Here is a 452164-nt window from a genome sequence, read left to right on the forward strand (position 1 = left end):
TTGGTGATGAGCTCGCGCGCCTTCTCGGCGAACAGCGGCCAGTTGGAGGCGGGGTCCACCACCACCGCTTCAAGCTTCTTGCCGAGCAGGCCGCCCTTCTTGTTCTGCTCCTCGATGAGCATGAGCATCGCGTCCTTCAGCGTGGTCTCGCTGATGGCCATGGTGCCCGACAATGAATGCAGGATGCCGACCTTGATGGTCTCCTGCGCCTTGGCCGCACCCATTGTGCCCACCACGGCAGCAACGGCGGCCAGCGCCCCGAATCCCCTCGTGATCCCCTTGGTCGCCTGTCCCAGCAAACCGAGCATTTAGCTCTCTCCCCTGTTGTGATGGCCGGCGCGAACCGGCCGGTGGGGAGGTGAGCAAGGGATATGCCAAGGGCGGCGCATGGGGGGTTTGCACGGCGCTCACCTCCCGAAGGAAAGGTCGCCGCATACCAAGACGCGAGATTGGTGAAAAAATGGGCGATTTTGGCCGCCGATATAGCCTATAGTTTAACCACGCACGCCCCATAGCATGCCGCGACGGCCGCGGAGCCGGTAGCAAGGCATGATTTTCGCGCCCGGCCAGACCCGCGCCGGCTGCGGCACCGCAACACCCCGCACACATCTGGGCCCACATTGGCTGAAATTTGGGCAGCCGTAGCCGCGCCGCGGCCGCGCCCGTGACCTGGGATCGCCCCGCATCTTCCCCTTGCGCCGGCCAGGTTCTGCCGGTGGGAAGAAGGTTCCGCCACCCCGCAGCCGGCCTACAGGAAGTTGAATAGATACAGAAGCACAATGACAGAGAATGGAACACCCATGATCCAGAGCAACAGTCCACGCATGATCCCATCTCCCACCTGATTTCATCTTGATGGAAGTGAGAACGTGACATCCTCGCCACAGGTTCCCCCGGTGGATCAGCCGCATGGCACGGAGCGGGCTTGACTTGCCGGCTTTCCTCGTCCTTCCGTGCCTGTCGCAGCAGTCAAGGAGCGTGGCGTGGACGACCTGATCTCCGGATACAAGAGATTCCGCGAGCTGGCCTGGCCGGAGCGCAAGCAGCTGTTCGAACGGCTCGCGGCCCGCGGCCAGCGACCGGAGACGCTGGTGATCGCCTGTTCCGACAGCCGCGTGGACCCGCAGATGATCTTTGATGCGGGGCCGGGCGAGATGTTCGTGGTGCGCAACGTCGCCAACCTCGTGCCGCCCTACCAGCCGGATTCGAACTATCACGGCACTTCGGCTGCCATCGAGTTCGCGGTCCGCGTGCTCAAGGTGAAGCACGTGGTGGTGCTGGGCCACGCCCAGTGCGGCGGCGTCCATGCCCTGCTCGAAGGCGCGCCGCCCGGTGCGGAGGATTTCGTGGGCAACTGGATGAAGATGGCCGAGCCCGCCCGCCTCATGGCCGAGGATGCCAACCTGCCGCCCGCCGAGCGCCAGCGCTTCTGCGAGCAGTGCTGCGTCAAGCTCTCCCTGTCCAACCTCGCGAGCTTCCCCTGGGTGGCCGAACGGGTGGCCGGGGGAAGCCTCACCCTGCACGGCGCCTATTTCGGCGTGGCCACCGGCCGCCTGGAGATGCTGCGCGACGACGGCACCTTCGACCCGGCCTGAGGGCGCGCCGGCGCACCACGGGCTGTCATCGGAGCGCAGGATATTTCCGCTACGGGATGAAACGTGCGTCTGCGATCACCCGTGCGGTATCGCGGTGCAATCGGGCTGGGGGGGGACACGCGCGTGAACATTGCGAAGATCCAGGACACCGAACACGCCGCCATCGCCGCGCGCCTGGGCACGGAGCACGTGGCCGATATCGTCGAGTTCCTCAACGGGAAGTCGGCGGCGGACGCGACCGAGATCGTGTCCCACATGCCGCTGCAATGGGCGGTGGAGGTGCTCGACCAGCCCCAGTTCCACGATGCCTGCGAGGTGATCGAAGCCCTGCCCCACGACAAGGCCGTCGCGCTGGTGGAGGGCATGTCCGCCGACCGCGCGGCCGATGTGCTGCGCTGGATCGAGGAACCGGCCAAGGGCCGCCTGCGCGATGCCTTGAGCGCGGAAACCCGCACCGCCATCGACCATCTCCTGACCTATGCCGAGGGCACCGCCGGCGCTTTGATGACCACCGAGTTCGTGAGCGTGACCTCCGACTGGACGGTGCAGCAGACCCTCGACCACATCCGCGAGGTGGAGCGCAGCCGGGAAACCGTCTACGCCATCTATGTGCTGGCGCCGGACACCCGGCGGCTGGTGGGCACCGTGTCGCTGCGCCGCCTCATCTCCGGCGCGCCGCAGGACCCCATCCTCTCGGTGGCCAACCCCTACACGCCCATCACGGTGCCGCCGAACCTGCACCAGGAGGAGGTGGCCCGCACCATTTCCAAGTACAATTTCCTCGCGGTGCCAGTGGTAGACAGCACCGGACATGTGCTCGGCATCGTGACGGTGGACGACGTCATCGACGCCATGATCCAGGAGCAGACCGAGGACGTGCAGCGCATGGGCGGCATGGAGGCCATCGATGAGCCCTACCTCGACATCTCCTTCCTGCAGATGATCAAGAAGCGCGCCGGCTGGCTGTGCGTGCTGTTCCTCTCGGAAATGCTCACCACCAGCGCCATGCAGGTGTTCTCGGACGAGCTGGAAAAGGCCATCGTGCTCGCCCTGTTCATTCCCCTGGTGATGAGCTCGGGCGGCAATTCGGGCTCGCAGGCCACCTCCCTCATCATCCGCGCCCTCGCCCTGCGGGACGTGCGCCTTGGCGACTGGTGGCGCGTGGCCATCCGCGAGCTGCCCACCGGCATCGTGCTGGGCTCCATCCTCGGCATCATCGGCATCATCCGCATCACCGTGTGGCAGGAAGCCGGCATCTTCGACTACGGCGAGTATTGGAAGCTGCTGGCCATGACCATCGGCGCGGCCCTGGTGGGCATCGTCACCTTCGGCTCGCTGGCGGGCTCCCTGCTGCCATTCGCGCTGAAGCGGCTGGGCTTCGATCCGGCGACCTCCTCGGCGCCGTTCATCGCCACGCTGGTGGATGTGACCGGTATCGTCATCTATTTCTCAGTGGCGTGGCTGTTCCTGCACGGCACCATCCTGTGATGGCGGCGGGTCAGCTTCGGCGCAGGAAGCGCATGAGGCACCCGTAGCCGTCCCCATCCGCTTCGGCCGCCGCCGCATCGCTGTCTTCCGCAGCGGCGGAGAGGTCGGCTCGGGTGACGCCGAAGCCGCGGGACGCGAGGAAGCGAACCGCGTCCTCGGCTGTGGAAAAATCCCCGACCGCCTGCGCCAGCACGGCGCTCAGCCCGGTGTTGCCTGAAGCATCGGCCCGCAGGCGGTCCATTTCCGTGCGGCTCATCGCCCGGCTCCTTTCAGCTTGGGAAGGGATCTGCCGGGGCCAACCCGCGCAGGGCCCCTGCGGTTCCCGGCGGCAGGGAAGCGCGCTGCGACGGCTGGGGCGCGCCTGCCGTGGCATGCAGGTGCATCCCCGGCGGCCGCAGGCGGCCGAACCGCTCCGTGCATGAGGGGTGCATGGGGGCAATGCGCAAACGCGCCACAGCGGCCCGCCAGCGCATCCGGCAACCGCCGCTTCGACGCGCCCCCTCCAGCCCGTCTGCGATTCGCTGACGTGATTCCCCGGGCCGGCATGATTCGCCCGCGGGTGGTGTCTCGGTTTGAAATGCGCTGGCGCCGAAACGCTTTCCCCCGCTTGCGGGCCAAGGCCTCCGCACGGCGCGAGGTCGCCCCGCGCGTTATCGAGCCGGGACAACACTGCGTGTAGGGGGGATCGTCCGCCGGCGGACGAATCGCTCTCCGGCCCCGAGAGGGGCGGGAAAGCGATTTTCGGGAAGGGCCGGCGCCTGTGCGCCGGAAGCCTGGATGGTCGGAGTGGCAGGATTTGAACCTGCGACCCCCACGTCCCGAACGTGGTGCGCTACCAGACTGCGCTACACTCCGATCCAGGGCGCTGCGTCTAGCACGCGACTTGGCGGGGAAGCAAGGGGTAGAGTGAAGCCACCTCGCTTGAACGGTGGATGGCCCCATGCCATAGGAAGCCGGCCCACGGCTCCCACGTGCGGCATCAATGACTTGAGAATTCGGAGTTGGGTCAATGGCGACGGACGGTTTCGCGAGCGGTCTCATGAAGGGCAAGCGCGGGCTGATTCTCGGTGTGGCCAACAATCGCTCCATCGCCTACGGCATCGCCAAGGCCGCGCGCGCCCATGGCGCCGAGATTGCCCTCACCTACCAGGGGGAGGCGCTGAAGAAGCGCGTCGAGCCCCTCGCGGCCGAGCTTGGCGGCCACCTTGTGGGCCATTGCGACGTGACCGAGCCGGAAACGCTGGATGCCGTTTTCGCCGAGACCGAGAAGCTGTTCGGCACGCTGGATTTCGTCGTCCACTGCATCGCCTTCTCCAACAAGGACGAGCTGGACGGCCGCTATGTGGACACCACGGCGGACAATTTCACCAAGACCATGTTCATCTCCTGCTACTCCTTCACGGCCATCGCGCAGCGGGCGGAGAAGCTGATGACCAATGGCGGCGCCCTGCTGACACTCACCTATTACGGCGCCGAGAAGTGGATGCCGCACTACAACGTCATGGGTGTCGCCAAGGCGGCGCTGGAAGCCAGCGTGCGGTATCTTGCCGCCGACCTCGGCCCCAAGGCCATCCGGGTGAACGCGGTTTCGGCCGGCCCCATCAAGACCCTCGCCGCCTCGGGCATCGGCGACTTCCGCTACATCCTGAAATGGAACGAGCTGAACTCGCCCCTGCGCCGCACCGTCACCACCGACGAGGTGGGCGACACTGCGGTCTACCTCCTGTCGGATTTGTCCCGGGGTGTGACCGGCGAGGTGCACCATGTGGACGCCGGATATCATATCGTCGGCATGAAGCACCCGGACGCGCCGGATCTTGCCCTCGTCCGCGACTGAGCGGGCGCGGTTCCCGGGTTCGAGCGCACCCGCAACGAGGAGACACACGATGCCGGCGACCCCCCTGCGTGCTGCCCTTTCCGCCCTCGCGGTTTCGCTCGGCCTCGCCGCATCCGCCGGCGCGGCCCTGGCCCAGAGCCCGCCGACCTTCCAGGACTATCCCCTGCGCGATCGCGTGTTCGGCCCCGGCGGTGCGGTTTTCCCGGATTATGTGACGCCCACCGACTCGGGAATCGCCTATCTCACCGGCCTCGGCGGCAAGGGCAGCGTGTTTGCCGCCGGCACCGCGGATTTCAACTGCCAGCAGACCCAGGTGCCCACCATAAAGGTGCTGTCCGCCCCGGCCGGCGGCAAGGTGACGGTGCGCTATGGCGCCTTCACCGCCACCGGAATCGACGGCGGGCTCACCACCCTGTGCCTCGGCCGCGCCCTCAAGGGCGCCGTGGTGAGCTACAAGGGCAAGGCAGCCCCCGGCGCCCAGATCGCGCTGCGCGTCACCTACCCGACGCGCGGCGCCTGGTATGACCACGTGGTTCCGGTTTCCCCACGGTGACGTTCCGCTCCGGGGCGCTGCCGCACCTCTGCCAGCCAGCGTGAGGGCCATGACGACGGAGACGACGACGCGACGCTATTTCCTGGTCCGCCACGGTGAGACCGACTGGAATGTGGTCGGTCGCCTCCAGGGCCGGCGGGATGTGCCCCTCAACGCCCTCGGCCGGATCCAGGCCAGCCGGGTGGGGCGGGTGCTCAGCCAGCTGGCCGGCACGCCGGACGGCCTCGCTTTTGTGTCGAGCCCCCTGTCCCGCGCCGTCGAAACCATGCGCATCCTGCGCACCAGCCTGGACCTGCCGGCGGGCGAGTTCACCACCGACCCCCGCTTCGCCGAGATTTCCTTCGGGCAATGGGAAGGCCAGACCTGGCCGGAGCTGCGCCGGCGCGACCAGGACGGCGTGCGCAGCCGCGACCGCGACCCGTGGAACTTCACCCCGCCGGGTGGCGAGAGCTACCGCACCCTGTGCGAACGCGTGTCCGCCGCCTGCGCCGACATTCCCGACGAGGCCGTCATCGTCACCCATGGCGGGGTGATCCGGGCCCTGCTCCATGTGAATGCGGGGATGCCGGAGGAGGAGGCGGCGCAGCTTCGTGTGCGCCAGGGCGCGGTCTATGTGCTGGACCGCGGCCGGTTCGAAGTCGCCGACTGAAGCCCCCACGCCGGCCGCCCGCACGCCCCGGCCATTGGCATTTTTCTTGCTCCGCCAAACCCGCACACACCGCACCCGTGTCGCGAATGCGACGCCGCGCTTATTGTCCTCGCCTTTTGACCCGAGCCCCGGGGGAGCTTTCATGACCGACATGGCCGAATTGCAAAAGCGGAAGATGCCGCTGAACCTCGCCATCGTGCACGTGGACCCCGACGCCTTCCTCGCCCATTACATGGGCTGGCTCGAAATCACCCGCTTCATCACCGCCCTGCGCGCCGGCGAGGCCGTGGTTCCGGCGGACGGCAAGACCCCCGCCCTCACTGCGGCGGACCTCGCCCACGGCGGCGTGCACAGTGTGGGCAACGATACGCTGTTCGCCTTCTGCATGACCGCCGCGCTGAAAGGCGACAAGGCGGCCGTGGACAAGGTGGACACCGCCCTCGTGGAACAGATGGGCAAGGAATATCCGGGCAATTTCGCCGTGTGGCACTTCCGCACCACCATCGACGCACCGGTGACGCTCGACGATTTCGTCGGCCAGGCCGGCAAGAAGATGCTGCTGGGCGACATCCCGCCGCCACCCCTGCGCGCCAAGGAGAACTGGAGCGCGGGACTGCGCTTCTTCGAGAAAGCGCGCAAGTCCAACTTCGTGCACGAGATCATGTATCCGCTGGCGCTGTGGCACCGCGCCAAGTGGAGCGAGACGCTGGAGAAGGGCATCGCCTTCCTCAAGCACATCGAGGACACGGTTCCGGTGCTGCGCGAGACGCTGGACGAGCCGCGCAACGACCAGGCCTTCGTGGCCAACATCCTTTTGAAGAACGCCTTCGGCGTGGATATGGAACTGACCGAGGAATACGAGGGCTATCTGCGCTCCCTCGCCCGGCGCGACTGACGCTGGCGGCCCGTGGGCATGGCTCACGGGCTTCCTCCAGGCGGGCCTGACAACCAAGGCGGCTCCGCGCCCGGCCGGCCTCCTGCACCGCGCCGGTGCGGGCGGCGGGGCTACTCCTCCCCGGCCGCCTTCAGGCGGTGGAGCACATGGGGGCGTGCCACCAGCAGCTTGTCGATGCGGCGCCCGTCCATGTCCACGATCTCGAAGCGCCAGCCCTGGGCGTGGAACACCGCGCCCTCCTCCGGCAGTTCCTTGATGCGGGAGAGGGCGAAGCCGGCCACCGTGTGGAAGCTGTCGTCCACCGGGAAATCCACGTCCAGCAGGTCCCGCAGCTCGTCGATGGGGGTATCCCCGGCCACCAGGAAGGTGCCGTCCTGCCGCTCCACGATGTTGCGGGCCACGTGCTCGTCCGCCGCCACCGAGCCGGTGATGGCGGCCAGCAGATCATAGCCGGTGACGACGCCGGCCATGTCGCCATATTCATCCACCACGATGCCCATGGGCACCTCGGCGCCGCGCAGGATGCGCATGGCCTCCAGCGCCCCCACATTCTCCACCAGGAACGGCACCGTCTGCACGAACTGGCGCGGGTCGGGACGCTCGCCCTTCAGATAGGCGTCGAGCACCCTTTTGGCCTGGATGACGCCGATGGTCTCCTCCGGCGAGCCGTCGCAGGCCGGCAGGCGCGAATGGGGGGTCGCCAGCAGCACGGCGCGCACCTCCTCGGCATCCTTGGAGATGTCCACCCATTCCACATCGGGCCGCGGCGTCATGATGGCGGTGACGGGCCGGTCGGCAAGGCGCATCACGCCGGCGATCATGCGCCGCTCGGCCGGGTCGATCACGCCGGCCGTCTCCGCCTCGGTGATGATGGCGCGGATCTCCTCGTCGGTCACCGCCTTGGAGGCGTCGGACCGTTCGCCCAGCAGCTTCAGCACCAGCCGGGTGGAGAAATCCAGCAGCCACACCGCCGGCGCCGACACCTTGGAGAGCGTCACCATCAGCGGCGCCACCACGCAGGCGAGGCCTTCGGGATTCTGCAGGGCGAGCCGCTTGGGAATAAGCTCGCCGATGACCAGCGAGACATAGGTGATTGCCGCCACCACCGTGGCATACCCCACCGGGCCTGCGACGCCGACGGGCACGCCCGCGTCACGCAAAAGGTCGCCGAACTGGGCGCCGAGGCTGGCCCCCGAGAAGGCGCCGGCCAGAATGCCGATGAGGGTGATGCCGATCTGCACCGTGGAGAGGAACCGCCCCGGCTCCGCCCCCAGCGCCAGCGCCGCACTGGCGCCGCGCCGGCCGCGCTCGGCCATGGACTTCAGCCGCGCCGGGCGTGAGGAAACGATGGACAATTCGGCTGCTGCAAGCACCGCATTCAGCAACACCAGAAACAGGACGATCAGAATTTCGAGCAATGGCATGGCGGGGAATGAAAGCTCCGTCGGCGCGCTTCATAGCACAGTCTCGGCGATTTGTGTGACGGCGCGGCCACTTTTGCACGTCACAGGGCGGGGTACCCCCGGGCGCAGTGTCTCACCTTGGACGGGGGGCGTGCCCGCCACCTCCCGCTACGGACGTTTCCTTGCCGGCCATCCTCGTCTATTGAGCCGGAGCGAGGGGTAAGGATCGGGTCGCGTCATGTCGTTCAACACGTTCGGGCATCTCTTCCGTGTCACCACCTTTGGTGAGAGCCACGGCGTCGCCATCGGCTGCGTGGTGGACGGCTGCCCGCCCAACCTGCGCTTCACACTGGAGGAGGTGCAGGCCGCCCTGGATCGCCGGCGCCCCGGCCAGTCCCGCTTCACCACCCAGCGGCGCGAGCCGGACCAGGTGAAGGTGCTGTCCGGCACCCTGGACCACCCCGAGGGCGGGCTGGTGACCACCGGCACGCCCATTGCGCTGCTGATCGAGAATGTGGACCAGCGATCCAAGGATTATGCCGACATCGCCGGCGCCTACCGGCCCGGCCATGCCGATTTCACCTACGACATCAAATACGGCATCCGCGACCATCGCGGCGGCGGCCGCTCCTCGGCGCGGGAGACGGCGACGCGGGTGGCTGCGGGCGCCATCGCCGCCAAGGTGCTGCCGGGTGTCACCGTGCGCGGCGCGGTGGTGCGCATCGGCGAGATCGAGATCGACCGCACACGCTGGGACTGGGATGAGGTGGGCAACAACCCCTTCTTCTGCCCCGACCCGGCCACCGTGCCCCTGTGGACCGACTATCTCGATGCCATCCGCAAGGCCGGCTCGTCGGTGGGCGCGGTGGTGGAACTGGTGGCCGAAGGCGTGCCCCCGGGCCTCGGCGCCCCGCTCTACGCCAAGCTGGACGCCGACCTCGCGGGCGCGCTGATGGGCATCAACGCCGCCAAGGGGGTGGAGATCGGCGAGGGCTTCAACGCCGCCCGCCTCACCGGCGAGGCCAATGCCGACGAGATGCGCCTCGGCAATGCCGGCGCGCCGCAGTTTCTTTCCAACCATGCGGGCGGCATCCTGGGCGGCATCTCCACCGGTGCGCCCATCGTGGCGCGCTTTGCGGTGAAGCCCACCTCCTCCATCCTCACACCCCGCCGCACGGTGGATCGCACCGGCACGGAAACCGACATCGCCACCAAGGGGCGGCACGACCCCTGCGTGGGCATTCGTGCGGTGCCGGTGGGCGAGGCCATGGTGTGGTGCGTGCTGGTGGACCACCTGCTGCGCCATCGCGGGCAGGTGGGCGAAGGCCCGGTGTGGCCGTTCGGCGGGTGAACGGCCAAAGCGTGGTGTCAGGTCGGATCAAGATGTTCTGGCGGGACGCGGAAGACGCCCTTGATGCAGGCAGGATCGCAGACACAAATCTGGATGTGGGTTTTCTCGAAGAATCCGGAATCTGCATAAATGCGACTTCCTTCCAGAAATACCCCTCTGACGGAATCGAACCGCTGAAGGTTACTTTCCTTCCGGACCTTGTGCAGATGATTAATGACTGCACAATCGAGATCTCTAAGGAGAAGATCATTTCCAAGGTGATTGACCGGGAGGTCTGCGCCGGTTTTTTCGAGATACAGCCTTAGATCGTCATAAGTGGCACGGACGGCTGAGATTCCGGAGGAGGATGTCAGATCGAGGCAGAAACCGAGATCTATCACCGCTCCGACCACGGCCGGCGTCTCGATCGCGCCGGGCCGACTGCGGTAACGCGTGCGGAGTTCCTCCGCAAATTCGAGGCCCCGCCTCGGATTGGCCTCCCAGAAGTAAATGCCATGCCCTAGCCAGTCATGCTGGTTTTTGCTTGGCTTGAAGGCTTCTCCTTCAAGAAGGGCATCGGCGACCGAGCGGTCGCAACCGTGATAGCCGAGGACGAACGCTGTCGATAGCTGATGCAATCAGGCCGCCTGTCCCTTCAGCTTCCGGACCGCCTGTACGCCGGCGGCATATTGCTCGGTCAGCTTGCCCTCCGCATTCACGAGCCCCTCTTCCATGAGGAGCTTGATCGCTCCCTCACGGGAATCGCCATAGCGGCAACGCACCGACTGCAATGCCTTGCGAAAGGCCTCCAGTTCCTTTTCAGTCATGCTTCCGCTCTCCAGGATGCCGCAGGCCGCATGCATATCGGTGTCGGCTGCATATGCACTTTTGCATATTATGAGATGCAAGGATGCTCCTCACAAGGAGCAACGCCGCACTTCACGAGGTTCGGGCCCAACCCGAGGCGGGAGAATGTCATTCAGCATCAGCGAACTGGTAAAAATTTTCATTGCTACTGAAATTTGCTGCATTATCCTGCGCGGATGAAGCTCGCGGACTGGCTCTCGACGACCGGAACCAAGCGCAGCGCCTTCGCGCGGCAGGTGGGGCTCTCCCCGGCCAGCGTCACGGCCCTGTGCAACGACGATCGCGCCTGGGTCTCCCGCGAGACCGCCGAGAAGATCGCGCAGGCCACCGGACACCAGGTGACGCCCAACGATTTCCTCGGGCTCCCTGCGCCCAGCATCCGAGGTTTGCCCGTGACCGACAGCACCCAGGCCCGCGTCCAGTCCGCCATCGAAGCCTTTGCGCGCGGCGAGATCGTGGTGGTGACCGACGATGACGACCGGGAAAATGAAGGCGACCTCATCCTCGCCGCCTCCCTCGCCACCCCGGAGAAGATGGCGTTCGTCATCCGCAACACCTCGGGCATCGTCTGCACGCCGCTGCCGCCGTCCGAGGCGAAGCGGCTGCGGCTTGATCCCATGGTGTCCAACAACGACGCGCCCATGGGCACCGCCTTCACCATCTCCATCGACGTGCGCCACGGCACCACCACCGGCATTTCGGCAGAGGAGCGCACCAACACCGTGCGCGCCCTCGCCAACCCCAACATGGGCGCCGGCGATTTCGTGCGGCCGGGCCATGTCTTCCCGCTCATCGCCAAGGAAGGCGGCGTGCTCATGCGCTCCGGCCACACCGAGGCGGCGGTGGACCTGTGCCGGCTCGCCGGCGTCCCGCCCGTGGGCGTCATCGCCGAATTGGTGAACGACGACGGCACCGTGCAGCGCGGGCCGCAGGTGACCGCCTTCGCCGAGAAGCACGGCCTCACCCGCATCTCGGTGGCGGACCTCATCTCCTACCGGCAGGCCCGCGAGAAGCTGGTGACGCGGGCGGCGGAATTTCCCGTGCCCACCCGCATCGGCGAGATGCAGGGCTTCTCCTACATCACCCCGTTCGACCCGGTGAACCACCTGGCCCTGGTGAAGGGGCGCATCGGCGACGGGGAGAACGTGCTGGTGCGCCTGCACCGGGCGGACCCCATCGCCGACGCCTTCACCGGCGGCAAGACCATTCAGAAGGCGCTGGAACGCATCGACGCCGAGGGCCGCGGGGTGCTGGTCTATCTGCGCGACGGCACCGCCGGCGTGCCGCCCGTGGCCATGGGCCAGGGCGGCGAGAAGAGCGCCAGCGAGGTGGAGCGCGACCGCCACTGGCGGGAGGTGGGGCTCGGGGCGCAGATCCTGCGGGATCTGGGCATCGTTTCGATTCGCCTGCTCGCCTCCAAGGCCCGCACCTATGTGGGTCTTGCCGGGTTCGGGATTGAAATTGTGGATACCGAGCCCCTCGACTCCTGATTGCCCGCCCAAAGTTTGTGCACAGCAGCAGACCCTAACCCTCTGTGACGAAATGACGACGGTCCGCGTCTCCGCGCGGACTGAGCAATGGCAAGGCCTGGCTCCCGATGCCGTGAGCTAAAAAGAGGCGGCTAAGCGCTTTTCCCCACCCCGACTCGGTGTCAGCATCGCTTGTGACGCGATGCCGCGCCTTTCCGTCGGAAAGGGAGAAGAAAATGTCATCTACGCGCCGTCTCTGGCACCAGCCGCTGCTGGCCGGCCTCGGCCTCCTGGCCCATCTCGCCGGCCCCGCCGGCGCCGCCCCGGGCGGGGAGATGCAGGTGGATCTGGAGCTCGTCCTGGCCGTGGACGTGTCCTATTCCATGGACACGGATGAGCAGGCCCTGCAGCGCGAAGGCTATGCCAACGCACTGGTTTCAAAAGAATTCATCGACGCCCTCCGGCTCGGTCCCCTGGGCCGCATCGCGGTGGCCTATGTGGAGTGGGCCGGGGACGGCGAGCAGAAGGTGGCGGTCGACTGGCGCATCATCGACGGGCCGGAAACCGCGAAAGCCTTCGCCGAAGAGGTGTCCGGCGCGCCCCTGCGACGGGTCTACCGTACCTCCATTTCCAGCGCCCTCCTGTTCAGCGCCGACCAGTTTGATCTCAACGGCTTCAAGGGGATCAGGCAGGTTATCGACATTTCCGGCGACGGCGTGAACAACCAGGGCCCGCCGGTGAACCTCGCCCGGGATTCCGTTGTGCAGCGGGGCATTACGGTGAATGGCCTGCCCCTGCTGATGAAGCGGGGCACCGCCTCGGCTCTCGATATTCCAGAACTCGATGTCTATTACGAGGATTGCGTCATCGGCGGCGCCGGGGCGTTCGTTATTCCGGTCCAGGACAAGGCCGAGTTCGCCCGCGCCATCAAGACCAAGCTGGTGCTGGAAGTGGCCGGCGTGGTGCCGCCGCCGCCACCCGGGCCGGTCATGCGGGCGGCCGGGGTGGCGCCGCGCATTTCCTGCACCATCGGTGAAAAGATCTGGATGGACCACTGGTCCAACTAGAGCACGTTCCGACCAGCTTGCGGTACAAGCTGATCGGCCCGTGCTCTGGTGGATCAACCGAAACGGACGGTACCCATCCGTTTCGAAAAGTTGATCCACCAGATCAAAGAGTTGTGGTTCGACCTGCTGGCGACAGATGGGTTCCATCTGTCGCGGTCGAACCACTGGGCACGAATTTCAGTCCCGCTGAAAACCCGCCGCGGGGATGCCGGCCAGGGGCACCGCCCGCAGCGCGGCGAGGTCGGCCGCGCCGGTGGCGAAGCAGGCGATGCGCAATTGGGCGGCGAGGATGGAGAAATGCTCCACCACCGCCTCGGTGGAGGTCACCGCCGCCTGCAGCGTCCCCGCCGCCTGCCCGGCCAAATCGGCGCCCAGGCGGATGGCCTTGGCCACATCCACCCCGTCGCGCACCCCGCCGGAAGCGATGAGCGGCGTGGCCGGGCAGGCCGCCCGCACCGCCACCAGCGCATCCACCGTGGGCAGGCCCCAGCCGGCGAAGGCGGCGGCGATGGCGCGGGTGCGGCCGCTGCCGCGCTCGCCTTCCACCAGCGCCCAATTGGTGCCGCCGGCCCCGGCCACGTCCAGCGCCGCGACCCCGCCGGCCACCAGCCGCCGCGCCACCGCGCCCGAGAGGCCGAAGCCCACCTCCTTCACCACCACCGGCACGGGAAGGCTGGCGGCCAGAGCGGTGATGGCGTGGAGCACCCCGCGCCAGTCACCGTCGCCGCCCTCCTGGATCGCCTCCTGCAGCGGGTTCAGGTGCACCACCAGGGCATCGGCGCCGATCATCTCCACCGCCCGCCGGCCGGCATCAATGCCGCCCGCGCCCCCGGCCCCGGCGAGAAGCTGGGCCGCGCCCAGATTGGCGAACAGCAGCACGTCCGGCGCCCGCTGGCGCAGGGCCGCCCCCAGCCCGGCGCTGGCGCCCTCCTCCAGGGCGATGCGCTGCGAGCCGACCCCCAGGGCGATGCGCAGCTCCTGCGCGGCCTCCGCAAGGCGGGCGTTGATGGCCTCGGACCGCGCCGGCCCGCCGGTCATGGCGGAGATCAGCAGCGGAGCGCCCAGCCGCCGCCCGAGGAAGCGGGTGGAGATGTCCACATCGTCGAGCCGCAGCTCGGGCAGGGCGCAGGGCTCAAGGCGCAGGGCGTCGAAGCCGGATTGAAGGCGCGAGGCCACCCGGCCGCCGCCGAGCACGATGTCGATATGGTCTTCCTTGCGCCGACCGGCGTCGCCATCAGTCATGCCGTGCACTTACCGCCGCTCCCGCCGCTCCGCCGGCCGCCGCCCGCGGCGACAGCGCCACACGCCGGCAGATTCTGTTGCGGGAACGCCTGCCGCTCTAGCCACCCTGTGTAAGGGGTGATCTAAACTCGTTCAAGGTAACGTATTGTGACGCTGGGGAGCTTTGCCCCACTGCATGAAAAAAAGGGGGCGTGCGTTCATGGCGCACAAGGGCGGACGGGACCGGCAGTCCCCGGGTCAGGCGGATGGCGCGATGGAGGCCGCATCCACAGGCGCGGGGCACGGCGGAACAGCGGTGGCGGCACCTAGCACCTCCGGCCCGCGCCAGGCGGCGCTGGCGGTGCAGATGGAGAGCGCCGGGGCGCCGGCAGCGCAAGCCGAGCCGGACTTCCCGCTGCGCTCGCGCGACCTGTCCTATCTGCGCGCGGTCATCGATCGCCGGCTCGGCCTGCTGGTGCCCCCCGGCAGCGCCCATCCCGGGGTGCTCCATGCCGCCATGCGGCATATCCTGCTTTCGCCCGGCAAGCGCCTGCGCCCGCTCCTGGCCATGGCGGCGGCCATGCAGCTCGACTGTTCCGAGCATGCCGCCCTCGATTTCGGCTGTGCGCTGGAGATGATCCACGCCGCGTCCCTCATCGTGGACGACCTGCCGTGCATGGACGACGCGGCGGTGCGCCGCGCGCAGCCCACCACCCATGTGCAATACGGGGAGGATGTGGCGGTGCTCGCCTCCATCGCCCTGCTCTCGCGCGCCTTCGGCGTGGCGGCAACCGCTCCCTGCGCGTCGGAGCGGGTACGGCTCGATGCGGTGGCGGTGTTGTCCCTGTCGGTGGGGTCCCTCGGCCTGTGCGGCGGCCAGTATGACGACCTGCGGCCCTCCCCCGGCCGCACCCTCGCCGCCACCGAGGATGTGAACCGCCGCAAGACCGGGGTGCTGTTTTCCGCCGCGGTGGAGATTGCCGGCCACGTGGCGGGGGCCGATGCCGGCCAGATCGCCCACCTGCGCGCGCTGGCGGCGCATGTGGGGCGGGCCTACCAGATCCTGGACGACATTCTGGACGCCTCCTCTTCGGCCGCCGCCTTGGGCAAGGACGTGGGCAAGGATGCCCACAAGGTCACGGTCATCGCCTCCCTCGGCGCCCCGCGCGCCCGCAAGCTGCTGGCGGAGCACTTGGCGGGGGCGCTCGCAGCCTCTAAACAGCTCGGGCCCAACAAGGAGGGGCGCGAGCCCCTGCGAGACTTCATGGACGCTGCCTTCGGTGAACTGATGGGGGCGCAGGCGCCGTGAGCGCCGCGCCGGACCAAGCCGACGACGGACACGACCGCAGCCCCGCCCCGCCCCTCGCCATCGGGGGGCTGGAGGCCGGTTACGGCGTGCGCACCGTGCTTCGCGGCGTCGATCTGGTGGTGCCCGCGGCCACCGTGACGGCGCTGGTGGGTCCCAACGGCGCCGGCAAGACCACGCTGGTGCGCGCCATCTGCGGGCGCATCGCCCCGCGTGCCGGCTTCGTGCACATCTGCGGCGTGCCGGCGGCGGAAGGCGCCGCCCGCGCCCGCATCGGCCTCGCCCCGCAGGACATCGCCCTTTATCGCTCCCTCAGCATCGCCGAGAATCTGGCGGTGTTCGCCCGGCTCGCCGGCACGCCCCGCGCCGCTGTGCCGGGCCGGATCGCCGCCGTCATGGCCCGCACCGGCATCGGCGCGCGTGCGGGCGAGCGCATCGACCGCCTCTCCGGCGGCTGGCAGCGGCGGGCCAATGTGGCGGCGGCGCTGGTGGGCGACCCGCGCCTTTTGGTGCTGGACGAGCCCACGGTGGGGGTGGATGCTCCCGCCCGCGCCGATCTTGCCGCCCTCGTGCGCAGCCTTGCCGCCGATGGCCTCGCCATCCTCCTCATCACCCATGATTTCGCCTTTGCCGAGCAGGTGGCCGACCGCGTGGCCATCCTGAACGGCGGCCGGGTGACCCTCGAAGGCCATTTGTGCGACCTCATCGGCGCCCGCTTCCCGCACCGGCGCAAGGTGGACGTGACCTTCGCCGTGCCGCCGGGGCCCGTCGCCCGCCAGGCGCTGGACGCCCTCGGGCTTGAGGGCGAGGGGGCGGCCGGCGCCTTCACCGGCCTGGTGGAAGACACCCCCCAGGCCGCCGGCGACCTCATCGCCGCCCTCGGCGCCGCCGGGCTTTCGCCCCGCACCATCGCCCTTCAGACCGCCGGGCTGGACATGCTCTACGCCGCCGCCACCCAGGAGCAGAACCCGTGATGGGCGCGGTGATGCGCGCCATGGCGCTGACCCTCATGCGCGACCGCGGCGCGCTGATGATGACCTTCGTGCTGCCGCCGCTGCTGTTCGTGCTGTTCGCCGCCGTGTTCGCCGGCACCGGCGGGGAAAGCGCCACCATCAAGGTGGCCGCCGCCCGCGCCAGCGACGCGCCCTCGGCGGAAGCCTTCCTGGCCGCCCTCGCCCGCGCCCCGGACGTGGAGGTGGCCCGCGTCGCGCCCGATGCGGTGGCGGTGAAGGTGGCCGACGGCTCGGCGGACGTGGGCCTCGTGGTGCGCGGCGATGTGGCCGCCGCCACCGCCACCCCGCCCCTCCTGCTCGTCACCGATCCTGCCCGCACCGTGGCCGCCGCCATTCTTTCCGCGCGCATCCAGCGCCTGTTCACGGACGAATTGCCAGGCATGGCCATTTCCCGCGTGGCGGCGCAGATCGAGGTGCTGGTGGGCCCCTTCACCCCGGAGCAGCGCACCCGCCTTGCCGATTCGGTGGCCCGCGCGCCGCAGCTGGTGAAGGAGAGCGGCGCCGAGCTGATGGCGCGCCAGAGCGTGGCGCGCCGGCAGGTGGAGCCGGCGGTGAGCTATTATGCCGGCGCCATCGCCATGCTGTTCCTTCTGTTCTCCGCGGTGCAGGGCGCGGCGAGCCTGGTGGACGAGCGTCGCTCGGGCGTGTTCGACCGCATCGTGATGACACGGGGCGGGGTGGCCGCTCTGGTGGGGGGCAAGCTCGCCTTCCTGGTGCTGCAGGGCCTCGCCCTCTCCGCCGTCCTGTTCGCGGTGGCGCAGGTGGTCTATGGGGTGCACGTGGTGCAGCATCTGGGCCCCTTCCTCGCGGTGGCGGCGGCGGCCTCGGCGGCGGCGGCGGGCATCGCCCTGCCCCTGGCCGCGGCGGCGCGCACCCGCCAGCAGGCGCAGACCCTCTCCACCTTCGCGGTGCTGCTGCTCTCCGCCGTGGGCGGCAGCATGGTGCCGCGCTTCCTGATGCCCGACTGGCTGCAGCAGGCCGGCAATCTCACCCCCACCGCCTGGGGCATCGAGGCGTTCCAGGGGGCGCTGTGGCGCGGCGATTCCCTGGCCGCGCTGCTGCCGTCCCTCGCCATCCTCCTCGCCTATGCCGCCGCCGGCGGGGCGCTGACGCTCTGGCTCATCCGCCGTCAGGTCCGGCTGGCGTGAGCGGCAGGCGGTCGCGGAGCGGTTGATCTCGCACATGGCGCGCCCCGGCGCCATCTGCTGTATATGACGCCTGCGCGCCCGTGCCGGGCGGCTTTCAGGCGTGGACGGACATGACCTTTCTTCTCAACGCGCTCATCGTGATCGCCACGGTCGCCGCCATGGAGGGGGTGGCGTGGGCCGCGCACAAATATGTGATGCACGGCTGGGGCTGGGGCTGGCACAAATCCCACCACGAGCCGCGCGAAGGCGTGTTCGAGCGCAACGACCTCTACGCCCTGTGCTTTGCCGCCATCGCCATCGCGCTCATCTATGCCTTCCAGGACGGCGGGCCGCTGCTGTGGGTGGGCGTGGGCATGACCGCCTACGGCTTCCTCTATTTCTTCGTGCACGACGGCATCACCCACCAGCGCTGGCCGTTCCGCTACGTGCCGCGCAACGGCTACCTCAAGCGCCTGGTGCAGGCCCACCGGCTCCACCATGCGGTGGACGGCAAGGAGGGCTGCGTGTCCTTCGGCTTCCTCTATGCGCCGCCGCCCGCCGCGCTGAAGGCGAAGCTGAAGACGCTGCACGGCGGCCGCCTGAAGAACACCGAGGCCGCGCAATAGGCCATCCGCGGCGCACCCCTCAGGCCACCGCCTGCTCGATGAGGTCGGCGGCCCGCGCCACCCCGCCGCCCGCCGCCATCTCCTGCGCCAGGCGCCCGGCGGCCTGCCGGTAGGCGGGCTGCGACAGCACCGCGCCCAGCGCCGCCTTCAGCCGCCGGCGGCCCGCCTTGCCCGCCGGCACCACCTGCGCCACCCCCGCATAGGCGAGGCGCGCGGCGGTGGCGGGCTGCTCGAAGGCGATGGGCATGGCCACCAGCGGCACCCCCTCGGCCAACGCATCCAGCACCGTGTTCATGCCGCAATGGAGCACCGCCGCCGCGCAGCGTTGCAGCACCTCGCCCTGGGGCACGAAGGCGCGCACCTCCGCCAGCCCGGCCAGCCGCGCCACCTCGCGCGGGGGCAGGAGCCCGCCATGGGCGATCAGCAGCCGCACCCCGAGATCCCGCGCCGCCTGCGCCACCGCCACGAACAGATCGGCCCGCGCCCCCTGCAGCGTGCCGAGGGAGCAGAACACCAGGGGCCGGCCGTCGTCCGCCGGCAGGCCGGCGCCGTCGAGGGGCACCGGGCTTGCCCGGTCGCGCCAGGGGGAGCCGTAATGGAAGCTGGCCGGCAGCTCCCGCCGCGGAAAATCCATGCCCCCCGGCATCTGCGCCACCGTGAGGCGGTCCGAGAAGCCGCCGTCGGCGAACGGGTCGAGCCCGAAGGCCGCCCCATGCGCCGCCAGCACCCGCCGCACGGGGGTCATGAGCAGATCGGTAATCTGGTAGCCGCCCTTGTTCCAGAAGGCGCCCTTCTCGCTGGCGTCATAGGGCCAGGGCACGAACGGCGGCGGCACGCTGAGTTCGCGGTTCAGCGGCAGCGCGGTGGCGGTGGAGACCACCGGCAGGCCGAGGTGCCGCGCCACCAGCGTGCCCGCCGGCTCGGTCTGATCGGCGATCACCGCCTCGGCGCCCATGGCGCGCAGGGCGGCGGGCAGGTCGCGGCACAGCATGTGGGTCTGGGCGGCGGTGGCCTTCAGCGTGCCCATGAGGCCCAGGAGGCCGGTGGGTGCCGACAGGCGCTTCACATAAGCGTCGAGGGCGCCGGGCGGATGGTCCGCCTGTCCCACGGGGTGGAAATCCGCGCCCCTGCCCGCCACCAGCCGCGCCGCATCCGCCATGTGCAGGAAGGTGACGCAATGGCCGCGCGCCGCCAGCGTGCGGGCGAGCACCAGCAGCGGGTTGTAATGCCCCGGCAGAGGCGGGGCCACCACCGCGAAACGGGTCATGACGGGCGGGTCCACAGATGCGCGGGCCGTGGCGGCGGCGGCGGGGCGAAGCGCGTCGCCAGCGCCTGCGCCACGCCGCGGGCCAGGAAGCCGAGCTTCTGCGCCTTCGAGGTGGAGACGCGGGCGTCCCACGCCGTTTCGCCGCGCCGGCGCACCTCGGTGCCGATGGCGCGGTAGACGCCGCGGGCCGCGCCCACCGCGCAGGCGGCGCGGAACGGCAGGGCGCCCATGCCGATGACCGCCTGGTCGTAATAAGGCTCGGCCACGTCCAGAAGCCGCGCCGCCACCCTGGCCACCGCCGCGCGGCGGGCGGGGGCGGCGATCTCCTGCGGCGGCACGCCGGCCTGGGCCAGGAAGTCCCCGGGCAGATAGATGCGGCCGATGGCGGCATCCTCCATCACGTCGCGGGCGATGTTGGTGAGCTGGAAGGCAAGGCCCAGGTCGCTCGCCCGGTCCAGCACCACGTCGTCACGCGCGCCCATGATGAGGGCCATCATCACCCCCACCACCCCGGCCACGTGGTAGCAATAGGTCAGCGTGTCATCGAGGGTGGCATAGTGCGCGCCCTCCACGTCCATGCGGAAGCCTTCCAGCAATTGCAGCGGGTAGCGCTCGGGAATGGCGTTGCGCGCCACCACCTGGGCGAAAGCCGCGAAGGCCGGATGGGCGGAGGGCGCGCCGCGATAGGCCCGCCCGGTCTCCTCATAGAGAAGCTGCAGCCGCTCGGCGGGCGAGGCATCGCTGGCGATGCGCCCGTGGCCCAGCTCCTGCCCGTCCACCACGTCGTCGCAATGGCGGCACCAGGCATAGAGCATCACCGCATCGGCGCGGGTGCGGGCATCGAACAGGCGGGCCGCCGCGGCAAAGCTCTTCGAGCCCTTGGCGATGGCGTGCTCGCTCGCCTGGAGCACGTCGCCCGGCTGCGCCCCGCCGCTCACAGCCACGTCTTCACATCCGCCAGCATGAGGCCCGCCGTCGCCTTGGCCGAGCCCACCACCCCCGGCACGCCGGCCCCGGGATGGGTGCCCGCCCCGGTGAAATAGAGGTTTGCGATCTGCCCGTCGCGATTGTGCGGCCGGAACCAGGCGGACTGGGTGAGGATGGGCTCCACCGAGAAGGCCGATCCCAGATGCGCGCTCAATTCGTCGCGGAAGCCGAAGGGGTCGAGAATGCGGCTCGTCACCAGGCTGTCGCGCAGGCCGGGCAGCAGCCGCGCCTCCAGATGCGCCAGGATGCGATCGCGATAGAGCGGGCCTTCCTGGGTCCAGTCGATCTGCGCCCGCCCCAGGTGGGGCACCGGGGACAGCACGTAGAAGGCGGTGCAGCCGGCCGGCGCCAGCGACGGATCGGTAACCGTGGGCGCGTGCAGGTAGAGGGAAAAATCCTCCGGCAGCCGCGGCCCCTTGAAGATCTCGTCCACCAGGCCGCGATAGCGCGGGCCGAACAGCACGGTGTGATGCTGCAGGTGGTCCCAGGTGCGGTTGGTGCCGAAATAGAGCACGAACAGCGACATGGAATGGCGCGCCTTGGCCAGCCGCGCGCCCTCCGCCCGGCCCCGTTCGGAGCCGCGCAGCAGCTGGCCGTAGGTGTGCACCACGTCGGCATTGGAGGCCACCATGTCGAAGCCGAACGACTGGCCGCCCTTCACCCGCACCGCCTCGGCCCACCTGCCGTCCTCGGTGACCACGATCTCGTCCACCGGGGTGGAGAGGAACATCTGGCCGCCCAGCTCCTCGAACAGGCGCACCATGCCCTGCACCAGCGCCCCGGTGCCGCCGCGCGGGAAGAACACGCCCCATTTGCGCTCCAGCGCATGGATGAGGGCGTAGATGGACGAGGTGGAGAAGGGATTGCCGCCCACCAGCAGCGAATGGAACGAGAAGGCCTCGCGCAGGTGCTCGTCGCGGATGAAGTGCGAGACCATGGAATAGACCGAGCGCCAGGCCTGCAGCTTCATCAGCTGCGGCGCCGCCTTCATCATGCTGGAGAAGTGCAGGAACGGCACCGCCCCGAGCTTGAGATAGCCTTCCTCGAACACCGCCTGCGAATAGGCCAGGAAGCGGCGGTAGCCCTCCACGTCGGCGGGATCGAAGGTGGCGATCTGGGCGTCGAGGCCGGCCTGGTCGTTCACATAGTCGAACTGCCGGCCGTCCGGCCACAGCAGGCGGTAGAAGGGCGAGACCGGGATGAGGTCCACATAGTCGGCAAGGTTGCGCCCGGCCGCCGCGAACACCTCCTCAAGGCAGGTGGGATCGGTGATGACGGTGGGGCCGCCATCGAAGGTGAAGCCCTGGTCCGCATAGACATAGGCGCGGCCGCCCGGCTTGTCGCGCTGCTCGAAGATGGTGGTGGCGATGCCCGCCGCCTGGAGCCGGATGGCAAGGGCAAGCCCGCCGAATCCGGCACCGATGACGGCAACGCGGCGAATGGGTCTGTTGGCACGGAGCATCATTGGGAATCGGGTGCTGATCTGCGTTCGGACAGGCACGCCAGCGCCCGCACCACAGATACGGGCGGGCGCCCGGAAAGGATGCGTGCCTTGTCCTTGAAGGTGAGACGATCGCCATAGAAGCGAGCGATGAGATCCTCGGGCAGCCGGTAGAAGCGCTCCAGGATGGCGTAGCGCCGCGCGGGGTCCGCGGCACGGAACAGCATGCGGTTCAGCAGGCGGAAGAAGCCGCGGCGCTTCCAGGTCTCCGCCGCATGGGCGCGCGCGAAGGCGCTCAGGGCCGGGCCGGAGATGTCCGGCAGGAGGCTGATCTTGTCGGCGAGCCGCGCCGCATCGGGCAGGGAATAGCCGGTGGTGGGGTGGAACAGGCCGGCGCGCAGCCCCACCGGCGCCACCCCCGCGGGCCCCTCGCCCAGCAGGGCGTCGATGTCGCCGCCGAGCGCGATGGGCAGGACGCCCTCCTCCTCGCGCAGCACCCGTTCCACGCTCCAGCCCTGCGCGGCGGCATAAGCGGCGATGCGCCGGCGCAGGGTTTCGGCCGGCAGGTGCGGGCCGTCGGAATAATAGGTGTCCTCCACCAGAAGGGTGTGCGCATCCAGCGGCAGCACATAGACGAAGCGGTAGCCGTCGATCTGCTCCACCCGCGCATCCATGATGATGGGCCGCACCAGTCCGTGCGGGTGGGCGAGCCGCACTTCCTGGCCCAGGAACTTCTGGTAGCCGAGGTCGAGATGGCGCGAGGCCACCGCGCCCCGCCCGTCCACCACCGCGCGGGCGTCGATGCGCTCGCCGCCCTCCAGCACCACATGGTCGGCCGCCACCTCCACCACCCGGGCGCGCGTGCGGATGGCGGCGCCGAAGCGCTCGTGCAGCACCTGCGCCAGCCGGTCCGAGGTGATGGAATGGTAATGCCCGGCCAGGACGCGGGCATGCGTGGGGAAATGCACGTCGTTCCCCTTCCATCCCCGGGCGCGGAAAGGGGACAGGAAGGCATGCTGCCGGTGGCCGAGGTCGGATGCGTGCATCGACCAAGTGTGGTTGCCGCCCACACTCTCCCCGGCCTCAAGCATGACGAAGCGCAGGCGCGGGCGCCGCTCGAACATGCGGGCGGCAATCAGGCCGTTGGCAAGACCGGCGCCGACGAAGACGATGTCCATCCTTCCCGGCGCTCCTGCCACCTGGAGCCGGGCGGTGAGCCCGTCTCCATTCCATGCGATCGAGGACAAATCCGCAACCGCGGGGACCCGTCATGGGGTTCCCTGCGACCGGACCGCGCTCCAAAGCACACTCTCCAGAAGCGGAATAACCGTCGCGCCGGTGGCTGTCACCCCCACGAAACGGTGAAGCCTGCCCCTGCGACACCGCCACCGCTTGCGGGAGCGGTGCCAGCTACCTACTTCGGCGATCGGCGGGCACTGCGGAAGGCAGATAGGATGGAAACGAAGAACTGGCCGCCCTTGTCCCCCCTCTCCACCGGGCTGCGGGGGCGGTGCCCGCGCTGCGGCGAGGGCCACATGTTCCACGGCTTTCTCACGCTGGCGCCCTCCTGCGAGGTGTGCGGGCTGGACTTCTCCTTCGCCGATCCGGCGGACGGGCCGGCCTTCTTCGTCATGTGCTTTGCCTGCGTGCCCGCGGTGGTGTTCGGCATCTGGCTGGAGGTGGCCTTCCAGGCGCCTTATTGGGTGCATCTGGTGACCACCCTGCCCCTGCTCCTCGCCACCTGCATACCACCCCTGCGGCCGCTGAAGGGCTGGCTGGTGGCGAGCCAGTATTTCTACCGGGCCGAGGAGGGCCGCCGGGTGACCTCCGCCGGCGACGCGCCAAAGGCCTGAGCCTCCGGCGCGCCATCGCCGTCATTTGCCGAAGCCCACCGCCTGCGGCAGCCACAGGGTGAGCGCGGGAATGTAGGTGATGGCGATGAGCGCGAGGAGCAGCGGCACCAGCCAGGGCAGGATGGCCATGGTGGTGCGCTCCACCGACAGCTTCGCCACCCGCGCCAGCACGAACAGCACCATGCCCAGGGGCGGGTGCAGCAGCCCGATCATCAGGTTCAGCACCATCACCAGCCCGAAATGCACCGGATCGATGCCCAGCTTCAGCACGATGGGCAGAAGGATGGGCACCAGGATGGTGATGGCGGCGATGGTGTCGATGAAGCAGCCCACGAACAGGATGAGCAGGTTCGCCAGAAGCAGGAACACCCATTTGTTCTGGGTGAAGCCGAGGATGGCGTCCGAGAGCATCTGCGCCGCCTGGCTGGCGGTGAGCAGCCAGGCGAAGATGGATGCGGCGGTGACGATGAACAGCACCGAGGCGGTGGTCTCGATGGTGTCGAACGTGGCCTTGGCCAGCGTCCTCAGCGTCATGGAGCGGTAGCGCACCAGGCCGAGGAACAATGACCAGATCACCGCCGCCACTGCCGCCTCGGTGGGGGTGAACCAGCCCAGCGTCATGCCGCCGATGAGGATGACCGGCGTCATCAGCGCCATGACGGCGGAGAAATCGAAATACCAGTCCGCCGCCACCAGCACGGCCAGCGCGATGAGCACCGCCTGATTGGTGGTGAGCCCGGCCGCGATCATGGCGTAGACCGCCGCCGGAAACGCCAGCACCACCAGGATCTCACCCGCCGCGCAGGCGAGCTGGCGCCAGGAGAAGGTGGCATCCGAGCCCCAGCCGTTGCGCCGGGCGAAGAAGGCGACGGTGGCCATCATCAGCCCCGTCATCACCACCCCCGGCACCACCCCGCCGAGGAACAGCGCGCCGATGGAGACATTGGCCAGCATGCCATAGATGACGAACGGCAGGCTGGGCGGGATGATGGGCCCCAGCGTCGCCGAGGCGGCGGTGACGCCGACCGCGAACTCGGTGGAATAGCCATGGTCCTTCATGGCCTTGATCTCGATGGTGCCGAGCCCCGCGGCGTCGGCGATGGCGGTCCCGGACATGCCGGAGAACACCACCGAGCCGATGATGTTCACCTGCCCCAGCCCGCCGCGCATCCAGCCCACCAGGGCGACGGCGAAGGCATAGATGCGGCCGGTGACGCCGGCGATGTTCATGAGGTTGCCGGCCAGGATGAAGAACGGCACCGCCAGCAGCGGGAAGCTCTCCACCCCCGCGATCATGCGCTGGGCGATCACCACGTCCGGCACCGAGCCGGTGACGATGATGTAGATGAGCGAGGAGCCGGCCATGGAGATGGCCACCGGAACCCCGCACACCATAAGGAAGAGGAATGCGCCGATGAGCAGCCACATGGCTCAGTCCGCCTTGTTCTCGAGGGTGCCGTCGAACGCCTCGGGCCGCTCCAGCACGCTGTAGCCGCGGGCGATGTTGGCCGCGGTGACCTGCACCGAGCGCACCAGCATCATCACGAAGCCGAACAAAACGGCGTAATAGACGACGCTTTTCGGCGCCTCGACCATCACCATGGGCTCGTCGCCCACGAGGGCGATGTAGCGCACCATCAGCCACACGCCGTAGGCGATGAAGGCGGTGCGCACCAGGTCCACCAGCAGCGCCATCACCCGCCCCGCCCGGGGCGGCAGGAAGCGGTAGAGCAGGTCCACCTGGATGTGGCGGGAGAGGCGCACGCACATGGAGGCGCCGATGAACACCACCGCCACCAGGCAATAGGTGGCGAGTTCCTCGGTCCAGGCGAACGAATCGTTCAGCACGTAGCGGGTGAAGAACTGGGTGAAGACGAGGCCCGCCATGCCCCAGAAGATGAGAAGGGTGATCCAGTCCTCGAAGCCGTAGCTGGAGAGGTCCACCTCCTCCTGCTGCTCGAAACTGTGGGCCAGATCTTCGCCGGTGACGCGGGTGTGGACTTCATGGGCCATGGAGGGTTCCGAAGGGGGAGAAAGGGCGGTGGAAACGGGGCGCGCGCGATCACGGCGCGGATTGCCCCGGCACCGGCGTCGTCCCCCGGCGCGAACCGGGGGACCCGTCAGGGGGAGGGCGAGCCGCCGGAAAGGGAGCCGGCGGGGCGCGCCGGCTCCCCCTCACATGCTGCTCTTGATGGCCTGGATGCGGTCCCAGTCCGCCTTGCGATAGCCGAAGCTTTCGAAGGTGATGTTCTTCATCACCGTGTCGCGGAACTCGGTGGTGTCCACCTCGATCACGTTGATGCCCTTCTGCTTGAAGATATCGAGCAGTTCCTTCTCGCGCCTGGCTACCTCGGCGGTGGCCCGCGCCGCGGCCTCCTGCGCCACCTCCACGAAGATCTTGCGGTCCTCCGGCGAGAGCTTCTTCCACAGGCCGGCGGAGATCACCGTGTTGAGGTGGTCCACGATATGGCCGGTGAGGATGATGTTCTTCTGCACCTCGTAGAACTTCTTGGCCTCGATGGTGGTGAGCGGGTTCTCCTGCGCATCCACGGTGCCGTTCTGCAGGGCGAGGTAGACCTCGGCGAAGGCGATGGGCGAGATGTTGGCGCCGCAGGCCTTGGGCGTGGCGAGATAGGCGGGGGCGTCGGGCACCCGGATCTTGAGGCCCTTCATCTCCGCGCAGCTCTTGAACGGCTTGTTGGAGGTGGCCTGGCGCACGCCATAATAAGTGACGGCGACAATGTGGTTGCCGGTCTTGTCCTCATAGCCCTTGGCGAGATCGGCGAACACGTCGCTCTTGGCATAGGCCAGCAGGTGATTGGCGTCGCGGAAGGTATAGGGATAATAGGTGACGCCGATGGGCGGATAGGCCTTTCCGGCGAAGCTGGAGCCGGAGATGATCATGTCCACCGTGCCCAGCGCGAGGCCCTGGTTGATGTCGCTCTCCTTGCCCAGCTGGGAGGAGGGATAGACGTCGATCTGGTAGCGGCCATCGGTGCGCCGGGCGATCTCGCCGGCGGCCCAGACCGATGCGGTGTGGAACGGCTCGGCGGGCTCGTAGACATGGGCCCATTTGAGCTTGGTCTGGGCGAAGGCGGGCCCTGCGGCGGCGGCCAGCGCGCAGGCGGCGAACGCGGCCAGAAGGCCGCGGCGAAGACGGATCATCCTGTTCCTCCCAAAGACTGCGGCGGTTTTCCGCTCGCTGTTCTGTGTGCCGGGGCGGGCCGGAACGGCCGGCGCATGGGTTAAATCGTTTTGATCTGCGGCCGCGCCGCGCCTCGGCATGGGCTGCATGGTACTATGCAGGCGGCCGGGGGCAAGGGGTGGCTGGCGTTTGGACGCCGCTTCGCGCCCGCCATCCGCCCGGCGCCGCGCGTGCCCCCCTCCGAACCAACCGCCGCCCCGGTAGCCCCCCAAAACAAAAACGCCCCCCGGCCGGAGCCGGGAGGCGCTTGCACCTGAACACGGGTGTCGGGCGTCAGCCGCCGAACAGCTTGCGCTGCCACCAGCCGGAGCGCGGCTTGCGGGCCGCCTCGTCGGGCGCCGAGGCATCGGCGGGCAGCGCGCCGGGCACCGGGGCGGCATCGCCGACCGGCTCGGCCGCTTCCGCGGGCGTCTCGCCGACGGCGGGAAGCTCGGAAGCCGGCGCGGCGGGCGCCGCTTCCACCTCCGCCGCGGCGGAAGTCGCCTCCCCGGCCGGAGCCGGCTGGGGGGCGCTGTCGGTAGTCAGGACCACCGGCGCCTTTTCGCGCACGGTGGAGCGGCGGCGCGGGCGCGCGGGCGCTTCCACCACCTCGGCCGGCGCCGCTGCGGCGACCGGGGCCGGAGCGGCAGCCGCGGCGACGGGCGACGGCGTCTCGTCCCCGGCGGCGTCCGAACCGGTGATTCGGGCACCCGCCGTGTCCGCCTCGGCGGCGATCAGGCCGGCATGCGCCACCGGTGCGGCCGGCGCCTCGCTTTCATCGCGGTCCGAACCTTCGGGCATGGGGGCGGCGGCCGCACCGGCGGCGTCCCCATCGGTGGCGTCGCGCGCTTCCGGCGCTGCGCCGGCCTCGTCCGCCTCATCCTCGCCCTCGCCGGACACGGAGGCCTCGCCCTCGCGCTCGCGGCGGTTGCGGCGGCCACCGCGACGGCCGCGGCGGCGGCGGCGGCGGTCGCCATTCTCGTCATCCCCGCGCTCGGCGTCGGCGGCGCGCTCCTCCTCGGTGCGCTCGTCCTCCTCGCCCTCGCTGTCCTCGCCCTCGGATGCGGCCTCGTCCTCATCCTCGCCTTCGGCGCCGGCCTCGCGGCCTTCCTCGCGGCCGTCCTCCCGCTCGCCCCGCCGCCGGCGGCGGCGACGGCGGCGACGGCGGCCGGCCTCGTCGGCGCGCTCGCCATTCCCGTCGCCGGTGGCTTCCGCCTCGGCCTCGGTCTCGGCAATTTCGTCAACGGCCTCCTCTTCCTCCTCCTCGAGATAATCCTCGTCGGGCAGGATGGAATCGGGCTGCACCACCGTGGAGGCGCGCGGCGCGGCGGGCGGCGGCGCGGCGATCTCGCCCTTCTCGATGATGAAGGGCTGGTGGCCGGTCACGCTCTCGTCGGCGGAGATGGAGAGGGTGACGCTGAAGCGCTCCTCCAGCTCGCGCAGGTGGGCGCGCTTCTGGTTGAGCACGTAGAGCGCCACCTCGGTGCGGGTGCGGGCGACGAGGTTGTGCGTCTGCGAGCGCAGCAGCTGTTCCTCCAGCGCGCGCAGCAGCTGCAGCGACACCGAGGCCGCCGAGCGCACATGGCCGGTGCCGCCGCAGTGCGGGCACACCTCGATGGAGCTTTCCAGCACGCCGGTGCGGATGCGCTGGCGCGACATCTCCAGCAGGCCGAAATGGGAGATGCGGCCGATCTGGATGCGCGCCCGGTCGTTCTTCAGGCAATCCTTGAGCTTGCGCTCCACCGCCCGGTTGTTGCGCTTCTCCTCCATGTCGATGAAATCGACCACGATGAGGCCGGCCAGGTCGCGCAGGCGCAGCTGCCGGGCGATCTCCTCGGCGGCTTCCACATTGGTCTTGAGCGCGGTGTCCTCGATATGGTGCTCGCGGGTGGCGCGGCCCGAGTTCACATCGATGGAGACCAGGGCTTCCGTCGGGTTGATGACGATGTAGCCGCCGCTCTTCAGCTGCACCACGGGGGAGAACATGGCGTCCAGCTGCTGCTCCACCCCGAAGCGGGCGAAGATGGGCTGGCTCTCGCGATAGGGCATCACCGCCTTGGCATGGCTCGGCATGAGCATGCGCATGAAGTCCCGCGCCTCGCGGAAGCCTTCCTCGCCGGCCACCAGGATATCGTCGATATCCTTGTTGTAGAGGTCGCGGATGGCGCGCTTGATGAGCGAGCCTTCCTCATAGACGAGGTTGGGCGCGGCGGAGGACAAGGTGAGCTCGCGCACCGTCTCCCACAGCCGCAGCAGATATTCGAAGTCGCGCTTGATCTCGGTCTTGGTGCGGTTGGCGCCGGCGGTGCGCAGGATGATGCCCATCCCTTCCGGCACCTCCAGGTCCTGCACCACTTCCTTCAGGCGCTTGCGGTCCACCGCATTGGTGATCTTGCGGGAGATGCCGCCGCCGCGGGCGGTGTTGGGCATCAGCACGCTGTAGCGGCCGGCGAGGGACAGATAGGTGGTGAGGGCCGCGCCCTTGTTGCCGCGCTCCTCCTTCACCACCTGCACCAGCATCACCTGGCGGCGGCGGATGACCTCCTGGATCTTGTAGGAGCGGGCGCGGCGCTGCGGCGCGCGCTCGGGCACTTCTTCCAGGGCGTCCTCGTCGGCGCCGAGATGCTCGATCTCCTCTTCCTCGTCGATCTGGTCGACGTCGCCGTCGTCCTCCTCCTCGTCCTCGTCCTCATCGTCGCCGTTCTGGTCGGCGCGGCTCTCGTCGCGGCGGTGGCGTTCGCCACGGTCGTCTTCGCCACGGTCGTCTTCGCTGCGCTCCTCTTCGGGATGGTCGTCTTCGCCGCGGTCCTCTTCGGCGCGGTCGTCTTCCAGGGAGAAGGAGCGGACGTCGGCCGCCTCCTCGTCCTCGGGCAGGATGGGGGCGGGATGCTCTTCGCCGTAGGGCGCCTCGCGGCGGCGCTCGGCGTCCTCGCCGGCATCGGCCGCGTGCTGCTGGGCGGGGGCCGGCAGCGGGCTGCCGAATTCGGCAGCCGCGGCGGCTTCCGCACGCTCGGCGGAGGCTTCGGCCGCCTCGGCGGCGGAGAGCAGGTCGGTGACGTTGGAGGGCGACGGCGCGTCGGCCGGCGCGGACGCGGCGGGCGCTTCGGCCTCCCCGCCCTCGGCGGCGGGCGGCTCGAACACGGCCGCGGCGAAGCTGGGCGCCTCGAAGGGCGCCGGCTCGGACGGGGCGTCGCCGGAGAGGGCGCCGGCGGGCGCCTCGCCCTCGGGCGCCGGCTCGGCGGCGACGATCCGCGCCTCTTCCACCGGCGCGACGGCCGCGCTCACGCTCTGGTCGGGGCTGGAGCGGCGCGAGCGGCCGCGCTCGCGGCGGCGCTCCTTCATGTCGGCCTCGTCCTCGGCGAGGCGGGCGGCGCGCTCCTCCTCCTCGATCAGCGCGAGGCGGTCGGCCACCGGGATCTGGTAATAATCCGGGTGGATCTCGCTGAAGGCGAGGAAGCCGTGGCGGTTGCCGCCATATTCGATGAACGCCGCCTGGAGCGACGGCTCAACGCGCGTCACCTTGGCGAGATAGATATTGCCCCGCAGCTGCTTGCGGGATGCGGATTCATAGTCGAACTCTTCGACCCTGTTCCCGCGCACGACCACCACCCGGGTCTCCTCCGGGTGGGTCGCATCGATGAGCATCTTGTTGGCCATGGAATTCTCTCTTCACGGCGCCGCGGGCATTCGTCCGCGACGGCGCACGCGACAGGCTCCGTGCCGGAACCGCCGCGGCACCGCTCGGGCGCCGGATGTGATGACGTGAGGATGAGGAGAAACAGGCGCGCCCGGGCGTGTCGCTAACACCCTCGGCGTCGGGGCACACGGGGGCGCGACGAACGCGCCAGTCGTGCGGAGTAAATTCCATGCCCTCGGCTACCCGTTCCTCGATGAAGGGTCGGGCCGGGTGGCGGGGCGAGCGCCCCGATCCGGCCACGGTACACGTTCGCCCGATTCCCCAGATCGTCCCTTGCGGACCTTCGACGCAGGCGCTGCCGTGAACCGCCGCATGAAGCGCCGCTCCGGCGCTTGCCGCGGGGCTCCACGCTCAGAGGTGGAGCCGCCAGCGGCGATCGGCGGGCTCCCGCTCCTCCAGGGCTTGGGCGCGCGATGCGGCCCGTCCGGGATCGAGGAAACACCACCTGCGGCAGCCGCGGCAGCCGGGGGCCGAAGAGCCTGTTCCGGAACGCGAACTGTGTACGACCTCCTTCTTACCCGCCGACCTTCCCGCTTGGCAAGGTTTATGCGTGTGCCATGCCGTCCCGGATGCCGGCCGCCGCCGTCAACGGACGGTTAACGCGGCCCGCTTTATCGCTTTCAGGGCGCCGGACGGATGGCGGGCCGGCATACCGCCCGGGGCGGCGGCCGGCGCGCCGCACCGCCGATTCGCCGGCCGCGCCGCTTCGGTCCGGCCCGATCCGGCCTTACAATGACACGGCCGCACGACGGCGGGACAAGAGGCAAGATCCCCATGGACCGATGCCCCGGACGACGCCCCGGACCGCTGAGCCCGCCCCTTCCGCCCGCCGGGGCCGGGCGCGGGACATCCCGTCGCAGTGCCGGCACCCTCGTCCGCGGCGCGCTGCTTTCCCTTGCGTTCGTCTGCTTCACCGTCTCCAGCGCCGCACCCACCGGCGCCGCGAGCCGGCAGCAGCCCGCCGCGCCTGGCGTGGATGCGGCGCGGGAGGCCGAATCCACCGCAGCTGGGCACGAGCGGCAGGACAGCGCGGCGGCAGTCAACTCCGCTGCCGCCATCCCCGCCCCGCCCCCGGCGGCGAGCGGCCCGCTGGTCGCCCGCGATGCCCGCCTGGCCGGCGACGCCCAGCGCACGCGGCTCGTCATCGACCTGGACCGGGCCGTGGAATTCCGCGTCTTCATCCTGGCCAACCCCTACCGGGTGGTGCTCGACCTGCCGGACGTGCAGTTCGCCCTCAAGCCGGATGTGGCCACCCGCCGGCGCGGCCTGGTCTCGGCCCTGCGCTTCGGCGTGTTCGCCCCCGGCAAGGCGCGCATGGTGCTGGAGGCGACCGGCCCCGTCGCCGTGGACCGCGCCTATGTGCTGGACGCCACCGCCGACGAGCCGGCGCGGCTGGTGATCGACCTCGTGGCGTCCGACGCCGAGACGGTCGCCCGCGCCGCCACCGCCACGCCCCCCGCCGCCCCCTCCCCTGCGCGCCCCGCCGCGGCGGCCGACGGGGACGACCGGCCGGTGATCGTGCTGGACCCCGGCCATGGCGGCATCGATTCGGGCACCACCGGCTACAGCGCCTTCACCGAGAAGACCATCGTGCTGGAAACCGCCCTCGCCCTGCGCGAGAAGCTGGAGAAGAGCGGCGCCTACCGGGTGGTGATGACCCGCTCCACCGACACCTTCGTGGCCTTGGGCGAGCGGGTGCGCATCGCCCGCGCCAACCGCGCCGCCCTGTTCGTGTCGCTGCATGCCGATGCCCTCGCCCGCGGCGACGGCAAGGCCACCGGCGCCAGCGTCTACACCCTCTCGGAGACCGCCAGCGACGCCGACGCCGCCCGCCTGGCGGAGAGCGAGAACAAGGCGGACCTGATCGCCGGCGTGGACCTCTCCGACGAAAGCGACGCGGTGGCCGGCATCCTGGTGGAGCTCGCCCATCGCGAGACGCGTGCTTTCTCCTCCCTGTTCGCCCGCACCCTGGTGGGGGCCATGAAGACGGAGATCCGCACCCACCGTTCCCCGCTGAAATCCGCCGGCTTCCGGGTGCTGCGGGCCCACGACGTGCCCTCGGTTCTGGTGGAGCTGGGCTACATGTCGAGCCCGGAGGACCGCAAGCAGCTGACCTCGGAGGCCTGGCGCGAGCGGCTCGCCGGGGCCGCCGCCCGGGCCATCGACGCCTTCTTCGCCGCGCGCGGCCTCAATCGCACCGCGCCGGCGGCGCCCGAGAGCCCCGCCGCCATCGTCTCCCGCTGAGGCGCCGCGCCGGCCGCACAAGGGCGCCGAAGCGCCGCCGGATGTCGCGAAGCGGCCACGTTTGCCCCGCATATGCTGCCGGGCACGGGCGTGGGGGCAAACCCGCATCCGGGGACGGCGCAGTTGCCTTCCGCAGGGGCCTTGCCCAATGTGGGCCTTTCGCGGGAGTACGGCTTCGCGCTATGGCGGTGCCGCGCGCGGGCTGCGCGGCAGGAGGGATCCGGCGAGATGCGGGTGATTTTGAGGTTCCTGGGCTTCCTTTTCGCGCTCACCACGCTGGTGCTGCTGGCCGGCGCCGCGGGCGCGACCTATTTCGTGTGGAAATATTCCCAGGACCTGCCCGACTATTCCCAGCTGCAGAATTACGAGCCGCCGGTGATGACCCGCGTGCACGCAGCCGACGGCGCGCTGGTGGCCGAGTACGCCAAGGAGCGCCGGCTCTACATTCCCATCCAGTCGGTGCCCAAGCTGGTCATCGAGGCCTTCCTTGCCGCCGAGGACAAGAATTTCTACGAGCACGGCGGCATCGACCCCACCGGCATCTTCCGCGCCGCCGCCTTCTTTTTCCAGAACTACGGCAAGAACGTGCGGCCGCAGGGCGCCTCCACCATCACCCAGCAGGTGGCCAAGAACTTCCTGCTCACCAACGAAGTGTCCATCGACCGCAAGATCAAGGAAGCGCTGCTCGCCCTGCGCATCGAGCGCACCTATTCCAAGGACCGCATCCTTGAGTTGTACCTCAACGAGATCTACCTCGGCATGGGCGCCTACGGCATCGCCGCGGCGGCGCTGGTCTATTTCGACAAGTCGGTGGACGAGCTGAACGTCCAGGAGGTGGCCTATCTGGCCGCTCTGCCCAAGGCGCCCTCCTCCTACAACCCCTTCCGCGACCGCACCCGCGCCATCGACCGCCGCAACTGGGTGATCGACCGCATGGTGGAGAACGGCTTCATCACCGCGCAGGAGGGCGAGGCGGCCCGCAAGTCCGGCCTCGACGTGACCCCGCGCGCCACCGGCGCCCAGATCTTCGCCGCCGAATATTATGCGGAGGAGGTGCGCCGCCAGATCTACGAGCGCTACGGCGAGGGCAAGCTCTACCAGGGTGGCCTTTCGGTGCGCACGCCGCTCGACCCCAAGCTCCAGGTGCTGGCCAAGAAGACGCTCACCGACGGCCTCGTGCGCTATGACGAGGAGCGCGGCTTCCGCAAGCCGGTCACCACCATCGATATGTCCGGCGGCGGCGACTGGGGCGTGAAGCTGGGCGAGCTGAAGGAACTCAACGACATTCCCTGGCGCCTCGCCGTGGTGCTGGATGTCAGCAAGGACAATGCCCGCATCGGCCTACAGCCGCCGCGCACCAAGTCCGGCCAGCGGTCCAACGAGCGCGAGGTGGGCCTCATCTCCGCCGACGGCGCCCGCTGGACCCGCCGGCCCCTGCCTTCGGTGCTGAAGCCCGGCGACGTGGTGTATGTGGAGCCCATCGCCGAGCGTTCCGGCCAGTTCCGCCTGCGCCAGTTGCCCGGCGTGGAAGGTGCGATGGTGGTGATGGAGCCCACCACCGGGCGCGTGCTCGCCCTCTCCGGCGGCTTCTCCTATGACGAGAGCCAGTTCAACCGCGCCACCCAGGCCATGCGCCAGCCGGGGTCCTCGTTCAAGCCGTTCGTCTATTCCGCCGCGCTGGACAATGGCTACACGCCCTCCACCATCGTGATGGACGCGCCGTTCGAGCTGGAGCAGCAGGGCCAGGCCACGTGGCGGCCGGAGAATTATTCCGGCAAGTTCTACGGCCCGCAGACCCTGCGCTTCGGCCTGGAAAACTCGCGCAACGTGATGACCGTGCGCCTCGCCAACGACGTGGGAATGCCCATCATCGCCGAATATGCCAAGCGCTTCGGCATCTATGACGACATGCCCCCGCTGCTGTCCATGGCGCTGGGCGCCGGCGAGACCACGCTGCTGCGCATGACCGGCGCCTACGCCATGATCGCCAACGGCGGGCGCAAGGTGACCCCCTCGCTCATCGACCGCGTGCAGGACCGCTACGGCCATACCATCTATCGCCACGACGAACGCGAATGCCGCGGCTGCGAGGCGCAGAAGTGGGAGAACCAGCCCGAGCCGACCCTCATCGACCGGCGCCCGGTGGTGCTCGACCCCATGACCGCATACCAGATCACCTCCATGATGGAAGGCGTGGTGCAGCGGGGCACCGGCACCGCGCTGAAGGAGGTGGGAAAGCCCATCGCCGGCAAGACCGGCACCACCAACGACGAGAAGGACGCCTGGTTCATCGGCTTCACGCCGGAGATCGTGGTGGGCGTCTATCTCGGCTACGACAAGCCGCGGGCCATGGGCAAGGGCTCCACCGGCGGCCTGATCTCCGCGCCCGTGGTGCGGGACTTCCTGAAGGTGGCCATCGCCGACCGTCCCGCCATTCCCTTCCGCGTGCCCGCCGGCATCAAGCTGGTGCGCATCGACCGCAAGAGCGGCCAGCGGGCGGGCTCGGGCGACGGCGGCGCGATCCTCGAAGCCTTCAAGCCCGGCACCGCCCCGCCGGACAGCTATTCCGTGGTGGGCTATTCGGGGACCGACCCCGCCGCCCCGGAAGCGGACCGCCCGCCCCGCGCCGGCACCGGCGGCCTCTACTGAGGCACCGGCCGGAGGGCAGGCGCACGGGGCCCCGCTGCGCCCGCCTGGGCGTTCACACGGACGTGTCTCCTCGCCACACCCGGAACCACACGCCCGGCGGCACCGCCATTTCATTGCCGCTGCCGGCGATTTATCCTTGTCTTTCCAGCCGGATACCCCGGTATTAATCCATTTTGACAACGCTCCTGTACAGCTCTGGCTGAAACGGTAAGCTGGTCATGGAGAATCCTGTTGCAGAGGGCACGGCTGGCTTTCTTCGCACGTGTCGAGCCATAATGAGCGCAGCAGGCGCTCGGAGCCACCGCTAATGGGACATAGGATCGCGGACCTTCCGTCAGCCGCTGCGAGCAGGGCGGTGGAAGCCGTGGTGTTCATCGACGAGAACAACGTCGTCACCTTCTGCAACGCCGCCGCCGCCCGGCTCTGGGGGCTGCCGAAGGAGCAGGTGGTGGGCCACGACGCGCGCAAGCTGCTGCCCACCTTCGTTCACGCCCACAACATGCGCTCCCCGGTGGAGGATTATACCGGTGCGGGGCGTCGGGTCCGCATCGAGGGCCGCGACGGCGAGCGCACCTTCGACCTGCTCTCCGTCGCCCGCGCGCAGCTCAATGGTGGGGAATGCTACCTCGCCTTCGTGCGCACCCTTCCGGGTGAAGCGCGCCGGCGCGAGCAGATGCAGATCCTCTCGCTCGTGGCCGACCGCACCGACCGCGCCGTGGTCATCACCGACGGAACGCTCAGCATCCGCTACGTCAATCGCGCGCTTGGCGATATGCTGGGCTATGATGGGCAGGAAGCGATGGGGCAGGACCTTTTCGCCCTCCTCGCCGAGCCGGAGGGCCATGGCGACATTGCCAGGCGCATCCGGTCTTGCATCGCCCGGTGCGTGGATTTCGCAGGCGACGTGCCCCTGCGCCGGAACACGGGGAAGGAGATCTGGGTGTCGGCAACCATCACCCCCGTGATCGACGCCAAGACTGGCGACCTCGAGCATGTCGTGGCCATGCTGGTGGACGTGACCCACACCCGGCTCGTGGAGGACCTGCAGCGGCAGGTGCTCGCCGCCCTCGCCGCCGATGCGGGCCTGACCGACATCATGGACCTCCTGTGCCGGAAGGTGGAGGCCCTCGCCCCGGGGGTGAAATGCTCCGTGCTGCGGGTGAGCGAGGACAACACCCTGGCGGTGCTCGCCGCGCCGAGCCTGCCGGCGGACTATACCGCAGCCGTAGACGGTACCCCCATCGGCCCCAAGAGCGGCTCCTGCGGCACCGCGGCGTTCCGCGGCGTTCCGCGGCGAGCCGGTGCTGGTGGAGGACATCGCCACCAGCCCCCTGTGGGAGGATCTCCTCTGGCTGCCCCTGCCGTCCGCGGTGAAGGGCTGCTGGTCGGTGCCCATCAAGCTCAAGTCGGGCACGGTGGCGGGCACCTTCGCCTTCTATTTCAACGAGCGCGGCGGCCCCAGCCCGTGGCTGGAAGGCATCGTCGCCGCCTGCTCGGACCTGTGCGCCCTGGCCCTGGAGCGGCACGAGGCCAAGAGCCGCATCGCCCGGCTCGCCAGCATCGACACCCTCACCGGCCTGCCCAACCGCAGCCAGCTCATCGAAGCCCTGAGCGAGGCCATCGCCGAGGCCTGCAGGCTGGACCAGCCCCTCGCGGTGCTGTTCCTCGACCTCGACCACTTCAAGGATGTGAACGACACCCTCGGCCATTCCACCGGCGACCAGATTCTGGTGGAGATGGCGCGCCGCCTGAAGGTGCAGCTGCGGGCCGGCGACATCGTGGGCCGCACCGGCGGCGACGAGTTCGTCGTCCTCATCCATGATTGCGCGGCGGACGAAGCGGCGCGCATCTGCCGCCGTCTGCTGGAATATCTTGCGGCGCCCATCGCCGCGCAGGAACTGCACCTCACCATGTCGGTGAGCATCGGCGTCGCCCTGTGCTCCGAGCATGGCACCGATGCCGAATCCCTGCTGAAGCACGCCGATACCGCGATGCACGAGGCCAAGCGCAAGGGTCCCGGCAAGTTCCATTTCTTCACCGAGGACCTCAACCGCAAGGTGCTGGATCGCCTTGTGCTGTCGGTGGCCCTGCGCGACGCCATCACCAACCGCCAGCTCCGCCATGTCTACCAGCCGCAGGTGCTGCTGGGCGACGGCGCGCTGCACGGGGTGGAGGCGCTGTCGCGCTGGAAGGACCCGGTGCACGGGGAGGTTCCCGCCCCGCGCTTCATCGCCCTCGCCGAGGAATACGGCCTCATCGAAGGCATCGACCGCTGGGGCGTGGAGGAGGCCTGCCGCCAGGTGGCCCGCTGGCGCGCGGAAGGGGTCGCGGTGCCCCATGTGTCGGTCAATCTCTCGCCGCTGAGCTTCCGCAGCGGCGAGATCGTCGGCGTCATCTCCGAAGCCCTCGCCACCCACGGCCTCGTGCCCCAGGACCTGCGGGTGGAGATCACCGAGCGGGTGATGATGGACCAGCACCCCAATTCCCTCGCCACCGCCCGCGCCATCGAGGCGCTGGGCGTGCGCATCGCCATGGACGATTTCGGCACTGGCTATTCCAGCCTCAGCGCCTTGTCGCGCCTGCCCATCGCCGAGCTGAAGCTCGACCGGTCGTTCATGCTCAGCATCGAGCAGGACCAGAACGCCCAGGCCCTGTCCACGGCGGTCATCCGCATCGGCCACAGCCTCGGCATGACAGTGGTGGCGGAGGGGGTGGAAACCGCCCGGCAGGCGGCGCTGCTGCGCTCCCTCGGCTGTCATGCGGCGCAGGGTTATTATTTCGCCCGTCCGCTGGCCGCCGAGGACCTCGCCGGCTGGCTCGCCGCCCCTCCGGCGCCGGTGCCGGAACTGCTGCCGGACCCGTCCGGCGATGCCTGAACCGGGCGCGGCGCCCGCTGCCGCCCGCCCTTGATGCGTGCGCGGACCGCGGGGCCATGCCCATCGGGCGGCGGCAAAAGCCGTTTCCCCCCGGCGGGTTGGCACGCAGCCGCCGGGTCGGCGACTGTCGGCTCCGGGTCCCTGCCGCGGCATCCCGCCGGCGCGCAAAACCGCTTCGCACTTTTGCCGGATTTGCTCTAGAAGCCCCTTATGACTGCCTTCACGCCCCTCTCCCTGCCGGAAGTCATCCTCGCCATTCCCGTGCGGCACGGCGATGCCCGCGGCTATTTCAGCGAAACCTATGTGCAGCCGCTCTATGCGGCCAACGGCATTGCCGCCCATTTCGTGCAGGACAACGAATCCCTCTCCGCTTTGCCCGGCACCGTGCGCGGCCTGCACCTGCAGGCGCCGCCCTTCGCCCAGGCGAAGCTGGTGCGGGTGCTTGCCGGCGCCATCTTCGACGTGGCGGTGGACGTGCGGAAGGGCTCGCCCACCTATGGCAGCTGGGCCGGCGCCCGCCTCACCGCCGAGGGGGGAGAGCAATTGTTCGTGCCGCACGGATTCGCCCACGGATTCTGCACCCTCGCGCCGGGAACCCGCGTCGCTTATAAGGTGGACGCGGTCTATGACCGGGCGAGCGAGCGCGGCATCCTCTGGAGCGACCCCGACATCGCCATCGACTGGACCTTGGGCGACGGCGAAAAAATCCTCTCCGACAAGGACAAGGTATTGCCTTGCCTCAAGGATTTCGACAGCCCCTTCGTTTATGGGGCAGCTTGCTGAGCGCAAAGGCTGAAGGTGACGGCATGCGGGTTCTGGTGACGGGCGGTGCGGGCTTCATCGGCTCCGCGGTGGTGAGATACCTCATAAGCGAGGGACACCAAGTCCTCACCTTCGACAAGCTCACCTATGCCGGCACCCTCGCGTCCCTGGCGCCGGTGGCCGACGACCCCCGCCACAGCTTCGTCCAGGCCGACATCTGCGACGCCGCCGCGGTGCGCGCAGCGCTGGAGGGCTTGCGGCCCGACCTGGTGATGCACCTGGCCGCGGAATCCCATGTGGACCGCTCCATCGACGGGCCGGGCGACTTCATCGCCACCAATGTGGTGGGCACCTACACCCTGCTGCAGGAGGCGCTGCGCTACTGGCGCGCCTTGCCCGCCGCGGCGCAGCAGGCGTTCCGCTTCCACCACATTTCCACCGACGAGGTGTTCGGCAGCCTCGGCGCCGAGGGCCTGTTCCGCGAGGACACGCCCTACCAGCCCAATTCGCCTTATTCCGCCTCCAAGGCGTCGTCGGACCATCTGGTGCGGGCGTGGTTCCACACCTATGGCCTGCCCGCGGTCATGTCCAACTGCTCCAACAATTACGGGCCCTATCATTTCCCCGAGAAGCTCATTCCGCTGGTCACCCTCAACGCGCTGGAAGGCGCGCCGCTGCCGGTCTACGGCACCGGGGAGAATGTACGCGACTGGCTGTTCGTGGAGGACCATGCGCGCGCCCTGGTGCTGATCGCAACCCGGGGCCGGCCGGGTGAAAGCTACAATGTGGGCGGCGCCAGCGAGCGGCGGAACATCGACGTGGTGCGCACCATCTGCGCCGTGCTGGACAAGATGGTGCCCGACCCCGCCATCGGCCCCCGGGAAAATCTCATCCGCTTCGTCACCGACCGGCCGGGGCATGATGCGCGCTATGCCATCGACTTCTCCAAGCTGAACCGCGAGCTGGGCTGGTCCCCGCGCGAGACGTTCGAGAGCGGGCTGGAAAAGACGGTGCGCTGGTATCTCGACAATCGCAGTTGGTGGGAGCCGCTGCGCACGCGCTACCAGGGCCAGCGTCTCGGGCTTTCGCCCGACGCCGCGCCTGCCGGCGCCTCCAGGCTGGGGCTCGCATCGTGACACGCATTCTGCTTTTCGGCGCGGCGGGCCAGCTCGGCCGCGAAATCACCGCCCTTGCCGCCGAGCGCGGCCTTGAGCTGACCGGCTTCGATCACACCGCCCTCGACATTTCCGATCCGGCGGCGGTGGCGCGCGCGCTGGAGGCGGGCCGCCCCGACGCCCTCATCAACGCCGCCGCCTACACCGCGGTGGACAAGGCCGAGAGCGAGCCGGAGCGCGCCGCGCGCATCAACGCCTTCGCGCCGGGCCTCATTGCCGAGCGCTGCGCGCGCTACCGCACGCCGCTCATCCATGTCTCCACCGACTATGTGTTCGACGGCACCAAGCCCGGCGCCTATGTGGAAGGCGATTCCATCGCTCCCCTGGGCGTCTACGGGCGCACCAAGGCGGCCGGGGAAGCGGCGGTGCGGGCGGCCAGCGAGCGGCACGTCATCGTGCGCACCTCCTGGGTCTATGGCGTGCACGGCAACAATTTCCTCAAGACCATGCTGCGCCTTGCCGGCGAGCGGGACCAGCTGAAGGTGGTGGCCGACCAGCGCGGCTGCCCCACCGCCACGCGCGATCTGGCCGAGGCGCTGCTGGCCGCCGCCGAGGCCGCCGCGCGGGGCGATGCACGCTGGGGCACCTACCATTTCGCCGGCACCGGGGCGACCACCTGGCACGGCTTCGCCAGCGCCATCGTGGCGGCAGCTGCGGCCCATACCGGGCGGCGGCCGCAGGTGGCGCCCATCACCACCGCCGATTATCCCACCCCGGCCCGGCGGCCGCGGAACTCGGAACTCGCCAGCGACCTCTTCCACCGCACCTTCGGCGTGCGTGCCGCCCCCTGGGAGGAGCGGACACGCCAGGTGGTGGATGCGCTTCTCGCCGCGGCGACGGCGGACAAATCGCCTGCGGAGGCAACGTGAAGGGTATCATTCTCGCCGGCGGTTCCGGCACCCGGCTCCACCCCATCACCCTCGTCGTGTCCAAGCAGCTGCTGCCGGTCTACGACAAGCCGATGATCTATTATCCCCTGTGCACGCTGATGATGGCGGGCATCCGGGACATCCTGATCATCACCACGCCGCATGATTCCGCTTTGTTCCAGGCGCTGCTGCAGGACGGCAGCCAGTTCGGCCTCAACCTCACCTATGCGGTGCAGGACCAGCCGCGCGGGCTGGCGGATGCCTTCATCGTCGGCCGCGATTTCGTGGGCGACGACCGGGTGGCGCTGGTGCTGGGCGACAATCTGTTCTTCGGCCACGGCCTGCCGGAGCTGCTGGCGGGCGCGGCGCAGCGCACCCGCGGTGCCACCGTGTTCGGCTATCCGGTGCAGGACCCCGAGCGCTACGGCGTGGTGGAGATGGACGCCGACGGCCGCGTGCTCTCGCTGGAAGAAAAGCCGAAGGTTCCCAAGTCGAACCTGGCCGTCACCGGGCTTTATTTCTACGACAACCGGGTCGTGGACATCGCCGCCGCGCTGAAGCCTTCGCCGCGCGGGGAAATCGAGATCACCGACGTGAACAAGGCCTATCTGGAGCTGGGCGAGCTGCAGGTTTCCATGATGGGCCGCGGCTTCGCCTGGCTGGACACGGGCACCCCCGATTCCCTGGTGGAGGCGGCGCAGTTCGTGCAGATCATCGAGAAGCGGCAGGGCCTGCGCATCGCCTCCCCGGAGGAGGTGGCGTTCCGCGCCGGCTTCATCGACCGCGCCCAGCTCAAGGCGCGGGCGCAGGCGTTGGCCAAGTCCAGCTATGGCGTCTATCTCGCGCGCCTCGCCGAGGGTGGAGCCTGACGCGCGGGCGCATGCGCACACGCGCCGCACTTTTGAAGCGCGGCCGCATCCTGTAGGGTGCGCGCCGTCTTCCCATAGCCTCGCGTGGCCGCCCGCCTGCCCCGGCGCGCCCCGCCCTTTGCCCCGGCCGGATTTTCGCGATGAGCAATTTCAACGAAGAGACCGTCACCAGCGTGCACCACTGGACGGACAACCTCTTCTCGTTCCGCTGCACCCGCGATCCGGGGCTGCGCTTCCTCAACGGCCAGTTCACCATGATCGGCCTGATGGTGGACGGTCGGCCGCTGCTGCGCGCCTATTCCATGGCCAGCGCCAATTACGAGGAGGACCTGCAGTTCTTCTCCATCAAGGTGCAGAATGGGCCTTTGACCTCCCGCCTCCAGCATCTCAAGGTGGGCGACAAGATCCTCGTGGGGCGCAAGCCCACGGGCACGCTGGTGCAGGACAGCCTGCTGCCGGGCAAGCGCCTCTATCTGCTCTCCACCGGCACCGGCCTTGCGCCCTTCCTGTCGGTGGTGAAGGACCCGGAGGCCTACGAGCGGTTCGAGAAGGTGATTCTCATCCACGGCACCCGCACGGTGGCCGAGCTGGCCTATGACGACTTCCTCACCCGCGAGCTGCCGAACCACGAATTCCTGGGGGAGGAGGTGCGCACCAAGCTCATCTATTACCCCACCGTGACCCGCGAGCCGTTCCGCAACCAGGGCCGCATCACCGACCTCATCACCTCGGGCAAGCTGTTCTCCGACATCGGCCTGCCGGTGATCTCGCCGGAGGAGGACCGCATGATGCTGTGCGGCAGCCCGCAGATGCTGAAGGACGTGGTGGACCTGCTGGAGGCCCGCGGCTTTCGCGAGGGCAGCCAGTCCTCCCCCGGCCATTATGTGATCGAGAAGGCGTTCGTGGAGCGCTGATCCGCCGGCCCGGGCCCCTGGCCCGGTGGGCGTCTTGCTTGGCCCGGTAGGCGTCTTGCCGGCCTAGGCCCGGTCGCGCACCGCGCGGCAGGGCGTGCCGATTCGCAGGCCTGTCTCCGCTTGAAAACGAGCCGGGCGACCTGGCGCCGTCGGCAACCCTCTTCCGCCTGCGGGGAGCGGGCGTTTTGGGCACCGCCTCATCCAAGCTGGGACACGCCCCGATCCGGCGGAGGTCCGGTTCGGGCACGCGCCGCATGAGGCACGCGCGGCTGCGTCTCCCGGCGCGACGGCCGGGCACCAATGGCGGCAGAAGGCCCTGGGATGTGCAGCCCGGCCCATGTCGGCGCCATGGGCGGGTGATTCCCCCGGCACGGGGAACCGGCGGCTGAGGGGCCGGCGAGATGAGATGAGGCCGGAAGACGGCATCGCCGGAGAATCGGCCGCCGGAAAGTTTCGTCGCGGGACCGCGAGCGAAAAGCTCAAGTTGAATGCCCGAGCAGACGCGAAAAACCCGCCCAGTCTTTTTGCCAGCCGCCATAAGCGGGATGACAAAAGACAACAGGCGGGCCCTTCAGAGTGGAGCCGCTCCCGGCTGCTGCCGGGCCGAGATCAGCAGAAGATGCGGCAGAAGGGGCTGACCGAGCGACCGAAGAACCGGCTCAGACGCTGATCATAATTGTAGGCGCGATACTGGATGATCGCCGGCCAGGTGAAGCCGGTGGACGACGAATAGGTGGTCGTCTTCACCGTGTTGCCGCGCAGGGACTGGAAGCGCTGGGACCACAGGCCAGCGGCCTGGGACGGCGCCACACTCACGAACAGGAGACCCGCAACCGCGGCGCCACGCAGCGCCATGTTAAAAGCAGAAACCTTTGCCATCGCTCGCACTCCGATTAGGTAAGCATTGTGTACCACATCGGGTGCCGCGCCGCAACACGCAATCCCGCAGCTCTTCTTGGCCGGCCCAAGAAGAGCCAGTATTCTATCATCCTACCGCCCGGTTCCGGGGCCGGTCCGCCGCGGCGCAGCGCAGGGATGCAGGGGCGTTTCCGCTTCTATTCTGCGAAGAGTAATATTTTACCTCCTCAAGCTCTGCCGTAGCGGTGAAATCCTGCCGCCCGGGCGCGGGCGCATCGGCAGCGCCTGCCTGCGGCCCCTGCCCTCCGGCCGCGCCATCGCCGCCGCGCCGCATGCTGCCGCCCGGCGGCCGCTCCCGCCAGATCAGCACCAGGCCGGAGGCCACCACCACCGCCGCGCCGAGCGCCACCAGGGGGTGCGGCCACTCGCCCAGGAAGATGATGCCGAAGCCCGCCGCCCACAGCAGGGTCGCATAATTGAGCGGCGCCACCACCGAGGCCGGGGCGTAGCGATTGGCGGCGGTCATGCAGATCTGCCCCAGCCCGCCGGAAATCCCCATGCCCGCGAGGATCAGCGCCACCCGGGCATCGGGCATCACCCAGCCGAACGGCGCCGTCGCCAGCCCCGCCAGCGACGCGACCACGGAGAAATAGAAGACGATGGCCTCGCTGGTTTCGGTGCGCGTCAGGTGCCGCACCTGCGTCACCGCGAAGCCGGCCCCCACCGCCCCGGCAAGGGCGAGGCCCGCCCCGATCAACGGCCCCTGCCCGGCGCCGAAGGCGGCATGGGAGAAGGACGGCCACAGCATGAGCACGATGCCCGCAAGCCCCACCGCCAGCACCACCCAGCGATAGGCGGGAACCACTTCCCCCAGCAGCAGCGCCGCCAGCACCACGATGACCAGCGGCGTGGCGTAGGAGAAGGCGATGGCCTCCGCCAGCGGAATGAAGGCCAGCGCCGCGAAGGAGAGCCACATGGCGCTCACCCCCACCAGCCCGCGCACCACATGGCCCAGGGGCTGGCGGGTGGCCAGCGCCATGCCCATGCCTGCGCCCCAGAGCCGCCCCCGGAAGGCCAGCCACACCAGCACCGGCACCAGCCCCACGAAGCTGCGCACGAACACGATTTCGCCGCTTGGTATCTCGTCCGCCACCAGCCGCACCAAAGCGGACATGACGGCAAAGAAGAACGTGGCGCTCAATTGCAGGCCGATGCCGGCCGGGGCATTCATGAAGGGGGAGATCCGGTGGGGCGACCGGCTCGCTATAGCGCGTCCGCGACGCGCCCGGAATGCGCGTGGCGCAGGGCTTTACAAGCAGCCTTGCGCCAGCCGGAGGGGACGGCGGCGGCAATGGATCTGCCACCTCCGGCAGGTGCATGCGGTGTGACGCGCGGCGGTGCGGCCTGAGCCAATGGGGCGCACCTCACAATTCCATCAGGTCCGCCCGGCGCCCGATTTCAGGAGGTATAGGGGTTTGCCCCATAACCCACGGGAACGAAGATGGACAAGCGCACCCCGCCGGAAGCCCTGAATGCATTGCCCCCGCAGGCCGGTGCCGGCCGCTGGTGGGTGAAGGTGTGGGATGCCCCCACCCGCCTGTTCCACTGGAGCATCGTGGCGCTGGTGGCCACATCCTATGCCACCGCACGGCTCGGCCGCATCGACTGGCACTTCTATTCCGGCTACGCCATCCTGGCCCTGGTGCTGTTCCGCATCGCCTGGGGCCTCGCCGGCAGCCAGACGGCGCGCTTCGCCAGCTTCCTGCGCAGCCCTGCGGCCGCTGTCGCCCACCTGCGCCACGCCCTCGCCCGGCAGGTCCCGGACGAGGCGGGCCACAATGCGGCCGGCGGGCTCATGGTGGCGGCCCTGCTGGCGCTGCTGCTGCTGCAGGCGGTGAGCGGGCTGTTCTCCAACGACGGGCTGTTCGTGGAAGGCCCCCTCGCCCATCTGGCGGGGCCGGACCTGAGCGAGCGCATCACCATCCTGCACGGCGTGGTCTTCAACCTCATCCTCGCCGCCGTGGCGGTGCACGTGGCGGCGGTGCTGCTCTATGCGCTGGTGCTGCGGCAGGATCTGGTGCGGCCCATGTTCACCGGCTGGAAGCGCCTGCCCGCCGGCACATCCAGCCCGCGGCTCGCGCCCATCTGGCTCGCCGGCCTGTTCGCCGCCCTCGCCGCGGCGGCGGTGTGGGCGCTGGCCACCTTCGCCTGAGGCGCGACCCGGGCCGGCGGACCGCACCCGCCCGGGCAAACATGCGATAGGGAACATGCAGAAAAGCGATTGACCGCCCCGCGGCTCCGCAGCGCGGCACCACAGGGCGGAACGCGCTCAGCGGGCCTTGAAATTCTGGTGGCAGCTGCGGCACTCGCCGCCCACCGCGGTGAAGGCGGCCTTGAAGCCGTCGGCGGTGACGCCCGCGGCGGCATTTTCCGCCACCACCTTCTCGAAGCTGGCGATGGCCGCCTCGAACCCCTTGCGGTCGCTCCACACGGCGGCCAGGGCCTTGGTGTCGCCCTTGTCCGAGCCCGGCGGGAACAAAGCAGCATAGCCCACGATCTGCTCCTTGAACGTCTGGAACATGGTGGCCGCCTTGGCCGCATCGAACGCGGCCTGCCCCTTCATCACGGCGGCGCCCACATCGGCCTGCTCGCCCATGAGCTTCATGGCCTGCTGCCGGCGCTTGATGACATTGTCCTGGGCCAGGACGGACGGCGCGACGAACACGGCGGCGAGCAGGGCGGCGGTGGCGGCGGCTACGGCAGAACGCATGGATGGGCTCCGAATCCGGTTTGGAACGGCGCCAAGCTACAGCCCCCTCTCCTCCCGCATATGTCCCCCGGGTCACGCTTGCGCGAGCATCCGCGCGGCGCATTGCCGCGCTGCAGCATTCATCCCCCGCCGGCCGCGGCGATGGCGGCGCGCACCGCCTGGGGCGTTGCCGGCATGTCCATGTGGGTGATGCCGCAACCGCGATGGAGCGCGTCCACCACCGCATTCATCACCGCCGGGCAGGCGCCGATGGTGCCCGCCTCGCCAGCCCCCTTCACCCCCAGCGGATTGGTGGTGCAGGGCACGTTGAGGGTTTCGAACACGAAGTGCGGCATGTCCTGCGCCCGCGGCAGGGCATAGTCCATGAAGCTGGCGGTGAGGAGCTGGCCGCCCGCGTCATAGACGGTGCGCTCCAGCAGCGCCTGGCCGATGCCCTGCGCCACGCCGCCGTGGATCTGCCCCTCCAGCAGCACAGGGTTCAGCGTGGCGCCGAAATCGTCCACCACGGTATAGGCCACCACCTGGGTGGCCCCGGTTTGCGGGTCGATCTCCACCTCGCAGACATGGGTGCCGTTGGGATAGGTGGGCTCCGGCGGCCTGAAGGCGTCGCTGGCGGAAAGATCCTGCGCCGTGACGCCGGGCAGAGCCGCAAGCCGGGCGAAGGCGAGGCGCCGGTCGGTGCCGGCGATCACCGCATGGCCGTCGCTCAGCTCCACGTCGGCCGCATCCGCCTCCAGCGCGTCGGCGGCGAGCCGGCGCAGCTTGCCGGCGAGGCGGCGGGCGGCGCCGTCCACCGCCGGCCCGCCCACGGGCAGGGAGCGGGAACCGCCGGTGCCCTGGCCGTCGGGCGTGTCGTCGCTGTCGCCCTGGCGCACCCGCACGGCGGCGGGCGGCAGGCCGAGATGGGCCGCGGCAAGCTGGGCATAGGCGGTCTGGTGCCCCTGCCCCGTGGCCTGGGTGCCGATGCGCAGCGTCACGGCCCCGTCCGCGTCGAGGGTGAGATAGGCCGGCTCCGGCGCGCCGCCGCCGCAGGCCTCCACATAAGTGGCAAAGCCGATGCCGCGCAGCCGGCCGGCCGCCCGCGCCGCCGCCGCCCGGGCCGGGAACTCCGCCCAGCCGGCGCGGGCGAGGGCGCGGGCCATGTGGGCGGCGAAATCGCCGCTGTCATAGGTGCGGCCGGTGGCGGTGGTGTAGGGCATGGCCTCGGGCGGAATGAAGTTCAGGCGGCGCAGCGCATCCGGGGCGATGCCGGTGTCCCGCGCCGCCGCATCCACCATCCGCTCGATCACATAGGCCGCCTCCGGCCGCCCGGCGCCGCGATAGGCATCCACCGGCGCGGTGTGGGTCATGACGCCCCGGATGCGCACGTGGACGGCGCCGATGCGGTAGAGACCGGGCAGCATGGTGGCGCCGACCCAGGGAATGAAGGGCGCGAAATGGGAGAGGTAGGCGCCCATGTTGGCGAGCGTGTCCACCTTCAGCCCCAGGAAGCGGCCGCTGCCATCGAGGGCCAGCTCGGCGGTGGTGATGTTGTCGCGGCCCTAGCTGTCGGCGAGGAAATGCTCGCTGCGATCGCCGATCCACGCCACCGGCAGGCCGAGCCGGCGCGCGGCCACCGCGGCGAGGGGATATTCGCTGAAGGGAAAGGCCTTGGTGCCGAAGCCGCCGCCCACGTCGGGCGTGACCACGTGCAGGTCCTCCCGCGGCCATTTCAGCACCTTGTCCGCCAGCACCTTGAGGATGGCGTGGCTGCCCTGGCTGCCGAGGGTGAGCCGCACGCGGCCGGATGGCTCCACCTGCGCCAGCACGCCCCGCGGCTCAAGGTAATTGGTGACGAGGCGATTGTTCACGAGGCGCAGCCGCACGGTCCGTTCCGCCCGGGCGAAGGCGGCGGCGCAGGCGGCGGCGTCACCCATCTCGCTGGTGAAGGCGATGTTGCCCGCCCGCTCCGGCCAGACCCGGGGCGCATCCGCCGCCGTGGCGTCCTCAAGATCGGCGATGGCCGGCAAGGGGTCCCACCGGATGACGAGCAGCTCGGCGGCATCGCGCGCGGCATCCAGCGTATCGGCGACGATGAATGCGACGGGGTCGCCCACGTGGCGGACCAGCTCGGCGCACAGCACCGGGCGGGCGGACCGCCACATGCGCGCCTCGCCGACGACCGGGACGGAGCCGGCAACGGGAATCGGGCCGAGATCGGCAATGTCGTCCGCCGTCAGCAGAAGGCGCACGCCGGCTGCGGCACGCGCGGCCCGCGCATCCTCGATGACGAATCGGGCATGGGCGTGGGGTGCGCGCACCACGAAAGCCGCAAGCGCACCGGCCTTCGCCGCAAGATCTGCGACAAAACGTCCCTCACCGCGCAGGAGGGCGGCATCCTCCAACCTCCGCCCAGCCGATCCGACGCCGAATTTCATTCGCGGCTCCTTTGTCCCGTCAATGCAAAAGGCAGACCTCAGCCATGTGGGACCCCTTGCAGGAAAACGATTTCTCGCACGGTGCGCAGCCCCAACACTCCCTCGGGCGCCGGCATCGTCTTTCAACGCGGCCAAAATCCGCCATGTGACGCCACACGGGCGGCAGTTTTACTATACCTCCACTTGTAGTCCGGCTGTGCCACGATGTCGGCGCTGCCCGCTCGAAACCATGGCACCCTAGGCCATTCCGCAATGCAACATTGCTCATTGTGTAGGCACACCTACCAAACACTAGAGATCGCCAGCAGCAATCCCTGCAACGCGCTCAATTGTCATCTGGAAATATTTCAGTATTCAACCACAATATCAGCGATGATCTATGCACGTATATGATACGGCCCTCCGATCGATCCAGAATGACACGAACATTTTTCAACGCATCCGAATTAACGACAGTTTTATTACATGTCTCACAGCGGATTTTCGGCAATCAATACTGGCTTGCCACATGATGCATGCCAATGCTATTTTGCAAACGTCATTCGGGGATGGCATGACACCGGTCAACCGGGTTTGAGGGGCCAATGTCGCTTTCAACCGACAACGTCAGGGTCGAACGCGCTGTCGAAGCTGCGCCGCGCATAGCGGGCGCAGGGCTCGACTACGCATCGATGACGCCACTCTTCGTCCTTCTGGACGTCTGCATCATCCTCTCGCTCGCCATGCTGGGGAGCCTGATCACCACAGACAGCGCGGCAGGCGCCTTCGAATACGCCCGCCCGCTGGGCACCGGCATTGTCGCCGCGGTGGCGTTCGTCCTCACCACCACCTCCCGCGGGCTCTACAAGCCGTGGCGCATGGTGCGGATCATCGAGCAGGCGAGCGCCGCGGCGCTGACCTGGCTGTTCGCCATCCTGGTGGTGGCGGCCGTCATCTTCTGCCTCAAGGTGGGCGACGACACCTCCCGCCTGGCCACCGGCGTATTCGCCGCCCTCGGCTTCATCGCCATGCCGGCGTCGCGCTGGGCCATGGCCGGCTGGCTGCGACGCGCCATCGCCACCGGCGCCGTGAAGGGCCGCCCCTCCATCCTGATCGGCGACGTGGCCGAGCTGGAGCGGGTGGTTCCGGCCCATGTGCTGGTGCGGCTTGGCCTGAAGGAGGTCCGCCGCTTCGTCCTCTCCGCCCCGGATGCGGACGGCAGCCTCACCGAAGCGGACCTCGATACCCTCAAGAGCGCCCTGCAGTTCGCGCGCCAGCAGCGCATCGAGGAGATCGTCCTCGCCCTGCCCTGGAGCAATCTGGGCCGGCTCGACGCGGTGCGCGCCCGGCTGCGGTCCCTGCCCCTGCCGGTGAAGCTGCTGCCCGACGAAGCGGTGAACGACCTGCTGGACGCGCCGCGCGTGGACTTCGGCTCCTCCGTCGCCATCGAGGTGCAGCGTGCGCCCCTCTCCCGGCTGGAGCTGGCGCAGAAGCGGGCGCTCGACATTGCGGTGGCGAGCGTGGCGGTGACGCTGCTGCTGCCGCTCTTCGCCATCATCGCCGTCGCCATCAAGATGGACAGCCGCGGCCCGGTGATCTTCCGCCAGCGCCGCAACGGATTCGGCGGCCGGGAATTCACCATCTACAAATTCCGCTCCATGACGGTGATGGAGGACGGCACCAAGGTGGTGCAGGCGCAGCGCAACGACAAGCGCGTCACCCGCACCGGCAAGTTCCTGCGCGCCACCAGCCTCGACGAGCTGCCGCAGGTGCTGAACGTGCTGTTCGGCCACATGTCCATCGTCGGGCCGCGGCCCCATGCCATCGCCCATGACGACGCTTATTCCAAGCTCATCGCCGGCTATGCCTTCCGCCACCATGTGAAGCCCGGCATCACCGGCTGGGCGCAGGTGCAGGGCCTGCGCGGCGAGACCGCCGAGCTGGAGCTGATGGAACGGCGGATCGAGATGGACCTCTGGTACATCAACAACTGGTCCGTCGTCCTGGACGTGAAGATCATCCTGAAGACCTTCATCGAGGTCCTGCGCAAGGACGCCGCCTACTGACCCCGGCACAGGCGCGCCCCGGCCGGCACGGCCGGGCGCTTCACGGCGGGTTTTGCGGCTGAGCCGGCGCGGGTTCGCCGCCGGGAGCGCGGAGGAGCCGGCCCGCCGGCCTCAGTCGACCGCGCAGGCGGCAACCATGGCCACCACCGCATCCCCCGCCGCCGCCAGCAGCTGCGGATCGCGGGCGCGCACCACCAGATTGGTCTTGAAGCGACCGTCCGCCTCGTCACGGAACGGATAGGAGCCGATCATCGCCTCCGGGAAGGCGCGGGCGATGTCCGCCAGCGGCGCGGCGATGTCGCCCTCCCGGGCATCCGCCAGCACCGTGCGCGAGAGCATGGGCCGGCCCTTCTCCAGCTCCGGCAGCACCGCTTCCAGCATCGCCTGCATGATGCGCGGCACCCCGGCCATGACAATGACATTACCGATGCGGAAGCCCGGCGCCCGGGACACCGAATTCACCACCAGGCTCGCGCCGGCGGGAATGCGCGCCATGCGCAGCCGCGCCTCGTTCAGGTCCTTCTCGGCGATGTATTCCAAGAGCATGGCCCGCGCCCGCGGGTCCACGTCGATGGACACCCCGAAGGCCTTCGCCACCGAATCCGCGGTGATGTCGTCGTGGGTGGGGCCGATGCCGCCGGTGGTGAAGACATAGGTATAACGGTGCCGCAGCCCGTCGATGGCCGCAACGATATCCGCTTCCACGTCGGCCACGATGCGCACTTCACGCAGATCGATGCCCACCTCGGTGAGGCGCTCGGCAATGTGGCCGATGTTCTTGTCCTTGGTCCGGCCGGACAAGACCTCATCGCCGATCACCACCAGCGCCGCGGTGACGAAAGCCGCGCCGTCTGCCTCGCCCATATTCCACTCCCCGGCGGCACCGAGCCCGCCCGGCGCGCAATTGCATAATTTCTAATCACCCGGAAGCGCAAGCGTTGCGCTCCGCAACCCTTCCCCGTTTAGCACTTCTTTGGCACGATGTTTGTAGTGTTCTGGAACGACTACTCGTGGGCACGGAGTGACGGTCCCAATGCGGCATGTGTTCGACGAAATGTCCAGTACCGACGGGACGGTGAGGCCCGCCTACGAAACCCTTCAGCGATGGCTCGCCGAAGTGCCGCAGGACGTGCTGGACCACCGCCGCAAGGAGGCGGAGTTCATCTTCCGCCGCATCGGCATCACCTTCGCCGTCTATGGCGAGCAGAACGCCCAGGAACGGCTGATCCCGTTCGACATCGTCCCGCGAATCATCACCAAGAGCGAATGGGGCCGCCTCTCGCTCGGGCTGGAGCAGCGCGTGAAGGCGCTGAACATGTATATCCGCGACGTCTACGGCAAGCGCGAGGTGCTGAAGGCCGGCGTCATCCCCGAGGAGATGGTCTACCAGAACCCCGCCTTCCGCCCGGAGATGAACGGCCAGCGCGTGCCCCACGACCTCTATGTGCACATCGCCGGCATCGACATCGTGCGCACGGACCCCGATACCTTCTACGTGCTGGAGGACAACGCCCGCACCCCGTCCGGCGTCTCCTACATGCTGGAGAACCGGGAAATCATGCTGCGGCTGTTCCCCGAGCTGTTCTCCATGCACAAAGTGGCGCCGGTGGAAAATTACGCCGACGACCTGCTTGCCACCCTGCGCTCCCTCTCGCCGCGCAGCGGGCATGAGCCCAACGTGGTCATCCTTACCCCCGGCATCTACAATTCGGCCTATTACGAGCACTCCTTCCTGGCCGACAAGCTGGGCGTGGACCTGGTGGAAGGCCGCGACATGTTCGTGAAGGATGCGGTGGTCTACATGCGCACCACCGAGGGGCCGAAGCGGGTGGACGTGATCTACCGCCGCCTCGACGACGACTTCATCGACCCCCTCGCCTTCCGCCGCGACAGCGTGCTGGGCGTGCCTGGGCTGATGAGCGCCTACCATGCCGGCAACGTCACCCTCACCAATGCGGTGGGAACCGGGGTCGCCGACGACAAGGCGGTCTATTCCTACATGCCGGAGATCATCAAATTCTACCTGGGCGAGGAGCCGCTCCTGCCCAACGTGCCCACCTGGCGCTGCCGCGAGGCGGACCACCTGAAATACGTGCTGGAGCACCTGCCCGAGCTGGTGGTGAAGGAAGTGCACGGCTCCGGCGGCTACGGCATGCTGGTCGGCCCGGCCGCCGACAAGGCGCAGATCGAGAAGTTCCGGGAGAAGCTGAAGGCCGACCCCGCCAACTTCATCGCCCAGCCCACCCTGGCCCTCTCCACCTGCCCGACCCTGGTGGAAAAGGGCATCGCCCCGCGCCACGTGGACCTGCGCCCCTTCATCCTGTCCGGCTCGGACCGGGTGCGCATCGTCCCCGGCGGCCTCACCCGCGTCGCCATGAAGGAGGGTTCCCTCGTGGTCAATTCCAGCCAGGGAGGCGGCACCAAGGACACCTGGGTGCTCGACGCATGAGCGCGCGCGCTCCTGCACCGGGGCTCCGGCGCGCGTCCCCCGCGCGCCCGGCCACCTGACGTTCCGGACGCCTGCGCGCGGTCCCCGCGCCTTGCATTCCCTCCTTCCGCAATGGGCTCCCCATGCTTTCCCGCACCGCCGACAACCTCTACTGGCTGACCCGCTACGTGGAACGCGCCGACTGCCTGGCGCGCATCCTCGATGTCTCCCAGCGCCTCGCCTACACGCCGGTGACCTATGGCGGCTCCACCAACGAGTGGGGCTCGGCCGTTCTCACCGCCGGCTGCGCGGACGATTTCGTCGCCCGCTACGGCCCGCTGGAGGAGGCCAAGGAGGAGAATGTGGTCTCCTTCCTCGCCTTCGAGGCGGAGAATTCCTCCTCCATCCGCAACTGCTTCGAGGTGGCGCGCACCAATGCCCGTTCGGTGCGCACCGCGCTCACCTCGGAAATGTGGGACGTGATCAACACCGCCTGGATCGAGCTGCGCAACTTCCCCAACCGCGCCCTCACCCGCGAGGAACTGTCCCGCTTCCTCGCCTTCGTGAAGGAAACCTCCCTGCGCTTCGACGGTGCCACCTTCCGCACCATGCTGCGCAACGACGCCTATTGGTTCGCCCGCTCCGGCGCCCAGCTGGAGCGCGCCGACAACACCGCCCGCATCCTCGACGTGAAGTATCACGTGCTGCTGCCGGAGAAGGAGCACGTGGGCGGGCCGCTGGACTATTTCCAGTGGTCGTCCATCCTGCGCTCGGTGTCGGCCCTCACCGCCTTTCACTGGGTCTATCGCGACAGCGTGAAGCCCTGGCTGGTGGCCGATCTGCTGATCCTGAACCGGCAGATGCCGCGCTCGCTGGCCGCCTGCTACGACAGCCTCGCCCGCAACCTCGACGACATCGCCAGCGTCTACGGCCGGCAGGGTCCCTCCCAGCGGCTGGCGCGCTCCATGCTGGCGCGGCTGACCAACAAGTCCATCGACGACGTGTTCCAGACCGGGCTGCACGAGTTCATCACCGAATTCATCTCCGACAACAACAAGCTCGGCGCCGAGATCACCGAGCAATACCTCACCTGACCGCTGTCCGGCCGCGTCCGCGCGGCCGGCCCCTGCCGGCGCGGGACACCGCGCCCCCGCCACACCCGCGCATCCGCCCGGACCGGGCCAAGCACCCGCGCCGCCGTGAAGAACCGCCCATCGGGGACCTCCCATGCGCATCCGCATCCGCCACGAGATCATCCAGCGCCTCGATCCCGGCACCCGCAACATGGCCGTCACCGTGCGGCTGACGCCGCGCGCGCATGAGGGGCAGTTCATCCTGCGCTGGGCGCTGGACCTCAGCACCGACTGCCGGCTGAGCCCGCAGGAGGACGCCTTCGGCAACCTGTGCCACACCTTCTCGGTGGACGGCCCCACCGACCGCCTGGCGGTGATCGCCGAGGGCGAGGTGGAAACACAGGACACCACCGGCTTCGTGCGCGGCACGGTGGAGCGCTTCCCGCCCTCCCTGTTCATGCGCCAGACCGACCTCACCGAGCCCACCGCCGCCGTCGCCGCGTTCGCCGCCGCCATCGAGGCGCCGGCCGAAGAGCCCCTCGCCCGGCTCCATGCGCTGATGGTGGCCCTCCACGGCGAGGTGGCGGAGGCCGAGGGGCCGGCCATGGGCGACCCGCTCGGCGCGGCCGCCGCACTGGAGGCAGGCCGGGCCTGTTCCGCCGGCATCGCCCATGTGTTCACCGCCGCCGCGCGCCATTTGGGCCTGCCGGCGCGGCACATTTCCGGTTATCTCGCCCGCGAGGGCGACGCGGAGGGCGAGGGCTCCGCGCGCCACTGGGCCGAAGCCTATGTGCCCAAGATGGGCTGGATCGCCTTCGATCCCGGCCGCAACCTCTGCGGCACGGAGCATTATGTCCGCCTCGCGGTGGGGCTCGATGCCCTTGGCGTGGCGCCGCTGCGCAGCACCGGCCTCGACCTGGAGGAGACCGTGAGCGCCCTGGACGGCCGCGCGCCGATGAAGGCGGCCCAGGCGCAGAGCCAGGGCCAGAACTGATCCGCCCGCCCGAGCCCCCTAAAGCCCCCCGCCCGAACCGTCCACCGCGGTGCGGGGGCTCGTCCTGCCGCGCAACCGGCACCGGCCGCCTCCGCCGGCCCGCGCGCGGCGTCGGGGGCACGCGGCCACGGGTGCTGTCGCGCCGCCTGCAAACGCCACCCGGATTTTCGGCGAAACCGCCGCCGGTACTGACATGGCGCAAGGACCGGCCGCCCCACCTGTCCTATCGTGACCTGAACAGCTCCCCCAAGGGCAGGTTGCGATGTCGATCCACACGCCGACGCTCCAGCACACCAGCGGCCCCCATGCGGGCCTTGCGGCCCCCGAGCCACTCGCCCGACCGGAGGGCGTGCCGCCGGCGGTGAAGATTTCCGCCCGCCACCTCACCTTCCGCTATGGCGGCCAGGTGGCGCTGCGGGATGTCTCGGTGGATGTCCACGCCAATTGCGTCACCGCCTTCATCGGCCCGTCCGGCTGCGGCAAGTCCACCCTGCTGCGGGTGCTCAACCGCATGTACGACCTTTACGCCGACCAGAGCGCGGAGGGCGAGGTGATCATGGACGGGCAGAACATCCTCGCCCACACCGTGGACCCGGCGGCGCTGCGGGCGCGCATCGGCATGGTGTTCCAGAAGCCCACGCCCTTCCCCATGTCCATCTATGACAACGTGGCCCTCCCCATGCGCCTCAATGAGGAGCTGTCGGCGGCCGATCTCGACGACCGGGTGGAGGATGCCCTGCGCCAGGCCGCCCTGTGGGACGAGGTCAAGGACATCCTGCCGGACAGCGGCCTCAGCCTGTCGGGCGGGCAGCAGCAGCGCCTGTGCATCGCCCGCACCATCGCCCAGCGGCCGGAGGTGATCCTGCTGGACGAGCCGTGCTCGGCACTCGATCCCATCACCACCGCGCGCATCGAGGAAACCATCGACGCGCTGAAGCGCCTCTACACCTTCGTCATCGTCACCCACAATCTGCAGCAGGCGGCGCGGGTGTCCGACTATACGGGCTTCATGTATCTGGGCGAGATGCTGGAATTCAGCGCCACCCAGGCCCTTTTCACCCAGCCGCAGGACAAGCGCACGCAGAACTACGTCACCGGCCGCTTCGGCTGAGGCGCCGCCGCCTCTGGACGCTGGCGTCGTCCTCGCCCACCATGGAGCCGGACGGGGGCGGGAATGCTGATCGAGCTGGGGGCGGTGTATGCCGCGGTGGCCGGTCCGCTGGGCGAGGCGCTGAAGAGCGGCGCCGAGAGCCTGGCCGGCACCCGCATTTCCGATGAGGCGACGGCGCTGCGCGCCCGCATGGCCGGCCACCTGCCGCTGCCGGAAAATCACGATCTGGTGCGGGGCATCCGCGCCGCCCATCTGGCGGCGGTGCGCAAGGTGGCCGTCCGCCATGGGCGCATCTGCGCCGACCTGCCGGCGGGCGAGATGAATGGCGGGACGCACGCCTTCCAGGCCGCCCTGATGGCCTGGCTGGACGAGCGCCAGCGCTGGCTCTCCAAATCCGCCCTCGACCATGAGCAGGTGAGCGAGGCCGACGTCCGCCACGTCCTCGACGAACTGGTACACCCCGCCAGCAGCGAAGGCTTCGCCCAGGCGGCGCAGGCCGCCCGGACGCGGGCGGAAAAGCGCGCGCTGGATGAGATCGCCGCCGGCTGCGGCGCCGCGCCGGCGCTGTTCGTGCGCCTGTTTTCGGGGCAGGACGGCGCCGGCTGGTATGTGCATTTCGCCCTGTTCGTGAACGAGGCGCTGAAGGTCAACGGCCGCTTCCGCGCCATCTTCCTCGCCGCCGAGCTGGTGGACCTCAAGCGGCTGGTGTCCGCCTGCGACGGGCAGATCGCCGCGCTGGAAAGGAGAGGCGCGGAGCGGCTGGGCCATATCGAGGCGCAGCTCGGCTCCGTGCAGCAGGACACGCAGGCCATCCGCGCCGGGGTGGAGCGGCTGACCGCGCAGTTGGACCTGACCCAGCGCGAGAAGGCGGCACTGGCGGTGGCCCTCGGCGAAGCGCAGGCGCAGCTCAGGAGCACGCAATCCACCGTGCTCGGCTTTCTTCAGACCATGGTGGGCCGGGACGTGGCGCCCGACCAGATGGTCGCCACCCTGTTCGAGATCGCCCGGCGCTGGGAGGATGCAGGCCGGCGCATCTCCCAGATGGACGGCTCCCGCAACCTCTCGCCGGACATCGCGCCCTTGCGGGCCCGCGCCGCCGCTGCCCTTGCCGCCGGCGAAGTGGAGGCGGCGGAAGGGCTGCTCGCCGACATCGACACGAAGGAAGACGCCGCCGTCGTCCGCCTGCTCGCCCACCAGAAGGAAGTGGCCGCGGAGATTACGCTGCGCCGTGCCGAACAGGCCAGCACCAAACGCGCCCGGGCCGACCTCGCCTTCACCCGCCTCGACTGGAAGGAAACCGCCCGGCTGCTGGTGGAGGCGGTGGAACTGGAGGTCGAAGGAGAGGAGGAGCGGTGCTCTGCCCTGGTGGCGCTGAGTGCCGCCTATCTGGAGCACGGCACCCTTACTACCGTGAACCCCGCCCTTGAGGTGGCCATCCTGGTGGCGCGACGCGCGGGACACTGGGTCCGGCGGACGAGTTCAACGAAGCATGGCCCTCAACGCGCTCGGCATGGCCTTGTCCGAGCTGGGCTGCCGCGAAAGTGAGCCTCAGCGTCTGAATGAGGCTATCGAAGTTTATCAGGCTGCCTTGGATGCCTGTGGAGAAGACCATGCCTCCGCAATCTGGGCATCGGCCCAGAATAATCTCGGCAACGCTCTGCAGGAGCTCGGCGCACGCGAAACCGGAACAGAGCGGCTTTCAGAGGCACTCGCGGCAAAGCGCGCAGCGCTTGGCGTCACAGACCGCGAACGTGAGCCACTCTATTGGGCAACGGCGCAGAACAATCTTGGCAACACGCTCCTGCTCCTCGGGCAGAGAACCGGCGAGGCGCACTGGCTGGAGCAAGCCGTCGCCGCCCATCGAGCGGCCCTCGCGGAACGCCCACGGTTGCGCGTGCCGCTGGATTGGGCGACAAGCCAGAGCAATCTGGGAAATGCGCTTTTCTCGCAGGGTGAGACGGAATGCAGCCCCGATCTGCTCGAGAACGCGGTCTCTGCCTACAGCGCTGCGCTCGAAGAAGACCTCAGGAACACAGCCCCGCTCCAATGGGCCTCGACCCAGAACAACCTTGGCCTGACCCTGATGGTGCTCGGCCAGCGGGAAACCGATGTTGCGCGCCTTGAAGCCGCCGTCGCCGCCTTCCGGGCCGCGCTGGAGGTGCTGGACCGTGACGGCACGCCCATAGCCTGGGCGGAGACGCGAGAAAATCTTGGCAATGCCTTGCAAGTCATCGGCTCCCGGACCGGCGAAACGCACTTGCTTGAAGAAGCCATCGCCGCCTATCGGGATGCATTGCAGGGATTCCCGCAAGGTCGTCTTCCCCTCAAATGGGCGAGCGCGCAGCATCATCTTGGCAATGCGCTGCGGGTCCTCGGGGAGCACAAATTGGGCACCGCCGACCTCGAAGACGCAGTTGCGGCCTTGCATGCGGCACGAGAGGAGCGCCGGCGCGAAGTTGTCCCGATCGAATGGGCGCGAACGCAGGACCACCTCGGCCTTGCACTGTTTGCGCTTGGCATTCGCACGGAAGACATGCGGCTGGTCGAGGAGGCCGCCGCGGCATATGCCGCGGCAGCGCTGGAGTTGACGCGCGAACGGGCTCCGCTGGACTGGGCCTTGACCAGGAACAATCTGGGCGTCGCTCTTCAGACCCTCGGATCGCAAAGCAACGGAACCGGCCGCTTGCAGGAGGCTGCGAAGGCCTACCGCGACGCGCTGGAGGTCTTCACCGCCGAGGACGCACCCTTTTATCGGGACGTCATCCAATCCAACCTCGCCGCCACCCTCGCCCTGATCGAGGCGCGCGGCGGCGGCACCGCGCCCCCTTGACCCCCTGCGCGCGCCCTGCAATCTCCTCCCCCGACACGGGAGACACGCCAGATGACCGCAACGCCGGCCTACGACCCCACCAACATCTTCGCGCGGATCCTGCGGGGCGAGCTGCCGGCCCACAAGGTGTATGAGGACGAGCGGGCCATCGCCTTCCTCGACATCATGCCCCGCTGCCCCGGCCACACCCTGGTCATCCCCAAGGCGCCGGCCCGCAACATCCTGGACATCGCCCCCGAGGACCTCGCCCATGTGGCCACCGTGGCCAGGAAGGTGGCCATCGCCGCCAAGGCGGTGTTCGCGGCCGACGGCATCACCGTGCAGCAGTTCAACGAGGAGGCCGGCGGGCAGGTGGTGTTCCACCTGCACGTCCATGTCATCCCCCGCCATGCGGGCGAGGCCATGAAGCCGCCGGCCAGCGCCATGGAGAAGCCCGAGGTTCTGGCCGCGCAGGCCGAGCGCCTGCGCGCCGCGCTCGCCGGCTGAGGCGGTGACCGCCTCCGACGCGGCGGCGCTGCGCATCCGCGCGCCCGCCCGCCTGCACCTGGGCTTCCTGGATCTGGGCGGCGCGCTGGGCCGGCGCTTCGGCAGCCTCGGCCTCACCCTGGATCGGCCGGCCACGCAGGTCACCATCGCCCGCGCCGGCACCGACAGCGCCACCGGCCCCGATGCCGGCCGGGCGGCGCGGGCGCGCGATGCGGTGCGCGCCGCCCTCGGCATCGACGCGGCCTTCGCCATCACCGTGGACGACGCCCTGCCGGCCCATGGCGGGCTCGGCTCCGGCACCCAGCTGGCGGTGGCGGTGGGGGTGGGGGTGGCGCGGCTCGCCGGCCATGCCCTCACCGTCCGGCAGGTGGCCGGCCTGCTGGGCCGCGGCCGGCGCTCGGCCATCGGCATGGAGGCGTTCGAGGCCGGCGGCGCCATCCTCGACGGCGGCAAGGCCCTGGACGGCCCGGACGCCGATGCGCCCCCGCCCCTCCTCGCCCGCCTGCCGGTGCCCGAGGAGTGGCGCGTCCTCCTCGTGTTCGATACCGCGCGGGAGGGCCTCAGCGGCAGCGCCGAGGTGGAGGCCATGGCGAGCCTGCCGCCCTTCCCCGAGGCCCTGGCCGCCCATCTGTGCCACCTGATGCTGCTGCGCGCCCTGCCCGCCCTCGCCATGGGCGATGCGGCCGTTTTCGGCGAGGTGGTGGGCGCCTGGCAGCGGGTGCTGGGCGACCATTATGCCGCCGCCCAGGGCGGCGCCCGCTTCCTCAGTGCGCAGGTGGCGCAGGCGGTCGCCTTCATCGAGGCGGAGGGCATCGGCGGCGTGGGCCAGAGCTCCTGGGGGCCGACGGGCTTTGCCATCGTGGGCGATGCCGCCACCGCCTCCCGCCTGCTGGAGGCCTTGCGCCGCCGCTTCGCATCGTCCACAAACCTCACATTCGATTGCGTGCGGGGAAACAACCGGGGCGCCGAGATCACCGCCCTGCCGCAGGCCCGCGCGCCGCAGTCCGCATAGCCCCCGGCGAGAAGGGGCGCGTGGCCGCGGGGGAGGAGGAGAACGGGGCGGGGCTCGCAGCCCGTGCCGTGCGGACGGAGCCGGCGGGATCGCCCGCTCCATACCGCGAACCAACAGGCTGGGAACATATGGATCTTGCCCTTATCGCCCTTTCCGCGCGGCCCCTGGCCGCCAGCGCCGCACGGGCCGGATTCGCCGCCCTCTCCCTCGACCTGTTCGCCGACCTCGACACCTGCGCCCATGCGGCGCGCTGCGTGCGCGTGCACAAGAAGAACGGCTGCTCCTTCGACGGCGACGATCTCATCCAGGCGCTGACATCGCTTGCCCCCGCCGGGCTTCCGGTGGTGCTGGGCGGCGGGCTGGAGGACGACCCCGCCCTCATGCTGCGCATCGCCGAGCGCAACCCCATCCTCGGCAATGCGCCGCAGACGGTGCGGGTGCTGAAGGACCCCATCGCCCTCGCCGCCCTGTGCGGCCACCTGCGCATTCCCTTTCCGGCGGTGACGCTGGAGGCGCCCGGCGCCGACACCTTCGCCGACGCGCCGGTGCTGGAGAAGAAGATCGGCGGCGCCGGTGGCGCCCATATCCGCCGCCGCGCGGCCGGCGACCTCTCCCCGCCGGCTGCGAACCACTACCTGCAGCGGGAGGTGGCCGGCGAGTTCATCTCCCTGCTGCTGCTGGCCAACGGCACCTCGGCCCTCATCGTCGGCGCCTCGCGCCAGTGGCGGGCAGACGATGCCGAGCACCCCTTCCGCTATGGCGGCGCCGCCGGCCCGGTGGCGCTGCCCGCCGCCTTCGCCGCGCCCATGCGCGAAGGCGCCCTCAACATCGCGCGCGCCTGCGGCCTCGTGGGCCTCATCTCCATGGATTTCATGGTGGATGGCGACGCCTGGCACCTGGTGGAGGTGAACCCCCGCCTCGGCGCCACCCTCGACATCTTCGACGTGGACCCGCTGCCGCCGCTGCTCGGCCTGCATCTGGCCGCCTGCGGCGGGCGCATGCCGGAAGCCCTGCCCCTGCCGGCGGAATTCCACGCGGCCGGCGTGATCTATGCGGATCGCGACCTGGTGGTGCCCCCGGGCACCTGGCCCGAGCATGTGGCCGACCGGCCGCCGGCCGGCGCCGCCATCGCCCGCGGCGCGCCACTGTGCACCGTGCGCGCCACCGGCCCGACGGTGGAGATCGCCGAGGAGCGCATGCGCGCCCGCACCGCTGCCCTGCGCCGCGAATATGGCCTGGCGCCCGCCGAAGCCTCCGTGTGAGGCCGGCCGGCCCGGCGCCTTCCGCCCCGGGCCGGGAAAGCGCGGAACGGCTGCGCGCGGGAACCGGCCGGCCAGCGGCGCACGGCCGTGAGCGGGCGAGCCCGCGCGTGCGCCGACGTGAGCGCACAGGCCGATGCCGGGCGCGGATGAGCGGGGCCGGCCATGAGGCGGGATAAGCGCAAAGACATGAGCGCACGGACATGAGCGGCCCCGGCCCGGCCGGAATCGCCGCCGCCTTCGAGGCGGCGTGCCGCGCCGAGCTATCGGCGCTGAAGCCCGGCAACGTGCACATCTTCGCCGCCGGCCACGGCATGGAGGTGGCCCAGTTCGAGCAGGCCGCCCGCGCCGCCGCCCCAGCCATCGCCGCGCTCGGCCGCGCCGTGGGCGCCCGCATCGAGGCGGCGGTGGCCGCCTCCCTCGCGGTGGCGGGCTGCAACACCAATCTTGGCATCGTGCTGCTGGCCGCGCCGCTGGCCGCCGCCACGCTGGCCGGCCCTGCCGTCGATCCCGGCGCGACGCCGCTCCTTTCCTCCGCCGCGCTGCCGGGCGGACTGCGCGCACGGCTGGCCGGGGTGCTGGCGGGCCTCGACGTGGCCGATGCGCAGGCCGCCTTCCGCGCCATCGCCGCCGCCTCCCCCGGCGGGCTCGGCGCCGCTCGGGAAGGGGACGTGCGGGAGGCGGCCACCATCAGCCTGTCGCAGGCCATGGCGCTGGCCGCCGGACGCGACATGATCGCCCGCCAGTATGCCAATGCCTTTGCCGAGGTGTTCACCGTGGGGGTGCCGGAACTGGCCGGGGCGCCCTGTGCGCCGGACCGGGTGGAGGCGGCCTATCTCGCCTTCCTCTCCACCTTCCCGGACAGCCACATCGCCCGCAAGTTCGGCCCGCCGACGGCTGAGGCGGTGCGCGCGGAGGCCGATGCGGTGCGGCGCAGCCTTGCCGGCCTGGAGCCGGCGGCGCGGCGGGCGGCCCTTTCCGCCTTCGACGCCAGCCTGAAGGCCCGCGGCCTCAACCCCGGCACCAGCGCCGACCTGACCGTGGCGAGCATCTTCGCCGCGCTTCTGCAGGGCGACGCGGGCGGCTGAGCCGGGCCGGTGACACGCCCGGCCGGTGGGCGCTGCGGCCCCGGTGACAGACCGGGGCCGCGGGCCTCAGAAGCGGACCGAGAGAGAGGCCTTGCCGGCGTTGTAGCTGGTGCCGTCGCCCACCATGCCGTCATAGGCGAGGCCCAGGGTGACGCCCTTGGCGAAGGTGAAGTCGAGGCCGACGCTGGCCACCAGGCTGTCCTCGGCAATGGGCAGGCCTTCCACGCCGAAGGCCGTGCCGGTGTTGACGAAGGCCAGAAGGGCGGTGGGCGTCACGTCGCCGAAGGCGTGGCGCCAGCCGGCGGAGGCGTGGGGGGTCAGGGTGGTGCCGGGGGCGAAGCTCGAAGCTCATGGCGGCGCGCAGGCCCAGGGTGGAATAGGCGGTGTCGAACGAGGTTCCGCTGGAGGCGAGGCCGGCCACCGGTGCGTTGGTTTCCGCGAAACTGCCCAGGTCCACCGCGGTCCAGCCGATGGCGGCGAAGGGCTCCAGCGCCGCCGTGCCGAAGGTGAAGGCATAGCCCGCCTCGGCAAAGAGGTTGGCGGAGGTGCCGTCATAGCTCGCCCGCGGCGCCTCGCCGGTGAGGGCCACGAAGCGGCTGGTGTCGATGCTGCTCCAGCCATAGGTGGCGCCGGCGCGCAGCTTCACCGCGTCGAAGGCGGTGGCGCCATAGGCGGCGATGCGCCAGGTCTCGGTGTCGGCCGAGCCGGTGTCGGCGCTGGTGGAGGAGCTGGAATAGCCCGCCGCGACGCCGAAGGTGGTGCCCGCGAGGGCCACGTCCGCGCCCATGAGCAGGCCGCCCACATGGCTGTCGGCAGACAAGGCGTTGCCCGCCCCGTCGCTCTTCAGCCACTGGCCGTAGCCCTGCGCCCAGCCGGACCACACCGGCGCCGCCGCCGGTGCCTTCAGCGCCTTGAACGCGCCGGCAGCCGGGCTTGCAGGGTCTGCATAGGCCGTCACCGCCGGGCCGCCGAAGCCGAGGGCGGCACCCGCGCCGCCGGTGCCCGCATAGCCTGCCTGCCGCGCACGGCCGAGCAGGATGTCGTTCACCAGCATGTTTTCGGTGGCCATCACCCCAGGCAGGGTGGCGTGGATGTCGCCGGAGAGCTGGGTGAGAGCGCGGGTCGGGTTGTCCGCCGTGGTCTGGGTGGCGAAGGCGCCGTACAGCTCCGAGCCCTGCGCCTTGGCACTGGCGCCGAGGCGCTCCAGCGCGCCCGCCACCGCATATTGGTTGGCGGTGTAGGCGAAGTTCTCGAACGCCACGGCGTTGCGGGAGAGGAACAGGTAGGCGCTGGTGGCATCGTAGCCCAGCGCCGGATTGACGAAGAGATAGTCGATGGGGTCGGCCACATCGAGCCCGGCGAAGGTGCCGGTGAGGCCGCCCGCGGACGAGAGGATGGTGTAGTGCTGGCCCCAGGCCAGCTGGCCGCTCATCTCCACCCCGGTGCCGGCGGCGATGGTGGTGGCCCCGCCCACGCTGACGAGATCCGTTTGGCCCGCGGTGTTCACATCCACCAGATAGGTGCCGCCGAGGGTGGCGTTGCCCACCACCGTCAGCGTGCCGAAGGGGGCGTCCGTGGTGCCGGGCGAGACAAGGACCGTGCCCGTGGTGGCAAGGCTGCCCACCGTGCCGGTGCCCAGCAGCGCCACCGGGAACAGCTCGGTGCCGGTGACGCTGAGCGAGGCATTGGCCAACGCGGCGCCGTCGAGCAGCAGCGAGGCCTTGTCGAACACCAGCGCGCCGGCGAAATCGGAGGTCCCGGTCAGGGTGGTCAGGGTTTCGGCCGCGCCGGTGAGCCGCTCGAAATTGCGGTAGGTCGCGCTGTCCCCCAGCGCGCTGACATCGAAGCTGGCGCCCTGGCCGCTGTAGCCGATCTGGAGGGTGTCGGTGCCCCCCTCCGCATCGACGATGCCCACCACCGTGCTGCCGTCGCCATAGACGAACAGGTCGTTGCCGCCGCCCATCTGCACCGCATAGGTGGTGCCCGAGATGGTGCCGTAATTGACGACCGTGAGGCTGAGCGCGGAATCGACACCGGAATTCACATAGCGGATGCCGAAGCCGTCGAGCCCCTCGATGGTGCCGTAATTGACCACGCTCAAAGCGGCGAAGGCATCACCGCTGTTGCTGTCGTCGGCGAGGATGCCGTTGTCGGCGCCGGAGATGCGCGCGGTCGTGATGGAGGCGCTGCCGTTGACGATGGTGCCGCCGCCGATGGCGATACCCTCGCTGGTGCTCGGCTTGCTCTCGCCCGGCTTGGTGCCCTTGGAGCCGAGGCCGGCAATGGTGCCGTAATTGTAGATGGTGCCGGCCTGGTCGAAGTCCACGCCGTCACCGTCGCCGAAGCTCGCGGCCGGGTCGTAGGTGCCGGTGACGGTGCCGTAATTGGTCAGCGTCCCGGTGCCATTGGAATTCACGCCCGAGCCGTTGCGCCCCTCGATGGTCCCGGAATTGGTGACGATCAGGGTATCGCTTTCCCCCGAAGCCTTGATGCCGTGGTAGGCGCCGGTAATCACGGCGCCCGTATAATTGTTCACGGTGATGGTGATCGGCTTTCCGAGGTCGTCGCCCTCGATCTTGATGGCCGAATTGTTCTGCGTGTCCGCCGTCCCGTCCGCATAATAAGACGAGATGGTGCCGTAATTCTCGATGGTCAGGCCGTTCGTGCCGGAGATGGCATCGTTGTTGGCCGCGGTGATGAGGCCGCTCGCCTGGTTGGTGATGGTGATCACCGCATTGGTGGAAGCGATGCCCCCAAGGTCGATGGCCTGGCCGTCCACCGTGGAGCGGATGGTCCCGGCATTGTCGATGGTGATGACCGGCGCCGCCGTGCTGCCCGCGCTGGAGCTGATCTTGATGCCGTCGTCGCTGCCGGAGACGAGGCCACCCTCTTCATTGGTGAGGGTGAAGGACACCAGCTTGTCGAAATTGGCCGCGGTGTCGAACTTGATGGCGCGCTTGCCGGCGCCATTGGCCTCGATGGTCCCGGAATTGGTGACCTCGATGGTGCCGCCGCCGAGCCGGATCGCATCGTTGGTGCCGGAAGAGATGGTTCCGGTGTTGGTGATGTTCACCGCCGCCGTGGTGGCGTTCGCCTTGTCGAAATCCAGCGCTTGTCCGGTCTGCGACGAGATCGTGCCGTCGTTGATCACATTCACCGTGCCGCCGGCCAGCGTGCCGTTGATGCGGAAGGCATCGTCGGTGGAGCTGACGGTTCCGGTGGCGCCGTTGGTGAGGGTGAACTGGCCGGAAACACCGCTGGCGGTGTCGATGGCCCGGCCGGTGGACGTGATGGTGCCGTCATTGGTGATGACGACGCCCGGCGTTGCAGAGGCCGCGGCACTCCACTGGATGGCGGAGGACGAGCCGCCGGAGAGCGTCTGCCCCTCGGCAATGGTGCCGGTGTCGCTGCCGGAAACAGTCTGCTGCCCGGAGGCCGGCGGCACGGTGAAGGAGCCGGCAAGGGCGGGAACCGGAAGACCGGCGCACAAGAGGGTGAGGACGAGGCGGCTCGCAGATGCGCGCAGGGTGATCATGAAAGGATTCCGGCAGGTATTTTCACACTGCCTAGGACCCCGATGTAACAGTTCAGTGACGAATCATCCGGCCTACGGGGCCGCGGCCCGGCTGTGTCCAGTTGGTCACAGGCAGCGAGCCGGCGCCACAACCGCCGCTTCAGGCCCAGCGCTGCGCGTCGCGCGGGGCGATCCGTCCGTCGTGGAGCGCGCTCGCCACCAGCGCCCCGGCGATGCCGCGCCGGCTGAGGGCCTCCAGATCGCCGGGGCCGCGCACGCCGCCGGCGGCGAACAGAGCCGGGGCCACCCCGGCGGCCACGGCCCGGGCGGCGATGCCATCGAGAGAAGCAAGGTCTGGCCCCTCCCCCGAACCGACCCGGGCCAGGGTCATGACGATGACGCGCTCCGGCCACAGGCGCGCGTCCGCATGGACCGCCGGCGGACCGAGCGGCCCGGCCGCATCGTGGTCCAGGGAGAGAACCAGCGGCCCGGCGGCGAGCACGCCCGCTGCAGCCGCGCCGAGGGTTTCGGTGCCGACCACGCTCACCCCCCGGCCGGATGCGGCCCGCTGGCGGATGCGGGCGGCATCCGCCTCCCCCGCATCCACCCACAGATCGAGCTGTGGAAAGGCGGCGTGCAGGTCGTCCAGCGTCGCGCAATGGTCGCCGGTGCCGGTTATGGCGTCGAGGTCCGCTACGTAGAGGGTGCGGAAGGGAGCAAGGGCGAGGAGGCCGGCCACCACGTCCAGCGGCCGGCTCGTTGCGGCAAGGGGCGTGCGGATGGGCCGGTAGGCGGCGCGCTGGCCCCTCACGGCATGAACGACACACCCTCCCTTCAGATCAATGACCGGGATAAGCTGCATGTGCTGTGTCCATCGTACTGCCCGGAAAGGAGCCCCATGCGCGTCTTCATCTGTGAGTACGTGACATCCGGCGGGATGCGCGACAAGCCCCTGCCGGAGGCGCTCGTCGCCGAGGGCACGCTGATCCGCGACGCCGTCGTGGCCGACCTTGAGGAACTGCCGAACGTCACCGTCGCCCTCGCCTATGACGACCGCCTGCCGCCCCCCAACCGGGACGCGGTGCCTGTGCGCAAGGGCGAGGACCCGTGGATCTGCTGGTCCAGCCTGGCGCAGGATGCGGATGTGGTCTGGCCCATCGCGCAGGAAGGCGGCGGCATCCTCGCGCGCATGGTGCGGATGATGGACGAGGGCGGCGCCCGGCTCATCGCCAGCGATCCCGCGGCCATCACCCTCGTCGCCAGCAAGCTGAAGATGACCGAGCGCCTCGCCGCGGCCGGCATCCCCCATGTGCCGACCTTCCCCATCGACGCGCTGCCCGCCGGCCTCGACGGCGATCTGCTGACCAAGCCGGAAGACGGCTCCGGCTGGGGCAGCACCCGCGCCTGGCCGAATCGCGCCGCTTTGCCCCGCAGCTCCGGGCTGGTGGTGCAGCCCTTCGTGCATGGCACCGCGACCAGCCTGAGCGTGCTCGCCCGGCCGGACAGCACCACGCTCTTGGCGGCCAACCGCCTGCAGGTCAGCCACCTGGTGGGCGTCTTCGGCTTCGAGGGCGTCACGGTGGGCGGCATCAAGGACGAGGACGGCAGCCTCGCCGATCTGGCGCGCCGGGTGGTGGCGGCATTTCCGGGCCTTTCAGGCATCGTCTGCATCGACGTGGTGCTGACGCCGCAGGGGCCGAGGGTGGTGGAGATCAACCCCCGCGTCACCGTCTCCTATGCCGGCCTGCATGCGGCGCTGGGCGTCAATCCGGCGGCCTTCATTCCCGAGCTGATCCGCGACGGCTGCCCCCCGGCGGTGCCGCACCTGCCGCGTCCAACCCCGGTGGAGGTGAAGATCCGTTGAAAGAGGCGCGCGGAATCAATAGGAAGGCAGTCCAACCGGCGCTCGCCGCGTGAGGACGACATGACACCCGATGATCCCACCGCCCTCGCCGAGGCGGGCGCGCAGACGAGCGCCCGCCCGAGCGAGCGTCCCCACAATACGGATCGGCTCTTTCTGCGCGCGCTGCCCTTCTATGCGCGGCATGGCGTGTTCGAAGCCGAGCGCGAGCTTGGCCAGCGATTCGTCATCGACGTGGATTGCTGGCTCGACACCCGGCCGGCCGCCTGGGCCGACGACCAGGCCCTCACCGTGTCCTACCAGCAGGTTTACGAGCATGTGGCCGCGGCGGTCTCCGACGACCCGGTCCATCTCATCGAAACCCTGGCCGAGCGCATCGCCACCCGCCTGCTCGACCATTTCGAGGTGGTGGAGCAGGTGCGCGTGGTAGTGCACAAGCCCGGCGCGCCGGTGACCGGGGTGTTCGGCGATGTGGGCGTGGAGATCATCCGCCGCCGCTGAGCGCGCGCGCCGTTGCGGCTTTACCGCACCCGCTGCAGTGCGGCATAAGGGCCGCGGCGGGGGCGTCCGCCGGGCGAGCACGGGAGCTTCAGGTGAGCGAGATGGTGACCCTTCAGACCTTCCTCGGAACCTGGGCCGGCGATGATGCCGCCCGCAAGGCGGTGGCCGGCACCGTCACCGCCATTGCGCAGGCGGGCCTCGGCATCGCCGATCTGGTGGCCCGCGGCCCGCTGGAGGAGAGCCTCGCCAAGGTCCGCGGCGTGGACCCCAATGCCGGCGGCGACACCCAGAAGGAACTGGACGTGGTGGCCGAGGAGCGCATCTGCGCCGCCCTCATGCCCACCGCCGCCGCCTTCCTCGCCTCCGAGGAGAGCGAGGAGCTGATCCCGCTCAATCCCGAAGGCCGCCTGGTGGTGGCGGTGGACCCGCTCGACGGCTCGTCCAACATCGACACCAACGTCTCCGTGGGCACCATCTATTCCATCATGCCCTATGACCCGGCGGAGCAGGCCGACCCCAAGGCGGCGGTGATGCGCCCCGGCCGGCACCAGGTGGCGGCGGGCTTCCTCGCCTACGGCCCGGCCACCATCCTCGTGGCCACCTTCGGCGACGGCACGCAGGTGTTCGTGCATGACCGGCTGAGCGGCGACTTCGTGCTGGCGCGCACGGAAGTGGAGATCCCGGCCGAGACCAAGGAATACGGCGTCAACCAGTCCAACGTGCGCCACTGGGATGCGCCCATGCAGCGCTATCTCGACGATTGCCTCGCCGGCAAGGAAGGCCCGCGCGGCAAGGATTTCAACATGCGCTGGGTGGGGTCCATGGTGGCCGACGCCTTCCGCATCTTCACCCGCGGCGGCGTCTACGTTTACCCTGCCGACAAGCGCAAGGGCTATGAGAACGGCCGCCTGCGCCTCATCTACGAGGCCTTCCCCCTCGCCTTCCTGGTGGAACAGGCCAAGGGCGGTGCCACCGACGGCAAGACGCGCATCCTCGACATCCAGCCGCACCACATCCACCAGCGCATCCCGCTGGTGTTCGGCTCCCGGGCCGAGGTGGAGAAGATCGCCTCCTATTACTGAGGGCGTGCAAGGCGCCGCAGCCCTGCCAGCGGGGGACGGGGCGGCACCATCCGTGTGCCGCCTATTGACCCGCCCATTAAAAAAACGTTCGATCGTTTCCTGAAGCCGCCACACCAGAGCGGCGCGACGGGAGGCGGTCATGCTCGTGCCGGCGGACGATTATGCGGGGCTCATCCGGGCCTTTTCCTGGCGGATTCCCGGGCGCTTCAACATGGGCGTGGCCTGCGCCGACGCCCATGCGGACGGCTCCGGCAAGCCGGCCCTCATCTTCGTGGAGGAGAGCGGCGCCGTCCGCACCCACAGCTTCGACCAGCTGAAGGCGCTCACCAACCGCTTCGCCAACGCCCTGCGCGCCCGCGGCCTCGCGGCCGGCGACCGGGTGGCGGTGTTCCTGCCGCAGGCGCCGGAAACCGCCATCGCCCACATCGCCGCGTTCAAGGCGGGAATGGTCTCGGTTCCCCTCTTCACCCTGTTCGGCGACGAGGCGCTGGAATTCCGCCTCGCCGCGTCGGGCGCCCGCGCCCTGGTCACCGACCTTGCGGGCCTCGCCAAGCTGGAGCGGGTGAGGGACCGCCTGCCGGACCTCGCTTATGTCTTCGTCATCGGTGCCGACACGGGGGGCGCCGCCGGCTTCGACGCGGCGCTGGAGGCCGCCAGCGACCGCTTCACCCCGGTGGAGACCGGGCCGGACGACCCGGCCATCATCATCTTCACCTCGGGAACCACCGGAAATCCCAAGGGGGCGCTGCACGGCCACCGGGTGCTGCTGGGCCACCTGCCCTGCATCCAGTTCGTGCACCAATACATGCCCCAGCCCGGGGACCTGCACTGGACCCCGGCAGACTGGGCCTGGATCGGCGGACTGTTCGACGTGCTCTTCCCCTCCCTCTACTTCGGCGTGCCCGTGCTCGCCCACCGGGCGAAGAAGTTCGATCCCGAGGCCGCCATGGCGCTGATGGCCGACCACCATGTGCGCAACGTCTTCCTCCCACCCACGGCGCTGAAGCTCTTGCGGCAGGCCGATGTGCGGCACGACGGCCTGAAGCTGCGCTCCCTCCTCACCGGCGGCGAGACCCTGGGGGCGGAGCTGGGCGCCTTCGTGAAGGAGCGCCTTGGGGTGGAGGCGCGGGAAATCTACGGCCAGACCGAATGCAACCTCGTGGTGGGCTGCAATTCGAACTTCTTCCCCATTCGCCCCGGCTCCATGGGCAAGGCCATTCCGGGCCACGACGTGCGCATCGTGGACGAGGCCGGCACGGAGCTGCCGGCGGACACGGAAGGCCACATCGGCATCCGCCGCGGCGATCCGGTGATGATGCTGGAGTACTGGCGCAATCCCGAGGCCACGGCGCAGAAATATGCCGGCGACTTCCTGCTCACCGGCGACATGGGCCGGCAGGACGCGGACGGCTACCTCTGGTATGTGGGCCGCTCGGACGACGTGATCACCTCGGCCGGCTACCGCATCGGGCCGGGGGAGATCGAGGACTGCATCCTCAAGCATCCCGCCGTGGCGCTGGTGGCCGTGGTGGGGGTGCCCGACCCGCTGCGCACGGAGGCGGTGAAGGCCTGGGTGGTGCCGAAGCCGGGCGTGGCGCCCACCGAGGCGCTGGCGACCGAGATCCAGGACTTCGTGAAGACCCGCCTTTCCGCCCACGAATATCCGCGCCATGTGGCCTTCACCGACACGCTGCCTATGACCGCCACCGGCAAGATCCTGCGCCGGGAGCTGCGGGCGCGGGGCTGAGCCGCATCCGGCGCCGCGCGCCCCAAGACGGCGTCGCGCCCCCCCAAGACGGCGGCATCCCGCAATGGGCGGGGCGGGTCCGCCCTTACTGCGCCGCGGTGGGCGGCACCTGCCGCAGCAGTTCCGGCAGCGCCATGTCGTGGCGCAGCCGAGCGAACAGCAGGTGGTCCTCCCACACGCCGTTGATGCACAGATATTCCCGGGAATATCCCTCCCGCAGGAAGCCGCAGCTCTCCAGAAGGCGGATGGACGGCCGGTTGGAAGGCATGCACGCCGCCTCGATGCGGCGCAGATGGAGCACGTCATAAGCCACAGGAAGCAAAGCGTTGACCGCCGCCTTCATGTGGCCCTGCCCGGCATGGGGCGCGCCCATCCAATAGCCCAGGCTCGCCGCCTGGCACACGCCGCGCCGCACATTGGACAAGGTGAGGCCGCCCAGCAGCTCATGGTCGCCGCGGCGGAAGATGAAGAGCGGATAGGCCTCGTCCGCCACCATATCGCGCGCATAGCGCCGCAGGCGGCGGCGGTAGGCGCCGCGGGTCAGATCATCCTCGGGCCAGAGCGGTTCCCACGGCGTGAGGAAGGAACGGCTCTCCTCGCGCAGCGCGCGCCATTTGGCGAAATCCCCCATCTGCGGCACGCGCAGGTAGATGCCCTGGCCCTCGATGGTGGGGAGGGGCTCCGGCGGGCACAGGAAGATGGTGGAAAGCCACATGCGGATGCGACCCGAACAATATCTCTTTTCTAGTCCCGCGGGCCGCCGCCAGAGCGGGACCGGCCCCCGATACTCCCCCACGCCGCCGCCGGCGGCAAATGGCGCCTGCGACCGCAGTTCACGCTTCAGCATACGCCATGGCAGGCTGCCACGCTTCTGCCGGGCCGAGGCCCGCCATCGGCTCAATGGTCGCAGGCTGGTGCGCCACCGGCGCCGGGGCAGGTGCGCCGAACAGGCTCCAACCCCTTGTTCGCGCGAAGATCTGGATGCAACTCCAATTCGCGTTTCAGTTGCGCTGCAGCCGCTCCGCCGCCCGCGCCGCAGGATCGAGGCCGCCCTTCGGCCCGATGGCGGTGAGGGTCGGCCGGCCGCGGGCGATGAGGGCCTGCGCCGCGCGGCGCACCGCGCCCACATCCACCGCATCCACCCGGGCGACGATCTCCTCCACCGGGATGACGCGGCCGAAGCCCAGGATCTGCCGGGCGAGCTGGTCGGCCCGTGCGCCGGAACTCTCCAGCGCCGCGAGCAGGCCCACCTTCATCTGCGCCTTGGCGCGGGCCACCTCGGTGTCGGTCACGGTCTCGGCGGTATCGAGGACCTGCTCGATCACGGCATCGCAAAGCTCGCCCACGTCCCCCGTGTCGGTGCCGGCATAGATGCCGAACAGGCCGGTGTCGGCATAGCTCCAGTGGAAGGCATAGATGGAATAGCAAAGGCCCCGCTCTTCCCGCACCTCCTGGAACAGGCGGGACGACATGCCTCCGCCTAGCACGTTGGCGAGCACCTGCACCGCGTGATAATCGCCATGGTGGTAGGAGCAGCCTTCGAGGCCCAGAAGCACGTGCACCTGCTCCAGGTCGCGCGCCACCAGCTGCGTGCCGCCGGCATAGGTGGCGAGGGGAAGCTCCGGCTTGCCGGCAGGCGCGATGGACTTCAGCCGCGCACCGGCATCGGCCACCAGCCGCGCATGCTCCACCGCCCCGGCGCCGGCCACCACCATGCGCGGACCGCGATAGGTGCGGCCGAGATAGGCGCCCAGCTGGTCGCGGTGGAAGCCCCGCACCGTTTCCGGCGTGCCGAGGATGGAGCGGCCCACCGACTGGCCCGGGAAGGCGCATTCCTGGAACAGGTCGAACACCAGGTCGTCGGGCGTGTCCATGACCGCGCCGATCTCCTGCACGATCACGTTCTTCTCCCGCTCCAGCTCGTCGGGCGCGAAGGCCGGCTCGGTGAGGATGTCGGCGAGGATGTCGAGGCCGAGGCCCACGTCCTCGCCCAGCACCCGCACATTGTAGGAGGTCTGTTCCACCGAGGTGGCGGCGTTGATGTCGCCGCCCACCTGCTCGATCTCCTCGGCGATGCGCCGCGCCGTGCGCCGCCGCGTGCCCTTGAAGGCCATGTGCTCAAGGAGATGGGAGATGCCGTGCTCGTTCTCCTGCTCGTCGCGGGCGCCGGCGCCCACCCAGATGCCCAGGGAGGCGGTACCCAGATGACTCATCTCGTCGGTGACCACGGTGATGCCGTTGTCGAGCGTCGTGATCTGCACGCTCATGCGGCTGCACCTGCCGCCACGCGCGCCCGGGCGCGGATGAAGCTCTCCACCGCCGCAAGGTCGTTGGGCAGCACGGTGACGCTCTCGCGCCGGGTCATGAGGTCCGCCATGTGCGGCGGCAGGGCCGGGCGATGGCCGGTGGCCGCCTCCACCGCATCGGGGAACTTGGCCGGATGGGCGGTGGAAAGCACCACCTGCGGCACATGGGCCGCATGCTCCACCTTGTCGGCGACGGCGAGGCCCACCGCCGTATGGGGGTCCGCCAGATAGCCGGCGGAGGAATAGAGCCGCGCGATGGTGGCGCCGGTTTCCGGCTCGTCGGCGCGGGCGGCGGAGAAATCGGCGGCAATGGCGGCGAGCGCCCCGCGCGGCACGGTGAAGGCGCCGGACTGGGACAGGGAAGCCATGAGCTGGCGCAGGGCCGCGCTGTCCCGGTCGAGGGCCTCGAACAGCAGCCGCTCGAAATTGGAGGACACCTGGATGTCCATGGAGGGCGACGAGGAGGGGTGAACCCCCTTCACCTCGTAGCGGCCGGTTTCCAGGGTCCGCACCAGGATGTCGTTGACATTGGTGGCGATGGAGAGATCGCGGATGGGAAGGCCCATCTTCTTGGCCACCCAGCCGGCGAGGATGTCGCCGAAATTGCCGGTGGGCACCACGAAGGAGATGTCCCTGTGCGGCGCCCCCAGGGCCGTGGCCGCATAGAAATAATAGACCACCTGGGCGACGATGCGCGCCCAATTGATGGAATTCACGCCCGCCAGCGCCAGCTGGTCGCGGAAGGCGTGATGGTTGAACATGGCCTTCACCATGCTCTGGCAGTCGTCGAACGTGCCTTCCACGGCAATGGCGTGGACCGACGGCGAATTGACCGTCGTCATCTGCCGCCGCTGCACCTCGGACACCCGCTTGTGCGGATAGAGGATGAACACGTCCACCGCATCGGAATGGCGGAACGCCTCGATGGCGGCGCTGCCCGTGTCCCCCGAGGTGGCCCCGACGATGGTGGCGCGGGCGCCGCGCTCGGCGAGCACATGGTCCATGAGGCGGGCGAGCAGCTGCATCGCCACATCCTTGAAGGCCAGGGTGGGCCCGTGGAACAGCTCCAGCACGAAGCGGTTGGGCGCGATCTGGACCAGCGGCGTCACGGCGGGATGGCGAAAGCCGGCATAGGCGTCGGTGATCATCAGGTCGAGGACGCGCTCGGGCAGGGCGCCAGCGACGAACGGGCCGATGACCGCCTTGGCGACGGCCGCATAGGGCTTGCCGGCGAGGGCGGCGATCTCGTCCGCCGACAGGCTCGGCCAGGCCTCGGGCACATAGAGGCCGCCGTCGCGCGCCAGGCCTGCCAGCAGCGCATCGGAAAAGGACAGAACGGGAGCTTCGCCCCGGGTGGAAACGTAACGCACGGGTCCTCGACCAGCTCTTCGGCCGCACGGCGGGCCTGCGCCAACCTAAACGCAAGCGGCTTCGGGCGAAAGGCGCTCGTTCACCGCAAGGTCGGCAGGGGGCCGGGCGATGCCGCAGGGCGGCGCGGCGCCCACGGCTCCACCCCTTGGACGGATGCCGGCCGAGCCGTCTTTACTGCACAAAATATCATCTGTGAGCCAAGTTTACAGTCGCCCAAGAAGATGGATGAACCACTTTGGGCCGGAGTCAGCTTCGCCATTACAAAAGGTGCCCGCCAAAAAATTTTGAAGTCTACGTGCAAGTGGCGGAATTCTTGACCTGGGGTTGCGGCAGGGTTAACGTTACCGGTAATTGGGGAATACTCATATGCAAACTGTACTTCACACGCACGCGATGCGCTGCGGAGCGCATTTGCGTCTGCGGCGGGTCGTGCTCGGCCTCGTTGCCGCGATTTCCTGCTTCTCCCTCGTTCTCGTCGGCTTCGCGCGGGAAGCCCACGCCGGTCCCCGCCTGGGACGGGGCGTTGCGCTGGGCATCGGCGTTGCCGCCATCGTCGGCATGGCGGCCTCGGCCATGGCCAAGCCGCGGGCCTCCAGCGGCGGGGCCAAGGTGGCCAAGGGCAAGAGCAAGCCCACCAAGACCGCCTCCAAGAGCAAGAGCAAGGACGCCACCGACGTGGCCCGGGCGGAGCCCTCGGAGCCGGCCGGATCGGCCCCGTCCACCGGCGCCCTGCCTGCGCCGGCGGCGACGCCCTCCTATACCTATGCCCGCGGAACGGAGGGAGGAAGCCAGCCGGCGCCGGGAGCGACACCGGCCCTGGGCGCAGCCACGGCGGCCGGTGGCGCCGCGCTGACCGGGAGCGCGATGGCTGGCGGCGCAGTGGCGGCTGCAGGTGCCGCGCCGGCTTCCCCCAGCCTGGCCGGGGCCGCTCCCGCATCGGGCGGGCCTGCCGCGGGGACGCAGGCAACCCTGGCCCTGCCGGTGAGCATGGTGACCGACATCGGCGAGTGAAGCCGGCCCCCCCGGGGGGTCTTGAAACAGGTGACCCGGTGAGAGCCGGCGCGCGGGCGGCCGCCGGGGGCCTGGGCGCCACCACGGAGCGCCGCATGGACCGCGCCGGCGCCGATGGTCATGTGCAGGGTGCGTAGGGGGAGACATGGAACCCGTCACTCGTAACATCGTTCTGCGGCATCTGAACGGTGCGAAGGCCAATCGCCTGGATCAGTTCGCGATCGTGGAAGGCCTGGCGCTCCAGATCGGCCGCAAGCCCGGTTCGGATGTGCTCTACGGTTCCGACGGCGACGACCTGGTGAGCCGCCAGCACGCCACCATCACCCTGCGCAATCTTGAAGGGCCCAACGTCTTCCTCGCCGACACCGGCTCCAGCAACGGCACCTTCCTCAATGGCGAGCCGGTGACCGCGGAGCGGGAGATCTTTCCCGACGACGTGATCGAGCTCGGCAAGGGCGGCCCCAAATTCGTCTTCGACATCCAGCCGCGTCCCGAAGGCTACGCCTCGCGCACCCGTGTGATGAATGTGGTGGACGCCGCCGCCACCCGCATCATGTCGGTGCCGTCCGCCCCGCCGGAGGCCACCGCCGCCGCATTGCCCGTGGCCGTCCCGCCCAAACAAAGCGTGGGCAAGGAAACCGTGGAGCGCCTGCTGTACGAGGAGCGGCGCAGCACCCGAAAATCCTGGTCGGCCCTGGCGGCCGGCCTCGTCGCCTTCATCCTGGTGGGCGGTGGCGCGCTCTACTGGTATTCGGCGCAGAACACCCAGAAGCTGCGGACCGAAGCGGCGGAAGCAGCGCAGGCGCAGGCACAGATCCAGGCGGAGGAGGTGGCGAAGGCCAAGCAGGAGGCCATCGCCAGCGTGGCCAAGGAGCTTGGCACCAGCTCCCGGCAGATCATCGAGACCTACGGCGACGCCACGGTCCGCATCACCCTGAAATGGGGGCTTTATGACCGCGAGGCAGGCAAGCCGCTGTTTGTGAAGATGGTCGCCTACAACAAGCGCTATTACCCCGCCTTCGTGCGCCTGCGAAACGGCGACATCGTGCCCTGGCTGACGCTGGACGACGGCGCCCGCAACAATTTCCGCGTCGGCCTCGGGGGCTCCGGCTCCGGCTTCGTGGTCAGCGAGAACGGCTTCATCCTGACCAACAAGCATGTGGCCGCCGGCTGGATGACCAAGTTCCGTTGGCCCTATCGCGAGGCCCTCGTCTACAAGGAAGCCCGCGCCCGCAATGTGGGTCCGGGTGATCCCGAGCTGGCGGCGATCGGCAATTACGAATGGATTCCCGAGCAGGAAGCCGGCGTGGTCTTCCTGGACAAGATTCCCTTCCGCATCTCCGACGACGGCCGCAACCTCATCGGCCGCAACGAGGAACTGGAGGTCCGCTTTCCCGGCAGCCGCCTTGGCATGGCGGCCACCCTCGTGCGCGCTTCCACCGATGCGGACGCCGCCCTCATCAAGGTGGACACCCCCCAGAGCCTCAACAAGGTGCAGATCGCCGCGGACGACAAGCTGGTGGTCGGGGACCGGGTGACCGTTCTCGGCTATCCCGCCGTGTCCATGGAAGACCGCGTGGTGGTGAGCACGCTGGAGGCCGGCCGTCGCGGCACCCGGGAAGAGCTGGTGCCGCAGCCCACCGTGACGGAGGGCATCATTTCCCGTGTCGCGGCCTCCACCGCCGACACGAAAGACCACATCAAGGCCTATTCGGACATCGGCGACGCCTTCCAGCTGGCCATCAACACCACCGGTGCCGGCAACAGCGGCGGCCCGGTGTTCGACAGTTCCGGCCGCGTCATCGGCTTCTTCACCTATGGGCTGGCCCTGGGCAACGCTGCCGTCTCGTTCGCGGTACCCATCAAATACGGCGTTGCCCTGCTCCAGGCCCAGCGGGCGCCCTGAGCGGGCGGGAGAAAGACATGTCCGCGGCCACCCCCGCCCCGCCGGCAGAAGCGCCCCTCATGGTGGACGGCGCCATGCTCACCGACCCCGGCAGGGTGCGCCCCGCCAATGAGGATCGCGTCGCCTATGCGGCGCGGCGCAGCCCACAGGGCACCTTCGCCGATGCCCTGGCCGTGGTCTCCGACGGCATGGGCGGCCACGCCGCCGGCGAGGTGGCCAGCGCCATTGCCGTGGAAGTGGTGATGCGCGGCTTCTTCGCCGGCGAGGGGCCGGCCGCGGCCCGCCTGCTCGCCTGCGTGCACCAGGCCCATGCGGCCATCCGCGAGGCGGCCCGGGAAAACCCCGCCTATCACGGCATGGGCGCCACCCTTACCGCCCTCGCCTTCCAGGACAACCGGGCCTTCCTCGTTCACGTGGGCGACAGCCGGGCCTACCTCCTGCGCGACGGCGCCCTCACCCAGATCAGCGATGACCACACTTATGTGGCCAAGCTGGTCCGCGACGGCCTCATCAGCCCGGCCGAGGCGAAAACCCACCCGGACAGCCACGGCATTCTCCAGGCGGTGGGCTCGCCCCGCCCCATCACCCCCACCAGCGACCCGGACGGCGTGCCGCTTAAGGCCGGCGACCGCTTCATCCTGTGCTCGGACGGCCTCACCAACATGGTGGAGGACGACCACATCCGCGGCATCTGCCAGCACCTGCCGCCGCAGGCCGCCTGCGAAGCGCTGATCCGCGACGCCAACCGCGCCGGCGGCGAGGACAACATCTCGGTGGGCGTCTTCACGGTGGGCACCGCCCCGCCCGCCCTCCCGCAGGGCGCCACCCGGCGGCTTCCCGCCTTCGACGTGCTCGACGCACGGCAGAAGGAAAGCGCCGCCTGCCCTCCGGGAGAGCCGCAATGACCATGCCCGCGCGCATCGGCCCCTATGAAGTGCGCCGCCTGCTGGGGGCCGGCGGCGTGGGGCAGGTCCATGTGGGCTTTGATCCCGCCCTCGGCCGGGAGGTGGCCATCAAGTCGCTGCGGCCGGAGCTGACCAACGACCCCAGCTTCGCCGACCGCTTCCGGGCCGAGGCCTCCAGCCTCGCCAAGCTCAACCACCCCAATATCGCCACGCTCTATGCCCTGGTGCCCGAAGGCCAGAGCCTGCACATGGTGATGGAGCTGGTGCGCGGCGACACGCTGGAAACCCTCATCTCCCGCAGCCAGGCCCCCATGGACCCCGCCACCGCCGTGTCGCTGGTGACCCAGGCCGGCGAAGGCCTGTGCTACGCCCACGCCGCCGGGGTCTTCCATCGCGACATCAAGCCCGCCAACCTCATGGTCACCGAGAGCGGCCTGCTCAAGATCATGGATTTCGGCATTGCCCGGGTGGAGGGCTCCCAGCGCCTCACCCGCGACGGCAGCATCGTCGGCACCCTCGCCTATATGGCGCCGGAGCAGATGAAGGGCGCCCAGGGCGACGCGCGCTCGGACCTCTACAGCCTCGCCATCGTGCTCTACGAGATGCTGGCCGGCCGTGTGCCGTTCCGCGCCGACACCGATTACGATCTGATGCGCGCACAGATCGAAACCCCGCCGCCCCGGCTTTCCGCCCTCGCCCGGCCCGGCCTCAACCGGAACCTTGAGGCGGTGGTGATGCGGGCGCTTGAGAAGAAGCCGGAAAAGCGCTTCCCCGACATGCGCGCCTTCCTCGACGCCCTGGCCGGCGAGGCGCCGAAGGCCACCGCGGGGCGGGCGCTGGCGCAGGCCCTGCTGGCCCGGCCCGCGGCTGCCGCCGCACCGGGTGCGCCGCCGGCCAGGCCCGCCCCCGCGGCCGGCGGGGAGGGCTGGTTCAGCGGCCCCCTCAAGGGCATCCTGGTGGGCACCGGCGCCGCGCTTGCGGCCATCGGCCTGTTCCTGTTCCTCAGCCGCGAGGAAGCCGCCACCCTCGCCCCGCCGGGACGGACGGAAGCCCCCATCGCCATGCGGGAGGCCCGGCCCCAGCCGGAGGCGGAGCGCCAGCCGTCCCGCAGCAATGACCTGTTCATCGGCGGCGCGAAATCCGCCCGCACGCCGGCCCCGGCGGAGCCGCCACGTCCGCTGGTGCCGGCCATGGACAAGCCCGGCCCGCTGGGGCCGCGCTCCGCCGCCGAACCCGATGGCGGTGTCCCGCTGCCGCTGCTGGAGACGGGCTCCACCGGCGCCGGCCAGCCTGTGCCCGCCGGTGCCACCCTGGCCAATACGGCGGGCGATCTGGCGGAGGCGGAGATTGCCTATGGGCAGGGCGACTTCAAGACCGCCCTCGCCATCGCCCGGCCGCTGGCGGAACGGGGGGATGCGGAAGCCCAGTTCATCATCGCCAAGATCTATGACGGCGGCCGCGGCGGCGTGGAGCAGAACCTGCCCGAAGCCTTCAAATGGTACCGCCGCGCAGCCGAGCAGGGGCTCGCCCGGGCCCAGTTCAACGTGGGGCGCTTCTACAGCCTGGGCCGTGGCGGCCTTCCCGTGAGCAACCAGAATGCCGCCACCTGGTATGCCCGGGCGGCGGCCGCCGGCGACATGGATGCCACCTACAACCTCGCCAGCCTCTATTATCGCGGCGATCTCGGCCCGGCCGACGTAGCCAAGGCCAAGGAGCTGTTCGCCAAGGTGATGACCAGCTCTTCCCGCCTCTCCGCCGATGCACGCAAGGCCTACGATTTCATCGTCGCCAACTACGGCAAATAGGCCGGAGGCGGGCCGGAGCCACGTGGCGCGCCCGGGCCTGCATCGGCGGGGCGCTCGCAGGGCGCGGCGCGCCGTCATCGCGACCAGGGCCGGGCACAAGCATCCGCCCGTGCACATCGCCCCGATCCCCCCTGCCCTGAAACCGTGCCTGAAGGGGCGACGCCGCCGGGCCTTGGGGCACCCCGGCGGGCATCTCCTTCACGATCACGCCCGCGCCCTCACAGGCCAGCCGAGCGCGTGCGCCCCCGCAGGGACGCTCCGTTGGCCGGCAACCCGGTCAGCTGCGCGCCTTCACATAGCGCCCCGGCGCATCCTCGATGGGGGTGAGCCGGCCGCCGCCCACCACCCGGGCCGGCACCTCCTCGGGATGCTGGTTGGTGAACCAGGCCATCCAGTCCGGCCACCAGGAGCCCTTGTGCTCCCGCGCGCCTTCCAGCCACAGGTCGAAGCTGGGGCCGGTGGGACCATCCGCCCAATATTGATACTTCATCTTGGTCGGCGGATTGACCACGCCGGCAATGTGGCCGGAGCCCGCGAGCACGTAGCGCACCGGCCCCGAGAGCAGGTTGGCGCCGATATAGACCGAATTGGCCGGCGCGATATGGTCCTCCCGCGTCGCCAGGGAATAAACCGGCACCGTCACCTTGCGCATATCGAGGCGCACGCCGGAAAGCTCGGCCAATCCGCGCGCGATGTTGTTGGTGAGGTAGCAGTTGCGCAGGTAATAGGAATGGTTCGATGCCGGCATCCGTGTGGAATCGGCGTTCCAGAACAGAAGATCGAACGGAAACGGCGCCTTCCCCTTCATGTAGTTGTTCACTACGTAGGGCCAGATCAGGTCATTGGAGCGCAGCAGGTTGAAGGCGGCGGCCATCTTGCCCCCCTCAAGATAGCCCATCTCCTTCATCTTGCGTTCGAGGCTCGCCAGCTGCTCCTCATCCACGAAGACCTTGAGGTCTCCGGCATGGGTGAAGTCGATCTGGGTGGTGAGGAAGGTGGCGGAGGCGATGCGGTCGTCGCCGGTCGCCGCCATATAGGCGAGGGTGCTGGCCAGGAGGGTTCCGCCCACGCAATAGCCCACCGTATGGGCCCTGCGCTCGCCCGATGCCACCGCCACGGTGTCGAGGGCGGTCATGATGCCTTCGCGCATGTAGTCGTCGAAGCCCTTCTCGGCGAGGCGCGCGTCGGGATTGACCCAGGAGATGGTGAAGACGGTGAGCCCCTGGTCCACCAGCCACCGGATGAGCGATTTTTCCGCCGTCAGGTCGAGGATGTAGAATTTGTTGATCCAGGGCGGCACGATGAGCACCGGCGTCTTCTTCACGCTGGCGGTGGTCGGCTCGTACTGGATGAGCTGCATCAGCTCATTCTCGAAAATGACCTTGCCCGGCGTGGTGGCAAGGTTGCGCCCCACTTCGAAGGCGTTCATGTCGGTCTGGCGGATCTTGAGGCTGCCCCCGCCCTCGATCAGGTCCTCGGTCAGGTTCTTCATGCCCTTCACGAGATTCTCGCCGGACGACGACAGCGTCTCGCGGATCAGCTCGGGATTGGTGAGCACGAAGTTGGAGGGGGAGATGGCATTGGAGATCTGCCGGACCAGGAATTCGGCCTTGTGCCGGGTGTGCGGGTCGATGCCCTCGGCCTCCTGCACCATGTCCTGCGCCCAGTGGGTGGTGACCAGGTAGGCCTGCTTCAGGGCGTCGAAAATGGGGCTCTCGCGCCAGCCCTCATCCTTGAAGCGGGCATCCTTCGGGTCGGGGGCGGTCACCGGCGCCACCTCTTCCCCGGCCAGGCGCTTCATGGTGTTGGCCCACACCGAGAGGTAGCCCGCCATGAGGCGCGACTGGGCCTCCACCGTGCGCTGCGGATCGGCGATCCAATATTCCGCCACGTGGCCCACGGTCTTCAGGGCGTCGGCGATATCCTCGGCCATGGCCTCGGTGTTGGCGCCGTCGCGGGGGGTGAGATAGGCGGCCATGGCCTTGCCCCCCTCCTCCACCATCTGCGCGAGATTGCGGGCGAAGGCTTCCATGTCGAGCCCGCGGCCGGCGTCGGCGGCCGGACCGGGGCCGGCGGGCGCGGGACGGCCGGCGGCGGGCGGCGGCGCAGCCTCCCGGGCCGGCGCATCCACCGCGCCGGGCGGCGCCTGCGGCGGGGTTTCGGAGGAAACCGCCGGCATAAACGGGGGCGCCGTCAGGTCGGGAGGAAGTGCAAGACCCGGGCGGATCTCGGACATGTTCGACGTTTCCTCGGCGCGGGACATTCGTTCTTCCCTTCTGGCGGCCCGTTGCGTGACGTCCGACCCATCTTGTACCGCTCCGGCTTGTATCGCCATCAGCGGTTCGTCCATATTATCCAGCGATCGTGACAGGATCGAGCCTCGTGCGGCGGCCGATCCTGGGGAAATCAGCGGCGTCCGCAACGGGCGATTCGGGCCGGAGCCGGGGCGGCCGGGACCGTTCGGACGCATGAAGCGGAGCACCATGTCCATCCTTCTTTCGAACCCGGCCATCCGCACGCCTTGGGCAGGCGGGCGCAGAATCCTTTCCGCCTGCGTGCGTGCGGCCTTGGCGGGGCTCGCCCTTGCCACCCTCTCCGCCTGCGCCGGCGACGATCCGGCGGCCGGCCTCACCCCGCCCAACCCTTCCGTGCCCCAGGTGCCGGATACCGCCTTCCCCTCGGTGGGCGCCCCCGCCGCCGAACGCGCGCCCGCGCTCACGCCCGAGGCCCAGCAGAAGCTGCAGAAGGACTTGGAGCGCCTCGCCCGCACCCAGGGGAAATGAGGCCGGCGCCCCCCGGCCCGGGATGCTGCAGTGCCGCAACCGCGCCGCCGCCCCACTCCCATCGCAATCATGGCTTTTTCATTCACCGAACAATGCTACAAAGCCCGACTGCCGCGCCGGGAGACAGAAACGCGCGGCCCCTGGAGCCTTGAAAATGACCACCGATTTCCACCGCATTCGCCGGCTGCCGCCCTACGTGTTCGAACAGGTGAACCGTGTGAAGGCCGCCGCCCGCAATGCCGGGGTGGACATCGTTGACCTCGGCATGGGCAACCCGGACCTCGACGCGCCGGAGCATGTGATCGAGAAGCTCAAGGAAACCATCGGCAAGCCGCGCACCGACCGCTATTCGGCCTCCAAGGGCATCCCCGGCCTGCGCCGGGCGCAGGCGGCCTATTACGAGCGGCGATTCGGCGTGAAGCTGGACCCCGACCGCCAGGTGGTGGCGACGCTGGGCTCCAAGGAGGGCTTCGCCAACATGGCGCAGGCCATCACCGCGCCGGGCGACGTCATCCTCACCCCCAATCCGTCCTACCCCATCCACGCCTTCGGCTTCCTCATGGCTGGCGGCGTCATCCGCTCGGTGCCGGTGGAGCCGGGGCCGGAATTCTTCCACGCCATGGAACGGGCGGTGCAGCACTCCATCCCCAAGCCCATCGCGGTGGTGCTGTGCTATCCCTCGAACCCCACGGCCTGCGTGGCGGATATCGAGTTCTACAAGGACGTGGTGGCCTTCGCGAAGAAGAACGACCTGATCGTCCTGAGCGACCTCGCTTATGCCGAGCTGTATTTCGACGGCAACCCGCCCCCCTCGGTGCTGCAGGTGCCGGGCGCCATGGACGTGACGGTGGAATTCACCTCCATGTCCAAGACCTATTCCATGGCGGGCTGGCGCATGGGCTTCGCGGTGGGCAACGAGCGCCTCATCGCCGCCCTGTCGCGGGTGAAGTCCTATCTCGACTACGGCGCCTACACCCCCATCCAGGTGGCGGCGGCGGCGGCGCTGAACGGCCCGCAGGAGTGCGTGGCCGAGATGCGCGAGACCTACAAGAAGCGCCGCGACGCGCTGGTGGAGAGCTTCGGCCGCGCCGGCTGGGCCATCCCCGTGCCGCAGGCCTCCATGTTCGCCTGGGCCCCCATTCCCGAGCCGTTCCGCGCCATGGGCTCGGTGGAATTCGCCAAGCTCCTCATCGAGAAGGCGGAAGTGGCCGTGGCCCCCGGCGTCGGCTTCGGCGAGCATGGGGATGATTATGTCCGCATCGCCGTGGTGGAGAACGAGCAGCGCATCCGCCAGGCGGCGCGCAACATCCGCCGCTTCTTCGACCAGGCGGGCACCACGCTGCACAATGTCGTGCCGCTCAGCGCCGCGCGCTGATCCGCGGCGCTCCCTTCGAACGCGCGGAGACGGGTCCCGTGCCGGGTGATCGCCCGGCCGGGGCCGGCTCCGAAAAAGAACCGGTCCGATCCATGAGCGAACTGAAAGTGGGCCTCGCCGGCCTCGGCACCGTCGGGGCCGCCGTCTTCCGCATGCTTGAGCGGCGCGCCGGCGCCCTCGAAGCCATCACCGGCCGCGCCGTGAAGGTGGTGGCGGTGGCGGCCCGGGACCCCGGCCGCGATCGCGGCCTCGATTTGTCCGGCGTCACCTGGCACACCGACCCGGTGGCGCTGGCGCGCGACCCCGGCATCGACGTGTTCGTGGAGCTGATGGGCGGCGACGGCGACCCGGCCAAGGCGGCGGTGGCGGCGGCGCTGGACCGCGGCCTCCCGGTGGTGACCGCGAACAAGGCCCTCTTGGCCAAATGCGGCCTGGACCTCGCCCGCCGCGCCGAAGCTTCCGGCGCCGGGCTGCATTTCGAGGCGGCGGTGGCCGGCGGCATCCCCATCGTGAAGACGCTGCGCGAATCCCTGGCCGGCAACGTCATTGAGCGCGTGTCCGGCATCCTCAACGGCACCTGCAACTACATCCTCACCCGCATGGCCGACGAGAAGCTCTCCTTCCAGGTCTGCCTGGGGGAGGCCCAGCGCCTCGGCTATGCGGAGGCCGACCCGACCTTCGACATCGACGGCTTCGACACCGCCCACAAGCTTGCCATCCTCACCTCGCTGGCCTTCGGCACGCAGGTGGACGCGGACGCCATCTATGTGGAGGGCATCCGCCAGCTGACCCTCGCCGACCTCGCCGCCGCGGACGACCTCGGCTACCGGGTGAAGCTGCTGGGCGTGGCGGTGAAGACCGACACCGGCATCGAGCAGCGGGTCCACCCCACCATGGTGCCGAAGCACTGGCCCATCGCCCAGGTATCCGGCGTCACCAATGCGGTGGCGGTGGATGGCGATGCGGTGACGCTCACCCTGGTGGGCCCGGGCGCCGGCGGCGACGCCACCGCCTCCGCCGTGGTGGGCGATCTTGCCGACGTGGCCCGCGGCGCGCGGGGCTTCGCCTTCGGCCTGCCGGTGGCGCAACTGCAGAAGGCCGAGCGCGCGCCCATGCAGCGCCACGAGGGCGGCTATTACATCCGCCTTGCGGTGGTGAACCGGCCGGGCACCGCCGCCACCATCGCCCGGCGCATGGCCGACGAGCAGATCTCGCTGGAATCCATCGTGCAGCGCCGCCCCGGCGGCGATGCCTCCGGCACCGAGACGGCGCATGTCATCCTCATCACCTATGCTACGACCGAAGAGGCCGTGAGGCGCGCCATTGCCGCCATCGAGGCAGACGGCGTCGTCGCCTCCCTGCCGCAGGTCATTCGCATCGAGAAGGATTGACGCCATGAGCGCAGCCCGGATGGCCCAGGTGCTGGACCGACGCCTCGCCCTGGACATGGCCCAGGTCACCGAGCGCTGCGCGGTCGCCGCGGCACGCCTGCGCGGGCGGGGCGACGAGCAGGCGGCAGACCTTGCCGCCATGGATACCTGCTTCCGCGAGCTCAACGAGATTCCCGTCTCCGGCACGGTGGTCATCGGCGAAGGCGTGGCGGGGGAGTGGGACCACCTTTATGTGGGCGAGACCCTGGGCCGCGGCGGCGCCGAGGTGGACCTGGCGGTGGACGCCCTCGAAGGCTCCACCCTGTGCGCCAAGAACATGGAGGGCTCCATCGCGGTGCTCGCCATCGCCGAGCGCGGCTCGCTGCTGAAGGTGCCGCCGGTCTACATGGAGAAGCTGGCCATCGGCCCCGGCTATCCCGACGGCATCGTCTCCCTGTCCCAGAGCCCGCAGGACAATGTGCGCGCCATCGCCGAGGCCAAGGGCGTGCCCCCCTCGGAAATCACCGCCCTCATCCTCGACCGGCCGCGCCACGCGCCCCTCATCGAGGCGGTGCGCAAGACCGGCGCGGCGGTGAAGCTCATCACCGACGGCGACGTTGCGGGCATCATCCACACCACCAACCCGCAGGAGAGCGGGGTGGACATCTATCTCGGCCTCGGCGGCGCCGCGGAAGGGGTGCTGGCGGCGGCGGCCCTGCGCTGCATCGGCGGCCAGATGCAGGGGCGCCTCGTGCTCGACACCGAGAAGAAGCGCGAGCAGGCCAAGGCCCTCGGCATCCGCGACGCCGCCAAGGTCTATGACCTTGAAGAGATGGTGCGCGGCGACTGCCTGGTGGCCGCCACCGGCGTCACCGACGGGGCACTGCTGATGGGGGTGCGCTTCAGCCGCGAGGTGATCGAGACCGACACCATCGTGCTGCGCGCGGCCACCGGCACGGTGCGCCGCATCTCCACCCAGCACCGCGATTTCCGCAAGTTCCGGCTGGAGGCCTGAGCCGCCGTCCCGCCGGCGGGAACGGGCGCCCCGATCCGCGGGTTTCCGGCACAAGCGCCGCCGTCCCGCCATGGCTCTCGGCGCGCACGCCGCACCCATATAGGATGGCCGAAGGCGCGCCCGCTCCCCGCGTGCAAGCCGAGAGCCCGGGATGCGCCATGGACCACCTGATCTTCCGCCTCGCCATCGCCCTCGCCATCGGCCTCGTGGTCGGGGTCGAGCGTGGCTGGCGGGAGCGGCGGGAACCGGCCGGCAGCCGCACCGCCGGCGTGCGCACCTTTGCCCTCTGCGGCCTTCTGGGGGGCGTGTGCGCCGCCCTGGCGTCGGCGCTGCAGAGCCCGGCCATCCTCGCCGTATCCGGCATCGCCTTTGCCACCGTGTTCGCCGCCTTCAAATATCGCGAGATGGTGGCGGACGAGGATTTCGGCATCACCAGCATCGTTGCCGCCCTTCTGGTGTTCGCCCTGGGCGCCCTTGCGGTGGTGGGGGATGCGGCAGCGGCCAGCGCCGCGGCCATCGCCACCACCGGCCTGCTGGCGGCCCGCGGGGCGCTGCATGGATTACTGCGCCGGCTAACCTGGCTTGAGCTGCGCTCGGCCCTGGTGCTGCTGGCCATGACGGTGATTGTGCTTCCGCTGCTGCCGGACCATACCATCGACCCGTTCGACAGCATCAACCCCCGCCAGCTCTGGCTGTTCATGGTGCTGACCGCGACGATCTCCTTTGCCGGCTATGTCGCGGTGAAGGTGGCGGGGCCGGAGAAGGAAATCATCATCAGCGCTTTGGGTGGCGCGCTGGTTTCCTCCACGGCGGTGACCATCGCCTTCGCGCGCCGCGCCGCCGCAGGGGAGCCGGCGCCGCTGCTGGCGGGGGGCGCCGCGCTGGCGGCCATGGTGTCGCTGCTGCGGGTGCTGGTCATCTGCACCGTGGTCGCCCCCGCCTTGCTCGCCACCCTTGCCCCGCCGGCCCTGGCGGCGGCCTGCGCCTTCGGCCTCGTCGGCGGCGTGATGGTGCGCAACGCCGAGGGCGCCAAGGGGGAATCCAGCCTCGGCAACCCCTTCGACATCGGCCCCCTCGCCGCTTTCGCGATCATGTTCGGCCTGGTCTCGGCCCTGAGCGGCTTCCTGCTGAAGTCGGCGGGCCCGGACAGCCTCTATGTGGTGAGCGCCGTGGCCGGCATCGTGGACGTGGACGTGCCCTCGCTGAATGCCGCGCGCCTCGCGGGGAACGGGCTGTCCCTCAGCGGTGCCGCCGTCTCCATCCTCATCGCGCTGGGAATGAACGCCCTCGGCCGGGTGGGATTCGCCGCCGCCGCCGGCCCCCTGGGCTTCACGCTGCGCCTCGGCACGGCGACGGCGGCGGCCGCCGGCGCGGCCATCGCCGTGCTGGTGCTGCTGCAGGGACTGTGACGGCGGGCGCCGGCACCTCCGGCAGGGAAACGACGAAAGGGAGATATGCCGAAGGCGCGCTCGACGGGCGTGGCGGGGTCTGGCTTGATGCCGGCGTGAACATCGCGCTACCGAATCGCCTCTTCCTCGACGTCGCCCGCTCGGCCACCGGCCGCATCTGGCGCGAGCGGCTGGACGTGCGCACCTCCCAGACCGCACTGGCCATGGCCCAGCGCTACGGCATCAGCGAACTGGTGGCCCGGGTGCTGGCAAGCCGCGACGTGGCCCTCGACGAGGTGGAGCGCTTCCTCGACCCCTCCATCCGCACCCTGCTGCCCGATCCCGACACCCTCACCGACATGGGCGCGGCGGTGGAGCGCCTGGCCCGCGCGGTGGCCACGGGCGAACAGGTGGCGGTGTTCGGCGATTATGACGTGGACGGCGCCTGCGCCACCGCCCTCATGGTGGGGGTGCTGCGCGCCGGCGGGCTCGATCCCCTGTTCCACATTCCCGACCGCATCTTCGAAGGCTACGGGCCGAACGTGCCGGCGATCGAGCAGCTCGCCGCCCGCGGCGTGACGCTGCTGGTGACGGTGGATTGCGGCACCACCTCCATGGAGCCCCTCGCCGCCGCCCGCCGCCTGGGCATGGATGTGGTGGTCATCGACCATCACCAGGCCGGCGAGCGCCTGCCGGAGGCGGTGGCCATCGTGAACCCCAACCGGGAGGACGACCTCTCCGGTCTCGGCCATGTGTGCGCGGCGGGCCTCGCCTTCGTCACCGCCGTGGGGCTGGTGCGGGCGTTGCGCCAGAGCGGCCATTTCCATGCGGGCCGGCCGGCCCCGGACCTGCTGGAAACCCTCGATCTGGTGGCGCTGGCCACGGTGGCGGACGTGGTGCCCCTGCGTGGGCTCAACCGCGCCTTCGTGGCAAAGGGCCTGGTAGCCATGCGCCGGCGCGGGCGCATCGGCCTGACGGCGCTGATGGATGTGGCGCGGCTGGACGGGCCGCCGCGCCCCTTCCACCTGGGCTTCCTCATCGGCCCGCGCATCAATGCCGGCGGCCGCATCGGCGAGGCGACGCTGGGGGCGAAGCTGCTGCTCACCGACGACCCCGCCGAGGCCCGGCGCATCGCCGAGGAGCTCGACCGGCTGAACAGCGAGCGGCAGGAGGTGGAGCGCACCATCCTCGCCGCCGCCGAGGGGGAGGCCGCGGCCGCCCTTGGCCTGGGCGACGAGGGCGCGGTGGTGGTGGTGAGCGGCGACGGCTGGCACCCCGGCGTGGTGGGGCTGGTGGCGGCGCGGCTGAAGGAGCGTTTCCAGCGCCCGGCCTTCGCCATCGCCTTCGATGGGCAGACGGGGGTCGGCTCCGGCCGCTCCATTCCCGGCGTGGACATCGGCCGCGTGGTGCGCGGCGCGGTGGAAAGCGGCCTTCTGGTGAAGGGCGGCGGCCATGCCATGGCGGCGGGGCTGACGGTGGAGCGCGCGCGGCTCGGCGATCTGCGCGCCGAATTCGAGGCGCGCCTTGCCGCCGACGTGGCGCGGGCGCGGGCCGAAGGGGCATTGTCCATCGACGGGGCGCTGACCGCCCGGGCGGCGGTGCCGGCCCTGGTGGATTCCCTCTCCCGCGCCGGGCCGTTCGGCGCCGGCAATTCCGAGCCGGTGTTCGCGTTTCCCGCCCACCGCATCAGCTATGTGGAGAGCTTCGGTGCCGGCCATGTGCGGGCCCGCATTGCCTCCAACGACGGCGCAACCCTGAAAGCCACCGCCTTCCGCTGCGCCGAGGAGCCCCTCGGCCGCGCCCTGCTGGCCGCCCGCGGCCGGCCCCTGCATGTGGCCGGCAGCCTGGAGCTGGACACCTGGCAGGGCGAGACGCGGGTGGCGCTGCGCATCCGCGACGTGGCCGAGGCGGGCGGCTGAAAGGGGGGCTGAGGCTCAATGGCCCTGCCGGCCAGAATGCTCCGCCTCACCGCTCCTCGGAAACCCGCAGGGCCCTGCGCCCCGTGGCCCGACGCTTGGGAGCGGCCGGCTCCTCAACTTTGACAGGCGTCTCAGCGTCGATCGAAGATTGCCCGAGCGGCGGGGCGGCATTGCGGGGCGTGGCTTTCCTTGTTCCTGCACGCCGTGGCGCCTTCTCGGGTGCCGGGCTTGGGATCCTGCTGCCATCGGCGAGGGCGAGAAGCGCTTTAATGCGCTCTGCCGCATCGGCGATGGCGGAGGCATGCGGATCTACGCGCGCCATTAGCGCTTTAAGCTTGGGCGGCTGCACGCCATCGAGCGCCTCGGAAAAGGCAGAGGGACCAAGGAGCGCCCGGATCCGCTTAACCTGATCGAGCCCGGTTCCCGCCGCCGCCAGCTGTACGCGTACGATCTCGTTTACCGCCTTACGGGCGACCGGAACGGCGGCGGCAAAAAGTCCGGCCTCGCCCCCGATTGCCTTGAGAAGCTGAAAGAAGTCGGTCTCCTCAGCCATACAGCCGTCTCCGTGTTTCACTGACGAGACCGCGCACCAGACCCACAGCCTCCCGTGTCCACTTCAGCTCGAAGCTGGGCACGGGAGAGGCGTTCTCAGGGTCGGTAGCGCGCTCGACGGCAGCGCGATTCTCGATCTCCATATCGAATATATCGTAAAGAGCATTATGGGCCGCTGCCTCGTCGCGCAATGTCTTGAGCATGCGCCTGTGCTGCACCTTGCCAGCATTCACGCGCGTTGGCAGAACCACCGGATTGCGTTTCGGCTTCGGCAACGAGGAGCGCGTCATTTGCTTGTTCTCCCAAAGGGAGACGCAGAAAGCATCTAGGCCGATAGTGGACAAGTAATCAGGGATCGTCGGCACGATAACAAGGTCCGCGAGGCGAATGGCAACCTCCGTGAATGCAGAAATTCCCGGCGCACAATCCAGGATTATAATGTCATATCGAGTCTTGAGAATTTCTAGAGCTTCACTCAATACCTTAAGTGACTGCCCCTCAAGCGCTCTTATTCCGTATTTTTGTTCACTGAAACGAATCATAATTTCACGCTCAAGCAATCTAAGGCGAGGGTGCGCCGCAAGCAGGTCAATGCGCAATCTTTCCCCTGCCTTTGTTACGTGGGAAACCCCTGATGTAATGTAATCGACCACATTATTTTTATCGCCATAAATCAAGCGATCCGCCAAAAACGCTGAAAAAGTGTGTCTCCGGCTAAAAATTGCCTCGAGCTCTTCATCCATAGCAAAACAATAGGAAGCGTTGGTCTGCGCATCCAGATCGACAACAAGCACCCGTTCGCCATCTTCGGCGAACCCTTCCGCCAGCATGACCACCGTGGTTGTCTTGCCCACGCCGCCCTTCATATTGGCAACGGCGATCACTCGCCCCGAAGCGTCCGCCATCTCGAACCCCGCCCTGCCCCATCGCGGCCGGCAGCTTAGCCGCCGCGCAAACCCTGCTCAATACAACCCGGTCAGATAATAGAAGGCGATCACCGCGAACACCGCCGCCGTCTTGATGAGGGTGATGGCGAAGATGTCGCCATAGGCCTGGCGGTGGGTCAGGCCGGTCACCGCCAGAAGGGTGATGACCGCGCCGTTGTGGGGCAGCGTGTCCATGCCGCCGGAGGCCATGGAGGCCACGCGGTGCATCACCTCCAGCGGAATGCCCGCGGCCTCGGCATTGGCGATGAACTGGCTGGCCATGGCCCCGAGCGCAATGGACAGGCCCCCCGAGGCCGATCCGGTGATGCCGGCCAGCGTCGTCACCGTGATCGCCTCGTTCACCAGCGGGTTGGGAATGGCGCTCAGGGCGTTCTTGATGGCGAGGAAGCCGGGCAGCGCCGCAATCACCGCGCCGAAGCCATATTCGGACGCAGTGTTGAGCCCCGCCAGCAGGGCGCCGGAAACCGCATCCTTCGAGCCGCCGGCGAACTTGCCGGCAATGGCCGTGTAGCCGAACGCCAGCACCGTGAAGATGCCCAGCAGCAGCGCCGCCTGCACCGCCCAGATGGCCCCCCACACATTGGTGGCCACCGCAACCTCGTGCTGCCCCGGCACCAGGGTGGCCGTCGCGGTCGGGCCGAACCAGCCGGGAAGGAGCTGGGCGAACACCAAATTGGCGGCGCCCACCACCACCAGCGGCAGCAGGGCGACGAAGGGCGAGACCATGGGGGTGGCGTGGTCGATCACCACTTCGTTGGCGTGGCCCTCGCCATAGCCTTCCCCCGCCTTCAGCGCCTGCCGGCGCCGGAAATCGAGATAGGAGAGGCCGGTGGCAAGAATGAAGGCGGTGCCCACCAGGCCGAGGATGGGCGCGGCATAAGCGGTGGTGTGGAAGAAGGTGGTGGGGATGATGTTCTGGATCTGCGGCGTGCCCGGCAGCGTGTCCATGGTGAAGGAGAAGGCGCCCAGCGCCACCACCGCCGGCAGCAGGCGCTTGGGGATGCCCACCTGGCGGAACATCTCCGAACCGAACGGATAGATGGCGAACACCACCACGAACAGGGAGACGCCCCCATAGGTGAGCACCGCCCCCACCAGCACGATGGAGAGGATGGCGCGCCCCGGCCCCAGGAGCTTGACGATGGAAGCGACGATGGAGCGGGAAAAACCCGACAGCTCGATGAGCTTTCCGAACACCGCCCCGAACAGGAACACGGGGAAATAGAGCTTGATGAAGCCCACCATCTTTTCCATGAACAGCCCGGAAAAGACCACCGGCACCGCGGCGGGATCGGTGAGCAGCACGGCGCCGATGGCGGCCACCGGCGCGAACAGGATGACGCTGAAGCCGCGATACGCCACGAACATCAGGAAGAAGAGCGCGGCAAGGCAGACGATGAAGCTCATCGGCGTTGGTTCCTGGCAAGGTGGGACACGAAGATCGGGATGTTCTGGCCCGACCACCCAGGCGAACGAATCGGAGCCAGCCGGCTCCGGTCATTGGCCCTGCGTTTCGGCGGCCTTCGTGAAATAAAATGGCGTGCGGAAGGTGCCGCGCTGCCTGCCTGCGGCGAAGCGGCGATGGCAGCCGCGCCCCTTGACCCTGCCCGGATCCCGCAAGCGCGGCCGCCTTCGTTTCACGGCATGAGCGCGATCTGCTCCAGCCCCTGGGTTTCCGGGAAGCCCAGCACCAGGTTCATGTTCTGCACCGCCTGGCCGGAGGCACCCTTCACCAGGTTGTCGATGGTGGAGATGACGATGGCCCGCCCGGCCACGCGATCCGCCACCACGCCGATGAACACCATGTTGGAGCCGCGCACATGGCGCGACTGCGGCACCTGGCCGAACGGCAGCACGTGCACGAAGGCTTCGCCCTTGTAGAAATCGGCCAGGATGCGGTGCAGGTCCTCGGCCGTGGCGCCGGTGGTGCGCACATAGATGGTGGCATAGATGCCGCGGTTCATGGGCGTGAGCACCGGCACGAACATGGGCGTCACCGGCCGGCCGGCGGCCTTGGAATATTCCTGGTCCAGCTCGCCCATGTGGCGGTGGGAGCCCACGGCATAAGCGTGGATGCCCTCCGACACCTCCGAGAACAGCATGGCTTCCTTGGCCGAGCGGCCGGCGCCGGACATGCCGGTCTTGGAATCCACCACGATGCTTTCCGGCTCGATGGCGCCGGCTTCCAGCAGCGGCACGATGGGCAGGATCGCGGTGGTGGTGTGGCAGCCGGGATTGGCCACCAGCCGCGCCTTGCGGATGTCGTCGCGATAGATCTCCACCAGCCCGAACACCGCTTCCTGCTGCAGCTCCAGCGCGGCGTGGGGGTGGCCGTACCACTGCTCGTAGGCGCCGGGGTCCTTCAGGCGGAAGTCGGCGGAAAGGTCCACCACCTTCACTTCCGGGGCGGCCTCGAACACTTTCTTGATCACCTGCTGGGTGGTGGCGTGCGGCAGGGCGCAGAAGACCAGGTCCACCGCGGTGAAATCCACCTCGTCGATGGTCACCAGCTTCGGCAGCGGGAACGGGGCGAACTGGGGAAACACCTCCGCCATGGTCAGCCCCGCCTTGCGGTCGGCGGTCAGCGCCACGATCTCCACCCCGGGATGGCGCAGCAGCAGGCGCACCAGCTCGGACCCGGTGTAGCCGGACGCCCCGAGGACTGCGATCTTCGCCTTTGCATCCGCCATGTTGGTCTCCCGGGAGGTCACCCGCGCGCAGGAACTGGCCGCGGACCCGCGCTTGCGGGGCGACGGTCCTTACACCCATCGCATATCAGGGAAAAGACAGGGAAATGCGCGCAGGGCGCAGGGCCGGTGCGCCGCGCCTGCGCCGGGGTCGGCGCACCTTTTTGTTTCCGTTCCGTTCCCTTCACCCCCCGGCTCTGCCAGTATGGGAAAATGCGGTGAAGAGCTTGGCGCGATTCGCTCCGGGCCGTTCCATCTGCTAACGAGCCCCCATGTCCGACACCGACGATCTCTTCGGCTCCGCCTCCCGTCCCCGCGCCGCCCAGAAGGCTCCCGCCAAGGCGAAGGCGCCGGTTGTTCCCGCCATGGCCAGCGACTACACCGCCGCCCATATCGAGGTGCTGGAAGGGCTGGAGCCGGTGCGCCGCCGGCCGGGCATGTATATTGGCGGCACCGACGCCAAGGCACTGCACCACCTGTTCGCCGAGGTGATCGACAATTCCATGGACGAGGCGGTGGCCGGCCACGCCAGCTTCATCGAGGTGCAGATGGGGGCCGACGGCTATCTCACCGTCTCGGACAACGGCCGCGGCATTCCGGTGGAGGACCACCCGAAGTTTCCCGGCAAGTCGGCGCTGGAGGTCATCATGACCACGCTCCACGCCGGCGGGAAATTCGACAGCAAGGTCTACGAGACCTCCGGCGGCCTGCACGGCGTCGGCGTCTCGGTGGTGAACGCGCTGTCCGACGATTTGGAGGTGGAGGTGGCGCGCAACCAGATCCTCTATCGCCAGTCCTTTTCCAGGGGCGTGCCCCAGGGGCCGGTGAAGGAGGTGGGGCGCATCACCAACCGGCGCGGCACCCGCGTGCGCTTCCATCCCGACCCGGAGATCTTCGGCCCCACCGCCCGCTTCGAGCCCGCCCGCGTGTTCCGCATGGCGCGCTCCAAGGCCTATCTGTTCGGCGGGGTGGAAATCCGCTGGTCGTGCGACGCGGAGCTGGTGAAGGGCACCGACCTTCCCGAGAAGACGGTGTTCCGCTTCCCCGGCGGCCTCAAGGACTATCTGGCGGCGGACCTCGAAGGCAACACGCTGGTGCACCCGGACATCTTCGCCGGACGCATCAACAAGCCCGGCGGCCACGGGTCGGTGGAATGGGCGGTGGCCTGGGTGGCCGATGCGGACGGTGCCATCTCCTCTTACTGCAACACCATTCCCACCGCCGATGGCGGCACCCACGAGAACGGCCTGCGCGCGGTGCTGCTGAAGGGCCTGAAGGACCATGCGGAGCGCTCCGGCCAGGGCAAGCGCGGCGCCCTCATTACCGGCGACGACGTGATCACCGGCTGCGCCGCCATGCTCTCGGTGTTCGTGCGCGAGCCGGAATTCCAGGGCCAGACCAAGGACCGCCTCGCCACCGCCGAGGCCGCCCGCATCGTCGAGCAGGGCCTGCGCGATCCGTTCGACCACTGGCTGGCCGCCAATCCGGTGGCCGCGAGCCGGCTGCTGGAACATGTGATCGACCGGGCCGAGGAGCGCCTGCGCCGCAAGCAGGAGAAGGAGGTCTCCCGCAAGACCGCCGTGCGCAAGCTGCGCCTGCCGGGCAAGCTCGCCGACTGCTCCAACACCGAGGCGGCCGGTTCCGAGATCTTCATCGTCGAGGGCGATTCGGCCGGCGGCTCGGCCAAGCAGGCGCGCGACCGCAAGACCCAGGCGGTGCTGCCCCTGCGCGGCAAGATCCTCAACGTGGCCAGCGCCACCCGCGACAAGCTGGCGGCGAACCAGCAGCTCGCCGACCTCGGCCAGGCGCTGGGCTGCGGCACGCTTTCCCACTATCGCGACGCGGACCTCAGGTACGAGAAGGTCATCATCATGACCGACGCGGACGTGGACGGGGCGCACATCGCCTCCCTCCTCGTCACCTATTTCTATCGCCAGATGCCCAAGCTGATCGAGGACGGCCACCTGTTCCTCGCCGTGCCGCCGCTCTACCGCATCACGCAGGGGGCCAAGACCCTCTATGCGCGGGACGACGCCCACAAGGACCAGTTGCTGAAGAAGGAATTCAACGGCAAGGGCAAGGTGGAGGTGGGCCGCTTCAAGGGCCTGGGCGAGATGATGCCGGCCCAGTTGAAGGAAACCACCATGGACCCGCGCACCCGCACCCTGCAGCGCGTCTCCATCGAGGATGCCGAGCGCGCCGCCACGGCCGACCTGGTGGAGCGCCTGATGGGCAACAAGCCGGAGGCCCGCTTCGCCTTCATCTCCGAGCGCGCCGCCTTCGCCGACGAGGAACTGCTCGACATCTGAGTGCGGGCGCGGGGGCGCCGTGCTGTACTCCAACGATTTCGTGCCGCCGTGCGGTACCTGAGGGGGGAGAGAGTGATGGGGGATGAGACGAGGGTGACACAGGCGGGGCGCGGAGTGCGGATCGCGCTGGCGGCCGGCCTCGGCCTTGCGACGCTGCTGCCGGGGGGCGCGCGGGCGCAGTCGTTCGGCAATGACGAGCAATCCTGCGTCTATTACGGCTACTGGGCGGTCTCCGTCATCTATCTGGCGGCGAGCCAGGGCTGCGACTGGAAGCGCGCCAACGAATGGGTGGACCCCATGCGCCACGCCAAATGGTGCATGGGCCAATCGGCACAATCCATGTCCAGGGCGCCGCAGGTCCACCGCAACGGCGTCACCGCTCGCTGCGCCAAGCAGGGCGCATCGGTGAAGATCAACATCTGAGCGCCGCGACGCCCGACCGCAGCGGCCTGCGCCCTCTATACTGAAGAAAGAGAACGCGTGGTCCGATCAGATTGCGATGCAAGCTGATCGGCGCGTGCTTTAGTGGATCAAGGAGTTGTGGCTCGACCTAGTCGCGACAGATGGGTTCCATCTGTCGCGGTCGAACCACTAGCGGCGCGGCGCCAGCCGTCCGGCGGGGTAGGCGAGCGCGACGAGGCCGATGCCGGCGATGACGAATACCGGCGCGGCGCCCAGCGCGCCGGCCACCTGCGCCAGCACCAGCGCGCCCATGGCCTGCCCGACGAAGAAGGACGAGGCGAACAGGGCCACCGCGGAGCCCCGCGCTTCCGGCGTCAGCTCGGTGGCGAGAATCTGCAGCACATTGTGGATCATGTAGAAGGCGAAGCCCGACAGGGCGAACAGGGCCGACGCCAGCACCAGGTTCCGGCTGGCAGCCGCCGCCACGAACAAAAGCCCCACCGCCGTCGCCCCCAGGCGCACCATGCCGCCGAGCCCCAGCCGGCGCACCAGCAGGCTCACCGCAAACGTATAAAGCGCGCCGCCGATGGCGAAGGCGCCCAGCATCACGCCGGCTTCCACCGCATCGCCCAGCCGGTGCTCCACCATGAGCGGCGCCACCAGCGGGAAAATGCCGAAGGTGAGGGCGCCTTCCGCCGCCACCACCGCATAGACCTTGGCGGACAGGGGGTTTTTCAGCACCAGTGCATAGCGCGCCAGGGAGGCGCGGAAGGACAGGGGCTGCGGCGGCTCCTCCTCCCGCACGCCGAAGACGGCGGCGAGCCCCGCCACCGCCGCGACGGCAAAGGCGCACCAGAACACCTGCCGCCAGCCGGCATATTCGGCCACCGCCCCCGCCGCCGCCGAGCCGATGAGCTGGCCGAGGACCAGCGCCAGCAACACCCGGCTCAGGGCCACCGGCCGCCGGTCGAAGGGCACGCGGTCGCCCACCATGGCCAGCACCACCGGGATGATGCCGCCGGCAAAGGCACCGGAGAAGATGCGCGCGGCAAGCAGCGTCTCATGGCTCGGCGCCAGGGCCGAAATGGCCAGGCCGCCCGCCAGCATGGCAAGGTTCAGCCGCACCAGCCGCACCTTGCCCACCGCATCGCCGATGGGCCCGAACACCAGTTGCATGGCCGCATAGGGCAGCGTGAAGGCGCTGGCCAGCAGCGCCACCTGCTGCAGCGTCACCTGCAGGTCGGCCGCGAGAATGTTCAGCATGGGATCGACGACGCGCATGGAGAACGCGCTCGCGAAGGCCGCGAGGCCAAGAACGAAGAGAAACGGCATGGGGACCCGGCGCCGACCTTGATGCCCCATCCCTGTGGCGTCGTGACCGATGGGTCAACCCGACATGCGGGCATGGGTGCAGTGCGAATGCATGCCCCCAGCGCATGGCCGCTGCCTGCGAAGCGGGCATTTCCGGGACCCGGCCAGGCTGGCGGACGCCAATCGCGGGCACGGCTACAAGACCATCCGGGAAAACATTGACACGGCGCACAATTTTCTTATGGTGCTATGCGTCGTCCGAGATATGTCGAATCCAAGCGCGCCGACCGACGACCACTCGTCTGAGCCCGTACGGCACGGGACGTTCGATCAGCGGCGCGCCGCCGCATCCAAAAGATGCAATGTCATTTTCCGAACTCGGCCTGAGCGAGAAGGTCCTCGCGGCCGTCGCCGATACGGGCTACACGCAGCCCACCCCCATTCAGGCCCAGGCCATTCCCCATGTGCTGGCGCGCCGGGACGTGCTCGGCATTGCCCAGACGGGGACCGGCAAGACCGCGGCCTTCACCCTCCCCATGCTGACGCTCCTGGAACAGGGTCGCGCCCGGGCACGCATGCCCCGCACCCTCATTCTGGAGCCGACGCGCGAGCTTGCCGCGCAGGTGGAGGAAAACTTCGCCCGCTACGGCAAGAATCACAAGCTGAACCTGGCGCTGCTCATCGGCGGCGTCTCCTTCGGCGACCAGGACTCCAAGCTCCTGCGCGGCGTTGACGTGCTCATCGCCACCCCCGGCCGCCTGCTCGATCATGTGGAGCGCGGGCGTCTGCTCCTGTCCGGCATCGAGGTGCTCGTCATCGACGAGGCGGACCGCATGCTGGATATGGGATTCATCCCGGACATCGAGCGCATCTGCAAGCTCGTGCCCTTCACCCGGCAGACCCTGTTCTTCTCGGCCACCATGCCGCCGGAGATCCAGCGGCTCGTCTCGCAATTCCTCTCCAGCCCCGTGCAGGTGGAGGTCTCCAAGCCGGCGTCCACCGCCACCACGGTCACGCAGTTCCTCGTCGCCTCCGGCCGCGAGGACTACGAGAAGCGCGAGGTGCTGCGGGAGCTGATCCGCAATTGCGACGGACTGCAGAACGGCATCATCTTCTGCAATCGCAAGCGCGACGTGGCGGTGCTGCACCGTTCGCTGCAGAAGCACGGCTTCAATGCCGTCGCCCTCCACGGCGACATGGACCAGCATGCCCGCATCAAGGCCCTGGACCAGTTCCGGGCCGGCGAAGCCACCTTGCTGGTGGCGTCCGACGTGGCCGCCCGCGGCCTCGACATTCCGGCGGTGAGCCACGTCTTCAATTATGACGCGCCCCACCATGCCGAGGATTACGTCCACCGCATCGGCCGCACCGGCCGCGCCGGGCGTTCGGGCACCTCCTATACGCTGGTGACCCATACGGACCTGAAGTCGCTGGCGGCCATCGAGAAGCTCATCGGCAATCCGGTTCCCTGGCTGGGAACGCCGCTGGGCGACGCCCCGCCGGCCTCCGAACGCAAGGAACGGCGGGAAGACGGTCGCCTGCGCGGCAAGCGCCGGATGGAAAAGGACGGACGTGCCGAACGCGCTCCCCGGGGCGACCGCGAAGGCCGGCCCGAACGCGAGGCCCGCAGCGAGCGCGAGCCGCGGCCGGAGCGCGAGCCAAGGACCGAGCACCCCAGGACCGAACGGGCACCCCGGCCTGAGCGGGAAGCCCGCCCTGAACGCGAGCCGAGGGCGGAGCGCGAGCCCCGCCGCGAGCGTCCGGCCCGGGAGGCGGAGGTCCGCAGCGATGGGGAGGCCCACGCCCCCCGCGGCGAGCGCAGCCGTCGGCCCACCCGCGAGGAGGGCGCCGAGCCCCGGCCCCCCCGCCGCGAGCGCGCGCCCGCAAGCGAGCCGGCCGACATGTCGCACCTGCCCGCCTTCCTGCTGCGCCCCGTGCGCGTGAAGGCCACCAGCTGACGCGAAAGCCGGTCAGCGAACACCAAAAGCCCCCGCATCCCGCGGGGGCTTTTTTTTCGGCTCAGATCTGTCGGATTGGCAGGGATTCACTGCGCGGGTCGATCCAGCTCGGGCGCTCCGCGGCAACGTGGACAGCCGGCGCAGTGCCATCGCGCGCCGGGGGCCCTGCCTTCAGGGCAGGAAACCTCAGTCCTGCGCACCCCGGCGCCGTGGGCCGGTCCCGCTCTTGCCGGCCGCACCTTTGCCCGTGCCGCTTCGGGCCTTGGCGGCGGCAGCGGCCCGCGCGAGGGCGAGGGCGCGGCGCGACAGGGCGGCCAGATCCTCCGCATCGTCCAGCGCCGCCTCGGGCACCGACCAATAGCCGCGCATGGTGCGCACCCGGCCCTGTGCCACATAGCTGAACGGCACCGCGCCGCGGGCTGAAAGCGCACCGGCGAACGCCTCGTCCGCCTTCAGATAGATGATGCCGTCCACCTCGATGGCGAACATGAGCCCATCGGCAAACAGGCCGCGCCCGCCGAACATGCCGCGCACGGCCACCGCGCCGAAGGCGGAAAACAGATCGGCGATGGTATCGGCATCCATGCGGCGCCCTCCCCTTGCCCCGATCTTTCCCGCGGGGCGGGCTCTATCTTATTGAATAGAGCCGGATCAGCCCACCAGCGCCAGCAGCTGGGCGGCCGCATCCATCTCGGTGCGGCGGGCGGCGCGGCGGGCGGCGGCGATTTCGTCCTCGCCCCACTGCCGGCGGTTCCAGTCCTCGTCCACATGGGCGGCGGCCCACGCCTGGTCCACGCCCAGCGCCCCCTGCGCCACCGCCAGCGCCAGCAAAGCGGAGCCGGTGAGGGTGGTGATGGAATGTACCGCCGCCAGCGGCAGCGGCGCCAGCGGCACCAGCGCCCGCACCTGCGCCAGCGAAGCCTCGGGCTGCGTCACGTGGCGAACGCCCTGGGACAGGAAGAAGCGGGCGCCGTGGGAGGCGTGCAGCCAGTCGAGCACCGGGTCCCAGGCCTCGGCCTGCCACGCCACCAGCCCCTGCGGAGCCTCGGCGCGATAGAACAGCATGTCCGAGCCGGCGTAGCGCACCACCTCGTCGCGCACCACCTCCGCTTCCGGCCCGACCCGGTCGAGCGCCACATTCACCAGCCGCGTCAGGGGCATGGCGAAGGGGTTGATCTCCTCGCCCTGCGCCGCCCATTCGGCGGCCACCGCCTCGGCGAGGGGGCGGCTGGGCAGGGCCAGGAGGCTGCGCGCCGGGGTGCGCACCGGCCGGCCGTCCAACAGGATGGTGTAGCCCGCCGCCCCGTCCCCGACCCCGACCTCCTTGTAGAAGCGCTTGGGCAATGGGGTGCGCTGGGCGGCGCGCGCCCGCGCCACGGGATCGTCCGCGGCGGCGCCGGTTTCCTCCAGCCCCTCGATCAGGTCGCGCATGCCGTATCCCCCGCTTCAGCCCGCGCGCCGGCGCGCGAGCAGCTCGGCGATGGCGCCGGGCACATCCGCGAAGCTGGTGACGAGGCGGCCGGCCCCGGCCTCCAGCAGCGCGGCATCATCATGATAGCCCCAGCCCACCGCCAGCGCCGAGGCCCCGGCCTTGAGGGCCATGGAGATGTCATAGGTGGTATCGCCCACCACGACGGTTTCCTCCGGCCGCGCGCCGATCTCGGCCATGGCCTGGAGCACCATGGCCGGATGCGGCTTGGAGGGCGCATCGTCGGCGGTCTGGATGGTGGAGAACCAGCCTTCCATGCCGTGCGCCTTCAACACCCGGTCCACGCCGCGACGGGCCTTGCCGGTGACCATGCCCAGCACCATGTCGTCGCGCTGGCGCAGGGCGTCCAGCACCTCCCGCGCGCCGGGGAACATGGGCTCGGGCGGCTGTGCATCGCGCAGGCGCATGAAGGCGGCGCGATAGGTGTCCACCATCGCCTCCACCGGATAGGACCGGTCGCCTTGGGACAGCACCGCGAAGGCCTCGGGCAGGGACAGCCCCACCACCGAAAGCAGCCGCTCGCGATCGGGCAATTGCAGCGCGTGGACGGCATGGGCGTCGCGCATGGCGGCGACGATCATGTGCTGGCTGTCCACCAGCGTGCCGTCGCAATCGAACAGCACCAGCGTGAGGGCGGCAGCGGCGGGACCGGAGGGCGGCGTCATTTCTGCGTCATCTGCTGGGTGGCCACATCATAGACCCAGGTGATACCCGATGGATCGACGAACAGCACCTGCCGGAAGCCGCGCTGCTCACACTGCTTGGGGAAAGGCCCGGCAACGATCAGTTCCGCCGCGGTCTTCGCCGGGAAGTTGAACTTGATGGTGAGGGTGGTGGCATCCTCGCCCGAGGCGCTGACCGTGAGATCCAGCCCGTTCTGGGCGAAGCTCTCCTGCTTGCTCTTGGCGAAGGCGCGGCGGGCGCCGGCATCGGCCGCCGGGGCGGCGACGGGGCTGTTCACCGTCGGCAGCGGCAGCGCGGCCTCCTTCACCTCCGCCGGAGACGGGCCGGCGGCCGGCGTCTGGCGCGGCGGCAGGGTCTGGGGCGTGCCCGGGGGCAGGAGGGATTGCTGATCCTTGCCCGACAGGGCTCCGCCAGACACCGACACGGCTCCGCCAGACCCCGACACGGCTCCGCCCGGCATCCCCGCCGGCTGCGCCGGAGCAGCGGCCACCTGCGCCGCCGGCGCGGCCGGGGCCGCCGCCTGCTGCGGGGCCGGCGCCGACATGACCCACCATACAAGGCCGCCGGCCGCCAGCGCCACGCCGGTGCCGCCGAGCCCCACCAGGAACGGCAGGACGAAACTGGTGTGGAGCTTGCGGCCGCAGAAGGGGCAATGGGCCTCTTCCGGATAGACCTGCGCCCCGCAGCCGGGACAGAAGTCGGGCCTGGGGTTCATTCCAATTCCCTCCGCATACGCGCGCCGGCCGGCGGTCCAGCCGTGCCGCCTGCTTCACAAGGGGCACCGCCGCAGCAGCGCCTTGCACAATGGACGCCACCGCAGCGGCGCCTTGCGAATCGTCCGCAACTTTCCCGGCCCCACGCATGCACGAAGGCGGCGGCGGGTGCCAAGGTGCCATCACGCAATCGGGACGCCGGACCATGCGCCATCCCATCCGCGCGGGGCATCGCTGCGGGCGATCCGTGCGGGGCAGAACGGCGCCCGAATGCGCCCATAGCAAGGCGACAGGCCATCCCGGCCACCCTCTTCAGCGGGAACCGGCGGGGATTGGGCTGCGCCGGCCGGCGAATCCGGCGTGAGGCTTCAGAAAAGGTGAATGCGCCCCCACTGCACCAGCGCCGCACCCCCGCCGGCAGCGGCAGCGATTGGGCCGAAGCCGTCATGGGGACGGCGCATCGGGCCAGGGCGGCGGACCCGGCAGGGGTGTTTGTTGCCCGAAGCCAGCCGCCGCGCGATCCCACGACACCGCAACCCCCTGCCCGGCCATGGGGCTCGGCGCCACGCACCACACCTGCGGGTCGATGCCGGTCCGCGGCAGCAAGGTGATGGCGCGCCCCAGCCCCTCCCCGGCCGCCGTGGCTTCGTCCACCGCCTGCGCCGGCGTGCGGCACAGGGCTTCGTCCAGCGCCGGCCACACCCGGTCGGTCACCAGGTTCCAGCGCCCCGAGGCCCGCGAATAGAAGCGCACCCGTCCGCCGAAGGGCACCCCGGCCGTCAGGCCCCGCTCGCTGAGGCCCACCAGGGGAAAGCCCTCCGCGTCGAACCACACGGCAAGCTCGGTGACGAAGGCCGCCGCCGCGTCGTCGCCGGCCGCGTCGATCCGCAGGTAGAGATGCGCCTCGTCCAGCACCAGCGCCAGCCGCGCCTGCTCCCCATGGAGCCCGCCGGACGCGACGGGGCCGGCGGCTCCGGGCTCGATCCGGTAGGCGGGAAAGCCCGCGCCCTGTGCGATCTGCAGCTGGGTGTAATAGTCCAGCACGCCCTCCGGCGTCTGGGCTGCGGCGGGCGAGCGGCCCGCCGCCAGGGCAAGGAAAGACAGAAGGACACCGACGCGGACCAGGCGCGTCATTCCTCCGGCGCCTCCAGGATGGGGTCATACTGGCTGGCATCGAAGCCGAGCACGGCGAAGGATTGCGCCATGTGCGGCGGCAGCGGCGCGGAAACGTCGATCACGCCCTGCCCACGGGGATGGGGAATGACGAGGCGGCGGGCCAGAAGGTGCAGCCGGTTCTGCAATCCGCCCGGCAGCTCCCAATTCTCGATGTTGAAATATTTCGGGTCGCCGAGGATGGGGTGGCCGATATGGGCAAGATGGGCGCGCAGCTGGTGGGTGCGGCCGGTCACCGGCTTCAGCGAGAGCCAGCTCATCTTCTGCGCTGCCTGGTCCACCACCGCATAATAAGTGATGGCGTGGCTCGCCTCGTCCTCGCCATGGCGGGCGACGCGCATCTTCTCCTCGTCCTCGTCGCGGGCGAGATAGGTGGAGATGCGGCCCTGCCGGGGCTTGGGCACGCCGGGCACCACGGCCCAGTAGATCTTGCGCGCCTCGCGCGAGCGGAAGCTCTTGGCCAGCACCGAGGCGGCCAGGCGCGACTTGGCGATGAGCAGGCAGCCGGACGTGTCCTTATCGATGCGGTGGACGAGGCGCGGCTTCTGCCCGTCCTTGTCGCGCATGCTGTCCAGCAGGCCGTCGATATGGCGGTAGGTGCCCGAGCCGCCCTGCACCGCAAGGCCGAACGGCTTGTTGAGCACCATCACATCCCTGTCCTCGAACAGGATGAGGGATTTCAGGAAGGCGCGGTCGTCGCTCTCCTTGCGCGCGCCGGTGGCGGCCGCACGCGGCCGGGCCGCGGCTCCCGCCTCGCCCGCCGCCGCGCCGGCGGAGGCCTCGCGGGACCGGTCCTTCGGCCCCGCCGTCGGCGCGGGCGGCTCGGTGCCCGGCTCGGCGCCGAGGGGCGGGATGCGCACGCTCTGGCCCGGCTCGACCCGGGAGGAGGTCTTCACCCGCCCGCCGTCCACCCGCACCTGCCCGGTGCGCACCAGCTTCTGCAGGTGGCCGAACGACAAATCCGGAAAATGGACCTTGAACCAGCGGTCGAGGCGCATCCCCGCCTCGTCCTCGGCCACGGTCTTCATCGCGACGGCCATGCTCACCTTGTCCCTGATGGGCCTTCTTGCCCTGCTGCTGCAGCAATAGAGCAAGCGGCGCAGCCCGTCACGTCAGCGAACGCATCAGCATCATGCCCGCGAACACCCCGGCGAAGGCCAGCAGCACCGAGCCGACCACATAAGCGGCGGCAGGGCCATGGGCACCGCGCTCCATGAGGAAGAAGAAATCAAGGGAGAAGGTGGAAAAGGTGGTGTAGCCGCCCAGGACGCCCGTGGTGAGGAACAGCCGCATGGTCTGGTTCCAGAATTCGCCATCCTTGAACGCCAGGTAGCCGATGATCAGCCCCATGACGAAGCTGCCCGAGATGTTGATGAGGAAGGTGGCGAAGGGAAAGCCGGTGCCCAGAAGCCTCGGCACGGAAATATTGATGAGATGGCGCAGGACACCGCCGAGGCCGGCACCGACGAAGACGACAAAGGCGGGATGGAGCAGGAAGGAAGGCATGAGGGAGCCGGACCTTTTCACATCGGGCTGAAGGTGAGGAACCGAACCGGAAAATTCACCCGGCGAATGCAAAAGTCGAGGCCTCGCGATGGCCCGCCCACGTCAAACCTGCAATCTTGCCGTCATCAGAATGCGATTGAGTAAAATCGGTTGTCCATTCGAGGCTTCCCTCCCCGTCAATCTCCTCAAAAACGCCAGGTGATTCCATGAAGCGCCAACTGCTCGCAGCCGGTTTCGTCGTGTTCTGCGCGATCCCGGCCTTCGCCGACCGCCCGGTGACTGACGAGGAACAGGCGAAGCTCACCGCCCTGCTTGCCGCCCAGGGCTGCCAGGGCGGCCGGTACTATGTGGATGACGGCATCTTCGAGATCGACAACGCCACCTGTGCGGACAACCACAAGTACGATTTCAAATACTCCCCCGACTACAAGATGCTCGACAAGGACTTCGAGCGCTGACGGCAGGGCGCGCGGCGGTTCGCCCCCGCGCCGGCCTTCACCGGCCGGCGCGCTCGGCGCGCAGCCGCGCCCAGTATTCGAGCCGCTTGCGGATCTCGCGCTCGAAGCCCCGCTCCACCGGGTGGTAGAAGCTCTGCCGGCCGAGCGCCTCGGGGAAATAGTCCTGGCCGGAGAAGGCGTCCGGCTCGTCATGGTCGTAACGGTAGCCGGAGCCGTAGCCCTCGCCCTTCATCAGCTTGGTGGGGGCATTGAGGATGTGCTTGGGCGGCATCAGCGAACCACCCTCCTTCGCCGCCCGCTTCGCCGCGGAAAAGGCCTTGTAGACGGCATTGGACTTGGGGGCGGTGGCCACATAGACCACCGCCTGCGCCAGCGCCAGCTCGCCCTCCGGCGAGCCGAGGAAGTCGAAGGCCTCCTTTGCCGCATTGCAGACCACAAGGGCCTGCGGATCGGCATTGCCCACATCCTCCACCGCCATGCGCACAATGCGCCGGGCGAGGAACAGCGGGCTTTCCCCGGCATCCAGCATCCGCGCCAGATAATAGAGCGCCGCATCGGGGTCCGAGCCGCGCACCGCCTTGTGCAGGGCCGAGATGAGGTTGTAGTGGCCGTCCTCGCTCTTGTCGTAGATGGGGGCACGGCGCTGCACCACCTCCGCCAGGGCGGCCACGTCGAACAGCTCGCCCGGCCGTGCCGCGCGCCACACCTCTTCCGCGAGGGTGAGGGAGGCGCGGCCGTCGCCGTCCGCCATGTTCACCAGGGCGAGGCGCGCTTCCTCGGTCAGCGGCAGGGCCTTGCCCTCCACCGCTTCCGCCCGCTCCAGCAGCCGCGCGATGGCGTCGGCATCCAGCGAGCGGAACACCAGCACCCGGGCGCGCGAGAGCAGCGCCGCATTCAGCTCGAACGAGGGATTCTCGGTGGTGGCGCCCACCAGGGTGACGGTGCCGTCCTCCATCACCGGCAGGAAGCTGTCCTGCTGGGCGCGGTTGAAGCGGTGGATCTCGTCCACGAACAAGAGGGTCGCCGCGCCCATCTGGCGGCGGGCGCGGGCACCTTCGAACACCTTCTTCAGGTCGGCAACGCCGGAGAAGATGGCCGAGATCTGCTCGAAATGGAGGTCGGTGGCCGTGGCCAGCAGCCGCGCCACCGTGGTCTTGCCCGTGCCCGGCGGCCCCCACAGGATGAGGGAGCCGAGGGTGCGGGCCTCCAGCATGCGGGTGAGCACGCCGTCCGCACCCACCAGATGGTCCTGGCCCACCACCTCGGACAGGCGCGCCGGGCGCAGCCGGTCGGCCAGCGGCCGCGCCACCCCCGCCCCCAGCCCCGCCGCCTCGAACAGATCGGCCATGGTGTCCTCAGCCGCGCAGCAGAGCGGTGATATTGCGGCCACCGCGGGTGACCGTGACGCGCCAGGCACGCAGCGGCGTCGCCGTCATGCGTTCCAGGTCGCGGGTGCGGGCCACCTTCTCGTTGTTCACGTCCACGATCACGTCGCCCGGCCGCAGGCCCGAGGCGGCGGCGGGGGAATTGTCCTCGATGCCGTAGATGACGACGCCGCTGGCAAGCCCGTCCACCTTCAGCTCCTCGGCCACCGCCGGCGACAGATTGACGATGGTGGCCCCGGTGAAGGGCGAGCGGCCGCGCAGCACCAGCTGTTCCCGCGGCACCGTCTCCGGCGCGCTCTCCAGCACCACCACGAGGGTCTGCTCGCGGCCGCCGCGGCTCACCGCAAGGGCCGCCTTGCCGCCGATGGGACGGGTGGCGAAGCGGTAGTTGAGGGATTCCGGGTCGTCGATCCCCTGCCCTTCCACCGCCACGATGAGATCGCCCACCCTGAGCCCCGCCTTGGCCGCCGGGCTCTCCGCCACCACGCTCTGCACCAGCACCCCCGTGGGGCGCGGCAGGCCGAGGCTCTCGGCAATCTCTGGGGTGACGCGCTGAAGCCGCGCGCCGAGCCACGGCCGCCGCACCGCGGTGCTGCCGCCCCTGGCCTGCTCGATGACCACCCGGGCCATGTTCACCGGAATGGCGAAGCCGATGCCGTGGGAACCGCCGGAGCGCGAATAGATGGCGGAATTGATGCCGACGAGCCGGCCCGCCATGTCCACCAGCGCACCGCCGGAATTGCCCGGATTGATGGCGGCGTCGGTCTGGATGAAGAACTGGTAGTCTGAGACACCCACCTGGGTGCGGGCCAAGGCGGAGACGATGCCCTGCGTCACCGTCTGCCCCACGCCGAACGGGTCGCCGATGGCCAGCACCAGGTCGCCCACGGCCAGCTCGTCGGAATTGCCCAGCTCCAGGGAGGCGAAGGCTTCCTTCGCCCCGGTGCGGATGCGCAGCACGGCAAGGTCGGTGCGCTGGTCGCGCAAAAGCACCTGCGCTTCATATTCGCGCTTGTCGTTGAGGGCGATGCGGATTTCGTCCGCCCCCTCGATCACATGGAAATTGGTGACGACGAGCCCGGAGGGATCGACGATCACGCCCGAGCCCAGCGACCGCTGCACCCGCTCGGGCGCGCCCAGGCCCGGCCCGCCGGGACCGCCCGGCGCGCCGAAGAAGCGGCGGAAGAAGGGGTCTTCGAAGATGGGGTTGGTGCGCTGGCGGGCGGTCTTCAGGGCGTAGACATTCACCACCGCCGCCGCCGTGCGCGCCACCACCGGCGCGAACGAGAGGGTGACCTCCGCCTGCGAGGCCGGCACCCGCGGCCGGGGGGCCGGCTGCGCCGCACCGATGGCCGGGACGGCGAGGAGCATAGCGGCGGCCAGCGCCGCGATCAGCGAAAGACGTTTGACCATTCCCGCACCCTTGAAGCCCTGCGCGCCCCGAGACCGACCGGCGCCAGGGAGAACACCCGGCGGCCTGAAGCCGGGTCCAGCCGGCGCGGCCCGGCCCCCGCCACATATCACCGCAGCGGCGGCCGGAACATTCCCCCCGGAACCGTGCGGGCCGAATCCCCGCCCCGACCTGCAGCTGAACGCAAAAAAGGGCGGCCCGAGGACCGCCCCTTTTGAAATCCCTTCAGCGGGGCGGCCTGCTCAGGCCGCCTCAGCCGCGGCCGCCGCAGTACGGGCATGATCGGCGGCGCCCTTGGCGTCCACGTCGCGGTCCACGAACTCGATCACGGCCACGGCGGTGTTGTCGCCATAGCGGAAGCCGGCCTTCATGATGCGCGTGTATCCGCCCGGACGCTCCTTGTAGCGGGGGGCGAGCACGTCGAAGAGCTTCTTGACCACAGCATGGTCCTTCAGCTCCGCAATGGCCTGGCGGCGGGCGTGGAGATCGCCGCGACGAGCAAGGGTGACCAGCTTTTCCACCACCGGGCGAAGGTCCTTCGCCTTGGGCAGGGTGGTCACGATCTGCTCATGGGTGATGAGGGCGCCCGCAAGATTGGAGAACATCGCCTTGCGATGCTCCCAGGTGCGGTTGAACTTGCGATGTACCTTGCCGTGACGCATGACGGCGAACTCCTAAGGATGGCGGCGAACGAGCCGGTAGAGGTGGCGCGGCTCGTGCCGCTTATGGGTTCAGATCAGTAGTGTTCTTCGAAGCGCTTCGCCAGCTCTTCGATATTCTCCGGCGGCCAGCCGGGCACTTCCATGCCCAGGTGCAGGCCGAGGGACGCGAGCACTTCCTTGATCTCGTTGAGCGACTTGCGGCCGAAGTTCGGCGTGCGGAGCATCTCCGTCTCGCTCTTCTGGATCAGGTCGCCGATGTAGACGATGTTGTCGTTCTTCAGGCAGTTGGCCGAGCGCACGGACAGTTCCAGCTCGTCCACCTTCTTCAGCAGCGCCGGGGAGAACGGCAGCGTCTGGATGGCGGTGGTCTCGCTCTCGCGCTTGGGCTCCTCGAAGTTGACGAAGATCTCCAGCTGGTCCTGCAGGATGCGCGCGGCATAAGCGAGCGCGTCCTCGGCCGTGATCGAGCCGTTGGTCTCGATCTGGAGCGTCAGCTTGTCATAGTCGAGAATCTGGCCCTCGCGGGTGTTCTCGACCTTGTAGGAGACCTTGCGCACCGGCGAATAGAGGCTGTCGATCGGGATCAAGCCGATCGGCGCATCCTCGGGCCGGTTGCGGTCGGCGGCGACATAGCCCTTGCCGGTGTCCACCGTGAACTCGATGCGCAGTTCCGCGCCCTCGTCGAGGGTGCAGATGGGCAGGTTCGGGTTCAGGATGGCCACGTCGCCCACGGTCTGGATGTCACCCGCCACGAGCACGCCCGGGCCGGTCTTCTTCGCCACCATGCGCTTGGGGCCGTCGCCCTGCATGCGGATGGCCACGTCCTTCACGTTCAGGATGATGTCCGTCACATCCTCGCGCACGCCGGGGATGGACGAGAACTCGTGCAGCACGCCGTCGATGTGGATCGAGGTGACCGCCGCGCCCTGGAGCGAGGAGAGGAGGATACGGCGCAGGGCATTGCCGAGGGTCATGCCGAAGCCGCGCTCCAGCGGCTCGGCGACCACGGTCGCGAAACGCTTGGGGTCGTAGCCGGGATTGACCTGCAGCTTCTCGGGCTTGATCAGCTCTTGCCAGTTCTTCTGAATCACTTGCTTCACCTTGCTTTCTCGCCGGGCCACGGCTGCTGCCGGGGTGTTTGGACCTCATCCGGAGGCCTGGCCCGTCCCGATCGGGGAGGAGAAACCGGGCATTGGATCCGCAGGGCGCGCCGTCCCTGCGGGATCAAGAGCAGATCAGACGCGCCGGCGCTTGCGCGGACGGCAGCCGTTGTGCGGGATCGGGGTCACGTCGCGGATGGAGGTGACCAGGAAGCCCGCGGCCTGGAGCGCGCGCAGCGCCGACTCACGACCCGAACCGGGACCGGAGACTTCGACTTCCAGGGTGCGCATGCCGTGCTCGGCCGCCTTGCGCGCCGCATCCTCGGCCGCAACCTGCGCCGCGTACGGGGTGGACTTGCGCGAACCCTTGAAACCCATGGCGCCGGCCGAGGACCAGGAAATGGTGTTTCCCTGGGCGTCGGTGATGGTGATCATGGTGTTGTTGAACGAGGCGTTCACATGCGCCACGCCGGAGGCGATGTTCTTGCGCTCGCGGCGCTTCACGCGTGTTGCTTCTTTGGCCATGTTTTCCTTGATCCTTCAGGCGCGCCCGTAGCTCCAGGCGCTCGGGATGGCCCCGTTGGGGCCGGTCTTGGAGACGAGGCCGGCATGACCGACCCCGCCTTTCAACACTTGCAGCAAAAGGTCTTGCGACCGATCACTTCTTCTTGCCGGCGATGGGCTTGGCCGGACCCTTGCGGGTGCGCGCATTGGTGTGCGTGCGCTGGCCGCGAACCGGCAGGCCGCGACGGTGGCGCAGGCCGCGATAGCAGCCCAGGTCCATCAGGCGCTTGATGTTCATCGCCACTTCACGGCGCAGATCGCCTTCCACGATATAATCGCGGTCGATGGTCTCGCGGATCTGCAGCACTTCCTGGTCGGTGAGCTGGTTCACACGGCGCTCGGCCGGAATGCCCACCTTTTCCACGATCTCTTCGGCCTTCTTGGCGCCGATGCCGTGGATGTACTGGAGCGCGATGACGACGCGCTTGTTGGTGGGGATATTGACGCCTGCAATACGAGCCACTGCTCTCTCCATATGTCGCCAGGCTTGCCTTGCGGCCTGCTTCCGGCGATGTGAACCCGCGTCCGGTGGAGGCCGGCCCGTGCGGGGAATTCGAGAAATCGCCCCGGATACGACAAAGCCGCCGCCCTGCCCGACCCTTCCGGGTGGACCGAACGGCACCTGTTCCGAAGCGAAGTAGTGCCCATAGCGGAGAATCACGGGCAGGTCAAGCACCACCCCGCCGCGGCGATGTCTCAATGTGAAAATGGGCGGTGCCGAAACGCCCTCTCCCGCTTGCGGGGGATGGTTCCGAACCGCATCAGGTCACCCGCTCGTTTTCAAACTGAGACACGGTGCCGGCCACACTGCCGCCCCGCGCACCACCCCCGTTCGCGGGGCCGCAGGAACCTCGATACATGAAAAGACCCTTCCGCAGGCTGCGAAAGGGTCTTTTCAGTGATCAGCGTGTGCGAGCAGTCCACCAAGGCGGGGCAAGCCATGCGGAAGGAATTCCACCGCCGGCTTCACGATTGCGCGACCGTATCCGGTGCACCCTGCCGGGCGCAAACAGCGAAGGCGGCCGCTGCGGGCCGCCCCCTTCGCGTCAGACCGCCTCGGCCAGCACGCCGTCGATGGCGGCGGTCACTTCGTCGATGGGCAGCATCCCATCAATCTGCTTGAGCTGGCCGCGCGCCCGATAATAAGGCGCAACCACTGCCGTATCGCGATTATAGGCCTCAAGACGGGTCTTGAAGACCACCGGATCGTCGTCCTTGCGAACCGCCTCGCCGCGTGCCTGGGCTTCCGCGGCGCGATTGAGAATGCGGGTGACCAGCTTCTCCTGGTCCACCACCAGCTCGATCACCGCGTCCAGCTTCATGCCCTTCTCGGCGAGCAGCTTATCCAGCGCCTCGGCCTGCGCGACGGTGCGCGGAAAGCCGTCGAGGATGAAGCCGTTCCTGGCATCCGGCGCAACCAGCCGCTCGGCAATGATGCCGATGACGATCTCATCGGAAACAAGCCCGCCGGCGTCCATCACCGCCTTGGCCTGAAGCCCCACCGGCGTGCCCGCGGCCACGGCCGCGCGCAGCATGTCCCCGGTGGAGAGCTGGACGATCCCGTGACGGGCCACCAGCCGTTGCGCCTGCGTTCCCTTGCCTGCCCCGGGCGGGCCCAGTAGCACCAGCCTCATTATTTCCTCCTCCCCCCACGCAGCTTGGCCTTCTTGACCAGTCCTTCGTACTGATGCGCCAAGAGGTGTCCCTGGATCTGCGACACCGTGTCCATGGTCACACTGACCACGATCAACAGCGATGTGCCACCGAAATAGAACGGAAGCGACGCGTAGGAAATCAGCAGTTCGGGGAAGAGGCAAACCGCCGCAATGTAGGCCGCACCCACAACCGTGATGCGCGTGAGCACATAGTCGATGTACTCGGCGGTCCGCTCACCCGGGCGGATGCCGGGAATGAAGCCACCATGCTTCTTGAGATTGTCCGCCGTCTCCACCGGATTGAACACGATCGCGGTGTAGAAGAAGCAGAAAAACACGATCAGCAGCACATAGAGCACCATGTACAGCGGCCGCCCGTGGCCGATATGCGTGGTGATGGTCTGCAGCCATTCCGGCCCGGAGCCCTGCATGAAGCTGGCGATGGTGGTGGGAATGAGCAGCAGCGAGGAGGCGAAGATGGGCGGGATGACGCCCGACGTGTTCAGCTTCAGCGGCAGGTGCGAGGACTGGCCCTCGTAGATGCGGTTGCCCACCTGGCGCTTGGGATACTGGATCAGCAGCCGGCGCTGGGCCCTCTCCATGAACACGATGAAGGCGATGACCGCCACCGCCATCACCAGCATGCCGATGATGGCCGCGGTGGAGATGGCGCCTTCCCGGCCCAGTTCCAGGGTGCGCACGAACGCCCCCGGCAATTCCGCGACGATGCCGCCGAAGATGATCAGCGAGGTGCCGTTGCCGATGCCGCGCGAGGTGATCTGCTCGCCCAGCCACATCAGGAACATGGTGCCGCCGGTCAGCGTGATCACCGTGGTGATGCGGAAGAACCAGCCCGGCTCCGCCACCACGCTGCCCGAGCCCTCGAGCCCCACGGCAATGCCGTAGGCCTGGAACAGGGCCAGCACCACGGTGAGGTAGCGGGTGTATTGGTTGAGCTGCTTGCGGCCCGCCTCGCCTTCCTTCTTCAGCGCCTCCAGCGTGGGCGACACGCTGGTGAGCAGCTGGATGATGATGGAGGCGGAGATGTAGGGCATGATGTTCAGGGCGAAGATGGCCATGCGCTCCACGGCGCCGCCCGAGAACATGTTGAACAGCCCGATGATGCCCTGCTGCGCATTCTTGAACACGTCAGCCAGCGCATCGGGATTGATGCCCGGCATGGGAATATAGGTGCCGAGCCGATAGACGAGCAGCGCGCCGAGGGTGAACCAGATGCGCTTCTTGAGTTCCTCGGCCTTGCCAAGGGCCCCGAAATTGAGGTTCGCCGCGAGTTGTTCCGCCGCCGAGACCATGCCTTGCTCCGCTGGACGCCGCCCGGATGGGGCAGCCCTTATATGAGGGCGCGATCCGTGGTGCCTAGAGCCGGGCTCGATCAAAAGGGATCGAAGCGCGCTTCGTGCCGGATGCCCGGGCCTCGCTGTCGCCTTCAAGCGCGGCGGGTGGATGGCGCCTTGCGCCTTACGCCCGCACGTCCCTTCAGGGTCTCAGGCCATCGCGCACCCGGTGGCACCGGAGCATCGCCCGGGATTCCACATAACCGGCATCGCGCCGGGATACCAGAAGAGATGCCGTGCGCATGGCGCTTCGCACATCTCGTAAGGTGCCGCCGCCCGGGCCGGACCGGGCCGCGGGCAGAGTCGCCGCCAGCCGGACATCGGCGACGGCGGCCGCCCTGTCGCGGCCCCGGGGGGCACGCAACACGCCGCTTGCGGAGCGCGCACCCTACAGGGGCGCGCTCCGGTCGCTGTGATCACTCCGCCTCGGCGGCCTCCGCCGGGACCACCGACATGGTCACCGAGCCGCCGGCCTTCTCCACCGCGGCGACCGCCGAGCGCGTGGCATAGGCCACGTCCAGCGACACCTTGGCGGTGAGTTCGCCCGAGCCGAGCACCCGCACTCCGTCCTTCATCCGGCGCAGGGCGCCGGCGGCGACGAGGGCCGCCTCGGTCACCGGCTGGCTGGCGTCCAGCCGGCCGGCGTCGATGGCGGTCTGGATGCGGCCGAGGGTGACCTCGTTGTAGTCCAGGCGGAAGATGTTGTGGAAGCCGCGCTTCGGCAGGCGCCGATGCAACGGCATCTGGCCGCCTTCGAACCCCTTGACGGCCACGCCGGTGCGGGCCTTCTGGCCCTTCACGCCGCGACCCGCGGTCTTGCCCTTGCCGGAGCCGATGCCGCGGCCGACCCGCATGCGCTTCTTGCGCGCACCGGGATTGTCCCTGATTTCGTCGAGCTTCATGTCCCGCTCCTCACTCGACCACGCGGACGAGGTGGGCGACCTTCGCGATCATGCCGCGCACGGCCGGGGTGTCCTTGAGGGTGGAGCGGCGGTGCCGCTTGTTCAGCCCGAGGCCGATCAGGGTTGCTTCCTGGTCCGCCGGGCGGCGGATCGGCGAACCGGTCTGCTCCACGGTGATGGTCTTGTCGCTCATGATGGCGCGCTCCTATCTGCCGGTTCGCGCCGCTCAGTCCGTCGCTTCCGCGTCTTCGACGCGGCGGCGGGACTGGAGCTGCGACACCTTGATTCCGCGACGCGCCGCGACCGAACGCGGGCTATCCTGGTTCTTCAGGGCGTCGAACGTGGCGCGCACCATGTTGTAGGGGTTGGAAGACCCGAAGGACTTCGCCACCACATCGTGCATGCCCAGCGTCTCGAACACGGCGCGCATGGGGCCACCGGCGATGATGCCGGTACCCGCGGGGGCGGCGCGCAGCACCACCTTGCCGGCGCCGTGGTGGCCATGCACGTCGTGGTGCAGGGTACGGCCCTCGCGCAGCGGAACGCGGATGAGGGCGCGCTTGGCGCTCTCCGTCGCCTTGCGGATCGCTTCAGGCACCTCGCGGGCCTTGCCGTGGCCGAAGCCGACGCGGCCCTTCTGGTCACCCACCACCACCAGGGCAGCGAAGCCGAAGCGCCGGCCGCCCTTCACCACCTTGGCGACGCGGTTGATGTGGACCAGCTTGTCCACGAACGTATTGTCGCGGTCCTCGCGCTCGTGGCGCTGTTCCCGTTCACGGGCCATCTTCGCTCGTCCTTGCGTCAGAACTGAAGGCCGCCTTCGCGGGCGCCCTCAGCGAGCGCCTTGACGCGCCCATGATAGATGTATGCGCCACGGTCGAAGACGACCGCAGTCACGCCCTTTGCCATCGCCCGCTCGGCAATCAGCTTGCCGATGGTCTTGGCTGCCTCGGTGTCCGCACCCGTCTTCAGCGACGTGCGCAGGTCCTTCTCGAGGCTCGATGCGGCGGCGACCGTCTCGCCGTTCGCATCGTCGATGATCTGCGCATAGATGTGCTGCGAGGTCCGATGCACCGACAGGCGCGGGCGCCCGTTCGCAGCGACGCGAATCGCACGGCGCACCTTGGCCTTGCGGCGCGCCAGCGCCTCCAAATCCTTAGCCATGGTCCGCCTCCGTTACTTCTTCTTGCCTTCCTTGCGGAAGATGAATTCACCGGCGTACTTGACGCCCTTGCCCTTGTAGGGCTCGGGGCCGCGGAACTCGCGGATCTCCGCCGCCACCTGGCCCACCTTCTGGCGGTCGATGCCGGAGATGAGCACTTCGGTCGGCTTGGGCGTGACGATCTGGATCCCTTCCGGGATCGGGTAGATCACGTCATGGCTGTAGCCCAGGGAGAGGTTCAGGTTCTTGCCCTGCACCGCCGCCTTGTAGCCGACGCCCGTGATCTCCAGCTTCTTCTCGAAGCCCTTGGTCACGCCTTCCACGAGGTTCGCCACCAGTGTGCGGGACATGCCCCACATGGCCTTGTGGCGGGTGGTCTCGCCCGTCATGGAAACCTTAAGCTCGGAGCCTTCGATCTTGGCCGCGATCTCTTCCACGAGGGTCAGTTCGAGGGCGCCCTTGGGGCCCTTCACCTTCACCGTCTGTCCGTCCAGGCTGGCGGTCACGCCAGCGGGGATGGCGACGGGCAGCTTGCCGATCTTCGACATGTCTTCCTCCGTCGCGTCAGAACACGGTGCAAAGAACTTCGCCGCCGACGTTCTTGTCGCGGGCTTCGTGGTCGGCCATCACGCCCTGGGGCGTGGAGACGACGGCGATGCCGAGACCGTTGGCGACGCGGGGCAGGTTCTTGACCGACGCATAGACGCGCCGGCCGGGCTTCGACACACGGGAGATCTCGCGGATCACCGGCGTGCCGTCGAAATACTTCAGCTCGATCTCGAACTCGGTCCGGCCATTGCCGTGATCGGTCGAGGTGTAGCCGCGGATGTAGCCCTCGTCGCGCAGCACATCGAGCACGCTCGCGCGCAGGCGGGAGCCCGGCGTGGAGGTCTTGTCCTTGCGGCGCATCTGGGCGTTGCGGATGCGGGTGATCAGATCGCCGATGGGATCAGTGACAGCCATCGTTCCCTCCTCACCAGCTCGACTTCACGAGGCCGGGGATCATCCCCTGATTGCCCATCTCGCGCAGCGCCACACGGCTCATCTTGAGCTTGCGGTAGAAAGCGCGCGGACGGCCAGTCACCTCGCAGCGGTTGCGGATGCGGATCTTCGCGCCGTTGCGCGGCATCTGCGCCAGCTTGAGGGTCGCCTGGAAGCGCTCCTCGATGGGCAGGGTCTTGTCGTTCACGATCGCCTTCAGACGCGCACGCTTCGCCGCCTGGCCCTGGGCCAGCTTGCGGCGGCGCTCGTTCGTCTCGATCGCGCTCTTCTTCGCCATCTCTTGCTCCTGTTCTCCGCGTCTGAGGCAGCGTCACCGCCCCTCACGGCCGGAAAATCATGTCCTCACTCGTAGACCTGGGACGCCCCGGCGACACCCGGGACGAAAGGGCGCCGCTGTCGCGAAGCGCCCCTCATAGCCGCTCACTGGCGGAAGGGGAAGTTGAAGGCCTTCAGAAGCGCGCGCGCTTCCTCGTCCGTCTTCGCCGTGGTGCACACGATGATGTCCATGCCCCAGATCTGCTCGACCTTGTCGTAGTTGATCTCCGGGAACACGATGTGCTCCTTGATGCCCATGGCGTAGTTGCCGCGGCCATCGAAGCTCTTGGGGTTGAGGCCCCGGAAGTCTCGCACCCGCGGCAGCGCCATGGTCACGAGCCGGTCCAGGAACTCATACATGCGCACCTTGCGGAGCGTCACCTTGGCGCCGACCGGCTGGTTCTCGCGCAGCTTGAAGTTCGAGATCGCCTTGCGGGCCCGGGTGAGCACCGGCTTCTGGCCGGCGATCATCGCGAGGTCGGCGGCGGCGGTCGTCGCCTTCTTGGTATCGGCAGTGGCTTCGCCCACGCCCATGTTGATGACGATCTTTTCAATGACCGGCACTTCCATGGGGTTCTTGTAGCCGAACTCTTCGATCATCTTCGGCCGCACCACCTCGTCATAGAAGGTGCGCAGCTTCGGGGTGTAAGTCGCCTCAGCCATCGATCCTCTCCCCGGAGCGCTTGGCCACGCGGACCTTGCGCCCGTCATCCAGAACCTCGAAACCGACCCGGGTCGGCTTGCCGTCCTTCGGGTCGGCGATCGCGACGTTCGACAGGTGGATGGGAGCCTCCTTGGAGATGATCCCGCCCTCCTGGTTCGCCGACTGGCGCTGGTGACGCTTCACGATATTCACGCCGCGGACGAGCGCACGCTCCTCCTTCGGCATCACCTGGATGACCTCGCCGGTGCGGCCCTTGTCGCGGCCGGCGAGGACGACGACCTTGTCGCCCTTCTTGATCTTCGCGGCCATCACAGCACCTCCGGCGCCAGCGAGATGATCTTCATGTGGTTCTTGGAGCGCAGCTCACGCGGAACCGGTCCGAAGATGCGGGTTCCCACCGGCTCCTTGTTGTTGTTGATCAGCACGGCCGCATTGCGGTCGAAGCGGATCACCGAACCGTCCACGCGGCGGATGTCCTTGGCGGTGCGCACCACCACGGCCTTCATCACGTCGCCCTTCTTCACGCGGCCGCGCGGGATCGCCTCCTTGACCGACACCACGATGATGTCGCCCACATGGGCATACTTCCGCTTGGAGCCGCCAAGCACCTTGATGCACATGACGCGACGCGCACCGGAATTGTCCGCCACGTCGAGATTGGTCTGCATCTGGATCATGACGCACCTGTTCTCGTCATCCGGCGCCGCCGGCGCGCCGGCATTGCCTTAACCCTTGTTCCCCGTGCCCGCTCATCGGAACACGGCCTTGCCGCGATGCGGTCTCCTTCCGCTCCCCAGCACCTTGCGGCACATGGAGGCGGCGGACCCAACACCGGAGCCTCTTCCCGCCCGAATGACCCATCCGGGCGGAAAAACCTCAGATCAGACCTCGGCCCGCTTCTCGCCCTGGATCACGATCCAGTTCTTGAGCTTGGAGATCGGCCGATGCTCTTCGATCCACACCGTATCCCCCACCTTCCAGGCATTGCCTTCGTCGTGGGCATGATACTTCTTGGACCGACGCACGGTCTTCTTCAGCAGCGGATGGGTGAAGCGACGCTCCACCCGGACCACCACCGTCTTGTCGGTCTTGTCGCTCACCACGACGCCCTGGAGCACGCGCTTCGGCATCGCTTCCTCACTTCGCCTTCTGCGCCGGCACGCCGGCGCGCTTCTGGGTCTGCGCAGTCTTGATCCGCGCGATATCGCGGCGGATCTCCTTGGACCGCGCAGTGTTCTCGAGCTGTCCGGTCGCCTTCTGGAAACGAAGGTTGAACTGCTCCTTCTTCAGCTTCAGCAGCTCATCGGCGAGCTGATCGGGGCTGAGGGCCCGAACGTCCTCGGCTTTCATGAGCCTCTCCTCACTCGGCGATGCGCTGGATGAAGCGCGTCTTGATGGGCAGCTTGGCCGCCGCGAGGGTCAGCGCCTCGCGGGCGAGCTCGACGCTCACCCCGTCGATCTCGAACATGATGCGGCCGGGCTTCACCCGGGCCGCCCAGTATTCCGGCGCGCCCTTGCCCTTGCCCATGCGCACTTCCGTGGGCTTGGACGACACGGGCACGTCCGGGAACACCCGGATCCACACCCGGCCCGCACGCTTCATGTGACGCGTGAGGGCACGACGGGCCGCCTCGATCTGGCGGGCGGTGACGCGCTCCGGCTCCACGGCCTTGAGGCCGAACTCGCCGAAGTTCAATTCCGTACCGCCCTTGGCGACGCCGTGGATGCGTCCCTTGAACTGCTTGCGGAACTTGGTGCGCTTGGGTTGCAGCATGGCTTAATCGCCTTCTCTCTTCCCGGCCGTCACGCGCGATCGCGGTCGCCGTGACCACGGTCACGGTCGCGGTCGCCACGCTCGCGATCACCGCGCTCACGCCGCTGGGGACGCGAGGAGGGACCGGCTTCCTGCTCGGCCTGGCGCTTGTCCTGCGCCATGGGATCATGCTCGAGGATCTCACCCTTGAAGATCCACACCTTGACGCCGCACGTCCCGTAGGTCGTGAAGGCGGTGGCGGTGCCGTAGTCCACGTCCGCACGCAAAGTGTGCAGCGGCACGCGGCCTTCGCGGTACCATTCCAGGCGCGCGATCTCCGCCCCGCCGAGACGGCCGGAGCAATTGATGCGGATGCCTTCGGCACCGAGGCGCATGGCCGACTGGACGGCGCGCTTCATGGCCCGGCGGAACGCCACGCGGCGCTCCAGCTGCTGGGCGATGGATTCGGCGACCAGACGGGCGTCGATCTCGGGCTTGCGGATCTCGACGATGTTGATGAAGACCTCCGAGGAGGTCATCTCAGCCACCTTCTTGCGCAGCTTGTCGATGTCCGCGCCCTTCTTGCCGATGACCACGCCCGGACGCGCCGAGTAGATGGTCACGCGGCACTTCTTGTGCGGACGCTCGATCACCACCTTGGACACCGCCGCCTGCTTGAGCTGCTTGAACAGCATCTCGCGGATCTTGATGTCCTCGTGCAGGAGCTGGCCGTATTCGCCCTTGTTGGCGAACCAGCGCGAATCCCACGTGCGGTTGATGCCGAGCCTGAGCCCGACCGGATTGACCTTCTGACCCATCAGGCCCGCTCCTCGACTTCCCGCACCACGATGGTGATGTGGGAGAAGGGCTTCTCGATGCGCGAGGCGCGACCACGCGCCCGCGGCGAGAACCGCTTCATCACCAGTCCCTTGCCCACGTGCGCTTCGGCGACGATCAGGTCGTCCACGTCGAGCTCGTGGTTGTTCTCGGCATTGGCGATCGCGCTCTCGAGGCACTTCTTCACGTCGCGGGCGATCCGCTTGTGGGAGAATTCGAGATCGGCGAGCGCCGTCGCCACCTTCTTGCCGCGGATGAGGCCCGCGACCAGGTTGAGCTTCTGGGGGGAGACGCGCAGGTTGCGCGCCACCGCCTTGGCTTCATTGTCCGCGAGCGCGCGGGGCTTTGCCTGCTTACCCATGACCGATCACCGCCGCTTCGACTTCTTGTCGGCCGCGTGCCCGTAGTAAGTCCGCGTCGGTGCGAACTCGCCGAACTTCTGGCCGATCATTTCCTCGGTGACGTTCACGGGCACATGCTTGTGTCCGTTGTAGACGCCGAATGTCAAACCCACGAACTGGGGCAGAATGGTGGAGCGCCGGCTCCAGATCTTGATCACATCGCGGCGACCCGAGCCCGAAGCGGCGTCCGCCTTCTTCAGCAGATAGCCGTCGACGAACGGGCCTTTCCAAACAGAGCGCGTCATGTCTCAGGCCCTCACTTCTTGCGCTTGTGGCGGCTGGACACGATGAACTTGTCCGTCGCCTTGTTGTTGCGGGTCTTCTTGCCCTTGGTGGGGAAGCCCCAGGGGGTGACCGGGTTACGGCCGCCCGAGGTGCGGCCTTCGCCGCCGCCGTGCGGGTGGTCCACCGGGTTCATGGTCACGCCACGATTGTGCGGCTTGCGACCCAGCCACCGGTTGCGCCCGGCCTTGCCGAGCGAGATGTTCATGTGGTCGGGGTTCGACACCGCGCCCACGGTGGCATAGCACGCCCCGTGCACGAGGCGCTGCTCGCCCGAGTTCAGGCGCACGATCACATAGCCCTGGTCGCGGCCGACGATCTGCGCATAGGTGCCGGCGGAGCGGGCGATCTGGCCGCCCTTGCCGATCTTCAGCTCCACATTGTGGACGATGGTGCCCACCGGAAGCGAGGACAGCGGACCGGCATTGCCGGGCTTCACGTCCACCTGCTCGCCGGCGATCACCGCATCGCCCACGGCCAGGCGCTGCGGCGCGAGGATGTAGGCGAGATCGCCGTCCTCGTACTTGATCAGCGCGATGAAGGCCGAGCGGTTGGGATCATATTCGATCCGCTCCACGGCGCCGGGCATGCCCCGCTTGGCGCGCTTGAAGTCCACCAGGCGGTAGGTCTGCTTGTGGCCGCCGCCGCGGAAGCGGACGGTCACGCGACCGTTGTTGTTGCGCCCGCCCGAGGAACTCTTGCCCTCGGTGAGCGTCTTGACCGGCTTGCCTTTGTAGAGGCCGGAGCGGTCCACGATCACGAGCTGGCGAAGGCTCGGCGTGACCGGCTTGAAATGCTTCAGCGCCATGGTCTTGTCCCGTTCCCCTCAGCTCTCAGAGGCCCGTGGTGATGTCGATCTTCTGGCCCTCTTCGAGGGTCACCACGGCCTTCTTGACGTCGCTCTGGACGCCCTTCCGGCCGCGGAAGATCTTCACCTTGCCCTTGCGGACCAGCGTATTCACGCTCTTCACCTTCACGTCGAAAAGCTTCTCCACGGCCTCCTTGATGGCGGGCTTCGTGGCGGTCTTGGCGACGTTGAAGACAACCTTGTTCTGCTCGCTCGCCGTCGTCGCCTTCTCGGTGATGACGGGGGAGACGATCACGTCGTAATGACGCGGTTCGATATTGCGCGTGCTCATTTGAAGCGCGCCTCCAGCGCGTCCACGGCGGCCTTGGTCAGGACCAGGGTGTCGCGGCGCAGGATGTCATAGACGTTGATGCCCTGGATCGGCAGCACGTCCACGTAGGGCAGGTTGCGCGCCGCGAGCGCCACGTTCTGCTCCACCTGGGCGCCGTCCACGATGAGGACGGACGAGATGCCGAGCTTGGCGAAGTGCTCCTTGAGAGCCTTCGTCTTGGCTTCGTCGAGCGTCACCTTGTCGAGCACCAGGATCTGCTCCGACTTCACCTTGGAAGACAGAGCATGCTTCAGCGCGAGGGCACGCACCTTCTTCGGCAGGTCGATGGCATGCGAACGCACCACCGGGCCGAAGGCACGACCGCCGCCGCGGAACTGCGGCGCCGAGGCCGCACCGTGGCGGGCATTGCCGGTGCCCTTCTGCTTGTACATCTTCTTGGACGTGCGGTTGATCTCCGAACGGCCCTTGGTGCGGTGCGTGCCCGCCTGGCGGCGCGAAAGCTGCCAGGTGACGCAGCGGTGCAGGATGTCCGCGCGCGGCTCGAGACCGAAGATCTCGTCCGAAAGCGTCACGGAGCCGGCGTCGGTGCCGTCGAGCGTCTTGACGGTGAATTCCATCACGCGCCCTCCTCGTTGGCGGCTTCGGCGGCGGGAGCATCCGAACCGTTGGTGAGCTTGAACGCGCCGGGCTTGGGAGCCTCGGCGGGCAGCTTCTTCTTCACCGCGTCACGCACGGTGATCCAGCCGCCGGCATGGCCGGGGACGGCGCCCTCGACCGCGATGAGCCCGCGCTCCACGTCGGTCATCACCACCTTGAGGTTCTGGGTGGTGACGGTGACGTCGCCCATGTGCCCCGGCATCTTCTTGTTCTTGAAGGTCTTGCCCGGGTCCTGGCGGCCGCCGGTCGAACCGATCGAACGATGCGAGATGGAAACGCCGTGCGAGGCGCGAAGACCACCGAAGTTGTGGCGCTTCATGCCGCCGGCGAAACCCTTGCCGATGGTGGTGCCGGTGACGTCCACATACTGGCCCACGACGAAGTGGTCAGCGGTGATCTCGGCGCCGACGGGGATCAGCGCCTCTTCCGGCACGCGGAATTCCGCCATCTTGCGCTTGGGCTCCACCTGGGAGACCGCGAAGTGGCCGCGCTCGGCGCGGGTCACGTTCTTGGGCTTGCGCCGGCCAGCACCGAGCTGGACCGCGACATAGCCATTCTTGTCGAGCGTGCGGTGGGCAACCACCTGGCAGCTCTCAACCTTCAGCACAGTGACCGGCACGTGCTCGCCAGCATCGGTGAAGATGCGGGTCATGCCGACCTTCTGGGCGATGACGCCTGACCGCATGGTCGTGTCTCCTCGCCTCACGTCAGAGCTTGATTTCGACGTCAACGCCAGCGGCGAGGTCGAGCTTCATCAGCGCGTCCACCGTCTGGGGAGTCGGATCGACGATATCGAGCAACCTTTTGTGAGTACGCATCTCAAACTGCTCGCGCGACTTCTTGTCGATGTGCGGAGAGCGATTGACGGTGAACTTCTCGATCCGCGTCGGCAGCGGAATCGGGCCGCGCACCTGCGCACCCGTGCGCTTGGCCGTGGCGACGATCTCGCGGGTCGACGCATCGAGGATGCGGTGATCGAACGCCTTCAGGCGAATTCGAATGTTCTGGCCGTTCATGGCTCAAAGGCTCCGGGGAATGAAGGACGCGCGCTCGATGGCGGCGCGCCCCCGTTTCTTCTTGTCTAGATCACTCGATGATGGCGGCGACGACGCCGGCGCCAACCGTGCGGCCACCCTCGCGGATGGCGAAGCGCAGCTTCTCTTCCATGGCGATCGGCACGATCAGCGCCACGTCCATGGAAACATTGTCGCCCGGCATCACCATTTCGGTGCCTTCGGGCAGCGTGCACACGCCGGTCACGTCCGTGGTGCGGAAGTAGAACTGCGGGCGGTAGTTGGTGAAGAACGGGGTATGACGCCCGCCCTCTTCCTTCGTCAGGATGTAGGCCTCGGCCTTAAACTTGGTGTGCGGCTTCACCGTACCCGGCTTGCACACAACCTGGCCGCGCTCCACGTCCTCGCGCTTGGTGCCGCGAACCAGGATGCCGACGTTGTCGCCGGCCTGGCCCTGGTCCAGAAGCTTGCGGAACATCTCGACGCCGGTCACCGTGGTCTTCTGCGTCGGCCGGATGCCGACGATTTCAACTTCGTCGCCAACCTTGATGATCCCGCGCTCCACGCGGCCCGTCACCACCGTGCCGCGGCCCGAGATCGAGAAAACGTCTTCGATCGGCATCAGGAACGGCAGGTCGATGGGACGCTCGGGCTGCGGGATGTAGGCGTCAACCGCCTCCATCAGCTTCAGAACCGCGTCGCGGCCCAGCTTCGGGTCGCCATTCTCAAGCGCAACCAGCGCCGAGCCGCGGATGATCGGGATGTCGTCCCCGGGAAAGTCGTACTTCGACAGAAGCTCGCGGACCTCAAGCTCGACCAGCTCAAGAAGTTCCTCGTCGTCCACCATGTCGCACTTGTTCAGGAACACCACCAGCGCAGGAACGCCAACCTGGCGCGCCAGAAGAATGTGCTCCCGGGTCTGCGGCATCGGCCCGTCCGCCGCCGAAACCACCAGGATCGCGCCGTCCATCTGCGCCGCGCCGGTGATCATGTTCTTCACATAGTCGGCGTGACCGGGGCAGTCCACGTGCGCATAGTGACGGTTCTGCGTCTCGTATTCCACGTGCGCCGTCGAGATCGTGATGCCGCGCGCCTTCTCTTCAGGCGCCTTGTCGATCTGGTCGTACGCCGTGAACGTCGCCCCGCCAGACTCCGCAAGAATCTTCGTGATCGCCGCCGTCAGCGACGTCTTGCCGTGATCCACGTGACCGATCGTGCCGATGTTGCAGTGCGGCTTCGAGCGGTTGAACTTCTCTTTGGCCATGGGACTCTCCGTTGGGTCTCTCTGGCGGAACCTAAAGGGTGAAAACGGGGTGGCGGTTCAGGCCGACGCGCATCACGCGTACTTGGCCTGGACCTCCTGGGCGACGTTCGACGGCACCTGTTCGTAGTGGTCGAACTGCATGGTGAAGGTGGCGCGACCCTGGCTGAACGAGCGCAGGGTGTTCACGTAACCGAACATGTTGGCCAGCGGCACCATCGCGTTGATGACGTTCGCATTGCCGCGCATGTCCTGGCCCTGGATCTGGCCGCGCCGGGAATTCAGGTCGCCGATGACGGAGCCGGTATAATCTTCCGGCGTCACCACCTCGACCTTCATGATGGGCTCGAGCAGCACCGCGGAGCCCTTCTGCAGGGCCTCGCGGAACGCCGCGCGGGAGGCGATTTCGAAGGCCAGAGCCGACGAGTCCACCTCGTGGAAGGCGCCGTCGATGAGCTGCACCTTGACGTCCACCACCGGGAAACCCGCCAGCACACCGGCACCGAGCACGCTCTCGAGGCCCTTCTGGACGCCCGGGATGTACTCCTTCGGCACCGCGCCGCCGACGATGGCGCTCTCGAAGGCAAAGCCCTTGCCCACCTCGTTCGGCTCCACCACGAACTTCACCCGCGCAAACTGGCCGGTACCGCCGGTCTGCTTCTTGTGGGTGTAGTCCACCTCAGTCTTCTTCGTGAGGGTCTCACGATAAGCGACCTGGGGGGCGCCGATATTGGCATCCACCTTGTAGGTGCGCTTCAGGATGTCCACCTTGATGTCGAGATGCAGTTCGCCCATCCCCTTGAGGATGGTCTGGCCGCTCTCGTGGTCGGTGGACACGCGGAAGGACGGGTCCTCGGCGGCCAGCTTGGACAGGGCGATGCCCAGCTTCTCCTGGTCGGCCTTGGACTTCGGCTCGATGGCGATCTCGATGACCGGCTCCGGGAACTCCATCTTCTCCAGGATCACCGCCTTGGCGGGATCGCAGAGGGTGTCGCCGGTGCGCACTTCCTTGAGGCCGGCGAGGGCAACGATGTCGCCCGCAAAGGCCTCCTTGATGTCTTCCCGGTTGTTGGCGTGCATCAGCAGCATCCGCCCGACGCGCTCGCGCTTGTCACGGGTGGAGTTGAGCAGGGCCATGCCGGTTTCCATCTTGCCGGAATAGACCCGGCAGAAGGTGATGGTGCCGACGAAGGGATCGTCCATGATCTTGAACGCGAGCACCGAAGTGGGCTCCTCGTCCGAAGGCATGCGAACCGTGTCTTCCTCGGTCTTGAAGTCGATGCCCTTGATGGCGCCGCGGTCGATGGGAGACGGCAGGAAGTCCACCACCGCATCCAGCAGCGGCTGCACGCCCTTGTTCTTGAAGGCAGAGCCGCAGAACACGGGGTTGAACTTGCGGCCGACCACCGCCTTGCGGATCAGCGACTTGAGGGTCGCCTCGTCCGGCTCGGTGCCGTCCAGGTAAGCAGCCATGGCGTCGTCGTCGAGCTCGACGGCGGCTTCCACCAGCTTGTTGCGATATTCGGCGGCCTTGTCGGCGAGATCCGCGGGGATCTCCTCGTCATGATACTTGGCGCCGAGGGCTTCGTCTTCCCACACCACCGCCTTCATGCGGACGAGGTCGATGATGCCCTTGAAATTGTTCTCGGAACCGATCGGCAGCTGGCAGCACACGGGGTTGCCGGCCACGCGGTCCACGATCATCTCGACGCAGCGGTAGAAGTCGGCGCCGATCTTGTCCATCTTGTTGACGAACACGATGCGCGGCACGTTGTACTTGTCCGCCTGGCGCCACACGGTCTCGGTCTGCGGCTCCACGCCCTGGTTGCCGTCCAGCACGCACACCGCGCCGTCGAGCACACGCAGGGAGCGCTCCACCTCGATGGTGAAGTCCACGTGCCCGGGCGTGTCGATGATGTTCAGGCGCTTGCCCTGCCAGAAAGCGGTCGTCGCGGCCGACGTGATGGTGATGCCGCGCTCCTGCTCCTGGGTCATCCAATCCATGGTGGCGGCGCCATCATGGACTTCGCCGATCTTGTGGCTCTTGCCCGTGTAATAAAGAATCCGCTCGGTGGTCGTGGTTTTCCCAGCATCAATGTGGGCCATGATGCCGAAATTACGGTAGTCCTCGATCGCGTGGCTGCGCGGCATGGCTCAGTCCTCGGTTCCGGTCACCAGCGGTAATGCGAGAAGGCACGGTTGGCTTCCGCCATCCGGTGCGTATCCTCGCGCTTCTTCACGGCAGAGCCGCGATTGTTGGCAGCATCGAGCAGCTCGGCGGAGAGACGCTCCACCATGGTCTTCTCGTTGCGGGCGCGGGCCGAGGCGATCAGCCAGCGGATAGCCAGCGTCTGGCGACGCTCGTTGCGCACTTCGACGGGCACCTGGTAGGTCGCGCCACCGACGCGGCGGGAGCGGACTTCCACGGCCGGGGCGACATTTTCGAGCGCCTGGATGAAGACCTCGACCGGATCGTGCTTGGCCTTGGTCTCGACCACGTCGAGGGCGCCGTACACGATGTTTTCGGCCACGGACTTCTTGCCGTCGCGCATGACGGAATTCATGAAGCGCGACAGGGTCGTGGAGCCATACTTCGCGTCCGGGATGACTTCGCGGCGCTCGGCCTTGTGACGACGGGACATCGTTCAGTTCCTCACTTCAGCCGGATCACTTCGGACGCTTCGCGCCGTACTTCGAACGGCGCTGCTTGCGGTTCTTGACGCCCTGGGTGTCGAGCACGCCGCGCAGGATGTGGTAGCGCACGCCGGGAAGGTCCTTCACGCGGCCGCCGCGGATCATCACCACGGAGTGCTCCTGAAGATTGTGACCCTCGCCCGGAATGTAGCCGATCACTTCGTAGCTGTTGGTGAGCCGAACCTTGGCGACCTTGCGAAGGGCCGAGTTCGGCTTCTTCGGGGTCGTCGTGTAAACACGCGTGCAGACCCCGCGCTTCTGGGGGCTCGCCTGCAGCGCCGGCGCCTTGTCCCGCGCCTTCTGCGCTTCGCGCGGCTTACGGATCAGCTGGTTGATCGTCGGCATGTACGCCTTCGCCTCGTCCTGATCTGCGGCCGGAGCCGCATCCTTGGTTCGACGGCCCTTGCGGAGCCGCCACGACGGACCCCGAGGGGTCCAGAATTTCGTTCGCACCAACGAACGCGAAAGGCGCCGTCCACCACCCTGAAGCGGGGGCAGACACGCCTTTCTCGCGACAGAGGATCACAGCGCGCATTTCCCGAGCGGGCATTTGCCTGCTTGGGACGGCGCTGCGATCATGCACCTGAAGTTATCGCAGTGCTGTTCCTGGCAGCGTTTCGGCTCTTGGATCGCCTTGTTTCCAAGCCGCGTTGGCATTGGGGAACAGAGAACCGACCGCTCAGACGCCGACCGCCTGCCGCGAAGTGGTGCGCTTCTAGCCGTAGAGTCGCTCTACGTCAAGCCTCACAAGGGCCCGCGGCAGAAAAAGGGGGCCGCCACGATACCCTCCGCCGGGCGCCCGTCGGCGGCTAGCGGTCAGCCATTTCGTCGGCAAACCCCTTCAGATAAAGGGATCGCCCGGCGGTGGCGCGGTTGTGGCAGGGGGCAGTAGCAGGGCGGGCCATGGTGCTGCCGTCATAAAATACTTCATAGAAGCCGCAGCTCAGCTGGTGGGCTTCGAGCCAGGAACGCTAGTGGTTCGACCGCGACAGATGGAACCCATCTGCCGCGACCAGGTCGAACCACAACGCCTTGATCTGGTGGATCAACTTTTCGAAACAGATGGGAACCATCCGTTTCGGTTGATCCACTAGGCATCCCGCAGCAACCGCACCGAGTCGGGCGGCAGGGGCGACATCACTTTTCCGTAATCAGCATTGAGGCGGACATCCCAGGCTGCGGCCGGTGCCGTCAGCAGACCCGGCACCAGCGCCGCCGGAAGGCCCGTCCGGCCCATGGCGTCCTCCGGGCGCTCCTGGCTCCCGCAGGGATAAGATCCATGCATCCGCCCCTGCCCCGCGGCGCGCGCGTCGCGGGGCCTAAAGCGTCGGCGCCACCCCTGCGCCGCGGCGCGGGGTAGCGACCGGCATCAGGCCAGGAGGGCGGCGACGCCGTCGCGCTCTTCCAGCAGCTCGTTCAGGGTCTTCTGGAACATGGCCTTGGAGAAGTCGTCCATGGGCAGGCCCTGGACCACCTCGTAATCACCCGCGGTGCACACCGCCGGCATGCCGAACACGATGCCCTCGGGGACGTCATAGGAGCCGTCCGAGGCCACGCCCATGGACACCCACTTGCCGGCGGTGCCGTGGATCCAGTCGTGCATATGATCAATGGCGGCATTGGCGGCCGAGGCGGCGGAGGAGGAGCCCCGCGCCTCGATGATGGCGGCGCCGCGCTTGCCGACGGTCGGCAGCAGGGTCTCGCGGTACCAGGTCTCGTCGTTGATGAGCGCCGGCAGCGCCGTGCCGTTGGCCGAGGCGAAGCGGTAATCGGCATACATGGTGGGCGAGTGGTTGCCCCACACCGCCACCTTCTCGATGTCCTTGCTGGCGATGCCGGCCTTGGCCGCGAACTGCGACAGGGCGCGGTTGTGGTCAAGCCGCAGCATGGCGGTGATGTTGCGGGCCGGCAGGTCCGGGGCGCTCTTGGCGGTGATATAGGCGTTGGTATTGGCCGGGTTGCCCACCACCAGCACCTTCACATCGCGCTTGGCCACCTCGTTCAGCGCCTTGCCCTGGACCTTGAAGATCTCGGCATTGGCGGACAGGAGGTCGGCACGCTCCATGCCCTTCGAGCGCGGACGGGCGCCCACCAGCACGGCCGCGTCGATGTCCTTGAAGGCCACCATCGGATCGTCGGTGATGACGACGCCGGCAAAGTTCGGGAACGCACAGTCCTCGATCTCCATCACCACGCCCTTGACCGCACCCTGCGCCTGGGGGAGGTCGAGCAGTTGGAGGATGACCGGCTGGTCCTTGCCGTACATGTCGCCGTTGGCGATGCGGAAAAGAAGCGAATAGCAAATCTGACCGGCGGCGCCCGTGACAGCGACGCGAACGGCGGGTTTGGTCATGAGAGAAAGCCCTTTGCCTTGGTCGAGCCCCGAAGGCTCGGGCGCGCAATCTATGCCGCGGCGACGCCGATGGAAAGGCGCCGGAATGGCGGCGATTCGTGCAGTCGGCTAGACCCTTCGTCTAGATTCGGCCCGCGGCGGCGCGAAACCGCCCAAGCGGCGATTCCCGCAGCGCCGGTCAGAGCACGATGACGTGGTTGGCAAGCTCGTTGTGATGGCCCGGCCGGCGCGGCAGCGGGCCGGCGAGCAGATCACCCGCCTTGGCCACGCCCGCCATCAGCCCATCGGCGAGGCTGCCCCGCCGGGCCTGCGCCGCCACCGCCTCGCAGATATCGCCCCAGGCCCCATGGCCGAGGGGGGTGTGGACGCCCTCGTCGGCCACCACCTCCACCAGCCGTTCGCGGGCGGCGGCGAAGATGAGGATTCCGGTGCGTCCCCGGGTCTGCGGAATGCCATGGCCGAGAAACAGCTCGATGGCGGCGCTGCGGGCGGCGGCCTTGAGCGCCAGGCGCGGCACCACCCACGGCGCCACGCTCGGCAGCATGAGCACGGAGGCGATCACCACGAACAGCACGGCCTGCACCGCCAGCAGCGTCAGCGGCGGCATGGGCCGCAGCAGCACCACCACCCAGGGCAGCACCAAAGCGGCGAGGGACGCCCACAGGATGGAGAAGAACGGGTGCTGCACCAGCGGCGCGCGCGCCACCACGACCCGGATTTCCGCCGAGGTCTTGGCCTCCGCCGCAGCCACCGCATCGGAAATCTGCAGAAGCGCCGCCTGCGACAGCCCGAACCGGCCGGCGTCTTCAGCTGTCGAGACCGAGGCACCATTGCTCATGAAACGTCTCCCGATGCGCCACTATCGCCTGCCATGCCCCATGCCGCAGCTCCTGCCGGGCCGGCAATCCCTCGCCGGGGCCCAACCCTACCAGTCGCCGGAAGCGCCGCCACCACCGGAAGAGCCTCCCCCGCCCGACCAGCCGCCGCCACCGCCGCCGCCGGACCAGCCGCCGGAGCCGCTCCCCCAGTCCCAGGTGGAGACCGGCCCGCCGGCCACGGCGCCATCGCGCCGCCGCCGCGCCGCAGCGCCCCCGCCGCCCGATCCGCCGCCGCGCGTCACCCGCCAGATGACGAAGCCCCAGAACACGATCATGACGAAGAGAAAGATGAGGTTGTCCACCTCTTCCTCCGACATGCCGGAAGCCTCTTCCTGCCGGGCCCGGACCCGCGCCTCCTCGGGATCGAGATTGAGGATCTCCAGGGTGGCGTCCGTGCCCTTCACGATGCCCGCCGCCATGTCGCCGGACTTGAAGGCGGGCACGATGGCATTGCGGATGATGGTGGAGGCCACCGCATCGGTGAGGATGCCTTCGAGGCCGTAGCCCACCTCGATACGCACCTTGCGTTCCTTCGGCGCCACCAGCAACAGCACGCCGTTGTTCTTCTTCTCCTGCCCGATCCGCCAGGCGCGGAACAGGCGGTTGGCATAATCCTCCACGGAGGTGCCTTCGAGGGAGGGGACGGTGGCGACCACCACCTGGTCCGTGGCCTTGGCCTCCTGCGCCGCAAGCCGGGCGTCCAGCGCCGCCGCCGTGGCGGGGTCGAGGACGTGGGCCGCATCCACCACCCGGCCGGTGAGCGGCGGAAAGGTCGGCTCCGCCCGCGCGCCCCCAATGGCGCCGAGCAGCAGCAGCGCCGCCAGCGCGAGCGCCCGGACGCGGGAGGGAAGCATGTGCGGCACCGGCGCGCCCCTTCCGCTCAGTTGAACTTGACCTTCGGAACCTGCATCTGCTGCTCGGAAATGGTGAACGTCTCCATCGGCTTGTAGCCGCGATAGAGGGTTGCTGCCCAAAGCAGGCCGGGGAAGGTCTTCAGCTCGGTGTTATAGACCCGCACCGCCTCGATATAGTCGCGCCGCGCCACGGCGATGCGGTTCTCCGTGCCCTCGATCTGCGACTGGAGGGCCAGGAAGTTCTGGTTGGACTTGAGGTCGGGATAGGCCTCGGAGACCGCGATCAGCCGGCCGAGCGCGCTGGAAAGGCCCGCCTGCGCATCCTGGAACTGCTTGAACTGCGCCGGATCGGTGATGGTGGAGGCATCCACCCGGATGGAGGTCGCCTTGGCGCGGGCCTCCACCACCGAGGTCAGGACGTCCTTCTCCTGCGACGCGTATCCCTTCACCGTCTCCACCAGATTGGGGATGAGGTCGGAGCGGCGCTGATACTGGTTCATCACCTCGCTCCACGCCGCCTTGGCGCGTTCCTCCTCGGTGGGGATGACATTGACGCCGCAGCCCGCGAGCACCAATGCGGCAAGAGTGGCGAACAGCGGCGCCCGAAGGCGGGAAAGCTGCTGGAACACGAACGACATGAGCCCCTCCCCTGTGGCGGCGCGCAGGCCGTCCGCCGGCCTTATAGCACAGCCCGCGCCGACGGAATGCCGCCGGCCACGAAGGAAGCCGGGCCGGTGACCGCGGCCCGAGATGGCCCGGCAGGTCGCCCGCCTCAGGTTGCGGCCGGGCGCATGCGGGGGCGCCACGGCACCCGCATGCGCCCGGCCGGGGCGCGGCTCAGCCCGGCGAGATCATCTTCTCGGGACGAACGACGGCATCGAACTCCTCGTTCGTCACATAGCCGCCGCCCACCGCTTCCTCGCGCAGGGTGGTGCCCTTCTTGTGCGCGGTCTTGGCGATCTTCGCGGCGTTGTCATAGCCGATCGTCGGGGCGAGCGCGGTGACCAGCATGAGCGAGCGCTCCAGCGCCGCCTTGATGTTGTCCTCGCGCGCCTCGATGCCCACCACGCAATTGTCGGTGAAGCTCACGGCCGCATCCGCCATCAGCCGCACGGACTGAAGGAAATTGTAGGCCATCACCGGATTGTAGACGTTGAGCTCGAAGTGTCCCTGGCTGCCGGCGAAGGAAAGCGCGGCATTGTTGCCGAAGATCTGCACGCAGACCTGGGTGAGCGCCTCGCACTGGGTGGGATTCACCTTGCCCGGCATGATGGACGAGCCGGGCTCGTTCTCCGGCAGCGACAGCTCGCCGAGGCCCGAGCGCGGGCCGGAGCCGAGCAGGCGGATGTCGTTGGCGATCTTGAACAGGGAGGCGGCCACCGTGTTGATGGCCCCGTGCGAGAACACCATGGCGTCGTGGGCGGCGAGCGCCTCGAACTTGTTGGGCGCCGAGGTGAAGGGCAGGCCGGTGATGGCGGCGATCTTGTCCGCCACCGCCTCGGCGAAGCCCACCGGGGCGTTGAGGCCGGTGCCCACCGCGGTGCCGCCCTGGGCGAGCTGCATCAGCGCCGGCAGGGTCAGTTCGATGCGCGCGATGCCGTTCTCCACCTGCTGGGTGTAGCCGGAAAACTCCTGGCCGAGGGTGAGCGGGGTCGCGTCCTGGGTGTGGGTGCGGCCGATCTTGATCACGCCCGCCCACTGCTGCGCCTTGTCGTTCAGGGCGTTGCGCAGCTTCTGCAGCGCCGGCAGCAGCCGGTGCACGATTTCTTCCGCGCAGGCGATGTGCATGGCGGTGGGATAGGTGTCGTTGGACGACTGGCTCATGTTGACGTGATCGTTGGGATGAACGGGCTTCTTGGAGCCCATTTCCCCGCCGAGCATCTCGATGGCCCGGTTGGAGATCACCTCATTGGCATTCATGTTGGACTGGGTGCCCGACCCGGTCTGCCAGACCGCCAGCGGGAAGTGCGCGTCCAGCTTGCCCTCGATGACCTCCTGCGCGGCGGCGACGATGGCGTCGGCGAGCTTGGGATCGAGCCGGCCGAGGTCGCGGTTCACTTCAGCCGCGGCGCGCTTCACGATGCCGAGGGCGCGGACCACGGGCAGGGGCTGCTTTTCCCAGCCGATCTTGAAGTTTCCGAGCGATCGCTGCGCCTGCGCGCCCCAATAGCGGTCGGATTCAACTTCGATGGGACCGAAGGTGTCGGTCTCGGTGCGCGTGGTCATCGGCTTCACCTCTTCATGTGCCGCGGGGCGGCGGGCTCATAGCACAGCTGGCGGCCTGGCGGGGAGACGCCGGCGTTGGCTAAAATAATTCTAGGGTGGTAGCCGGCGGATGTTACCTCTCCCAAAATTGGCCATATCTTGAACGCGCTCTAGGAGGTAGAATTTCTTCGGCGAGCAAACTTGGTCTGGCGGGGTCCGCCGGCCGTAGAAAAAATCACTCGCCGACGGGGTCGGAGGAATCCGGCGGCAAGGTGAGGCAAGCGTTGGGCGACGTGGTCAATCTTCATCGGGCGCGCAAAGCGCGAGTCCGTCGGGCGGCAGAGGCGAAGGCCGGGGAAAACCGCCTGCGATTCGGGCGGACCAAGGCTGAGCGCGAGCAGCAGGCTGACGAGTTCGACCGGCAGAAGCGCCACCTTGAGGGCCACGCCCTGACCGAGAGGGATGAACATGAAAAGCCCCGTGGTTAAGAGATCCATCGTCATCGCCGGCCACAAGACCAGCGTGAGTCTCGAAGACGCCTTCTGGGAGGCGCTGAAGGAGATCGCCAGCAGTCGCCGGCTCACCCTGTCCGACCTCGTGGCAACCATTGATTCTGCACGAACGCAGGGCAATCTGTCGTCGGCCATTCGCCTCTTCGTCCTCGACCACTATCGAGGCGCAGCAACGGCTGCACGCGGACAGGCCACCACCGAGCGCATGAGTGTGGCCAGTCCTCCCGTTGCGTAAACCGCAACTCGACCCTATCTGCGATGCAGGTGCACCGCGTGCCGCGTTGAAAGGCGGCGCGCGGTTTCCTATAACCACCTAGCCCGACGGGGCGACGTCCCGGGATGGATTACGATCCGCCCCGCGGCTTTTCCCCCGACGGATCCGGTTCGCGCCGGACCGGATCTTTTGCGGCAGGCCCGCTCGGGGTCCGCAGGTGGCTCGGAGTGACGCGCGCGTGCCGATGGCGGCACCGCCGACGGGAGACGACGGATGTCGTGGAAGAATCAGAGTGGCGGCCCGTGGGGTAACGGGCCGCGAGGCCCCTGGGGTTCGGGGCCGTCTTCATCGGGACCGACGCCACCTGACCTGGAAGATCTGATACGCCGCAGCCAGGATCAGCTCCGCAACATCCTGCCGAGCGCCTTTGGCGGCAAGGGCATTGCGATCATCATCGCGCTCGTGGTCTTCGGCTGGTTCATGTCCGGCTGGTACGTGGTGCGGCCCAACGAGCAGGGCGTGGTGCTGCGCTTCGGCGCCTTCCAGGGCGTCACCCAGCCCGGCCCGAACTATCACTGGCCCTACCCGATCGAGACCGTGCTGACCCCCAGGGTCACCGAATTCAACCGCATCGACATCGGCATGCGCGTCGGCGAAGACTCGCGCCGCAGTTCGTCGGGAATGCGGGACGTCCCCGAGGAAAGCCAGATGCTGACCGGCGACGAGAACATCGTCGACGTGGACTTCGTGGTGATCTGGAAGATTTCGGACCCCGAGCAGTATCTGTTCAACGTTCAGAACCCCGAGGGCACCATCAAGGCCGTGGCCGAAAGCGCCATGCGCGAGGTCATCGGGCGCACCAACATCCAGCCCATCCTCACCGGCGCCCGGCAGAACATCGAGACCGGCGTTCAGGAGCTGATGCAGTCGGTCCTCAACAGCTACAAGGCCGGCGTGCAGATCACCCAGGTCCAGCTGCAGAAAGTGGACCCGCCCAGCCAGGTCATCGACGCCTTCCGCGACGTGCAGGCCGCCCGCGCCGATGCCGAGCGCGTGCAGAACGAGGCCCAGGCCTATGCCAACCGCGTGCTGCCGGAAGCGCGCGGCGAAGCCTCCCGCGTGGAGAATGCGGCCCAGGCCTATCGCGAGCGCACCGTCGTGGAGGCGCGCGGCCAGGCGGCGCGCTTCATCAAGGTCTTTGACGAATACCAGAAGGCGAAGGACGTGACGCGCCAGCGCATGTATCTCGAAACCATGGAGCGCGTACTCGGCGGCATGGACAAGGTGGTGGTGGACCAGTCCGCCACCCGCAGCGGCGCGGGCGGCGGCAATTCCGGCGTCGTGCCGGTGCTGCCCCTCGCCGACATGCTCCGCCGCCAGCCGGCGCCGGTGGTCCAGCCCCAGGGAGGCACGCGATGAAGAACCCCGTCCTCGGCGGCGTTCTCGCCATTCTCGGCGTCGTCGCCCTCGTGCTGATCTATTCGTCCGCCTTCGTCGTCTACCAGACCCAGCAGGCGCTGGTGCTGCGGCTCGGCGAGCCGCTGGCGCCGGTGACCCGGCCGGGCCTGCACTGGAAGGTGCCGTTCATCGACAGCGTGGTCTATCTCGACAATCGCATCCTCGATCTGGAAAACCCCTCGCAGGAAGTGATCGCCTCGGACCAGAAGCGGCTGGTAGTGGACGCCTTTGCGCGCTACCGCATCACCGAGCCGCTGCGCTTCTACCAGTCCGTGGGCACGGTGCAGAACGCCAACTCCCGCCTTTCGGCGGTGCTGAACTCGGCGCTGCGCCGGGTGCTGGGCGAGAACACCTTCACCACCCTGGTGCGCGACCAGCGCGAGGCGCTCATGCGCCAGATCGGCGAGCAGGTGAACCGCGAGGCGGCCAGCTTCGGCATCTCCGTGGTGGATGTCCGCATCCGCCGCGCCGACCTGCCGGAAGCCAACAGCCAGGCGGTTTTCCAGCGGATGCAGACGGAACGCCAGCGGGAGGCCGCGGAGATTCGCGCCCAGGGCAGCGAGGCCGCCCAGCGCCTGCGTGCACGGGCCGAACGCGAGGCCACCATCGTCATCGCCGAGGCCAATTCCAAGGGCGAGCAACTGCGCGGCGAGGGTGACGCGGAACGCAACAGCATCTTCGCCGATGCGTTCGGCCGGGACCCGGACTTCTTCACCTTCTACCGCTCCATGCAGGCCTATGAAGCCAGCCTGAAGCCCGGCGACACCCGCCTGCTGGTGAGCCCGGATTCAAGCTTCTTCCGCTACTTCCAGGACCCGCTCGGCGGCGGACCCCGGACGCCCCCGGCCGCTTCGCCGGCGGCACCCGCCGGCGCGAACTGACGACCGGGCCGGGGACGGCATGAAGGATCTTTTTGCCGCCCTCGGCCTGATGCTTGCCATCGAGGGCCTGTGCCTCGCCGCCTTTCCGGGGGCGTGGCGGCGGGCCATGCGGGCCGTGCTGCACGCCCCCGAAACGCCCATGCGCCTCGCCGGCCTCGCCGTCGGGGCGCTTGGCGTTCTGTTGGTCTTCTTCGTCCGCGCCTGACCCGCCACCGCACGCCTTTGCCGGCGCGCCGCAATGCCGCCGCACCCTGCTGCTGCCTTCGGCCCCACGCGCCGGATCGTGACCGATTTGCCCTTGCGTGCGCCGGGTGGCCGGCGCAGCCTCGGACGGACCACCGCCGCATCGAGGAGAGCCATGCCCGCTTCACGCCGCCTGTCCGGCCCTGCCCTTCCGCCCCGACCCCGCCTGCCCCGCTCCCCCCTGTCCAACCGGTCCTGGCCGGCACTGGCGCTGGCGGCTTTCCTCGGCCTCTGCGCCCTGGCCCCCGCCGGGCTGCAGGCCGCCCCCGGCAAGGGGCCGGATACGGTGGCGGATGTGGCGGAAAAGGTCATGGATGCGGTGGTGAACATCTCCACCTCGCAAAATGTGGCCCCCTCCCGCTCCGTGCCGGCGCCGCAATTGCCGCCGGGCTCGCCGTTCGAGGATTTCTTCGAGGAATTCTTCAAGCGCCGCCAAGATGATAACGGCGAAAGCCGGTCCCGCCGGGTGTCTTCCCTCGGCTCCGGTTTCGTGATCGACGCCTCCGGCTACATCGTCACCAACAACCATGTGATCGCCGATGCCGACGAGATCTTCGCCAACTTCAACGATGGTTCGAAGCTGAAGGCCGAGCTGGTCGGCCGCGACACCAAGACCGACCTCGCCTTGCTCAAGGTGAAGCCGGACCGGCCGCTGACCTTCGTGAAGTTCGGCGATTCCGAGAAGCTTCGTGTCGGCGACTGGGTGATGGCCATCGGCAACCCGTTCGGCCTCGGCGGCACGCTGACGGTGGGGGTCGTCTCCGCCCGCAACCGCGACATCAATTCCGGCCCCTACGACAATTTCATCCAGACCGACGCCGCCATCAACCGCGGCAATTCCGGCGGGCCGCTGTTCAACATGGAGGGCGAGGTGGTCGGCGTGAACACCGCCATCATCTCCCCCTCGGGCGGGTCCATCGGCATCGGCTTTGCCGTGCCGGCCGCTACCGCCCAGCCGGTGCTGGCGCAGCTGGAGCAGTTCAAGGAGGTGCGGCGCGGCTGGATCGGGGTGCGCATCCAGCCGGTCACCGACGACATCGCCGAGAGCCTCGGCCTGGGCAAGGCGCGCGGCGCGCTCATCGGCGTGGTCACAGAGGACAGCCCGGCCGCCAAGGGCGGCATCAAGGCCGGCGACGTGATCGTCAAGTTCAACGGCCGCGACATCAAGGAGGTGCGCGACCTCACCCGCAGCGTGGCCGACACCATGGCCGACACGGACGTGGACGTGCTGGTGATCCGCAAGGGCAAGGAGGAGACGCTGCGCCTCAAGGTCGCCCGCATGCCCGAGGACGACAAGCCCGCCGAGCCCGCCAAGCCCAGCCAGGATGCCCAGAAGGTGCCCACCCGCCGCGCCCTGGGCATGGAGCTGTCCGCCATGAGCGAGGACCTGCGCAAGCGCTACGCCATCAAGAGCGAGGTGACGGGCGTGGTGGTGACCGAGGTGGAACGCTCCTCCCCCGCCGCCGACAAGGGCCTCAAGGCCGGCCAGGTGATCGTGCAGGTGGGCCAGGAGGCGGTGGCCAGCCCCGCGGACGTGGAGAAGCAGGTGGAGGCCCTGCGCAGCCAGGGCAAGCGCTCCGCCCTGCTCCTGGTGTCCGATGGCGAGGGCCGCCAGGAGTTCGTGACCATCCCGCTTGCCCGATAGAGCGCGATCCGCCCATGTGGAGCCGCCCCGCGGCGCCGCATGGGCGGTGCATCGCCCTCTGGCGCCAAGATGGAGAACGCTCTTGTTTATTGAACGGAGCCGGCCCGCCCCCGTTCAGGCGGTGCGGAAGTCGTCCCGGCTGTAGCCCTGCATGAACAAGAGGGCGGTCAGGTCGCCATGGTCGATGCGGGCATGGGCTGCCGCGGCCACCGCCGGCTTGGCGTGGTAGGCGACGCCCAGCCCGGCCTCGCAGAGCATGGCCAGGTCGTTGGCGCCGTCGCCCACCGCCATGGTTTCGGAGGGGGCGAGGTGCATCTGGTCGCGCAGCTCCACCAGGGTGGCGAGCTTGGCCTCGCGGCCCAGGATGGGCTCTTCCACCGCCCCTACGAAACGCCCCTCGTCCACCAGCAGGGTGTTGGCGCGGTGCTCGTCGAAGCCGAGCCGCTCGGCGATGTTCCCGGTGAACAGGGTGAAGCCGCCGGAAACCAGCGCCGTATAGGCGCCGTTGGCCTTCATGGTGCCCACCAGCTCCGCCGCGCCGGGGGTGAGGTGGATGCGCTCGCGCAGCACCTCGCCCACCACGTTCGCCGGCAGCCCACGCAGCAGCGCCACGCGTTCGCGCAAGGCCGGCTCGAAGGCGATCTCGCCGCGCATGGCCCGCTCGGTGATGGCCGAGACATGGGCCTTGAGCCCCACCAGATCCGCCAGCTCGTCGATGCATTCCTGGCCGATCATGGTGGAATCCATGTCGGCGAGGAACAGGCGCTTGCGCCGGCCGGCCTCCATCTGCACCACCACGTCGAGGGGCGCGCCGCCCAGGGCGCCGCGCACCGCATCCGCCAGCGCCTGCGAATCTGCGCCCAGGGGTGGGGCGAAATGAATGTCCACCGCCACCTCCGGCGCCAGTACCACCGCATCCTGCGCCTGCGGCAGCACGGAACGGGCATGGTGGATTGCCTCCCGGGTCAAAGCCGGGGCAGATGGGTTGGAAATCAGCGTCGCGACATAGGCCATGGCAATATTGGAACTCGAAGGGAGGAAGGGGCCGTCGGCGGTGCTCATCGCAGGTCCCACCGCCAGCGGCAAGTCGGCCCTCGCCAGCGCGCTTGCGGCGCGGGCGGGGGGCATCGTGCTCAATGCAGATTCCATGCAAGTGTACGGCGACCTTGCGGTGCTCACGGCGCGGCCGACCGTCGCGGAGATGGCGCAGGTCCCCCATGGCCTCTACGGCCATGTGGATGCCGACGCCGACTATAGCGTGGGCCGCTGGCTGGAGGATGCCCGCACGGCCTTGGCCGATGCGCGGGCCGCCGGGCGGCTGCCGGTGTTCGTGGGCGGCACCGGGCTTTATTTCCGCGCGCTGACACAGGGCCTCGCCGATGTTCCGCCGGTGCCCGAAGCGGTGCGCGGCGCGGTGCGGGACGAGGCGCAGGCGCTGGATGCCGCCGTCCTCCACGCTCGCCTTGCCGCCGTCGATCCCGCCGCGGCCGCCCGCATCGCCCCCAATGATCGCCAGCGCATTCTGCGCGCGCTGGAGGTGATGGCAGCCACCGGCCGCCCCCTCTCCGCCTGGCAGCGCGATGCCGCCCCGCCGCTGCTGGAGGCCGCCGGCTGCGTGCGGCTGGTGCTGGAGGTGGAGCGCGCCGAGCTGCGCGCCCGCATCGACGCGCGGTTCGAGGCCATGATGGCGGCCGGCGCGCTGGAGGAGGTGCGCGCCCTCGCCGCCCGCCGGCTCCACCCCGCCCGCACGGTGCTCAAGGCCCATGGCGCCCCCGCCCTCACCCGCCATCTGGCGGGGGAAATAACGCTGGACGACGCCATCCGCGAAGGGCAAGGCGATACCCGGCGCTATGCCAAGCGGCAGGACACCTTCTTCCGCCACCAGATGGCCGACTGGCCCCGCGCTGCACCGCCCGAGGCCCTGGCGGCGCTGCTGGAGGCCGTGGCCCGGCACGCCGGCTGAGAAGGGGGCGCGGCGGCCAGACGCCAACCGCTCAGGCGCCGCGGCCGGCCACCGCCCGGCGCCCGCTTGGCTGCGGCGCTGCCCGCTGGCGCAAGGCCACAACTGCCGCCGCCGCAAGGCCGCCCGCCAGCACCCACCAGGCCGGGCGCGGGCCGAGATCGAACGAAAGGTTGGCCTGCGCCACCAGCCACGGGTCCACCCGCGTGGCCGCCGCATACCACACCACCTCCACGCCAGCCGTGAGCAGCGCCGCCGCCACCGCCAGCCCGGCCAGCCCCAGGGGCGTCACCTGCCCGGCCACGCGCAGGGCGATGCGATAAGCGAACAGCAATATGAACACCCCGGCCATCACCACCGGCTCGGTCACGTCCAGCTTGGATTGCAGGAAGAAATGCACCGTCGCCAGCACGGCGATGAGATAGACCGCCGCATGCAGGCGGTTCCACCGCTCCGCTCCCAGGCGGCGGATGGCGCCGTCGAAGGACGTGGCGCCCAGCGCCACCAGCAAGGCCAGCGCCACCGCGCCGATGGTGAGATAGATGCGCAGGGCAATTTCCGTCACCGCCCGCAGCGCCCCCTGGTCCACGAAGAACAGCCCCAGATGCAGCGCGCCATAGCCCAGCGCCGCCAGCCCCAGGATGCGCCGGGCGAAATAGAGCTTGGGCCAGGCCAGAAGCCGCCGCAGCGGCGTCACCATCAGCCCCAGCGCCAGGAAGCGCAGCGCCCACAGGCCGGTGAAGTGGATGGCGGCGGTGAAGGGCCGCGGGCCGAGATCGCCGCCAAGGGCGACACCGGCGAGCCATGCGGCAGGCAGCACAGCGGCAACAAGGCTCAGGGTCTTCTCGGGGCTGAACTTGCCCGAGCGCTCGTGAAACAGGGGCATGGCGCCTTCCGCGTCAGGGGGCGGCGGGCGGAGGCCGGCCGCGCACTTCCCTTTACGCCACGCATCCGGGCGGCGTTACGGCCGGCCCCTGCACGAGTGCGTGAGGGCCCGGGCGCAAGGCCCCCGGCCGTGCGGCTGCGAAATCGCCGCCTGTGGAACGCGAAAACCGGGCGGCGGATTTCGGCCGTCGCCCTTCGCTGCCCGCCACCACGCGGGGCGCTCAGGCGTTGAGGTCCGCGTCCACCTGCGCCTTCAGGCCCGGATCAATGCCGAGGGCGCGGGCGAGCTCGGCCAGATAGGCCTTCTCCTCGGCGCTGTCAGGCCGGATGGCCATGGCGGAGGCGGCATAGATCTGCAGCGCCGCCTCGGGAGTGGTGGCGGCATTCACCACCTGCTGCGGGTCCACCGGCGTGGCCAGGAAGGTGATGAGCGCGTCGCGCTCCTGCGCCGGCACGCCCATGCGCGCCATGCCGCCGGTGATGCGGTTCAGCTCGTCCTGGTCCAGCTGGCCGTCCGCCTGCGCCGCGCCGGCCATGGCCGCCAGCAGCACGCCGGAAAAGGCATCCGCCCCGCCGGGCGCCTGCGTGGGAGTGAAGCCGGTGGCATCGGGCGTGCCGGAGGTGAAGGCCGCGCGGCCCTGCCCACCCTGCGCCTGCCACTTGCGGAAGGCGTTGAAGGCCAGCATGCCGATGACGGCGAGGCCGCCGTATTTCACCAGGTCGTTGCCGCCGCTGGGCTGGGTGGTGGGCTTCGGCCCGGCCTGCGGCGCGGGTGCGGGGGCCGGCGCGGGGGCCGGTGCGGGGAAGGGGCTGGGCTGCGCGCCGCCGGCCGGCCCGCCCAGGGCGTCCTGCGCCAGATCTCCGAGGCCGCCGCCCGCCTGGCTGCCGCCGAGGGTGCCGCCGCCGATGCTTCCGCCACCGGGAGCGCCGCCGCCGAGAATCTGCCCGAGAAGGTCGCCGAGGCCGCCGGGAAGGCCGCCTGCCGCCCCGCCGGCCGCGCCGCCACGGGGTTGGCCCGCGCCGCCGAGCACCTGGCCCAGAAGGTCACCAAGACCACCGGGAAGGCCGCCGCCCGGCGCGGCCTGGCCCGCCGGCTGCTGTCCGCCGCCGGCCAGCACCTGGCCGAGAAGGTCGCCCAGCGCCCCGCCGCCGGCACCGGACTGGCCGCCCCGCACGCTTCCCCCGCTCAGCGCCGCGCCCAGCAATTGACCCAGAAGGCTACCTGCGTCCGCCATGAGATCCTCCCCTGAAACCGAAGCGTTCCTGGCTTTCGGATTGATGCCGCGCACCGTGCGCGAACCCCTCAGCCCCACCGCCCGGACCGCCGTGCCGTCCGAGACAACCAGACGTTCAAGTCCGGCCCGTGACGGCCGCGCCCGGGTGCGGGGGCTCACACGGCCACGGGGGCCTTGATGTGCGGGTGGGGGTCGTATCCCTCGATGGCGATGTCCTCGTAGCGGAAGGCGAAGATGTCGCTGACGCCCGGGGCGAGCTTCAGCACCGGCAGCCGCCGCGGCGCCCGGGCCAGTTGCGCGCGCGCCTGGTCCAGGTGGTTGAGGTAGAGATGCGCGTCGCCCAGGGTGTGGACGAAATCGCCCACCTTCAGCCCGGTCGCCTGCGCCACCATGTGGGTGAGCAGCGCATAGGAGGCGATATTGAACGGCACGCCCAGGAACACATCCGCCGAGCGCTGGTAGAGCTGGCAGGAGAGCCGGCCGTCCAGCACCGCGAACTGGAACAGGCAGTGGCAGGGCGGCAGCGCCATTTTCGGCACGTCCGCCGGATTCCAGGCGGTGACGATGAGCCGGCGCGAATCGGGGTTGCGGCGGATGTCGGAAACCACCTGCGCAATCTGGTCGATCACCCCGCCCTCCGGGGTGGGCCAGGAGCGCCACTGGTGGCCGTAGACCGGCCCGAGGTCGCCCTTGGCGTCGGCCCACTCGTCCCAGATGGAGACGCCGTTTTCCTTCAGGTAGGCGATGTTGGTGTCGCCGGCCAGGAACCACAGCAGCTCATGGACGATGGATTTCAGGTGCAGCTTCTTGGTGGTGACGAGGGGAAACCCCTCGTCCAGCCGGAAGCGCATCTGGTGGCCGAACACGCTGAGCGTGCCGGTGCCGGTGCGGTCGTCCTTGCGGACGCCCTCCTCCAGGATGCGGCGGAGAAGCTGGTGATAGGCTTCCATGTCTCTCCTGCGGCGTCTTTCCTGCAGCGTCACGGCTGCGGCGCGGACCTGGTGGCGGACCTTCGCCGCCCCGCGCTCTTTCGCCGACACTCTATCCCCCGCGCGGCGCGCCCGCCATGGGCCGTGCGCCAGCCATCCACATGCAGCGGTGCGGGAGACCTGCTGCACCGCAGCGTTGACAGGAGCCGCTGGTATACACCACACTCGATCCGTTCCAAGGGGGGCCCCGGAAGGGGCTGAGATTTCGCAACGTCCTGCGCCATCACGGCCCGCGACACCGCGATGACCCTTCGAACCTGATCCGGGTCATACCGGCGAAGGGATCGGAACCCGTGCGCCCCGGCACTTCAGGGCCGAGCCGCACCCGTCTCCTAAGCTCGATTCCCGGCTCTCGTTGAAAGCGCAAGCTGAACGGAGAACCGCATGCTGGACGAAGCCTCGACGTCCTCTCTGAAGGTCACCACCGGCCCCCTGCCCCATTCGCGCAAGGTGTTCGTCACCGCCACCCGCCCGGACGTGCAGGTGGCCATGCGCGAGATCTGCCTGTCCACGCCGGACGAGAAGCCGCTGAGGGTCTATGACACCTCCGGCCCCTATACCGATCCGCAAGCCGTCATCGACCTTACCCGCGGCCTGCCGCAGCTGCGCGCGCGATGGATCGCCGAACGCGGCGACGTGGAGGAAGTGGACGGGCGCGCGGTGAAGCCGGAGGACAACGGCCTGAAGGAGGGCCAGTCCTCCTCCCTGCCCCAGTTCGACCTTTCCGGCCGCCGCCCGCTGCGCGCCAAGCCGGGCAAGCGTCCGACCCAGATGGCCTATGCGCGGGCCGGCATCATCACCGCCGAGATGGAATATGTGGCGGCGCGCGAGAATCTCGCCCGCGCCAATGGCGGCGCCCACCCGCACCACCAGGCCATGGGCCTCGGCGCGGTGATTCCCGCCGACATCACCCCCGAATTCGTGCGCCAGGAAGTGGCGCGCGGCCGCGCCATCATCCCCAACAACATCAACCACCCCGAAACCGAGCCGATGGCCATCGGCCGGAACTTCCTGGTGAAGATCAACGCCAACATCGGCAATTCCGCCGTCACCTCCGGCGTGGCGGAGGAGGTGGACAAATTGGTGTGGGCCACCCGCTGGGGCGCCGACACGGTGATGGACCTGTCCACGGGCAAGAACATCCACACCATCCGCGAATGGATCATGCGCAACGCCCCGGTGCCCATCGGCACCGTGCCGATGTACCAGGCGCTGGAGAAGGTGGGCGGCGTCGCCGAGGACCTCACCTGGGAGATCTTCCGCGACACGGTGATCGAGCAGGCCGAGCAGGGCGTGGACTACATGACGGTGCATGCCGGCGTGCGCCTCGCCTACGTTCCGCTCACCGCCAACCGCGTCACCGGCATCGTCTCGCGCGGCGGCTCCATCATGGCCAAATGGTGCCTCGCCCACCACAAGGAGAGCTTCCTCTACGAGAATTTCGAGGAGCTGTGCGAGATCCTCGCCCAATATGACGTGGCCTTCTCTTTGGGCGACGGCCTGCGCCCCGGCTCCATCGCCGATGCCAACGACGCCGCGCAGTTTGCCGAGCTTGAGACCCTTGGCGAGCTCACGGAGATTGCCTGGAAGTATGATTGCCAGGTGATGATCGAGGGTCCCGGCCACGTGCCGCTCCACCTCATCCGCGAGAATGTGGAGAAGCAGCTCAAGATCTGCCACGAGGCGCCCTTCTACACCCTCGGCCCGCTGGTGACGGACATCTCCCCCGGCTACGACCACATCTCGTCCGCCATCGGCGCGGCCATGATCGGCTGGTTCGGCACGGCCATGCTCTGCTACGTCACGCCCAAGGAGCATCTGGGCCTGCCCGACCGCGACGACGTGAAGGCCGGCGTCATCTCCTACAAGATCGCCGCCCATGCGGCGGACCTTGCCAAGGGCCACCCGGCCGCGCGCCTCCGCGACGATGCGCTCTCCCGGGCCCGCTTCTCCTTCCGCTGGCGCGACCAGTTCGCGCTGTCGCTGGACCCGGAGACGGCCGAGCGCTTCCACGACGAGACGCTTCCCGCCGAGGGCGCCAAGGTGGCGCATTTCTGCTCCATGTGCGGGCCGAAATTCTGCTCCATGAAGATCTCGCAGGAGCTGAAGGTGGAGGCTGGCGACATCGCCCGCGCCCAGGCCGACAACCTCGCCTCGGCCGGCATGGCCCAGATGGCGCAGAAGTTCCGCGAGGGCGGCGGCCTCATCTACACCCCCGCCCCCGACGTGGCGGAGCCGCCCGCGGCCGCGGAGTAAGCGGAACACCGTTTCGCGGCCCGATAAGGTAACGAGGGGCGGCATCAGGCCGCCCCTTTTCTTGTCGCCCACCGTCATGGCGGGCCGCGCCGAGTGGCGGCGGTCCCGCGCCGCCAGAGCGCGATCCGATCAAATTGACTCAATTTGATCGGTGAATCGCCCTCTCACTTAAGGATAGAGAACGCGTTATCCGATCCGCTTGCGATGCAAGCTGATCGGCGCGTGCTCTAGAGCGCGATCCGATCAAATTGACTCAATTTGATCGGTGAATCGCCCTCTCATTTAAGGATAGAGAACGCGTTATCCGATCCGCTTGCGATGCAAGCTGATCGGATCAGGCTCTAAGCCGCCGCGCGCTCCGGCACCGGCAGGCCGAGCCATTCGGTGTAGAAGGCGTCCACGTCCGGCTCGAAATCATGGATCACCGGATACCAGGGCGTCGGCGCCTCCACGTCGTGGAGGGTGCCGCACTCGGGGCAGAAATATTCCCGGATCACCTGCCAGGCCGGCGTCGGCGCCATGAGGCGGGGGTAGATCTCCTCCATCTTCTGCGGCGTGTCGCGCACGTGGATGCGGGCATGGAGCTTCCAATTCTCCTTCCAGTCGCAGAAATCATGGCCGCATTCGCAGCGCACGGTCCATTTCTTGGAGACCTTCTGCTGCACGATGAAGAGCTTGGGGCCCAGCGGCAGGATGATCTTGTCATCCCACGGCACGCGCTCCTGCAAAATCTCCACATAGGTCACGAACCGCTCGGGGTCCTTGGGGGTGGACAGCATCTGGTGCAGCGTATCGGGATCAATCTTGCCTTCCACCAGATCGACGATCTTGGCACGGGTATAGGACATGGGGTTTCCTCCTGGATCTATGGGTTGGTTCTCCCTCTCCCGCTTGCGGGGGAGGGTGGGGGCAGGCGGCGCGGTTCATCCTGCCGCCGGGGCGATGCATCGAGATTTCCCCCTCCCCATCCCTCCCCCGCAAGCGGGAGAGGGCGCGCGCCGCGCATAAGGAGAGGGGGCACATGGCGCGAGCGGACCGCTCACTCCTCCACAAACTGCACGGTGTGCACGTCCGGCAGCTCGGAGATGTCCATGGAGTAGCGTGAGCCGTAGGTGGGCACGCCGATTTCCTCCTCCGGCAGGGTCCAGCTCTCCGGCAGGGTCCAGAAGGCGCGGAAGTCCTTCTCGAAGCGCGGGCCGAGCTTGAAGGAGGCGGCGAACATCTGGCGCACCTGGGTGCCCGCATCCTTGGCGAGGATCTTCTCGCGCTCGCCCTTCATCCATTCGGTGACGGGAATGGACTTGGCGAGGCGATCGGTGCGCATCTTCTTGCGGGCGGCGATGGTTGCCGCCTCGTCCACGGAGAACAGACCGTCCGCGCCCTTGCGCACCACCACGCCGTAGACGTCACCGGCGAAGCGTTCGAGGATGTAGCCGCCGTTGAGGTCCTGCGCCACCGCCTGCGGCTCGCGGTCCAGCGGATCGCCGAAGCCGGGGCCGCCGCGCATGTAGTTGAGGTAGAGGTCGTAGTCGGCGAACATCTCCTCGGTGGTGATGGCCTGCTTGTCGCGCTTGATCTGCGCATTGGGCAGCATGGCGTCCCAGGTGGGGTTCTCCGGGTCCGTGTCGCCGCCGAGCGGGATGTCGGCGCCGGAGGCGATCAGCTCCTTGAGCCCGGTCTTGTGGGCGGCGAAGCGATAGCCGGAAGCGGCGGGATAGCCGCCCATCAGGCCCCAGTCGGACGAGATGTGGCCGTTGCCCATGAAGAACATGGTCCAGTCCTTGGCGTTCCAGACCATGCGCAGGCTCTCGAAGCCGCAGCCACCGCGATACTTGCCGGAGCCGCCCGAGGAGGCCTTGATCTGCCGGCCGAGATAGATCAGCGGCTCGGCCAGTTCCCAGATCTCCATGTCGCCCATGTCGCCTTCCGGGTTCCAGATGGCGGCGGCATGCGAAAGGCCGTCCTGCACCGCGGTCGCCCCGGTGCCGTTGGCGGCGCACTCGAACGAGTTCACGGCGTGGATCTCGTCATACTGGTTGAAGCCGCCGCCCTGCAGCCAGTTGGAGGTGTTGGCGTTGCCCGCGTTCACCTCCTCCAGATAGCCGCGGCCGAAATAGGAGCGCGACAGGCCGCGCCACAGGGCCGTCCAGGCGGACACCAGGAAGTGCCAGGAGTAAGAGAAGGCGACGCGGCGGTCGTCCGGGTTCATCCAGGTGCCCTTGGGCAGGCGGAACTCGGTGCCGTAGGCGGCGCCGTCATTGATCATCTCGGAGGGGATGAGGGTCTGGGTCATCATCACCCAGATGCCCGAGGTGAAGCTCACCTGATGGGCATTGTAGGTGTGCCAGCCCCAGCGGCTCGACCCCTCGAAATCGAGGCGCCAGGTGCCGTCCTTGCGGATGGTCATCTCGCAGGGGGCGTGCATGATGGTGTCGAGCTTGGCGAAGTCGGAGGGCACCCGCACGTCCTCATGGGCGTAGGGCACGTCCACGAAGCCCACCTGCCTATAGGTGCCGGGAATGGTCATGGCCTTGATGCGGGCCTGAAGGCCCAGGCGGCCATGCTCCACCGCCTCATAGGCGAACTTCCAGTAGGCCTCGATGCCCTCTTCCGCGACCACCTCTTCCACCAATTTGCGGATCATGTGGCAGCCGGCGATGCGGGTGCGCTCGTCCAGCATCCAGTAGCGGGTGGTGCGCACCATGCGCTGGCTCTCGTGCAGCCAGTCGCGGAACAACTCGTCATTGGCGCCCACCTTGCGGCAGGTGATGGAATAGCCGTCGCCGAAGCGCTGCACCTGCCCCGTGGCCATGGAGCCCGGCCCCACCGCGCCGGTGTCGATGACGTGGGTGACGCCGCCCACCCAGCCGATCAGCTCGCCTTCCCAGAAGATGGGCACGATGGTGTGGATGTCGCAGGGGTGGACGTTCCCGATGAGACAGTCGTTGTTGCAGAAGATGTCCCTGTCGTTAACGCCGGGATTGGCCTCCCACTCGTTCTCGATCATGTATTTGATGGCCGCACCCATGGTTCCCACATGGATGATGATGCCGGTGGAGGTGAGCAGGCTGTCGCCCGCCGCATTGTAGAGGGTGAAGCACAATTCGCCCTCCTGCTCCACGATGGGAGAGGCGGCGATCTTCTTGGCGGTCTCGCGGGCATCCACCACGCCGGCCCGCAGGCGGGAGAACAGCTTGTTGTAGAGGATGGGCTCGCTCTCGCGCAGCTCCAGGGTCTTCAGGCCGGCATAGCGGCCGGTGGCCTTGGTGGCGGCCATGAGCCGGTCGCGATGCTCTTTGAGCGTCTCGCCGCCGCGGACGATGCCGCGGGTGGCGCCCTGAAGGGTGGATTGGCTGACATTGACGTTCATGGGTCGTTTCCTTTGAGATTGTTTGGGTTTGCTCACCGCGGTAGCCAATCGAAGGCTCCGGCGCGAAGCCCTCTCCCGCTTGCGGGGGAGGGTTGGGAGGGGGAACTGGGTGGCCACACCGAGCGGCGCTGGCGGAGAGGACGCTGGCCCCCTCCCCAGCCCTCCCCCGCAAGCGGGAGAGGGGGCATACCGCGCTCTGCTTGGCGCCAGCCTTGCCCTCACACCTCGCGCAGGTGGAACAGCCGGTGGCCGTCGAGCCAGGTCTCGAAGCCGTCGGGCACCACGAAGGTGGTGGCGTCGGATTCGATGATGGCGGGGCCCATCACCCGGTTGCCGGGGCGCAGGGATTCCATCTTGTAGAGCTGCGCATCCACCCACTTCTTCTTGCGGTAGAACTTGCGGGTGCCGGTCTTGGCGCTCTCGGGCGGGGTCTCGCCCTCCTCCGGCTCCTTGGGGATCTTCGGCTTGGGGATGGGAACCATGCCGCGCATGATGGCGCCGGTGACCGAATAGCCCAGCTCCGGCGAGCGGGCCGAGGCGGCATAGACGCGGCCATAGGTGGCATTGAAGGCGTCGGTCAGCTGGTCCCAGTCCGCCGCCGTGCCCGCCTGCTTCAGCGGGCTCTCGATCTCCAAATCGTTGAGCTGGCCGCGATACTGCATGCGGTAGCCGGGCTGCAGCGTCACCTGCTCGGGGGCGTAGCCGTTGAGCTTGAACTCCTCCAGCACGTTGTGGGTGAGTTCTTCCCACGCCGCCTGCAGGGTCTGGCTCGCCTTCACCTTGTCCGCCTCGGGGGCGTCCGGGGGCATGTTGATGTCGAGGGACTTGTCGTAGCGATATTCGAAATCCGCCGCCGCGCAGCCGAAGGCGGAGAAGCCCGCCGCCCAGGCCGGCACGATCACGTCCTCGAAGCCGAGGCCTTCCGTGTAGCCATAGGTATGCACCGGCCCCGCGCCGCCATAGGAGAAGCACACGAAGCTTTGCGGCGAGTAGCCCTTGCCGGAGATCATGGCCCGCAGATAGTCGCGCAGGTCCGAATCCAGCAGCTCGATGACGCCGGCGGCGGCGTCTTCCACCGAGAGGCCGAGCTTGTCGGCGATCTGCACCTTGATGGCGTCCACCGAGCGCTGCCGGTCGAGCTTCACCGCCCCGCCGAGGAAGTTGTCGGGGTTCAGATAGCCCAGCACCATGTGGCAGTCGGAGACGGTGACGGTCTCGATGCCGCTCTCCTTCCAGCACACGCCCACCCGGTAGCCGGCCGAATCCGGGCCGAGCTTGATGGCGCGGGTGTAGGGATCGAGCCGGATGAAGGAGCCGGCGCCGGCGCCCACCGAATCCATCGCCACCAGCGGCAGGGAGAGAACCAGCCGGGCCATGTCCGGGTCGTTCTTGATGGTCATCTCGCCCTGGGTGATGAGCGCCACGTCGAACGAGGTGCCGCCGATGTCCGAGCAGGCGATGTTCTTGTAGCCCAGCACCTCGCCGAGATATTTGGCGCCGATCACCCCGCCGATGGGGCCGGAAACGATGGTGCGCGCCAGTTCCTTCGCTTTCCAGGAGATGGTGCCGCCATGGGTCGCCATCACGCGGAAGTCGAACTTGGTGCCGCGCTCCTTGAAGGCGTTGGAAATCTTGGAGAGGGTCTGGCGCGAGGGCTCGGCGGCATAGCCTTCCAGGATGGTGGTGTTGGTGCGGTGGGTTTCCTTGCGCACCGGATAGTAATCGGCGGAGGCGAAGACCGGGATGGTCTTTCCACTGGCCGCGATTTCCTCCAGCACGATATCGCGCACGCGGCGTTCGTTGACCGGATTCTTGTAGGAGTGGAGCAGCGAAATGACGATGCCCTCCACATCGGCGGCGATCAGCTCGCGCGCGGCCTGCCGGGCGCTGTCCTCGCGCAGGGGGATCACCTGCGTGCCCATCATGTCGGTGCGCTCGATGACGCCGCGGGTCAGCTGGCGCGGCACCAGGGGCGGGTCGTAGCGGTGGGTGTTGAGGTGGATGCGGTCCTCATAGGCATAGCCCAGGTGGCTCTGCACCGCGCGGCCCATGCGGTGGAAATCCTCCATGCCGCGGTTGACGATGAGGCCGCATTTGAGCCCCTTGCGCTGGACCACGCGATTGAGCATCGCGGTGCCGGAATAGACGCCGGTCTGCAGCTGGGCGAGGGCGTCGTGGAGCGACATGCCCCAGTTGGCCAGCCCGTCCTCGCTGGAAGAAATGAGCCCCAGGGCCTCGTTCTGGGGCGTGGACTGGGCCTTGCCGACGACGAAGTCGCCGTCCTGGTCCACGAAGAAAGTGTCCGTCATGGTGCCGCCGGCATCAATGCCGAGCACCTGGACGTTGCGCAGGTTTCCTACGGGCACGTTCACGCCAATGTCCTCCCTTTGTGGCCGGCCCGCTTTTTTGGTGCCGGCTCCTGCTGCCTGCCGCAGGATGCGTGCCAGCCGCGATAGACTGTAGAAATTCACGGGATTTCATGAGTTTTGTGCAGTGCGCAATGTAATTGTTCAGTTCTAGACTGTCCGGTTTTCGGACACTTGTTGTCCGGGCCTCAGACAGAAACCTGGAACGACTGCCGTGCGGGAGCTACAGGGCCTTGCCGCTGGCGCGTTTCTGCGCTTATCTTGCAGCCGAAAGCCGTCGCCGCCGGCCAACCGGCGGACAGAACACGGCATCCATGGGAGTGAACCGCCGGCGGGCGAGGTTTGGGCCGAAGCGCCCGCAGCCAAGGCCCGCACGCCGGCCAACAGGCTCAGGCGGCGCCTTTCGGGAACGCCGCGCCGCCCGGCCCGGAGGGCAGAGCTGGTGCCTTATCGCGAGATCGCCCGTGCCTGGGAGGCGTTTCACCAGGACGGACTTGCCTCACCTGTCGTGCGCCCCGCGGTGCTGGCCTCCTGGCAGCGCTCGCGCCGGCACGCCATCGCCGCCACCCTTTCCGCCGCCCCGCTGGTGAGCGAGGCCGAATTGTTCCGCCGCCGGCGGGACAACATGCGCCTCATCACCGCCGCCCGCCCGGCCATGGACGAGGCGCGGCACCTGCTTTCCGATGCCCGCTCCATGCTCATCCTCACCGATCCCGAGGGCGCCATCCTCGAAACCGAAGGCGACGTGCGGGCGGTGGATACCGGCCAGGAGGTGAAGCTGCAGCGCGGCGGCATGTGGTGCGAGGCGCAGATCGGCACCAACGCCATCGGCACCGCGCTGGCCTGCGGCCGTCCGGTGCAGATCCACGCCGCCGAGCATTTCTGCGCCCCGGTGCAGCGCTGGACCTGCGCCGCCGCCCCGGTGCGCCACCCCCTCGACGGGGCGGTGATCGGCGCGGTGGATATCTCCGGCTCCACCGACACCTTCAACCCGCAGAACCTCGCCCATGCGGTGGCCCTCGCCCACCAGATCGAGGCGGTGCTGGGCCGGCGCATGGAGATGGAGCATGAGGAGGTGCTGCGCCACTTCCTGGGCAAGCGCTCGCTCTGGCTCTCCGAGGAGATCCTCGCCTTCGGCCGCTCCGGCGCCCTCATCTATTCCACCGACCGGGCGCTGAAGGAGGTGGCGCGGCGCAACGGCGCCTTCGTCGCCGACGGCCGGCTGGCGGGGCTGAAGGATGTGGCGCCGGAGGCCTGGGCGGAGCGCGTCGCCGCTTTGCTGCCGGGGGCCAGCGTGGAGATCGTGCGCGAAGACGGGGAGGAGATCGGCGGCGTGGTGGTGCTGCATGCGCCCCGCCGCGGCCGCACCCTGCCGCGGGAGGCCGAGCGGGCGCCCGACGCGGTGCCCTTCGAGGCCATCGTCGGCGACAGCGCGGTGATGCGCGAGGCGCGCGAGAAGGCCCGCCGCATGGCCGAGAGCGGCCTTCCCATCCTTCTGGAAGGCGAGACCGGGGTGGGCAAGGAGGTGTTCGCCCGCGCCATCCACGGCGCCCGCACCCCCGCCGGCCCATTCGTGCCGCTCAATTGCGGCGGCCTGCCGCGCGACCTCATCGCCAGCGAATTGTTCGGCTACGAGAAGGGCGCCTTCACCGGCGCCGATGCCGCCGGCAAGCAGGGCAAGGTGGAAGCGGCCAGCGGCGGGCTCCTGTGCCTCGACGAGATCGGCGAGATGCCGCTGGAGCTGCAATCCTATCTGCTGCGGGTGCTGGAAGACGGGGTGGTGTACCGCATCGGCGGCCATGCCGCCCGGCAGGTGGATCTGCGCCTCGTCTCCATGACCAACCGCGACCTCTCCGGCGAGGTCGCGGCCGGGCGCTTCCGCAAGGACCTGTTCTACCGCATCGCCGCCCTGCGGCTGCGCATCCCGCCCCTGCGTGAGCGGGGCGACGACGTGCTGCTCGTCGCCGACCACCTCGGCACCATCGCCGCGCGCCGCGCCGGCCTTGCCCCGCCGCGCTTCACCGAGGCCGCCCGTGCCGCGCTCCTTGCCTATGGCTGGCCGGGCAATGTGCGCGAGCTGCGCAATGTGGTGGAGATGCTGGTGGCCATGGGCGGCGCGGGAAACAATGCGCCCGGCGGCGCCATCGACGCCGACGACCTGCCGGCGGAAATCCGCGCCGGCGCGGCGCCGCCGGCCCGGGCCACGGATCTGCGCTCGCTGGAGGAAACCGCCATTCTGGATGCGGTGGAAGCCTGCGGCGGCAACCTCTCGCGCGCGGCGCGCCGGCTCGGCATCGCCCGCTCCACCCTCTACATGCGGCTGGCGGCCCTGGAGGCAAAGGGCGCGGGGTGAGGCGCGCCGGCCCCACCCGCCGCGCTGCGCCCGACCGGGCGCGGCGCCGCGTGCAGGAAGGCGCTCAGAACTTGTAGTTCACGCCTGCCTTCATTGTGTGCATCTTGCTGTCCGCGGAGCCAAAGGTTTTGATGGCATTGCTGCTTTCGTAGAAGTAATAATCTACGCTGCCGAGGTCCACATAAAGATATTCGGCCTTCAGCGTCCAGTTGTTGGCAACGGCAAATTCGCCGCCGGCTCCCAGCGTCCAGCCCCATTGGGTGGCGGCGCCGGAGCCGACAATGGCGGTGCCGCTGTCATGATAGGTGCCATCCACGGTGGTGCGGCCATAGGCGAGGCCGCCCGTCAGATAGGGCAGGAACCGGTCCATGGCATAGCCCAGCCGGGCGCGGACGGTGCCGAAGTAGTCGATGGCGCCGCCCACATCCAAGCTGTTGGTGAGTGCACCGGTGGTGTCATAGGCGGTGCCGGAGACGCGGGCCTGAACGCCGGACCATTGCAGGTCGGTCTCAAGGCCCAGCACCACATTGTTGGCGAACTGATAATTGTAGCCCACCTGGCCGCCGGCGAAGAAGCCGGAGGAGTTCAGGGACGCCGTCTCGTAGCTCACGAGAGCCCCGGCGCTCGCGGTCACCGCCGTGGCGGAGGGATCGCCTCCACCATAGCCCACGTTGGCGCCGATATAAAAGCCGGTCCAGGAGAACACCGGCGCCTGCAGCGTCTTGACCGGATACTTCATGGCGAGGTCGGCCGCCAGCACGGGGGCCGAGAGCACCGCAACCGAAGCGAGGGCGAGGGCAAGGGTTTTCATGTCGCAGTCCATGGCTTGGTTCCAGACAAATCGAGGCCATGCTCCAGGCCGGAAAGCTCTGGATCATGAGGCAAAGCAACTCCCCGCCCCGCTCGCGCCGGACTGAAAGAGAAGTGCCGCTTTGGCTCGGATTGAAGTCAATGCGTTCCGGGAACATCACTGAAAGAATTCAAGCTAAGTTCCCGAAAATGCCGTCTGGCCTGCCCCTACATCGACCTTGCTTCCGCCCCACTGTCATAGCGCCGGCATGGTTAAGAACATCTGAAGGCGGTACGCCGCTGCTCACCGCCCGGCCACGAGCTCCGCCGCCACCAGATCCTCCAGGGCCGCGCCCACGGACTTGAACAGGGTCACCTCGTCCACCCCCTCCCGGCCGGGCGCCACGCCGGCGCACAGGGCGTTCAGGTCGCCGCGCACAAGGTCCGTGGACCAGCGCCCCGATGCGACGGGCTGCAGCAGGTCGCCCGCCTCCGCCAGCGCGCCGCCATAGGTGTCCACATACACCTGCGCGCCGGCCACCAGGTCGTCGTCGCTCTCGCGCATGGCGGGGGTGAAGGCGCCCACGAGGTCCACATGGGTGCCCGGCTTCACGTCCCGCCCCAGCACCAGCGGTTCCACCGAGGTGGTGGCGCAGGTCACGATATCCGCCGCCGCCACCGCCGCCGAAAGGTCGGGCGCCGCCTGCGCCGGCAGGCCCTGCGCGCGCAGCACGCCGGCCATGGCCGCGGCGCGCTCGGCGGTGCGGCCCCACACCAGGATGCGGCGGATGGGCCGCACCGCGCAGTGCCCGGCGGCCAGATAGCGCGCCAGATGCCCGGTGCCCACCACCGCGAGGGTTTCGCTCTGCGGCCGCGACAGGAATTGGGAGGCCAGCGCCGAAGTGGCGGCGGTGCGCCGGTTGGTGAGCGCCTCCGCATCCACGATGGCGCGCGGCGCGCCGGTCTCGCCGTCGAACAGCACGTAGATGCCGTGCACCGAGCCGAGCCCCTTGGCGGCATTGGCGGGAAAGATGTTCACCAGCTTCACCCCCAGCGCCTCGCCCCGCCGCCAGGCCGGCATGGCCAGAAGGTGCGCCGGCTGCCCGCCGAGGCCCACCTCGTAGGACTGGCGCACCGGCGCTTCCACCCGGGCCGCGGCGAAGGCGGCGCGTAACGCGGGAATCAGCCGGTCATAGCTGAGGGCGGTTTCCACCTGCGCCGCCTCGAACACCTGCACCATGGCCCATCCTTCCGCTCCACCCACGTTCGGTGGCCGACCATAAAGGCGGATGCGTCCGGGTTGAACCAACCGGCGCGGCAAATCCCGCCGCAGGGGGCGCGCAAAGCCCCGCACGGGCGGGAGAAGCCCCCGCCCCCGCGCGCCGCCGCGTCACGGCTTGCGCACGTGCTCCGGCTTGCCCTTGCGCGGGGTGGCGGCGAGGTCGCGCAATTGCGCCTCGCTCATGCTCTGTGCCATGGCGCGCGAGGCGCCCTTGAGGCTCGCCTTGGGCCGCGCGCCGCGCTTGACGGCAAGGGCTGCGCCCGCCGCCTTCTGCTGGGCCCTGGATTTCGCCGGCATCGCGCCGCCTCAATACGGCCTGCGGCCCTTGAGGACCTGCATCTGCGCCCGCTCCCAATGCTCGCGGTCGCGCCCCTGGGGATAGCCCTCCTCCCGCCAGATGGCGTGGGCCCGGCGGCGGATCTGGTCACGCTCGGTTTCGGTGAGGCCGGCGCTGCCCGCGGCGGGCTCGGCGGCGGCGGGCGAACGGGTGGGCTGGGTCTGGGCCATGGTCTGCTCCTGCAATCGGGCGCGCGGCTGCCCCCCCTGCGCGCCCCTGTGGAGAAAACCGCCGCCGGCCGCCGGTGGTTCCCCGCCTCGCCCGCTCCGGGCTAAAAGGGGGCGAGACGCAGGAGGTGGCGATGGCGAGCTTTCCCGGAACCGGTGTTCTGCCCGGTGCGGCGCAGGACATCCTGGCGCGGCTCGGGGTTCCAGCGCAGCGCCTGCGCGGCCCCCGGGCGGCCCGCACCCCCCTCACCGGCGAGATCCTGGCCCAAGTGCCGGAGCTGGACGCTGCGCAGGTGGAGGCCGCCATCGGCCGCGCCCATGCCGCCTTCCTCGCCTGGCGCACCGTTCCCGCCCCGCGCCGGGGCGAGCTGGTGCGGCTTCTGGGCGAGGAGCTGCGCGCCGCCAAGGCCGACCTTGCCGCCCTCGTCACCCTGGAGGCGGGCAAGATCGCCTCGGAGGGGGCCGGCGAGGTGCAGGAGATGATCGACATCTGCGATTTCGCCGCCGGCCTCTCGCGCCAGCTCCACGGCCTCACCATCGCCACCGAGCGGCCCGACCACCGCATGATGGAGACCTGGCATCCCGCCGGCGTGGTGGGGGTGATATCGGCCTTCAACTTCCCGGTGGCGGTGTGGTCGTGGAATGCCGCGCTCGCCTTCGTCTGCGGCGATGCGGTGGTGTGGAAGCCATCCGAGAAGACCCTCCTCGCCGCCCTGGCGGTGGAGGCCATCTTCCAGCGGGCGGCGGCGCGCTTCGGCGCGGTGCCGGAGGGCCTCTTCACCCTGGTTCCCGGCGGCCGGGCCGCGGGTGAGGCGCTGGTGGACGACGCCCGGGTGCCGGTGCTCTCCGCCACCGGCTCCACCGCCATGGGGCGCATGGTGGCGCCGCGCGTGGCCCAGCGGTTCGGCCGCTCCATCCTGGAGCTGGGCGGCAACAATGCCGCCATCGTCTGCCCCTCGGCCGACCTCGACCTGGCGGTGCGGGCGGTGGCCTTCTCCGCCATGGGCACGGCGGGACAGCGCTGCACCACCCTGCGCCGCCTGCTGGTGGACGATGCCGTCTACGACGCCCTTCTGCCGCGCCTGAAGCGCGCCTATGCATCGGTGGCGGTGGGCGACCCGCGGGCGCCCGGCACGCTGGTGGGCCCGCTCATCGACGCCGGGGCGTTCGCCGCCATGGAGGTGGCGCTGGATGCGGCGCGGGCCGCGGGCGGCAGCGTCACCGGCGGCACCCGCGTGGGTGCCGACGCCCTGCCCGACGCCTTCTATGTGCGCCCCGCCCTGGTGGAGATGCCGGCGCAGACCGACACGGTGGCGGCGGAAACCTTCGCCCCCATCCTCTATGTGCTGCGCACCGGCGATCTGGACACGGCCCTGCGCCTCAACAACGAGGTGCCGCAGGGCCTCGCCTCGTCCATCTTCACCAACGACCTGCGCGAGGCGGAGCGCTTCCTGTCCGCCACCGGATCGGACTGCGGCATCGCCAACGTCAACATCGGCCCCTCGGGCGCCGAGATCGGCGGCGCCTTCGGCGGCGAGAAGGAAACCGGCGGCGGGCGCGAGGCGGGCTCGGACTGCTGGAAGGCCTATATGCGGCGCGCCACCAACACCATCAATTACGGCGCCAGCCTGCCGCTGGCCCAGGGCGTGACCTTCGAGGTGGAATGACCCGCGAGGCGGAGTGATGGGGGAGGAGGAGCAGGGCGGCGCCGCGGCTATTTCCGCCGGAAGGTGCCGAGCCCGTGCTCGTCCATCACCTCCACCCGCACGCTGCCCGCCGCCGGGGCGAACGACACCAGCGAGAGGCTCCCCGCCGGCGCATTCTCGCCGGTGGGGCGGTAGACGAAATCATCCCCGCTCCAGTGGGTCAGTTCCACCCGCAACGGCAGCGGCCCCACCGTGAGCACGAGGCGCCCGCCTTCGGCCTTCACCTCGGCATCGCCGAAATAGGCGCTGGCATAGGTGCCCGCATAGGTCGCCAGCGGCTGCGCGGGCGCGGGCGCGGCAGGCGCCGCCTTGCCGGCGAGGCTGCCGAGGGGCTTGTACAGGGGCGCCATGAGGGTGCCGTAGGCCGCCAGCCAGTCCCGCGTCACCGTGCCGAACTGCACCAGGTCCATGAAGCTCATGGCCACCGCCTCCGCCGCGCCCACCGGCTGGGCGTTGGTGAGCACCACGATGCCCAGCTTCTCCGATGGCAGGAGCAGGACATTGGTGCCCGCGCCCAGGAGGAAGGCGCCCGAATGGTCGATGAGCACCCGCCCGGCCGGCGACACCCCCACCCCGAAGCCGTAGCCATAGGTGGAGGCGCGCGCGTCGATCGCATAAGCCGGGGTGGAGATGACTTCGGAGCGCAGGGCCGGAAGCAAGGCCTTCTGCGGCACCAGCTCGCGCCCCTCATGGGTGCCCCCGGCGAGCACGAAGGTGAGCCAGCGGGCCATGTCCCGCGCCGTGGAGGAGACCCCGCCCGCCGGCGACTGGGCATCGGGCTGGCGCTGGAACTTCGCGACGAAGCGGTCGCCCTCGCGCACATGGGGCACGGCGCGGTTGGGGCGGGCCATGTAGTCGGCGAAGCGCGAGGAGGTGGCGGCCATGCCCAGCGGCTTGTAGAGCACCTCCTCGCTCAGGCTCGCCCAATCCCTGCCGGAGGCCACGGCCACCGCCTCGGCCGCCGCGGTGAGGCCGAAATTGGTGTAAGCGTAGGAGGCGCGGAACGGGGCGAGAGGCAGAAGCCTCAGGCGCTCCAGCACCTGCCGGCGGTCAAAGCCCATGTCCTCCAGCGCATCGCCCGCATGGTCCGGCAGGCCGGAACGGTGGCTGTAGAGATCGGCGATGGTGACATGGGCCGACACCCAGGGATCGTTCAGCGCGAACCAGGGCAGCAGGCCCTGGACCGGCGTGTCCCACCCCACCGTGCCCTTGCCCACCGCATGGGCCACCACGCTTGCGCCCACCGGCTTGGAGAGGGAGGCGAGCTGGAACACCGTGTCCGCATCCACCGCCGCCGCCTCGCCGGCCCTGCGCACCCCGTAGCCCTTCATGAACAGCACCCGCCCGTCATGCACCGCCGCGAGGGCGAGGCCGGGAATGCCGGTGCGCGCCATCATCTCCCGGGCGAGGGCATCCAGCCGGTCCGCCGCCCGCTCGATCTGGCTCGGCGGGATGGTCACGGCTGAGGTCTGGGGCGGCGGCCGGGAGGCGTCGATGGGCTCGTGCGCAAGGGCGGGCGCCGCGAGCAGGGAGAGGGCGGGGAAGACGGCGGCGAGGGCAGCAAGGGTCCTTTGGGCCAAAGTGCGGTGCGGGGTGTGCGCCATGCTGTGCTCCTGCCGGCGGGCGGCGGAGGGCGCGCCTGTGTCGGCTGCCCGCATAGAGCATCATCGGGCGGGGCGGGTCCAGAGCCGCGGCGGGACCCGGCGGGCGGAGGCGAGGCCCCGCTGTCACATCACCGCGGCGAGGCGCGGCGTTTCGTTGGAATTGGCGGCCCGCCCGTTCACCGGCAGGCGGACGATGACGGTGGTGCCCGCCCCTTCGGTGGAGCGGATGCGCATGGCGCCGCCGTGCAGCTCCACCAGCGACTTGGCGATGGCAAGGCCCAGGCCCGAGCCCTTGTGGGTCTTGGTGAACTGGCTCTCCACCTGCTCGAACGGCCGGCCGATGCGGGCGAGGGCATCGGTGGCAATGCCGATGCCGGTGTCCTCGATGGCGATCACCGCCGCATCGCCGTTGACGCGCGCCTTCACCGCGATGCGCCCGCCCTCGGGGGTGAACTTCACTGCGTTGGAGAGCAGGTTCAACAGGATCTGCTTCAGCGCGCGCCGGTCGCCGGACAGGGACAGGCCTTCCGCCGCCGTCACCGTCATGGTGATGTTCTTCTCGTCGCCATTCACCGCGGTGACGCGCATGGCATCGGCGATGATCTCGTCGAGGGCCACGTCCTCCACCTCCAGCTGCATGCGCCCCGCCTCGATCTTCGACATGTCGAGGATGTCGTTGATGACGTCCAGCAGGTAGGTGCCCGAGCCTTTGATGTCGGAGCAGTATTCGGCGTATTTCTCCGAGCCGAGCGGGCCGAACATGCCGCTTTCCATGATCTCCGAGAAGCCGATGATGGCGTTGAGCGGCGTGCGCAGCTCGTGGGACATGTTGGCGAGGAACTCGCTCTTGGCGCGGTTGGCGTCCTCGGCCTTGTTGCGCTCCTCGGAATATTTGTCGGCCAGCTCGGCCAGCTGCTGGGCCTGGTGCTCCAGGGTCTGCTGGCTCTTGCGCAGGTCCGCCACCAGCGCCATCAGGCGCTTCTCATTGTCCATGAGGCGTTCCTCATGGCGCTTCATGGTGGTGATGTCGGTACCCACGGAGACGTAGCCGCCATCCTTGGTGCGCCGCTCGGCGATCTTCAGCCAGCGGCCGTTGGACAATTGGGCCTCGAAGGCGCGCGAGCCCTCCTCCGGCTTGTCCTCGGGCTTCAGCGGCGTGCGCGTCACCGGGTGGCGGCCCACCGAGGCGATGGTGTCGAACGGGGTGCCGGCGACGATGGTCGCGTCGGGCAGCTCGTGCAGGGACTGGAACTTGGAATTGCAGAGCACGAGGCGGTTCTGGCTGTCCCACAGCACGAAGGCTTCCGAAATGCTCTCGATGGCGTCGCGCAGGCGCATGTCGGCGGTCACGGTCCGCTCGGCCATGCGCTGGGCCTCGGTCACGTCCATGGCGATGCCGATGAGGTGGGGGCCGTCCTCGCCCGGCTGCTGCACCACCTCGGCGCGCATGCGCAGCCACACGAAGTCGCCCTTGGCGGTGCGCATGCGGAACACCCGGTCCACCGAGGCGCCGGGGCGCTCGGCCAGCTCCTGCGCCAGCTCGTAGAGGTCGCCGTCGTCGGGATGCACCAGCTTGGCGATGTCGCCGAAGGAAATCAGCTCGTCCTTGCGCTCCAGCCCGAGGATCTCGAACATGGTGTCGGACCAGTACATGCGGCCGCGCGCCATGTCCCAGTCCCACATGCCGCAGCGGCCGCGGTTCAGCGCGGTGTCGATGCGCCGGCGCACGGTGTCGTAGATGAGGTCGGCTTCGCGCGCCCGGCTCGCCTGCCAGTGGAAGGAGAAGCCGAGGATGAGCAGCACCGCCCCGGTGGTGGCGAACAGGGTGACGGTGAGGGTGGTGGAATCCGACCAGGCCGTCAGGGCCCGCTCCACCGGCTGCAGGAACACGATCTGGCCCAGGGGGGCCGGCAGGTTGCGCACCGTGGCCAGGGCCGTGCCGTCGGCGAACGGCACCTCCAGCACGCCGGCGCGCTCGGCGAAGATGACGAGGGGCTGGGCGGGGTCGATCAGGTCCGCCAGGGTCGCGGGACCCTCGGCGCGGGGGGCGGAAGCGATGATGCGGCCCTGCGCATCGGTGACATAGACCCGCCGCCCGGCCTCGGTGGCGCGGGGGGGAAGGCTGTCCTCCAGCGCGCCGGGCACCTTGGCCGGGGCGCCCGCGGCGCGCAGGGTCAGCCCCTCGGCGGTGGCGAGGGCGAGCAGGGAAAGGTCGTCCTTGGCATTGTTCAGCTCGGCGAGCCGGTGCGCATGCACCTGCACCACCGCGCCGACGCCGATCACCAGAAGGAAGGTGACGATCAGGGCGGGAACGATCCGGCGCAGGACCGGCTCCGCATCAAGCAGGCGCTGGTAGGCGGGGCGCGCGATCGACCGTGCCAGACCTCGAATGGCTTGGTCGCGCGCACCGACGCTCGCAGCGTTGGCGCGTGCCATCGCCGGTCTCCTCCGGGTCTCCGGGAACACCGGGCGGCCTAAGCCCCGCGCCCCCACGTCCTTGATTTTGGAGGGACGTGCCGCATCTCTCCGAATCAAGCCCATTGGAATCGAATCGCAGGTGATTTGTCCAGAGTCCATGGGAGTCAAGTGGCTAAAAATGTCGGCCGCCCTTCGATTTCCGCCCCTTTTGCCGGCTTGCCGGGGCCACCGTCGGCCTCCGGCGGGAACGGAGCGGCGGCAGCGACGCTGGGTCGCCGTGGACGCGGGCGTGAACGGGTGGTTACCTGCCGCGCAAACCGGGGAGGAACGGCATGACGGATATCTGGTTCAAGGCGGGCGAAGCCACGGTTCTCGCGGCGGACGGGCAGGCCACCGACGCCATGCCCGAAGTGCTCATCGGCTCCGTGCGCGGACCGGTGGGCCAGGCCTTCGCCTCCATGATGGGGCAGGTGCAGGGTCACACCCGCATGTTCGTGGTGCGCGACCTGAACCAGCTGGTGCGGCCGGTGACCATGATGACCACCAAGGCCACCATCCACACCGCCGAATATGTGGAACTGCTGGGCGGCGTGGTGCAGGCGGCCATGGGCGATGCCATCGTGGACTGCGTGAGCGAGGGCATCCTGCCCAAGGACGAGGTGGACGAGCTGGCCATGATCATCATGGTCTGGCTGGACCCGCGCTGCGCCGAGGACCCGGACCTGGACAAGGCCGACCTCTACCGCACCAATTACGAGGCCACCAAGCTCGCCATCTCCCGCGCCATGAAGGGCGAGCCCACCATCGACGAACTCATCGCCAATCGCCGCACCGTGAAGCACTATGCGCTGGACGGCGTGATCGAATATTGAGCCTCCCCCGCCGGCTGCGCCCCCTCGCCGGGGCCGGCCGGCGGGGCGCGGAACCAGCGGGCGAAGGTTTCCGCCAGAAAGTCGAGGAAGACGCGGACCTTGAGGTCCTGCGTCGCCCGCGCCGGAAACAGCGCCACCGTCTCCAGCGCGTCGCGCAGGTGCCAATCGGGGAGCACCGGCTCCAGCTCTCCGCTCTCCAGCCGCCGCCGCGCCAGGCACTGGGAGGCCAGCATGATGCCGGCGCCGCCGATGGTCTGGCGCATGGCCATGATCACGTCGTTGGTGACCATCTGGGGATTGAGCTTCAGCTCGAACGAGCCCTGCGGGCCTTCCAGCGGCCAGCTCAGCGGGCCGGGTGCGGTGCGCACCGCCACAAGGGCGTGGGTCTCCAGCTCCCGCGGGTGCCGTGGCCGGCCGGCCCGGTCGAGATAGGCCGGGCTGGCGCACAGCCGCAGGGGCGAGGTGCCCAGCCGGCGCAGGTGATAGCTGGAATCGCGCACCGGCCCGTGCCGCACCGCCAGGTCGAAGCCGTGCTCCACCAGGTCCAGAGCGTGGTTGTCCAGGGTCAGGTGCAATTGCACCTTGGGATAGCGCTCACGAAACCGTGCCAGCTCTGGCTCTATGATCAGGATGGCGGGCCCGTAGGCCATCAGCACCCGCAGCGGACCCTCCGGTTCCTGCGTCAGCGCCCGCACCGCAGCATCGGCCCGTTCCAGCATGGCCACGGCGGTCACACAACGTTGATAATAGGCCTGCCCTGCATCGCTCGGCCACACCCGGCGCGTGGTGCGGTGCAGCAGCTGCACCCCCAGGCGGGCCTCCAGCAGCTTCACCCGCCGGCTCACGGTGGAGGCGGGCACGCCCAGCTGCTCGGCGGCACCGATGAAGCTGGCGCGCTCCACCACGCGCAGGAACACTTCCACCTCATCGAAGCGGGCCATGACGCCTCCTGTCCGGCCGGCGCCACCCGGGGCGCCGGCACCGGGGTTGGGTCAGTCGTTGCCGAGGCCGCGGTCGCCCTGCTCCAGGAAGACCTCGTCGGCCGTGTGGGGCATCATGATGACGGGCGCGGCGCGGCGTATCGGCACCACAACCACCGGGTGCATCATGCGGCTGTCCTGCGCATAGCCGAGGGGATGATAGCCCCACGCCTCCGGCATGGCGTCATAGCCGGATGCCGCCTCGGCATCGGCCTGCTGGCGGGAGGGCTCGTCGGCGGCGCGGGCAAGGCCGGGGGCGGCGATGACGCAGGCGAGGGCGATCGCCCCGAAAGAAAGATGACGCATGTTGGTCTCCATTGCATGCAGCGACGGGCGCTGCGCTGGAGATGAAGCTAGTCCCCCGCCTCGGGCGGGATAATACGCCAAGTCTGCATCTCTTTATCCCACGATCGCGTGCAATGGACCGCCGGGGGCGGGGCGGCGGGCAGGTCGCCCACGGCGCTCCCGGCCCCTCCGCTGCGGCGGCGACGGCGGCGCGGGATGCGCCGCGCGCCTTCCCTCCCCGCCACCTGCGCTTTACTCTGCCGACCCGACCGATACCGCCAGCAACGAACGCGCCGCCACCGCCGGGCGCGAGGAGCCTGTTCCATGCGTGATGCCGAGCCCCAACCCATCCGCCTTGCCGATTATCGCCCGCCGGAATGGCTGGTGGACAAGGTGGATCTCGATTTCGCGCTGCACCCCTCGCAGACCCGCGTCACCGCCCGCCTCGCCCTGCGCCGCAACCCCAAGGGCACGCCCGGCGCCCCGGTGGCGCTCGATGGCGACGGCCTGACGCTGGTGCGCCTCGCCATCGACGGCAAGCCGCTGGCCGGCCCGAGCTTCGAGGCGAGCCCCGACAGCCTGGTGATCGCCCATCCGCCGGCGGACGCCTTCATGCTGGAAATCGAGACCCTGGTGGACCCCACCGCCAACACCCAGCTCATGGGGCTTTACCGCACCTCCGGCAATTACTGCACCCAGTGCGAGCCGGAAGGGTTCCGCCGCATCACCTATTATCCCGACCGGCCGGATGTGCTCTCGGTCTTCACCACCCGCATCGAGGCGGACAAGGAGGAGGCGCCGGTCCTCCTCGGCAACGGCAACCTTTCCCACACCGGCGACATTGCCGGCACCAATCGCCACTTCGCCGTCTGGCACGACCCCTGGCCCAAGCCGTCCTATCTGTTCGCCCTGGTCGGCGGGCGCCTCGCCCGGGTCAGCGCCCCCTTCGTCACCGCCTCCGGGCGGCAGGTGGAACTGGGCATCTATGTGGAGGAGGGCAAGCAGGCCCGCGCCGGCTATGCCATGGATGCGCTGAAGCGCTCCATGCGCTGGGACGAGGAGGCCTTCGGCCGCGAATACGACCTTGACGTGTTCAATATCGTCGCAGTCTCCGACTTCAACATGGGCGCCATGGAGAACAAGGGGCTCAATGTCTTCAACGACAAATACGTGCTGGCCAGCCCGGAGACTGCCACCGATGCGGATTATTCCGGCATCGAGGGGGTCATCGCCCATGAATATTTCCACAACTGGACCGGAAACCGCATCACCTGCCGCGACTGGTTTCAATTGTGCCTGAAGGAGGGCCTCACCGTCTTCCGCGACCAGGAATTCTCCTCCGACCAGCGCTCGCGGCCGGTGAAGCGCATTGCCGACGTGCGCATGCTCAAGGCCGCCCAGTTCACCGAGGATTCCGGCCCCCTCGCCCATCCGGTCCGGCCGGAAACCTACCGCGAAATCAACAACTTCTACACCGCCACCGTGTATGAGAAGGGGGCGGAGGCGGTGCGGATGCTCAAGACTCTGCTGGGAGAGGATGGCTTCCGCAAGGGCATGGACCTCTACTTCCGGCGCCACGACGGGGAAGCCGCAACCATCGAGGATTTCCTCGCCGCCTTCGCCGACGCCACCGGCCGCGACCTCACCCAGTTCGCCCTCTGGTATTCCCAGTCGGGCACCCCGCTCCTCACCGTCAGCAGCACCTATGATGCGGATGCGGGCACCTTCCGCCTGGATGTCACCCAGTCGGTGCCTCCCACCCCCGGGCAGCCGGAGAAGAAGCCCATGCTGGTGCCCCTCGCCCTCGGCCTGGTGGGGCCGGACGGGCGGGACCAGCCCCTCACCCTGGGCAATGTGCCGGTGGAGCACGGCGTCATCGAGGTGACGGAGGCGCAGCAGAGCTTCCTGTTCACCGGCCTCAGCGCCCGGCCGGTGCCCTCGCTCAACCGCGGCTTCTCGGCGCCGGTGAATCTGGTGAGCGACCTTTGCGACGACGATCGCGTGTTCCTCGCCGCCCATGACGCGGACCCCTTCAACCGCTTCGATGCGCTCCAGCGGCTGGCGCTGGAGCTGCTGAAGGCGGGCGCGCGCTCCGGCACCCTGCCGCCCGCCGATGCCCTGGTGGAAGCCGCCCGCGGCCTGATGGCCGACACCGCCCTCGACGCCGCCTTCAAGGCGCAGGCGCTGGCCCTGCCGGGCGAGGGCGAGGTGGCGCGGGAGCTGGCCCGCGACGTGGACCCCGACGCCGTTCACGCCGCCCGCACGGCGCTGCGCCGCACCCTGGCCGGCGCCCTCGCCGCCGATTTCGCCGCCGCCTACGAAGCGGAGCGGGCGGACGGCCCCTTCTCCCCCGATGCGGCCTCCGCCGGCCGGCGGGCCCTGCGCAACCTGAGCCTCGATTACCTGGCCGTGGCCGGCGGCGCCGATGGCATCGCCCGCGCCTGCGCCCAGTTCGAGGCGGCCGACAACATGACCGACCGCATCTTCGCCCTCGCCGTGCTGGCGCAGCATGACGTGCCGGAGCGCGAGGCGGCCTTCGGCGCTTATTACCAGCGCTTCGAGGCGGACGCCCTGGTCATCGACAAATGGTTCACCCTCCAGGCGCAGATCGCCGCCCGCTCCACCCTGGACCGGGTGAAGGACCTGATGCTGCATCCCGCCTTCTCGCTGGGCAATCCCAACCGGGTGCGCTCGCTCATCGGCGCGTTCGCGGCCGGCAACCCCACCGAGTTCAACCGCCCCGACGGGGAAGGCCATGCCTTCGTCGCCGACGTGGTGCTGACGCTGGACAGCAAGAACCCGCAGGTGGCGGCGCGGCTCCTGGCCTCGTTCAAGACCTTCCGGCAACTGGAGCCGGTGCGCCGCGCCAGCGCCGAGCGGGCGCTGCGACGGGTGGCCGAGACCCCCGGCCTCTCGCCCGACGTGGCCGACATCGCCACCCGCTCCCTGGGGTGAGGGGGCAAGGGCAGGAGTAGCGAGGGGGAGACGGGCTTGAGGGGCCGCCCGTTGCCCGCCGGCCATAAGCCGGTGGCGGCGCGTGCTCCCCTCCCCCTACCTCGCCGCCAGAACGCGTTCGAAGATCTCGCGCACCTTGTCCTGGGTGTCGGCGAGGTCCGCCTCCAGGGTGGCGAAGTCCGGCATCTCCCCGGCGCGGGCCAGCAGCGCCCTCAGGGCCGGGCTCGCGTCGGGCGGCACCTCATGGGCGTCCACCGCCAGCCGCAGCACCTGGGTGAGGTTCTGGTAGAGCCGGCAGGCGCGCAGCAGCACGTGGGCATCCTCCGGCGCCAGCAGCGCGAGCCGCTCGGCGGCGGCGAGGATGCGCACGGTGGCGGTGTCCACGATCTGCGGATGGGCATGAGCGTGGGCGAGCACCAGATATTGGGCGAGGAACTCCACGTCCACCTGCCCGCCCCTGGCGTGCTTCAGGTTCCATTTGTCGTCCTCGCCCTTCTCGGCGGCGATGGCCCGGCGCATGTCCAGGATGTCGCCGGCGAGCCGGCGCGGATCGCGCGGCTGGGCCATCACGGCATGGACCACCTCTGCCACCCGGGCGCCGAACGCCGGCGTCGCGGTGATCACCCGGGCGCGGGTCAGGGCCATGTGCTCCCAGGTCCAGGCCTCCTCGCGCTGGTAGGCCGCGAAGGAGGAGAGCCGCGTCGCCAAGGGGCCGGAGCGGCCGGACGGGCGCAGCCGCAGGTCCACGTCATAGAGCTTGCCGGCATTGGTGAGCGAGGTCAGCGCGGTGATGAGGCGCTGGGTGAAGCGGGCGAAATATTGCGCGCCGGACAAAGGCCGCGGCCCGTCGGAGGTGGAATCCGCCCCGGCGTCGAAATCATAGAGCACGATCAGGTCGAGGTCGGAGCCCGCCGTCATCTCGCGCCCGCCCAGCTTGCCCATGGCCAGAACCGCCGTCTCGGCCCCCGCGATGGTGCCGTGGACCTCGCAGAAGCGCGCGCGCACCCGGGTGTGCAGGGCGCGGATGATCACCTCGGCCAGCGCCGCATAGGCCTCCCCCGCCCGCGCCGCCGGCAGGGTGCCGGAGGCGATGCGCACGCCGATGAGCACATGCTGTTCCTGCCGGAAGCGCCGGGCGCGGTCGAACTGCTCTTCCTCCGTGGCCGCGGTGTCGAGCAACTGGTCGAGATGGGCGGCAAGGCTCGCCGCGTCGGGCAGCACGTCGAAGAAGGCGGGGTCCAGCAGGGCATCGGTCAGGGAGGGACGGCGCGCCAGCGTCTCCCCCAGGCGCGGGGCGGCGGCCAGGATGGTGGCCAGCAGGCGCACCAGGTCGGGATGCCGGTCCAGCGCCACCAGCAGCTGGGGGCCGGGCAACTCGGTGAGGAAGCGGTCGGCGGCGATGAGCGCGCCGTCGGGATCGCCGCCGCGGGCCAGCGCCTCCAGCATCAGCGGCACGATGCGCACCAGATGCAGCCGCGCCGGCTCCGTCTTCAGCGCCCGCGGCGCGCCGCAGAGCCAGCGCCGCACGATGGCGCTCGCCGCCGCCGGATCACGAAAGCCCAGCCGCGCCAGGGCCGCCAGCGTCTGCCGGTCGTTCTCCTGCGGCGGGAACACGAGTTCGGCATCCAGCACCGCAGGCGGGGCCACGTCCTCGAACAGATTGGCGTAATGGGTCTGCACGATCTGCAGCCGCGCCACCAAAGCGGCGGCGAAGGCGTCGCGGTCGCCATAGCCCATGAAGCGGGCGAAACCCTCCATGGCCTCCCGCGCCTCGGGCAGGGAATGGGTCTGCGCGTCCGCCACCATCTGGATGCGGTGCTCGACCCGGCGCAGGAAGAGATAGGCCTCGGCCAGCTCGTCCCTCACCTTGGGCTCGATCCAGCGGTGGGCGGTCAGGGCCTCCAGCGCATCGAGGGTGCGCGAGGTCCGCAGCAGGGGATCGCGCCCGCCGGCGATGAGCTGCTGGGTCTGGACGAAGAATTCCACCTCGCGGATGCCGCCGCGGCCGAGCTTCACATTGTGCCCCTCCACCGCCACCACGTCGTGGCCGCGGAAGGCGTGGATCTCGCGCTTCATGGCGTGGACATCGGCGATGGCCTGGAAGTCCAGCACCCGCCGCCACACGAAGGGGGCGAGGTCGGCCAGGAAGGCGCGGCCCACCTCAAGGTCACCGGCCACCGGGCGGGCCTTGATATAGGCCGCCCGCTCCCAGGTTGCGCCCTCGCGCTCGTAATAATCGAGCGCGGCCGCGGTGGAGAGGGCCACCTGGGTGGAGCCGGGATCGGGCCGCAGGCGCAGGTCCACCCGCAGCACATAGCCATCGGCGGTGCGCTCCTGCAGCAGCCGCACCAGCCCCTGCGTGAGCTTCACGAAGAAGGGGGAGGCCGACACCTTCTCCGACAAGGGCGCGCGCTCGCGGTCATAGACCACCACAAGGTCGATATCGCTGGAATAGTTCAGCTCCCGGGCGCCGTGCTTGCCCATGGCGATCACCGCAAGGCCGCAGCCCACCGCCGGCTGCGCGGGATCGGGCGGCAGCAGGCGGCCGGCGCGGGCGGCGTCCGCCAGGAGGAAGTCCAGCGCGCCGCGCACGGCGGCGTCGGCCACGTCCGACAGCGCCGCCGTCACCGCCACCAGGTCGAAGGCGCCGCCGATGTCGGCAAGGGCGATGAGCAGCGCCGCCTCGGAGCGCATGCGGCGCAGCGCCCGCATCACCTCCGCCTCGGCGCGCGCCTCGGCGATGGCGCCGGCGCAGGTGGCGATGAGGTGGTGGAGGTGGGCGCGCGGATCGCCGGCAAGCACCCGCACCAGCCGTGCCGGCTCCGCCCGCACCAGTTCGGTCAGGAAGGGCGAGCCCTCCACCATGCCGAGGCACGCCGCATGGGCCGCCGGGGCGGCAGCCAGCAGCGCGTCGAGCACGGCGCGATCCTCGCCGCCGAGCATCTGCGTTGCGTGGGAAAGTTTAATCTTTGCCGCCTCGGCATCCGTCAGGACGGGGGCTTCCCGCATCAGGGCGGCGAGGGGGGGCCGGTCGGGCGAATCCGGTTCCAGGGGCCAGCGCATGGTGTAACCTAAAGGCACGAGCGCCTTGCGATGCGCAAGCCCCCGCGCGCAAATGCGACGCACGGGAGGCCCTGCGCGCCGCGACGATGAACAGCTTATGAAGCCCGGCCGCCAAAGGTTAACGCACGATGGGGCCGCTCCGGGTGCGCCCGCGTATTATTTCGCCGGCAAACGAAAGGTCGCCACCAGCCCCGGCGCATTGTCGGCGAAGGAGAGGCTGCCCCCGTGCAGGCGCGCCACCGCCGCCACCAGGGAAAGGCCGAGGCCGGAGCCCGGCCGGGTGCGGCTCGTCTCCAGCCGCACGAAGCGGTCCACCACCCGCTCGCGGTCCGCCGGGGCGATGCCCGGCCCGGTGTCCGCCACCGTCAGCACCGCCTCCCCGCCCTCGCGGGTGACGGTGACGACGATGCGCCCCCGGCTTCCGTCCGCCGGGCGGCCGTACTTGATGGCATTGTCGATGAGGTTGGAGAGCGCCTGCGCCAGCAATTCGCCGACGCCGTGGATGGGGGCCTTCTCCACTGCCACCGACAGGTCCAGCCCCTGCTCGTCCGCCAGCGGCTCGTAAAGCTCGCAGACGCTTTCGGCGATGTCGGCGATGTCGATGTCGCTCATGATGGCCCGCGCCTGCCCCGCCTCCGCCCGGGCGATCATCAGCAGGGCGTCGAAGGTGCGGATGAGGCCGTCGCTCTCCTCGATGGTGCCTTCGAGCGCCGCCCGCCACTCCTCCTGCGTGCGCGCCGTGCGCAATGCCTCCTCGGAGCGGTTGCGCAGGCGGGTGAGCGGGGTCTTCAGGTCGTGGGCGATATTGTCGGACACCTCCTTGAGCCCCTGCATCAGCGCCTCGATGCGATCGAGCATGGCGTTGAGGGAGTGGGCGAGGCGGTCGAACTCGTCCTCGGTGCCCATGAGCGCCAGCCGGCCGGAGAGGTTGCCAGCCATGATGGTCTCGGCGGTGGCGGTCATGGAATCGATGCGCTTGAGCACGCGCCGCGTCACGAACACGCCGCCCGCAAGGCCCAGCACCACGATGAGCAGCACCGCCCATTGCGCCGGGCGGGCCACCAGGTCGCGCAGGGTGTCGCGCTCCTCGATGTCGCGGCCCACCAGCAGGCGGTAGCCGCCGGGCAGGATCATGGCCTGCACGAAGGCCACATGGCTCTTGGCGCCGGCATCGTCGGAGCGGTTGTAGGTGGTGAAGCGCGTGCCGGCCCGGTCGAGCAGGCCGATGGGCAGGTCGGAGACGTTGGTGGCCAGCACCTCGCCCTGGAAATTGGTGAGCATGTAGATGGACGAGCCCGGCCGCCGCGTGCGCCGGTCGATCACATAGACCAGGCGCTGGATGCCGCCGATGCGGTACTGGTCGGCCAGGAAGCGCACCTCGCCGGCCAGATCGTCCGCCACCTGCCCCTGGATCAGCTCGCGGGTGTGCCAGGCGGTGTAGACGATGACGGTGACGGCGAACACCGCGAACACCACCAGATAGGCCGCAAGCAGCTTGAACGCCGTGGTGCGCACCAGCCGCGCCAGGTGGGACAGGGCCTTCATGGGCTTAAGGGCGCGCAACGGCTCATGCCACGCCCGCCCGCACCATGTAGCCGGCACCGCGCACGGTGTGGATGAGCGGCACGTCGAACCCCTTGTCGATCTTCGAGCGCAGGCGCGAGACATGCACGTCGATGACGTTGGTCTGCGGGTCGAAGTGGTAGTCCCACACGTTTTCCAGCAGCATGGTGCGGGTCACCACCTGCCCGGCGTGGCGCATGAGATATTCCAGCAGGCGGAATTCCCGCGGCTGAAGCTGGATCTCCCGGCCGGAGCGGGTGACGCGGTGGGCGAGGCGGTCGAGCTCCAGGTCCGCCACCTTGTAGGCGGTGTCGGCGCCCTGGCCGACGCCGCGCCGCGACAGCGCCTCCACCCGCGCCAGAAGCTCGGTGAAGGCATAGGGCTTGGGCAGGTAATCGTCGCCGCCGGCGCGCAGGCCCTGCACCCGGTCGTCCACCTGCCCCAGCGCCGAGAGAATGAGCACCGGCGTCGTGTGGCCGCGCCCGCGCAGCTCGGCGACGAGGGACAGGCCGTCGCGGGCCGGCAGCATGCGGTCCACCACCATCACGTCGTATTTGCCGTCGAGGGCGAGGGCGAGCCCCTCCTCCCCGTCCGCGGCGTGGTCCACCACATGCCCGGCCTCGCGGAAGGCCTTGCGCAGATATTCGGCAGCGTCGCGGTCGTCCTCGACCAGGAGGAGGCGCATGGCGGAGAGGGGACCCGGATCGAGATTCGCTGTCATCACTCTAGCTCACCGTGCGGGCAGGTCCATGCGGGGTGCGGGAGCGGACCCCGCTTCATGCGGCGCGGGTTTGGCCAGGTCGGCCGCACCCGTGCCAAAAAAGTGGCGCGGGAAGCCCTCTGGAGCTTCCCGCGCCGTCGGAGCCGAGGCGGCTTCAGGGGGCGATGGCGAAACGGCACCTCGGGTCCGAGGGGACACCCGCCGGCGCGGCAGGCCGGCCGGCGGGTCGTTCGGTTCGACGGGGCCGGTCAGCCCTTGGCCTTGGCGTCCAGGGTGATGGCGACGAAGCGCACGCCCTCGCCGCTCTTCACCTGGATGAGCACCGCCTTGCGGTTCTCGGCCTTGGCGGCGGCGAGGCCGTCGCGCACGTCCTTGGGGGTGGAGACGGTCTTGTCGCCCACCTTCAGGATCACGTCGCCGGTCTTGAAGCCGCGCTGGGCGGCGGCGCCGTTGGGATCGACGCCGGTCACCACCACGCCTTCGCCGCCGGCACCGCCGACGCCCTTGGCCGGGGCGAGCTGCAGGCCGAGCCGCGGCAGGTCCTTGCCGCCGGCGCTGTCGTCCTCACCCTGCGGCGCGCCGGAACGCGCGGCCATCTGGTCGTTGGGCAGCTGGTCGAGCACCAGCGAGAGGGTCAGGGGCTTGGTGTCGCGGATGAGATCGAGCTTGATCTCGGTGCCCGGCTTCATCATGCCCACCTTGCGGGTCAGCTCGCGGGCCTCCTTGATGGACTCGTTGTTCACCTTCACGATCACGTCGCCGGCCTTCAGCCCCGCCTTGGCGCCGGGGGTGTTGGGCTGCACCTGGGCCACGAGGGCCCCTTCCGCCGCCTTGATGCCCAGGCCCGAGGCGAGCTCGTCGGTCACCGGCTGGATCTGCACGCCGATATAGCCGCGGGCCACCGAGCCCTTGTCGCGCAGCTGCGCCACCACGGTCTTCACCGTCTCGGAGGGGATGGCGAAGGCGATGCCCACATTGCCGCCCGAGGGGGAGACGATGGCGGTGTTCATGCCGATCACCTCGCCGTTCAGCGAGAAGGTCGGGCCGCCGGAATTGCCCCGGTTGATGGGGGCGTCGATCTGGATGAAGTCGTCATAGGGACCCGAGCCGATGTCGCGGCCGCGGGCCGAGACGATGCCGGCGGTCACCGTGCCGCCGAGGCCGAACGGGTTGCCCACCGCGATCACCCAGTCGCCGACGCGCGGCGCGCTGTCCGCGAGCTTCACCCACGGCAGGTTGGTCACGTTGTCGATCTTCAGCAGGGCCACGTCGGTGCGCGGATCGGTGCCGATCACCTTGGCCGCATATTCCTTGCCGTCGGTGGCGGTCACGTCCACCTCGTCGGCGCCGTCCACCACATGGTTGTTGGTCACCACATAGCCGTCGGCGGAGATGATGAAGCCGGAGCCCTGGCCCACCACCGGGCGCTCACCCCTGGGACCATGGCCGCGCGGGCCCATGCCCGGACCGCCCGGGCCGCCGGGACCGCCCGGGCCCATGCCGGGGCCACGGCCCTCGCCGAAGCCGAAGCGCTTCAGGAATTCCTCGATCTGGGGCGGGACATTGCCGCCGAACTGGCCGCCGAGACCGCCCTCGCCGCCCATGGCCATCTGGTCGCCGGCATCCTTCTTCACCTTCACCGAGACGACGGCGGGAGAAACCTTCTCCACGATGTCGGCGAACGAGAAGGTCCCGGCCGGCTGCGCGGTGGTGATCTGGGCGAAGGCGGGCGAATTGACGGGGGGCACGAACTGGCCGGCCACGACGCCGGCGAGCGCGAGGCCGACGACGCCCGCCAGCAGGGCACGGCGGTGGCGCTTCGTCACGGAGGGAGTGTTGTCGGAGCGGTTCATGTGCGTTCGCGTCTCTCTCATTGTCTGCCGCTTCGGCAGGATCGGGGGAGAGGCTAGGGCGTGGAGCGTTACCGCAGTCTGGCGGGCGGATTAAGGTTCGGTAATGTGGCACACGCGTGCGTGACGGCGCCTGCGCGGCGGTGGCGAGGGAATAGAATGCCGGCTGCGGCGTCTTCTCCTGTGCAGACCCCCCTGCATCGAGGAGATTTCCCGTGCCCCGCCTGTCCGCTCCCGCCCTGTCCGTTGCGCTGGCCGCAGCCGCCCTCGCCTTCTCGCCCCTGGCCGCCCTTGCCGCCGATCCGGCCAAGGTGGCCGAGACCTCCAAGGGCAAGGCCCTGGTGGACGCCTCCGGCATGACCCTCTACGTGTTCGCCAAGGACAAGGACGGCGCCTCCAACTGCAATGGTCCGTGCGCCACCAACTGGCCGCCCCTGAAGGCCGCGGCCGGCGCCGCCGCCGCCGCGCCCTGGTCCATCGTCGTGCGTGCCGACGGCTCCAGCCAGTGGGCCTACAAGGGCAAGCCGCTCTATACCTGGACCAAGGACAAGCAGCCCGGCGACGTCACCGGCGACGGCTTCCTGGAAGGCGCCTGGGCCATCGCCCGGCCGTGACCCCGCGCCCGGCGCCCCCCGCGGGGTGCCGGGCCCTTCCTCCGATGGATGGACGCCGCATGGCAAGCGACACCCTCGACGGACGCCTGGAAGCGCAGATCCCCCATCTGCGGCGCTACGCCCATGCGCTGCTGCGCGACCGCGACGCCGCCGACGACCTGGTGCAGGACTGCCTGGAACACGCCCTCTCCCGCTGGTACCAGCGGCGCAGCGATGCCGACCTGCGGGCGTGGCTGTTCGCCATCCTGCGCAATCTCTACATCTCCGCCCACCGCACCCGGGCGCGCCGCGGCACGCCGGTGGAGCTCGACGCGGTGGCCGACCCCGGCCTGCCCGCCGACCAGGAGCGCGCCCTCGTGGCGCGCGACGCCCTCGGCGCCCTCGACCTCTTGCCCGAGGAGCAGAAATCCCTCCTCCTGCTGGTGGGCGTGGAGGAGCTGTCCTATGCGGAGGTGGCGCGGGTGCTGGACATTCCCCTCGGCACGGTCATGTCGCGCCTGTCGCGCGCGCGCCAGCGGCTGCGCACCCTCGTGGACCCGGACCCCGCCCCCATGCTGCGGAGAGTGAAATGACCCCCTCCCCCATCGGCGAGGACGACCTGCAGGCCTATATCGACGGACAGATCGACGGCCCCCGCCGCGCCGAGGTCGAGGCCTATCTCGCCGCCAGCCCGCAGGTGGCCGCCCAGGTGGCCGCGGACCTGCAGCACCGCGCCGAGCTGCGCGCGCGGCTGGAGGCCATCGCGGCGGAGCCGGTGCCGGCGCGGCTGCGCATCGCCCACCTCAAGGCCGCACGGCGGGCGCGGACCGGCGGCCGGCTGCGGGCCGTGGCGGCCGGGCTGGCGCTGCTGACCACCGGCGCGGCGGGCGGCTGGATGGCGGGACAGGCCGGCATCGCCGCCCCCGTCCCCGGTCCCGCGCTCCAGGTGGCGCGGGATGCGGCGGCCGCCTATCGTACCTTCGTGGTGGAGGTGGCCCACCCGGTGGAGGTGGACACCACCCGCGAGGCGCACCTGCTGCAATGGCTCTCCCGCCGGCTGGGCCGGCCCCTGTCGGCCCCGGACCTCTCCGCCTACGGCCTGCGGCTCATGGGCGGGCGGCTGTTGCCGGCCGAGGCCGGCGCCGCCGCCCAGCTCATGTATGACGACGCCAGCGGGCGGCGCATCACCATCTATGTGGAAGCCGGCCGCGGCGGCGAAACCGCCTTCCGCTACCAGCAGGAGGGGGAGGCGGGCACCTTCGCCTGGATCGACCGCGGCTTCGGCTTCGCCGTCACCGGGCCGGGCGGGCGCGACACGCTGCTGCCCATCGCCGAGGCGGTCTATCGCGGGTTCGAGGCGGCGCCGCAGGAGCCGGGGCACCGCCTGTGATCATTTGGGGGCGGGCGGGCCGGCCCCCTCCGCTTCTTCCCCCAGCAGCCGGGCGAGGCGTGCTTCCTCCTCCGGGCTGAGGCGCGCGGGCGCAGCGACGCCGCGGCGGCGCAGGCCGAACACGGCGGCCAGCACGCCGAGGCCCAGCACCAGCAGGGGCGCCGCCCACAAAAGCGCATTGCGCCAGGAGAAGCGGGGGCGCAGCAGCACGAACTCGCCATAGCGCGCCACCATGAAGTCCAGCACCTGGGTGTCGCTGTCCCCGGCCTTGAGGCGCTCGCGCACGATGAGGCGCAGGTCGCGGGCGAGGGGGGCGTCGGAATCGTCGATGGACTGGTTCTGGCACACCATGCAGCGCAGCTCGGCCGACAGCGCCCGGGCGCGGCTCTCCAGCACCGGATCGCCCAGCACCTCGTCCGGCTGCACGGCGAAGGCGGGGCCCACCAGGAGGGCGAGGAGGACGAGGGCGACGGAGATCGTGCGCATCATCATCATTCCGCCGGCACCGCCGCCCGCCGCCGGCCCGCGGCCGGACGCGGAGCGCCGACCCGCAGGCGCCGGTCGGCCAGAGACAGGGTGCCGCCCAGCGCCATCACCACCGCCCCGAGCCAGATGAGGGTGACCACCGGCTTGTAGGTGGCGCGCAGGGACACCTGCCCGTCCGCCGTCTCCTCGCCGATGCTCACGTAAAGCTGGCTGAAGCCGAAGGTGCGGATGCCCGCTTCCGTGGTGGCCATCTGGCGCGCCGCGAACATGCGGCGCGACGCCTCGATGGTGCCCTGGGGGGCGCCGTCCTCGCGGATGGCGAACACCGCCGTGCGGGCATGGAAGTTCGGCCCGCTGCGGTTTTCCATCCGCTCCAGGGTGAGGGTACGCATGCCGATGGCCACCGTGTCGCCGACCCGCACGGAGGCGATCTTCTCGTGGCTCCACGAGGCTTCGCACACGATGCCCAGAAGGCACACGCCCACCCCGAAATGGGCAAGGGCGGTGCCGTAGGCCGAGCGGGGCACGCCGGCGAGGCGGGCAAGGGCGATGCGGGCGCTCACCCGTCCGAGGCCGGCACGCTCGGCAATGTCCGTCAGCGCGCCCAGCATGATGAACACGGCCAGCCCGAGCGCCAGCGGCGCCAGGGTGGGTCCGCCCTCGGTGGCCGCGGCGGTCACCACCGCCGCCACCACGGCAAGGCCGGCGGCCAGCATGAGGCGCTGGGCGACGCCGAACAGGTCGCCGCGCTTCCACGCCAGCAGCGGCCCGAACGGCATGGCGAACACCAGCGGCAGCATCAGCCCGCCGAACGCCAGGTTGAAATAGGGCGGCCCCACGGTGATCTTGGCGCCGGTCAGCGCCTCCAGCGCCAGCGGATAGAGGGTGCCCACCAGCACCGCGGCGGTGGCGGCGGTGAGGAACAGGTTGTTCAGCACCAGCGCGCCTTCCCGCGACACCGGCGCGAACAGCCCTCCCTGCTTCAGCTCCGAGGCCCGCAGCGCGAACAGGCCCAGCCCGCCGGCGATGAAGACGGTGAGAATGGCGAGGATGAACACGCCGCGCGCCGGATCGCTGGCGAAGGCATGCACCGAGGTGAGCACCCCCGAGCGCACCAGGAAGGTGCCCACCAGCGACAGGGAGAAGGCGAGGATGGCGAGCAGGATGGTCCACACCTTCAGCGCATCGCGCTTTTCCATCACCACCGCCGAATGCAGCAGCGCGGTGGCCGCCAGCCACGGCATGAGGGAGGCGTTCTCCACCGGGTCCCAGAACCACCAGCCGCCCCAGCCCAGCTCGTAATAGGCCCAGTAGGAGCCCATGGCGATGCCCAGGGTGAGGAACACCCAGGCGGCAAGGGTCCAGGGGCGCACCCAGCGCGCCCATGCGGCGTCGATGCGGCCCTCGATCAGCGCGGCGATGGCGAAGGCGAAGGCCACCGAAAGGCCCACATAGCCGAGATAGAGCAGCGGCGGATGGATGGCGAGGCCGGGGTCCTGGAGGATGGGGTTGAGGTCGCGCCCCTCCGCCGGCGGCGGCATCACCCGGGCGAACGGGTTCGAGGTGAACAGGATGAAGGCGAGGAAGGCGCAGCCGATGGCCCCCTGCACCGCCAGCACATAGGCCTTCAGCCGGTCCGGCAGGTTGGTGCCGAACGCCGCCACCAGCGCGCCGAAGAAGGCGAGCACGAACACCCACAGGAGCATGGACCCCTCGTGGTTCCCCCAGGTGGAGGTGAACTTGTAGATCAGCGGCATCTGCGAGTGGGAGTTCTCCACCACATTGGCCACGGTGAAGTCCGAGGTCACGTAGAGCTGCACCAGCGCGCCGAACGCGAAGGTGACGAAGCCGAACAAGGCGAGGGCGATGGGCCCCGCCGCCCCCATCAGCACCGCATCGCCGCGGGCGGCGCCCCAGGCGGGCAGCAGGATCTGCGCCAGCGACAGGGCGAAGGCGAGGGCGAGGGCATATTGGCCGAGTTCCGCGATCATGGCTCAGCTCCCCGGCGCGCGCGGGGCGGGCGAGGCGGCGCCCGGCGCCGGCGCGCCGTCCTTCCACACGCCCTGCTGCTTGAGGGCGTCGGCCACCTCGCGCGGCATGTAGCGCTCGTCATGCTTGGCCAGCACGCTGTCGGCCTTGAAGCTGCCGTCGGGCTGGAGCACGCCTTCCGCCACCACCCCCTGCCCTTCACGGAACAGGTCCGGCAGGATGCCCGAATAGGCCACCTTCACCACCGCATTGCCGTCGGTGACGGTGAAGGTGGTGAGGGTGCCGGCCCGGGTGACGCTGCCGGTTTCCACCAGCCCGCCGAGGCGGAGGCGGGCGCCGGGCTCCACCAGGCGCTGCGCCACCTCGGTGGGCGAGCGGAAGAATACGATGGTGTCGTTGAGGGCGGACAGGATCAGCCCCGCGGCGAGGGCGAGCACGCCGAGTCCCGCTCCGATCAACACCAGCCGCCGGCCTTTGCGCGTCATCCCTTGCCTCCTGCGGCGAGCGCCTTCTCGGCGGCATCGAGCCGGCCGAGGGCCTCTGCATTGTCCTTGAAGACGCCACGGGCGGTCTTCAGCGCCTCCTGCGCCTTGTCCTTCTCCCCCAGCACGTCATAAGCGCGCACCAGGCGCAACCAGCCGTCGAGATCATCGGGCTGGGCCTGAAGCCGCTCGGCCAGGCGCGTGACCATGCCGCGCACCATGGCGTTGCGCTCTTCGGCGGAAAGGCTCGCCGCCGCCGCAACGTCCGCTGCGCCGGGGCCGGGAGCGGGATTGGCGGGCGTCGCGCCGGATTGAGGCGGCAGGGCTGGCGCGGGCGCAGCCGGCATCTGCCCGCCCACCCGGGCAAGCGCGGCCGCCAACATGGGGCGCCAGGGCGCATTCGCCGGCGAGCGCGCCGCCAGCTCGCCCCAGATGCGGGCGGCATCGGCCGGGCGGCCGTCCTGCTCGGCGGCAAGGCCGAGGAAAAAGCGCGCGCGCGGCTCGTCCGGGTCCAGTTCCAGCGCGGCGGCAAAGGCGCGGGCGGCATCGGCGGTCACCAGCCCGTCGGCGGCGATCATCAGGGCCTCGCCGCGGGCGGACAGCCGGTCGGCGGTGGCGCCGAGGATGCGGATGGCCTGCCCGTAGGCGCGGGCGGCGTCCTGCGGCCGGCCGATGCGCAGATAGACCGGCGCCAGAATCTCATAGCCCTGTCCGTCGTCGGGATTGCGGGCGAGATGCTCCTCCACCCGCCGCACCAGAATGGCCACGTCGCCCCGGTCCGGCGGCGCGCTCAGGCGGGTGGCCAGCGGCGCGCCGGGAAGGGCGGGCGTGCCCAGCACCCCGTAGAGGGCGACCGCGCAGGCAGGCACCAGCACCAGGCCCGCGAGCGCCGCCATGCGGCGGCGGCGGACGGTGCGCGCCGGATTTGCTGCACTGCCGTCCTCGCCCTCCCGGGCCGCGTCGGCCGCGATCATACGTCGCGCCACCTCGACCCGCGCGGCCTCCGCCTCGGCCCGCGGCAGGCGGCCCGATTTGGCATCGCGCGCGATCTCTTCGAGCTGGTCGCGATAGACGGCAAGGTCCGCATCGCGCGCCGCCCGCACCGAACGGGCACGCGACAGCGGCCAGAGGACGGCGAGCGCCGCAAGGGCGGTCATGAGCGCAAAGGCGGCGAACAGGGGAAGTGAGATCATCAACCAAGCCGTTAGCGACAGAAACCGCAGATGCAAAGGTCACACACGGTCTCAGCGGCGCGGAGCCGCAGGTCCGCTCGGACTTGTGATCGACTTGAGCGGTCCGATCCGGTACATCAACCCTCGGCGTCCCGCATCTTGCACCGCAACCTTTCGCAGTGCAGCAGGCCGCAGCCTCGCGCAGGCTAGACCGACCCCTCGGGCACAACCCCACCGGAGCCGTTCCGGGAAGCGTGGAGACAAGGCCATGGGCCTCTTCGACCAGATGTTGGGCGGCGTTCTCGGCAATGTCCTTGGACAGGCCGGCAATTCAGGCGCCCTCGGCGGCCTGCTCAATTCGGCGCTGAACGGCCCCATGGGGCAGGCGCTGCCGGGCATGCTGAACAGCGCCCTCGCCAACACCTCCTTCGGCAATCTGGAAGGGCTCCTGGCCCAGCTCCAGCAGTCCGGCCTGGGCGACCAGGTGGCGAGCTGGCTGTCCAACGGCCCCAACGCCGCCGTGAGCGCGGAGCAGATCACCGCCGCCCTCGGCGACACCCAGCTCGGCCAGATCACCGCCGCCCTGGCCGACACCCAGCTGGGCCAGCTCGCCGCCTCCTTCGGCCTTTCCGCCGAAACCCTGCCGAGCCTGCTTTCGCAATATCTGCCCACCGTCATCGACAAGCTCAGCCCCAACGGCGTGCTGGAGATGCCCAGCGCCTGAGCGCCACGCGCACCGCCGTTCCGGTGCGCGGCCGTTCACACGGGCGGGAGGGGGCCGCCTGCCCGCTCGCGCTCCCCTGCGCGCCGCGCTATAGAGGAACAGCGCGCAGGCCCGCCCGGCGGGCGGGCACCGGCCCCCGGCCGGTGATTCGCCGGCGCCCGTGACGATGAGTTGAGACCGAGCGCGAGCCGTGACCGATTCCCAGCGCCCTCCCCCGCCGAAGCGCCGCTCCCTGCTGACGCGGCTGCGCGGCCTGCTGCTGGATTTCGACGCCGCCCTCGACAGCGGCCTGTTCTCCCTCGGCGCGCGCACGCGGCGCGCCCTTTCCGCCTATTCCGCCTTCACCGAGCGATTCAACCTCACCGGCGTGCCGCGCTTCGCGGTGGGGCTGGCGTCCGATGGCCTCACCCTCAGCGCGGTGGGCGCGATGGGCATGCTGGCGCTGGCCATCCCCGCCTTCCGCGAAACCTCCGACGACTGGCTGAAGCGCACCGAGCTGGCCGTCACCTTCCTCGATCGCTACGGTAATACCATTGGCGAGCGCGGAGTGAAGCAGAACGACACGATTCCCCTTGAGGACATTCCCGACCAGCTCATCAAGGCGACGCTGGCCACCGAGGACCGGCGCTTCTACGAGCATTGGGGCATCGACGTGGCCGGCACCTTCCGCGCGGTGGTCACCAATGCGCGGGCCGGCGGGGTGCGCCAGGGCGGCTCCTCCCTGTCCCAGCAATTGGCCAAGAACCTGTTCCTGTCCAACGAGCGCACCATCGAGCGCAAGATCAAGGAGGCCTTCCTTGCCATCTGGCTCGAATCCCACCTCACCAAGAGCCAGATCCTGAAGCTCTATCTCGACCGCGCCTATCTCGGCGGCGGCGCCTATGGGGTGGATGCGGCGGCGCGCTATTATTTCGGCAAGTCGGTGCGGGAGGTGAACCTGGCCGAGGCCGCCATGCTGGCGGGCCTGTTCAAGGCGCCGTCCAAATACGCGCCGCACATCAACCTGCCGGCCGCCCGCGCCCGCGCCTCCACCGTGCTCGACAATCTGGTGGAAGCCGGCTTCATGACCGAGGGCCAGGTGTTCGGCGCCCGGCGCAACCCGGCCACGCCCGTGGACCGGCGCGACGACGAGGTGCCGGACTTCTACCTCGACTATGCCTTCGGCGAGGTGAAGAAACTGGTGGACCAGTTCCCGCCCTCGGTGGTGGAGCGCAACTTCATCGTCCGCACGGGCCTTGACCCCAACATCCAGAAGGTGGCGGACGCGGCGCTGGAAACCTCGCTGGCGGAGTTCGGCCGCGACTACAAGGTGAAGCAGGGCGGCGTCGTGGTGATGGAACCGAACGGCACCCTGCGGGCCATGGTGGGCGGGCGCGATTATGGCGAGAGCCAGTTCAACCGCGCCACCGACGCCCTGCGCCAGCCCGGTTCCTCGTTCAAGCCGTTCGTCTACACCGTGGCGCTGATGAACGGCATGAAGCCCTCCACCATCGTGCAGGACGCCCCCATCTGCCTCGGCAACTGGTGCCCGCAGAATTACGGGCGCTCCTACATGGGCTCCATCACGCTGAAGACCGCGCTGCAGCACTCGCTGAACACGGTGGCGGTACGGCTGGCGGAACGATTCGGCCGCAAGCGGATCGTGGACCTCGCCCACCAGATGGGCATCCGCACCCCGCTGCCCATCAGCGCGCCCCTGCCCCTGGGCGCCGCCGAGGTGACGCTGTTCGATATGACCACCGGCTATGCGGTGTTCGCCAACGGCGGGCGCAGCGTCTACCCCCACGCCGTGGTGGAGATGCGCATCGGCGATGGCGACGTGGTGTGGCGCTTCGACCGCGACGCGCCCAAGCCGGTGCAGATCATCCCCATCCAGCAGCTCAACGACATCAACGACATGCTGAACAACGTGGTGGAGAACGGCACCGGGCGCCGCGCCCGCCTCGTCAACGCCAAGGTGGCGGGCAAGACCGGCACCACCAACGCCTATCGCGACGCCTGGTTCATGGGCTTCACCGGAAATTACGTGGCTGGCGTGTGGTTCGGCAATGACGATTACGCCATGATGAACAAGATGACCGGCGGCTCGCTGCCGGCCATGACCTGGCAGAAGGTGATGGCCTATGCCCACCAGGGAATCGACATCAAGCCGATCCCCGGCGTGACCACGCCCCTGCCGAAGATCGAGGAACCGCCGGCCATGGTGAACGTGCCCGGGCTTGCCACCAGCGAGCGGCCGGTGACGCTTTCGCCGCGTTCCGCCGAGCGCCTCGCCGGGCTGGAGCGCCTGCTGAAGGAGGCGGAGGTCCGCCTGTCCTCGGTGTCTGCGCCGGTGCCGGCCGAGCCCGCGCCAGCGACGCCGGCCACGCCCGTTCCGGCCCCGGTGCGGCGGAACTAAACGCCCGCACCGAAGTCCCTACAGGGGTGCAAGTCTACAGGGGTGGAAGTCCCTACAGGCGAACTGCCCCCCCCCCCGGGGGAAAAGGGCGCGCCCGCCTCACCCGGCCTACCGGTCGCCCTGGGACTGCGCGACATGTTCGCGCAGCTCCTGAAGCGAGGCGAAGCGGACCACGCCGTCGGGCAGGTCGGCCTGGATGGAGCCGTCGGAATAAAGCGTATAGGCCATGCCGCCGACGATGCCGGACTTGAGGATGCGCGGCTCCTCCTCCTCGCTGCGGCGGGCCGGCGGCGGAGGCGCGGCCGGCGGCTCCGGGGCGGGCCGGGGCGCGCGGGGCGGCGGCTCATAGCCGGTGCGCGGCGGGCGGGCGGGCGGGCGCGGCGCGGCGGGTTCGGTGCGCCGTTCCAGGCGCTGCCGGCGGGCTTCCACCATGGGGTCCTGCGTTTCCGCCGGCGGGGTGGCCAGCACCGGGGCCTGGCGCGTGAAGCCGGGGGCGCGCTCGCGTTCCGGCGCGGGGGCGGGCGGCGGCTCGGCGGCGGTGTCCTCGGCGGCCTCGTCCTCCGGCGCCAGAAGGTCGTCCATGGAAAGCCGGGGCGCGGCCGGGGCGACCGGGGCGGGAGCGCGTGGCGCGGGCGGCGGCAGCGGCGCCTCCTCGCCCCCCTCGTCACGGATGCCGAGACGGCTTTCGATGCGGTCCGTCAGGCGTTCCAGCTGGCGCAGCACCAGTCCCATGGCGGTGATGACGAAGCCGCCGGAGGCCGCCACCGCTCCCGTGGTGATGAGCGTGTTGCCGAAGGTGGACACGAAGATGACTGCGCCAAACGCAATGACCGCAAGGCCGGCCAGTGCGATCAGCACGCCGAGAAGGACCAGGAACCACCACATCTCGTCACCCCCGCATTCCACTTTCCGGCTGTGCGCCGCAGGACACCCTCGGTGGCTCGTCGCCGGGAAAATCGACCTCATCAAGGTTGTTTGAAGGCAGCGCGCGCCCTATCTAGGTCCGTGCTCGGACATGTCGTATACCCGGTGCGCCGGGGTCCCGATTTCTCCCCGAGCGCGATGCCGGATAGATTGCGGAGATGTTTCATGTCCTTCACGCTGCCCGACCTGCCTTACTCCTATGATGCCCTCGCGCCGTACATGTCGCGCGAGACCCTGGAATACCACCACGACAAGCACCACCTCGCTTACGTCAACAATGGCAACAATCTCCTAAAGGGAACTGAATTTGAAGGGAAATCCCTTGAGGAGATCGTGAAGGGCGCGTTCGGCAAGAACGCCCCCCTCTTCAACAATGCCGGCCAGCACTACAACCACCTGCATTTCTGGAACTGGATGAAGCCGAACGGTGGCGGCGCCATCCCCGGTGAGCTCGAAAAGAAGATCATCGAGGACATCGGCTCCGTGGAGAAGTTCAAGGAGGACTTCATCGCCGCCGGCGTCGGCCAGTTCGGGTCCGGCTGGGCCTGGCTCGCCCTGAAGGACGGCAAGCTTGTCGTCGCCAAGAGCGCCAATGGCGAAAGCCCGCTGGTGCAGGGTGCGACCCCCATCCTCGGCGTCGATGTGTGGGAACATTCCTATTATATCGACTATCGCAACCGGCGCCCGGACTACCTTAAGGCGTTCGTTGATCACCTCGTCAACTGGGACTATGTGGCCGAGCTCTACGCCAAGGCCGTCTGATCCCTGAAGCCCGCCCCCGGCGCCAGCATGGACCGGGGGCGGTTTTCCTTTGAGACGCAGCAGGCGCAAGGCTTTGCCCGCCGCTCTGGCCCGCCGCCGCTTTCGATTGCCGACAAAGCATTTTCACCGCGACATCTTCTTCGCCCGCGGAAAACCGGCACCAGCCCAAGAACACCACCGCGCCCGCCCCACCCCGGCGAAGGATCGCGCCGCAATTCCACAACAAGACAGCCGCATTTGCTGCGTCGCACAGCATAATTTTGTTGCGATCGGCATCTAAGAACACTTATCTGTGATGCACGCCCCTGGATACGGTACGATTGTACGGAAAATTCCGGGGAGATCGGGGCTGCACGGCCCGGGTCGAGGTGTGCGCGTGTGTGTCCTTTCGTTGGGGTCCTCCGTTGATGCCGTTCTTGCAGATCGACCGTCGGCCAGGCGCGATCGCGGATACCTGCGCCCTTGTGGTCCTCGCCGCCATCGCGGGGATCGCAATTCTCACCTTCGCCGATTACGGACTGGGCTGGGACGACTTCACCCACTCGCAATATGGCAATCTGCTCTACAGCTATTTCAGCTCCGGGCTGACGGACCAGAAGGTCTTCTCCTTCGTCAATCTTTATTACTACGGCGGCGGGTTCGACCTTGCGGCGGCCATGCTGGCCAAGGCCATGCCCTATGTGGACGTGTTCGACATTCGCCGCCTGCTGGGCGCGCTGGTGGGCGTGGGCGGCCTTTTCATCGTCTGGCGCACCGGGCGCAGGATCGCCGGCCCCTGGGGCGGCCTGGCCGCCATCTTGCTTCTCTTCATCTGCCCGCTTTATTACGGGCACATGTTCATGAATGCGAAGGATGCCCCCTTCGCCGTGGCCATTGCCGGCCTGATCTACGCTTTCGTGCGGGCGCTCGACGAATTTCCCAACCCCTCGCCGCGGACCGTCGCATTGTTCGGCCTGTTCCTGGGCCTCACCGTCGGCACCCGCGTCATGGGGCTGATCACCGGCGTCTACATGGGCGCGGCCATCGCCTTCCTGCTGGCGGTGGAGACGGTGCAGCTGGGCATCCGCAGCGCGCTGGCGCGGAGCCTGCGCTTCGTCGCCCTGCTGGCCATCGGCCTGCCGCTGGCCTATCTCGTGCTCGGCCTCATCTGGCCCTGGGGCGTGGCCGACCCGCTGAACCCGCTGGTGGCCGTCAAATATTATTCCAAGTTCTGGGAAGTGCCCTGGCGCGAGATGTTCGAAGGGCGGCCCATCCTGGTGCCGGACATGCCCCGCAGCTATGTGCCCACCCTGTTCTCGGTGCAGATGCCGGAGCTGTTTCTGGGCCTTTCCCTGGCCGGCACGGCGGGGGCGCTGGTGGCCATCCTGGCCGGCAAGGGCACGCCCGCGAGCCGGGCGCGGCTGGTGCTCATCGTCATGGCCGCCCTGTTCCCGGTGGCGTTGGTAATGGCGACGCGGCCGGTGGTCTATAACGGCATCCGCCATTTCGTGTTCATCACCCCGCCGCTGGCCTTGCTGGGCGGCCTTGCGGTGGAGTGGGTCCGCACAAAAGCGCAAAATCTGCCGCGCCTGGCGCAAGGCGCGCTCGCGGCCGCCTTCGTGGTGGGCATCGCCGTGCCCGCCGCTGATTTCCGCGCCCTGCACCCGTATGAATATACCTACTACAATCGCATCGCCGGCGGCATCAAGGCGGCCGACAAGATGTTCATGCTCGATTACTGGGGCCTCGCCTTCAAGCAGGCCACCGAGGAGCTGGACGAATATGTGGAGCAGCACCGGCGCTCCCTGCCCCAGGGCCGCAAGCTGCGCGTGGCCGTGTGCGGCCCCTATTTCGCCGCCGCGGCGGAGCTGGGTCCGCGCTATGAAACCACCTACGACAGCCGCAATGCGGACTTCTACCTGCAGCTGGGCGAATTCTACTGCGCGCAGGTGAAGGCCCCCACCCTGGTGAAGATCGAGCGCGAGGGCGTGGTCTACGCCACCGTCTATGACGTGCGCGGCCGCCCCTTCCCCAGCGTCTTCGCTGCCGGGCAATAGGCCCGGCGCACCGCCCGGGATGTGAAACAGGACGGCGGCCGGGCATTGCCCGGCCGCCGTCGTTTCATGGCGCAAAAAGCCTCCCGCGCCCGGCCGGCAGGCGGCCTCACTTCGCGTTCAGAAACTCCGACACGTCCAGCAGCACGAATTCATTGTCGTCATTCTGCTGCGGCTTGCGGCCGGCGGAGTACGGCAGGTTGTTGTCGTTGCCCACCACGATCTGCGTGGGGCTCACCATCACCACGTCCTCGATGGTGAAGAAGGGCATGTCCAGCACGCCCTCGGTGCCGCCCTGCCGGGCCTTGCCGTTGGGGTCCTTGATGGCGAGCAGGTCGATATAGCCCACCTTGCGCACCAGTTGGCCGGCGGTCTCCGGCGAGAACTCCACCTTGTACACCCGCTTGAACGCCGCCGGCTTGTCGAAGCAGGTGGCGGCGGCCGCCTGGCCCTGGGCGCAGGCCGCATGGCGGCTGCCTTCCAGATTGTCGCGCTCGATGATGAGGCCGTGGGTGTCGTCCACCATGTTGAAATCGCCGATGGCATTGCCGGCGAGGGCAAGCGGATACTTCCAGAAGCGGCCGGTCCATTCGCGCTTGGCGATGTCGAATTCCAGCACGCGCAGCACTTCGCTGTCGCCCACCTTCTCCTTGCCGCCGGTGGCGGCGTCGAACACCGGGCCTTCCAGCAGGGCGTAGAGCTTGGTCTTGTCCGCGGACAGGGCCATGCCCTCGAAGCCCTTGGAACGGTAGACGCCGAACGCCACCTTGCCGTCCGGCGCGGCCGGGGTGGTCACGGCCGGATGGTCGGGCGAGCGCACCACCTTGCCATCCACCTTGGTCTCGAACACGGCCTTCACCTTGCCGTTCAGGTCCGTCTCGATGAGGAAGGGGCCGAACTCCTCGCCGAACCAGATGCTGTCACCCACCACCTGCATGGATTCCAGGTCGAAGTCCGAGCCGGTGAGGTAGCGCTTGCCGGTGCCTTCCATGACGACGGGATAGGGCACCTTCTTGTCCGGGTCGTGCAGGAAGATGGTTCCCACGCGCTCGATCTTGCCGTCCTTGAAATCCATCTTCAGGCGGTGCGCCATCAGCATGGTGTCGGGCGAGTTGGCCTTGGAGCCGAAGCCGTTGTCGGTGAGAACCCAGAACCGGCCGTCGCCTTCCGAGACGATGCCGGAAAAGCCCTGGACCGGCTGGCCCTGGAACGGCAGGGAGAGGCCGGTTTCGCGCGGGGCGGCCTTGCTGGAAAGGACGCTGACGCCCTTCACGCTGCCCACCTGGTCGTTGCGGATGCGGTCGGGGCTGGTGAACTTGCCGGAGACCTTGAGGTCGGCCGGCGCATCTTCGGGCGCGGCCACGAAGCTGGCGGCAGGCAGCACCACCTGGCCGGCGAGCACCGCGGGGAAGGCGGTGCCTTCGGAGACGGCGGGCGCCGGCTTGTCCTGGGCCGCCTTATCCTGGGGCGCCTTATCCTGGGCCAGAGCCCCGGGAACGGCCATGGCGACGCCGGCGAGGAGAGCGAGGGTAAACGATTTCAGGGTGCGCATGGGGAAACCTCCTGAAGGTCCGATGCGCTCCCCACCTGCCCCGCGAGCCTTGACAGGGCGGAGACAGCAACGCGACGTTTCCGTAACGTCCGGCCCCGCGCCCGGGTCAGATCCACTGCATCCGGCGGAACGCCCACAGGAGCAGGAAGCCGAGCCCGAGCAGGCACACCGAAAGTGCCCAGAAGGCGGCAGGATCGTCGCTGCCGGGAATGCCGCCCACATTCATGCCGAACATGCCCGAGATCAGCGTCATGGGGGCGAACACCACCGTCACCACCGCCAGCACCAGCATGGATTTGTTCATCTGCTCGGCGCGCATGTCCACCATCTGCTCGCGGATCACAGTGGCGCGCTCGCGCACGCTGTCCAGCTCCTCGGCGAAGCGGGCCACCCGGTCGGCGGCGTCGCGCAGGCGGTTGCGGTCCTTCGGCCCCATCCAGGGGTCGTCCTCCAGCGCGAAATGGTTCAGCGCCTCCCGCTGCGGGGCGATGTGGCGGCGCAGCTTGATGGCCACGCGCCGCAGCACGGCGAGCTTGGGCAGAAGCTCGGCGGTCTCGGTGGTGACCACCGCATCCTCCAGTTCGTCCGCATCGTCGATGAGGGTGGTCACCACCGCATCCACCCGCTCCACCAGCCGCATGGACATGTCGGCCACGAACTCGCCCTGGGTGTGGGGGCACCGGCCGCGGCCCAGCGCATCCTCGAAATCGCCGATGGCGGACAGAAAGTCGTGCTGCACGGAGATGATGCGCCGCTCGTCCACCCACAGGTGAATGGTGGTCAGATCTTCCGGCAGGGCGTTGCGCTGGAGGTTGACGCCGCGCAGGGACAAAAGCGCGCCGTCGGCGAACACCCGGCAGCGCGGCCGGCACTGGTCGTCGGCCACCGCCTCGATGGCGGTCAGGTCGATGCCGCTCCCCTGGCGCAGCCAGTCCTGGGCGGCGCGCGGCAGGTGCCGGAACTGGTACCAGGTGAAGCCGCCCTCCATCGGGGGGCTGGCCAGCGCCGTCTCCAGCGGCAGGCGCACCGCCCCGCCCTTGCCGTCGAACCACCAGGCCGAAAGCAGCCCTTCCCTGTCGATCTTGCCGCCCTGCATGTTCATCAAAGCGTTCCGCCTGCGCTGGTCCCGGCCTTCCTGCCACGTTTGTGCGCAACAAAAAAGTCTGCCCCGAGGTCCCCCGCGTCACCTCAGGCCAGGGAATCGAGAATGCGCACCCAGCTGCGCGTGCCCTTGTGGAACGAGGTGAGGTCGTATTTCTCGTTGGGCGAATGGACCCGGTCGTCATCAAGGCCGAAGCCGATGAGCAGGGTGTCCACCCCCAGCCGCTCGCGGAACTGGCCGACCACGGGAATGGAGCCGCCCGAGCCGATGGTGACGGGGGCGACGCCCCATTCCGCCTCCAGCGACGCGGCCGCGCGGGTCAGGTCCGCGCTTTCGGGGGGCACCATGAAGGCCCGCGCGCCCTCGCCGAAGGAGAAGACGGCCCGGCAATCCGCCGGCACCAGCCCCGCAACGAAGGCCTCGAAGCCGGCGCGGATGGCCTCGGGGTCCTGGTCCGCCACCAGGCGGAAGGAGATCTTGGCGGTGGCCCGGGCGGGAATGATGGTCTTGGTGCCCTGCCCGGTATAGCCGCCGAAGATGCCGTTCACCTCGAAGGTGGGGCGGGACTGGATCTGCTCGATGACGAGGCGGTCCGCCTCCCCGGCGGAAAGGGCCAGGCCCACCGGCTTCAGGAAGGCTTCCGCCGTGAGGCCGAGGTCGCGCCAGCGGGCGCGCACCTCCTGCGGCAGCTCGCGCACCGCATCGTAGAAGCCGGGCAGCGTCACCCGCCCCTCGGCGTCATGCGCCGCGGCGATGATGTGGGCGAGCACATGGATGGGATTGCGCGCGGCGCCGCCGAACAGGCCCGAATGCAGGTCCCGGTCCGCCGCCTCGATGGTCAGCTCGGCATGCAGGATACCCCGCAGGGAGGTGGTGATGGAGGGGGTCTTCGGGTCCCACATGCCGGTGTCGCACACCAAGGCAAGGTCCGCCGCAAGCTCCCCCCTATGGGCGGCGAGGAAGCCGGGAAGGTTGGGGGAGCCGCACTCCTCCTCCCCTTCCAGCAGAACCGTCACATCCACCGGCAGCGCGCCGCGGGTGGCGCGGAAGGCCCGCAGCGCCTCAAGGAAGGTCAGCACCTGGCCCTTGTCGTCGCAGGCCCCGCGCGCCACGATGGTGCGCCGCCCGTCCGGCGTGGTGCCCAGGCGGGGCTCGAACGGCGGCGTCTCCCACAGCCCCAGCGGGTCCACCGGCTGCACGTCGTAATGGCCGTAGAACAGCACACGGCGCGGCGCCCCGGTGTCGGTGCGCCCCACCACCACCGGATGGCCGGCGGTGGTGTGCACGGTGGCGGTGAAGCCGAGGTCGCGCAACTCGCCCGCCACCCAGTCCGCGGCGGCACGGCAGTCGGCCGCGTGGGCGGGATCGGTGGAGATGGAGGCGATCTTCAGGAAGCCGAAAAGGCGCGAGAGCGCCGCATCGAGCCCATCATCCACAGCCTGCAGCGTTGCGTCCAGGTCCGCCATATCCATCCGCCTCCATGCTTGAACAAAGGCAGGTCCCGGCCGGATCGCCATGGTGGCCATGGAGGCTCCGGGGGGACCTGCCTGTCCGGGTCGCCAAGGACCCGGCAAGCGCAAGGCTGAATGCTCGCCGTCCAGCCCGAGTCTGGCAAGGCGCGCGTTCGGACAAAGATGCGGCGAAGGCACGCCCGGCCAGTGGATCAACCGAAACGGATGGTTCCCATCCGTTTCGGTTGATCCACCAGATCAAGGCGTTGTGGTTCGACCTGGTCGCGGCAGACGGGTTCCATCTGTCGCGGTCGAACCACGAGGTGCCGGACGCTGCAGCCTGCACGCAGACGATCAGCTGGCGACCACGAGGTCCGACGGCTGGGCCACCGCGGCGGAGGCGGGGCGGGAGAGGCGCCGTGCCCGCTGCAGGACGGAGCCGATGCGGCGGTAGAGCAGCCGCGGCGCAAGGGGCGCGCCGAGGGCGGCATCATAGCCACCGCGGCCAGCCGCGCGCACCAGAAGCTGGGCGGGGACCTCGGCGATCAGCACCGCGGGAATACCGGCGCCGAAGCGGTAGGGGTTGGCGGGAGCCTCCTCGGGATCATCCACCTGCACCACCAGCACGTCCGCACCGCCGAACACGGCGGGATCGGCGGCCTCATCGAGGGATGCAGCCTCCCGGACCGATCCGACGCCAAGGGCGCTTAATGCAAGCTGCGTCGCCTGGCGACGCTCCATCTGGGAATCCACGAGAAGAATGCGGGCGGTCGGCAACACCTTCATGAGGCGCTCCAGTTCGGGGCGTACCGCCGGCACCTTCCTCCGGGAAACCCTTGGGTTTCCGGGACGCCCGGGGCCGGGCACGCGCATTGAGCATCTCCACCGGAGGGACCCCGCAATCCTTCAGGCGTAGGGTAAAGGTACCGCCCCACGCCTTCCAAAGCAACTGGAAGTCAGGGCGGCAGCATGGTTCTTTGGGCGATAACGCCCGCCCGCGGCCGTGCGGACATGGCTTCAGCGGTATTCGGGGGGTGTGCCCCGGTATCCCGGCGCGGCCTTTCAGCGCTTGGTGCTGATGCTGCCGAGGATGCCCCGCAGGATCGCCTTGCCCAGCTGCGTGCCCACCTGAGTCGCCACCGAGCGCGCCACCTGGCGCACCACCACTTCCGTGGTGCTCATGCGCGAGGATGGCCGCGGGGCGCCGCTGCGGGGCGTCGTGCCCTTGCCCGCCTCCGGCGCACCGCCGCCCAGAACGCTGTCCAGGATGCCGCCGAGGAACCCGCCGCCGGACGCCGCCGCCTCCTGCGGCGCACTCTTCTCCTGCGCCCGGCCCTGCAGCATCTCGAAGGCCGATTCGCGGTCTACCGCCGTGTCGTACAGGTGGCCCACCGGGCTCTTCGCCATCACCGCCGCGCGCTCGGCATCCGACAGCGGCCCGATGCGGGCACAGGGCGGGCGGATGAGGGTGCGCTCCACCATGGAGGGCACGCCATTGCCTTCCAGCATGGAAACCAGGGCCTCGCCCTTGCCCAGCTCGGTGATCACCTGCGCGGTGTCGAGGTCTGGATTGGGGCGGAAGGTCTCGGCGGCGGCGCGCACCGCCTTCTGGTCGCGCGGGGTGAAGGCCCGCAGGGCATGCTGCACCCGGTTTCCCAGCTGCGCCAGCACGCTTTCCGGCACGTCCAGTGGATTCTGGGTGACGAAATAGACGCCCACGCCCTTGGAGCGGATCAGCCGCACCACCTGTTCCACCTTGTCGATGAGCGCCTTGGGCGCCTCGTCGAACAGCAGATGCGCCTCATCGAAGAAGAAGACGAGCTTTGGCTTGTCCGGGTCGCCCACTTCCGGCAGGCGCTCGAACAGCTCGGAGAGCAGCCACAGGAGGAAGCAGGCGTAGAGCCGCGGCGCGCCCATCAGCTTGTCGGCCGCCAGGATGGAGACGGTGCCGTAGCCGGAGCGGTCCACCCGCATGAGGTCTTCGATCTGCAGCGCCGGCTCGCCGAAGAACGTGTCCGCGCCCTGGTTTTCCAGCACCAGCAGCTGGCGCTGGATCGCCCCCACCGACTGGGTGGAGACATTGCCATATTGGGTGGTGAGCGTGGCGGCATTCTCGGCCACGTGGGCGAGCATGGCACGCAGGTCCTTCAGGTCCAGCAGCAGCAGGCCCTGCTCGTCGGCCAGGCGGAAGACGATGTTGAGCACGCCTTCCTGCGTGTCGTTCAGCCCCATGAGGCGGGCCAGCAGCAGCGGCCCCATCTCGGACACCGTGGCGCGCACCGGGTGGCCCTGCGCGCCGAACAGGTCCCAGAAGATCACCGGGAAGGTGTCCGGCGCATAGGCGATGCCCACCTCCTGCGCCCGCTCCAGCAGGAAATCCTTCGCCTCGCCCAGGACGGCGATGCCGGAGAGGTCGCCCTTGATGTCGGCGGCGAACACCGGCACCCCGGCACGGGCGAAGCCTTCGGCCAGCACCTGCAGCGTCACCGTCTTGCCGGTGCCGGTGGCACCGGTGACGAGGCCGTGCCGGTTGGCCAGGCGCAAGGTGAGGTATTCGTCCTTGGAGCGGGCCCCCGCCGCCGAGGCCTCGCGCGGGCCGAGGAAGCTGCGGCCGATGAGGATGCGCCCGCCGCTGTCCGGCTCGGCGGCGACCGGCGCCCGGGCCGGGACGCGCGCGGCGGCCTTGCCCGCCTTCGTGGCCCTGGTGCCTGCACGGGTTTTGCTGGCCGGCTTGCTGGCCGGCTTGGCATCAGCGGCAGATCCGGCCTCGGGGCCGGTCGTGTCGCCGGTCGTGTCGCCGGTCTTGGGGCCGGTGGCGGTGGGGCGCGTCGTGGGGGTGCGGGCCATGGCAGCATCCTTGCGGCGATTGTGGGCCGGGCGGGGCGCGCAAGGCTGGCCGCGCCGCGAATCACCGGGCCCGTCCGGTCTCGTCGAAGGGGTGTTTTCGCAATCTTCCCGGCTGCGGGGCAAGCAAATTGCGCCCCGCCCGCGCCGCCGCAGGACCGCGCCCCTTGCTTCCGGCCGCCGGCCCCGGCACTGTGCCGGCGTCTCTCAAGCGATGCGGCGCGAGGAGATGAGATGGACGAGCTGATCGCGCGACTTGCCGCGCGCCTTGATGTGGACGAGCCGACGGCACGCGGGCTTGTGGCCATCGTTCTCCAGTTCCTGGCGCGGGAAGCGCCGGCGCCGGCCATGGCGCCCCTGTTTGCGGCGCATCCCTGGGCGCGGGAGCTGGCCGGCGGGATCCCCGAAACCGATGCCACCACCCCGGCCGAGCGCCATTTCGGCGGCATGGCGCGGCTGATGCACGTCGCCGACCGGATGATGGCCTACGGCCTCACCATGGCCCAGGTTCAGACCGCAGTGCGCGAAATCATGGATTATGCGCGCGAGACCGTGGGCCCGGAGCCGGTGGATGCGCTGGTGCGCGCCATTCCCGGCCTGCGGCAGGTGGTGTGAGCCGCGCGGCCGCGACATGGCGGTGGATGACGCGCGGCGGCATTTGACGCCGCATTTGACGCCGCATTTGACGCCGCATTTGACGCCGCATTTGACGCCGCATTTGACGCCGCATTTGACGCCGCATTTGACGCCGCATTTGACGCCGCATTTGACTTGGCGGCGGGATATGTCGTGATCTTGCCGGCTCGCACGGAAGCCGTCTCGAAAAAGGGGGGAGTGCATGTCCTATCCCATCATGGATATCGAGGGAATCGGCGCGGTCTATGCCGAGAAGCTGAAGGCCGCCGGCCTCACCACCACCCAGGCCCTGCTGGAGGCCGCCACCACGCCCAAGGCCCGCAAGGAGCTGGCCGCCGCCACCGGCCTCGATGAGGCGCGCATCCTGAAGTGGGCCAACATGGCCGACCTCATGCGCATCAAGGGCGTCGGCGAGGAATATTCCGAGCTCCTGGAAGCCGCCGGGGTGGATACGGTGAAGGAGCTGAAGACCCGCGTGGCCGCCAACCTCACCAAGGCCATGGCCGACGTGAACGAGAAGAAGAAGCTGGTGCGGGCGCTGCCCACCGAAAGCATGGTGGAGAAGTGGATCGCCCAGGCCAAGGAGCTGCCGCCCACCCTCACCTATTGAGGCGCGCAACCGCCCCGGGGCGCCCTGCAGGGAAAATCCGCCCCGGGCGAACGCGCCAGAGCGCAATCCGGTCAAGTTGAATCCGCTTGATCGGTGTATCGCCCTGTAACGCCGAGACAAAAGCGCGTGCCAGGCGGCCGGCGCCAAAGCGCAGGCTCCCGGAAAACACGGACCGGGCCTGCGCCACGCCCCACCCGGCGCCGGCCCGCTGCCGCATCCCTCTGCCCGGCCCCGCCGTTGAGGAGCGGGGAAAAGCCCCTGCCCCGCCGCCGCCATCGGCACTCCACCCTTGAAAACGCCCCGCCCAACCCGTAAAGAGTGGCCCCATGCCGCGGTAGCTCAGCTGGTAGAGCAACGCATTCGTAATGCGTGGGTCGGGGGTTCGAATCCCTTCCGCGGCACCACCTGCCCCTCCGAGATCGTCCAGAACGCATTGAAAGTCGGGGGCTTTTGCCTTTGATGCGTCGGGCCTCGTCCGTCCTGATCCCGCTGCATCCGAGGCCGTTGGGGGCATCGCCCCTCCAAGCGCGATACCCCCGATGCCGTGCCTCGCCCGCGCCCTTGGCGACGCCAGGCCGGCGGAAAAGCCCTGCAGGTTTGCCGATGGCGGAGGCTTGCAGCTTTTCGTCACGCCGAGCGGCGCGCGTCTTTGGCAATTGAAGTGACGCATCGTCGGCAAGGAGAAGCGCCTTTCCCTGGTCGCCACGTCGCGGGCGTCCTGCTCCACCTTCCCGCCACGTGGAGGTGGACGTGGAAGTGGAAGTGGACGTGGAAGTGGACGTGGAAGTGGACGTGGGCACGGGAACGGGGCCAAGGAGCGACCGCGCGCGCCTGACCCCTTCCCTGGCCCCTTCCCTGGCCCCCGGCCCCCTACTGGACGCGGCGTTCAGCCGCCGCACGATCCGCCGCGCCGATGGCCTCGGCAATCAGATGCGCCGTGCCGGCCGAGAGGGTCCAGCCGAGATGGCCGTGGCCGGTGTTGTACCAAATGCCCGGGCGCCGCCCCGGTCCGACCCGCGGCATCATGGAAGGCATCATCGGCCGCAGGCCCGCCCAGGGCTGGATGCGCCCGGTCCCGACGCTCGGGAACAGCGAACGCACCCAGCGCACCAGCGGGGCGATGCGATCGGAACGGATGTCGCGATTCTCGCCCGCAAACTCAGCCGTGCCGGCGACGCGGAAGCGCTCGCGCCCCAGCCGGCTGGTGACGATCTTGGTGGCGTCATCAAGCAGGCTCACCCACGGCGCGCCGGCCTGGCTTGCCGCATCGTCGAGATGGACGGTGATGGAATAGCCCTTCACCGGATAGATGTTCACACGATCGCCCAGCTGCGCGGCGAGGGCGCGGCTGGCGATGCCGGCGCAGATCACCACGCCATCCGCTTCCAGCACCTCGGCAGCGCCCGGCTGCGGCCCCGCCGGGGACCAGCGGATTCGGACGCCATTGCCCGCCGCCGCGACGGCTTCCACCTTCGCCTCGCATAGGAACATGACGCCTCTCCCCCGGCAGGCATCGGCGAGGCCGCGCGTGAACTTGTGAATATCGCCGGTGGCGTCCGAGGGCGTGTAGAAGCCGCCGTGGAAGGCGCCTTCCAGCGCCGGCTCGATGGTGCGCATCTCCGCCGGCGTCACCGGGCGGCGATCGAGCCCCCCCTCGACCAGCAAGGCGTTGACGCGGCCCGCATGGTCGAAGCCGGCGCGGTCGCGATAGATGTGCAGGATGCCGCGCTGCTCCAGGTCGAAGTCGATACCCTCGCGCTCCGCGGTCTCGATCAGCAGGCGCCGCGCCAGCACGGCCAGGCGCGCGGTGGCGACCGTATTGGCGCGATAATGGCGCATCTCGCCGAGGAACTCGGCGAGCCAGGAATATTTGTGCCAGGACGGCGCGGGATTGAGCAGCAACGGCGCATCCTTGCGCATCATCCACTTCAGGCCCTTGGCGATGGTGGATAGGTGGTTCCACACCTCGGCATTGCTGGCGGAAAGCTGCCCGCCATTGGCGAAGGACGTGTCCATGGCGGGATAGCGCTCGCGCTCGATCACGGTGACACGGTGACCGTTCTGGGCGAGGGCATAGGCAGTGGTGACGCCGGTGATGCCGGCGCCGATGACGGCGAAATGGGACATGGCTTCCTCTCGGAGCGCACGGGGACAGGAGGAGCGCCAAAGCGCTCCGGCAAGCCCCATCTGTCCCGGCACCTGAGAGCGTGATCCGCCCGCCGGGCGCAGGCCGCGCCGGCCGGAAGACTTCCCCTTCGGTGGGCGCCCCGCCGGTGTCCCGGCCAGCGCCTCTCTCCAGATTGTCCTGTCGCGCGGTCCTTCTGCCTGAGAGTTTCCTGGGGCGCTTGCTCCGTCGGCGCCGCCGCCGGCAGGTGCCGGGGCGGTCTCTCCCACGCGACATGGTTGGACGCCTGCTTGTCCCCCAAATCCTCTTGCCGCGCAATATGGGGGCGCCCTGCCGCGCCTCGCGCCGGCCCGATCGGCCTGGGTAAAAGCTAGAAACGGCAAGCTGCCGCGGGCCACAGAAATTTTATTCAAGTCGTTTGACTTTTATGAAAGTGACTGTCTATCCTTGAAATCAGTTCTTCCAGACCCCGAGAAACGGGGCGGATCTTCCAGAGGATCGGCACACATGAACGTAGCACTCGACCGGCTGCGACGCGCAGCCGCTTGCGCCCTCGCCTGCCTTGCGCTCGGCACCCCCGCGGCCCAGGCGAAGGATGATGTTTCCGTCGCCTTCATCGGCCCGCTCACGGGGGGCGTCTCCGCCATCGGCATCGGCGCACGCAATTCGGCGAGCCTCGCGGTCGCCCTGCGCAACCAGGACCCCAAGGCGAAATACACCTACAGCCTTGTCGCCATGGATGATGAGTGCAAGCCCAACGTGGGCATCCAGGTGGCCACCAAGGCCGCCACCGACAAGAAGATCATCGGCGCCGTGGCGCATTATTGCTCGGCGGTGGCCATGGGCACGGTGAATGTGTTCCATGAATTCGGCCTGCCGGCCATCGTGTGGGGCGCAGTGCTGCCGGAGATCACCAGCGGCAACGACTTCAACGAGGTCTTCCGCGTCAACGGCACCATGTTGAGCCAGGAGTTCACCGCGTCGAAGTTCATGACCCAGCAGGGCTTCAAGACCTGGGCCGTGATCCATGACACTACAGATTACGGCAAGGGCCACAACAAGTATTTCACCAAGTTCATCACCGATGCCGGCGGCAAGATCCTCGGCAGCTACGGCGTCTCGTCCGACCAGCAGGACTTCACCGCCGAGCTTACCCAGATCAAGGCCCTGAACCCGGACGTGATCTACTTTGCAGGCCTCGCCCCGCTCGGAATCCGCATCCGCTCGCAGATGGACAAGCTCGGCCTCGGCGACATCCAGTTCGAGGGCGCCTCGGGCATCGTCTCCGACACCTTCGCCACCACGCTCGGCCCGCTCGCAGAGGGCGCGCTGGCGTTCCATGCGGGCGTGCCCATCGCCAAGCTGCCCGGCGGCCGCTTCTTCATGGCCGAATACGAGAAGGCCGGCTTCAAGGAGCCGCCGGAAATCTGGGGGCCCTTCTCCTTCGCGGCCATGAACCTGCTCCTCGACACCATCGAGAAGGTCGGCCCCAGCCGCAAGGCGGTGGTGAAGGAGCTGATGGCAGTGAAGGACGCCGCCTCCATCGTCGGCCCCATCACCTTCGACAAGGACGGCCAGAACGAGCTTGCCCTCATCACCACCTACATTGTCCAGGACGGCAAGTGGCTCCCCTGGGAGCAGTCGGAATACGCCACCGGCCAGCGCAGGCTGAAGAAGCGCCAGTGAGCGTGCCGCCACCCCCCTGCGAGGGGGTGGCACCCGACCTTTCCCGTTTCACCGGAGCCGGTTTCCATGGATATGGCGGCGTTGAGCCAGCACATCACCAACAGCCTGATGCTGGGGATGATGTATGCCCTCGTGGCAGTTGGCTTCACCTTGTTCTTCGGCGTCCTCGACGTCATCAAGTTCTCCCACGGCGACGTGCTGATGGTGGGTGCATTTGCCGCCTATACGGTGGCCGCGGCGCTGAGCACCTCGGGACTGGCCGCCAGTTCCTGGGTTCTGATCACGCTGGCGCTCGGCGGCGCCATCCTCGTCACCGCGCTGCTCGGCATCGTCATCGCCCGGGTGCTGGTGCTGCCGCTCCGGCGGGCGCCGGCCCTGAACGTGCTGCTCATCACCCTGATGGCCGGGACCCTGCTGCGCGAAGCGGTGCGCCTGTTCTATCCCGACGGGGCCAACCCCAAGCCGTTCCCGCGCCTGCTGCCCGCCGGCAGCGTCGAGCTGGGCGCCGTCACGCTGCGCTACGACAGTCTCATCCTCCTGGCCGCGGGCCTCGCCGTGATCATCGCCGTGCACGTCTTCATCAACCGCACCCGCTACGGCCTCGCCATGAAGGCGGTGGCGCAGGATTCGGAAACCGCCCGTCTGATGGGCGTCAATTTCGACGTGGTGGTGCTCGGCACCTTCGCGCTCGGCTCGGCGCTCGCCGCCGTGGCCGGCGTGATGAACGGGCTCTATTACAACGAGATCAATTTCGGCATGGGCCTGTTCCTCGGCGTCGCCGGTTTCTCGGCCGCCATCATCGGCGGCATGGGCAATTTCTACGGCGCCCTGGTCGGCGGCTTCCTGTTCGCCGCGCTCCAGACCATCGGCACCGTCGCCCTGCCCATCCCCAGCGCCTACCGCGACGTCTTCACCTTCGCGGTGGTGATCCTCATCATGACGTGGCGGCCCACCGGCCTGCTCGCCGAAGCCCCGAGCGAGAGGGTCTGACCATGGCCGAACGTCACGCAAAGCATCCGGTCGCAGTGGGTCTTGGCGCCATCGCCGCGAGCGCAGCCTGGGTGGTGCTCCTGCTGAAGGGCGAGCACCAATGGGAGGTGGCGGTCGTGGGCGCGCTGGCGCTGGCGCTCGGCTGGCTGCTGCGGCGCCGGGCGCTGGCGCGCCCGCTGGCCGCCGCCTTCACCACCCATGAGGGCCTCATGGGCGCGGCGGCGATCGTCGCCGTCCTGGCCGTGGCCTTCGTGTTCCTGGACGACCATTTCAACCTCCTGATGCTGGCGAGCGTATTGCTCACCGCCACCGTCTGCATCGGCCTCAACGTCCAGACCGGGGATGCGGGCGTGGTCAACTTCGCCGGCGCCTCGATCTACGGGGCGGGAGCCTATGCGGGCGCGGTGGTGGTGCAGTCCGGCCTGCCGCACATCCTCGCCTTCCCCTTCGCCGCCTTGGTGGCGGGGGTGATGGGGGCGATCCTGGTGCTGCCCCTGTGCCGTGCACGCGGCCATTACGCGGCCGTGGTCACCATCGCCTTCGCCATGCTGTTCAAGGGCTTCCTGGAGGTGAACGACACTCTCGGCGGCCCCCAGGGGCTCCAGGTGCGCGGCATCGACCTCTTCGGCTGGCGGCCGAACCGCCCGTTCGAGATGCTGGGCCTCGAGGTGTCGCAATACGCGGTCTACCTGGTGGCGGCGCTGGCGCTGCTTGCCGCCTCCATGGTTCTGACACAGCGGCTGGAACGCTCCTGGGCCGGCCTGACCCTCGACATGGTGCGCGCCGACGAGACCGCCGCAGCCTGCTTCGGCATCCGCCCCGCGGTGTGGAAGGCGATCGCCTTCGTGTTCGGCAGCGTGCTCGCCGGGCTCGCGGGTGCGCTCTACGCCTTCATGGCGGGCTTCATCGCCCCCTCCAACTTCACGCTCGGGGATTCGCTGATCCTCATCTCCATCGTGCTGCTGGGTGGGCTCGGCAACCACTGGGGCACGCTGATTGCCTGCCTGGTGGTGGTGCTGGTGCCGGAGAAGCTCCAGGTGCTTCAGGAATATCGCTTCCTCATCTTCTCGGCGCTGGTGGTTCTGGTGCTGCTGTTCCGCCCGCAGGGGCTGATCCCGCGCGGTGCGCGGCTTTCGGCGGGGGTGGCCCAATGACCGCGCTGCTCGAAGCTCAGGGCCTCTCGCGGCGGTTTGGCGGCATCCTCGCCCTCGACGGCGTGGACGTCACGGTTCGCTCGGGCGAGGTGCTGGGGCTCATCGGCCCCAACGGCTCCGGCAAGACCACCTTCTTCAACGTCGTCACCGGCATCTTCGCGCCCCACGGCGGAACGGTGCGCTTCGCCGGCGAGGACCTGACCGCCGCGTCGGCGCAGAAGGTCTACGAGAAGGGCATCGCCCGTACCTTCCAGCGCTCGCGCCTGTGCCTCGACCTGTCGGTGTTCGAGAACGTGGTGTTGGGCAACGGCAAGAACCTCGACCGGGGGATCTTCCATGCGCTGTTCCGCCGGAGAGCATTCGCGCGCGAGATGGACGCGCAACTGGCGCACGTTCGCGCGCTGCTGGAGCGGTTCGACCCGGAGCTTGCCCGTGCCCCGCTCCAGGCGACGGCCGGTCTGCCGATGATCCAGCGCCGGCGCATCGAGGTCTGCCGCGCATTGATGGCGCGGCCCCGGCTGCTGCTGCTGGACGAGCCTTCCGCGGGCATGACCCATGAGGAGACCCGCCGTCTGATGGACGACATCCTCGCCGTTCGCTCCGAGATGAGCGATCTCGCCATCGTCATCGTCGAGCACGACATGGCCACCATCGAGCGCGTCACCGACCGGTGCGTGGTGTTCAACTTCGGACGCAAGGTCTGCGAGGGGCCGTACCGCGCCGTCGTCGCCGACCCCATGGTCCAGCGCGCCTATCTGGGGGACGAATGAGCGCCATCCTCTCTCTGCGCGGCATCCGCTCCGGCTACGATCATGCCGACGTGCTCGCCGATGTGGACATCGACATCGAAGTCGGCGCCGTCACCTGCCTGCTGGGCGCCAACGGCGCCGGCAAGTCCACGCTGGTGCGCGCCATCATGGGCCTGACCCCGGCGCGCGCCGGCACCGTCACTTTCGCCGGCGAGGACATAACCGGATGGGCGACGCACCGCATCGTCAGCGCCGGCATCGCCTGCATCCCCGAGGGCCGGCGCATGTTCCCGAAGCTGACGGTGGAGGAGAACCTGCGCCTCGGCGCCTACGCCAAGGGGGGGCACCTCTCGCGCGGGCTCGATCGGGTCTATGCCCTCTTCCCGCGCCTCGCGGAGCGGCGCGGGCAGATGGCGGGCACGCTCTCGGGCGGCGAGCAGGCCATGGTCTCCATCGGCCGCGGCGTGGTGGCGGAGCCGCGCCTCCTGGTGATCGACGAGCCCTCGCTCGGCCTCTCGCCGCTGTTCGTGAAGGAGAGCTTCGCCATCATCCACAAGCTCAATGCCGATGGCACGACCGTGTTCCTGATCGAGCAGAACGTCCGGCAGACGCTCGCCATCTCCCACGCCGGCTACGTGCTGGCCCAAGGGCGGGTCACCGCCTCCGGGACCAGCGCCCAGCTCGCCGCCGACGCGGATGTGAAGCGGGCCTATTTCGGATAACGACCCGTCCGCGCCTTCGCGCGGACGGCACAACGGGAAGATATGGTGATCGCGTCGTGACCAATTCCTATGCCGTCGAGCTGACCCGTGCCCTGGTGCGGATCGACACCGTCAACCCGCCCGGCAACGAGGCGCGGGCCATCGGCCTTCTGCGCGCGGAGATGGAGCCGCTCGGCTTCCGCTGCGCCGAGGTGCCGCTGGGGCCCGGCCGATCGAGCCTGGTGGCACGGGCAGGCGGCGCCGGGCGGGTCCTCGCCTTCACCGGCCATGTGGACACGGTGCCGCTCGGCTTGCGGGACTGGAGCGTCGATCCGTTCGGCGGCACGATCATTGACGGGCGCCTCTACGGGCGCGGGTCCAGCGACATGAAGAGCGGCGTCGCGGCCTTCATCGCCGCGGCGCGGGACTACGGGCGCCGGGACGCCGGGGAGAACGGCCTCCTCCTCGTCATCACCGCAGGCGAGGAGACCGGCTGCGACGGGGCGCGCGCGGTGGCGCAGACGTCGGGGCTCCTGGGCCGGGCGGATGCGCTGCTGATCGCCGAGCCGACCGCCAATCTCCCCCTCGTCGGCCACAAGGGGGCGCTCTGGCTGGAAGCGGCGGCCGATGGCGTCACCGCCCACGGCTCCATGCCGCAGAACGGCGTGAACGCGGTGGTGAAGGCTGCCGAGCTGGTGATGCGGCTCCAGGACTTCGACTTCAACCATGCGCGCCATCCGGTGCTCGGGGCGCCCACGCTCAGCGTGGGCACGTTCCACGGCGGCATCAACATCAACTCGGTCCCCGACCGCGCGGTGGTCAGCCTCGACATCCGCACGGTTCCGGGACAGTCCCACGACGCGCTGCGCGCGCAGATGTCCACCTTCCTGGGTGCCGAGACGCGCCTTTCGACGTTGCTGGACCTGCCGGCCATCTGGACCTCGCCCGAACACCCCTGGGTGCGCCGCGTGTGCGCGCTCGCACATGACATCGCGGGAGCCGGCGTCGAGCCCCGGGGCGTGTGCTACTTCACCGACGGCTCGGTGCTTGCCGCCGCCCTCGGCGCGCCGCCGGCCATGATCCTCGGGCCGGGGGAGCCGGATCTCGCCCACCAGACCGACGAATATTGCCGTGTGGATCGCATCGACGAGGCAACAGCTCTCTACGCCGCCATCTTGCGCGACTGGTATGGTGAGGCATTACGCGGTCCGGGGCCGGTCGCCGGACAGCCAGCGGACGGACGGATCGCACCATGAGCGCGCGCGTGCAAGGCTCCAGGAAGAACGGCGCAAAGGCTGCGCCTGGCCGCCCGCCTTCCGAGGTAAGGGAGGCCCCGCCCATCGGCGTCAAGCTGCGCCATGCCCGCAAGGTGAAGAGCATGACTTTGGCCGAGCTGGCGGAGCAGGTGGGCATCTCCGTGAGCATGCTCTCGAAAATCGAGCGCGACCAGGCGGTGCCCTCGCTCCACACGCTGCACTCCATGGTTCGCGTGCTGGAGACCAATATCGCGAGCCTGCTCGCAGCGCCGCTCACCGACGACCACGTGGTGTCACACCCGCAGGACCGCCCGCACATCTCGGTCAGCTCGGTGCGGCCGGGCCACGGCGTGACCCTCGAATGCCTCATCAGCGACCGCGAGACCGCGTTGATGGATGCCAACATCCACATCATCGCCGTGGGCGGGGGCTCGGAGGGCACCATCGTCCATGACGGCCAGGAGGTGGGCTACGTGATGGAGGGCGAGGTGGAGCTTCAGGTCGGGGAGAAGATGTACGTGGTCAAGGCAGGAGATTCCTTCTTCTTCCCCTCCAACATGCCCCACGGCTACCGCAACATCGGCACGACCATCGCCCGCATCCTGTGGGTCAACACCCCAGCCACCTTCTGAACCAAAGCAGGAGAGACAAGCCGGCGCCGTTGCGGTCAGTTTATTCAAGTCGATCTACAAACAGTCAAACAGTTGTCATGGCCGGCAGTGTGTCCGGTGGACGCGCAAAGGAGAAGGACCGATGACCGAGGAGCGTGAACGCATCCCGCAATGGCGGATCGCCGGCGACTGGTTCGACCTGTGCAGTTGCGCGGTGGGGTGCCCCTGCGTGTTCGGCGCCAACCCCACTTCGGGCATCTGCGAGGGCGTGCTCACCTGGATCATCCGCGAAGGCCATTATGGCGACGTGCCGCTCGACGGTCTCGTGGGCATCCTCGTCGGCCACTTCGAGGGTGGCGTCCTGGAGCGCAACCGCAATTTCGGCTTCCTGCTGGACGACCGCGCCACGCCCGAGCAGCGCCATGCGCTGGAGCTGATCTTCACCGGCCAGGTGGGCGGCCACTTCGCCGCCTGGCGCGACCTCACCGTCCGCCAGCTCGGGGTCATGTTCGTGCCCATCGAGCTCACCTTCGACGCGGAAAACTGGAAGGTCGTGGTGCCGGGCATGATCGATGGCGAGGGCGGCCCCTATCGCGACCTGATGGTGCCGGACGCCCAGGTGTGCAAGATCTCCAATGCGCCGCGCCCGGAAGTCGGCCCCGGCGACATCACCGTGGGCCAGGCCCGCAAGAACGTGCTTGATGCGTTCGGCTTCAAGTGGGACTGGTCGTCCTATTCGGCCAAGCACATTCCCTTCGAGCACAAAGGCCCCGGGGCATTCACCTGGCGCCGGCCTCTCGATGCGCAGTGAGGCTGGAGCCGATCAATGCTGACGCTTTCGGAACGCGCGGTCATTGCCGCTTCCCTTGCCCTTGCAACGCTTGCGGCCTGGCTTGGATCGTGGGCCATCGCGGCCGGGATGGGAGCCATTGATCCCACTTTCCTGGCCAGCCTGTGCGCGCGGCCATGGTCCATCGCCGACGTCACCAACGCCTTCCTCATGTGGAATGCGATGATGGTGGCAATGATGCTGCCTTCGGCCGCGCCGATGATCGACGCCTTCGCCACCATCGCCAAGCGGCGGCGGGAACGGCGCGATCCTTATGTGCCGACCATCATCTTTGTGATTGGCTATCTCGGCGTGTGGGGCCTTTTCAGCACGGCGGGCGCCCTGGGCCATTGGTGGATGGCGAATGCCGGCCTGATCGGGCCGGACATGACCCTCAGCAATCGCCTGGCGGCTGGCGGCGTGCTGGTGCTTGCCGGGCTCTACCAGCTCACGAGCGTGAAGCTGGCGTGCCTCACCCATTGCCGGTCGCCGTCCGGCTTCATCCTGTCGGAATGGCGCGAAGGCTACCGGGGAAGCATGGTCATGGGCTTCCGGCACGGATTCTACTGCGTCGGCTGCTGCTGGGCCCTCATGCTCCTCATGCTGGTGGTGTCCATGATGGACCTGCGTTGGGCCGCCGCTCTCGCGGTCTATGTCGCCGCCGAAAAGCTACTGCCGAACGGGGCGCTGCTTTCCAAGGTCGCCGGCTTGTGCGCAATTGCGCTGGGGGCCGGACTTTTCGTGATGGAGCTCGTTCCGGCCCTCAGCCAGGCGCTCCGCTGACAGCATGCGCGGGGCCGGCCGGTGCTTCCACAGGGTCAGAAAGGCCGTGGGGATGGCCGTGACCCGGCGATGCCCGCCCGCTACGTGCGGCGCACCTCTGCGGCGCAGAACTTGAATTCCGGCACGCGGGTGGTGGGGTCCAGCCGGTTCACGGTCAGCTCGTTGGCCGCCGCCTCGAAGAAGGACATGGCCATCCACACCACGCCCGGCCGCACCGCCGGGTCTGCCGCGGCGGCGAGGCGCACCAGGCCGCGCCGGGTGCGCACCTCCACCTGAGTGCCGGCGGGAACGCCCAGCCGGGCGAGGTCGTCGGGGTGCATGTGGGCGCGCGGCGCCGGGCTCAGGGCCTCCAGCACGGGAGAGCGCCGGGTCATGGTGCCCGTGTGCCAGTGCTCGCGCAGGCGGCCGGTCATCAGGATGAAGGGATAGTCGGCGTCGGTCGTCTCGTCCGCGCCGCTGGCATCGAGGGGCGCGATGGAAGCCCGCTGCCCGCGGGCGAAGCCGTCGCCGAACAGGCTGTCGCCGGCCCCGGCCGGGCGCAGGGGGTAGCGCGCATGGCCATCGCGCGCCAGCAGCGGCCAGTCGAAGCCGGCAAGGGCCGGCAGCTCGCGCGCCATCTCCTCGAACAGGCGCTCCACGGTCAGGTCCGCCCACGGCAGGCCGAGGCGCACGCCCATGTCGGCGATGATGCGCCAGTCCGGCCGCGCATCGCCGGGCGGCGGCATTGCGGGCGCGATGCGCTGCACCAGGCGGTCGGTGTTGGTCACGGTGCCGGCCCGCTCCGCCAGGGCTGCCGCCGGCAGGATCACGTCGGCGAAGGCCGCGGTCTCGGTGGGAAAGATGTCCTGCACCACCAGATGGTCCAGCCGTGCCAGCCCGGCCCGCGTGGCGGCAAGGTCCGGGTTGGCCATGGCGGGGTTGCCGCCCACCACGTAGAGGCCGCGGACCTCGCCCAGGCGCGCCGCATCGAACATCTCCACCACCGTGCGGCCGGCCTGCGCCGCTGGACGGTAACCCGGCAGGTAATTGGGCAGAAGGCCGGCGTCGCAGGAGCCCTGCACGTTGTTCTGCCCGCGCAGGGGATGCAGGCCCGCGCCGGGACGCCCCACCTGCCCGCACACGAGGGCCAGGGCGATGACGGTGCGGATGTTGTCCGCGCCGAACGCATGCTGGGATGCGCCCATGCCCCAGAAGGTCATGGCCGCACCCGCGCCGGCGAACAGGCGGGCGGCGGCCACCAGCTCCTGCGCTGGCACCCCCGTGAGGGCGGCGGCCCGCTCCGGCGTGAACGGGGCGACCCGGGCACGCAGCGCCTCGAAGCCCTCCAGCCGCCCGGCAACGAAGGCGCGGTCGTAGAGCCCTTCCTCGATCACCACGCGCGTCATGGCGGAGAGGAGCGCCACGTCGGTTCCCGGCGCGGTCCGCAGATGGTGGGTGGCGAAGCGCGACAGGGCCTGGGTGCCGGGGTCCACCAGGATGAGCTTCACGCCCCGCCGGAAGGCGTTCTTCATCAGCGATGCGGCCACCGGATGGTTGCTGTCCGGGTTGGAGCCCACCATCAGCACCACCTCGGCGCGGGCGATCTCCTCGATGGGGGCGGTCACCGCGGCAAAGCCTGTGGCCTCCGCCAGCGGCGGCACCGAGGCGCACAGGCGGGTGCAATGGTCCACATGGGGGGTGCCGAAGCCGGTGCGCGCCAGCTTCTGCAGCAGGTAGGCATCCTCATTCGCGCCCTTGGCGGAGCCGAGCACCGCCAGCGCGTGCGGGCCGTGCGCCGCACGCACCCGGGCGAAGCCGCGAGCGGCCAGGTCCATCGCCTCGTCCCATTCCGCAGGGCGGAACAGCTCCAGCACGGCTGCGCCGCGCAGGGAGAGGGCGGCATCCTTCGGCGCATCCGCCCGGCGCACCAGGGGTGTGGTGAGACGATCGGAATGACGCAGGTAGGAGAAGCCGAAGCGGCCCTTGACGCACAGCCGGCCATGGTTCGCCGGGCCGTCGCCCCCTTCCGCCCACACCACGTCCTCGCCGGCGCGGTGCAGCGTGACCCGGCAGCCGACGCTGCAGAAGGGACAGACGGTCTCGCCGCTGGCCGTCACCGCGGCCCGCCCTCCCGCCGCCACCAGCGCCTTCGGCGCCAGCGCGCCGGTGGGGCAGAGCTGGGCGCATTCCCCGCAGGAGGCGCAGCTGCTCGCCCCCATGGCCGCCCCGGCATCGAATGCCACATGGATGCCGTCGCCCCGCCCGGCAAGGGCGATGACCCCGTTCACCTGCACATCGCGGCAGCCGGCCCGGCACTTGCCGCAGCGGATGCACGCTTCCGGGTCGAGGGCGATGGCGGGATGGCTGGCATCCGCCGGCCGGTGGCCCGCCCGGTGGCCGAACCGGCCGGCGTCGGCGCCGGTGCGCGCGGCAAGGAGCTGGAACGGCGTGGCGGGATGGCGGGCTGCCGCCGCCGGGCTCATTTCCGAAGCCAGCAGTTCCACCGCGAGCCGCCGCACCCGCGCGGCGCGGGGCGTGTCGGTGCGCGCGGCAAGGCCGGGGTGGACCGGATGGCGGCAGGCGGGCACCAGCTCGGCTTCGCCCTCCACCTCCACCAGGCAGGTGCGGCAGCTGCCGATGGGCGCAAAACCCTCCCGCGTCGCGGCGCACAGGTGCGGCAGGTCGAGCCCGGCGGCAGCCGCCGCCTGCAGCAGGGTCTGGCCGTCCCGGGCGGCGATGGACTGGCCGTCGATGGAGATGGGAATGAGGCTCATGCGCTGGCACCGCGGCCGGGAAGGGACAGGCGGCCGAGGAAGCGGCCCGCATTGCGCCCGAGGGCGCACAGCGAGCCTTCGCCCATGACCGTTGCGAGATCGTCGAGGAGGGGCAGGTCCAGCGGGCCCGGCGCCGCCAGGATGCGCGCGGCATGCGCCGTGCCGATGCGGCACGGGCCGCACTGGCCGCAGCTCTCGCGTGCCAGATAGGCCGCCATGCGGGCGGCGATGGCGCGGGGCTCGTCGTCCGCGCCGAACACGATGGCGCCGCCCGTGCCAAGGCGCAGCCCCTCGGCCAGCAGGTCGGCCAGGGGCCTGCGGCAGTCGGCGGCGCCAACCAGCGTTCCCGACGATCCGCCGATCACCAAGCCGCCGAGCGCATGGCCGTTCTGCATGCCGCCGGCGATCTCCACCAGGTCGGCGAGGCGCGACAGGCCGCGCACCGGCTTCGGCCCCGGCGCACACACCCGGCCGGAGACGCTGAACAGCCGCACCTGCGGGTCCAGCAGGACCGAGGCGGGCGAACCCGGGGTTCCGCCCCACGCCGCGGTGAGGCGATAGAAGGTCTCCACATTGTGCAGCAGGGTGGGCCGGCCGAGATAACCGCGCGTGGTCGGGAACGGCGGCCGCTCGGTCGGGCGGGCGGCCCGTCCTTCCAGGCTGGCGATGAGCGCCGTCTCCTCGCCGCAGATGAAGGCGCCGCCGCTGCGCCGCAGCTCCAGGCCGATCCCTTCCGCGAGGCCGGCCGCCGCCACCTCCTCCAGCGCCCGGCGCACGATGGCGTGGATGGGCGCATAGTCGTCGCGCACATAGAGGAACACGAGGTCCGCGCCGGTGACCCGCGCCGCCACCAGCGCCGCTTCGAGCACGCCGTGGGGGTCGGTCTCCAGGATGAAGCGATCCTTGAAGATGGCCAGATCCCCCTCGTCGCCGTTCACGATGACGACGGGCGTGCCGCCGGCGGCCATCACCTGCCGCCATTTCTCCCCCACCGGGAAGCCGACGCCGGCCCGCCCCACCGCCTGGTGCGCCGAAAGCTGGGCCAGCATCCGCGCCGCCGCGCCGGGATCGGCCATGACGCGGCGGAGCTGCCCGTAGCCTCCGGCCGCCCGGTAGTCCGCGAAGGTCCGCGCGACGGGCGCAGGGCGCGCCCCGTCGCAGCGGTTGCGGCACACACCGGCACCCGGCGCGCCCTGCAGCAGGCCGCACACCAGATCGCCGCAGCCCTCCGTGGCATAGGGGGTGGCGGCAGCGTAGTTCACCGCTGGAAATGCGGTGGCCACCTCATAGGCCTCGGACGGGAACAGACGCAGATGCTCGGCCACGGCCGCAAGCCCGGCCGGCGAGATGCCGACGCCGCCCTTGGCGTCGCGCACTTCCAGGAGGATCTCCAGCAGCCGGCCGCGCTGCGCGCCGCGGGTGAGCGCGGCGGCAATGGCGGCGCGCTCGGTGGCGTCAGGCGGGGCGCCGTCAGGAACGGGCGGCACGGTAGAGCTCCTCGCGCAGGTCGGCGGTGAAGCCCTCCGCCGGACCATCGAAAAACAGCCGCCCCTGGCGCAGGGCGATGATGCGGTCGGCGTAGCGCACCGCAAGATCCACCTGGTGCAGGCTGCACAGCACGGTGAAGCCGCGTTCGCGCGCCGCCCGCTGCAGGATCTGCAGCACGTTCTCCGAAGATTCCGGGTCGAGGCTGGAGATGGGTTCGTCGGCGAGGATCAGCTCGGCCTGCTGGGCGAAGGCACGGGCGATGGCGACCCGCTGCTGCTGCCCGCCCGACAGACGCTCGGCCCGCTGATAGGCCTGTTCCAGAAGGCCCACGCTGTCCAGGCAGGCGAGCGCCAGCTGGCGGTCCTGCGGGCGGAACCGGCGCAGCAGCACCCGCCACAGGGGCGTGGCCGCGAGCCGCGCCGCCAGCACGTTGTCGATGGCGCTGAAGCGCTTCACCAGGTTGAACTGCTGGAACACGAAGCCCACCTTGCGGCGCAGTGCCTTGAGGGCCGACGGCCCGAGGGCGGTGACCTCGGTGTCGCGGATGGTGACGCTGCCCGCGTCGGGCTCCACCAGGCGGGTGAGGCAGCGGAACAAGGTGGACTTGCCGCAGCCCGACGGACCGAGCAGCACCACGAACTGTCCCGCCGGCACGGTGCAGGAGACATGATCCAGCACCACGCGGCCGTGGAAGGCCTTGGAGAGATCGCGAACGACGATGGCGGCGTTTTCCTGCTTTTCGATGGAGCGGTAATGCGGCAGGTGCGCGGGGGCGATGCTCTTCATGGGTCAGATCCCTTCCGCGGCGGTGACGCGGCCTTCGCCTTCGGGCAGGCGGGTGGGCGCGCCGGGGCGGGTGGCGGCCGAATCGGGGCTCAGCACAAGGCGGCGCAGGTAGGCGCTGAGGGTGTCGATGGCGATGACCATGGCGAGGATGACGCCGAGCACGGTGGCCATCTTCGGGAAGTCCAGCAGGTCGATGGAATCCTTCAGCGTCTGGCCGATGCCGCCGGCGCCGACGATGCCGAGCACGGTGGAGGCGCGCACATTGAATTCCCAGATGTAGAGGGTGACGGCCACCACGTTCGGCCACACGTCCGGCAGCAGGGCATAGCGGAACGCCCGCACCGGGCCGGCGCCGGTGAGGTCCACCGCCTCCACCGGGCCGGGATCGGCCGGCTCGATCACCTCCGTGAGCAGCTTGCCGAGGGCGCCCACCATGTTGAACATGATGGCCAGCACGCCGGTGAACGGGCCGAACCCCACCGCCGCCACGAAGATGAGCGCGAAGACCAGAATCTCGGTGCCGCGCAGCATGCCGAACACGGCCCGCACCAGCCGGTAGGCCAGAAGGTTCGGCGTGGTGTTGCGCGCGGCGAGCGGCACCAGGGGAATGCACACGAGAAGCGCGCCCACGGTGCCCACCGTGGCCATGGCGAGGGTCTGGAAGGCATCGCGCAGCACCCGGTCGATGTCGCGCAGGTCCGGCGGGAACATCTGCTGGAACCAGGAGGCGATCTTCGGCAGTCCGTCCGCCAGCTTGGCAAGGTCCACCTTCGCCGCGGAGAAGCACGCGCCGAGGAAGGCCGCGACGGCGAGGAAGACCAGCGCCCGGGCAATGTTGCGCCAGGTGAACGCTGGTCCCGCCGGCTCGGCGTAGCGCGTTTCGTCGAAGCTTGCGATGGTCATGGCTGGTCTCCCGCGGCGCTCCGGCGCGCTGTGGAACAGGCGCCCGGCCCCCGGCCGGGCGCGACGGGCCGGCGCCCGCAGGCGCCGGCGGCGCGGATCAGGACTTGAGCTTGCCGGTGATGCGGCCGGCTTCCTCGATGGTGCCGTAATCGGCATGGGTGGCCGGCACGAAGCCGTTGTAGCCGCTGCCCATGAGCGCCTGGGCCTTGTCCTCGGGGAGCGCGACGAGGATGTCGCGGATCTTCGCCTTCAGGGCCGGATCGAAGCCCTTGGGCACGCAGATGGCGTCGTTGGGCAGCTCCTGGGAGGTCCAGTAGACCACCACCTTGGCCGGGTCCATCTCGCCCGCCTCGATCATGCCATTGCGGCCGCGGTCCATGTTGGAGCCGAGGTCGATCAGGCCCTGCTGGATCATGGACACGTTGTTGCCGAAGGTGGCGCCCTCGCGCAGCTGGAAGAAGTCGCGCGGGTCGATGCCGTTCTTCACCAGGAAGGCGTAGGGGATGAGCCAGCCGGAGGTGTTGCCCTGGTCGCTCAGGGACAGCTTCATGCCCTTGGCGTCCTTGGGGAATTCCTTGATGGGCAGGCCCGGCCGCCCCTCGATGATGGCGTGGTAGGAGGGCTTGCCGCGATATTTGGCGGTGGCGATCACCTCGGTGCCCACGCGCTGGTTGGCGAGCACGTAGCCCCACGGGCCGAGCCAGCCCAGGTCCACATGGCCGTTGCTCATGGCCACGGACACGGCGGCCCAGCTCTCCGGGCTCACCAGCTCGTAGGTGGCGCCGAGCTCGCCCGCCAGATAGCGGAACACCGGCTCGAATTCGCGGACGGTGATGGCCGGGGTCGGGCGCAGGGGAGCGATGGCGAAGCGCAGGTGGAGCTTGCCGTCGCGCATCTGCTGGCCGTGCGCGGCCCGGGCGACGAGCGGAAGCGAGAGCGCGGAGGCGGCGAGCGCCCCGAAGCGACGACGCGTGATCATGGCGACCTCATGGGGTTTGGGGGTGGGCGCAGCGGGACGGCCGCGCCGGCAGGATCGCCGCGCCTTCCGGCGCCGCAGCCCCGCTTTGGCGGCGCCAACATTCCAAATATCAATGAAAGTCAGTTTATAATTATATTTCATTCTGATGACATGTCCTGCCTATATGGGCCGTATGATGGGATTTGCACGCAAAACCCTCGTTCAGACTGCCCCACTCGCCTCACATGCGAAAATCCTATTTCGCTATCTATTTACATAGAGCATTCAATTAATGCATATGATGCGCGACAATGGACAGAAGCGGCTCCGGCCGCCCAAGGGGGACGCACGCGCATGCTGAATCTGGCGCAGGTTCAGACCTTTCTTGCGGTCATCGACGAGGGCGGCATCCAGTCGGCAGCGGAGCGGCTCGCCTGCTCGCAGCCGGCCGTGTCGCAGCAGTTGCGCAAGCTGGAGGAATTCGTCGGGGTGCCCCTGGTGGTGCGCAACCGCAGCCGCGCAGTGCCCACCCGGGACGGCGAGCTGTTCCTGCCGAAGGCCCGCTCCCTCGTCGCCGCCGCCGAGCGCGCCCGCGCCCTCGTGGCCGATCGCCGGCTGGTGGTGCACGCCAGCGGCAATGTGGGAGTGTATCTCGCGCCGCGCCTCGTCGCCGCCTTCGAGCGCGATCTGGAGCGGGCCGGCGCCGTGGAACTGGTCATCACCACCAACCGCCAGGCGGTGGACGCCCTTGCCTCCGGCGAGGCGGACGTGGCCCTCACCGAATGGAGCGAGGAGCATCCCGCCGTGGAATGGCAGGGCTGGCGCCGCGAAAAGCTGGTGGTGATCGCCGCACCCGATCATCCGCTGGCGAAGGCGCGCTGCATTCCCCGCCAGGCCTTGTTCGACCACCCCGTCATCGGCGGCGAGCCGGGCACCGGCACCGGCCGCGCCCTTGCCGGCGTGTTCGGCCCGTCCGCGGACCGCCTGCGCGTCGCCCGGCAGCTCGGCAGCACCGCCGCGGTCAAGGAGGCGGTGAAGGCCGGCCTCGGCCTCTCCGTGGTGTTCGCCTATGCGGTGGCGGAGGAGGTGAAGGCCGGCACGCTGGCCATGCTGGAGCTGGAGGAGGCGGACATCTTCAAGACCCTGTTCATCGGCCTTGGCCGCGAAAGTCCGCAATCCTCCATGGCCCGGCGCTTCGCCGCCTTCTGCGCCGCTGCCGCCTGATCCCCCACCTGCCGCAAGAGACTCCCATGGCCCGCAAGACCATCGTCACCAATTGGGTGCACCCCGAGGTGCTGGACCTGCTTTCCACCCGCGGCCCGGTGGAGGCCAACACCACCCGCGAGCCGTGGCCGCGCGACGAGATCATCCGCCGTGCCCACGGCGCGGACGCCATGCTCGCCTTCATGACCGACCATGTGGACGCCGCCTTCCTCGACGCCTGCCCGGAGCTGAAGATCGTCGCCTGCGCCCTGAAGGGGGCCGACAATTTCGACATGGAGGCCTGCCGTGCCCGCAAGGTGGCGGTGACCATCGTGCCGGACCTGCTCACCGCGCCCACGGCGGAGCTGGCGGTGGGCCTCATGATCACCCTCGGCCGCAACCTGCTCGCCGGCGACCGGCTGATCCGCGAACGGCCGTTCGCCGGCTGGCGGCCGGTGTTGTACGGCACCGGCCTCGACGGGGCGGAGGTGGGCATCGTCGGCATGGGCGCGGTGGGGCAGGCCATCGCCCACCGCCTGCGGCCGTTCCGCTGCCGCCTCTCCTATTGCGACGCGCGGCCCCTCTCCCCCGCAGCAGAAGATGCCCAGGGGCTGCTGCGGCGCGACCTCGCCGACCTCGTCGCGCGCAGCGACTACCTGGTACTGGCCCTGCCGCTGACACCCGCCTCGCGCCACCTGATCGACGCCGCGGCCCTTGCGGGCATGAAGCCGGGCGCGCTGCTCATCAATCCCGCCCGGGGCTCGCTGGTGGACGAGGCGGCGGTGGCCGATGCCCTGGAGGCCGGCCATCTCGGCGGCTATGCGGCCGATGTGTTCGAAACCGAGGACTGGGCCCGCCCCGATCGCCCCGCCGCCATCGAGGCGCGCCTCCTCGCCCATCCGCGCACGGTGCTCACCCCGCACATCGGATCGGCGGTGGACAGCGTGCGGCGGGACATCGCGCTTGCCGCGGCGCGGGACATCCTGCGCCATCTGGACGGATTGCAGCAGGACCCGCCTTCGCGCGATCGTTCGGCGGCCTGAGGCGGTCCGGCCGTCGCAGGGCAGGTGGAGGCCGGCGGCCACCTGGGACCGCCGGCCCCTCCGGCCTCGCTGCGCCCCGCCGGTTCAGGCCGAGGCCAGGAGCGCCTTCGCCACGGAGGCGCCGAGCGTGTATTTGGGGTCCACCATGTTGCCCACCCGAAGGTGGCCGGCCTGGGTCAGCAGCATGTAGGCCTCCAGCTCGTCATAGCCGTAGTCGGCGGCCATCCAGCGCACCAGCTCGCGATAGGCGATGCGCGCGGCATCCTCCATGGGGCGGCCGGAGCCGATGGTCATGACGCGATCCTGCGTCTCCAGGCGCGGCCAGCGGAACGTCCATCCCTTGATGAGGTCGATCTGCACCGTCGTGACCGTGGGATGCTCGATGGCGAACCCGCACAGCTCGCCGTCGCCCTGCGCCGCGTGGCAGTCGCCGAGATACAGCAGCGCGCCGGGCGCGTGCACCGGCAGGTAGATGACCGCCCCCGGCGCCACGTCCGGCAGGTCCATGTTGCCGCCGTAATAGTCCGGGACGAGGGAGGAAATGGCCTCGATCTCCGGGGCGGTGCCGATGGTGCCGATGAAAGGCCGGTACGGAAGGGCGATCCGCTCGTTCCAGCGCACGCCGGTCACCGGGTCCACATGCAGCTTCTTCACGATTTCCGGCAAGGGCGCGTTGAGGATGGCGGTGTCGCCGGTGCCGACCAGGCCGCCGAACTCCGGCATGATGCAGGTGGTGCCCACCGGCTGCGGGCCGCGGGGCACGATGTTGCGGATATAGACCGCGAGGCAGTCGCCCTTCTGCGCCCCATTGACGAAGATGGGGCCATTCTGCGGGTTGAGGAAAGGGAAGTTGAGCAGCTCGGACGGCTTGTCCGTCTCGCTGCGGATGCGCCCCTCCATGGCGTCATGCGTCTCGGCGATGATCACGGCGCCGGGATCGACCCGCAGCACCGGGCTGGCGTAAGGGCCGTAGACATAATGATATTTGCCCTGGCTGGCTTCGCTGATCTCATATGTCGGGCCGGGGTGCCCCTTCGCCTCGCCGCGCGCGGCCATGATCGAGCCGGCGAGCCAGGCCTCGTCGGGCGGGGAATAGGCGAACGGGATTTCAGCGGGCCGCGATTCAAGCTGCGGGGAGGACATGGGCCTTCTCCTTGCGGGCGGGCTGGCGTCGCTGGCAGCTGCCACCGCGCGCGGAGCCGGGGGCGGCTCCGCCGTGATGTGGGGATGGTCGGTTCAGCGCCGCGCGAGTGCGCGGGGCTCGGCGTCCGGCGGGGACTCGGTCAGCTTCGACCGGCAGGAGATATAATCCTCGCAATAGTCCTCGAGGCTCTGGCGCATGCGCATGCTGTCGCGTCGGAGCATGACATAGGCTTCGTCGTCGTCCACATGATGTTCTTCCATCAACAGGACGATGGTCTTGATCACCGCCCGGCGACGGCGGCGGCGGTCCTGCTGGGCGCTCAGCTCTGCGGCCATCTCCTTGCGCTGCAGATACTGGTTCACGCCGAGGAACAAGGTGGTGTAGACGGCGCCGGCATAGACCGGCTTGCGCAGGAAGGCGGTGGCACCCTGGTTCATCAGGGCCTTGAGGCGGCCCGGCGCCTCGATCCCCACCAGGCCGATCACCGGCACCGGCGGCGGCCGGCTGGCGGCCGGATCGCACGGCAGCACCGTGTCGAGATCACCGTCGATGAACAGCACGTCGGCCGCTTCGCGCACCACCGCCGGATCGAGCTGCCGACCCGGCTCGGGCACTGCGCCGCGCGCCACCGTGAGCCCGAGCTTTCCGAGCACGCTTTCCAGCGTGTCGATTCCCCCGTCCCCGGACGCGACGATCAGCGCCCGGGCGCCACGGAAGTTCTGGAGCAGGTTGCGCGACATGGCTTGCCCGCCCCGGCGTCAGGTCGCGACCCGCAGCCGCGGCGCGGCTGCGAACCAGCTGTCGGTGGGCGCGGAGCGCACCAGATAGGGGTCCGGGCGGATCGGCGCCGGCTCCTCGCGGATGATGTCGAAGGCGATGCCGTGCGAGCGGCCGATGCGCGGCGTGAGATAAAGATGCATGGTGTCGGCATCCACCCAGACATCGCCCTGGGGCGCGGCGAGCCGCTGGCGCGCCACGGCGGCCTTCACGGCGTGGATCTCGTCGGTGCCGGCAGCGGCGAGTGCGACGGCAAGCAGCTTCACGGCGATGTAGGACGCCTCCGCATCGGCCGAAGTCCAGGGCGCCTTGGGATAGGCTGCGGCATGGCGGGCGACGAAGGCGTCGTTCACCGGATTGCGCAGGGCCGAGAAATAGACGCTGGACGAGATGTGCCCGTCCCGCGCCTCGGGCTCCAGCTCGTTGAGGTCGGGCTCGGCGAGGTTGCAGCTCGCGACCGGCATCGTGCGCGGCTGGTCGATGCCGAGGGCGAGGCAGGCGGCGCGCAACGTCCTCAGGAAGGCAAGGCCGCTCACCCCGATCAGCGAGGAGAAGATGAAGCTCGGCCGCGCCTCGATGACGGCATCCACCAGCTTGCGCAGGTCGGTTTCGCCCACCGGAAGGTAGCGCTCCGCAACGACGGCGCCGCCGCGCGCGATCACCGATTCACGTAGGATCCGGCTGTTCTCCCAGGCCCAGATGTAGTTGGAGCCGACACAGAAGGCCCGGTCGCCGTAAGTGGACATGAGGTAGTCGATCAGCGGCAGGATGTGCTGGTTCGGCGCCGCCCCGGTATAGACGACATTATCGGCGCTCTCGAATCCCTCGTAGTGGGAGGGATACCACAATATTCCGTCATGCTTCTCGAAGCAGGGAATGACCTCCTTGCGGCTGGACGAGGTATAGCACCCCACCACATGCCGCACCCCCTCGGAAAGCAGATGGGCGCTGAGGGCGGTGTAGCGCGCAAGGTCGCCGCCCGGATCGACGACGACGGGCGCGAGCTCCACGGCGCCGGCCTCGTTCACCTCGGACACGGCGAGCATGGCGCCGTTGAGCATGGCGCCGGCGACCGTGCTGTAGGGCCCGGTGGTGGAGAACATCAGGCCGATCCGATAGATGGGTCTCGCCATTTCCTCACCGCAAGACAAAAACGCCCCCGGGCCGTCGGGCCTGAGGGCTGCATTGCCATGGGGGTCATCCCCCCTTTGATCTGATCATGAACTGGCGGGAAAATGGGCACCTTTGCCCGCCGCCTATGTTTTAGCCTGAGGCGTCGTCATGCCTGTGTCAAGCCGAAATTCCGGCGCCCGCCGCACCATCCCGACTTTTGAGGCGGCGATGCCGGCAACCGCGGCGACGACTTGCATCACAGGTTGAGGCGCGAGTTTTGACCTCCGAATGAGCGCACGACAATTTCCACTTGACAGTTTTTTTGCTGCGTCGCACTGTTTTCATGGCCGTCGAGCAAGGAAGCTCACCGAGACGCCGCCAGCATGATTTATGGATCAGTGGCAAAGTCGCCCGCAGCAAGGTGCTGACGGGCTTTTTTGCGTTGGTGCCATCTTGCACCAGCCCTGAAAGCCTTCGCCCTTGCGTTTCGCCCGCACCCTCTGCCGCCTTCCGCGACAGAGAGCGGACCGGATCAACCGAGGCGCGCGATCGCAATCCGGATCGCGCGGCATGGCAAATTGAGGCGCCGGCATGAAGGTACAGCATTTCCTCGGGGGCATCGAGAATCTCGGCCCCGTCGCCGTCGAGAAGCGCGTGTTCGTGGAGCCGTGGGAGGCCCAGCTCTTTGCGGTTCACACCACCATGATGGGTACCGGCATCTGGGCATGGCCGGACCTGCGGGTGCTCGCCGAGGGCATGAACCCGCTCGATTACTTCAAGTACCGCTATTATATCAAATGGCTCGGCGGGATGTGCAAGTTCCTCACCTCGAAGAACTATATCTCCGAAAAGGAGCTGGAGGAGCGCACCCGGCATTTCCTGGAAAACCCCGACGCTCCGCTGCCCAATGCGGGCGACAACGACGTCACCGGCCGGGTGATCGACTATTTCTACACCGGCGCCAATCCCTATCGGGACGTGGCGGTGGCGCCCCTGTTCAAGGTGGGCGACACGGTGCGCGTGAAGGACATGCCACCGGCGGTCCACACCCGCCTGCCCGGCTATCTGCGCACCAAGGTCGGCGTCATCGACACCGTCTACAAGGGCGCCTACCTCTACGCCGACAATGTGCCCACCGACGGCATCTGCACCGCCCAGCCGGTCTATCTCGTCAAGTTCAAGACGCGCGATCTGTGGTCGGACATCCCGGACAAGGGCGACGTTCTCTACAACGATTGCTTCGAAGTCTATCTCGAAGCCGCCTGATCCTCGGCCAAAACCAATCAACCCGTCTCCACGCCAGATATCCAGAGCGGAACCCATGAGCGACGATCACGATCACCATCATCATCTTCGCGAAAGCGAGAGCTATTACGCCGCGCGCACGAAGGCCCTCGAATCCCTCTTCCGCGAGAAGGGCATGATCGGCACCGACACGGTGGACCGCGTCATCCGCTTCTTCGAGCACGAGATGGGGCCGTTCAACGGCGCCCGGGTGGTCGCGAAGGCCTGGACCGATCCCGCCTTCAAGGCCCGCCTGCTCGCCGATGCCAACAAGGCCATCGCCGACATGGGCCTCAAGGACGGCATCGAGGGCGAGAACCTGCGCGTCGTCGAGAACACCTCGACCACCCACAACATGGTCTGCTGCACCCTGTGTTCGTGCTGGCCCTGGCCGCTTCTCGGCCTGCCGCCCTACTGGTTCAAGGACCCCGTGTTCCGCGCCCGCGTGGTGCGCGAGCCGCGCGGCGTGCTCGCCGACTTCGGCGTGAGCCTGCCCGAGGACAAGCGGATCGAGATCTGGGATTCGAGCGCGCAGGTGCGCTACTTCGTGATCCCGGAGCGCCCCGCCGGCACCGAGGGCTGGCCCGAGGAAAAGCTCGCCGCCCTCGTCTCCACCGAGGCCATGCAGGGCCTCGGCCTCGTCTGCGCCTGAAGGAGCGCCGCCATGGATGCCTATGTGGATTCCCTCGACGGCCGCGGCGCCCTCCCGCGCAATTGCGAGAGCCTCCAGTTCGCGGAGCCCTGGCAGGGCCGCGCCTTCGGCATGGCCCTCGCCCTCGCCGAGGCGAAGGCCTACCAGTGGGAGGACTTCCGCCAGAGCCTGATCGGCACCATCGGCGCCTGGGACAAGTCCCACGCGCCCGACGACGAGACCTGGAACTATTACCAGCAATGGCTCGCCGCCTTCGAGACCCTCGCCCTGGCGCGCGGCCTGATCGATGCGGCGGAACTCGACCGCCGGACGCAGGAATTCCTCCACCGCACCCGCGACGAGGTGATCTAGAGCACGCGCCGACCAGCTTGCACCGCAAGCTGGTCGGATAACGCGTTCTCTATCAATAATTTAGAGACTGATTCACCGATCAGGTTGATTCAACCTGATCGGATCAGGCTCTAGCACCCGCCGATCCGCCTGCATCGCAAGCGGATCGGGTCCCGCAGTCCCGGCCTCCCAACGCTGCGGCCGCCGTGCCGGACGACCATCGCCGCCATTCCCCACCGGCGCGCCCCCGCGCGCCGGAACGGGAAGGCTCATCCTCACCGCCTCAGCGGAGGCAAGACATGATCATTTCCCTAGCCCTGAGCGTCGGCGTGCTGGGAGGCCTGTGCACCTGGCTGTTCCTGTCCACGCAGGCGTTTCTTATCTGGGCCGCCTTCATCGCCTGGGCGTGCTTCTTCCACAGCGGAGGCGACGCTGCGGCATTCAGGACGACCGTCGTCTCGAACGTCTTCGGCGTCGTGGTGGCCTGGGCGACCGGGCTCGTCCTCGCCACCCTCGCGCCGGGGCCGGCAATGGGCGCGGTGATCGTCGCGATCTCCATCGCCCTCTACATCCTCGCCGCCCACATCCCGGCCTTCTCCTCCATCCCCGCCGTGACCTACGGCTATGCCGCCACCTTCGCGTTCCTGACCCAGAATGCGGATGCCTTCACGCCCGCGGCGATGCTCTCCGCATCAGGCCGCAATGCGCTCCTGCTGGTGCCTTTCTCGATGATCATCGGCGCCGGCTTCGCCTTCGCCTCGGCGGCCTGCGCGGCGCGCATCCATCAGGCCCTGCTCCAGCCGGAGCGCAACCCGACCTGAGGCGCCGGCTGCTGCGCCTTTCGACCTCTTCCGCCTTCACAACCCTCCAGAGCAAGGAAAGACACCATGTCCCGTCTCCTCAGCCGGCTCGCGATCCTCTCCATCCTGCCGGTCTTCGCCGCCACCTCGGCAAAAGCGCATCACGCCATGGGCGGGCAGCTTCCGGCGACTTTCGCCGAAGGCTTCATCTCCGGTCTGGCCCATCCGGTCATCGGCCTCGACCACCTCGGATTCATCGTCGCGGCCGGGCTGCTGGCCGGGGTGATGGGGCTCAGCGCCTGGCTGCCGGTGGCCTTCGTGGCGGCGTCCATCGCCGGGGTCATGCTGCACGTGCAGCTGTTCAACCTGCCGTTCGCCGAACTGGTGATCGCCCTCAGCGTGGTGGCCGCCGGCGCCCTTCTCGCCCTGGGCCGGGAGAAGCCGGTGGCGGGCCTGTGGGCCGGCCTGTTCGCCCTCGCCGGCGTGTTCCATGGCTACGCTTATGGCGAATCCATCGTCGGCGCGGAGCCGACCCAGATCGCGGCCTATCTTGCGGGCCTCGCGGTGGTGCAGTCGGTGGTCGGCGCCGGCGTTGCGGTGATCGCCTCGGGCCGGGCCTGGACGCCGGCCTCCCTCGTTCCGCGCCTTGCCGGCGCGGCGGCCTTCGGCATCGGGCTGTCCGCCGTCATGGCGCAGGTGATCCCCGGCTGAGGGCGAAGGGCCGGCGCCATCGTCGGGCGCCGGCCCGTCTTTCACGGCATGATCCGGGACACTCGCCGTTTCAGGCGGCTTTCAGATCACGGCACAGGGCGATGATGTGGTCCATCACCGATGGCAGGGGCGTGGATGTGGCCTTCGACGGCATCGGCGGCGAGACGCTGGCCCGCACGCTCGATGCGCTGCGCCCGTTCGCCCTGGTGGCGGAAGCCCATCTCATGCTGGAGCGGGGCGAAACCTTCGGTTCGCCGCTGCTGGCGCCCTGAGCCCCGCTACCGGAATCACCCGCGACGGACGATGACCGCCGCAGGGCCGCCGCCGTCGGGGCCCTGGTGCTCGGCACCGCCGGAGACATAGAGGTCCGTACGCCCCACCAGCCCGGCGAGCGCGCCCGCCACGAAGGCGCGGGCGTGGCGGGTGGAGGAAATGTCGCTGTCGTCCAGCATGGTATGGCGGCAGCCGCGAATGAGGCCGCTGCGGCTCGCCTCGGCCTTCGCGAGCACCGCCACCAGCCGGTCGTCCGCCCCTTCGCCGAGGGCGTCCGCGGCGACGCCAGCACGGGCGAGGGCGGCGCGAACGGGCGCCACGTCGATGGCGTCGCGCATCACGCCGTGGTCGATGGTAAGCGGGCCGGACCAAGCATCCGACATGCCCAGCACCACCACTTCATGCCCCATCAGCTCGATGCCGCTGGAACAGCTCGCCCGGTCCGACCACAGGGAGAGGTCGGCGCAGATGGCGGCGTCGGAGAGCTGCGCCATGGGGATCTCGCCCAGCGCCACCGCGATGCCCAGCGCGCTCGCCCCGCGCGACAGGCCCATGGACTTCAGCGTGTCCGTGGTGGCGGTCTGCGCGCCCCGCCCGTGCGCCTCGGCGATGCGGGCGAGGGTGAGGAGCGGGCATTTCACCTGCACGAAATGCACGTCCTCGGCACGGGTGATGCCGGCCTGCGCCATGGCCTCGCGCACCGCCTGCGCCACCTGCGCCACCTGCCCGAGCCGGCCCAGGTGCTCGCTGGGCAGATCACTGGTGTGGACGCTGCCGATGGCAAGGGCGGGGCCTTGCCCCCCGCCGCCCTCCGCGCGCTCCAGCACCAGCCAGTGCGGGGACATGCCGCCCTCGGTGCCGCCCGACATGACGAGGCACACCTTGCCGGCCGCCGCGCCGACGTGCCGGCGCAGCATCAGCTCCAGCGACTGGACGGCCAAGCCGCGGGAGAAATCGTTGACGCAGCCGTTGCCCTCGGTCTTGCCGAAGATGGCGAGGACGCCGGCGGGCGCGATGGCACCGGCGGCAATGGCCGCCTCGATGCCGGACACGTCGTCGGGCGCGGCCGCGGCGATGCGATGGACCCTGGCGATGGGCATGGGAAACTCCTGGAACGCGAAACGGATCGGCTCAGCCGATGGCAAGGTCGTCCTTGCGGTGGGCCCAGCCGATGGCGCGGCTCTCGATGAGCGAGAACACGGCGTAGAGCGACACGCCCATCACCGCGAGGATGAGCAGGCCCGCGAACACCAGCGGCACGTCGAAGGAGGAGGAGGCGATCATCATGAGATTGCCGATGCCGCGGTTGGAGGCCACCGTCTCGGCGATCACCACGCCGACGAAGGCCAGCGTCACCGACACCTTCAGCGAGGCGAAGAAGAAGGGCATGGTGCGCGGCAGGCCGACGTTCAGGAGAATGTCGAGCTTGCTGGCACGCCAGGCGCGCATCACGTCCTCCAGCTCCGGCTCGGTGGTGGCAAGGCCCGCCGCCACGTTCACCACGATGGGGAACATGCTCATGATCATGGCGGTGAGGATGGCCGGCACCGTGCCGGCGCCGAACCACAGCACGAAGATGGGCACCAGCGCCACCTTGGGGATGGAGGAGAAGCCGATAAGCAGCGGGTAGCCCGCATCATAGGCAAGGCGCGAGGAGCCGATGAGCGCGCCCAGAAACACCCCGGCGAGGATGCCGAGGCCGAAGCCCACCAGCGTGGTGGAAAGCGTCTGCACCGCATGGGGCCAGATGGCGGGCGCATAGGTGATGAGGGCGGACACCACCTGGGTTGGCCGCGGCAGCACGATTTCCTTCACGTTGAAGGCGATGCACGCCACTTCCCACACCACGAAGAAGCCCACGATGACCGCCGCGGAGGCGAAGCGGCGGCGTGTCCGGGGGCTGAAGCGGCTGCCGGTGTCGTTCGCGTTCATGGTGCCGCCTCCGCGGGGGCCGTGCGGCTCGCCAGCGCGGTGCCGCGCGCCGAGACGATCAGCTCGCGCAGGCGCTGGGTGAGGGAAACGAAGGTGGGGGCGTAGGTCATCTCGATGGTGCGGGGACGGGGGAAGTCCACCGCGCAATCCTCAATGATCTCGCCCGGCCGGGCGCGCATCACGCACACCCGGTTGGCAAGGTAGCCCGCCTCCTTGAGGTCGTGGGTGACGAGCAGGACCGTGGGCCTGCGCGAGAGCCAGAGATCCTGGAGGATCGCCCACAATTCCTCGCGCGTGAACTGGTCGAGCGCGCCGAAGGGCTCGTCCAGCATCAGGAGCTGCGGATCGTGCACCAGCGCGCGGCACAGCGAGGCCCGCTGGAGCATGCCGCCGGAGAGCTGCCAGGGGTAGCGCCCGGCGAACCCCTTCAGGCCCACCTGCTCCAGCAGCGCATCGGCACGGTCGCGGAACTCGGTCTTGCGCTTGGCCCGGTACTCGGCCCGGAACGGGGGCACGATCTTGAGCGGAAGCATCACATTGTCGCGGATGGTGAGCCACGGCAGCAGCGTGGGGTTCTGGAACGCCATGCCCACCCGCACCGGCTCCGCACCCACCTCGCGGCCGGCGACGAAGACATAGCCGGTGGAGGCGCCGATGAGGCCCGTCACCAGCTTGAGGATGGTGGACTTGCCGCAGCCCGAGGGGCCGACGAGGGCCACGAAGTCGCCGGGGCCGACGCGCAGGGAGGTTTCCGCCAGCGCATCCACCCGGCCCTCGCCGCGCCCGTAGCTGAGGGTGACGTTCTGCAGCTCGATGAAACTTTCCGATCGCGGGATCATGCGGCCGCCCCCGGAACCACCGTGGCGGTGGCGGCGGCGATGGTCTGGTCGGTGTTGCGCGGGGCGGGGGCCGGCATCTGCTGGATGTCGTGGACCGGACGGCCGTGGCCCCTGGTGCCCGGCTGCAATGCGCGGTCCTTCACCACGAAGCGGCCCCGCACCATGGTGTGCACCGGCATGCCCTGCACCGCCCGCCCGTCCCACGGGGAGATCCTGGAGCGCGAATGCAGCTCCGCGTCGCGCAGGGTCCAGGCGCGCGCCATGTCCACGAAGGCGAGGTCGGCGTCGGCGCCGGGCTGGATCACCCCCTTGCGGGGATAGAGGCCCCAGACCTTGGCCGGGGCCACCGCGCTCCAGCGCACGTAGTCGCTGAGGCTGTACCGCCCGTTCGCCACCTCGGTGAGCATGAGCGGCATCTGGGTCTCCACGCCCGGGAAGCCGCAATCCACGCTCCAGATGTCGGCGTGCGTCTTCTCCTCCGGCGCGTGGGGGGCGTGGTCGGTGGCGATCATGTCGATGGTGCCGTCCAGCAGCGCGTCCCAGAGCGGGCCCTGGTTGGCGGCCTCGCGCACCGGCGGGTTGACGCGGATGATGCCGCCCCAGCGGGCGTAGTCCTCGGCGCCCAGCATCAGGTAATGGGGGCCGGTCTCGCCGGTGATGTCGACGCCGCGCGCCTTGGCGTCGCGCAGCGGGGCGAGCTCGGCGGCGGACGAGATGTGCAGGATGTGGATGCGCGCGCCGGTCCATTCCGCGAGGATGGCGGCGCGGGCCACCGCCTCCACCGCCACCACCGCGGGGCGGGAGGCGAGATGGGCGAGGGCGTCGGTGCGCCCGGCCGCCACCAGCTTCGCCTGCCGGCGCTCCATCACCGAATTGGTCTCGGCATGGAGCGACACCCGCTTGCCGGTGGGCGCCACCACCTCGAACGCCTCCAGCATGGCGCCGGTGGAGGGCGTGGCGATGCGGCCGAAGGTGTTGCCCATATAGAGCTTGAAGCCGATGATGCCGGCCTCCACCAGTTCGGGCACCTTGTCGATGGTATCCTCGCCGAGCACGGCATAAAGGCCATAATCCACATGGGCCTTGGCGGCGGCGATGGCGTGCTTCCCGCGCAGGGCGGCGGCGTCCGCGACGGTGGGGATGGTGTTGGGCATGTCGAACACGGTGGTCACCCCGCCGAAGGCCGCGGCGGCGGTGCCGCTCTCGAAATCCTCCTTGTGGGTGTAGCCGGGGTCGCGGAAATGGACATGCACGTCGATGGCGCCGGGCAGGATGTGGAGGCCGGCGGCATCGAAGCTCTCGCGCGCGGCCGGCATGGCCTGCGCCTCGCCCACCGCGGCAATGCGCCCGTCGCGGAGGGCGATGGAGGCGGGAAACATGGTGTCGGCGGCAACGATGATGCCGCCATGGATGACGAGATCTGCGGGGGTGTCGGTCATGGGGTCCTCCTCACAGCATGGCCCAGCCGCCGTCCACCGGCAGGTCTACGCCGGTGAGCTGGCGCGACACGTCGCTGGCGAGGAAGAGGCAGGCATTGGCCACGTCCTCGTCGGTGGTCACGCGCTTCAGTGCGTAGTCGGCGGCGTGGCGCTCCATGGCCTCCTCGACCGTGATGTTCAGCTTGCGCGCCATGTCGGCGCAGACCTTGTCGCGGAAACGCGGGCCGTCCACCATGCCGGGGGCGACGCAATTCACGTTGATGTTGTGCTGGCCCACCTCCAGCGCAAAGCTCTTGGTGATGCCGCGCAGGCCCCATTTGGAGGCGGAATAGGCCATGCGCCCGGCGCGCCCGCGCATCCCGAACGTGCCGCCCACGTTCACCACCTTGCCGTAGCGCTGCGCGATCATCACCGGCAGGCAGGCCTTCATGGTGTGGAAGCAGCCGTTCATGTTGAGCGTGACGATATCGTCGAATTCCGCGGCGGTCGTCTCCACCCCGGTCTTGCCGATGGGGCCGGAGCCGCCGGCGATATTGACCAGGATGTCGATGGTACCGAACGCCGCGACGGTGGCCTGCGCCGCCCGGGCGCAGGCGTCCGCATCGGTGAGGTCGCAGGCGATGACCATGAGGTCCACGCCGCTGGCGCGCAATTCCTCGGCCAGGGGGGCGATGGCGGCGGTGTCGCGCCCAACCAGGGCGAGGCGGCACCCTTCGGCGGCAAACGCCCGGGTGACGGCGGCCCCCATGCCCTTGGCAGGGCCGGTGATGAAGGCGACGCGGTTCTTGAGATTGAGGTCCATGGGGGTGTCCGGGGAGTTCTCGTTCGTCGTTGCGTTCGTCACCGGCGCCGGGCCTTCGCCCGGCGATCGTCCCCGCCGCGCCTCTCTCCCGCGAGGGGGCGACGGGGAGGATGCGGGATCAGAACAGCTTGGTCAGGCGGTCTTCCAGCGGCGGCAGGAAGGCCGGGGTGAAGATCTGCTCCACCTTGGGCGTCGTGGGCAGCTTGTTGGCCTCCACCAGAATGTCGATGGCCTGCTTCATGCGGGCCGGGTCGATGGCGCCGAGGCCGATGCTGGCGATCTCCGGGTGGTTCATCTCGGCCCTCACGGTGGCCTCCAGGCGCTCCAGCTCCACCTGCGGCTTGATGAGCGGCTCGCGCTTCTGCACCGCCGCGACGCCGGCCTTCGGGTCCTTGATCATATCCTTCAGGCCCTTGTTGAGGGCCCGCACCAGCCCCTTCACCGCCTGCGGATTCTCCTTCGCGAGCTTGGCCGAGACGATGATGGCGTTGGAATACAGGTCCATGCCGTAGTCGCCGTAATTGATGTAGCGGATCTTGTCGTCGTCCACCCCGATGAGCTTGGCGGAGAAGCGGATCGTATTGACGTAGCCGAACACGCCATCCACCTGGCCCTGCATCAGCATCTGCTCGCGCAGGCTGGGCTGCATGTTGGTGATGGTGATGCCCGTGCAGTCGATCCTGGCCTGCTTGCAGAAGGCGGGGAACAGCTTGAGCGCACCGTCGTTGGCGGCCCCGCCCAGGGTCTTGCCCACCAGGTCCTGCGGCGTCTTCAGCGGGCCGTCGGCCTTCACGGCGACAGTGAAGGGCGGCTGGTTGAACAGCATGTAGACGCCGATGGGGGCGTCCTCTGGCTTCTTGGCCACCAGCTCGATGAGGGCGTTGATGTCGCCGAAGCCCACGTCATAGGTGCCATTGGCCACCAGCGGCACCGCCGCACCGGAGCCGTTGCCCTGGTCGATGGTCACGTCGAGGCCCTCGGCCTTGAAGTATCCGTTGTCCTGCGCCAGGAAGAACATGGCCTGCGGGCCCTGGTACTTCCAGTTGAGCACCATCTTCAACCTGGTTTCCGCGAGCGCAGGGGCGGCGGCGAGGGCGCCGAAGGCGAGGCCGGCGACAAGGCCGGCGGCGGTGCGTCGCAGGCGGGTGGTCCAGCAATTCATCTGAGGTGTTCCTTCTCTGTCAGGCCGTTTTCCGGTCGTTAAGGGCTGCGCCGAGGTCGGCGGTCGTGCAGGTGGCGCCGTAGAGCAGGCGCACGAGATAGAGCACGCTCTCGCGCACCTGGTCCGGCGAGGGGCTGGCGCAGGCGTCCTGCGCCAGCACGACGCCGTAGCCGTGGAAGGTGGCGTCGCAGAGGGTGGCGAACACGCAGCGGTCGGTGTTGATGCCGGCGAACAGCAAGGTGTCGATGCCGCGGTTGCGCAGCACGCTGTCGAGCTCGTTGTCGAAGAAGCCGGAAAGGCGGTGCTTGTAGACCAGGAGGTCGGACGGCTGCGCGCCCAGCTCCTCCACCACCTGCGCGCCCCACGCGCCTTCCACCACGATGCCCCCGCGCCCGGTGACGGAGGGGTCCGCATAGACCGGGCGGGTGCCGCCGGCAGCGGCCTTGAGCAGCACGGGATCGGGAAGCTCGGCCCGGTCGGCGCGCACGCCCCAGTTCACCCACACCACCGGCAGGCCGGCGGCGCGGGCCGCCTCCGCCAGCGCCCGCACCGCGGGAATGATGGCGCGCAGCGGGGCGGCGTCCACCCCCGCCTGGGGGAACCAGCCGTCCGGGTGGAGGAAGTCGTTCTGCATGTCCACCACCATGAGCGCCGTGCGGGCAAGGTCGATCTCCACCGCCTGGGGCTGCGCCGCAAAGGTCACCGGGCGCGGCGCCGGCAGGTTGCGCGCAAGGCGCAGCACCGCGCCTTGCGGGGCGGACGACGGCGGGCGGGGGGCATCGGTCATGGGGAGGGCTCTCGTCGGGGTCGGCTGTGCAGCACGGCAGGCGATCCGTTCGAGAGAGGAGGCTATGACGGGCGAGTGAGAAGTTCTATTGCTGATTTTCGCACGGATCGTAGCCAAAACGGCACCACCAGGACGCAGGCGGCATGCGGCATCTCCGGTTCCTTCGCTATCTCGACGAAGTGGCGCGCTGCCGCTCCATCCGCGGCGCGGCGCAAAAGCTCAATGTCACGCCGTCCGCGCTCAACCGGCGCATCATGGACATCGAGGCGGAGCTGGACGCCAAGCTGCTGGAGCGGCGGGCGCGCGGCGTCCAGCTCACCGCGGCGGGCGAAGTGTTCGTGCGCTACATCCGCGAGCAATTGGCCGATGCCGAGCGGATGCGCGAGCAACTGGAGGATCTGCGCGGGCTCAAGCGCGGCACGGTGAAGATCGCGTGCAGCCAGGCCCTCGCCCATGATTTCCTGCCGCGCCAGATCGACCGCTTCCGCACCCGCTATCCCCTGGTGGGCTTCGAGGTGGCGGTGGCCGACCACGAGCGCGCCATTGCGCTGCTCGCGGGCTATGAGGTGGATCTGGTGCTGGTGTTTCGCGCGCCCTTCATCGGCCGCCTGCGCCCGCTGACCACGGTGCCGCAGCGCCTCGTCGCCCTGCTGCCGGCAAGCCATCCGCTGGCGGCCCGCACCAAGCTGCGGTTGGCCGACTGCACCGGCTTTCCCCTCGCCCTGCCGGAGCGCGCCACCGGCGGGCGGCAGCTGATCGAGGAATCCATCGCCCGCTCGGGCCTGCGCCTGTCGGTGGCGGCGGAGTCCAATTCCTTCGAGCTGCTGCGCGGGCTCGTCGCCCATTGCGGCATGATCTCGTTCCAGATCCAGATCGGCGCCCTGCCGCAGGCCATGCCCGCCGGCATCGTGGTGCGCCCGCTGGACGAGCGCGACCACGGCCAGGCCGATCTGGTCCTCGGCCAATTGCGGGACCGCAGCCTGCCGCTCGCCGGCGCCCAGTTCGCCGAGCACCTCGCCACGGCCCTGCGGGCCCTTGCCGGCTGACCGGCGCAAGGCGGCGGAGGTCCTTTGACGACGCGAGGGTCCCCGCGGCGCGTGCTCTAGATTCCCAGATAGGCCTCGCGCACCCGCGGGTCGGCGATCAGTTCGCCGGCACTGCCGCCGATGGTGACGCGGCCGGTCTCCATGACATAGCCGCGATCCGCCACGCAGAGTGCGCCGAACGCATTCTGCTCCACCAGCAGCACCGTCACGTCGAGCGCCTTCAGGGCCTTCACCACCTCGAAGATCTGCGCCACCAGGATGGGGGCAAGGCCCATGGAGGGCTCGTCCAGCAAGAGGCAGGCGGGCCGGCCCATCAGGGCGCGGGCGATGGCCAGCATCTGCTGCTGCCCGCCGGAGAGGCCGCCGGCCTGCTGGTTGCGCTTCTCCTTCAGGATCGGGAACATGGCGAAGGCGTCGGCCATGTCGCGCTCCACCCGGTCGTCGGAGAAGATGAAGGCGCCGAGGCGCAAATTCTCCTCCACGCTCAGGTTGGTGAAGATCTGCCGCCCCTCCGGCGATTGCGCCAGCCCGCGCGCGATGCGGCGATAGGCCGGAACGAAGGTCAGCGCCTCGCCCCGGAAGGTGATGGTGCCGCCGCACACCGGCTGCACGCCGGAAAGGCAGCGCAGCAGCGTGGTCTTGCCCGCGCCGTTGGCGCCCACCACCGTGACGATCTCGCCCGAGCCGACGAACAGGTCCACCCCGTGCAGCACCTCGATGCGGCCGTAGCGCGACCGCAGCCCCTCAACCACGAGCATGGACCGCCTCCTTCGCGCCGGGTCCCAGATAGGCCTCGATCACCTTCGGGTCGCGGCTCACCGCGGCGGGATCGCCCTCGGCGATCTTCTCGCCGTGGTCCAGCACCACGATGGTGCTGGACAGGCGCATCACCAGCTTCATGTCATGCTCCACCAGCAGGATGGCGATGCCGGTTTGCGCCACCTCGCAGATGAGGCGGTCGATCTCCTCCGTCTCCACCGCGTTGCAGCCGGCCGCCGGCTCGTCCAGCAGCAGCACCCGCGGGCGGGCCGCCAGCGCCCGGGCGATCTCCAGGCGCTTCAGCGCGCCATAGGAGAGGGCGCCGGCCTCGCGCTCCGCCGCCCGCTCCAGCCCCACCCGCTCAAGGAGCACATGCGCGCCCTCCGCCGCCGCCCGGGCGCGCCGGCGCGAGCCGGGCAGGCCGAGCATGTCGCAGAGCACCGGCCCGCGCTCGTGCAGGTGGAAGCCGACGATGACATTCTCCAGAACACTCATCTCGTGGAAGATCTGGAGGTTCTGGAAGGTGCGCGACATGCCGCGGGTGGCCAGCAGGTCCGGCCGCAGGCCGGTCACCTCCTCCCCGTCGAGCCGCACCTGGCCCGATTTCGGCAAATAGACGCCGGAAATCATGTTGAACAGCGTGGTCTTGCCCGCCCCGTTCGGGCCGATGACGGAAACGATCTTCCCCGCGTCCAGGGCAAAGGAGACGTCGCGCACCGCCTTCACGCCGCCGAAGGTGATGCCGAGGCCCTCGACTTCTAGAAGGCTCATTCTCCCCTCCCCCGCAAAAAACGCTGCGCGCTGGGGATGAGCCCCGCCGGCAGGAAGATCATCACCAGCATCATCACCAGGCCGAGGACCACATGCTCGTAGTCCTGCAGCACGGTGAGCACCTGGGGCAGCAAGGTGAGCAGGGCGGCGCCGAAGATGCCGCCAAGCACCGAGCCGGCGCCGCCAAGCACCGCCATGGTCACAAGCTCGATGGAGTGCATGTAACCGGCCACGTCCGGGGTGATCAGCCGGTTCTGGAGCGCCAGCAGCGAGCCGGAAACCGAGGCATAGACCGCCGAGATGACGAAGGCGTTCAGCTTCGCCCGGGCCACGTCCACCCCCGCCGTGCGCGCCGCCACCTCCGAGCCGTGCAGCGCCCTGAGCGCGCGGCCGGTGGGGCTGTCGTGCAGGTTCAGCGCCAGCCACGCCCCCACGAGCAGGAACAGGCCGGTGAAGCCGTACCAGAACTGCGGGTTGGTGAACTCGATGCCCAGCGCGCCAAGCCAGGCCCGCACGCCGGGATCGGGCACCTTGATGCCGTCCGGGCCGCCGGTCAGCCAGCCCTCGTTGGCGAGCACCATGGCCACCAGAACGCCGAAGCCGAGGCTGGCCACCGCGAGGTAATAGCCCTTCAGCCGCAGGATGGGCCGGCCGACCAGGAAGGCGATGCCGCCCGAGAGCGCGGCACCCAGCACCACGGCCAGCGCCGGCGGCACCCCGAGATGAACCGGCAGCAGGGCGCAGGCATAGCCGCCGATGCCCACGAAGCCGGCATGGCCGAGGCTGATCTGGCCAGCATAGCCGGTCAGTATGACGATGCCCACCACCGCGATGGAGTTGACGAACACCAGCGAACCGACGCGGTAATAATAGTTGGATGGGAAGAAGAACGGACTGACAATCATCAGCACCGCCAGCACCAGAAGTGTGGACTGCTTCTGTGATAGCCGCATGATCACACCCGCTCCGTCATGTTGCTGCCATAGAGCCCGCGCGGGAAGGCGAACAGCACGGCAAGAATGACGAAGAAGGCCACCGCATCCTTGTAATGGGAGGAGATGTAGCCGGCCGTCAGCGCCTCCATGAGGCCGAGCAGCAGCCCCCCGCCAGCGCCCCCTTGGGGCTGCCCATGCCGCCCAGCATGGCGGCGGCAAAGCCCTTCAGCGCCAGTGCGATGCCCACCTCGAAGCTGGTCGGCAGGATGGGGGTGATGAGCACCCCCGCCAGCGCGCCGATGCCGGCGGACAGGGCGAAGGAGAGCGTCATCACGAAGCGCGTGTTGATGCCCACGAGTTGCGCCGCCAGCCGGTTGTTGGAGGTGGCAAGCACGCCCCGCCCGGTGAGCGTGTGGGTGAAGAACAGCCAGAGGGCGACGAAGATCGCCACCGCACCCGCCACCACCCACAGGCTCTGCGGCAGCACGGTGGCGCCGAAGACGTGCAGCGGCTCGTCGCCCGAGAAGGACGGCAGGCGGTGGGTGCCCTTGTCGAACACGATCTGGGTGACGCCCCGGATGAAGATGGAAGCGCCGATGGTGATGATGATGAGCGACACCACCGGGGCACCGCGCGCCGGCTCGATGGCGAAAGTGTTCAGCGCCACGCCGATGGCCGCCGTCACCACGATGGCGATGAGCGCGGCCAGCGGCAGCGGCAGCCCGGCGGCGACGCCCGCCACCGAGATCATGCCGCCCAGCATCACGAACTCGCCCTGGGCGAAGTTCACCACGTCGGAGGCGTTGTAGATGATGGTGAAGCCGAGGGCGACGAGCGCATAGACCGCGCCCACCGTCATTCCGGATGCCAGGAACTGCAGGAGATCAGACATGTTCGCTCGCTCCCCGCGGGCGGTTGGAGGCGGCGCCGGGGGTTGGGACATCCCGCGGCGATGCCTGCTCAGGCTGTGTGGAAGGGCGCCGCGCCTTGCCTGCCGGAAGCAGGGCCGGCAGGGGGCGGGCTTGTCTTGGCGTCTGCCGCCGCTCCCGCGGCCGCCCGTGACGGACGCCCGCAGGTGGCCGGTGCGGGCGGCGCGGTTTGGCGAAGGTCCGGGGCCGCGGGGCTACTTCACCAGCTTCCAGCCGCCATTGCTGATTTCGAGGATGCGGAAGGCGGACAGGTCCAGGCCGAGATGGTCGGTCTTCGAATAATTGTAGGTTCCGGTGGTGCCCACGAGGCCGGTGGTGGCCTCGATGGCATCGCGGATGGCTGCGGGCTTGGCGGAAGGCGCCCGGGCCAGCGCCTCGGCAAGAATGCGCATGGCGTCGTGGGCATAGCCGCCGAAGGTAGAAACCGGCGCGCCGGCCGCCTTCTCGAAGCTCGCCTTGTAGGCCAGCACCACCGCCTTCTGCGGGTCCTTCGGATCCAGCAGCTCGCCCACCAGCAGCGCGGTGCCGGGCAGGCGCACGCCCTCGGCATTCTTGGCGCCGGCCAGCTCGATGAAGGCGTTGGAGGCCACCCCGTGCGATTGATACAGGGGAAGGGTCATGCCGAGCTGGGTATAGTTGCGGGTAATGGTGGCCGGACCCTGGCCGAAGCCGGAATTCAGGATGGCCTGGATGCCCGGCTTGTTGCGGATGTTGGTGAGCTGCGGGGTCATGTCCGCATCCTTCGGGCCATAGGTCTCGTCGGCGACGATCTCCATGCCCGAAGACTTGGCCACCGCCAGGCACTGGGCGCGCATGGAGGCGCCGAAGCCGTCGGTGCCGGAGATGAGGCCGACCCTGGTGAGGCCCCGGCTCTTCATGTCCTCGTAGATCTTCAGGCACGCCATGCGGTCGGTGTGCGGGGTCTTGAAGACGTAAGGCTTCACCGGGTCGATGATTTCGAGGGCGCCGGCCAGCGAGATGAACGGCACCTTGCCATCCTCGGCCACGGCGAGAATCGCCATGGAGGTGCCGGTGGTGGTGCCGCCGACCATGGCGACCACGCCGTCATCCTCCACCAGGCGGGTGGCGAAGGTCTTGGCCTTGGAGGGGTCGCCGCCGTCGTCATAAAGCACGAGCCTGGCCTTCTCGCCCCGGATGCCGCCCTTGGCGTTCAGCTCCTCCACCATCATGCGGATGGTTCGGGCCTCCGGGTCGCCGAGCGAGGAGGCGGGGCCGGTTTCCGAAATGATGGCGCCGATCTTGATTTCGGCATTGGCGGCCGTGGCCATCATGGCCAGCGCGAGCACGCCCGTCACAATCCTCTTCATGTGTCCTCCCCAGGCTTGGCGGTGACGCTTCCGAGCTGCCAACCCGTGCGGATCGCCGGGGCGCCTGCGGATGGAAAGCGGGGGGCGTCACGCTTTCGATCTTTTTTGTCAGATCGTTCGTTCTTTTTAATGCAGATCAAATCTCAATTCCACCAAAATCTGCGGCCGGCGCACGTAACGTCACCGAAGCGGATTCAGTCGGCCACGCAACGCAATAACCCTACTACGATGCGGGACTTGCAGCAGTGACGCGAAGGAAATTTGCGCGGCTGGGCGCACGCTGGGCGCTTGACAGAGGGCGCAGAGGGAGAAATATTTAGACCGATCGTTCGAATAATTTTCCAAAATCCAACGCAACCGCAAGGGTGGAGCCGCCATGCCGCAAGCCGCCGTGTCCCACGCCACCGTGTCCCGCGATTACCGCGCGCTCATCGAGCCTGCACGCATCAACAGCCGTCTTTACTATGATCCGGCCATCTTCCAGGAAGAGCTGGAGAAGATCTGGTACAAGACCTGGGTCTATGTGGGTCACACCAGCGAGATTCCCAACAAGAACGATTACGTCACCAAGTCCATCGGACCCATGCCGGTGCTGATGGTGCGCGACAAGGAAGGCGAGGTCCGCCTCCTGCTCAACAAGTGCCCCCACCGCGGCAACCAGCTGTGCGCCTACCAGAAGGGCAACCGCACCAGCTTCACCTGCCCCTATCACTCCTGGACCTTCTCCAACACCGGCGACCTGATGGGCTATGCCCTGCCGGAGGGCTACGAGGGCCAGAGCAAGGCCGGGCTGAACCTCGGCAAGGTGCCGCGCATCGCCATCTATCGCGGCTTCGTCTTCGGCTCCATGGCGGCCGAGGGCATCTCGCTGGAGGAGCACCTCGGCGGCGCCAAGGCGGCCCTCGACCAATTGCTCGACAATTCGCCCACCGGCGAACTGGAGCTGACCGCCGGCTTCCTGCAGCACCGCACCAAGGCCAACTGGAAGTTCATGCTGGAGAACGAGACCGACGGCTACCACCCCGGCTTCGTCCATGGCTCCGTCTTCCAGGTGACCTCGTCCGGCATCGGCAGCCTCTATGGCGCGGATTCGACGGCGCTGACCCGCGACTACGGCAACGGCCACACGGAATTCGACCTGCGCCCCGAATGGCGCAAGCATGACAAGCCGCTGCAATGGTTCGGCACCACGCCGGAGCGCCTGCCCGAGTACGTGAAGAGCATGAACGCCGCCTATGGCGAGGAGCGCGCCCGCCAGATCATGATCGACGGGTCGCCGCACGTCATGATCTTCCCGAACCTCTTCATCGCCGAGATCCAGATCTTCGTTCTGCAGCCGGTGGCGGTGGACGAGACCATCCAGCACGTCACCGCCGTGCAGTTCAAGGGCGCGCCCGACATCAACCGGCGCCTGCGCCAGCAGACCATGGGGTCGGTGGGCCCCGCCGGCCTGCTGCTCGCCGACGACACCGAAATGTACGAGCGCAACCACCGCGGCGCGCAGATCCTCGACCCCGAATGGCTGGTGCTCTCCCGCGGCCTGCACCGCGAGCGGCTGGACGAGAACGGCTTCCGCATCGCCCATTCCACGGACGAGACGCCGCAGCGCGGCATCTGGCGCCACTATCTCAACCTGATGACCGAGGCCCGCTGATGACCGCCCTCGCCCAGACCTTCACCGCCGCGTCCGCCCCCGACCTCGCCGCGGTGGACCCAGCCGCCCTGCACCACCAGGTGGCGCAGTTCCTCTATCTGGAGGCCCGCCTCGCCGACACCCACGATTACGACGGGTGGGAAGCGCTGTGGACCGATGATGCCATCTACTGGGTTCCGGCCAATGGCGACGACACCGACCCCGAGAAGGAAATGTCGGTGCTCTACGACAACCGCTCGCGCATCGGCGTGCGCATCCGCCAGCTCAAGACCGGCCGCCGCCACACCCAGACGCCGCGCTCGGAGCTGGCCCGCGCGGTCTCCAACATCGAGATCGCCGCGGTGCGCGGCAACGAGGTGGACGCGCGCGCCAACGTCCTCATCTACGAGGACAATCTACGCGGCGACACCCTGTGGGCGGCGCGCAACGAATATCGCCTGCGCATGGTGGACGGCGCGTTCCGCTTGGTGCGCAAGAAGATCACGCTCGTGAACAATCACAAGCCCATCTTCACCCTGTCCTTCCTGGCCTGAGGCCTCCCATGACACACGGCACGTCCCAGGCCCCTGCCCCCACCACCGCCCCCGAGAGCTGGATCGCCGAAGGGCCGGTCCTGCTCGATTATGCGGAGGGCATCGCCACCCTCACGCTCAACCGCCCCGGCTCTGCCAACGGCATGAACATCGAGCTCATGCAGGCGCTCTACCGGGCGATCATGCTGGTGCACCGCGCGCCCGACGTGCGGGTGGTGCACCTGCGCGGCGCCGGCGCCAATTTCTGCGCCGGCGGCGACGTACGCGAGTTCGCCTCCAAGGGCGAGGCCCTCGGCGACTTCCTGCGCGAGGTGACGGCCTATCTCCAGGTGGCCATCGGGGCGCTCATCCGCCTCAAGGTCATCGTGGTCACCGAGGTGCACGGCTATGCGGCGGGCGGCGGCGGGCTCGGCCTCGTCTGCGCCTCCGACATCGTGATCGCCGGCGCCGGCGCCAAGTTCATGGCCGGCGCGACGCGGGTGGGCATGGCGCCGGATGCCGGCGCCTCGGTGATCCTGCCGCATCTGGTGGGCTTCCGCCGGGCGGCGGAGATCATGCTCTCCAACCGCGTTGTGAGCGCCGAGGAGGCGCAGGCCATCGGCCTCATCACCAAATGCGTACCAGACGACGCGCTTCCCGCCGAAGCCCGGACGGCCGCGCGCCTCTATGCCTCCGGCGCGCCGCTGGCCATGGCCGCCACCAAGCGCCTGTTGTGGAACGCGCTGGATGTGGAGCGTGCCCTGCCGGAGGAGGCGCGCACCGTCTGCGAACTGTCCTTCACCGCCGATTCCCGCGAGGGGCTCGCCGCGGTGATCGAGAAGCGCAAGCCGGTCTTCTCCGGCCGATGAGCACGCTCGCTCCCAAGCGCCGCAGGCCCGAAACGACGCGCCGCGCGCTCGTCACCGGAGGCGGCGCCGGCATCGGCGCCGCCATCGTCCGCCGGCTCGGCGCGAACGGCATGGCGGTGGTCTTCTGCGACCGCGACGCGGCCGCGGGCGCGGCGCTTTCGGCCGAAACCGGCGCCACCTTCGTGCAGATGGACGGCACCGATGCGGCGGCGGCCGAGGCGCTGTTTGCCGCCCACGGCCCGTTCGACGTGCTCATCAACAATATCGGCGCCGACCAGCATGCCTTCTTCACCGACACCACGGCGCAGGACTGGCGCTTCCTCCTCTCGGTGAACCTGGAGACGGCCTTCCTCTTCACCCGCCTGGCGCTGCCGGCCATGCAGGCGGCGCGCTACGGCCGGCTGGTGAACGTGGCGTCGGAGGCGGGGCGGCTGGGCTCGAAAGGCGGCGCGGTCTATGCCGCCGCGAAAGCCGGGCTCATCGGCTTCACCCGCTCCATCGCCCGGGAGAATGCCCGCTACGCCATCACCGCCAACGCCGTGGCGCCCGGCCCCATCCGCACCCCCATGGTGGAGCGGGCGGTGGCCGAGGTGGGCGAGAAGATCCTCGCCGACATGGCCGCCTTCACCCTCCTGCGCCGCATCGGCGAGCCGCAGGAGGTGGCCGCGGCGGTGGCCTTTCTTGCGTCCGACGGCGCCTCCTTCGTCACTGGCGAGGTTCTGGGTGTGTCCGGCGGCATGGGCTGCGGCGCCTGAGCCCGACACGCCGTCTTCCAGCAAGAAACAACATGGCAGGGGAGCCCCCATGACCCGGATCGTCTTCATCACGCCCGACAGCCAGCGCATCGAGATTGATGCGCTGGACGGGCTCAGCGTCATGGAATGCGCCCGCCGCGCCAACGTGCCCGGCATCGTGGCCGAATGTGGCGGCGCCTGCTCGTGCGCCACCTGTCATGTGCATGTGGACCCGTCCTGGTGCAGCGCGGTGGGGGAGGCCGCCGGCATGGAACGCGACATGCTGGAATTCGCGGAGGACGTGCGCGAAAGCTCCCGCCTCTCCTGCCAGGTCAAGGTGGCCCCGGACCTCGACGGGCTCACCCTGCACCTGCCGGCCGGCCAGGGCTGAGCCCCCGCCCGCATCGGCGCCCCGCCTTTCGCCCCTCGCGGCCGCGCCCCCGGCCGCAGGTGCCGAAGACGAGGCCGCAACACCCCCGTTCCCGACACCGCGGCGCGCGCGAGCCCGCCGGGCAGACACACAGCCGGAGAGCCACATGCCGGGCCCCCTTGCGGGACTTCGTATCGTCGAGATGGTCGGCCTCGGGCCAGCCCCCTTTGCCGCCATGATGCTGGCGGATGCGGGCGCCGAGGTGATCCGCGTGCACCAGAAGGGCCAGAGGCCCGAAATTCCGCTCATGAACACCCGTTTCGACGTGCTGGCGCGCGGGCGCAGGTCCATCGCCCTCGACCTGAGGGCGGAGCGCGACCATAAGGTGATGCTGGATCTCGTCGCCCGCGCCGACGGGCTCATGGAGGGCTTCCGCCCGGGGGTGATGGAGCGCCTGGGCCTCGGGCCGCAGCTGTGCCTCGCCGCCAATCCCCGCCTTGTCTATGGCCGCATGACCGGCTGGGGCCAGGAGGGCCCGCTGGCAGAGACCGCCGGCCACGACCTCAACTATCTGGGCGCCACCGGCGCGCTTGCGGCCATGGGGCCGCCGGATGCGCCGCCCCCGGTGCCGCTGAACCTCGTGGCCGATTTCGGCGGCGGCGGCATGCTGCTGGCGTTCGGCATGGTGGCGGCGCTACTGGCCGCAAAGACGTCCGGCACCGGCCAGGTGGTGGACGCCGCCATGACCGACGGCGCCTCGCTGCTCGCCGCCATGTTCTGGGGCTTCCGAGCCGGCGGCCTGTGGAGCGCGGCACGCCAGGCGAACCTGCTCGACGGCGGCGCCTATTTCTACGGCACCTATGCCTGCGCGGACGGGAAATTCCTTGCGGTGGCGCCGGTGGAGCGCAAGTTTCACCAGATCCTCCTTCAGAAACTCGGGCTTGATGCCGGCGCGTTCACCCATGGGGCCGACCCCGCCGCGTGGGGCCGGCTGCGCAGCCGCCTTGCCGCCATCTTCCTCACCGAACCGCGGGACCACTGGGCGGCCCTGTTCGCCGGCACCGATGCCTGCGTCTCCCCCATCCTCGACTGGGACGAGGCGGCCGCCGACCCGCACGCCACCATCCGCAGCGCCTTCGTGACAGTGGATGGCGTGGTGCAGCCCGCCCCCGCCCCCCGCTTCTCCGCCACCCCCTGCGCCGTCGCCCATGGCGCCGCGGCGCCGGGCGCGCACAGCCGCGAGATCCTCGCCGACTGGGGCCTCGACCCCGGGCGGGTCGATCCATATGAGCGGTGAGCCGCCCCCCAACTTACCGAACAGAGCCTGATCCGATCAAATCGATGCAGGCGGACCGGTGCCGGCTCCCGGAATAAAAATGCCGGCCCCCGGTGTGACGGGAGGCCGGCAGGTGCGACGCCGAAAGGGGCCGGACGCCGGGAGGATGCGTGTTCCGGCGTCAGAGCGCCCGCAGGTAGGTGCCGATGCGGCCGAGGGAAACCGCCGCCTCGGGCAATTCCTCGAACACCTGGAAATGGTGGCACATCCCGGCGAACACCTCGACCTCCACCCGCCCGCCCTGCACGGCGGCGTTGCGGGCGAGGAGGTGGCTGTCATCGAGAGTGATGTCGTGGCCCCCCGCATGCACGAGGATGGGCGGCAGGCCGGCAAGGTCTCCCAGCACCGGCGAAGCGGCAGGATCGGACGGCGCGCGGTCGCGGCCCAGATAGGTGCGGGCCATGGCCTTGAGCTGCTCGGGCCGGGAGAAGATGTCCTTCTGCGCCAGCGTGGCGTAGCTGTCCCCGCTCATGGTGAGATCCAGCCAGGGCGAGAGCAGCACCAGCGCCTTGGGCAGCGGCAGGCCGGCATCGCGCGCCCGCATGGCGGTGCCCAGGGCCAGCGCGCCGCCCGCGGAATCCCCCACGAGGGCGCGCGGCACATCCCCCGCCGCCACCAGCGCCCGGTAGGCGGCGAAGGCATCGTCGGGCGCCGCGGGAAAGCGGTGCTCCGGGGCGAGGCGATAGTCAAAGCCCAGCACCCGCATCCCGCTCGCCGCCGCGAGGCGGGACATCAGCCCCGTATGGGAGCGCACCGAGCCGATCTGGAAACCGCCGCCGTGGCAATAGAGCAAGGTGCGCCCCGCCACCCCGCCCGATGCATCGAAAGCGCAGGCGGGCAGGCCGGCGACCACCAGCGCCGTGCATGCCTCATCCGGCGCACCGGCACCGAGGAAGGCCTCGAAGCTCGCGCGGATCTCGGCCAGCGTCATGCCCGCCGCCCAGGCGGCGGTCGCAGCCTCGATGCGGGCGCGCACGCGGGCGAAGGCATCGGCGTCGGCGGAAGGACTGGGGAGGGGCTCGGTCATGATGGCATCCGGCGCGCGGCGGCCGGCGGCACACCGCGCCGCCCGCCCCGCAGCGAGAGCGCGATCCCCGCATAGGGAGCCGCGCCGCGGCTCCAAATAAGGGGTGAATCGCCCTCTCGCTGATGAATGGAGACGGAGTGGCTACCCATGCCGAAACGCCGAGGCGATCCCGCAGGGGCAGAGCCGGCTCCAGGTGGAAAGACCGTCTCAGTGGGCCGCTTCGGGGCGGTGCAGCACCCGCGTGGCCTTGGCCTCGTAGCGCGGCAGCTCGCCTTCCGGGTGGCACTCCACGTTCACGTTGATGCCCAGGCGCGCCTTGATCTCGCGGCGCACGTCGGCAGCACAGGCCTCGCCGGGGCGTTGCTCCCCATTGATGGATTCCACCGCCACGGTCATCTTGCCGATGGTGGTGGCCTCCTTGTCCACGTAGATCTGCCAGGCTTCCTTGGCGAGGCCGGGAATGCCGGCGATCACGTCCTCGATCTGCGAGGGGAAGACGATGACGCCCTTGAATTTGATCATGTCGTCGGTGCGTCCGATGATCCGCCCGATCTTGCGCATGCCGCGGCGGCCGGAGGGGCAGTCGTAGGGGCGCGGGGAAAGGCGCACCAAGTCGCGCGTGCGCCAGCGCACCACCGGCGAGGCTTCCTTGCGCAAGGTGGTGACGACGATCTCGCCCACCTCGCCGTCGGAGACCGGCTTCATGGTCTTGGGGTCCAGGATCTCGACGATCACCGTATCCTCATTGAGGAGCTGCAGTTCGTCGTCGGCGTGGGTAAAGGGCGTGGAGATGGCGAGGATGGGCCCGCCCGCCTCCGTTGTTCCATAGATGTTGTGGCTCATGAAGCCCTCGGGCATCTCCGCTTCCAGCTGGGCGCGGAATTCCGCGGACACCGACTGGCCGCCGAGGATGGCCACCTTCAGCGTCCATTCCGTGCGTGGGTCGATGCCCTGGTGCTTGGCCGCCTGCACCAGCGTCATCAGCCAGAGCGGCGACATGGAGGCGACATCATAAGCGTGGTCGCGCAGCCAGCGGGCGGCAAGCTCGCCGCGGCCGGGGCCGATGGGGAAGTTGGTGCAGCCCACGGCGGAGAAGCCGGCATCCAGCGCCGGGCCGCCGATCCACAGGCCGTAGCCGTAGCCCTGATAGGCGCGAAAGCCCGGGCGCACGCCCGCGGCGGTGAGCAGACGCGCCATCTGGTAGGGCAGAAGGCCGTGCAAATCGTCCTTCGTCATGCCGAAGGTCACCGGCAGGCCGGTGGTGCCGGAAGTGGCGACGAAGCGCTCCACCTTTTCCATGGGCACGGTGAGGAAGGGGAAGGGATAAAGGTCGCGCAGCAGCGACTTGTCCATGAAGGGGGCGTTGGCGAGGCCATCAGCGGAGGCGAGATCCTCCGGCTTCATGCCGGCTTCGGCGAAATGCGCCCGCCATGCGTCGCACTGCCCGAGCCGCGCGCCGAGCTGGGCGAGGCCCTCGTTCTGGATATTCAAAATGCCGTCGCGATCAAGCGACTCCACCTCTGGGTGCTGCATCTGCCTCCTCCCCATCCGACCGTTGGTGCGGCAGCTCTTGTGGCTGCTCTTTCATGGGCAAATTAATAGACCGAACGAATGGTCTATGTAAACGCCAATTTTGATCTCCATCAATGGCCGGGGCGGACGAGCTCCCCGCTGGTGGCATGACACTCCTGCAGCAGCTCCCTAAGTGAGGTCCCGGACTTGGCACCGGGGGCCTTCGCGCCTATAGACCGAATGATCGGAACATTCTTGCAGGTATGACGCCGTGGCGAGAACACGCTCAGCCGAATATGACAATATTCACGATACCATACTCGAACGCGCCGCATCGGTATTCGCGCGGCGGGGCTATGCAGCCACATCCATCGGCGACATCGCCGAAGCGTGCGAATGCTCCAAGTCGCGCCTCTATCATTATTTCACATCCAAGGAGGCGATCCTCTCCGACATGCTGACATCGCATGTGGACTCCCTCCTCATGAAGTGCCGGCACACCCTCTACGGCTACCAGGACCCGCAGGAGCGCTTCCGCCAGCTCACCCGCCTGTTCCTCGACGTCTATGCCGTCTCACGGGACCAGCACGTGGCGCTGCTCACCTGCGCCGAGTTCCTCGCCCCGGAGACGCGCAAGGTCCTGGTGGCCAAGCAGCGCGAGCTGATCGCCTATGTGCGGGACATATTGCTCCAGCTACGGCCGGACCTTGCCAAGGATTCGGTGATGGCCCACGTGGACACCATGCTGTTCTTCGGCATGATCAACTGGACCTACACTTGGTACCATGCCGACGGCACGGTGGGGCCGACCGCGCTGGCCGACCGCACGGTGGAGCTGTTCGTGAACGGCTATGCCCATGTGGGCGGCAACGGGGCCCAGCCCCCCGACCGCCAGGACGGGCGGGCCGAAAACCCCGCGGCCAAGGACTGACGCCGCCGCGACTCATGCCCCCGCCTGGCGCATCCGCGCGACGGGGTCGAACCCCTCCCGGGACACCTCGGCATGGGAAAGGGCAAGGCCGCTCTCCAGCATCTTGCGCGCCGCCATGTAGGTGCGCGCATCATTGATGGCGTCCACCGCGATCATCCGGCCGTCGCGGAAATACCAGAGCGAATAGCCGTGGCCCGAACGGCGGTGCACCACTGCGTCATAGCCGCGGTTGAGGCCGACGATCTGCAGCTTCACGTCATATTGGTCGGACCAGAACCACGGCACGGGCGCATAGGCGCGCGGGCGGCCGAGCATGTCGTCGGCGGCACATTCCGCCTGGTCCACCGCATTCTGCACGCTCTCCAGCCGGGTGGAGATGCCGGCCAGAGGGAAGGCGGCGCAGTCGCCGGCCGCCCACACGCCCGGCACACCGGTGCGGCCATGGGCATCCACCACGATGCCGTTGTCGCAGGCGATGCCGGCGGCGCGGGCCAGCTCATCCCGCGGCAGCACGCCGATGCCCACCAGCACCGCGTCCACGGCAATGTGCGAGCCATCATCCAGCGTCACCGCGGCGACGGCGCCGTCCTGCGCCTCCACCTGCGCCACGCTGCGCCCTTCCAGAACGCGCACGCCGTGCCCCGCGTGCAGCGCGCGGATAAGATCTGAGGTCTCGGCACACGCCACGCGCTCCAGGATGCGCGACGCCCGCTCCACCACGGTGACCGAGAGGCCGGCCTTCACCGCCACCGCTGCGGTCTCCAGCCCCACATAGCCGCCACCCAGCACCAGCAGGCGCCGGCCCGGGCGGATTTCCCCCTGCAGGCGGTCGGCATCGGCGAGCCCGCGCAGCTCGAACACGCCGTCCAGCCTGGCGAATTCCGGCGGCAGGGGGCGGGGACGCGTGCCGGTGGCCAGCGCCAGCTTGCTCCAGGCCATCGCGCCGCCATCCAGCTGCAGCGTGCGCGCCGCCGGATCAATGGCGGTGACGGTCCGGCCGGTGACCAGCGCCACGCCGAGGCCGGCCCAGAATTCCACCGGACGCAGATAAAGACGATCAACCGTCCATTCTCTCTTAAGATAGAGCTTGGAGAGCGGCGGACGCTGGTAGGGCGGGTGCGGCTCGTCTCCCACAAGCGTCAACGGACCTGAATATCCGCCGTTGCGCAACCTCATGGCGAGGGAAGCGGCAGCCTGCCCGGCACCGACCACGACAATATGCTCTCGCTCCATGGCGCCCTCTGCTATTATTTATTGACCGATCGATCTGACTATTATATTGCCGAAACGCGGGTGGCAATCGCATTCTCCGCGCGGCGTCTGCCCCGACGGCGGCGCGTTGGGCGAAGGCGCTTTCCCGGCCAGCCGCGGCAATCTCACCGGATGGGCGAGGAGACCAGCGTGACGGGCATCACAGCGATCGCAATCCATCTGCCGCGGCTGCGCCTTCAGCGGGCCGGCATGGCGGCTGCCATGGACTGGCTCTCGCCCCGCTCCGACGTGCGCGGGGCGCGCACCCTCGCCTTCTGGGACGAGGACCCGGTGACCATGGGCGTGGCCGCCGCCCGTGCCTGCCTTGCCGCGGCCCCGGACGCACGCGACACCGTGCGCGCCCTCTCCTTCGCCACCACCACCCCGGTCTTCGCCGAGCCGCAGCAGGCGAGCCTGCTCCACGCCGCGCTGCGCCTGCCGGAGCAGACGCTGGCGCAGGACACCTGCGGCACCCTGCGCAGCGGCCTCCTCGCCCTGCAGGCGGCGCTGGAGGGCGCGGGCCCGGCGCTGGTGGTGGCGGCCGACATGCCGGTGAGCACCGCCGGTTCGCTGGCCGAATTGCGCTATGGCGACGGCGCCGCGGCGGCCCTGGTGGGCGGCGGGCCGCAGGTGCTGGCCTATCGCGGCGGCGCCAGCCTTTCCGCTCCCTTCATCGAGCGCTATCGCGCCCCGGACCGCCCCCACGCCACCGATTGGGAAGAACGCTGGGTACGCGAGGAAGGCCTGCTTGATCTGGTGCCCCGCGCCATCGCCGCAGCCCTCGCGAAGGCGGACCTTGCGGCCGGCGACATCCGGCATTTCGTGCTGCCCTGCGTCATTCCCGGCGCCGCCAAGGCGGTCGCGCAGGCCGCCGGCCTCGGCCAGGCGTGCCTCGCCGCCAGCCTCGACACCACCTGTGGCGATACCGGTGCCGCCCATGCGCTGGTGATGCTCGCCTGCGCCATGGAGGAGATGCGGCCCGGCGAACGCGTGGTGGTGGCCCAGTTCGGCCAGGGCGCCACCGCGCTGGTGCTGGAAGCCACCGACGCCATCGCCGGCGTCGCCCCCCACGCCACGGCGGCCATCGCGGCCGGTGTGGCCGAAACCCAATACCTGAAGCTCCCCATCTTCCGCGGCCAGCTGGCATGGGAACGCGGCCTGCGCGGCCGTCTGCCGGTGAACGAGGCGCTCACTACCGCCTATCGCAATGCCGGGGCGCTGCTGGGCTTCGTCGGCGGCAGAAGCCCGCAAACCGGGCAGGTGCAGTTCCCCGCCTCGCGGCTCGCCGTGGCGGAGGCCGGCCTTCACACCGCCCCGCAGGAGCCGTGGCCGCTGGCGGACCTCGGCGGCACGGTCGCCACCGCCACCGCCGACCGGCTCGCCTTCTCCCGCAGCCCGCCCAATTGCTACGGGCTCGTGGACATCCCCGGCGGCGCCCGCCTGATGATGGATTTCACCGACCCCGAGGCGGCGCGCCTCGCGCCCGGGGATGCGGTGCGTTTCGTCTTCCGCATCAAGGATATGGATGAGCGCACCGGCTACCGCCGCTACTTCTGGAAGGCCGTGGCGGCAGACGCGCCGCCGGCCGCCGCTTGAGAGAAAGGCGCTGCACGATGGCCAGGGGAATCAAGGACAGGGTCGCCATTCTCGCCATGGGCTGCTCGCGCTTCGGCGAGCGGTGGGACGTGGGCCAGGAAGAACTGATGGCCGAGGCCTATCTGGAGGCGCTGGGCCATGCCGGCATCGCCCCCGACCAGATCGAGGCGGCCTGGTATTCCTCCCATTATGACGACATTGGCGCCGGCAAGGCCGGCACCCCCCTGGCCCAGGCCCTGCGCCTGCCGGCCATCGGCGTCACCCGCGTGGAGAATTTCTGCGCCGGCGGCACCGAGGCGTTCCGGGGCGCGGTCTATGCCGTGGCCTCCGGGGCGGTGGACATCGCGCTGGCGGTGGGGGTCGAGAAGCTGAAGGACACCGGCTTTGCCGGCCTGCCGCCGGCCTCGCGCGGCACCTTTGCGCCCATGTACCTGCCCACCCACACCAATCCGGGCAACTTCGCCCAGCTCGCCCGCGCCTATGGCGCGCGGCACAATGTTTCATATGACGACCTGAAGCGGGCCATGGGGCACACCTCCATGAAGAGCCACGCCAATGCGGTGAGAAACAGGAACGCCCACCTGCGCAAGGCCATCACCGTCGCGCAGGCGCTCAACGCCCCCATGGTGGCCGATCCGCTGGGCCTGTTCGACTGCTGCCCGGTGTCCGACGGCGCCGCCTGCGCCATCGTCACCACACCCGAGATCGCCCGCAGCCTCGGCAAGGCGCCGGTGCTGGTGAAGGCCATCCAGCTCGTCGCCTCCAACGGCTGGGAGGTGCAGCAGAGCGGGTGGAACGGCGCTTACGTCCACACCGCCCGCATCGCCGCGCGGCGCGCCTATGCCGAGGCGGGGATCAGCGATCCCCGCGCCGAGCTGAGCTTCACCGAGTTGCACGACTGCTTCTCCATCACCGAGCTGGTGACGCTGGAAGACATCGGCCTTGCCGACGAGGGCACCGCCTGGAAACGAATGCTGGACGGCGCGTTCGATGCCGACGGCACCCTGCCCTGCCAGGTGGATGGCGGGCTGAAATGCTTCGGCCACCCGGTGGGGGCCTCCGGCCTGCGCATGCTCTACGAATGCTGGCTGCAGCTGACCGGCCAGGCGGGCGAGCGCCAGCTTGCCAACCCCAGCCTCGCCCTCACCCACAATCTGGGCGGTGCACCGGCCCAGAACGTGTGCTCCGTCACCATTGTCGGTGCCGCCTGACCCGACCGTGGCGGCCCGAAGACTGCCCCGCCGTCCGGCACCTGCCGGCGGCGGGGTCTTTTCCGTCTTGAGGGGTCTCAGGCCTTGCGCCAATCGGCGAAGGTGTGGCCGGACCGGACAAGCCGGACCAGCAGTTCCGCGGGCTCGTCCCCGGCGCCGCCGGCCGCGTGGGCCGCTTCCACTTCCTTCAGAATCTCCGGCAGGCCCATTTCCCCCGCGGCGAACATGGGGCCGCCCTTCAGGCGCGGGAAGCCGTAGCCATTGACGAAGGCGAGGTCGATGTCGGACGCCCTGAGCGCAATGCCCTCGGCCAGCACCTTCGCCCCCGCGTTGGCCATCACGGCCAGCAGCCGGCGCTGGATCTCCTGCGCCGTGAAGGCGCGCGGGCGGATGCCCTTCTGCGTGCGGGCGGCGGCGATCACCTCCTCCACCAGCGGATCGGCGGCGGCCTTGCCTGCCGCATCATAGGCATACCAGCCGGCGGAGGACTTGCGGCCGAGCCGGCCCAGCTCCACCAGCCGGTCGGCGATGGCGACATATCGCTCCCGGGGATCGCGCGTGGCCGTCCGGCGCTTGCGCATGGCGTAGGCGATGTCCAGCCCGGACATGTCGGACACCGCGAAGATGCCCATGGCGAAGCCGTAGGCCTGCAGCGCCGCATCCACCTCCAGCGGGCTCGCCCCGTCCGCCACCAGATATTCGGCGTGGCGGCGATAGACCGCATAAATGCGGTTGCCGATGAAACCGTCGCAATTGCCGGCGACGATGGGCTGCTTGCCCATCTTCCTGCCCAGCGCGAGCGCGGTGGCGAGCACGTCCGGCGCCGTGGCCTGCGCCCGCACCACCTCCAGCAGCTTCATCACATTGGCCGGGGCGAAGAAATGCAGGCCCACCACATCATGCGGCCGGTTGGTGGCGGCGGCGATGGCGTCGAGGTCGAGATAGGAGGTGTTGGTGGCCAGCACCGCGCCGGGCCGGGCGATGGCATCGAGACGGCGGAAGATGTCGGTCTTCACCGCCAGATCCTCGAAGGCGGCCTCCACCACCAGATCGACGCCGGCGATGAACCCCCAGTCGTCGGTGGGGGTGACGCGGGCAAGGCGCGCGTCGCCTTCGGCCGGTGTGAGCCGCCCGCCCGTCACCTGCCGCTCATAGATGGCGCGCACGCGGCCAAGGCCGGCTTCGGCCGCTTCCGCGTCCCGCTCCACCAGGGTCACCCTGAGGCCGGCATCGGCAAGAGCCACGGCGATGCCGGCGCCCATGGTGCCGGCGCCGATGACGGCCGCGCTGGTGATCGGCCGCGCCGCCACCCCCTCCAGCCCCGGCACCTTGCCCGCCTTCCGCTCGGCGAAGAACAGGTGGCGCAGGGCGTTGGCCTCGGCGCTCTCGCGCAGGACGAGAAATGCGGCACGCTCGGCGGCGAGGCCGGCGGCGAAGTCGCCGTTCCGCGTGCCCGTGATCACGCGGATGGCCGAGGCGATGGCCGGCGCCCCCTTCGCCCCCTTCAGCGCGCGGGTGACCGCGGCCGCCTCTGCCGTGGCGTCACCGTCGGGCACGGGGCACGCGGACAGGCGGCGCTTGCCCTCCTTCGGCGCGCGGGCGATGGCGGCGGCGAGGAGATCGCCCTCCACCACGGCGTCCAGCAGGCCGAGGGCCAGGGCGTCCTGCGCCTTCACCACCCGGCCCTCGCAGACGAGGGAGATGGCCTGCGCCACCCCCACCAGGCGGGCCATCCGCTGGGTGCCGCCCGCGCCGGGAATGATGCCGAGCCGCGTCTCGGTGAGGCCCACCAGCGCCTTCGGCCCGCCGAGCCTGAAATCGCAGGCCAGCGCCACCTCGCAGCCACCACCCAGCGCCGCCCCGTCGATGGCCGCGACCACCGGCTTGGTGCAGGAATCGATGGCCGCCACCACCTCCGGCAGGATGGGTTCGCTCGGCGGCAGCGCCATTTCGCGAATGTCGGCCCCGGCAATGAAGCGCCCCGGCCCGCCGCTGAGGACGATGGCGGCGACGGCGGGGTCGGCCTCCAGTGTCGCCATTGCATCGAGCAGGCCCTGCCGCACGGCCCTCGACAGCGCGTTCACCGGCGGATGGTCGATGGCGACCACTGCCACCACGCCATGCCGCGCAATACGGACGGGAGAAGTCACGGCATCCATGGCTCAGGCCCCCTTGATGCGGGCGCCAATGCCCGGACGACACAGGCCGCCGACCGCGGCGCGGGGCGCCCGCACAAGGTCGCAGATGAAGGCGTGCGCCATGATCTTCTCCGGTAGATCGGGAGGGGGCGACGGTGCCGGACCCTTCAGCAAGTGCCCAGCTACGGTTGCCCGGCGGCAGTCGGCCACGCACCTGCGCCGGCGGCGAGAAGCACGGGCCATGCGTTGACAATACGGTCCTTGACGCTAAAGATCAATCGATCGGTCTTTTAATTTGAGAGGCTCGGCGGAGCCGGAAAGGCAACCCATGCCCACATCTCCTGCCGGCGCAGCGCCCCCGGCCGCGCCGCTCCTGCTGTCCCGGCACGACGGCTGGATGGAGGTGACGCTCAACCGGCCGGAACGGCTGAACGCCCTGGATGCCACCCTCCATGGCGAACTTTCGGCCGCGCTCGATGCCGCCGCCGAAGACGACTGCCGCGCCGTCCTCATCACCGGCGCCGGCCGCGGCTTCTGCGCCGGCCAGGATCTGTCCGCCCGCGTCTTCGGCGACCAGCCGCCGGACCTCGGCGCCAGCCTCCAAGCCCATTACAACCCGCTCGTCCGGCGCATCCGCGCCTTGCGCAAGCCGGTCGTCTGCGCCGTGAACGGGATTGCCGCGGGGGCCGGCGCGAACATTGCCCTTGCGTGCGACATCGTGCTGGCGGCACGCTCGGCGAAATTCATCCAGTCGTTCGCGAAGATCGGCCTCATTCCCGATTCCGGCGGCACCTTCCTCCTGCCCCGCCTCGTCGGCGACGCCCGCGCCCGCGGCATGGCGATGCTGGCCACGCCGGTGAGCGCGCAGACGGCGCATGAGTGGGGCCTCATCTGGGAGGTGGTGGACGACGCGGAGCTGATGAACACCGCCCGCGCCATGACGGCCCACCTTTCAACCCAGCCCACCCAGGGCCTTGCGCTGACCAAGGCGGCGCTCAACGCGTCCGCGGGCAACAGCCTGGATGTCCAGCTGGATCTGGAACGGGACCTGCAACGCGCGGCCGGTCGGACACCGGATTATCGCGAAGGCGTCCGCGCCTTCATGGAGAAGCGCCCGGCCCGTTTCACCGGACAGGGCGCGTGATGCGGTCTCCCGCCCGTCAAGCAGCACCAGCTTGTTTCACCATGCCACGAACGGCGCGCGGAGCACAGTTGTCCTCGATCTTGACGGCCACCTGTAGTCGAGGACCGATGAAGGCCCTATAAGCGCGGCCTCGATCTACGCGAGGCGGGACATGGGCGGCGGGAACGACCTGGAGCTGGTGCTGGCGGTGGCACGGCGTCACGTCAGATGCTTTGCCGGCGCAACGATCGCCGACCTTCGGATCGCGGCGCGTGAGCCGGCAGCGACCAGCCTCGCGCGGCTGATCGACGGACGGCGCGTGCTGCTCCATTCGGTAGAAGACGGCGCGTCGCCGGACGCCGTTTTTCGCGCCATCGTCCAGTCCCTGGCCGACGCGGCCGGAGCGCTCTTCCCCCGCTGGTACGACCGGCGGCCCGGCCTGGCGAGCACGGATAGGGACGCCGCAGGCACCGGCCTGCCGGCCGGTGATGCTGCCGTGTGCGGGGCATCGCCCACATGGCTCCGGCGCGCCGAGGCCCGTGTTCAGGCCGGGCAAAGTCCGCTCCCCAAAGGGTTCGCAGCCATCGAGACGGCGCGCCAATTGGGGCTGGTGCTGGCCCCCGAAGGGCTGACGCTGGTGCTCGCCGTCGGGTCCCATCCCTCCGGCGCCCTCGCGCCCCTTGCCCATCTCGCGCCCTGGCTCGCAGACAGTTGCGACTGGGCCGTGGGCATCCTGTTTGCCGACCATGTGCCAGACGACCCGGCCTTCGACCGGATTCGCCACGGCCTCGTCCGCTTCGGCGCCGCGGCCGCGCCGAGCGGGGACGACACCCCCGCGCCGGTGCAGCCCGGCGGCGAACCGACTGTGCCGGGCCACACCGGGCCGGGTCCTTCAGGCTGGCTCTGGCCGGTCGCCGGCCAGCCCCATCCCCTCAGCCCGGCGGAGCAGAGGCTGGCCCGGCTTCTTGCCGGCGACGAAGCCCTCAACGCCCTGTTCACCTTCAACGTGCCGGTGCGCACGCGAGCCGGCTCGACCTATCTCGTGGATCTTCTGTGGGCCGAGGGGCGCCTCGTCATCGAGGTGGATGGTTATGGCCCCCATTCGAGCCGCACGGCCTTCGCGCGGGACCGCCACCGCGATTACGAGCTCAGCGCATCGCGCTACCGTGTCCTCAGACTGACACATGACGAAATTATGAGACGGGACACGCCAGCGTTGTCCAAGATCCACACGCTCGTCGCCCTCGCCGGGCGGGGGATGGCGCAAGCCGGGGGAGCCGATGACCTATAATCCGACGCCTGTGGAGATCACCCGCATCTATGCGCTTCTCGGCCGGGCCGGCAGCGCCCTGCAGCGGGATCTGAAGCCGGCAATGGACAGGCCCGTGCGTGAGGCGCTGGTCGCGGCCGGTTTTCTCACGGCGCGCAAGGACAAGGCGGCCAACAACGCCCTCCGCTTGGAGCTGACCGAGGCGGGGTGGAACTGGGCGAGAAAAAACCTCGGCGCCCCCAGCTCTCTCCCTGGCGGCGCCGGCGTCATCCTGCACGACTGGATGGCTGCCCTGGCCCGCTACATGGCGGCCAGCGGCGTCCCCCTGATCGACATCCTGTGCCCCCGCCCGGCTACGGACCCGCAACCGGAGCCGCCGCCCCCCGCCGCTCCCCTCGGCTTCGAACAGGTGTATGCGGCCGCCTTCGCCCTCGGCGGCGGGCAGGCGCATGTGCGCGTGCGCCTCAAGGACCTGCGCCGCGCGCTGCCCGATGCCAGCCGGGAGCAGCTCGATGGCGTGCTGCGACAGGCGGCGGATGAGGGTCGCATCGTCCTTTATCCCCTCGACGACCCGCGCGGCCGATCGGCCGAGGACGACGCCGCCAGCATCAGCCTCGGCGGCATGCCGGCCCATATCCTCTATCTGAATTGAAGGGCACCGCGCATGCCCAGGCTTGAAACCATGACCCGCCCGACCCTCCTTGATGCGCTGGCGCAGGCCGATTTCGGCTGGATCGACCTTGCGTCCTCCGTCTGGGAGGACAGTGCGCGCGACGTGCCGCAGCTGCACCGCGACGTGCTGGGCCGGCTGGAAGCCGAGCTTGCGCGGCTGGACCGGCCGCCCGGCGGCTTCATGCCGGGCCGCGTGGTGCTGGGCGCGGCGGGCTCGGGCAAGACTCACCTGCTCGGCGCGCTGCGCCGGGCCACCTGGGAACGCGACGGCTATTTCATCCTCATCGACCTCACCGGCGTACGCGAATTTCCGATGACCGCCGTGCTCGGCTTCCTGCGCGCCCTGGAACACCGCCTGCCGGACGACACGGCGCAGCACGAGAAGCTGCTGGAGCGCCTCGCCAACCGCTTCATCGGCCCGGCCGCCGGCGACATCGTGCGCGACATCCGCCGCTCGCACGACAGCGAGTCCATCCGCGTCCTGCAAGCGGGGCTGGAGCGCGGATTGGCCGAGCAATACCGCACCGACCTTCTCGACCATGCCGACGTGCTGCGTGCGCTGGTGCAGTTCAGCGTCGGCCGGTTCACCGAAGCGGACATCGCCTACAACTGGCTCCAGGGCGCCGATATCCCGCAGGCGGTGAGCGAACTGGGCCTGCGCACCGCCAGCCATGCGCCGGAGAAGATCGTCGCCGGCCTCGGCTGGCTCATGAGCCTGACCGGGCCGTGCGTGGTGGGCATCGACCAGCTGGATGCCATCGTCGGCGCCTATCACACGCTGGCACAGGGCAGCGCCGACGATGACGACGTCAGGCGCGCCAAGGCCATCATTGCCGGCGTGGGCGCGGGCCTGATGGATCTGGTGCGCTATTCCCGGCGCGCGCTGGTGACGGTCTGCTGCCTGGAAGAGAGCTGGGCGCACCTGAAGGCCAATGTCCTCGCCACGGTGATCCAGAGCTTCGATCCGGCGCCTCTGGTGCTGCCAGGCGTTCCCGCTGGCGACGCCGCGCGCTTGCTGATCGCCCAGCGCCTTGCCCCCGCTTACGTCCGCGCCGGCCTCGTGCCCCGCTACCCCACATTTCCGTTTCTGCCCCAAGCCTTTGAGCAGGTGGGCAGCGTCACCCCGCGCTGGCTTCTCATGCAGTGCGATGCCCATGTGGGGCAATGCCTGAACAAGGGCGAGGTGACCGAACTTCCCGGCTTCGGCGGCGGAACGACCCCGCCGCCTCCGCCCCCACCCTCCGACATCCTCGATGCCGAGTTCAACCGCGAGAAGACCGCGGCGAATGTGGCCGCCCTGCGCTTTGCCGAGGATGTGGACGAAGCACCCATGCGCCGCCTGCTGGTCGCGCTGGGACGCCTCTTCGCCTTGCAGAATGGCGGCGGAAGCGACGTGGATATCCGGGTGGACAGCGCCTTCGATCCGCGCCGGCCGGCGCTGCATCTGCGGGTGGAGCACGTGCACCGCACCGAGGGCGACCGGGAAGAGGTGTTCGCCTTTCGCTTCCTGCCGCAGCTCAACGCCATCGCCTTCCAGGGCCGGCTGACCGCCGCCATGACCCAGTCCGGCATCGACCGGCAGCTGAAATTCCGCCATCTGGTGCTCTTGCGCGCCAGCCCCCCGCCGAGCGGCAGGCGCACCACCGAGCTGGTGAAGCAGCTGCAGGACAAGGGCGGCCGTCTCCTCACCCCCACCGAGGACGACCTGCGGGTGCTCTGGGCGCTGGCGGCCATGGAGGCGCGCAAGCCGGAGGGCTTCGCCCGCTGGCTCGCCGCGCGCCGCCCCCTCGACCGTCTCGCCATCGCCGCGGAAGCCGGAGCCGACTGGCCGCGCCTCGCCGCCCCGCCACCGCTGCCCCCCTCAGGCGGCGTAACCGCCCCGCCCCCCGAGCCTGAGCAGAAGCCGGGAGCCGGCGGAACGCCTGATCCCACCCCCCTGCCCCCACCCACCCCCCCGCCGGGCAGCACCACCGCCACGCCTGCCGACAGCATCCCCGTGGGCCGCGGCGTGGGCTCCGGCGATGAGGTGTCGCTTCCCCTCGCCCTGCTGAAGAAGCACGTGGCCATCATTGCCGGCGCCGGCTCGGGCAAGACGGTGCTGCTGCGGCGCATCATCGAGGAGGCGGCGCGGCGCGGCGTGCCCGCCATCGTGGTGGACAGCAACAACGACCTTGCCCTGCTGGGCGAGCGCTGGCCGCCCGGTGGCCCCGTCCTCGCCACCGCGGACCTCGCCGCTGCCGAGGATTATTTCGACCGCGCGGAGGTGGTGGTGTGGACGCCGGGCATCAGCCGCGGCAATCCCCTCACCCTCGCGCCCCTGCCGGATTTCGCGGCGCTGCGCGACGACGAGACGGAGCTTGAAGGCGCCGTGGAGCTCGCCTGCGCCACCCTTGAGCCCCATGTGGCGGCGGGCCGTGGACGGACCGACCAACTGCGCCAGGGGCTGCTGCGCAGCGCCATGCGCGCCTTCGCGCACCGCAGCACCGGCGGCCTCGAAGCCTTCATCGACCTGCTCGCCGAGCTGCCCGACGACGCTGCAGCCGGCATCAGCGGCGCCGATAAGCACGCCACGGCCATGGCCGACAGCCTGCGGGCCGCGATTGCGCGCAATCCCCTCATGGCGTCCGGCGGCACGCCCCTTGATCCCCTCCAGCTCATCACCGCGCAGGCGCCCGGCAAGGTGCGGGTGTCGGTGGTCAACCTTTCGGGCCTTGGAAGCCTCGACGCCCAGCAGGGCTTCGTGAACCGGCTGGCCTTGAGCCTGTTCACCTTCGTGCGCCGCAACCCGCCCCGGCCCGGCATCGCGCTGCAGGCGCTGCTCGCCATCGACGAGGCCCACCAGTTCGCGCCCGCCAACAAGGCGACACCCTCGCGCGAAAGCCTGATCAGCCTTACCAAGCAGGCGCGCAAATATGGCTTGGGCCTCGTGTTCGCGACGCAGATGCCGAAGGATCTGCACCACGGCATCACCAACAATTGTTCCACCCAGATCTTCGGCAAGGCGAGTTCGCCCGCGGCCCTTGACACCATCGAAGAGCTGATGCGCGACCGCGGGCGCAGCGCGAGCGACATCGCCCGGCTGGCCACGGGAACCTTCTATGTCTGCGCCGACACGGCGCGGCCCGAGAAGGTGACGGCGCCCCTGTGCCTGAGCCACCACGCCGCATCGCCGCCCGACGCCCGGCGCATCCTGGAGCTGGCCACCGGCACCCCGCCCCCCCAGGCGCCTACCGGGGGCGAGGCCTGAGCCTTCACCCCTTCCCCCGGCGCCGGGGGAAGGGGCCTGACCATTCAGGACCCAAATGCAAGCCGGCCACGGGCTGGCGCACGTGAGCCGGGGAGGCCTCAAGCCCTCACTCCACCGCCAGCCGCTCGGCCAGTTCCGTCACGTCGTCCCAACTCAGGTGATGGCCGCCATTGGCCGTTTCCACGTCAAGGCCGACAGGCGTGACGGCGGCAGAGAACTCGCCGTCACTGCCGACCGGGCTCAGATAGAGGGAATCGGTGCGCCGGAAGTCATAGGCCACGGCGGTGAAGGCGCGCGACAGGGTCCGGCCCTCTTCCAGGGTCAGGTCGAAATAGACCTGCTCGCTCAACATCATCCGCAGCATTTCGCCGAGCATCCGATGCGGCACGCGCTTGACGAGGGGATAGCTCATATGTCGCTCGATCTGGGTTCGCAACAGCCTGGCGGCCTTCAGGCGCCGGGCTGTTGCGAGTGCATGGCGGGGCCGGCTCTGTTCGTTAAGTTGGAGGGCGATCTTCCCCTCTAAACAGCGCGCACCTCCTCCGGCTTTGCGATGAATTCCAGCTGGTCCGCCTGGTCGAAATCCGCCATCGGCACCTCGAACACGAAGCGGTTTGCGTACCAGAAATTGGCATAGGGCAGGAACAGGCTGCTCGACGACAGGCTGGCCAGGCGCTGCGCGCCCGCAAGCAGCGCCACTTCGAAGCCCACCCCGTTTGCGGGTGCCGCCGTATTGTCGCCGAACACCTCGAACTGGACGAACACCCTGGCGGACGGGACCCCGGCCTCGATGGTCTGGACGCCGATGACGCGCAGATCCTGGAAGCGGCGACCGATCGCGCCATCCTGCAGAAGTTGCAGGAACTCGTGCACGCGGCCCTTCTTGACCACGGTGGTGTCGCCCAATGGCACGCCCAGATCGGCCAGTCCGGCAGGCTTCGCGGGTGTGAATGTCGCGACGGTGCGGGTTTCCTGCAATGCGGGCAAAGTCAGCTCCTTGTCGGTCCAACGTCGGAAACCCGACCAAAGGGCCGGGTGTGAACCCCAGCAGGCATATTGCGCGCCAGATGGGTCCGGCGGGCGTGGCCATGGGTGGCGACGATGACCAGAGTGGCGCGAACCTCCGATGCTGCGATAAGAAGGGCTGGCCCGCCGCGCGGCAACGGCGGCCCGGAACGCTGCTCAGGACTGCTTCATCCCGTGTTGCCCGAATACCATATCCTGATCGTGGACGATGATGTCGAGCTGCGGCGTCTGGCCGGCAAGTTCCTGCGGGAGAACGGACTGAAAGTCTCCTCCGCGCAGGATGCCCGGGAAATGCGCGAGGCGCTGGCGGCCGAGACGGTGGATCTCGTCATCCTCGACATCATGCTGCCGGGCACCACCGGGCTTGATCTGTGCCGCGAGCTGCGCCGGGGATCGGACATTCCCATCATCATGCTCACGGCCCGCGGCAGCGATGTGGACCGCATCGTCGGCCTGGAGGTGGGCGCCGACGATTATCTGGCCAAGCCGTTCAACCCGCGCGAGCTGCTCGCCCGCATCCATGCGGTGCTCCGCCGGGTGCGCAGCACCGGGACAGGGGCGCGGACGGGCGGGCCTCTGCTGCGCTTCTCCGGCTGGGTCCTGGACACGCGCCGGCGCGAGCTCACCAACCCGGACGGCGCGGTGGTGGACCTCTCCACCGGCGAATACGACCTGCTCCTCACCTTCCTGGAGCACCCGCAAAGGGTACTGACCCGCGATCAGCTGCTGGATTCAGCCAAGAACCGCACCGCCACCGGCTTCGACCGTGCCATCGACATCCAGGTGAGCCGCCTGCGCAAGAAGATCGAAAGACCTGACGGACCCGAAATGGTGAAGACGGTACGCGGCGCCGGCTATTTCTTTTCCCCCGACGTGGAGCGCGCATGATCCGCCGCCTGGACAGCCTGGCGGCGCGCACGGCGGTGGTGGCCGTGGTGGGCATCGTCGCCGTCCACCTCGTCAGCCTGTGGACCTACCAGCACGCCATCGAGCGCGAACGCCATGCGGCCCACACGGCCCGGCTCGCCGAGCAGGTGGTGGCGGTGAAACGGACGCTCGCTCTGGTGCCGCCGGCCGGGCGCGAGGGCGTGGCGCACGATCTCTCCGGCGGCGCCGTCGATGCCCATTGGAGCCCCGACCCGATCGCCACGCCCAGCCGCCCCCTGCGACCGGCCGACCAGGGCCTTGCGGACGAGGTGCGCGCCCTGGCGCCCGAACTCACCGCCGAAGACGTGGTGATCAGCATCGGCGCAGACCCGCACCTCGCCCTGGCCTCCCTGCGCCTGCCGGACGGCAGCTGGGCCAATGTGCGCCTGTTCGCTTCGCCCCCGCAGGTGGATGACGGCCATGGCTCGGTCCTCTCCACCAGCCTGATGGCGTTCGGCGTCCTTCTCATCTCGCTGGCCATCGCCGCCTGGCTCACCCGGCCGCTACGGGCCATGGCGGCGGCCGTGGCCCGGCCCGAGGCCCCGTTCGCGCCCCTGCCGGAGGAGGGGCCGCGGGAGGTGCGAGAGCTCGCCCATGCCTTCAACGGACTGCAGGCGCGCATCGCCGACCTCATCGGCCGGCGCACCCAGGCGCTGGCGGCGGTCTCGCACGATCTGCGCACGCCCATGACCCGCCTCAGGTTCCGGGCGGAGGATGTGGCCGACGCCTCCCTCCGGGAAGCGCTCGTGGCCGACATCTCCGAGATGGAGCAGATGGTGGATGCGACGCTCTCCTACCTGCGCGGCACGGCGGAGGACGAGCCCCTGCGGCCCATCGACCTCGTTCCGCTGCTGGAAACCATCGTGAACGATGCCCGCGACCGCGGGCACGACGCCAGCCTCGACGCGCCCGCCAGCCTTGTCGTCACCGGGCGCCTCATCGCCCTGAAGCGCGCGGTCACCAACCTTGTGGAAAATGCCCTCGCCTATGGCGGCTGCGCCCGATTGCGGCTCACGGCGGACGACGGCACGGCGGTGCTCGCCATCCAGGACGCGGGGCCCGGCATCCCCCAGGACCAGCTCGAAGCGGTGCTGGAACCGTTCGTGCGCCTGGACTCCTCGCGCAGCCGCGCCACCGGTGGCGTCGGCCTCGGCCTCACCATCGCCCAGGCGGCGGTGCGCGGCCATGGCGGCACCCTGGTGCTCGCGAACCAGCCGGAGGGCGGGCTCACGGTGACGGTCCGCCTGCCCAGGGGCGGGCCTGAAACAAACTGATACGCAAGCGATACGCAGCGTGACGGCCCGCGCGCTATCTGCCGTCCGTACGGATGGTCGAACGGACGGGTCGAAGCATAATGCGGCGGTTGGTGCACAGCCTGAGAGGCCCCTTGTGCGCTCTCCTTGCAGGCCCGCTCCTGGCCGCAGGTGCCCTGGCCCACGAGGGACACGATCACGGCGCGCCGCCGCCCGTCGCCATGGGGAGCCTTGCCCCGCGCGCCGAGGCGGCATCGGCCCGGTTCGAACTGGTGGCGGTGCTGCGCGACGGCGAGCTGCGCATTCACCTCGACCGCTTCGCCGACAACATGCCGGTGGAGGGCGCCACCATCGAGCTGGACACGCCCGGCGGCACGCTGACGGCCGCGGAACGGGAAGCGGGCACCTATGGGGTGCCGGCCGCCACCCTGGCCGAGCCCGGCACCCATGAGCTCGCCTTTGCGGTGACGGCGGGCGACGGGGTGGACATTCTCGCCGCCACATTGATCGTCCCGCCGGCCGAAGCGCCGGTGCAGGCCCGGCCCCGGGCAACGGCCCCGGCCATTCTGGCGCAGATCGGCGGATCGGGCCTCGGCCTCATCGCCGGCGTCGCCATCGGCTTTCTTGGCGGCCTGTTGCTGATGGCATGGCGCCGCCGGCCAGCGGCCCTGCTGCTGGCGGCGGGGCTGACCGGCCCCCTGCTGCTCTCGTCCTCCCCATCCCCGGCCGCCGGGCCGGCGCCGAAGGTGGCCCCGCGCGACGTCGCCCAGCGGCTGGCCGATGGCACGGTGATCCTGCCGAAGCCGAGCCAGCGCATCCTCGGGGTGAGGACCCTCGTCACCTCCGCCGGAGCCTTCGCCCGCGCGGTGGAACTGCCGGGCCGCGTGGTGCCGGACGCCAACGCCAGCGGCCTTGTGCAGACCGCCGTGGGCGGCCGCCTCGCGCCGCCGGAGGGCGGCTTCAAGCCGCTGGGAACCTGGGTGGAGGCGGGCGAGGTGCTGGCCCTTGTGCATCCGCCGCTCAACGCCTCGGACCTCAAGGACCTGCAGCAGCAGGGCTATGAGCTGGACCAGCAGATCGCCATCGTCCAGCGCCGCCATGAGCGGCTCTCGGCCATCAGGGACGCGGTGACCGCCCGCGAGGTGGAGGAGACGGGGCTGGAGCTGAACGGGCTCAAGACCCGCCGCGCCAATCTGGAGCGGGTGCAGCGCGAGCCCGAGGCCCTGCGCGCCCCCGTCCCGGGGGTGATCGCCAGCGCGGACGCGATGACCGGCCAGATGGCGGACCCCGACACCGTGGTGTTCCGCATCATTGATCCCGGCCGCCTGTGGGTGGAAGCCCTCAGCTTCGAGCCCGACGCCGGCCGCGCGGGCGCCGAGGGGCGCCTTGCGGATGGCCGGGCCGTTTCGCTCGCTTTCCTCGGGGCGGGCCTCTCCGACCGAAACCAGTCCGTCCCGGTGCACTTCTCCGTCACCGGTGAGACCCACGGGCTCCGTGTCGGCCAGCGCCTCACCGTGCTGGCCAACGCGGGCGCGCCGCGCACGGGCATCGCCCTCCCCCGCGGGGCGATCGTGCGCGGCGCGAACGGACAGGCCATGGTCTATGAACATAGCCGTGCCGAGCACTTCACGCCGCGGGAGGTGCGCGCCGAGCCGCTGGATGCCGGCCGCGTACTCGTCACCGCCGGGCTGGAGCCGGGGCGACGGGTGGTGACCGAGGGCGCCGAGCTGCATCGGCCAGATCCGCTGAGGCCGGTGCAGATGTTCACCGCCCTCGTCACCCAATCCCTGCGCAACCGGCTGCTGGTGCTGGCGCTCTCGTTCATCCTGGTGCTCACGGGAGCCTATGCGGTCACCCGCCTGCCGGTGGACGTGCTGCCCGACCTCAACCGGCCCACAGTCACCATCATGACAGAGGCGGAAGGCCTCGCCCCCGCCGAGGTGGAGCAGATCGTCACCGTCCCGATCGAGACCGCCATGACCGGTCTTTCCGGCCTTCTGCGCCTGCGCTCGGCATCGGGGGTGGGGCTTTCCATCGTCTATGTGGAGTTCGATTACGGCTCCGACATCTTCCGCAACCGCCAGCAGATCGCCGAGCGTCTCGCCCTCGTGCGCGATCGCCTGCCGGCGAACGTGGCGCCGCAGATGGGGCCCGTCAGCTCCATCATGGGCCAGGTGCTCATGTATGCGGTGACCAGCGATACGGCGTCTCCCATGGCGGTGCGCGAGGCGGCCGACTTCATCATCCGCCCGCGGCTCCTTGCCATACCGGGCGTCGCGCAGGTGATCCCCATGGGGGGCGAGGTGCGCCAGTTCCGCGTCTCCCCGAACCTCGCCGCCTTGCGGGCCTACGGCGTGGCGCTGGAGGAACTGGAGACGGCGCTCGCCCGGTTCGGCACCAATTCCGGCGGCGGCTTCTCCGACCAGAGCGGGCGCGAATACCTGATCCGAAATCTCGGCCGCACCCTGAGCCTGGACGACCTGAGGGGCCTTGCCTTGCCGCGCCCCGGCGGTGGCACGATCTACCTGCACCAGATCGCCGACGTGGATTTTGCGGCGCGGCCGAAGCGGGGCGATGCCGGTCACATGGGCCGGCCGGCCGTGGTCCTTTCGGTGGAGAAGCAGCCGGAGGCGGACACTCTCGCCCTCACCCGCGCGGTGGAGGCGGCGGTGGCCGACCTCAACCGGACCTTGCCGGACGGCATCCGCATGTCCGCGCCGGTGTTCCGGCAGGCGGATTTCATCGCCGCCTCCATCGGCAATGTGGAGAAGGTGCTGCTGGAAGCCATGGCGGTGGTGGCCGTGGTGCTGTTCGCATTCCTGCTGAACTGGCGCACCACCCTCATCTCGCTCACCGCCATCCCGGTGTCGATCCTCGCCACCGCCATCGTGTTCCACGCCTTCGGCCTCTCCATCAACACCATGACGCTGGGCGGGCTCGCCATCGCCATCGGCGAATTGGTGGACGACGCGGTGGTGGACGTGGAAAACATCTTCCGCCGCCTGCGGGAGAATACGGCCGCCGCCGTGCCGCGCCCGGTGTTCGACGTGGTGGTGGCGGCGAGCCGGGAGGTGCGCTCGGGCATCGTCTATGCGACGCTCATCATCGTGCTGGTGTTCGTGCCCCTGTTCGCGCTGCCGGGCATCGAGGGGCGGCTGTTCGCGCCGCTGGGGCAGGCCTATATCGTCTCCATCCTCGCGAGCCTTCTGACCTCCATCACGCTCACGCCGGTGCTCGCCTTCTACCTGCTGCCGGCCCTCAGCCGCCATTGCGAGCGCGACGGGGCGCTGGTTCGCGCGCTCAAGCGCGGCTATGCGGCCCTCCTTGGAGCCGCCTTCCGCCACCCGCGCCTCGTCATGGGCACGACGACACTCCTGTTCATGGCCGCACTCACCGCAGCGGCGAGCCTGCCGCGGGCATTCCTGCCGCCCTTCAACGAGGGCTCGCTCACCATCTCCATGCTGTTCCGGCCGGGCCTGTCCCTCGCCGAAAGCAACCGCATGGGCCTCGTGGCGGAAAAACTCATCCTGGAGGTGCCGGAGGTGATGGCGGTGGGCCGGCGCACCGGCCGGGCCGAGCTGGACGAACATGCGGAGGGCGTCCACGCCTCCGAGATCGAGGTGGACCTTGCCCCTTCCCCCCGTAGCCGGGCCGAGGTTTCCGCCGACATCCGCGACCGCCTTTCCGTGCTGCCGGCCTCCTTCAACCTGGGCCAGCCCATCTCCCACCGGCTCGACCACATGCTGTCGGGCGTGCGCGCCGAGATCGCCCTCAAGCTCTTCGGCGACGACCTCGACACCTTGCGCGCCACGGCCGAGGACCTGCGCCGGCGCTTCGCGCACATCGAAGGCCTGGCGGACCTGCAGGTGGAACAGCAGGTGCGGGTGCCCGAAGTGACGGTGCGGGTGGATTACCAGCGGGCCGCCCTCCACGGCCTCCAGCCGGCGCAGGTGACCGATGCGGTGGAACGGCTTTCCAACGGCCGCGTCGTCTCCCGCCTGGTGGACGGCAATCGCCGCTTCGACCTTGTGCTGCGCCTTCCCGACGCCGCGCGCACCACCGCGGGCCTGTCAGGGCTGCTCATGGAGACGCCCGCAGGCTGGGTCCCCCTGTCCGAGGTGGCGCAGGTAACGGAGACGGACGGCCCCAACCAGATCCTCCGCGAGGGCGGGCGGCGGCGCATCGTGGTGCTGGCCAACACATCCGGCAGCCGCGACATGGCCGCCATCGTCGCCGACATGCGCCGCGCTCTGGCGACGACGGCGCTCCCCGCCGGCCTGTCCACCAGCCTGGAAGGCACCTTCGCGGCGCAGGAGGAGTCCCTGCGCACCATCGGTGCGCTCTCGGCGGTGTCGCTGCTGCTGGTGTTCGCCGTGCTCTTAAGCCGGTATCGCTCGGCGCTGTTCGCCCTCGTCATCATGGGCAGCGTGCCGCTGGCGCTCATCGGCGCGGTGGTGGCCCTGTGGCTCGCCGGGCAGGCTCTTTCCGTCGCCAGCATGATCGGCTTCGTGACTCTCACCGGCATCGCCGCGCGCAACGGCATCCTCAAGATCAGCCACATCATCAACCTGGCGCTTCAGGAAAATATGCCCTTCGGCCCGGCGCTGGTGACGCGCGGCAGCCTGGAGCGTCTCACGCCGGTGCTGATGACTGCCGCCGCCGCGGGCATCGCCCTGGTGCCGCTGATGCGGGGGGCGGACGTGCCCGGCCAGGAGATCCTGCACCCGGTGGCCATCACCATCTTCGGCGGGCTGGTCAGCGCGACGCTGCTCGATGCGGTGCTCACACCCGTCCTCGTGCTGCGCTACGGCCACGCCGCCCTGGAACGGCTCGTGGCGGCGGCGCGGGATGCAGCGCCCCCGTCCTGTGCCACAGCATCCGCCGATGCCTTCTGACCCGGAGCAAGCCATGACGTTCCGCCGTGCCCGCCTCGCCGTCCTCACGCTCCCCCTGCTCGCGACGCCGCTCCTCGCCCACGAGCCCGGTGCGGGCGCCAACGGCGGCGTGCGGGTGGATGCGGGCCCCTATCACGCCGAGTTGGTGGCCGACGGCACCGTGGCGGTCTCCGTCTTCCTCAGCGACGGGTCGGACCAGCCCATTCCGGCAGAAGGCTTCAAGGCCAATGCCATCCTCGTGGTGGGCGGCAAGGCGCAGCGTTTCACCCTGTTGCCCGCCGGAGCCAGCCGCCTCGCCGGCACCGCGCCGGCGCCCGTGCCGCAGGGCGTGAAGGGCGTGGTCCAGGTCACCGCGCCCGACGGCTCCACCGTCCAGGCCAGGTTCTGAGCCGGGCCCGCCGCCGTTCCCCCCTCGCCTTGCCATCCCTCGTCTTGCCATCCCTCCCGGAAAGCCGCGCCATGCCCATTGATCCGGTGCCCTCCCTGTCGTTGAGCCGCCGCCAGCTTCTGCGCGGCGGCGCGGCCCTTGGTGCCCTCGCCCTGTCGGGCCCCCTGCCCGCCCGCGCGCAGGCGCGTCCGCTGCTTGCGGTGGAGAGCGCGACGATCGAGGTGAACGGCAAGGCCGCCAAGGCCTTCGTGGTGAAGGGACCCGCCGGTGAAGGCATCTTCGCGAAGGAGGGCGAGCGCCTTTCCGGTACGCTGGTCAACGCATCGGGCACACCATTGCAGATGCACTGGCACGGGCAGATCTTCGCCCCGCCCGGGCAGGACCGCGCCCGGCCGGACGGCGGCGCCCTCGCACCCGGCGGGATCGACCCGGTGGACTTCGAGCTCACCCCCGGCACCCATTGGATGCACTCCCATTCCCTGACCGAGCAGCAGCTTTTGGCCGCTCCCCTCGTCACCCGCGAGGCGGACGCGGGCAACGTGCAGGACGTGGTGGTGATGCTCCACGACTTCGCCTTCCGTAGCCCGCAGGAGATCCTGGCCGGGCTGGGCGGCACGGACGGGCATGGGGGCGGGCACGGGGGCGGGCACGGCGCGCATGGCGGTCCCGGCATGGGCGCCATGCCGGGAATGGCCATGCCCATGGGTGGCGGCCATGCCGGTCACGGAGCGGGCACCGGCGCAATGGGCATGGCCCACGCCAATGATGTCGCCTACGACGCCTTCCTCGCCAACCGGCGCACCCTTGCCGACCCCGAGGTGGTGAAGGTGGAGAAGGGCGCGCCGGTGCGCCTGCGCATCATCAACGGCGGCACCTCCACCGCCTTCTTCCTCACCGTGCCGGGCCTCGCGCCGCGCTGCATCGCCGTGGACGGCACCCCCTGCGCCCCCGCATCCGCCGCGGCTTTTCCCCTGGCGCAGGGCCAGCGCATGGACCTGCTGGTGGACACCCCCAGGGAGGGCGGCGCCTTCCCCCTGCTGGCCCAGGCGGAGGGCGCAACCGCGCGCACCGGCATCATTCTGGCAACCCCAGGCGCCACCATCCGCCGCATCGCCGGGGCGGCGGAGCAGGCGCAGGGCCTCCTCGACCTCACCTTCGAGAGCACCCTCTCCGCCACCCGTCCGCTCGCCGTCCGCAAGGCCGATCGCGTCTTCCCGGTGATGCTGGGGGAGGAGCCGGGCTATCGCTGGACCATCAACGGCCGGGTGCATGGCGAGGACGCCCCCTTCGAGGTACGCCAAGGCGAACGGGTGGAGATGACCTTCATGAACCCCACCATGATGAGCCACCCCATGCACATCCATGGCCACCATTTCCAAGTGGTGGGCCTTGGCGGCCGACGCGTCTCCGGGCCGGTCCGCGACACGGTGATCGTGCCGCCCCATGTGCCGGTGACCATCGCCTTCGACGCCGGCCAGAAGGGCGAATGGTTCCTGCACTGCCACCACCTCTACCACATGGCCGGCGGCATGATGGCGGTGGTTCGGGTGGCATGACCGCCGCGCTTGTGCGCACGGGACGCAGCTTGGGTCCGATCCGTTTTCCAGGACGCCGCGCTTGCACACCAAGCCGCACCGGGCCTGTCCCGGACGGCGGCAGCCGGGGCGGCAGATGTCCGGCAGGCGACGGCGCCGCGCCCCTGCCGCCGGCATTGTGCTGGCGCAGACCTGCACGGCGAAACGCCGACCGCAAGGCTACCATAGGGTGGCGGCAGACAGCGCCCTGTCCTGACGTAGCGTGCGCCGGAGGCGACATGTCACGCGCAGCCGGGCGCGCCTCCCGCCTCGGGCAGCCAGAAGGCGAAGGCGGCGCCGGCGCCGGGCGGGCTCTCCACGCTCATGGTGCCGCCCGCCCGCTCCACCAGCGTGTAGCTGATGGAGAGGCCGAGCCCGGTGCCCCCCTCGGCGCCCCCCTGGGGCTTGGTGGTGAAGAAGGGATCGAACACCCGGGCGATGCGCTCGGCCGGGATGCCGGCGCCGGTGTCACGCACCCGGAACAGCACGCCGGGCAGCCCGCCCTGGTCGGCATCGGCGGTGGCGAGGGTGAGGGTGCCGCCGGAGGGCATGGCGTGGATGGCATTGACCATGAGGTTGATGAGCACCTGCTGCACCTCCACCCGGTTCATCATCACCCGCCGGGTGGCGGCCTCCTCCCGCGCCACGGCGATCTCGCTGCGGGCGAGCAGGTGCTGCACCAGCAGCAGCGCATCGCCCACCACCTCGGCCGGCGCCACCGGTTCGAGGTGCCCGGCGAATTCCGCCGGCCGGGCGAACTGGAGCAGCTTGGAAACGATGACGGTGATGCGGTGCACCTGCTGGTCGATGAGGTTGAACTCGGTCTTCACCGGCCCCACCGCCGGGCCCAGCACGTCACGCGCCACATCCAGATTGCCCTGGATCACCGCCACCGGATTGTTGATCTCGTGCGCCACCCCGGCGGTGATCTCGCCGATGGCGGCGAGCTTCTCGGACATGATGAGCTGGCGCTGGGTGGCGGCAAGCTCGGCGTTGGCGTCCTGCAACTCCCGGGTGCGGGCGGCGACGCGCCGGTCCAGTTCATCGGTCCAGCGCCGCAGCTCGGCGTCGCGCTCCTGCAGCAGGTCGAGCATGGCATCCAGATGGTGCGCCACGCGGCCGATCTCGTCGGAGGTGGCGGGCACCCCGGTGCGGGCGGAAAGGGCACCCGTCTCCACCTGGGCGATGGTGGCGTTCATGGCCTCCAACGGTCGGAAGATGGCCGCCGCCCAGCGCAGCAGCACGGGAATGGCCACCAGCGCCACCAGCAGGAAGCCCACCGCCACCGCCGCAAGGCTCGCCCGCTTCAGGGCCAGGAAGGGCGCCTCCAGGAAGCCCACATAGAGCATGCCGATGCGCCGGCCATGGCTGTCCACCACGGGCTCATAAGCGGAGATGTACCAGTCGTTCACCACGAAGGCCCGGTCGAGCCACACCCGCCCCTCGCCCAGGACCGCGTCCCGCACCTCCTGCGACACGCGGGTGCCCAGGGCCCTGCGCCCCTCGAACAGGCGCACATTGGTGGAAACGCGCACATCCTCCACGAACAAGGTGGCGGTGCCGGCGGAGCCCTCCGGCAGGCTGCCGGGGCGGTAGACGAGATCGTTGATGGTGTCGATGAAGTCGAGGTTCTGGTTGAGCAAAAGGCCGCCCACCAGCGCCGCGCGCCCGGTGCCGGGCAGTTCCACCGGCGTGCCCGACTGCACCACCATGCCCCGGTCCTCCGTCGCCCGCGTGGTGGGCACGGCGCCGGGGGTCGGCACGAGGGCGATATGGGCGCGGTTCGCCAGCTCCGGGGACAGGCGCGCGAGTTCCGCCGGGCCGAACACGTCGATCTCGGTGGAGGCGCGGCCCTTCAGCGCCCGGGCCTCCACCGGCCACAGGACGCCGGCCGCACCCGGCCTCCCTTCGTCCGCGGCCGGGACGGGGGAGGCGGCAATCCGCCGGCCCTCGGCATCGAGGAGATAGAGGAAATCGAGCCCCATGGCCTTGCGGCGCTCATTGAGAAAATCGGCCATGGCGGCGGCATCCCCGGCGCCGGCCACGCGGGCGAAGGCCACCGAATCCCCCAGCGCATGCAAGGTCTCGTCGGACCGCTCCATGAGCCGGTCGAGATACTGGCGGGCAATGGTGAGGTCGCCATTGACCTTGGAGATGAGCAGGCGGTCGAACTGGGTGGTCCACCATGTCACCACCAGCGCCAGCACCGCCGGCAGGATGATGAGGGTGGGCAGAAGCGCGATGGCCAAAAGCCGCACCCGCACCGAGCGCAGCCGGGCGAACAGCCCCCGCGGCGGCGGGGAGGCGGCCGCGCCCTGGCTAGCCATTCCAGGCCTTCAGCTTGCGGTCCAGCGTCTTGCGGGAGACGCCGAGGCGCCGTGCGGCCTCGGCGCGGTTGCCGCCGGCTTCTGTAAGCACTTTCAGCATGTGGGCCTTTTCCACCGCGCCGAGGGCCTCGGTGCCGGCGCCGGCGGGCAGTTCCTCCTCCGCTTCCTCCGGCACCACGTCGCGCGGGAATTCGCCGAGGATGAGCGAGCGCTCGATGACATTGCGCAGCTCGCGCACGTTGCCCGGCCAGGGATAGCGCGCCAGTGCCGCCAGCACCGCGTCCGTGAGGTCGAGGGGGGCGACGCCCAGCTGGGCGGAAAGCTCCGCCATGAACAGGCGGGCCAAGGGCGCCACGTCCGCCGGCCGCTCGCGCAAAGGCGACAGGTGCAGGTTCACCACATTGAGCCGGTAATAGAGGTCCTGGCGGAAGCGGCCGGCGGCCACCTCGGCGGTGAGGTTGGCGTTGGTGGCGGCAACCAGGCGCACGTCCACCGGAACCTCCCGCTCGGCCCCCACCGGGCGCACCTTCTTGTCCTCGATCACCCGCAGCAGCTTGGACTGCATGGCGGGGGGCAGTTCCCCCACCTCGTCGAGAAACAGGGTGCCGCCCTGGGCATAGAAGAACAGCCCCTCGCGGGAGGAGGCGGCCCCGGTGAAGGCGCCCTTCAGGTGCCCGAACAATTCGCTCTCGATGATCTCCGGGGCGATGGCGGCGCAATTCACCGGCACGAAGGGCTTTCCCGCGCGGGGCGAGACGGCGTGGAGGGCGCGGGCGGTGACCTCCTTGCCGGTGCCGCTCTCCCCCGTGACCAGCACGGTGGTGGGCATGGGGCCCACCCGCTCGATCACCGCCCACGCGGTGCGCGTCGCCAGGCTCTCGCCCGCCATCAGGGGCGCGGCGGCGCCGGGGATGGCTTTCAATTCGCGGCGCAGAACGAAATTCTCGCGCATCAGCCGGCCCCGGTCGAGGCAGCGGGCGATGGCGTTGAGGATCTGGTTGGAGCGGAACGGCTTCAGCACGAAATCCGCCGCCCCGGCGCGCAGGGCCTTTATGGCGGTTTCCAGGTCCGCGAAGGCGGTGATGAGGATCACGTCCCGGTAGAAGCCGGAGCCGCGCAGTTCCTCCAGCCATTCGAGGCCGGTGCGCCCCGCCATGATGTTGTCGAGGATGATGAGGTCGAAGGGCGTCGCCTCCAACAGCTTCGAAGCGGCCGCTACGTCCGCCGCCTCCGCCACGTGGCGGCAGCGGGAGGCGAGCATGCGCACGAGGAAGTTCCGCATGCCCGGCTCGTCGTCCACCACCAGGATGGAGGCGCCGGCAAGATGCGGGCTGAAGGCGATGTCGGCTCCGGCTTCGGCCGGGGCGTCGGCGATGGTGCTCATCAGGTCCTGGCCGTCATTCTCGGACCCTCGCCGGCACGCGACAAAGGCCATCCGCGAAAGACGATGCCGTCGGCGCCGGCCGCCGGGCGTCTCGCCCTTCCTCCCCGATGCAGCAGCCGCGCATTTCTGCGTGCACGGGCCGGCCGGCATCGGTGTCATCCATCGCGCAATTTGCCGGAGCGATCAAACGGGAAAGGGCGCGCCCCGGCCCGGAACAGGCCGGAACGGGGCGCGCAGGTCCGAGCCGGGAGGGCTCGTGCCGATGGTTCGGGCGGCCGGTCGGGGACCGGGACCGGCGGGCTCAATGGAACAGGATCACCGCCTTCTGCAGGGTGATCCACACGCCCCAGGCGAGCGGCACGCCCACCAGCACCCAGGCTGCCACCACCAGCGGCAGGGGCGTCGAGCCGGAGGCGACGGGGGTGGAGGAGCGCGCCGCCGTGGTCAGGCCGCCATCCTTCGCCTCTTCCTCGAAGTCCTCGAAGTCGGCATGGGCCTCCTCCTTGGCGAGGGCGGCCTTGTTCATCTTCTTGAGCTCGGCATCCTTCATGTAGAGATGCTCGGCCACGGGCCGGACCAGGAGGTTGGCGACAAGGCCGAGGACCAGCAGGCCGGCGAGGATGTACATGGTCTGGTCATAGGCCGCCTCGCGAGGAATGCCGGAGGCGATCTGGTATTCGCGCAGGTAGTTCACCAGCACCGGGCCGAGCACGCCGGCGGTGGCCCAGGCGGTGAGCAGCCGGCCGTGGATGGCGCCCACCATGTGGGTGCCGAAGATGTCGGCCAGATAGGCCGGTATGGTGGCGAAGCCGCCGCCATACATGGACAGGATGATGCAGAAGGCGCCGACGAACAGCACCACCGAGCCCATGTGCGCGGTGGTGGGCACCAGCGCGTAGAGGCCGAAGCCCAGCACGAAGAAGATGGCGTAGGTCATCTTCCGCCCGAGCTTGTCGGAGAAGGAGGCCCACAGGAACCGCCCGCCGATGTTGCACAGGGAGAGCAGGCCGGTGAAGCCCGCGGCAATGGCCGCGATCTGCGCCTTCTGGCCGGCATCGAGCTGGGAGAAGGTGAGGTCGAGGCCGATGAGCCGCCCGCCGAACACCTCCTGCAGCATGGGCGAGGCCATGCCGATGACGCCGATGCCCGCCGACACGTTGAGGCAGAGCACCGCCCACAGCAGCCAGAACTGGGGCGTCTTCCAGGCCACGTTGAGATGCACGTGGCGGTGGGTGACCATGGCGTTGGCGGACGGCGCCGGCGGCGTCCAGCCCTTGGGCGCCCAGCCCTCGCGCGGCACGCGATAGCCCAGCGCGCCGCCCACCATGAACACGAAATAGATGGCCGCCATGGCCAGGAAGGTCTGCCACACGCCCACCGAGGCGGGGGTGGCGAAGTGCTGCATCAGGATGTTGGCCAGCGGCGCACCGATCATGGCGCCGCCGCCGAAGCCCATGATGGCCATGCCGGTGGCCATGCCGCGCCGGTCCGGGAACCATTTGATGAGGGTGGACACCGGCGAGATGTAGCCGAGCCCTAGCCCGATGCCGCCGATGACGCCGGAGCCGAGCCACAGCATCCAGATCTGGTGCAGGTACACGCCCGCCGCCGAGATCACGAGGCCGCCGCACCAGCAGAAGGCGGAGACGAGGCCGGCCTTGCGCGGGCCCGCCGTCTCCAGCCACCCGCCCCAGATGGCGGCGGAGGAGCCCAGCAACACAAAGAACAAAGTGTACATCCAGCCCAGCTGGGAGATCTGCCAATCGCACGAGGTTGCGAACAGGCCGGCGACGAAGCCCATGTCCGCCGGGCAGGCGATGGACGTCGAGACGCCGACGGCCCGCGACAGGGGCAGCCAGAACACGCTGAAGCCATAGGCCATGCCGATGCACAGGTGAATGGCGAGCGCGGCCGGCGGCACCAGCCAGCGATTGAACCCGGCTGCTGCGATGGTGCGCTCGCGGCTCAGGAATGGGGGTGGCGCAAATGTGGTGACGGACATGTCTCCTCCATGGGGTTTTCTTGGCTGGCGCGCGCTTTTGCGGCGACGTGCGGCACGCAAACTCAAGCAAGGCCGAGGCCAGCGGAGGAGAATTTGAATTTTCAATGGCTTGATGGGTTTTACGCGGTGCGGTGTGGACATTTTGTCCAGACGACGCATTGGTGCGCCGGCCGCACGGGTCAAAATGACGAGGTGCGGCGCCCGTGGTCAGGCGCATTGCGGGCCCGCCGCATCCCGCCCTCCTGCGGGCATGGCGGCCTTCGCCGGGCGTAGGCAGCGCGGCTGGTGCGCGAAGGCGCCCGGCGGGTGGCTCACCGTTCCGGCAGGAGCGGTGAGGACGGAAACGCTGCAGCTCAGCCGAAGGTGGCGACCACCAAGGCGTGGACACGGGCAAAGGCAGCCTGTGCGCCTGCGGTCAGGCTCGGAGGTCTTGGCCTCGTCGCACTTCTGCTTGTTCCCGGCCGGCCGGCGCCTTCCCCGCACTTGCACCTCCCGCAGGCGGGACCCCGGCCGCGCAGGCAATGCCTGTCGCCCAGGGCTGCCGCCGCGGCTGGTGGCGCGGGCCGTGGGGACATTGCCGCGACACCCCCTATTCCGGCCGCGTGCCCGGCGGCGGATGGCATGACGGGGCACGCCCGTCGCAGACCCCAACTCAGAGATTGATCATGCCTTTCAAGACCTTCCTCTCCAGTGCACTGGCCGCCGGCGCCCACGAAGCAGGCGGCGTCACGTCGGGACCGAGATCCAGCAGCGGAACATGCGGGCGGTCATCCCCAACAATCCCACGCGCAAGTATCTCCACCCATTTGACAAAAGGCGCTACAGAAAGCGCAACGCCATCGAGCGCATGTTCTGCCGCCTCATGGACTTCAGGCGCATCGCCACACGATACGCACAGTACACGACGATTCTTGGTAGGGCCTTGATCGATCAGTAGGATTTCCGATTCGGCGGAGAGCGGATCGGGATTTTGCATGAGAAGAGACATCATCGCCGCTTTGAGGCATTGCCTGGACAAGCACTTGTCGATGCGCAAGAGCCGGCTTGAGAGCTTCTGCGTCCTTGTCGTCGGCGTTCTGCTGTCGCGCACCGTCAATCTAAGTCACCTTGCCGGGATGTTCCCGACGCGGGCGGAGATTGCTTCAAACTATCGCCGCCTCCAGCGTTTCTTCGAGCAGGTCGAGCTGGATAGCGATCAACTGGCCCGCGTCGTGGTGAGGATCGCACGGATCGGATCGGGGCCCTGGCTTCTTGCCCTCGACCGCACCAGTTGGAAGTTCGGGCGACGCGACGTCAACGTCCTGATGCTCGCCATCGTCCATAACGGCATCGCCATCCCGCTCATGTGGGACGTGCTCGACAGAGCCGGCAACTCGACCACGGCCCATCGCGAAGCCCTGCTGTCCCGCTTTTGCAATGTCTTCGGTGCCGAGGCTGTAGCCGGATTGATCGCTGATCGGGAATTCGTCGGCACGGCCTGGATGGCCTTTCTGGTCGAGAACAACATCCCGTTCATCCTGCGCATCAAGGACGCCTTCCAGATCCGTCTGGCTGATGGCCGCTGCTGCCCGGTCGTTTCCTTGTTCCGGAAGCTCGCCATCGGCGGACGCCGCTACGTGCGCGAAGATTGCCGCCTCGGTTCACGCGGCAGCGCTCTCGGGCCGCCCGTAAAGCTCGCGGCGATACGACTGGCCAGTAAGGAACTGCTCGTTGTGGCAACCAACACCGATCCCGGGATCGCCCTGGCCAACTATCGGCGGCGCTGGGAAATCGAAACCCTGTTCGCGGCCAGCAAGACGCGCGGTCTCAACCTCGAGGACACTCACATCACCAACCCGGAGCGGATCGCCAAGCTCATCGCCGTGCTGGCCGTCGCCTTCACCTTCGCTCATACAACTGGGGAATGGAGCGCCAGACATCGACCAATTATCATCAAGACCCACAAGCGCAAGGCAAAGTCGATTTTCCGCGTCGGCTTCGATCTGCTGAGAAAAATCCTGATCCAAGGAGGACGCGAAGCCGTTCAATGCTGGAACGCCATCATGACAGGGCAACCTCCAAATCCACAAGGCCCCAGAGCAGGCCCACATCCAGCATGAAAGAGTCGTGTACTGTGCCCGATACGACAAGCTCGCGCGGAACTATCTCGCTTCCTTGTGCCGCGCCGCTCTCGTCTCATGCTGGCTACGTTGAGTCTCGACCCTAGAGGGCGGTTCACCGAGCAAATGAATTCCATTTGCTCGGATCGCGCTCAGCCCGTTCTACCTGCTGTTCGGCGCCATCCCGCGCACGCGGTCCACGCCCTCAACGGCACGATGGCGATGACCCTATCCCCGGCCGGGCGTACCGCCGCAATCCTTTGAAACCAGCCGGGTGACTTCAAGCAGCGCGTCGCGGTGTCCCTCGGCTTCCGCCGCCGCCACCATGGACACCGTGGTGACCACGCAGGCGATCTCGTTCTGGGCATCAAACACCGCAGCCGCCTTGCCGGTGAGCAGCGAGAACAGGTGCTCGTTCAACTCCAGGATCGGCGATTGACGCGCCGCATCCAGGACCGATTGTGCCGGAGCCGTGCCGCGAAAGCTCGGGGGCTGCATCCGGCGCGCCGCCTTGATGCGATCCGGCATCAGATGGGCCTGGAAGACGAGGCCGCAGGCGGAATTGTCCAGCGGCAGGACATCGCCCAACCCAACCGTGCTGATGGAAAAGTTGGCGCTGCGATACCAGCGGACGATGGTCGGACCGCGCTCGGTCCAGATCGCCACCCCGCAACTCGCGGAGATGCGCATGGAAAGAGCCTTCATGTGCCGCGCGGCCACCTCCACCGGGCTGATGCGGCGCAAGGCGCCGATGCCGATGCTCAGCGCCGCCGGGCCGAGATCGTAGCGGCCGCTGATCTCGTCCTGGGCCACCAGCCCCTCCAGCACAAGGCTCTGCATGTAGCGATGCGCGGTGGAGCTTCCCGTCCGGGCGCGCCGCGCCAGCTCGCCAAGGGGCATCGGCCCCTCGGCATTGGCCAGAATGGCGAGGAAGCGGGCTGCGATCGACACCGACTGGATCGTGCCCGAGCGCTTCTCCTTCTCCGGCGTCTCGTCCGTTTCCGGCGGATCGGCGCGGCGCGCGTTCGGCTTCATTGCGTCAGTTCCCGGGGCGATGCGAGGCGCAGGAGGATATTCGGAACCGCCGGCGCGAGAAATGCCCCGCGCCGGACCGTGCCGCCACAAAGCGGGGAGCCCGACCCCGGGGCGCCGATTGCGCCTGCCGAATCGCAAAAACGGTATGGCACCGCCGCCGCCCGATCAATCCGACCCTCCCTTGCCGGCCCTGCGGTTTTCAAGCCCAGCGGTTCCAAGAGCCCTGCCCGGCCGCGCAAGGCCATCGCCCGGCATTTGGAAATGGAGGTATTATAGCCTTGGTCAGAAGCGCGGCAAAATGTTGACATGCAGAATGTGCTTTGTATTGTGGAACGATAGATTGCAGTTCGCGAGCCACGGCGCACCCCCAGCCAGCGATTTTTCTCGGGACATCGGGGGATCGAATGTCGCCACGTCTGGCTGGGATGCTTCTGTGTGGCGCAAGCGCGCTTTCCCTCCTGTCGGCCCTCAGCGCGACGGCCTATGGCCAGGAGAGCGCAGACGGCGCGACCGTGGCGCTGGACACGATCGTCGTGACCGGTGAGAAAGTGGAACGCAGCCTCGACGAGACTGCGGCCTCCGTCACCGTGCTCACGGCCAAGGACATCGCCGACAAGTTCGGCGACAACACCATTCGCGAAGTCCTCGCCGGCACGCCCAACGTCTATTATCTCGGAACCGTCGGCGCGCCCATCATCCGCGGCCAGGATACACAGGGGCCGAATTCAGGCTCCATCGCCTTTCTCTCGGGTACCGTGCCCCGAGCCACGATCAATATAGATGGCCACTATCAAAATTTCTATGAATACGTCTATGGCGGCAACGCAACCTGGGATGTGGAGAGCATCGAGGTCTTCCGCGGCCCGCAGACCACCTCCCAGGGCGCCAATGCCATCGCCGGTACGATCATCGTCAACACGAAGGACCCCACCTTCAAGCCGGAGGTGGCCTACCAGGCGGAGTATGGCAGCTACCAGACGATGCAGGTCTCGGCGATGGCCTCCGGCCCCCTCAGCAGTGATCTGGCAGCGCGCATCGCAGTTGACTACCAGGGACGGGACACCTTCATCAATTTCGTCAATCCCGCCTTCACCCAGGGCGATACGGACCAGGACTTCGCCAATACGGTAATCCGCGGCAAGCTGCTGTGGCAACCGCAGGCTATTCCCGGCCTTGAGGCGAAGCTGACCTATTCCTACAATGCGGGAAACCGGCCGACCGACGAATCCGCCTTCGCCCCCTATGCGGATCTCGACAGCAAGTCGCTCTACATGCCGAGCTGGGACCAGACCACCAACATCGGCATCCTCGATGTGAGCTATGATTTCGGCAATGGCGTTAAATTTGTCGATCAGGCGCAGTATTCGGGCTCGTCCGTCACCCGCGTCAGCGCCCCCATGACCAATGCCGGCGCCGAGATCGAGCAGCTCAACGGCTCCAACGAGGCGCGCTTCCTGTTCGGCCAGAGCGAGGACAAATGGAGCGGCATGGCCGCCGTCTATTATGCCAACACGACGTCGGACGAAGTTCTCTACTATCGGGGCGTTTCCTCGTTCGAGGACACCAAGGACAATCTTGGCATCTTCGGTGAAACCACCTACCGCCTTACCGACCGGTGGAGCGTCACCGGCGGGCTGCGCTACGAGCGCGACCGGGTCCAGCGCGTGGGCACCTCGTCGCTCGCCACCGAGCCCCTGGACTACGACCAGACGTTCGACGCCATTCTGCCGAAGCTCTCGGTGGCCTACAAGCTGACGCAGGATGTCACCGTCGGCGGGCTGGTGAGCAAGGGCTACAATCCAGGCGGCGTCTCGCTGAACACGAGCTCCAAGCAATGGCTGGAGTTCGATCCTGAAACCGTATGGGACTACGAAATATTCACCCGCGCTCATTTCCTGGATAACAAACTCTATGTGACAGGCAACCTGTTCTACATGGACTATACGAATGCCCAGCGCTATGTGGGAGTGCTGCTGACGAGCGGAATCACGCAATACTACACCATCAACGCGGAATCGGCCTACTCCTATGGCTTCGAGCTTTCGGCCGACTACCGTGTGACAGACACCCTGCGCCTGACGGCAGGGCTCGGCGTGGTGCGCACGCAGATCACCGAGATGCTGTCCAACCCGGATTATGAGGGCAACGCGTTCCAGAAGTCGCCGGGCTATACGTTCAGCGCCGGTTTCGACTGGGAGGCGCTGCCCAACTTCCATATTGCCGGCGACGTCCGCTGCATCGACGGCTATTATTCGGACGACGCCAATACGGCCGATTATGAGATCGGCGCCTATACCATCGCCGATCTGCGCATGAGCTACAAATTCAACCAACATGCCGAGGTCTACGGCTACGCCAAGAACATCTTCAACGAGCGTGTCCCGACCTACATGCAGTACAACCGCTCCCTCGGCGGCATCGAGGGCAGCATGACGCTGCCGACGGTGCTGGGCGCGGGCCTGCGCGGCAGCTTCTGACACGCGAGGCGCCCGCCGGCCCAGAGGCCTCCGCCCATCCCCGCAAACGGGATGCGCGGAGGCCTTATGCTTTCATCGCGCGGAAGACCGGGCCCCGCCGCCCTGTCCGGCTCAGGGTTTCGCCCACGCCGCATAGGCATCGAGGGTATGTTCGGCGCTGGCGATGGAGGGTGTGGCCACCCTGGCCGAATCGAGAAACAGCACCCGCCCTTCGCGCGCCGGCTTCAGGAAGCGTTCCCAGCCCGGCATGATGCGGTCGAGGCGGGCACGGATGCCGGCGGCGGAACGGTCCTTGTCCACATAGCTGTTCATCACCACCAGCAGGTCCGGGTTTGCGCGACCGAAGCGCTCCGGGTCGAGCGGCATCGCGAACATGGTGCCGAGCCCGTTGCCGCTGCCCACCTGGTCCAGCTTCGCCGGGCGGTAGCCGAGATCCTCCAAGGCCTGGATGGCGCCGGAAACGTCGCCCACCAGGTTGATCTGGTCGTGGACGATGACGGCGAGATAGGTCTGGCCTTTCGGATCCTTCGGCAGGCGGGCGCGGATGGCCTCCACGCGGTCGAGATAGGCCGCCTTGCGCGCGTCGAAGACCGCCTGGCGGTTGAGCAGCCGCGCAAGGTCCGCCTCCACGCTGATGCCGGAGGCGGAGCCGGCGCTGGCGTTCTGAAGATAGACCGGCGCAATGGCAGAGAGCTGCGCCGCCTTCTCGGCGTCGCGCTCGGTGCCGATGATCAGGTCCGGCTTGAGCGCGCGCAGCTTTTCGAGATCCAGCTGGCCGAAGGCGCCGATGCCCTGTGGCCGCCTGCCCTTTGCGCCCAGCACGGTGTCGATGAAGTCCACGGCGGTGAGCACGCGCCCGTCGTCGGAGCGGCCGTAGCTGCCCGCCACCTCCACCCCGAGGTCGAGCAGGGCAATGCCGATGAGCGGTTCATGCATGACGACGATGCGCCTCGGGTCATCAGGAACCTGCACCTGCCGCCCGGTGCCGTCGGTCACCGTGCGCTCGGCGGCACGGGCGGCGGGAATGGTCGCGAGAACGGAGAACAGGAACGCGCCGGCGACGGCGAGCGGAGGGGACAGGTGCATCGTCTCGCTTTCAGCTGGTGCGGTGACGGCGAAGCGCGTTCAGGCGCAAGGTGAGGATGAACAAGGGAACGCCGATGACGGTGAGGGCAAGCCCGAGCGGCATGGCCATGTCGCCGGCCAGGCCCCGGGTGAGGGCGTCGGCGGCAACAATCAGGATGCCGCCGGCCAAGGCGGACAGGAACAGGCGCGCCCGGCCGATGGCGGGCGAAAGGAAGCCGGCAAGGTGCGGCGCCAGAACGCCAAGGAACATCAGCGGCCCCACCGCGGTCACCGCGGCCGCGCTCAGGGCCACGGCGAGCAACAGGATGGCCGGGCGCGAGCGGGCCACCGGCTCGCCGATCGCCATGGCCATCTCGTCGCCCAGTTCGTAGCCCGGCAAAGCGCGCCCGACGAGGAAGGCGCCCGGCAGGCTCAGGAGGAACCAGGGTGCGATCAGCCCGATGCCGCCCCAGCTCGCAAGGAACAGGGAGCCGGCCATCCATTCGGACAAGGCGAACGACGTCTCGCTCGGCGTATAGAGAATGAGGATGGAGCCGAGCGAGGACAGCACCGTTTCCACCGCAATGCCCATGAGCAGGATGGCAAGGCCACCCGACCGTTCCCCGCCCACCAGCCAGATCAGCAGCCCCGCCACGGCCAGCCCGCCGAGCAGTGCCGCAGGGGCGATCATCGCCTTCGGCGCGCCCGGCACCAGCACCAGAAGCAGCATGATCAAGATCATGGAGCCCTGGCTGAGGCCGAACAGCCCCGGATCGGCGAGCGGATTGCGGGCCAGGGATTGCAGCATGGCCCCCGCCAGCGCCACCAGCCAGCCCGCCATGAAGCCGATGAGGATGCGCGGCAGGCGAACATCGTGGAGCGCGAACGCTTCGTCCTGCCCCAGCGCCCGGCCGGCAAGGGCGGCGATGAGATCGGAAAGGCCGGTGCGGGTCGTGCCGATGCCCACGGACAGCGCGGCCAGCAGCACGGCGGTCAAGGCCAGGAAGGCCCCGCAATAAAGGTTGCCGAGGCGGACCTGCATCCCGTTGTCGAAGCGCAGAATGGGCCTGCCATCGGTTGCGGTGTCGCGCTTCACGGCCGCCCTCCGGCGCGGGAGGAAAGGTAGAAGCGCTTCACGATCAGGGCGAACACGATCCCGCCCAGGAGGTCCAGCAGCACGCCGGTGTGGAGCACATAGGGGCTGAACGCCTGCCGCGCGGCGAGATCGGCCATGAGGCACACGGTGGCGCCGGTGAGGGCGCAGGCCGGCAGGCCGAGGGCGAAGCCCGATCCGACGAAGGGGCGCACCATGTGGGGCACCATGAGGCCGACGAAGCCGACCGGCCCGCAGATCGCCACCGCCGAGCCCGAGCCCAGCACCACCGCCGCCAGCGCGGCGCGCGACACGACGGCCGCATTGACGCCCGAGGAAGCGGCCTTCTCCGGGCCCAGCATGATGAGGGTCAGGGGCCGCGCCAGCAGCTGCAACGCGGCCAGCGCCGGCAGGCCGATCCACCAGAAGGCATAGAGGCGCTCGGCATAGACATGGTTGATGTTGCCGCTGACCCAGCCGAGAAAGTCGGTGCGGCGGGCCGGGTCGGACAGAAGGAAGGCATTGGCGAGGCCCGAGAACAGCATCGACACCAGCGCCCCCGACAGGATGAGGGCCAGCCCCCGCGGATCATGGCCATTGCCCGCGAGCCGGGCCACGGTGAGGCAGGCGACGAAGCCGAACAGCGCGCCGGCCAGCGCCGCCGCGCCCTGCGCACGGATGCCGAGATCGAACAGATAGGCCCCTGCCACCACAAACAGCGTTGCGCCGGCATTGATGCCCAGGGTGCCCGGCGCGGCGAGGGGATTGCGCGTCAGCCCCTGCAGCACCGCACCGGAGCAGGCGAGGACGGCACCCGCATAGATCGCGATGAGCGCACGCGGCAAGCGTTGGTAGACGAGGACATAATGGCTGTAGTCGTCCGGCTCGAAATGCAGCAGGGCGGCCACCAGATCGGCCGGCGACAACAATGTTGCGCCGATGGAGAGATTGGCGAGGAGAGCCAGCCCCAGCAGGATGGGAGCGCCGGCCAGAAAGGCGATGCGTCCCCTCATGACGGCACGAGGTCGGCCTTCGCCATGCGGGGCAGGCAGATGAGACGACCGTCCCGGTCGAAGATATCGGCGTCGAGATCGAAGGTCTGCTGCACCGTCGCGGCGGTGACGGTGCGCGTGGCGGGGCCGGCCGCCATAACGGCGCCGGCGCGCAGCATGACCACGTCATCGGCGAAGGCGGTCGTCAGGTTGAGGTCGTGCAGCACCACCACCACCGTCTTGCCGTGATCGCGCGTGAGCCGCCGCACCAGATCAAGCACGGCATACTGGTACTTCATGTCGAGGTGGTTCACCGGCTCGTCCATGAGGATGATGCGGGCGTCCTGGGCCAACACCATGGCGATCCAGGCCCGCTGCCTTTGCCCGCCGGACAGCGCGTTGACTGGCCGGTGCGCGAGATCGGCGAGGCCCACCGTCTCCAGCGCGGCACGGAACAGGTCCCGGTCGCGCGCGGAAGGGCCGCCGGCCAGCGAATAGCGGGCGTAGCCGGCCAGTTCCACGAGCTCGCCGAGGGTCATGTAGTCCGGGCAATAGGTTTCCTGCGGCAGGTAGGCGATGTGCCGGGCAAGCTCCCGGCGGCCGATCCCGCGCAACGGGCGCCCATCCAGGACCACCGCACCGCGCGCCAGCGGCACGAACCCCATCACCGCCTTGAGCAGGGTGGACTTGCCGCAGCCGTTGGGACCCACCAGCGCGGTCAGGCGCGCCCCGGCGAAGCCGACCGAAAGGTCGCGCAGCACCTCGGGACCGCCGTAGGAAGCGGTCGCATTCCTGACCTCAAGGCCCATCGCATATCCTTATGCCGCAGCTGCGGCCGTTACATATGCAACAAGTCTAGGCTACAATAGAATCGCGAACAATTTGAATTTTAAACTTAGAATCTTCCTAAAATACAGTGATGCTGCCAAGTGTCGCAGCTGAAAGGCGGGCTGGAATGCGGGCCGGGAGAACCCTTCACATCGGCATGTCACTTGCGCCGACCTGGCTCAGCGGCGACGCCTGGCGCCGTGCCGACAGCGGCATCGAAGGGCACTTTTCCAGCGACCTTTATCTCGACATCGCGCGGCGTGCCGAAGCGGCCCGGCTCGATTTCGTGTTCCGGCCCGACACGCTGTTCCTCGACGCGCGCGCGGTGGAGGCCGGACCGGGCTTCGCCAGCCTCGATCCGACCCTGCTGCTGGCCGCCATCGCCCGCGAGACCTCGCGTATCGGCCTCCTCTCCACCATGTCCACCACCTTCTACCCGCCCTATGTGGTGGCCCGGCAGATCCAATCCCTGAACTGGCTGACCAACGGCCGCGCCGGATGGAATATCGTCACCGCACTCGACGGCAACGAGAATTTCGGCCTGCCGGCCATGCCTTCGGCACAGGAGCGCTACGACCGCGCCGCCGAGTTCACGCAGGTGGTGCGGGCCCTGTGGGCGAGCTTTCCGTTCGAGGCGCTCAGGCTCGACCGGGCGGCCGGAACCTACGCCGATGCGGCCCTGGTGAGGCCCCTGGACCATGAAGGGACCCATTTTCGCGTGCGCGGGCCGCTCAATCTTCCGGCGGCGCGCGCGCCGATCCCCCTGGTGCAGGCCGGGGCCTCGCCGGAGGGGCGCGATTTCGCCGCCGCGGTGGCCGACGCGGTGTTCGTCTCCACCCCGGACCGGGAGGCGGCCATCGATATCCGCAAGGATATGAACAACCGGGCACAGGCTCAGGGGCGTGCGCACGGCGACGTTCTCGTCCTGCCCGGCCTCAGCCTCTATCTCGCGGCGAGCCGATCCGAGGCGCGCGAGCTGTTCGCGCACACCCATGCCCGGGCGGACCGCGCCCGCAAGATCGCCGGCATTCGGGAGATGACGGGGCTCGACCTGTCCGACTGGGAGGAGACGCGCCCCGTCACCGCAGCGGACCTGCCGCCGGCCCCCGCGAAGGTGCGCAGCCGCACCCATGCGGAGCTGTTGCGTCGCCTGATCGCACGCGAAGAGCCACCGCTTGCCGAGTTGCTGCGCCGCCCCGAGGTGACGGGGTCCGCCCATTGGCGGATCGTCGGCACCGTTGACGATGCCGTGGACGAGATCCTCGACTGGGCCGCGGCGGGCGCCATGGACGGCTTCATCGCCCTGCCCGGAGGGTGCCTCGACGCGGTGCGCCTCTTCCTCGAAGGCGTGGTGCCCCGCCTCGTGGAAGCGGGCCGCTTCCGTGCCGCCTATGCGGGGGAAACCTTTGCCGACCACCTGCGCGATTGAGCGGCTGCGCCCGGCGCCGCGATGGCAGCCGATGCCGAGTGCCTGGGGCCATACGTGGAGTGGGATCGCGTCACAACACTTATCGGGCCACTCCACCGCCGTGTTCCCCTCGCTGGGGCAGTAGCCGGGCTCCCTGCGCGGCCGGGGCGCCGTTGGCCGACTTGACGGCGCCCCGTTCCTTGGGCATGGCGGTCATGTTCGCGTTCGACCGTCAGCCATTGCGGGTCCAAGACCATGCTCCGCTTCCCGACCCGCCCGCACCCGCTCGGCCATGCCGTCGCTCTGCCGTGTCCGCTGCCCCGGGGTGCTGCGTCGGCTCAGAAGGGCCCGCGCGATCCCGCCCTTTCGGTCAATACGTCCTGCGCAAGAGCGGAGGCGGGCCGGCAGGCCTCCGCCTTTGCCGCCGCGCTCCTGTGAGCGTTTGGGAGCCCCCCCCCCGTGAACATCGCTCTTGAGGCTGTCCTGCGGGCGCTCGGCCTGTTCTATGTGCTGAGCGGCGTGCTGGTGGTGCGTTCGCTGGCCGTGTCGGCGATGGCGGACGCCACCTATTCCGCCATTGTGGGCACGCCGCCGCACCCGGCGGAAAGAGCCCGCGAGATCTGGCTCGCCGCAGGCTCCGTGCTGATCGGGGCGGGCGGGCTGGCGCTGGTCCTGCTCATGGACGTGGCCGCTGTGCTGTTCATTCTGGGGGCGATCCAGCAACTGGCCTATCTCGGTTTCATCGCCCCGCGCTATCTCGATCCCCACGATGAGCCGGATGCGGGCGGGCGCGCGAAAACCTGGAACGCGGCCATGGTCTATCTGGTGGCAACGGTCCTCGTGGTGGCCGCGGCGCGCGGCGGTGTGCTGCGGCCCTGGCTCGATGCACCTGTCTGGCTGCTCGGCGCGGCCGGGGTCGCGATCCTCGCGGGCATTGTCTGGACGGTCCGGGCGCTCTGGGTGCGCCGGTCTTTCGGGAAGGCCGAATAGGCCGGCCCTCGCTTGCCGGGCGTGCCCGGGGGCTCAGCGCGGCTCGATCTTCCGCGCATCGGCGTCGGCGAGGCCCACGAGCAGGTGGCGACCGCTCCGATCGACGCGGAAGATGCCATAGCGGGCCTGGGCATAAAGCTCCGCCTGGCCCTCCTGGAACAGGAAGGAATGCGGCTCGATCGCCACGCCGTTGCCGGCCGCGTTGCTGACCACGCGGAAGGCCACCTCGCCCGGGCCCGGGGCGCCGCCAAGGCGGCGAAAGCTACCGATGCGGCGTGCGTCGAGGGCAAGGATGATGGCCCCGGACCTCGCATCAAGCTCGATGCGCTCACGCTCCAGCGCATAGGCAAGGCGCATGTAGTCGCCCTGCATCAGCGATCGCGGGTCCGCTGGGGCGAGTTGCAGCAGCACCACCTCGCCAGAGGCCAGGAGGGCCTCGAAGTCGCGCACGCTCCAGCCCAGAACGGCCAGCACGGCGAAACCCGCCACGAGGAACAACCAGCGCCGCATCACATTGCTCACGGCATGTCCTCCCGGTCCCAGCCGGCACGGGCGATGAGCACCTGTCCAGCCAGCAGGAGCAGGCCACTCCCCACCAGCGTGGCCGACTTCTCCAGGAAGGTCATGTCCCGCCCGTAGTACCAGAGCACCAGAAACACGGGCAGAGCCAGAATCCCCGCCACGCGCAGCGCCACATCGTGGAGCGCGTGGCCGACGATGAGCACGAGCAGGGCAAAGCTGATGCCCGGCGCCCCGACAAAGGCGAGCAGGATGGCCCCCGCCGCCGCGGCGAGGAGCGGCGGCCGGGCCAGCCGGTCGAGCCCGCCCGCTGCCCAGCCGATCACGCCGATGAGGGCAATTGTGAGCACCGCCTCGACCGGGCGCGCATCCAGCGGCCGGCCGCTCGCCCACGCCCCGGCATCCTGGCCGGCGGCGAGGACGCAGACGATGGTGCCCATGAGGGCGAGGGCCGCGGTGCCGATGGGCCGCAGCGCCAGCGGCACGCGATGGGACAAAAGGAGAAGGCCGGCTATTCCCGCAGCAAGGGTGAAGAGCGCGGCGATGGCCAGGCTGGGATCGGTGCCGGAGTTCCGGCGCAAGAGGATCTCCAGCATCGCCGCCACCCCTGCCGCATAGGGCGAGAGCACGCGGTCGAGCGAGGTGGCCGACACCGGATAGGTGAGGATGGTGACGGCGAGGATGGCCAGCGTGGGCACCCACGGACTGTCCGCACCCGCAAGGATGATGAGTCCGGCGACGCTCATCACCTTGCCCAGCGCCAGGGCCGTGAAGCCGGTCTGCGCCAGCACGTCGCGGCCCATTCCCGCCCGGGCGCGCGGCAGGGCCAGCGACAGGACGATGCCGGCGGCGATGAAGGCGAGGCCCCAGCCGAGCAGGTTCCCGCCGCTATCGAACGAGATCAGGTCTGCGATAACGAGGAAGGTGAGGAAGAAGACCGTCGCGACGAAGGTGCCGACGGCCGCGAGGATCTTCAGGTGCAACGGCGGACGCTCTTCTGCCGCGTCGGCGCGGAGCGCCGCGACGACCGCCGCTTCCGTCCCCTGGGGCAGCGCGCCGGAGGCCGTCCAGGCGGCCACGAGCGTTCCGGCATCGATGGTGGGCCGCGTCATGACCGCATCTCCAGCTGCCGTGACGTGGCGCGGAGCCAGGCGACGGCGGCGGCGAACAAGGCGAGCGTGGCGACACCCATGAGGAAATAAGTGCCCATGTCGGCCCTCTTGCTGCCTTCGGCCAGCAGCCGGAACAGGGCGAAATCGGCGATGACGCAGATGGCGAGGGCCACGGCTGCCAGCATGGCAAGGTCGGGGATCGGGCGGCGGTAGATGAAGACCAGCCCCACAAGGCACAGGAGAATGGCGGCGAGCGCCACCCCTTCCGCCGCGCCGAAGCCGCCGAACGCCTCCAGCAGGATCAGAGCCAGTTGGACCGTCGCCGCCAGCAGCGGTAGGCCGAGGAAGAACCGCGTCCACCGCGCCGCCGGCCAGGAGAGGCCCCGCGTCGCCAGCATTTCGCGGCTGAAAAGCGCAAGACCGAAGAGGGCCATCAGGCTGAGGTTGCGGCCGCTATGGAAGGCGGCGTCCGCGGGCTGGGTCTGGTCCCACCAGGTGACGATGGTGACGGCGGCCACCGCGATCCAGACCGCCCATGTGGCGGCCGATCCCGCCAGCAGGGTCCAGGCCAGGGTGAGGCCGGCCCAGGCGGCGAACAGGGTCCAGGCGTCTGCGCCGGTCTGGTAGATCTGGCCCGCCACCGCCAGGAACACGCCCACGAGTGTCACGGCGGCGGCGGCAGCCGTTTCCGACGCGCGGCGGCCGAAGCCGAGGATCACCACCGTGAGGCAGGCGGCGGTGATCAGCGCGGCGATGACGCCCAGCCGGGTGAGGGGCGGGATGCGGTTCCAGTTGAAGGCGAAGAAATAGATGATGCCGGAGAGCACGAGCGCGGCGCCCGCCGTGCCGAGCAGCCGCCCGGCCCACAGGCCCCAGCGCCGCGGCGGCTCGATCACGGCGAGGGCGGCATCGCGTGCCTCCGCCGTGATCAGCCCGCGCGACGCCAGACGGTCCACGGCATAGCGGTCCACCCGGATCGCCGCCAGATCTCTTATGCCGTTGATGGCGTTCTCGCTCATGCCTGTTCGTCTCGTCTTGCCGCGCCTGCGGGTTCGGCTAACCTCGTGCACGACGTCAACGAGGTCGAACCATGATCCGGGCCACCTGCGCAGCCATCTTCGTGCTTGCCGCGACGCTGCCAGCAACAGCACTGGATTGCCCGCTCGACAAGGCAGTCTACACCCCCCTCGATGCCGACGACGACTGGAGCGCAACGGACGGCGTCATCAATTCGTGGGAAATCACCCACCCGTTGAAGCCGGATACCTCCGCCGACCGGCCCTGGGTGGTGCGCCTTGCCGAAAAACGCCAGGGCCACGCCGCCGAGTTCGCCATCGCCGACCCGCCCGGCTTCAGTGCGATTCATGTTTTCATGCTGGTGCCACCGGGCGGCAAGGACAAGGGATTCGATGCGGGAAAGGCCCCCATGTCGCTGCTTTACTATTTCGACGACGACCTGAAGCGGGTGGACCCGCGCGGCGAGGCCCCACCCAAGGCGCCGCCGCTGATGCAGCTTCCCGGCCTCTCCAAGGCCTTCTGGGACTGGAAGCGGGATGGACGGCGCTTCGTGCCGCCGGATGGACTGTGGAAGCTGACCGCCTGCCGGAGCTGACGCGCCGCCGCAGGGCAAGGCGGCTCTTTCGGGCCATATTTCAAAAGCCTATAGTCGCAGGCCTCAGGGGGAGGACCGGCCGGGGCATGGGAGGTTGGCGGATACATCGTCGAGGCACCCGGTGAGACGGCGGGTGGTTCGCGGCGCTTTGCAATGGCGCGCCGTGCAGTGGCCGGTGACGCCCCGGCACGCCGGCCACCTGTTGGCCGGGGTGGCGCTCCTGCTCGGGCTGCTGGGTCCGCAGCTGGCGGCGGCGCGCAATCTGGCGCTCCTGGTGGGCGTCGCCGATTATGACGAGCCGAAGATCCGTCCCTTGGCCGGCCCGCGCAACGACGTGATCCTGCTGTGGCGCCACCTCTCCCGCCACGGCTTCGACGCGGACGACATCACCGTGCTGGCGGAAGGGTTGCCGCAGGCGGCGCACGTGCCGCGCCCGCAGGCCGCGCCGACGCGCGCCGCCATCATGCAGGGGCTCGCCCGCCTCGCGCAGCAGGCCGGACCGGGCGACACGGTGATGTTTCACTTTTCCGGCCACGGCACCACGCAGCCGCAGGCCGCCCCGGCCGAAGGCGCCGTGCCTGAGGCCGGCGGGCGCGACCAGGTTCTGCTGCCGAAGGATGCCGGCCTCTACGATCCGGCCGCGCGCACCATCCGCAACGCCATCATCGACGACGAGCTGGGCACCGCCCTCGACCGCATCCGGGCGAAGGGCGCCACCGTCTTCGTCGTGGTGGATGCCTGCCACGCCGGAACGGTGACCCGCTCGGCGGACATGGCGCGCGGCGTCGATGCCGCCGCGCTGGGGGCGCCGCAGGCGGGGATGGGCGCGGTCCTGTCCAGCCCGCCGCGCCTGCCGATCCATGCGCCGCAGCGCGGCGGCACCCTGCGGGCCGCCGGCGCGCCGGCGCCGGCGGGGATGGGGGCGCTGGTGGCCTTCTTCGCGGTGGATTCCTGGACCCCCGCCATCGAGCGCGCCTATCCGGCGCCGGCCGCGGGCCTGGTCGAAAAGCCCGGCGCGGACGGGGCAGCGCAGGCGATCTTCGGCGTGTTCAGCTGGCACCTTCTGCGGTCCTTCGAAAGCGGGCGGGCGGTGACCTTCCGCGACCTCGCCCGCATGGTCTCCCTCGATGTGGCGGCGGCCGCGCAGCTCGCCCATGCCCCGCTGCCGGTCTTCGAGGGCGACCTGGACCGCACCCTGCCCGGCGCCGCGGCGAACGGACCCCGGCGCTTCGCCACGCGTCAAGAAGGCGGGGATCTGCTGATCGAGGCCGGTGCGCTGCAGGGGTTCGATGAAGGCGCCGAAATCGCCCTGTTCGATGGTCCGCTGGCGGATGCACAGCCCCTCGGCACGGTCCTTATGCCCGGAACCACCGCCGGTGAAAGCCGGGTGCCGCTGGCGGACCTGCCGCCCGGCGCCGCCGCGGGCTCGGTGAAGAGCCTGTGGGCGCAGATGGAGCGTCCCGGCGTCGTCTTCCGCTTCCGGGTGGCCAATGTGGCGCTTCCCGAAGCGGCGCAGGCCATCGCCCGCGCCCTGGAACCGGGCGAGGGAATGCCGGCCATTGGCATCGAGCTGGTGGCGCCGGACCAGCCGGCCGACCTCAACCTGCACCTGGTGGACGGGCGGCTCTGGATGGTGCCGGAAGGCGGCCGCCTCGTGCGGGACCCGCAGGCCTATGGCCGCAGCTTCTCCCTCCCGGCCGACACGGGTCCCGCGCCGCTGCGCAACGCGGTCTGGGCCTTCGCCCGCGCGGCCAATCTGGTGCGTCTCGCCAGCGTGGCGGACATGGGGGCGGGCGCGGCTTCGGGCGATGTCGAGATCAGCCTCGACCTCATCCGCGAGACCGACGGGGCGCAACTTGCCGACCCGCGCCGCAGATGCACGCAGGCCGCGCGTCCCTCGCCCCCCCTGCCGGTGGACAGCGGGGTGGCGGCGCCTCTCGCCCACTGCGACACGGCACGCCTGACCATCACCAACCGGTCCGAGCGCGACATGGACCTCGGCATCTTCTTCCTCGATCCCCTGGGGGGTATCGACGTGCCGGTGCGTGGCTGGCGCCAGAACGGCTGCATCGCCACCCTGCCGGCCCGCGCCTCCGGGCCCCTGGTGGTGCGCACGACGCTGACCACATGGGGCAAGGACGGCCCGTCGCAGACCGGGCTTCACCGCATTCTCGTCTTCGCCTTGCCGCGGGCGGGCGGCATCCCGCCGTCGCTCTGCCACCTGCTGCAGCGCGACGTCGCGTCCGCTTCGGCCGGCGCCCTGCGCGGCACCGGCCAGCGGGGCTTCCTCGATCTGCTGGGCCGCGCCGCACGGGTCGCGCCCGGCCTGCGCGCCGCCAATCCATTCGAGGCAGAGGACAGTGCGGCCGGCTCCGTCGTGGTGCGCCAGTTCAGCCTTGATCTGCTGGCGCCGGAGGCGAGCCGCTGATGCCCCTCCTGCTCCGGCTCATCCTGCTGTGCGTGTGTACGCTCGGCCTGCTCCGGCCGCTGGGCGCGCAGCAGCCGTCGCCGACGCAGCTGCGCGACGAGGCCTTCCAGGCCGCGCAGAAGGCGATGCTCACCTCCGCCAGCATGGCCCTTGCGCAGCTCGGCGTGCGCTTTTCGGCCGGTTCCGACGACCTCGCCCGGCTGGTGCGCCAGCGGCAGGACCTTGTCGCCGCCTGGAAGGGGGCGGACCGCGCGCTGGTCAAGGCGCTCGGCATGGCCGCAGGCGGCACGGGGGCGAACCAGGACGTAGAGGCGCGCCGCGCCGAGGCGAACGCGCTTCAGGCACGGATCGCCGACAGCGACCGCGACATGGCCACGCGCTTTCCCGCTTACGCCGAGCTGTCCCAGCCGCAGCCGGTTTCCATCGCGGCAACCCAGGCCCTGCTGGGGGAGGACGAAGCGCTGGCGCTGGTCTTCGTCGGCACCCGCGAGACCTTTGTCTGGGCGGTGACCCGCACCGAAGCCGACTGGCACCGTGTGCCCGTGACGCGCGATGCGCTGGTCGCACAGGTGAAGGCGCTGCGGGCCGGCCTCGATCCCGCCGCCGTTGCCGTGATGCGCTCCGCCCTGCGCGACTTCGGCGACACCGAGGTGGCGGGGGATGGCATCGCCACCAGCGGGCAGGCAGGGTTCAGCCGCGCCAGCGCCCATGACCTGTTCCGCCAGATCCTCGCGCCGCTCGACCCGCTGCTGGCGCTGCGCCGCCGTGTCTTCATCGTCGCCGAGCGGCCGTTCGATGCCCTGCCCTTCGCACTGCTTGTGACCGAGGCCCCGCAGGGCGAGGATACCGACCCGGCCGCGCTGCGGCAGACGGCGTGGCTGATCCGGCGGCAAGGCATCGTCACCCTGCCGTCCGTGTCGAGCCTGCGGTCGCTGCGGGCGGTGCCCACCGCCTCGGCGCCCCTGCCATTCCGTGGCTATGGCGCCCCGCTGCTGGGCGGGCGCGGTCGGCCGGCGCAGGTCGCCTCGGCCGCGCCGGATGTGGCGGGCGCCCTGCTGCGTGGCGGGCGGATCGATCTGGAGACCGTGCGCAGCCTGTCGCCGCTGCCGCAGACGGAGGGCGAGCTGCGCCGGTTGGCCGAGGCCCTGGGCGCGCCGACAGACGCCGTGCAGGTGGGGGCCGCGGCCACCAAGAGCGCGGTGCTGGCGGCCGACCTCTCCCGCTATCGCGTCCTCGCCTTCGCCACCCACGGACTTCTGGCCGGCGACATTCCCGGCCTGTCCGAACCGGCGCTGGTCTTCACGCCGCCCGCCGCCGACGGGGGCGACGACGGACTTCTCACCGCCTCGGAAGCGGCGCGGCTTCACCTCGCCGCCGACTGGGTGATCCTGTCCGCCTGCAACACCGCCGGCAGCGACGGAACGCCGGGTTCAGACGGTCTTTCGGGCCTCGCACGCGCCTTCTTCTACGCCGGTGCCCGCACGCTGCTGGTGTCCCACTGGCCGGTGCGCGATGACGCTGCGGCACGGGTGACCACGACGACCCTCGCCGCCCTGCGGGCCGACCCCATGCTTTCCAAGGCGGAAGCATTCCGCCGCGCCACCCTCGCACTGATCGCGGATGCCTCGGACCCGACCCTGGCGCATCCGGCCATCTGGGCGCCCTTCGTCATGGTGGGAGAGGGGCGATGAGCCTCCGGCTGCGCCTCGCCCCGGTGCTGGTCGCAGGCCTGCTTGCGGCCGTTCCCGCCATGGCCCGGGCGGGAGCGCCCGCCCCTGCGCCGCAGGTGATCGACCCGACGGCGCAGGACCCGGACCTCGCCGAGCGGCTGGACGCCGCCTATCGGCTGCTGGCCGCGGACCGGCCGGGCGAGGCCAAGGCGCTGCTGGAGGCGCTGCGCCACCCGCTGGAGGATGCCGGCGACCTTGATCAGCTGCTCCGCCTCTACGACCTCATCGGATACGTGGGCCATGAGCTGAAGGACCGAGCCACCGAGATCGACGCAAACGCCCATTCGGCGATCCTGAACTATCTAGTCGCGCCGCTGGATGCTCCCGATACGGTGCTGGCCGAATTCTCCCTTGCTGCGGCCTATCGCAGCCGCGACGGGCGCGACGGGCAGGTCTTCGCCCTTGCCCACGTGCTGGCGGCGGCACAGGGCGCGCGGCGGGTCGGCCCGCCCTCCTCCGACCTGGAGAAGATGGAGGCCCAGGCCGCCGCGCTCATGGGCCAGCGGCTGGCCGGCGACGGACGGCCCGAGCTCGCACTCGCCTTCCTGCGCCGGGCCCGCAGGCTGGCGGACAAGGGCCATATCAATGCCAGCGACGCCCAAAAGCTCGACCGGCTCTTGGGCGAGGCCGAGCGCGACGCTGAAGCGCGGCGCGACCTGCCGGTAACGCGGCTTGAGGACTGCACGGGACATGCCGGGCTGGACGCGGCGCAGATGGCGGCATGCCGGCGGAGCGCGGATCTCGCCCTCGCCCGCGGTGACGCCGCCGCGGCGGACGCGATCCTGGACCGCCTCATCAGCGACGTGCCCCGTGCTGCGCTGCGGGCCGATCGCTACGACGCGGCGCGCGACCTTTTGGTGGTGCGCCTGCTCCATCGGCCGCCGAGCGATCGGCAGCTGCGCACCAGCGCCGAACTCATCGCCAACTATCTCGCTTATGCGGGCGACGTGACATCCGCGGCCATGGTCGGGGCCCGCGCCGCCCGCGGTGCCATAGATGGCGGCACCTACGATGCGCAGCTGGCAAAGACCTGCGGCCACATTGCCCGGCGCGCCCTCAGGTCCGGTACGCCGGACCTGGCACGCCGCATGATCGCGCTTCAGCGCAAGGTGCTGCTGGCGGGCGTCGCCGAAGCCGGGGCACCGCTGTCCGCCGCCGATCCGGTGCTGCAGCGGCGCCTCGCCGCTGCGCTGCTGCGGATCGAGAGCGCCCGCATCGCCGCGGGAAGCACGCTGGCGCGCCGCGCCGAGGCCCAGTGGGCGGAGGTGGAACGCCAGATCGCGACCATCGACCTTGCCGCGTTCGACACCATCGAGCGTCTCACCGTGGTGGAATATGCCGGAGTGGAGGACTTCGTCGTTCCCAGCTACGCCGCTGCGCTGGAATTCATGGGGCGGCTGGCGCGCCGCCTGCCTGCGGGCGACCCGCGGCATGATGTGGCGCGCGGTGGCTGGGTCAATGCGGTGGAAGTCTGGTGGGGCGACAGCGCCCGCGCCGATGCGCTGGCAGAGGAGGCGATCCGCGAGATCCGCGCCGCGCCTCAGGGGCGCGATGAAGCGCTGGTGAACCTGCTGGTCGTCCGGTCCGGCATCGTGGCGCCCACGAACCCGGCTCTTTCCGCACGGCTCACGCGGGAAGCCTATGAGATCGTCGCGGCCCGGCCGGGCGAGGAGACGCGGCGCATCGAACTGCTCCTGGACATGGCGCTGGACCAGGCCGACAGCAGCCTCGTCCGCGCGCTGGTGGCGGAGGCGCAGAAGCTGGCCGAGGCGGGCGGCGAAATCGGACTTGCCGCACGGGTGCGCCTCGACCTGAAGCGCGCCTTCATCGCCTTCGACGACGGCAATGGCGATCTGGCGCTGCGCCTCGGCGAGGGTGCCCTCGCGCGCCTCGTCGAGGCCGGCAAGGGCGGCAGCTGGATGGTCGTTGCCCCGGCCCGCGACCTCGCCGGCCTCTATGCCGCCCTCGGCCGCATGGACGACGCCCGCAGGACCTACGAAACCCATGTGCTCGCGCGCAGCAATTCCATGGTGGACGGCGAGGAGAAGGTGATCTCCGACCGGCTGGGGCTCGCCAATCTGGAAGCCTATTACGCGCCGGACAGCACCACGGTGCGGACCCTTTCGACCCTCATGGAGCGCGCACGCCTGCGGGTGAGGAGCGATCGGGACCTGGTGCAGCGGATTCTGCGCGCGCAGGCCTTTGCCTATCACGGCCTGGGCGACGGCACGCAGGCGCGGCTGGCGGCACGCGAAGCCCTGAGCGCGCCCCGGCCACCCGCGCGCGATACCGAGGCCGAGCGCGAGGACCGCAAGCTGCTGGAGGCGCTGGTGGGCGCGGACTGGCAGGGCAGCCGCGCAACGGTGCCGCCATGAGCGCGCAGGATGCGTTCGGCAATGGCGCGGGCGGCCGGCGTCGCGGGGGATGGGGCGGAGCGTTCCCATCCGGCGGACCGGCATCCCCCGCGCCAACCTTCCTCCCCCACGTCGCCGGCCGGGGCGATCGGGGGCTCGGGGCCGAAGGTTCCGGCCTTGCAGTTCCTCCCCCTCCTCGTCCCTCCCCCTCCCCACAGAGTGGTTCCCATGCACCTCAAGTCGTCTCGACCCCTCGTCTCCAGGGAGGGCTTCCGGTTCCTCGCCCTCGCCGCATGTCTGGCTGGCGGCACCGTCGTCGCGCAGGCGGAAGCGCCCCAGGCCCAGACCTCCGCGCCCGGCGACCAGCTTCTGGTCCAGCAGGCGCCCGCCGCAGCCGCCGCGCGCCCCGCCACCCTGCCGGCCTCTGACGATGTCGGCCCGGCAAAGCTGGCGGCGGACCGCCGGCCCCGGACAGGCAGCGATGCCCGCCCCCTGCCCTATACCGCCGCCGGAATCGCCGTGAAGTCCGGCGGCCTGTTGAAGCGCGGCAGCAACGAGAAGATCGTCGGCGGGACCCAGGCGGCGCCTGGCTCCTACCCGTTCCAGGCCGCGATCATCCGTGTCGCCACCACCAACGGCAAGGTCACCGGCGTTTCGCCCGTCTGCGGCGGCACCGTGCTCACCTCGCGCTGGATCCTCTCCGCGGCCCATTGCTTCGTGGAGGGCGCTGGCGGCAAGGTGGAGGGACTGCGCAGCACCAAGAACCTGCTCGTCCACGTGGGCAACACCAGCCTTCTGGCCGAGGACGACGAGCGTGACTGGATCCCCATCAAGCGCATCATCGCCCATCCCAAGTATGTGACGGGCACCAACGTCAACGACATTGCCCTGGTGGAGCTGGAGCGCGCGCCCAAGCGCGGCGTGAAGGTGCAGCAGGTGACCGTAGTGACGCGACAGACCGAGGCTTCCGATCTGCCGGAACAGGCCGAGCTTCGCATCATCGGCTGGGGCACCACCGCCGAGGGCGGGCGCCCCTCGCCCGACCTCCTGGAAACCCGCCTGACCGCGGTGGACCGCAACCGGTGCAACCGCGTCCTCACCTCCGCGCTGGTCGGCTCGCCCGATGCGCGCCGGGCGCTGGAGGACCTGAGCTACGTGTTCAACCTCACGCCGGCTGCACGCAAGACGCTGGAACAGCAGTTGCCGCAGATCGGCGGCGTGGTGACGCCGCAGATGTTCTGCGCCGGCGCCGCGGTGGACGGGGTGGATACCTGCCAGGGCGATTCCGGCGGTCCCATCCTCAGCCAGAAGGGCGACGGGCCGCTCGTACAGGTGGGCATCGTCAGCTTCGGCCTCGGCTGCGGCCATGCCGAGTTTCCCGGCGTCTACACCCGCCTCGCCCTCTATATCGACTGGATCAAGGCGTCCATCGCCCCGCCGAGCCCGCCCCCGGCGGCGCCGGCCAACCCGCAGGTTCGGCGCTGAGCCGGCGGCCGGGCGGCGCAACCGGATCGCGCCGCCCGGCCCGGTGCCCGGTGGATGATGCCCCTGCGGCGCGCGGCCTTACGGCTTGACCGGCTGGCTGACCGGCCAGAAGGCGAAGGACAGGCTGGCACTTTCCAGCGGCAGCCGCCCGCCGCGCGTCGTGCCGTCCAGCAGATCGTCGAGCCCGGCACCCTCCGCGCCGCGGGTCGCCGGGCCGGTGTGGTCGTTGAAGCCTGTGAGGGCGCATAGGGACGGCAGATCCGTCTCTCCCTCGATGAACGGGACGCCAATGACGAACACCCCGTTGCTGGTGCTCGGCGCGCGCCCCGGCACGATGGCACGGGGATGGTAGGGGACCTCGAATATCAGTCGCCGCCCCGGCTCCAGCCGGTCGGAGACGGTGAGGCCAACCGGGCAGCTGGGCCGGCGCGCCATCAGGTTCCAGGCATCATCAAGGAAGAAGATGGCGGCCAGGACCGGACGGGTGCTGCGGTTCTCCACCGCCACTTGCACCTTGTCGCAGACGACGACGGAGCCGTCCCCCGCTACCGTGGCCGGTACGCCCTTGAACGCGCACTGCCGCGCCGCCGGGTCGAGGCCGAAGCGCCTGACCTCCATGGAAACGTCGAGGTCGCGGCCGGCGCTCGCCCCGGCGAGCGCCTGCAGCCGCAATAGCTGGCGCGCGCGCAGCACGGCGCGGGCGATCACCAGGGTGGCACTGTTGGTGTCCGTGCCGGGTGCGATCGCGGCGAGAGGGCCGGCCTCCACGGCGAGGGGATCGAGGCCGTCGGGCATGAAGCGCAGGCCGTCGCCGGTCATCCATGCCACCAGCGCGGGGGCGGCGTCATCCAGCCGCACGCTGTCCTTCAGCGGCCCGGCGAGGGCGGCCTCGAACGCCTCGTTCAGCCGTGCCTCCTGCGCCGCATCGGGCGCGCCGGGACCGGGCCATGCGCGCGGGCGCGAAAGGGTGACGGCGGCCTGCGGCGCAGGGCGCGCCAGCCGGGCATAGGCGGCCTTGTCCAGCACCGCCGAGCCCGGCACCGTGGGGCAGCGGGTGCCGGCCGGCGCACAGCCCGGCTTGAGCGCCACGAGGCGGGCGCGGGTCGCCTCCACCTCCGCGACCACCGCATGGCCGGAGGGCTTGCCGGCCGGCTGCGCCGCGCTGTCGTAAAGCGCGACCAGGGCGCCGGCCTCCACGCCCTCGATCTGCCCGGCATGGAGAATGCCGGCCCCGACCCGCCATGTCGCGCCGTTGGCAGCCGTCGCCGTGCCGCCGCCGGGCACCGGGCCATCCATGCCGTCGCCTTCGAAGCTCGGGGTCTGCCGCGCCTGGAAGGCGGCATCGGCGCGCAGCACCCGGCCAGTCTCCACCATCAACTGGCGATAGCTGAGCGCGGGCGCGCGCTGCAGCACATCGGCGAGGGCGGTTGTGAAGATGGAGCCCCAGACCCGTCGTTCCATGGGGGCGCCCGGCGGCAGCGCCACCTCCCGTGCCGTCTCGTTGGGCTGGGACGCGTAGAAGGCGGTAAGCCGCCCCGCCCCCGGCGGCAAAGCCGGCGCGAGATCAGCGAGCACCGTGGTCTTCTCCGGCGCCATGGCGCTTGAGGTGGACAGGCCGATGTCCTCAAGCGAGATCTTCTTGTCATGGACCCCGTCGCCCACGGCGCGCGAGGCGGAGCCGGAAAAGCAGCTGTCCAGGATGAACCAGACGTCCGCGCCGCGGCTGCGGATGGCGTCGAGCCGCGCGCCGAAATCCGGTCCGGCAATGGCATTCTCGAACGCGCCGCGCGCCGCGCCCGCCTTGGGCGGCGCTGCATCGCGGGGCAGGAACACCTGGTCGAGCCCGTCCACCTTCAGGGCGGTGCGCGAGGGCTGACGGGTGCCGTGGCCCGAAGCGTAGAAAATGATGAGGTCGCCTTTCTGCGCCGCGCCGGCCAGGTGATCCAGGCCGGACAGGATGGCGGCACGGGTGGGCGCGCCGGCGGAGCCTTCAACGCCGTCCGCCAGCACCGCGATGTCCTCCGGCGCTACCCCGCGCGCCTTCAGCGCGAGCTGCATGCGGCGCACGTCATTGGCCGGGGCCTTCAGCTGCCGGTCGGCCGGAAGGGCCGGATAGTCCGAGACGCCCACGAGGAGCGCCAGAGTCCTTGCTGCTGCGCCCTCGGCCGCAATGCTGCAGCCGAGGGCGACGAGCAGCGCCAGCGCGGCGCGGCGCGGCCGCCTCATCGCTTCGGCTTCCGGCCTTCGGCGAGGCGGCGAAGCAATTCCTCGGCGGCGGCATAATGCCCGGCTTCAGCCGCGATCGCCGCGGCCTGCAGGTCCCACTCCGCCGGCTTGCGCTCCAGCAGCCAGAGCGCGCTCGCCACCTGCCCGAAGGCTGGCGTGGGCGCGCTTTCGGTGATCCAGGCGGGCACGGGAGGCGCTTCGGCGTGGGCCAGCAATTCCACCCGCGCCTCCTCGCCCGCGCCGTCGCGGACCATCAGCACCAGCGGGCCCGCGGCATCAAGCGGCAGCGTCAGGACGGCGGAACGCCCGTTCGCCGGCGTGGCGGCAAGCACGGCGCCCGCATCGCCGGGAGCACGGACCTCGACGGAGAAGGGCGCAGCGCCGCCCTGCCAGCCCAGCCACAGGCGGCTTCCCGGCACCACGCGCTGGGGCACGCCGCGGCCCATCTGCAGCCGCAGGGTCTCGTCGTTGCGGCCAATGAGATTGACCGTGCGCGCCGCCGGCTTGCTTGCGAACAGCTCACCGATCATGGCGGCCAGGGCGCTGAAGCGTCCGCCGGAGGGGAGCGCACCGGTGATCCGATGCGGCGAGCGCGTCGCGTCGACCCGCAGCTGGCGGTCGTTCACCGTTTCGATGGTCACCGCCGCGCCGGTATCGCGTACCACCACTTCGTCGCCGTCAAACAGGGCGCCGCCGATCTGCACGGGCATCTTCTGGCCCTCGCGCTGCACATGGGCCGCCATATCCGGGTCGGCGGCCGGCAGCTCCAGGCCGACGATGTAGCCCGCCGGGGTGCGCATGTCGGCATCACCGGCCATGGCCGGCATGCCGCCGGCGAGAACGAGCAGGGCCGCCAGTGCGTGGCGCATTGCGGCGAGCGGCGGGACAGCACGCGTCACGTGGGGGTCTCCGTCGTTTGCGCGGCCGGCGGCGTCTCCGGCTTCAACAGGGCGCGCCAGCCCCGCGCGCGCCAGTCCTTGCAGATGGCATGAATGCCCTCGACGGTCGAGAGCAGGGCCACCATGCCGAGCGCCGCCAGCACGATGTCGCTGGCGGTAGAGGGTGCGAAGATGCGACCGAGCACCATCAGCGCCGCCAGCACCGCGACCGCGACCACAAGGGCCGCCGCCAGCGGGCGCAGACGGGAGGTGATCACCACCAGCGCCCCGAGAAGGGCCAGCGCGATCAGGGTCGCGCCCAGCGGCCCCACGGGCTGGCCGGACAGCACCGCGGGCGCCGTCGCCACCGCATTGGCGACGATGAGCGCACCCGGCAGGAAGCCGATGGGCGTGAGGTGCCCGTCCAAGGTTTCGGCATGGCTGGCACCGATGATGACGAAACGGCCGCGCAGCAAGTCGTCCGCCACCGCCTGCGGCGACACCACGGCGCCGGACGCCGACAGCAGCGCGCGCGCCGGCACCCGGCGGAACAGCGGCACGTGCCGAGCGTCGCGCGTGATGAATTGCGGGGCGGCAAGGTCCGGCCCGTCCGGGATCAGGAAGGCGATGGCGGCGCGCTGGTCGGGGTTGCGAGGCCATGCGGGAGGCGACGCGGCGGCTGTGCCGGGCGCGCACACCGCCTGCGTCCGGCGTTCCGCGAAGGCGCTCAGATCCGTGAGCGGTCGCGGGTGAGCGCCTGCCACCGCGGCGGCAAAGAGCTGGGGCGAGGGCAGCGTGGCGCTCGCGTCGGGTCCGCAGGAGGTGTGGCTCAGCTGCCAGCGCCGCACCACGCGGTCCTCGTCGATGCGGCTCACGCTCGCCGCCCAGATCACATTCGCCTTGCCACGCACGGACGCATCAAGGACCGAGGCCTGCTCGGCCAGCGCGTCGGCGGCGTTGCCGGCCTGGTCCGCGGCTCCCAGGCGCCGGGCCAGGGCGAGGGGCGGCGCATCCGGCGGATAAGCGGCGAGGAAGCCGGCCAGCGCCACGTCGCCCGCGGGCACTCCGGGCCGGGAGGTATCCATGTCGAGAAATATGCCGCTCGCATGCTTGGCGGCGGCGAGGGAGAGCAGCCCGGCAAGGACCTCCCGCGGTGCGCTGTGGGGATGGCCGAGCGCCGCCATGGTGGACGGGTCGATGTCGATGAACGTCACCGGAATGGCGTCACGCGTCGCGCCGGACAGGACCGCGGACCAGCGCACCATGCGGTCCTTCTCGCCAAGATTGGCGCTGAACCCCGCGATCCGGTCGGCAAGGCCGAAAGCTGAGAAGAGGCCGATGACGCCAGCGATAAGAACCGGCTTGGTGAGCCGGCCGATCCACCTGAACGGACGTTTCACGAACGGATCGACCTTGGTAGGAACGCCGGGCGCATCCGGCTAACAAGCTGTGAAATCAACAGATACAATTCCAGCACGGCTTTGGAAAGAGGCGCGCCGGCGGGCAGGTCCATGGGGGGGGGACGCGGCCGGCTCAAGGGAACGGGCGGGACGGATCTCAGGTCACCTGGGAGAAGGCCTGGCCGGATGGACGACACGGCTTTCGAAACGGGGCACCTGAAGCATTTCCACCGCCGCCGGTCCCGGCTCGCGCAAGAAAGGCGAAAATTCAACAAGCCAAGGCACTCACCGGACGCTGCAGCGTTCGTCCGACACGATCGGAAGCCGCCCTAACAGGCGTGCAGGAGCCTGTCGAGGCCGCAAGTCAGCACCTGTCGCAAATGGCGGCCACCCGCATCATCGCATCGTCATCCGAACAGATTAGACCCGTTCTAAGTATTCGTGCGAATCGGCTCCACTGGCGCCATTTTGCGCCAATCGCGCCCCCCCAGTAGGTATCGCCATGAAGCCCCTCCACCGTGAAAACCATCTGATCGAGCGCATCGGCTGGCTGCGCGCCGCCGTCCTTGGGGCCAACGACGGCATCATTTCCACGGCGAGCCTCATGGTGGGCGTCGCGGCGGCATCGACCAATTCGTCCGAGATCCTGGTCGCGGGCGTCGCGAGCCTTGTGGCCGGTGCCATGTCCATGGCGGCGGGCGAATATGTCTCGGTGAGTTCGCAGGCCGACACCGAGAATGCCGATCTGCGCAAGGAGCAGCGCGAGCTGGCCGAGCAGCCGGAAAGCGAGCTCAACGAGCTGACGCAGATCTACGTGCGACGCGGCGTCGAGCCCGCGCTGGCGCGTCAGGTGGCCGAGCAGATGACGGCGAAGGACGCTTTCTCCGCCCATGCGCGCGACGAGCTGGGGCTCGCCGAGCATGTGGTCGCGCGTCCCATCCAGGCCGCGCTCACGTCTGCGGTGACGTTTGCGCTCGGGGCTGCGATCCCCCTTGCCATCTCCCTTCTGGCACCCGCTGCCCTGATCGCGCCGATCGTCTCGGGCGGGTCGCTGGTCTGCCTTGCGGTGCTGGGCGCGCTGGGCGCGCGGGCCGGTGGCGCGGACATCTGGAAGCCGACCATCCGCGTGACCTTCTGGGGCGCCATCGCCATGGCGGCGACCGCGGCCATCGGGACGCTGGTCGGTCACGCCGTGTAAGTGTCCCCCATCGGCTCCGGCGCCGTCCCGGACGGCGGAGCCGGAGGCCACGTCGCCTCAACCGCGCCGTCGGCGCGCACGAACAGCGCCGCGAGGCCGAGGCGGCGCGCGAGAGCCGGTCCCTCGCGCGCCCCGCGCACCAGCAGCGCCGTCGCCCAGGCATCGGCGGCCATGCAGGTCGCGCTGAGCACGGTGACGGCGGAGAGGTCATTGTCCAGCGGCGCGCCGCGGGACGGGTCCATGGTGTGGGAGAGGATGCGGCCCGCCACCTCCACCCGATGGCGATAATTGCCCGAGGTGGCGGCGGCCGCGCCGGACACTTCCAGCACCCCGAGGATATCCCGCGCCCCCACTGAGGGCCGCTCATGGGCAATGGTCCAGGGCCGACCGTCCGGCTTCAGGCCCTCGGCGCGCATCTCGCCGTCGATGCCCACCAGCCAGGAGGAAAGCCCGGCCTCGCGCATCTCGCGCGCCAGTTCGTCCACGCCGAACCCCTTGGCGATGCCGGCAAGATCGAGCCGCAGGGGCGCCAGCCGGCGGGCACGGCAGCCGGCCGGATCAAGCTGCAGGGTCTTCGGCGGCTCGAAGGAGGGGCGGCCGGCGAGCGCGGCGATGCGCCCGCCATCAGGCCCACCGGCCCCACCGAAGCCCCACGCCTTGACCAGATCACCGACCCCGATATCGAACGCGCCGCCCGACAGGCGGCCGATCTCAAGGGCGGTGGCGAGCACGTGCATCAATTCGCGGGGAATATCGATCCACGCCCCTATGGCCGCGGCGTTCAGCCGTTCCAGGTCGGAGTCGGGCCGGAAGGTGGACATCTGCTGTTCCACCTTGTCCACCGCGCCCTGGAGGCGGCGGGTCAGCGCCGCTTCATCCACCTCGCCGGCCGCAAAGAAGACGGCGGACCAGCGCGCGCCCATGGCCGGCCCGCTCAGGGCATGACGCCGGAGCGGCGGCGCGCCCGGCGCCGGATCAATAGACATCTTCGACATAGCGTCCGCTCGACTTGAGGGTGGGAAGGTCGAGGCCCAGCGGGCGCACCACGGGATCGAGCGCGCGGGTCACCGCCTCGGCCATGTCGCGGCCGCCGCACACCAGGATCTGCGCGCCCTGCCTCACCAGTTCGCGCAGGCGCGGGGCGTCGGCGGCGATGCGGTCCTGCACATAGGCGCCCCCGTCAGAATCACGCGAAAACGCGGTGCGCAGCGTCGTCAGGCGCCGCTCGGCCAGATGCTGGGCCAGTTCGTGCTCATAGAGGAAGTCGGATGCGGCGCTCCGCCCGCCCCAATAAAGATGCACCGGCCGGCCCGCCGCATTGGCCCGCACGAAGCCGGCAAGCGGCCCGATGCCGGCCCCCGCGCCGATGAGGATGAGCGGGCCGCGTCCCGTGGCCGGACGGAAGGCCGGGTTCTCGCGGATGAAGGCGTCGATGCGCGCGCCGGGCTGCAGAGCGTGCAGGAAGCTGGAGCACAGGCCGCCTTCACGCAGCCGCACGCAGATTTCCAGCACGCCGTCGCGGGTGGAAGAGGCGAGCGAATAGAAGCGCGGCATCGCATCCCCAGGCTTCTCTTGCCCCGGCGGCACGATGCCCACGAGGTCGCCGGCCTCGAAGGCGGGCAGCCGCCCCGGCGCCCCGGTGCACGGATCTGCCGGCGCCTGAAAGCGCAGGATCGCCACGGGCGCACCCACCGCCTCGCCATATAGCTCCCGGCTGGCGAGCATGAGGGGCGAGGTCTTCGGCGGCTCGGCCACATGGGTAAGCACGAGATCATGCCCCAGGGCGGCGCCGAGGTCCCTGCCCCACTGGGCGAATTCCTGCGCCGAGCGGCGATCGATCCTTTTCATGGGCAAAATCTGCGGGCATTCCCGCGCCTCAAGCGCATCGGCGACCGCGCGGGCGAAGCGGCAGAAATGCGGGAAGCTGCGATCACCGAACCCGAGCACCGCCACCGCTGGCCGCCCCGGCAGACGCGCGAGGCGGGCGAGGAAATGCTTGGCCGATTGGGGAGCCGTGCCTTCGCCATAGGTGGCGGCGAGCACCAGCAGGCGCGTGGCGGCCAGATGCGCCGCGGTCACATCGTTCATGGCGGCGGTGTGGACCTTGTGCCCGGCGGCGGTCAGTGCCGCGTGCAGCGTGCCTGCGAAGCCCCAGGTGGAATTGCCCTCGCTGCCCACGAGGATCACCGTGTCAGCTGCCCGCGCCGGCACGTTGGCGGCGATGCGCGGGCGCGCCCCACGCCGGCGCAGCCACAGGACGAGGCCGGTGCCGCCGAGCACCGGAACGGCGGCCGAGGCGAGGCCCAGGAGGAGGCTGAGCAGCCAGGCGCCGCGCCCGGTGTGCAGCGTGCGCACGAGATCGCTGATCCGCTCCAGCGCCGTCGCCGGGGTCAGGGCGAGCGTGGCGCCGGTGGCGGCATCGATCACCCTTTCACCCTCGTCGGTGACGAGGGTGAAGACATCGGCCGGGTCCGAGGGATCGGGGAAGGAGAGCGCGCGCAGGTCCTGAAGCCTCACGGCCTTCAGCCCGGCGAGCGTCGCCACCGGAGCCGGCGCGCCGCCGCTCGCGGTGACGGCAGGGTTCGCGCCCTGCGCCTCCGGGAGAAGGCCGAAGGTTCCGGCGGACATCCACAGTCCGGTCAGCGACGACAGCAGGAGGCCCACGGCGGCGAGCCGCCCCAGCTCGCCGTGCCAACGTTGCGCCGGGGTGCCGCGGATGGGCCGCAGCAATGCCCCCGCGCCGCCCAGCCGGCGGGCGAGCAGCATGAGGCCGGAGAGGCTGAGGCCCAGCATGGCCAGCGCGCCGAGGGCCGCCGCCACGCGGCCCACATCGCCCATAAGGAAGGAGCGGTGCAGATTGATGAGGAAGCGGATCGTTTCGGACACCGCATAAGGCCCCAGTCCCGCGCCCGTGGCGGGGTCGATGCGCTCCACGCCACGCGTGTCGCCATCGTCGAAGGTTGCGCTGAGGCTGCCGTCAGCCCGCAGCCGGATGGCGCTGACGCCGGGATGGCGCGCGGCCACCTGCGCCGCGAGGTCCGCGACGCTGGCCACGGCCGGAATTGCCGGCGCGGCGGCGCGGTCCAGCGCCGGCTGCACGGAAAGGACGGCGCCGGTGACGGCGGTGACGGTGAGGGCGAGCGCCAGCACGATGCCGGGCAGGCCATGAAGGCGGCGAAGCATGGGGGTGTCCGGCAGGTTCAGAAGGTGACGGTGAAGGATCTCACATAGCCCTTGCCGGCAACGGGCTTGCCGGACGTGGCGACAGCGAGCGGGGCGACGACCTCCGAGGGATTGTCCATCCCGTCCTCCACCGCCGTATCCACATGGACCTTGTAGCCGGCGTCGATCATGGCATCGGCGAGATCGAGGGTGATCTTCAGCGTTTTGCCGGAGCCGACGCTGGCGCCGGTGATGCCGTCGATCTCGGCAGGGCGTCCGCCGGAGGCGCGCTGCCAGTCGGACAAATGTCGATAATATTTCGCCTTGCCGCCGGCCATCCACAGCGTGCCCTTGTAGGCACCCGCGGCATCGGTGACATAGAGCACCACATAGGCGCCGTTGCCGCCGTAGTTTTTCAGCGTGGTCTCGAACGTGACCTGCCGCGCCTCGGCAAGCACCGGCGACAGCAGGGTGGCCGTGGCCGCCACGGCGGGAAGAACGAACTTCATCTGACTATTCCTTCAAAAGAGCGGACGGTTCGGCCGGAGGTCACTGCACCTCGACCTTGGGCCGGGCCTTGCCCTGGAACAGGCCGTTGTCCGGCACCGGCGCTGCGGGAGCGGCCGGGCCGGTCTGCAAAATGGCGCCGCGGCGGCCGCCCGAACGATCGTCGTCATCATCGTCGTCATCATCATCATCGTCGTTGTGACGGCGGCCGTGATGGCGCTCCTTGCCCTCGCGGCCATGGTCGCTGTCGGCCAGCCGGAGGGGGCGGGTCTCGGCGCGGGCGGTTTCGGCGCGGCTGTGGAAGGGCCGGTCGAGGTGGTCGATCTGCGTGGCCGCAAGCGCCACGCCGAGGCCGGCGGTGGAAAGGAGAAGGGCCGTTCCGATCAGGGTGCGCGTCTTCATGGGAGCCTCCCGGCGATTGATGACGCCGGCACCCTCGCGCCCGAACCTGACAGCCCCCTGAAGGAGGGGCGGGATCGCGTTCAGCTTCCCGTCAGGATCGAGCTTGCCGCGGAAAGCGCACCACGGCGCTGAAGCCATCCGCCGCGCCCGGCATCGGCGAGGCGATCTCCAGCGTGAGCCCCGCCCCGCGGCAGATGGCGGCGGCGATGGCGAGGCCGAGGCCGGAGCCGTCCGCCCCCGTCGGCCCGCGCTCGAACGGGCGCAGCAGCAAAGCGAGGCGGTCGGCCGGTACCACGGGACCATGGTTGGCGACTTCGAGCCGGTCCGCGATGAGGCGGACATGGACCGGCGTGTCCGGCGTGCCGTGCTTCAGCGCATTCTCGATGAGGTTGCGCACGAGTACGGCGAAGGCGTCGGGGTCGAGATCGCTGACGGGGCCGCCGTCCCCCGTCATGGTCAGGGCAATGTCGCCGGCGCGCGCGCTCTGGCGGTCGAGGTCCGCGATCACATGGCGCAGCACCGGCGCAAGCGGGGCCGGCGTCTCGGCGAGAAGTCCGGCGCCTTCCGCCTTGGCAAGTTGCAGCAGCTTTTCGGACAGGCGCGAGAGGCGGCGCAGCGCCCCCGCGATGGCGCGCGCCCGCTCCTGCTCCGGCCCCGCGGGCAGCTCGGCCATGAGGCGCTGGGTCTGCGCCAGAGCGGCGGCGATGGGCGTGCGCAGCTCATGGGCGCTGTTGGCGGCAAAGCCCCGCTCCGCCTCCAGCGCGCCGCGCAGCCGTTCGAGCAGCGCATTCACCGCTCCGGCGACGGGCGCCATTTCCGCGGGCAGCCCCTGTTCGGACACCGGCGCAAGGTTGCCCCGCCCGCGTTCCGCAATGGCCTGGCGGAAGGCGAGCACCGGCTTCAGGATGAGGCGGAGCGTAAGCCAGACGCCGCCGAGCGCGATGGGTACCAAAGCGACAAGCGGCCAGATCAGCGCCATCACCGCCCGCCGCACCGCGGCGGCGCGGTGGCCCAGATCCTCGGCTGCGGTGACGACGATGGTGCCCTTCACCGCCGCTTCCGTGTAGGTGCGCAGGCGGGCGGTGGTGTGAAAGCCGGGGGTGAGTCCTGCCGGAATCGCCATCTGTTCCGCATCACTGGACTGGAGCAGCACGCGGCCTTCGGCATCGCGCACCACATAGGTGATGAATTCCCGGTGCGGACCCACCGGCGCCATGTGCTGGGCACCGGCGCCGTCCTCGCGGGCGAGCAGCTCGGAATAAGCGAGCGGCAGCACCCTTTGGGCGACCTCCTGCAGCGCGCTGTCGAACACCTCGTCGATCTCGTGCCGCAGCACCAGCCCCGCCACGGTGGCCGCGGCAAGCCACAGCGCCGCCACCGACACAGCGAGCCACAGGCCGAGGCGCCGGCCCAGGCTCCACCGCCGTGGCGCGCTCACGCCCCGCCTCCCGGCGTTCCGAGGCGATAACCCATGCCGCGCACGGTCTCGATCACGTCGGCGCCCAGCTTCCTGCGCAGGCGGGCCACATAGACCTCGATTGTATTGCTCTCCACCTCAGCGTCGAAGGAATAGAGGCGTTCCTCCAGCTGCGGCTTCGACATGAGTTGGTGCGGCCGCTGCACGAAAGCTTCGAACAGCGACCATTCCCGAGCAGTCAGAGCCACTGCCTGCCCGGCGCGCCGCACCGAGCGGGCGGCAAGGTCCACCTCGATGTCGCCGAGGGTCACCAGCGGGTTGGGATTGCCCGCATAGCGCCGGCCCACGGCGCGGATGCGCGCCGACAGCTCGAAGAGGTCGAAGGGCTTCACCAGATAGTCGTCGGCGCCGACATCAAGGGCGGCGATGCGGTCGGAAATCTGGTCGCGTGCGGTGAGCACCATCACCGGCGTCGCGTCGCCCGCGCTGCGCAGGCGCTTGAGGAAGTCCGAGCCGCGCCCGTCGGGCAGCATCAGGTCGAGGAGGATCAGGTCGAAGGCGGCGGCATGCAGGGCGTCGGCAGCCGCGCCAAGGTGTGTCACCCAGTCGGCGCCGTGCCCGTCCGAGACGATCTGGTCGCGCACGGCCATGCCCAGGACGGGATCATCTTCGATCAGCAGGATACGCATCTGTCACCTCGGCATGCCGCGTGGCAATCTAGCGTGGCTGCGGGCGGAAGGGACGACAGAATCCGTGGGGGCGTTCAGGTGTCCGTCAGCTTCGCATGCTGTGTTCGTGGGGCCGGGGCCGAAGGAGGATGCGCGGTGAGACGCCCAGGGTTCGCAATCTGGCTTGCTGCCGCCGGTTTCGCTGCCGCCGGCCTGGCCGCGACGCCGGCCGCCGCTGATCGCGACTGCAACGTGCCGCTGGCCGAGTGGCAGCCGCGCGAGGCGCTGCAGAAGAAGCTGGAGGGCGAGGGCTGGACGGTGCTCTCCATTCGCTCCGATGACGGCTGCTACAAGGTCCGCGCCACCAACGCGCAGGGCGCACGCCTGAAGGCGAAATTCGACCCAGCGCGCCTTGAACGGGTGCATAGCCGGGATGATGACGATTGATCGGGCCGCGGATCAATGGGTCCCCTCCAGTGGCCGCAAACGCCGCCTGACGGTTGCTGACCCGCAGCGGCCCTCTGGACTGCCTGCTTTGGCGGCACGGTTCAATCTGGCCCTGCTCGCAGGGCTACCGTCGCTGGCACTGCCGTTCGCGATGGTCCCCTGGGATCATCCTGGCCTGCCGCCGCAGCGATTTGGTCCATTGGGGCTCGACGCCTCTTGAGGCGTACCGCGCTGATGTTATTTAACTTTGCCTCGACGAAGCGCCATTGGCGTCAGCTTCCCGGTCCGCCGCTCGCGCCCCGGCGCCAAGGCAGCGATGTATTTCAGCTTCACTCCTGCCGCTTTGCGGCGGGAGTGCCACAGCAATTTCGTCCGCGCGTTTCGTCGATGGACCGGCGTGACCCCCCACAGCCTGGCGTTCGGGGATCATGGCAGGGGCGGCGCCCTGAAGTTCCGGCGCGTCAGGCCCCATGCGACCAAGTCAGCTTTGCTGTTTCGAAGTCGTAGTCCTTCCCCGAGGGGTACTTCAGGGCCTCGATGGAGGCCGGGTGTGGCACTGCGGCGGATTTCAGGAACGGGTCATCAGCCTTCCCGGCCTATTCCGGCTCGCCCTTCACCACCCCTGCGGCAGCGAAGTGCCAGGGCGGCACCTCGCGGATGATGATGCGGACCGCCTCGCGCGGCGCGTCGAGGGAGGCGACCACCGCATCGGTCACCTCCTTCACCATGCGCTTCTTCTTCTCGAAGGGTCGGCCCTCGATCAGGGTGATCTCGATGATCGGCATGGCGGGTCACGCCTCCACGTTGAAGGAGAGCCGTCCCAGGGACTGGAACGTGGTCTGCACGAACTGCCCCGCCGACAGCGGATAGGCCGCCGTGGCACCCCCGGCGAGCACGATGTCGCCCGCCTCCAGCCGCTCGCCGGCCTTGGCCACCAGCCGCGCCGCGGCGACGAGGCTGCGGATGGGGTCGCCGAGGATGGCCGCAGTCGAGCCGATCTGCACCGGGCGGCCGTCCACCTCCATGAGGATGCCGAGGTTGGCGACATCGGTGGCGGCGGGCGCCCATCCGCCCACATAAAAGCCGGAGGAGGACGAATTGTCGGCGATCACGTCCGACAAAGCGAACTTGAAGCAGCGATAGCGGCTGTCGATGATCTCCATGGCCGGCGCCACCGCTTCCACGGCGGCCAGCGCCTCCGCCGCCGAGACCTCGCCTTCCAGTGGCCTTTTGAGGATGTAGGCCACCTCCGGCTCGACCCGCGGGTGCACATAGCGCGCGCGGTTCAGCCCGGCGCCCTCGGTGAGGCGCATGGCATCGGTGAGGCGGCCCCAGATCACCTCCGAAACGCCCACCTGGGCCATCTTGGCGCGGGAGGTGAGCCCCATCTTGATGCCCGCGCGGCGTTCTCCGCGTCCCCGGCGGCGGGCAACGGAAAGCGCCTGGATGGCGTAGCCGTCATCCACCGTCAGGTCGGGCAGGCTGTCGGTGAGCTGGGCGATGGGGGTGGCGGTGCGCGCCGCCTCGTCGACGATCTGGGCAAGGCCCGAAAGGCTGGTCATGCGGCCTCTCCCCGGCCCTTGAGGAGATCGAGCGCCACGTCGACGATCATGTCCTCCTGTCCACCCACCATGCGGCGGCGGCCGAGTTCGGCGAGGATGTCGCGGGTGTCCACGCCATAGGTCTTCGAGGCGTTCTCGGCGTGGCGCAGGAAGCTGGAATAGACGCCGGCATAGCCCAGCGAGAGGCTTTCGCGGTCCACCCGCACCGGTCGATCCTGCAGCGGCCGCACCAAATCGTCGGCGGCGTCCATCAGAATGTTGAGGTCGCAGCCCGTCTCGATGCCCTTGCGGGCGAGCACGGCGACGAGCGCCTCCAGCGGCGCGTTTCCGGCCCCGGCGCCCATGCCGGCAAGGGAGGCATCCACCCGCACCGCGCCGGCCTCGATGCCGGCCACCGCATTGGCCACCCCGAGGGTGAGGTTGTGATGGGTGTGGACGCCGATCTCCGTCTCGGGCTTGAGCGCGTCGCGCAGCATCTTGACCCGCTCGGTATAGTCCTCGGGCAGCAGGGCACCGGCGGAATCCGTCACATAGACGCATTCCGAGCCGTAGCTCTCCATCAGCTTCGCCTGCTCGGCGAGGGCCTCGGCCGGGATCATGTGGGCCATCATCAGGAAGCTCGCCGTGTCCATGCCGAGTGCCCGCGCCGCCTCGATGTGCTGGCGCGACACGTCGGCCTCGGTGCAATGGGTGCACACCCGCACCGAGCGGGCGCCGGCGTCATAGGCGGCCTTCAGATCATGCACCGTGCCGATGCCGGGGATGAGCAGCACGGTGACGACGGCGTGGGTGCATTCGTCCGCGACGGCGGCGATCCATTCCAGGTCGTCATGGGCGCCGAAGCCATAGTTGAAGGTGGCACCGGTGAGGCCGTCGCCATGGCTGATCTCGATGGCATCCACCTTGGCGCGGTCCAGCGCCCGGGCGATGGCCCGGGTGGTGGGAAGGTCGTACTGGTGGCGGATGGCGTGCATGCCGTCGCGCAGGGTGACGTCCTGGATATAGAGCTTGTCGGGGTTGGGACGGGCCATCACGCGGCCTCCTTCGCAAGGAATTTGGCGGCCCAGCGGTCGGCGGAGACCAAAGCGGCCGAGGTCATGATGTCGAGATTGCCGGCATAGGCCGGCAGGTAATGGGCGGCGCCCTCCACCTCCAGCATGATGGTGGTCTTGAGGCCGCTGATCGGTCCGACGCCGGGGATGCGAACGGGGGCGTTGTTGCCGATCTCCTCGAACTGCACCTTCTGCTTCAGCCGATAGCCGGGCACGTATTTCTGCACGGTCTCGACCATCTCCAGGATGGACGCCTCGATGGCCTCGCGCGTGCCGCCCTGGCTGAGGGTGAAGACGGTATCGCGCATGATGAGGGGCGGTTCGGCCGGATTGAGGATGATGACCGCCTTGCCACGCTCGGCGCCGCCCAGCACCTCGATGGCCTTGGAGGTGGTCTCGGTGAACTCGTCGATGTTGGCGCGGGTGCCAGGGCCGGCGGACTTCGAGGAGATGGAGGCGACGATCTCGCCCCAGATCACCCGGTCGGTGGCGCGGCGCACGGCATGGACCATGGGGATGGTGGCCTGCCCGCCGCAGGTCACCATGTTGACGTTGGGGGCGTCGAGATTGGCCTCGCCATTGATGGCGGGGATGGTGAAGGGGCCGATGGCGGCGGGGGTGAGGTCGATGACCTTCTTGCCGTCCCTGCGCAGCACCGCGTCGTTGGCGATGTGGGCCTTGGCCGAGGTGGCGTCGAACACCACGCCGATCTCGGCATAATTGGGCAGGCGGGTGAGGCCGTCGATGCCCTCATGGGTCACCGGCACGTTGAGGCGCGCCGCCCGGGCGAGGCCGTCCGAGGCCGGATCGATCCCCACCATCGCCCCCATCTCCAGATGGCGCGACATGCGCATGATCTTGATCATCAGATCGGTGCCGATATTGCCCGACCCGATGATGGCGGCTTTGATTTTCGACATGCAGTCAACTCCTCGCATTCGATGGAAGGGACGGCCGGCCCGGCGCTCCCCGCCTCAGACGAAAGCCGCGCGCACCGAGCCCAGCCCGCCGATGCGCACGTCGAACACATCGCCGGCTGCCACCGCGACCATGGGGCCGAGGGCGCCGGACAGGATGGTGTCGCCGGCCTTGAGGGGCAGGCCGACCCGCGCCATCACCTGCGCCAGCCACAAAGCGGCGGTGAGCGGCGAGCCGAGGCAGGCCGCGCCCGCGCCCACGGACACCGGCTCGCCCCGCTTCTCCATGACCATGCCGCACAGGCGCGGATCGAAATCGGTGAGCCGCGTGGGCCGCGAGCCGAGCACGTAGAGGCCGGAGGAGGCGTTGTCGGCGATGGTGTCGGTGATGCGGATGTCCCAGCCGGCGACGCGGCTGCCGACGATCTCGATGGCGGGTACCGCATACTCCACCGCGCGGAACAGGTCGGCCGCCGTGAGCTGCTCGCCGTCGAGGTCGCGGCCGATGACGAAGGCGATCTCCGCCTCCGCCTTCGGCTGCAGCACGTCGGCGACGGCGATGTCGAGCCCCTCCGGGCGCGCCATGTCGGCGAACAGCATGCCGTAGTCCGGCTGGTCCACGCCGAGCTGGCGCTGCACCGCCACCGAGGTGAGGCCGGTCTTGCGGCCGACGAGGCGGCGGCCGGCGGCCAGCGCCCGCTCGGTGTTGATCCGCTGCACCGCATAGGCGGCGTCCACGTCGCCTTCCCTCAGAAGGTCGCGGATGGGAGCGGTGGGCGCGCGCGCGGTCGCTGCCGCGTGGAGGCGGTCGGCGGCCGCGCGGATCGCCGCCTGGTATGTCGCCTCTTCAGATGTGGTCATGGGGGATTTCCGGGTCTTCAGAGCTTGATGCAGACGTTGCTGATCTCGGTATAGAATTCGAGGCTGTGGACGCCGCCCTCGCGGCCGATGCCGGAGGCCTTGGCGCCGCCGAAGGCGGTGCGCAGATCGCGCAGGAACCAGGAGTTCACCCAGCAGATGCCCACCTCCATGCGCGCCGCCACGCGGTGGGCGCGGGCGAGGTCCTGCGTCCACACCGCCGCGGCGAGGCCGTAGGGCGTGGCGTTGGCGAGGCGCACGGCCTCCGCCTCCGTGTCGAAGGGGCGGACGTGGCAGCAGGGGCCGAAGATCTCCTGCGTCACGCAGTCGGCGTCGTCGGCGAGCCCGGTCCAGATGGTCGGCTCCACCCAATTGCCGCCGGCCAGTTCCTCCGGCATGCGCGGCACGCCGCCGCCGGCGACCACGCTTGCGCCCTGCTCCACCGCGCGGGCGTAATAGGACAACACCTTGGCCTGATGCTCCTTCGAGATCAGCGGGCCGATACCGGTGGCGGGGTCCTCCGGCCGTCCGGGACGCAGACCCGCGACGCCGGCCTTCAGGCGGGCGACGAAGGTGTCGAAGATGGGCCGCTCCACATAGACCCGCTCGGTGCCGAGGCAGACCTGCCCGCAATTGGAGAAGGCCGATCGCAAGGTGCCCTCCACCGCCTTGTCCAGGTCGCAGTCGGCGAAGACGAGGGCCGCATTCTTGCCGCCAAGCTCGAACGACACCGGGCGGATGCCGTGGGCGGCCTGCCGCATGATGGCTTCGCCGGTGCGGGTCTCGCCAGTGAAGGTGATGCCGGCGACGCGCGGGTGCTGGGTGAGGAACTCGCCGGCCGACTGCGGGCCGAGGCCGTGCACCACATTGTAGACGCCGCGCGGCAGGCCCACCGCATTCATCACCTCGCCGAGCAGGGTGGCGGTGAGCGGGGTCTCCTCCGAGGGTTTCACCACCACCGTGTTGCCCAGCGCCAGCGCCGGCCCGACCTTCCAGGTCATCAGCAGCAGCGGCAGGTTCCAGGGCGAGATGACGGCGATGACGCCGCGCGGGCGGCGCAGGGCATAGTTCAGCGCGCCGGCGCCGTCGGGCGTGGGGGTCTGGAAGCATTCCGTGGCGATGGTCTTGGCCACGTCGGTAAACATCTTGAAATTCGCCGCGCCGCGCGGGATGTCGATGTGCGCGGCCAGCGACATGGGCTTGCCGGTGTCGAGGCATTCGGCTTCCAGGAAGTCATCGAACCGGCGGTCGATCTCGCCCGCCACCTCGGCGAGGAGGTCGGTGCGCTCGGTGACGGTCATGCGGCCCCAGGGGCCGTCGAGCGCCGCCGCCGCCGCCGTCACCGCGGCGTCCACCTCGGCGCGCCCACCCTCGGGAACGCGGCCGATCCGGCTGCCGTCCACCGGGCAGAAATTGTCCCAGCCCTTGCCGGTGTCCCCTAGCGTGAACGCTCCATCGATGAAGTGCGCGGCGTCGCGACGCGCGCTCGATTGCGAAAGGGGCCTGCGCTCAAGCAACGGGTGGACGGACATTCTTGCCTCTCCTTTTCTAACTGGCCTGCACCGGCCGCCCTCACAGGCCGAGGGCCATGATCCCGGCCTCCGCGCATGCACGGTCGTCGTCTTCCGATCCGCCCGAGACGCCGATGGCGCCGATCAGGCGGCCGTCTTCCAGGATGGGCGCGCCGCCGCCGAACAGGATCACGCCCGGGCGGCGGGCGATGCCGTCGCGCAGCACCTCATGGCCGCCCACCAGCGTGCAGAGCCGGTCGGTGGACATGCCGAAGGTGGCGGCGGTCCAGGCCTTCTCGCGGGCCATGTCGAGGGAGGCGGTGAACGCCCCGTCCGCCCGCAGCAGCGCGAGGAGGTGCCCGCCATGGTCCACCACGGCCGCCACCACAGGCGTCCCGCGTCCGGCGCCGCATGCGAGGGCGGCCTCGGCGGCCTTCGCCGCCGCAGCAGCAGTGATGCTGCGGATGCCGTGGGAGACTTCCATCCCCGTCTCAGGTCACCACGGACAGGAAGGCGTCGTTCATCTCCCGCTCATAGTAGAAGATGGCCTTGCCCACCTGTTCCGCGTCCCAGGTGCGGGTGGGGTGGTCGGGATAATAAGTATAGCCGCCGGTGAAGACCTCGTTCCGGTTGCCGGAAGGATCGAAGAAATAGATGGTCTGCCCGCGCGTGATGCCGTGCCGGGTGGGGCCGATGTCGATGGAGATGTCGTAGCGCGCGATGATATCGGCGGCGTGGCCCACGTCGTTCCAGTTCTCCAGCTCGAACGAGGCATGGTGGAACTTGCCGGGCTCGGGATATTTCACGAACGCGATGTCGTGCGCCTTCATGCCGGCGGTGAGCCAGACGGCGAGCACGCCGTCGGGCATGTCGAGCCGCTCGGCGCAGGAGAAATCGAGCACGGTCTGGAAGAAGTCGAGGTTCTTCTCGATCTCCGGCCCATAGAGCAGAGCATGATCGAAGCGGCGGGCGCGCATGCCGTGGGGCTCGGCGATCCAGACGTCCGGATTGTGGGTGTTGGGCCTGGGATCGGACTGCTCGGCCTGGGCGAACAGCTCGATGCGGTGGCCGGAGGCCAGCGTCCAGCCGATGCGGCGGCCGATGCCGGGCTGCTCGCCGGCGGGGACGTGATCCACCGGGTAGCCGTAGGCGAGGATGCGCGTCTCGAACGCATCGAGGTCGGCCTCGGTGCGGACCTTGAAGGCCATCAGGTCGAAGCCGGCGGTATCGGCGCGGCGCAGGACGAAGCTGTGGTGGTCGAACTCGTCGGCGGATTTCAGGTAGACGCGTCCGTCCGGCCCCTCGGCGACCTGATGCAGCCCGATTCTCTTGGTGTAGTGCTCGATGGCAGCCGGCATGTCGAGCACGCGCAGCTGGATGAAGCCGGGCCTAAGAACGCCTGTGTGGGCCATGACTGCTCTCTCCCTCGTGTTTCCTGCCTGATCTTGCCGGCTGGTCGTTGGCGCCGGTCTTTCCCGCTGTCGGCCTGTTGCCGGTGAGAGCGGGGGAATCGAACCGCAGCGTCAGGTCGCTCTGCGCGTAGATGGCGCATGTCAGAACGGCCCCGTCCGCCGCTTCGGCCGCGGAGACATGCTCCCGGCTCATGGGCGCGCACCGGTAGTCGCCGGCGATCACCCGGGCGCGGCAGACGCCGCAGCCGCCGCGGCGGCAGCCCACCGGCAGCCTGCGGGGAAGTCCGTTCAGCTGGCCCAGTCCGCGGGCCCGTTCCAGTGCCACCAGAACCCGCTCCTGCGTGCTGACGGACGTGCTGCCGTGCCCCTCGACGGTGACCGTCACGCGGCTGGCGGTCGAGGACTGGGGCAGTTGCGGCCCCGGTGGCGAGCCTCTCGAACAGCCGCCGAGGCCGGCGAGAGGGCAGGCTCCCGAGGCCCCGGCGAGGCATCCGCCAACGGACGCGCCGTGGTGGCCGACATGCTGCCCGGTGACTTCGGAATCCTTGGTCATCGGCCTCCCCGCCTCCTCCGGTCCGACCGCTTTTCCGGTCATGTTGAGCTGCTTATGCGCCCACCCGGCGGGGAGTGTCAATAAATTTTCGAGATTTTTAATTATAGCGGTTTTTAATGAATATTCGTGATTATCTCCATAATGCGATCTTGAGCGAAAAATCGATGTGAGCTACCGTAACGCCGGATCGTCGCCTCGGCGCGATCGCCCGCCGAGGACATCGTCACCATGGAAAAGAACGCAGCGGAGGTCGCCGGTCGCCAGGCGAAGGTGGTCGGCGCGCGCAGCCTCGTCGAGGCGGCCTACGAGACGATCCGGCAGGACATCCTGACGGGGGCACTGTCCCCCGGCCTCAAGCTGCGCTTCGAGATGCTGCGCGAGCGCTACGGCGTGGGCGCGTCCACCCTGCGCGAGGCGCTGACGCGGCTGGTGGGGGAAGCCCTCGTCACCTCGGAGGAGCAGCGCGGCTTCCGCGTGGCGGAAATCTCCCTCGACGACTTCGCCGATCTCACCGCCGCGCGCAAGCTGGTGGAGGTCGAGGCGCTGCGCCAGTCCATCATCTTCGGCGACGATGCGTGGGAAGGCGCGCTGGTTGGCGCCTATCACCGCCTGTCCAAGGTGGAGGAGAAGCTCGCCGAGGAGAAGACCGAATCGAGCGAACTGCGCGACGAGTTCGAGGCGCGCAACCGGGACTTCCACTTCACCCTGATTGCCGCCTGCCCGTCGCGCTGGGTGAAGCACATGCACGGCATCCTGTTCCAGCAGTCGGAGCGCTACCGCCGCATCTCGCTGGCCGCCCGGTTCGAGCCGCGCAACGTGCATGCGGAGCACAAGGCGATCCTCGACGCGGCCCTCGCCCGCGACGTGGACCTCGCCTGCCGCCTGGAGGCGGAGCACATCGACAAGACCCTCACCTTGCTGAGCCGAAACCTGCCCGCGCTCACCTGAGCCGCCGCCCCGCTCCGGGGCCTGCCATTCCGGTCTTCAAATCTCTCGTCCACCCCGGCGCCGGCTGGCGCGCGGGAGGCTCAGCTGCGCCCGCGTGCCGGCGGGCGCCGCCGTGACAAGAAAGGGTGACACCATGAGCGACGACAATCCCGAAATCGGCGTCAGCGTACGCACCGGCGCGTTTGACACCAATGTCCACGACCGCGGCAGCGGCGCGCCGGTGCTGCTGATCCACGGCTCGGGCCCGGGCGTGTCGGCCTGGGCCAACTGGCGCGGCGTCATTCCCGCGCTGTCGGAACGGTTCCGCGTGATCGCCCCGGACATGGTGGGCTTCGGCTTCAGCGACCGGCCTTCCGGCATCTCCTGGACCCGCGAGACCTGGGTTCGGCAGGCCCTCGCCCTGATGGATGCGCTCCGGCTGGAGCGGGTGGACATCGTGGGCAATTCCTTCGGCGGCGCCATCGGCCTGGCGCTGGCGGTGGCGCATCCCGAGCGGGTGCGCCGGCTGGTGCTGATGGGCAGCGTCGGTCTTTCCTTTCCCATCTCCGAAGGGCTGGAGCGGGTGTGGGGCTACGAGCCTTCGCTCGCGGCCATGCGGGCGCTGCTCGACGTGTTCGCCTTCGACCGCGGCCTCGTCACCGACGAGCTGGCCGAGCTGCGCTTCAGGGCGTCCATCCGCCCTGGCTTCCAGGAGAGCTTCTCGGCCATGTTCCCGGCACCGCGCCAGCCCCATCTCGATGCGCTGGCCAGCGCGGAGGCTGAGATCCGCGCCCTGCCCCACGAGGTGCTCATCGTCCACGGCCGTGAGGACCGGGTGATTCCACTCGACGTTTCGCTGCGTCTGGCGAAGCTGATCGACCGCGCGCAACTGCACGTGTTCGGTCGCTGTGGCCACTGGACCCAGATTGAGCAGGCCGCCCGGTTCAACCGCCTTGTGAGCGACTTCCTGGCCGAGGGCGCCTGACGCGCCACCGAGGCCGACGTTTCGCCAGACCAACCCGCGATGACCGCCGCCGGGCACCGGCCCGGCCGCATCGTTCGAGTTCCTGGAATAAGTTCGGCAATTTTCATTTTCTCGAAATTTTCGTTGACACCGAAATCGTCGCCGCCGATAAACAAGCCAACAACGATGGGCTTGCAGCATGCGGGCCCGCTCATTCCCGGGAGGCGGGACAGTGGCTCATTCCCTCTCGCAGGGCGGTGTCGTCAGCGCGCCCACAGACCCCATGCAGGCGCAGGTGCGCATTCTCGGCACGCGGCTCGGCCGCTTCGTCGAGTTCGAGTTTGCGCTCTATGGCGGGGACCTCGCCGTCGAGCTGATCCTGCCCACCAAGGCCTTCGAGGAATTCTGCCAGCTGCGCGGCGCGTCGGTGTGCGCCGTCGATCAAGGGACCTCGGAGGCGATCGAGCAGATGGCGTGGCGGGCCGGCCATCCCGGCCTCCTGCAGCGGACGGCCACGGGCGCCGCGCAGGACGAGCGCGCGTAGGGCGCTTGCGCAAGACGTTTCAAAACTAAACCGCGCGCATCAAGACGCCGGACACAATCAAGATGCGGAGCCATCCAGCGGCTCTACTGGAGGAAGCGGTGACTGTTCAGATCAAGACCATCGACCTGGAGCCGAAGCGGCAGACGTTCGGCCATGTGGCGCGGCGTCTCGGCGGCGACAAGCCGGCGTCGCGCTACCAGGAGGCGACCTTCGACCTCCAGCCCACCGACCATTTCCATTACCGGCCGCTGTGGGAGCCCCAGTTCAACCTCTACGACCCGCGCAAGACCGAGGTCGTGATGCGGGACTGGTACGCTTTGCTTGATCCCCGCCAATATTATTATGGCGCCTATAATATTGCCCGCGCCAACATGAACCAGGCAGTGGAGCGCAACTTCACCTTCGTCGAGGAGCGCGATCTCTTCGCCAGGGCCGATGAGAGCCTGAAGGCGAAGCTCGTGACCGGGCTCTTGCCGGTGCGCCACCTGCACTGGGGCGCCAACATGAACATGACGGAGATCTGCCAGCGCGGCTACGGCACCGCGGTGACGGCACCGAGCATCTTCTCCGCCGGCGACCATCTGGGCATGGCACAGATCATCTCCCGCATCGGCCTCGTCATCGATGCGCACACCGGCACCTCCCTCGGCGCCGCCAAGGCCGCCTGGATGACCGCCCCGGCCTGGCAGGGCGCGCGCCAGCTGATCGAGGACACGCTGGTGGAGCGCGACTGGTTCCACCTGTTCGTGGCGCAGGCGCTGGGCGTGAACGCGGTGCTGCTCGATCTCGTCTACGCCCGCGCCGATGCCGCCTTCGGCCCGGTCGCCATCCCCGTCGCCATGCTCACCGAATTCATGGCCGACTGGGCCGCCGAAGAGGGCAAATGGACCGACCAGGTGATCCGAACGGCAGCCGCGGAGAGCGCCGAGAACGCCGCCCTCGTCTCCGGCTGGGCGCGCTACTGGATCGACCGCGCGGAAGCGGCGGGCACGACGCTTTCCGTGCTGCTGGTGGGCGATGAGAGCGCGGCCGTCGCCGCAGCCGCCGCCGCCCGGGCCCGCGCCGCCCGGCTCGGCCTCACGCTCTGAAGCAACGCCCGCGAAGGATTACCGCTCATGGCCCAGATCGCCTCCATCACCCTGCTCCACAATGACGACGCCCGCCCCATCATCGAGGCGATCCTCGCCGACAACCCCGGCTGCCGCGTGCTCAACATGCCCGGCGCCGTGAAGCTCGACCGCGACGACGAACTGGTGGTGCGCCGCGCCTCGGTGGAGGCGCGCATCGGCCGTGCCTGGGACCCGCAGGAACTGCAGCTCGTCATCGTCTCCATGGCCGGCAACCTCGACGAGGACGACGACCATTTCACCCTCAGCTGGAAGCATTGAGCTTTTGCGGAAGGACCACGGCATGACACCGAAGAAGCTCGGCCTGAAGCAGCGCTACGCCCTGATGACCCGCGGGCTGGACTGGGAGACCACCTACCAGCCCATGGACAAGGTGTTTCCCTACGACCGCTTCGAGGGCATCAAGATCAAGGACTGGTCAGCCTGGGAGGACCCCTTCCGGCTCACCATGGATGCCTATTGGAAGTTCCAGGGCGAGAAGGAGCGCAAGCTTTATGCGGTGCTCGATGCCTTCGCCCAGAACAACGGCCAGACCGGCATCTCCGATGCGCGCTACACCAATGTCCTGAAACTGTTCCTCACCGGCGTCTCGCCGCTCGAATACCAGGCGCACCGCGGCTTCGCCTTCGCCGGCCGCCACCTGCGCGGGGTCGGCCCGCGCATCGCCGCGCAGATGCAGTCGCTGGACGAGCTGCGCCACGTGCAGACGCAGATCCACACCATCAGCCACTACAACAAGTATTTCGATGGGCTCTCCGAGTTCCGCCACATGCACGACCGCGTGTGGTATCTGTCCGTGCCGAAGTCGTTCTTCGACGATGCGCGCTCGGCCGGCCCGTTCGAATACATGATCGCCATCGGCTTCGCCTTCGAATATGTGCTGACGAACCTCTTGTTCGTGCCGTTCATGTCCGGTGCGGCCTACAATGGTGACATGTCCACCGTCACCTTCGGCTTCTCCGCCCAGTCGGACGAGAGCCGCCACATGACGCTCGGCATCGAGGTCATCAAGTTCCTCTTGGAGCAGGACGCCGACAACCTGCCCATCGTGCAGCGCTGGGTGGACAAGTGGTTCTGGCGCGGCCACCGCGTGCTCGGCCTCGTGGCCATGATGATGGACTACATGCTGCCGAAGAAGGTGATGAGCTGGAAGGAGGCGTGGGAGATCTACTTCACCGAGGCCGGCGGCTCGCTGTTCACCGATCTCGCCCGCTACGGCCTCAAGGTTCCCAAATATGCCGACGTGGCCACCGCCGACGCCGAGCACATCTCCCACCAGAACTGGGCCACCTTCTACCAATACACCCACGCCGCCGCCTTCCACACCTGGATGCCGGACCGCGCGCACATGGACTGGCTCTCGGAGAAATATCCCAACACCTTCGACAAATACTACCGCCCCCGCTTCGAGATGTGGGCGGAAATGGAGAAGCAGGGGCAGCGCTTCTACAACAATTCTCTGCCGCAGCTCTGCCAGGTCTGCCAGATCCCCATGGTCTACACCGAGCCGGGCGACCCGACGAAGATCGCCTTCCGTTGCTCGCAAGTGGAGGGCGAAACCTATCATTTCTGCTCCGACGGCTGCAAGGACATCTTCGATGCCGAGCCGCAGAAGTATGTGCAGGCCTGGATGCCGGTGCAGCAGATCTTCCAGGGCAATTGTGGCGGGGCCAGCATCCCGGACGTGCTCGCGTGGTACCGGCTGAACGCGGGTGCCGACAACATGGATTATGTGGGCTCCCCCGACGAAAAGCTCTGGAACGACTGGCACGCCGCCGCCACGCGGGCCGCGGGCTGAGGAGAACAACATGCTCAACGCCCTCGATCCCGCCGAATATCTCGACCATGTAACGGTCCGGGATGCGCGCAAGAACTTCCACGGCAACATTCTCGTCTATGTGCACTGGGAGGAGCATCTCTCCTTCTGTGCAGCCGTCGCCTTCCCGCTGCCGCCGGGCATGGCGTTCGGCGCGCTGGTGTCGGACGTGATCGCCCCCGCCTATGCCGCGCATCCCGATGCCGCGCGCATCGACTGGGGCAAGGTGGAATGGATGATCGACGGGGTGCCGATGGCCCCCGATCCTGCCGCCTCGCTCGAAGCCAACGGCCTCGGCCACAAGTCCCTCGTGCGCTTCAAGACCCCCGGCCTTCATGGCTGGAAGGGCTCGGCGAGCTGAGGTGGCGGGCATGGGGCACGAGCTCACCATCGAGCCTTTGGGCGAGGTCATCACCGTCGAGGACGGGCAGACCATCCTCGACGCCTGCCTCAGGGCCGGCATCTGGCTGCCCCATGCCTGCGGGCACGGCCTGTGCGGCACCTGCAAGGTGGAGGTGGTGGAGGGCGCGGTGGACCACGCCGAGGCCTCCCCCTTCGCCCTGATGGACTTCGAGCGCGCCGGCGGCAAGACGCTCGCCTGCACGGCGCGGCTCCTCGAAGACGTGGTGATCGAGGCGGAGGTGGACGAGGACCCCGACCAGCGCCGCATCCCCGTGGCGGACTACAGCGCCACCGTGGCGTCGATCGCGGATCTGACCCATGACGTGAAGGGCATCCGCCTCGCCCTGGACGGCGCCATCGCGTTCCAGGCCGGGCAATATATCAACCTGCACATTCCCACGGTCGCGGGCACCCGCGCCTTCTCCATCGCCAATCCGCCGCACGAGGGCACGCATGTGGACCTGCAGATCCGCCGCGTGCCCGGCGGGCGGGGCACGGCCTTCGTGCATGACACGCTCAAGGTGGGCGACCGGGTGCGCTTCTCCGGCCCCTACGGCCGCTTCTTCGTGCGCAGGAGCCGGGGCGGACCGCTGCTGTTCCTCGCCGGCGGGACCGGCGTATCGAGCCCGCGATCCATGATCCTCGACCTCCTCGCCGAAGGCTGGAGCGCGCCCATCACCCTCATCCACGGGGTGAGGACCGAGCGCGACCTCTACGACCGCGACCTGTTCGAGGAGCTGGCGCGGCGCCACGCCAATTTCCGCTACGTACCGGCGCTCTCGGCCGAGCCGGAGGGCAGCGGCTGGGGCGGCGCGCGCGGCTTCGTGCACGAGGTGGCGGAGCATCTGTTCGAGGGCAGGTTCGAGGGGCAGAGCGCCTATCTGTGCGGCCCGCCGCCCATGATCGAGGCCGCCATCGGCGCGCTGATGCGCGGCCGGCTGTTCGAGAAGCACATCTTCACCGAGCGGTTCCTGACCGCATCGGACGGCGCGGAGAAGAAGAGCCCGGTCTTCCGCGGCATCTGAAGGGCCTGGGTTCAATCCGCACGGGCCGGCATCACGCACGGCGCGGCACAGCTTGGAACTTGGAGGGGGAAATGACGAGCACGGCGAACTACGGATGGAGATCGGCCCTCGCGGGTGCGGCCGCTGGCATGGCGGCGGCGCTGGCCCTGCCGGCCTGCGGGCAGGCGGCGGATCTGGCGGCGGCGCCCGCGGCCGCGCCGGCAATGCCGGACCCGGCCTGGTACGTGAGGGTCGGCCTCGGCGGCGTTCTGTTCGATTCCGGCGCCACCATCACCACCCCGCTCGGCACGGTGGCGGGCGCCTCGGCCCATGCCGAGAATAATCTCACCGCCTTGGTCGAAGTCGGTTATTTCCTCTACGACAACATCGCCATCAGCCTCACCGGCGGCTATCCGCCCACCACCACCCTGAGCGGGACCGGCACTGCGACCGCCCTCGGCACGCTCGGCAAGGTCACCTACGGCCCGGCGACCCTGACCGCCCATTACCACTTCAAGGACTTCGGCCCGATCCAGCCCTATGTCGGCGCTGGCGTCGGCTATTCGATCATCTTCAACTCCACCTCCGGCGCGGTGCAGAACCTGTCGGTGAGAGGCGCGCCCGCCTTCGTGCTGCAGGCCGGCGTGGACTATATCCTCGCCCGCAACTGGGCGGTGTTCTTCGACGTGAAGAAGCTGTTCCTGTCGGTGGACGCCACCGGCACCCTCGGCGGCGTGCCCGTCTCCGCGGACGTGAAGCTCGATCCGCTCGTGCTGTTCACGGGCATCACCTACCGCTTCTGACGCGGCGCGCGGCGCGGGACCTGGCCCAAGCCGGGGGAACGTGCCGCAGGCGCGCCGAGCCCTGAGGACATATGCAGGAATGCCCGCCTGAGGGATCGCTCCGGCGCGCGATTACTCTGCATTCGACCCATATATTCGACAATAATATTATACTCATAGCCAAGATTAGTAATAATTACGGACAGAACGCGTGATGCGGACCGGGCCTCTGCATCTATGATCTGCACATTTGATGAAATGGTGAAATTCATCATCTGGAAGGAGGGCGAATTTCATCAATCCGTAGACCGGGGCCGCGCCGCGAAGGGCACGCACTTCGTGTGCATTGCAAACGCAAGTGGGATGGCCGGCAAAAGATACCGCCGCAACCCCGGAAAAGTATTGAACGGCAACAAACCGCGGCACCTGAATCGATGCTGCAAAGCAAGGTGAATGGCCAAATCGGAATTCTGGCATTCATCTTGCTCATCATGGTGGAGCTGCCGGTGGCGGAAAGTCTCCGGCGCCCAATAAAAACCCAACACCCGACCAGCCCAAGGAAGATGCCATGGCATTGCTCGATCGATCCGAATGGTACGACATCGCGCGCTCCACCAACTGGACGCCGAAATTCGTCACCGATGACGACCTCTTCCCGGACGTCATGACCGGGGCGCAGGGGGTGCCGGCGGAGAAGTGGGAGGTCTATGACGAGCCCTACAAGACCTCCTTCCCGGAATATGTCAGCGTCCAGCGGGAGAAGGATGCGGGCGCCTATTCCGTCAAGGCGGCCCTGCAGCGCAGCCGCATCTTCGAGGATGCGGACCCCGGCTGGCGCTCCATCCTGAAGTCGCACTACGGCGCCATCGCGCTGGGCGAATATGCGGCCATGAGCGCGGAGGCCCGCATGGCCCGCTTCGGCCGGGCGCCGGGCATGCGCAACATGGCCACCTTCGGCATGATGGACGAGAACCGCCACGCACAATTGCAGCTGTTCTTCCCGCACGAATACTGCCCGAAGGACCGCCAGTTCGACTGGGGCCACAAGGCCTACCACACCAACGAATGGGCGGCGATCGCCGCGCGCCACGCCTTCGACGACCTCTTCATGGCCAGGAGCGCCACCGAGATTGCGGTGATGCTGACCTTCGCCTTCGAGACCGGCTTCACCAACATGCAGTTCCTCGGGCTCGCCGCCGATGCGGCGGAGGCCGGCGACTACACCTTCTCCAGCCTCATCTCCTCGATCCAGACCGACGAATCCCGCCATGCGCAGATCGGCGGCCCGGCGCTCCAGGTGCTGATCTCCAACGGCCGCAAGGCGGAGGCACAGAAGCTGGTGGACATCGCCATCGGCCGCGCCTGGCGCATCTTCTGCATCCTCACCGGCCCGTCGATGGACTACAACACGCCGCTCCATCACCGGAAGCAGTCGTTCAAGGAATTCATGCAGGAGTGGATCGTCGATCAGTTCGAGCGCTCGCTGATCGACCTCGGCCTCGACCTGCCCTGGTATTGGGACAAGATGATCGCCGAGTTCGACTACCAGCACCACGCCTACCAGATGGGCCTGTGGTTCTGGCGGCCGACCCTGTGGTGGAACCCGGCCGCCGGCGTCACGCCCGACTGCCGCGACTGGCTGGAGGAGAAGTATCCCGGCTGGAACGACACGTTCGGCAAGGCCTGGGATGTCATCATCGACAATCTCGTCGCCGGCCATCCCGAGCGCACCATGCCGCAGACCCTGCCCATCGTGTGCAACATGAGCCAGATCCCGATCTGCGCCATTCCCGGCAACGGCTGGAACGTGAAGGACTATCCGCTCGACTATGAGGGGCGGCTCTACCACTTCAATTCCGAGATCGACCGCTGGATCTTCGAGCAGGACCCGACGCGCTATCGCGGGCACATGACGCTGGTGGACCGCTTCCTCGCCGGCCAGATCCAGCCCGCCGACCTGCTCGGCGCGCTCACCTACATGAACCTCCAGCCCGGCGAGTGCGGCGACGACGCCCACAACTATGCCTGGGTGGACGCCTACCGGGGCCGCATGGCCGCCGAATAGGCGAACGAGCGCCATCACTGCGGGTGCCATCGAGGCCGCGGCGGTCTTCGCCGCGGCACGGGAGGGTGCGCGCATTCCAATGCACAGGCCGCATCGGCCGGACAAGGAGCCTGTCATGGCTTTGTTCCCCGTCATCTCCAATTTCCAGCACGACTTCGTGCTGCTGCTCATGCCCGTGGACACCGAGAACACCATGGACGAGGTGGCCGCCACCGCCGCCGGGCATTCAGTGGGCGTGCGCGTGGCGCCCCGGCCGGACAAGGTGGTGCGCGTGCGCCGCCAGGGTGCCGACGATTTCTTCCCGCGCGACATGCGCCTCGCCGAAAGTGGCATCAGGCCCATGGAAACACTTGAGTTCATCTTCTGCGATGCGTGAGGGATCATGAGTTTCAAGCTCGCGGCGACGCTGGACGACCTCTGGGAAGGCGACATGGCGGAGGTGGAGGTGGACGGGCAGGTGATCCTGCTCGTCTGGCCCGAGGGTGGCGACATCCGCGCCTTCCAGGGCATCTGCCCGCACCAGGACATCCCCCTCTCGGAGGGCAGGCTGGAGGGCGGGGTTCTCATGTGCCGCGCCCACCAGTGGACCTTCGACGCCGCCACCGGCCGCGGCGTGAACCCCAAGGACTGCCACCTCGCCGAATATCCGGTGAAGGTGGAGGGCGAATCCATCCTGGTCTCGACCGAAGGCGTCGAGCCGCGCTTCGCCCACACCTGATCGAGAAGGCTCCGGTCGCCGACCCGAGCCGACGCAACAAGAACATTCGGAGGAGACCACCGTGACAGTCAACAACGTGGCCAATGGCTACCGCAACAACCGGGTCGGCCCCATCCTGCGCGCCGGCCCGCTCACGGCCGGCGTCATCGAGGCGGCCGAGGAGGACAATCCCGGAAAGACCATCCACGTGGACGACAAGCTCGCCTATGTGCGCATCGACACCGATGGCGAGATGATCATCCGTCGCGAGACGCTGGAGCGCACCCTCGGCCGGCCGTTCCGCATGCAGGAGCTGGAGATCAACCTCGGCTCCTTCGCCGGACGCATCGAGATGACCGAGGATCACGTCCGCTTCTACTACGAAAAAACACTCTGACACCGGGGGGAAACAATGAACCAGCCCGCAATCGCCCAGCCGCTGAAGACCTGGAGCCATCTCGCCGCCCGCCGCCGCAAGCCGAGCGAATACGAGATCGTCTCCACCAACCTGCACTACACCACCGACCGGCCCGACGCGCCGTTCGAGCTCGACCCGGATTTCCCGCCGGCGCAGTGGTACAAGACCTACCGCAACGCCTGCCCGCTGAAGCATCCCGACTGGAACGCCTACCGCGACCCGGACGAGATGGTCTACCGCACCTACAACATGCTTCAGGATGGGCAGGAGAATTACGTCTTCGGCCTGTTCGACCAGTTTTCCGAGCGCGGCCACGACGCCATGCTGGAGCGCTCCTGGGTGCGCCACCTCGCGCGCATCTACACGCCGGTGCGCTACCTGTTCCACACGCTGCAGATGGGCTCGGCCTATCTGTGCCAGATGGCGCCGGCGTCCACCATCTCCAACGTCGCCACCTACCAGACCGCGGATTCCCTGCGCTGGCTCACCCACACCGCCTACCGCACCCGCGAGCTGGCCAAGAGCTTCGACGACCACGGCTTCGGCACCGGCGAGCGGGCCATCTGGGAAACCGATTCCGCCTGGCAGGGGTTCCGCGAACTGGTGGAGACGGGCCTTGCCACCTATGACTGGGGCGAGCATTTCGTGGCCATGAACCTGGTCGCCCGCCCGGCGCTGGAAGAGGCGGTGCTGCGCGGGCTCGGCCAGGCGGCGCGGCACAATGGCGACACCCTGCTCGGCCTGCTGTGCGACGCGCAGTTGCTCGACGCCGACCGTCACCGGCGCTGGACGTCGGCGCTGGTCGCCATGATGCTGGAGGCCGACGGCAACCGGCAGGTGCTCAACGACTGGCTCGCCAAATGGGCGCCGCTCGGCGATGCCGCCATCGATGCCTACAGCTCCCGCCTGCCCGACGCGCGCGACGGGGCGAACGCGGCCAAGGCGACGGTGGCCGCCTATCGCCGCGGCCTCGGCCTCGGCGCCTGAGCGGGGGCGCCGGGTCCATGAGCCATCGCATCACGCTGGAAGGCGGAGGCGGCTTCGACGTCTCCGCCGGCGAGGACACGCTGCTGCGCGGGGCGCTGCGCGCAGGCGTGGGGTTCCCCTACGATTGCAGCGTGGGCGGATGCGGCAGCTGCCGCTTCGATCTCGTCTCGGGCGAGATGGAGACGCTCTGGGAGGAGGCGCCCGGCCTCTCCGAGCGCGACCGGCGGCGGGGCAAGCGCCTCGCCTGCCAGTCGCGGCCGCGGTCCGACTGCACCATAAAGGTGCGCCCCGGGGAGGAATATCGTCCGCCCGTCCCGCCGCGCCGGATGACGGCGGTTCTCGTCGCGCGCCGCGCCGTGACCGCCAGCATGGCCGAGTTCGTCTTCAGGACGGCCGAGCCCGCGCATTTCATCGCTGGCCAATATGCGGTGTTCCGCCCGCCCGGGGCACAGGGAGCGCGGGCCTATTCCATGTCGAACCTGCCCAACGCGGAGGGCGAATGGCGCTTCGTCATCCGCCGCGTTCCCGGCGGCCGGGGCAGCAATGCCATGTTCGACGCCCTGGCGATCGGTGATACGCTCGACATTGACGGCCCCTACGGCCATGCTCATTTTCGAGCCGATGCGCCGCGCGACGTGGTGTGCATCGCCGGCGGCTCCGGCATCGGGCCCGTGGTGTCGGTGGCGCAGGCTGTGGTGGCGCGGGCGGCGGCGGAGACATCGCCCGGGCGCCGGCTGTTCGTCTTCGAGGGCGCGCGCACCCGCGGGGACCTGTGCTTTCCCGCGCTGATGGGCGCGGCGCAGGAGGGTGTGACCGCCTACACGCCGGTGCTGTCCGCCGAGGCGGAAGGCAGCGGCTGGGACGGCGTGCGGGGCTTCGTCCACGAGGAGGTGGAGCGTGCGGTGGGCGCGCATGCGGACCAGGCCGAGTTCTATTTTGCCGGCCCGCCGCCGATGACGGAGGCGCTGCAGAAGCTGCTGATCGTCAAATGGACCGTGCCCATCGCGCATATCCATTTCGACCGCTTCTTCTGACCATCGGGCGGGAGCGGCGGGGAGGGAACGACCGGCAACAATGCCGGCGAAGAACGAAAAGACCGACCAGGGAGTGACACGACCATCGCCATGAGAAACGAGCGCAGCGCGCGAGTGAAGCGGCGCCTCCACCGGCAGGCCGGCCTGCCGGGGGATGCGCGCGTCCCCTCCCCCGACCTGTGGGCACGGGCGGAGGCGGGTCTTTCCCCAGTCCACGGCCCCGAGATCCACGTCCCGGAGATCCACGACCTCGCCGATCGCCTGCGCTTCTCCCCCCAGCAGGGGCGCATCCGGCTCGACGACCAGCGCATGATGCTGATGCACGTCAGTTCCCTCGGCGCGCTGCGCCAGGAACTGATCGAGAGCCTCGGCAAGGAGACCGCGCGCGGCCTCATCACCCGCATCGGCTATCAGGCGGGCGCCAACGACGCCAAGATGGCCAAGAAGCTGCGCTCCGGCTCGAACACGCTGGACAGCTTCCTCGCCGGCCCCCAGCTCGTGTCGCTGGAAGGCATGGTCCATTGCGAGCCGGTGGCGCTGGACATCGACGTAGCGGAAGGGCGCTATTTCGGCGATTTCTACCTCATCGACAGCTCCGAGGCGGAGGCCCATATCGCCAGCTACGGTCTCGGCGACGAGCCGGCCTGCTGGATGCTGGTGGGCTATGCCTGCGGCTACACCAGCACCTTCATGGGCCGGCCCATCTTGTGGCGCGAGCTTGAATGCAAATGCACCGGCCACACCAAGTGCCGGGTCATCGGCCGTCCCGCCGAGGAGTGGGGCGAGGAGGCGCGCGAGGATCTGCGCTTCCTGCAGATCGGCGATTTCGTGAAGTTCAACCCCACGGCGGGCGGAAAGCTGCCGGCCACGGCGCGCCTCGCAGCCCTCGACGGGGCGCCGCCGGACAACGACTTCGGCATGGTGGGCATTTCCAGCGGCTTCAACACCGTCTGCCATCTGGTGAAGAAGGTGGCGCCCACCGAAGCGACCGTGCTGTTCCTCGGCGAGAGCGGCGTTGGCAAGGAGATATTCTCCCACAATCTCCATCGCCTGAGCAGCCGCGCCAAGGGGCCGTTCGTGGCGGTCAATTGCGCGTCCATCCCCGAGCAGCTGATCGAATCCGAGCTGTTCGGCGTGGAGCGCGGCGCCTTCACCGGCGCCACGGTGTCGCGGGCGGGCCGGTTCGAGCGCGCCCACGGTGGCACGCTGTTCCTCGACGAGATCGGCACCCTCAGCTCACAGTACACGACTCTTTCATGCTGGATGTGGGCCTGCTCTGGGGCCTTGTGGATTTGGAGGTTGCCCTGTCATGATGGCGTTCCAGCATTGAACGGCTTCGCGTCCTCCTTGGATCAGGATTTTTCTCAGCAGATCGAAGCCGACGCGGAAAATCGACTTTGCCTTGCGCTTGTGGGTCTTGATGATAATTGGTCGATGTCTGGCGCTCCATTCCCCAGTTGTATGAGCGAAGGTGAAGGCGACGGCCAGCACGGCGATGAGCTTGGCGATCCGCTCCGGGTTGGTGATGTGAGTGTCCTCGAGGTTGAGACCGCGCGTCTTGCTGGCCGCGAACAGGGTTTCGATTTCCCAGCGCCGCCGATAGTTGGCCAGGGCGATCCCGGGATCGGTGTTGGTTGCCACAACGAGCAGTTCCTTACTGGCCAGTCGTGTCGCCGCGAGCTTTACGGGCGGCCCGAGAGCGCTGCCGCGTGAACCGAGGCGGCAATCTTCGCGCACGTAGCGGCGTCCGCCGATGGCGAGCTTCCGGAACAAGGAAACGACCGGGCAGCAGCGGCCATCAGCCAGACGGATCTGGAAGGCGTCCTTGATGCGCAGGATGAACGGGATGTTGTTCTCGACCAGAAAGGCCATCCAGGCCGTGCCGACGAATTCCCGATCAGCGATCAATCCGGCTACAGCCTCGGCACCGAAGACATTGCAAAAGCGGGACAGCAGGGCTTCGCGATGGGCCGTGGTCGAGTTGCCGGCTCTGTCGAGCACGTCCCACATGAGCGGGATGGCGATGCCGTTATGGACGATGGCGAGCATCAGGACGTTGACGTCGCGTCGCCCGAACTTCCAACTGGTGCGGTCGAGGGCAAGAAGCCAGGGCCCCGATCCGATCCGTGCGATCCTCACCACGACGCGGGCCAGTTGATCGCTATCCAGCTCGACCTGCTCGAAGAAACGCTGGAGGCGGCGATAGTTTGAAGCAATCTCCGCCCGCGTCGGGAACATCCCGGCAAGGTGACTTAGATTGACGGTGCGCGACAGCAGAACGCCGACGACAAGGACGCAGAAGCTCTCAAGCCGGCTCTTGCGCATCGACAAGTGCTTGTCCAGGCAATGCCTCAAAGCGGCGATGATGTCTCTTCTCATGCAAAATCCCGATCCGCTCTCCGCCGAATCGGAAATCCTACTGATCGATCAAGGCCCTACCAAGAATCGTCGTGTACTGTGCCCTCAGCTACACGGCCCAGGGCAAGCTGCTGCGCGCGCTGCAGGAAGGCGAGATCGAGCGGGTCGGCGATTCCCGCGTGCGCAAGGTGGACGCCCGGGTGATCGCCGCCACAAACGTGAACCTGCGCGACGCGGTGAAGGAGGGCACCTTCCGCGAGGATCTGTTCTATCGCCTCAACGTCTTTCCCATCCGCGTGCCGCCCTTGCGCGACCGGCGGGACGACATCCCGCTGCTGATGAACTGGTTCATGCGCCGCGCCTGCGCCAAGCACCGCAAGAGCGTCACCGGCTTCCGCGAGCGGGCGGTGGACGCCCTCATCAATTACGATTGGCCGGGCAACGTGCGCGAGATGGAAAATCTCGTGGAGCGCGCCGTCATCCTTGCCGACGACGGCGGGGCGCTGGACCTGTGCCATATCTTCACCACCGGCGAGGAGGTGACGGACACCACCTTCGTGGTGCAGAAGAACGGCGCTCTGCTGCAAAGCTCGGAAGCAGACGATTTGGACGAGACGGCAGAACCGGGCGTGCTCCAGCCGCTCGCCGATACCGAGGCCCGCATGCTGCGTCTCGCTTTGGCGGAGGCGAGGGGCAACCTCTCTCTGGCCGCCCGCCTCCTCAGCATCAGCCGCCCGACGCTCGCCTACCGGCTGAAGAAGCACAACATCATCTGACGGCTTCACCGATGGCCTGCACCACGATGCGGGCCACATAGGCTGGCTGGCAGGGCTGCCGCTCATCCTCATCCGCAGGGGCATCGGCCTCCCCGGCCCGATCGAGCCGCGCGTCGGACAGGGCCGCATCCCGGCTCACGCCGTGTGGAGCGCAATCCAAGCAAATTGGCAACAAGGACGAGATGGTGGACTGGATCGCCGTCGATGGCGCCAAGCTCCTCCCGCCGCCCGCCGAAACCGCCAGGCTGCGCCCCGCCAAGTGAGCGCGCACCGCAAGGCCGCCGGCATCCTCCACGCAGGAAATGTCCCCATCGTCGCATGGTTCGAGAATTCCTGAGAGCATATCCGCCGTCGACGCAACGCCCCGGCAGCCGGCGACTGGGTGTTTGATCCCGGGCTTTGATGGTGCAGGGGCCGTCCATCCACAGATGGCGCATCCGGCAAACCCGGGGCGGTTCAGTCCGTTTCCAGTCGAGGCTCGGGACCTGCCCGACGGCCTTCGGCTCTTGCTGGGCGTGCTACATGTCGAAGAACACGGTTTCGTTCTCGCCCTGAAGGTGAATGTCGAAGAGGTAGGTGGCGATGCCGTCGGTCTCGTTGCGACGACCCACCAAGGTATCTCGCCGCCGCACATGCTCAATGGACTTCAGCACCGGGTCCGTCATGTTCGCTTCGGCCTCGTCGGAAAAATACATGCGGGTATGCAGGTGAATGTTGATGCCGCGTGCGAAGATGAGCAGCGACACGTGAGGGGCCTGGGGATGCCCGTCGCGCCAGGGGGAGGCGCCGGGCTTGAGCGTCTCGAACGAGAACTCGCCGGTTACGAAATCGGCAGCCGCCCGGCCGAACCCGGGGAAGTCGGGGTTGTCGTAACGTCCCGCGCCATCCGCCTGCCACAGCTCGATGAGGGCGTCCTTCACCGCCTGTCCCGCGCCGTCGTACACGACACCCGTGATGCGGATGCGTTCGCCGGGCACTGCGCCGGAGACGAGCACGGCCAAGTTCTCCTGGGTGCGCACCGGCAGGCCCGCCACCGAGGGCAGGGCTCCGATATGCACATAAGGACCGCCGGTCTGAGACGGGGTTTCCTTCAGATACGCGACCGGCATCACATGCCCTCCGGAAGGTTTTCAAAGAAGGTCTGGCGCCGTCCGCGCAGCACGATGTCGAAGCGGTAGGCCAGCGCATCGAAGGGCATCTGCTGGCCCATGTCGAGCTGCGCCACGAGCCGGTCGATGGCGGCCTTGTCGGGGATGGTGTTGAGGATGGGGCAGAGGGGAATCAGCGGATCGCCCTCGAAATAAAGCTGGGAGATCAGCCGCTGGGCGAAGGCTTCGCCGAAGATGGAGAAGTGGATATGGGCGGGCCGCCAGTCCGAGCCATAGTTGCGCCAGGGATACGGGCCTGGGCGGACGGTTCGGAAGTAATAATAGCCGCTCTCGTCAGTCACACAGCGACCAACGCCGCCGAAATTGGGGTCCAATGGAGCAAGATAACTGTCGTTCTTGTGGCGGTAACGTCCACCGGCATTGGCCTGCCACACCTCGATCAGGGTATTCGGCACCGGTCGGCCGGCCTGGTCGAGGACCCGCCCATGCACCACGATGCGCTCGCCGATGGCTTCGCCCCCTTGGGAGAAGTTGCGAATGAGGTCGTTGTCCAGCGGGTCCAGCCCGGAGCGGGGAAAGGGGATGCGCGCCTTCTCGCCAACGCCCTGCTCCGCCGACACCAAGGCGCAGCGCGGGGCGCGCAGCACGCTGGTCTTGTAGCCCGGAGTATAGGCCGGCGGATGCCAGCTCCTATCCCGGCGCATGAAATCACCCGTCTCAGCCATGGCTTCCTCCGTGTTGGCCGCCTTCGGTCACGGTCTCGGCGTAGACCTCCTTGGCGATCTTGTAGGCGCGGTTGGCGGCGGGCACGCCGGCATAGACCGCCACATGCAGCAGCGCCTCCGCCACGTCGGCGGCGCTGGCCCCAGTGTTGCGGGTGGCGCGCACATGCATCGCCACCTCCTCGTCATGCCCCAGCGCTGCCAGCAGGGCGATGGTGATGAGGGAGCGCTCGCGCTTCGTCAGGCCGGGGCGCGACCAGACCGAGCCCCAGGCTCCTTCCGTGATGAAGGCCTGGAAACCTTCGTCAAACGCCGTGGTGCGCGCCGTCGCCGCCTCCACATAAGCCTCCCCGAGCACCGCGCGGCGGGTCGCCATGCCCGTGGTCCAGCGCTCCGAGCGTTCGGCAGGGGATGACATGGGGCCTCCTGGTGGATGGTTTTGGGGCAACAAACTTGGATAAACCGAGCAGCCGTGACGCTTGGCGTGGCGGCGGAAGAACTGCCCGGGCGGCTTTGTCCTTTAACAGGATACATATTGATTTCGATATGAAAAATGATATATTTTTATCATTCGATGCAATTTTGATATGAGTGTCGCCGTGATCGACGGTCGCATCAAGCTCCGCCACATCTCCTGCTTTCTGGAGGTGGCGTCCCGCGCCGGTTTTGGCCGCGCGGCCGAGGCGCTGCACCTCACGCAGCCGGCCGTGTCGCGGGCGATCGCGGAGCTGGAGGAGATCCTCGGCGCTTCGCTGTTCGATCGTGGCCGGGGCGGGACCACGCTCACGGCCAAGGGCCGGGCCTTCCAGGCCCATGCGGGCGCGGCCTTCGTAGAGCTCGGGCGCGGCATCGACACCTTGCGGCATCCGGACGGGGGCGCCCCCGCGACCCTCAGTGTCGGCGCCCTGCCCACGGTGGCTGCCCGCATCATGCCTCGCGCCGTCCAACGGGCGAAGGCGGCGGGCCTTGCCGGCATCATCGCCATCGAGGCCGGTCCCAACGGATGGCTGCTGGAGGAACTCAAACAGGGGCGGCTGGACCTGGTGGTGGGCCGGCTCGCAGGCCCGAAGGTGATGACGGGCCTTGCCTTCGAGCATCTTTACTCCGAGCCCATCGTGTTCGTGGCCCGGCCGGGCCACCCGGCCCACACGGGCCACATGGTTGGCCTCACCGAAATCGTCAGGCATCCCCTCATCCTGCCTGGGAAAAGCTCCATCATCCGTCCGGAGATCGACCGGCTGTTCCTGCTGGAAGGCGTCAGCGGTCCCTCGGAATGGATCGAGACTACGGACCCCAGCTTCTCGCGGGCCTATGTGCTGGCGAGCGATGCGGTGTGGGTCATCTCCCAGGGCGTGGTGACTGGCGACCTCGATGACGGCGCCCTGGTGCGCCTGCCGCTCTCCACCGCCATCTCCGGTGGCCCCGTGGGCCTCACCACCCGGGCCGGCCACGGGCCTTCGCCGGATGCGGAGCTGTTCCTCGGCGCGGTGCGGGAGGTCGCCCGGGGGCTGTGAGCCCTGTCGTGCCGCGGGATCGTGCGCGCCTTCGGCCGAAGACAGTTTGCGTCTTCCCATCCATTTTCCCAAGGGTGCAAGTCCATGAGCGTGTCCGTCTTCGAGCATCCCTTCCTGCGTTCACTTCTTGGCGACGACGCCGTCGCGGCTGCCTTTACCGCCAAGGCGGATCTTGCCGCCATGCTGCGTTTCGAGACCGCCCTGGCCGCGGCCGAGGCGGAGGCCGGCCTCATCCCGGCGGCGGCGGCCGTGGCCATCGCCGTGGCGGCGGAGCGCCTGGTCATCGCCCCCGCCGAGCTTGCCGCCGCTGTCGCCCGCGATGGCGTGGTGATCCCGGAAATGGTGCGCCGCCTGCGCGCGGCGGTGGACGAGCCCCATCGGGCCTTCGTGCACAAGGGCTCCACCAGCCAGGATGTGATCGACACCAGCCTTTTCATCCGGCTCAAGGCGGTCGCCGAGATCCTGGCGGCTCGCATCGACGCGCTCATGACCGGCTTCGACCGGCTGGTCGCCGCCCACGGTGGCGTGATGCTGACCGGGCACACCCGCATGCAGCGGGCGCGACCCATCACCCTCGCCCACAAGGTCGCCGCCTGGCGCGAGCCCCTGGCACGGCAGCAGGCGCGCCTTCCGGCGCTGACGGAAGGCCTGTTCCGGGTGCAGCTTGGCGGCGCGGTGGGCAATCGGTCGGAACTGGGGGAAGGCGCCCAGCAGGTGGCCGATGCCGTCGCCGCCCGGCTCGGCCTCCACACGGCACCGCGCGCCACCCATTCCGACCGTGACGGCATTGTCGTCTTGGGCCATTGGTTCACGGTGGTGTCGGGCATCCTGGGCAAGTTCGGCGCCGACGTTGCGCTGATGGCCCAAAATGAGATTGGCGCGGTGAATATTGCCGGCGGGGGCGGCTCCTCGGCCATGCCGGAGAAGAACAATCCCGTCGGCGCGGAGATCCTGGTGACCCTCGCGCGCTTCACCGCCGCGCTCCAGAGCGGCCTCGATCAGGCGCTGGTGCATGAAAACGAGCGCTCCGGCGCCGCCTGGACCCTGGAATGGATGATTTTGCCTCAGCTGGCGGTGGCGGCCGGCGCCTCTACCCGCACCGCCCTTGCCCTGCTCGATGCGCTGCGCTTCCCGCAGCAGGACGCCGCCATCTGATGGGACGGTGGGCTGCGTTCAGTACGGCAGCCCCACATAATTCTCCGCCACGGTGATGGCGGCCGCCTTCGACGTCGCGATGTAGTCGAGTTCGGCAAGCTGCATGCGGGCGGAAAAGCCGCCAGCCTCGGGGAAGAGGTGCAGCATGGAGGTCATCCACCAGGAAAAGCGCTCCGCCTTCCAGATCCGGGCGAGGGCCCGGGCAGAATAGCCGTCGATGCCGGCATCGGAGCCCTCCGCATAATGCTCGATGAGGCCCGACGCGAGATAGTGCACGTCGCTCGCCGCGAGGTTCAGCCCCTTGGCGCCGGTGGGCGGCACGATGTGGCCGGCGTCACCGGCCAGGAACAGCCGGCCGAAGCGCAGCGGCTCGGCCACGAAGGAGCGCAGGGGTGCGATGCTCTTCTCCAGGGACGGACCGGTGACGACGCGCTCCGCCACCTCATCCGGCAGGCGGCGGCGAAACGCGTCGTAGAACCTGTCGTCTGGCCAATCCCCCACCTGATCCGAGAGCGGGACCTGGATGTAATAGCGGCTGCGGGTATGGGAGCGCATGGAGGCGAGGGCGAAGCCGTGCATGTGGCGGGCATAGATGAGCTCCTCCGATGCCGGCGGCACGTCCGCCAGCAGCCCCAGCCAGCCGAAGCCGTAGACGCGCTCGAAACTGGCGATTGCCCGCTCGGGCACCGAGCGGCGGGAGGCGCCATGGAAGCCATCGCAGCCGGCGATGAAGTCGCATGCGATCTCATGGCTCGCCCCATCCTTGCGGTATGTCACCCGCGGGTGGGAACCGTCGAAATCATGGAGCGCGACGTCCTCGGCCTCGTAGACGATGGGCGCGCCGATGGCGGCGCGCGCCTCCATGAGGTCGCGCGTCACCTCGGTCTGGCCATAGACCACCACCGACTTGCCGCCGGTGAGCCCTTGGAGGTCGATGCGCTCAATGCGGCCGTCGAAGGCGAGCGAGAAGCCGCCATGGACGAGGCCTTCCTGCTCCAGCCGCCCGGCGCAGCCGGCCTCGCGCATGAGATCCACGAAGCCGCTTTCCAGCACGCCGGCGCGGATGCGGGAGAGCACATAATCGGCGCTCCGTGCCTCGAGGATCACCGCATCGACGCCGGCCTTGGCGAGGAGCTGGCCGAGAAGAAGGCCCGAGGGGCCGGCGCCGATGATGCATACCTGATGTCGCACGCGTCTGTCCTCCCTTGGCACGTGCGAACAGGCCCAGCACCGCCAGGCCTGGACGGGACCGCACGTCATCTTGTCATCATTGGGTGGGGCGCGGAGATGGACCCCGGCGCGGCCTCCCTCGCGTGTCACCGCCGCGCAGCGGGCAGGACGAAGGCGCCGGGTTGAAGGTGCCCGTCGGGCGGCTTGCGCGGAATGGCGGGTTCGCGCACACTTTTGGATGAATCGAGCAAATGGAGGTGCGATGTCCGCTTTGGTGCCGGCCTATGCCCTCTATGGGGAAGGGCCTGACGGCTTTCCCGACGATCTGCACGTGGAAACCATCCCGGCGCGGGCTGCCATGCATGACTGGCGCATCCGCTCCCACAGGCATGGCGCACTTTTTCAGTTCTTTTTCATCGCTTCGGGCGGCGGCACGGCAATTATCGACAGCGGCGCCCACGCACTCGGCCCCGGTTCCGCCATCGCGCTGCCGCCGCTGGTGGTGCACGCCTTTGATTTCGCTCCGTCGACCGAAGGCCACGTGGTGAGTGTGCCTACCGCCGTGCTTGACCGGCTATCCCATCGGGAGGGCTCATGGCGTGGCGTGTTCCAGGCGCCGCTGGTGCTGGCCACGGGAGAGGCATGGTCGGCGGAGATTTCCGCGGTGCTGTGTCTGGCGCACGGGGAATATAACGCGCACCGGGCCGGTCGCGCCGAGGCCCTCGCCGCTTTGGCGGGCCTCATCCTGGTGTGGTTCCAGCGCGCGCTCACCGCCAGGGAGGTGGCCGCCGGCTCCGATGCCGGCCTGTCCGGCGCGCGTCTGGTGCAGCGGTTCATGGCCCAGCTGCAAGCCGATTTCCGGCTTCATCCGAGCCTGAGCGATCGCGCCCGCCGCCTCGGTGTGAGCGTGCCTCATCTCAGCCGGGTCTGCCGGCAGGTCACCGGCAGCTCGGCCCTGGCTCTCACGCATGAGCGGTTGGCGCTGGAGGCGCGGCGCTACCTTGCTTATACCTCGATGACGGTGGCAGAGATCGCCTTCAGCCTCGGCTTCGAGGATCCGGCCTATTTCTCGCGTTTCTTCGCACGCCATGTGGGCGTGAGCCCGCGGGCCTACCGGGCAGACCCCGCGCGCGTCCGGCCCAAACCTCTCGCGGATGCGCGCGGTCGCTCCGCTCCAGGAGAGGACATGCGGACGCGCGGGCAACCTCTGCCGCCTTGACATCGGAGCCATGCGCGGTATCGAGCGCGACAGGCGCCAAAGGGTAGATGCGTCGCTTCCCATAAAGAGGCGCCCCGCCTGGCTCCGGCGCTCCCGCGCCTCCCTGCGGCGCCAGCGACTGCCCCCGGCTCAAGGGCTCATTTAAATATATTTTATATACAATTCACGATTTTTGTGATAAACAGATATTTGGTTTGGGGGGCAGGAATGTCGAGCAAGAGCCGGACCGCGGAAACCTACGAGCGCATAAAGAAGGACATTCTCGATGGACGCTATCTGCCCAATGAGCGGCTCGCGATCGATCGCCTGAGCGAAGGTGGCGAGGTCAGTCCCGGCGCCGTTCGGGAAGCGCTGTCGCGCCTGACCTCGGACGGGCTCGTGGTGGCGGAGGCGCAGAGGGGCTTCTTCGCTGCGCCGGTTTCCGCCGCCGACCTGCGCGACCTGACGGAGGTGCGGGTGGAGGTCGAGGTCCGGTGCCTGGCCAGTGCCATCGAGCATCGCACCCTGCGCTGGGAAGCGGACCTGCTTGCGGCCCACCACCAATTGACAAAAACCCCCAAGAGCATCGGCACCGGTCGCGCCGTGCGGATGAATGACGCCTGGTCCGACCTTCACGCCCAGTTCCATACGGCGCTTGTCGCCACATGCGCGAACACATGGTGGCTCAAGCTGCGCGGCCAGCTTTTCCTCCAGGCTGAACGCTACCGGCGGCTGCTCGCCGGTAACGAGAAGGCGGGAGAGCGCGACGTGGATTTCGAGCATGACCGCATCATGCAGGCCGCGCTCTCCCATGACGCCGCCATCGCCTGCCGGCTGCTGGCCGAACACCTGCAAAAGACGGCTGCCACATTGCTCGCCTGCCGGCCTCCCGAAAAGGCCGGCCTGCAATGGAAGCCTCCGGAGGACTGATACGGGGGGCGATCGGGTCCGCGCGCCATGTGGCGGCCCGCATCGGCAGGGAACCCGGCGCCCCCAGCCCGGTTTCCCTGCCGGCCCGCCAGCCCTGGATGCCTGCCTCTCTCTCCGAGCCTTGCTTGGCGAGAGGGACAGGCCACCGTCCCGAAGATCAGAACGGGTAGGGCTGTTGCGGATCCTCGATGGTGATCCAGCGCAGATCGGTGAATTCAGCGATGGCCGCACGCCCGCCGAAGCGTCCGTAGCCGCTGCCCTTCACTCCGCCGAACGGCATCTGGGGTTCGTCGTGTACCGTGGGACCGTTGATGTGGCAGATGCCGCTGTCGATGCGCTCCGCCACCCGCATGGCCCGCCGCAGATCAGAAGCTGAACACGGCGGCGGAGAGGCCATAGTCGCTGTCATTGGCCACCCGGACCGCCGCGTCGTCGTCCGCCACGCGGATCACGGGCTTCACGGGGCCGAAGGATTCCTCCCCATAGAGGCGCATCCCGGGTCGGACATGATCCAGGACCGTGGCCTCCACGACAGCGCCGTTTCGCCTGCCGCCGGCCACCAGCACCGCGCCTTTGGCCACGGCATCGGCGATCAGCGCTTCCATCCGCTCTGCCGCCTCCGGGCTGACCAGCGCCCCGAGCACCACATGGCCACGCGGATCGCCCGCCGGCAGGCTGCGGGCCCTTGCCGCGAGCTTCTCGACGAACGCATCCGCAACACTCTCGTGGACGACCAGCCGCTCCGTGGACATGCAGATCTGGCCCTGGTTCACGAAGGCCCCGAACGCCGCCGCGCGCACCGCCGCGTCGATGTCGGCATCGTCCAGCACCACCAGCGGGGCCTTGCCGCCCAGTTCCAGGAGGGCAGGCTTGAGCTGGCTCGCGCACAGCTCGGCAATGCGCCGCCCGACGCCCGTGGAGCCGGTGAAGTTCACCCGCCGCACCGCCGGGGCGGCGATCAGAGCCTCCACCACGGCGGCGGCATCCTTCGGGGCATTGGAGATCACGTTCACCACGCCCGCAGGGAAGCCGGCATCGCGGAACACCCCGCCGATGAGGCTGTGCGTTCCGGGGCACGCCTCGGAGGCCTTCAGTATGACGGTGTTGCCACAGGCCAGCGGCATGGCGATGGCCCGCACCCCGAGGATGATGGCGGCATTCCACGGCGCGATCCCGAGGCACACCCCGGCGGGACGGCGCAGGGCGAGGCTCAAGGTGCCCGGCTTGTCGGAGGGAATGACCTGCCCGGTCGCCTCGGTTGTGAGCGAGGCGACCTCGCGCAGGATGCCGGCGGCCGTATGCACGTTGAAGCTGACCCACGGCGCCGTGCAGCCCGTCTCGGCCATGCAGACCGCGCGGAATTCCGCTTCCTTCGCCTCCAGGAGGTCGGCAGCGCGCAGCAGCAGGCTCCGGCGCGTGCCGGGGCCGGTCCTGCTCCAGTCCCCGAACGCGGCCGCCGCTGCGGCAACCGCCGCCAGCGCATCCTCCACGCCGGCGGCGGCGGCGCTGGAGGCGACCGCGCCGGTCACCGGATCGATACGGTCGAAGGTGGTGCCGCTCGCGGCGTCCCGCAGGTCGCCGTCTATGAACAACTGCGTCTTCATGGGGCTTCAGCCTCCAGCGTCAGGTGGCGCTCTCGGGGACGAAGGTATTCTCGATCGCGCCGAGGCCGGTCACTTCCACGCGCACCACGTCGCCGGGCCGCATGAAGGTGTCGGTGGCAATGCCCACATTGGCCGGGGTGCCGGTGAGGATGATGTCGCCCGGTTCGAGCGTCATGACGGTGGAGAGGTAAACGACCTGCTCGTAGATGTCGTAGATCATGTCCCCGGTGGAGGTGCGCTGGCGCTCCTCGCCGTTCAGCGACAGGGTAAGCGTCAGGGCGTGCGGGTCCGGCACCTCGTCCGCCGTGGTGATCCACGGCCCGATGGGTCCGTGGGTGTCGAAGGACTTGCCCAGCGTGAAGGTCGGGGAACGGAACTGCCAGTCGCGGGCGGACACGTCGTTTCCGACGAAATAACCCGCGATGACGCCGGGCGCATCCTGCCGGGAGACGTGACGGCAGCGGGTGCCGATGACGACGCCCATTTCCGCCTCGTAATCCACCTTGTCCGAAGCGTGTGGCAGCACCACCGGGCTGAACGGGCCGGTGATGCAGCTCACCTGCTTGTTGAACCAGAGCTGGGTCTTGGGCACCGGAATGCCGCCGCGCTCGGCCTCCTCCGCATGGGCCTTGTAGTTCATGCCGATGGCAAGAAACTTCTGCGGGTCGTCGATGGGCGCTTCAAGCACCACATCGGCCAGCGCATGGACGGGCGCGGCGGCGGCTTCCAGCGCGGGACGCAGGCGCGGCAGCGCGGCGATAAGCAGGCGCATGGACGCCCCACAGCCCTCTGCCGCATCGGTGAGGTCGACGACCGTGTCGCCCGCGACCTTGCCCAGACGGGTCCGGCCGTCGACGGAGAAACGAACCAATTTCATGTGCGGGCACTCCGGGCAAGGGTCAAAGTGTCATCGGTGGCGGCCGGTTCGACGGCGCGCATCGTGTCCATGGCGACGGCGATGCCGGGCCCCGAAAAGGCGACCATCTCCACCTTGGTGATCTCGATCACGTCGAGATCGGCGAGCGTGTTCACAATGTGCGCCTGCAGGGGCAATTGCTCGAAGGTGGCGCGATGCCAGCGGAAGCTGCCCTTCGCCGACCAGCGCTTGAAGTCGAAGCCCTCGAACTTGATGTTGTCCGGCTTGCCGGCCGCCCCTTGGGGCGGCGCGGGCGTGGTCACATACGCGATGTCCGCGCCTTCGCTGCCACCGATGCTGGTCCGCGGCACGTACTTGTAATACATGGCCGCGCCGCCGCCGACGCCGGACAGGCTCGGGGCAGCATCAACCTCGGTGAGGTCGGTCAAGGTGATGTCGAAGAAGGTGAAGCCGAGCCAGGAGGCGGAGCAGGATGCGGTCTTGCCATCCTGTCCATAGCTGATCTCGGCGATGTCGGCGTAGATCTTGGAGAAGCCGAGCTCATCACGCCCGGTCTGCACCGCGTCGGGGCTGCCTTCCCAGATCACCGCGCAGAATGAGCCATCGAGCGTTTCGTCGCGGCCATGATAGGTGACGGGAATATCGACGGTGAGAATTCCATAGCCGCGCCCCGCAAGCCAATAGAGGTTCTTGAACCAGGCGCACGAGACGCAGACCACGGGCTCGCCGCGTAGCTCGAAGCCGGGGGGCAGCAGGGCTTCGAGCTTTTCGCGGGAGGTCCGGTAGGTGATGGCCATCCATTCGGAACTCATCCGGCCGGTTTCCTCCGGCAACCACATGCCGCCGCCGGGCTTCTGGCGTGGTCCCGGCGCGGGGCCGAACACGACGGGCATCCGATAGCGGAAGCCGCTCTGCATCTTGAATGTCATGGGCTTGTCCTTCAGGGAAGCGGGGCGGGCGGATTGGGGGGCATCCGCCCGCGGGAATTGTCGTGAAGCGGTCTCTAGAGCGCGATCCGATCAAATGGACTCAATTTGATCGGTGAATCGCCCTCTCACTTAAGGATGGAGAACGCGTTATCCGATCCGCTTGCGTTGCAAGCTGATCGGCGCGTGCTCTAGGCCGCCCTTTCGCTGGCAGATGGCGCGCAGAGCCTGCTTTCGAGGCGCTCCAGCAAGCCGGGAATGTCCTGCGGCGATGGCGCGGACCCGAACACGTAGAAATCCGGCCTTATCAGCACGGCGGCAGCGCCGAGCCGGTCCAGAAACGCGGAGAGGCGGCCGCCGGCATCGCGCACATCCGTGCCGTTCAGGACCACCGTGGCGATGCCCAGACGGTGGAGCCGGGGGTCCTCCACCTGCGTGCGCGAAACCAGCACGAACCCGCCTGCCGCCACCGTGTCGAGCCGCACGCGCGCGGCGTCCTGCAGCAGATCGTCGTGCGGCGACAACGCGCCGGCGCCGGGCGCTTGCGGCGCCGCGTCGATGACCCCGCAGACGAGGGGCGGAAACGGCGGCGGGGGCGGAACCTGCCCGGCGAAGAAGGCTTCGTCCCGCTGCCGCGCCGCCTCCGGATCGGGAAGGCAGACGACCTTGCCCAGGCCCACCGAGATGCGGATGACGGCTTCGACGTGCGGCGCGCGTTCCGCCTCGTAGCTGTCCAGCAGATCCTCGGGCGAGGTGCCGCGCAGCACACGGTCGAGCTTCCAGCCGAGGTTCCAGGAATCCCTCAGGCCCGCGCACATGCCCTGCCCCATGAAGGGGGGCATGCGGTGGGCCGCATCGCCGGCGACCAGCAGGCGCCCCTTGCGCCAGCCGTCCACGACGAGGGAGCGGAAGCGGTAGGTGGCCTTGCGGATGAGGGTGGAATTGCCCGGCGTGACCCATTGGGCAAGAAGCGCCCAGACGCTCTCGTCGCGGGCGAAGTCCTCCGGCGTCTCGCCGGGCAGCAGCATGAACTCCCAGCGCCGGTTGGTGCGCCCGCCGCTGATGATGGTGGTCGGCCGCGCCGGGTTGCACCATTGCGCCGCGAGCGGCAGGGCGAGGGTGTCGATGTCGTGCGGGAGGACGTCGACCACCAGCCAGGATTCGTCAAAGCCAAGATCCCGCACGGCGGCGCCCATGATCTCGCGCACCAGGCTGTTGGCGCCGTCGCACCCGACCACATAACGCGCCGAGAGCGTCACCGCCGGAGCCGGCCTTACCTTTGCCGCCTCGTCGAACGGCGCCAGGTCCACCTCGACACGCTCGCCCATGTCGCGAACCGCGAGCGCCTCATGGCCGGTGTAGAGGGCGATGCCGGGGCGCCCGGCAAGGTCCGCCTCCAGGACCCGCTCCAGGTCGGGCTGGTTGAACAGAAATCCGTCAGGACCACCGGAAATGGAGTCTTCCGTGTGATTGAGATCCAGCAGAACCTTCCAATCGGCATTGTACCAGACGTAATGCTCCATCGGCCGCGAGATCGCCTCGACCTGCGCGCTCACACCCAGCGCATGGAACATGCGCATGATCTCATGATCAAAGCCGACGGCGCGCGGCAGTGGATAGGCTGCAGGCCACCGCTCGACGATGGCCACGCGATGCCCGCCATCCGAGAGCTTGCGCGCAAGAACTTTTCCCGTGGGACCAAACCCAATGATGATGACGTCGTAGTTCACCTTGTCCTCCCCAACGTGTGCACCGGAGGCCGGCGTGCATGGCGCCGGCGTTTCCGGCGATCTCAGCCGGCGAAGGCGAGACCGGGCCTCAGGAAGGCTGGCGTGGGCGGGGTGCCCCACATGTTGAGCCAGCGCCCGGCAAGCCCTTCGGTGATGTCCCAGGCGCGCGGTTCGTAGGTGGCGTCGTTGTCGATGCGGTCGAGCTCGATCGAGTTCTCGATCAGGCAGCCGTTGGGGTCGGCGTAATAGGTGAAGATATTGCCGCCGGCCCCGTGGCGGCCGGGGCCCCAGACCAGCGCCCGATCCTTGCGCGCCAGATTGTCGGCAATGCCCATCAGATCCTCCATGGCATGGAGGTCGAAGGCGTAATGATGCAGGCCGCTCTCGCCCGGCCCCATGGCGATGGTGTGGTGGTAGCCGTCCGCCGCCCGATACCAGCGAAGGCCTTCGTCGGCGGTCTTGTCGGACAGCTTCAGGCCCAGGGTCTTCTCGCAAAACTCGCCGAAGGCCAGGGTGTCGGGCGCGAAGGCATTGATATGCTCGATGCGCCGGGGGCGCGGTCCGCCGCCATAATTATAATGGCGCCGCTGATTGCGGGCGATGGGCGTATGAATTTCAAAGATGGCCTTGCCCGGCGCAACGATCCGCACGGCCTTGTCGTAATGGGGGCCGATGGGCCGGTCGCTCAGAACCGTCAGCCCATCCGACAGGGCGCGGCGATGCACCTCGTCGACCGCTTCCGGGCTCTCCGCCTCCAGGCCGATGGCGACGATGCTGGGCTCGCCGCGCACGTAGGTCACTTCGTGGTGACGTTCGTTGCTGGAGAGATAGACGGCATCGCCCGACTGCTCGGTGATGCGCAGGCCGACCACCTCCGCGAGATCCTGTGCCGCGGCCACCGGGTCCGGCGTGGAAACGACCACGTGTCCCATCTGGCGGATCAAATACGTCAAGAGTGCCTCCCGTTTGGCCTTGTGTTGGCTCTGTTCTGACTAATAATATATATTAGTCAATAAAAATATTTTTTATCCGAACCCGTGCGGCGGACGCCCCGCGCGCCAGCGGGCATCATCGCCTCATCGGAGGCGACAGGCCGAGTAGGGTTCCGATATCCATGAACAGCCCGGCATAAACGACGAAGCCATCCTTCATCCGGCTCGTCGAGTAATCGGCAAGAACCGTTGTGTTTGGGTTGATCATATAGGCTGCACCGACCTCGAAGATCCCAAATTTCGAGACCCCGAAGCGCGCATGAACGTCCACCTGGAAGGTATCTTGCGGCTGCGGCTCATAATTGCCGGAGAAGAACAGGCGCGCATTGGTTTCATACTCGGCCCGCTTTTGGCTGAGGCCGATATAATGCAGCGTCGCCCCAATGGACGTCATCGGGTTTTCGGCCCAGAACCCGCCATATTCGACGCCGCCATAAGCCTCCAGAGGATAGGACTGGCCCTCGCCGAAGGTATAGAACGCGCCGCCATAGACCGCCACGTTCTGGGGGAAAGGAGAGCCGTCTGGCGCACTCCAGACCACCTTGCGCGCCTGGGCGAACAGGCCGTTGGAGCCGCCGTCGTGCTCAATCACGATCTGGTTCGGGCCGAAGGTCGGGTTGCCCCAGCCCGTATTGTACAGGGCGTCCATGTACGGGGCGGAGGCGCGATAGGCGCCCACTTCATAGTTCAGCGGCAGCGCGCTCTGCATGAAGTTCTCGCGCTGGGCTACATGGAAGACGGCAGTATAGCCTTGGGAATTACCTTGCGCCCAATCCCAGCCGCTGCCGGTCTGCCAGTTTTGCGGATTATCCTCCGTGAGAACGGCGCCGATGGTCGTGGTGGGCGAGATGTTATATCCGACACGACCGCCCCAGACCGAAAGCGTGTTGCCGGGGGCATTCAGCACCAGTGGTCGGATCTGCGATATGCAGCCGAGGCCGCCGCAGAAATCGGGCCGGAAGAATTCCGGCCACATGTTGAGCCGCCCCACCTCAAGCTCCAGCTTTCCATCGAAGAACAGGCCCAAAATGGTCAGCCGCGTCAGATCCGTAAACGTGTCGATGACCGGAATGGTCGCAAAGAAGCTGTTCGATAGATTGAACAGATATTCATCCCCATTGTACATGGGAACGTTCAACGTCTCCTGCCACTTGACCTTGATCGTGTCCGACAGGTTGAACGTGGTGTCAAAGATGAGGAAGCCGTAATTCCCGGCCTCCCCCTGCGTGAAGCCGAAGTTGGGGGCGTTCGAGTACAGGTTGACGAAATCCAGCCGGATATCGACACCGGCCTTGCGCAGCGCGTCCCCCACCTCTGTCAATGCGCCCGAAGGCGGCGGGGATTGGCTAACGGCGTAAGGGTCGAAGTTCACCGTCACGTCCTGAGCGAGAGCCGGACCGTTCGTCGCAAGCCCGGCCCAAGCGGCCCCCAGCATCAGCGCCTTGAAGGTATCGATCTGCATTTCCTTACCCCCTGATTTATTTTGATTTTCGTCGCCACATGGCACAGGCGTGCGATAGGCGTCCGGCACCCGATCTGTGTCGGGCAACCCTGATGGAGCAGCCTTGATGGATGCGTGGAACCTGGCCCGGCCGGAGCGGCGGCTAAGACCTGGCGAGCCGCCTGCGCCAGAGGCGTTCGCCCATCACGCGTTGCCCTCGGCGACCGTCGCCCCCGCGGTCTGGCGGCTCGGCAGGAGGCGCCCCGCCGCGAGCAGCAGGGCCGCGATCACCGCCGTCGAAACGATCGCAGTGGCCAGGCTCACGCCCCCGTATCCCAGGATCTGGACCAGAACTCCGCCGACAAGTGGTCCGAGCGCGCCACCACCCATGGTGATGGCCGGATTGGCCGCAACCGCCCGACCTGTCGGCTCCACACGCGACATGAGGCCGAACAGGAAGGTGTGGGAGAAGATCATCACGAACGGGATGAAGCAGGCCGCAGCCGCATAGCCGGCCAAAGTGGTGGAACCGGTAAGGCCGAACGAGAGCGCGGCCTGAAGCAGGGCGCCGGCCATGCCCACATGGACAGGATTGAGCTTCCGCTCGAACAGCACCGCCAGCGGGGCCGACAGAAGGCTGATGAACGCGACAGCCACGAGCACCATGTTGACTGAGGAGGGCGGCCAGCCGCCGTCGCTTCCGATGCGCTCCACGAAGCTGAAATTCATCGACTGGTTGAAGTTCATGCCGAGAAGACCGGCGATGAGCAGCCACACCACCGGCTTGAAGCGTGGAGCTCGTGCCGGCGCGCCCGGCTCGGCCGCACGGGAGCGCACCGCGCCCTGGCTTGAGGGGAACAGCAAGAGATTGACGGCCGCCGCAATGGCCATGACCACCGCGAAGATGAGAAACAGGCTCCGCGGCTCGGTGCCGGCGATGATTTGCACGGTGAAGGTTACGAATATCACGCTGAAGATGCCGAAGCCGATGGTCGCATAGGCGAAGGTGCGGTGGGGATTGCGCGTGCGGCCGATGGTGCCGTGCGTGGCAGACAGAGCAACGCCGACGCAAAGTCCCGCGCATAGGTGCAGGACAAGAAAGGTCAGGAATCCAGAGGCAAACCAAAGACTTGCGAAGGCAAGGCTCGCCCCGGCAAATCCCAGCGCCGGCACCCACCGCATGGACATGCGATGAAACAGCGGCGCGAGGCAACTGCTGGCCGCGACCACGCCGATCAAAAAGGTGGTGACGAGCCCGCCCGCCTCAGCGGGGGCATATTTGTATCCAACCACCAACGCGCCTACCCAGATGGGCAGCGAAACCATGTCAATCATGCCGGCTGCGTGACCGACGACCAGCGCAATGCGCGTCGATACTGTGTCGATGTGCGTCATGTTCTTCTCCCCGACTTCAGGCGCCCTCAGGCGAAGGAGCCGAGCGGCCGCACGCCGCTCGGGCGTTCGGCAGCGACGCATGCGGGCGAGCGACACCGGGGGCGCGGGACAAGACCGCACCTCCGCTCTCCTCAAATGCATTGTCGGAAAGCTGTCGGCACGCTGGCGCGTGCCGCTTGGGGCAGAAGACGCGAGGCAAGGAACCCTCCCTTTGACATTTTTTTGATTGCAACTTTCGTCGCACGCACAAAAATCTATGTCAACAATAAAAATATATTATAAGGCGGCGGCCGGGCAGCATGAGGTGTTAGGGGCGCCGGGCGACGCGGCAAGCCGGGCGCAGCCGCCAGGACAGCGCCCGGCTACGCATCAAGCGTGCATCCGCCTCTGGATAAAGACAAGAACCTTAACGAAGTGCGCGCCGCGCATTCAGGGCTTGGGCGGGCGGCCCACGCGAGGGGGGCGGCGGCGCTCGCCGGGATCGAACGATGTGTCGGCATCGGATCCGGAGGTTTCGAGCGAGGTGCTATGGGACGAACCGTCTGCGGGTACGAAAGTCGGCGGAGGACCCCACTCCATGTCGAGGGCCGCCCTCAGCACCGCCATCCGATCGCTCCCGATCACCTCGGCGAGATGCGCCTCCAGCGCTTGCAGCGTATCGAAGATGACCCCCAATTCCTGGGCGCCGGAGGGGCTGAATTCCACCAGCGAAGCCCGCGCGTCGGCGGGGTCCGGCACGATGGAGATGCGCCCGGCAGCCTGCAGATCCGACAACATCAGGCTGACCGCCTGCTTGGTCACCCCGAGCGCGCGCGCCAGCCGGACCGGGCGGCGCTCCCCAAGCGCGATATTGATGAGGAGCATGGCCTGCGCCCTGGATACCGGCGTCTGCCCCATCCGCTGCTGCGTCTGCCGGAGGCCTTCGTCGAACCAGTAGATGGCGCGCAGGAGCTTGGGGAGGATGGTGGTCGTGGCGGAGTTCATCAGTCCCGTCTGCCCTGTCCGTTTCGCCGCTCTGCGTTCCTGCCTGTGGGCCACCGGCGCGCGCACCTTAAGGCGTGCGCCGATCCAGTTGAAGCGGGACGGCCCGGGCCCGCGCCCAACGTCGTGAAGGGGGAGAGGCCTAACCGGGCAAGCTGGGCGCACGTCGCCCTATCCTTCCCGGAGCCGCCCGCCAAAAGAGCTTCGCCAAACCATTGGCAGCAAAGCTCCTGCGCGCCAAGGGCCGGTTTGCAACAAAAATATATAGTCAATTATATTGACTATATTCCAATTCCGTGGACATCATCCAACCTGCCAACAATGACAAAGAAGAGCCGCCTGTCGGCCGATATGGGAGGACGAACGTGCAGCGATGTCACATCGCTGGCGGAACCGCTTGCTCGCGCTTTCAAGACTTCATCGGCCGACATCGGGCCCACAGGCCCGCGGCAACCGTAAGGCCGCGCGTCGTCGTGTGGCGCGCCCGCGGCCCGTCGTGTGACCCGGCCTCCCCGCCTTCCGCCCGGCGTGACGGGCGCGGACGCCACACCAATCCCGTCGGGAAGGGACATCTTTATGCCAGCACCCGTCAGCCGCGCCGAGCCGCGGCCACACGTCACCCGAGCGCCCGAAATCGGAAGCCTCAGCGCCGCTGGGCTTCCCGTGGAGGAGACCAGCCTCGCGCCCTATCTCTCCACACGGCCCACGGGCCGGGAGGCTGCGCCGCTCGCCCGCGTCCGCCCGCGAAATGTCGATGACATCGCCGCCGTGGTCCGCTGGGCGCGGCAACACGGCGTGCCCCTCACCACCGTCAGTTCAGGACCCGGAGCGCGGAGCCGCGGGGCGACCGCCGAGCGGCCCACCGTGGTGGTGGACCTGAGCGGCATGGACCGCCTCCTCAAGGTGGACCCGCAGGATGCCGTGGCCGTCCTGGAGCCCGGCGTCACCTTCGGCCGCATCGATTCCCTCCTCGCCCCCCACGGCCTGCGCGCCTTCAAGCCGCTGCTGCCGCGCGCCGGCAAGTCGGTCCTGGCAAGCTATCTGGAGCGCGAGCCCAATCTGCAGTCGTTCGAGCAGTGGGACGTGCTCGATCCGTTCGGCGGTGCCCAGCTGGTGTTCGGAACCGGCGACACGTTCCGCACCGGCGGCGCCGCCATCAGCGGCTCCCTCGACGACAATTGGAAGGCCGGCCTGCGCTATCTCCAGGCCATCGGCCCCGGCGGCACGGATTTCCTGCGCGTCGTCCAGGGATCACAGGGCACGCTGGCCATTCTCGCCTGGGCGGCGATCCTGTGCGAACGCGTGCCACACCTGGAAGAGGCACGCTTCATCGGCGCCGACAGCCTTGCCCCGCTGGCACGCCTTTCGGCCGAATTGCACCGCAGGCGCATTGGCATGGCGACCTTCATCGCCAGCAATCTGCACCTTGCATCGGTGCTGGAGACGGAGCCCTCCCGCATTGCGGAACTGGCCGCGCGACTGCCCGCCTTCGTGCTTTATGTGCAACTCACCGCGGCCTCTGAATTTCCCGAGGACAAGATCGCCTACCAGTTGGACGATCTCGGGCGGCTCGCGGCGGAAGCGGGCCTGAGCGCGACCCGCGAGCTCGCCGGGCATTCCGCCGGCACCATCGCAACCCTGCAGTCCCGTCCGCCGGAGGACTGCTACAAGGATCGCCTCGCGGGCGCGCATCGCAGCGTGTTCTTCCTGACGCAGATGGATGGGGCTGACCGCTTCGTCGCGCTGGCGCAGGAGCAGGCCGGCATGCAGCCTGGCGCGCGGGTCGCCATCCATGTCCAGCCGCGCCTGCATGGCCGCAACTGCCATGTGGAGCTGGTGCTGCCGTATGACCCGGCCTCGGCGTCGCAGGCCGCCGCCGCGGAAGCCCTCGCCGGGGAGCTGGCGCAGGCCTGCTGCGCCCAGGGCGGCTTCTTCAGCCGGCCCTACGGGGCATGGGCGGACATGGCCCTCGCCCGCAACCCGACCATCAAGCCGCTGCTGCGTGAGACGAAATCCATCTTCGATCCGGACCACATTCTCAATCCCGGAAGGCTCTGCTTCCAATGACCGACGCCAGCCCCACCCTCGAAGCCCTTCACGACAAGGTCGCAAGCTGCACCCGCTGCACCTTCTGCAAATGGGTGCCGGAAGTCCGCAACGAGCGGTTCGCGGAAATCTGTCCCAGCGTCCAGCACGGCAAGTTCTTCTCGCACACGGCCGGCGGAAAGCTGATCGCAGCCTATGCGCTGCTTCATGGACGCATCGACTATACGCCGGACTTCATCCGCAACGTCTATTCCTGTTCCATGTGCGGCGGTTGCGACACCAGTTGCAAGACGTTGTTCGCGGAGTTCGTCGAGCCGCTCGACTCGCTCTATGCGCTGCGGCGGAAAGTGACGGCGGACGGATACGCCCCCGCACCGCTACGCGAAATACTGGATCATCTGGGCAAGACGGGTAACGCCCGGGGTCTGCCGGCCGCGCGGCGCGCAGATTGGCTCGCCGGTATGGATCTGAAGCAGACCGCCGCCGGCCGGGCGCCGGTGCTCTTCCATATCGGCGATGCCGCCTTCGACGCGGAGGAATGGCCGTTCATCCGCCACGTCGCATCCGCGCTTGCCCGCCACGGCGTAGACTTCGCCGTGGGGGGCGCGGACGAGCCGGACACCGGCGGCCTCGCCTACGACATCGGGGATCAGGACCTCGCGGCGGCACTGGCGCGGCAGACCCGCGCGTGGGTGGAAAAGAGCGGTGCCCGCACGCTCATCACCTATAGCGACGACGCCTTTTCCGCATTCCTGAACATCTATCCCCGCCTCCGGCTCTCTCTCGGCGACGTCCGGATCGTCCATGTCTCCCAATGGCTGGCGCAGCACCCCGAGGCGGCAGCCGGGGGGACGGGCGACGTCGTGACCTATCACGATTCCTGTCGCCTCGGACGGCTCGGCGAGGAGCGCCAGCCCTGGGAGGGTGAGACGGTGATCGTATACAATTCGCTGCCCGCCCGCTCTCCGGAAGGGGAGCTGCATCTCGGCGTCCACGGCGTCTACGAGCCGCCCCGCCAAGTGCTGAAGGCGGCGGGAGCGCAGATCGTGGAGATGGAACGCATCCGGGAATTCGCCTTCTGCTGCGGCGCAGGCGGCGGCGGCAAGCAGGCGAACCCCGAGTTCGCCCGCGCCGCGGCCCGCCACCGTCTCCAGGAGGCGGAGAGCACGGGCGCGCAGATCCTCGTGACCAGTTGCACGGCGTGCAGCCACCACATGAAGGAGGTGGCGGACGCCGAACGCTCCTCCATCAAGGTTCTCGGGCTGGTGGAATATCTCCACGCCCGACAGGCCACGCCGGCGCTCGCCGCCCTGTCCGCCGGAGAATGACGATGCCGCACGACCGCAACGAAGTCCTTCAGGCGCTTCAGTCGATCGTCGGCGAGGCCAATGCCACGAACGATCCGAGCGTCATCTGCAGCTATGCGTGGAATGCCGGCGTCGGCTCCATGCCGGGCCCGAAATTTCTCAAGAACTGGCCCATCGCCGTGGTGATGCCGGGCACCACCGAGGACGTGGCCGCCATCATCAAGTGCTGCGTGGCGCGCGGGCTGTCGTTCCGCCCGCTAAGTTCCGGCAACGGCGGAACCTATCTCAGCGCCAGCGAGAACGTGGTGGTGCTGGACCTGTGCCGCATGAACCGCCTCGTGAAGCTGGATGCCGCCAACCAGATGGCGGTGATCGAACCCTATGTGACGGCAGGACGGCTGCAGGCGGAGGCCATGAAGGTGGGCCTCACCTGCCATATCGTCGGGGCGGGGCCGTCCCACTCGCCGCTGGCCTCAGCCACTTCATTTCTCGGGGTCGGCATCACCGGCTCAAGCACCGGTGCAAATTTTCGGAACATCCTGGGCATCGAGTGGGTGACGCCCACGGGCGACATCGTTCGCATCGGCGCGCTGGGAGGGGACGACGACTGGTTCAGCGAAGAGGGGCCGGGGCCAGGCCTGCGTGGCATGATCCGCGGGCTGATCGGCGCCAATGGCGGCCTCGGCGTGTTCACGCGCATCGGCTACAAGCTCTATCCGTGGGCCGGCCCGCCGCGCATCGCCATCACCGGGACCAGTCCCATGAAGGGCATGGCGCTGGAGCCCAACATGCGCCTGTTCCTGCCCGTCTGGGATACGGTGGAGCAGATGCGCGACGCGAGCTTCCGGCTGAACCGGGCTGGCGTGGCCTTCGCCCTGTTGCGCATGCCGCCGAACCACATCGGCTGGACGCTGACGGCGAGCAATGGCGAATATGCGCGCTTGCGCGAGGCCGGCCAACTGCCGGAATGCGCCCGGCCCGAGCACCGCTTCGGCTGGCAGGTTCTCACCATCGGCCATTCGCCGGGAGAGACCGCCTATCAGGAAAAGACGGTCCGGCACATCGTCTCCGACACCGGCGGGCGGATGCTACCCATAGAGCAAAAAGACGCCGAGATGCTGGTTCGGACCCTCGTGACGTCGCTCTACGTAAGCCGCGTGTTCCGTGGTGCCGGCGCGGGAGGCACGAGCTTCGGCGTCATGGATACCTTCAACCTGCTGCCGGACGTGATCCGTGCCAGTGAACAGCTCATGGCGAAGGAAAAGAAGCCGGGCCGCTACTTCGCGGCCGATGGCGACGAAGGGTGCTGGGTCTGGCCCACCGAGAGCCGCCAGCTCTGGACCGAGAATATCCTCGCCTCCCAGGCCGGCACGGTGCGCGGTGTCGCCGCCGGCTGGAAGGGCTTCCTGAGGCACCTGAATCTGGTGGACCGCAACCCGCGCCTCGGCCTCATGGCGTTCATGGCCGGGCCGCTCATCGAACTGTTCGGGCCGCGCTACAGCGATGTCCCCACCTGGATGCGGCGCATCAAGCGGCGGCTCGATCCGCCGGGGCTTGCGGATTCCACGGTCCATGTGGGGATCAAGGAGCTTCCTATCGCGAAATCGTGGCCGACACTGCAGAAGATCGCCTTCTCGACCGCCGGAGCACCAGCGCTTCATCTGCTCTGCCTGCTGCTCGGCGTCGCGAGCAGGAAGGAAAAGCTGCCCAAGCGCAAGTCGTGACCGGCGCCCATCCGGCGCTTCGGCATCTGGGGCCGCGCCCCGGATGCCGTCGGCCCGCCGTACGCGACGGGCGACCTGCGCCTTCCTCTTCCGCATCCTGCAGGAAACCCCGCCCATGAAACTCTACCAGCTTCCAGGTTCATGCTCCGACGCCCCGGCCATCGTTCTGGCCGAGGCGGGAATTTCCGTCGACCTGCTGACCGTCGATCTCAGGCAGAAGACGCTCGCGGACGGGTCCAGCTTTCTGGCGGTCAACCCCAAGGGGCAGGTTCCGGCTCTCGTTCTGGACACCGGCGACGTGCTGACAGAGAACGCCGTCATCCTTCAGTATCTGGCAGACCAGGCCCCGCAGACGGGCCTTCTGCCACCCCACACCGACCCGCGCCGCTATCGCGTTCTGGAGTGGCTGAACTACATCGCCACCGAGCTTCACAAGACTTTTTCGCCGCTCAACCGGCCGAACACGCCCCCGGATTTTCGCGACCTGACGAAGACGGCCCTGCTGCCGCGGGTGTTCGGCGTTCTCGACCGCAGGCTGGGGGAGAGCGCATATCTGGCCGGCGATGACTTCACCATCGCCGACGCCTACGCCTTCGTCACCCTCGGCTGGGCCGGGCGTCAGGACATCGACCTGTCCCCCTGGCCGAACATTTCCGCCTACCTCGCGCGGGTCGGCAGCCGGCCTTCCGTCCAATCGGTGGCGGCAAGGCGGACCGCGGTGCCGGCGTAGCCGCCGATGCTCGCAGAACTCACGACAGACGGGAGAAGGCGATGACAGATCTGTTCAACGACTACAGCATGACCATCGACGGCGCGGCGGTCGTCACCGAAACGCGCTCCGGCGTCATCAATCCGGCGACGGAAACGGTCATTGCGACGGTGCCCGACGCCGGGCCGGAGCTGCTGGACGCGGCCGTCGCCGCGGCGCAGGGTGCCTTCCCGACCTGGTCCAGCCGGCCCTGGGGCGAGCGGGCGGCCCTCGTTGCCCGCATCGGCGACGTGATCGAGGCCCATGCCGAGGATTTCAAGCGCCTGCTGACGCTCGAACAGGGCAAGGCCCGCGCCGGTGCGGAATGGGAGATCGGCGGATCGATCGTATGGTGCCGGGAGATCGCGACCCAGGTCCTGCCGACCCATAGGGAAGAGGCCGAGGCGCGCACGGTGGAGACGCGCCGCGTGCCCCATGGCGTGGTGGGCGGCATCACGCCCTGGAACTTCCCGCTGCTGCTTGCCGTCTGGAAGATCGCACCCGCGCTGCTTGCCGGCAACACCATGGTACTGAAGCCGTCGCCCTTCACGCCCCTGTGCACGCTCAAGCTGGGAGAATTGCTGCGGGATGTGCTGCCCCCGGGCGTGCTCAACATCGTCTCCGGCGGCAACGACCTCGGCGCCGCCATGACGGCGCATCCCGGCATCGGCAAGATCAGCTTCACCGGCTCGACCGCAACGGGGCGCCGCATCATGCAGGCCGCATCCGGCAACCTGAAGCGCCTCACCCTGGAACTCGGAGGCAACGACCCCGCCATCGTGCTGCCGGACGTGGACGTGAAGACCACGGCAGAGAAGCTGTTCTGGGCCGCCTTCCAGAACAGCGCCCAATTCTGCGTCGCCGCCAAGCGGCTCTATATCCATGACGACATCTATGACGACCTGTCGGCGGCACTGGTGGACTACGCCGCCGGGATCAGGATCGGCGACGGGCTGGAGCAGGGCACGGACCTTGGCCCGATCCAGAATGCCATGCAGTTCGCCAAGCTGAAGGACCTGATCGCGGACGCCCGCGAGACCGGGCTGACCTTCCTGTGCGGCGGCGACATTCCCGACGGGCGGGGCTATTTCGTGCCCGTCACGCTCATCGACAACCCGCCCGAGACCTCCCGCGTGGTGACGGAGGAGGCCTTCGGACCGGTCCTGCCGCTGCTGCGCTTCCGGGAGGTTGAGGATGTGATCGCGCGTGCGAACGCAACCGAATACGGCCTTGCCGCCTCGGTCTGGACGGCGGACATCGCGCGCGGCGAAGAGATCGCAGCGCGCCTTGAGGCGGGAACGGTCTGGATCAACGAGATCCACACCTTCTCCCCCCACGTGGCTTTCGGTGGCCGCAAACAATCGGGGCTCGGCGTCGAGAATGCAATCGAGGGCCTCGCGGAATATACGAGCATCCAGACAATCGTCACCCACAGGGCGTAAGGTTAGACGTTTGATCCGCGACCGGCGCGGTCGCGCCCCTGCCGATCCAGGCAGAGGTCACGATCCGCCAACGCGTGCGGCGAGGCGCAGGAGAAGCTCCCGAAACCAGAAATGTCGCGCGTCGTCATGGGTGATGGCGCCCCAGGCCAGCATCATTTCGAAACTGCTGCAGGCATTGCCGAGCTGCTGCAGCGGCAGGTGGCTCTGGAGGCGCGCCAGCAGGCGCGCCGGCATCGTCGCCACCGCGCCGGTCTCCAGCGCGACAAGTGCGGGCACGCAGAATTGCTCCACCATGATCGTTGAAGACGCGGCGCTCCGCTTGCCGGTCTCGGTTACAAAGTCTCCGCGACCACCGGGGTCGGGATACCATTGAGGCTCGAACGACACTTGCCCCCATGGAGCGATGTCGTCTTCGCTGACCACATCGCGTGCAGCCAGCGGGTGATCGCGCCGCACCACGAGGACATGCTCCTCCTTCCACAACAGCGCAGATTGATCCGACGGCCATTGCAGGGCAACGAGCGCGCCTCGTGGAATGACGACGAAATCGGCAGCCCCCTCGCTCAGCGCATCCATCGAATGGCCTGAGTGATTGACAAAGTGAACACTCAACCCGGGCGCCTCCGCGCGCAAAGCATCATGCAGCGCTGGACCGAGGAGGGCCGCACCGTAGTCGGAAGCGGCCATCACAAAACATCTGCGGGCATCCCAGAGATCGCTTCCCGCCCCTTCAAACAGCCGAGTGAGTCCGGCGCAAAGGTCGTTGACCGGGGTGATCAGTGATTCGGCGCGCGGCGTCAGCGACATGCGTTGGCCAACCCGGACAAGAAGCGGGTCGTCGAGCACCGTCGCAGTGAACAAGGCCGGAAACTCCAACCTCCGGCTCTCACAGGAATGGTCTCGGATCAATCTTGGTCCTTGTAGGGCCGGGATGCGGGCGGTCGAGCGCCGGTCATAAGGGTGCGGGATTTTCCGGTGCCGGCTCGACGGGATGCAGCGCCGATATCCCCCGAGTGCTCCCGCCGTGGCCTATTGGACGGCAGCCGGAGCAGCCGCGCCTTCGCCTTCCTCGCGGCGGTGGGTCTGGCCCATCAGCACATAGGCGGTGGGCACCACATAGAGGGTGAACAGCGTGCCGATGGCGAGGCCGGTGGCGATGACGAGGCCGAGATTGTAGCGCGAGGCGGCGCCCGCGCCGGAGGCGAAGATCAGCGGCACGACGCCGAGCACCATGGCCGCCGTCGTCATCAGGATCGGCCGCAGCCGGAGCGTCGCGGCCTCCACGATGGCCTCGCGCTTGGACTTGCCGGCGAGCTGCAGCTCGTTCGCCACCTCCAGCATCAAAATGCCGTGCTTGCTGATGAGCCCCATGAGCGTGGTGAGCCCCACCTGGGTATAGATGTTGATGCTGGCCCCGCCGATGCCCACGCTGATGAACAGGAGCGCCCCGGCGAGCGACATGGGCACCGACAGCAGGATCACCACCGGATCGCGAAAGCTGTTGAACAAAGCGGCAAGGGACAGGAAGATCACGATCAGCGCAAAGGCGAAGGTGGTGACGAAGCCGCCGCTCTCCTGCACATACTGCCTTGAGGCGCCGCCGAAATCGAGCGTGTAGCCCATGGGCAGGGTGCGCTTGGCAAGATCCTTGAGCGCCACGATGGCGTCGCCCGTGGTGACGCCGGGCGCGACCACGCCGGAGATGGTGGCAGCATTCACCTGCTGGAAGTGGTTGAGGGATTCCGGCACGGTCCTGGTCTCGATGCGCGCCACCGTCGACAGGGGGATCATGGTCCCGTCGCTCATGCGCATGTAATAATCAAGCACCTGGTCCGTATTGAGCCGCGCCTCCTGCTTCACCTGCGGGATAACCTTGTAGGAGCGGCCGTCCAGGCTGAAATAATTGACGTAGCCACCGCCCAGGAGCGAGGAGAGCGCACCGCCCACGTCGCTCATGTTGAGGCCGAGCAGCGACGTCTTTTCGCGATCTATGACGATGGAGGCCTGCGGTTGATCGATTTTCAAATCGTTGTTGAGGAAGATGAAAAGGCCCGTGTCCAGCGCCTCCTGAAGGAACTTGGACGCCACGTCATTCAGCTTGTCGAACCCGTCCGAGGTCCCGATCACGATCTGCATGGGCAGACCATTGGAGCCCGGCAGCGGTGATTGCTGGAAAGCGACGATCTTCTGCCCCGCCACCTGATTCAGCTCCTGTTGGATGACAGGCTGGAGCTGCTTGGTGGTGGCCTTGCGCTCGTCCCACGGCTTCAGCACCCAGCCGGCAATGCTGGTGCCGGTGCTCTCCACCTGGAACACCGTCTCGGTCTCGGGATGCTTCTGGAAGATTTCGAAGGTCTGCCGATTGTAAAGCTGCTTCTGCTGCAGCGTCGCGTTCGGGGCGGAGATGCTCTGGGCGAGGATGATGCCCTGGTCCTCCTCCGGCGCCAGCTCGCTCTGGGCCGTGCCGTAGAGCCAGTAGACGCTGCACAGCACGAGGCCGGCGAACACCGCGGTGACGGGCATATAGTTGAGCGCGCCCTTGAGCGAGCGGGAATAGGCGGCCGTGACGGCGCCCATCACCCGGTCCACCGCCAGCACCATGCGGGATTCCAGATCCCCGCCTGCATGGTCCACCGGCTTCAGCATGTAAGCGGACATCATCGGCGTCAGGGTCAGCGCCACCACGGCCGAGATCGTCACCGCGCCCACCAGCGTGAAGGCGAACTCGGTGAAGAGGGCGCCGGTGAGCCCGCCCTGGAAGCCGATGGGCACATAGACGGCGATCAGCACCACGGTCATGGCGATGATGGGACTTGCGAGCTGCCGCGCCGAGGCAAAGGCGGCCTGAAGCGCGCTCATCCCCTCTTCCATGTGATGGTTGACGCTCTCCACCACGATGATGGCGTCGTCCACCACGAGGCCGATGGCGAGCACGAGGGCCAGCAGCGTGAGCAGATTGATGCTGAAGCCGAAGGCCAGCATCATCAGGAAGGTGCCGATCAGCGACAGCGGAATGGCGATGACCGGGATGAGCACCGACCGCCAGGAACCGAGGAAGGCGAACACCACCAGGGTGACGATGGCGAGTGCCTCCACCAGCGTGTGGATCACCTCCTCGATGGAGGAGTTCACGAAAGCGGAGGAATCGTAGATCACGCCCATGGAAAGGCCGGTGGGCAGCTGGCTCTCGATGTCCGGCAGCACCGCGCGAACGCCCTTGATGACATCGAGCAGATTGGCGGCGGGGGCAATCTGGATGCCGATATAGACCGACTCCCGGCCATTGAACATGGTGGCGGACTCATAATCGTCGGCGCCGAGGGTGACGTTGGCCACGTCCTTCAGACGCACGATGGCGCCGTTCGCCTGCTTGACGATGAGGTTCTTGAACTCGTCCACATTGTGCAGGCTGGTGGAGGCGGTGAGGTTCACCTGCACCATCTGGCCCTTGGTGTTGCCGAGGCTGGCGATATAGTCGTTGTTGCTGAGCGCGGTGGAGACCTCGGAGGCGGTGACGCCATAGGCCGCGAGGCGGATCGGGTCCAGCCAGGCGCGCATGGCGAAGGTCTTGCTGCCGAGCAGTTCCGCAGTCTGCACCCCCTGCACGGCCTGCAGCTTCGGCTGCACCACGCGGATCAGGTAATCGGTGATCTGGTTGGCGGCGATGGCCTCGCTGCGGAAGCCGATATACATGGCGTCGATGGTCTGCCCCACCTTCACCGTCAGCACCGGCTGCTGGGTGCCGGAGGGCAATTGGTTGAGCACCGAATTGACCTTGGTGTTGATCTCGGTGAGCGCCTTGCCGGTATCGTAGTTGAGCCGCAGGTTGGCGGTGATGGTGCTGGTGCCGGTGGTGCTGGTGGAGGTCATGTAGTCGATGCCGTTCGCCTGGGCGATGGCATTTTCCAAAGGCGTCGTGATGAAGCCCGCCACCACGTCCGGATCGGCACCGGGATAGGTGGTCGAGACGGTGACGATGGCATTCTGCGTGCGCGGATACTGCAGGATGGGCATGGAGCCCATGGCGCGCAGGCCCAGCACCAGGATCATCAGGCTGACCACGATCGCCAGCACCGGCCGGCGGATGAAGATGTCGGTGAAAGACGACACGGGCGCCTCCGCTCAGCGATCGGTAATGGAGGGAGAGGGATTATCGGTAGGCAGCACTGCGTTGTTCACGCTGACCTGCGATCCGTTGTGCAGCTTCATCTGGCCGGCCACGACGATCTGGTCGCCCGCCTTGATGCCCGAGGTGACGGCGATCTGGTCGCCGCGGGTCGCGCCGGTCTTCACGAACACCTGCTTGGCGGCGAGGCCCGTCGCAGACCCTTCCTTCTTCTCCACCAGATAGATGATGTCGCCGTAGGGATTGGCCATCACCGCCGTCTGCGGCACCGTCACGAAGTCGTCGGGCGCGCCGACCGAAACCTCGACGGTCGCGAACATGCCGGGGGTGAGGCGGTGGTCGTCGTTCCTGAACTCAGCGCGCAGCTGCACGTTGCGCGAGGTGACATCCACCTTGGGACTGATGGCCGTCACAATGCCCTCGAACGCATGCCCGGGATAGGTGTCCACGGTGGCCTTCACGCTCTGCCCCGTCTTCACCTCGGCGAGGGCCTGCTGCGGCAGGTAGAAGTCGATGAAGATGGGGTTGAGCGATTGCAGCGTCACCACCGTCGTGCCCGCGCTCACATATTGGCCGAGATCGACGGAGCGGATGCCGAGCCGGCCGGAGAAGGGCGCCTTCAGCGTCTTCTTGTCCACCACCGCCTGCTGCTCGGCCACCTGGGCCAGCGCCTTCTTGAGGTTGGCGGTGTCGCTGTCGATGGTCGCCTGGCTCACCGCGTGGATCTTCAACTGCTCCTGGTCGCGGTTGAGGATGATGGCGCTGACGTCGGCCGTCGCCTTCAGGGCGGCGAGATTGGCCACTTCCTGCTCGTCGCGCAGCTGGAGCAGGATCTGCCCCTCGCGCACCTCGTCACCGGACTTGAAATTGATCTTCGCCACCGTGCCCGAGCTTTCCAGCGCGAGGTCGGCGCCCGCCTCGGCACGGACACTGCCCACCGCCTTGACGGTGGATTGCCACGGTGTAAGCGCGGCCACCGTGGTGGCGATGGTCTGCGGCGGGTCGCGCAGCGAGGCCAGCGCCTGCTTGATCATGGTCGCCTTGAAGAGCTGGAAGCCGTAGAGCGCCCCGAAAACCAGGGCGACGGCGGCCAGCATGAGCATCATCCGTTTCTTCATCTGCCGTCTCTCCTTGCGGCTGCGGCGCAGGGGCGTCGGATAAGACCGTTCAGGCCCCAATCAGCGGCCCGCTCAGTGGTCCTGGAAATAGCCGGCGTTGGTGCGGGGCTGGGCCTGCGCCGTCTGGTCCAGCCGGTTCCACCAGCCGCCGCCGAGCGCCTGGAACAGGGCGGCGGTGTCCGTGAAGCGGGCCGCCTGCGCCTTCACCCGGGCGATCACCGCCTGCTGGAAGTTCTGCTCGGCGGTGAGAACCGAGGGATAGGTCACCGCGCCGGCCAGATACTGCGTGCGGGAGATCTTCACGCTCTCCTGCGCCGCCTTCTCGTAAGCGAGCTGGGCCTTCAGCGTGCTGGCATCGGCCTCGATGGCGCGCAGCGAATCCGCCACGTCACGGAAGGCGGTGATGACCGTGCTCTTGTACTGCGCCAGCGCCTGCTCGTTGCTGGCAATGGCGGATTCCTTGTCGTGGAACAGCGTCCCGCCGTCGAACACCGTCTGGGCCACACTCCCGGCGAGGCTCCAGGCCGCGGTGCCCGGCGAGAACAGGCTGTCCGGCGTGAGGCCGGCGCGGCCATAGCTGCCGGTGAGCTGAACCTGCGGCAGCATGTTGGCCACGTTCACGCCCACCGTGGCGGTGGCCTTGTGGAGGCTGGCCTCGGCGGCGCCGATATCGGGCCGCTGCCGGACGAGGGCGGACGGCACGCTCACCGGCAGGTCGCGCGGCAAGGTGAGGCTGGCGAGGGTGACATGCTCGCCGCGGTCCTGGCTCGGCAGCCGGCCCAGATAGGCCATCAGCTGGTTGCGCTGCTGGGCGAGCTGCTTCTGCAGCGGCGGCAGCGTGGCCTGGGTCTGGGCGAGATTGGACTGCTGGGAGAGCACGTCGGACTGGGCCACGGCGCCCAGCTCGAACTGGCGCTGGATCAGCTTGAGCTGTTCCTGCTCCGATTGGATGATGTCGTTGGTCGCCTCGATCTGCGCCCGCAGAGAGGCATCGGTGATGGCCGCCGTCACCACATTGGCGGTGAGGCTGAGATAGGTCGCCTCCAGCTGGAAGCGCTGGTAGTCCGCCTGCGCCTCCAGCGCCTCGACCTGTCGGCGGGTGCCGCCCCACACGTCGAGCACATAGCTGACGCTGACCGAGGCATTGTAGAGATTGTAGGGGCTGGTGTTGCCGCTCTCGCCCTGGCTCGCCAGCGACGTGACCTGCCGCGTGCCGCTGCCGCTCGCCGACACCTGCGGAAACAGGCTCCCCTCCCCTGCCAGCGCGTTTTCACGCGCCGCCCGAAGCGCGGCCTGGGTGGCGGCGATGTCCGGGTGGTTGCGGATCGCCTCCGCGACGAAGGCGTCGAGCTGCTTGTTGCGGAACACGCGCCACCACTCGCCGGGCAGATCGCGGCCACGCAGAAAGACCTGACTGCCGCCGCCATGGACGGCCGCGGACGTGGTGGGGCCGGGCGTGCCGTCAGGCAGGTAGCCGCTCACGTGCGGCGCATCTGGCACCTCGAAGTTCGGCCCCACCATGCAGCCGTTCATGAGCAGCAGGGAAGCGGCGATCGTGCTTCCCCGCAGGCAGCTGGCGACCCGGGAGAGGGGGCAGAGGTCTCGCATGATCGATGGCACCCGACAACATCCAATTCGAACCGAACCGTTCAGTTCGATAACGGGTAGGCCCAGATATTCCGAGAGTCAATATGGACTGAACCGTTCAGTTCGACTAAGTTGCAGGCATGTCAGAGAGCGACGAGAAAACCCTTGCGCCGCAAGGCTCCGGCAGCCTGCGACCCAAAGCCCGGGAAGCCCTCAAGGCGGCCCGCATCGTGTTTCTCGACGCAGGCTACGACGGCGCCACCATGGACGAGATCGCGCGCGTGGCCGCGATCTCCAAGGCAACGCTCTATGCGCACTTTTCCAGCAAGGCCGCCCTTTTCGAGGAGCTGATCCGCGTCGAATGCCGCGCGGTCAATGCGAACCTCTACGTGCCGGACCCGCAGAACGACTCCATCGAGGCGGAGCTGCGAAAAGTGGCGGCCAACTTCCGCCGCATCTTCGCGCAGCGCGAGGGACTCGACATCTTCCGCATCCTGATTCCGGTCGCGCCCCGGTTTCCGCGTCTGGCAGAAGTGTTCTACGAGGAGGGGCCCGGCGCCGCGATCCGCCAGATTGCGACATATCTGGCCGCGCTCAGCCGCGCCGGGCGAGTGCGCATCTCCGATCCCGACTTGGCTGCACACCAGTTCCTCGCCCTCGTGGCAGAAGATACCAAGCTGGCAGGTGCACTCGCCTTTCCGCGCCCGCGCGCCCGCGAGGTTGATCATCTGATCGACAGCGGGATTGCCATGTTTCTCGACTTCTACAAGGCGTGACTGAAATGCTTCCAGCCCGCTGACGGACAAGGCCTCCGGCGCCGTCATCGAGGGCGGCTCGGTGACGGCCGGGAATGCCTCGCAGCTCTCCGACGGCGCCTCGGCCCTGATCCTCATGGAGGCGATCCGGCGCGTGGCGTTGCGCGAGAATGGGGCCACATGACGAGGCCGGTGTTTCTCAGAGCGCGTTTGAGAAGGGCATTCTTTATGACGATCGTCGGAGCCCTTGGCGCCCCCTTTTGATCGGCGAGGCGCTCCGACTGGCTGTCGAGGATCGCCGCCGGTGCCGACCCCTCACGCCGCTTCCGTGAACAGCCACACGCTATCGCGCGGGATCTCCACGAACACCCGGCTCCCTGCGGCGAGTGTCCTTGAACCGAAAGCCTTCACCTTGAGGTCGCCGAAGGACAGGCGGTATTCCCAGCGGTCGCCAAGATAGAGGCAGGCTTCAAGGCTCATCTCGATCCGATCGGGGGCGGACGTAGCGTGGACCGCGATCTGCTCGACGCGGATGACCGCCTTGCCCATGCCCTCCTGTCCGCCGATGCCGCGCAGCACGCCGTCGAGGGTCCAGTCCACCCCTTCAATGACGGCCCCGCGGGCGGTGCGCCGGATGCGCCCCTCCGCCACGTTGTTGGCGCCAAGGAAATCGGCGGCGTAGAAGGTCTCGGGCTGGGTATAGATCTCCTGCGGCGCACCCTCCTGTACGATCACCCCGTTGCGCAGCAACAAGATGTTGTCCGAGGCGGCCAGTGCCTCGGCCTGATCGTGGGTCACCAGCACGCCGCAGATCTCAAGGTCGAGGATCAGCTTGCGGATCCAGTAGCGGGCCTCCTCGCGCAGCTTGGCATCGAGGTTGGAAAGCGGCTCGTCCATCAGCAGCACGCGTGGTTCATAGACCAGCGCCCGGCAGATGGCGACGCGCTGCTGCTGGCCGCCGGAAAGCTGGTCGGGATAGCGGTCGGCAAGATGGCCGAGGCCGATCTTCTCCAGGGTCGCCTGCACCTTCTTTCCGGCCGACACCTTGTCGATGCCGCGCAGCTTGAGGCCATAGGCCACATTCTCCATCACCGTGCGGTGCGGCCACAGGGCGTAGGACTGGAACACGAGGCCAATATTGCGCTTTTCCGGCGGCAGCACAAAGCGGCGCTCGCTGTCGAACAGCACCGTCTCGCCGATGCGCATCTGGCCCACTTCCGGCTGCTCCAGGCCAGCGATGCAGCGTAGCAGGGTGGTCTTCCCGCTGCCCGAGGCGCCGAGCAGCGAGACGATGGAGCCGCGCTCGGCCTCAAACGCTGCGCCCTTCAGGATATGGTGGCCGCCCAGATACTTGTGAACGTTGGAGACGACGAGCTCAGTCATGGATCTTGGCTCCGAGGCGGAAGGCGAGCGCGATGGCGGCGCCGGTGAGGATGATGGAGACGAAGGCCAGAGCGGCGATGGTGTCCATGGCGCCGGTCTGGAGGAGGGAAACCATCAGCGAGCCGATGACCTCGGTGCCCGCGCTCATCAGATAGACGGCGGTGGCATAGTCGCGCAGGAACACGATCATGATGAGCGCCCAGGCGCCAAGCAGGCCTGGCTTCACGATGGGGATCACCACGTCGCGCCAGCCCTGGGTGATGGTGGCGCCGGTGGTGCGGGCGGCCTCCTCCAGTTCCGGCGCCACCTGGAGCAGCGTGCCCTGCAGCAGGCGCAGGCCGTAGGAGAGTCCGACGATGAGATAGGCGGCGAACAGGGCGATCAGCGTGGTGCGCAGCGGTTGCAGGAACGGGATGAAGAGGAACAGCCAGAAGAAGGCGAGGCCGACCACGAGGCTCGGCATGGAGCGTGGCAGCAGCACCAGATAGTCGAGCGCCATGCCCGAGGCGTCCCTGTTGCGGTGGCCGGCGAGGCCCACCACGAGATAGAAGGCGACCGCCAGCGCGCCGCCGGCCACGGCGAGGATGACGGTGTTGACGATGCCCCGGCTGAGGCTCGGCACGTCCATGAGACTGGCGAAATGGCGCAAGGTGAGATGGGCGAAGGGGTTCACCCCCTGGCCCCAGGCATCGACGAAGGCGCGCAGCACGATGCCGCCGATGGGCAGCACCACCGAGACGAACAGCCACAGCCCGATGAGGCCGAGCGCCACCGCCTGTCCGGTGCCGCCGAGCCGCATCACCTGGGTGCGCGCACCCTTGCCGCCGAGCGCCGCATAGCGCCGGGCGTTGCGCAGGATGCGCCGCTGGTACCACACCATGGGCAGGGTCATCAGCACCAGCACCACCACCACGACAGCCATGAGCTGGTAGGTCGGCACGCCGAACAGGGTGGTGAGCTTGTAGATATAGGTGGTCAGAACCACGATTCCGGTGGGATCGCCCAGTACCAGCGGCACGCCGAACATCTCGAAACCGATCAGCAGGTTGATGGCGGCGGCGAAAACCATGGCAGGGAGCACCATGGGCACGGTCACATCGACACAGATCCGCCACAGCGGCGCACCGGTGATGCGGGCCGCCTCTTCAAGGTCGGAGGGCAGGTTCCGCATCGCTGCGGATACGTATAGATAGACGTGCGGGACGTGACTGAGGCCGGTGACAAATACGATCCCGGCCAGAGAGTAGATATTCCACGGCACATAGCCGAGTATCGATTCGACGAAAATGGATATGAAGCCGGAGGGGCCCACGGACACCGTGTAGCCAAAGGCGAGCACGATGGCCGAGATGAACATCGGTACCAGAACCACCACTTCCAGCGCCTTCTTGAACTTCACGTCGGTGCGGGTGAGCAGGAAGGCAAGCGCGGCCCCCAGGGGCAGCGCGATGGCCACCATGCCCACCGCCATGACGACCGTGTTCAGCAACGCATCCCAGAACATGGGGTCGGTCAGGACGTAGACATAGGCTTCGAGGCTCAGGATGGAGCTCTTCTGGAAGAAAGGACCATCGAGAAAGCTCTGGTAGAAGATGAGCGCGATGGGGGCCACCACGACCAGCGCCAGCGCGCCAATCACGATGCGGCGAAAGCCGCGGGCCTCGCCCGGGCGCGGGATCGGCGCCGGGATGGCCGGCGCCGCCGGGGATGTCTGCTGGATCAGAGGGGGAGAGGCGACGCGTACCGTCATCGGCGGGGCTCCTGCAGATGCTGAGCGCATGCGGGCGCCTCGGGCCGGACATGTCGCCGACACCTGCAGGTCCGCACGCGGGGAACGGGCGTTTCAGGTTGGCGCCCCGGCCGGTCGGGAAGTGGCGGCAGGGCGAAGGGGTTCGGGCCGCAGCAATCACGGTTGGCGGTGCGGAGAGAACCCGACCGCGTCGCGCTCAGTTCTTGCCGGCGGCCCAGCCGCGCAGGAATTGCACCCGCTTCATCGGATTGGTGTAGTCGAGCAAAGCGGCATCCACGGGAATGGGCTTGAGGTTGCCGCCGACGCGCGTGTTGAGCGTGTCGATGTTGAGGCCGGTCGCCACGTCGTTGCGCACCGAGGGCAGCCCCTTGCCGGCGAGCGCGGCCTGGCCCTCCTGGCCCAGGGCGAAGTCCATGAAGACCTTGGCGGCGTTCGGGTGGGGCGCCTTGTCGAGGATGCCGGCGAGGCGCGAGAAGGCGGGGGTGTAATCCTCACCGAAGACGACGCCGATGGTCTGGCTGTCCTTGGCCCATTCCATGGCGTAGGAGCCGATGAGATTGAAGGCGAGGATATTCTCCCCCGAGGCCACCGTCTCCCGCATGGAACCGCTCGACGAGTAGGATTTGCCGCCGGCGGCCCGGAAGGCTGCGACCAGACCCTTGAAAGTCGTGGTTTCCTTGGCGTCGTTGGTCTGGATGAGGAAGGCGATGCCGCTCTTTTCCGGATCGAAGGTGGCGATCCGCCCCTTGGCGTCCGGGCGCGACATGAGGGCGATCAGCTTGGCGCGGGTATTGGGTGCGTCGGCCGCGCCGACGGCAAGCTTGTTGTAGATGGCGCCGACGGGCTCCACCGTGATGGCGTAGAGCTTGTGGTCGTCCGAAACCGCCCAACCGGGCAGGTTCGCCCGTTCGGAGGATTCATAGGATTGCAGGTAGCCGTCCTTGGCAAGGCGCATCTGCAGGTCCATGGCCGAGTTCCAGACCACGTCGCCACCGACCTGGTTGGCCGCCGCTTCGGAAATCACCCGATTATAGATGATGTTGGTATTCAGATCGTTGTAATCTACCTTAATATTCGGATACTTGGCCCGAAACGCCTCGATCATCGGCTGGACCTGGGCATAATCCGTGGCAGAATAGATGACGAGGCCACCCTCCTTGTTGGCTGCGGCAATGGTCGCCTCGTCGGCGGCGACAGCGCCGCCGGAGAGACCCATCAAAGCGGCGCAGGCCAGTGCAATTGTCCTCATCGCAAATTTCCTCCGGTTCGGCGCAAGATTCGACCGGGAGGGCGTGGCAAGGGCGTAACGCCGCTTTCGCCGCCGCACGCTATGAAAAAGCATGGCGGCCCGCTTCCCACCCGGTGTTCTTCTTGTTCTGCGCGGATCTCAGGCGGACCCGTCGTGCCACCCTGTCTAGGCGCGGAAGCTGGCATGAACCTGTCAGAGTGCGGCCTGCCACCGCTTTTCGCCGCCCCGACCTTGAATTACGCTTGCGGCAAGCGGCCGCGCCGGACAGGCCGCACCGGGGGACCTGATGCGCCTGCTGCTCGTGGAGGATACCGTCGATGTCGCCGAGGCGATCGCGGCGAGCTTTGCCCGGCGCGGCGATGCCATGGACACGGCGCACTCCTTCGCCGAGGCGAGGGACCTGCTGGAGGTGCAGGATTACGACGTCGCCATCTTCGACATCGAGTTGGGCGACGGCAAGGGCACCGACATCCTGAAGCTGCTGCGCGCCGCCGGCAAGGCGACGCCGGTGCTGATGCTGACCGCGCAGGGGGCCATCGACCACCGGGTGGCGGCGCTCGACGCCGGTGCCGACGACTACATGGTGAAGCCGTTCGACCTGCGCGAGCTCCAGGCCCGGGTGCGGGCGCTGGCGCGGCGGGCCGGTGACGACCGGATGGGACTTGTCATCTATGGCGAACTGATCTTCGACCCGGCCGGGCGCACCGCCCGCGTCCGCGACACCGTGCTCACCCTCACCCGACGCGAATTCAGCCTGCTGGAAACCCTGATCGCCTGCCGTGGCCGGGTGGCGGCCAAGGAACACATTTTCGAGCGCATGTTCGGCTTCGGCGACGAGGAGGTCGGCCTCAGCTCGGTGGAGACCTATGTCGCGCGGCTGCGCCGCAAGCTGGAGGGGAGCACCGTGAAGATCCTCACCCTGCGCGGCCTCGGCTATCAGCTGGTGGTCCGTGGCTGAGCCCGCGGCCACGGCAGCCGCCGGAGCGGAGGACGAGCCGCCCGGTTGCGGCCCTGCCCCGCCTGCCGGCCGGCCTCAGGGGGCCCCGCAAGAGGGGGCGCCGCGGAGCGTGCAAGACCGTCCGCTGGCGGGGTCGCTGACTCGCCGGCTCGCGGTGGCCATGGTGCTGGTGTTTGCCGCGGGCGCCGGCGCGGTGGCGGTGGCGGCACTCGCTTATGGCTCCCATGCAGCACAGGAGGCCTACGACCGGCTGCTCGTCGGCGCCGCCAACCAGATCTCCGGCGCGCTGCGGATCGAGAATGGCGCGGTGGTGCTGTCGCTGCCGGCGTCGGCCTTCGAGCTTCTCGCCCTCGCTCCCGACGACCGGGTCATCTATGGCGTCTTCGGACCGCAGGGGAAAACCATTACCGGCTATGGTGAGGCGAGCGTGGCCCTTGCCGCCGGCACGCCCTACGTGGGCGGCATTTTCGCCGGCGAGCCCGTGCGGATGGCGGTGGTGCGCCGCGATTTTTCCGAACGCAGCTATAACGGCACCGTCACGGTGGTGGTGGGCCAGACGCTCACCGCACGCACCGCCCTTGCCCGTGACATCGCTAGGCAGGCGCTGCTGCTCGCCGGACTGGTGGGGGTGGCGCTGGCCGGGCTTGCGGTGTTTGCGGTCCGCTCGGCGCTGGGGCCCCTCAAAGCGCTGGAGCGCGACCTCGCCGGCCGCGACCCGGACGATCTTACGCCACTCAAGGTGGATGTACCGCGGGAGATCGGCGGGCTGGTGGCAGCCATCAATCATTTCATGGCGCGGGTGGACCGGCAGGCCGCAACCATGCGCAACTTCATCGGCGATACGGCCCACCAGTTGCGCACCCCGGTGGCGGCCTTGCGGGTGCAGGCGGACCTTGCGGCGGAAGAAAGCGATATCGGTCGCCAGCGGATTCTCGTCGCGCGCATTCACGACCGGGCCGTCGGCCTCAGCCGGCTGACCGACCAGTTGCTCAGCCATGCGATGATTATTCACCGGCGCGACAGCGTGCCCCTCGGCCGCCTCGATCTTCGCACTGCCGCCATGCGGGCGGTGGACGAGAGCGACCACGAATTGCTCGCCGATGCGCCGCTGGAACTGGAGTTGCCCGAGGCCCCCCTGTGGTGCCGGGGCGATGCGCTGTCACTGGTGGAGGCGGTGAAAAACCTTGTGGCCAATGCCCGCCGCTATGGCCGCCCGCCGGTGACGGTCTATGTCCGCCGCGACCGGGGCCATCTCAATCTCGGGGTCCGCGACCACGGGCCCGGCATGCCGCGCGCGGCGCGCACGGCCCCGCGGCGGCGCTACAAGGAGGAGGCGGGCGTCACCTCATCGAGCGCCGGCCTCGGCCTTGCCATCGTGCGCGCGGTGGCCGAGGCCCATGGCGGCCGCCTCACCTTCGCGCACACCGCGGACCGCGCGTTCGAGGCCTATCTCGTGCTACCGGAATCGTCCTCATGAGGCTGCTTGGCGTCGTGCTCTTTATCGCCCTGCTCACCGCCGCGCCGCTCCCGCTGGTTGCCGCCGAGGGGCCGGAAGAGGTGACGAGCTTCGGGCCGGGGGATGCCCCGCGCCGCCTGCTGGTGCGCGGCACCACCGACATCCCCGTGTTCCGCACCGTGCTCCAGGCCTTTTCGCAGACCCTGCCGTATCTGCGCATCGACTATGAGCAATGGTCCGCCAACGCCCTGAACGCCCGGACCGAGGCGGACTGCAACGCCCATGCGCCGGGCGCCGACTTCATCATCAATTCCGGCATTGATCGCATGCTGAAGCTGGTGAATGACGGCTGTGCGCTGCCCCACCGCACCGACGCCACCGCGTCCATCCCCCAGGGGAGCCACTGGCGCTCGGAGATCTTCGCCATCACCGCGGAGCCCGGGGTCATCATCTACAACCGCCAGCTCGTGCCGCCGGAAGAGGTGCCGCGCACCCGGTTCGACCTTATCGACCTGCTGCGCCCGGTGGACAGCCGCTATGCCGGCCGCGTCGCCACCTATGACATCGAGGCCTCTGGAACGGGCTACATCTACGCCTTTGCCGATTCCCTGCAGGCCAGCACCTTCGGCAGTCTGATCGAGGCCTTCGGCCGCTCCGGCGCGGTGGCCACCTGCTGCTCGGCGGAACTGATCGGTGGCGTACAGGACGGCACCTATCTCATCGGCTACAACGTGCTTGGCTCCTATGCCGCCGCGCGCGCCGCCGAGGATCCGCTGCTTGGCGTGGTGCTGCCGGAGGATTACACCCTCATTCTCTCGCGGGCGGCCATGATCCCGAAGGGCGCAGCCAATGTGGACGATGCCGGCGCGTTCATCGACTTCCTGCTCGGCGCCGAGGGCCGCAACCAGCTGAACAGGACCCGCCTTCTGCTGAAGGACGACGACGGCGACGCCCGCGGCGGCATGCTCCGGCCGGTGCCCCTGTCGCCGGTGCTGCTGGTGGCGGTGGATGCGGCGACCCGTCAGCAATTCCTCGCCCGCTGGCGCAGCGCCTTTCCGAAGCGCACCCCCGCCTTCGATGCGCCGCAAGGGCCTTGAACCAGCGTCATATTTGTTGAATTTACTGGGGCGCGATCCGCCCATATGGAGCCGCGACTTCGCGCTCCACGAGATCCAGGGCGACAAGGACGTGACCCTTCTCACCACCACGAGCGAAGCCGGACAATACGGTTCGGGACGGCACCCGCGCGGGTGCCGTCCACACCGCGGGAACCCTTGCCCATCCCCCCGCCCGGGGGGCTCAATTGCTTCGCGGCGGCTTGCGGATGTCGTCATACAGCGTGTGCAGGCGCTCCAGCGAGCGGGTGGAGCGCTCCGGCTCGGCGGCGGCGAGGCCGATCACCAGCATCTCGATGCACATGAGCACAAGCCCGTGCAGCGGTACCGTTTCCGACTTGCCGCGCGGAACGCGGATCACCACCTGCGCCTGCCGCCCGAAGGCGGGCGAGGCGGAGCCGGTGAGGAGGATCATGGGCACATCCAGCCGCCGCGCCTCCTCCAGCGCCGCCGCGCCCTCCCGGTGGGCGCTGGCCTGCCCCATCATCACCAGCACGTCGCCGCGCCGGACGGCGAGGAGTTGCTCGCCGAGAGAAATTCCGGTGCGGTTGAGGGCGTAGGCGTGCCGGCCGTTGCGGACCAGAAGGCGCGCGGCATAATCGGCAAGGATGGCCGAGGCGCCGATGCCGAACACGCCGATGCCGCCCGCCTTGCGCATCAGGTCCACGGCGGCGGCGATGGCGTCGCGATTCTCCCGCGTGGTGATCTTCTCGATCCCCATCATGTGGCCGTCGCGAACGAAGTCGATGGCCGCATCGATGTCGCGCGCCAGATGCTCGGTGGTGGAGCTCATCTTGTCCACCGACGAGATCACCTCGCCGAGATAGCCGGAGATGGTGCGCTTGAGGTCCTTCAAGCCGTCGAAGCCGAGGGCCTGGACGGCGCGGATGACGGTGGCGTCGGAGGTCGCCGTCTCGGCGGCAATCTCCAGCGCCGACTGGCCCAGCACGGCGCGGCGGTTCTCGTTGATGTAGTCGGCGACCACCTTGAGGCGGGGGGAAAGGCCCGCGCGGCGCGCACGCAGGCGCTCGCCGAGGCGATCGACCCTGCTTCTGCCACCTTGCGTCGGCGTCGTCATCCGGCCCCGTGCGCCCCCTGCCAACCGATCCCGGCATGCTGGCACAGGGCAAGCCGTCGTTTCAACGCCGCTTACCGCCGCGCCGGCGACAGGCGGAGCACCTGCGCCTGCACCACCGGCACCAGCAGGCTGAGGGCGGCATAGGTGTTGGAAATGGTCTCGTCGCGCGGCAGCATCAGGTGGCGGCCGTCGCGGCATGCCTTCATCATGCGGCACCAGCCGGGCATCACCTGGTCCATGGCCGCCATCTCCTCCCGCGGGCCGTCGCCCAGATCGGAGCGGAAGGTCCCGAAGGTAAAGTCGGCGTCGATGTCGGGCAGCCGCTCCGCGCTCACATCCATGCGCCCGCCTTCGGGGATCGCCTCCACCAGCGGCGGAAAGCGGAAGCCGGCATCGCGCAGGACCCGGCCCAGGGCGCGATCGGTGTGGAACACCGTGATCTTGCCCTGGTTGGCCTGAAAGCTCGAAACCGTGATGCGGGACGTATCCACCAGACGCCGCAATTGGGCGATCTGCGCCGCATAGCGCTGCTGCAGCGCGCCCAGGCGCTGCTGCGTGCCGGTCAGGAGCGCCAGCTTGCCATAGATGGCGGCGGGGCCGCCCCTGAGGTGCTCGATGCTCACCGTGGGCGCAATGCGCTCCAGCTGGGAGATGGGGGTGTCGCGGGTGGGCGAGGTGATGATGAGGTCGGGCCGCGCCGCCACCACCGCCTCCAGGTCGATGGCGCCGGCACCGAGGAAGGCGATGGGCGCCGTATCGAAATCAACGCCCGTCAAGAGCTTGCCGGCGCGCAGGAAGCGGGTGCCATCCGGCCGCACGCGCCCGTGGCTCGCCACCGGCATCACCCCGAGTTCGATCAGCGGCAACGTGATGTCGAGGTCATGCAGCGACACGATGCGCTGCGGCCGCTCGGGCACCTGGACGGTGCGGCCGAGATCGTCGGTGAAGGCCCGCGTCTGCGCCAGCGCACGGGCGTCGCCGCCCAGGAGCAGCAGGACCGGGAGAAGCAGCTTCAGCAGGGATCGGTTCATGTCGCGCATCACAGGCGGTCGCGCCGCCGCCACAGGATGAAAAGGAAGAAGGGCACGCCCACGACACACATCACGATGCCGGCGGGGATCTGGAGCGGGGCGAAGAGCAGCCGCCCCGCGGTGTCGGCCGCCAGCACCATGAAGCCGCCGAAAAGAGCGCTCGCGCCCAGCACGGCCGCCTGCCCCCCGCCCAGTAGGAGGCGCGCCATGTGCGGCGCCATGAGGCCGACGAAGCCGAGGCTGCCGACGCAGGACACCGCCGCCGCCGTCATCAGCACCGGCGCGGCCAGGGTGAGGGCGCCGAGCAGTTTCAGCCGCACCCCCAGCCCGCGCGCGGCGCCGTCGCCCAGCAGGGCCGCATCGGCGGCACGTGCAGTGAGGAACAGCGTGCCGGCCCCCAGCGCGCCCCAGAAGGCCGCCACGGGCACCAGCGGCCAGTCGGCGCCATGCAGACTGCCGGCGAGCCAGACCAGGGCGGTTTCCACATCGTCCACGTCGGCGGTGGTGAGGAAGACCAGCAGCGCCGCCGAAAGCAGCCACGACACGCCGATGCCCACCAGCACGAAGCGCACGCCGGACACGTCGCGGGCCAGCGCCGCCACACCGAGGGCCACCGCGAGCCCGCCCGCCATGCCGGCCGGCGCACGAGCGGCCACGTCCACCGCAGGAAAGGCGAGAATGAGGACGAGCACGGCGACGCTCGCCCCCTCCTTCACGCCGATCAGGCCGGGATCGGCAAGGCCGTTGCGCGTCAGCGCCTGCATGGCGGCGCCGGAAAGCCCCAGCATGGCGCCGGCCAGCACCGCCAGGAGCACCCGCGGCAGGCGGATGCCCGCCACCACCTGCATCACCTCCGGCGCCACCGGCGCGCGCACGAGGGCCGCAAGCACATCCCGCAGGGAAAGCGGCAGGCTGCCCGAGGCAAGCGCGAACAGGCCGGTTCCAAGGATGGCTGCGGCCAGCACGGCGCCAAACACCGCCACCCGCGGGCGCAGCCGGATGGACAACGGCCCCAGGGCGAACCTGCGATGCCCGGCGGCGTGGGCAGCCCCGCTCATCGCCGCCCCCGTGCCGCGAGGGCGATGAATACCGGCACCCCCACCAGCGCCGTCATCGCCCCGGTGGCCAGCTCCCGCGGGGCGAGAAGGGTGCGCGCGGCAAGGTCCGCCGCCAGCAGCAGCGCCGCGCCGCCCAGGGCGGACAGCGGCAGGGCGAGGCGCATGTCGCGCACGCCCAGTGCCCGCAAGGCGTGGGGCACCACCAGCCCGACAAAGCCGATGGGGCCGGCCAGGGACACCGCCGCCCCGGCCAGGAGGCCGGCGGCGACGAGGCCGGCAAGGCGGGTGCGGGCGACATCGACCCCGAGGCCGCGGGCCACGCCGTCGCCCAGGGCCAGTGCATCCAGCCGCCCGGCCACGGCGAAGGCGATGGCAAGGCCTAGTCCCGCCGGCACGCACGCCGCCCGCAGCGCGCCATAGCGCAGGCCGGAGAGATCGCCGGCGAGCCAGAGCCGCACCGTCGCCAGGGTCTGGTCGTCGAGGATGAGCTGGGCCGAGGTGAGCGCCGCCGCGAACGCCGAGAAGGCGACGCCGCACAGCGTCACCTTCAGCGGCGTGGGGCCGGAGCGACCCGCCGAGGCCGCGGCCACCACGAGGGCGAACAGTGCCCCGGCGCCGAGGGCGGCGACAAATGGCCGGGCGGCGACCAGCGCCTCGGCGGGCGGCAGGGCCCCCGGCTGCGTCGCCAGCAGCGGGCCCAGGGAAAGGGTGGTGACCACGGCGAGGGCTGCCCCCGCATTCAGCCCCAGCACATGGGGTTCACCCAGGGGATTGCGGGTGATGGACTGGACCAGCGCCCCGCACACCCCCAGCCCCGCCCCCACCACGAGGCCGGCGAGGAGCCGGAGCAGGCGCAGTTCCACCACCACATTGTGGTCGAAGCTGTCGGCATCGAACGCCACCAGCGCCTCGATCACCACCCGCGGCGCGATCGGCCGCGCCCCGGCCCCCAGATGGGCGACGGCAAGCCCCGCCACCACCAGAATGAGGCCGAATGCGGCACCGATCTGCGGCAGGCGCCGGCCGGCCTGCCGAAGGGCGCAGCCTGCAGCACGAGCGGCAGGCGCTGGCGTAAGGCTTATGGGGCGGCTCATGGGGCGGCGTCCGGCACGGCGGCACGGGGAACGAACACCGGCCGGCCGGTTTCGGGATTTTCCAGCGCCAGCACCGCGACCCCGAAGATCTCCCGCACCAGCTCCGGCGACAGGCCGGCGCCGCCCTCCACCACGCCGCGAATGCGCCCATCCTTCAGGCACAGCACGGTGTCGGCATAGGCCAGCGCCATGTTCAGGTCGTGCAGCACCACCACCACCGTACGGCCATGGCCGCGGGCCAGCCGGCGCAGCAGGTCCAGCACCTCGACCTGGTATCGCAGGTCCAGGAAGGTGGTGGGCTCGTCCAGGAGGATCACCTGCGTCTCCTGCGCCATGGCCATGGCGATCCAGCACCGCTGGCGCTGCCCGCCGGACAGGGCCTCAACCGGCGTGCGCGCGAAGCCCAGCGTGCCGGTGAGGCGCATGGCGGCTTCCACCGCGGCATCGTCCGCGTCGCTCCATTGCCGCAGGAACCCCTGGTGGGGATAGCGGCCGCGGGAGACCAGATCGAATACGGTGAGCCCCTCCGGCACCACCGGGCTCTGGGGCAGGATGCCGAGGTCGCGGGCCAGCGCACGGGTTGGCATCTGGTGGATGGAGCGCCCATCGAGGCGCACCGCGCCCGCGAACGGCTTCAACAGCCGCGCCATGGCGCCGAGCAGGGTGGATTTTCCCGAACCGTTGGGGCCGATGAGGGCGGTCATGCCGCCGGCGGGGACGGTGAAGGTCACGTCGTCCACCACCATGCGGTGGCCGTATCCGGCGCTGAGGGCGGCCACCTCCAGCCGCATGGGCCTGCGTTCCTCTGCCGTCTCGCCGGAGGCGCGCCCGCTGGTGTCAGCCATCAAGCCTTCCTGCATCCTCTCCCACCCGGATCGCCCGGCGCACCGGGCCGGGCGCCGCAGCATATCCGGCCCCGATCCACCGGGCCTGCTTCTGCCGCACCTGTGTAGTAGTCAAACCGCAGACGAACGCAAGAACCTGCAATTTCCGCCAGATGCCGGCTCCAACGCCACACGGGCAGGCCACTTCCGTCATAGATTTAAATTATTCCATTTCTGAAACTGCGCCATTTCCCACCCGCGACACCCATGCTACTCACCACCTGCACGCGGATCGGACGATCCAATTGCACATTATGCTTATTTCATGAAAGCCATTCAAGGAATCCGCCTCCTCAACCTGGAGCGATATTAGACCACCTCCAGATTTTACTACTACACCTTCCTTCCAAGACTCGGCCCCGATTTCCGCTCCAGCCGCGGTTTCCGGTCGATGGACCGGAGCCGGCCGCGGCCGGGATGATTGCAGAACCGCCTTTGGGGTGATGGTCCGATGTCTTCATGTTCAACCTTCCGCCTGCGCCGGCACCTTGCGGCCTCGGCCGTGAGCCTCGCGCCGCTTGCCTTTGCGTCCGGCCTGGCCTGTGCTCAGGAGGCCCCGGCGAGCGATGCGGAAGATGTCGCGCTCTCCACCGTCGTCGTGACGGCGGAGCGCAGCGAGGGCCGGGTGGAGGGCTACCAGCCCATCGCCACCTCCACCGCGACGCTGACGCAGATGCCGATCCTCGACATTCCGCAGGCGGTGAACGTGGTGACCAACGAGGTCATCGTGGACCAGAACGCCCGCACCCTGGACCAGGTGCTGGCCAATGTGAGCAACGTCACCCAGGCCAACACGCTGGGCGGCACGCAGGACGCCTTCATCCGCCGCGGCTTCGGCGATAATCGCGACGGCGGCGTACTCACCAACGGGCTGCGCACGGTGCTGCCCCGCAGCTTCAATGCCACTACCGACCGGGTGGAAGTGCTGAAGGGGCCCGCCTCCACCCTCTACGGCATCCAGGAGCCGGGCGGCATCATCAATGTCATCACCAAGAAGCCGCAGGAAACCTTCGCCGCCATCCTCGACGGCTCGCTCACCAGCTTCGGCGGCGGCTATGCGGACTTCGACCTGACCGGCCCCATATCCGACACCCACCTCGCCTACCGCTTCATCGGCGAATATCAGGACACCAATTACTGGCGCAATTTCGGCGACATCGAGCAGGGCATCCTCGCCCCCTCTTTGGCCTATTATGGCGAGGACACGGTGGCGACCATCGCCTACACCCACCGCGAATATTCCGTGCCGTTCGACCGTGGCACCATCTTCGATCTGGGCACCGGCAAGGCCGTGCCGGTGGATCGCCGCATCCGCTTCGACGAGCCATACAACATCACCAACGGCACATCCGACCTGTTCCTGGCCGGGATCGACCACGAATTCAGCAACGCCTGGAAGCTGAAGGTCAACTATGCCTACAGCCAGGATGTCTATGCGGACAACCAGGCCCGCGTCATCGCCTATGATTCCGCCACCGGCAACCTCACCCGCCGGTCCGACGCCACGCAGGATTCCACCCAGCAGAACCACAACGTACGCGCCGACCTCAGCGGCAATGTCAATGTCGCCGGCATGAAGAACGAGCTTCTGTTCGGTGCCGCCTACAATAATTACGACCTGTTGCGCACGGACATGATCCGTTGCAAGAACAAGACGGGATTCAACATCTACAATCCCATCTACGGCAACCTGCCCTATTGCACCACGGTGTCGGCCGCCGACAGCGACCAGACGCAGCAGCAATCCCTCTATAACGGCTATGCCCAGGATGCGCTCTACCTGACCGAGCAGTGGATCGTGGTCGCCGGGGCGAGCTATCAATATTACACCCAGATGGCCGGCAAGGGGCGCCCCTTCAATCTGAATACCGATGCCGAGGGCGGCGAATTCATGCCCCGGGCGGGCCTCGTCTACAAGGCGACCGACACGCTCTCCTTCTATGCCAATTATGCGACCTCCTTCATGCCGCAGCTGTCCATCGCCAGCTATGTGGGCTCCCTGCCGCCGGAGACGGGCGTTTCCTACGAGGCCGGCGTCAAGTTCGAGATCTTCAAGGGTCTCACCGGCACGGCGGCGATCTTCAACATCGAGAAGGAGAACGTGCTCTATACGGAGGTGATCAACGGCGAGAGCTTTGCGCGCACCGCCGGCAAGGTGCGCTCGCGCGGGCTGGAGTTCGACATTTCCGGCGCCGTCACCGACCGGATCAACCTCATCGCCAGCTATGGCCTCACCGACGCGGTGATCGTCGAGGACCCCGATTATGCCGGGAACGTGCCGGCAAACGTGGCGCGGCACAATTATTCGCTGTTCGCCACCTATGATTTCGGCAAGGTCTGGGGCGACAACAAGCTGAAGGTCGGCGGCGGCTTCCATGGACGCAGCGCCGCCCCCGGGGTGGCCGCCAACACCTATTGGCTGCCGGCCTATGTGGTGTTCGACCTCATGGCCGCCTACACCATTGCCGCGCCGACGCCGGTCACGGTCCAGCTCAACGTGAAGAACCTGTTCGACACCACCTATTACACATCCTCCATCGGCACCAACAACCTTGGCGTTGCCATCGGCGATCCGCTGGAAGCAACCCTCTCCGCCCGCATGCAGTTCTGAAATTCCGGCGGCGGGCGGGGCCGGGCGCGACCTTCCCTCACGGAGAGCAAAGACTCACTCGGGCGCATCGATCAGGGGGTTGGGCTGCGCCAGCCGCAACAGCGCCGGCCGGTCCACGATGCGCATCTGCGCGCCCTGGATCACCACGCCATGGGCCCGCAGGGTCGCGAACGCCCGGGAGAGATTCTCGGGCGTCATGCCCAGAAGCGAGGACAGGACGCGCTTCTCGAAGCCGAGGTCGACCACGCTTGCCCCACCCTGCCCCGCCTCCTCCTGAAGCAGCCAGTTGGCCAGGCGCTCGGCGCCGGTGCGCAGCTTCTGGTTCTTCACTTCCTTGACCGCCCGGCGGTAGCCGCGGGCAAGCTCGGTGACCACGGCGCGGGTGAAGGCGGCATCGGTGGCCAGGGCGGCCCGGACCTTCTCCGCCGGGATCATGAGCACCTGCGACTTCTCCAGGGTGCGGGCCGACTGGAGATTGACCTCGTCATTGAGCACCGCCGCGAGAATGAAGGTGCCCACCGGCCGCACGATGCTGAGGGTGGTGTCGCGCCCGTTGCTCGTGGCAAACATCTCCACCAGCCCCTCCACGACCACATGCAGGAAATCCGCCGGATCGCTCTCGTTGATGAGGACCACGCCGGGCGGGAACCGCTGCAGGAATCCGGCGTGCACCAGCGCCGCGAAGGTCTCCTCCCGCGCGTCGTGAAAAAGCGGCAGGCTGCGGATGGCAGCGGCGTCTTCGGGCCTCATGCGTTCCTCGATGGCGGCGAACGGGCGCATGGGACTCTATTGATTGATAAATGTCAATTGATAAATTGATTATCGCAAATACTATGTATTAAATACGCAAATCCTGCCACTGATTTGCGCGAAATCCACCTTCAAATCGTACACGCGCCTTCTATTACTGATATAAGTCAAAGATCGAGCATCGCGCCTGCCGCAGTTTCCGAGCCGCACGACCAGTCCGTGCCTTTGCAACAGGCGAGTAGAAGCCATGCAACCCATTCGAGACGTGAGCGCCGCGGACCAGCGGACCTCCCTCGCCATGAGCACCATCGCCTTCACCGTGTGCTTTGCGGTGTGGACGATCTTTTCCATCATCGGCATCCGCATCCGCCAGGACCTGGGGCTTTCGGACACCCAGTTCGGCCTGCTGGTGGGAACGCCCATCCTCACCGGATCGCTCATCCGCGTGGCCCTGGGCATCTGGACCGACCTTTACGGCGGGCGCGTGGTCTTCAGCCTGACCATGCTGGCGGCGGCCCTCGCCACCTTCCTTCTGACCTATGCCACCACCTATCCGCAGTTCCTCATCGCCGCCCTCGGCGTGGGCATTGCCGGCGGGTCGTTCGCGGTGGGCGTCGCCTATGTCTCGCGCTGGTATCCCGCCGGAAAGCAGGGCACCGCGCTGGGCATCTTCGGCGCCGGCAACGTGGGCGCGGCGGTCACCAAGTTCCTCGCCCCCTTCGTCCTCGTCGCCTATGGCTGGCAGATGGTGGCCCAGGTGTGGGCCGCGGCCCTCGTGGTGATGGCCATCGTGTTCTTCCTCACCACCAAGGACGATCCGGTGCTGGTGGAGCGCCGCCGCCTCGGCATCCGGCCGAAGAGCGCATGGCTGGAGCTTGAGCCGCTCAAGAACATCCAGGTCTGGCGCTTCGCGCTCTACTATTTCTTCGTGTTCGGCGCCTTCGTCGCGCTGGCGCTGTGGCTGCCCCAGTATCTGGTGAAGGTCTATGGCCTCGACATCAAGAGCGCTGGCATGATCGCCGCCGCCTTCTCGGTGCCGGCCAGCATCTTCCGCGCCTATGGCGGTCATCTCTCCGACGTCTACGGCGCCCGGCGGGTGATGTACTGGACCTTCCTGGTCTCGGTGGTGGCCACCTTCATCCTGTCCTACCCGCCCACCGCTTATGTGGTGCAGGGCATCCATGGCCCCATCGCCTTCCACATGGAAATGGGCGTGGTGGGCTTCACCGTCACCGTGTTCGTGCTCGGCTTCTTCATGGCCCTGGGCAAGGCCGCGGTCTACAAGCACATTCCGGTCTACTACCCCTCCAGCGTGGGCGCCGTGGGCGGGCTCGTGGGCATGATCGGCGGGCTCGGCGGCTTCATCCTGCCGCTCATGTTCGGCGTGCTTAACGATTTGACCGGCCTGTGGACCAGCTGCTTCATGCTGCTGTTCGTGCTCGCCGCCGGCTCGCTGGCCTGGATGCACCTCGCCATCCGCCAGATGGAGAAGGAGGCAACGGGCGAGACGCTGGAGCATCTGCCCCAGCTGCCGGAGATGCAAGGCATGCAGCCTGCGGCCGTCGCCACCCCGGCGCCGGTCAAGGGCGCCATTCTCACCGACTGGCGGCCGGAAGACCCCACCTTCTGGCAGAAGACCGGCCGGGCCATCGCGCGGCGCAACCTGTGGCTCTCCATCCCGGCGCTGCTGTTGTCCTTCGCGGTGTGGCAGGTGTGGTCCGTGGTGGTGGCCAAGCTGCCGCTGGTGGGCTTCCGCTTCACCACCGATGAGCTGTTCTGGCTCGCCGCCTTGCCGGGGCTGACCGGGGCGACGCTGCGCATCTTCTATTCCTTCATGGTGCCCATCTTCGGCGGGCGGCTGTGGACGACGCTCACCACCTGGTCGCTGATCATCCCGGCGGTGGGCATCGGCTATGCGGTGCAGAACCCGGACACGCCCTATGTGGTGCTGCTGATCCTGGCGCTGTTGTGCGGCTTCGGCGGTGGCAATTTCGCCTCTTCCATGGCCAACATCTCCTTCTTCTTCCCGAAGGCGGAGAAGGGCAATGCGCTGGCGCTCAATGCCGGCCTCGGCAATCTCGGGGTCAGCGTGGTGCAGTTCGTGGTGCCCCTCGTCATCACCATGGGCGTCTTCGGCGGCCTCGGCGGCGATCCGGCCATGGTGAAGGCGGCGGGCGGCACGGCCCCCATGTGGCTGCAGAATGCCGGCTTCATCTTCGTGCCGTTCATCATCCTGTCCGCCTTCGGGGCGTGGTTCGGCATGAACGACATCGCCGACGCCCGCGCCTCGTTCCGCGAGCAGGCGGTGATCTTCCAGCGCAAGCACAACTGGATCATGTGCTGGCTCTACACCGGCACCTTCGGGTCGTTCATCGGCTATTCGGCGGGCTTTCCGCTGCTGTCGAAGATCCTGTTTCCTGAAGTCAACGCCCTCGCCTATGCCTTCCTCGGGCCCCTCGTCGGCGCGCTGTCGCGCTCCGGCACCGGCTGGCTCGCGGACAAGTATGGCGGCGGGCGCGTCACCATCTATGTCTTCCTCTTGATGATGGCGGGCGTGTCCGGCGTGCTGTGGTCCATCGGCATGCGCTCCGAGCCCTGGGCATTCTGGGCCTTCTTCGGCTGCTTCCTGGTGCTGTTCTTCGCCACCGGGGTGGGCAACGCCTCCACCTTCCAGATGATCCCCACCATCATGGCGAAGGAGATGGACCGGCTGATGCCGGCCGCCGACGCCGAGACGCGCCGCCGGCAGGCGGAGAAGGAGGCGGCTGCCATCACCGGCTTCACCTCGGCCATTGCCGCCTTCGGGGCCTTCTTCATCCCCAAGGGCTACGGCTCCTCCATCGCCCTCACCGGCTCGCCCGAAGCGGCGCTGTGGGCCTTCCTCGGCTTCTACGTGAGCTGCCTTCTCATCACATGGGCCGTCTACACCCGTAAGGGCGGCCTGCTCCACGACATCGAGCGCGGGATCACCCCGCGCCCCACCCACCGTCCGGCCACGGCCGCGTAACGGGAGGCAGGAAGCACATGTCCCATTTCCTTGACCGTCTCACCTTCTTCCGCCGCGAAACGCAGACCTTTTCCGACGGCCACGGTATCGTCACCCACGAGGACCGCTCGTGGGAGGACGGCTACCGCAAGCGCTGGCAGCACGACAAGATCGTGCGCTCCACCCACGGGGTGAACTGCACCGGCTCGTGCTCGTGGAAGATCTATGTGAAGGGCGGCATCGTCACCTGGGAAACCCAGCAGACGGACTATCCCCGCACCCGGCCGGACCTGCCCAACCATGAGCCCCGCGGCTGCGCCCGCGGCGCCTCCTACAGCTGGTATCTGTATTCCGGCGCGCGGGTGAAGTATCCGATGATCCGCGGCCGGCTGCTCAAACTGTGGCGGGCGGCGCGGGCGAAGCTCTCGCCGGTGGCGGCCTGGGCCTCCATCGTGGAGAATGCGGAAAAGCGCGCCGCCTACACCTCCATCCGCGGTCATGGCGGCCTCGTGCGCGCCACCTGGGACGAGGTGAACGAAATCATCGCCGCGGCGAATGCCTACACCGTGCGCAAGCACGGGCCGGACCGGGTGGCGGGCTTCTCGCCCATCCCGGCCATGTCCATGGTCTCCTATGCGGCGGGGGCGCGCTATCTCTCGCTCATCGGCGGCGTGTGCCTGTCGTTCTACGACTGGTATTGCGACCTGCCGCCCGCCTCCCCCCAGACCTGGGGCGAGCAGACCGACGTCCCGGAAAGCGCCGACTGGTACAATGCCGGCTTCATCATCGTGTGGGGCTCCAACGTGCCGCAGACCCGCACGCCGGACGCCCATTTCTACACCGAGGTGCGCTACAAGGGCACCAAGAGCGCCGTGGTCTCGCCCGATTACGCCGAGGCGACCAAGTTCGCCGACATCTGGCTGAACCCGAAGCAGGGCACCGATGCGGCGCTGGCGCTGGCCATGGGCCATGTGATCCTGAAGGAATATCACCTCGACCGACAGGTGCCGTATTTCGACGACTACCTGCGGCGCTATTCCGACATGCCGTTCCTGGTGCGCCTGGTGGAGCGCAACGGGAAGCTCGTGCCCGAGCGGATGCTGCGCGCGTCCGACCTGCCGGGAGCGCTGGGCGAGACCAACAACCCCGAATGGAAGACGGTGGCGCTGGACGAGGCCTCCGGCGACCTCGTGGCGCCGCTCGGCTCCATCGGCCATCGCTGGGGCGAAGCGGCCAAGTGGAACCTGGAGGAAAAGGACGGGCAGGGCCGCGCCATCCGCCTGAAGCTGACGCTGGCCGACTGCGCCGACGAGATCGCGGCGGTAGATTTTCCCTATTTCGGCGGGCGGGCTACCGAACATTTCGTCGCCACCCAGCATGGCGAGATCCTCACCCGCAACCTGCCGGTGCGCACCGTGGCGGGCGCGGACGGAAGCGCGATGAAGGTCGCCACCGTCTACGACCTGATGATGGCCAATTACGGCCTCGACCGCGGCTTCGGTGGCGATCACATCGCCACCTCCTATGACGACGACGTGCCCTTCACCCCCGCCTGGGCGGAGCGCATCACCGGGGTGAAGCGCGACGCCATCATCACGGTCGCGCGCGAATTCGCCACCAATGCGGAGAAGACCAACGGGCGGTCCATGGTGATCATCGGCGCCGCCATGAACCATTGGTACCACATGGACATGAGCTATCGGGGGGTGATCAACCTCCTGGTGTTCTGCGGTTGCGTGGGCCAGTCCGGCGGCGGCTGGTCGCATTATGTGGGCCAGGAGAAGCTGCGTCCGCAAACCGGCTGGCAGCCCTTGGCCTTCGGCCTCGACTGGAGCCGCCCGCCGCGCCAGCAGAACGCCACCTCCTTCTGGTACGCCCACACGGACCAGTGGCGCTACGAGACCCTGACCGCCGGCGAGATCCTCTCGCCCACCGCACCGGAAGGCGACTGGGACCAGACCTTCATCGACTACAATGTGAAGGCCGAGCGCATGGGCTGGCTGCCCTCGGCGCCCCAGCTGAAGCAGAACCCGCTGGATATCGCCCGCCGAGCGAAGGTGGCGGGCCGGGAAGTGAAGGACTATGTGGCCTCCGCCCTGAAGTCCGGCGAACTGGAACTGTCCTGCCACGATCCGGACCACGAGGCCAACTGGCCGCGCAACCTGTTCATCTGGCGCTCCAACCTGCTCGGCTCCTCCGGCAAGGGGCATGAATACTTCCTGAAGCACCTTCTGGGCACGCAGAACGGCGTCATGGGCAAGGATCTCGGCGCGGAAGGCGCCGTGCGCACCAAGGAAGTCGTCTGGCATGACGAGGCGCCGAAAGGAAAGCTCGACCTCCTGGTGACGCTGGACTTCCGCATGTCCACCACCTGCGTCTACTCGGACATCGTGCTGCCCACCGCCACCTGGTACGAGAAGAACGACCTCAATACGTCCGACATGCATCCTTTCATCCATCCGCTCTCTGCAGCGGTGGACCCGGCGTGGGAAGCCCGTTCCGACTGGGACATCTACAAGGGCATCGCCAAGGCCTTCTCGCAGGCCGCTCCCGAGGTGCTGGGCGTGGAGGAGGACACCGTCCTCACCCCCATCCTGCACGACAGCGCCGGCGAGCTGGCGCAGGCCCTCGACGTGAAGGACTGGAAGACGGGCGAAGTGGAGCCGATCCCCGGCAAGACCATGCCCCAGGTCACCGTGGTGACGCGCGACTATCCCGCAACTTACGCCCGCTTCACGGCGCTGGGCCCGCTGATGGAGAGCATCGGCAACGGCGGCAAGGGCATCGCCTGGAAGACCGGGCACGAGGTGGATGCGTTGCGCGCCCTCAACGGCACCCATCGCGACGGGCCGGCCAAGGGCCTGCCGAAGATCGAGACCGACATCGACGCCACCGAGGTTATCCTCATGCTGGCGCCGGAGACCAATGGCGAGGTGGCGGTGAAGGCCTGGGACGCCCTCTCCAAGGCCACCGGGCGGGAACATGCCCACCTCGCTTTGGCGAAGGAGGACGAGAAGATCCGCTTCCGCGACGTACAGGCCCAGCCGCGCAAGATCATCTCCTCGCCCACCTGGTCGGGCATCGAGAGCGAGAAGGTCTGCTACAGCGCCGGCTACACCAACGTGCACGAGCTGATCCCCTGGCGCACGCTGACCGGGCGACAGCAGCTCTACCAGGATCACCTGTGGATGCGGGCCTTCGGCGAGGGCCTCGTCACGTGGAAGCCGCCGGTGGACCTGAAGACCATTGTCGGCCACCGCGGCGCCAAGCCGAATGGCTACAAGGAGATCGTGCTCAACTTCATCACCCCGCACCAGAAGTGGGGCATCCACTCCACCTATACCGACAATCTTCTCATGCTCACCTTGAACCGGGGCGGGCCGGTGGTGTGGATCTCGGAGGACGACGCGAAGTCCGCGGGCCTTGCCGACAACGACTGGGTGGAGGTGTTCAACGCCAACGGCGCGCTCACCGCCCGCGCCGTGGTGTCCCAGCGCGTCATGCCGGGTATGATGATGATGTATCACGCCCAGGAAAAGATCATCAACACGCCCGGCTCGGAGATGACCGGCAACCGCGGCGGCATCCATAATTCAGTGACCCGCACGGTGCTGAAGCCGACCCACATGATCGGCGGCTACGCCCAGCTGGCCTACGGCTTCAATTATTACGGCACAGTAGGATCGAACCGCGACGAGTTCGTCGTCATCCGCAAGATGAACAAGGTGGACTGGCTGGAAGAGCCCCTTTCGACCACTCTGGCCAAGGAGATGGCCCAATGAAGATCCGCGCCCAGATCGCCATGGTGCTGAACCTCGACAAGTGCATCGGGTGTCACACCTGCTCCGTCACCTGTAAGAACGTGTGGACGAGCCGCCAGGGCGTAGAATACGCCTGGTTCAACAATGTGGAAACCAAGCCCGGCGTCGGCTATCCCCGCGAATGGGAAAACCAGAAGAAGTGGAACGGCGGCTGGCGCCGCAAGGCCAACGGCAAGATCGAGCCGAGGATGGGCGCGAAATGGCGCATTCTCGCCAACATCTTCGCCAATCCCGATTTGCCCGAGATCGACGATTATTACGAACCCTTCACCTTCGATTATGAACACCTGCAGACGGCGAAGGAATCCAAGGCCTTCCCCACCGCCCGCCCGCGCTCCCTCGTCTCGGGCGAGCGGATGGAGAAGATCGAATGGGGGCCGAACTGGGAGGAGATCCTGGGCGGCGAGTTCGCCAAGCGCCGCAAGGATGCGAACTTCGAAGGCATCCAGGCCGACATCTACGGCCAGTTCGAAAACACCTTCATGATGTACCTGCCGCGCCTGTGCGAGCATTGCCTCAACCCGGCGTGCGCGGCCGCCTGCCCCTCCGGCGCCATCTACAAGCGGGAGGAGGACGGCATCGTCCTCATCGACCAGGAGAAGTGCCGGGGCTGGCGCATGTGCGTCTCCGGCTGCCCCTACAAGAAGATTTATTACAACTGGTCTTCGGGAAAGTCGGAGAAGTGCATCTTCTGCTATCCGCGCATCGAGGCGGGCCAGCCCACCGTCTGCTCGGAAACTTGCGTCGGGCGTATCCGCTATCTCGGCGTGCTGCTCTATGACGCCGACCGCATCGAAGAAGCGGCGAGCGTGAAGGACGAGACGAAGCTCTACCAGGCCCAGCTCGACCTCTTCCTCGATCCCAAGGACCCCGCCGTCATCGCCCAGGCCCGTGCCGACGGCGTGCCCGATGCCTGGATCGAGGCGGCGCGCCACTCGCCCATCTGGAAGATGGCCATGGAGTGGAAGGTGGCGTTCCCGCTCCATCCCGAATACCGCACCCTGCCCATGGTGTGGTACGTGCCGCCGCTCTCGCCCATCCAGTCCGCCGCCGCCGCCGGCAAGATGGGGATGGACGGCGAGATGCCGGATGTGCGCTCGCTGCGCATCCCTCTGAAGTATCTCGCCAACCTGCTCACGGCGGGCAATGAGGAGCCGGTCGCCCTGGCGCTGGAGCGCATGCTCGCCATGCGCGCCTACATGCGCGCCAAGACCGTGGACGGGCGCATCGACGAGGCCATCGCCACCAAGGTCGGCCTCACCGGCGCGGCCATCGACGACATGTACCAGGTGATGGCCATCGCCAATTACGAGGACCGCTTCGTCATCCCCACCGCCCACCGCGAATGGGGCGAGGACACGTTCGACCTGCGCGGCTCGTGCGGCTTCTCCTTCGGCAATGGCTGCTCGGGCGGCGAGAGCGAGCTGAACCTGTTCGGCAGCCCCGCGGCGAAGAAGCCCCGCACCCCCATGGAGGTGGAGTGATGACGTTCGGCGCCCCGAACCTCACCCTCAAGGCCCTGTCCGCGCTTCTTGCCTATCCGGGCGAGGAATTGGCCGCGGCCGTGCCGGCCATCGCCGGCGTGCTGGCCGGGGATGGACGCCTCGAACCGTCGGCGCAGGCGGGCCTTGCGCCCCTGCTGCACGCATTGGCCGAGGATGACATCTACGACCTGCAGGAAGCCTATGTGGCCCTGTTCGACCGCACCCGGCGCCTCAGCCTGCACCTGTTCGAGCATGTGCACGGGGAGAGCCGCGACCGCGGGCAGGCCATGGTGGACCTCGCCGCCCTCTATGAGAAAGGCGGGCTCGTCATCACCGCCAACGAGCTGCCGGACTTCCTGCCGCTCTTTCTCGAATATGCGGCGACACGCCCGCACGACGAGGCGGCCGGGCTGCTGAGGGACGTGGACCACATCCTCGCCACCCTTGAGGAGCGGCTCGCCGCCCGCAGCTCGCCCTATGCCGCGGTGTTCGGCGCCCTGCGCAGCCTCGCGGGGGAGGCGCGCCCGTCTTCGGCCGGAGTGGCGGAGCCCACTCCGGCCGAAGACCTCGCCGCCCTCGACAAGGAGTGGGAGGAGGCCGCCGTCACCTTTGGCCCGGGCGACGCCATGGGCGGCTGCTCCGTGGACCGCTTCCGCACCCAACTGCGCGCCGCCCAGCGCGACGCCCGCGATTCCGCCACCTGAAGGAGGCAGGACATGTCTGACGCCATCAATTCCGCGCTCTTCGGCTGGTATCCCTACCTGTGCCTCACCGTGTTCCTGCTCGGCAGCCTGATCCGCTTCGATCGCGAGCAATACACCTGGAAGACCGGCTCTTCCCAATTGCTGCGCAAGCGGCAATTGCGCTGGGGTTCCAACCTGTTCCACGTGGGCATCCTGGTCATCTTCATCGGCCATGCCGGCGGCCTGCTCACCCCCATCTGGGTGTTCGATGCGCTGGGGGTGTCCCACAGCTTCAAGCAGGGGCTCGCCATCACAGCGGGCGGCATCGCCGGGGTGATGTGCTTTGTCGGCATCGCGCTTCTGGCTCACCGCCGGCTGTTCGATCCGCGCATCCGGGCGAATTCCAGCTTCGGCGACACCGCCATCCTGCTCCTGTTGTGGGTGCAGCTCACGCTGGGCCTGTCCACCATCTTCATCTCGCTCCAGCACATGGACGGGCACGAGATGGTGAAGTTCATGAACTGGGCGCAGGGCATCCTCACCCTCCAGCCCTCGGCCGCCGCTTACGTGGCGGACGTGAGCCTCCTGTTCAAGGTGCATCTGGTGCTGGGGATGACCATCTTCCTCGTCTTCCCCTTCACCCGCCTCGTGCACGTGTGGAGCGCGCCGGTCTGGTATCTCGGCCGCACCGGCTACCAGGTGGTGCGCACCCGCCTGCCGCGCCGCGCCGGGGTTCCCGTGGCCGCGCGTGCGCCCATCGCCGCGGTGCGGCCGCCGGCCGGCCGGCCCGCCCGCAGCCCGGCGGAGTGAGCGCCATGACGCAGGTCACCAGCCACGCCGCCCCCGCCCGCGCCACGCGACCCGACGAGGTTTCGGTCAATGGCGTCATCATCTCCCGCGCCGAGATCGCGCGGGAGATCCAGAACCACCACGCGCCCACGCCGGCGCAGGCCTGGCACGCCGCCGCCCGCGCTTTGGTGGTGCGCGAGCTGCTGCTGGCCGAGGCCGACCGCCTCGACATCGCCGCCCGGCCCGCGGCCCACCCGGACGGATCGCGCGAGAGCGACGAGGAGGCCACCATCCGTGTCCTCCTGGAGCAGGAAGTGAAGGTGCCGACGGCGGACACGGCCACCTGCCGCCGCCATTTCGAACGTCACCGCGCCAGCTTCCGCACCGACGACCTGTTCGAGGTGGCGCACATCCTCATTCCCGCCGCCCCGGACGATGCCGGGGGCAGGGCCGAGGCGCGGGCGACGGCGCAGGCGCTGCTCGCGCAGATCCTCTCGGGCGAAGCCGCGTTCGAGGCGACGGCGAGCGCGCATTCCGCCTGCCCCTCCCGCGAGGTGGGCGGCAGCCTCGGCCAGATCGGCCGGGGGCAGACGGTGGCCGAGTTCGAGGCGGCGCTTTCCACCATGGCGCCGGGATCGGTTCATCCCGCGCCGGTGGAAACGCGCTACGGCTTCCACATCGTGCGCCTTGCCCACCGCATCGACGGACGCGAGCTGCCGTTCGAAACCGTGCAGCCGGTCATCGCCGGGCATCTGGAGCTGACCTCATGGCACATCGCCGTGCGCCAGTATCTGAGCCTGCTGGTGGGGCGCGCGCAGATCCGCGGCGTCACCATGGACGGGGCGGCCTCGCCCCTGGTGCAATAGGAGGCGGACATGCTGCTCGGCACCCTCCTTCAGCAGCTCCAGGACGGGCGGTTCGCCGAGGAGATCCTGTTCTCCCTCGGCGATGTGACCCTGGCGGCGCGGGCCGAGGCAGCCGGCGCCCCCTTCGGCGAGCCCGCGGCGGACTATGCCGCCGCCGCCTGCGCCCGCTTCAGCAATGGGGCTTCGGACGAGGACTGGCTCGCCCTCATGACCGCGCTGGAAAAGGGCACGGACCCCGCCGCCAGCTGCCTGCGGGCCATGGTGGAATGGGCCCTGAAGGCCGATGCGGCCGCCGCCGCGCCGCAGGAGGCCGGCTGCGGCTGCGGCGGCACCGGCGGCTGCGGCGGTCCCGCGCATGAAGCCCTCCCGGGAGGCGCGGATGGGGCGCCCTGATCCCGCAGGCCGGGCGCACGCCGTGTCCGGCGCCGTGCTCGACGAGCTGTTCGACAACAATCTCGCCTGGGCCCATGCCAAGAGCGCGCAGGACCCCACCTTCTTCCGCCGCCTCGCCGAGCAGCAGGCGCCCCGCTTCCTCTGGGTCGGCTGCTCCGACAGCCGGGTGCCGGCCAACGACGTGGTCGGCCTCGACCCGGGCGAGATCTTCGTCCATCGCAACATCGCCAACGTGATCCATTCCAGCGACATGAACATGCTGGCGGTGCTGGAATATGCGGTGGAGGTACTGCGGGTGCGCCATGTCATCGTCTGCGGCCATTATGGTTGCGGCGGCGTGCGGCGCGCCCTCGAAAATGCCGATGGCGCCGTGGGCGGCGGCCTGGTGGACCACTGGCTGGCGCCCATCGTGGAGCTGCATGCGCGCCACCGTCGCGCGCTCGATGCGCCGGGTCTCGCGGAAAAGCGGCTCGACCGCATGTGCGAGCTGAACGTGGAACTGCAGATCCGCCGCCTCGCCGCCACCCCCGTGCTGAAATCGGCCTGGACGCGCGGCCTGGACGTGACCGTCCACGGCTGGATCTACGGCATCGGCGACGGGCTGCTGCGCGACCTCGGCACCACCCTTTCGTCCTGCGCCGAGCTTGCCGCCCTGCGCCCTCTGGACACCCTGCTTGCCGCCCCGCAGGAACCCATGTCCGCCGCGCGGCTCCACGCCATCGCCGCCTTCCTGGAACTGGACGCGACGGGCCTGAATGCGGCCGACCTGCCGGCCTGCGCCGACGCCTGCACCTGCGGCGCGTTCCCCGCCGTCCCGGCCGCCGCGCCACGGCGCGCCCCCGCGGCCAGCGGCACGCCGGCCGGCATGGAGGAGAACTGACCATGCGCCCGTCCCCGGCCCCCTGCGCCATGGCCGACCTGTTCGGCCGTCGCATCACCTATCTGCGCCTGTCGGTGACCGACCGCTGCGACCTGCGCTGCGTCTATTGCATGGCGGAGGACATGACCTTCCTGCCGCGCGACCAGGTGCTCTCCATCGAGGAATTGGACCGCCTCGCCTCCGCCTTCATCGCCATGGGCGTCACCAAGCTGCGCCTCACCGGCGGCGAACCGCTGGTGCGCAAGGGCATCCTGGATCTGTTCGCCGGCCTGTCGCGCCATCTCTCCTGCGGCGCGCTGAAGGAGCTGACGCTCACCACCAACGGCACCCAGCTGGCCCGCCATGCGCAGGCGCTGGCGCAATGCGGGGTGAAGCGCGTCAACGTCTCCCTTGATACGCTGGACGCCGCCCGCTTCCGCGCCCTCACCCGGCGCGGCACCCTGGGCCAGGTGATGGAGGGCATCGGCGCCGCGCAGGAGGCGGGCCTCAAGGTGAAGCTGAACGCCGTGGCGCTGGCCGGCAGCACCGAGCACGAGGTGTTCGACCTGATCGCCTTCGCCCACGGCCGCGGCATGGACCTCACCTTCATCGAAACCATGCCTTTGGGCGACGTGGGGGTGGACCGCATCGACCAATATCTGCCCCTGGACCGGCTGCGCGCGCACATCGCCGCGCGCCTGCCGCTGCTGGAGACCAGCGAGCGCACCGGCGGCCCGGCGCGCTATGTGCGGGTCGCGCAAACCGGCGGGCGCATCGGCTTCATCACGCCCATGAGCCATTCCTTCTGCGAGAGCTGCAACCGGGTGCGGGTGAGCGCCACCGGCGTGCTGCACACCTGCCTGGGGCAGGAGGATGCCTGCGACCTGAAGGCGCCGCTGCGCGCGAGCCCGGACGACGGCCCGCTGCAGGCGGCTATAGCCGGGGCCATCCGCGCCAAGCCGCGCGGGCATGATTTCGTCATCGACCGCGGCGGGGCGCCGGCGCTTGCCCGCCACATGTCGGCGCTGGGCGGCTGAGGCGGCCCCCACCATGGACGACACCATCCTCGCCCGGGCACTGCACCTGCTGGCCGTCGTCCACTGGATCGGCGGCGTGTCGTTCGTGACGCTGATCATCCTGCCACTCGCCCGCCGGGCGGGCACGGCCGGCGTGGACCTGTTCGAGCGCATCGAGCACCGCTTTGCCGCGCAGGTGCGCGTCTCCATCCCGATCGCCGGCGCCACCGGCTTCTGGATGACCTACCGCCTGGACCTGTGGGACCGCTTCGCCGATCCCGCCTTCTGGTGGATGACCGCCATGGTGGCGGTCTGGACCCTCTTCATGGTGGTGGTGTTCGTGGTGGAGCCGCTCCTGGGCCGGCGCATCGCCGCGGCCGCCCGCGCGGCGCCGGAAGTGCTGCTCGGGCGCGCACTGAAGCTCCATCTGCTGCTGCTGCTCGTGTCCGCGCTGACGATCCTCGGCGCCAGCGCCGGCGCGCACGGGCTGATGCTTTTCTAGAGCACGCGCCGATCAGCTTGCATCGCAAGCTGATCGGACAACGCGTTCTCTATCCTCAAGTTGGAGGGCGATCCGCTCAAGGGAAGCCGCCCTCCAACTTATTGAATAGAGATGACGCGGACCGGCGGGTCCGAAGCAGAAGGATGGACCCCATGCGCACGGCGCAGACCCACAGGACCTTTGCCGGAGCTGCCTTGCTGAGCCGCGGCTTCCGGCCCTTCTTCCTCGGTGCCGGCGTGTTCGCGCTGGCGGCCGTGGCCGTGTGGCCCGCCGTCTTCGGCGGGGACCTGCAACTGCCCACCGCCTTCGCAGCGGTGGACTGGCACGCCCATGAAATGCTGTTCGGCTATGGCGCGGCGGTGGTGGCGGGCTTCCTGCTGACGGCCATCCCCAACTGGACCGGCCGTCTGCCGGTGGCGGGCGGCGCCCTCGGCGCCCTGGCCGTGCTGTGGCTTGCGGGGCGATGCGCGGTGCTGGTGTCAGGCCTCATCGGCTGGCTGCCCGCGGCGGTGATCGACAGCGCCTTTCTCGCCGCCTTCGGCGCGGTGGTTGCCCGCGAGGTGGCCGCGGGCCGCAACTGGCGCAACGTGAAAGTGGTGGGCGTGGTGGTGCTGCTAGCCGCCGCCAACCTCGGCTTCCACCTGGAGGCCCGCTTCACCGGAACGGCCAGCCTTTCGGCCCGGGCCGCCCTTGCCCTCATCGTCTTCCTCATCCTCCTGGTGGGCGGGCGCGTGGTGCCGAGCTTCACCGGCAACTGGCTGGCGCGCCAGGGCGACACCCGCCGCCCGGCGCCGTTCGACCTTGGGGATGCGGCGACCCTCGCGCTGGCCGGCGTCGCCCTCGCCGGCTGGGTGGCGCTGCCGGATGCCCAAGCGGTGGGCATCGGGCTGCTGGCGGCCGGGGTCGGCGCGCTGGCGCGGCTGGCCCGCTGGAAGGGATGGCGGACGGGGCGCGATCCGCTGGTCCTGGTGCTTCACGTCGCCTTCCTGCTGACCGCGGCCGGCTTCCTCGCGGCCGGCGCCCATGCTGTGTGGCCGCTCGCGGTGCCGGCGGCGGTGGGGCTTCACGTCTGGGCCATCGGCGGCATCGGCGCCATGACGCTGGCCATGATGACCCGCGCCACCTTGGGCCACAGCGGCCGCGCCCTGAGCGCCGGCCGCGGGACCCAGGCCATCTATCTGCTGATCGCGCTGGCGCTGATGGCGCGGGTGGCCATGGCGCTCGTGCCCGGCTGGTCCATGCCCCTGATGCTCCTTGCCGCCGGGGCCTGGAGCGCCGGCTTCGCCGGTTTCCTGCTCATCTATGGGCCGATGCTGGCGCGCACGCGGGCAGGACACGGCGGCTGACGGCCATCACCGCAAGGGTGGACGCGGCCGGTCAAGGCGCGCTATGGCATTGGCACGCACATTGCTTATATATGGCGGCGAGAGACGCCATGAAGACCCATCTGCTGACCCGCGAACTCATCGAATCCGGCGGCATCGACGCCATCGCGGCGCGTGACGCGCCCTGCGTGCGCCTGCTTTCGGAGGGCGAGCGCGCGGCCTCCCTGCGCGCCATCCTCGATGCCCGCCCGGCCGGCGACGCCTGGGTCTTCGCCTATGGCTCGCTCATCTGGAACCCCATCGTTCACTCGGTGGAAAGCCGCACCGCCCGCATCGAGGGCTGGCACCGCTCCTTCTGCCTCGCCACCCTGGTGGGGCGGGGCACTGCCGAAAATCCGGGCCTCACCCTGGGTCTTGATGCCGGCGGCGCGTGCACGGGCGTGGCCCTGCGCATCCCCGACGATATATTGGAGCGCGAGCTGACGCTGCTCTGGCGGCGGGAAATGATTGCCGGGGCCTATGTGCCGCGCTGGCTGGATCTGCTGGACGAGGACGGCCGCCCCTTCGGCGCCGCCATCGCCTTCACCATGGACCGTGGGAACTGCCACTATGCCGGCGGCCTGCCGGTGGAGGAGACCGCCCGGCGCCTCGCCTCCGCCGCGGGGGCCATCGGCACGGCGGCGGACTATCTGTTCCAGACCTGCGAGGGCCTGCGCGCCCATGGCATCCCCGACCCCTCCATGGAAGACCTGGCCGCCCGCGTCGTCGCCCTCCGGGCGGAGGCGGAGGAATAGCCGGCGGCCGACCGCGGCCCCGCTTTGTCCTTGCCAACCACCGCCGGACGCGGCAAACCCGCGGCATTCCTTTGCCGACGCGAGCATTGCCATGGCCCACTGGCTCTACAAGTCCGAACCCTTCAAATGGTCGTGGGAGATGCAGGTGAAGGCGGGGGCCAAGGGCACCCATTGGGACGGCGTGCGCAACCACCTCGCCAAGCAGCAGCTGCTCGCCATGAAGAAGGGCGACAAGGGCTTCTTCTACCATTCCAACGAGGGCAAGGAGATTGTCGGCATCGTCGAGGTCATCAAGGAGGCCTATCCCGACCCCTCCGACCCCACCGGCAAGTTCGTGATGGTGGACATCAAGGCGGTGAAGCCGCTGAAGACCCCCGTCACCCTCGCCGCCGTAAAGGCCGAGCCACGCCTTTCCGAAATGGCTCTGATGCGCTTCTCGCGCCTCTCGGTGCAGCCGGTGACGGACGAGGAATGGGCCATCGTCTGCGGAATGGGCGGGGTGTGAGCCGCGCCATCACCGACCCCCCCGCCTTCATCCGCGCCGAGACCCGCCTGCGCCCGGTGCCGCTGGTGCCCGAAATCTCGCTCCATGTGGCCGACGAGGCGGTGCCCATCTGGCAGCGCACCGAGGAGGAGCTGGGCGAGCTCGGCCTGCCGCCGCCCTTCTGGGCCTTCGCCTGGGCCGGCGGGCAGGCCCTCGCGCGGCATGTGCTGGACCATCCCGAGACGGTGAAGGGCCGGCGCGTGCTGGATTTCGCCTCCGGCTCCGGGCTCGTGGGCATCGCCGCCATGAAGGCCGGGGCGGCGGAAGTGGCCTGCGCCGACATCGACCCGTTCGCGGTGGCCGCCATCGCCCTCAACGGGCAGGCCAACGGCGTTGCCCTCTCGCCCACGCAGGACGACCTCATCGGCACGGACGCAGGCTGGGACGCGGTGCTGGCCGGCGACATCGCCTATGAGCGCGACCTTGCCGAGCGGGTGTTCGCCTGGCTCATGGCGCTGGCGGCGCGCGGCGCCACGGTGCTGATCGGCGATCCCGGCCGCACCTATCTGCCCAGGGACGCGCTGGAGAAGCTCGCCGAATATGCCGTGCCGGTGACGCGGGAGTTGGAAGACATGGAAATCAAGCGCACCAGTGTCTGGCGCCCGCGCGCCGCGCCCCCGCAGGCCGCATCCGCCTGAGCTGGCCGTCCCCGGAAGGGGAACCTCTCACGCCTTGCGCGCGAACAGGGCTGCCGCGGCCACGCAGAGCCAGCCGGCGATCATGGCCGCGCCGCCCACCGGCGCGCTGCCGCCCAAGAGCTTGACCTCCATCAAGGCGCGCGAAGCAAGGTCGCCCGAAAAGAGGATGCAACCGATAGCAATGGCACTCGCGCCCGTTCGCAAAAGCGTCGCACCGCGGGCGGTATGGAGGATGACGCCGGCAAGGCCGGCGAGGGCTACGGCGTTGAACAGAAGGAAGTGCGCCGCCGTCTCCAGGTTGGCGCCGCCTCCCATATGGGTCGCAGCCGCCGCCGCCGCGACGCCGAGGGCGCCGAACAGGCCGGCGAGGAACAGGAGTGATCGGGTCCACGCGTCCACGGCGTCACCTCGCATGAGCGGGCTGGCACGACGGCAGCGTGCCGGTGCCGGACGGTCTATAATGCCGGGCCCTGGCGCACGGAATGGTGCGGGCTGCGGCATTGCGGTGCAGGGAACAACGGAAGCAGGATCGACGGCATTTCACGACGAAGGGTTATGCACCCAAAGTCTGGCCCGCCGGTGCCTTGTGGAGCCAAGGCCGGCTCACCATAATCCGGCCCAACCAAGGCGGGTCAAACCGCAATGAACCAAGGGTTGCGGGACGAAGCCGCGCAAGAGGGAGGCAAGAGCCATGTCCGATAAGGTCTACGACGTCCCGGCCGCCTGGGCCCAGAAGGCTTATGTGGACGATGCACATTATCAGTCCATGTACGCCGCATCGGTGAACGACCCGGCCGCCTTCTGGGGCGAGCATGGCCAGCGCATCCACTGGTTCACGCCCTACACCAAGGTGAAGAACACCTCGTACGATCCCGGCCACGTTTCCATCAAGTGGTTCGAGGACGGCGTGACCAACGTCTCCTACAATTGCATCGACCGCCACCTTGAGGAGCGCGGCGATCAGGTGGCCATCATCTGGGAAGGCGACAACCCGGACGAGAGCCGCAAGATCACCTATCGCGAGCTCTACAGCGAGGTGAACAAGTTCGCCAACGTGCTGCGCAACCGCGGCGTGGAGAAGGGCGACCGCGTCACCATCTATCTGCCGATGATCCCCGAAGCGGCCTTTGCCATGCTGGCGTGCGCACGGCTCGGCGCCATCCATTCCATCGTGTTCGGCGGCTTCTCCCCGGACAGCCTCGCCGGCCGCATCTCCGATTGCGGCTCCAAGTGCGTGATCACGGCGGACGAAGGCCTGCGCGGCGGCCGCAAGGTGCCGCTGAAGGCCAATGTGGACGCTGCCGCGGACCAGATCGACGGCGGTGTGGACCATGTGATCGTGGTGCGCCGCACCGGCGGCAAGGTGAACATGACCCCCGGCCGCGACGTCTATTATGACGAAGCCGCCGCCATGGTGACGGACGAGTGCCCGCCCGAGCCCATGAATGCGGAAGATCCGCTGTTCATCCTCTACACCTCGGGCTCCACCGGCAAGCCGAAGGGTGCGCTGCACACCACCGGCGGCTATCTCGTCTATGCGTCCATGACGCATCAATATGTGTTCGACTACCACCCCGGCGACATCTACTGGTGCACCGCCGACGTGGGCTGGGTGACCGGCCACTCCTACATCGTCTATGGCCCGCTCGCGAACGGCGCCACGACCCTGATGTTCGAGGGCATCCCCAACTATCCCAACGTCTCCCGCTTCTGGGAGGTGATCGACAAGCACCAGGTTTCCATCTTCTACACCGCCCCCACCGCCATCCGTTCGCTGATGCAGACGGGCGAGGAGCCGGTGAAGCGGACGTCGCGTTCGTCCCTGCGCCTGCTGGGCTCGGTGGGCGAGCCCATCAACCCGGAAGCCTGGGAATGGTATTACCGCGTGGTGGGCGAGGAGCGTTGCCCCATCGTGGACACCTGGTGGCAGACCGAGACCGGCGGCATCCTCATCACCCCCCTGCCCGGCGCCACCAAGCTGAAGCCCGGCTCCGCCACCCGCCCCTTCTTCGGCGTCATCCCGGAAGTGGTGGATGCGGAAGGCAAGGTGCTGTCGGGTCCCTGCGAGGGCAACCTCGTGATCGCCGATTCGTGGCCGGGCCAGATGCGCACGGTCTATGGCGACCACGAGCGCTTCGAGCAGACCTATTTCTCCACCTACCCCGGCAAATACTTCACCGGTGACGGCTGCCGCCGCGATGCGGATGGCTATTACTGGATCACCGGCCGCGTGGACGACGTGATCAACGTGTCCGGCCACCGCATGGGCACCGCCGAGGTGGAAAGCGCCCTCGTCGCCCATCCGAAGGTGTCGGAAGCGGCCGTGGTGGGCTTCCCCCACGACATCAAGGGCCAGGGCATCTATGCCTATGTGACGCTCATGGAGGGCGAGGAGCCCACCGAGGAGCTGCGCAAGGAGCTGGTGGCCTGGGTGCGCCGCGAGATCGGCCCCATCGCCTCGCCGGACCTCATCCAGTTCGCGCCCGGCCTGCCCAAGACCCGCTCGGGCAAGATCATGCGCCGCATCCTGCGCAAGATCGCGGAAGACCAGTTCGAGAGCCTCGGCGACACCTCCACCCTGGCCGATCCCGGCGTGGTGGACGACCTCATCCACAACCGCCAGAACAAGCGCACCGCGGCGGCGTGAGTGGCGGATGACTGACGGAACGGGGGCGGGGTCATTCCCGCCCCTTTTCTTTTGGGCGCGGGCTCGGCAAGCGGCACCGCCGGTCGCGGCAGCCGCGCAGCGACGCCGGGCATGCGAGCCCATCGGCCCCGGTCTTTGACCGGTTCCAAGCGGGCGCGCTCAGGCGCCGCGCGGGCGCAATAGCAGGGGCGGCTCAGGAAGAAGCGGAAAAGCGCCGACCTGTCAGTGGGTGCGGCCGGGCACCGTATATTCGCCGGCTTCCACGCGCTCGGCGACGCGGGCGACGAATTCGGCGCTGGCCTTTTCCCCATAGGTGGCCACAAGGCTGCGCAAGGCGGTGAACAGCGCCGCCTGCACCAGGCAATCCTCGTCGAGCCCCTCGCGCACCGCCTCGACCCATGCGTCGTTCAGATAGGTCAGCGCCGCATGGCGATCATCCGCGGCCATGTCAGCGATTTCCGGAAGCTCGATGGCGGGATAAGGCAAGGTGGACACGTGCATCGCCTCCGCGCCGTGGACCATGACGGCGCCTGCCGATGTCTAGCACGCCGGCCGCCGCGGGAAAGGCCAGTTCTGACCAAAAGGTTAATGCGAACAGGCTAATTTCCTCCATAGCGCACCACGATGTCGTGAGCGAGCCGGGCGCCCTCCTCCAGCTGGCGCTCCACCGCCACGCGGGCCGCCGGGGTGCAGCTGCGGTACACCTCGGCATAGCTGGCATAGCCCCGGTTGAAGCTGGCGATGATCTTTCCCTTGCGGGCATCGGAGGGCTGCTCGGTTTCGATGAGGCTCTGCATCTCGGTGCGCCAGCGCTGGGCCTCGCCGGTCACCCCGCACAGGGGGCGCAGATAGTGCAGCGCGCCGAGAATCTCGGCGAGGCGCATGAGATCGGCATCATAGGGCGGCGGCGCCCCCTCTGCGGGCGCGGCGCGGGACGGCACGGCGCCGGGCACGGCGGCGGCCAGCGTGAGGACGCAGACGAGGGACAGGATGCGCATGGCGGCGAATGTCATCGCCCCCACTCCTGCGGCGCCCGGCTCATCAGGTCAAGGCTCGATCACCAGGCGCGCGGCCTGGGCCACCACCTCGGCCAGCCCCTCCGTGGTGGCGAGGGCGGCCACCTCGTGCGGGCGGAACCAGCCCACCTCGGCCGCCTCCGCCCCCGGCGCCGGCTCCCCGGCGCGCCAGCGCGCCGCATGGGCGACGACGACGAAATGGGCCGCGAGATGCCCCTCGGTATCCCGCAGGATGATGTCCTTCGTGCCGGCGAGGCCGATGATCTGCGCGTCCACCCCCACCTCCTCCATCACTTCGCGCGCCGCCGCCTCGGCCAGAGTCTCGCCCGGCTCCACCCGCCCCCCGGGCAGGCTCCACAGCCCGGCGCCGGGATTGGCGGCGCGGCGGGCCAATAGCACCAGGGGGCCGCGGAACACGGCGGCGCTGGCGGCAAGGGTCGGGCGCACCGGGGGGCGAACGGGGGCCGCCCCGTCGGCGGGCGCGTCTGTCACGGCATTGGTCATGGCGGCATGGCTCAGGCTTTAGCGGCCCGTGACGGGCGACTTGTGATGCATGGCACGGAGCTTACCTTCACCGCATCAGCGGAGCACGCGATTCGTGAACCCCGAAGACCCCGACACCTCCACCCCGCCCGGAAGCGCGGCAGCGTCCCGCGCGCGGGCGCCGACGCGCCGGCGCGCAGTCTCCGCCCCCCGCGCCTGGCAGCGCATGCTCTCCGGCCGCCGGCTGGACCTGCTCGACCCCTCGCCCCTCGACGTGGAGATCGAGGACATCGCCCACGGCCTCGCCCGCGTCGCCCGCTGGAACGGGCAGACCTCCGGCGACAACATCTTCTCCGTGGCGCAGCATTGCCTTCTGGTGGAGCGGCTGTCGCGCCGCACCCATCCCGACATCGACCCGCGCTGGCGCCTGTGCGTGCTGCTGCACGACGCGCCGGAATATGTGATCGGCGACATGATCTCCCCCTTCAAGGTGGTGATCGGCGGCGACTACAAGGCGGTGGAGGCGCGCCTTCTGGCCGCCATCTCCATCCGCTTCTCGCTGCCGGTGGCGTGGCCGCAGGAGCTGGTCAAGATCGTGAAGGCCGCCGACCGCTCCGCCGCCTTCTTCGAGGCGACGCGCCTTGCGGGCTTCTCCGCAGCGGAGGCGCAGGCCTTCTTCGGCCGCCCCGCCCGCCTCGACGCAACCCAGGAAAAGGACTATCTCACCCCATGGACAGCGGACTGCGCAAAGGCGCGGTTTCTGCAAAGGTTCGAGGAGCTCAGGCCATGATCCATGTATGCTCCCTTGCCCGTCTGCACGAGACGGTGGAAGCCACCGGCGCGCGGCACGTGATCACCTTGATCAATGGCGGCACGGTGCTCACACGGCCCAGCAACGTGGACCCCACCAACCATCTTTTCCTCGGCATCAACGATATCGTGGAGGAGATCGAGGGCATGGTGGCGCCCGGCGAGACCCACATGCACGAGTTGTTCGAGTTCGTGCACGCCTGGCCGCGGCAGACCCCGCTGGTGATCCACTGCTACGCCGGCATCTCGCGCTCCACCGCGGCGGCCTATGCCACCTTGTGCGCCCTCCTGCCCGACCGCGACGAGATGGAGCTGGCCCAGCGCCTGCGTCATGCCTCCGCCACCGCGACCCCCAATCCGCGCATCGTGGCGCTGGCGGATGCGGCGCTGCGGCGCGAGGGCCGCATGATGGCCGCCATCCACGCCATCGGCCGCGGTGCGGACGCCTTCGAGGGCGAGCCCTTCTCACTGCCGGTGAGCTGAGACGCGGGCGAAATCTTGCCGCAGGGCCGCACCAGCCGGCCCCGCGGCCTCAGGCTCACGCCTGTTCCAGCACCCCCACCAGACCCGGCACCGGAACCCCCTTCTCGGCGCGCGTGGAGGCCTCCTCCAGTGCCAGCACCGCGAGCCCGGCTTCGGCGGCAAGGCGGCGCACGAGGCCGGCGGAATGGGCATAGCGCAGGGTATCGCGCAGCAGCACGCCTTCGCCCGCATGGGTTTCCACGGTGAAGGCGAAAAGCCCGCCGCCCGCCAGCGCCCGGGCGCCGGCCTTCAGGATGGGGACAAGATCCGCCACGTAGCACAAGGCGTCGGCGGCCAGCACGAGGTCGAGCGCGCCCGCCGCCTCCCCCGCCAGCGCCGCGCCCATCTCCCCCGCCTCCAGCCGGGCATAGAGGCCCAGCGCCGCCGCCTTCTCCAGCATGGCGGGGGAAAGGTCCACGCCGCAAAGGCGCTCCACCAGCGGCGCGAACAGGATGCCGGCCAGCCCGGTGCCGCAGCCCAGGTCCAGCCCGCGGGCGAAGGCGAGCGAACGGCCCCGGGCGGCGCAGGCCCGCATCACCGCATCACGGATGAGCTCCGGCCCGCGATAGGCCAGCCGGTCGCGTAGCGCCGTGTCGAAGCGGTCGGCATATTGGTCGAACAGGGTGCGCACATAAGCGGGCGACATGGCGCCCTCGGCCGGCATGGCGCCGAGGCGGGCAAGGCGCAGCCCCGCCCCCAGCGCATCCGCCGCATCCTGCGCCAGGGCGGCGCGGAACGCCGCCACCGCCCCTTCCCTCTCGCCGAGGGCGAGCCGCGCTTCGCCCAGAAGGAACCAGGCGGCGGAAAAGCCCGGCGCCTCGGCCACGGTCTCGGCCAGGAGGGCGGCGGCGGCGGCGGCATCGCCTTCGGCCAGGAAGGCGCGGGCCCAGTCCAGCCGCCGGTCGAGCACCGGGTCGCCTGAGGTGGCGGAATAGGTTGGGAGAGCCACGGCGACCTCGCACAATGAACGAGCGCCTCCCATATAGGCAGGAGCCCGCCCGATAAAGCCATGCGCGCGAGGGTCATGCGCCCGGAAGACCTGCTCTGCCCCTCGCCGAAGGGGCTCTATTCCCCCGCCGGGGATTTTCACGTGGACCCCACCCGCGCGGTGCCGCGGGCCGTGATCACGCACGCCCATAGCGACCATGCCCGGCCCGGGCACGGGCAGGTGCTCGCCACCCGCGAGACGCTGGACCTCATGGCCATCCGCTACGGCGCGGGCTTTGCCGGCAGCGTGCAGGAGATCGCCTATGGCGAGCGGCTCGCCATCAACGGCGTGAGCGTGAGCGCCCATCCCGCCGGGCATGTGCTGGGGTCCGCGCAGATCCGGCTGGAGCGGCACGGCCTCACCATCGCGGTGTCCGGCGACTACAAGGATGCGGCCGATCCCACCTGCGTGCCGTTCGAGCCGGTGCGATGCCATGTGTTCGTCAGCGAGGCGACCTTCGGCCTGCCGGTGTTCCGCCACCCCGACGCCATGAGCGAGACGCACAAGCTGCTGCGCTCGGTGCGCATCTTCCCCGAGCGCACCCATATCGTCGGCGCCTATTCCCTCGGCAAGGCGCAGCGCATGATGGCGCTGATGCGCGCGGCCGGCCATGGGGCGCCGCTCTATGTGCATGGCGCCCTCACCGCCATCACCGATTATTACGTGGGGCGCGGCATCGCCCTGGGCGACATCCGCCCGGTGAAGGGCGAGGCCAGGGCCGCCTTCGCCGGCGCCATAGTCATCGCCCCGCCCGCCTCCATGACCGACCTGTGGGCCCGGCGCTTTGCCGATCCCATCACCTGCTTCGCTTCCGGCTGGATGCGGGTGCGCGCCCGCGCCCGCCAGCGCGGGGTGGAACTGCCGCTGGTGGTGTCCGACCATGCGGACTGGGACGGGCTGACCGCCGCCATCCGCGCCACCGGGTGCGAGGAATTGTGGGTGACCCACGGCGCCGAGGATGCGCTGGTGCACTGGGCGCAGAGCCGGCAGATCCGCGCCAGGCCGCTGCGCATGGTGGGCTACGGGGAGGAGGACGAGGAGGCGGCCCCGGCCGCGCCAGCCGCGCCATGAACCGCTTCGCCGCCCTGCTCGACCGCATGTCCTATGAGGCCGGCCGCAACGCCAAGATCCGGCTGATGGTGGACTATCTGGCCACCACGCCGGACCCCGAGCGCGGCTTCGCCCTCGCCGCACTCACCGGCGCGCTCTCCTTCGCCAATGCCAAGCCCGGCCTGGTGCGCAGCCTCATCATGGAGCGGACCGATCCGGTGCTGTTCGAGATGTCCTACGATTATGTGGGCGACCTTTCGGAGACCGTCGCCCTCATGTGGCCGAAGACGGAAGGCGCGCCGGCCCACGCCCCCCTGCTGTCGGAAATCGTGACGGCCCTGGGGACGCTGCCCAAGGCCGCCCTGCCCCGCACCCTGGCCGGCTGGCTGGACGGGCTGGACGAAACCGGCCGCTGGGCGCTCCTGAAGCTCATCACCGGCGCCATGCGGGTCGGCGCCTCCGCCCGCCTCGCCAAGACCGCCGTGGCCAGCCTGGGCACGGTGACGCCGGACGAGGTGGAACTGGTGTGGCCCGGCCTTGCGGCGCCTTACGAGGAGCTGTTCGCCTGGGTGGAGGGGCGCGGACCGCGGCCGGAAACCTCGAACCCCGCCCCATTCCGCCCGGTGATGCTGGCGCACGCCATCGAGGAAGCGGACTTCTCCACCCTCGCCCCGCAGGATTTCCGCGCCGAATGGAAATGGGACGGCATCCGCGTGCAGGCCGTGGCCGGCACCGGGCCGGACGGGGAACGGGCGGTGCGGCTCTATTCGCGCACCGGAGAGGACATTTCCGGCGCCTTCCCCGACCTTGCGCAGGCCATCACCTTCGCTGGCGCCATGGACGGGGAATTGCTGATCGTGCGCGAGGGGCGTGTCGAGCCGTTCAACGTGCTGCAGCAGCGGCTGAACCGTAAGGCGGTGACGGTGAAGATGCTGGCGGAATTTCCCGCCCACATCCGCGCCTACGACCTGCTCGTGGACGGCACGCAGGACCTGCGCGACCTGCCCTTCGCGGCCCGCCGGGCCCGGCTGGAGGCGCTGGTGGGCCGGCTTGCGGCGCCGCGCATCGACCTTTCCCCCCTCGTGCCCTTCTCAAGCTGGGACGAGCTGACCCGCGCCCGCCGCGATCCGGCCGGCGCCGGCGCCGGGCCGGATGCGCCGGCGGTGGAAGGGGTGATGATCAAGCGCGCCGACAGCCCTTACCTGCCAGGCCGCCCCAAGGGGCCGTGGTGGAAATGGAAGCGCGATCCGCACACGGTGGACGCCGTGCTGATGTATGCCCAGCGCGGCCACGGCAAGCGCTCGTCCTTCTATTCCGACTATACTTTCGGGGTGTGGACCAGCGGCGCCGAGGGCGACGTTCTGGTGCCGGTGGGCAAGGCCTATTTCGGCTTCACCGACGAGGAGCTGAAAAGGATCGACGCCTTCGTGCGCGCCTCCACCATCAACCGCTTCGGCCCGGTGCGCGAAGTGGTGCACGAGAAGGATGCGGGCCTGGTGCTGGAAGTGGCATTCGAGGGCCTTTCCCGCTCCACCCGCCACCGCTCCGGCATCGCCATGCGCTTTCCCCGCATCGCCCGCCTGAGATGGGACAAGCCGCCGGGGGAGGCGGACCGGCTGGAGACGCTGGAGGCGCTTCTGGGGTGAAGGGCCCCTGCCCTCAGACGGGCCGCGGGCGTGGCCCCTGGCCTGCCTCCAGACCCCGCGCCCAGCCACCGGCGCCGCGGGGTGCTGCCCCCTACTGGCTCGCCCAGATGATCCGCGCCATCCATTCCAGCTGATCCAGCGGGATCTGCCGATCCTCATGGAGGGGATTGAGGGAGCGCAGCTCCACGTGGCGGGTGGTCTTGCGCGCCAGCTCCTTGGCCAGCACTTCGCCGTCCTTCGTCTTCACCACCACCCGGTCGCCGCGCCGCACCGAGGCGGCGGGGGAGACCACCACGATGTCGCCGTTGCGATAGACTGGCTGCATGGAATCGCCGGCGATCTCCAGGGCGTAGGCGTGGGCGTCGTCCACCTCCGGGAAGGCGATCTCGTCCCAGCCGGCCCCCACCGGAAAGCCGGCATCGTCGAAGAAGCCGCCCGACCCCGCCTGGGCGAAGCCGATCTGCGGGATGGCGTGGATGGGCCCCTTCAGCGGCTGGGCCTCCTCCTCGAAGCCGGCGGGGCCGGCGGCGCCCTGCGGGGTGAGCAGGGCGAAGAACAGCTCGGCGCTGGTGCCGGTGGCGGCCAGCGCCTTGGCGATGCTCTCGGTGGAGGGCCAGCGCAGGCGGCCATCGGTGGTGATGCGCTTGGAGCGGTTGAAGGTGGTGGAATCAAGCCCCGCCCGCCGCGCAAGGCCGGAGGTGGACAGGCCGTGCTGCTCCGCGAGCTGGTCGATCGCGCGCCAGACCTGGCTGTGAGTGAGCATGGGATCTTCCCGTCCTCGCCGCGGGTTCACGGACAATAAGAATTTGTTCCCTTTTTGTACAGGATTTCGGTCCTCATGCAACCGGAGGGTGGCGGGGGGTTGCCGTTTCGTTCGCATCTGGCTAGATCCCGCGCCAAGCCTTCCGCTTCCTCCCCATGGAGCCTCCATGCCCGCACCCGGCCTCGTGTTCAAGATCTGTCCCGCCGCGCTCTGGCAGGAAGCCGAGGCGCATGGCGTGTTCACCGGCGCGCCGGTGGACCATGCGGACGGCTTCATCCACTTCTCCACCGCCGCGCAGGTGCGCGAGACCGCCGCTCGCCATTTCGCCGGCGCCCGCAACCTGAAGCTGGTGGCGGTGGCCGCGGCGGCCCTGGGGCCGGCGCTGAAATGGGAGCCCTCCCGCGGCGGCGACCTCTTTCCCCACCTCTACGGTCCCCTGCCGCTGCCGGCGGTGCGCTGGGTGAAGGACCTGCCGCTGGGTACGGACGGGGCCCACGCCTTTCCCGATCTCGACTGATCAGCCGGCAAAGGTGCGGCGGCTCAAGGCCGGCAGCCGCAGGGCCTGAAGGGCGCCGCGGGCGATGAGGAAGGCGAGGAAGGCGAGCCACAGGCCGTGATTGCCCAGCGGGCGCAGTGCCCACCAGGCCACCAGATAGACGGCGAGGGCGACAAGCATCAGGTTGCGCATGTCGCGCGACCACAGGGCGCCGATATAGACGCCGTCGAAGGCATAGGCGGCCACCCCCGCCACCGGCAGCAGCGCGGCATAGAGCAGGAAATCGCGCGCCGCCGCCCGCACCTCGGGGCTGGTGGTCATGGCATCCACCAGCGCCGGCCCGGTGGCGAGATAGATGGCGCAGGCGGCAAGGGCGAAGCCGAAGCCCCAGAGCAGGCAAAGCCGCACGCCGGCGGCAAAGTCGGCCCGCCGCCGCGCGCCCACCGCCGCGCCGCAGATCTGCTCTGCCGCGGTGGCGAAGCCGTCGAGGAAATAAGCGGCCACCATCACCATGTTCTGGAGAATGGCGTTGGCGGCGAGCGTCACGTCGCCCGCCCGCGCGCCCTGCGCCGCGAAGAAGGAGAAGGCGAACATGAGCGCCGCCGTGCGGATCATGATGTCGCGGTTGAGCAGGAAGGCTTCGGCGATCCGCGCGCGATCGAGCAGCACCGCGCGCGGCACGCCGAACCCGCCGCCCAGCAAGCGCAGGCACAGGAGAAGGCCGGCGCCGGTGCCGGCGATCTCGGCCGCAAGGGTGCCCGCCGCCGCGCCCGCCACCCCCCACCCGGCCCCGAGCACGAGGCCGGCCGTGAGCGCCATGTTGAGCAGGTTCACCCCCACCTGCAGCGCCAGCGCCCGCCCGGTGCGCCCAAGGCCAACCAGCCAGCCGAGCACCACATAATTGGCGAGGGTGAAGGGGGCGGCATAGATGCGGATGGCGTAATAATCGCTCACCGCCGCATTCACCTCGGCGCTGGCGCCCGCCAGGCCCAGCGCGAGCCGGGCGATGGGGGCCTGCAGCGCCACCAGGCCGAGGCCGCAGGCCAGCGCCACCAGCAGCGCCCGGGCGAGGACGGCGCGCTCCTCCACCCTGTCGCGCCGGCCCAGCGCCTGGGCGGCAAGGCCCACCGTGCCCATGCGCAGGAAGCCGAACACCCAGAACAGCATGTCGAAGATGACGGCGGCCAGCGCCACGCCGCCCAGCAGGGCGGCATCGCCGAGGCGGCCAACCACCGCCGCATCCACCACGCCGAGCAGCGGCGTGGTCAGGTGCGCCACCGTCATCGGCAAGGCGATGGCGAGCACGCGGGCGTGGGTGACCGCCGGCAGCCGTTGCGCGAATGTCATGGGGCCGTCACCGGCGGCGCGTCAGCGGCGGCCGAGCAGGCGCATGATGAGCCAGAGCGGAATGACCACCACGGCGCCCAGCAGGAAATAGCGCCACAGCCGCTCCACCGCCTCGAAGCTGAAATTGAACAGGTTGCGCACCAGCCGTTCCAGGCTGGTGAGGATGTTCATGGGGTCGAGCCCCAGCGCCGCAAGGATGACGCCCACCACCACCGACAGGAGGACGAGCCGCACCAGCACCCAGGCGGGCGAACCGCCGAAGAAACGGGTGATCTCGTTGTTCTCGGGCATGGAGTCTCTCCTTTGTGCGCCGTGATCTAGCACGAGCGCTTGCCAAGGGGGAGGGATGTGGAGCGCCGCTTACCCGGCCTCCAGGAAAGACCTGACCAGACGGACCGTCGCCGACGGATTTTCCTCCATGATCCAGTGGCCGCTGCCGGGCACCACGCCGCCCTGCACGTTGGTTGCCGCGAACCTCATGACCTCGGCCATGGTCAGGCCGAACGACATTTCGCCGCCCAGCGCCAGCACCGGCACCGTGAGCTTTCCCTGGGCGAGAAATGCCGCATTGTCGGCGGCGTCCTGGTCGAACGCGGCGAATTGGGCGAAACCCGCGCGCATGGCCCCGGGCAATGCATAAAGCGCCGCATAATGTGCGCGGGCGGCCTCCGTGAAATGGCTGGGATCGGCGGAGAATTCGTTCCAGAACCGGTCGAGGTAGATGCGCTCACGCCCCGCCACGAGGCGCTCCATGTCCGGCCCGCCGAACCGGAAGTGCCAGAGCAGGGGATTCTTGAGGATTTCATCCCACGGCCCCACCCCCGGCAGCGGCGCGTCGATGAGCACGAACTTCGTCACCCGGTCGCGATGGAGGGCGGCGAAAGCAAAGCCCACCATGTTGCCGATGTCATGGGTGACGAGCGCCGCCGTGTCGATCTTCAGGGCGTCGAGGACGCCGGCCATGTCCCCGGCCTGTGTCTTCTTGTCGAAGCCGCCCGGCGGCTTGCCGGAGAGCCCCATGCCCCGGAGGTCGGGCACCACCACCGTATGGTCCGGCGCCAGCGCCGCGGCCATCGCGCCCCACATGTCACCGGTTTCTCCATAGCCATGGAGCAGCAGCGCGGCAGGTCCCTTCCCGCCCACCCGCACGTGGAGGGTGGTGCCGTTGGTGGCGATCTCCTCGATGCGGAAATCGGCGGGAAAGGGGACGATCTGCCCGGGCGGCGCCGCGGCGCGGGTCGATGATGTATCGGACATGGCGTTTCTCCCCCACCGCTGGCCGGCGGACCCCGCGGGCGTATGGGCGTGGCGGAGTATGAACCCCTACAGCCGTCTGGCGTAACTATTTGGCAGATCCGTGCGGGGTCGTGTCCCGAATTTGCCTCCCGGGCCCAAACCTGCTAACAGCCTTGCCCTTCACACGGACGGCCATGCCGATCCTGCCGACCGGGCCGAGAGCCCGGAGGCCCCCGCCCGACAGCGCGTTGCGCCCTCGGGCGTGCTTTGCGTTGGCTTTTGACGCATCGCCAGCGGGCCGCGGCGGGGAGCAGAACCGGCCGATGTGAGCCCAAACAACACGGACACCCATGTTCGATACCCTTTCCGACCGCCTCGGCGGCATACTCGACAAGCTGAAGCGGCGCGGCGCCCTCACCGAGGCCGACGTCGGCGAGGCCATGCGCGAGGTGCGCCGGGCGCTGATCGAGGCGGACGTGGCGCTGGACGTGGTTCGGTCCTTCACCGACCGGGTGCGCCAGCGCGCCGTGGGCGTGGAGGTCATCAAGTCCGTCACCCCCGGCCAGATGGTGGTGAAGATCGTCCACGACGAGCTCGTGGCGACCCTGGGCTCGGACGCCGACCCCATCGACCTCAACGCCCCCGCCCCGGTGCCGATCCTGATGGTCGGCCTGCAGGGCTCGGGCAAGACCACCTCCACCGCCAAGATCGCCAAGCGCCTCACCGAACGGGCTAAGCGCAAGGTGCTGATGGCCTCGCTCGACACCCGCCGCCCGGCGGCCATGGAGCAATTGGCCACGCTGGGCAGGCAGGTGGAGGTCGCCACCCTTCCCATCGTCGCCGGGCAGAGCGCCGTGCAGATCGCGCGGCGCGCGATCGAGGCCGCCAAGCTCGGCGGCTACGACGTGGTGATGCTGGACACCGCCGGCCGCGTCACCCTCGACGAGGCCCTGATGGCCGAGGTGGCCGAGGTGAAGGCCGTCACCGGCCCGCACGAAGTGCTGCTGGTGGCCGACAGCCTCACCGGCCAGGATGCGGTGAACACCGCCAAGGCCTTCGATGGCCGCGTCGGCCTCACCGGCATCGTGCTGACCCGCGCCGACGGCGACGGGCGCGGCGGCGCGGCGCTCTCCATGCGCGCCGTCACCGGCAAGCCCATCAAGCTGCTCGGCACCGGCGAGAAGATGGACGCGCTGGAGGATTTCGACCCCCACCGCGTGGCCGGCCGCATCCTCGGCATGGGCGATGTGGTGGCGCTGGTGGAGAAGGCCGCCGAGGCCATCGACATCGAGAAAGCGAAGGTCACCGCCGAGCGCATGCGCAAAGGCACCTTCGACCTGGACGACCTGCGCAGCCAGCTGGAGCAGATGGCGAAGATGGGCGGGCTCGGCGGGCTCATGGGCATGCTGCCCGGCGTCGCCAAGGTGAAGAACCAGATCGCCAGCGCCAATCTCGACGACAAGGTGTTCAAGCGGCAGGTGGCCATCATCAATTCGATGACGCCCAAGGAGCGCCGCGCCCCCAAGCTGCTGGACGCCTCGCGCAAGCGCCGCATCGCCTCGGGCTCCGGCACCAAGGTGGAGGAGATCAACCGCCTGTTGAAGATGCACCGCCAGATGGCCGACGTGATGAAGGCCATGGGCGGCCCCGCCGGCAAGCGCGGTCCGCTCGCGGGCCTTGCCGGCATGATGGGCTTCGGCGGCGGCGGGCCCTCCCCCGAGATGCTGAAGGACATGGCGGATAAGATGGGCGCCGGCGGCCCCGGCGCGCCCGGCGGCCTGCCCCCGAGCTTCCCCGGCCTGCCGGGACCGGGCGGCGGCATGCCGGCCAAATTCCCCGGCGGCCTGCCCGGCCTGCCGAAGCTCCCCCCAGGACTGGGAGGGCCCGGCAAGAAGAAGTGACGCCGCAAACCCGACCGCCGTGCCCCTGCCGCATCACCGTCGCCCTGCGGCTTGACCGGAGGGCCGTGGCTGGGGTGGCCCCAAATCGGATGAAGGCGCGGCAGGCCGGCTCAAGCCCCGGCATCGGCGCACATCGGCGAGGCGGCCCCTCCGGTCAAGCCGGGGAGTGACGGCAACAACGATCACCCGAACAAGACCATCAAGATACTGAACTAAAAGGAAAAATCATGTCTCTCAAGATCCGCCTCTCCCGCGGCGGCGCCAAGAAGCGCCCCTATTACCGCATCGTCGTCGCCGACGCCCGCTCCCCGCGTGACGGCCGCTTCATCGACCGCATCGGCTCGTTCAACCCGCTGCTCGCCAAGGATGCCGAGAACCGCGTGGTGCTCGACACCGAGAAGGCCAAGGCCTGGCTTGAAAAGGGCGCCCAGCCCACCGACCGCGTGGCCCGCTTCCTGGATGCCGCCGGCCTCCTGAAGCGCGACGCCCGCAGCAACCCGAAGAAGGCCGAGCCCGGCGAGAAGGCCAAGGCCCGCGCCGCCGAGAAGGCCGACAAGGCCGCCAAGGCCGCCGCCGCCGAAGAAGCCCCGGCCGAGTGAGGCTCCGGCGGACCCGTTCCACACGGTCCGCCCCATCCTGCGCCCGCCCCCGCCCGGGGCGGGCCGCAGCACATGCCGGAACGCGTTCTCTATCCTTAAAGTTAGAGCGCGATCCGCCGAGGCGCGCGGCGTCGCCGCAACACCCGCCGGTGAACGCCGTCCCGGTCCTCGCGCCGGAGCGCGGGAACGGGCGGCTCCCCTCCCCCTCCCGGCCGCGGATTTCAGTTGCACCCGCTGCCTGGATGCCCCGGGCCTTTCGAAACGCCCGCCGGCATCCCATCTGCTCCCTGCCCGAAGCCCGGACGCGGCAGCATGCGTGGTTTCCCGCGCCCGCCGTCGGGTCTAGAAGGACGGGTAGCAGCCCCATTCACTGAGACACGTCCTGCCCCGGAGCGCCGCATGTCCGAATCCGTCACCCTCTCGTTCGCACGACTGACCACCGCCCCCAAGGGCGTGCTGATCGTACTCACCGACGAGAGCCTCGCCTTCGGCGCGCCGACGCAGAAGATCCTGAAGGGGGCGGATGCGGCGCTGACCCGCGCCTTCGATGCCGAGCGCTTCAAGGGCAAGGCCTGGAGCAGTGTGGACCTGCTCGCCCCCGCCGGCCTCGATCTGCCGCGCCTCATCGTCATCTCGGTGGGCAAGGCGGCGGAGCTCAAGGCCAGCGATTTCCTGAAGCTCGGCGGCGTCGCCGCCGGCAAGATTCCCGCCTCCGCCCGCGAGGCCACCCTCGTGCTGGACCTGCCGGGCACCAAGGTGAGTCCCGAGGCCGCGGCCGAGGTGGCGCTGGGCGTGCGCCTGCGCAGCTACAAGTTCGACCGCTACAAGACCAAGAAGAAGGACGACGCCAACGACGGCCCGCTTGCCGTGAGCCTCCTCGTCGCCGACGAGGCCGGCACCCGGCGCGCCTTCCCCGTGAAGGAGGCCGTGGGCGACGGCGTGCTGCTGGCCCGCGACCTGGTGAACGAGCCCGCCAACGTGCTCGACCCGCCGGAATTCGCCCGCCGCGCGCAGGAGCATCTGGCCTCCGTCGGCGCCGAGGTGGAGGTGATGGACGACGCGGCCCTCGCCCGCGCCGGCATGCGGGCGCTGCTGGGGGTCGGCCAGGGCTCCATCAAGGAAAGCCGCGTGGTGGTGATGCGCTGGAACGGCGGCGCCAAGGACGAGGCCCCGGTGGCCTTCATCGGCAAGGGCGTCACCTTCGACACCGGCGGCATCTCCATCAAGCCGGCCGCCGGCATGGAGGACATGAAGGGCGACATGGGCGGCGCCGCCTGCGTCACCGGCCTCATGTATGCGCTGGCCGCCCGCAAGGCCAAGGTGAATGCGGTGGGCGTCATCGGCCTGGTGGAGAACATGCCCGACGGCGCCGCCCAGCGTCCCGGCGACATCGTGACCTCCCTGTCGGGCCAGACCATCGAGATCATCAATACCGACGCCGAGGGCCGCCTCGTGCTGGCGGATGTGCTGTGGTACGCCAAGGAGCGCTTCAAGCCGCAGTTCATGATCGACCTCGCCACCCTCACCGGCGCCATCCTGGTGGCGCTGGGATCGGAATATGCGGGCCTCTTCTCCAATGACGACGCCTTGTCCGAGCGCCTCGCCAAGGCCGGCACGGAAACCGGCGAGAAGGTGTGGCGCATGCCGCTGGGCGCGGAATACGACAAGCTCATCGATTCCAAGTTCGCCGACATGAAGAACACCGGCGGCCGCAATGCCGGCTCCATCACCGCCGCCCAGTTCCTGCAGCGCTACGTGGACAAGACCCCCTGGGCGCACCTGGACGTGGCCGGCACCGCCATGTCCTCCCCCGCCTCCGACATCAACAAGAGCTGGGGCTCGGGCTGGGGCGTGCGGCTGCTGAACCAGCTGGTGAAGGACCATTACGAGGGGTGAGGCTCACGCTGGCCTTTCCCGCGTCCCGTCGCCCTCCGGCTTGACCGGAGGGCCCATCCCCCGGCCAGCGCAGACGCCGAAGAGATGGAACAAGCGGCGCCATGGGTCCTCCGGTCAAGCCGGAGGACGACGGCGGCGGGGCGGTGAGGGATAGCGCTGGGGGCGGCAGAAGTTTGACCGCTCCTCACCGGCTTCTGGCGAACTATTCCGCAGGGCCGGCGTGCGGCGGGTGCTTCGGCTCGGTCAGGCGTACGGCGGCATAGCCCATCGCGATCACGACGAGCGGCAGCACCACATACGCATAGAGCCAGAGGCCGGTCATATCAGTCGTCCAAGCACGCTTCTTGCCATAAAGTGTAGCACACCGGCGGCCGCCAGCCAAAACAGGCTGCCGACGGCGATCAGCACCCCGCCCGGCGCGGTCGCCGCGCCGCCCAATCCATAGAGCGAAGCCGCCGCCGGTCCCAGCGCCCCCACGGTGAGGCACGCGGTGGAAGCGCGGTCCAGGGCATTGGCCGTCAGCTTGGTGCGCTCATTCTGGATCAGGCTCATGGCACGGCATATGCGCAGCCGGCCCGCCGGGGTCAAGAAGCCGAGCCGCGGCGCCGGAACGACGGCGAATTGCCGTGCAATCGGGGGCCGAAATGCCCTAACTTCCGCACGTCCCTCCCGCGCCACGGCCCATGACCGAAATCCTCTTCTACCACCTCGAACGCCGCCCCTTGGAGGACGTGCTGCCGGCGCTCCTGGAAAAGTCGCTGGAGCGCGGCTGGCGGTGCGTGGTGCAGTGCGGCTCGGTGGAGCGGCGGGATGCGCTCGATTCCCATCTGTGGACCTATGGCGAGGCCTCGTTCCTGCCCCACGGCACCGAGGCCCAGCCCCTGCCCGAGCGCCAGCCGGTGCTGCTGGCGACCACCGAGGCGAACCCCAACGGCGCGCAGGTGCGCTTTCTGGTGGATGCGGTGCCTTTGGCCGATCCCGCGCCCTACACCCGCGTGGTGCATCTGTTCGACGGGCGGGACGACGAGCAGGTGGCCGCCGCCCGCGAGCGCTGGCGCGAGGCCAAGGCCGCCGCCACGGCCCAGGGCCATACCCTGACCTATTGGCAGCAGGACGAGAACGGCCGCTGGGTGCGCAAGGCCTAAGCGCCTACGCCCCGCCGGAGCTGCGGCCGCGCACGGCCTTCAGCACCATGCCGAACACCTGCATGAGCACGGCCGGCAAGGCGCTGTCGAACGGATTGCGCACGATGCCGACGATGCGCGACACGCCCGCCTCGGCGGCCTTCAGGTCACGGCTCACCGCCTCCAGCGCCACGGTGTGCACCTCATTGGCCACGTCAAGCTCGCGCCCGGGCTTGAGGCTGGCGCCCACCAGCACCAGCAGCACCGCCAGCACCATGCCCGCCGCGCCGCTGATGGTGGCGGCAAGGATGGGGCCGTAGACCTGTTCCAGGGCGAGGAAGCCGGCAATGCCCAGCATCACCGCGCCGAACCCGCCCACCAGCGCGGCGAAGGCGTAGAGGCCCGACTTGGCCGTGAGCCGCCGCAGGTGGATCTCGGCGATGATGAGATCCGCCCGCAGCAGGATGCGCAGATTGCGTACGAGGGTGTCCATGTCGCTCATCAGGGCCTCCGCCTCCATATGCTGCCGATGAAAAGGCCCGCCGCAAGGCAGGCTCCCGCCGCCGCGAGCGGATGCGCCTTCAGCAGGGCCTCCACGCCGGCACCCATGCCGGAAAGGGCGGCGGCCACGTCCGCGGCTGCATCCTGCGCCGCCGCATCCAGCGCAGCGGGATCATCCGCCGGCGCCGGTTCCGCGGCATGGCTGGTGGCGGAGGGGCGGGCCGCGCCGCTTTCCCCCGCACCGGCGGAAGCGGGGGCCGGGGCCGGCTCCGCCAGGGCGGCGCCACGCGCGGCACGGGCGGTCGCATCCAGCTCGGCCTTCAGGGCGTCGATCCGCGCCGCGATGGGTTCGGCCCCGCTCACTTCGCCCTCCCGATCCGCTCGCCGGCGCCGCCGGCCTTCCGGTACGACGCCGCCAGCCTTCCAGCACAGGATGGAGCCCGCCGCGCCGGTGCTGTCAAGCGCGGGCGGATACAATGGGTACGGCAGGAGCCAACGCCGCGCGGTTTGCTATAAGGAGGTGCTTCGGAGGCCGCCATGTCGCGCACCATCGACTATTATTTCTCCACCATCAGCCCCTGGTCCTTCCTCGGCCATGCGCCCTTCATGGCCATGGCCCAGCGGCATGGGGCCCAGGTCGCGTTCCATCCCGTTTCCCTCGGCCCCATCTTCGCCGAATCGGGCGGGTTGCCGCTGGCCCAGCGGGCGCCGCAGCGCCAGCGCTATCGCCTTCTGGAACTGCAGCGCTGGCGGCTGAAGCGCGGCGTTGACCTCCATATGGCGCCGGCCTTCTGGCCGTTCGACTGCCGGCTGGCGGACCAGACCGTCATCGCCGCCCTGCAGGCGGACCTGCCGGTGGACCAGTTGCTGCCGCGCCTGTTCGCCGGCGTGTGGCAGCGTGAGGAGGACCTGGCCGACCCGCAGGTGATCACCGCCATCGCCGATGCGGCCGGGCTGCCAGGCCGCGAGCTGGTGGCCGCCGCCACCGGCGAGGGCGCATCCGCCGCCTACCTCGCCAATCGCGAAAAGGCGCTGGAGGCGGACGTGTTCGGCGCCCCCGCTTATGTGCTGGAGGGGGAAGTGTTCTGGGGGCAGGACCGCATCGAGCTTCTGGACGATGCCCTGTCCAGCGGCCGCGCGCCCTTCCGCCCGGAAGCCTGAAGCGCGCCGCTGCCCCGCTCCTGCCCCTATCCTTTGGGAAGGTTTCACATCGGTGTCGGCTGGCGGCCTTATGGGGCCAGCGTGGGCCCGGAGGCGATGATGATGCGGTCTGTCCCCCTTCCTTCCCGCAGCCCGGCGCTGCGCGCCTTGCCCCGGGTCTTGGCGTTGTGCGCAGTGCCCCTCGCCATGGCGGTGCCCGCCGGGGCGCAGGCCCTTGCCCCCGCCGAAGCCGCCGCCCCGCGCTATTCCTTCGCGCCGGTGGATGGCGGGGCGCTGAAGCTGGACCGGGAAACCGGCCGGGTTTCCCTCTGCGCCAAGGGCAGCTCCGGCTTCACCTGCGAGGCGGTGCCCGATTCGCGCGACGCCTATGAGGCCGAGATCGCCCGGCTCCAGGGCGAGATCGACGCCCTGCGCCGCGCCGCACGGCAGGGCCGGCCCCTGCCGCCGTTGCCGCCCCAGGCCCAAGTTCCGCCCCAGGGCCAGCTGCCGCCGGTGCCGCCTCCCGGAGCGACGCCGCCGGTGCCCGACATGTCGGACATCGACCGGGCGCTGTCTTATGCCGAGCAGGTCTACCGTCGTCTGAAGGCGTTCGTGGACGACCTGCGCGCCGGCAACGGGCAGGAGCGGCTGTAGCGCGGGTCCGCCCGCCCTCTCAGAAACCGGTGAGGAAGGCGTCGATCCGCTTCAGCGCCTGGTCGGTGATGGTGCCGGGGAAGCCGATGAAGACGTGGCAGCCGCCCGCATAGACGTCCAGCTCGGTGGCATTGCCCGCCGCCAGCCAGGCATTGGCCATGAACAAGGTGTCGTCCAGCAGCGGATCGCGGGTGCCCACCGTGAACAGCGCCCTTGGCATGCCCTTGAGGCTGGCGAGCAGGGGCGACACGTCCGGGTCGTCGGCCCGGCCTTCGAGGCGCAGGTAATTGCCGACGAAACGCGCGATGTCCTCCGTGTTCAGCACCAAAGGCAGCTCGCCCCAGTTGCGCACGGAGGGGGTCAGCCGCAGGTCGAAGCAGCCGGAGGTGAGCACGGCCGCGGCGAAGGGCGAAAGCCCGTGCCGGTCGCGCAGGCGCCGCAGCGTCGCCGCCGCCAGCGTCGCCCCGCCCGATTCGCCGCCGATGGCGAAGCGCTGCGTGCCGAAGCGGGCCGGACCCTCGTTCACCAGCCACAGGGCCGCCGCCTCGCAATCGTCCGGGCCGGCGGGATAGGGCTCCTCCGGGGCGAGGGCATAGTCCACGGATACCACCGCAAGGCCGCAATTGGCGGCGATTCGCGAGGTCAGTCCTTCATTCTCCCGGGCCGAGCCCACGGTCCAGCCGCCGCCGTGGATATGCAGATAGACCCCCTTCGGCGCCCCGTCCGGCATCAGGATGCGCACCGGCACCGGGCCGCGCGGGCCGGGGATGGTCTCCACCCGCGCCCGCGGGCTTTCCGGCGGCAGGGGAAAGGTGCCGGTGCCCGACAGCCGGGCCGCGCGGATCTCCGGCAGCGGCGCCGCCCAGCGCTCGCCCAGCGCCCGCAGCGCCTTCACGATGGCGTCGTTGACGAGGCGCGTGTCGGGGGCGACGGCGGCGTCGGAAAATACGGCGGCATCCAGGGCGAGCTTCGACATGGGCGACGATCCTTGAGGCGGGCGCACCGCAAGACTGGTAAAAGCCCGCGGCAACCGACGCAAGCGACCCCGGGAGCAGCCCCATGACGCGCATCACCCGCTCGCCGGCGACCCAGGCGACCGCCGTGCACCATGCCGAGGCAAGGCTGACGGTGGACACGCCCGGCGAGGGCTTCACCGAGCTCACCGCCGCCGCCCGCGCCTTCCTTAGCGAGATCGGCGCCGGCAGCGGGGTCCTCACCTTCTTCTGCCGCCACACCTCGGCCTCCCTGACCATCCAGGAAAATGCCGACCCGGACGTGCGCACGGACCTCCTCACCGCCCTGCGCGGCCTCGCCCCGCGCGATCACGGCTGGGTGCACGACACCGAGGGGCCGGACGACATGCCGGCCCATGTGCGCACCATGCTCAGCGATTCCAGCCTCTGCGTGCCCGTGCGCGACGGCGCCATGGCCCTCGGCACCTGGCAGGGAATCTTCCTGCTGGAGCACCGCGACCGGCCGCACCGCCGTGAGGTTGTGCTGGCATTCACAGGCGCAATCAGGCATTTGAGCTGATCGGCTTGTCACGGCTTCGCCATGGATTGATGATCACCGACGCCGATTCGCAAGGCAGGCCGGTACGCCTGTCGAAATAAGAAGGGCGAAGCCTTTCTGGGAGGACGCTTTGGGAGAAGACGCCGGGAGCGGCCTGCGCCTCGTCATCGCCGACGACCACCCCCTGTTCCGCGGCGCCCTTCGGGAAGCCGTGCTGGGGCGCCACACCGATGCGGTGATCGAGGAAGTGGGCACATTCGACGACCTGACCGCGCTCTTGGAGCGCGACCAGGAGTTCGACCTGATCCTGCTCGACCTCACCATGCCCGGGGCGCGGGGCTTTTCCGGCCTCATCTATCTTCGGGCGCAGTATTCCGCCCTCCCCGTGGTGGTGGTTTCCGGCAATGAGGAGCCGGCGGTGATCCGCCGCTGCCTCGATCTCGGCGCCTCCGGCTTCATCCCCAAGACCATGGGGGTCGCCCACATGCGCGACGCGGTGGCCAACGTGCTGAAGGGGGAAACCTTCGTACCGCCCGACGTCAACATCTTCACCAAGGCGGACGTGGAGACCGATGCCATCATCGCCCGGCTCGCCACCCTCACCCCGCAGCAGGTGCGGGTGCTGATGATGCTGTCGGAAGGCCGGCTCAACAAGCAGATCGCCTATGAGCTTTCCGTCTCCGAGGCGACGGTGAAGGCCCATGTCTCTGCCATCCTGCAGAAGCTGGGCGTGGAAAGCCGCACCCAGGCCGTGATCGCGGTGTCCAAGGTGGAATCCGGCCTGTGGAGCCAGTCCCAGGCGTGAGGGCGCGGCGACGGCCGCCGCCGCGGTAGGGACCTTTTCACCGGTCGGGCCGATAAGCAGGTCGGACCGGGTTTGCCGCGCAACCTCCAGCGGCGGCACGCGACCGCGCGGTCCGGCAATGGCGGAAGGACCCAGATGACCGAGCAGAGCCTCAGCCCGACCGGCGCCACCGCACCCCAGCGCCGCACCCTGAAGGAGGCGGTCGCGCTCTACACCCGGCGCGACGTGCTCACCGTCAGCCTGCTCGGCTTTTCCTCGGGCCTGCCTTTGGCGCTCGTGGGCGGCACGCTCTCGCTGTGGATGAAGGACGTGGGGGTCACGCTCACCGCCATCGGCCTGTTCAGCCTCGTGGGGCTGCCCTACACCCTGAAATTCCTCTGGGCGCCGGTGCTCGACGCGGTGGACGTGCCGGTCCTCTCCCGCCTCTTGGGCCGGCGGCGCGGCTGGCTGCTGACCTGCCAGATCGTCCTCATCGCGGCCATCGCCGCGCTGGCGGTGCAGGACCCCATAAGCACCCCCTTCGCCGTCGCCGCCTGCGCCCTTGCCGTGGCCATCGCCTCGGCGACGCAGGACATCGCCGTGGACGCCTTCCGCGTGGAGCGGCTGGACAGCGCCAGCGAGCAGGCGGCCGGCATGGCCGGCTATGTCACCGGCTACCGCATCGCCATGCTGGTCACCGGCGCCGGCGTCATCGCTCTGGTGGCCTATCTGGAATCGGCCCTCGGCCTGCCGCGCGGCACCAGCTGGATGTGGGGCTATGCCATTGCCGCCGCGTGCGTCGCCATCGGCATTCTCGCCACCCTCTTCGCCCGCGAGCCCAAGGCGCCGGAACGCGCGCCGGAGGAGGGCACCGGCCACCGGCTCGTCGCCACCACGGTGGGCGCATTCAGCGAGTTCCTGCGCCGCGACCAGGCGGTGATGATTCTCCTGTTCGTCATGCTGTTCAAATTCTGCGACGCCTTCGCCGGCGTGCTCACCGGGCCGTTCGTGCTGGACATCGGCTTCTCCAAGGCGACCTACGTGGAGATCGTGAAGGTGGTGGGCTTCGGCGGCACCATCGCCGGCAGCTTTGCGGGGGCCTATGTCGCCCGCGCGCATCCCCTCGTCACCTGCCTGTGGATCGCCGGCGTGCTGCAGATCGCCTCCAACCTCGGCTTCACGCTCCAGGCCTATGCGGGGCCGAACGAGGCTGTGCTGACGGGGGTGATCCTGGTGGAGAATTTCACCAGCGCCATCGGCACGGTGATCTTCGTTGCCTATCTCTCGGCCCTGTGCGGGGCGCGCGAGCACACCGCCACCCAATATGCGCTGCTCACGGCCCTGACGGCGGTGGGCCGCACGCTGCTGGGCTCCTCCAGCGGCGCCATCGCCGAATCCACGGGCTGGTCCGTCTTCTTCACCCTCACCGCCGTCGCCGGCCTGCCGGGCCTCGTCGCCCTCGCGTGGCTGCAGACGAAGGGCCATTTCCGCCGCCTGGCGCGGGAAAGCTCGGACAGCTGAGGCCGGCGCCCGCCGGAGCGTCTCAGGCCGGCCGCCGCCGCCCGGCCTGCTGGGCCACCAGCAACACCGCCCGCTCGCAGATGGCGGGGGCCAGCGGCGCATTGCGGCGAGCGGCCAGAATGGCGTCGTCCACCGCCAGCATGGCCTTCAGGCACAGGTCCGGGTCGAGGGCCCGCAGCGCCTTTTCCAGCTTTGGCTTGCGCGAGAAATGCACCTGCGGGCGGGCATTGCCGATCACATGGTCGGGGCTGGAGCCCGCCGCCACCGCCAGCGCCATCTGGTGCAGGGCGGTGAGGCCGCGCAGCAGCGCGCCCAGCACCGCATCGGGCCGCGTCGCTGCGCCATAGGCCTTGGCGAGGGCGGCGGCCGCCGCCTTCGGCTCGCCGGCAAGGGCGCAATCCACCACATCGTCCAGGGCCAAGGCGGAGGCATCGCCGACGATGGTGCGCACGTCCTCCAGGGTCACCTTCTGCTGGCCCCGGGCATAGAGGGCGAGCTTGGCGATCTCGCCGCGGGACGCCATGCGGTCGCCGCCGATCAGCGACACCAGCAGTTCCCGCGCGTCCCGGTCGATGGCGAGGCCCGCCTCCGCCATCATGGTGTCCGCCAGCCGGGCCAGGTCGCGCTCGCTGTCCGCATAGCAGGCGATGGCGAGGGCGTTGGGGGCGCCCTCGCACAAGGCGCGCAGGGGGGCGCCCTTCTTCAGGTCGCCGGCCTCCACCACCACCAGCGCATCGCAGCGCCCGGCCAGCACCGGCTGGAGGGCGGGCACGATATTCTTGCTGCCGGCGCGCACCCACACCACCCGCTCGCCGCCGAACAGGCCGATGGTGGATGTCTCGTCGATCAGCCGGCGCGGGTCAGCGGCGATGTCGTCGCCGTCGAGGCGCACCAAGGCGAAGGGGTCGTGGGCATCGGGCACGGCGCGGCGCACCAGCCCTTCGGCGCGCTCGTGCACCAGGCCGGTGTCCGGGCCGAAGATGAGGACCACGTTTCTGGAGGGGTCGCGCCGGGCGAGCGCCGCCTCGGCGTCGCCCGGGCGCACGGCCACCACGGGATCAGCTCGCCGAGCCCGGGGCGTTGGCCGTGCGGATGAAATAGGCCGCGAGCTGCGCCTTGATCTGGTCGGCGACGATGCGGGCCGCGCGCTTTTCCGCGTCGATGGAGGCGCTGTAATTGGCGAAGCGCTGGTCGCTGGTGTCAATGGTGGCGGTACCGGAGGCGGCGCCCTCGGCCACGGTCTTCTTCTTCTCGTCCCCGGCCCGGATGATGCGCCAGTTGGCGGTGACGCGGACGATCTGGTTTTCCGGCAGGCCGGAGGAGGAATTCAGAAGCGCGGTGGAGGTGGAGGAATCCACCGAGACGATCATCTGCAGCGGGGCGCCCTTCGGGTTTCCCGCGCCGCCGGTGAGGGCGAAGATGAGATCGTTGCGCACCTCGTTGCCGAGGCGGCCCTGGATCTGGATGATCTCCACATCCTTGAGCTTGTCCAGGAGGGCGGGTCCGCCCACCGTGGCATTCTCGGCGTAAAGGGGCTGGAAGCAGCCCGCGAGCGCCCCGGACAGCGCGCACACGAGGGCGAACCGCGCGAGGAGGCGCGCGGGGCGACCGGTGAGCGACGAGGGATCAGGCAACGACATTCACGATCCTCTGCGGCACCACGATGATACGCTTCGGCGCGCGCCCGTCGAGGGCCCGCTGCACACTTTCCAGCTTCAGCACCGCCGCTTCCACGTCCGCGGCGGTCGCATCGCGCGGGACGACGATGTCGTCGCGCTTCTTGCCATTGATCTGGATCGGAAGTGTGACCGTATCCTGGCGCAGCAGCGCGGGGTCGGGGGTGGGCCACGGCGCCTGCGCCACCAGCCCCTCGCGCCCCAGCACCAGCCCGCATTCTTCCGCCAGATGCGGCGTCATGGGCGCCACCACCGCCACCAGCATTTCCGCCGCCTCGCGCAGGGCGAAGGCGAGGTCTGCCGGCACCGGCGCGCCCGACCGGGCGGCGGCCACTGCGCTGCCGAACACGTTGGCGAATTCGTGCACGTGCGCCACCGCCACGTTGAAGCGCAGCCGCTCGATGTCCTCGGCCACCGTCGCCACCAGGCCGTGGGCGGCGCGGCGCAGGCCCAGCGCCGTCTCGGAAACGGTATCGGGGCACGGCGCCCCCGGGGCGGCGCCCAGTTCCACCGCCTCGTTCACCAGGCGCCAGACGCGCTGCACGAAGCGCCACGCCCCCTCGATGCCGCCCTGCGTCCATTCGCTGTCGCGCTCGGGCGGGGTGTCGGAGAGCATGAACCAGCGAGCGCAGTCCACGCCGTAGGTATCCGCCACCACCTCGGGCGCCACCACGTTGCGCTTGGACTTGGACATCTTCTCCGGCGGGGAGACGATGACGTCCGAGCCGTCCGCGATCTTCACGGCCTTGCCGTTGCCGAGGAGCTTCACCTCCTCGGGGAACAGCCACTTGCCGTCGCGGTCCTTGTAGGTCTCGTGGACGATCATGCCCTGGGTGAACAGGCCGGCGAACGGCTCGTCCAGGTCCACGCGGCCGCACGCCTTGAGGGCGCGGGTGAAGAAGCGCGAATAGAGCAGGTGCAGGATGGCGTGCTCGATGCCGCCGATATACTGGTCTACCGGCAGCCAGTGGCTCACCGCCGCCTTGTCCAGCGGCTTGTCCACAGTGTCGGAGGCGTAGCGCAGGTAATACCAGGACGAATCCACGAAGGTGTCCATGGTGTCCGTCTCGCGCCGCGCCGGCTTGCCGCATTTCGGGCACGGCACGTCGCGCCACGCCTTGGCGCGGTCCAGCGGGTTGCCGGGACGGTCGAAGGTCACGTCGTCGGGCAGTTCCACGGGAAGCTGGTCCCGCGGGACGCCCACCGGGCCGCAATCGTCGCAATGGATGACCGGGATGGGGCAGCCCCAGTAGCGCTGGCGGGAGATGCCCCAGTCGCGCAGGCGGAAGTTCACCCGCCGCGTGCCCTGCGGCGCGTCGCCCACGCGGAAGCGTTCCAGCTGGCGGGCCACCGCCTCCTTGGCGGCGGGCACGCTCATGCCGTCCAGGAAGGCCGAGTTGAACAGGGTGCCGTCGCCGTCATAGGCCACGTCCTCGATGGCGAAGGCGCCGGGATCGGTGTCCGGCGGCAGCACCACGGGGGTCACGGCGAGCTTGTACTTGCGGGCGAAGTCCAGGTCGCGCTGGTCGTGGGCCGGGCAGCCGAAGATGGCGCCGGTGCCGTAGTCCATGAGCACGAAATTGGCCACATAGACCGGCACGGTGCGCTTGGCGTCCAGCGGGTGCACCACGTCGAGGCCGGTGGCGTAGCCCTTCTTCTCCTGGGTCTCGATCTCCTCGGCCGAGGTGCCGCCGCGCTTGCACGCGGCGATGAAGTCGGCGAGCGCGGGGTCGTTCTGCGCCAGCGCCTGCGCCAGCGGATGGTCCGGCGAGAGGGCGAGGAAGGAGGCGCCGAACAGGGTGTCGGGGCGGGTGGTGTAGACCTTCACGGCCGCCGTTCCCGCCGGCAGCCGGCCGCCGGCGACACTGGCGCGGGCGAACTCGAACAGCACCTCCATGCCTTCCGAACGGCCGATCCAGTTGCGCTGCATGAGGCGCACCTTTTCCGGCCAGCGGTCCAGCGTGTCCAGCGCGTCCAGCAGTTCCTGGGCGAAGGCGGTGATGCGCAGGAACCACTGGGAAAGCTTGCGCCGCTCCACGATGGCACCCGAGCGCCAGCCGCGCCCGTCGATCACCTGCTCGTTGGCGAGCACGGTGTTGTCCACCGGGTCCCAATTGACCTCGCTCTCCTTGCGATAGGCGAGGCCGTGGTCCAGGAAATCCAGGAAGATGCGCTGCTGCTCCACGTAATAAGACGGGTCGCAGGTGGCGATCTCGCGGTTCCAGTCGAGCGACAGGCCGAGCAGTTGCAGCTGCTCGCGCATGGAGGCGATGTTCTCGTAGGTCCAGCTCTTGGGATGGATGCCGCGCTCGATGGCAGCGTTTTCCGCCGGCAGGCCGAAGGCGTCCCAGCCCATGGGATGGAGCACGTTGAAGCCCTGCATGCGCTTGGTGCGCGCGAGCACGTCGCCCATCACATAATTGCGGCCGTGGCCGATATGGATGCGCCCCGACGGATAGGGGAACATCTCCATCACGAAGAATTTCGGGCGCGGATCGTCGTTGCGCGTGCGGAAGATGCCGCGCTCGGCCCACGTCTTCTGCCAGCGGGGCTCGGCATCGCGGGCATTGTAACGGTCTGCGGGACGCTCCGGGGTGTGATCTTGGGTCATTGTGCCGTCAGGGGTAAAAACGCGGCGGACTAGGACAGAAACCAGCCGCCCGGTCAACCGTCCGGCGCGCGGTCGCCCCGGCCTGAGCGGCGCGGCGGCAGGGCCTTGCCACCGCTGCCGCCATCGTCCATCAAACCAGAGCCGGCAATCTGGAGGGTGGCAATGGCAGCGTCGCGTCGCGGGTTCTTGTTCGCCTTCGGGTCCGCCGGCGCCCTTCTCCTGCCGGTTCTCGGCGCATCCGCAGCCCTTGCGGCCGATGGCGCTGCGGTGCTGGACGGCGCGCGCCTCTCCCCCCTGTGGGCGCTGCCGTTCGCGGGCATGCTTTTGTCCATCGCCCTGTTTCCGCTGCTCGCCGGGCATTTCTGGCACCACCATTACGGCAAGGTCGCCCTGTTCTGGGGCCTCGCCTTCGCGGCACCTTTCGCGCTCACCTATGGCTTTCCGGCCACAGCGCACGAGGTGGTTCACACCGCGCTGCTGGAATACATTCCGTTCATCATCCTGCTGTTCGCTTTGTTCACGGTGTCGGGCGGCATCCTCATCACCGGCAATTTGAAGGGCACGCCGGAGGTGAACACGGCGATTCTCGCCATCGGCACGGTGATTGCGAGCCTCATCGGCACCACCGGCGCATCCATGGTGCTCATCCGCCCGCTGCTGCGCGCCAATGACGGGCGCCGGCACAATGTGCACACGGTGGTGTTCTTCATCTTCCTGGTGTCGAACATCGGCGGCTCGCTGACGCCGCTGGGCGACCCGCCCTTGTTCCTGGGCTTCCTGAAGGGCGTGAACTTCTTCTGGACCACCACCCACCTGTTCCATGATACGGCGGTGGTGGTCGGCCTCCTCATCGTCGCCTATTACCTGCTGGACCGCTTCCTCTACGCCCGGGACGTGAAGCCGCCGCTGCCGGTGGACCCCACCCCCGACACCGAGGGCATCGGCATGCGCGGCGCGCAGAACCTGGCGCTGCTGGGCGGCATCATCGGCGCCATCCTGCTCAGCGCCCTGTGGAAGCCCGGCATCTCCTTCGACATCTACGGCACGCACCTGGAATTGCAGTGGGTGGTGCGCGACGTGCTGCTGGTGGGCCTTGCCCTCGCCTCCCTCGCCATCACCCCGCAACTGCTGCGCGAGCGCAACGGCTTCGACTGGGAGCCCATCCGCGAGGTGGCGAAGCTGTTCGCCGCCATCTTCCTCACCATCATCCCGGTCATCGCCATCCTGAAGGCCGGCTCGCGCGGGGCCTTCGCGCCGCTGGTAGAGCTGGTGACCGGGGCGGACGGCCAGCCGGTGAACGTCTGGTACTTCTGGCTGACGGGATCACTCTCCGCCTTCCTGGACAACGCACCGACCTATCTCGTCTTCTTCAATCTCGCCGGCGGCGACCCCCACCAACTCATGGGCCCCCTGGCGGTGACGCTGGAAGCCATCTCGGCCGGCGCGGTGTTCATGGGGGCGCTGACCTATATCGGCAATGCGCCCAACTTCATGGTGCTGTCCATCGCCCGCCACCGCGGGGTGAAGATGCCGAGCTTCTTCGGCTACATGCTGTGGTCGTTCGGCTTCCTCATCCCCTGCTTCGTGCTGTTGACGCTGCTCTATTTCATCTAGGACGCGATCCGCTCCTGTGGAACCGGGGCAGGCGGGCCGCCGGACCCGTCCGCCTATTCCCCCGCCAGCCGCAGCGGCGCGCGGGCTGCCGCCTCCGCCCGGCGCAGGCGCTCCTCGGCCTCCGCCACATAGTCGCGGGTGAGGGGCACCGCGTCCTGCCGGCGGGCCAGCTGGATCTGGAACACGTTCAGCCCCTGGTGGCGGAACGCCATCTCGCTGGCGGCGAGGTAGAATTCCCACATGCGGCAGAACCGTTCGTCGGTGAGGCGCACCGCCTCGTCGCGGCGGGCGAGGAAGCGCTGGCGCCAGGCCTTCAGGGTTTGCGCATAGTGCAGGCGCAGAAGCTCCACATCCGCCACCACCAGCCCCGCCCGCTCGATGTGCGGCAGCACCTCGGACAAAGCGGGAATGTAGCCGCCCGGGAAGATGTATCTGGCAATGAACGGGTTGGTGACCCCGGGCGGGTCGGAACGGCCGATGGCGTGCAGCAGCATCACCCCGTCGCGCTCCAGCAACCCCGCCACCTTGCGGAAGAAGGCGCCGAAATGGGCGACGCCCACATGCTCGAACATGCCCACGGACACGATGCGATCATACGGGCCTTGCACATCACGATAGTCCTCAAGGCGGAATTCCACCCCGCCCGCCAGGCCGCGCTCCGCCGCCCGGTTCCGTGCCAAGGCGAGCTGCTCGCGCGACAGGGTGATGCCGGTGACCCGCGCGCCGGCCATCTGCGCCAGATAAAGGCCGAGGCCACCCCAGCCGGAACCGATGTCCAGCACCTTGAGCCCGGGGCGATCCAGCACCAGCTTGGCGGCGATGTGGCGCTTCTTGGCCAGCTGCGCATCGTCGAGGCTCTGGCCATCGTGCTCGAAATAGGCGCAGCTGTACTGCCGGTCGTCATCGAGGAAGAGGGAATAGAACCGGCCGTCGATGTCGTAATGGTGCGCCACATTGCGCCGCGCGCGGCCGGGCGGATTGAACTGGGCCATGCGGCGCCCCAGCCGGCGGGCAAGATAGAGCAGCCTGGCCGGGGGCGTGGGGTTGACCGCGCTGGGCTGCGACATCACGAGGTCGAGGAAGTCGGCGATGCTGCCCTCATCCAACACCAAGGTACCGTCCATATAGGCTTCGCCCAGCTTCAGCTCCGGGTCCAGGCAGATGCCCCTTTGGGCGGCGGGGCAGGTGATGCGCACCGCGATCCGCGGCGCCCCGGGCGGCGCGCGGCCGATGCCAACCGTGCGCCCGGACGCCGTGGTCAGCGTCAGCGCGCCATGGGTAATCACCCTGGACAAGACCTGCTCCAGCAACCGCTCCATCATCGGCCGCCTCCATCTGGTTCTGAAACCTGTTCCTTTCTCCCGATTCCGGTGCGGGGCGCGCCGCGGGCGCCGACGAGCGCAGGGGAATGCCCCGGACCCGCGCTCCAAAGCCGCGTTTCAGCGACAACGCCGCTTGTTCCGTTTGGTTCACCCGCCGCCGCGCAGGTGACCGAAACCCTGTGCCGCACCGGAAATGCCGCAACAGGTGAAATGAAAACACCAAGTTCGGCAGCCGGCAATATGGCGGCGCGGTGCCGGCGGGGGCGCGGAACTCACGTGCGCGAGAGCCGCGGGGCACCTCCCCTGACGGCATGTCATCGCCGTGCGCCGCCCGAAGGGCGCTGAAACGCGAACGGCGCCCCGGCTCTCGCCGGGACGCCGCTCCTGTCCATGATCCGAAGGCGCGCGCAGGGCCCGTGGGCCCCGCAGGCCGGACCTGCCGCGGCCTCAGCCGACGGCGCCTTCCTCGGCTTCCAGCTCGGCGGCCACCTCGGCGCGCTCGATGGCGAGCTCGGCCTCGATCTCGGCATCCTCGTCACGGGCGGTGCGCACGTCCTCGCCGCGGGCCTGGCGCTCGGCCTCCTCGGCGTTGCGGGCCACGTTCACCTTCACCGTCACTTCCACCTCGGGGTGGAGGGTGACGGGCACCACATGCACGCCCAGGGTCTTGATGGGGTGGTTCAGCACCACCTGCTGGCGGTCCACGGTGAAGCCGGCGGCGGTGAGGCCATCGGCGATGTCACGGGTGGAGACCGAGCCGTAGAGCTGGCCGCTCTCGCCGGCCTGGCGCAGCATGACCACGTTCTGGCCGGCCAGCTTCTCGGCCACCGCCTCGGCGTCCTTGCGGCGCTCCAGGTTGCGCGCCTCCAGCTCGATCTTCATGGTCTCGAAGCGGCTGCGGTTGTCCTTGGTGGCGCGCAGGGCCTTGCCGGTGGGCAGCAGGAAGTTGCGGGCGAAACCGTCGCGCACCTTCACCACTTCGCCCATCTGGCCGAGCTTGGCGACGCGCTCGAGAAGAATGACGTCCATTGTGATCTCCTTTTCTCTTGTTCGATGTGTTCGTGTGATGCGGTGTCAGCGGTCGTTCGCCGCCGGGGGTCCCCGCCCGGCCGGCATCCGCGCGCGAAAATCCAGCATGCCGTCCACGAAGCCGAGGACGGCCATGGCGAGGACGGGCCAGCCGAGGGCGAAGGTGGTGACCCACAGCAGCCCGAGAATGAGGAAGCGCGCGCCGTGGCCGAAGGTGACCGCATGCACCACCGCGAAGCCCGCGAGCGCATAGGCGAACACCAGGGTGGAGGCCGCCGCGGACGCCGCCAGGCCCACCATGGCGCCGGCCATGCTGAGGCCGATGGCGATGGCCAGCGCCAGGGAGGTGACCGGCGGCAGGCGCAGCGCGGAAAGATGCGGCCAGGGCCGGCGCAGGCGGCCGGAGAGCAGCGCCGCGCGGCCGGCGAGATAGAGGCAGACCAGCTGCGCCGCCAGGCTCAGCACCGCCGCCATGCCGGGCAGGATGCGGGCGATGAGCGAGCCGAAGACCGCCGGATCGACACCCGGCGACGGCCCGCCATCCGGCAGTCCCTGGGCGGCGACCAGCGCCTCGAAGGCGGCGATGATGGCGGCGTGGTAGCTGTCGTAGTCCCCCGCCATGGAGAATAGCGCCACGGTGACGGCCAGGGTGGAGAAGCCGGCTCCCAGCAGCACCAGCCCGCCCACGGGAAACCACACCAGCCCGTCGCGCGCGGCCGGATCGGGGCGCGCCAGCATGGCCGCATAGGAGAGGCCGAAGGCCGGCCCGCCGAGGCCGAGAAGATAGGCGAGGAGGAAGGGGCCGCCGAACACCAGCGCGAGCCCGGCGCCGGACACCACCAGCGACAACAGGGCGGCGAGGGGGGCGAAGGCGATGCCGGCGATCATCACCGGCAGGGGCGCAAGATAGAACAGGGGGACGGCCAGAAGCGATCCCGCCGCCACGCCGGCAGCAAGAAGGGCGGAGGCCGCGCCTGCGGCCACGGCGATGAGGAGGATCGGTCCCATTCGACAAGCTGTCCCGCTCACGCGGTTAGAGGCGGCTACTGCCCGCCCCAGCCGACGCCACGGGGCTCATTCCCCAAGGCGCGTCGCCATTCATGACGAAAGCCGCCTGCCCCACGCGGGGGCAGGCGAAGGATCTCAGCGGATCACGAAGGGCAGAAGGCCCAGGAACCGCGCGCGCTTGATGGCGGCGGACAGCTCGCGCTGCTTCTTGGCGGACACCGCCGTGATGCGCGACGGCACGATCTTGCCGCGCTCGGAGATGTAGCGCTGCAGGAGCCGCACGTCCTTATAGTCGATCTTCGGCGCATTGGGGCCGGAGAAGGGGCAGGTCTTGCGACGACGGAAGAAGGGACGACGCTGGCCGCCGCCACCACCGGCGCCGGCACCGGCGCCACCGGACTGAGCGAATGCCATCAGACTTCCTCCTCGGCGTGGGTTTCCTCGGTGGGACGCGGACGGCGCGGGCGATCCTCGCGGCCGCCATCACGACCACCGTCCCGGCCGCCGAACCCGCGTTCGCCACGCTCGCCGCGCTCGCCGCGATCGTCGCGGTCACGCTTCTGCAGCATGGCCGAGGGGCCTTCCTCGTGCTCTTCCACGCGCAGGGTGAGGACGCGCAGCACGTCCTCGTCGATGCGCTGCTGGCGCTCCAGCTCCTGCACCGCCGCCGGGGGGGCGTCGATGTTCATGAGCGTGAAGTGGGCCTTGCGGTTCTTGCTGATGCGATAGGTGAGGGACTTGACGCCCCAATACTCGGTCTTGCCGACCGAGCCGCCATTCGCCTCGATGACACCCTTGAAACGGGTGGTGAGTTCCTCGACCTGCTGCGCCGTCACGTCCTGGCGCGCGAGGAACACGTGCTCGTAGAGCGGCATGTGTTCAACTGCCTTTCGGTTTCACGTTTCCGCCCACCGGCGCCAAGCCCTTCTTGCCTTGAAAGGCGCGAAGCTCGGAAGGCGGGGACACGGGACGACGGGCTCTCGCCCTGCCCTCCTGCGCCTTGGCCACCCGCATGGGATGGGCCGCGGCAAAAGAAGACCGTCCGTTCAGCCCCCGGCCGGGTGCGACGGAAGCGGGGCGTATAGCAGGTTTCGGGGGAAAGGCAAGACGGGAGGCCTCCGCCCCTATGGCCCCACCCAGGTCTCGCCGCCCGCCCCTTCGAGGCGGATGCGGGCGAAGTCAGCGATGCCCGCGCCGCGCTGGAAGGCGCTCAGGGCGATGATCCACACCCCCACCACCCGCGCCGGATCGGGGCCGCCCACGCAGCGCCGGTAGTCGGACAGAAGGGGCTGCCGCTCGCCGAGCCACTGGCCGAGCCCCTCGGCGCCGGAGCGCACGGCCATATGGGTCTCCACCTGGTCCCACCAGGGCAGCGGGCAGCGGAAGGTGGTTCCCACCGGCAGGGAGGAGCTCCAGAAATAAGTGAGGTCCTGGCCGGTGTCGAATTCCACCGCGAGGGAGAGATAATCGTGGGTCGGCGCGATGTTCTCGGCGACGGCGGAGGGCAGGCGCTCAATGCGCCAGTCCCAGGCGATGGCGAGGTCGTCGGTCAGCGGCAGGCTCAGCGGATATTTGATGATGCCGGCATCCTCGATGCAGCGGCAGGCGATGCGCGGGGGCGCGTCCGCGTCCACCGCCTCGCAGAAGATGGAGGTGGCGCCCACCCGCCACAGGGGTGCCCAGCCCGCCGGCAGCGGGCGGAAGGCCGCGATCCGCGCCTGCTCGCGCGCCGCAAGGCCGGTGGAATCGGCCGCCGCGAAGGCGGCAAGGCCCGCGTCCCGGTCGCCGCGCCAGACGAGGGCCGCGACGCAGAGGCCGCCGTCCTCCAGGGTCGAGGCCGGATCGAACCGCCCGCCTTCGTCGATCCACTGGCCCGCCATATGACAGATCAGCTCCAGCGGCCCGTCCCGCTCCGCCTGGAAGCTGAAGGTGTCGCCACCCGCCTTGCCGATGGGGCCGCCGCCGATGCGGTACCAGAGCGACAGGCCGCCGGTGACGAACAGGTCGAACGCGCGGGAGAGCCAGGCGATGCCCGAGGACAGGAGCGTGACCGTCTCGCCCCGCGTGATGGAAATTCCGGTCGCCACCCATTGCGCGTCATGGGCCGGCAAGTGGAGCACCACGCCCGCCCGCACCACCGCCTGCGACGCACCGACAGCCGCGCGCAGGGCCGCCTGAACGGCTTCCGGCGGCTCGATTTCAGAAGATTTGCTCATGTTCGTTCCATCCCTGAAGCTGCGCGGGCGGTTGTGCCGCCCGTCGCCCGGGAGAATGGCGCGGGGCGAGCGGCGGTTCTTGCCATTTCGCGACAGAACGGGGCGCGGATGACCAGTTGGGGCCTCACCAAGGCCCGCTCCATGGGGCGGGTCGCCGATGCGGTGGAGCGCGCGGGCGGCTCACCCGCGCGGGTGTTCCGCGCCGCGGAATTGCCGCTGCGGCTGGTGGACCATCCCGAGCGGCTGATCCTGCTGCGCGACCAGCTGCGCCTCATCGCCTGCGCCGCGCGGGAGATCGGCGATCCGGCGCTGGGGGCGCGGCTGTCGGTGGAGGCCGGCATCCTCGGCCTCGGCGCCCTCGGCGATCATGTGCTCACCGCCGACCGGCTCGACGTGGCCATCGCTCGCGCCAACGGCATGATGGGCACCCTGCTGCAATCCTCGACCCGCATCGAGCTGTGGGCGGAAGACGGGATCGCCCACTGGACCTACAGCGTCATCGACCGGTCCGACGAGGGCCGCCAGCTCAATGAATGCCTCGCCCTCGGCTACATGCTCGATCTGCTGCGCCGCTTCATCGGCCCGCGCTTCACCCCCCTGCGGGCGGCGGTGGCGGGCCCTCCCCTCCCCGGCCGGACCGCGGTGGAGGACGTGCTCAGGACCGACCTCGGCCGCAGCGCTCGCGCCCTTGTGAGCTTTCCCGAGGCGCATCTCCTCGCCGAAAACCCCGCGCCCAGGTCCCGGCCGCCCGAGGCCGTGGCGCGGGAGGCCATCCCCGACGATCTGGTGGGGCTGGTGGAGCATCTGATCCGCCTGGAGCTTCTGGCGGGGCGGCCGGCGCTCGCCCCGGTGGCGCGGCGGCTCGGCCTGTCGGCGCGCACGCTGCAGCGCCGGCTCGCCCATCGCAGCACCGGTTTCGAGCAGGTCGCCCGGTCGGTGCTGCGGGAGGAGGCTGAAAACCTGCTGCGGCAGCGCCGGCTCTCCATCGCCGCCATGGCGCTGGACCTCGGCTATTCGGAGCCGGCCCATTTCACGCGGGCCTTTCGCGGCTGGACCGGCCTTTCCCCTCGCGCCTGGCAGCGCCGGAGCGCCTGAAGCCGGGCCGGGAGGCGAACGGCCCTCAGTACAGCCCGACGCCCGCCGGCGGGCGCGGCGTGGTGGCAGGCTTCGCGGCGGCCGGCTTGGCGGTCGCAGAGGCGGGCTTGGCGGCGGTGGTGGAGGCGGTGGTTGAAGCCGGCTTCGCCGCCGCCGCGCCCTGCGGCTTCGGCTTCTTCTTCGGCGCCGGGTTCAGCGAGGCCACCTTGGGCTCCGGCACCGACTTGTTCATGGCGATCAGCTCGGACACCGTGACGAACTTGTAGCCCTTGGCCAGCAGGTCATCGAAGGTCTTCGGCATGGCGTCCACCGTGGTGGGGTGGATGTCATGGACCAGGATAATGGCGCCCGGATGCACGTTGGACACGATGCGGTCGTGGATGAGCTGCGGGTTGCGGTCCTTCCAGTCCAGGGGATCGACCGACCAGTAGATGAAGGTGGAGCCGAACTTCTCGCGCAGGTGCGCGCGCAGGGCGGGCGTCATGGCGCCGTAGGGCGGGCGCACGAAGGTGGGCGCCTTGCCGGTGATCTGCGTGATGGTCGCGTTGGTATCGGCAATCTGCTTGTCGGCCGCGGCCAGGGGAATCTTGGGCAGCTGCGGGTGATTCCAGGAATGGTTGGCCACCTCGTGCCCCTGGGCCTGCATCTGGCGGATGATGCCCGGCTCCGCCACGGCGCGGCTGCCCAGCACGAAGAAGGTGGCCTTGATGCCGCGCTGCTCCATCATCTTCAGAAGCCGCGGCGTCGTCTCCGGGTTCGGCCCGTCGTCGAAGGTGATGGCAATGTACTTGCCGTCCACGTTGCAGGCGGAATAAGCGACCAGGTTCTGCGGCGAGGCGGTGGCGGCGGCCGGCGCGGCATCCGGGGGGGCGCTCATGGCCGGGGCGGCGGGCGCCGGCGCCACCTCCGACGCGGCAAGGCGCGCGTTCGCGGCCGGCGGCGGAACCATGGTGGCCAGGGGCTTGCCGGCATTGGCCGGCACGAAGGTCTGGCCGAGCGCAGGCGCAAGGCCCATCACGCCGGCGGCGAGAAGCGCGAGGAAACCCCAGGAAGCCTTCACTGCACACACTTTCGGAAGTTGCAACGGGAGGATGATAAACCAGCTTCGCCTTACTGGTATGGAGAAATTATGAAGTGGACAAGGCAGCGGCCGCGCTTTTCCGCAAGCCAAGCCGGCTCGCCTTGACTCGCCCACATTCCCGGTGTTCCTGCCCTCCCCAAATTTTCAACCGGAGGGCCACGCCATGACGGATGGGCCGCGTACAGGGTCGCACACCGCCTTTCTATTTCCCGGCCAGGGCAGCCAGGCCGTGGGCATGGGCAAGGCCCTTGCGGAGAATTTCCCGGCCGCCAAAGCGGTTTTCGACGAGGTGGACGCCGCCCTCAACGAGCACCTGACGCAGGTGATCTGGGACGGCCCGGCGGAGGCGCTGACCCTCACCGCCAACGCCCAGCCCGCCCTCATGGCGGTATCCCTTGCCACCCTGCGGGTGCTGGAGGCCGAGGCCGGCCTCGATCTCGCCCGCGACGCCGCCTTCGTGGCGGGCCATTCGCTGGGCGAATATTCGGCCCTTGCCGCCGCCGGCGCCCTCACCATCACCGAGGCGGCACGGCTGCTGCGCATCCGCGGCCGCGCCATGCAGGATGCGGTGCCGGTGGGCGAAGGCGCCATGGCGGCCCTGCTGGGCCTTGACTACGACCAGGCGGTGGCGGTGGCCGCCGAGGCGGCCGGCGACGACGTGTGCGAGGCGGCGAACGACAACGCCCCCGGCCAGGTGGTGGTCTCCGGCACCCGGGCCGCGGTGGAGCGGGCCATCGTCATCGCCAAGGAGAAGGGGGCCATGAAGGCGGTTCTGCTGCCGGTCTCCGCCCCCTTCCATTGCCGCCTCATGGGCCCCGCCGCAGAGGCCATGGAGGTGGCCCTCTCCGGCTCCACCGTGATGACCCCGCGCCTGCCGGTGGTGGCCAATGTGCGCGCCTCCCCGGTGACCGACCCGGCCGAGATCGTGCGCCTGCTGGTGGAGCAGGTGACGGGCACCGTGCGCTGGCGCGAAAGCATCATCTACATGGCCGGCGCCGGGGTGAACCGCGTGGTCGAGGTGGGCGCCGGCAAGGTGCTGTGCGGCCTGGTGAAGCGCATCGACAAATCGATCGCCGCCAGCGCCGTGGGCACGCCGGAGGATGTGGCGGCCTTCATCGCCGCCCGCAACGCCGCCGCCTCGGCCGCCTGAGGCAAGATTTCCGCAGGTTGAAGCCCTCTCCCGCTTGCGGGGGAGGGATGGGAGGGGGCAGAACGCGCAGGGAGAGGCGGCAGGACGCTGCCCCCCGGGGCGCCCGCAGTGCCGGTGCTTCCCCTCCCCGGCCCTCCCCCGCAAGCGGGAGAGGGGGCGGCCGGCTTCAAGGGTCCCGCATCGCGCGAAGCACCAACCGGCCCCGGCGCCGGAAACTTCAGAAAAAGGACTGGGGAACTCATGTTCGACCTTACCGGCAAGACCGCGCTCGTCACCGGCGCCACCGGCGGCATCGGCGGCGCGATCGCCAAGGCGCTGCACGCCCAGGGTGCCACGCTGGCCATTTCCGGCACGCGGGCCGAGGCGCTGGAGGCGCTGGCCGCCGAGCTCGGCGGGCGCGTCCACGTCCTGCCCTGCAACCTCGGCAACACCGAAGAGGTGGAAAAGCTGGTGCCGGCGGCGGAGGAAGCGCTGGGCGGGCACATCGACATCCTGGTCAACAATGCCGGCATCACCCGCGACAACATCTTCATGCGCCTGAGCGACGAGGCCTGGGACCAGGTGATCGCGGTGAACCTCACCGCCGCCTTCCGCCTCGCCCGCACGGCGGTGCGCACCATGATGCGGCGCCGCTCGGGCCGCATCATCTCCATCACCTCCATCGTCGGCGTCACCGGCAATGCGGGCCAGGGCAATTATGCCGCCGCCAAGGCCGGCCTCATCGGCATGTCCAAGTCGCTGGCGCAGGAAGTGGCCTCCCGCGGCGTGACGGTGAACTGCGTCGCCCCCGGCTTCATCGCCACCCCCATGACCGACGCGCTGAACGAGAAGCAGCGCGAGGCCATCCTGAAGGCAGTCCCGGCGGCGAAGCTCGGCACGCCGGACGACATCGCCGCGGCCTGCGTCTATCTCGCCTCCGACGAGGCCGCCTATGTCACCGGCCAGACGCTGCACGTGAACGGCGGCATGGCGATGATCTGACCGTGCCGCACTGGCCCCTGCCGCCAGGCGGCGCGGGCCGGACCCGGCCTGAACCGATGCCCCGCCCGGCGCGCCGGACGGGGATGGGAAATGCCCCCTGCGCCGGCACCTTTCGGAAACGGCGGCCCTTCCTCCCGCACCCCTGCCCCGCGCCGCGTCTACCCCTCCCCCGCGCGAGGGGAGCCGTTCGGAACCCTCACCAGCTTGCGGGAGAGGGCAGAGAGGGGGAAGCGATGCGCCCTCCCCTGCGCCAGAGCCACGAGGAGAGGTCCGCCCCCTCCCCACCCCTCCCTCGCACGCGGGGAGGGAGCTTCGGCGCACCCGTTTCCAGGCCCGCCCACCTTCGGTCCACGGTAGCGCTTCGCATGGCGCGGCAGTCATGTTAGATATTTTATACATTTTGCGTGCGGGGGCACGGGAGGCACGCATGTTGATCGAACCCGTAGGTCCGTCCTGCCCGCCGCCGGCGCAGGCCGAGAATCCAGCGCCGGAGCCGGCGTCCTGGATCGGGCGGGCCTGGAGCCGCTGGCTCGATTTCTTCCTGATTCTCTGGGTGGTGCGCGTGCCGCTCGCCAGCGTGCTGCTGGGCCTCGCGCTGATGGCGTGGGTGACCCAGGCCCAGGACGTGATGGTGGACGTGGCCATGGCCGGCGCCCCGCTGGGCGTGCCGGCCGGGCTGTCGCGGGCCATCGTCGGCCTTCTGGCCGCGGTCTTCGTGTTCTGGGCGGTGCCTGTGCACTATGCCGCCCGGCTGCTGGTGGAAACCGATGACGGCCTCGCCCGGCGAATGGCCGAGCGCGACGCGGCCGCCCGCGCCCGCCGCCGCACGCGCGACGAAGCCGCGGGCAACGGCACCGGCGAGCCGGCGCAGGGGGCGAAGGACCTCATCTTCGCCTTGCTGGTGCGCCACGTGCCCCGCCTCTTGGGCGCCCTGCCCTTCCTGGCCTTCGCCATCGGCGCCTCCCGGGCGGTGGCCAACCTGCCCACCATCTCCGACCAGGCGGTGGTGGACGCCGCCCGCGCGCAACTGGCGCTGGTGTTCTGGACCATGCTCGCCGGCGCCGTGCTGTTCCTGCTCTATGCGGCGGCGCGCACGCGACTGACCCGGCTGGGGCGCTTCGCCGCCTTCGATGCCGCCCTCGGAGCCCGGCTTGCCCCGCTGTTCGCCCTGCTCGGCATCGCCCCCCGCCCGGGCGACGGCGCGGGTGATCTGCACGCCACCGGCCGGCTCGCCCTTTTGGCCTACGGGGTGGCGGTCATCGCCGTGCTCGCGGCAAGCCCCCTCTGGCTCGCCGCGCGGCTGCCCCTGGCTCTCGCCATTCCGCTCATCTTCGGCGGCTGGCTGCCCATCCTTTCCTACCTCTCCTCCATCGGCCGGCGCTTTCACCTGCCGCTGGTGGCCGGCCTGTTCCTGCTGGGGGCGGCGGGCATCTATATCTTCGGCGACAACCATGCGGTGCGCACCCTCACCGCCACCGACCCGGCCCACCGCCGCACCCCGCTGACCCAGGCGATCCATCAGTGGATGCGCGCCAACGGCTGCGCCGAGGCCCCCGACACCTGCCCGCGCCCGCTCATCATCGCCGCCGCCGGCGGGGCCAGCCGGGCCGGCTTCTTCACCGCCAGCGTGATCGGCCATTTCCTGGATTTCGACCAGCATCGCGCCGGCTCCGCCTTCACCCGCGCCGACGGCTCGAAGGTGACCCGCGCCGCGCGCGACGACGGGCGCTTCTCCGCCGCCGTGGAACAGGCGCTGGCGGGCCAGGACATCGCCGCCCGCATCTTCGCCATTTCCGGGGTTTCCGGCGGGTCCTACGGGGCAGCGGTGACGGCGGCGGCGCTGGAGGCCCGCGCCGGCACGGCGCCGCCCTGCCCCGCCGGCGCGCCGGCCTATTGGTATGGCGGCGCGGTTTCCGGCTGGCGCGACTGCCTGGAGGCGCTGACGGCGGGGGACTACCTGACCGCCACCTTCTTCGGCCTCGCCTTCCACGACCAGGTTCAGCTGTTCCTGCAGGATCGCGCCGCGCTGCTGGAGCGCGCCTTCGAGGCGCGGTTCGCGCAGGGCCTCGACGCCTCCGGGCAGGGGTCCGGCACCGGCGGGCGGCTCGCCGCCCCCTTCCTCGGCCCGCCGCGCGATTCCGCCCGCTGGGTGCCCTTCCTGGTGCTCAACGGCACCTCGGTGGAAACCGGCCAGCGCATCATCACCACCGACCTGCTGCCCACCTATGCGGCCAACGGCCGGTGCCCCTCCGGCGGCCCCGGCGCGGAATGCCCCATCTTCACCCACGCCATCGACTTCCATGGACTGGTGCGCTCCGACCTCGACGTGCGCATGTCCACCGCCGCCACCAACTCGGCCCGCTTCCCGGTGATCTCGCCGCCGGGCGCCATCTACCAGGTGGACACGGACGTGGTGGACCGCATCGTGGACGGCGGCTATTTCGAGAATTTCGGTGCCGAGAGCGCTCTTGAGCTTGCCCAGGCGGTGGTGGAGGTGGAGCCCCGGCTGGCGCCCTTCGTCCTCGTCATCTCCAATGATCCGGCCAGCGTGCTGACGGAGGAGCGCACCGCCCGGGGCGTGGTGGTGCCCGACGCGGACGACACCGCTTTCTTCACCGAGGCGGCCGGCCCCCTGGGCGCCATCGGCGCGGTGCGGAGCGGGCGCGGGCGGCTCGCCGTGGCGCAGGCGACCCGTTGGCTCGATGCCCGGTTTGCGCCGCGCTGCCCGGAGAATCTCGCCCACATCAAGGTGTGGCCGGAGGCGGAGGACGGGCGCTGCCCGGTGGGCACGGCGACCCCGGAGAAGATTCGCGACGTCTCCATGAGCTGGTGGCTCTCCAAGCCGGTGCAGATGAACCTGCACGCCCAGCTGGAGCCGACGCCGGACCGCTGCAACAACGCCGCCGCCGTCTCCGCCGTCTGGACCGCCCTCGCCACCCCGTCCCGGGCCTGCCTCCCGCCCGGCGGGGCCGCCCCGCCCTGACGCGGCCCGCCCCTCGCGTGGGGGCGCAATTCCCTCTTCGGCCGGCTTCAAGCCGGCGCGTTCTCTATCCTTGAGTTAGAGGGCGATTGACCGATCAAATTGATTCAATTTGATCGGATCGCGCTCTAAGCTCGCGGCGTTTCAGCCTGCCGCGGGCCGGCCCCGCGGCTTTTCATGCCTTGCCTGGATTGGAAGGAGCCGCCATGGCGCGCGCCCAGACCGCCTTTATGGCCCGTACCGCCGTTCCCGCCCGCGATGCCCTGCAGAAGGCCCTCGACGCCCTGAAGCTCCGGCTCGTCCTCGACGACGGCTATGTGCCGCTGGACTCATCGGGATACCTGCCCCGCACCCTCGACGGGGAGGATGCCGGCTTCACCATCCGCTTCCGGCCGGTGCAGGAGGAGCTTTCGGCCCAGCCGGCGCTCGCGGCCGCCCTCGCCGCGGCGGGGGAGGTGGTGGCGGTGGAGTTCAAATGGAGCGGCGACGTGCGTGAGGAGGTCAGCGCCATGGGCGTATGCGCCGCTTTGGCCGGCAGCTTCGGCGCCGTGGTGCTCGACCCCGCCACGGGGGCGCCCCTCGATGCCGCACGGCTGCTGGCGCGGGCAAAGGCCGGGCTGGACGAGCTTTAGGGCCTGATCAGAACCCCATGCGGAACGAAAGAGGGGCGCCGCAGCGCCCCTCACGCTCGAAACCTCAGGCGCCCGCCACCGGCGCGCGCCGCGGCATCACTTCTTCGCCGGATCGGCGGGAGCCGGAGCGGGAGCGGGCGCCGGAGCGGCGGCCTTCTCCATCTTGGCGTCGGCGCGTAGCTTGGTGACCATGTCGGCCTGCGCCTTGCGCACCAGATACTGCTCCACCTGGTCTTCCACCTGCTGGAAGGTGGGCACCGGCTTCTGGCGCTTGTCTTCCACCTTGATGATGTGCCAGCCGAACTGGCTCTTCACCGGATCGGACACCTGGCCCTTTTCCAGCTTGAACGCCGCCTCGGCGAATTCCGGCACCATCTGTTCCTTGGTGAAATAGCCGAGGTCGCCGCCGTCCTCGGCGCTGTCCTTGGAATTCTCCTTGGCCAGCTTGACGAAATCCTCGCCGGCCTTGGCCTTCTTGGCGATGTCCTTGGCCTTGGCCTCGTCATCCACCAGGATATGGCGGGCACGCACTTCCGGTTCGGGCGGCGCCGACTTGACGAATTCGTCATAGGTCTTGCGCTTCAGCTCGTCGGTCACGGCCGATTTCGCCACCTGCTGCATCATGGTTTCCATGAGCGCCTTGGTGCGCGCATAGGCGACGCGGCGCTGGAAGTCCGGCGTCTGGTCCAGCTTCTGCGCCTCGGCGGCCTTGGCCAGGAGGGTCATGTCGCTGAGGAAGGAGAGCACATATTCTTCACGCTGCGGCCCCTGGAGCTGGGGCGGCAGGCCGGCGCCGATGTCTTCCATGGCGATGAGGACTTCGCTCGCATGGATGGGCGTTCCGTTCACGGTGGCAACCACCGGATCGGCCGGGGCCGCCTGGGCGGCGGGCGGCGTGGCCGGAGCACCGGCCTGCGCGAACGCCGATCCGCCGAGGCCGACGGTGACGCTCGCGGCGAGAGCTGCGGCAAGAAGGGAAGAGTGGGCGGAACGCATCATGGGTCCGGTTTCCTCGGGAGTCCTCGGTCTGGCCGAAGCGGGGCGCAACCTCGCTTAGCTCTCCTCGGCTGACAAGAGGGCATTGTTGGGGCATTCAGTCCCCTGAAATCGCCGGCAAGGGCTTTCGCTCCCTGCCGGGAGCCTGTATAAGGCGCGCCTTCAATCGGGAATGCTGGCTGGAAGCGAGCCCCGCGCGAACCGCCGCCGCGGGCGGTGGCGGGTACCCGGGGTTTCGCCCCGGATAAGGCCTTTCGGGGTTTCGCCGGCGCCGGCTTCATCGCCACACGTTCCCGTGTGCAACCGTTTCGTGTTCGACAAGGCGCACTTGTGCTCGTCACGCCGTCAGGAGTTTGGACAATGGCTGTCCCCAAGAGAAAGACCTCGCCGTCCCGCCGCGGCATGCGCCGCTCGGCCGACGCGCTGAAGCAGCCCACCTATGTGGAAGACAAGGATTCGGGCGAGCTGCGCCGTCCGCACCACATCGACCTGAAGACCGGCATGTATCGCGGCCGGCAGGTGCTGAAGGCCAAGGCCGAAGCCTGACCGAGCCTGATCGGACCCCGACCGGGAGCCCACACGCGGGCTTCCGGCGCGTCCGGCCGGGAAGTTGCCGTGCCGCCGCCCCTTTTCGGGGGTCCGGCACGTCAGGGAGCCGATTCACCGCCCGGCGAAAGCCGGCGCCAGGGACCGGCCGCCCGCCGTGACCAAGCACGACGGTGACTTTCACCGCGGGATGTGCCACCCATCCCCGGCGCCGCGGCGAGGGCGAGAGAATCGTGTATCCGCGGCAGATCGGCCCGAGGAGCACCCATGCTGACGCCCATTCCGCTGCTGATCATCCCGCTGGCGATCTACAACATCCTCGTCTTTCTGATGCCCGGCACCGAGTGGGGCACCATTCTGACGACGGTTTCCATGCTCTCCGGGGCGCAGTGGACCATCACCATGGAAGAGGGCTTCATCGTCCTGTGCCTGTTCTTCCTGTTCTTCGAGATTCTCAAATCGACGCGCATCACCTCGCGCTCGCTCGTTGACCACATGCTGTCCATGCTGCTGTTCGCCGCCTCCATGGCGGAATTCCTGCTGGTGCAGCAGGCGGGCAACTCCACCTTCGCCATCCTGCTGTGCGTGATGCTGCTGGACGTGGTGGCCGGCTTCTCGGTTTCCGTGCGGGTGGCGCAGCGCGACTTCTCGGTGGAGCCGCGGTCCGAATGATCGCGCCGGGCGTGGCCCTGGCCGAAGCTGCAGAGGTCCCGGGGATGTGGCCCCCGGCCCTGAGCGGCGCGGCGCGCTGTGATCAAGGTGGGTGGGCCAACATTTCAGGCTGATTGGCGATTCGCCCGCCGGCCCCGGCACGATTCCCTAAGTCAGATGGCGATTGACCGCTCAGATGAAGCCGCAGCGCGGTGCCATATGAGCGGATCGCGCTCTAAACTCAGGAAAGAGCACGCGTTGTCCGATCGGCTTGCGATGCGAGCTGATCGGTGCGCGCTCCAAGCGGAAGCGACCGGCGGGAGCGACCGGCCGGGGTGATCGGCGGTGATTTCCGCTGCGCGGCGCCCGCTCCCGTCCTGCATGCCGCCATTCGCGGGGCCGCTCGGCCGCGCCGCACCGGCACGGGAGGTACAGGCGGCGCCCGCCTTCCGGCGGGCCACCTTGCCGCCATCCATCCCCGCAGCCGCCTGCACCCGCATCGGGGAGAAGGCCCCGGCCGTGCGCGCTGCGGGGGCGAAGGACAGCCTCAGCCGCCCTCCTCTTCCGTCTTGGTCTGCGGCTCCGGCAGGGGCGCGGGGCGGGGCACCAGCTGTTCCAGCTTCGCCTGCATGTCGGCCATCTGCCGCTTGAGCGCATCGAGCTCGCTCGGGCGCTCCGGCGCGGACGGGGCCGCCTGGGGTGTCGCGGCGGCGGTCGGCGCTTCGCCGGGCACGAGGGGTTCGTCGCCCTTGGGGAAGGGCAGGAACATGTGGAAAGCGCGCTCGAACATTTCCATGTTGCGGCGCACATGGTCGTCCAGCCCCACGAAGCCGCCCGTGGTCAGGGTCTTGGCCACGTGATCGCGAAACTTCTCCTGATCCTTGGTGAAGCTGTCGATGGAGGCTTCAAGATAGCGCGGCACCAGCATCTGCATGCTGTCGCCGTAGAAGCGGATGATCTGCCGCAGAAAAGCGATGGGGAGAAGGTTCGTCCCCTTGTTTTCCTGCTCGAAGATGATCTGCGTCAGCACCGAGTGGGTGATATCCTCGCCGTTCTTGGCGTCGTACACCACGAAATCCTCGCCGTCCTTCACCATGTTGGCGAGGTCTTCGAGGGTCACATAGGTGCTGGTCCCCGTGTTGTAGAGACGGCGGTTGGCGTATTTCTTGATGGTGACTGGCTCTGTTGACTTTGCCATCGTCCGGTCATCCGTATTCCTTGGGCGGTGCGGTACGTTAGGGCCTTTCCAGGAACAGGGCTACCCCTTATGTGCGCCGCCCGGGGCCCGGTGCCGCACCGCGGCAAGGATGCCCGCCTACAAAGGTTGAAGCTCGCGGCGCGCTGCGCCCCCTTGCCTTGATGTGGGTCATTGACACATGGTCCGCCCCGGCCACGATAGAGGCCAAGCAACGCACCCGCCAAATTCCCCAATGAGGCGCAAAGCCGCCCGCCCGATCTTCCCAGGAGAGATACCCCCATGAAGGACGAGGTCGTCATCGTCGGCGCAGCGCGCACCCCCGTCGGGTCGTTCAACGGTGCCCTCGCACCGCTGCCCGCCCATGAGCTGGGCGCCATCGCCATCAAGGCTGCGCTGGAGCGCGCCGGCCTGCCCACCGACGCCGTGAGCGAGGTGATTCTCGGCCAGGTGCTCACCGCCGGCCAGGGCCAGAACCCGGCGCGGCAGGCCTCCCTGAAGGCCGGCGTGCCCATTTCCGCCCCGGCCTATGAAGTGCAGATGGTGTGCGGCTCGGGCCTGCGCTCCGTGGCCCTCGGCGCCCAGGCCATCGCCAACGGCGACAGCGAGATCGTGGTGGCCGGCGGCCAGGAATCCATGAGCCAGTCCACCCATGCGGCGCACCTGCGCAACGGCCAGCGCATGGGTGACCTCGCCTTCGTGGACACCATGATCAAGGACGGACTGTGGGACGCCTTCAACGGCTACCACATGGGCGTGACCGCCGAGAACGTGGCCAAGGAATTCCAGATCACCCGCATCGAGCAGGACGAATTCGCCGTCGCCTCCCAGAACAAGGCGGAAGCGGCTCAGAAGGCGGGCAGGTTCAAGGACGAGATCGTCCCCGTCGTCATCTCCACCCGCAAGGGTGACGTGGTGGTGGACCAGGACGAATACATCCGCCACGGCGCCACCCTGGAAGCCATGCAGAAGCTGAAGCCGGCCTTCGCCAAGGACGGCACCGTGACCGCCGGCAACGCCTCCGGCATCAATGACGGCGCTGCCGCCGTGGTGCTCATGAGCGCCGCCAAGGCCAAGGCCGAGGGCAAGACCCCCCTGGCGCGCATCGTCTCCTGGGCCCAGGCGGGCGTGGACCCGTCCGTCATGGGCACCGGCCCCATCCCGGCCGCCAAGCTGGCCCTGGAGAAGGCGGGCTGGTCGAAGGACGACCTCGACCTGGTGGAGGCCAACGAGGCCTTCGCCGCCCAGGCCATCGCGGTCAACAAGGGCCTCGGCTGGGACACCTCCAAGGTGAATGTGAACGGCGGCGCCATCGCCATCGGCCATCCCATCGGCGCCTCGGGCACCCGCATCCTCGTGACCCTGCTGCACGAGATGCAGAAGCGCGACGCCAAGAAGGGCCTCGCCACCCTGTGCATCGGCGGCGGCATGGGCATTGCCATGTGCCTCGCCCGCGACTGAGCCATAGCCTCCGCCCCGGGCCGCGACCTTCCATCGCGGCCCGGGGTTTTTGAACAGCAACAAAGCCTTGCTAGGAACCTGCCCGGGTGTGGCCCGACCCGCCACGAGGTGTGGGTGAATCGTCTTCAGGTCGGGCCAACAGATGTGAGGAGGGAAACATGGGGCGCGTCGCATTGGTCACCGGTGGCACGCGGGGCATCGGCGAAGCGATCTCGGTGGCGCTGAAGGCCGCCGGATACACCGTCGCCGCCAATTTCGCGGGCAATGAGGAGGCCGCCAAGGCCTTCACCGAAAAGACCGGCATCCCCAGCTTCAAGTGGGACGTCTCCGATTTCGAATCCTGCAAGGCGGGCATCGCCAAGGTCGAGGCGGAGGTGGGCCCCATCGAGGTGCTGGTGAACAATGCGGGCATCACCCGTGACGGCCAGTTCCACAAGATGTCGCTGGAGCAGTGGAGCGCGGTGATCAACACCAACCTCAACTCCGCCTTCAACATGACCCGCAACGTGATCGAGGGCATGCGCGACCGCAAGTTCGGCCGCATCATCTGCATCTCGTCCATCAACGGGCAGAAGGGCCAGTTCGGCCAGACCAATTATTCCGCCGCCAAGGCCGGCGAGATCGGCTTCGTGAAGGCGCTCGCCCAGGAAACCGCCCGGCTCGGCATCACCGTGAACGCCATCGCCCCCGGCTACATCGCCACCGAGATGGTGAAGGCGGTGCCGGCGGAGGCCCTGGCGAAGATCGTGGCCACCATTCCGGTGGGCCGCCTCGGCGAGCCGGAGGACATCGCCCGCGCCGTGGTGTTCCTCGCCGCCGACGACGCCGGCTTCATCACCGGCTCCACCATGACCGTGAACGGCGCCCAGTATATCTGCTGATCGGCCCCGGTCGCCGTGACGTGTCCTGCCAACGGGCCGTGAGCGTTGCTCATGGGCCGTTGCGCAGGCCTGCTCGGCGCTTGGGTGAACCCCTTGGCCCCGGCCAAAGGCACGATCAATGGTATCATGCCCCGGCGGGTCCGGGGGCATGTGCGTTCGGGCCCTCCGGCGCAGGGCCTGTCAGACCACCAGGGCCTGCAGCAGCACCCGAACCGGCTCGGGAATCGGCACCGGCCGCTGGCTGGCCCGCTCCACATAGACATGGACGAAATGCCCCTGCGCGGCGGCGCGCGGATCGTCCCCCTGGAACAGGGCGATCTGGTAGCGCACCGAGGAGGAGCCGAGCCGGGCCACCCGCAGCCCGGCCAGCACCGGCGCCGGATAGGTGAGGCTGCGGAAATAGGTGCAGCGCGTTTCCACCACCAGGCCGATCACCGGGCTTGTCTGCGGATCGAGCACGCCGGCGGAAACGAGGTGCTCATTCACCACCGTGTCGAAATAGGAATAATAGACCACGTTGTTCACGTGGCCGTAGACATCCACATCCATCCACCGCGTGGTGATGGGCAGGATGTGGGAAAACGCTTCCTTCAGAACCGGTTCTTCCCGCCCGCCCTGGCCCGCCTGTCCGCTCATTCCCGCTCCCCCTGCGCCGGCCGCCGCGGCGGCCATTGTCCTGAATAAAGACGGGATGCCGCCGGCTCAATCCCGCCCGTCCCCGGCAGGGGGAAGCGGCACTTCCTGCGCCCCCAGCGCATCGGCCAGCCGCATCTTCGCCGAGCCGGGGCGCAGCGGCTTCGGCTGGCTCTCATGGGGCGCCCAGCCGGACAGGAAGACGATTTCGAACGTGGCGCGCACCCGCCCGTCCGCATCGGCGAAGCGCTCGCCATAGATCTGCGCCGCGCGCAGCAGCGTGGCCCGCCGCAGGGGCACGCGCCGGCGCTCGGCCAGGGCATTGGCCCCGCCCATGCGCCGCAGATCCGCGAACAGGGTGAAGGGCGAGCCATAGCGCACCACCACCCGGTCCACGTCCGTCACCGGCAGGGCGAAGCCCGCCCGCTGCAGCAGGGCGCCGAGATCGCGCACGTCGGCAAAGGGGGCGACCCGGGGGGAAAGGCCGCCGGTGGTTTCCACCTCGGCCTGGGCGAAGGCCTGCCGCAGCTCCGAAAGGCTGCCGCCCCCCAGCATGGCGGCGAGGAACAGCCCGTCCGGCCGCAGGGCCCGGCGCACCTGGGCCAGTACCCCGGGCAGGTCGTTCACCATCTGCAGCGACAGGGCCGAGACCACGAGGTCGAGGCTGCCCGCGGCGAACGGCAGAAGCTCCTCGTCCGCCACCACCGCGCCGTCGCGCCCGCCGATGCCCGCGGCCAGCGGCACCGCGGCCAGAAGCCGGCCCACCGCCCCATGGCCGGCGAGGGCACGGGCCAGGGCATCGGTGGGCGTACCGAGATCCAGCGCCGTCTCGAACCGGCGCTTCACCGCGGACAGGCGGTCCGCCACATCCTCCGCCGCCCGCTCCAGCAGGAACGGCTCGGGGCCGAGGCTTGCGGCGCGGGCGAGGCGCCGGCGCAGGAGGGGCCGGTCGAAGACCAGAGGCGGCGTGCCGCCACAGGAGGTGTCGCTCATGGCCCGCATATAGGAGCTTCCCCCGGCGGATGCACGTGATCCCGCGGGCTCTGCCCGCCGTTCCGGCCGCCCACCTTGCTGCCGGCGTTAAAGCTGCCTTTCGCCGGGCGCGCATTGATCGCGCGGCGGCAGGCCGCTAGAGCCGGATCAGCCACGGCTGAATCGTCCCGGCGTTTCAGGCGGGGCGGACGATCCGTCTCTCGCATCCCGCCTGCCGCCTCGAAAGCGGAGGCCTCATGCGGGCGGGATCGCACAAAGAACAAGCATTTTCCCCGCCGCAGCGGGGACGGGAGCGCGCCATGACGAGCCAAACCTTCTCCGACCGGGACATCCTCCTCGGCCTGTTCGATGCGGCGCTGGCCGCGGCGCTGCCCGAGGGCAAGTTCAAGGACCGCCTTCCGGCGCCGCCGAAGGGGCGCACCATCGTCATCGGCGCCGGCAA

The 452164-nt window shown here is 69.1% G+C and carries 403 protein-coding genes, 2 tRNA genes, 10 pseudogenes and 2 riboswitches (2 of these 417 running past the window's edge); of the genes and pseudogenes, 197 read left to right on the forward strand and 218 right to left on the reverse strand.

What is annotated here, in order from left to right:
* Window positions 1-308 carry the start of an urea ABC transporter substrate-binding protein gene (urtA, locus tag ACI7BZ_RS17260; protein WP_414118383.1) on the reverse strand. It extends 1003 nt beyond the left edge of the window, so 308 of the gene's 1311 nt are visible here — the first part of the coding sequence; it begins with the start codon at window positions 306-308; its stop codon lies off the left edge, out of view.
* Between the two features lie 675 nt (window positions 309-983).
* Here urtA and ACI7BZ_RS17265 point away from each other — a divergent pair.
* Together ACI7BZ_RS17265 and mgtE are read left to right on the forward strand one after the other, a co-directional pair.
* Window positions 984-1595: a carbonic anhydrase gene (locus tag ACI7BZ_RS17265; protein WP_414118384.1), complete on the forward strand. Its 612-nt coding sequence runs from the start codon at window positions 984-986 to the stop codon at window positions 1593-1595.
* A gap of 123 nt (window positions 1596-1718) precedes the next feature.
* On the forward strand, window positions 1719-3083 hold the full coding sequence (gene mgtE / locus ACI7BZ_RS17270; protein ID WP_414118385.1) for a magnesium transporter: 1365 nt from the start codon (window positions 1719-1721) through the stop codon (window positions 3081-3083).
* 10 nt (window positions 3084-3093) lie between these two features.
* Here the strand turns inward: mgtE and ACI7BZ_RS17275 are convergent, their stop codons facing one another.
* Window positions 3094-3339 carry a hypothetical protein gene (locus tag ACI7BZ_RS17275; protein ID WP_414118386.1) on the reverse strand — a complete coding sequence of 82 codons (246 nt, stop codon included), beginning with the start codon at window positions 3337-3339 and terminating at the stop codon, window positions 3094-3096.
* 522 nt (window positions 3340-3861) lie between these two features.
* Window positions 3862-3938, reverse strand: a tRNA-Pro gene (locus ACI7BZ_RS17280).
* Between the two features lie 154 nt (window positions 3939-4092).
* Between ACI7BZ_RS17280 and fabI the strand changes: the two genes are divergently transcribed.
* The 4 genes from fabI (at window position 4093) to ACI7BZ_RS17300 (ending at window position 7017) form a co-directional block, all read left to right on the forward strand.
* Window positions 4093-4920: an enoyl-ACP reductase FabI gene (fabI, locus tag ACI7BZ_RS17285; RefSeq protein ID WP_414118387.1), complete on the forward strand. Its 828-nt coding sequence runs from the start codon at window positions 4093-4095 to the stop codon at window positions 4918-4920.
* A gap of 49 nt (window positions 4921-4969) precedes the next feature.
* Window positions 4970-5473, forward strand: a complete 504-nt coding sequence (locus ACI7BZ_RS17290; RefSeq protein WP_414118388.1) for a hypothetical protein — start codon at window positions 4970-4972, stop codon at window positions 5471-5473.
* 49 nt (window positions 5474-5522) lie between these two features.
* A complete protein-coding gene (locus tag ACI7BZ_RS17295) occupies window positions 5523-6122 on the forward strand; it encodes a histidine phosphatase family protein (RefSeq protein WP_414118389.1) in 600 nt (199 codons plus the stop codon).
* A gap of 142 nt (window positions 6123-6264) precedes the next feature.
* A complete protein-coding gene (locus ACI7BZ_RS17300) occupies window positions 6265-7017 on the forward strand; it encodes a hypothetical protein (protein ID WP_414118390.1) in 753 nt (250 codons plus the stop codon).
* A gap of 110 nt (window positions 7018-7127) precedes the next feature.
* Here ACI7BZ_RS17300 and ACI7BZ_RS17305 read toward each other — a convergent pair whose 3' ends face one another.
* The gene (locus ACI7BZ_RS17305; RefSeq protein ID WP_414118391.1) at window positions 7128-8441 is read right to left on the reverse strand and encodes a hemolysin family protein; all 1314 of its coding nucleotides are present in this window, start codon (window positions 8439-8441) and stop codon (window positions 7128-7130) included.
* A gap of 217 nt (window positions 8442-8658) precedes the next feature.
* On the opposite strand from ACI7BZ_RS17305, the gene aroC reads away from it, so the two are divergent.
* Window positions 8659-9771, forward strand: a complete 1113-nt coding sequence (aroC, locus tag ACI7BZ_RS17310; RefSeq protein ID WP_414118392.1) for a chorismate synthase — start codon at window positions 8659-8661, stop codon at window positions 9769-9771.
* 17 nt (window positions 9772-9788) lie between these two features.
* Here aroC and ACI7BZ_RS17315 read toward each other — a convergent pair whose 3' ends face one another.
* Complete coding sequence (locus ACI7BZ_RS17315; protein ID WP_414118393.1) at window positions 9789-10388, reverse strand: hypothetical protein; 600 nt, start codon at window positions 10386-10388, stop codon at window positions 9789-9791.
* Window positions 10389-10577: a hypothetical protein gene (locus ACI7BZ_RS17320; RefSeq protein WP_414118394.1), complete on the reverse strand. Its 189-nt coding sequence runs from the start codon at window positions 10575-10577 to the stop codon at window positions 10389-10391. It abuts the gene before it with no gap.
* Window positions 10578-10793: 216 nt separating this feature from the next.
* Between ACI7BZ_RS17320 and ribB the strand changes: the two genes are divergently transcribed.
* Together ribB and ACI7BZ_RS17330 are read left to right on the forward strand one after the other, a co-directional pair.
* Window positions 10794-12107, forward strand: a complete 1314-nt coding sequence (ribB, locus tag ACI7BZ_RS17325) for a 3,4-dihydroxy-2-butanone-4-phosphate synthase (RefSeq protein ID WP_414118395.1) — start codon at window positions 10794-10796, stop codon at window positions 12105-12107.
* 215 nt (window positions 12108-12322) lie between these two features.
* On the forward strand, window positions 12323-13153 hold the full coding sequence (locus ACI7BZ_RS17330) for a DUF1194 domain-containing protein (RefSeq protein WP_414118396.1): 831 nt from the start codon (window positions 12323-12325) through the stop codon (window positions 13151-13153).
* Window positions 13154-13330: 177 nt separating this feature from the next.
* On the opposite strand, the gene fni is transcribed toward ACI7BZ_RS17330, so the two are convergent.
* Window positions 13331-14395: a type 2 isopentenyl-diphosphate Delta-isomerase gene (gene fni / locus ACI7BZ_RS17335; protein WP_414118397.1), complete on the reverse strand. Its 1065-nt coding sequence runs from the start codon at window positions 14393-14395 to the stop codon at window positions 13331-13333.
* A gap of 295 nt (window positions 14396-14690) precedes the next feature.
* Here fni and ACI7BZ_RS17340 point away from each other — a divergent pair, with 295 nt between their 5' ends.
* The 4 genes from ACI7BZ_RS17340 to ACI7BZ_RS17355 all read left to right on the forward strand — a co-directional run bounded on the left by ACI7BZ_RS17340 (window position 14691) and on the right by ACI7BZ_RS17355 (window position 18446).
* Entirely contained in the window at window positions 14691-15683 is a 993-nt protein-coding gene (locus ACI7BZ_RS17340) for a polyprenyl synthetase family protein (protein WP_414118398.1), read from the forward strand.
* On the forward strand, window positions 15680-16654 hold the full coding sequence (locus tag ACI7BZ_RS17345) for an ABC transporter ATP-binding protein (protein ID WP_414118399.1): 975 nt from the start codon (window positions 15680-15682) through the stop codon (window positions 16652-16654). The genes ACI7BZ_RS17340 and ACI7BZ_RS17345 overlap by 4 nt, the downstream gene beginning before the upstream one ends.
* Window positions 16654-17841, forward strand: a complete 1188-nt coding sequence (locus ACI7BZ_RS17350) for an ABC transporter permease (protein ID WP_414119202.1) — start codon at window positions 16654-16656, stop codon at window positions 17839-17841. Before ACI7BZ_RS17345 ends, ACI7BZ_RS17350 begins: the two co-directional genes overlap by 1 nt.
* 110 nt (window positions 17842-17951) lie before the next feature.
* Window positions 17952-18446, forward strand: a complete 495-nt coding sequence (locus ACI7BZ_RS17355; protein WP_414118400.1) for a sterol desaturase family protein — start codon at window positions 17952-17954, stop codon at window positions 18444-18446.
* 19 nt (window positions 18447-18465) lie between these two features.
* Here ACI7BZ_RS17355 and ACI7BZ_RS17360 read toward each other — a convergent pair whose 3' ends face one another.
* From ACI7BZ_RS17360 to crtY, 4 genes are read right to left on the reverse strand one after another with little or no spacing between them, the layout of a single operon-like run.
* The gene (locus ACI7BZ_RS17360) at window positions 18466-19713 is read right to left on the reverse strand and encodes a glycosyltransferase (RefSeq protein ID WP_414118401.1); all 1248 of its coding nucleotides are present in this window, start codon (window positions 19711-19713) and stop codon (window positions 18466-18468) included.
* Window positions 19710-20657: a phytoene/squalene synthase family protein gene (locus tag ACI7BZ_RS17365; RefSeq protein WP_414118402.1), complete on the reverse strand. Its 948-nt coding sequence runs from the start codon at window positions 20655-20657 to the stop codon at window positions 19710-19712. Before ACI7BZ_RS17365 ends, ACI7BZ_RS17360 begins: the two co-directional genes overlap by 4 nt.
* Window positions 20648-22165 (reverse strand): phytoene desaturase, encoded by a 1518-nt coding sequence (locus ACI7BZ_RS17370; protein ID WP_414118403.1) that lies wholly within the window; start codon window positions 22163-22165, stop codon window positions 20648-20650. The genes ACI7BZ_RS17365 and ACI7BZ_RS17370 overlap by 10 nt, the downstream gene beginning before the upstream one ends.
* The gene (gene crtY / locus ACI7BZ_RS17375) at window positions 22162-23319 is read right to left on the reverse strand and encodes a lycopene beta-cyclase CrtY (RefSeq protein WP_414118404.1); all 1158 of its coding nucleotides are present in this window, start codon (window positions 23317-23319) and stop codon (window positions 22162-22164) included. The genes ACI7BZ_RS17370 and crtY overlap by 4 nt, the downstream gene beginning before the upstream one ends.
* A 276-nt stretch (window positions 23320-23595) precedes the next feature.
* Here crtY and ACI7BZ_RS17380 point away from each other — a divergent pair, with 276 nt between their 5' ends.
* Entirely contained in the window at window positions 23596-23994 is a 399-nt protein-coding gene (locus ACI7BZ_RS17380; RefSeq protein ID WP_414118405.1) for a DUF983 domain-containing protein, read from the forward strand.
* A gap of 21 nt (window positions 23995-24015) precedes the next feature.
* On the opposite strand, the gene ACI7BZ_RS17385 is transcribed toward ACI7BZ_RS17380, so the two are convergent.
* The 4 genes from ACI7BZ_RS17385 to ACI7BZ_RS17400 all read right to left on the reverse strand — a co-directional run bounded on the left by ACI7BZ_RS17385 (window position 24016) and on the right by ACI7BZ_RS17400 (window position 30835).
* Window positions 24016-25422 (reverse strand): TRAP transporter large permease, encoded by a 1407-nt coding sequence (locus ACI7BZ_RS17385; protein ID WP_414118406.1) that lies wholly within the window; start codon window positions 25420-25422, stop codon window positions 24016-24018.
* 3 nt (window positions 25423-25425) lie between these two features.
* Window positions 25426-26007 carry a TRAP transporter small permease gene (locus tag ACI7BZ_RS17390; RefSeq protein WP_414118407.1) on the reverse strand — a complete coding sequence of 194 codons (582 nt, stop codon included), beginning with the start codon at window positions 26005-26007 and terminating at the stop codon, window positions 25426-25428.
* Between the two features lie 162 nt (window positions 26008-26169).
* Complete coding sequence (locus tag ACI7BZ_RS17395) at window positions 26170-27159, reverse strand: sialic acid TRAP transporter substrate-binding protein SiaP (RefSeq protein ID WP_414118408.1); 990 nt, start codon at window positions 27157-27159, stop codon at window positions 26170-26172.
* A 313-nt stretch (window positions 27160-27472) separates the two neighbouring features.
* Window positions 27473-30835, reverse strand: a complete 3363-nt coding sequence (locus tag ACI7BZ_RS17400; protein WP_414118409.1) for an Rne/Rng family ribonuclease — start codon at window positions 30833-30835, stop codon at window positions 27473-27475.
* Between the two features lie 814 nt (window positions 30836-31649).
* Between ACI7BZ_RS17400 and ACI7BZ_RS17405 the strand changes: the two genes are divergently transcribed.
* The 9 genes and pseudogenes from ACI7BZ_RS17405 to ACI7BZ_RS17445 all read left to right on the forward strand — a co-directional run bounded on the left by ACI7BZ_RS17405 (window position 31650) and on the right by ACI7BZ_RS17445 (window position 43233).
* Window positions 31650-33119 carry an N-acetylmuramoyl-L-alanine amidase gene (locus tag ACI7BZ_RS17405; RefSeq protein WP_414118410.1) on the forward strand — a complete coding sequence of 490 codons (1470 nt, stop codon included), beginning with the start codon at window positions 31650-31652 and terminating at the stop codon, window positions 33117-33119.
* Between the two features lie 228 nt (window positions 33120-33347).
* Entirely contained in the window at window positions 33348-35768 is a 2421-nt protein-coding gene (locus tag ACI7BZ_RS17410) for a penicillin-binding protein 1A (RefSeq protein ID WP_414118411.1), read from the forward strand.
* Window positions 35769-36075: 307 nt separating this feature from the next.
* A pseudogene (locus ACI7BZ_RS17415) lies at window positions 36076-36738 on the forward strand (PAS domain S-box protein); the annotation flags it as partial.
* A 331-nt stretch (window positions 36739-37069) separates the two neighbouring features.
* Window positions 37070-38644 carry a putative bifunctional diguanylate cyclase/phosphodiesterase gene (locus ACI7BZ_RS17420; protein ID WP_414118412.1) on the forward strand — a complete coding sequence of 525 codons (1575 nt, stop codon included), beginning with the start codon at window positions 37070-37072 and terminating at the stop codon, window positions 38642-38644.
* Window positions 38645-38854: 210 nt separating this feature from the next.
* A complete protein-coding gene (gene rfbC / locus ACI7BZ_RS17425) occupies window positions 38855-39427 on the forward strand; it encodes a dTDP-4-dehydrorhamnose 3,5-epimerase (protein ID WP_414118413.1) in 573 nt (190 codons plus the stop codon).
* 23 nt (window positions 39428-39450) lie between these two features.
* The gene (rfbB, locus tag ACI7BZ_RS17430) at window positions 39451-40542 is read left to right on the forward strand and encodes a dTDP-glucose 4,6-dehydratase (protein WP_414118414.1); all 1092 of its coding nucleotides are present in this window, start codon (window positions 39451-39453) and stop codon (window positions 40540-40542) included.
* On the forward strand, window positions 40539-41450 hold the full coding sequence (rfbD, locus tag ACI7BZ_RS17435; RefSeq protein WP_414118415.1) for a dTDP-4-dehydrorhamnose reductase: 912 nt from the start codon (window positions 40539-40541) through the stop codon (window positions 41448-41450). Before rfbB ends, rfbD begins: the two co-directional genes overlap by 4 nt.
* Window positions 41447-42319, forward strand: coding sequence for a glucose-1-phosphate thymidylyltransferase RfbA (rfbA, locus tag ACI7BZ_RS17440; protein WP_414118416.1), 873 nt, complete (start codon window positions 41447-41449; stop codon window positions 42317-42319). The genes rfbD and rfbA overlap by 4 nt, the downstream gene beginning before the upstream one ends.
* A gap of 140 nt (window positions 42320-42459) precedes the next feature.
* Window positions 42460-43233: a ferredoxin--NADP reductase gene (locus ACI7BZ_RS17445; protein WP_414118417.1), complete on the forward strand. Its 774-nt coding sequence runs from the start codon at window positions 42460-42462 to the stop codon at window positions 43231-43233.
* Between the two features lie 609 nt (window positions 43234-43842).
* On the opposite strand, the gene ACI7BZ_RS17450 is transcribed toward ACI7BZ_RS17445, so the two are convergent.
* Window positions 43843-44112: a hypothetical protein gene (locus ACI7BZ_RS17450; protein WP_414118418.1), complete on the reverse strand. Its 270-nt coding sequence runs from the start codon at window positions 44110-44112 to the stop codon at window positions 43843-43845.
* A gap of 106 nt (window positions 44113-44218) precedes the next feature.
* Window positions 44219-45322 (reverse strand): DMT family transporter, encoded by a 1104-nt coding sequence (locus tag ACI7BZ_RS17455; RefSeq protein ID WP_414118419.1) that lies wholly within the window; start codon window positions 45320-45322, stop codon window positions 44219-44221.
* A gap of 270 nt (window positions 45323-45592) precedes the next feature.
* Between ACI7BZ_RS17455 and ACI7BZ_RS17460 the strand changes: the two genes are divergently transcribed.
* Window positions 45593-46303 carry a cytochrome b/b6 domain-containing protein gene (locus ACI7BZ_RS17460; protein WP_414118420.1) on the forward strand — a complete coding sequence of 237 codons (711 nt, stop codon included), beginning with the start codon at window positions 45593-45595 and terminating at the stop codon, window positions 46301-46303.
* A gap of 117 nt (window positions 46304-46420) precedes the next feature.
* On the opposite strand, the gene ACI7BZ_RS17465 is transcribed toward ACI7BZ_RS17460, so the two are convergent.
* The 3 genes and pseudogenes from ACI7BZ_RS17465 to ACI7BZ_RS17475 all read right to left on the reverse strand — a co-directional run.
* Window positions 46421-46861 carry a c-type cytochrome gene (locus ACI7BZ_RS17465; RefSeq protein WP_414118421.1) on the reverse strand — a complete coding sequence of 147 codons (441 nt, stop codon included), beginning with the start codon at window positions 46859-46861 and terminating at the stop codon, window positions 46421-46423.
* A 119-nt stretch (window positions 46862-46980) separates the two neighbouring features.
* Window positions 46981-48060, reverse strand: a complete 1080-nt coding sequence (locus ACI7BZ_RS17470; RefSeq protein ID WP_414119203.1) for a xanthine dehydrogenase family protein molybdopterin-binding subunit — start codon at window positions 48058-48060, stop codon at window positions 46981-46983.
* A gap of 27 nt (window positions 48061-48087) precedes the next feature.
* Window positions 48088-49278: pseudogene (locus ACI7BZ_RS17475) on the reverse strand (xanthine dehydrogenase family protein molybdopterin-binding subunit); the annotation flags it as partial.
* A 671-nt stretch (window positions 49279-49949) separates the two neighbouring features.
* On the opposite strand from ACI7BZ_RS17475, the gene ACI7BZ_RS17480 reads away from it, so the two are divergent.
* Window positions 49950-51323 (forward strand): undecaprenyl-phosphate glucose phosphotransferase, encoded by a 1374-nt coding sequence (locus ACI7BZ_RS17480; RefSeq protein WP_414118422.1) that lies wholly within the window; start codon window positions 49950-49952, stop codon window positions 51321-51323.
* 111 nt (window positions 51324-51434) lie between these two features.
* Here the strand turns inward: ACI7BZ_RS17480 and ACI7BZ_RS17485 are convergent, their stop codons facing one another.
* Entirely contained in the window at window positions 51435-52187 is a 753-nt protein-coding gene (locus ACI7BZ_RS17485; RefSeq protein WP_414118423.1) for a competence/damage-inducible protein A, read from the reverse strand.
* Window positions 52188-52356: 169 nt separating this feature from the next.
* Here ACI7BZ_RS17485 and ACI7BZ_RS17490 point away from each other — a divergent pair, with 169 nt between their 5' ends.
* The 10 genes from ACI7BZ_RS17490 to ACI7BZ_RS17535 all read left to right on the forward strand — a co-directional run bounded on the left by ACI7BZ_RS17490 (window position 52357) and on the right by ACI7BZ_RS17535 (window position 63604).
* Window positions 52357-53772, forward strand: a complete 1416-nt coding sequence (locus ACI7BZ_RS17490) for a circularly permuted type 2 ATP-grasp protein (RefSeq protein WP_414118424.1) — start codon at window positions 52357-52359, stop codon at window positions 53770-53772.
* Between the two features lie 122 nt (window positions 53773-53894).
* Window positions 53895-54845, forward strand: coding sequence for an alpha-E domain-containing protein (locus tag ACI7BZ_RS17495; protein ID WP_414118425.1), 951 nt, complete (start codon window positions 53895-53897; stop codon window positions 54843-54845).
* 133 nt (window positions 54846-54978) lie between these two features.
* Window positions 54979-55818, forward strand: a complete 840-nt coding sequence (locus ACI7BZ_RS17500; RefSeq protein ID WP_414118426.1) for a transglutaminase domain-containing protein — start codon at window positions 54979-54981, stop codon at window positions 55816-55818.
* Between the two features lie 262 nt (window positions 55819-56080).
* Window positions 56081-56929: a phosphate ABC transporter ATP-binding protein PstB gene (gene pstB / locus ACI7BZ_RS17505; RefSeq protein WP_414118427.1), complete on the forward strand. Its 849-nt coding sequence runs from the start codon at window positions 56081-56083 to the stop codon at window positions 56927-56929.
* Between the two features lie 63 nt (window positions 56930-56992).
* Window positions 56993-58474: a hypothetical protein gene (locus ACI7BZ_RS17510; RefSeq protein ID WP_414118428.1), complete on the forward strand. Its 1482-nt coding sequence runs from the start codon at window positions 56993-56995 to the stop codon at window positions 58472-58474.
* Window positions 58419-59759 carry a tetratricopeptide repeat protein gene (locus ACI7BZ_RS17515; protein WP_414118429.1) on the forward strand — a complete coding sequence of 447 codons (1341 nt, stop codon included), beginning with the start codon at window positions 58419-58421 and terminating at the stop codon, window positions 59757-59759. The genes ACI7BZ_RS17510 and ACI7BZ_RS17515 overlap by 56 nt, the downstream gene beginning before the upstream one ends.
* Window positions 59760-59810: 51 nt before the next feature.
* Window positions 59811-60245, forward strand: coding sequence for an HIT family protein (locus ACI7BZ_RS17520; protein ID WP_414118430.1), 435 nt, complete (start codon window positions 59811-59813; stop codon window positions 60243-60245).
* Between the two features lie 4 nt (window positions 60246-60249).
* The gene (locus ACI7BZ_RS17525; RefSeq protein WP_414118431.1) at window positions 60250-61257 is read left to right on the forward strand and encodes a beta-ribofuranosylaminobenzene 5'-phosphate synthase family protein; all 1008 of its coding nucleotides are present in this window, start codon (window positions 60250-60252) and stop codon (window positions 61255-61257) included.
* A 128-nt stretch (window positions 61258-61385) separates the two neighbouring features.
* Window positions 61386-62519 carry an ATP-grasp domain-containing protein gene (locus ACI7BZ_RS17530; RefSeq protein WP_414118432.1) on the forward strand — a complete coding sequence of 378 codons (1134 nt, stop codon included), beginning with the start codon at window positions 61386-61388 and terminating at the stop codon, window positions 62517-62519.
* A 200-nt stretch (window positions 62520-62719) separates the two neighbouring features.
* A complete protein-coding gene (locus ACI7BZ_RS17535) occupies window positions 62720-63604 on the forward strand; it encodes a triphosphoribosyl-dephospho-CoA synthase (RefSeq protein WP_414118433.1) in 885 nt (294 codons plus the stop codon).
* 66 nt (window positions 63605-63670) lie between these two features.
* Here the strand turns inward: ACI7BZ_RS17535 and ACI7BZ_RS17540 are convergent, their stop codons facing one another.
* From ACI7BZ_RS17540 to ACI7BZ_RS17550, 3 genes and pseudogenes are all read right to left on the reverse strand, one after another.
* Window positions 63671-63880: a hypothetical protein gene (locus tag ACI7BZ_RS17540; RefSeq protein ID WP_414118434.1), complete on the reverse strand. Its 210-nt coding sequence runs from the start codon at window positions 63878-63880 to the stop codon at window positions 63671-63673.
* 67 nt (window positions 63881-63947) lie between these two features.
* Window positions 63948-67139, reverse strand: a pseudogene (locus tag ACI7BZ_RS17545) (autotransporter domain-containing protein); the annotation flags it as partial.
* 139 nt (window positions 67140-67278) lie between these two features.
* Window positions 67279-67929 (reverse strand): HisA/HisF-related TIM barrel protein, encoded by a 651-nt coding sequence (locus ACI7BZ_RS17550; RefSeq protein WP_414118435.1) that lies wholly within the window; start codon window positions 67927-67929, stop codon window positions 67279-67281.
* An 87-nt stretch (window positions 67930-68016) separates the two neighbouring features.
* Between ACI7BZ_RS17550 and ACI7BZ_RS17555 the strand changes: the two genes are divergently transcribed.
* The 4 genes from ACI7BZ_RS17555 (at window position 68017) to ACI7BZ_RS17570 (ending at window position 72309) form a co-directional block, all read left to right on the forward strand.
* A complete protein-coding gene (locus ACI7BZ_RS17555; protein WP_414118436.1) occupies window positions 68017-68982 on the forward strand; it encodes an ATP-grasp domain-containing protein in 966 nt (321 codons plus the stop codon).
* Window positions 68983-69042: 60 nt separating this feature from the next.
* Window positions 69043-69480, forward strand: a complete 438-nt coding sequence (gene folB / locus ACI7BZ_RS17560) for a dihydroneopterin aldolase (protein WP_414118437.1) — start codon at window positions 69043-69045, stop codon at window positions 69478-69480.
* Window positions 69481-69581: 101 nt separating this feature from the next.
* Window positions 69582-70562, forward strand: a complete 981-nt coding sequence (locus tag ACI7BZ_RS17565; protein WP_414119204.1) for a class 1 fructose-bisphosphatase — start codon at window positions 69582-69584, stop codon at window positions 70560-70562.
* Window positions 70563-70701: 139 nt separating this feature from the next.
* Window positions 70702-72309: an acyl-CoA synthetase gene (locus ACI7BZ_RS17570; RefSeq protein WP_414118438.1), complete on the forward strand. Its 1608-nt coding sequence runs from the start codon at window positions 70702-70704 to the stop codon at window positions 72307-72309.
* 85 nt (window positions 72310-72394) lie between these two features.
* On the opposite strand, the gene ACI7BZ_RS17575 is transcribed toward ACI7BZ_RS17570, so the two are convergent.
* From ACI7BZ_RS17575 to thrC, 3 genes are all read right to left on the reverse strand, one after another.
* A complete protein-coding gene (locus tag ACI7BZ_RS17575; RefSeq protein WP_414118439.1) occupies window positions 72395-73024 on the reverse strand; it encodes a GNAT family N-acetyltransferase in 630 nt (209 codons plus the stop codon).
* Between the two features lie 286 nt (window positions 73025-73310).
* Window positions 73311-74576: a M16 family metallopeptidase gene (locus tag ACI7BZ_RS17580; protein WP_414118440.1), complete on the reverse strand. Its 1266-nt coding sequence runs from the start codon at window positions 74574-74576 to the stop codon at window positions 73311-73313.
* Entirely contained in the window at window positions 74573-75985 is a 1413-nt protein-coding gene (gene thrC / locus ACI7BZ_RS17585) for a threonine synthase (protein WP_414118441.1), read from the reverse strand. The genes ACI7BZ_RS17580 and thrC overlap by 4 nt, the downstream gene beginning before the upstream one ends.
* A gap of 430 nt (window positions 75986-76415) precedes the next feature.
* Between thrC and ACI7BZ_RS17590 the strand changes: the two genes are divergently transcribed.
* The 4 genes from ACI7BZ_RS17590 (at window position 76416) to ACI7BZ_RS17605 (ending at window position 81613) form a co-directional block, all read left to right on the forward strand.
* Complete coding sequence (locus ACI7BZ_RS17590) at window positions 76416-76997, forward strand: hypothetical protein (RefSeq protein WP_414118442.1); 582 nt, start codon at window positions 76416-76418, stop codon at window positions 76995-76997.
* Window positions 76998-77142: 145 nt separating this feature from the next.
* Window positions 77143-78903 carry a trypsin-like peptidase domain-containing protein gene (locus tag ACI7BZ_RS17595; protein ID WP_414118443.1) on the forward strand — a complete coding sequence of 587 codons (1761 nt, stop codon included), beginning with the start codon at window positions 77143-77145 and terminating at the stop codon, window positions 78901-78903.
* Window positions 78904-78920: 17 nt separating this feature from the next.
* Window positions 78921-79808 (forward strand): PP2C family protein-serine/threonine phosphatase, encoded by an 888-nt coding sequence (locus tag ACI7BZ_RS17600; protein ID WP_414118444.1) that lies wholly within the window; start codon window positions 78921-78923, stop codon window positions 79806-79808.
* Window positions 79805-81613 carry a serine/threonine-protein kinase gene (locus ACI7BZ_RS17605; protein ID WP_414118445.1) on the forward strand — a complete coding sequence of 603 codons (1809 nt, stop codon included), beginning with the start codon at window positions 79805-79807 and terminating at the stop codon, window positions 81611-81613. The genes ACI7BZ_RS17600 and ACI7BZ_RS17605 overlap by 4 nt, the downstream gene beginning before the upstream one ends.
* Window positions 81614-81890: 277 nt before the next feature.
* Here ACI7BZ_RS17605 and phaC read toward each other — a convergent pair whose 3' ends face one another.
* On the reverse strand, window positions 81891-83645 hold the full coding sequence (gene phaC, locus ACI7BZ_RS17610; protein ID WP_414119205.1) for a class I poly(R)-hydroxyalkanoic acid synthase: 1755 nt from the start codon (window positions 83643-83645) through the stop codon (window positions 81891-81893).
* 451 nt (window positions 83646-84096) lie between these two features.
* On the opposite strand from phaC, the gene ACI7BZ_RS17615 reads away from it, so the two are divergent.
* The 6 genes from ACI7BZ_RS17615 (at window position 84097) to recJ (ending at window position 91463) form a co-directional block, all read left to right on the forward strand.
* Window positions 84097-84396: a hypothetical protein gene (locus tag ACI7BZ_RS17615; protein ID WP_414118446.1), complete on the forward strand. Its 300-nt coding sequence runs from the start codon at window positions 84097-84099 to the stop codon at window positions 84394-84396.
* A gap of 154 nt (window positions 84397-84550) precedes the next feature.
* A complete protein-coding gene (locus ACI7BZ_RS17620; RefSeq protein ID WP_414118447.1) occupies window positions 84551-85771 on the forward strand; it encodes an LL-diaminopimelate aminotransferase in 1221 nt (406 codons plus the stop codon).
* Window positions 85772-85863: 92 nt separating this feature from the next.
* Entirely contained in the window at window positions 85864-87162 is a 1299-nt protein-coding gene (locus ACI7BZ_RS17625) for a homoserine dehydrogenase (RefSeq protein WP_414118448.1), read from the forward strand.
* Between the two features lie 4 nt (window positions 87163-87166).
* Window positions 87167-88156: a class II fructose-bisphosphatase gene (glpX, locus tag ACI7BZ_RS17630; protein ID WP_414118449.1), complete on the forward strand. Its 990-nt coding sequence runs from the start codon at window positions 87167-87169 to the stop codon at window positions 88154-88156.
* A 158-nt stretch (window positions 88157-88314) separates the two neighbouring features.
* The gene (locus ACI7BZ_RS17635; protein WP_414118450.1) at window positions 88315-89565 is read left to right on the forward strand and encodes an MgtC/SapB family protein; all 1251 of its coding nucleotides are present in this window, start codon (window positions 88315-88317) and stop codon (window positions 89563-89565) included.
* Window positions 89566-89660: 95 nt separating this feature from the next.
* Entirely contained in the window at window positions 89661-91463 is a 1803-nt protein-coding gene (gene recJ, locus ACI7BZ_RS17640; protein ID WP_414118451.1) for a single-stranded-DNA-specific exonuclease RecJ, read from the forward strand.
* Window positions 91464-91509: 46 nt separating this feature from the next.
* On the opposite strand, the gene ACI7BZ_RS17645 is transcribed toward recJ, so the two are convergent.
* The 4 genes from ACI7BZ_RS17645 to argC form a co-directional block, all read right to left on the reverse strand.
* Complete coding sequence (locus ACI7BZ_RS17645) at window positions 91510-92016, reverse strand: hypothetical protein (protein WP_414118452.1); 507 nt, start codon at window positions 92014-92016, stop codon at window positions 91510-91512.
* On the reverse strand, window positions 92009-92920 hold the full coding sequence (locus ACI7BZ_RS17650; protein WP_414118453.1) for a ParA family protein: 912 nt from the start codon (window positions 92918-92920) through the stop codon (window positions 92009-92011). The genes ACI7BZ_RS17645 and ACI7BZ_RS17650 overlap by 8 nt, the downstream gene beginning before the upstream one ends.
* A gap of 57 nt (window positions 92921-92977) precedes the next feature.
* A complete protein-coding gene (locus tag ACI7BZ_RS17655) occupies window positions 92978-94369 on the reverse strand; it encodes a GntP family permease (RefSeq protein ID WP_414118454.1) in 1392 nt (463 codons plus the stop codon).
* 230 nt (window positions 94370-94599) lie between these two features.
* Window positions 94600-95652 carry an N-acetyl-gamma-glutamyl-phosphate reductase gene (gene argC, locus ACI7BZ_RS17660; RefSeq protein ID WP_414118455.1) on the reverse strand — a complete coding sequence of 351 codons (1053 nt, stop codon included), beginning with the start codon at window positions 95650-95652 and terminating at the stop codon, window positions 94600-94602.
* Window positions 95653-95921: 269 nt separating this feature from the next.
* Between argC and parE the strand changes: the two genes are divergently transcribed.
* Together parE and ACI7BZ_RS17670 are read left to right on the forward strand one after the other, a co-directional pair.
* The gene (parE, locus tag ACI7BZ_RS17665; protein ID WP_414118456.1) at window positions 95922-97958 is read left to right on the forward strand and encodes a DNA topoisomerase IV subunit B; all 2037 of its coding nucleotides are present in this window, start codon (window positions 95922-95924) and stop codon (window positions 97956-97958) included.
* Between the two features lie 75 nt (window positions 97959-98033).
* Entirely contained in the window at window positions 98034-98381 is a 348-nt protein-coding gene (locus tag ACI7BZ_RS17670; RefSeq protein ID WP_414118457.1) for a hypothetical protein, read from the forward strand.
* Between the two features lie 168 nt (window positions 98382-98549).
* On the opposite strand, the gene ACI7BZ_RS17675 is transcribed toward ACI7BZ_RS17670, so the two are convergent.
* Window positions 98550-99692 carry an MFS transporter gene (locus tag ACI7BZ_RS17675; RefSeq protein WP_414118458.1) on the reverse strand — a complete coding sequence of 381 codons (1143 nt, stop codon included), beginning with the start codon at window positions 99690-99692 and terminating at the stop codon, window positions 98550-98552.
* A 341-nt stretch (window positions 99693-100033) separates the two neighbouring features.
* Between ACI7BZ_RS17675 and ACI7BZ_RS17680 the strand changes: the two genes are divergently transcribed.
* Window positions 100034-101629, forward strand: a complete 1596-nt coding sequence (locus tag ACI7BZ_RS17680; protein ID WP_414118459.1) for a DEAD/DEAH box helicase — start codon at window positions 100034-100036, stop codon at window positions 101627-101629.
* A 186-nt stretch (window positions 101630-101815) separates the two neighbouring features.
* On the opposite strand, the gene ACI7BZ_RS17685 is transcribed toward ACI7BZ_RS17680, so the two are convergent.
* The 7 genes from ACI7BZ_RS17685 to crcB all read right to left on the reverse strand — a co-directional run bounded on the left by ACI7BZ_RS17685 (window position 101816) and on the right by crcB (window position 107194).
* Window positions 101816-102214: a TfoX/Sxy family protein gene (locus ACI7BZ_RS17685; protein ID WP_414118460.1), complete on the reverse strand. Its 399-nt coding sequence runs from the start codon at window positions 102212-102214 to the stop codon at window positions 101816-101818.
* A 66-nt stretch (window positions 102215-102280) separates the two neighbouring features.
* Complete coding sequence (locus tag ACI7BZ_RS17690; protein WP_414118461.1) at window positions 102281-103060, reverse strand: ATP12 family chaperone protein; 780 nt, start codon at window positions 103058-103060, stop codon at window positions 102281-102283.
* A gap of 15 nt (window positions 103061-103075) precedes the next feature.
* Entirely contained in the window at window positions 103076-103783 is a 708-nt protein-coding gene (locus ACI7BZ_RS17695) for an HAD-IA family hydrolase (protein WP_414118462.1), read from the reverse strand.
* The gene (locus tag ACI7BZ_RS17700) at window positions 103780-104517 is read right to left on the reverse strand and encodes a zinc ribbon domain-containing protein (protein ID WP_414118463.1); all 738 of its coding nucleotides are present in this window, start codon (window positions 104515-104517) and stop codon (window positions 103780-103782) included. The genes ACI7BZ_RS17695 and ACI7BZ_RS17700 overlap by 4 nt, the downstream gene beginning before the upstream one ends.
* Window positions 104518-104959: 442 nt before the next feature.
* Window positions 104960-105649 carry a hypothetical protein gene (locus ACI7BZ_RS17705; RefSeq protein ID WP_414118464.1) on the reverse strand — a complete coding sequence of 230 codons (690 nt, stop codon included), beginning with the start codon at window positions 105647-105649 and terminating at the stop codon, window positions 104960-104962.
* Entirely contained in the window at window positions 105646-106728 is a 1083-nt protein-coding gene (locus tag ACI7BZ_RS17710) for an RluA family pseudouridine synthase (protein WP_414118465.1), read from the reverse strand. Before ACI7BZ_RS17710 ends, ACI7BZ_RS17705 begins: the two co-directional genes overlap by 4 nt.
* Before the next feature lie 67 nt (window positions 106729-106795).
* Window positions 106796-107194, reverse strand: a complete 399-nt coding sequence (gene crcB / locus ACI7BZ_RS17715) for a fluoride efflux transporter CrcB (protein ID WP_414118466.1) — start codon at window positions 107192-107194, stop codon at window positions 106796-106798.
* Window positions 107195-107400: 206 nt separating this feature from the next.
* Between crcB and ACI7BZ_RS17720 the strand changes: the two genes are divergently transcribed.
* Window positions 107401-107652 carry a PepSY domain-containing protein gene (locus tag ACI7BZ_RS17720; RefSeq protein WP_414118467.1) on the forward strand — a complete coding sequence of 84 codons (252 nt, stop codon included), beginning with the start codon at window positions 107401-107403 and terminating at the stop codon, window positions 107650-107652.
* 37 nt (window positions 107653-107689) lie between these two features.
* Here the strand turns inward: ACI7BZ_RS17720 and ACI7BZ_RS17725 are convergent, their stop codons facing one another.
* The 39 genes from ACI7BZ_RS17725 to fumC form a co-directional block, all read right to left on the reverse strand.
* Window positions 107690-109000: a replication-associated recombination protein A gene (locus ACI7BZ_RS17725; RefSeq protein ID WP_414118468.1), complete on the reverse strand. Its 1311-nt coding sequence runs from the start codon at window positions 108998-109000 to the stop codon at window positions 107690-107692.
* A 7-nt stretch (window positions 109001-109007) separates the two neighbouring features.
* Window positions 109008-110408: a Do family serine endopeptidase gene (locus ACI7BZ_RS17730; RefSeq protein ID WP_414119206.1), complete on the reverse strand. Its 1401-nt coding sequence runs from the start codon at window positions 110406-110408 to the stop codon at window positions 109008-109010.
* Between the two features lie 282 nt (window positions 110409-110690).
* Complete coding sequence (gene rplQ, locus ACI7BZ_RS17735) at window positions 110691-111110, reverse strand: 50S ribosomal protein L17 (protein ID WP_414118469.1); 420 nt, start codon at window positions 111108-111110, stop codon at window positions 110691-110693.
* A 74-nt stretch (window positions 111111-111184) separates the two neighbouring features.
* Window positions 111185-112201, reverse strand: coding sequence for a DNA-directed RNA polymerase subunit alpha (locus ACI7BZ_RS17740; RefSeq protein ID WP_414119207.1), 1017 nt, complete (start codon window positions 112199-112201; stop codon window positions 111185-111187).
* Window positions 112202-112345: 144 nt separating this feature from the next.
* Window positions 112346-112735, reverse strand: a complete 390-nt coding sequence (gene rpsK / locus ACI7BZ_RS17745; protein ID WP_012116745.1) for a 30S ribosomal protein S11 — start codon at window positions 112733-112735, stop codon at window positions 112346-112348.
* A 133-nt stretch (window positions 112736-112868) separates the two neighbouring features.
* The gene (gene rpsM, locus ACI7BZ_RS17750; RefSeq protein ID WP_203191877.1) at window positions 112869-113237 is read right to left on the reverse strand and encodes a 30S ribosomal protein S13; all 369 of its coding nucleotides are present in this window, start codon (window positions 113235-113237) and stop codon (window positions 112869-112871) included.
* A 583-nt stretch (window positions 113238-113820) separates the two neighbouring features.
* Window positions 113821-114408: an adenylate kinase gene (locus tag ACI7BZ_RS17755; RefSeq protein WP_414118470.1), complete on the reverse strand. Its 588-nt coding sequence runs from the start codon at window positions 114406-114408 to the stop codon at window positions 113821-113823.
* Complete coding sequence (gene secY, locus ACI7BZ_RS17760) at window positions 114408-115742, reverse strand: preprotein translocase subunit SecY (protein WP_414118471.1); 1335 nt, start codon at window positions 115740-115742, stop codon at window positions 114408-114410. Before secY ends, ACI7BZ_RS17755 begins: the two co-directional genes overlap by 1 nt.
* Before the next feature lie 458 nt (window positions 115743-116200).
* The gene (rplO, locus tag ACI7BZ_RS17765) at window positions 116201-116686 is read right to left on the reverse strand and encodes a 50S ribosomal protein L15 (protein ID WP_414118472.1); all 486 of its coding nucleotides are present in this window, start codon (window positions 116684-116686) and stop codon (window positions 116201-116203) included.
* A gap of 10 nt (window positions 116687-116696) precedes the next feature.
* The gene (gene rpmD / locus ACI7BZ_RS17770) at window positions 116697-116879 is read right to left on the reverse strand and encodes a 50S ribosomal protein L30 (RefSeq protein WP_414118473.1); all 183 of its coding nucleotides are present in this window, start codon (window positions 116877-116879) and stop codon (window positions 116697-116699) included.
* A gap of 33 nt (window positions 116880-116912) precedes the next feature.
* Window positions 116913-117470 (reverse strand): 30S ribosomal protein S5, encoded by a 558-nt coding sequence (rpsE, locus tag ACI7BZ_RS17775; RefSeq protein ID WP_024278457.1) that lies wholly within the window; start codon window positions 117468-117470, stop codon window positions 116913-116915.
* A 17-nt stretch (window positions 117471-117487) separates the two neighbouring features.
* Entirely contained in the window at window positions 117488-117850 is a 363-nt protein-coding gene (gene rplR, locus ACI7BZ_RS17780; RefSeq protein ID WP_414118474.1) for a 50S ribosomal protein L18, read from the reverse strand.
* A 12-nt stretch (window positions 117851-117862) separates the two neighbouring features.
* Window positions 117863-118396: a 50S ribosomal protein L6 gene (gene rplF / locus ACI7BZ_RS17785; protein ID WP_414118475.1), complete on the reverse strand. Its 534-nt coding sequence runs from the start codon at window positions 118394-118396 to the stop codon at window positions 117863-117865.
* 16 nt (window positions 118397-118412) lie between these two features.
* Window positions 118413-118811, reverse strand: a complete 399-nt coding sequence (rpsH, locus tag ACI7BZ_RS17790) for a 30S ribosomal protein S8 (RefSeq protein ID WP_414118476.1) — start codon at window positions 118809-118811, stop codon at window positions 118413-118415.
* Between the two features lie 10 nt (window positions 118812-118821).
* Window positions 118822-119127 (reverse strand): 30S ribosomal protein S14, encoded by a 306-nt coding sequence (gene rpsN, locus ACI7BZ_RS17795; protein ID WP_414118477.1) that lies wholly within the window; start codon window positions 119125-119127, stop codon window positions 118822-118824.
* A gap of 143 nt (window positions 119128-119270) precedes the next feature.
* Window positions 119271-119828, reverse strand: coding sequence for a 50S ribosomal protein L5 (rplE, locus tag ACI7BZ_RS17800; protein WP_414118478.1), 558 nt, complete (start codon window positions 119826-119828; stop codon window positions 119271-119273).
* Window positions 119821-120138, reverse strand: coding sequence for a 50S ribosomal protein L24 (gene rplX, locus ACI7BZ_RS17805; protein WP_414118479.1), 318 nt, complete (start codon window positions 120136-120138; stop codon window positions 119821-119823). Before rplX ends, rplE begins: the two co-directional genes overlap by 8 nt.
* Window positions 120138-120506, reverse strand: coding sequence for a 50S ribosomal protein L14 (gene rplN / locus ACI7BZ_RS17810; protein WP_138398138.1), 369 nt, complete (start codon window positions 120504-120506; stop codon window positions 120138-120140). Before rplN ends, rplX begins: the two co-directional genes overlap by 1 nt.
* Before the next feature lie 204 nt (window positions 120507-120710).
* Window positions 120711-120959 (reverse strand): 30S ribosomal protein S17, encoded by a 249-nt coding sequence (gene rpsQ / locus ACI7BZ_RS17815; protein WP_414118480.1) that lies wholly within the window; start codon window positions 120957-120959, stop codon window positions 120711-120713.
* A gap of 7 nt (window positions 120960-120966) precedes the next feature.
* Window positions 120967-121179 (reverse strand): 50S ribosomal protein L29, encoded by a 213-nt coding sequence (rpmC, locus tag ACI7BZ_RS17820; RefSeq protein ID WP_414118481.1) that lies wholly within the window; start codon window positions 121177-121179, stop codon window positions 120967-120969.
* Between the two features lie 10 nt (window positions 121180-121189).
* Window positions 121190-121603 (reverse strand): 50S ribosomal protein L16, encoded by a 414-nt coding sequence (gene rplP / locus ACI7BZ_RS17825; protein ID WP_414118482.1) that lies wholly within the window; start codon window positions 121601-121603, stop codon window positions 121190-121192.
* 29 nt (window positions 121604-121632) lie between these two features.
* On the reverse strand, window positions 121633-122400 hold the full coding sequence (gene rpsC / locus ACI7BZ_RS17830; RefSeq protein WP_414118483.1) for a 30S ribosomal protein S3: 768 nt from the start codon (window positions 122398-122400) through the stop codon (window positions 121633-121635).
* The gene (gene rplV, locus ACI7BZ_RS17835) at window positions 122400-122780 is read right to left on the reverse strand and encodes a 50S ribosomal protein L22 (protein WP_238121339.1); all 381 of its coding nucleotides are present in this window, start codon (window positions 122778-122780) and stop codon (window positions 122400-122402) included. Before rplV ends, rpsC begins: the two co-directional genes overlap by 1 nt.
* 6 nt (window positions 122781-122786) lie before the next feature.
* Window positions 122787-123065: a 30S ribosomal protein S19 gene (gene rpsS / locus ACI7BZ_RS17840; protein ID WP_414118484.1), complete on the reverse strand. Its 279-nt coding sequence runs from the start codon at window positions 123063-123065 to the stop codon at window positions 122787-122789.
* Window positions 123066-123076: 11 nt separating this feature from the next.
* On the reverse strand, window positions 123077-123910 hold the full coding sequence (gene rplB, locus ACI7BZ_RS17845; RefSeq protein WP_414118485.1) for a 50S ribosomal protein L2: 834 nt from the start codon (window positions 123908-123910) through the stop codon (window positions 123077-123079).
* Window positions 123911-123935: 25 nt separating this feature from the next.
* A complete protein-coding gene (locus ACI7BZ_RS17850; RefSeq protein ID WP_393978136.1) occupies window positions 123936-124241 on the reverse strand; it encodes a 50S ribosomal protein L23 in 306 nt (101 codons plus the stop codon).
* Window positions 124238-124858 (reverse strand): 50S ribosomal protein L4, encoded by a 621-nt coding sequence (gene rplD, locus ACI7BZ_RS17855; RefSeq protein ID WP_414118486.1) that lies wholly within the window; start codon window positions 124856-124858, stop codon window positions 124238-124240. The genes ACI7BZ_RS17850 and rplD overlap by 4 nt, the downstream gene beginning before the upstream one ends.
* Window positions 124858-125583 (reverse strand): 50S ribosomal protein L3, encoded by a 726-nt coding sequence (rplC, locus tag ACI7BZ_RS17860; protein WP_414118487.1) that lies wholly within the window; start codon window positions 125581-125583, stop codon window positions 124858-124860. Before rplC ends, rplD begins: the two co-directional genes overlap by 1 nt.
* 22 nt (window positions 125584-125605) lie before the next feature.
* On the reverse strand, window positions 125606-125914 hold the full coding sequence (gene rpsJ, locus ACI7BZ_RS17865) for a 30S ribosomal protein S10 (protein ID WP_012113701.1): 309 nt from the start codon (window positions 125912-125914) through the stop codon (window positions 125606-125608).
* Window positions 125915-125984: 70 nt separating this feature from the next.
* The gene (gene tuf, locus ACI7BZ_RS17870) at window positions 125985-127175 is read right to left on the reverse strand and encodes an elongation factor Tu (RefSeq protein WP_414117314.1); all 1191 of its coding nucleotides are present in this window, start codon (window positions 127173-127175) and stop codon (window positions 125985-125987) included.
* 72 nt (window positions 127176-127247) lie between these two features.
* On the reverse strand, window positions 127248-129323 hold the full coding sequence (gene fusA, locus ACI7BZ_RS17875; RefSeq protein WP_414118488.1) for an elongation factor G: 2076 nt from the start codon (window positions 129321-129323) through the stop codon (window positions 127248-127250).
* Between the two features lie 20 nt (window positions 129324-129343).
* Window positions 129344-129814: a 30S ribosomal protein S7 gene (rpsG, locus tag ACI7BZ_RS17880; RefSeq protein WP_414118489.1), complete on the reverse strand. Its 471-nt coding sequence runs from the start codon at window positions 129812-129814 to the stop codon at window positions 129344-129346.
* Window positions 129815-129839: 25 nt separating this feature from the next.
* Window positions 129840-130211, reverse strand: a complete 372-nt coding sequence (rpsL, locus tag ACI7BZ_RS17885) for a 30S ribosomal protein S12 (protein ID WP_012113697.1) — start codon at window positions 130209-130211, stop codon at window positions 129840-129842.
* Window positions 130212-130956: 745 nt separating this feature from the next.
* Window positions 130957-131103 (reverse strand): hypothetical protein, encoded by a 147-nt coding sequence (locus ACI7BZ_RS17890; RefSeq protein WP_414118490.1) that lies wholly within the window; start codon window positions 131101-131103, stop codon window positions 130957-130959.
* Between the two features lie 132 nt (window positions 131104-131235).
* On the reverse strand, window positions 131236-132219 hold the full coding sequence (locus ACI7BZ_RS17895; RefSeq protein WP_414118491.1) for a malate dehydrogenase: 984 nt from the start codon (window positions 132217-132219) through the stop codon (window positions 131236-131238).
* A 178-nt stretch (window positions 132220-132397) separates the two neighbouring features.
* Entirely contained in the window at window positions 132398-133057 is a 660-nt protein-coding gene (locus ACI7BZ_RS17900; RefSeq protein WP_414118492.1) for a TPM domain-containing protein, read from the reverse strand.
* 87 nt (window positions 133058-133144) lie between these two features.
* Entirely contained in the window at window positions 133145-133951 is an 807-nt protein-coding gene (locus ACI7BZ_RS17905) for a TPM domain-containing protein (protein WP_414118493.1), read from the reverse strand.
* Between the two features lie 26 nt (window positions 133952-133977).
* Window positions 133978-134589 (reverse strand): LemA family protein, encoded by a 612-nt coding sequence (locus ACI7BZ_RS17910; protein WP_414118494.1) that lies wholly within the window; start codon window positions 134587-134589, stop codon window positions 133978-133980.
* A gap of 199 nt (window positions 134590-134788) precedes the next feature.
* A complete protein-coding gene (gene fumC / locus ACI7BZ_RS17915) occupies window positions 134789-136177 on the reverse strand; it encodes a class II fumarate hydratase (RefSeq protein WP_414118495.1) in 1389 nt (462 codons plus the stop codon).
* 272 nt (window positions 136178-136449) lie between these two features.
* Between fumC and ACI7BZ_RS17920 the strand changes: the two genes are divergently transcribed.
* From ACI7BZ_RS17920 to ACI7BZ_RS17945, 6 genes are all read left to right on the forward strand, one after another.
* Entirely contained in the window at window positions 136450-136644 is a 195-nt protein-coding gene (locus ACI7BZ_RS17920; protein WP_414119208.1) for a DUF4169 family protein, read from the forward strand.
* Window positions 136625-136903: a ribbon-helix-helix domain-containing protein gene (locus ACI7BZ_RS17925; RefSeq protein WP_414118496.1), complete on the forward strand. Its 279-nt coding sequence runs from the start codon at window positions 136625-136627 to the stop codon at window positions 136901-136903. The genes ACI7BZ_RS17920 and ACI7BZ_RS17925 overlap by 20 nt, the downstream gene beginning before the upstream one ends.
* A 252-nt stretch (window positions 136904-137155) precedes the next feature.
* On the forward strand, window positions 137156-138301 hold the full coding sequence (gene hflK, locus ACI7BZ_RS17930; protein WP_414118497.1) for an FtsH protease activity modulator HflK: 1146 nt from the start codon (window positions 137156-137158) through the stop codon (window positions 138299-138301).
* Window positions 138298-139221, forward strand: a complete 924-nt coding sequence (hflC, locus tag ACI7BZ_RS17935; protein WP_414118498.1) for a protease modulator HflC — start codon at window positions 138298-138300, stop codon at window positions 139219-139221. Before hflK ends, hflC begins: the two co-directional genes overlap by 4 nt.
* Window positions 139222-139240: 19 nt before the next feature.
* On the forward strand, window positions 139241-139426 hold the full coding sequence (locus ACI7BZ_RS17940) for a DUF2065 domain-containing protein (RefSeq protein ID WP_414118499.1): 186 nt from the start codon (window positions 139241-139243) through the stop codon (window positions 139424-139426).
* A 153-nt stretch (window positions 139427-139579) separates the two neighbouring features.
* Complete coding sequence (locus ACI7BZ_RS17945) at window positions 139580-141109, forward strand: Do family serine endopeptidase (protein WP_414118500.1); 1530 nt, start codon at window positions 139580-139582, stop codon at window positions 141107-141109.
* Between the two features lie 114 nt (window positions 141110-141223).
* Here the strand turns inward: ACI7BZ_RS17945 and serB are convergent, their stop codons facing one another.
* On the reverse strand, window positions 141224-142123 hold the full coding sequence (serB, locus tag ACI7BZ_RS17950; RefSeq protein ID WP_414118501.1) for a phosphoserine phosphatase SerB: 900 nt from the start codon (window positions 142121-142123) through the stop codon (window positions 141224-141226).
* Here serB and miaA point away from each other — a divergent pair.
* Entirely contained in the window at window positions 142122-143072 is a 951-nt protein-coding gene (miaA, locus tag ACI7BZ_RS17955) for a tRNA (adenosine(37)-N6)-dimethylallyltransferase MiaA (RefSeq protein ID WP_414118502.1), read from the forward strand. The two genes, serB and miaA, sit on opposite strands and share 2 nt — an antisense overlap.
* A gap of 31 nt (window positions 143073-143103) precedes the next feature.
* Here miaA and ACI7BZ_RS17960 read toward each other — a convergent pair whose 3' ends face one another.
* The 3 genes from ACI7BZ_RS17960 to ACI7BZ_RS17970 all read right to left on the reverse strand — a co-directional run bounded on the left by ACI7BZ_RS17960 (window position 143104) and on the right by ACI7BZ_RS17970 (window position 146139).
* On the reverse strand, window positions 143104-143955 hold the full coding sequence (locus tag ACI7BZ_RS17960; protein WP_414118503.1) for a protein-methionine-sulfoxide reductase heme-binding subunit MsrQ: 852 nt from the start codon (window positions 143953-143955) through the stop codon (window positions 143104-143106).
* Window positions 143956-144175: 220 nt separating this feature from the next.
* Window positions 144176-145189, reverse strand: coding sequence for a tellurite resistance TerB family protein (locus ACI7BZ_RS17965; protein ID WP_414118504.1), 1014 nt, complete (start codon window positions 145187-145189; stop codon window positions 144176-144178).
* Window positions 145190-145344: 155 nt separating this feature from the next.
* The gene (locus ACI7BZ_RS17970; protein ID WP_414118505.1) at window positions 145345-146139 is read right to left on the reverse strand and encodes a thymidylate synthase; all 795 of its coding nucleotides are present in this window, start codon (window positions 146137-146139) and stop codon (window positions 145345-145347) included.
* 207 nt (window positions 146140-146346) lie between these two features.
* Window positions 146347-146480: riboswitch (TPP riboswitch) on the forward strand.
* Window positions 146481-146562: 82 nt separating this feature from the next.
* Here ACI7BZ_RS17970 and thiC point away from each other — a divergent pair.
* Entirely contained in the window at window positions 146563-148434 is a 1872-nt protein-coding gene (gene thiC / locus ACI7BZ_RS17975; protein ID WP_414118506.1) for a phosphomethylpyrimidine synthase ThiC, read from the forward strand.
* Between the two features lie 341 nt (window positions 148435-148775).
* On the opposite strand, the gene ACI7BZ_RS17980 is transcribed toward thiC, so the two are convergent.
* From ACI7BZ_RS17980 to ACI7BZ_RS17990, 3 genes are all read right to left on the reverse strand, one after another.
* Complete coding sequence (locus ACI7BZ_RS17980; protein ID WP_414118507.1) at window positions 148776-149282, reverse strand: acetone carboxylase subunit gamma; 507 nt, start codon at window positions 149280-149282, stop codon at window positions 148776-148778.
* A 191-nt stretch (window positions 149283-149473) separates the two neighbouring features.
* Window positions 149474-151804, reverse strand: a complete 2331-nt coding sequence (locus ACI7BZ_RS17985) for a hydantoinase B/oxoprolinase family protein (RefSeq protein WP_414118508.1) — start codon at window positions 151802-151804, stop codon at window positions 149474-149476.
* A 218-nt stretch (window positions 151805-152022) separates the two neighbouring features.
* Window positions 152023-154176 (reverse strand): hydantoinase/oxoprolinase family protein, encoded by a 2154-nt coding sequence (locus ACI7BZ_RS17990; protein WP_414118509.1) that lies wholly within the window; start codon window positions 154174-154176, stop codon window positions 152023-152025.
* 436 nt (window positions 154177-154612) lie between these two features.
* Between ACI7BZ_RS17990 and ACI7BZ_RS17995 the strand changes: the two genes are divergently transcribed.
* Window positions 154613-156523 carry a sigma-54-dependent Fis family transcriptional regulator gene (locus ACI7BZ_RS17995; protein WP_414118510.1) on the forward strand — a complete coding sequence of 637 codons (1911 nt, stop codon included), beginning with the start codon at window positions 154613-154615 and terminating at the stop codon, window positions 156521-156523.
* A 64-nt stretch (window positions 156524-156587) separates the two neighbouring features.
* Here ACI7BZ_RS17995 and ACI7BZ_RS18000 read toward each other — a convergent pair whose 3' ends face one another.
* From ACI7BZ_RS18000 to ACI7BZ_RS18015, 4 genes are all read right to left on the reverse strand, one after another.
* A complete protein-coding gene (locus ACI7BZ_RS18000; protein ID WP_414118511.1) occupies window positions 156588-157334 on the reverse strand; it encodes an outer membrane protein in 747 nt (248 codons plus the stop codon).
* A 282-nt stretch (window positions 157335-157616) separates the two neighbouring features.
* Entirely contained in the window at window positions 157617-158552 is a 936-nt protein-coding gene (gene lhpI / locus ACI7BZ_RS18005) for a bifunctional Delta(1)-pyrroline-2-carboxylate/Delta(1)-piperideine-2-carboxylate reductase (protein ID WP_414118512.1), read from the reverse strand.
* 150 nt (window positions 158553-158702) lie between these two features.
* Window positions 158703-158891 (reverse strand): DUF3008 family protein, encoded by a 189-nt coding sequence (locus ACI7BZ_RS18010; protein WP_414118513.1) that lies wholly within the window; start codon window positions 158889-158891, stop codon window positions 158703-158705.
* A gap of 9 nt (window positions 158892-158900) precedes the next feature.
* Window positions 158901-159101, reverse strand: coding sequence for a DUF2934 domain-containing protein (locus ACI7BZ_RS18015; RefSeq protein WP_414118514.1), 201 nt, complete (start codon window positions 159099-159101; stop codon window positions 158901-158903).
* 131 nt (window positions 159102-159232) lie between these two features.
* On the opposite strand from ACI7BZ_RS18015, the gene amaB reads away from it, so the two are divergent.
* Window positions 159233-160765 (forward strand): L-piperidine-6-carboxylate dehydrogenase, encoded by a 1533-nt coding sequence (gene amaB / locus ACI7BZ_RS18020; protein WP_414118515.1) that lies wholly within the window; start codon window positions 159233-159235, stop codon window positions 160763-160765.
* Window positions 160766-160812: 47 nt separating this feature from the next.
* Here amaB and ACI7BZ_RS18025 read toward each other — a convergent pair whose 3' ends face one another.
* Complete coding sequence (locus tag ACI7BZ_RS18025; RefSeq protein ID WP_414118516.1) at window positions 160813-162408, reverse strand: serine hydrolase; 1596 nt, start codon at window positions 162406-162408, stop codon at window positions 160813-160815.
* Window positions 162409-162531: 123 nt separating this feature from the next.
* On the reverse strand, window positions 162532-164844 hold the full coding sequence (locus ACI7BZ_RS18030) for a sensor histidine kinase (RefSeq protein ID WP_414118517.1): 2313 nt from the start codon (window positions 164842-164844) through the stop codon (window positions 162532-162534).
* 314 nt (window positions 164845-165158) lie between these two features.
* On the opposite strand from ACI7BZ_RS18030, the gene fae reads away from it, so the two are divergent.
* Complete coding sequence (gene fae, locus ACI7BZ_RS18035; protein WP_414118518.1) at window positions 165159-165698, forward strand: formaldehyde-activating enzyme; 540 nt, start codon at window positions 165159-165161, stop codon at window positions 165696-165698.
* On the opposite strand, the gene ACI7BZ_RS18040 is transcribed toward fae, so the two are convergent.
* Complete coding sequence (locus tag ACI7BZ_RS18040; protein ID WP_414118519.1) at window positions 165668-166639, reverse strand: LysR family transcriptional regulator; 972 nt, start codon at window positions 166637-166639, stop codon at window positions 165668-165670. The genes fae and ACI7BZ_RS18040 overlap by 31 nt on opposite strands.
* A 51-nt stretch (window positions 166640-166690) precedes the next feature.
* Window positions 166691-166984: a hypothetical protein gene (locus ACI7BZ_RS18045; protein WP_414118520.1), complete on the reverse strand. Its 294-nt coding sequence runs from the start codon at window positions 166982-166984 to the stop codon at window positions 166691-166693.
* Between the two features lie 303 nt (window positions 166985-167287).
* Between ACI7BZ_RS18045 and pepN the strand changes: the two genes are divergently transcribed.
* Window positions 167288-169918 (forward strand): aminopeptidase N, encoded by a 2631-nt coding sequence (pepN, locus tag ACI7BZ_RS18050; protein ID WP_414118521.1) that lies wholly within the window; start codon window positions 167288-167290, stop codon window positions 169916-169918.
* A 96-nt stretch (window positions 169919-170014) separates the two neighbouring features.
* Here pepN and ACI7BZ_RS18055 read toward each other — a convergent pair whose 3' ends face one another.
* The 4 genes from ACI7BZ_RS18055 to ACI7BZ_RS18070 form a co-directional block, all read right to left on the reverse strand.
* Window positions 170015-172981, reverse strand: coding sequence for a bifunctional [glutamine synthetase] adenylyltransferase/[glutamine synthetase]-adenylyl-L-tyrosine phosphorylase (locus ACI7BZ_RS18055; protein WP_414118522.1), 2967 nt, complete (start codon window positions 172979-172981; stop codon window positions 170015-170017).
* Between the two features lie 156 nt (window positions 172982-173137).
* Complete coding sequence (locus ACI7BZ_RS18060) at window positions 173138-174526, reverse strand: ATP-binding protein (protein ID WP_414119209.1); 1389 nt, start codon at window positions 174524-174526, stop codon at window positions 173138-173140.
* A 22-nt stretch (window positions 174527-174548) separates the two neighbouring features.
* Window positions 174549-175265 (reverse strand): response regulator transcription factor, encoded by a 717-nt coding sequence (locus tag ACI7BZ_RS18065; protein ID WP_414118523.1) that lies wholly within the window; start codon window positions 175263-175265, stop codon window positions 174549-174551.
* A gap of 248 nt (window positions 175266-175513) precedes the next feature.
* Window positions 175514-177118: a Do family serine endopeptidase gene (locus tag ACI7BZ_RS18070; RefSeq protein ID WP_414118524.1), complete on the reverse strand. Its 1605-nt coding sequence runs from the start codon at window positions 177116-177118 to the stop codon at window positions 175514-175516.
* Window positions 177119-177339: 221 nt separating this feature from the next.
* Here ACI7BZ_RS18070 and ACI7BZ_RS18075 point away from each other — a divergent pair, with 221 nt between their 5' ends.
* From ACI7BZ_RS18075 to ACI7BZ_RS18085, 3 genes are read left to right on the forward strand one after another with little or no spacing between them, the layout of a single operon-like run.
* Complete coding sequence (locus tag ACI7BZ_RS18075; protein ID WP_414119210.1) at window positions 177340-177729, forward strand: COG4315 family predicted lipoprotein; 390 nt, start codon at window positions 177340-177342, stop codon at window positions 177727-177729.
* Window positions 177730-177788: 59 nt separating this feature from the next.
* A complete protein-coding gene (locus tag ACI7BZ_RS18080; protein WP_414118525.1) occupies window positions 177789-178301 on the forward strand; it encodes an RNA polymerase sigma factor in 513 nt (170 codons plus the stop codon).
* Window positions 178298-179098, forward strand: a complete 801-nt coding sequence (locus ACI7BZ_RS18085) for an anti-sigma factor family protein (protein ID WP_414118526.1) — start codon at window positions 178298-178300, stop codon at window positions 179096-179098. The genes ACI7BZ_RS18080 and ACI7BZ_RS18085 overlap by 4 nt, the downstream gene beginning before the upstream one ends.
* Here ACI7BZ_RS18085 and ACI7BZ_RS18090 read toward each other — a convergent pair whose 3' ends face one another.
* The 4 genes from ACI7BZ_RS18090 to ccmI are packed head-to-tail and all read right to left on the reverse strand — an operon-like array spanning window position 179099 to window position 183248.
* Window positions 179099-179587 carry a cytochrome c-type biogenesis protein gene (locus ACI7BZ_RS18090; RefSeq protein ID WP_414118527.1) on the reverse strand — a complete coding sequence of 163 codons (489 nt, stop codon included), beginning with the start codon at window positions 179585-179587 and terminating at the stop codon, window positions 179099-179101.
* Between the two features lie 2 nt (window positions 179588-179589).
* Window positions 179590-181575: a heme lyase CcmF/NrfE family subunit gene (locus tag ACI7BZ_RS18095; RefSeq protein ID WP_414118528.1), complete on the reverse strand. Its 1986-nt coding sequence runs from the start codon at window positions 181573-181575 to the stop codon at window positions 179590-179592.
* Window positions 181576-181578: 3 nt separating this feature from the next.
* Window positions 181579-182058 (reverse strand): cytochrome c maturation protein CcmE, encoded by a 480-nt coding sequence (gene ccmE, locus ACI7BZ_RS18100; protein ID WP_414118529.1) that lies wholly within the window; start codon window positions 182056-182058, stop codon window positions 181579-181581.
* A complete protein-coding gene (ccmI, locus tag ACI7BZ_RS18105) occupies window positions 182055-183248 on the reverse strand; it encodes a c-type cytochrome biogenesis protein CcmI (RefSeq protein WP_414118530.1) in 1194 nt (397 codons plus the stop codon). The genes ccmE and ccmI overlap by 4 nt, the downstream gene beginning before the upstream one ends.
* 247 nt (window positions 183249-183495) lie before the next feature.
* Here ccmI and ACI7BZ_RS22115 point away from each other — a divergent pair, with 247 nt between their 5' ends.
* Both ACI7BZ_RS22115 and ACI7BZ_RS18115 read left to right on the forward strand, forming a co-directional pair.
* The gene (locus ACI7BZ_RS22115; RefSeq protein WP_510803690.1) at window positions 183496-183951 is read left to right on the forward strand and encodes a YidB family protein; all 456 of its coding nucleotides are present in this window, start codon (window positions 183496-183498) and stop codon (window positions 183949-183951) included.
* Between the two features lie 190 nt (window positions 183952-184141).
* Window positions 184142-186349 (forward strand): transglycosylase domain-containing protein, encoded by a 2208-nt coding sequence (locus ACI7BZ_RS18115; protein WP_414118532.1) that lies wholly within the window; start codon window positions 184142-184144, stop codon window positions 186347-186349.
* A 108-nt stretch (window positions 186350-186457) separates the two neighbouring features.
* Here the strand turns inward: ACI7BZ_RS18115 and ACI7BZ_RS18120 are convergent, their stop codons facing one another.
* Window positions 186458-187234, reverse strand: a complete 777-nt coding sequence (locus ACI7BZ_RS18120; RefSeq protein WP_414118533.1) for a hypothetical protein — start codon at window positions 187232-187234, stop codon at window positions 186458-186460.
* Between the two features lie 204 nt (window positions 187235-187438).
* Here ACI7BZ_RS18120 and ACI7BZ_RS18125 point away from each other — a divergent pair, with 204 nt between their 5' ends.
* Window positions 187439-188035, forward strand: a complete 597-nt coding sequence (locus tag ACI7BZ_RS18125; RefSeq protein WP_414118534.1) for a superoxide dismutase — start codon at window positions 187439-187441, stop codon at window positions 188033-188035.
* A 407-nt stretch (window positions 188036-188442) separates the two neighbouring features.
* Window positions 188443-190071 carry an ArnT family glycosyltransferase gene (locus tag ACI7BZ_RS18130; RefSeq protein ID WP_414118535.1) on the forward strand — a complete coding sequence of 543 codons (1629 nt, stop codon included), beginning with the start codon at window positions 188443-188445 and terminating at the stop codon, window positions 190069-190071.
* Between the two features lie 106 nt (window positions 190072-190177).
* Here the strand turns inward: ACI7BZ_RS18130 and ACI7BZ_RS18135 are convergent, their stop codons facing one another.
* The 5 genes from ACI7BZ_RS18135 to ACI7BZ_RS18155 all read right to left on the reverse strand — a co-directional run bounded on the left by ACI7BZ_RS18135 (window position 190178) and on the right by ACI7BZ_RS18155 (window position 197020).
* Window positions 190178-191620 (reverse strand): esterase-like activity of phytase family protein, encoded by a 1443-nt coding sequence (locus ACI7BZ_RS18135; RefSeq protein ID WP_414118536.1) that lies wholly within the window; start codon window positions 191618-191620, stop codon window positions 190178-190180.
* A gap of 106 nt (window positions 191621-191726) precedes the next feature.
* Window positions 191727-192722: a zinc transporter ZntB gene (locus ACI7BZ_RS18140; RefSeq protein WP_414118537.1), complete on the reverse strand. Its 996-nt coding sequence runs from the start codon at window positions 192720-192722 to the stop codon at window positions 191727-191729.
* A gap of 86 nt (window positions 192723-192808) precedes the next feature.
* Window positions 192809-194188, reverse strand: coding sequence for a M20/M25/M40 family metallo-hydrolase (locus ACI7BZ_RS18145; protein ID WP_414118538.1), 1380 nt, complete (start codon window positions 194186-194188; stop codon window positions 192809-192811).
* 339 nt (window positions 194189-194527) lie between these two features.
* Window positions 194528-194959, reverse strand: coding sequence for an ANTAR domain-containing protein (locus ACI7BZ_RS18150; RefSeq protein WP_414118539.1), 432 nt, complete (start codon window positions 194957-194959; stop codon window positions 194528-194530).
* A 276-nt stretch (window positions 194960-195235) separates the two neighbouring features.
* Window positions 195236-197020 (reverse strand): helicase HerA-like domain-containing protein, encoded by a 1785-nt coding sequence (locus ACI7BZ_RS18155; protein ID WP_414118540.1) that lies wholly within the window; start codon window positions 197018-197020, stop codon window positions 195236-195238.
* 231 nt (window positions 197021-197251) lie between these two features.
* Between ACI7BZ_RS18155 and ACI7BZ_RS18160 the strand changes: the two genes are divergently transcribed.
* The 4 genes from ACI7BZ_RS18160 to ACI7BZ_RS18175 all read left to right on the forward strand — a co-directional run bounded on the left by ACI7BZ_RS18160 (window position 197252) and on the right by ACI7BZ_RS18175 (window position 198667).
* The gene (locus tag ACI7BZ_RS18160) at window positions 197252-197632 is read left to right on the forward strand and encodes a hypothetical protein (protein ID WP_414118541.1); all 381 of its coding nucleotides are present in this window, start codon (window positions 197252-197254) and stop codon (window positions 197630-197632) included.
* 16 nt (window positions 197633-197648) lie between these two features.
* The gene (locus ACI7BZ_RS18165) at window positions 197649-197810 is read left to right on the forward strand and encodes a hypothetical protein (RefSeq protein ID WP_414118542.1); all 162 of its coding nucleotides are present in this window, start codon (window positions 197649-197651) and stop codon (window positions 197808-197810) included.
* A 45-nt stretch (window positions 197811-197855) separates the two neighbouring features.
* Window positions 197856-198263 carry a DUF4332 domain-containing protein gene (locus tag ACI7BZ_RS18170; protein ID WP_414118543.1) on the forward strand — a complete coding sequence of 136 codons (408 nt, stop codon included), beginning with the start codon at window positions 197856-197858 and terminating at the stop codon, window positions 198261-198263.
* Between the two features lie 328 nt (window positions 198264-198591).
* Window positions 198592-198667, forward strand: a tRNA-Thr gene (locus tag ACI7BZ_RS18175).
* 466 nt (window positions 198668-199133) lie between these two features.
* Here the strand turns inward: ACI7BZ_RS18175 and ACI7BZ_RS18180 are convergent.
* Window positions 199134-200390, reverse strand: a complete 1257-nt coding sequence (locus ACI7BZ_RS18180) for a D-amino acid dehydrogenase (protein WP_414118544.1) — start codon at window positions 200388-200390, stop codon at window positions 199134-199136.
* Between the two features lie 176 nt (window positions 200391-200566).
* Window positions 200567-200666: riboswitch (glycine riboswitch) on the reverse strand.
* Window positions 200667-200895: 229 nt separating this feature from the next.
* Here ACI7BZ_RS18180 and ACI7BZ_RS18185 point away from each other — a divergent pair.
* From ACI7BZ_RS18185 to ACI7BZ_RS18225, 9 genes are all read left to right on the forward strand, one after another.
* Window positions 200896-202074 carry a branched-chain amino acid ABC transporter substrate-binding protein gene (locus ACI7BZ_RS18185; protein ID WP_414118545.1) on the forward strand — a complete coding sequence of 393 codons (1179 nt, stop codon included), beginning with the start codon at window positions 200896-200898 and terminating at the stop codon, window positions 202072-202074.
* A gap of 66 nt (window positions 202075-202140) precedes the next feature.
* The gene (locus ACI7BZ_RS18190) at window positions 202141-203064 is read left to right on the forward strand and encodes a branched-chain amino acid ABC transporter permease (RefSeq protein ID WP_414118546.1); all 924 of its coding nucleotides are present in this window, start codon (window positions 202141-202143) and stop codon (window positions 203062-203064) included.
* 2 nt (window positions 203065-203066) lie between these two features.
* Entirely contained in the window at window positions 203067-204218 is a 1152-nt protein-coding gene (locus ACI7BZ_RS18195) for a branched-chain amino acid ABC transporter permease (RefSeq protein ID WP_414118547.1), read from the forward strand.
* On the forward strand, window positions 204215-204988 hold the full coding sequence (locus tag ACI7BZ_RS18200) for an ABC transporter ATP-binding protein (RefSeq protein ID WP_414118548.1): 774 nt from the start codon (window positions 204215-204217) through the stop codon (window positions 204986-204988). The genes ACI7BZ_RS18195 and ACI7BZ_RS18200 overlap by 4 nt, the downstream gene beginning before the upstream one ends.
* A complete protein-coding gene (locus ACI7BZ_RS18205; RefSeq protein WP_414118549.1) occupies window positions 204985-205689 on the forward strand; it encodes an ABC transporter ATP-binding protein in 705 nt (234 codons plus the stop codon). Before ACI7BZ_RS18200 ends, ACI7BZ_RS18205 begins: the two co-directional genes overlap by 4 nt.
* 56 nt (window positions 205690-205745) lie before the next feature.
* Window positions 205746-206924: a M20 family metallopeptidase gene (locus ACI7BZ_RS18210; RefSeq protein WP_414118550.1), complete on the forward strand. Its 1179-nt coding sequence runs from the start codon at window positions 205746-205748 to the stop codon at window positions 206922-206924.
* Window positions 206921-207556 (forward strand): cupin domain-containing protein, encoded by a 636-nt coding sequence (locus ACI7BZ_RS18215; protein ID WP_414118551.1) that lies wholly within the window; start codon window positions 206921-206923, stop codon window positions 207554-207556. Before ACI7BZ_RS18210 ends, ACI7BZ_RS18215 begins: the two co-directional genes overlap by 4 nt.
* A 121-nt stretch (window positions 207557-207677) precedes the next feature.
* Window positions 207678-208346 (forward strand): DUF1326 domain-containing protein, encoded by a 669-nt coding sequence (locus ACI7BZ_RS18220; RefSeq protein WP_414118552.1) that lies wholly within the window; start codon window positions 207678-207680, stop codon window positions 208344-208346.
* 15 nt (window positions 208347-208361) lie between these two features.
* Complete coding sequence (locus ACI7BZ_RS18225) at window positions 208362-209147, forward strand: DUF2182 domain-containing protein (protein ID WP_414118553.1); 786 nt, start codon at window positions 208362-208364, stop codon at window positions 209145-209147.
* 80 nt (window positions 209148-209227) lie between these two features.
* On the opposite strand, the gene ACI7BZ_RS18230 is transcribed toward ACI7BZ_RS18225, so the two are convergent.
* The 5 genes from ACI7BZ_RS18230 to ACI7BZ_RS18250 all read right to left on the reverse strand — a co-directional run bounded on the left by ACI7BZ_RS18230 (window position 209228) and on the right by ACI7BZ_RS18250 (window position 216056).
* Complete coding sequence (locus ACI7BZ_RS18230; RefSeq protein ID WP_414118554.1) at window positions 209228-211900, reverse strand: molybdopterin-dependent oxidoreductase; 2673 nt, start codon at window positions 211898-211900, stop codon at window positions 209228-209230.
* Window positions 211897-213387 carry an NADH-ubiquinone oxidoreductase-F iron-sulfur binding region domain-containing protein gene (locus tag ACI7BZ_RS18235; protein ID WP_414118555.1) on the reverse strand — a complete coding sequence of 497 codons (1491 nt, stop codon included), beginning with the start codon at window positions 213385-213387 and terminating at the stop codon, window positions 211897-211899. The genes ACI7BZ_RS18230 and ACI7BZ_RS18235 overlap by 4 nt, the downstream gene beginning before the upstream one ends.
* A complete protein-coding gene (phnC, locus tag ACI7BZ_RS18240) occupies window positions 213371-214174 on the reverse strand; it encodes a phosphonate ABC transporter ATP-binding protein (RefSeq protein WP_414118556.1) in 804 nt (267 codons plus the stop codon). The genes ACI7BZ_RS18235 and phnC overlap by 17 nt, the downstream gene beginning before the upstream one ends.
* 3 nt (window positions 214175-214177) lie before the next feature.
* Entirely contained in the window at window positions 214178-215077 is a 900-nt protein-coding gene (gene phnE / locus ACI7BZ_RS18245) for a phosphonate ABC transporter, permease protein PhnE (RefSeq protein ID WP_414118557.1), read from the reverse strand.
* 97 nt (window positions 215078-215174) lie between these two features.
* Window positions 215175-216056 carry a phosphate/phosphite/phosphonate ABC transporter substrate-binding protein gene (locus ACI7BZ_RS18250; RefSeq protein WP_414118558.1) on the reverse strand — a complete coding sequence of 294 codons (882 nt, stop codon included), beginning with the start codon at window positions 216054-216056 and terminating at the stop codon, window positions 215175-215177.
* Between the two features lie 333 nt (window positions 216057-216389).
* Here ACI7BZ_RS18250 and ACI7BZ_RS18255 point away from each other — a divergent pair, with 333 nt between their 5' ends.
* Together ACI7BZ_RS18255 and ACI7BZ_RS18260 are read left to right on the forward strand one after the other, a co-directional pair.
* Complete coding sequence (locus tag ACI7BZ_RS18255; protein WP_414118559.1) at window positions 216390-217259, forward strand: LysR family transcriptional regulator; 870 nt, start codon at window positions 216390-216392, stop codon at window positions 217257-217259.
* 26 nt (window positions 217260-217285) lie between these two features.
* The gene (locus ACI7BZ_RS18260; RefSeq protein ID WP_414118560.1) at window positions 217286-218281 is read left to right on the forward strand and encodes a phosphonate dehydrogenase; all 996 of its coding nucleotides are present in this window, start codon (window positions 217286-217288) and stop codon (window positions 218279-218281) included.
* A gap of 84 nt (window positions 218282-218365) precedes the next feature.
* Here the strand turns inward: ACI7BZ_RS18260 and ACI7BZ_RS18265 are convergent, their stop codons facing one another.
* The 3 genes from ACI7BZ_RS18265 to ACI7BZ_RS18275 form a co-directional block, all read right to left on the reverse strand.
* Entirely contained in the window at window positions 218366-219337 is a 972-nt protein-coding gene (locus ACI7BZ_RS18265) for an acetamidase/formamidase family protein (protein ID WP_414119211.1), read from the reverse strand.
* A gap of 180 nt (window positions 219338-219517) precedes the next feature.
* Window positions 219518-220165 (reverse strand): ANTAR domain-containing response regulator, encoded by a 648-nt coding sequence (locus ACI7BZ_RS18270; RefSeq protein WP_414118561.1) that lies wholly within the window; start codon window positions 220163-220165, stop codon window positions 219518-219520.
* A gap of 18 nt (window positions 220166-220183) precedes the next feature.
* On the reverse strand, window positions 220184-221335 hold the full coding sequence (locus ACI7BZ_RS18275; RefSeq protein ID WP_414118562.1) for a transporter substrate-binding domain-containing protein: 1152 nt from the start codon (window positions 221333-221335) through the stop codon (window positions 220184-220186).
* Window positions 221336-221906: 571 nt separating this feature from the next.
* Here ACI7BZ_RS18275 and nthB point away from each other — a divergent pair.
* The 6 genes from nthB to ACI7BZ_RS18305 all read left to right on the forward strand — a co-directional run bounded on the left by nthB (window position 221907) and on the right by ACI7BZ_RS18305 (window position 225364).
* Window positions 221907-222581 carry a nitrile hydratase subunit beta gene (gene nthB, locus ACI7BZ_RS18280; protein ID WP_414118563.1) on the forward strand — a complete coding sequence of 225 codons (675 nt, stop codon included), beginning with the start codon at window positions 221907-221909 and terminating at the stop codon, window positions 222579-222581.
* A 55-nt stretch (window positions 222582-222636) separates the two neighbouring features.
* Complete coding sequence (gene nthA / locus ACI7BZ_RS18285; protein ID WP_414118564.1) at window positions 222637-223251, forward strand: nitrile hydratase subunit alpha; 615 nt, start codon at window positions 222637-222639, stop codon at window positions 223249-223251.
* A gap of 12 nt (window positions 223252-223263) precedes the next feature.
* On the forward strand, window positions 223264-223602 hold the full coding sequence (locus tag ACI7BZ_RS18290) for a nitrile hydratase accessory protein (RefSeq protein ID WP_414118565.1): 339 nt from the start codon (window positions 223264-223266) through the stop codon (window positions 223600-223602).
* Between the two features lie 278 nt (window positions 223603-223880).
* Window positions 223881-224402 carry a DUF1097 domain-containing protein gene (locus tag ACI7BZ_RS18295; protein ID WP_414118566.1) on the forward strand — a complete coding sequence of 174 codons (522 nt, stop codon included), beginning with the start codon at window positions 223881-223883 and terminating at the stop codon, window positions 224400-224402.
* 66 nt (window positions 224403-224468) lie between these two features.
* Window positions 224469-225092 carry a HupE/UreJ family protein gene (locus tag ACI7BZ_RS18300; RefSeq protein ID WP_414118567.1) on the forward strand — a complete coding sequence of 208 codons (624 nt, stop codon included), beginning with the start codon at window positions 224469-224471 and terminating at the stop codon, window positions 225090-225092.
* Between the two features lie 101 nt (window positions 225093-225193).
* Window positions 225194-225364, forward strand: coding sequence for a hypothetical protein (locus tag ACI7BZ_RS18305; protein WP_414118568.1), 171 nt, complete (start codon window positions 225194-225196; stop codon window positions 225362-225364).
* A 15-nt stretch (window positions 225365-225379) separates the two neighbouring features.
* On the opposite strand, the gene atzD is transcribed toward ACI7BZ_RS18305, so the two are convergent.
* The 7 genes from atzD to ACI7BZ_RS18340 all read right to left on the reverse strand — a co-directional run bounded on the left by atzD (window position 225380) and on the right by ACI7BZ_RS18340 (window position 232326).
* Window positions 225380-226465: a cyanuric acid amidohydrolase gene (gene atzD / locus ACI7BZ_RS18310; RefSeq protein ID WP_414118569.1), complete on the reverse strand. Its 1086-nt coding sequence runs from the start codon at window positions 226463-226465 to the stop codon at window positions 225380-225382.
* 31 nt (window positions 226466-226496) lie between these two features.
* Entirely contained in the window at window positions 226497-227297 is an 801-nt protein-coding gene (locus ACI7BZ_RS18315) for an ABC transporter permease (protein WP_414118570.1), read from the reverse strand.
* Entirely contained in the window at window positions 227294-228136 is an 843-nt protein-coding gene (locus tag ACI7BZ_RS18320; RefSeq protein ID WP_414118571.1) for an ABC transporter ATP-binding protein, read from the reverse strand. Before ACI7BZ_RS18320 ends, ACI7BZ_RS18315 begins: the two co-directional genes overlap by 4 nt.
* On the reverse strand, window positions 228133-229575 hold the full coding sequence (gene allB, locus ACI7BZ_RS18325) for an allantoinase AllB (protein ID WP_414118572.1): 1443 nt from the start codon (window positions 229573-229575) through the stop codon (window positions 228133-228135). Before allB ends, ACI7BZ_RS18320 begins: the two co-directional genes overlap by 4 nt.
* A 10-nt stretch (window positions 229576-229585) precedes the next feature.
* Window positions 229586-230377: an SDR family NAD(P)-dependent oxidoreductase gene (locus tag ACI7BZ_RS18330; protein ID WP_414118573.1), complete on the reverse strand. Its 792-nt coding sequence runs from the start codon at window positions 230375-230377 to the stop codon at window positions 229586-229588.
* 118 nt (window positions 230378-230495) lie between these two features.
* A complete protein-coding gene (locus ACI7BZ_RS18335; protein ID WP_414118574.1) occupies window positions 230496-231539 on the reverse strand; it encodes an ABC transporter substrate-binding protein in 1044 nt (347 codons plus the stop codon).
* A 19-nt stretch (window positions 231540-231558) separates the two neighbouring features.
* A complete protein-coding gene (locus tag ACI7BZ_RS18340; protein WP_414118575.1) occupies window positions 231559-232326 on the reverse strand; it encodes a cysteine hydrolase family protein in 768 nt (255 codons plus the stop codon).
* A gap of 143 nt (window positions 232327-232469) precedes the next feature.
* On the opposite strand from ACI7BZ_RS18340, the gene ACI7BZ_RS18345 reads away from it, so the two are divergent.
* Complete coding sequence (locus ACI7BZ_RS18345; protein ID WP_414118576.1) at window positions 232470-233372, forward strand: LysR family transcriptional regulator; 903 nt, start codon at window positions 232470-232472, stop codon at window positions 233370-233372.
* Between the two features lie 56 nt (window positions 233373-233428).
* Here the strand turns inward: ACI7BZ_RS18345 and ACI7BZ_RS18350 are convergent, their stop codons facing one another.
* From ACI7BZ_RS18350 to ACI7BZ_RS18370, 5 genes and pseudogenes are all read right to left on the reverse strand, one after another.
* A complete protein-coding gene (locus tag ACI7BZ_RS18350; protein WP_414118577.1) occupies window positions 233429-234130 on the reverse strand; it encodes an ABC transporter ATP-binding protein in 702 nt (233 codons plus the stop codon).
* A complete protein-coding gene (locus ACI7BZ_RS18355; RefSeq protein ID WP_414118578.1) occupies window positions 234117-234902 on the reverse strand; it encodes an ABC transporter ATP-binding protein in 786 nt (261 codons plus the stop codon). Before ACI7BZ_RS18355 ends, ACI7BZ_RS18350 begins: the two co-directional genes overlap by 14 nt.
* Window positions 234899-235855 carry a branched-chain amino acid ABC transporter permease gene (locus ACI7BZ_RS18360; RefSeq protein WP_414118579.1) on the reverse strand — a complete coding sequence of 319 codons (957 nt, stop codon included), beginning with the start codon at window positions 235853-235855 and terminating at the stop codon, window positions 234899-234901. The genes ACI7BZ_RS18355 and ACI7BZ_RS18360 overlap by 4 nt, the downstream gene beginning before the upstream one ends.
* 2 nt (window positions 235856-235857) lie before the next feature.
* Window positions 235858-236729: pseudogene (locus tag ACI7BZ_RS18365) on the reverse strand (branched-chain amino acid ABC transporter permease).
* Between the two features lie 231 nt (window positions 236730-236960).
* A complete protein-coding gene (locus ACI7BZ_RS18370; RefSeq protein ID WP_414118580.1) occupies window positions 236961-238094 on the reverse strand; it encodes an ABC transporter substrate-binding protein in 1134 nt (377 codons plus the stop codon).
* Window positions 238095-238470: 376 nt separating this feature from the next.
* On the opposite strand from ACI7BZ_RS18370, the gene ACI7BZ_RS18375 reads away from it, so the two are divergent.
* The 6 genes from ACI7BZ_RS18375 to ACI7BZ_RS18400 all read left to right on the forward strand — a co-directional run bounded on the left by ACI7BZ_RS18375 (window position 238471) and on the right by ACI7BZ_RS18400 (window position 243530).
* Window positions 238471-239748, forward strand: a complete 1278-nt coding sequence (locus ACI7BZ_RS18375; RefSeq protein ID WP_414118581.1) for an aromatic ring-hydroxylating oxygenase subunit alpha — start codon at window positions 238471-238473, stop codon at window positions 239746-239748.
* Window positions 239748-240281 carry an aromatic-ring-hydroxylating dioxygenase subunit beta gene (locus ACI7BZ_RS18380; RefSeq protein WP_414118582.1) on the forward strand — a complete coding sequence of 178 codons (534 nt, stop codon included), beginning with the start codon at window positions 239748-239750 and terminating at the stop codon, window positions 240279-240281. Before ACI7BZ_RS18375 ends, ACI7BZ_RS18380 begins: the two co-directional genes overlap by 1 nt.
* 8 nt (window positions 240282-240289) lie before the next feature.
* Window positions 240290-241129 (forward strand): enoyl-CoA hydratase/isomerase family protein, encoded by an 840-nt coding sequence (locus tag ACI7BZ_RS18385; RefSeq protein ID WP_414118583.1) that lies wholly within the window; start codon window positions 240290-240292, stop codon window positions 241127-241129.
* On the forward strand, window positions 241126-241884 hold the full coding sequence (locus tag ACI7BZ_RS18390) for an SDR family NAD(P)-dependent oxidoreductase (RefSeq protein WP_414118584.1): 759 nt from the start codon (window positions 241126-241128) through the stop codon (window positions 241882-241884). The genes ACI7BZ_RS18385 and ACI7BZ_RS18390 overlap by 4 nt, the downstream gene beginning before the upstream one ends.
* Before the next feature lie 49 nt (window positions 241885-241933).
* Window positions 241934-242254 carry a 2Fe-2S iron-sulfur cluster-binding protein gene (locus ACI7BZ_RS18395; RefSeq protein ID WP_414118585.1) on the forward strand — a complete coding sequence of 107 codons (321 nt, stop codon included), beginning with the start codon at window positions 241934-241936 and terminating at the stop codon, window positions 242252-242254.
* A gap of 145 nt (window positions 242255-242399) precedes the next feature.
* A complete protein-coding gene (locus ACI7BZ_RS18400) occupies window positions 242400-243530 on the forward strand; it encodes a CaiB/BaiF CoA transferase family protein (RefSeq protein ID WP_414118586.1) in 1131 nt (376 codons plus the stop codon).
* Between the two features lie 160 nt (window positions 243531-243690).
* Here ACI7BZ_RS18400 and ACI7BZ_RS18405 read toward each other — a convergent pair whose 3' ends face one another.
* Both ACI7BZ_RS18405 and ACI7BZ_RS18410 read right to left on the reverse strand, forming a co-directional pair.
* Window positions 243691-244596, reverse strand: coding sequence for an alpha/beta hydrolase (locus tag ACI7BZ_RS18405; protein WP_414118587.1), 906 nt, complete (start codon window positions 244594-244596; stop codon window positions 243691-243693).
* A gap of 207 nt (window positions 244597-244803) precedes the next feature.
* Window positions 244804-246129, reverse strand: a complete 1326-nt coding sequence (locus ACI7BZ_RS18410; RefSeq protein ID WP_414118588.1) for a phenylacetate--CoA ligase family protein — start codon at window positions 246127-246129, stop codon at window positions 244804-244806.
* A gap of 250 nt (window positions 246130-246379) precedes the next feature.
* Between ACI7BZ_RS18410 and ACI7BZ_RS18415 the strand changes: the two genes are divergently transcribed.
* Entirely contained in the window at window positions 246380-247039 is a 660-nt protein-coding gene (locus ACI7BZ_RS18415; protein ID WP_414118589.1) for a TetR/AcrR family transcriptional regulator, read from the forward strand.
* A 12-nt stretch (window positions 247040-247051) separates the two neighbouring features.
* Here ACI7BZ_RS18415 and ACI7BZ_RS18420 read toward each other — a convergent pair whose 3' ends face one another.
* Window positions 247052-248272: an NAD(P)/FAD-dependent oxidoreductase gene (locus tag ACI7BZ_RS18420; protein ID WP_414118590.1), complete on the reverse strand. Its 1221-nt coding sequence runs from the start codon at window positions 248270-248272 to the stop codon at window positions 247052-247054.
* Between the two features lie 168 nt (window positions 248273-248440).
* Here ACI7BZ_RS18420 and ACI7BZ_RS18425 point away from each other — a divergent pair, with 168 nt between their 5' ends.
* Entirely contained in the window at window positions 248441-249886 is a 1446-nt protein-coding gene (locus tag ACI7BZ_RS18425) for an OB-fold domain-containing protein (protein WP_414118591.1), read from the forward strand.
* A 17-nt stretch (window positions 249887-249903) separates the two neighbouring features.
* A complete protein-coding gene (locus ACI7BZ_RS18430) occupies window positions 249904-251097 on the forward strand; it encodes an acetyl-CoA acetyltransferase (protein ID WP_414118592.1) in 1194 nt (397 codons plus the stop codon).
* A gap of 77 nt (window positions 251098-251174) precedes the next feature.
* Here the strand turns inward: ACI7BZ_RS18430 and ACI7BZ_RS18435 are convergent, their stop codons facing one another.
* Entirely contained in the window at window positions 251175-253256 is a 2082-nt protein-coding gene (locus ACI7BZ_RS18435) for an FAD-dependent oxidoreductase (RefSeq protein WP_414118593.1), read from the reverse strand.
* Between the two features lie 307 nt (window positions 253257-253563).
* Between ACI7BZ_RS18435 and paaG the strand changes: the two genes are divergently transcribed.
* The 4 genes from paaG (at window position 253564) to ACI7BZ_RS18455 (ending at window position 259547) form a co-directional block, all read left to right on the forward strand.
* Complete coding sequence (gene paaG, locus ACI7BZ_RS18440) at window positions 253564-254379, forward strand: 2-(1,2-epoxy-1,2-dihydrophenyl)acetyl-CoA isomerase PaaG (protein WP_414118594.1); 816 nt, start codon at window positions 253564-253566, stop codon at window positions 254377-254379.
* 151 nt (window positions 254380-254530) lie between these two features.
* A complete protein-coding gene (locus ACI7BZ_RS18445) occupies window positions 254531-255649 on the forward strand; it encodes an endonuclease domain-containing protein (RefSeq protein ID WP_414118595.1) in 1119 nt (372 codons plus the stop codon).
* 10 nt (window positions 255650-255659) lie between these two features.
* A complete protein-coding gene (locus ACI7BZ_RS18450; protein WP_414118596.1) occupies window positions 255660-256280 on the forward strand; it encodes a hypothetical protein in 621 nt (206 codons plus the stop codon).
* Between the two features lie 12 nt (window positions 256281-256292).
* Window positions 256293-259547 carry a helicase HerA domain-containing protein gene (locus tag ACI7BZ_RS18455; RefSeq protein WP_414118597.1) on the forward strand — a complete coding sequence of 1085 codons (3255 nt, stop codon included), beginning with the start codon at window positions 256293-256295 and terminating at the stop codon, window positions 259545-259547.
* 106 nt (window positions 259548-259653) lie between these two features.
* Here the strand turns inward: ACI7BZ_RS18455 and ACI7BZ_RS18460 are convergent, their stop codons facing one another.
* Window positions 259654-259959, reverse strand: coding sequence for a hypothetical protein (locus ACI7BZ_RS18460; RefSeq protein WP_414118598.1), 306 nt, complete (start codon window positions 259957-259959; stop codon window positions 259654-259656).
* A gap of 110 nt (window positions 259960-260069) precedes the next feature.
* Window positions 260070-260534, reverse strand: a complete 465-nt coding sequence (locus tag ACI7BZ_RS18465; RefSeq protein WP_414118599.1) for a hypothetical protein — start codon at window positions 260532-260534, stop codon at window positions 260070-260072.
* Between the two features lie 213 nt (window positions 260535-260747).
* Here ACI7BZ_RS18465 and ACI7BZ_RS18470 point away from each other — a divergent pair, with 213 nt between their 5' ends.
* From ACI7BZ_RS18470 to ACI7BZ_RS18495, 5 genes are all read left to right on the forward strand, one after another.
* Window positions 260748-261461 (forward strand): response regulator, encoded by a 714-nt coding sequence (locus ACI7BZ_RS18470; protein ID WP_414118600.1) that lies wholly within the window; start codon window positions 260748-260750, stop codon window positions 261459-261461.
* Window positions 261458-262774 (forward strand): ATP-binding protein, encoded by a 1317-nt coding sequence (locus tag ACI7BZ_RS18475; protein WP_414118601.1) that lies wholly within the window; start codon window positions 261458-261460, stop codon window positions 262772-262774. Before ACI7BZ_RS18470 ends, ACI7BZ_RS18475 begins: the two co-directional genes overlap by 4 nt.
* Before the next feature lie 1739 nt (window positions 262775-264513).
* Window positions 264514-267648, forward strand: coding sequence for an efflux RND transporter permease subunit (locus ACI7BZ_RS18485; protein ID WP_414119212.1), 3135 nt, complete (start codon window positions 264514-264516; stop codon window positions 267646-267648).
* Window positions 267649-267661: 13 nt separating this feature from the next.
* Entirely contained in the window at window positions 267662-268036 is a 375-nt protein-coding gene (locus tag ACI7BZ_RS18490; protein WP_414118602.1) for a hypothetical protein, read from the forward strand.
* A 71-nt stretch (window positions 268037-268107) separates the two neighbouring features.
* Entirely contained in the window at window positions 268108-269592 is a 1485-nt protein-coding gene (locus ACI7BZ_RS18495) for a multicopper oxidase family protein (protein ID WP_414118603.1), read from the forward strand.
* A gap of 260 nt (window positions 269593-269852) precedes the next feature.
* On the opposite strand, the gene ACI7BZ_RS18500 is transcribed toward ACI7BZ_RS18495, so the two are convergent.
* From ACI7BZ_RS18500 to ACI7BZ_RS18510, 3 genes are all read right to left on the reverse strand, one after another.
* Window positions 269853-271937, reverse strand: a complete 2085-nt coding sequence (locus ACI7BZ_RS18500; protein WP_414118604.1) for a sensor histidine kinase — start codon at window positions 271935-271937, stop codon at window positions 269853-269855.
* A complete protein-coding gene (locus ACI7BZ_RS18505) occupies window positions 271930-273321 on the reverse strand; it encodes a sigma-54-dependent transcriptional regulator (RefSeq protein ID WP_414118605.1) in 1392 nt (463 codons plus the stop codon). Before ACI7BZ_RS18505 ends, ACI7BZ_RS18500 begins: the two co-directional genes overlap by 8 nt.
* A gap of 301 nt (window positions 273322-273622) precedes the next feature.
* Window positions 273623-275323: an OFA family MFS transporter gene (locus tag ACI7BZ_RS18510; protein WP_414118606.1), complete on the reverse strand. Its 1701-nt coding sequence runs from the start codon at window positions 275321-275323 to the stop codon at window positions 273623-273625.
* A 401-nt stretch (window positions 275324-275724) separates the two neighbouring features.
* Here ACI7BZ_RS18510 and ACI7BZ_RS18515 point away from each other — a divergent pair.
* The 3 genes and pseudogenes from ACI7BZ_RS18515 to ACI7BZ_RS18525 all read left to right on the forward strand — a co-directional run.
* Window positions 275725-275943, forward strand: a pseudogene (locus ACI7BZ_RS18515) (GCG_CRPN prefix-to-repeats domain-containing protein); the annotation flags it as partial.
* Window positions 275944-276128: 185 nt separating this feature from the next.
* Window positions 276129-276215 (forward strand): annotated as a pseudogene (locus tag ACI7BZ_RS18520) (IS5/IS1182 family transposase); the annotation flags it as partial.
* Between the two features lie 82 nt (window positions 276216-276297).
* Window positions 276298-277422, forward strand: coding sequence for an IS4 family transposase (locus ACI7BZ_RS18525; protein ID WP_414118607.1), 1125 nt, complete (start codon window positions 276298-276300; stop codon window positions 277420-277422).
* Between the two features lie 228 nt (window positions 277423-277650).
* Here the strand turns inward: ACI7BZ_RS18525 and ACI7BZ_RS18530 are convergent, their stop codons facing one another.
* Window positions 277651-278457, reverse strand: a complete 807-nt coding sequence (locus tag ACI7BZ_RS18530) for an IclR family transcriptional regulator (protein WP_414118608.1) — start codon at window positions 278455-278457, stop codon at window positions 277651-277653.
* Window positions 278458-278861: 404 nt separating this feature from the next.
* Between ACI7BZ_RS18530 and ACI7BZ_RS18535 the strand changes: the two genes are divergently transcribed.
* Window positions 278862-280934, forward strand: a complete 2073-nt coding sequence (locus tag ACI7BZ_RS18535; RefSeq protein WP_414118609.1) for a TonB-dependent receptor — start codon at window positions 278862-278864, stop codon at window positions 280932-280934.
* A 111-nt stretch (window positions 280935-281045) separates the two neighbouring features.
* Here the strand turns inward: ACI7BZ_RS18535 and ACI7BZ_RS18540 are convergent, their stop codons facing one another.
* The 4 genes from ACI7BZ_RS18540 to ACI7BZ_RS18555 are packed head-to-tail and all read right to left on the reverse strand — an operon-like array spanning window position 281046 to window position 284893.
* Window positions 281046-282020: an ABC transporter substrate-binding protein gene (locus tag ACI7BZ_RS18540; protein WP_414118610.1), complete on the reverse strand. Its 975-nt coding sequence runs from the start codon at window positions 282018-282020 to the stop codon at window positions 281046-281048.
* Window positions 282021-282030: 10 nt separating this feature from the next.
* Window positions 282031-283095: a FecCD family ABC transporter permease gene (locus ACI7BZ_RS18545; RefSeq protein WP_414118611.1), complete on the reverse strand. Its 1065-nt coding sequence runs from the start codon at window positions 283093-283095 to the stop codon at window positions 282031-282033.
* Window positions 283092-284105: a FecCD family ABC transporter permease gene (locus tag ACI7BZ_RS18550; protein WP_414118612.1), complete on the reverse strand. Its 1014-nt coding sequence runs from the start codon at window positions 284103-284105 to the stop codon at window positions 283092-283094. Before ACI7BZ_RS18550 ends, ACI7BZ_RS18545 begins: the two co-directional genes overlap by 4 nt.
* Complete coding sequence (locus tag ACI7BZ_RS18555; protein ID WP_414118613.1) at window positions 284102-284893, reverse strand: ABC transporter ATP-binding protein; 792 nt, start codon at window positions 284891-284893, stop codon at window positions 284102-284104. The genes ACI7BZ_RS18550 and ACI7BZ_RS18555 overlap by 4 nt, the downstream gene beginning before the upstream one ends.
* 146 nt (window positions 284894-285039) lie before the next feature.
* On the opposite strand from ACI7BZ_RS18555, the gene ACI7BZ_RS18560 reads away from it, so the two are divergent.
* Window positions 285040-286341 (forward strand): NtaA/DmoA family FMN-dependent monooxygenase, encoded by a 1302-nt coding sequence (locus ACI7BZ_RS18560; RefSeq protein ID WP_414118614.1) that lies wholly within the window; start codon window positions 285040-285042, stop codon window positions 286339-286341.
* Window positions 286342-286779: 438 nt separating this feature from the next.
* Window positions 286780-287310 (forward strand): hypothetical protein, encoded by a 531-nt coding sequence (locus ACI7BZ_RS18565; protein ID WP_414118615.1) that lies wholly within the window; start codon window positions 286780-286782, stop codon window positions 287308-287310.
* A gap of 33 nt (window positions 287311-287343) precedes the next feature.
* Here the strand turns inward: ACI7BZ_RS18565 and ACI7BZ_RS18570 are convergent, their stop codons facing one another.
* Genes ACI7BZ_RS18570 through ACI7BZ_RS18580 form a run of 3 tightly spaced genes read right to left on the reverse strand, consistent with a single transcriptional unit; the run spans window position 287344 to window position 289960 of the window.
* Window positions 287344-287832: a GDYXXLXY domain-containing protein gene (locus ACI7BZ_RS18570; RefSeq protein WP_414118616.1), complete on the reverse strand. Its 489-nt coding sequence runs from the start codon at window positions 287830-287832 to the stop codon at window positions 287344-287346.
* The gene (locus ACI7BZ_RS18575; RefSeq protein WP_414118617.1) at window positions 287829-288941 is read right to left on the reverse strand and encodes a DUF4401 domain-containing protein; all 1113 of its coding nucleotides are present in this window, start codon (window positions 288939-288941) and stop codon (window positions 287829-287831) included. Before ACI7BZ_RS18575 ends, ACI7BZ_RS18570 begins: the two co-directional genes overlap by 4 nt.
* On the reverse strand, window positions 288938-289960 hold the full coding sequence (locus ACI7BZ_RS18580; RefSeq protein WP_414118618.1) for a DUF2157 domain-containing protein: 1023 nt from the start codon (window positions 289958-289960) through the stop codon (window positions 288938-288940). Before ACI7BZ_RS18580 ends, ACI7BZ_RS18575 begins: the two co-directional genes overlap by 4 nt.
* A 71-nt stretch (window positions 289961-290031) precedes the next feature.
* On the opposite strand from ACI7BZ_RS18580, the gene ACI7BZ_RS18585 reads away from it, so the two are divergent.
* The 5 genes from ACI7BZ_RS18585 to ACI7BZ_RS18605 all read left to right on the forward strand — a co-directional run bounded on the left by ACI7BZ_RS18585 (window position 290032) and on the right by ACI7BZ_RS18605 (window position 298550).
* On the forward strand, window positions 290032-290553 hold the full coding sequence (locus tag ACI7BZ_RS18585; RefSeq protein WP_414118619.1) for a hypothetical protein: 522 nt from the start codon (window positions 290032-290034) through the stop codon (window positions 290551-290553).
* A 133-nt stretch (window positions 290554-290686) separates the two neighbouring features.
* Window positions 290687-292981: a caspase family protein gene (locus tag ACI7BZ_RS18590; RefSeq protein WP_414118620.1), complete on the forward strand. Its 2295-nt coding sequence runs from the start codon at window positions 290687-290689 to the stop codon at window positions 292979-292981.
* Window positions 292981-294672, forward strand: a complete 1692-nt coding sequence (locus ACI7BZ_RS18595; protein WP_414118621.1) for a CHAT domain-containing protein — start codon at window positions 292981-292983, stop codon at window positions 294670-294672. The genes ACI7BZ_RS18590 and ACI7BZ_RS18595 overlap by 1 nt, the downstream gene beginning before the upstream one ends.
* Window positions 294669-297086, forward strand: a complete 2418-nt coding sequence (locus tag ACI7BZ_RS18600) for an ATP-binding protein (RefSeq protein WP_414118622.1) — start codon at window positions 294669-294671, stop codon at window positions 297084-297086. The genes ACI7BZ_RS18595 and ACI7BZ_RS18600 overlap by 4 nt, the downstream gene beginning before the upstream one ends.
* A 207-nt stretch (window positions 297087-297293) precedes the next feature.
* Entirely contained in the window at window positions 297294-298550 is a 1257-nt protein-coding gene (locus ACI7BZ_RS18605) for a serine protease (RefSeq protein ID WP_414118623.1), read from the forward strand.
* Window positions 298551-298628: 78 nt separating this feature from the next.
* Here ACI7BZ_RS18605 and ACI7BZ_RS18610 read toward each other — a convergent pair whose 3' ends face one another.
* From ACI7BZ_RS18610 to ACI7BZ_RS18620, 3 genes are all read right to left on the reverse strand, one after another.
* On the reverse strand, window positions 298629-300776 hold the full coding sequence (locus tag ACI7BZ_RS18610; protein WP_414118624.1) for a caspase family protein: 2148 nt from the start codon (window positions 300774-300776) through the stop codon (window positions 298629-298631).
* Window positions 300773-301594 carry a hypothetical protein gene (locus ACI7BZ_RS18615; protein ID WP_414118625.1) on the reverse strand — a complete coding sequence of 274 codons (822 nt, stop codon included), beginning with the start codon at window positions 301592-301594 and terminating at the stop codon, window positions 300773-300775. The genes ACI7BZ_RS18610 and ACI7BZ_RS18615 overlap by 4 nt, the downstream gene beginning before the upstream one ends.
* Before the next feature lie 77 nt (window positions 301595-301671).
* Complete coding sequence (locus ACI7BZ_RS18620) at window positions 301672-303054, reverse strand: CHASE2 domain-containing protein (protein WP_414118626.1); 1383 nt, start codon at window positions 303052-303054, stop codon at window positions 301672-301674.
* A 502-nt stretch (window positions 303055-303556) separates the two neighbouring features.
* Between ACI7BZ_RS18620 and ACI7BZ_RS18625 the strand changes: the two genes are divergently transcribed.
* Window positions 303557-304252 carry a VIT1/CCC1 transporter family protein gene (locus tag ACI7BZ_RS18625; protein WP_414118627.1) on the forward strand — a complete coding sequence of 232 codons (696 nt, stop codon included), beginning with the start codon at window positions 303557-303559 and terminating at the stop codon, window positions 304250-304252.
* On the opposite strand, the gene ACI7BZ_RS18630 is transcribed toward ACI7BZ_RS18625, so the two are convergent.
* The 6 genes from ACI7BZ_RS18630 to ACI7BZ_RS18655 all read right to left on the reverse strand — a co-directional run bounded on the left by ACI7BZ_RS18630 (window position 304240) and on the right by ACI7BZ_RS18655 (window position 310429).
* Complete coding sequence (locus ACI7BZ_RS18630) at window positions 304240-305247, reverse strand: FAD:protein FMN transferase (protein ID WP_414118628.1); 1008 nt, start codon at window positions 305245-305247, stop codon at window positions 304240-304242. The genes ACI7BZ_RS18625 and ACI7BZ_RS18630 overlap by 13 nt on opposite strands.
* Window positions 305228-307435, reverse strand: coding sequence for a PepSY domain-containing protein (locus ACI7BZ_RS18635; protein WP_414118629.1), 2208 nt, complete (start codon window positions 307433-307435; stop codon window positions 305228-305230). The genes ACI7BZ_RS18630 and ACI7BZ_RS18635 overlap by 20 nt, the downstream gene beginning before the upstream one ends.
* 17 nt (window positions 307436-307452) lie before the next feature.
* Complete coding sequence (locus tag ACI7BZ_RS18640; protein WP_414118630.1) at window positions 307453-307923, reverse strand: DUF2271 domain-containing protein; 471 nt, start codon at window positions 307921-307923, stop codon at window positions 307453-307455.
* 40 nt (window positions 307924-307963) lie between these two features.
* Window positions 307964-308323: a hypothetical protein gene (locus ACI7BZ_RS18645; RefSeq protein WP_414118631.1), complete on the reverse strand. Its 360-nt coding sequence runs from the start codon at window positions 308321-308323 to the stop codon at window positions 307964-307966.
* Window positions 308324-308414: 91 nt separating this feature from the next.
* Window positions 308415-309761, reverse strand: coding sequence for a sensor histidine kinase (locus ACI7BZ_RS18650; RefSeq protein WP_414118632.1), 1347 nt, complete (start codon window positions 309759-309761; stop codon window positions 308415-308417).
* Window positions 309758-310429 carry a response regulator gene (locus ACI7BZ_RS18655; protein WP_414118633.1) on the reverse strand — a complete coding sequence of 224 codons (672 nt, stop codon included), beginning with the start codon at window positions 310427-310429 and terminating at the stop codon, window positions 309758-309760. The genes ACI7BZ_RS18650 and ACI7BZ_RS18655 overlap by 4 nt, the downstream gene beginning before the upstream one ends.
* A 135-nt stretch (window positions 310430-310564) precedes the next feature.
* Here ACI7BZ_RS18655 and ACI7BZ_RS18660 point away from each other — a divergent pair, with 135 nt between their 5' ends.
* A complete protein-coding gene (locus tag ACI7BZ_RS18660; RefSeq protein WP_414118634.1) occupies window positions 310565-310855 on the forward strand; it encodes a PepSY domain-containing protein in 291 nt (96 codons plus the stop codon).
* 596 nt (window positions 310856-311451) lie between these two features.
* On the opposite strand, the gene thmT is transcribed toward ACI7BZ_RS18660, so the two are convergent.
* From thmT to ACI7BZ_RS18705, 9 genes are read right to left on the reverse strand one after another with little or no spacing between them, the layout of a single operon-like run.
* On the reverse strand, window positions 311452-311640 hold the full coding sequence (thmT, locus tag ACI7BZ_RS18665) for a 2-hydroxymuconate tautomerase (RefSeq protein WP_414118635.1): 189 nt from the start codon (window positions 311638-311640) through the stop codon (window positions 311452-311454).
* A 6-nt stretch (window positions 311641-311646) separates the two neighbouring features.
* Complete coding sequence (locus tag ACI7BZ_RS18670) at window positions 311647-312417, reverse strand: 2-keto-4-pentenoate hydratase (RefSeq protein ID WP_414118636.1); 771 nt, start codon at window positions 312415-312417, stop codon at window positions 311647-311649.
* Entirely contained in the window at window positions 312414-313448 is a 1035-nt protein-coding gene (dmpG, locus tag ACI7BZ_RS18675; RefSeq protein WP_414118637.1) for a 4-hydroxy-2-oxovalerate aldolase, read from the reverse strand. Before dmpG ends, ACI7BZ_RS18670 begins: the two co-directional genes overlap by 4 nt.
* Window positions 313448-314389, reverse strand: a complete 942-nt coding sequence (locus tag ACI7BZ_RS18680) for an acetaldehyde dehydrogenase (acetylating) (protein ID WP_414118638.1) — start codon at window positions 314387-314389, stop codon at window positions 313448-313450. Before ACI7BZ_RS18680 ends, dmpG begins: the two co-directional genes overlap by 1 nt.
* A 54-nt stretch (window positions 314390-314443) precedes the next feature.
* Complete coding sequence (locus tag ACI7BZ_RS18685; RefSeq protein ID WP_414118639.1) at window positions 314444-315247, reverse strand: 2-keto-4-pentenoate hydratase; 804 nt, start codon at window positions 315245-315247, stop codon at window positions 314444-314446.
* A 17-nt stretch (window positions 315248-315264) separates the two neighbouring features.
* A complete protein-coding gene (locus ACI7BZ_RS18690; protein WP_414118640.1) occupies window positions 315265-316776 on the reverse strand; it encodes a 2-hydroxymuconic semialdehyde dehydrogenase in 1512 nt (503 codons plus the stop codon).
* Window positions 316777-316816: 40 nt separating this feature from the next.
* Complete coding sequence (locus ACI7BZ_RS18695) at window positions 316817-317239, reverse strand: GlcG/HbpS family heme-binding protein (protein ID WP_414118641.1); 423 nt, start codon at window positions 317237-317239, stop codon at window positions 316817-316819.
* Window positions 317240-317246: 7 nt separating this feature from the next.
* Complete coding sequence (locus ACI7BZ_RS18700) at window positions 317247-318167, reverse strand: catechol 2,3-dioxygenase (protein WP_414118642.1); 921 nt, start codon at window positions 318165-318167, stop codon at window positions 317247-317249.
* The gene (locus ACI7BZ_RS18705) at window positions 318145-318720 is read right to left on the reverse strand and encodes a 2Fe-2S iron-sulfur cluster-binding protein (RefSeq protein WP_414118643.1); all 576 of its coding nucleotides are present in this window, start codon (window positions 318718-318720) and stop codon (window positions 318145-318147) included. Before ACI7BZ_RS18705 ends, ACI7BZ_RS18700 begins: the two co-directional genes overlap by 23 nt.
* Before the next feature lie 228 nt (window positions 318721-318948).
* Between ACI7BZ_RS18705 and ACI7BZ_RS18710 the strand changes: the two genes are divergently transcribed.
* The 16 genes and pseudogenes from ACI7BZ_RS18710 to ACI7BZ_RS18785 all read left to right on the forward strand — a co-directional run.
* On the forward strand, window positions 318949-319668 hold the full coding sequence (locus tag ACI7BZ_RS18710; protein WP_414118644.1) for a GntR family transcriptional regulator: 720 nt from the start codon (window positions 318949-318951) through the stop codon (window positions 319666-319668).
* Between the two features lie 133 nt (window positions 319669-319801).
* Window positions 319802-320632 (forward strand): alpha/beta fold hydrolase, encoded by an 831-nt coding sequence (locus ACI7BZ_RS18715; RefSeq protein ID WP_414118645.1) that lies wholly within the window; start codon window positions 319802-319804, stop codon window positions 320630-320632.
* 211 nt (window positions 320633-320843) lie between these two features.
* A complete protein-coding gene (locus tag ACI7BZ_RS18720) occupies window positions 320844-321155 on the forward strand; it encodes a phenol hydroxylase subunit (RefSeq protein WP_414118646.1) in 312 nt (103 codons plus the stop codon).
* Window positions 321156-321253: 98 nt separating this feature from the next.
* Window positions 321254-322243 (forward strand): ferritin family protein, encoded by a 990-nt coding sequence (locus ACI7BZ_RS18725; protein ID WP_414118647.1) that lies wholly within the window; start codon window positions 321254-321256, stop codon window positions 322241-322243.
* Between the two features lie 27 nt (window positions 322244-322270).
* Complete coding sequence (locus ACI7BZ_RS18730) at window positions 322271-322543, forward strand: MmoB/DmpM family protein (protein ID WP_024280165.1); 273 nt, start codon at window positions 322271-322273, stop codon at window positions 322541-322543.
* Between the two features lie 22 nt (window positions 322544-322565).
* A complete protein-coding gene (locus ACI7BZ_RS18735; protein WP_414118648.1) occupies window positions 322566-324080 on the forward strand; it encodes an aromatic/alkene/methane monooxygenase hydroxylase/oxygenase subunit alpha in 1515 nt (504 codons plus the stop codon).
* 10 nt (window positions 324081-324090) lie between these two features.
* Window positions 324091-324459, forward strand: coding sequence for a phenol hydroxylase subunit P4 (locus ACI7BZ_RS18740; protein WP_414118649.1), 369 nt, complete (start codon window positions 324091-324093; stop codon window positions 324457-324459).
* Between the two features lie 10 nt (window positions 324460-324469).
* Window positions 324470-325525: an NADH:ubiquinone reductase (Na(+)-transporting) subunit F gene (locus ACI7BZ_RS18745; RefSeq protein WP_414118650.1), complete on the forward strand. Its 1056-nt coding sequence runs from the start codon at window positions 324470-324472 to the stop codon at window positions 325523-325525.
* A gap of 71 nt (window positions 325526-325596) precedes the next feature.
* Complete coding sequence (locus ACI7BZ_RS18750; RefSeq protein WP_414118651.1) at window positions 325597-326307, forward strand: OmpW/AlkL family protein; 711 nt, start codon at window positions 325597-325599, stop codon at window positions 326305-326307.
* 547 nt (window positions 326308-326854) lie between these two features.
* Window positions 326855-328351, forward strand: a complete 1497-nt coding sequence (locus tag ACI7BZ_RS18755; RefSeq protein WP_414118652.1) for a ferritin family protein — start codon at window positions 326855-326857, stop codon at window positions 328349-328351.
* 115 nt (window positions 328352-328466) lie between these two features.
* Complete coding sequence (locus ACI7BZ_RS18760; protein WP_414118653.1) at window positions 328467-328727, forward strand: toluene-4-monooxygenase system B family protein; 261 nt, start codon at window positions 328467-328469, stop codon at window positions 328725-328727.
* 6 nt (window positions 328728-328733) lie between these two features.
* Entirely contained in the window at window positions 328734-329069 is a 336-nt protein-coding gene (locus tag ACI7BZ_RS18765; RefSeq protein ID WP_414118654.1) for a monooxygenase system ferredoxin subunit, read from the forward strand.
* A gap of 61 nt (window positions 329070-329130) precedes the next feature.
* The gene (locus ACI7BZ_RS18770) at window positions 329131-329445 is read left to right on the forward strand and encodes an MmoB/DmpM family protein (RefSeq protein ID WP_414118655.1); all 315 of its coding nucleotides are present in this window, start codon (window positions 329131-329133) and stop codon (window positions 329443-329445) included.
* 15 nt (window positions 329446-329460) lie between these two features.
* Window positions 329461-330453: an aromatic/alkene monooxygenase hydroxylase subunit beta gene (locus ACI7BZ_RS18775; protein ID WP_414118656.1), complete on the forward strand. Its 993-nt coding sequence runs from the start codon at window positions 329461-329463 to the stop codon at window positions 330451-330453.
* Between the two features lie 17 nt (window positions 330454-330470).
* The gene (locus ACI7BZ_RS18780) at window positions 330471-331487 is read left to right on the forward strand and encodes a 2Fe-2S iron-sulfur cluster-binding protein (RefSeq protein WP_414118657.1); all 1017 of its coding nucleotides are present in this window, start codon (window positions 330471-330473) and stop codon (window positions 331485-331487) included.
* A 90-nt stretch (window positions 331488-331577) separates the two neighbouring features.
* Window positions 331578-332717, forward strand: a pseudogene (locus tag ACI7BZ_RS18785) (sigma 54-interacting transcriptional regulator); the annotation flags it as partial.
* A 24-nt stretch (window positions 332718-332741) separates the two neighbouring features.
* Here ACI7BZ_RS18785 and ACI7BZ_RS18790 read toward each other — a convergent pair.
* Window positions 332742-333866: an IS4 family transposase gene (locus tag ACI7BZ_RS18790; protein WP_414115299.1), complete on the reverse strand. Its 1125-nt coding sequence runs from the start codon at window positions 333864-333866 to the stop codon at window positions 332742-332744.
* A 71-nt stretch (window positions 333867-333937) separates the two neighbouring features.
* Here ACI7BZ_RS18790 and ACI7BZ_RS18795 point away from each other — a divergent pair, with 71 nt between their 5' ends.
* Window positions 333938-334621: an AAA-type ATPase lid domain-containing protein gene (locus ACI7BZ_RS18795; protein WP_414118658.1), complete on the forward strand. Its 684-nt coding sequence runs from the start codon at window positions 333938-333940 to the stop codon at window positions 334619-334621.
* Here ACI7BZ_RS18795 and ACI7BZ_RS18800 read toward each other — a convergent pair.
* The 4 genes from ACI7BZ_RS18800 to pcaC all read right to left on the reverse strand — a co-directional run bounded on the left by ACI7BZ_RS18800 (window position 334614) and on the right by pcaC (window position 336870).
* Complete coding sequence (locus tag ACI7BZ_RS18800) at window positions 334614-334760, reverse strand: hypothetical protein (protein ID WP_414118659.1); 147 nt, start codon at window positions 334758-334760, stop codon at window positions 334614-334616. The two genes, ACI7BZ_RS18795 and ACI7BZ_RS18800, sit on opposite strands and share 8 nt — an antisense overlap.
* 379 nt (window positions 334761-335139) lie before the next feature.
* Window positions 335140-335730, reverse strand: coding sequence for a protocatechuate 3,4-dioxygenase subunit alpha (gene pcaG / locus ACI7BZ_RS18805; RefSeq protein WP_414118660.1), 591 nt, complete (start codon window positions 335728-335730; stop codon window positions 335140-335142).
* Window positions 335730-336455 carry a protocatechuate 3,4-dioxygenase subunit beta gene (gene pcaH, locus ACI7BZ_RS18810; RefSeq protein WP_414118661.1) on the reverse strand — a complete coding sequence of 242 codons (726 nt, stop codon included), beginning with the start codon at window positions 336453-336455 and terminating at the stop codon, window positions 335730-335732. Before pcaH ends, pcaG begins: the two co-directional genes overlap by 1 nt.
* Complete coding sequence (gene pcaC, locus ACI7BZ_RS18815; protein WP_414118662.1) at window positions 336448-336870, reverse strand: 4-carboxymuconolactone decarboxylase; 423 nt, start codon at window positions 336868-336870, stop codon at window positions 336448-336450. Before pcaC ends, pcaH begins: the two co-directional genes overlap by 8 nt.
* Before the next feature lie 181 nt (window positions 336871-337051).
* Between pcaC and pcaQ the strand changes: the two genes are divergently transcribed.
* Window positions 337052-337966 (forward strand): pca operon transcription factor PcaQ, encoded by a 915-nt coding sequence (gene pcaQ, locus ACI7BZ_RS18820; RefSeq protein ID WP_414118663.1) that lies wholly within the window; start codon window positions 337052-337054, stop codon window positions 337964-337966.
* 84 nt (window positions 337967-338050) lie between these two features.
* Complete coding sequence (locus ACI7BZ_RS18825) at window positions 338051-339121, forward strand: 3-carboxy-cis,cis-muconate cycloisomerase (RefSeq protein WP_414118664.1); 1071 nt, start codon at window positions 338051-338053, stop codon at window positions 339119-339121.
* 18 nt (window positions 339122-339139) lie between these two features.
* Here the strand turns inward: ACI7BZ_RS18825 and pobA are convergent, their stop codons facing one another.
* Complete coding sequence (gene pobA / locus ACI7BZ_RS18830; RefSeq protein ID WP_414118665.1) at window positions 339140-340312, reverse strand: 4-hydroxybenzoate 3-monooxygenase; 1173 nt, start codon at window positions 340310-340312, stop codon at window positions 339140-339142.
* Between the two features lie 241 nt (window positions 340313-340553).
* Between pobA and ACI7BZ_RS18835 the strand changes: the two genes are divergently transcribed.
* Window positions 340554-341510 (forward strand): helix-turn-helix domain-containing protein, encoded by a 957-nt coding sequence (locus ACI7BZ_RS18835; protein WP_414118666.1) that lies wholly within the window; start codon window positions 340554-340556, stop codon window positions 341508-341510.
* Window positions 341511-341717: 207 nt separating this feature from the next.
* Window positions 341718-342419, forward strand: a complete 702-nt coding sequence (locus ACI7BZ_RS18840; protein ID WP_414118667.1) for a GntR family transcriptional regulator — start codon at window positions 341718-341720, stop codon at window positions 342417-342419.
* Window positions 342420-342576: 157 nt separating this feature from the next.
* Here ACI7BZ_RS18840 and ACI7BZ_RS18845 read toward each other — a convergent pair.
* From ACI7BZ_RS18845 to ACI7BZ_RS18880, 8 genes and pseudogenes are all read right to left on the reverse strand, one after another.
* Window positions 342577-344023 (reverse strand): annotated as a pseudogene (locus tag ACI7BZ_RS18845) (aldehyde dehydrogenase).
* A gap of 19 nt (window positions 344024-344042) precedes the next feature.
* Window positions 344043-344900, reverse strand: coding sequence for a fumarylacetoacetate hydrolase family protein (locus ACI7BZ_RS18850; protein ID WP_414118668.1), 858 nt, complete (start codon window positions 344898-344900; stop codon window positions 344043-344045).
* Window positions 344897-345793 carry an acetoacetate decarboxylase family protein gene (locus ACI7BZ_RS18855; RefSeq protein WP_414119213.1) on the reverse strand — a complete coding sequence of 299 codons (897 nt, stop codon included), beginning with the start codon at window positions 345791-345793 and terminating at the stop codon, window positions 344897-344899. The genes ACI7BZ_RS18850 and ACI7BZ_RS18855 overlap by 4 nt, the downstream gene beginning before the upstream one ends.
* Window positions 345794-346017: 224 nt before the next feature.
* Window positions 346018-347556: a bifunctional 3-(3-hydroxy-phenyl)propionate/3-hydroxycinnamic acid hydroxylase MhpA gene (gene mhpA / locus ACI7BZ_RS18860; protein ID WP_414118669.1), complete on the reverse strand. Its 1539-nt coding sequence runs from the start codon at window positions 347554-347556 to the stop codon at window positions 346018-346020.
* A 62-nt stretch (window positions 347557-347618) separates the two neighbouring features.
* Window positions 347619-348509 carry a VOC family protein gene (locus ACI7BZ_RS18865; protein WP_414118670.1) on the reverse strand — a complete coding sequence of 297 codons (891 nt, stop codon included), beginning with the start codon at window positions 348507-348509 and terminating at the stop codon, window positions 347619-347621.
* Between the two features lie 115 nt (window positions 348510-348624).
* The gene (locus ACI7BZ_RS18870; RefSeq protein WP_414118671.1) at window positions 348625-350010 is read right to left on the reverse strand and encodes a carbohydrate porin; all 1386 of its coding nucleotides are present in this window, start codon (window positions 350008-350010) and stop codon (window positions 348625-348627) included.
* Between the two features lie 183 nt (window positions 350011-350193).
* Complete coding sequence (locus tag ACI7BZ_RS18875; RefSeq protein WP_414118672.1) at window positions 350194-351384, reverse strand: MFS transporter; 1191 nt, start codon at window positions 351382-351384, stop codon at window positions 350194-350196.
* Window positions 351385-351813: 429 nt separating this feature from the next.
* Window positions 351814-352368: a MarR family winged helix-turn-helix transcriptional regulator gene (locus tag ACI7BZ_RS18880; RefSeq protein WP_414118673.1), complete on the reverse strand. Its 555-nt coding sequence runs from the start codon at window positions 352366-352368 to the stop codon at window positions 351814-351816.
* A 660-nt stretch (window positions 352369-353028) separates the two neighbouring features.
* Between ACI7BZ_RS18880 and ACI7BZ_RS18885 the strand changes: the two genes are divergently transcribed.
* The 5 genes from ACI7BZ_RS18885 (at window position 353029) to ACI7BZ_RS18905 (ending at window position 359632) form a co-directional block, all read left to right on the forward strand.
* Window positions 353029-354432 (forward strand): FAD-binding oxidoreductase, encoded by a 1404-nt coding sequence (locus ACI7BZ_RS18885; protein ID WP_414118674.1) that lies wholly within the window; start codon window positions 353029-353031, stop codon window positions 354430-354432.
* Window positions 354429-355739, forward strand: a complete 1311-nt coding sequence (locus tag ACI7BZ_RS18890) for a (Fe-S)-binding protein (RefSeq protein ID WP_414118675.1) — start codon at window positions 354429-354431, stop codon at window positions 355737-355739. The genes ACI7BZ_RS18885 and ACI7BZ_RS18890 overlap by 4 nt, the downstream gene beginning before the upstream one ends.
* A 2-nt stretch (window positions 355740-355741) precedes the next feature.
* Window positions 355742-357442 (forward strand): FAD-binding oxidoreductase, encoded by a 1701-nt coding sequence (locus tag ACI7BZ_RS18895; protein WP_414118676.1) that lies wholly within the window; start codon window positions 355742-355744, stop codon window positions 357440-357442.
* A gap of 115 nt (window positions 357443-357557) precedes the next feature.
* Window positions 357558-358172, forward strand: coding sequence for a glutathione transferase GstA (gene gstA / locus ACI7BZ_RS18900; RefSeq protein ID WP_414118677.1), 615 nt, complete (start codon window positions 357558-357560; stop codon window positions 358170-358172).
* A 41-nt stretch (window positions 358173-358213) separates the two neighbouring features.
* Window positions 358214-359632, forward strand: coding sequence for an aldehyde dehydrogenase family protein (locus ACI7BZ_RS18905; protein WP_414118678.1), 1419 nt, complete (start codon window positions 358214-358216; stop codon window positions 359630-359632).
* Window positions 359633-359689: 57 nt separating this feature from the next.
* On the opposite strand, the gene ACI7BZ_RS18910 is transcribed toward ACI7BZ_RS18905, so the two are convergent.
* The 4 genes from ACI7BZ_RS18910 to ACI7BZ_RS18925 all read right to left on the reverse strand — a co-directional run bounded on the left by ACI7BZ_RS18910 (window position 359690) and on the right by ACI7BZ_RS18925 (window position 366484).
* Window positions 359690-360493, reverse strand: a complete 804-nt coding sequence (locus tag ACI7BZ_RS18910) for a LysR substrate-binding domain-containing protein (RefSeq protein ID WP_414118679.1) — start codon at window positions 360491-360493, stop codon at window positions 359690-359692.
* A 168-nt stretch (window positions 360494-360661) separates the two neighbouring features.
* Complete coding sequence (locus ACI7BZ_RS18915) at window positions 360662-363682, reverse strand: efflux RND transporter permease subunit (RefSeq protein ID WP_414119214.1); 3021 nt, start codon at window positions 363680-363682, stop codon at window positions 360662-360664.
* Between the two features lie 72 nt (window positions 363683-363754).
* On the reverse strand, window positions 363755-364876 hold the full coding sequence (locus tag ACI7BZ_RS18920) for an efflux RND transporter periplasmic adaptor subunit (RefSeq protein ID WP_414118680.1): 1122 nt from the start codon (window positions 364874-364876) through the stop codon (window positions 363755-363757).
* 72 nt (window positions 364877-364948) lie between these two features.
* Window positions 364949-366484, reverse strand: coding sequence for an efflux transporter outer membrane subunit (locus tag ACI7BZ_RS18925; RefSeq protein ID WP_414118681.1), 1536 nt, complete (start codon window positions 366482-366484; stop codon window positions 364949-364951).
* 119 nt (window positions 366485-366603) lie between these two features.
* Between ACI7BZ_RS18925 and ACI7BZ_RS18930 the strand changes: the two genes are divergently transcribed.
* Both ACI7BZ_RS18930 and ACI7BZ_RS18935 read left to right on the forward strand, forming a co-directional pair.
* Window positions 366604-367239, forward strand: coding sequence for a TetR/AcrR family transcriptional regulator (locus ACI7BZ_RS18930; RefSeq protein ID WP_414118682.1), 636 nt, complete (start codon window positions 366604-366606; stop codon window positions 367237-367239).
* A 43-nt stretch (window positions 367240-367282) separates the two neighbouring features.
* A pseudogene (locus tag ACI7BZ_RS18935) lies at window positions 367283-367363 on the forward strand (thiolase family protein); the annotation flags it as partial.
* Between the two features lie 170 nt (window positions 367364-367533).
* Here ACI7BZ_RS18935 and ACI7BZ_RS18940 read toward each other — a convergent pair.
* The 3 genes from ACI7BZ_RS18940 to ACI7BZ_RS18950 form a co-directional block, all read right to left on the reverse strand.
* On the reverse strand, window positions 367534-368601 hold the full coding sequence (locus ACI7BZ_RS18940) for an ABC transporter ATP-binding protein (protein WP_414118683.1): 1068 nt from the start codon (window positions 368599-368601) through the stop codon (window positions 367534-367536).
* A complete protein-coding gene (locus ACI7BZ_RS18945; RefSeq protein ID WP_414118684.1) occupies window positions 368594-370351 on the reverse strand; it encodes an ABC transporter permease in 1758 nt (585 codons plus the stop codon). The genes ACI7BZ_RS18940 and ACI7BZ_RS18945 overlap by 8 nt, the downstream gene beginning before the upstream one ends.
* Window positions 370352-370547: 196 nt before the next feature.
* Complete coding sequence (locus tag ACI7BZ_RS18950; protein ID WP_414118685.1) at window positions 370548-371600, reverse strand: ABC transporter substrate-binding protein; 1053 nt, start codon at window positions 371598-371600, stop codon at window positions 370548-370550.
* Window positions 371601-371886: 286 nt separating this feature from the next.
* Here ACI7BZ_RS18950 and ACI7BZ_RS18955 point away from each other — a divergent pair, with 286 nt between their 5' ends.
* From ACI7BZ_RS18955 to ACI7BZ_RS18965, 3 genes are all read left to right on the forward strand, one after another.
* Window positions 371887-372558, forward strand: a complete 672-nt coding sequence (locus tag ACI7BZ_RS18955; protein WP_414118686.1) for a response regulator transcription factor — start codon at window positions 371887-371889, stop codon at window positions 372556-372558.
* Window positions 372559-372667: 109 nt separating this feature from the next.
* The gene (locus ACI7BZ_RS18960; protein WP_414118687.1) at window positions 372668-374035 is read left to right on the forward strand and encodes a sensor histidine kinase; all 1368 of its coding nucleotides are present in this window, start codon (window positions 372668-372670) and stop codon (window positions 374033-374035) included.
* Window positions 374032-375111, forward strand: a complete 1080-nt coding sequence (locus ACI7BZ_RS18965) for an ABC transporter substrate-binding protein (RefSeq protein WP_414118688.1) — start codon at window positions 374032-374034, stop codon at window positions 375109-375111. Before ACI7BZ_RS18960 ends, ACI7BZ_RS18965 begins: the two co-directional genes overlap by 4 nt.
* A 202-nt stretch (window positions 375112-375313) precedes the next feature.
* Here the strand turns inward: ACI7BZ_RS18965 and ACI7BZ_RS18970 are convergent, their stop codons facing one another.
* The 5 genes from ACI7BZ_RS18970 to ACI7BZ_RS18990 all read right to left on the reverse strand — a co-directional run bounded on the left by ACI7BZ_RS18970 (window position 375314) and on the right by ACI7BZ_RS18990 (window position 380235).
* Window positions 375314-376207, reverse strand: a complete 894-nt coding sequence (locus tag ACI7BZ_RS18970) for a MurR/RpiR family transcriptional regulator (RefSeq protein WP_414118689.1) — start codon at window positions 376205-376207, stop codon at window positions 375314-375316.
* Window positions 376208-376278: 71 nt separating this feature from the next.
* Window positions 376279-377238, reverse strand: coding sequence for an ABC transporter substrate-binding protein (locus tag ACI7BZ_RS18975; RefSeq protein ID WP_414118690.1), 960 nt, complete (start codon window positions 377236-377238; stop codon window positions 376279-376281).
* An 8-nt stretch (window positions 377239-377246) separates the two neighbouring features.
* On the reverse strand, window positions 377247-378296 hold the full coding sequence (locus ACI7BZ_RS18980; RefSeq protein ID WP_414118691.1) for a FecCD family ABC transporter permease: 1050 nt from the start codon (window positions 378294-378296) through the stop codon (window positions 377247-377249).
* Window positions 378293-379390, reverse strand: a complete 1098-nt coding sequence (locus ACI7BZ_RS18985; protein WP_414118692.1) for a FecCD family ABC transporter permease — start codon at window positions 379388-379390, stop codon at window positions 378293-378295. Before ACI7BZ_RS18985 ends, ACI7BZ_RS18980 begins: the two co-directional genes overlap by 4 nt.
* Window positions 379387-380235 carry an ABC transporter ATP-binding protein gene (locus ACI7BZ_RS18990; RefSeq protein ID WP_414118693.1) on the reverse strand — a complete coding sequence of 283 codons (849 nt, stop codon included), beginning with the start codon at window positions 380233-380235 and terminating at the stop codon, window positions 379387-379389. The genes ACI7BZ_RS18985 and ACI7BZ_RS18990 overlap by 4 nt, the downstream gene beginning before the upstream one ends.
* 490 nt (window positions 380236-380725) lie before the next feature.
* Here ACI7BZ_RS18990 and ACI7BZ_RS18995 point away from each other — a divergent pair, with 490 nt between their 5' ends.
* Window positions 380726-382885, forward strand: a complete 2160-nt coding sequence (locus ACI7BZ_RS18995) for a TonB-dependent siderophore receptor (RefSeq protein WP_414118694.1) — start codon at window positions 380726-380728, stop codon at window positions 382883-382885.
* 54 nt (window positions 382886-382939) lie between these two features.
* On the opposite strand, the gene ACI7BZ_RS19000 is transcribed toward ACI7BZ_RS18995, so the two are convergent.
* A complete protein-coding gene (locus ACI7BZ_RS19000; protein WP_414118695.1) occupies window positions 382940-383635 on the reverse strand; it encodes a cyclic nucleotide-binding domain-containing protein in 696 nt (231 codons plus the stop codon).
* Window positions 383636-383882: 247 nt separating this feature from the next.
* Here ACI7BZ_RS19000 and ACI7BZ_RS19005 point away from each other — a divergent pair, with 247 nt between their 5' ends.
* The 14 genes and pseudogenes from ACI7BZ_RS19005 (at window position 383883) to ACI7BZ_RS19070 (ending at window position 400335) form a co-directional block, all read left to right on the forward strand.
* Complete coding sequence (locus tag ACI7BZ_RS19005) at window positions 383883-386642, forward strand: nitrate/nitrite transporter (RefSeq protein ID WP_414118696.1); 2760 nt, start codon at window positions 383883-383885, stop codon at window positions 386640-386642.
* 17 nt (window positions 386643-386659) lie between these two features.
* Entirely contained in the window at window positions 386660-390403 is a 3744-nt protein-coding gene (locus ACI7BZ_RS19010) for a nitrate reductase subunit alpha (RefSeq protein ID WP_414118697.1), read from the forward strand.
* On the forward strand, window positions 390400-391926 hold the full coding sequence (gene narH, locus ACI7BZ_RS19015) for a nitrate reductase subunit beta (protein ID WP_414118698.1): 1527 nt from the start codon (window positions 390400-390402) through the stop codon (window positions 391924-391926). Before ACI7BZ_RS19010 ends, narH begins: the two co-directional genes overlap by 4 nt.
* Window positions 391926-392630, forward strand: a complete 705-nt coding sequence (narJ, locus tag ACI7BZ_RS19020; protein ID WP_414118699.1) for a nitrate reductase molybdenum cofactor assembly chaperone — start codon at window positions 391926-391928, stop codon at window positions 392628-392630. The genes narH and narJ overlap by 1 nt, the downstream gene beginning before the upstream one ends.
* A 12-nt stretch (window positions 392631-392642) precedes the next feature.
* The gene (gene narI / locus ACI7BZ_RS19025) at window positions 392643-393419 is read left to right on the forward strand and encodes a respiratory nitrate reductase subunit gamma (protein WP_414118700.1); all 777 of its coding nucleotides are present in this window, start codon (window positions 392643-392645) and stop codon (window positions 393417-393419) included.
* Window positions 393420-393424: 5 nt separating this feature from the next.
* Window positions 393425-394264, forward strand: coding sequence for a peptidylprolyl isomerase (locus tag ACI7BZ_RS19030; protein ID WP_414118701.1), 840 nt, complete (start codon window positions 393425-393427; stop codon window positions 394262-394264).
* Window positions 394265-394273: 9 nt separating this feature from the next.
* A complete protein-coding gene (locus ACI7BZ_RS19035; RefSeq protein WP_414118702.1) occupies window positions 394274-394657 on the forward strand; it encodes a hypothetical protein in 384 nt (127 codons plus the stop codon).
* A pseudogene (locus ACI7BZ_RS19040) lies at window positions 394644-395324 on the forward strand (carbonic anhydrase); the annotation flags it as partial. The gene ACI7BZ_RS19035 and the pseudogene ACI7BZ_RS19040, both read left to right, overlap by 14 nt.
* A gap of 215 nt (window positions 395325-395539) precedes the next feature.
* Window positions 395540-396553: a GTP 3',8-cyclase MoaA gene (gene moaA / locus ACI7BZ_RS19045; RefSeq protein ID WP_414118703.1), complete on the forward strand. Its 1014-nt coding sequence runs from the start codon at window positions 395540-395542 to the stop codon at window positions 396551-396553.
* Window positions 396554-396566: 13 nt separating this feature from the next.
* Complete coding sequence (locus ACI7BZ_RS19050; RefSeq protein ID WP_414118704.1) at window positions 396567-397034, forward strand: hypothetical protein; 468 nt, start codon at window positions 396567-396569, stop codon at window positions 397032-397034.
* Window positions 397035-397186: 152 nt separating this feature from the next.
* Window positions 397187-398380: an NnrS family protein gene (locus ACI7BZ_RS19055; RefSeq protein ID WP_414118705.1), complete on the forward strand. Its 1194-nt coding sequence runs from the start codon at window positions 397187-397189 to the stop codon at window positions 398378-398380.
* A gap of 89 nt (window positions 398381-398469) precedes the next feature.
* Entirely contained in the window at window positions 398470-399153 is a 684-nt protein-coding gene (locus ACI7BZ_RS19060) for a gamma-glutamylcyclotransferase (protein ID WP_414118706.1), read from the forward strand.
* Window positions 399154-399244: 91 nt separating this feature from the next.
* A complete protein-coding gene (locus ACI7BZ_RS19065; RefSeq protein ID WP_414118707.1) occupies window positions 399245-399658 on the forward strand; it encodes an EVE domain-containing protein in 414 nt (137 codons plus the stop codon).
* Window positions 399625-400335 carry a class I SAM-dependent methyltransferase gene (locus ACI7BZ_RS19070; protein WP_414118708.1) on the forward strand — a complete coding sequence of 237 codons (711 nt, stop codon included), beginning with the start codon at window positions 399625-399627 and terminating at the stop codon, window positions 400333-400335. Before ACI7BZ_RS19065 ends, ACI7BZ_RS19070 begins: the two co-directional genes overlap by 34 nt.
* A gap of 27 nt (window positions 400336-400362) precedes the next feature.
* Here ACI7BZ_RS19070 and ACI7BZ_RS19075 read toward each other — a convergent pair whose 3' ends face one another.
* On the reverse strand, window positions 400363-400734 hold the full coding sequence (locus tag ACI7BZ_RS19075) for a DUF423 domain-containing protein (protein WP_414118709.1): 372 nt from the start codon (window positions 400732-400734) through the stop codon (window positions 400363-400365).
* 292 nt (window positions 400735-401026) lie between these two features.
* Between ACI7BZ_RS19075 and acs the strand changes: the two genes are divergently transcribed.
* Entirely contained in the window at window positions 401027-402982 is a 1956-nt protein-coding gene (gene acs / locus ACI7BZ_RS19080) for an acetate--CoA ligase (RefSeq protein WP_414118710.1), read from the forward strand.
* Between the two features lie 222 nt (window positions 402983-403204).
* Here acs and ACI7BZ_RS19085 read toward each other — a convergent pair whose 3' ends face one another.
* The 3 genes from ACI7BZ_RS19085 to ACI7BZ_RS19095 form a co-directional block, all read right to left on the reverse strand.
* Window positions 403205-403477, reverse strand: coding sequence for a hypothetical protein (locus ACI7BZ_RS19085; protein ID WP_414118711.1), 273 nt, complete (start codon window positions 403475-403477; stop codon window positions 403205-403207).
* Between the two features lie 104 nt (window positions 403478-403581).
* The gene (locus ACI7BZ_RS19090; protein WP_414118712.1) at window positions 403582-403995 is read right to left on the reverse strand and encodes a TIGR02301 family protein; all 414 of its coding nucleotides are present in this window, start codon (window positions 403993-403995) and stop codon (window positions 403582-403584) included.
* Window positions 403996-404028: 33 nt separating this feature from the next.
* Window positions 404029-404502 (reverse strand): NUDIX hydrolase, encoded by a 474-nt coding sequence (locus ACI7BZ_RS19095; RefSeq protein WP_414118713.1) that lies wholly within the window; start codon window positions 404500-404502, stop codon window positions 404029-404031.
* A gap of 205 nt (window positions 404503-404707) precedes the next feature.
* Between ACI7BZ_RS19095 and ACI7BZ_RS19100 the strand changes: the two genes are divergently transcribed.
* Window positions 404708-405271 carry an HD domain-containing protein gene (locus ACI7BZ_RS19100; protein WP_414119215.1) on the forward strand — a complete coding sequence of 188 codons (564 nt, stop codon included), beginning with the start codon at window positions 404708-404710 and terminating at the stop codon, window positions 405269-405271.
* The gene (locus ACI7BZ_RS19105) at window positions 405268-405774 is read left to right on the forward strand and encodes a tyrosine phosphatase family protein (protein ID WP_414118714.1); all 507 of its coding nucleotides are present in this window, start codon (window positions 405268-405270) and stop codon (window positions 405772-405774) included. Before ACI7BZ_RS19100 ends, ACI7BZ_RS19105 begins: the two co-directional genes overlap by 4 nt.
* A gap of 55 nt (window positions 405775-405829) precedes the next feature.
* On the opposite strand, the gene ACI7BZ_RS19110 is transcribed toward ACI7BZ_RS19105, so the two are convergent.
* Window positions 405830-406762 carry a class I SAM-dependent DNA methyltransferase gene (locus ACI7BZ_RS19110; protein WP_414118715.1) on the reverse strand — a complete coding sequence of 311 codons (933 nt, stop codon included), beginning with the start codon at window positions 406760-406762 and terminating at the stop codon, window positions 405830-405832.
* A 75-nt stretch (window positions 406763-406837) separates the two neighbouring features.
* Here ACI7BZ_RS19110 and ACI7BZ_RS19115 point away from each other — a divergent pair, with 75 nt between their 5' ends.
* The gene (locus ACI7BZ_RS19115; RefSeq protein WP_414119216.1) at window positions 406838-407872 is read left to right on the forward strand and encodes a ligase-associated DNA damage response exonuclease; all 1035 of its coding nucleotides are present in this window, start codon (window positions 406838-406840) and stop codon (window positions 407870-407872) included.
* On the forward strand, window positions 407869-409497 hold the full coding sequence (locus ACI7BZ_RS19120; protein WP_414118716.1) for a cisplatin damage response ATP-dependent DNA ligase: 1629 nt from the start codon (window positions 407869-407871) through the stop codon (window positions 409495-409497). The genes ACI7BZ_RS19115 and ACI7BZ_RS19120 overlap by 4 nt, the downstream gene beginning before the upstream one ends.
* A gap of 91 nt (window positions 409498-409588) precedes the next feature.
* Here ACI7BZ_RS19120 and ACI7BZ_RS19125 read toward each other — a convergent pair whose 3' ends face one another.
* Window positions 409589-410260 (reverse strand): S24 family peptidase, encoded by a 672-nt coding sequence (locus ACI7BZ_RS19125; RefSeq protein WP_414118717.1) that lies wholly within the window; start codon window positions 410258-410260, stop codon window positions 409589-409591.
* A gap of 166 nt (window positions 410261-410426) precedes the next feature.
* Here ACI7BZ_RS19125 and ACI7BZ_RS19130 point away from each other — a divergent pair, with 166 nt between their 5' ends.
* Window positions 410427-410777: a DUF952 domain-containing protein gene (locus ACI7BZ_RS19130; RefSeq protein WP_414118718.1), complete on the forward strand. Its 351-nt coding sequence runs from the start codon at window positions 410427-410429 to the stop codon at window positions 410775-410777.
* Here ACI7BZ_RS19130 and ACI7BZ_RS19135 read toward each other — a convergent pair whose 3' ends face one another.
* From ACI7BZ_RS19135 to ACI7BZ_RS19145, 3 genes are all read right to left on the reverse strand, one after another.
* The gene (locus ACI7BZ_RS19135) at window positions 410778-412103 is read right to left on the reverse strand and encodes an MATE family efflux transporter (RefSeq protein WP_414118719.1); all 1326 of its coding nucleotides are present in this window, start codon (window positions 412101-412103) and stop codon (window positions 410778-410780) included. It lies immediately after the preceding gene.
* 21 nt (window positions 412104-412124) lie between these two features.
* The gene (locus tag ACI7BZ_RS19140) at window positions 412125-412394 is read right to left on the reverse strand and encodes a DUF6460 domain-containing protein (protein ID WP_414118720.1); all 270 of its coding nucleotides are present in this window, start codon (window positions 412392-412394) and stop codon (window positions 412125-412127) included.
* 69 nt (window positions 412395-412463) lie between these two features.
* Entirely contained in the window at window positions 412464-413360 is an 897-nt protein-coding gene (locus ACI7BZ_RS19145) for an alpha/beta fold hydrolase (protein ID WP_414118721.1), read from the reverse strand.
* Window positions 413361-413689: 329 nt separating this feature from the next.
* Here ACI7BZ_RS19145 and ffh point away from each other — a divergent pair, with 329 nt between their 5' ends.
* From ffh to ACI7BZ_RS19160, 3 genes are all read left to right on the forward strand, one after another.
* Entirely contained in the window at window positions 413690-415240 is a 1551-nt protein-coding gene (gene ffh / locus ACI7BZ_RS19150; protein WP_414118722.1) for a signal recognition particle protein, read from the forward strand.
* Between the two features lie 227 nt (window positions 415241-415467).
* The gene (rpsP, locus tag ACI7BZ_RS19155; protein WP_414118723.1) at window positions 415468-415839 is read left to right on the forward strand and encodes a 30S ribosomal protein S16; all 372 of its coding nucleotides are present in this window, start codon (window positions 415468-415470) and stop codon (window positions 415837-415839) included.
* Window positions 415840-416238: 399 nt separating this feature from the next.
* A complete protein-coding gene (locus ACI7BZ_RS19160) occupies window positions 416239-417735 on the forward strand; it encodes a leucyl aminopeptidase (RefSeq protein ID WP_414118724.1) in 1497 nt (498 codons plus the stop codon).
* 318 nt (window positions 417736-418053) lie between these two features.
* Here ACI7BZ_RS19160 and ACI7BZ_RS19165 read toward each other — a convergent pair whose 3' ends face one another.
* Entirely contained in the window at window positions 418054-418287 is a 234-nt protein-coding gene (locus tag ACI7BZ_RS19165) for a hypothetical protein (protein ID WP_414118725.1), read from the reverse strand.
* Window positions 418288-418418: 131 nt separating this feature from the next.
* On the opposite strand from ACI7BZ_RS19165, the gene ACI7BZ_RS19170 reads away from it, so the two are divergent.
* Window positions 418419-418880, forward strand: coding sequence for a DNA polymerase III subunit chi (locus ACI7BZ_RS19170; RefSeq protein ID WP_414118726.1), 462 nt, complete (start codon window positions 418419-418421; stop codon window positions 418878-418880).
* A gap of 4 nt (window positions 418881-418884) precedes the next feature.
* On the opposite strand, the gene ACI7BZ_RS19175 is transcribed toward ACI7BZ_RS19170, so the two are convergent.
* Window positions 418885-419361: a hypothetical protein gene (locus ACI7BZ_RS19175; protein WP_414118727.1), complete on the reverse strand. Its 477-nt coding sequence runs from the start codon at window positions 419359-419361 to the stop codon at window positions 418885-418887.
* Window positions 419361-419723: a hypothetical protein gene (locus ACI7BZ_RS19180; RefSeq protein WP_414118728.1), complete on the reverse strand. Its 363-nt coding sequence runs from the start codon at window positions 419721-419723 to the stop codon at window positions 419361-419363. Before ACI7BZ_RS19180 ends, ACI7BZ_RS19175 begins: the two co-directional genes overlap by 1 nt.
* Before the next feature lie 174 nt (window positions 419724-419897).
* Between ACI7BZ_RS19180 and ACI7BZ_RS19185 the strand changes: the two genes are divergently transcribed.
* Window positions 419898-420521, forward strand: a complete 624-nt coding sequence (locus ACI7BZ_RS19185; RefSeq protein WP_414118729.1) for a 2-hydroxychromene-2-carboxylate isomerase — start codon at window positions 419898-419900, stop codon at window positions 420519-420521.
* A gap of 99 nt (window positions 420522-420620) precedes the next feature.
* The gene (locus tag ACI7BZ_RS19190) at window positions 420621-421154 is read left to right on the forward strand and encodes a hypothetical protein (protein WP_414118730.1); all 534 of its coding nucleotides are present in this window, start codon (window positions 420621-420623) and stop codon (window positions 421152-421154) included.
* A gap of 19 nt (window positions 421155-421173) precedes the next feature.
* Here ACI7BZ_RS19190 and ACI7BZ_RS19195 read toward each other — a convergent pair whose 3' ends face one another.
* A complete protein-coding gene (locus ACI7BZ_RS19195; protein ID WP_414118731.1) occupies window positions 421174-422130 on the reverse strand; it encodes an alpha/beta hydrolase in 957 nt (318 codons plus the stop codon).
* Window positions 422131-422213: 83 nt separating this feature from the next.
* On the opposite strand from ACI7BZ_RS19195, the gene ACI7BZ_RS19200 reads away from it, so the two are divergent.
* From ACI7BZ_RS19200 to ACI7BZ_RS19210, 3 genes are all read left to right on the forward strand, one after another.
* Window positions 422214-422687, forward strand: a complete 474-nt coding sequence (locus ACI7BZ_RS19200) for a secondary thiamine-phosphate synthase enzyme YjbQ (RefSeq protein ID WP_414118732.1) — start codon at window positions 422214-422216, stop codon at window positions 422685-422687.
* A 109-nt stretch (window positions 422688-422796) separates the two neighbouring features.
* Window positions 422797-423471 carry a response regulator transcription factor gene (locus tag ACI7BZ_RS19205; protein WP_414118733.1) on the forward strand — a complete coding sequence of 225 codons (675 nt, stop codon included), beginning with the start codon at window positions 422797-422799 and terminating at the stop codon, window positions 423469-423471.
* Window positions 423472-423606: 135 nt separating this feature from the next.
* The gene (locus ACI7BZ_RS19210) at window positions 423607-424971 is read left to right on the forward strand and encodes an AmpG family muropeptide MFS transporter (protein WP_414118734.1); all 1365 of its coding nucleotides are present in this window, start codon (window positions 423607-423609) and stop codon (window positions 424969-424971) included.
* A gap of 22 nt (window positions 424972-424993) precedes the next feature.
* On the opposite strand, the gene holA is transcribed toward ACI7BZ_RS19210, so the two are convergent.
* Genes holA through leuS form a run of 3 tightly spaced genes read right to left on the reverse strand, consistent with a single transcriptional unit; the run spans window position 424994 to window position 429258 of the window.
* Window positions 424994-426025, reverse strand: a complete 1032-nt coding sequence (gene holA / locus ACI7BZ_RS19215; RefSeq protein WP_414118735.1) for a DNA polymerase III subunit delta — start codon at window positions 426023-426025, stop codon at window positions 424994-424996.
* Window positions 426026-426029: 4 nt separating this feature from the next.
* Window positions 426030-426611, reverse strand: a complete 582-nt coding sequence (lptE, locus tag ACI7BZ_RS19220) for an LPS assembly lipoprotein LptE (RefSeq protein ID WP_414118736.1) — start codon at window positions 426609-426611, stop codon at window positions 426030-426032.
* Window positions 426598-429258 carry a leucine--tRNA ligase gene (gene leuS / locus ACI7BZ_RS19225; protein WP_414118737.1) on the reverse strand — a complete coding sequence of 887 codons (2661 nt, stop codon included), beginning with the start codon at window positions 429256-429258 and terminating at the stop codon, window positions 426598-426600. The genes lptE and leuS overlap by 14 nt, the downstream gene beginning before the upstream one ends.
* A 162-nt stretch (window positions 429259-429420) precedes the next feature.
* Between leuS and ACI7BZ_RS19230 the strand changes: the two genes are divergently transcribed.
* The gene (locus ACI7BZ_RS19230; protein WP_414118738.1) at window positions 429421-430872 is read left to right on the forward strand and encodes a sodium:proton antiporter; all 1452 of its coding nucleotides are present in this window, start codon (window positions 429421-429423) and stop codon (window positions 430870-430872) included.
* 53 nt (window positions 430873-430925) lie between these two features.
* On the opposite strand, the gene ACI7BZ_RS19235 is transcribed toward ACI7BZ_RS19230, so the two are convergent.
* The 6 genes from ACI7BZ_RS19235 to ACI7BZ_RS19260 form a co-directional block, all read right to left on the reverse strand.
* Complete coding sequence (locus tag ACI7BZ_RS19235; RefSeq protein ID WP_414119217.1) at window positions 430926-432191, reverse strand: cyclopropane fatty acid synthase; 1266 nt, start codon at window positions 432189-432191, stop codon at window positions 430926-430928.
* Window positions 432192-432641: 450 nt separating this feature from the next.
* Window positions 432642-433223, reverse strand: coding sequence for a 50S ribosomal protein L9 (gene rplI, locus ACI7BZ_RS19240; protein ID WP_414118739.1), 582 nt, complete (start codon window positions 433221-433223; stop codon window positions 432642-432644).
* A gap of 45 nt (window positions 433224-433268) precedes the next feature.
* Complete coding sequence (locus ACI7BZ_RS19245) at window positions 433269-434231, reverse strand: DUF2232 domain-containing protein (protein WP_414118740.1); 963 nt, start codon at window positions 434229-434231, stop codon at window positions 433269-433271.
* 135 nt (window positions 434232-434366) lie between these two features.
* Window positions 434367-434645 carry a 30S ribosomal protein S18 gene (gene rpsR / locus ACI7BZ_RS19250; protein WP_414118741.1) on the reverse strand — a complete coding sequence of 93 codons (279 nt, stop codon included), beginning with the start codon at window positions 434643-434645 and terminating at the stop codon, window positions 434367-434369.
* A complete protein-coding gene (gene rpsF, locus ACI7BZ_RS19255; RefSeq protein WP_414118742.1) occupies window positions 434645-435106 on the reverse strand; it encodes a 30S ribosomal protein S6 in 462 nt (153 codons plus the stop codon). Before rpsF ends, rpsR begins: the two co-directional genes overlap by 1 nt.
* A gap of 249 nt (window positions 435107-435355) precedes the next feature.
* Window positions 435356-436447: a DUF3047 domain-containing protein gene (locus ACI7BZ_RS19260; RefSeq protein ID WP_414118743.1), complete on the reverse strand. Its 1092-nt coding sequence runs from the start codon at window positions 436445-436447 to the stop codon at window positions 435356-435358.
* A 108-nt stretch (window positions 436448-436555) separates the two neighbouring features.
* Here ACI7BZ_RS19260 and ACI7BZ_RS19265 point away from each other — a divergent pair, with 108 nt between their 5' ends.
* Window positions 436556-437542, forward strand: a complete 987-nt coding sequence (locus ACI7BZ_RS19265; protein ID WP_414118744.1) for an AraC family transcriptional regulator — start codon at window positions 436556-436558, stop codon at window positions 437540-437542.
* Window positions 437543-437567: 25 nt separating this feature from the next.
* Here ACI7BZ_RS19265 and ACI7BZ_RS19270 read toward each other — a convergent pair whose 3' ends face one another.
* Window positions 437568-438602, reverse strand: coding sequence for a polysaccharide deacetylase family protein (locus ACI7BZ_RS19270; RefSeq protein ID WP_414118745.1), 1035 nt, complete (start codon window positions 438600-438602; stop codon window positions 437568-437570).
* Between the two features lie 184 nt (window positions 438603-438786).
* Here ACI7BZ_RS19270 and fabD point away from each other — a divergent pair, with 184 nt between their 5' ends.
* From fabD to ACI7BZ_RS19290, 4 genes are all read left to right on the forward strand, one after another.
* Window positions 438787-439773 (forward strand): ACP S-malonyltransferase, encoded by a 987-nt coding sequence (gene fabD, locus ACI7BZ_RS19275; protein ID WP_414118746.1) that lies wholly within the window; start codon window positions 438787-438789, stop codon window positions 439771-439773.
* Between the two features lie 240 nt (window positions 439774-440013).
* Window positions 440014-440754 (forward strand): 3-oxoacyl-[acyl-carrier-protein] reductase, encoded by a 741-nt coding sequence (gene fabG / locus ACI7BZ_RS19280; RefSeq protein ID WP_414118747.1) that lies wholly within the window; start codon window positions 440014-440016, stop codon window positions 440752-440754.
* A 427-nt stretch (window positions 440755-441181) separates the two neighbouring features.
* Entirely contained in the window at window positions 441182-443737 is a 2556-nt protein-coding gene (locus ACI7BZ_RS19285) for a hypothetical protein (protein WP_414118748.1), read from the forward strand.
* A gap of 203 nt (window positions 443738-443940) precedes the next feature.
* Complete coding sequence (locus ACI7BZ_RS19290) at window positions 443941-444366, forward strand: hypothetical protein (RefSeq protein ID WP_414118749.1); 426 nt, start codon at window positions 443941-443943, stop codon at window positions 444364-444366.
* 96 nt (window positions 444367-444462) lie between these two features.
* Here the strand turns inward: ACI7BZ_RS19290 and ACI7BZ_RS19295 are convergent, their stop codons facing one another.
* The gene (locus ACI7BZ_RS19295) at window positions 444463-445365 is read right to left on the reverse strand and encodes a peptidylprolyl isomerase (protein ID WP_414118750.1); all 903 of its coding nucleotides are present in this window, start codon (window positions 445363-445365) and stop codon (window positions 444463-444465) included.
* 357 nt (window positions 445366-445722) lie between these two features.
* Between ACI7BZ_RS19295 and rpmF the strand changes: the two genes are divergently transcribed.
* Together rpmF and ACI7BZ_RS19305 are read left to right on the forward strand one after the other, a co-directional pair.
* Entirely contained in the window at window positions 445723-445908 is a 186-nt protein-coding gene (gene rpmF / locus ACI7BZ_RS19300; protein ID WP_414118751.1) for a 50S ribosomal protein L32, read from the forward strand.
* A 267-nt stretch (window positions 445909-446175) separates the two neighbouring features.
* Entirely contained in the window at window positions 446176-446580 is a 405-nt protein-coding gene (locus ACI7BZ_RS19305; RefSeq protein ID WP_414118752.1) for a hypothetical protein, read from the forward strand.
* Between the two features lie 526 nt (window positions 446581-447106).
* Here ACI7BZ_RS19305 and phaR read toward each other — a convergent pair.
* A complete protein-coding gene (phaR, locus tag ACI7BZ_RS19310) occupies window positions 447107-447757 on the reverse strand; it encodes a polyhydroxyalkanoate synthesis repressor PhaR (protein ID WP_414118753.1) in 651 nt (216 codons plus the stop codon).
* A 279-nt stretch (window positions 447758-448036) separates the two neighbouring features.
* Here phaR and ACI7BZ_RS19315 point away from each other — a divergent pair, with 279 nt between their 5' ends.
* Both ACI7BZ_RS19315 and phbB read left to right on the forward strand, forming a co-directional pair.
* The gene (locus ACI7BZ_RS19315) at window positions 448037-449215 is read left to right on the forward strand and encodes an acetyl-CoA C-acetyltransferase (protein ID WP_414118754.1); all 1179 of its coding nucleotides are present in this window, start codon (window positions 448037-448039) and stop codon (window positions 449213-449215) included.
* Window positions 449216-449373: 158 nt separating this feature from the next.
* Window positions 449374-450096: an acetoacetyl-CoA reductase gene (phbB, locus tag ACI7BZ_RS19320; protein ID WP_414118755.1), complete on the forward strand. Its 723-nt coding sequence runs from the start codon at window positions 449374-449376 to the stop codon at window positions 450094-450096.
* A gap of 180 nt (window positions 450097-450276) precedes the next feature.
* On the opposite strand, the gene ACI7BZ_RS19325 is transcribed toward phbB, so the two are convergent.
* The gene (locus ACI7BZ_RS19325) at window positions 450277-450732 is read right to left on the reverse strand and encodes an acyl-CoA thioesterase (protein ID WP_414118756.1); all 456 of its coding nucleotides are present in this window, start codon (window positions 450730-450732) and stop codon (window positions 450277-450279) included.
* Between the two features lie 66 nt (window positions 450733-450798).
* The gene (locus ACI7BZ_RS19330) at window positions 450799-451731 is read right to left on the reverse strand and encodes a class I SAM-dependent methyltransferase (protein WP_414118757.1); all 933 of its coding nucleotides are present in this window, start codon (window positions 451729-451731) and stop codon (window positions 450799-450801) included.
* Window positions 451732-452021: 290 nt separating this feature from the next.
* Here ACI7BZ_RS19330 and ACI7BZ_RS19335 point away from each other — a divergent pair, with 290 nt between their 5' ends.
* Window positions 452022-452164 carry the beginning of a glycerate kinase type-2 family protein gene (locus ACI7BZ_RS19335; protein WP_414118758.1) on the forward strand. 1114 nt of this gene lie beyond the right edge of the window, so 143 of the gene's 1257 nt are visible here — the first part of the coding sequence; the start codon lies at window positions 452022-452024; its stop codon lies off the right edge, out of view.

It is taken from the genome of Xanthobacter sp. AM11 (assembly GCF_047444035.1).
GTDB lineage: Bacteria > Pseudomonadota > Alphaproteobacteria > Rhizobiales > Xanthobacteraceae > Xanthobacter.

Excerpts from the sequence above, each read along its gene's own strand:
- ACI7BZ_RS17275 (WP_414118386.1), bottom strand. The coding sequence starts at position 3,339 with ATGAGCCGCACGGAAATGGACCGCCTGCGGGCCGATGCTTCAGGCAAC.
- fabI (WP_414118387.1), top strand. The coding sequence starts at position 4,093 with ATGGCGACGGACGGTTTCGCGAGCGGTCTCATGAAGGGCAAGCGCGGG.
- ACI7BZ_RS17290 (WP_414118388.1), top strand. The coding sequence starts at position 4,970 with ATGCCGGCGACCCCCCTGCGTGCTGCCCTTTCCGCCCTCGCGGTTTCG.
- ACI7BZ_RS17295 (WP_414118389.1), top strand. The coding sequence starts at position 5,523 with ATGACGACGGAGACGACGACGCGACGCTATTTCCTGGTCCGCCACGGT.
- ACI7BZ_RS17300 (WP_414118390.1), top strand. The coding sequence starts at position 6,265 with ATGACCGACATGGCCGAATTGCAAAAGCGGAAGATGCCGCTGAACCTC.
- ACI7BZ_RS17305 (WP_414118391.1), bottom strand. The coding sequence starts at position 8,441 with ATGCCATTGCTCGAAATTCTGATCGTCCTGTTTCTGGTGTTGCTGAAT.
- aroC (WP_414118392.1), top strand. The coding sequence starts at position 8,659 with ATGTCGTTCAACACGTTCGGGCATCTCTTCCGTGTCACCACCTTTGGT.
- ACI7BZ_RS17320 (WP_414118394.1), bottom strand. The coding sequence starts at position 10,577 with ATGACTGAAAAGGAACTGGAGGCCTTTCGCAAGGCATTGCAGTCGGTG.
- ribB (WP_414118395.1), top strand. The coding sequence starts at position 10,794 with ATGAAGCTCGCGGACTGGCTCTCGACGACCGGAACCAAGCGCAGCGCC.
- ACI7BZ_RS17330 (WP_414118396.1), top strand. The coding sequence starts at position 12,323 with ATGTCATCTACGCGCCGTCTCTGGCACCAGCCGCTGCTGGCCGGCCTC.
- fni (WP_414118397.1), bottom strand. The coding sequence starts at position 14,395 with ATGACTGATGGCGACGCCGGTCGGCGCAAGGAAGACCATATCGACATC.
- ACI7BZ_RS17350 (WP_414119202.1), top strand. The coding sequence starts at position 16,654 with ATGGGCGCGGTGATGCGCGCCATGGCGCTGACCCTCATGCGCGACCGC.
- ACI7BZ_RS17355 (WP_414118400.1), top strand. The coding sequence starts at position 17,952 with ATGACCTTTCTTCTCAACGCGCTCATCGTGATCGCCACGGTCGCCGCC.
- ACI7BZ_RS17360 (WP_414118401.1), bottom strand. The coding sequence starts at position 19,713 with ATGACCCGTTTCGCGGTGGTGGCCCCGCCTCTGCCGGGGCATTACAAC.
- ACI7BZ_RS17370 (WP_414118403.1), bottom strand. The coding sequence starts at position 22,165 with ATGATGCTCCGTGCCAACAGACCCATTCGCCGCGTTGCCGTCATCGGT.
- crtY (WP_414118404.1), bottom strand. The coding sequence starts at position 23,319 with ATGGACATCGTCTTCGTCGGCGCCGGTCTTGCCAACGGCCTGATTGCC.
- ACI7BZ_RS17380 (WP_414118405.1), top strand. The coding sequence starts at position 23,596 with ATGGAAACGAAGAACTGGCCGCCCTTGTCCCCCCTCTCCACCGGGCTG.
- ACI7BZ_RS17385 (WP_414118406.1), bottom strand. The coding sequence starts at position 25,422 with ATGTGGCTGCTCATCGGCGCATTCCTCTTCCTTATGGTGTGCGGGGTT.
- ACI7BZ_RS17390 (WP_414118407.1), bottom strand. The coding sequence starts at position 26,007 with ATGGCCCATGAAGTCCACACCCGCGTCACCGGCGAAGATCTGGCCCAC.
- ACI7BZ_RS17395 (WP_414118408.1), bottom strand. The coding sequence starts at position 27,159 with ATGATCCGTCTTCGCCGCGGCCTTCTGGCCGCGTTCGCCGCCTGCGCG.
- ACI7BZ_RS17400 (WP_414118409.1), bottom strand. The coding sequence starts at position 30,835 with ATGGCCAACAAGATGCTCATCGATGCGACCCACCCGGAGGAGACCCGG.
- ACI7BZ_RS17405 (WP_414118410.1), top strand. The coding sequence starts at position 31,650 with ATGGACCGATGCCCCGGACGACGCCCCGGACCGCTGAGCCCGCCCCTT.
- ACI7BZ_RS17410 (WP_414118411.1), top strand. The coding sequence starts at position 33,348 with ATGCGGGTGATTTTGAGGTTCCTGGGCTTCCTTTTCGCGCTCACCACG.
- rfbC (WP_414118413.1), top strand. The coding sequence starts at position 38,855 with ATGACTGCCTTCACGCCCCTCTCCCTGCCGGAAGTCATCCTCGCCATT.
- rfbB (WP_414118414.1), top strand. The coding sequence starts at position 39,451 with ATGCGGGTTCTGGTGACGGGCGGTGCGGGCTTCATCGGCTCCGCGGTG.
- ACI7BZ_RS17445 (WP_414118417.1), top strand. The coding sequence starts at position 42,460 with ATGAGCAATTTCAACGAAGAGACCGTCACCAGCGTGCACCACTGGACG.
- ACI7BZ_RS17450 (WP_414118418.1), bottom strand. The coding sequence starts at position 44,112 with ATGGCAAAGGTTTCTGCTTTTAACATGGCGCTGCGTGGCGCCGCGGTT.
- ACI7BZ_RS17455 (WP_414118419.1), bottom strand. The coding sequence starts at position 45,322 with ATGAATGCCCCGGCCGGCATCGGCCTGCAATTGAGCGCCACGTTCTTC.
- ACI7BZ_RS17460 (WP_414118420.1), top strand. The coding sequence starts at position 45,593 with ATGGACAAGCGCACCCCGCCGGAAGCCCTGAATGCATTGCCCCCGCAG.
- ACI7BZ_RS17465 (WP_414118421.1), bottom strand. The coding sequence starts at position 46,861 with ATGCGTTCTGCCGTAGCCGCCGCCACCGCCGCCCTGCTCGCCGCCGTG.
- ACI7BZ_RS17470 (WP_414119203.1), bottom strand. The coding sequence starts at position 48,060 with ATGCCCTACACCACCGCCACCGGCCGCACCTATGACAGCGGCGATTTC.
- ACI7BZ_RS17480 (WP_414118422.1), top strand. The coding sequence starts at position 49,950 with ATGACGCCACTCTTCGTCCTTCTGGACGTCTGCATCATCCTCTCGCTC.
- ACI7BZ_RS17485 (WP_414118423.1), bottom strand. The coding sequence starts at position 52,187 with ATGGGCGAGGCAGACGGCGCGGCTTTCGTCACCGCGGCGCTGGTGGTG.
- ACI7BZ_RS17490 (WP_414118424.1), top strand. The coding sequence starts at position 52,357 with ATGCGGCATGTGTTCGACGAAATGTCCAGTACCGACGGGACGGTGAGG.
- ACI7BZ_RS17495 (WP_414118425.1), top strand. The coding sequence starts at position 53,895 with ATGCTTTCCCGCACCGCCGACAACCTCTACTGGCTGACCCGCTACGTG.
- ACI7BZ_RS17500 (WP_414118426.1), top strand. The coding sequence starts at position 54,979 with ATGCGCATCCGCATCCGCCACGAGATCATCCAGCGCCTCGATCCCGGC.
- pstB (WP_414118427.1), top strand. The coding sequence starts at position 56,081 with ATGTCGATCCACACGCCGACGCTCCAGCACACCAGCGGCCCCCATGCG.
- ACI7BZ_RS17510 (WP_414118428.1), top strand. The coding sequence starts at position 56,993 with ATGCTGATCGAGCTGGGGGCGGTGTATGCCGCGGTGGCCGGTCCGCTG.
- ACI7BZ_RS17515 (WP_414118429.1), top strand. The coding sequence starts at position 58,419 with ATGGCCCTCAACGCGCTCGGCATGGCCTTGTCCGAGCTGGGCTGCCGC.
- ACI7BZ_RS17520 (WP_414118430.1), top strand. The coding sequence starts at position 59,811 with ATGACCGCAACGCCGGCCTACGACCCCACCAACATCTTCGCGCGGATC.
- ACI7BZ_RS17530 (WP_414118432.1), top strand. The coding sequence starts at position 61,386 with ATGGATCTTGCCCTTATCGCCCTTTCCGCGCGGCCCCTGGCCGCCAGC.
- ACI7BZ_RS17535 (WP_414118433.1), top strand. The coding sequence starts at position 62,720 with ATGAGCGGCCCCGGCCCGGCCGGAATCGCCGCCGCCTTCGAGGCGGCG.
- ACI7BZ_RS17555 (WP_414118436.1), top strand. The coding sequence starts at position 68,017 with ATGCGCGTCTTCATCTGTGAGTACGTGACATCCGGCGGGATGCGCGAC.
- folB (WP_414118437.1), top strand. The coding sequence starts at position 69,043 with ATGACACCCGATGATCCCACCGCCCTCGCCGAGGCGGGCGCGCAGACG.
- ACI7BZ_RS17565 (WP_414119204.1), top strand. The coding sequence starts at position 69,582 with ATGGTGACCCTTCAGACCTTCCTCGGAACCTGGGCCGGCGATGATGCC.
- ACI7BZ_RS17570 (WP_414118438.1), top strand. The coding sequence starts at position 70,702 with ATGCTCGTGCCGGCGGACGATTATGCGGGGCTCATCCGGGCCTTTTCC.
- ACI7BZ_RS17575 (WP_414118439.1), bottom strand. The coding sequence starts at position 73,024 with ATGTGGCTTTCCACCATCTTCCTGTGCCCGCCGGAGCCCCTCCCCACC.
- ACI7BZ_RS17580 (WP_414118440.1), bottom strand. The coding sequence starts at position 74,576 with ATGAGCGTGCAGATCACGACGCTCGACAACGGCATCACCGTGGTCACC.
- ACI7BZ_RS17595 (WP_414118443.1), top strand. The coding sequence starts at position 77,143 with ATGGAACCCGTCACTCGTAACATCGTTCTGCGGCATCTGAACGGTGCG.
- ACI7BZ_RS17600 (WP_414118444.1), top strand. The coding sequence starts at position 78,921 with ATGTCCGCGGCCACCCCCGCCCCGCCGGCAGAAGCGCCCCTCATGGTG.
- ACI7BZ_RS17605 (WP_414118445.1), top strand. The coding sequence starts at position 79,805 with ATGACCATGCCCGCGCGCATCGGCCCCTATGAAGTGCGCCGCCTGCTG.
- phaC (WP_414119205.1), bottom strand. The coding sequence starts at position 83,645 with ATGGAAGCCTTCGCCCGCAATCTCGCGCAGATGGTGGAGGAGGGGGGC.
- ACI7BZ_RS17615 (WP_414118446.1), top strand. The coding sequence starts at position 84,097 with ATGTCCATCCTTCTTTCGAACCCGGCCATCCGCACGCCTTGGGCAGGC.
- ACI7BZ_RS17620 (WP_414118447.1), top strand. The coding sequence starts at position 84,551 with ATGACCACCGATTTCCACCGCATTCGCCGGCTGCCGCCCTACGTGTTC.
- ACI7BZ_RS17625 (WP_414118448.1), top strand. The coding sequence starts at position 85,864 with ATGAGCGAACTGAAAGTGGGCCTCGCCGGCCTCGGCACCGTCGGGGCC.
- glpX (WP_414118449.1), top strand. The coding sequence starts at position 87,167 with ATGAGCGCAGCCCGGATGGCCCAGGTGCTGGACCGACGCCTCGCCCTG.
- ACI7BZ_RS17635 (WP_414118450.1), top strand. The coding sequence starts at position 88,315 with ATGGACCACCTGATCTTCCGCCTCGCCATCGCCCTCGCCATCGGCCTC.
- ACI7BZ_RS17645 (WP_414118452.1), bottom strand. The coding sequence starts at position 92,016 with ATGGCTGAGGAGACCGACTTCTTTCAGCTTCTCAAGGCAATCGGGGGC.
- ACI7BZ_RS17650 (WP_414118453.1), bottom strand. The coding sequence starts at position 92,920 with ATGGCGGACGCTTCGGGGCGAGTGATCGCCGTTGCCAATATGAAGGGC.
- ACI7BZ_RS17655 (WP_414118454.1), bottom strand. The coding sequence starts at position 94,369 with ATGAGCTTCATCGTCTGCCTTGCCGCGCTCTTCTTCCTGATGTTCGTG.
- argC (WP_414118455.1), bottom strand. The coding sequence starts at position 95,652 with ATGGCGGATGCAAAGGCGAAGATCGCAGTCCTCGGGGCGTCCGGCTAC.
- parE (WP_414118456.1), top strand. The coding sequence starts at position 95,922 with ATGTCCGACACCGACGATCTCTTCGGCTCCGCCTCCCGTCCCCGCGCC.
- ACI7BZ_RS17670 (WP_414118457.1), top strand. The coding sequence starts at position 98,034 with ATGGGGGATGAGACGAGGGTGACACAGGCGGGGCGCGGAGTGCGGATC.
- ACI7BZ_RS17675 (WP_414118458.1), bottom strand. The coding sequence starts at position 99,692 with ATGCCGTTTCTCTTCGTTCTTGGCCTCGCGGCCTTCGCGAGCGCGTTC.
- ACI7BZ_RS17680 (WP_414118459.1), top strand. The coding sequence starts at position 100,034 with ATGTCATTTTCCGAACTCGGCCTGAGCGAGAAGGTCCTCGCGGCCGTC.
- ACI7BZ_RS17685 (WP_414118460.1), bottom strand. The coding sequence starts at position 102,214 with ATGGATGCCGATACCATCGCCGATCTGTTTTCCGCCTTCGGCGCGGTG.
- ACI7BZ_RS17690 (WP_414118461.1), bottom strand. The coding sequence starts at position 103,060 with ATGCGCGACCTGATCGAGGGGCTGGAGGAAACCGGCGCCGCCGCGGAC.
- ACI7BZ_RS17695 (WP_414118462.1), bottom strand. The coding sequence starts at position 103,783 with ATGACGCCGCCCTCCGGTCCCGCCGCTGCCGCCCTCACGCTGGTGCTG.
- ACI7BZ_RS17700 (WP_414118463.1), bottom strand. The coding sequence starts at position 104,517 with ATGAACCCCAGGCCCGACTTCTGTCCCGGCTGCGGGGCGCAGGTCTAT.
- ACI7BZ_RS17705 (WP_414118464.1), bottom strand. The coding sequence starts at position 105,649 with ATGACGCGCCTGGTCCGCGTCGGTGTCCTTCTGTCTTTCCTTGCCCTG.
- ACI7BZ_RS17710 (WP_414118465.1), bottom strand. The coding sequence starts at position 106,728 with ATGGCCGTCGCGATGAAGACCGTGGCCGAGGACGAGGCGGGGATGCGC.
- crcB (WP_414118466.1), bottom strand. The coding sequence starts at position 107,194 with ATGCCTTCCTTCCTGCTCCATCCCGCCTTTGTCGTCTTCGTCGGTGCC.
- ACI7BZ_RS17720 (WP_414118467.1), top strand. The coding sequence starts at position 107,401 with ATGAAGCGCCAACTGCTCGCAGCCGGTTTCGTCGTGTTCTGCGCGATC.
- ACI7BZ_RS17725 (WP_414118468.1), bottom strand. The coding sequence starts at position 109,000 with ATGGCCGATCTGTTCGAGGCGGCGGGGCTGGGGGCGGGGGTGGCGCGG.
- ACI7BZ_RS17730 (WP_414119206.1), bottom strand. The coding sequence starts at position 110,408 with ATGCTCCTCGCCGTCCCGGCCATCGGTGCGGCGCAGCCGGCCCCCCGG.
- rplQ (WP_414118469.1), bottom strand. The coding sequence starts at position 111,110 with ATGCGTCACGGCAAGGTACATCGCAAGTTCAACCGCACCTGGGAGCAT.
- rpsK (WP_012116745.1), bottom strand. The coding sequence starts at position 112,735 with ATGGCCAAAGAAGCAACACGCGTGAAGCGCCGCGAGCGCAAGAACATC.
- ACI7BZ_RS17755 (WP_414118470.1), bottom strand. The coding sequence starts at position 114,408 with ATGAGGCTGGTGCTACTGGGCCCGCCCGGGGCAGGCAAGGGAACGCAG.
- secY (WP_414118471.1), bottom strand. The coding sequence starts at position 115,742 with ATGGTCTCGGCGGCGGAACAACTCGCGGCGAACCTCAATTTCGGGGCC.
- rplO (WP_414118472.1), bottom strand. The coding sequence starts at position 116,686 with ATGAAGCTCGACGAAATCAGGGACAATCCCGGTGCGCGCAAGAAGCGC.
- rpmD (WP_414118473.1), bottom strand. The coding sequence starts at position 116,879 with ATGAGCGACAAGACCATCACCGTGGAGCAGACCGGTTCGCCGATCCGC.
- rpsE (WP_024278457.1), bottom strand. The coding sequence starts at position 117,470 with ATGGCCCGTGAACGGGAACAGCGCCACGAGCGCGAGGACCGCGACAAT.
- rplR (WP_414118474.1), bottom strand. The coding sequence starts at position 117,850 with ATGGCTAAGGATTTGGAGGCGCTGGCGCGCCGCAAGGCCAAGGTGCGC.
- rplF (WP_414118475.1), bottom strand. The coding sequence starts at position 118,396 with ATGTCGAAGATCGGCAAGCTGCCCGTCGCCATCCCCGCTGGCGTGACC.
- rpsH (WP_414118476.1), bottom strand. The coding sequence starts at position 118,811 with ATGGCTGTCACTGATCCCATCGGCGATCTGATCACCCGCATCCGCAAC.
- rpsN (WP_414118477.1), bottom strand. The coding sequence starts at position 119,127 with ATGGCGAAGAAGAGCGCGATCGAGACGAACGAGCGCCGCCGCAAGCTG.
- rplE (WP_414118478.1), bottom strand. The coding sequence starts at position 119,828 with ATGGCTGAGGCGACTTACACCCCGAAGCTGCGCACCTTCTATGACGAG.
- rplX (WP_414118479.1), bottom strand. The coding sequence starts at position 120,138 with ATGGCCGCGAAGATCAAGAAGGGCGACAAGGTCGTCGTCCTCGCCGGC.
- rplN (WP_138398138.1), bottom strand. The coding sequence starts at position 120,506 with ATGATCCAGATGCAGACCAATCTCGACGTGGCGGACAATTCCGGTGCG.
- rpsQ (WP_414118480.1), bottom strand. The coding sequence starts at position 120,959 with ATGCCGAAGCGCGTGCTCCAGGGCGTCGTGGTGAGCGACAAGACCGAC.
- rpmC (WP_414118481.1), bottom strand. The coding sequence starts at position 121,179 with ATGAAAGCCGAGGACGTTCGGGCCCTCAGCCCCGATCAGCTCGCCGAT.
- rplP (WP_414118482.1), bottom strand. The coding sequence starts at position 121,603 with ATGCTGCAACCCAAGCGCACCAAGTTCCGCAAGCAGTTCAAGGGACGC.
- rpsC (WP_414118483.1), bottom strand. The coding sequence starts at position 122,400 with ATGGGTCAGAAGGTCAATCCGGTCGGGCTCAGGCTCGGCATCAACCGC.
- rplV (WP_238121339.1), bottom strand. The coding sequence starts at position 122,780 with ATGGGTAAGCAGGCAAAGCCCCGCGCGCTCGCGGACAATGAAGCCAAG.
- rpsS (WP_414118484.1), bottom strand. The coding sequence starts at position 123,065 with ATGACGCGCTCTGTTTGGAAAGGCCCGTTCGTCGACGGCTATCTGCTG.
- rplB (WP_414118485.1), bottom strand. The coding sequence starts at position 123,910 with ATGGCGCTGAAGCATTTCAAGCCGGTCACGCCGAGCCTTCGCCAGCTC.
- ACI7BZ_RS17850 (WP_393978136.1), bottom strand. The coding sequence starts at position 124,241 with ATGAGCACGCGCAATATCGAACCGCGTCATTACGACGTGATCGTCTCC.
- rplD (WP_414118486.1), bottom strand. The coding sequence starts at position 124,858 with ATGGAATTCACCGTCAAGACGCTCGACGGCACCGACGCCGGCTCCGTG.
- rplC (WP_414118487.1), bottom strand. The coding sequence starts at position 125,583 with ATGCGGTCAGGCGTCATCGCCCAGAAGGTCGGCATGACCCGCATCTTC.
- rpsJ (WP_012113701.1), bottom strand. The coding sequence starts at position 125,914 with ATGAACGGCCAGAACATTCGAATTCGCCTGAAGGCGTTCGATCACCGC.
- tuf (WP_414117314.1), bottom strand. The coding sequence starts at position 127,175 with ATGGCCAAAGAGAAGTTCAACCGCTCGAAGCCGCACTGCAACATCGGC.
- fusA (WP_414118488.1), bottom strand. The coding sequence starts at position 129,323 with ATGCCGCGCAGCCACGCGATCGAGGACTACCGTAATTTCGGCATCATG.
- rpsG (WP_414118489.1), bottom strand. The coding sequence starts at position 129,814 with ATGTCCCGTCGTCACAAGGCCGAGCGCCGCGAAGTCATCCCGGACGCG.
- rpsL (WP_012113697.1), bottom strand. The coding sequence starts at position 130,211 with ATGCCGACGATCAACCAGCTGATCCGTAAGCCGCGCGAAGCGCAGAAG.
- ACI7BZ_RS17890 (WP_414118490.1), bottom strand. The coding sequence starts at position 131,103 with ATGGGCCGGACGGGCCTTCCGGCGGCGCTGGTGCCGGGTCTGCTGACG.
- ACI7BZ_RS17895 (WP_414118491.1), bottom strand. The coding sequence starts at position 132,219 with ATGACCAAACCCGCCGTTCGCGTCGCTGTCACGGGCGCCGCCGGTCAG.
- ACI7BZ_RS17900 (WP_414118492.1), bottom strand. The coding sequence starts at position 133,057 with ATGAGCAATGGTGCCTCGGTCTCGACAGCTGAAGACGCCGGCCGGTTC.
- ACI7BZ_RS17905 (WP_414118493.1), bottom strand. The coding sequence starts at position 133,951 with ATGCTTCCCTCCCGCGTCCGGGCGCTCGCGCTGGCGGCGCTGCTGCTG.
- ACI7BZ_RS17910 (WP_414118494.1), bottom strand. The coding sequence starts at position 134,589 with ATGTCGTTCGTGTTCCAGCAGCTTTCCCGCCTTCGGGCGCCGCTGTTC.
- fumC (WP_414118495.1), bottom strand. The coding sequence starts at position 136,177 with ATGACCACGCGCACCGAGACCGACACCTTCGGTCCCATCGAAGTTGAA.
- ACI7BZ_RS17925 (WP_414118496.1), top strand. The coding sequence starts at position 136,625 with ATGAAAAGCCCCGTGGTTAAGAGATCCATCGTCATCGCCGGCCACAAG.
- hflK (WP_414118497.1), top strand. The coding sequence starts at position 137,156 with ATGTCGTGGAAGAATCAGAGTGGCGGCCCGTGGGGTAACGGGCCGCGA.
- hflC (WP_414118498.1), top strand. The coding sequence starts at position 138,298 with ATGAAGAACCCCGTCCTCGGCGGCGTTCTCGCCATTCTCGGCGTCGTC.
- ACI7BZ_RS17940 (WP_414118499.1), top strand. The coding sequence starts at position 139,241 with ATGAAGGATCTTTTTGCCGCCCTCGGCCTGATGCTTGCCATCGAGGGC.
- ACI7BZ_RS17945 (WP_414118500.1), top strand. The coding sequence starts at position 139,580 with ATGCCCGCTTCACGCCGCCTGTCCGGCCCTGCCCTTCCGCCCCGACCC.
- miaA (WP_414118502.1), top strand. The coding sequence starts at position 142,122 with ATGGCAATATTGGAACTCGAAGGGAGGAAGGGGCCGTCGGCGGTGCTC.
- serB (WP_414118501.1), bottom strand. The coding sequence starts at position 142,123 with ATGGCCTATGTCGCGACGCTGATTTCCAACCCATCTGCCCCGGCTTTG.
- ACI7BZ_RS17960 (WP_414118503.1), bottom strand. The coding sequence starts at position 143,955 with ATGCCCCTGTTTCACGAGCGCTCGGGCAAGTTCAGCCCCGAGAAGACC.
- ACI7BZ_RS17965 (WP_414118504.1), bottom strand. The coding sequence starts at position 145,189 with ATGGCGGACGCAGGTAGCCTTCTGGGTCAATTGCTGGGCGCGGCGCTG.
- ACI7BZ_RS17970 (WP_414118505.1), bottom strand. The coding sequence starts at position 146,139 with ATGGAAGCCTATCACCAGCTTCTCCGCCGCATCCTGGAGGAGGGCGTC.
- thiC (WP_414118506.1), top strand. The coding sequence starts at position 146,563 with ATGCTGGACGAAGCCTCGACGTCCTCTCTGAAGGTCACCACCGGCCCC.
- ACI7BZ_RS17980 (WP_414118507.1), bottom strand. The coding sequence starts at position 149,282 with ATGTCCTATACCCGTGCCAAGATCGTCGATCTGGTGGAAGGCAAGATT.
- ACI7BZ_RS17985 (WP_414118508.1), bottom strand. The coding sequence starts at position 151,804 with ATGAACGTCAATGTCAGCCAATCCACCCTTCAGGGCGCCACCCGCGGC.
- ACI7BZ_RS18000 (WP_414118511.1), bottom strand. The coding sequence starts at position 157,334 with ATGAAAACCCTTGCCCTCGCCCTCGCTTCGGTTGCGGTGCTCTCGGCC.
- lhpI (WP_414118512.1), bottom strand. The coding sequence starts at position 158,552 with ATGGTGCAGGTGTTCGAGGCGGCGCAGGTGGAAACCGCCCTCAGCTAT.
- ACI7BZ_RS18010 (WP_414118513.1), bottom strand. The coding sequence starts at position 158,891 with ATGCCGGCGAAATCCAGGGCCCAGCAGAAGGCGGCGGGCGCAGCCCTT.
- ACI7BZ_RS18015 (WP_414118514.1), bottom strand. The coding sequence starts at position 159,101 with ATGGCCCAGACCCAGCCCACCCGTTCGCCCGCCGCCGCCGAGCCCGCC.
- amaB (WP_414118515.1), top strand. The coding sequence starts at position 159,233 with ATGGCGAGCTTTCCCGGAACCGGTGTTCTGCCCGGTGCGGCGCAGGAC.
- ACI7BZ_RS18025 (WP_414118516.1), bottom strand. The coding sequence starts at position 162,408 with ATGGCGCACACCCCGCACCGCACTTTGGCCCAAAGGACCCTTGCTGCC.
- ACI7BZ_RS18030 (WP_414118517.1), bottom strand. The coding sequence starts at position 164,844 with ATGGCACGCGCCAACGCTGCGAGCGTCGGTGCGCGCGACCAAGCCATT.
- fae (WP_414118518.1), top strand. The coding sequence starts at position 165,159 with ATGACGGATATCTGGTTCAAGGCGGGCGAAGCCACGGTTCTCGCGGCG.
- ACI7BZ_RS18040 (WP_414118519.1), bottom strand. The coding sequence starts at position 166,639 with ATGGCCCGCTTCGATGAGGTGGAAGTGTTCCTGCGCGTGGTGGAGCGC.
- ACI7BZ_RS18045 (WP_414118520.1), bottom strand. The coding sequence starts at position 166,984 with ATGCGTCATCTTTCTTTCGGGGCGATCGCCCTCGCCTGCGTCATCGCC.
- pepN (WP_414118521.1), top strand. The coding sequence starts at position 167,288 with ATGCGTGATGCCGAGCCCCAACCCATCCGCCTTGCCGATTATCGCCCG.
- ACI7BZ_RS18055 (WP_414118522.1), bottom strand. The coding sequence starts at position 172,981 with ATGCGCTGGCCCCTGGAACCGGATTCGCCCGACCGGCCCCCCCTCGCC.
- ACI7BZ_RS18060 (WP_414119209.1), bottom strand. The coding sequence starts at position 174,526 with ATGAAGGCCCTGTCCCACCTGGCGCGGCTGGTGCGCACCACGGCGTTC.
- ACI7BZ_RS18065 (WP_414118523.1), bottom strand. The coding sequence starts at position 175,265 with ATGACAGCGAATCTCGATCCGGGTCCCCTCTCCGCCATGCGCCTCCTC.
- ACI7BZ_RS18070 (WP_414118524.1), bottom strand. The coding sequence starts at position 177,118 with ATGAACCGCTCCGACAACACTCCCTCCGTGACGAAGCGCCACCGCCGT.
- ACI7BZ_RS18080 (WP_414118525.1), top strand. The coding sequence starts at position 177,789 with ATGGCAAGCGACACCCTCGACGGACGCCTGGAAGCGCAGATCCCCCAT.
- ACI7BZ_RS18085 (WP_414118526.1), top strand. The coding sequence starts at position 178,298 with ATGACCCCCTCCCCCATCGGCGAGGACGACCTGCAGGCCTATATCGAC.
- ACI7BZ_RS18090 (WP_414118527.1), bottom strand. The coding sequence starts at position 179,587 with ATGATGCGCACGATCTCCGTCGCCCTCGTCCTCCTCGCCCTCCTGGTG.
- ACI7BZ_RS18095 (WP_414118528.1), bottom strand. The coding sequence starts at position 181,575 with ATGATCGCGGAACTCGGCCAATATGCCCTCGCCCTCGCCTTCGCCCTG.
- ccmE (WP_414118529.1), bottom strand. The coding sequence starts at position 182,058 with ATGACGCGCAAAGGCCGGCGGCTGGTGTTGATCGGAGCGGGACTCGGC.
- ccmI (WP_414118530.1), bottom strand. The coding sequence starts at position 183,248 with ATGATCTCACTTCCCCTGTTCGCCGCCTTTGCGCTCATGACCGCCCTT.
- ACI7BZ_RS22115 (WP_510803690.1), top strand. The coding sequence starts at position 183,496 with ATGGGCCTCTTCGACCAGATGTTGGGCGGCGTTCTCGGCAATGTCCTT.
- ACI7BZ_RS18120 (WP_414118533.1), bottom strand. The coding sequence starts at position 187,234 with ATGTGGTGGTTCCTGGTCCTTCTCGGCGTGCTGATCGCACTGGCCGGC.
- ACI7BZ_RS18125 (WP_414118534.1), top strand. The coding sequence starts at position 187,439 with ATGTCCTTCACGCTGCCCGACCTGCCTTACTCCTATGATGCCCTCGCG.
- ACI7BZ_RS18130 (WP_414118535.1), top strand. The coding sequence starts at position 188,443 with ATGCCGTTCTTGCAGATCGACCGTCGGCCAGGCGCGATCGCGGATACC.
- ACI7BZ_RS18135 (WP_414118536.1), bottom strand. The coding sequence starts at position 191,620 with ATGCGCACCCTGAAATCGTTTACCCTCGCTCTCCTCGCCGGCGTCGCC.
- ACI7BZ_RS18140 (WP_414118537.1), bottom strand. The coding sequence starts at position 192,722 with ATGAACATGCAGGGCGGCAAGATCGACAGGGAAGGGCTGCTTTCGGCC.
- ACI7BZ_RS18145 (WP_414118538.1), bottom strand. The coding sequence starts at position 194,188 with ATGGCGGACCTGGACGCAACGCTGCAGGCTGTGGATGATGGGCTCGAT.
- ACI7BZ_RS18150 (WP_414118539.1), bottom strand. The coding sequence starts at position 194,959 with ATGAAGGTGTTGCCGACCGCCCGCATTCTTCTCGTGGATTCCCAGATG.
- ACI7BZ_RS18155 (WP_414118540.1), bottom strand. The coding sequence starts at position 197,020 with ATGGCCCGCACCCCCACGACGCGCCCCACCGCCACCGGCCCCAAGACC.
- ACI7BZ_RS18160 (WP_414118541.1), top strand. The coding sequence starts at position 197,252 with ATGGACGAGCTGATCGCGCGACTTGCCGCGCGCCTTGATGTGGACGAG.
- ACI7BZ_RS18165 (WP_414118542.1), top strand. The coding sequence starts at position 197,649 with ATGGCGGTGGATGACGCGCGGCGGCATTTGACGCCGCATTTGACGCCG.
- ACI7BZ_RS18170 (WP_414118543.1), top strand. The coding sequence starts at position 197,856 with ATGTCCTATCCCATCATGGATATCGAGGGAATCGGCGCGGTCTATGCC.
- ACI7BZ_RS18180 (WP_414118544.1), bottom strand. The coding sequence starts at position 200,390 with ATGTCCCATTTCGCCGTCATCGGCGCCGGCATCACCGGCGTCACCACT.
- ACI7BZ_RS18185 (WP_414118545.1), top strand. The coding sequence starts at position 200,896 with ATGAACGTAGCACTCGACCGGCTGCGACGCGCAGCCGCTTGCGCCCTC.
- ACI7BZ_RS18190 (WP_414118546.1), top strand. The coding sequence starts at position 202,141 with ATGGATATGGCGGCGTTGAGCCAGCACATCACCAACAGCCTGATGCTG.
- ACI7BZ_RS18195 (WP_414118547.1), top strand. The coding sequence starts at position 203,067 with ATGGCCGAACGTCACGCAAAGCATCCGGTCGCAGTGGGTCTTGGCGCC.
- ACI7BZ_RS18200 (WP_414118548.1), top strand. The coding sequence starts at position 204,215 with ATGACCGCGCTGCTCGAAGCTCAGGGCCTCTCGCGGCGGTTTGGCGGC.
- ACI7BZ_RS18205 (WP_414118549.1), top strand. The coding sequence starts at position 204,985 with ATGAGCGCCATCCTCTCTCTGCGCGGCATCCGCTCCGGCTACGATCAT.
- ACI7BZ_RS18215 (WP_414118551.1), top strand. The coding sequence starts at position 206,921 with ATGAGCGCGCGCGTGCAAGGCTCCAGGAAGAACGGCGCAAAGGCTGCG.
- ACI7BZ_RS18220 (WP_414118552.1), top strand. The coding sequence starts at position 207,678 with ATGACCGAGGAGCGTGAACGCATCCCGCAATGGCGGATCGCCGGCGAC.
- ACI7BZ_RS18225 (WP_414118553.1), top strand. The coding sequence starts at position 208,362 with ATGCTGACGCTTTCGGAACGCGCGGTCATTGCCGCTTCCCTTGCCCTT.
- ACI7BZ_RS18230 (WP_414118554.1), bottom strand. The coding sequence starts at position 211,900 with ATGAGCCTCATTCCCATCTCCATCGACGGCCAGTCCATCGCCGCCCGG.
- phnC (WP_414118556.1), bottom strand. The coding sequence starts at position 214,174 with ATGAAGAGCATCGCCCCCGCGCACCTGCCGCATTACCGCTCCATCGAA.
- phnE (WP_414118557.1), bottom strand. The coding sequence starts at position 215,077 with ATGACCATCGCAAGCTTCGACGAAACGCGCTACGCCGAGCCGGCGGGA.
- ACI7BZ_RS18250 (WP_414118558.1), bottom strand. The coding sequence starts at position 216,056 with ATGATCACGCGTCGTCGCTTCGGGGCGCTCGCCGCCTCCGCGCTCTCG.
- ACI7BZ_RS18255 (WP_414118559.1), top strand. The coding sequence starts at position 216,390 with ATGCTGAATCTGGCGCAGGTTCAGACCTTTCTTGCGGTCATCGACGAG.
- ACI7BZ_RS18260 (WP_414118560.1), top strand. The coding sequence starts at position 217,286 with ATGGCCCGCAAGACCATCGTCACCAATTGGGTGCACCCCGAGGTGCTG.
- ACI7BZ_RS18265 (WP_414119211.1), bottom strand. The coding sequence starts at position 219,337 with ATGGCCGCGCGCGGCGAGGCGAAGGGGCACCCCGGCCCGACATATGAG.
- ACI7BZ_RS18270 (WP_414118561.1), bottom strand. The coding sequence starts at position 220,165 with ATGTCGCGCAACCTGCTCCAGAACTTCCGTGGCGCCCGGGCGCTGATC.
- ACI7BZ_RS18275 (WP_414118562.1), bottom strand. The coding sequence starts at position 221,335 with ATGGCGAGACCCATCTATCGGATCGGCCTGATGTTCTCCACCACCGGG.
- nthB (WP_414118563.1), top strand. The coding sequence starts at position 221,907 with ATGAAGGTACAGCATTTCCTCGGGGGCATCGAGAATCTCGGCCCCGTC.
- nthA (WP_414118564.1), top strand. The coding sequence starts at position 222,637 with ATGAGCGACGATCACGATCACCATCATCATCTTCGCGAAAGCGAGAGC.
- ACI7BZ_RS18290 (WP_414118565.1), top strand. The coding sequence starts at position 223,264 with ATGGATGCCTATGTGGATTCCCTCGACGGCCGCGGCGCCCTCCCGCGC.
- ACI7BZ_RS18295 (WP_414118566.1), top strand. The coding sequence starts at position 223,881 with ATGATCATTTCCCTAGCCCTGAGCGTCGGCGTGCTGGGAGGCCTGTGC.
- ACI7BZ_RS18300 (WP_414118567.1), top strand. The coding sequence starts at position 224,469 with ATGTCCCGTCTCCTCAGCCGGCTCGCGATCCTCTCCATCCTGCCGGTC.
- ACI7BZ_RS18305 (WP_414118568.1), top strand. The coding sequence starts at position 225,194 with ATGATGTGGTCCATCACCGATGGCAGGGGCGTGGATGTGGCCTTCGAC.
- atzD (WP_414118569.1), bottom strand. The coding sequence starts at position 226,465 with ATGCCCATCGCCAGGGTCCATCGCATCGCCGCGGCCGCGCCCGACGAC.
- ACI7BZ_RS18315 (WP_414118570.1), bottom strand. The coding sequence starts at position 227,297 with ATGAACGCGAACGACACCGGCAGCCGCTTCAGCCCCCGGACACGCCGC.
- ACI7BZ_RS18320 (WP_414118571.1), bottom strand. The coding sequence starts at position 228,136 with ATGATCCCGCGATCGGAAAGTTTCATCGAGCTGCAGAACGTCACCCTC.
- allB (WP_414118572.1), bottom strand. The coding sequence starts at position 229,575 with ATGACCGACACCCCCGCAGATCTCGTCATCCATGGCGGCATCATCGTT.
- ACI7BZ_RS18330 (WP_414118573.1), bottom strand. The coding sequence starts at position 230,377 with ATGGACCTCAATCTCAAGAACCGCGTCGCCTTCATCACCGGCCCTGCC.
- ACI7BZ_RS18335 (WP_414118574.1), bottom strand. The coding sequence starts at position 231,539 with ATGAATTGCTGGACCACCCGCCTGCGACGCACCGCCGCCGGCCTTGTC.
- ACI7BZ_RS18340 (WP_414118575.1), bottom strand. The coding sequence starts at position 232,326 with ATGACCGATGCCCCCCGCCCGCCGTCGTCCGCCCCGCAAGGCGCGGTG.
- ACI7BZ_RS18345 (WP_414118576.1), top strand. The coding sequence starts at position 232,470 with ATGCGGCATCTCCGGTTCCTTCGCTATCTCGACGAAGTGGCGCGCTGC.
- ACI7BZ_RS18350 (WP_414118577.1), bottom strand. The coding sequence starts at position 234,130 with ATGCTCGTGGTTGAGGGGCTGCGGTCGCGCTACGGCCGCATCGAGGTG.
- ACI7BZ_RS18355 (WP_414118578.1), bottom strand. The coding sequence starts at position 234,902 with ATGAGCCTTCTAGAAGTCGAGGGCCTCGGCATCACCTTCGGCGGCGTG.
- ACI7BZ_RS18360 (WP_414118579.1), bottom strand. The coding sequence starts at position 235,855 with ATGCGGCTATCACAGAAGCAGTCCACACTTCTGGTGCTGGCGGTGCTG.
- ACI7BZ_RS18370 (WP_414118580.1), bottom strand. The coding sequence starts at position 238,094 with ATGAAGAGGATTGTGACGGGCGTGCTCGCGCTGGCCATGATGGCCACG.
- ACI7BZ_RS18375 (WP_414118581.1), top strand. The coding sequence starts at position 238,471 with ATGCCGCAAGCCGCCGTGTCCCACGCCACCGTGTCCCGCGATTACCGC.
- ACI7BZ_RS18380 (WP_414118582.1), top strand. The coding sequence starts at position 239,748 with ATGACCGCCCTCGCCCAGACCTTCACCGCCGCGTCCGCCCCCGACCTC.
- ACI7BZ_RS18385 (WP_414118583.1), top strand. The coding sequence starts at position 240,290 with ATGACACACGGCACGTCCCAGGCCCCTGCCCCCACCACCGCCCCCGAG.
- ACI7BZ_RS18390 (WP_414118584.1), top strand. The coding sequence starts at position 241,126 with ATGAGCACGCTCGCTCCCAAGCGCCGCAGGCCCGAAACGACGCGCCGC.
- ACI7BZ_RS18395 (WP_414118585.1), top strand. The coding sequence starts at position 241,934 with ATGACCCGGATCGTCTTCATCACGCCCGACAGCCAGCGCATCGAGATT.
- ACI7BZ_RS18400 (WP_414118586.1), top strand. The coding sequence starts at position 242,400 with ATGCCGGGCCCCCTTGCGGGACTTCGTATCGTCGAGATGGTCGGCCTC.
- ACI7BZ_RS18405 (WP_414118587.1), bottom strand. The coding sequence starts at position 244,596 with ATGACCGAGCCCCTCCCCAGTCCTTCCGCCGACGCCGATGCCTTCGCC.
- ACI7BZ_RS18410 (WP_414118588.1), bottom strand. The coding sequence starts at position 246,129 with ATGCAGCACCCAGAGGTGGAGTCGCTTGATCGCGACGGCATTTTGAAT.
- ACI7BZ_RS18420 (WP_414118590.1), bottom strand. The coding sequence starts at position 248,272 with ATGGAGCGAGAGCATATTGTCGTGGTCGGTGCCGGGCAGGCTGCCGCT.
- ACI7BZ_RS18430 (WP_414118592.1), top strand. The coding sequence starts at position 249,904 with ATGGCCAGGGGAATCAAGGACAGGGTCGCCATTCTCGCCATGGGCTGC.
- ACI7BZ_RS18435 (WP_414118593.1), bottom strand. The coding sequence starts at position 253,256 with ATGGATGCCGTGACTTCTCCCGTCCGTATTGCGCGGCATGGCGTGGTG.
- paaG (WP_414118594.1), top strand. The coding sequence starts at position 253,564 with ATGCCCACATCTCCTGCCGGCGCAGCGCCCCCGGCCGCGCCGCTCCTG.
- ACI7BZ_RS18445 (WP_414118595.1), top strand. The coding sequence starts at position 254,531 with ATGGGCGGCGGGAACGACCTGGAGCTGGTGCTGGCGGTGGCACGGCGT.
- ACI7BZ_RS18455 (WP_414118597.1), top strand. The coding sequence starts at position 256,293 with ATGCCCAGGCTTGAAACCATGACCCGCCCGACCCTCCTTGATGCGCTG.
- ACI7BZ_RS18460 (WP_414118598.1), bottom strand. The coding sequence starts at position 259,959 with ATGAGCTATCCCCTCGTCAAGCGCGTGCCGCATCGGATGCTCGGCGAA.
- ACI7BZ_RS18475 (WP_414118601.1), top strand. The coding sequence starts at position 261,458 with ATGATCCGCCGCCTGGACAGCCTGGCGGCGCGCACGGCGGTGGTGGCC.
- ACI7BZ_RS18485 (WP_414119212.1), top strand. The coding sequence starts at position 264,514 with ATGTTCACCGCCCTCGTCACCCAATCCCTGCGCAACCGGCTGCTGGTG.
- ACI7BZ_RS18490 (WP_414118602.1), top strand. The coding sequence starts at position 267,662 with ATGACGTTCCGCCGTGCCCGCCTCGCCGTCCTCACGCTCCCCCTGCTC.
- ACI7BZ_RS18495 (WP_414118603.1), top strand. The coding sequence starts at position 268,108 with ATGCCCATTGATCCGGTGCCCTCCCTGTCGTTGAGCCGCCGCCAGCTT.
- ACI7BZ_RS18500 (WP_414118604.1), bottom strand. The coding sequence starts at position 271,937 with ATGGCTAGCCAGGGCGCGGCCGCCTCCCCGCCGCCGCGGGGGCTGTTC.
- ACI7BZ_RS18505 (WP_414118605.1), bottom strand. The coding sequence starts at position 273,321 with ATGAGCACCATCGCCGACGCCCCGGCCGAAGCCGGAGCCGACATCGCC.
- ACI7BZ_RS18510 (WP_414118606.1), bottom strand. The coding sequence starts at position 275,323 with ATGTCCGTCACCACATTTGCGCCACCCCCATTCCTGAGCCGCGAGCGC.
- ACI7BZ_RS18525 (WP_414118607.1), top strand. The coding sequence starts at position 276,298 with ATGAGAAGAGACATCATCGCCGCTTTGAGGCATTGCCTGGACAAGCAC.
- ACI7BZ_RS18530 (WP_414118608.1), bottom strand. The coding sequence starts at position 278,457 with ATGAAGCCGAACGCGCGCCGCGCCGATCCGCCGGAAACGGACGAGACG.
- ACI7BZ_RS18535 (WP_414118609.1), top strand. The coding sequence starts at position 278,862 with ATGTCGCCACGTCTGGCTGGGATGCTTCTGTGTGGCGCAAGCGCGCTT.
- ACI7BZ_RS18540 (WP_414118610.1), bottom strand. The coding sequence starts at position 282,020 with ATGCACCTGTCCCCTCCGCTCGCCGTCGCCGGCGCGTTCCTGTTCTCC.
- ACI7BZ_RS18550 (WP_414118612.1), bottom strand. The coding sequence starts at position 284,105 with ATGAGGGGACGCATCGCCTTTCTGGCCGGCGCTCCCATCCTGCTGGGG.
- ACI7BZ_RS18555 (WP_414118613.1), bottom strand. The coding sequence starts at position 284,893 with ATGGGCCTTGAGGTCAGGAATGCGACCGCTTCCTACGGCGGTCCCGAG.
- ACI7BZ_RS18560 (WP_414118614.1), top strand. The coding sequence starts at position 285,040 with ATGCGGGCCGGGAGAACCCTTCACATCGGCATGTCACTTGCGCCGACC.
- ACI7BZ_RS18575 (WP_414118617.1), bottom strand. The coding sequence starts at position 288,941 with ATGACGCGGCCCACCATCGATGCCGGAACGCTCGTGGCCGCCTGGACG.
- ACI7BZ_RS18580 (WP_414118618.1), bottom strand. The coding sequence starts at position 289,960 with ATGAGCGAGAACGCCATCAACGGCATAAGAGATCTGGCGGCGATCCGG.
- ACI7BZ_RS18585 (WP_414118619.1), top strand. The coding sequence starts at position 290,032 with ATGATCCGGGCCACCTGCGCAGCCATCTTCGTGCTTGCCGCGACGCTG.
- ACI7BZ_RS18595 (WP_414118621.1), top strand. The coding sequence starts at position 292,981 with ATGCCCCTCCTGCTCCGGCTCATCCTGCTGTGCGTGTGTACGCTCGGC.
- ACI7BZ_RS18600 (WP_414118622.1), top strand. The coding sequence starts at position 294,669 with ATGAGCCTCCGGCTGCGCCTCGCCCCGGTGCTGGTCGCAGGCCTGCTT.
- ACI7BZ_RS18605 (WP_414118623.1), top strand. The coding sequence starts at position 297,294 with ATGCACCTCAAGTCGTCTCGACCCCTCGTCTCCAGGGAGGGCTTCCGG.
- ACI7BZ_RS18610 (WP_414118624.1), bottom strand. The coding sequence starts at position 300,776 with ATGAGGCGGCCGCGCCGCGCCGCGCTGGCGCTGCTCGTCGCCCTCGGC.
- ACI7BZ_RS18615 (WP_414118625.1), bottom strand. The coding sequence starts at position 301,594 with ATGGCCGGTGATGCCGACATGCGCACCCCGGCGGGCTACATCGTCGGC.
- ACI7BZ_RS18625 (WP_414118627.1), top strand. The coding sequence starts at position 303,557 with ATGAAGCCCCTCCACCGTGAAAACCATCTGATCGAGCGCATCGGCTGG.
- ACI7BZ_RS18630 (WP_414118628.1), bottom strand. The coding sequence starts at position 305,247 with ATGTCGAAGATGTCTATTGATCCGGCGCCGGGCGCGCCGCCGCTCCGG.
- ACI7BZ_RS18635 (WP_414118629.1), bottom strand. The coding sequence starts at position 307,435 with ATGCTTCGCCGCCTTCATGGCCTGCCCGGCATCGTGCTGGCGCTCGCC.
- ACI7BZ_RS18640 (WP_414118630.1), bottom strand. The coding sequence starts at position 307,923 with ATGAAGTTCGTTCTTCCCGCCGTGGCGGCCACGGCCACCCTGCTGTCG.
- ACI7BZ_RS18645 (WP_414118631.1), bottom strand. The coding sequence starts at position 308,323 with ATGAAGACGCGCACCCTGATCGGAACGGCCCTTCTCCTTTCCACCGCC.
- ACI7BZ_RS18655 (WP_414118633.1), bottom strand. The coding sequence starts at position 310,429 with ATGCGTATCCTGCTGATCGAAGATGATCCCGTCCTGGGCATGGCCGTG.
- thmT (WP_414118635.1), bottom strand. The coding sequence starts at position 311,640 with ATGCCGATCATCGAGATCACCCTGATCGAGGGCCGACCCTTCGAGAAG.
- ACI7BZ_RS18670 (WP_414118636.1), bottom strand. The coding sequence starts at position 312,417 with ATGACCAGCCTTTCGGGCCTTGCCCAGATCGTCGACGAGGCGGCGCGC.
- dmpG (WP_414118637.1), bottom strand. The coding sequence starts at position 313,448 with ATGGCCCGTCCCAACCCCGACAAGCTCTATATCCAGGACGTCACCCTG.
- ACI7BZ_RS18680 (WP_414118638.1), bottom strand. The coding sequence starts at position 314,389 with ATGTCGAAAATCAAAGCCGCCATCATCGGGTCGGGCAATATCGGCACC.
- ACI7BZ_RS18685 (WP_414118639.1), bottom strand. The coding sequence starts at position 315,247 with ATGACCACATCTGAAGAGGCGACATACCAGGCGGCGATCCGCGCGGCC.
- ACI7BZ_RS18690 (WP_414118640.1), bottom strand. The coding sequence starts at position 316,776 with ATGTCCGTCCACCCGTTGCTTGAGCGCAGGCCCCTTTCGCAATCGAGC.
- ACI7BZ_RS18695 (WP_414118641.1), bottom strand. The coding sequence starts at position 317,239 with ATGGAAGTCTCCCACGGCATCCGCAGCATCACTGCTGCTGCGGCGGCG.
- ACI7BZ_RS18700 (WP_414118642.1), bottom strand. The coding sequence starts at position 318,167 with ATGGCCCACACAGGCGTTCTTAGGCCCGGCTTCATCCAGCTGCGCGTG.
- ACI7BZ_RS18705 (WP_414118643.1), bottom strand. The coding sequence starts at position 318,720 with ATGACCAAGGATTCCGAAGTCACCGGGCAGCATGTCGGCCACCACGGC.
- ACI7BZ_RS18710 (WP_414118644.1), top strand. The coding sequence starts at position 318,949 with ATGGAAAAGAACGCAGCGGAGGTCGCCGGTCGCCAGGCGAAGGTGGTC.
- ACI7BZ_RS18715 (WP_414118645.1), top strand. The coding sequence starts at position 319,802 with ATGAGCGACGACAATCCCGAAATCGGCGTCAGCGTACGCACCGGCGCG.
- ACI7BZ_RS18730 (WP_024280165.1), top strand. The coding sequence starts at position 322,271 with ATGGCCCAGATCGCCTCCATCACCCTGCTCCACAATGACGACGCCCGC.
- ACI7BZ_RS18735 (WP_414118648.1), top strand. The coding sequence starts at position 322,566 with ATGACACCGAAGAAGCTCGGCCTGAAGCAGCGCTACGCCCTGATGACC.
- ACI7BZ_RS18740 (WP_414118649.1), top strand. The coding sequence starts at position 324,091 with ATGCTCAACGCCCTCGATCCCGCCGAATATCTCGACCATGTAACGGTC.
- ACI7BZ_RS18745 (WP_414118650.1), top strand. The coding sequence starts at position 324,470 with ATGGGGCACGAGCTCACCATCGAGCCTTTGGGCGAGGTCATCACCGTC.
- ACI7BZ_RS18750 (WP_414118651.1), top strand. The coding sequence starts at position 325,597 with ATGACGAGCACGGCGAACTACGGATGGAGATCGGCCCTCGCGGGTGCG.
- ACI7BZ_RS18755 (WP_414118652.1), top strand. The coding sequence starts at position 326,855 with ATGGCATTGCTCGATCGATCCGAATGGTACGACATCGCGCGCTCCACC.
- ACI7BZ_RS18760 (WP_414118653.1), top strand. The coding sequence starts at position 328,467 with ATGGCTTTGTTCCCCGTCATCTCCAATTTCCAGCACGACTTCGTGCTG.
- ACI7BZ_RS18765 (WP_414118654.1), top strand. The coding sequence starts at position 328,734 with ATGAGTTTCAAGCTCGCGGCGACGCTGGACGACCTCTGGGAAGGCGAC.
- ACI7BZ_RS18775 (WP_414118656.1), top strand. The coding sequence starts at position 329,461 with ATGAACCAGCCCGCAATCGCCCAGCCGCTGAAGACCTGGAGCCATCTC.
- ACI7BZ_RS18780 (WP_414118657.1), top strand. The coding sequence starts at position 330,471 with ATGAGCCATCGCATCACGCTGGAAGGCGGAGGCGGCTTCGACGTCTCC.
- ACI7BZ_RS18790 (WP_414115299.1), bottom strand. The coding sequence starts at position 333,866 with ATGAGAAGAGACATCATCGCCGCTTTGAGGCATTGCCTGGACAAGCAC.
- pcaG (WP_414118660.1), bottom strand. The coding sequence starts at position 335,730 with ATGCCGGTCGCGTATCTGAAGGAAACCCCGTCTCAGACCGGCGGTCCT.
- pcaH (WP_414118661.1), bottom strand. The coding sequence starts at position 336,455 with ATGGCTGAGACGGGTGATTTCATGCGCCGGGATAGGAGCTGGCATCCG.
- pcaC (WP_414118662.1), bottom strand. The coding sequence starts at position 336,870 with ATGTCATCCCCTGCCGAACGCTCGGAGCGCTGGACCACGGGCATGGCG.
- ACI7BZ_RS18825 (WP_414118664.1), top strand. The coding sequence starts at position 338,051 with ATGAGCGTGTCCGTCTTCGAGCATCCCTTCCTGCGTTCACTTCTTGGC.
- ACI7BZ_RS18835 (WP_414118666.1), top strand. The coding sequence starts at position 340,554 with ATGTCCGCTTTGGTGCCGGCCTATGCCCTCTATGGGGAAGGGCCTGAC.
- ACI7BZ_RS18840 (WP_414118667.1), top strand. The coding sequence starts at position 341,718 with ATGTCGAGCAAGAGCCGGACCGCGGAAACCTACGAGCGCATAAAGAAG.
- ACI7BZ_RS18850 (WP_414118668.1), bottom strand. The coding sequence starts at position 344,900 with ATGAAATTGGTTCGTTTCTCCGTCGACGGCCGGACCCGTCTGGGCAAG.
- ACI7BZ_RS18855 (WP_414119213.1), bottom strand. The coding sequence starts at position 345,793 with ATGCCCGTCGTGTTCGGCCCCGCGCCGGGACCACGCCAGAAGCCCGGC.
- ACI7BZ_RS18870 (WP_414118671.1), bottom strand. The coding sequence starts at position 350,010 with ATGCAGATCGATACCTTCAAGGCGCTGATGCTGGGGGCCGCTTGGGCC.
- ACI7BZ_RS18875 (WP_414118672.1), bottom strand. The coding sequence starts at position 351,384 with ATGACGCACATCGACACAGTATCGACGCGCATTGCGCTGGTCGTCGGT.
- ACI7BZ_RS18880 (WP_414118673.1), bottom strand. The coding sequence starts at position 352,368 with ATGAACTCCGCCACGACCACCATCCTCCCCAAGCTCCTGCGCGCCATC.
- ACI7BZ_RS18890 (WP_414118675.1), top strand. The coding sequence starts at position 354,429 with ATGACCGACGCCAGCCCCACCCTCGAAGCCCTTCACGACAAGGTCGCA.
- ACI7BZ_RS18895 (WP_414118676.1), top strand. The coding sequence starts at position 355,742 with ATGCCGCACGACCGCAACGAAGTCCTTCAGGCGCTTCAGTCGATCGTC.
- gstA (WP_414118677.1), top strand. The coding sequence starts at position 357,558 with ATGAAACTCTACCAGCTTCCAGGTTCATGCTCCGACGCCCCGGCCATC.
- ACI7BZ_RS18905 (WP_414118678.1), top strand. The coding sequence starts at position 358,214 with ATGACAGATCTGTTCAACGACTACAGCATGACCATCGACGGCGCGGCG.
- ACI7BZ_RS18915 (WP_414119214.1), bottom strand. The coding sequence starts at position 363,682 with ATGATCCTGGTGCTGGGCCTGCGCGCCATGGGCTCCATGCCCATCCTG.
- ACI7BZ_RS18920 (WP_414118680.1), bottom strand. The coding sequence starts at position 364,876 with ATGAAGAAACGGATGATGCTCATGCTGGCCGCCGTCGCCCTGGTTTTC.
- ACI7BZ_RS18925 (WP_414118681.1), bottom strand. The coding sequence starts at position 366,484 with ATGCGAGACCTCTGCCCCCTCTCCCGGGTCGCCAGCTGCCTGCGGGGA.
- ACI7BZ_RS18930 (WP_414118682.1), top strand. The coding sequence starts at position 366,604 with ATGTCAGAGAGCGACGAGAAAACCCTTGCGCCGCAAGGCTCCGGCAGC.
- ACI7BZ_RS18940 (WP_414118683.1), bottom strand. The coding sequence starts at position 368,601 with ATGACTGAGCTCGTCGTCTCCAACGTTCACAAGTATCTGGGCGGCCAC.
- ACI7BZ_RS18945 (WP_414118684.1), bottom strand. The coding sequence starts at position 370,351 with ATGACGGTACGCGTCGCCTCTCCCCCTCTGATCCAGCAGACATCCCCG.
- ACI7BZ_RS18950 (WP_414118685.1), bottom strand. The coding sequence starts at position 371,600 with ATGAGGACAATTGCACTGGCCTGCGCCGCTTTGATGGGTCTCTCCGGC.
- ACI7BZ_RS18955 (WP_414118686.1), top strand. The coding sequence starts at position 371,887 with ATGCGCCTGCTGCTCGTGGAGGATACCGTCGATGTCGCCGAGGCGATC.
- ACI7BZ_RS18965 (WP_414118688.1), top strand. The coding sequence starts at position 374,032 with ATGAGGCTGCTTGGCGTCGTGCTCTTTATCGCCCTGCTCACCGCCGCG.
- ACI7BZ_RS18970 (WP_414118689.1), bottom strand. The coding sequence starts at position 376,207 with ATGACGACGCCGACGCAAGGTGGCAGAAGCAGGGTCGATCGCCTCGGC.
- ACI7BZ_RS18975 (WP_414118690.1), bottom strand. The coding sequence starts at position 377,238 with ATGAACCGATCCCTGCTGAAGCTGCTTCTCCCGGTCCTGCTGCTCCTG.
- ACI7BZ_RS18980 (WP_414118691.1), bottom strand. The coding sequence starts at position 378,296 with ATGAGCGGGGCTGCCCACGCCGCCGGGCATCGCAGGTTCGCCCTGGGG.
- ACI7BZ_RS18985 (WP_414118692.1), bottom strand. The coding sequence starts at position 379,390 with ATGAGCCGCCCCATAAGCCTTACGCCAGCGCCTGCCGCTCGTGCTGCA.
- ACI7BZ_RS18990 (WP_414118693.1), bottom strand. The coding sequence starts at position 380,235 with ATGGCTGACACCAGCGGGCGCGCCTCCGGCGAGACGGCAGAGGAACGC.
- ACI7BZ_RS18995 (WP_414118694.1), top strand. The coding sequence starts at position 380,726 with ATGTCTTCATGTTCAACCTTCCGCCTGCGCCGGCACCTTGCGGCCTCG.
- ACI7BZ_RS19000 (WP_414118695.1), bottom strand. The coding sequence starts at position 383,635 with ATGAGGCCCGAAGACGCCGCTGCCATCCGCAGCCTGCCGCTTTTTCAC.
- ACI7BZ_RS19005 (WP_414118696.1), top strand. The coding sequence starts at position 383,883 with ATGCAACCCATTCGAGACGTGAGCGCCGCGGACCAGCGGACCTCCCTC.
- ACI7BZ_RS19010 (WP_414118697.1), top strand. The coding sequence starts at position 386,660 with ATGTCCCATTTCCTTGACCGTCTCACCTTCTTCCGCCGCGAAACGCAG.
- narH (WP_414118698.1), top strand. The coding sequence starts at position 390,400 with ATGAAGATCCGCGCCCAGATCGCCATGGTGCTGAACCTCGACAAGTGC.
- narJ (WP_414118699.1), top strand. The coding sequence starts at position 391,926 with ATGACGTTCGGCGCCCCGAACCTCACCCTCAAGGCCCTGTCCGCGCTT.
- narI (WP_414118700.1), top strand. The coding sequence starts at position 392,643 with ATGTCTGACGCCATCAATTCCGCGCTCTTCGGCTGGTATCCCTACCTG.
- ACI7BZ_RS19030 (WP_414118701.1), top strand. The coding sequence starts at position 393,425 with ATGACGCAGGTCACCAGCCACGCCGCCCCCGCCCGCGCCACGCGACCC.
- ACI7BZ_RS19035 (WP_414118702.1), top strand. The coding sequence starts at position 394,274 with ATGCTGCTCGGCACCCTCCTTCAGCAGCTCCAGGACGGGCGGTTCGCC.
- moaA (WP_414118703.1), top strand. The coding sequence starts at position 395,540 with ATGCGCCCGTCCCCGGCCCCCTGCGCCATGGCCGACCTGTTCGGCCGT.
- ACI7BZ_RS19050 (WP_414118704.1), top strand. The coding sequence starts at position 396,567 with ATGGACGACACCATCCTCGCCCGGGCACTGCACCTGCTGGCCGTCGTC.
- ACI7BZ_RS19055 (WP_414118705.1), top strand. The coding sequence starts at position 397,187 with ATGCGCACGGCGCAGACCCACAGGACCTTTGCCGGAGCTGCCTTGCTG.
- ACI7BZ_RS19060 (WP_414118706.1), top strand. The coding sequence starts at position 398,470 with ATGAAGACCCATCTGCTGACCCGCGAACTCATCGAATCCGGCGGCATC.
- ACI7BZ_RS19065 (WP_414118707.1), top strand. The coding sequence starts at position 399,245 with ATGGCCCACTGGCTCTACAAGTCCGAACCCTTCAAATGGTCGTGGGAG.
- ACI7BZ_RS19070 (WP_414118708.1), top strand. The coding sequence starts at position 399,625 with ATGGGCCATCGTCTGCGGAATGGGCGGGGTGTGAGCCGCGCCATCACC.
- acs (WP_414118710.1), top strand. The coding sequence starts at position 401,027 with ATGTCCGATAAGGTCTACGACGTCCCGGCCGCCTGGGCCCAGAAGGCT.
- ACI7BZ_RS19090 (WP_414118712.1), bottom strand. The coding sequence starts at position 403,995 with ATGACATTCGCCGCCATGCGCATCCTGTCCCTCGTCTGCGTCCTCACG.
- ACI7BZ_RS19095 (WP_414118713.1), bottom strand. The coding sequence starts at position 404,502 with ATGACCAATGCCGTGACAGACGCGCCCGCCGACGGGGCGGCCCCCGTT.
- ACI7BZ_RS19100 (WP_414119215.1), top strand. The coding sequence starts at position 404,708 with ATGCTCTCCGGCCGCCGGCTGGACCTGCTCGACCCCTCGCCCCTCGAC.
- ACI7BZ_RS19105 (WP_414118714.1), top strand. The coding sequence starts at position 405,268 with ATGATCCATGTATGCTCCCTTGCCCGTCTGCACGAGACGGTGGAAGCC.
- ACI7BZ_RS19115 (WP_414119216.1), top strand. The coding sequence starts at position 406,838 with ATGCGCCCGGAAGACCTGCTCTGCCCCTCGCCGAAGGGGCTCTATTCC.
- ACI7BZ_RS19120 (WP_414118716.1), top strand. The coding sequence starts at position 407,869 with ATGAACCGCTTCGCCGCCCTGCTCGACCGCATGTCCTATGAGGCCGGC.
- ACI7BZ_RS19125 (WP_414118717.1), bottom strand. The coding sequence starts at position 410,260 with ATGCTCACTCACAGCCAGGTCTGGCGCGCGATCGACCAGCTCGCGGAG.
- ACI7BZ_RS19130 (WP_414118718.1), top strand. The coding sequence starts at position 410,427 with ATGCCCGCACCCGGCCTCGTGTTCAAGATCTGTCCCGCCGCGCTCTGG.
- ACI7BZ_RS19135 (WP_414118719.1), bottom strand. The coding sequence starts at position 412,103 with ATGACATTCGCGCAACGGCTGCCGGCGGTCACCCACGCCCGCGTGCTC.
- ACI7BZ_RS19140 (WP_414118720.1), bottom strand. The coding sequence starts at position 412,394 with ATGCCCGAGAACAACGAGATCACCCGTTTCTTCGGCGGTTCGCCCGCC.
- ACI7BZ_RS19145 (WP_414118721.1), bottom strand. The coding sequence starts at position 413,360 with ATGTCCGATACATCATCGACCCGCGCCGCGGCGCCGCCCGGGCAGATC.
- ffh (WP_414118722.1), top strand. The coding sequence starts at position 413,690 with ATGTTCGATACCCTTTCCGACCGCCTCGGCGGCATACTCGACAAGCTG.
- rpsP (WP_414118723.1), top strand. The coding sequence starts at position 415,468 with ATGTCTCTCAAGATCCGCCTCTCCCGCGGCGGCGCCAAGAAGCGCCCC.
- ACI7BZ_RS19160 (WP_414118724.1), top strand. The coding sequence starts at position 416,239 with ATGTCCGAATCCGTCACCCTCTCGTTCGCACGACTGACCACCGCCCCC.
- ACI7BZ_RS19165 (WP_414118725.1), bottom strand. The coding sequence starts at position 418,287 with ATGAGCCTGATCCAGAATGAGCGCACCAAGCTGACGGCCAATGCCCTG.
- ACI7BZ_RS19170 (WP_414118726.1), top strand. The coding sequence starts at position 418,419 with ATGACCGAAATCCTCTTCTACCACCTCGAACGCCGCCCCTTGGAGGAC.
- ACI7BZ_RS19175 (WP_414118727.1), bottom strand. The coding sequence starts at position 419,361 with ATGAGCGACATGGACACCCTCGTACGCAATCTGCGCATCCTGCTGCGG.
- ACI7BZ_RS19185 (WP_414118729.1), top strand. The coding sequence starts at position 419,898 with ATGTCGCGCACCATCGACTATTATTTCTCCACCATCAGCCCCTGGTCC.
- ACI7BZ_RS19190 (WP_414118730.1), top strand. The coding sequence starts at position 420,621 with ATGATGCGGTCTGTCCCCCTTCCTTCCCGCAGCCCGGCGCTGCGCGCC.
- ACI7BZ_RS19195 (WP_414118731.1), bottom strand. The coding sequence starts at position 422,130 with ATGTCGAAGCTCGCCCTGGATGCCGCCGTATTTTCCGACGCCGCCGTC.
- ACI7BZ_RS19200 (WP_414118732.1), top strand. The coding sequence starts at position 422,214 with ATGACGCGCATCACCCGCTCGCCGGCGACCCAGGCGACCGCCGTGCAC.
- ACI7BZ_RS19210 (WP_414118734.1), top strand. The coding sequence starts at position 423,607 with ATGACCGAGCAGAGCCTCAGCCCGACCGGCGCCACCGCACCCCAGCGC.
- lptE (WP_414118736.1), bottom strand. The coding sequence starts at position 426,611 with ATGTCGTTGCCTGATCCCTCGTCGCTCACCGGTCGCCCCGCGCGCCTC.
- leuS (WP_414118737.1), bottom strand. The coding sequence starts at position 429,258 with ATGACCCAAGATCACACCCCGGAGCGTCCCGCAGACCGTTACAATGCC.
- ACI7BZ_RS19230 (WP_414118738.1), top strand. The coding sequence starts at position 429,421 with ATGGCAGCGTCGCGTCGCGGGTTCTTGTTCGCCTTCGGGTCCGCCGGC.
- ACI7BZ_RS19235 (WP_414119217.1), bottom strand. The coding sequence starts at position 432,191 with ATGGAGCGGTTGCTGGAGCAGGTCTTGTCCAGGGTGATTACCCATGGC.
- rplI (WP_414118739.1), bottom strand. The coding sequence starts at position 433,223 with ATGGACGTCATTCTTCTCGAGCGCGTCGCCAAGCTCGGCCAGATGGGC.
- ACI7BZ_RS19245 (WP_414118740.1), bottom strand. The coding sequence starts at position 434,231 with ATGGGACCGATCCTCCTCATCGCCGTGGCCGCAGGCGCGGCCTCCGCC.
- rpsR (WP_414118741.1), bottom strand. The coding sequence starts at position 434,645 with ATGGCATTCGCTCAGTCCGGTGGCGCCGGTGCCGGCGCCGGTGGTGGC.
- rpsF (WP_414118742.1), bottom strand. The coding sequence starts at position 435,106 with ATGCCGCTCTACGAGCACGTGTTCCTCGCGCGCCAGGACGTGACGGCG.
- ACI7BZ_RS19260 (WP_414118743.1), bottom strand. The coding sequence starts at position 436,447 with ATGAGCAAATCTTCTGAAATCGAGCCGCCGGAAGCCGTTCAGGCGGCC.
- ACI7BZ_RS19265 (WP_414118744.1), top strand. The coding sequence starts at position 436,556 with ATGACCAGTTGGGGCCTCACCAAGGCCCGCTCCATGGGGCGGGTCGCC.
- fabD (WP_414118746.1), top strand. The coding sequence starts at position 438,787 with ATGACGGATGGGCCGCGTACAGGGTCGCACACCGCCTTTCTATTTCCC.
- fabG (WP_414118747.1), top strand. The coding sequence starts at position 440,014 with ATGTTCGACCTTACCGGCAAGACCGCGCTCGTCACCGGCGCCACCGGC.
- ACI7BZ_RS19285 (WP_414118748.1), top strand. The coding sequence starts at position 441,182 with ATGTTGATCGAACCCGTAGGTCCGTCCTGCCCGCCGCCGGCGCAGGCC.
- ACI7BZ_RS19290 (WP_414118749.1), top strand. The coding sequence starts at position 443,941 with ATGGCGCGCGCCCAGACCGCCTTTATGGCCCGTACCGCCGTTCCCGCC.
- ACI7BZ_RS19295 (WP_414118750.1), bottom strand. The coding sequence starts at position 445,365 with ATGATGCGTTCCGCCCACTCTTCCCTTCTTGCCGCAGCTCTCGCCGCG.
- rpmF (WP_414118751.1), top strand. The coding sequence starts at position 445,723 with ATGGCTGTCCCCAAGAGAAAGACCTCGCCGTCCCGCCGCGGCATGCGC.
- ACI7BZ_RS19305 (WP_414118752.1), top strand. The coding sequence starts at position 446,176 with ATGCTGACGCCCATTCCGCTGCTGATCATCCCGCTGGCGATCTACAAC.
- phaR (WP_414118753.1), bottom strand. The coding sequence starts at position 447,757 with ATGGCAAAGTCAACAGAGCCAGTCACCATCAAGAAATACGCCAACCGC.
- ACI7BZ_RS19315 (WP_414118754.1), top strand. The coding sequence starts at position 448,037 with ATGAAGGACGAGGTCGTCATCGTCGGCGCAGCGCGCACCCCCGTCGGG.
- phbB (WP_414118755.1), top strand. The coding sequence starts at position 449,374 with ATGGGGCGCGTCGCATTGGTCACCGGTGGCACGCGGGGCATCGGCGAA.
- ACI7BZ_RS19325 (WP_414118756.1), bottom strand. The coding sequence starts at position 450,732 with ATGAGCGGACAGGCGGGCCAGGGCGGGCGGGAAGAACCGGTTCTGAAG.
- ACI7BZ_RS19330 (WP_414118757.1), bottom strand. The coding sequence starts at position 451,731 with ATGCGGGCCATGAGCGACACCTCCTGTGGCGGCACGCCGCCTCTGGTC.